This is a genomic window from Arthrobacter sp. Z1-15, assembly GCF_054792395.1.
On record NZ_CP096454.1, the window covers coordinates 1548630 to 2003053 of the forward strand.

The following is a 454424-nucleotide window of genomic DNA, read 5'->3' on the forward strand; positions in this document are numbered from 1 at the left end:
ACACGCTACGCCGACGGTAAAAGCTATCTGGTTTCTGATCGTCGTTGTGGCTCCGTTTCTTGGCTCGCTCCTGTGGTTCACCCTCGGAAAGCCCAAAGCACCCCGCCGCTCAGAGAGCAGCGCAGACCACTGACCCCGGCTTGAACGATAGAGGCAGTGAAGCTCCCGCATCGGTGACCAGCTAAGCAGTGGCTCCGGCGGTCCCTGACGGTCCGCTGGCAATCCGCCAGACCCGTGAGCCCAGCAGAAAGCTGATCGCCGCAATCCCGCCGGGAACCATCAGCCAGCCCCAGCTGCTGGTCCATCCGATGCCCACCGCGTCCGGGGAGGAGAAGGCTTCAACGTCCACGAACAGGAACGTCGCGTGTGCCTGCGCCGGTGCGTTGTAGTCGACGGCTGCCAGCATTCCGAAGGTGAACAGCACAAACGAGGTCCAGTAAACGAACAGTGCCAGTCCTGCAATAACAGCGCCGATAGACCACAGGGGACGGTCAGGACTCTCTTCCGCATACTGGCGGGCCAGGATCCTCGGGGCTCCCAAATCGAAGAGCGCCGCTGTGGTGTCCCTGGGGTCGCTGGCGAGGTCCCGGCGTAGATCCCGGAGAGCGGCTTTGCGTTCCCGGCCGGGCAGCAGGCCCTCAAGATGCCAGTCCAGACGCGTGAGGTACCAGTCCGTGCGCAACCGGTCGCGAAGGGAACGGGTAGGCGATCCTGCATAACTGCTGTCAGTCATTGCGCTCCTTGTCGGTGGCGGCGCGGACGGCGGCCGACACGACGCGCCACTGCTCCTTCGCCGATGCTTGCGCGGCTTCGCCTGCCGGTGTGAGTGCGAAGTATTTCCGGGGCGGCCCATTGGTTGACGCAACCATTCTGGTCCTGACCAGGTTGTCCCGCTCCAACCGGCTGAGCAGCGGGTAGACCAGCCCCGTGGTCACCTCCAGCCCCAGTGCCGCTAGCCGTTCGGTGAGCTGGTAACCGTAGGATTCCTCCTCGCCGATCAGTGTGAGGGCCAGCAGTGGCAGGACTGCGCGGACCATCTGCGCATCCTGCTGAGCCTGTATTCGGGACATACTAGTAATAGATCACTAATAGTGCCCCGCCACAAGGGCGGTCGGCAGCACTATCTGCCGTCCGGCCTCCGGGGAAGCGGGCCGAGTCCTGGCCGGGGAAGCGGCCGGGGCGGTTGCGGCCAAAACACCGTCCCCAGCACCAGCATGAATCCGGCACCCATCATCATGAGGGCTCCAACCGTGAGGTTGGCGTCGAGAAGGGTCACGGGACAGCCTGCCGCGGAATCGTCGTCGGGGCAGGACCTCCAGGGCTGGAGGATCATCAGAACAGAAAACGCTAATCCGAAGCCCGCAAGCAGCCAGCCGGCAACACTCCAGGTCTTGTGTTTCCGCAGGCGATTCATATCGGTGATCACAGCATGAACGGCGGCACCAGGACGCTGAACACGCCCAGGAGTCGTCAGGTTTCCCTGTTCTTCTCCGGAGCCGCGGGGCGAACCCCGCTAAGGCTTAGTATCCGCGGCTGTTCGGAGACTCCGTGCCGATAACCGTCAGCGATACCTCGGGATGGTTTTTCTCCACCCGCTTGAGTGCCCAGACATCGTTGAACAGGGCAAGGTAGGCCCCGTCGGTGCGCTGAAGTACTTCGGCGCCGTGCACGTTGGCCAGGACCTCGGCGGCATCCGGAGTGGTGAGCCGGGCCAGTGAGTAGGACAGCTGCTCGTAGCGCATCGGCGCGTTGAAGTCCTGCGTCATGCGGTCCTCGACCACTTCGAACTGCATGGGCCCGACGGCGGCCAGCACCGGAGCCTGGTCACCGCGCCGGTCCGAGCGCAGCACCTGGATGATGCCTTCGTGCTCAAGCTGGTCGATGCCGCGGCGGAACTGCTTGTAGCGGCTGGGGTCCTTGGAGCGGGCCACGCGGAAGTGTTCCGGGCTGAAGAACGGAATCGGGGGGAACTCCACCGGCGCCTCCACGTACAGGCTGTCGCCCACGCGGAGCGCGGAAGCGTTCACCAGCCCGACGACGTCGCCGGGCCAAGCCTGGTCGATGACCTCGCGTTCGCGGCCGAAGAGGTGCTGGGCGTACTTGGTGGCAAAGGTCTTGCCGGTATTGGAGTGCGTGACAACCATGCCGCGTTCGAACACGCCGGAGCAGACCCGGATGAAGGCGACGTGGTCTCGGTGCGCCTTGTTCATGCCGGCCTGCACCTTGAAGACGAAACCGGAGAACGGTGCATCCACGGGACGCAGCTCGCCTTCCTTGTCCTCGCGCGGTCCGGCCGACGGCGCCAGGTCCACCAGGGCGTCCAGGATCTGCTTCACGCCGAAGTTCAGTGCGGCGGAGGAGAACAGGATGGGGGTGGCCTTGGCGTTGAGGAAGGCATCGCGGTCAAACTCGCGGCCGTCGATGACCAGCTCGGCTTCGCCCAGGGAGTCCTCCCAGACGTCACCTTCGGCAGCGAGGGCTTCCTCGGGGGTGAAGTGGTCCTCCTTGGCCAGGGAAGCGCCGGAGTTCTGCCGTTCGAACTTTACGTATTCGTCCTTCTTCAGGTCCCAGACGCCGCGGAAGTCTCCGGCGATGCCCACGGCCCAGGTCAGCGGCATGGGGGTGAGACCTGTGCGCTCAGTGATTTCGTCCATCAGCGCCAGGGGATCCAGCCCGGGGCGGTCCCACTTGTTGATCACGGTGATGATGGGGAGGTTGCGGGCGCGGCACACCTCGAACAGCTTCATGGTCTGTGTTTCCAGGCCCTTGGCCGCGTCCACGAGCATGACCGCGCAGTCGACGGCGGCAAGGACGCGGTAGGTGTCCTCCGAGAAGTCGGCGTGGCCCGGAGTGTCGAGCAGGTTGATGACCGTGTCCCGGTACGCAAACTGCAGTGCCGTGGAGCTGATGGAGATGCCGCGGTCCTTTTCCATCTGCATCCAGTCGGAAACCGTCTCGCGGCGGTTTTCCTTGCCGTTGGTGGCGCCTGCCGTACCGATGACGCGGGCGTGCAGGGCCAGGGCCTCGGTCAGTGTGGACTTACCGGCGTCGGGGTGCGAGATCACCGCAAAGGTGCGGCGGCGGGAGGACTCGCGGGCAATTGCCGCAGTCGCTTTGCCGGCCGGACTGGTGGTGGCGCTGACGGTGGGCTGAACCTGTAAGGACACTCCGCTGCTTTCACGTGTGGTGGGATGCGGCCGCAGGGCTGGGCACTCGCGGCTGTGCTGCCAGCAATGACAGCCTTTCCATTCTAGCCGTTCGGCGCAGGCTCTTTGGACGGTGCAGCCATGTTCCGGGGCGTTCCGGCGGTACCCCGCCTGCTCCTCACCGCCAGGGGCAGCACTGCCAGCACGCAGAGTGCGCCCATGGCGAAAATCATGGCGCGGTAGTCGACTAGGCCGATCAGGGCAGCCGCAATCATCGACGCACCAACCTGCGGCACATTCATGATCACCTGGGTGGCGGCTGACGTGCGTCCCTGCATCCCGGGCGGTGTTTCCGTCTGCCGGAGAGTGATGAAGGCGATCGCCACCCATGAGACGCTGACACCGGTCAGCGCTGCGCCTCCCACAATCAGGGCCAGGGAGGAGAGGGCGGTGGTCAGCAATCCGGCGGCCAGTAGGAGAACGCCTGCAGCGATGGTGACGGGGATGCCGAACCGTCGGATGACCATGCTTGCGGTGATCCCGCCGGCCACAGCCATGACTCCCTGGAATCCCAGCAGCACACTCACGAACTCCGGCGGGCGTCCGAGCCCCTGCTCCACCGTGGCGAAGATGGTGACGTTCAGGATGCCGGTGGCTCCGATGGCGATTCCCAGGGTCAGCAACGCCCGGCGCAGCAGGGGGTGCGTGGCCAGAAAGCGGAATCCCGCCGTCGTGCTCTGCCAGAAGGACTCTTCCGGGTCCATCTCGTGCATGCTTTCCTTCAGCTTTAGTGTGGCGAGTACGGCTGCAGCAGTGAGGAAGCAGGCAACCGTCAGCAGCACGACCGAGTCCATGCCCCACAGCGCGAGCATCCCGGCTCCCAGCAGCGGCGACGCGATGCGCAGGCCCTGGTCGATGCTGCTGAGGATGCCGTTGGCGGGTGCCAGGAGCCGGTCGGGCAGCAGATCACGCAGCAGTCCCGACTGCGCTGCTGCCGTGATGTAAGCGGTATTCGCGTAAACGACGATCACCGCGTAAACGATCCACAGCCCCTGGACATCGCGCACCAGCAGCAGCGCCAGCACCACCACTGCGGCGCAGATGTTGTTGATGATGACCAGGGGCCGGCGCCGGTACCGGTCCGCCAGACGGCCCGTGAAAGGTGCCAGCAGGGCAGGCAGTCCGAGTGCGGCAAACACCATGCCGGCGGCGGCATCGCTGCCGGTCAGCTGCTTGACCCAGATGGCGGCCGTAAGGAACAGGACGGAGTCACCAAAATTGGAGAAGACCCAGCCCAAGGCCAGCCGGCGGAAGGCCGGCACCTTTAGTACGTCGCGGTTGGTGCCGACGTCGTTGGTCCCGTCCCTGCCGGCGCTCATGGCCGCTGCTCCGGTTCAACATTGACGACGGCGAAGAGCCGGGCCGCGACAGCTCCCTGGGGGCGCCGCTCGGGGTTTTCCCGGCGTCCGTCAAAGCGTTCCGTGAGTTTCCAGAGCTCCTCCCGGAACTCCATGATCTCCTCGTGCGTGGCGTAGAAACCGACGCCGAGGACGGTGGAGACATTGACATCCTCCGGCGGAAGTTCCGGTGCCCGCCGGAGCCAGGACTGGATCCGCTGCAGTTGCCGATCCGCCTCGAGGGAAGCAGTAGCGGCGACGGCGTGCACAGAGCCTGCCAGATCGGGATCAATGCCCTGCGAGCGGTTGCGGGACACGACCTTCCACGGTTTCTCCCGTCCCGGCTGCCTGACCTGCTCGATATAGCCGTGCTTGGCGAGCGTGCGCAAGTGGTAGGAGCAGCTGGCCACTGATGCACCGATGGCTGCGGCGCATTCAGTGGCGGTGGCACTCCCGGCGTCGTCGAGATAGTCCAGCAGCTCCAGCCGGACGGGATGGGCGAGTGCCCGGATCCGGACCGGATCGGTGACCGCTTGTTCGCCCGGATAGCCGGGGGAGGCACGGTATTCCCTGCGGGCGGCGGCTGCTGCGTCCTGTTCGGAGTCCATGCCGGGAAGCGTAGGCAGTAAAGAGATGTTTAGCAAGAGTCCTTTATAAAGAAAGCTTGTTAGACCGCTGCACCCTCGCGTGCAGCGTCATCGTGATGCTGCGGCACCTGATCCAGGAGACGCGACACGTTGCGCGTGGTGTGGCGACGTCGTCGGTAAGGCTGCACAGGTGTGTGTCGCACCGGTTCATAAACTGCCGGCATTCAGGGGCGTGTTCCCTGCTCACGACGGGCGTCAGGGGCGGGCCGCCACGCGGTGCGGCGCCTCATACCGGTGGTCTGGTGCCGTCGTCGTCCTCATCGCCTAGTGTGGTTTCCGACACCATCGGCCCGGGCGCCCGCACGGGTTCCGGCTCCCGCCTTCCATTGACGAAAGGCCTTTTCCCATGGCTGAAGCATTCATTATTGACGCGGTACGCACGCCGGTTGGCCGGCGCAAGGGCGGACTCAGCAGCATCCATCCGGCCGACATGGCAGCACACGTTATTGCTGAAACGGTGCGCCGCACCGGCATCGACTCCGCTGAGTTCGACGAGGTCATTCTCGGTGCCATTGACCAGGTGGGACCGCAGGCCATGGATATTGCCCGCACTGCGTGGCTGGCTGCCGGTCTGTCCGAGCGCGTGCCGGGAACCACTGTGGAACGCCAGTGCGGGTCCGGGCAGCAGGCCGTGTCCTATGCAGCGCAGGCCGTCATGAGCGGAACCAGCGACCTGGTGCTGGCCGGCGGAGTGCAGAGCATGTCCTCCATCCCGATCGGATACGCGAATACTGCGGCAGCGGAGCTGGGCTTCCCTGACCCCTTCACCGGATCAACGGGATGGGCCGAGCGGTATGGGGACCAGTTGGTCTCGCAGTTCATCGGCGCCGAAATGATGGTCGACAAGTGGGGCCTGACCCGCAGCGAGATGGAGGACTTCGCCGTCGAATCCCATGTGCGTGCCCTCGCCGCCCAGGCTGAGGGAAGGTTTGACCGGGAGATTCTGCCGTTCAACGGCATCAGCGCCGATGAGGGGCCGCGGGAGCCCAACCGCGCCAAGATCGAGTCCCTGGCACCCCTGTCCGAGGGCGGCCGCCTGACAGCTGCGACGTCGTCGCAGATTTCCGATGCCGCCGCAGTGCTGCTGCTCGCCTCTGAGGATGCCGTGCGGCGCTACGGACTGAAGCCGCGGGCGCGCATCCATTCGATTTCGGCCCGCGGGGACGATCCCATCATGATGCTCAGCGCTCCCATCGAGGCCACACGCCATGCGCTGGGGCGCACGGGCATGAGCCTGGATGAGATTGACCTGCTCGAAATCAATGAGGCCTTCGCCTCGGTGGTGCTGGCCTGGCAGCGGGAACTCGACGTCGACATGGACAAGGTGAACGTCAACGGCGGCGGCATTTCGCTGGGCCACCCCATTGGTGCCACCGGCGCTCGCATCATGACCACTCTGCTGCACGAACTGGAGCGCACCGGCGGCCGCTACGGCTTGCAGACCATGTGCGAGGGCGGCGGGCAGGCGAACGTCACGATCATCGAGCGGCTCGACGAGGGATTCCGGCTCTAGTCGCTGCGCCCGGAGAGCGACGCAGCAGCCGGTCCGCCAGACCTGCCGCTGCGGCGCCTCCGGCGTAAGCGGGAAAGTCCCACGGATTGAACGTAGTGCCGAACACCAGGCGAAGAGGTGGCCATTGTCCGGCCCACTGGGCTGGCCACGGGGTGAGCTGAAACAGTTCGATCGCTGAACAAAGTGCGACGGCGGCAGCGGCCACCGCGGTGCAGCGGGTCCGGGGCGCCGCAAAAGCCAGCAGCAGATACAGGAGCACCGCGTACAGGACGCCTCCTGCCGCGTCTCCGGCCATGCCCGCCAGTCCGGTCCGGGCCCACAACCCCCCAGCTATTGCGGCTACCGCAGCGGAGGCGAGCCCGGTACGGCGCAGCAGGACGGGGTGCCCCCGGACGGGGTGCTGCACCGAAGGTTTTAGCCGGTGTCGCGGTGCTCGGGGAGGGCGGGGAGCGCGGGACTGGGACAGCTGGGGCGGCGGCATGCCCGCAGGTTATCCCACCGGCGCCATTCTGTGCGCTTCCGTCTCACCTGTGGCTGTAGGGTGTCCCGGTAAAGGCATGGCAACCAGTTGTTCAGCCGGTACCTCCCGGCACGGAAAGGCAGAGATCATGACTACCTGGCTCATCACCGGATGCTCGACAGGACTCGGACGCGCCCTGGCGGAAGCCGTCCTGGCACGCGGGGACAACGCGGTTGTGACCGCCCGCGATCCGTCCACGGTCCAGGACCTCGCGGAGCACTATCCGGAGACGGCACTGCCCCTCGCCCTTGATGTCACCGATGCCGGCCAGATCCAGTCGGCGGTCGCCGGAGGGACGGAGAGATTCGGCGGGATTGACGTTGTGGTGAACAACGCCGGCTACGGATACCGGGCGGCCGTCGAGGAGGGCGACGACGCCGATGTGCGCACTCTGTTTGACACTCACTTTTTCGGGTCCGTGGACCTGGTCAAGGCAGTCCTTCCGCAGATGAGGGCGCGCCGGTCGGGCACCATCGTGAACCTGTCCTCCATCGGGGCAACAATGACCCCGGCCGGTTCCGGTTATTACGCAGCAGTGAAGTCTGCGGTTGAAGGTCTCACCGGGTCGCTGCGCAAGGAACTCGAGCCCCTCGGCATCACCGCGATGGTTGTGGAGCCGGGCGGGTTCAGGACCGACTTCTCCGGGCGCTCCCTCCGCCAGTCGGCGGCAGCCATCCCGGATTATGCCGACACTGCCGGAAAACGCCGCAAGGAAAACGACACGACCCACGGCACCCAGCCCGGCGACCCGGCCAAAGCCGCCGCAGCCATCATTGCTGCGGTGGAAGCAGCCGATACTCCGGAAATGCTCGTCCTCGGTGCCGACGCCACCGCCACTTATGCCAACGTCCTGCAGGAACGGCTCGCTTCTTTGGAGAAATGGCGTGCCGTGAGCGAGAACACCGGCATCGACGCGTAGCCCCGGTTTCGCTGAGCGCCGGGTTCAGATGTACCACCGGCTTAGATGAGACCGGCCGACCAGCGCAGCCGCAGGCTTTCCTCCAGTTCCTGCTCGGCGACCTTCCGCTCAATCCCGTCCAGCTGCTCCTGAAGCAGCGGAATCCACCTGTTCTCCACTGCGCGCTGCCGGGTGCGGGTTGCCTCGAGCTCCTTTGAGACCAGCAACAGTGCCCGCGCGGCGCTCGCCGCTGCGACTGCGGCTTCGAGTGCCCTCCGGTGCGTGGCTGCCGTATAGGCGAGCGCCGAGCTTCCTCCTGCCGGAGAAGCCGCAGGCAGTACGCACTGCGATCCTTCGGGGTAGGAGATACCCATTGCTCCGCCCCACTGCACCTGCACGACGGCGGCTTCCACGGGTGCCGCTGCGCTGATCCGGTCTTCCCCGTCCAAGCCGGCACTGCGCTGCAGCCACACTGCAGCCGCCTCTGCCTGCTCCTCCCATGCTCGGCGTGCGGTGTCGGCCCTCTCCTGCAGCCCCTCGATGGCACGCTGCAGAATGCGCTGCTTGCGGTCCAGCAGTTCGGCACCGCGCGTAGCGGTTTCCAGCCGGCGCTCGACATCGGCCCGATCAGCACGGTTCCCGCCACTCCTGAACCCGCTCACAGCCGCGCCCCGTTCATCAAGGCGACCCGCTCCTGAATCCGCTCACAGCCGCGCCCCGCCGATCGGACCGGGAAGATACTTGTCCAGGAACTTCGCGGAGAGCATGGTCAGCTCCCTCCGCGGCAGCAGCGACAGGGCCTGCCAGGCGAGATCCATGGTTTTGTCAAAGGTCCGCAGCTCATCACGTCCCTGGTTCAGCAGGTCCCGTTCCACCACGGACCGGAATTCGATGTAGGCGTTGTCTGTCTCGCTCAGCGCTGCCGCCCCCACCAGTTCGGCCAGTTCCGCTGCTGAGCGTGCCCGGGCCATCGCGGAGAGAATCTGTGCCGCTACATCCAAATGGTCTTCCCTGGTGCGGCCCTTCCCGGCTCCGCTGCGCATCAGGCGGGACAGCGAGGAGAGGACGTCCACCGGGGGATAGATGCCCCGCGCGTCGACGTCCGCATCCAGCACCACCTGTCCCTCGGTAATGTAACCGGTCAGGTCCGGCACAGGATGGGTGATGTCCCCGGCCGGCATGGTCAGCACGGGCACGATCGTCACCGAGCCCTCCCGGTCCCGGACCCGTCCGCACCGTTCATAGAGTCCGGCCAGATCACTGTAGAGATAGCCGGGGTAGCCGCGGCGGGCCGGAATCTCCCGCCGGGCCGCGGACACTTCGCGCACTGCCTCCGCGTAGCTGGTCATGTCCGACATCACCACCAGGACATCCGATCCCTCGTCATAGGCCAGGGACTCGGCGACGGTGAGGGCAATCCGCGGCGTGAGGATGCGTTCGATCACCGGATCATCAGCGGCGTTGAGCAGCAGCACCAGCTCACCCGCGGCGGAGCGCTCCTCCAGCCGGTCGCGGATATAGGCAATGTCAGCGTGGGTCATCCCCATGGCCGCAAAAACAACCCGGAACGCCCGGCCCGACGACGTCGTGGCCTGGGCGGCGATCTGCGTGGCCAGGGTCAGATGCGGCAGGCCCGGAACGGAGAAGATCGGAAGTTTCTGTCCGCGCACCAGCGTGGTCAGGGCGTCGACGGCGGAGATCCCGGTGATCACCGGATCCTGCGGGGGTTCGCGGTAGACCGGATTCAGCGGCCAGCCGCCCACCGGCGCTGTCTTCCCCGCCGTGACGGGAGGACCGCCGTCGAGCGGTTCACCGCGTCCGTTGCAAACCCTTCCAAGCCAGCCAAGTCCGGTAGGCACCGCCAGCGGACGTCCCTGGAACCGGACCTCGATCCCGCCCAGCGACATTCCTCCGGTGCCCTCGAGGACCTGCAGCGTGACTTCGTCTCCGTCCACCTCCAGGACCAGCCCGTGCCGGTCCCGCTGTCCGGCCACGCCCACGGTGGCGAACTCGTCCCAGCCCACTCCCTCCGCGTCGCCGAGAACCAGCAGGGGACCGCGCAGTTCGCGTACTCCGCTGTAGCCGACCCGGGGTACGGAGCCGGCCCGCTGGCCCGTGTCCGCCGCGGGATCCGTGCCGGCGCTGTGGTTGTCGCCGCTGTTCACGCGGACCGCCTTTCCGTTTGCGAGCCGGTGTCGTCGGGCGCCGCGCCGAGCTGCTGCAGCCGGCGCAGGAAGTCCCGTCCGCGGACAAGGACGCCTTCAGCGTCGGTGGGACCCGTGTCCTCCCGCAGCCGCAGCACCGGGGTGAAGTCGAAGCGTTCGACGTCGGCTGGCGGCACACCGCGTTCCACCAGCGCCTGGCACGCATCCACGACCTCCAGGACCGTCTGCAGCAGGGCTGCGCCCTTCTCCCCGGAGCTGTAGCCGTCGTTGGGGCTGAGCGCGTTCTGCAGCAGGACGCCGTCGCGCACCAGGCGTCCGCCCAGCAGCACCATCTGCTCATGCCCGGGAAGGGAAGCGGTCCCGATAATTTCTGCCAGGGCGGTCAGGCGGTCCGCTTCGGACAGCAGCAGGGAGGCCGAAGCGCGGCGCTGGGCCCACAACGGATCTCCGTGGGCAGAATGCCACCGGCCGAGGGCCTCGGCGTCCCGGGAAAAGGAACCGCGCCAGCTGACGGCCGGATAGTGGCGGGAGTAGGCCAGATCGCGGTCAAGGACCCAGAGGGATCGCACAAAGCGCTGGGTGTCGGTAGTGACCGGTTCGCTCATATCGCCCCCGGGGGGAGAGACCGCGCCAATCACGGTGACCGACGCCGTCGCACCGCCGAGGGTGCGCACCCGCGCCGCACGTTCGTAGAAGGCAGCGAGCTCGCTGGCCAGGGAGGCCGGGTAGCCCTCCTCGGCCGGAAGATCTCCGTTGCGGTTGGCGAACTCGCGCAGCGCTTCGGCCCACCGGGAGGTCGAGTCGGCAATGACGACGGCGTCATAGCCCATGTCCCGGAAGAACTCCGCAACGGTGACACCGGTGGCGATGGACGCTTCCCGGGCCATCATCGGCATGTTGGAAGTATTCGCAATGATCACCGTCCGGTCGATCAGCTTGCCGCCGGTCCGGGGATCATCCAGCCCGGATAAGCCGTCCAGCACGTCCGCCATCTCGTTGCCGCGCTCGCCGCAGCCCACATAGACAATGACGTCGGCGTCGGACCACTTGGCAATCTGCTGGAGCGTCAGGGTCTTGCCGGTGCCGAACCCGCCCGGAACAGCCGCTGCAGAACCGCGTGGGAGCGGGAAGAGCAGATCCAGGACTCGCTGTCCGGTGTTGAGCGGAATCGTGTCGGTCAGGCGCTCGCCGAAGGGCCGGGGCCGGTGGACCGGCCACTGCTGCGCCAGCGGAACGTCCTTCCCGCCCACCCGTGCCACCGGATCCAGCGGATGCACGGGACCGTTTGCCAGCCACTGGACCTCGCCGTCAATGTCCGGCGGCACCATCACCCGGAACTCGACAGTTCCTGCTTCCGGAACAGTGCCGAGGACCTGGCCCGCCTGCACGGTGTCGCCCACGGAGACCGACGGCGTAAACCCCCACGCCGTGTTCAGGACGGACGGGTCCTCGGTGGAGGACATCCGGTCCTGTGCCAGCCACAGGGGAGCGGAGGAGAGCGGGCGGAGCAGTCCGTCAAACACGGCCCCCAGCAGTCCCGGACCCAGCAGTCCCGACAGCTGGTGCCCGGTGCGTTCCACTGCATCGCCGGCCTTTAGCCCGCCGGTGTACTCATAGGCCTGCAGAGTGGCGTCCGCACCGTTGACGGCCACCGCCTGCGCGGAAATCCGGTCCGGCCCCACTGCCACGACCTCCAGCATGGACAGCCCGGGCAATCCGGTGATTTCGACCAGGGGGCCGCTGACGCGGGTGATGGTGCCGGTTTCCCCGCCGGAGATGCCGTTGCCGTCCGTGCTCACGGTGCCGCCGGAGCTGGCGGTGCTGCCTGCCGATCCGCCTGCCGATCCGCGTTGTGACGTTAGGCGTCCTCCCATAACCGCTGCACCTCCCCGGCATGCTGTTCCAGCGCCTGTTCAGCCAGGGCAGGCAGGGACAGGTCCAGATGCCGCGATCCGGCCACTGCTGTTACGCCGCCCTTATAGCTTTCCGTCACGGAGGCCATCGGTCCCAGGAGCGCGTCGGCACGTTCGGTGAGCCGCCGGAGGATCTGCGGATAGCGCGGGTCGCTGCGCAGGTCCCGGGCGCGCATTTGAACCTGCCGGACCAGCTCGGACCGCAACGCCTCCTGCTGCGCCAGCACCGTGCGGCGTGCTTCCCGGCGGACCCGCGCCGACCGCCCGGCCGCTTCCGTACGTGCTGCCTCGGCACCCTGCCGGGCCGCCGTTGCCCGGATGTCCTCGGCCTCTGCCCGGGCCGCGGAAACGAGCGCTTCGGCCTGCCGGCGGGCGTCCTCCGCCCGGCGGCCGGCCTCGGTTTCCGCTTGCCGGCGCAGTGCATACCGCACCGGTTCGAGGGCGGCATCGGATCCGGCGGGTAGTCTGCTCATCAGGGCAGCACCACCGTCAGGGGCGATGCCGGGTCCGCGGTTTCAACGGTGAGCACGGCTGCGGCGGCAGGCGTCAGGACCACCGCGGCCACCGTGTCCGGCAGACCTGCCCAGGCCGCCCGCACCTGCGCCGGGCCTGTTGCCGGGTAAAGAACGGCACCGGCGAGCCGGAACCCGAGGAGCAGAGCCGGTTCGCCCAGCGCGGCCACTGATCCGGTCCTGCGGTCTGCTGCCCGGAAGCCGGGCGCTGGAACCGTGTCCGGGCTGCTCATGCTTGTCCGATGAGGATGATCGAGATGATCAGCCCGTAAATGGCGATGCCTTCGGCCAGCCCCACCACCACCATCGCTCGGCCGAAAATCTCCGGCCTTTCGCTCATGGCAGCCAACGCCGCGGACCCCGTGTAGGCCACGGCAATAGCGGCGCCGATGGAGGAACCCGCGACGGCGATGGCCGCTCCGATCAGTGCAGCACCACTGCTGTCGCTGCCTTCAGTGGCCGCTGCGACGGCGGTTGCCGCAGCTCCGCCGTCGCCCGCTCCCGCGCTTGCCGGTGCGGCGTTCAGGGCCGCGGCAAAGAGGGCCAGTGCACCGGCCATCAGGAGGGCGTTCAAACCGAGCAGCGCCTTGATGCCTGTGCGGCGGCTGCGGCGCATCAGCATCACGGCACCGCCGGCCAGCAGGACGGCGAGGAGGAGAACCAGCGGGAGGCCGGCGAGCCAGGGATTCATGGGAGATGCCTCTCAGCTGGGGCGGCGGTGGACAATTCCGGGGCAGCGGCCGGTGACAATCCCGTGTCGCCGCTGCCAGCGCCGGATTCGGGGTTCCAGGGCCGGAACCGTCTGCCTTCTTCCTGGAAAACGCGGGAAAACAGCTCGTAATACTCGAGCCGGAGCGCTTGAATTCCGGCAACCAGGCCTTCCAGCGCAAATGTCAGGGCATTGCCAACGAGGAAGACGACGACGGCGGCCACCACCCGCCAGCCCGGCTCCCACAACGCGGTGGTGGCCTGCCAGACCACCATCATGAGGGCGGCATGGGTGAGGCCAAAAGCCGCCAGCCGAGTGAAGGACACCAAGTTGGAGCCCAGCTGCACCACGCTGTCCACCAGTTCCACGCTCGCCTGCAGCCCGCCGGTGGCACCGCCGCCGGATTCGGCGAACAGTCCGATGAACATCAGCACGAGCGCCAGCAGCGCCACCACGCCGGCAACAACCAGGATCACCGGCTGCCCTGCCAGCAGCCCCCAGGCCAGCAGCCCCACGGCGGTGAACAGCAGGGCACCGGCCAGCCCGGATCTGGCATACAGGGCGTAGGCCCAGCCTCCCTCACGGACCCGGTTAATCGTGCCCAGGACGTAGGAGCCGGCCAGCAGGACGGCGCCCAGCACCAGTGCGGCAACCAGCAGCGGAATGGGTTCCTCCAGCGGTTCCAGCCACAGCACCGGCAGCACGCCGGTGGGACCGAAAAACTCGCCGTAAAGGACGCCGAAAAACACGGCGGCCAGTCCGGCGCCGGTGATGAACAGCCACGTCCGGCGGAACCGCTGCAGCCGGGGCAGGAACCGCAGCAGCAGACCGGCAACCACAAGCAGAGCTCCCTGTCCGGCGTCGCCGAACATCATTCCAAACATCACCACATACGCCACGCCGGCAATCCGGGCAGGATCCAGATCCGCGTACGGAACCGTGGTGTAGGTGTCCACAAGCAGCCGGGACAGCACCGGAACCTGCTTCCGCCGCGATTCATCTCCGGTAAGCAAAGTGGGCGGCTGCACGCCGCGGGGACGTCGGAGCGCGACGGCGGAGGCACCGAGCGGTTCCAGCTTTGCCTGCAGGCCGGGCAGCTGCTGGGAGGGCGACCAGCCCACCAGGGCCGCCACCGATCCGTGGACGACGGCGGCATCGGCAGCCCGTTCGATCTCTTCCGGTCCGGTGCCCGGCTCGTACGGCAGATCGAGTTCGACGGCGGAACTCCTCGCCACCTCGGCGAGCATGTCGTGCCGGGCGGTCAACGGTGCCACCAGGGCAATCCGCTCCATCCGCACCGGGCTTAGGCTCTCACGCCACGGCATCAAGCACCACGCTCGTTCCGGTCTGCACCGCGGCAGACGCCAGAGCCGCGCGGACGCGCCAGGCGTCGGCAGCCAGTACCGCCATGGCGCCCAGGACCACGTCAGGGCCGGGGAGCCCGGCACGCAGCAGGCTGAATCCGTCGCTTTCGATGCGCGCTGCCAGTGCCGCTTCGGCCCGCCACAGGCCGGCGGGGCGTTCCACTCCGTCCAGCGCCTGTGCGGCTGCCGGGGGAAGGGTGCTTCGCAGGGTTTCCAGGGCTGCAGTGTCCGAACTTGCTGCAGAGTCTGAACCTGCCGGGCCTGCAGGGCCTGCCGGTTCGGGGGTGTTTGCCGGCGCCGTTCCTGCGGGTCCCCTTGGTGCCGGGTTTCCAGGTGCCGGATATCCGGTCCCGGTCCAGGCGGTGCCCAGCAGGGGACGAAGCAGGGTGACCAGCCTCGGTGCCGGAGCAGCCCGGTCCACTACAACCGTCCGGGCAGCGATCAAAGCTGCTGCTCCTGCAGCCCAGGGCCTCACGGCTGCGGCCTCGGCGGTGAGGCGGCGGAGCCACACAGCGGTGAGAATGTCCGGAAGTGCTGTTTCCGTTCCCGGATCGCCCCAGGGCGAGGAGGCGAGTGCTGACCGCAGCTCTTCCTCCGTTGCCGTCGCCTGAAGCCGCGGCCAGGCCGTTGCCAACCCGCCGAGGTCGAACGCTCTGAAGGTTTCCGCCCCGGTACTGGTGCCTGTACTGGTGCCGGCGCCTGTGCCGGCGGAGGCGCCGGCTGTCAGCCCCGTTGCTGCCCCGGCGGCGTTCTCCCTGCCTGCGTGCTCCCGGCGGAGATGGAGATCCAGTGCAAGGATGTTGTCGACCTCGAAGGCGGCTGCAGCGGCCCGGACGAGGCGGGTTCCTCCGGCAGGCAGCCAGCCGGCCAGCACCCGCAGCTGCCAGAGGACCGTCCTGCGGGTGGCACGGTGTGCCTCCGACAGGGTCTGCACCGGCTGGAATTCCCGGCCGTGGGGTTCCCTGCCATGCAGCTCCCTGCCGTCAACCAGCTCCTTGCCGTAGACCGAGTCGGCGAGCTGCCCGAGAGCTGCCTGCAGCCCTGGCGCGCCTGCGATGTCGCGGCAGGTACCCGCACCGACCCGGCGCTGCGCCATGGAGCGGGCCCGCACTGATGCCGCCACCCAGTCCGATCTCATGGGTTCTTGTTCCCGAGAAGATCCTCCACCAGGTCCGCGACTATGGCTGCTGCAAGTTCCGGCACCCGGGATTCGCCCCGCTGTTTCAGTTCTGCTGCCTCGTCGGCCGCGTTTTGAAGCATCCGGGCGTCCGCTGCTTGAGTTGTGCTGGATACTTCTGCCGCGGCCCGTGCGCGCACGGCACCACTCTCCATCCGCGCCTGCTCAACCAGTGCTGCCGCCCGTGTCCGGGCGGAAGCCACCGTTTCTGCTGCCCGCTCCGAGGCATCCTCCATCAGCTCGTTGGACTCACGAATGGTGGGGTCCAGGGCCTCGAACACCGGTACAAGTTCGGCGTCCGGTCCCTGATCATCACCGGCCGGAACGCCGGCAGGACCTGCCGGGCCCGGCGATCCTACGGGCCGGAACCTGTCGAGCAGACTGTTGCGTGCCATCGAAGCACCTCCAGGGTAAGCAGTAGTGCCGGGTGCAGGGTCTCCGGCACCTAGCCGGGGTGCGGTGTTCCTAGCCGCCGGTGGCTTCGGCCTCGGACGCCTCACCGTGCTGCACAATGTCGCCGTCGGTAAACAGGATGCCGCGGGCTATCTCCCGCCACAGCGGCGTCCGGCGGAGCAGGAACTCCAGTTCCATGCTGAAGTGCTTGAACTCTTCGCCCAGCGAGTCGTGCATGATTGCGCGTGATTCGGCATCGGGTTCCACCGCCATGCGCTGGACATACCACCCGATCGCTTCAGCTTCTTCGCTTAAGCTGGCGCACATTCTGGCAAAGGTTCGCGTTTCTGCGGGAAGTTCGGATGGTGGCTCGTGATACTGCTCTGTGCCCATAGTGATCTCCTGGTGCGGCCGGCATTTCCGGGCCGATGCGGTCCGGATATCAAGCCGATACTTGGGCTGTGAAAGAACCCGGGATCTTGCAGCTCTTCCGCGTCGTCCCCCGTTATTCGAGGTTACGTTTGGCTCAGCGGGGACACAATGGGAGGTGCCGTACCCCCGCGGCCGGGCAGTAAAAAGGTCCGGATGCTCTCGCATCCGGACCTCAGTGGCCTGCTTTCCGGGAACTGCGTCCTGAGAACTGTTACCCGGTGCTGTCGACCCGGGCGCTACCTCAGCCCGGCGTATGCGGACGCGAAGTGCACCAGCGGATCCGCTTCGTCCTCCGCGGATGCCCGCCGTCCCATGGCCACCACTTCACCGACCACCAGCTGGTGAGTCGCCGCCGTCGTCACCGAAGTGGTGCGGACTTCGAACCAGGCGATGCACCCCTCGATCACTGCCGCCTCCGTGACGGGTCCCCGGCCGTAGTCCACCTGGCTGAGGAGTCCTTCCAGCGGCGAGCCGGGGCTGGCGAGCCAATTTGCCGTGCCGCGCTGGCGTGCGGAGAGCAGGCTCAACGCCCAGGTGCCGCTTTCCACCACTGCCTCCGCGATCCGTGATTCGGCATAGAGGCTGACCAAAAGTGTTGGCGGGTCGTAGGACACGGAGAGGAATCCGCTGACCGTGGCGGCGTAGTCCCGTCCCCGTAACCGGGTGGAGACCACCGCCACGCCGGACGCAATGTCGGCGCTGAGCAGGCGGTAGCTGTTAATAGCCTCTTCAGTGACCTCCGGGGCGGGGATGATTTCGCCGGGAAACACGCCGTGTTCCATGTACTCCTACTTGGTGCTGCCCGGCTGTGTGCCGCCGTCGTCAGAACTGCCATCGGCGGGAACCAGCTTCACGGAGATGGAGTTGATGCAGAACCGCTGGTCGGTGGGGGTATCAAAACCCTCGCCTTCGAACAGGTGCCCCATGTGCGAATCGCAGTTGGCGCAGCGGACCTCAATGCGGTCCATGCCCATGCTGCGGTCGTGGAGGTAACGCACCTTTCCTTCGGCCAGCGGGGCGAAGAAGGACGGCCAGCCGCAGTGCGAATCGAACTTCTCGCTGGAGGTGAACAGGTCGCTGCCGCAGGCCCGGCACTGGTACACGCCGGCGGTTTTGGTATCCCAGTATTCACCCGTGTAGGGGCGTTCGGTTCCGGCCTTGCGGAGAACCTGGTATTCCTGCGGGGTCAGCTCCTCGCGCCACTGCTCATCTGTCTTCTGTACCGGGACGGTTCCGGTGGTGTCTTCAGTCATACCGGCGTCAACGCTTAAGAGTCGCCAATAAATCCCGAGCCGGAGTACAGATGCAGCACGGGTACTCCCAGGCGGTCCTGCGCTTCATTGGCCCAGTCGGTGCGGAACGTATCCTCGACTGCGTGCGGGGTGGTAATCACCACAACCTGCTGCGCGTCCGACGCCTTCGCTGCGGCAACCACCGCCTGGACCGGGTCCTCGCCCGTCACTGAACCGGTGGCTTCGAGCCCTGAAGCCGTCAGCAGCTGCAGCGATTCGGCCAGTTCCACTTCGGCCGCCTTTGTTTCCTCGTCCTTGGTCGGCTTGCCGCCCGTCAGGTCACGGAACGCTGCAGCAAATTCCAGCAGGCTCAGGTTGTCCAGCACGTCCACCAGCAGGTTGCGTCCGGTGTCGGACGGGACCAGCACATTGAAGCGGGCCGGGTTGTCCTGGACCAGGTACCGCAGGTTGGAGATGTCTACGTCATTGAGCGACTCTTCGGTCAGCACCACGATAGTTGCAGTCATGCGGCCAGCTTAGTCCGAAGCCGGTCCTGGCTTCCGGCGCCGGTGCTGCCCCGGTGTGGCGGCTGTGACACTTGGCCTCGGGCGGCATGGCCCCGCCGTCCGGTTTGCTTCCGTCAGTAAGAATGGAGATATGGCTATCTCCATTCCTGCGCGTTCCTCCGTAGCTGTTCCCCTCGATCCCGCACCGGCAACCGGTCTTTCCGCTCCGTGGATCAAATGGACTGCGTTTGGGGCGGGTATGGGTGCGGCTGCAACTGCCGCCCTGTTTGCGGCAACGTCCGGGCTGGGTGTCTACTTTGCCCGCCAGGTGGTCACGCCCCGCCGGAACCGGGATGAGAACCTGGAAATCCTGGCCGTCATCGACTCCGAAAACGGGAAGCAGATCATTCTCCCCGCCAATGAGGACACCACGGTTGACGGAACCTACAGTCTGTATTTCGACGGCGGTGCCGGGCACGCCCGAATCGGGACCATCCGCTCCTACGAACCGCGCGAGGGAACCGTCCAACGCGACGTCGAAGAGATCTACAGCGGCGACCTCACCAAGGCCGTGCGCGGCTGGTGGAGCGGTGCGATCTATCCCTCGCCCTCCGCCGTCGGCCTCGCGGAGGAGGAAGTGAACATCCCCGTGGACGGCGGTCTGGCTCCGGCCTGGCTGGTGCGTGCCGATGCCGGTGCCGCCACGTGGGCCATCATGGTTCACGGCCGGGGAGCCCAGCGCACGGAGTGTCTGCGTGCCGTCCGCACTGCGCGCGAAGCGGGCCTGACCAGTTTGCTGATTTCCTACCGGAACGACGGCGAAGCCCCCTACGCATCGGATGGCCGGTACGGGCTGGGGCTGACCGAGTGGCACGACGTCGAAGCGGCCATCCGCTACGCCCTCGCGCACGGCGCCAAGGACGTTGTGCTGTTTGGCTGGTCCATGGGCGGTGCCGTCAGCCTGCAGGCCGCCGACCGTTCGCCGCTGCGCCGGCATATCCGGGCACTTGTGCTTGACGGTCCCGTCATCAACTGGGTCGACGTCCTGAGCCACCACGCCCGCCTGAACCGGATTCCCGTCCAGTCCGGCAGGCTGGGGCAGTGGCTTATCTCCAAGCCTGCCGGCCGTGCCCTGACCGGGCTTGCCGCACCTCTGGACCTGAAGAGCATGGACTGGGTCACCCGCGCCGAGGAAATCCGGATTCCCACTTTGATCCTGCACAGCGAGGACGACGAATTTGTTCCGTTTGGTCCTTCCGCCGAGTTGGCGGAGAAGAATCCGGGCGTGGTGACCTTCGAGAGGTTCTCCAAGGCCGGGCACACCAAGGAATACAACGTGGATCCCGAGCGGTGGGAGCGCGTGGTGCTGGGCTGGCTGAACAATATTTTGGGCCGCACCCGGCATCCCGCCGAGCGCCGCGCCGAGGCATCGAAGGGCTGACCCGAGGGCAGTTGTTGTCCCGGCGGACAGCTAGAGCGCTTAGGAGGATCAGGACGGCGGGTGCGTTGTTGAGCGCGTGGAGCAGCATCGGTGCCCAGCTGGTCCGGTGGAAGTGCCGCAGCAGGTGCATTGGCCGCAGCCCGGGGCTGCGAAGTCCCAGGTCGGCCGGAGTCAGCGAGGTGCGGCGCACGAGGAGGGACACAGGCCGCGGGGATCGCTCTGAGGAAAGTCCTCCGGTTTGTGACAATCCCTCCGCCGCGCAGCGGAGGAATCTGTACGAACCGGAGGGAACCGACAAACCGGGCCGGACCGACAAACCGGAGGGAACCGACAAACCGGGCTGGGCCGAGTGGGTTGAGCAGCAGGGCGCTTGAATGACGCCCGCTAAAACCCCCCGTCAAGGTCTCTCGCTACCCCGGGGAAGCCGCAATCGGAGCGGTCAGCGCCGACGTGAGCCGAATCAGGTCAAACGGAGAGATCCCGATCTGCAGGCCGCGGCGGCCGCCGGAGACGTAGACGGTGTCCAGCAGTTCCACGCGGTTGTCGATTCCGGCGGGGGAGGGGTGTTTCTGGCCCAGGGGCGAAATGCCGCCCACCACGTAGCCCGTGCGCCGCTCCGCCTCCCTCCGGTCTGCCATCACGGCTTTGCGGGCACCCATCAGTGCGGCGAACTTCTTCAAATCCAGGTTCAGCGCGACCGGGGCCATAGCGACGGCCAGCCGTCCGCCGAGGTCCACCATGAGTGTCTTGTAGACGGATTCCGGCGGCAGTTCGAGCTTTTCCGCCGCCTCCAGACCATATGAGGGCGCACCCGCGTCGTGCTCGTAGTGACGCACTGTGTACGGAACTTTGGCTTCGTCGAGCAGCCGGGTGGCCGGCGTCGCGCCCTTGCCCGCATGCTTGTCCCGGTTCCCTGCCATGGTGCGCCCTTTCCTCGCTGTGGAACTACGGCTGTGCGAGCTTTTCGTGTTCGGCCAGCCGGCGCTTGATACGTCCCAGCATGGCGGACATTCCCCGCATCCGCAGCGGTGTGATGGCTCGGGTGAGGCCCAGCCGGTCCGGAACATCTGCCGGTACGGCCAGGATCTGCGCCGCAGGCAGCCCGTTCAGGCCCTCATAGAGCACGCTCGCGAAGCCGCGCGTGGTCGGTGCTTCACGGGGCGCCTTGAAGAACAGGGAAACCAGGTGCTCGGGGGAGTCATCCACGTCCAGACTGAGGAACACGGGCGACTGGCATTCCACCACCTGCTCCATCAGTTCCGGGCGGTCGGCTATTTCAGCGGGCAGGTCCGGCAGGCTTAGGGAGAACTCCAGCAGTAGTTCAAGCCGCTCGGCTTCCTCCATGGCCTGGAAGTCGTCGACAATTTCGGCCAGCTGCTCCGGGATGGAGGTTTCGGGGGTGGTGGCACTCATGGGTAAATCTCTCTGCCGTTCTGGGATGTTTGGGCGGTTAGCGGGCTCAGCTGGGGGCGCTGCCGGGCTCTTCGCCGCGGGTAATCGGAACACGGACTGCGTTGCCCCACTCGGTCCAGGATCCGTCGTAGTTGCGCACGGATTCGAAGCCGAGAAGGTGCTTCAGTACAAACCAGGTGTGGCTGGAACGTTCGCCGATGCGGCAGTAGGCCACGACGTCGTCGCCTTCCTGGAGTCCGGCACCCTGCTTGTACAGCGTCTCCAGCTCCTCGCGGCTCCGGAAGGTGCCGTCTTCGGCAGCTGCCTTGCTCCACGGGACGGACTGCGCAGTGGGGATGTGGCCGCCCTTCATGGCGCCCTCATCCATGTAGTCGGGCATGTGCGTGCGTTCGCCCGTGTATTCAGCGGGGGAGCGGACATCGATCAGCGGGCCCTTGCCCAAGTGGCCGACGACGTCGGGCAGGAAGGCGCGGATTTTCTCGTCGTTGCGCTCCACTACCGGGTATTCGGTGGGTTCAACGGAGACCTTGTCGGTGGTCATGGGGCGGCCTTCGGCGATCCACTTGTCGCGGCCGCCGTCGAGCAGCCGTACGTCCTCGTGGCCGAACAGCGTGAAGACCCACAGGGCGTAGGCGGCCCACCAGTTGCTCTTGTCGCCGTAGAGGACCACGGTGGAGTCCCGGGAGATACCCTTCCGGGCCATCAGCTCCGCAAAGGCTGCACCGTCCACGAAGTCGCGGGTGTTTTCGTCGTTGAGGTCCGTGTGCCAGTCGATCTTGCGTGCGCCGGGGATGTGGCCTGTTTCGTACAGGAGGATGTCCTCGTTCGATTCGAGGACCACCAAGTTGTTCGCATCCAGGTTCTCGGCCAGCCACTGCGTGGACACGAGTCGTTCCGGGTGGGCATAGTCGGCAAACTTGGGGTTGCTGTCAGCAGCGATCGACATTCGCGAAACTTCTTTCCTCGGCATCTACATTCGGGCTTCCTCTAAGCCTAACGACGCCGGGCGCTGAAAACTTCCAAGGGGCTAGCGCGGACCGGGTCCGAGCTTGGTCCGGTTTGGCCCGGAACCGGCTTAACCCGGCGTCGCGTAGTCCGGCGGGTGCTGCTGAGCGCCGGACGCACTGCTGAAGGCCGGTGCGGGCAGACGCAGCGCGAGCACGACGACGGCGATCCCGACTCCTGCGAAAAGAACCTCCAGCGGCTGGTATTCAATAAAGGCGATCTCCCACATTTCGAGGCCCACCAGGGCGGTTCCTGCTGCCACGGAGATTAACCGGGCCGCTCTGCTGCGCCTGAGGTGCAGTAGACCTGACAGCGCATAACCGCCGCCGCAGCCTCCGGCCAGGAGCAGTCCGGGAAGTCGCCACGTGGAAAACGGGGTACGGCGAAGAACCGCCGGATCGGCATGCAAAAAGGCACCGTCAGGGCGCACTGCCAAGAGGATTCCGCCGCCCAGTGCTGCTGCGGCCGTACTGAATTCAAGACCCATCAGGAGCCGTTCCTGCGGTACATGCCGCCCGCGGTTCTGCGATACATGCCGCTCGCGGCCGTAGCTGCCGGGCCGGTAATTCTTCTTTTCCCGCTTCGTCATAATCCGAGTGTTCACCGCAGGTATTGCTGCTGTCCAGGGGTTGCATTTCCATATACGCGCAGACATTGGCGTATCGTTGCGAGGGCGGCAAAACGCCGCAACAGATCAGCAGCAGGACCGGCAAACCAAGGCCGGATGCAGGCAACAAACGGACGGATTGCGCACAGTGGCACAAGTGGAGCACCTTGCGGAGCGGACTCCCCAGGTTTCGACGGATGAACTGCTGAAGGGGTTCTTTCCTTCGCCCCGGTTCGGTTCAGTTTCCTTCGACAGCTACCGTCCGGATCCTTCGCAGCCTTCGCAGTCGCACGCCGTGAGCTCAATGCGGGACTTCGCTGCCGCCGTCGACGTTCCCGAGCCCACCGGCCTGCGCAAGCTCTTTGGTGCCAAAAAGCCCGACTCCAAGGCCGGTTTTTACCTGGATGGCGGCTTCGGTGTCGGCAAGACCCACCTGCTTGCCAGTCTCTGGCACGCCGTTGAGGGGCCGAAGGCCTTCGGGACGTTTGTTGAGTACACCAACCTCGTGGGCGCCCTGTCCTTCCGGAAAACCGTTGATGCCCTGAGTGCCTACAAGCTGGTGTGCATCGACGAGTTTGAGCTTGATGATCCGGGAGACACTGTCCTGATGTCCCGCCTGATGCGGGAACTGGCCGACGCCGGCGTCAAGCTTGCTGCCACGTCCAACACCCTGCCCGGTTCGCTGGGCGAAGGCCGCTTTGCCGCCGTCGACTTCCAGCGGGAAATCCAGGTTCTGGCCGACCAGTTCGACGTCGTGCGCATTGATGGTGAGGACTACCGGCACCGTGGTCTCCCGCAGTCTCCCGATCCTGTTGCCGAGGACGATCTTGCCAGCCGTGTGGCAGCGGAATTCAGCGGCAAAGTGGTTGCCGAGGATGATTTCTCCGCACTCATCAACCATCTCTCCACCGTTCATCCCAGCCGGTACCGTCAGCTCATTGATGGTGTCGACGCCGTTGCCTGGCACAACGTCGGCACAATCACCGAGCAGTCTGTTGCACTGCGCTTTGTGGTTCTTGCCGACCGTCTGTACGACAAGGACGTTCCGATTCTTGCCAGCGGCGTCCCATTCGATCAGCTGTTTACGGAAGAAATGATGAGCGGCGGCTATATGAAGAAGTACTTCCGTGCTGTTTCCCGTCTTACGGCTCTGGCCCGCGAGGGACAGACCGGCGAAGCAGCGTAGTTTCGGGCAGTTCTACCGTGGACGGCCAGCGGCACCGGCCTTCTGAACAACTGGCGCAACTGGCGGCAATTGGAACAACTGGCGGCAAAGATGGGGGTCTTGTGCGCAGAGCAATTGTCTTGGGTGGCAGCGGACTGATTGGCCGTGCCGTTGCGCGGCGGCTTTTGTCGTCCGGCTGGGAAGTCCACATCACCGGCAGAGCGCTGTCCCGTGTTCCTGCGGATCTCATCGCTTTGGGTGCAGCATTTCATGCAGTCGAGCGCAGCGACTCCAGGGCACTGCAGCAACTTGTGGGTTCGGGTGCGGATCTGCTTGTGGATTGCCTGTGTTTCACTGCTGCTGATGCCCGGCAGCTTCTTCCGTTTCTGGACGATGTTGGGTCGTCTGTCATGCTCTCCAGCAAGGCTGTTTACGTTGACTCGCTTGGGCGGCATGTGAATTCTCCCGGCCGGCCTGTCTTTTCCGGTCCTATCGCCGAAGACCAGCCCACTGTCGCTCCGGGCAACGGCTACTTTGACTCTCCCGAAGGATATGGAAGCAACAAGGTAGCAGCCGAGCAGGTGCTCCTGGACAGCGGTTGTCCGGTCACTGTTCTTCGGGCCTCAAAGGTGCATGGCGAGGGCGCCTCTCCAGCCCGTGAATGGGTTTTCGTCCGTCGTGTTCTGGATGCCCGAAAAGCCGTATTTTTGGCTGCCTCAGGTTCCGGTGTCGACCATACGACGGCAGCTGTGAATGCTGCTGCACTGGTGGAGGTTGTTGCGTTGCATCCCGGTAGGCGGATCCTCAACAGCGCGGATCCTGATGCTCCCAGTGCGCTGGAGATTTCTCGTAGTGTTGCAGCCTATTTCGGACACCAGTGGGAGGAGGTGCTTCTCTCCGGCGAAACTGAGTCTGTGGGCAGTGCAGGCAGGGCTCGTAGTCGTGACAGCGGTGTCGGCGGTGTCGGCGGCGTGGATGCCGGTGCAGGGGGAGTAGTGCCGAGTGAGCGTGTGCAGCTTGGGTCCCATCCGTGGGAGAGCGCTGCGCCTATCATTCTGGATACCCGGGCGTCTCAGGAGCTGGGTTACGTTCCTGTCGGCGACTATGCGGATACTGTCCAAAATGAACTGGAGTGGCTTTCCAAGAGTGCAGATGATCCTCGCTATGCAGCCGACCGCTTGGAGTTCTTCAACCGGTACGTTGATTATGCTGCGGAAGATCGGTTTATGGCTGAACGGCAGTGACGAGGCTGTCTTGTACCAGCGTCAGTAGCAGGCTTATAAGCGGCAGGTCTGGACGAGGCCGTTGGTGCCGCCGGCTGCTGCGACGGCAGACCTCGTCCAGCGCCAGGACCTACTCGCTGAACTGAGATTAAATGACGAGGGTCCCGGTGCCGCCTCTCGGCGGGACCGGGACCCTTGTCGTGCTCTGGAGCTTATGCGGCCGGAGGAATCGGTCCGGAGTCGGTCCCGGAGTCCGGGCCCTGCTTGCGGTCGACCTTGTCTACCGCTTCAGAGGCCTTGCTCTGAAAACCATCGATCTTGTCGGAGTACTTGCCGCCGGTCCTCTGATCGACAAACTTTCCTGCGTGACCGATGCCACCCTTAATCTTGTCGGCGTTTTCGCCCACAAGCTCGGTAGCCTTGTCCTTCAGCTCTCCGGCCTTGCCCTTGAGCCCGTCAAATACAGACACGGACCACCTCCTTTCGCAGGGGAAACCATACGTTTCCCGTTCGTTTCAATGGTAAGCCCCCTGACCAGCTTGGCCAAGGACTGAGAGTTTGGGGGACTGGAGTCATTGCGCGGCATGCTCACACGACCTGCCGGTGAGGGCGAAGGGGATGGAAGTAGGTGTTGCGCAACGGCGCTTGAAATGGGTCTACATAGGTCGGAGGAACGAACCAGGGAACGCCGCGAGTGACGCGGATGCGCCATTTTTCCCGATGGATCAGGTGATGGTGGAATCCGCACAGCAGGACGCCGTTGTCGGTGCTGGTTGGTCCTCCGCGGGAGTGATATTCGATGTGGTGAGCCTCGCACCAGGGTGCAGGGGAGGTACAGCCAGGGAAGGCACAGCCGCCGTCCCTGGCAATGATCGCCTTTCGGAGGTGCGGCGGAAAATAGCGGGCTGCGGTCCCGACGTCTAGAACACGGCCTTCTCCGTTGAGGACAACCGGAATGATGTCGGCCTCGCACGCGATACGGCGGATCTGGTGAGCGGGAACTGGGCCGGTATAGGCCAGCGTGCCGGTTTCCGTTTTTCTGCTGACCCTGTCCCTGAGCTGTTCATACGGAATGATGGCCAAGACCTGTGGCTTGGCTCCTCCATTTGCCGGCAGCTGGCCTGAGGCCAGCGCCAGCTTGCAGGAAGCAACCAGCCCGTCCAGACACTTTTGCGGATATGTCCGAGGATCACGGGGTACAGCGCGTTCGGTGCCTTCCAGATCTTCACAAGCTCCGTTCGCTGGCAGGCCGGCACCGTTGCGGGGGTTGGCCTCGGGAGCCAGCACAGTCATGAGCGTTTCAAATTGATCGTCCGTGGCGAAAATATCTAAGCGGTGCAGTCCTCGGTACTTCCGACGAATGAATAGGCCCTGCAGTTCGGCTTTCTGCTGCTCCGTTGGTTCCGTTCCGTCCGGGTCCAGGTGATTGACCCATGCGCTAGCGACAACACTGAGCGCATCAAGATCCTGGCTGGCAGCCACATCGGTCAGAGCCGCCTCCATTGCTGCCCGATCCTCGGAAGTGCCGCAGCCTTGCACGTGTTTGATTGCCAGGCTCACGATTTGAGCCCCTTCACCGGATACTTCACCGCGAGAAGAACGTTCGGACAGCGCTGGCAGCTCAGAGCTGATGGGCTGGCCCGTTAGGGCCAAAGCCGGCGACAGCGCAGATCCTAGCCGGATCCGCTTCCAGGCTTCCCGTCGGCTAATTCGGAGTCGATGCCGCATATACTCCGCTGTGTTCTTGTATTCCTGCTGGACCTTCTCCGCAGCAGTAGCCCAGGAGAGCGATACCTCAGCGCAGATTCGTGCGCGGTCCAATGCTGCTGCGGCAGCTATCTGCATGTGGTCCACGAGCCGGGAGAGCTCCTCTGTAGCTGAGGCAAAGGCAACCAGGTCAGGGGGATCGAGGAGGGGGAGTGAGGTTTGGAGATTGAGAGAGATTCCCCGGGCAACGGCTGTGATTTGCTGCAGTTCGGCCGCGCCGGAGACACTGGTTGCTTCCGGCGACGGTAACAGTGTCGGATGAGCTGCCCATCCGTATTTAGGGCCGGTGGGCTCAGCGGCAACACATGGCCCTTGCAAAGGCGGCGGAACAGCGGTGCCGTTCTGGTCATCTTCCATACGATGAGCATTTCAGGAATGGTAAGCATGTTCGAACGTAGATTCGGATTTGTGGACAAATGGCGGCGTCTGGCAGTTCTCCAAGATGCTGTGGAGGAGAAAAGCGAAGGCGAAGATGGCGGAAAAGGTATGGTGCGTCCCGGGGGACTGGATGTCATGGCCCGCACCACCGCCGTCGGCTGTCGCCGCCACAGTGGCCGTGCCGCCAACCTGCCCGCCAGGCCCCGCTCCGAACCAGCCTCTCCCCGCCGACTTCCTCAACTTCCGACGTCGTCCGCCAGCGTCCGATCCGCCGACGTCTTCAATGACCGCCATCGTCCGCCAGGCCGCCACGCGAGCATCCCCGTGCACCACCTAGGGGCCCGCTCCGCCGCAGGGAGGGTGCATGAACCGTCGTCCGCTATGAACCGCCGTCCGCTTGCTTCCGCTACACGCAACCGGGGCCGCCGGCGTCGGCCGCAGTTAAAGCCGCAGTTAAGCCCAGTTAAACCAGTTAAACGCAGAAGGAGCAGACCTTTTGGCCTGCTCCTTCTGTTCGTCGCCCCGGAAAAATCCCGGTAAACAACTATGTGAGCGGACGACGGGATTCGAACCCGCGACATCCACCTTGGCAAGGTGGTGCTCTAGCCAGCTGAGCTACGTCCGCAAAACAAGACAGCCGAAACTGTCCGTGCGCGATACTGGGATCGAACCAGTGACCTCTTCCGTGTCAGGGAAGCGCGCTACCGCTGCGCCAATCGCGCTTGATGCATCAAGTCTCCCAGAGGAGACTCCGATGCAGTCAAGAGAGCGGACGACGGGATTCGAACCCGCGACATCCACCTTGGCAAGGTGGTGCTCTAGCCAGCTGAGCTACGTCCGCAAAAACACAGTTGTACGCCAAAAACGTCTAACTGTAGTGCGCGATACTGGGATCGAACCAGTGACCTCTTCCGTGTCAGGGAAGCGCGCTACCGCTGCGCCAATCGCGCCCAAAAGGGCTGTGCAAGTCCACCGTGGAGGTGGGGACGGGATTCGAACCCGCGTATACGGCTTTGCAGGCCGCTGCCTCGCCTCTCGGCCACCCCACCGTGACCACTGCATAAGCATAGGCCGACCAGTCAGAATCAACCGGTTTTACAGTGACTTGCGAGCGGACGACGGGATTCGAACCCGCGACATCCACCTTGGCAAGGTGGTGCTCTAGCCAGCTGAGCTACGTCCGCATGCTGAGAAAGTTAGTGTATTCGTCCCCGAATCGCTTTCGCTTTTCGCGGCGAACTCCCGCTTTCCAACGAAGAAAAACTCTACTGGACGTTTCGTGGTTCGTCCAATCGGGGGAAATTCGGACTTCGGCGAGGGGTGTTGCAAGCAGGTGCGCATCGTCGCAGGTGGGGCCGGAGAGGACCGGAGAAGGAGAGCGGAGAAGGAGAGCAGGTGCGGAGTCGGTCGTGCGGAACGACGACGGCGAAGTTGGCCGTGTGGAACGACGACGGCGAAGTTGGCCGTCGTGGAACGACGACGCCGGCGCCGGCCCGGTTCGATTGTCCGCGCCACTTCGATCGTCTGCCTCACAGGGGAGCGGCAGCGGGGGATCGGTGAGGCAGCCCGGGAGAACGACGACGGCAGCAGGAGCAGCGAGGCCACGGGGGAAGCCGGTACATTGAGCGAGACGGAACAGGGTGACGTCGGATGTCCGCGGCGAACCGAATCGGAACACGTGGAAGCAATTGGGAGCGACGTCTAAGGCGGAGGAGAAGCCGGGAGGCGGCACCGGTTTGGAGTCCGCTCCAAACTGGGCTAGCATCTTTAGACGTTGCGGTTGTGAAAACAATTGCAGCATGGGGGCGATTGGCGCAGTGGTAGCGCGCTTCGTTCACACCGAAGAGGTCACTGGTTCGAACCCAGTATCGCCCACCAAAAGTTTGAAAGTATGAGTTCTACGAAGAGGCCCTGCGGGGCCTCTTTTTGTTTTACGCTGCCGGTCGTTCTTCCTCGCGCGACTGATAGGTGCCTGATAGAACGGCATTTCCTTTACCGGCTCACTTCACGGCTCAAGAATTTGTGGCACGGCCCCAGAATTAGCAGCCACCAAAAGTCTTCGGACAAAAGGTCAGCGGACCACTGCATGTAGACCGATGCATGCCACGAGGGAACGGGCTCGGATCAAGGTGCCGGATTGCGGCTGGGAGGATTGCGGCTGGGGATGGTTTGGGGTGCGGCGACGGCTCGTGCAGCGGACGTGGCCTTGCCCGAGACTCCCAGGTACTGCAGCGGACGTTCCCAAAAGCCAGGACCGCAGGACGGGAGACCGAGGGACACCGCCGAGCTCCCCGGCCCGACCTGCGGGAATCGCCCGGATGCCCGTTTTGCCTAAAGGTCGGTGCCGGATGACAAACTGAAGATATGACTGAACCAGCTCTGGCACATTCAACGGAATTTGGGCGGATGTACTCCCGCTCCCTCTCGGAACCGCCGACGGTACCTTCCATCACCACTGTCATAGCCCAGGGCGCCACTTCGCTTGATGGCTGGCACGGCCACATGGCAGCAAACGCCGTCATCAAGGATCCCAAGCTGGCGGCAAGTCTGGGCAATCCGGGAGCATTGCGCAACGTCGCTAAAGAAGCGTCACGTGCATCCGAACGCTACCGGGACAAAGCCGCAGAACGCGGAACGCGGGTGCACTTCTACTGCGAGCAGGTATCGCTGCGTGCACTGAACCTTCCGCACGAGCTAGAAGCTGCACGCACCGCCCTTCAGGAACACGGCGAGCACCAGTTTGCGGACCGTTTTGACGAGTGGTGGGACCTCTACCAGGTTGAGCCCCTGGCACCGGAAATCACCGTATGGAATGACGAGCTGGGGTACGCCGGAACGCTCGACCTCGTGGCACGAATCAACGGCAGGCTCTGCCTGATCGACTACAAAACCAAGAACACAGACCGCGACGGCCAGGTTAAGCCACTGGATGACAAGGTGGTCATGCAGCTCGTGGCCGGAATGAAAGCCAAAGAATCCCTCGTTGATGCCGGAAAGGGCATGTGGGAGCCCTGGGCCTACGGGGAGGATCCGCTGCTGCTCGGCGTTGCCATCGGCCAGACCGAAGTCCGGCCGATGCGCGCCAATCCGGCGGTCCTGCCACAGCACTGGTTCAAGTTCTGCGCCCTCCGCAGACTGTGGCAAACCTCGTACGACGTCGCAGCCGCCGGACGCGCGCTCCTTCCCATCGCGCCGCCCCCGGTCGGTGCCCATGCAGTGTCGATGCCCCAGCCGTCCGTGCCCTAGGTTTGAACTCAAGGACAACTGTCCCGCCGAGCGGTAGCTTTAGCCGCTCCAGCCACTCCAGGACTCGCTGCTATGGAACGCCGGGGCTCGCTTCACCGAGCGTCAAGTCCGGCTGAGCCGCAGAACCGGACCCACCCGGGGTGCTTCCTGTGCCCGGGGGCACTGCAGCAGGCACGGTCCAACTAGACTGGTGGGTGGACAGAGTCAGCAGCAACAGTAAGGAATCAACCCTAGATGGCAATCCTGAACATCCGGATTATCGGCGACCCGGTCCTGCGGACCCCTGCCGAGGAAGTCACGGACTTCGGGCCTGAACTGGCCAAGCTCGTCGCCGACATGGAAGAGACGATGGAGGACGTTGAGGGCGCAGGCCTTGCGGCTCCGCAGGTGGGCGTCAGCCTCCGGGTCTTCACCTACCGAATCGACGGCCAGGCCGGACACGTGGTCAATCCCGTGCTTGAGCTGAGCGAAGACCGCCAGGAAGACCAGATGGAGGGCTGCCTGTCGATCCCCGGACTGGGCTACCCGGTACCGCGGTACCGCTGGACCAGAGTGACCGGCGTCGATAAGGACGGCAACCACGTCAGCATTGAGGGTGAAGGCATGCTGGCCCGCGCCTTCCAGCACGAAACAGACCACTTGGACGGCGTGCTGTACATCGACCGGCTGGAGGGGGAGAACCGCAAGAAGGCACTCCGCGCCATCCGACAGGCGGACTACGACGCGATTGCAGGACGCACGACGGCGGAGCGCGCCCAGACGGTCGGCTCGGCCTTTGGTGCCGGAGCCTCCTTCGGCGGCGGCGCCGGCCGCGGCACCTTCGGGGCCTCGGGCACCGGCGGACAGGCCTAGCCGCCCGTGAGCATGCGCGTACTTTTCGCCGGAACCCCCGCCGTCGCCGTCCCCTCCCTGAACACCCTGCTGGAAGCGGGGTTCGACGTCGTTGCCGTACTGACCCGCCCCGACGCACCTCTCGGGCGCAAACGCACCCTCACGCCGTCGCCCGTTGCTGCCCGCGCTGAGGAACTGGGCCTGCCGGTTATCCGTGCGGCAAAGATCGACGACGACGCCGTCGCCGCCATCCGCGCGGCCAACCCGGACGTTGCAGCCATCGTGGCCTACGGCGGACTCATCCCCGAACGGGCGCTGACCATCCCCGAACACGGCTGGATCAACCTCCACTTTTCCCTGCTTCCCGCCTGGCGCGGCGCCGCACCCGTGCAGCACGCCGTCATCAACGGCGACGACGTCACCGGCGCCTCGACGTTCCTCCTGGAAAAGGGTCTCGACACCGGACCCGTGTACGGGCAGCTGACTGAAACCCTGTCGCCCGAAGACACCAGCGGCGCGCTGCTGGAACGGCTCTCCCACAGCGGCGCCGTCCTGCTCGCGCAGACGCTGTCGGCAATCGAGTCCGGTGCCGCGCACGCCGTTCCGCAGTCCGGTGACGTGACGCTCGCACCCAAACTTTCGATTGACGACGCGCGGGTGAACTGGAACCAGCCGGCGCTGGCCATCCGGCGCCGCATCAGCGGCGTAACCCCCGAGCCGGGGGCCTGGACCACCTGGGACGGCGCCCGGTTCAAGATCGGCACAGCAGCGCTGCGGCCGGACATCACCGATCTGGCCCCGGGCCAGGTCCGTTTTTCCGGAGGAGCGCAGGCAGCCGCAGTTGTTGGCACCGGATCCGCCGGCCTGGAACTGCTGCAGGTGCAGCCCGCCGGCAAGAAAATGATGCCGGGGGCCGACTGGGCCCGCGGCCTGGCCCACCGTGAGGACGTGGTCTTCGAATGACCCCCCAGAACAGCACTCCCCAGAACAGCACCCCCCGAAACAACAAACAGCGCAACGAAAAGGGCCACGAACGCAGCCGTCCGGCCGTGCGCAGCCGCACCGCGCAGGCACCGGGACAGCGCACGCGCGCCGCGGATCCGGCCCGACTGGTCGCCTTCGAAGTGCTGCGCGCCGTCTCCGAGGATGACGCGTACGCCAACCTCGTGCTGCCCAAGAGCATCCGCAAGCACCAGCTCGACAAGCGCGATGCAGGCTTCGCCACGGAACTGGCCTACGGCGCACTGCGCGGCCAGGGCACCTACGATGCGATCCTTGCCAAATGCGTGGACCGTCCGCTGGAACGGCTGGACCCCGCCGTCCTTGACGCCCTGCGTATCGGCGCCCATCAGCTGCTGGCCATGCGCGTTCCGGCCCACGCTGCCCTTGACCAGACCGTCGGCCTGGCCCGCGCCGTCATCGGAGCCGGACCCTCGGCTCTGATCAATGCAGTGCTGCGAAAAGTAGCCGCACGGGACCTGGAAACCTGGGTTGCGGAACTGACCCGGGACGAAACGGATGCAACCCGACGGGCAGCAATTGAGCACAGCCACCCGGAGTGGATTGTCCGGGCCCTCCGGCAGTCCCTGGTCGCCCACGGCCGCAACGTCGAGGAAATCACGGACCTGCTCAAGGCCGATAACGACGCCCCCGTGGTGAACCTGGTGGCTCTGCCCGGGCTGGGAAACCTGGATGAGGCGCGGGAATCCGGAGCTGTTGACGGCGAACTGGTCGAGGGCTCGGCCCTGTACTCTGCGGGCGACGTCGGACGCCTGGTTTCGGTGCGGGCCGGCACCACCCGCGTGCAGGACGCCGGCTCACAGCTGGTTGCACGCGCGCTGGCCGCCGTGGACATCGGCGACCGCACCGCTGACGGCAGCCGCGACGGCGAACAGTGGCTGGACCTGTGCGCCGGACCCGGCGGCAAGGCCGCACTGCTGGCCGCCCTGGCCAATGAGAAGGGTGCCATCCTGCTGGCCAACGAACCCGCAGCGCACCGCGCCAAACTGGTCCAGCAGGCACTGGAAGCTGTTCCCGGAGACGTCTGGGATGTCCGCACCGGAGACGGCCGCAGCATCGCGGAGCAGTACCCGGACACCTTTGACCGCGTTCTCGTGGACGCTCCGTGCACCGGCCTAGGAGCACTGCGGCGCCGGCCGGAATCCCGCTGGCGCCGGAAGCCTTCAGATGTGGGGGAGTTGGGTGCACTGCAGCGTGAACTGCTCACTGCCGCCGTTGACGCCGTGAAGGCAGGCGGCGTGGTGGCGTACGTGACCTGCTCGCCGCACCCGGCCGAGACCACCGCCGTCGTCACCGATGTGCTGCGCCTGCGCAACGACCTGGAACTGCTCGACGCCGGCGCCGCACTCGACGGCGTCAGCCTGACCGGAAACCTGGGCGCCGGGCACGAGTCCACCGCGCAGCTCTGGCCCCACATCCACGCGACCGATGCCATGTTCCTGGCCCTGATCCGCCGCAAGCCCTGATTTCGGCAAGCCCTGATTTCAGCAAGCTTCGATTCAGTAAGTCCACTAGGAGAACCATGAGTAAGTGCTGCATTAATCCGAGCATCCTTTCGGCCGACTTCGTTAACCTGCAGGCCGAGCTGGAGCGGATCAGTACCGCCGACGCCGTTCACGTGGACGTGATGGACAACCACTTTGTGCCGAACCTGACCCTGGGTCTGCCTGTGGTGCAGCGGATCCAGGAGGTCAGTGCGCTGCCGCTGGACGCGCACCTGATGATTTCCGACGCCGACCGCTGGGCCCCCGCCTATGCCGAGCTGGGCCTGGCGTCAGTGACGTTCCACGTGGAGGCAGCAACCGCACCCATCAAGCTGGCGCGGGATATCCGTGACCGCGGGGCGAAGGCCGGCATGGCGCTGCGCCCGGCCACGCCGGTGGAGCCGTACCTGGATATGCTCTCTGAACTGGACATGCTCCTGATCATGACCGTGGAGCCGGGCTTCGGCGGCCAGAAGTTCCTGGACGTCACTCTGCCGAAGATCCGGCGTGCTGCCGAAGCCGTCCGCGGCTCCGGCCTGCCGCTGGCCATCCAGGTGGACGGCGGCATCTCCGCAGACACGATTGAGCGTGCGGCCGAGGCCGGCGCCAACGTGTTTGTCGCCGGATCGGCCGTCTACGGCAGCGGGGACCCCAACGAGGCCATCAGCAAGCTGCGCGCCGCCGCGGAAGCGGTGTCCGCCGGCTAACAGCGCAGCAGAATCCCGCACCGGAGCAAAGCCCCTGCCGTCCCAGAGCCGTCACCGGCGCGGCGCCGCAGCCGCACTCTAAACGTGACGAAGATTACTTTAGACTTCAAGGGAATTGGTGCTCAGCCGGCGGGGCTGTGTAAGAATGGATTTAACAATCGTGCTCCGGGGTCGGTGTAATTCCGAACCGGCGGTTATAGTCCGCGACCCGCACTGCAGCTCCCGAACCTCGGGAAAAGCGGTGCGGTTGAACTGGTGAAATTCCGGTACCGACAGTTAAAGTCTGGATGGGAGAAGCACGTGCAGTTTGTTGAACCGACGGTTAAACGTCCCGCAAGCGCGGACGTCTAACCTCGATGCACCGTACTGTCGTACCCCCGGAGCCGCCGCTAAGGGGATAGGAACGACATGGATTTTTTGCGGTGGCTCTTTGACGCTCAGGTACCGGTGGGGTCTTCTTCCCTGCTGATCCGTGAGGTCGTAGGCAACATCTTCGGGCTCCTCAGTGCCTTCGGCGGTATGCGCCGAAAAATCTGGGCCTGGCCGGTGGGCATCATCGGCAACCTTCTCCTCCTCACCGTTTTCCTCGGCTCCCTGTTTGGGTCCGCTGAATCCGCAACCCTCCTGGGACAAGCCGGCCGGCAGATCATGTTTATCGCCGTCGCAATCTACGGCTGGCGGCGCTGGAAGCAGAGCCAGAATAACGACGGCGAGGCAGTGACTCCGCAGTGGGCCTCCGGCAAGGAACGCATCGGCTTGGTGGCCGCACTGCTGATCGGCACGGTGGCCCTGACCCCGGTCTTCGCCCGCCTGGGCTCCTACGAACCGGTCTGGGCCGACGCCTGGACCTTCGTCGGTTCTCTGCTGGCCACCTACGGGATGGCCAAGGGATGGGTCGAATTCTGGCTGATCTGGGTGGCGGTCGACATCGTCGGGGTACCGCTGCTGTTCAGTGCCGGCTACTACGCCACGGCCTTTATGTACCTGTTCTACGGCATCTTCACGCTGATCGGTTTCTTTGTCTGGTGGCGGGCCAAGAACAACGAAAAGCCTAAGGTTGATGTCCTGATGCCGGATCCGAGGGTCCGCTAATGGCGGGACCGCAGGGTCCGTTGGGAACAGGGCCGGACGACGGCGGCGGCACGCTCCCGCGGCCCGGCTTGCTCCGAGCAGGCGACGACGACGGCGGCGGCACACTCGCGCCGCCCGGCTCCGGGTCACTGCCGGACACGATCACGGAAACCGAAGCCATGGTCCGCGCCCTGGAACTGGCGCGCCGCGGGGTGCGGGGGGCCAATCCGCTGGTGGGAGCCGTGATCCTGGGCCATGCCGGAGAGGTCCTGAGCACCGGCTACCACCGCGGCGCCGGCACCCCGCACGCCGAAGCCGATGCATTGGCTGCAGCGGCAGCCGCCGGAGCCGACGTCGCAGGAGCCACCATCGTGGTGACACTGGAGCCATGCAACCACACCGGACGGACCGGACCCTGCACGCAGGCGATACTGAAGGCCGGGATAACCCGCGTGGTGTACGCGGCAGCTGACCCAACCGCTGAAGCCTCTGGCGGCGCCGCAACCCTGGCCGCAGCCGGAGTCCAGACAAGCGGCGGCCTGATGGCTGCAGAGTCCGGAGAACTGAACCACCGCTGGATCCGCGCCATGCAGGAACAACGACCTTTCGTTACGGTCAAGATTGCGCAGTCCCTGGACGGAAGGACCGCAGCCGAAGACGGCACGAGCCAGTGGATTACCGGCAGTGCCGCCCGGACCGACGGGCACACCATCCGCTCCCGGGCGGACGCCGTCGTCGTCGGAACCGGAACCGTGCTGGCCGATGACCCGCAGCTGACCGCGCGTGATGAGCTGGGCGGGGCAGCACCGCGGCAGCCGCTGCGTGTCGCCGTCGGGCACCGTCCGGTTCCCGCCGATGCGGCTATCCGCGGCACCGACAACCGCTTCCTGCAGTTGGCCGAGCATGACCCGGCCGCCATCTGCCGGGAACTGTACAGCCGCGGCGTACGCCACCTGATGGTCGAGGGCGGGGCCACCGTTGCGGGCGCTTTCCTGCGCGACGGCCTCACCGACGAGCTGGTGTCCTATGTGGCGCCGCTTCTGCTGGGCGCGGGCACTTCCGCGGTGGGTGCGCTTGGCGTGCACACCCTGGCCGATGCCTCCCGCTGGCGCTGGGACGAAACCGGCGGCGGTGCTGTGCGCCGCGAGGGACAGGACCTGAGGCTGCGGCTCGAACCGCTGCCGGCGTCCGGCGTCCTACCCGACAACTGATCACCTTAAGGACGAGAACATGTTTACCGGAATTGTGGCTGAACAGGGCAGCGTTGAATCCCTGGAACAGAACACCGCGGACGAGTCCGCAGTCCTGGTCATCAGTGCGCCGAAGACAGGAGCCGGGCTTGAACTTGGCGGCTCCATTGCAGTTAACGGCGTATGCCTCACCGCTACCGGCGTTGAGGGTGACCGGATCTCGCTCGATGTCATGGGCGAAACACTGGACCGCACCACCATCGGCGGGCTTCTTCCCGGCAGCACCGTGAACCTGGAGCGTTGTGTGCCCGCCGGCGGACGGTTGGACGGGCACGTGGTCCAGGGCCATGTGGACGGCGTGGGGCAGCTTCTCGAGCGCGAAAACCTTGGGAACTGGGACCGCCTGCGTTTCGCGGTTCCGCAGCGGCTGGCCCGCTACATCGCCGAAAAGGGATCCATCGCCGTAGACGGCGTCTCGCTCACCGTCACCGGGGTGAGCACCGCCGACGAACCGGAGCAGTGGTTTGAAGTGGGCCTGATCCCGACCACGCTCGCTGAAACCGGACTGGGCGGGCTGAAGCCCGGGGGAGCGGTCAACCTGGAAGTGGATGTGCTGGCCAAATACGCAGAGCGGCTGCTTGCGTTCACCAATCCCCGGAAGCCGCTGCACGCGGCGAACGGCCAGCGGGAAGGGGATGCCGCATGAGTATCCGCCTCGACGGCATAACTGCAGCAGTTGAAGCGATTGCCGCCGGCCGGCCGGTCGTGGTCGTGGATGATGAGGACCGCGAAAACGAAGGTGACATCATCTTTGCCGCGCAGCACGCCACACCGGAGCTGATGGGCTGGACGGTCCGTTACACCTCGGGTGTGATCTGCGTTCCGCTGCCGAACTCCTACGCCGACCGGCTGAAGCTGCCGCCCATGACCGAGGTGAACGAGGATGCCAAAGGAACCGCCTACACGGTCTCCTGCGATGCCGCCGCAGGCATCACCACAGGTATCAGCGCCGCCGACCGCGCGGTCACCTCGCGCGTGCTGGCCGACCCTGCCGCCGCGGCAGGGGAGCTGACCCGTCCGGGCCACATTTTCCCCCTTCGGGCGCACGACGACGGCGTCCGCGGGCGACGCGGCCACACCGAGGCGGCGGTGGAACTGGCCCGGCTGGCGGGCTGTACGCCGGTGGGCGTGATCGCTGAACTCGTCCATGACGAGGGGACCATGATGCGGTTGCCGGCCCTGCGCGAATTTGCCGACACGCACGGCGTACCGCTGGTATCCATCGAGGATCTCGTGGCCTATCTGGATGGGCTTGACGGGAGCGTCGGAGGGACCGCCGTCGTACCCGGCCCGGAAGTGCAGCTGCCCACCGCCTACGGAGATTTCACCGCCCGGGCCTGGACGGACCCGCGAACCGGGGCGGAGCACCTGAGTGTCTCGGCCCCGGGGACGGGGCTGCAGCAGGATATTGCCGCGGCGGGAGGGAACGGCAGCGGCACCCGTGCGCCGCTGGTGCGGCTGCACTCGGAATGCCTGACCGGGGATGTTTTTGGTTCGTACCGCTGCGACTGCGGCGAGCAGCTGGAGCAGGCGCTGGAATTGATTCAGCTGCACGGGGGTACCGTGATTTACCTGCGCGGACATGAGGGGCGCGGGATCGGACTGGCGAACAAACTGCGGGCGTACGCCCTGCAGGAAGCCGGCATGGACACTGTTGAGGCCAACGAGCAGCTGGGACTCCCGGTCGATTCGCGTGATTACCAGGCCGCCGCCGACATTCTGCGCACACTGGGACTGAACCGGATCCGCCTGCTGAGCAACAATCCGGCCAAACGGGACAGGCTGCAGCACTTCGGAGTCACGGTGGAAGCCATGGTTCCCTCCGAAGTGCCGATCCGGGCAGAAAACGAGCGCTACCTGCAGACCAAGCGGGACCGCATGGACCACCATCTGACCCTGTTGCGGACCCAGCCGGTCCGCCAGAGCTAGCCTGCCCATCAAAGTCTGCCGGAACGCCCTGCTCCCGGCAGTGCCCCTTGCCGGCGGCAGCAACCCACACCACCTGACAATTCCCGCACCACCATTAGGAGAAACCCATGAGCGGACACGGCGCACCCGAAAACGACGTCAGCAGCATCAAGGCCCAGGCCCTGAACATCAGGGTGGCAATTGTGGCGGCCAGCTGGCACACCGAGATTATGGACGGACTGATCGGCGGCGCGCTGCGCGCCGTGGAAGATGCCGGGCTGACCCCAAAGCTGATTCGGGTACCGGGCAGCTTCGAACTTCCCGTTGCCGCGGCCCGGCTGGCACCGCACTATGACGCGGTGGTGGCTCTCGGCGTCGTCATCCGCGGCGGCACCCCGCACTTTGACTACGTGTGCTCGGCGGCCACCACCGGCCTGACTGATGTCAGCGTCCAAACCGGGACGCCGATCGGCTTCGGGGTGCTCACCTGCGACACCGAGCAGCAGGGCCTGGACCGGGCCGGCCTGCCCGGCTCGTCTGAGGACAAGGGCTACGAAGCGGTGGCTGCGGCGGTTAACACGGTAGCGGCGCTGCGCGGCGCCGGCGTCTAGGGTGCAGTAGCCGGCGGCTGCGGAGCGGTGTGCGGGAAGCACGCTGCCGGGACAGCCCACCTAGTCGCGTCACGCACGGCCCGGCGCTTTGCGGGCGTCATGCCCAGGACCGCAGAGTGTCGATCAGCGGTTCTGTGGGATGCCCGATCAGCTTGGAGAGCTCCCCGGAGGTGGGCGACAGTGCTCCGTCGCGCGTGTTGGCGTTGAGCAGCCCCACGAATCCGGCGGTTGCCTCGTCCAGGCCGCCGGCGATCAACTGGGCCTGCTCCTGTTCCGGGGTCAGCGCCTCGTAGCGGACGGCAGTGCCGAGCACCTCCTGCGCGGCGGCGGCGAACTCCGGATAGGTCCAGGCGGTATCGCCGGACAGCTCGTAGGCCTTGCCCTCGTGACCCGGCGTGCTGAGGACGACGGCGGCCGCTTCGGCATAGTTCTGGCGCGGCGCGCTGGCAATCCGGCCTTTCCCCACGCTGTTGGCGATGACGCCGCGGGAGCGGGCGGCATCGAAATCCTGTCGGTAGTTTTCCGTGTACCAGCCGTTGCGCAGGATCGTAGAGGGCAGGCCTGACGCCGTGATCAGCTCCTCGGTGGCCTTATGCTCCGGGGCGAGCGCGAGGACCGTGGTCGGTACGCCAAGGGCCGAGGTGTAGATCAGATGCCGGACCCCGGCGGACCTTGCCGCCTGAACAGCCGCCGCGTGCTGGCTGACGCGCCGTCCGGGTTCGCTCAGCGAGATGAGGAGCACTTTCTCGACATTCGCCAGTGTGGCTGCCAGATTGTCGGTGTCGCGGTCCAGATCGACGTACGCGGTGCGCAGGCCGCGGTCCGCGAGCCGGGAGAGGCGGTCGGAGCTTCGTCCCAGGGCGAGGATGCTGCCGGGAGGGGTGCCGCGGTCAAGCAGGGAATCGATGGTAAGGCCGCCGAGTTGGCCTGTGGCGCCGAAGACCGCAATGCTCATGGGGGTCCTTTCGGGGGTCGCCCGTGGAAACGGGTGACCCGTGCGGGTCCAAGACTGCACCGGCAGGGCCGCCTGATGCAGGGGCGGGGAGTGTTCAGCCCGGGCCCCGGCACTCGCCGGGGAGTTATCCACGGCGGCGGACCTACTCGTGGACACTTCCGCTTCCCGCCCCTAGGTTATGGGACATGGGGGAAAACTGGAACATACAGGTGTCGGGAGTGGCAGCACTGCTCAGGGACGCCGAAAACCTGCTCGCCGACTGCGAACCGGCCAAAGACGATTCCCAGAAAGCACTGAACGCGCTTGAGACAGCGCTCGTCCACTGCCCCGAACTCGCAGATGCAGTTGACCACCTGCGTTTCGAAGTCATTGCCAATGACATGACCGACATTCTTGTTCGGTGCAACAACGCGGTGCAGGCAACCCGGGAGAGCGTCAACGCCTATGCGGAGGGCGACCGGGAGATGGCGGACCGCGCCTCCAAGGCAGCTTCGCTGGCCGGGTCCGTTCCGGGGGCTCCGGCGGCAACCGGTGCCGGACATCGGATGGTCCGGTAAAGATGGACTACCTGCAGATTGACCTCTCTTCCACCCAGACCCTTCCTGATCCCGTGGTGCTTCAGGAACAGGCTCCGCTGCTGTCCGCGGCGGGTCTGGCATTCGAGGCAGGCGTTTCAGATGCCGCCGGGAAGTGGCGGGCGCTGGAGGGCCTCTACACGGGGCCGCAGGATTACCTCATCTTCCGGGCCTTCGAGATGCCCTCGCGGCAGGCCTTGGACCTGACGGAAAGCACAGCCGGTGCCGCCCGCGCCATCAATGATTTTGCTGAGGCCGTCCGGACCGTACGGAGCACAAGGTCCGAGCTGCAGAAGGACGTCACCACTGCGGAGAATGACCTGGTGTCCCTGCTCGGCAGCGAGGAAGATCCGACAGGAAGCACCTTCGAAAACGCCCTGTTCAACTACCGGTCCGAGTTCACCTCACGCGCCGTCGCCCTGGCCGCTGACTATGAACAGGCCCGGGCCTCCTGCCGGGCACTATTGTCGGGGATCGGCCGTAGCTCCTCGGATGCGCCCTCGTATTATGCTTCGGGCGCCCTCGACCTGATCAGCCACGACGCGGAGCGCCTGCACCGGCAGGCGCTGTCCCCCGAAGCCACCCCGGAGGATGTCCAGCGCTACTACGATGCACTCGCCGGGATGGACCCCGCCGGCTACCGGGCCTTTGCACAGGACTACCCGGAAGCCGCCGTCTATCCGCCGCGGATTGGTCTGGCGGCAGACCGGCAGGCGGCGTTCTGGCAGTCCCTGTCGCCGGAACAGCGGGCGGCCCTTGCCCAGGCCCTTCCCGCCGTCGCCGGAAATACGGAAGGGGTGCCGTACGGGATCCGCGCGGCGGCAAACGTCGCCGTCCTGGCCTTGGTCATGAAGCCCTCGTGGCGGGCAACCGATGCCCAGCGCGATGCGTACAAGAACATCCAGAAATCGTTGAATGAGCGTGATTCGAAGGACGCACAGACGCACCTAATCGCCTTCGATCCGGCCGACCCGCCCCTGGCCGCCGTCGCCATCGGCAACATGGACACGGCAACCAATGTGACCGTCAACGTGTCCGGGATGGGGAGTTCCGCGGAGGATATGGACGGCGCCGTGAAGGCGGCGAACAACATCTACTTGGAACAGGAATACTCCACATCCGGCCATGCCGTGGTGGCGTGGATCGGTTATGAATCGCCTGGCTACTCCGCCGAAGTGCTGTACTCCGACAAGGCCCGTACCGGCGGTGCCAAGCTTGCGACAGTGATCGACGGCTTGTACTACACCCGGGCATCAGACATCCCCTACGTGAGTATCGCCGCCCACTCCTACGGCACTACCACGGCGGCCTACGCACTGAGTCAAACCACCCACACGGTGGACTCGGTGGTGTTCTACGGCTCTGCCGGCATTGATCCGGAGGCAGCCCGGACCGCTGCCGACCTGAATGCCCGGGAAGTCTACGCGACTCAGGGTGATGCGGACGTCCTCGCCCCCGGCGGGATTGCCGGAGCGAACCTGGGCGATCCGCGGCTGAGTCCCACCGCTGAGTCATGGGGTGCAAAGGTCTTCAGCTCGGAGGACCAGGAGCATGGAGTTGTGAACGGCGGCCACGGCATGGAGGGGACAGAGGAAGAGGCCTTGCTCTGGGAGACGGAGCGCGGCGGCGGCTACCTCGACCCGGCCACCTCAAGCCTGGAGCAGATCGCGCTGGCCAGCACCGGGCACGGTTCCTCCCTGGATTTCATTCCGCAGTCCCCCATGGATGATCGAGTCGACAGCATCACTGGAACGGCCAACGACATCTATTACGGGCCGGGAAGGGCCGTGGACGGCATGCAGGTCTTGGGCCAGCACGCCGTCGACGAGTATCAGGAAGCGCAGAACAGGAGGGCTGAGATGATGCGCGACGGACTGCTGCAGGCAGGCGATGTACTGCAGGATCATTACCTGCCCGACTTTGGGCCCTATGAGCATCCATTGGACCCTCATGTCGACGAGATGCAGCGCGAAGCCATGGACGCATTGGAAGAGTCCCAGCGGCGGTTCAGTGAGACCGTGGACCGTTCGCAGAATACCTTTTCAGTACTTGTTGATGACCAGCAGAAAGCGGCAGATGACTACTTCAAGAGGCGGTTGCGTGTTCTGGAGTTCAAGGCAGGGCAGCTCGTCGAAATTTTCCGTGATTAGCGCAGGACTACTTGCCCTGCTGACCCTGAGTTCTTGTGCCCAAGGAGACCCCGCCGTGCCGAACAACAACCACTCTGCTGGCCACTCCGCGTCCGCTAGCCCCGACGCGGCCGGCGGACGCCCCGCAGACGCGATTTTCGATGATCTTATGGGTACCGCAGCGGCCGCCGTTGAGGCGACGGGTACAACAACCGGCTGGACCTATGCGGACGGCTCACCCTGGAACCCTGATGCCCCCGACATCGTCTTCAATCCGAAGCCCTGCCGGGCGACGGCCGGCGGCGCAGAGCAGCGCACGATGGAATTTCGGCTCCTCGGTCCTGCGCCGGCGGACCCCAGGACAGCAAGGGATGACATGCAGACATATCTGGAGGGTTTGGAGGATCAGGGATATGCACTGTCCCGCTCCAGCGATCCTGCCCCCGGAAGAGAGCCCAAGAACACCTATGTGGCCGGTACCAGGCGAGCAGATGGCGCCTATGTCGATTTCGGAGCGAACGACGCAGAACAGCGCCTGCACTTCGGAAGTGAATGTTCGGCACATCCGTCATTGGAGGACGAGGTCAGCGCACAGACGCGCTAGGGCACTCCGCCCTTCAAACGGGCCGTCGGGCCACGTGGCAGCGCCGAGATGGCTGATGGATTTGGATCCCCGGGTGCGGGTGCGGGTGTAGCTGCAGGTGCAGTGCGCGGCAAAAGAGGACTTACCCCGCGTGCCTCCAGCGGTCCCGCGGTAGCGTGGAAAGACGCAACAGGCAGCAGGGAGATTTCATGGCCGCACCAGCACCCGTCCGCGCGCGTCTTCAGCCGCCTGCGGCTGTCCGGATCCGCGGAGCCCGGGTCCACAACCTCAAGGATGTCGATGTGGACATCCCCCTTGACCGGCTGGTTGCCGTGGCGGGCGTATCCGGGTCAGGTAAGTCCTCGCTCGCCATGGGCGTGTTGTACGCAGAGGGGTCGCGCCGGTACATCGAGGCGCTGTCCACCTATACCCGGCGACGAATGTCGCACGCCGCCCGTGCATCCGTGGACTCGGTCCGCCACGTCCCCGCTGCTCTTGCCCTGCGTCAGCGCCCCGGCGTGCCGGGGGTCCGGTCGACGTTCGGCACTTCCACCGAGTTGCTGAACGTCCTGCGCGTGGTGTTCTCCCGGCTTGGCTCGCACCTTTGTCCCAACGGCCACAGGCTGGCCCCGACCATCGACGTCGCCGCGGACAAGGAGCTGGTTTGCCCTGAGTGCGGTGCGTCGTTCCGTCCGCCCGGTGCGGAGTCCCTGGCTTTCAATTCCGACGGCGCCTGTCCGAGGTGCGAGGGCACCGGCACGGTCCGGGAGATCGACGACGGCGCCCTGGTTCCGGATCCGGCCAAAACCATCAACGACGGAGCGGTGGCGCCGTGGGGCATGTTCGGACTGACGGTTATGCCGCAGGTGGTGGCCGAATTCGGTGTCCGCACAGACGTTCCCTACGCCGAACTCACGGAGCACGAGAAGCAGATCGTATTGGAGGGCCCGGAGGAGAAGAAGCACATCAGCGTGCCCTCGAAAAGCGGCAAACTGTTCGAGCTGAACTTTACCTACCGCAACGCCCGTCTCGCGGTCCGGGAGGCAATGAACAACGCCACCAGCGAGAAGGGCCTGGCACGGGTTTCCCGTTTTATCGTGTCGCAGACCTGTCCCGCCTGCGGAGGCACACGGCTTTCCCCCAAGGCGCTCGGGACGGAGGTTGCCGGGATCAACCTGGCGGAAGCGTCGTCAAAAACGCTGGATGAAGCACTCGCTTGGGTCTCAACGGTCCCTGGCCGGCTCCCCGCGGAGATGCGCTCCATGGCCGGGATGATCACCGCCCAGTTCCAGGACATGGCCCGGCGCCTGACCCAGCTGGGCCTGGGCTACCTGAGCCTGGACCGGGCGGGGTCAACCCTGTCCACCGGAGAGCGGCAGCGGGTGCAGCTTGCCCGTGCGGTGCGCAACGAAACCACCGGCGTGCTGTACGTGCTGGATGAGCCCTCGATCGGTCTTCATCCCGTGAACGTGGAAGGCCTGATCGGGGTGATGCGGGACCTGCTCGACGGCGGAAACTCCGTGGTGCTGGTGGACCACGACGTGCAGGTGCTGAGCGAAGCGGACTGGATGATCGAACTGGGTCCCGGCTCCGGCGCCGAAGGCGGATCCATCATTGCCCAGGGCACCATCGGCCAAATAACTGCCGATCCGGCGTCGTTGATTGGCCCTTTCCTCGGCGGCAGCGGTGACAACGCGGCGCGCGGGGACATACTGGTGCGAAAACGCACCGACGGCAGGACCCTGTGGGACAACGGAGCCGTCCGCCTTGCGACGGATCCGCTGCACACCGTCCACGCCCTTGACGTCGTGATTCCCAAGGGGCGGCTTACCGCGGTCACCGGCATGTCCGGGTCGGGGAAAACCACGCTCGTTCTCGAGAGCCTCGTGCCGGCGGTCAGGGCAGTGGAACATGGTGCGGGGATGCCGGCACACGTGTGCTCGGTCGATGCCGCCGGCCTGTCACGCGTGGATGTGGTGGATGCGACGCCGATCGGGGTGAACATCCGCTCTACGGTAGCCACGTACTCCGGCGTCCTGGACGACCTGCGCCGCGCCTACGCCGCCACGGACGCTGCGAAGGAGCACGGGCTGAAGGCGGGAGACTTCTCCTACAACACCGGATCGCTGCGGTGCCCGCGCTGCGAGGGAACCGGGCAGGTGGTCCTGGACGTACAGTTCCTGCCCGACGTCGACATCCCCTGCCCGGACTGCAACGGGACGCGCTACGCCCCGTCGGCTGACGACGTCGTCCTGCCGACCGCGAAGGGGGATTTCCCGCTGCCGGGGCTTCTCGCCCTGACCGTGCGTGAAGCGCGGGAGGCCCTGGCAGGGCTGCCCAAGGTACGCCGGAAGCTGCAGACCCTCATCGACCTCGGACTCGGTTACCTGACCCTGGGGGAGGACACTCCGGCTCTCTCCGGCGGGGAAGCCCAGCGCCTCAAGCTCGCCGGGGAACTGGGCCGGGACCAGTCGGGCACCCTGTTTGTCCTGGATGAACCCACCGTCGGCCTCCATCCCCTGGATACCCGGGTGCTGATTCGTGTGCTGGACCGGCTCCTGGCCAAGGGCGCCACGATCGTCGTGATTGAACATGACCTGGACCTGATAGCCAACGCTGATCACGTCATTGACATGGGTCCGGGCGGCGGTGCCGCGGGCGGGCGCATCGTTGCCACCGGTGCGCCCGACGACGTCGCCGGGAACCCTGCCAGCAGCACCGGCGGCTACCTCCGGGAACACCTGCGCCGCTGACCTGCCCGCACCGCTGACCTGCCCGCACTGCGTATCACCCGCACTCCGTCTCAGGGGTCTTGTGCTGCGGACCGAACCTGTCCGCAACGGGACCTACTGTGATGCTTGTCCGGCAGGCGCCGGCAGCCAAATGTACAGCAGTCATCCTGAGCAAAGGTGCCCCATGAGCAACCCGCACGCAGCCGCAGTCCGTGAAGTTTTCCTCACCGGCCACCGCACCGGACGCGCCGTCGCGCCGTCGCACTTCCTGGCGGTCCGGGAATCCCCGCGTCCGGCACTGCAGCCGGGACAGGTCAGGGTGCGGAACGACTTCCTGCAGCTGACCGCCGTGATGGCTGACCTGATGACGGAGGAGCCCGGGCTGCCCATGCCGGCCTATCCGGTGGGCGAGCCGCTGTGGGGCGGAGCAGTGGGAACGGTTGTCGAGTCCGCCGGCAGTCTCGCGCCCGGAACGGTGGTGCAGCATATGAACGGCTGGCGGGAGGAAACCAGCGGTGATGCTTCGCTGTTCTATCCGGTGCCGGTGGAAGTGCTGCCCGCTCCGGAGTACGTCCTGAACCAGGGGGCTACCGCGTATCACGGCATGGCAGAGGTAGCCGCTGTGGGGGAGGGTGACGTCGTCTTCGTGAGCGGAGCTGCCGGGGGAGTGGGATCCCTTGCCGGCCAGATCGCGAAGGCCCGCGGCGCGCGGAAGGTGATCGGCAGCGCGGGCAGCCCGGAGAAGGTGAAGTACCTTGTGGAGGAACTGGGCTTTGACGCCGGCATCAACTATCGGGAGGGACTGGTCCGTGAGCGGCTCGCGGAGCTGGCCCCCGGAGGAATCAACGTCTTTTTCGACACGGTGGGCGGAAGCCAGTTCGAGGCGGCCGTACAGGCAGCGGCACAGCATGCCAGGTTTGCCCTGTGCGGGGCGCTCGCAGGCCAGATCGACGGCGGGACCGGAGGTTTTCCGCGCCTGGACATCATGACGGCGATCGTCAAGCAGTTGAGGATTCTGCCGTTCGCCACCCTGCACACTTCCGAACAACTGGCAGCGTGGGGAGCGCACTACGGCCGGTGGCTGGCGGAGGGGAAGCTGGTTTTTCCGCACACCATCATTGATGGCGGACTGGATGCGGCGCCGGCGGCGCTGGACGCGCTTCTCGACGGCCGCTACCGGGGCAATGTCGTGGTTCGCCTCCACTAGATACTGCCCCTATCCATGGCTGGATAGTAGGACTATCCTTCGAGGCATGGACTGGAACCTGCTTATCGCGACCCACGCCGTCGCTGCCCTTTATGCCCTTGCCATTGGGCCGATCAATATCCTGCGCCGGCGGCGGGACAGAACCCACCACGTCCTCGGGTACACCTGGGCGGGAGCGATGTACTACGTCTGCCTCAGCAGTTTCTGGATCGTGTCCGACGGTCACTTCAGCTGGCTCCACGGGTTGTCTGCGTTCACGATCGTGACGGTCAGTCTCGGCATCCTGGCAGCGGTGCGACGGAACATCCGGTGGCACATGATGAACATGATCGGCAGCTATTTCGGATTGGTTGTCGCGTTCATCTTCGCCACGATCGTTCCGTCGCGCGGCATTCCGCGGCTCCTCGTCAGCGATCCGCTGACAGCCGGGCTGGTCGCAGCCTTTGTTCTCGGCAGCGTCATCAGCCTTTATGGCGTTCTGAAGCCCAGAAAGCGACGCCGGCGGCCGGTTGTCCGGCCCGCCGCCAACAGCTGAGGCGGGATCAGTGTCTGAGCAAGCTTCGGCGCCGGTCAGACACGTTCAAGCGGCAGGTGCTGTCCGGCCGGCAGTTCGACCCGGATGGCATCGCGGACCGAGACCAGGCGCCACATCGAAACCCTCGACCCTCAAATTCTTCAAAAGCTCGACGGCGATGAGGTGGACCTGCCGCAGGTTCGGCTGGGTCGGATCTGCCCGCACCCGGGAGCGGTGCTGCACGGTGGTGCCGGAGTGGGCATTTTGAGCGTGGCGGCGATTCCCGCATCGCTGTTGCTGTTGCGGATGGCAGATGTGGCAGTGCAACTCGTTGAGTCCCGCCGTCGCCACGGCCCGGCGTAGATTGGTTCCATGGCTTCCACCCCTGCACAGCGTGTCCTCTTCCACGGCGTGACCGGAAGCGGAAAAACGACCGCGGCACGGGCCTACGCGCAGGCGGCGGGTTTGCCGCTGTACCCGTACGACGACGTCGTCGGCTGGCTTCCGGGGTGGCAGCAGCGTCCGGTGGAGGAACAGCTGCAGATGACGGCAGCCATCGCGGCGGGGGACCGGTGGGTTGTGGACAGCGCCTACGCGTCCGTCCGTGAACTGCTGTTGGCCAGAGCCGAACTCGTCGTCGCATTGGATTATCCGCGGTGGCTGTCCCTGGGCCGCCTGCTGCGCAGGACCGTCCGCCGCTGCCTCACCGGGGAGCTGATCTGCAACGGCAACACCGAGACCTGGCGTCTGGTCCTGTCCCGGGATTCGATCATCGTGTGGCACTTCCGCAGCTTCGCCGCCAAGCGTAAGTCGCTGGCGGCGATGAGGGCGGATCCGGGTATGCCGCCCGTCATCAGCTTCCGGCGTCCCCGGGATCTCGAGGCCTGGATCGCCGAGGCCGGGCAGGCAACCGGGGCGGCCGAAATCTCCGGACGGTAGACAATCTGTCCCGGCACCTTAGAGACTTCTCCCACCGCCAACCCCGAAAGGATGAGCAGCATGCCCACCAAGATCACGTTTGTCATCGACAACCCGTCAGACCCCGAGGCCTTCGAGGCTGCCTACAAAGGAATCGCGGCCAGCGCCAAACAGCTCCCGAAGCTGCAGCGGTACGAGGCCGGAAAGGTCTGGCCGAAGGAGAACGGCACTCCCACTCCCGCCCACCGGACACTGGATCTGTACTTCGGCAGTTACGAGGACGCTTCAGCCGCCGTGACAACGCCTCCGTTCGCGGACCTTATGAGCCAGTTGAAGGGAACCGAAACCACCTTCCGCGCCCTGTTCTCGGAGGTGGAAGACAGCTAGAGGGCGCACGGCCGGTATCAACTCATACATCGGCAGCGCCTGAGCCCTACAATCGGGTCAGCCTGTCATCCTCTGCTGGCTTCTCCTCGCGGACCTGGGTGGCAGGCTGCGCGGGAGCATCCGGAAGCACGACAGCCGGGCGGCGTTTTTTGCTCTTTACCGACCGGCCGTACACCAGGTACATGGTGGTGCCCATGATGATCATCAGCAACACGGTGTAGACAAAGGTCAGGGCCATGGCATCGCTGATGTTCTCGCCCTGGGTGCTGTTCTTAATCACGATGCCAAGGGGCTCGTACAGCGGGTGGTAGAGGAATACAGCAGTGTCGTAATCGTCCAGCAGGCTGTTGAAGTTGAGGGCCGTGATAGCCGCGGCTGTCGGCAGCACAATGGGCAGCAGCACCCGGCGGAAGGTGTACAGCGACTTGGCCCCGAGGATCGAGGCGGCGTCCTCGAGGGAATCGCTGATCGAATAGAACGCTGCCTTGAGCATGCGCAGCGTAAAGGGGATCTTGATAATGATGTACGCGGCCAGCAGCACCAGCACCGTACCGGTCAGCACCTGGCCGCCCAGGAACGGTGACGGGCGGTCGAACGTCATGATCAGGCCCAGAGCAATCAGGGTAGAGGGCAGGATCCAGGGAATGTGCAGCAGGTACTCAAAGGCCGCGGTGACCGGGTTGCGGAACTTCTGCACCATCCGGGCCACAAACAATAGGCCACCGACGACGACGACGGCGGCCACCGCGCTGTACACCAGGCTGACGGCGAACGGCCGGAAGGCTGACTGGTCCGTGAACACGGTGATGTAGTTGTCGAGGGTAAACCGGTCCCAGGACAACGTGGCCGATGAGATGCTGGCGGTATCAGTGAAGGAGAAGACGACAATCAGCAGGATCGGCAGGGAGTAAACCAGGAACAGTGCGTATGCGGCCACATGGACCAGAGCGTTGGCAATCGGGTTTTCGATCTTCTGCTTTTTCATTCCCGCGGAAACCTTGGACACCGAGAAGTAGGTCCCGCCGCGCTCTACCCGGCTCATGATTGCCAGCATCACCACAGTCGCGAGGCCGAGGATCAGGGCAAGGAGGGCAGCGATGTCGCGGGAGGTGGTTGATCCGGAAAAGGTGAGGATCATCGGGCTGATGGTTTGGAAGTTTTCACCACCGAGCACCTGCGGCGCGGTCAGTGCGCTCAGGCCGCCCAGGAAAACCAGAATGGTGATGGCGAAGAGCATGGGCCGCATCATGGGCAGCACGATCCGCCAGAGAATGCGCAGCGTCGAAGCACCCATGTTCCGGGCGGCCTCGATCGTTTGGTAATCCACTTTGCCCAGCGCAGAGGAAAGGAACAGCATGTGGTTGGAGGTGGTGGAGAAGGTCATCACGAATACCACCGCGAAGAAGCCGCTGAACCAGGCAGGGTCCAGGCCTGGAAACCAGCCCAGGAGCAGATTGGTGACGAAGCCGTTCTGGCCGTAGATGAACTTGTATCCGGCCACCAGGACGATTCCGCCGTAGATCAGGGTGGTGGCATAGCCGAGCCACAGGATGCGTGCCCCGCGGATGTCGAAGTACTGGGTCACCAGCACGATGAAGATGCCTACGGCATTCACCGTCACGGACAGGACCACGGCCAGGATGAAACTGTTTGCCAGGCTCTTCATGGCCCTGTCGGAGCTCAGCAGCTTCTCGACGGCACGGCCGGAGAACTCGCCTTTGGGAAAGAAGGTTTCGGTGAGCAGGTTGATGTTTGGCAGGATTAGGAAGGTGCCGATAAACCACACCAACACCACTGAGGTGGCGATGACGAGCGGGGAGCGCCACATACCCTTGAATGAAGTTTTCACGGCCGGTGCCCCCTAGTACTGGAGAACGTTTGTCGGATCGATGAACAGGTCCACCGAGGTGCCCGGGTCCATCCGGGTCAACCCGTTCTCTGTGACCAGTGCTTTGATCCGGTTGCCTCCTGCTGTGACCGTGTACCGCGAATGCATGCCGTGGTAGCTGCGGGCTGACACCGTGCCGTTGACCTTCACCGCTCCCGGTCCGGCCGTCAGCGGATCCAGCGACACCTTCTCCACCCGAAGGTAGGAGTTCTTGGCCGGATCCAGGGCCGCCGTTGAACGGTCATTGAGCCGGCGGACCAGTTCGGTGTCCAGCACGTTGATGTCGCCGATGAAGTTGCAGACAAATTCGGTCGCTGAACGTTCATAAATTTCCTGCGGCGGACCCACCTGTTCCACCACTCCCTTGTTGAACACGGCAATGCGGTCGGACATGGTGAGGGCCTCGTCCTGGTCATGAGTGACATAGACCGTGGTGATCCCGAACTGGCTCTGCAGATCCTTGAGCTGGCCGCGCAGCTGAACCCGCAGCTTCGCATCAAGATTGGACAGCGGCTCGTCCAGCAGCAGGATCTTGGGTTTGAGCACCAGCGCGCGGGCGATGGCCACACGCTGCTGCTGCCCGCCGGAGAGTTCCGCGACGTTTTTGCTCAGCTGCTCGTCACTGAGCTCCATCTGTCCGGCGATCTCCCGGACGAGCCGGTCCGTATCAGCCTTGGATTCTTTGCGAACCTTCAATCCAAAGGCAATGTTCTCCCAGACATTCATGCTGGGAAAGAGCGCATAGTTTTGGAACACCATGCCAATACTGCGCTTGTCGCTCGAGAGGTGGGTGACTCGCTTGCCGTCAACGAACACGTCTCCGCCGCTGGGACTGATGAAGCCCGCCAGAGTGCGCAGCGCCGTCGTCTTGCCGCAACCGGACGGACCCAGGAGGGTGAAGAATTCACCCTCCTGGATTTCGAGATCCAGTTGTGGAATGGCGACGAAGTCGTCGAAGGAAACTTCAATGCTGTCGTACCGGATCATGGGTCTGTTCCTGTCAGGGCATGTATTCGAGTTCGATTTTTTCTACCCACTGCGAGATGTTGTCGCGGACGAATTCCCAGTCCATGTCCTGCGGGGGAATGGCGTCGTAGGCTGCGAGAACCTCCGGATCGGTCATTTCTATAGCCTTCTGATTGGCCGGAAGGCTCTTGAACTCAACTGCGAAAGCACCCTGAACATCGCCGCTGCCGAACCAGTTGATGAAGCGCTCAACTTCGGCCTGCTTGTCGGTGCCCTTGATGATGCCGACCTGCTCCACAGCGTAGGGAACACCAATTTCGGGTTCCATGACGCCGGCCGAAACTCCGTACTGGGTTTCGCGGGCCGGAATGCCGCTGATGGTCATTTGTCCCATGTCCACTGTGCCGGCTGCCATCCGGGCAAACAGGTCTTCGCCTTCGACAGCCTTGGAGCCGTTTTCAAAGTATCCGCGGACCTGTTCCCAGCCCTCATCGGATATGCCGAGGTCTCCGGACTCGTCCGCGTACCGTGTCAGGATGCTGGCCATGATGATCTGCTGCGTGGCGCCGGCGAGGGTGCTGACCGACTCGTAGCGTCCCTTGTACTGTTCGTCGCTCCACAGGTCCGTCCAGTCGGAGGGCGCCTCTGCCTCGGGGACGGCTGCTGTGTTGTACGCCAGGACAATGCCCTGCTGGACCAGCGGCCAGAAGGTCTCTCCGTCACCCAGGCTCTCGTCCACGTCGCCTGACCATTCTGGAGTGTAGGGCTCCAGGAGCTCCTCCGCCTTGATCTGTTCGAAGTACATGTTGTTCAGACCGAAAACGACGTCGGCAACCGGGTTGCCGCCTTCGGCGATGATGCGGTTCGTGAGGTCGGCACCGCCGAGCCCCACAATCTCCAAGTCGAACCCGGCTTCGGCAGCCTGGGCCTCAAGCCATTCGCCCTTGCCGTCGGAATTGGAATTGGTATAAACCACCAGCGTGGCGCCTTCGGAGCCGCCTTCGTTGCTGGACGCGGTAGAGCTGCCGCAGCCGGTGAGCAGCAAAGCCGCTGCCAGTCCGGCGCCGATGAATTTGGTACGCACGTCGTCGTGTCCTCTCTGTCCCCCCGGCGGAGCGCCGCGATGGCCTGAACCTATCACTGAGCGGGTTCGGCATAGATTCGGCGCGGCGAGTCGTGCAGGTAATTTCCGCTGCGCTCAATGACCGAGGGCGGGCCTTCCCGCCGCTTACCCCGCCGCCCGGGGATTCGTTTCCTCCTGAACTGCGGTTCGGGCTAACCGGGCATCCTGAAGCGATGCCCGCAGCGGCGCATCCGCGGCTGCATCGGCAGCGGTCCAAGCCAGAGCCAGTGCTGCATCCATCACCGCGGCATCGGCCGCCGGGCCGGAGGTTTCCTCGGCGAAGGCTGCCGTGTGGGGCATTCCGCGGGCTCCGCGGACGGCGATGACGGGATGGATGGCAGGCATCACCTGCGACACGTTGCCCATGTCGGTCGATCCGCCTCCGCCTCCCGACGGCGGACGCACCAGCGTGCGGCCGGTTGCCGTCAGGTTTTGGTTCCACAGCCGGAGCAGTTCTTCATGTTGGCGTACGGGAAGGTAGGCGGGGGAGCGCTGGTCCACCGACCAGGTGCATCCGGTGGCCAAGGCGGCACCCTCGCAGGCAAGGAGCACCCGGTGCACGGCGTCGTTTTGCACGTGCACATCGTTGGCCCGGACTTCAAGGGACAGTTCCGCATGGTCCGGAATGACGTTTATGGCGGACCCTCCCGCCGCAAGGAGCGCATTGATCCGGACGCCGTCGGGCAACTGCTGGCGCAGCAGGCCGATGGCGACCTGCGCCACCGTTGCCGCGTTCAGGGCATTGACGCCGTCAGCTGGCGCAGCCGCAGCATGGGATGCCTTACCGGTGAAGGTCACGGTAAACCGGTTGCAGCCCTGGGACGACGTACCGCTGCAGTCGATATCCGTTCCCGGCGTGGGGTGTGCCATCAGGGCAATGTCGGCCTGCGCAAAGGCGCCGGCATCCAGGAGAAGGGCCTTGCCGCCGCCCTCTTCCTCGGCCGGCGTTCCCAGGACAATGACGGTGAGGTCCAGGTCCGTTGCCGCCGCGGCGAGCGAGAGGGCGGCGCCGACGGCGGAGGCAGCGATGATGTTGTGTCCGCAGGCATGCCCAATTTTCGGCAGGGCGTCATATTCGGCGCAGATCAGCACCCGAAATGACCCCGTGCCGTAGACGGCTTCCACAGCGGTGGGCAGGCCGTAGCAGCCAACAGTGGTTGCAAACCCTGCGTCCCACAGGGCGGCAGCCACGCGGGCAGCTGACCGGTGCTCCTCGAACGCCACCTCCGGATCTTCGTGCAGCTGTGCAGACAGCGCCAGAACAGCGGGCCGGTGCTTGGCCAGACGCGCCCGGATGGCAGCCTTCGCGGCGGCGGCGGCGGCCGTCGTCGTGCTCATACGGCGCGTTCCTCCTCTGCCGGCCGGGAGGATGCTGTCGCCGGACCAGCTGCTTGCGCAGGGGGCGCGACCGTTCCCGCATCATTCCGAAACCGCAGCGCCACCAGCGCCAGGGCCAGCGACAGCGCCGCACAGAGGCCCCAGACCACGAGATAGGAGGCATTGGCGGAAGCGGTGGTGCTTTCGCCGTCGATCTGGAGGGTGACCAGGAAGGCGGACATGACCAGGGCAAACACCGCGCCGCCCACGGATCCGGCAGCCGTCCGTGACGTGTTGTAGAGCGCGGAGGCGACGGCGACGGAGTCCTCGGGCGACTTTCTCACCACGATGGCAGGCAGGACGCCGAGAATCAGGCCGTTGCCGAAGGCGCCAACCAGCATTGCGGCGAGGAAGGGCATGGTGGCGGTGGCGAAGCCGATCATGGCCACATAGGAGACGATGGCGAGCAGCGATCCCAGGACCACCGTGGACTTGGCGGTGATGCGGGCGGCGATCCGGTCGCCGAGCGTTGCGCCGGCAAAGGTGGCCAGCGCGAGGACCAGGAACAGGAGGCCAACGCTGCCCGGGGACAGGCCAAGGCCGAAACCGTGGGTTTCCGGATCGGTGAGGATGAACAACGAGCCGGCGGTCTGCGAGCCGAACATCTGGGCGCCGAACAGGGCGGCCGCCAGGATGGGCAGGCCGATGCCTGACGTCGTGAGCACTTTGAGGTCGACGAGCGGATACGTCACCTTGCGTTCAACCTGCAGCCACAGAGCCAGCAGCGCCAAACCGAGCACAATGGAGCCGATGGTCAGGCCCGGACCCCAGCCCCAGTTGCTGGCGTTCGCGATGCCCAGCAGGGCGGACAGCAGCCCGGTGGTGAGCAGGGCGGCGCCGGGCCAGTCCACGCTTCCGGCGCTGCGGGTGGTGGTTTCGGGCACCAGCCAAGCGACGACGGGAATACAAAGGAACATGAAGACGGCCGGCGCCAGCAGGACCACGGTCAGGTTATCGATCATGGCGAGCAGGATGCCGGACACCATGGCGCCGATGGCACCGCCCACGGTGAGCGCGCCGACCAGCTTGGCGATGCTGCGGCTGGCGGTTTCCGCGTTCCTGCTGCGGACAATGGCGAACTCCAGCGGCAGGAAGGCACCCAGCGGCGCCTGCAGCGCGCGTCCCAGCAGCAGCACGCCGAAGCTGGGCGCAAACGCGACAACCACCGAGCCCACGGCCACCAGGCTCACGGTGATGAGCAGCAGCCGTTTGTGGCCGTAGAGGTCACCGAGCTTGCCGATGATCGGCACAAACGCGACGGTCATCAGCAGGTAGACCACGCTGACCCAGTTCAGGGCCGCGTCACCCACGGAGAAATCATCGCCGATACGGGCCAGCAGCGGCGGAAACCAGCCCTGCAGCAGCCCGGAGCCGAACTCCATGACAACAAGGAAGCCGACGGCGCCGCCGGCAGCCCTGGTGCCCCTGCCTAGCGTGGTGCTGCTGGTATTGGGGGAGGACTTCATACTCATCCGTTCTCGGTAGGTATGGTGCGCGGTGGTAACGTCCTCAAAATACCGACGGTGTCCGTATCGCCGACCGATTTGCAGAATACGCCGTAAAAATGAGGATGTTATGCCAGATAGTTCACTAAGTGCGCTGGATCTTCGCATTGTTAACGCACTGCAGATTGCTCCACGGGCGGCGTGGTCCCAGCTGGCCCCGATCCTTGGTGCCGACGCGGCCACGCTTAACCGCCGGTGGAGGGACCTGTATGCGAGTGGAACAGCCTGGATCAGCACCTTCGATCCGGACAGCTGGGAGGCGGGAGCGCTGGTGGAGATCAACTGCCACTCGGGGGCCAACCTGCGGGTGGCGGCGGCCCTGGCGGAAACCCCTGAAGCGATCGGCGTGGATCTCACGGCGGGCGGCCGCGACATCGTGGCCACGATTGCCCCTCCAAGCGCGGGAGACTTGTGGACGTATCTGTTGGAGGAACTGCCGAGGATCGAGGGCATTGAGTCCACGCACAGCCATCCCATTGCACGAAACGTTTATGACGGCAGCGCCTGGCGGGTCCGTGCCCTGGACGCCCTGGAGACGCAGCAGGTCCAGGCGCTGGCGGTTCCGGGTCGAGGCCGGGGAGCTGGCCGGAAAATAGAACTGGAACGGGAGATTACCGGCGTGCTGAACTCAGACAGCCGGGCCTCGGCGACGGAGATCGGGGCCGTCCTGGGGGAGAGCCCGCGCCACGTCCGGGAAACCCTGGCCCAGATGAGCGCCGCAGGGCGGCTGCAGCAGCGGACTGATCTGGTGCGCGCCGTCTCGGGCTGGCCGGTGAGTGCCTGGTATTTCCTGCGGGTTCCTGCCTCCAAGCTCGACGGCGTCACCGCCCGCCTGCAGCATCTGGATGAGCTGCGGCTGGTGTCCCACACCGTGGGGCCGTACGACCTGATCATGGGTGTATGGCTGAAGAGCCTTGCGGAGGTTCAGCGGCTCGAAAAGCATCTGGAGGTGAAGCTCCCCGGTGTGTCCACCGCTGACCGTTCGGTGGTGCTTCGGAGTGTGAAGCAGTTCGGGCAGATCCTGGATCACCGCGGGTACGCCACGGGCCGGAACAATTCAGTGCCTGCTCTGCGGAATCGGCTGCAGCCTTAGGATGCAACCATGAGTTTCTACAGCGCGGCACCGTACGCCGCGACCAGTCCGGGTGTCCCGGAAGGCGGCCCCGAAGGCGTCCTGCCGGTGGGATCCTACCAACCGCCGCTGCTGCACCCGATCCATTCGATAGGGCAGCGCACCCTGGATTTCCGCCGTCGGGTTGCCCTGATGGCCGTCATTAACCGGACCCCGGATTCCTTTTACGACGCCGGCGCCACCTTTGCGCTGGACGCTGCAGTCACGGCGGCGGTGCAGGCGGTCGGCGACGGCGCGGACTGGGTCGACATCGGCGGCGTACCGTTCGCCCCGGGTCCGGCCCTGGGCGCCGCCGAGGAAGCAGCCCGGGTGGTTCCGGTGATCAAGGCTGTCAGGCAACGCTCCGACGTCATCATCTCCGCTGACACTTTCCTGCCGGCTGTGGCCGAGGCGGCCATCGAGGCCGGAGCCACTGTCATCAACGACACGACGGGCCTCTCCAATCCGGACCTGGCCCGTGTCGCCGCAGACGCGGGAGTGCATCTGGTGATCACCCACAGCTTGGCGGCACCGCGCACTGCATATCCGCGTCCGCTGTACGGCGACGTGGTGGCCGAGGTTGCGGAGTTCCTGTACCGGCGCACCGGATACGCGCAGGATTTGGGTGTGCCTCCGGAGAAGATCATCATCGATCCGGGCCACGACCTGAATAAGAACACGCTCCATTCCCTCGAGCTCACCCGCCGCCTCGCCGAGATCGCAGCCCTGGGCTATCCGGTGCTGGCAGCTGTGTCCAACAAGGATTTCATCGGTGAAACCCTCGATGCCCCCAAACAGGAGCGTGTTGAGGGGTCCCTTGCGGCGGGCGTTGCCAGCATCATGAACGGTGCCCGCATCCTCCGGATGCACAACGTGGCTGCCGCATCCAGAGCCATCAGGATGACCGAAGCGATCCTCGGGTGGCGGGATCCGGCATACCTCCGCCACAACATGGGCGACGCCAACGAGCCGGCCGTGCCGGCATGACCACGCGCATTACCGCCGCCGGCTTCGACAGGGAGCTCAGCGACGAACAGCTCATGGCGGCATATGCCTGGGATGATTCCGCGGTGCCGACGCGCCGGCCGTTCTTCCGGTTCAACTTTGTGGCGTCCGCTGACGGTGCCGCGGCGCTTGACGGCCGCTCCGGCGGGCTCGGCGACGGGGCGGACCACCGGGTGTTTGAGCTGCTCCGGCAGACCGCCGACGTCATCCTGGTTGGCGCGGGAACGGTGCGGGCCGAGGGCTACTCCGGGGAACTCCTGGCACCGGCCGGGCAGCTGTGGCGTGCCGGGCGCGGAATGACTTCCCACCCCGGGCTGGCGATTGTTTCCGGCTCACTGGATCTGGATCCTGACAGTGCGTTGTTCCGGGAAGCGCCCGTCCGCCCTCTGCTTTTGACAGTGGCCGCCGCCCCAGCGGAACGGCGGACGGCACTGGCGGGAGTCGCCGACGTCGTTGTGGCGGGGGAGCGGACGGTGGAGCCGGAGCAGGCGGCGCGCGTGCTCGGCGGCCGCGGTTTTCACCGGGTCCTGTGCGAGGGCGGCCCGCAGCTTTTCGGGTCCTTCCAAGCCGCGGGCCTGGTGGATGAGCTGTGCCTGACCGTGAGTCCGCTGCTGACGGCCGGCACAGCGCCCCGGATTACAGCGGGAACGCCGGAGATTGCGCCGCACCGTCTGAACCTGGTGCACGTCCTTCGCGGCGGCGACACGTTGCTTCTGCGGTACGCCGATGGCGGGGCCGCCGGGCGTAACTAAGCTTCGACGTCGTAAACCATGGCCGGGTCCCGCGAGAGGATGCGGTCGCGCATTTGGACCTTGAGGACCTCCAAGCAGGCCAGCTCCACAGGAGTCTTGTCCGGCTTGGCCGTGAGCGCGATGAACTCGTCCGTAACGATGCCGTCGTTTCGGATTACGCAGGTGACTCGTGCTTCGCCGGCGCTGATCTCGAAGACGTAGCGGGCCAGGGTGTTGCCGCGCTCCGGCCGGGCGAGCTCAGGGATCACGGAGTAGCGGTCGCCGGTGACCGCACGGGTGACGAGCTCAAAGGCGTCCCGGGCGCCGGGTCCTCCGAACGGAGTGCGAACGCGGATTTCGCCGCGCTCAACACGGCCTCCCGGGATACGGGCAGCCAGTTCCGGCAGTGCTCGCCCCAGTGCGGCAAAGGCGTGCGCAACGCCGCCGGGAAAGCCCGGCCCGTGGTACTTCATGCAGTCGGCAAAGGTGAAGCTCAGCTGTACGCCGTCCTCCCAGACGGTGAGGGCGCGGTCAGGGTTCGGAACCGGTGTCGGTTCGGGGCGGTTGGCTGCTGCGTTTGTCATTCGGGCGTCTCGATTTCGGTGCTTTGGTTTTTGTTCGGGGCGGATCTGTCGGCGTCGGCTGATGGCCGGCGCCGTCGTCGGTACGAGCTGGAGCGGCAGTCGCAGTAGGCCGATTCGGGCAGAAAAACCGTATCAGGCGCCGGAATACGTGACCTAAACGCCGGTATCCACGGCAGCCCCGGACTCAGTTGCGGAGTACCTGGCTCAGCCGCGGAGTCTCTGAGGTCGAATGGGTGGATGTTGAAGGTCCTACGGCAGCAGCAGCCGGCTTGACCCTGATGGCATTGACCCTGCGCTCGATGATTACTAGGTTCGGCCCATGCCGCTGAATTCAGTTTCGACCGACAACGACGTCCTCGCCATCTCCTGGTCATTCCCCGTTCCGGTGGAGTCCGTCTGGGCCGGGTTTAAGGACCCGGAAATCCTGTCCCGCTGGTTGGGCCGGCCCCTCGAATGGGACATCACAGTGGGCGGAACCCTGGTCGTCGACCACGGCGAGGGGTGCACCTCCCGCAGCATCGTTACCGAGGCGGATTCGCAGCGCGGGCTGAGCATGACCTGGGAATTTCCGGATGAGCCGGATTCCCGAATCACCGTCATGTTCGGCTCCGAAGGTGCGGGAACTGGCATGGACTTTGCCCACTACGATCTGGGCGACCTGATGAATTCCTATGCACCCGGCTGGATCACGCATCTGACGTATCTTGAGGCTGCTTTGAGCGGGGCGCCGCTGCCGTCGTCGCAGTTTTGGCCGCTGCACTCCACCTTTGAGACGCTTTACGGCGGTGCCGCCGAAGAGCCGGCTGTTCCGGCCGTCTCGCCGGCAGCGCACGCCCTGTAGCTGCATGTGCCCTGGCCGGTGCGGAGCTCTCCGGCCACGTCCGCCTGTCAGTCAGTGGGCCCGCTGTGCCAGCTGCAGGTTGCGAATCAGTTCCTCGCGGCTCTGCCCGATCAGACCCTCCAATGTCTCCGGCCCGCGGGAATTGGCGATGACGACGCCGTAACCAGCCGCGATTGCGGCACGCGCCAGGGTGCTTCCCGCCTGCCCGGCGCCGAGAATACCGATGGTGGTCCTGAGCGCGCCTCCTTGATCGTCCCGTGCAGGACGCCAGCCTACGTGTTTGGAAGCGGGTACGGGGCGCCCTACTCTCCCGTAGCCGCGGCTGGGGCGGGACACTGGTGGCGGCACGCGCCTGCGGATCATAAACAATCACGTCCGGCCCAGCGGCCCCTTCACCTTGGGGCCAGCCATCCAGCCCTGGCAAGGACGGAAAGCGGAGGAGCGCATCGTGACACGTGTACTGGTCACCGGGTCAACCGACGGCATCGGGCGGGCAACTGCCAAAAGGCTCCTGGAGCAGGGGCACGACGTCGTTGTCCACGCCCGCACGCCGGCCCGGCTGAGCGCCGTTCAAGACCTGATTGAGCGAGGTGCCGGGGAGGTCGTCGGCGACCTGAGCCGTCTGCCCGAGGTTCGGGAGCTGGCGGAGCAGGCGAACAGACTGGGGCGGTTCGACGCCGTGATCCACAACGCCGGGACCATGAACGGCTCGTCCGTCCTTCCGGTCAACGTGGTGGCCCCGTATGTACTCACCGCCCAAATGGAGCGCCCGGGACGTCTGATCTACCTCAGCAGCGGCATGCACCACAGCGGGCGGCCCGATCTGACCGGCATTGACTGGAGCGGCAACCGGGCGGCGCGCTCCTACTCTGACTCGAAGCTGTTCGTGACAACGCTCATGACCGCGGTGGCCAGGATGTGGCCGGACGTCTTGTCGCACGCCGTGGATCCGGGATGGGTGCCCACGAGGATGGGCGGTTCATCCGCACCCGATGACCTGAGTCTGGCCGACGTCACCCAGGCCTGGCTTGCCACGACTGACGATCCCGTTGCCTTGAAGAGCGGCCGGTACTGGTTTCACCGGCAGCCCCGGGCTCCGCATCCCGCGGTGCAGGACGAGGCGTTTCAAGAGGAGCTGCTGGCGTCCCTCGCCGCATACACCGGCGTCCTGCCCGGATCCACGCCCGGTCCCCCCGGCGCGAAAGGTTGAGCACCGCGGTTTTGGGCAGCGGATAGGTTATCCACAGTTCGGCGGTCCCCGTAGACCCCTGGCCGTTGGCTCTGTTGAATGAACGGCAGATGCGACGTCGTCCAAAGGGGCAGCCATGAAATTCGACATGACCACGCGCGCAGACGATCCCTTACCGTCCGGGACCGTCGCCGTCGGAGCGATCGGTACGTTTGATGTCGACCCTGGCGCCGTGGCTGCCGTGCTGCTGGACGTTGATGCCGAAACTGCCGGCTACTCGCCTGCAGCTTCGGCGATGGTCCAGAACCTGGCAATGCTGGCGGAAGAATCCAAGTCCGTCGTTATTGCGGAAAAACTGGCCGTTTTCGGCGACAACATTGTGCACCGCGGGTTGGCCGACATCACCGGGCGCACCGGAAACGCCCTTACCGCCGTCGCCGAAGTGCTGGGTATCCTGTCCGCTGCAGACACTGAAATGAGTGACACCGCCCGCCACTGCGCTGCCCGTGCCGCGCAACGTGCAGCCGACGACGATCCCTATGCCCAGGGTGACAGCGAGCAGGCGCACCGCAACCGGTCAGAACCGGTCCGGTGATGGGCGCCGGAACACCCCTAAACCTGGACGGTTTTCGTCAGCTTCTTCCGGACAGCGGCGCACTGCAGGCGCAGGCAGAACTGATGAAGACGGCAGCTGAGGACATCGAATCAATTGCGTCCTCAACGGCCGGCACCTGGGAGGGGCTGCAGGGCTCAGGCGTTTACTCGGCACCGGGGCAGGAACAGGTATTTGGGGCCTTCGCGCCCGTCAGAATCCGCGGCAGTGACTTGTTGACCGCTGTCGCAGAGGCCTCCAGTGCGATGAAGGGCTTCGCGGAGGCGGCGGAGGACATCCGGCGGCGCTTCAACTCCGAAGTGGTACCCGGAGCGGAGTCCTTCCTCTCCGAAACCGCCGGGCAGGCAACCCACGAGTGGGACGATGACGATGAGCTGGTGGAGCGGCAGAACTTTCTCGTGTCGCGGATGAACGCCCTCGCAGCAGACCAGGATGCGGCCCAGCGGGCCTGCGCCAGAGCGTTGGGAAGCATCGAAATGGGCGGCAGCGTGTGTGCTCCCATTCCGGAGCAGCGCACTCCCGGAGACAGGCTGGGCCTGATGCATGCCATGGGACGCGGCAGCGGGATCATCCCGGAGACGGATCGCGGTCTCACCCGGCGGCAGCTCGACGGCGCTAAACCCGGTGACCTGCCGTGGGGCTGGAAGGTGGAACGGGACAACGGCAGCAGCCACATCCAAAAGGGGGTCCAGGACCAGGTCCGGGGGATCGCCGACGACGCCGTCGTCCTCGCGGGCGGCCACGGTGTCGAGGCCCAGCTTGACCTGCTGCAGGGCAGTGCCTTTTTCCTGGGTGCCGTGACCGGCGGACCGCGGGCAAATGCGAACCGGGAACGGCTGCTCCGTGAAATGGTCCACACGGAACTGTTCAAGACCGACCCCCTGCGGGCGCTCGGCCGCTTGTCATTTGATCTGGGGACCGTCCTGATTCCCGGAGGCCTGGCGGCGAAGGGCGCAGCGTGGCTTCGAACAGGCACACCGCCGGGAATCCACTCCGTTAGGGAAGCGCAACCGGGTCTGCTGGACCATCTGCAAAGTCTGTACGGAGCGGAACCGGAGCAGCCCCCGCCGTTCCCCGCGGGACCGCCCGACCAGAGAAACCCGTCGGGAGTCGGCCGCGACCCGGACCAGCCCCCGGTACCGGGCGATAACGACTACGGAAACGGTGTCTGGGAAAACATCAAGCGGAGGGAGCAGGGCGCCGCGTACCAGGAGTACATAACGGGAGTGAAGCCGCCCGGTGCTGGCCTTGCCACTGAGTATGTGCTGCCGTCCGAGAACGCTTTCCGTAACAGGGTGGAATTCGACGGCCATTACTGGAGCCCCGGCCCGCCGCCGAAAGAAGTTTTCCTTGAGGCTAAAGGCCGGTATGCCTTCATGGACAACTTTATTGCCAAAGAGGACAAAGAGTCAGGGCGTGTTCCGGCGCGTACCAAACTGGATTGGATAGTCCAGGAGAAATGGATCATCGGTCAGATGCAGACCCAGGTTGATGCCCTGGCAGACAACCCGCATGCAACGCTTGAATGGTACGTTGCCGATGAACTGGCGGCGCAGAGACTGCAGCAGCAGATTGATTTGGACGAGGAGCTCAGGGGCATGGTCAAGGTCATTTGGGAACCGCATCCGTGACGACAGGGAAAAGAGACGAAGTGGGCAAGTCGGAAGAGATGACCACGGCATCCGAGGTGTTCAGCCCCGAGCATGGGCAGGTAACCCTCTACATGGCATGGAAAGGACGCGGTGAGACGTCCGGGGAGATTGCGGCGAGGCTCCTGCAGACCATGTCGGTCCTGGCAGACCGGTACTCGAATGACTCTGCCGGCTTCTACAGCCTGGGCGGGGACAATCTTGAGAGCCGAATCCGCTTACCCGGCAACCTTGAGGAACTCGCCGTTTACGCGGCCGGGAAGACTGACCAGGACGAGGATGGTGCGCACCACGAGAACGGCAGGACCCGGCTCGTTGCTTTGCTTTTGCCTGATCCTTCCGCCCCTGATCTGCAGTCGGACGCAATGCTGAGCGTGGTTGCGGGAACGTCCCTGGGACTGACCAACAAAGTGTCAGTGCAGTTTGAATCCGGCTTCCCGCTGGGCACCCCCGCGGAGGCGGCCCGCTGGTTTCTGGAGCTGGTCCGGATCTGGCAGCCGGAGTACGCCCTCTTGAAGACCGGCCTGACCAACAGCACGGACTACAGCCTCGGTACTTATGCGGGATATCTGTCGTGGGTCTCCAACAAGGCCTTTGACCCCGTGCCGCCGGTTGCATCTGCGGTTCAAATTCCCTTTGGCGACGGCATGCTTTACGCAGCAAGAAACTGGACCCTCGATGGCTTTGCTGCCCTCTCGCGGGACCTGGCCAAGGCAGGGGCCGGACAGGTACTTCAGATACCCAAGTTCCAGGACCCCCCTGAGTTTCCCGGCCAATATCCCGAGGAGTTGTTCAGGCTGGACGAGCAAGTCCGCTGGGATGCCCGCTAACCGGGCACCCGGTTCACTTCCTTATTAACTCCTGAACGACAAAGCCGACATGCCGCCGCGAGTCACACCCCGACCCCCGATTCCGTTCCGAGCCGCGTCACAGCGTAGCCTTGACCTGTGAAAACCTTCGAAGACCTCTTTGCAGAGCTGAGTGAGAAAGCGCAGAACCGCCCCGCCGGTTCACGCACGGTAGCTGAACTGGAATCGGGCGTTCACGGCATCGGCAAGAAGATTGTCGAAGAAGCCGCCGAAGTCTGGATGGCCGCCGAATACGAATCCGAAGCCGAATGTGCCGAGGAGATCTCCCAGCTGCTCTACCACCTGCAGGTACTCATGCTCGCCAAGGGCATGACGCTCGAGGACGTTTACAAGCATCTCTAGCCACGCGCTGAACCAGTGCGTGGCCCCGCCGGCAAACCTCACCCCACAAACAGTGACTTCCAGCGAAAGATGCCTCCCATGCTCCGTGTAGCCGTCCCCAACAAGGGATCCCTCTCCGAATCCGCCTCCGCCATGCTCTCCGAAGCGGGCTACCGCCAGCGACGCGACAGCCGCGAACTGGTCCTGGTTGATCCGGACAACGACATTGAATTCTTCTTCCTCCGCCCCCGAGACATCGCCGTGTACGTCGGCGCCGGAACGCTCGACGTCGGCATCACCGGCCGCGACCTGTTCCTGGACGCCGAGGTGGACGCCGAAGAACTGATGAACCTGGGCTTCGCCAAGTCCACCTTCCGCTTCGCCGGACCGGCAGGCGACTTCACCTCGGTCGACCAGCTCGAAGGCAAGCGCCTGGCCACCAGCTACGACGGCCTGCTGCGGAACTACCTGGGGGAGCGCGGAATCAACGCTTCGGTGGTGAGGCTCGACGGCGCCGTTGAGTCCTCTGTGCGCCTCGGTGTCGCGGACGCGATTGCCGACGTCGTCGAAACCGGAACCACCCTGCGCGCCGCCGGCATGGAGATCTTCGGCGAACCCATCCTGAAGTCGGAGGCCATCCTGATCGGCCGCCGCGGAGCCAGCCCCGCCGGCGTCGACGTCCTGATCCGCCGCCTGCGCGGCGTCCAGGTGGCGCACCAGTACGTAATGATGGACTACGACGTGCGCCGCGAACTCGTGGACGCGGCAGCTGCGCTGACGCCGGGCCTGGAATCGCCCACCGTATCGCCCCTGCAGGACAGCGGCTGGGTGGCGGTGCGCTCCATGATCAAGAAGTCGGACACGAACCGGATCATGGACGAGCTCTACGACCTCGGCGCCCGCGCCATTCTCGTGAGCACCATCCACGCCTGCCGGATCTAGGGGAGGAACACCGTGAGTGTTGCCATCCGTGTTATTCCCTGCCTGGACGTTGACGCCGGCCGCGTGGTCAAGGGCATTAACTTCGAGGGCCTGCGCGACGCCGGAGACCCTGTGGAGCTGGCGCACCGCTATGACCGTGCCGGTGCCGACGAACTGACCTTCCTGGACGTCACGGCGTCCTCGGGGGAGCGGGACAACGTGTTCGACGTCGTCTCCCGGACCGCGGAGGAAGTCTTTATTCCGCTGACGGTCGGCGGCGGAGTGCGCGGCATTGCCGACGTTGACCGGCTGCTGCGCTCCGGCGCGGACAAGGCCTCCATCAACTCGGCCGCCGTCGCACGACCGGACGTCATCAATGAGATCACCCGGCACTTCGGTTCCCAGGTGCTGGTGCTCTCCGTGGACGCACGGCGCACGCACGACGGCGCCACGCCGTCGGGCTTTGAAATCACCACGCACGGCGGCCGCCGGGGGACCGGGATCGACGCTGTCGCCTGGGCCCGCGAAGCAGCTGACCGCGGCGTGGGGGAAATTCTGCTGAACTCGATCGACGCTGACGGCACCCGCGAGGGTTTCGACATCGAGATGATCAAGGCCGTCCGCGCTGCCGTGGACGTGCCGCTGATTGCCTCCGGGGGAGCGGGCAAGCCGGAGCATTTCCCGGCCGCTGTGATTGCCGGGGCAGACGCCGTCCTGGCCGCCTCGGTGTTCCACTTCGGGCCCGACGACGCAATCCAGCAGGTCAAGCAGGCCATCCGCGACGCCGGGTTCCCGGTCCGCTAGGGGTTCCCGGTCCGCTAGCGGTTGCCGGAAACGCTGCGCGCGGTTTCCAAGACCGCGTGTGCAGCCGCCGCGAAAAGCAGCTATTGCGTTGAGGCGACGAAGATCTGCGACGGCCCGGTGACGGTGGCCGTCGCAGAATCGCCGGCGTACAGGATCTTGGCCCCGGGCTCCACCTCGGCCGTAACCTCATCCACAGTGATGCCGGCGGGTTCCATCGCGGCCAGTATTACACTGAACGGTCCCACACGGACTGGCGTCGGATCATCGCCTACGACTACCCGCCGCAGGTCCAGATCGTCGCTCCAGAGCGGAATGCGCTGCTCGCCGTTGCCGACATCGAGCACGGGCAGGGGAGAAGGCTGCGACTGTCCGCCGCCCGTCAGAAGCTGCAGTTCGCAGAGGTCCACGTGCTCCTTGGTCAAGCCGGCTTGCAGCGCATTATCGGAGTTGCCCATAACCAGCACTGCCTGGCCGGACAGATAGGTATGCAGGCACCCGGGAGGGATCACGGCTACCTGCCCGGGATCCAGCCGGATCAGCTTCATGCAGACGGCCAGCAGGACGCCCCGGTCGTGGGGGAAAATCTGCTGCAGCCGGCGGACTACGGCGGCTGCTTCGGCGGCGGGTCCTTCCCCGTCCCTTACGCGCTCCACGGCCTCAGCTGTTTCCCGCAGTGCAGCTGTGTTTTCGCCAGGCGTCATGCGCAGCACGGAGTGGATGGCGGTCTCATGGTGGAAGGAAAGGTAGGAACGCAGCCAGGGCAGTTCCAGCCCGGAAGCGATGGCCTGAAGTTCTTCCGTGGTCCGTTCGCCGGCCAGCACGCGCAAGGGCGTGAGGGCTACGGCGACCTCGCACTTCGGGTGGCGGTCCTTGTAGTTACGGTTTCCGGCGCCTAAGGGCACGCCCCGGGCCTGCTCCCGTACGAAACCCGTCAGAGCCTGCTCCCCATGCGGGTGCAGCATCATGGGGGGCGGAACATCGGCGTCCAGGATTTTGAGGCGGAAGGGAAACGGAGAGCCGGTTTCGGCTTCCTGATGGGGTACAGCAACCGGCCGGTCTCCGGCAATCCGTTCCAGCGTTTGCCGGTAGGTCTCGGGGTCCCAGCCAATGAGCATGCCGCGCGAGGACGGGGGTGAAGGTCGGCGGGCGGATGCTTCGGACATTGGGCGGGCAGAATCAGTACGCACGCGGGTCACTTACATCACCAAGGTGGGACAAAGAGGAAAATATCGGGAACCGGAGGGTCCGACAAATACACAACCGGTCCTACTAATTATAGGCGTTCCCTCCGCAGCTTGCGGCTCACTGCGTCGGGCCGGATGCCTTGCTTTTCCTGCGGACTCAATCGCTAACTTCCGCGGACACAGGCCACAATGGTTCCTGTCACTCCACGAAGGGAAATAAGCGTGCGCTCCACCGCCGGCCCCGGCCTGCTCTTTGTCCTGGTCTGCGCCATGGGCGCCGGCCCGGTCATGAACTACGGGCTTTCCGCCACCAGCACGCTGATCATGGCGGACCTGGGCATCAGCGAAGCGCAGTTCGGGCTGCTGGCCGCCACCTGTTTCGCCGGAGCCGCTGTCTGCTCCATGTGGCTGGGCCGGCTCAGCGACCGCATCAGTGCCCGGTCCCAGCTGCTGATCATCTTCGGCGGCACGGCCCTGGCACTGTGCTGCACAGCGGTCTCCGGAAACTACCTGTGGCTGCTGGCCGCCGTCCTGCTCTCAGGCCCGGCCCAGGCCATCTCCAACCCCACCACCAACCGGATCATCATCCACGCAGTGGAGCCGGGAAAGCGGCCGGGTTGGATGGGAATCAAGCAGTCCGGCGTGCAGGCCAGCCAGCTGTTTTCCAGCCTCTTTTTCCCCGCCGCAGCCCTCCTCGCAGGGTGGCGCGGGGCCGCAGTGGGCGCGGCCCTGGTCCTGGGCCTGTTGCTGGCCTACGCCTGGCACCGTGTGCCCGCTGAACCGCGGGGGCTGTCCGCGCCTGCGTCCGCGCAGCGGCCGGCGGACCGGAAATTCCCCGCCTCGGTCTGGCTGCTGGCCGCCTTCGCCCTGTTCTCCGGCGCCGGAATGCAGGCCACCAATGTTTACCTGCCCCTGTTTGCCCAGCGGGAGATCGGCTTCTCGCTGCTGATGGGCGGCGTCACCGCGGCCGTGGCCGGCGTCGTCGGGGTCGTCTCCCGGGTGCTCTGGGGGCGGCGAATGGCAGACGGCATCCGGGCCTCCACGCTGCTGCTGATCCTGGCCGCCGGCGCCGTCTGCGGCGCGGCCCTGCTTCTCGCCGCCGGGCAGACCGGCGCTCCGGGGCTGCTGTGGGCCGGTGTCATTTTCCACGGCGCGTCAGTGCTGGGCGTGAACGTGGTGGTGATGGCCGGCGTGCTCCGGGAGGTGCCGAAGGAGCGGGTGGGCGCGGCATCCGGGGCCGTGTCCCTCGGCATGTATTCCGGGTTTGCGCTGGGACCGCTGGCCATGGGCCTGCTGCTCCAGTATTCCGGCGGTTTCCTCACCGGCTGGGTGTGCATCGGCGCGGCGTACCTGATCTGCGGCGTAATCGGCCTCGCCCACCGACGGCTGGGCTCGAAACAGAAGCGGCCCGGCGCCGTCGTCCGCTCCCCGAGGAAATAAACGACGCCGGAGCAGACTTGTGCTTAAAGTGCCCTTTGGCACTGTTCCCCCACAGCATGGAGAAATATGACCACCGCACGCGCTTACGCCGCCACCTCTGCCACCGACCCGCTGGTTCCCACCACGATTGAACGCCGCGACGTCGGCGCTCATGATGTCCTCATCGACATCGCCTACGCCGGAGTCTGCCACTCGGACATCCACACTGTCCGCGGCGAGTGGGGACCCATCGCCTACCCGCAGGTGGTTGGGCATGAAATCGTCGGCACCGTGGCCGAGGTTGGATCCGAGGTCACCAAGCACAAGGTCGGCGACCGCGTTGGCGTGGGTTGCCTGGTCAACTCCTGCCGCGAGTGCGAGAACTGCCAGGCCGGCATGGAGAATTACTGCCTCAACGGCAACATCGGCACCTACGCCAGCAAGGACGTGGATGGCAGCATCACCCAGGGCGGTTACGCCACCTCCGTGGTGGTCAATGATGACTTTGTCCTCAGCGTGCCGGAGAGCATTCCGTACGAAGCTGCGGCACCGCTGCTCTGCGCCGGCATCACCACGTACTCGCCCCTCGTGCATTGGAACGCAGGGCCGGGCAAGAAGGTTGCCGTCGTCGGCATGGGCGGCCTCGGCCACATGGCCGTGAAGATCGCCGTCGCCATGGGCGCCGACGTCACCGTCCTGTCGCAGACGCTGAGCAAGCAGGAGGACGGGCTGCGCTTCGGCGCCAAGGACTACTTTGCGACCAGCGACGAGAGCACCTTCGAGAAGCTGTCCAACACCTTTGACCTGATCATCAATACGGTCAGCGCTCCGATCGACCTGCAGCAGTACCTGTCACTGCTGCGACTGGACGGCACCATGGTCAGCGTGGGTGCCCCGCCGGAGGCCCTGCCGATCTCCGTCTTCACCCTGATGGGCAAGCGCCGTTCCTACGCCGCCTCGAACATCGGCGGCATCCGCGAAACGCAGGAAATGCTGGACTTCTGCGCCGAGCACAACATTGCTCCCGAGATCGAACTGATCAGCGCCGAGGACATCAACACCGCCTACGAGCGTGTGCTGAAGTCCGACGTCCGCTACCGGTTTGTCATCGACGCCGCAACGATCTAGTCCCTGACCACAGAATAGGGCGCCGCACCCGGACGGGTGCGGCGCCCTTGGCGCTTCAAGGTGCCCTACCCGGCGGACCGGCGGTTCTGCAGCAGCGCCACCAGTTCCTCGACGGTGCCGTTGGTGACAAACCCGTCGCCGGCCCCGCGCGTGATGTCCAAGTGGTAGCTCAAGCCGTCTCCGGCCAGCAGTGCCAGTTTGGCCAGCGCCGGATCGCCCAAGGCCTCCACCAGGATGGCGTACCAACGGTCGCGCCCGACGCGCAGGGTCCGGGCTGCGTCCTCATGCCCCCGCTGGGCAAGGCGGGTGGCTGCCACAACCATGCGTTCCAACGGTGATGCTTCCTCCAGCGACGAAGACAGATAGTAGTGAACGGCCTTCTCCGGCTCACGTGCCATGGCTGCCACGTCGGCATCAATCAGGGCCTGGAGCCGACTCACCAGCCCGTCGTCGAGGGCCTGCCGCGACGGAAAATGATGCAGCAGGCCGGCCTTGGACAGCCCGCTGCGGCGGGCGGTTGCATCAATGGTTGCCTCTTGGGAGCCGTGCTCGCAGAGCAGCGCCACGTAGGCGTCGATAATCTGGTCCTGCTTGCTGTCTGTGCTCATTAAGTGTGGCTCTTCCGGAAAATAAAAACGGCGGCGCACCCACCTCTTGGATGGTGTGCGCCGCCGCACTCAGGGTCTACTTCTCGACGATACCCCAGGCGGAACCGTACCCTGCCGGCTCCTCGGCAGCCAGGAGGTCCAGGAACGGCTTGGCGTCGAAAGCCTCCGGGCCCAGGACGCCTGCCCCCGACCATGTTCCGCTGGCCAGCAGCTCGAGGGCAATCACGGGGTTGATGGCGGTCTGCCACACCACGGCCTGCGAGTCGTCACGCGCCATGGTCTCTTCGTTGTCGGCAACGTGGTAAAGGTACAGCGAACCCTTGGAACCGTCCTTGCGGGTGCCGCTCACCAGGACGCCTGCACAGGTCTTTCCCTTCATCAGGGGACCCAGCGTGGCCGGATCGGGAAGGCATGCGGCCACCACGTCACGCGGAGATACCTGCTGTCCACGCACGGTCACCGGCTCGGTGGAATCCAGGCCCAGCTTGTGCAGGGTTTGCAGAACCTCGATGAACTCGTTTCCCAGACCGTACTTGAAGTCCACCCGCTTGGCGTCGATCCACCGCGGCATCAGGGACACTTCCTCATGCTCGACATTCACGCACTCAACTTCGCCGATTCCTTCGGGGAACTCGAAAGTGACGGGATCGGAGAAGGGCTCGCGGGCAAACCAGCCGCCCTTGTCCTTATCGAATAGCACCGGCGGGTTCAGGCACTCCTCGATGGTGGTCCAGATAGAGAAGGAGGGCGCGAAGTCATAGCCGTCCACCGTCAGGTTGGCCCCGTCGCGGACACTGAGCTCATCGATTTCGGTGAAGAGCTCATCAGCGGCATAGCGGGCCAGGACATCGGAAAGACCGGGCTCCACGCCCATGCCCACCAGCGCCAGCTGTCCGTCCTGCTCCCACTTTTCCGCCACGGCAAACTGGTCGTCGCCGAGCATGACGTTCGTCTTGGTGAAGGGCTCCTCGGGATGACGGACGGACAGGCTCATGGCCATGTCCACGTAGGTGACACCGGCGGCCTTGCAGGCGTTGAAGATGGGCATCACGAACCGGGGGTCCACCGCGTTTAGCACGTGGGTGGCATTGGTGGAGCGGATCAGCTCCACGATGCTCTCTTCGTTGGAGGCATCCACCTGAGCTGCGCTGTAGCGGCTGTCGGCGACGGCCGCCACCAGGGCCTCGGGGCGGGACGGATCGTAGTCTGCGATGGTCATCCGGCCGAAGAAACGGCGACGGGAGGCGATGCGGGCGGCGGCGGATCCAACGCCGCCGGCACCGAGAATGAGAATGTGCATAATGAGTCGCTTTCGAATTGATTGGTGGGTTGGCTTAATGTGGTGCGTCTGTCAGTGCTCGGGCACGAGAACCGGAGTGTCCTTGTTGAGCGAACGGCCCTCGAAGAAGTCGCGTGCGGCCGGCATCCGGGACCAGACGGCCATGACGACGACGCCCGCGGCCAGGGAGCCGACGCCCATCACGAAGGTTCCGCTGATGCCCAGTACCGTGGTGGTGCCGTACTCCGGATCCAGCATGCTGACGGCGGAGAAGAGGAACACGCCGGCCATCATCAGGCCGCCGACCAGCGGAAGGATGAAGCGCAGCAGCAGGTTGCGCGCCGACGAGAACAGGCTCGAGCGGAACCACCAGATGCAGGCGAACGAGGTGATTGCGTAGTACATGGCCACGGCGAGGGAAGTGCTCTCGATGGTGTCGGCCAGAATGTCACCGGAGATGATGGTCATCCCCACGTAGAACACCAGTGACGCCGCCCCGGTGAATACCGTCGAATAGCTGGGTGTCTTGAAGAGAGTGTTGATGACTGAGAACCGCGTCGGCAGGGCGCCGTACACCCCCATCGCCAGAGTGCCGCGGGCCGTCGGCAGGATGGTCGTCTGACAGGTCGCCAGCGCTGACACCGCGACGGCGAAGACCAGCATCCATCCCCAGGATCCGAGGGCATCGGTGCGCAGGGCAAAGAATACGTCCTCGGCGCCGTCCGGATTGGCCAGTCCCTTGCCCTCGGTGCCCACCCCCGCGAACAACATCGCCAGCACCGTGATGCCGATGTAGGTGACCAGCAGCATCACGGTTGACAGCAGCGCGGCAAAACCCGGCGTGGTGCGTGGATTCTTCGTCTCCTCGGCCAGGGCCAGACAGGTGTCCCACCCCCAGTAGATAAAGATGGCAATCAGTACCGCTTGGATAAAGCCCGCAGGGTTGTCCGTGGCAAAGGGGTTGAACCAGTCCCAGGAAAAGGCAAGGCCGAGACTCGGGGCAGCGGTGATGGCGAAGTACAGGCCGAAGCAAAAGGCAATGATCGCTGCGTACTGCAGTCCCATGAGCAGATACTGGGTCCACGCGCCTGTCTCCACGTTTCGGTAGGAGACCCAGGTCATGACCACGATGATCAGCGCGCCAAAGGCCGTAACCAGTGTCTTGTTCTCGGCAATTGACCCGTCCCCGATCAGGAGCAACAGGTACTTGGAGGCGACTTCGGTCTGGCTTGCCATGACGATCACACCGGCCACCATGACCCCCCACCCCGCCATCCACCCAGTCCGGGGACCGAATGCCTTGGACGCCCACGTGAACGCGGTGCCGCTGTCCGGTATGGCGGTGTTCAGCTCGCGGTAGGCAAAGGCTGTCAGGCACATCGGAATGAAGGCGACGATCAGCGCGGCAGGCGCCTGGGAGCCGGCTGCCATCACGATGAAGCCCAACGTCGCGGCCAATGAATAGAGCGGAGCAGTGGAGGCGAGGCCTATCACCGTTGAGGGAAACAGCCCCAGTTTGCCCGAGGCAAGACCTTTCCCGGTGGGCTGCAGGGAAGCAGCTGGCGGACGGTGCGTGGAACTGCTCATTGGACCCCCGTGTGGTTGTGCAAAGCGATGACAGCCGACCAACTGGTTGGTCGGCTGGATCATCGTTGCAGACGGGGAAAGGGTGAGTCAAGTCACAATCAGTCCCAGCTGTCATGAGCGGTCCTTCGCTCTGCAGGTTCTGACCGTAACGACTGAAGGAACCAGGCCTGTTGCCTCACTTCGTCGATGTCCTCGATGGGGCTTTCAGGATGACAAGCCATTTGGGAGCTGCGATGCGGTTCCTGGAAGGGCTTACTGATTTCCAGGGAAGTCATTGATCGGGGCCGGTGTGAATTACCAGGATCGGAGCGGTGGAAAAAGACTCGGGCTCTGTCAACGGGGAGGATTCAAGGAAGCTGCGCATCCAGCCAGGGGGCGTGCGGATGGACGCCCGGGGCGATGGCTCCTACTGACATGCCGGACGGGAGTGTTCAGGAAACAGTAACCCTGCGGAACTATAATCCCACTATGCCATTCACATATTTCAGCCGAGGCTTCCACGCCCAGATTCTCCTTGAGTGCGGAGGAGTCCGTTGAGCGGCGGACTCGTCGCGCTGCTGGACGACGTAGCCGCCCTGGCACGCATCGCCGCCGCCTCGGTGGATGACATCGCTGCCGGAGCCGCGAAAGCAGGAGCCAAGGCCGCCGGCGTCGTCATTGACGATGCCGCCGTGACACCGCAGTACATGTCCGGTGCCGACCCCTCACGGGAACTGCCGATGATCAAGCGCATCTTCTGGGGCTCGCTCCGGAACAAGCTGCTCTTCATCCTGCCGGCACTGCTGCTGATCAGCGCCTTCATTCCCGTCGTGATCCCGTTCATTCTCATGGCGGGTGGCACGTACCTCTGCTACGAGGGCGCGGAGAAGGTCTGGCACAAGTTCTTCGGCCACCATGAGGACAAGGAGGCGCCGGCGGTAGAGCGGGGGCCCGACGCCGAGTCCAAAGTGGTCAAGGGTGCCATCACCACTGACTTCATCCTGTCCTGCGAGATCATGGTCATCTCCATGAACGAGGTTGGCGATGCATCCATCTGGGTCCGCGCGATCATCCTCGTGGTCGTGGCCATTGCGATCACCGTACTCGTCTACGGGGCCGTCGGCTTGATCGTCAAGATGGACGACATTGGTCTGCACCTGGCCAAGAAGGATTCGGCAGGCTCCCAGCGCATCGGCGGGCTGCTGGTTCGGGGCATGCCGGCCGTACTGGCCGCCATCACCTTCGTGGGAACCATCGCCATGCTCTGGGTGGGCGGGCACATCATGCTGGTCGGCGTGTCCGACCTCGGCTGGCACGGTCCGTATGAGCTGGTCCATGCACTGGAGCATCCGGTGGCAGGACTCGCTGTGGTGGGGGGATTCCTTGGCTGGCTCGTGAACACGCTCTGCTCGGCTGTGGTCGGACTGGCCTGGGGGCTGGTTGTCATGGCGATCCTGCACCCGCTGATGAAGGTGCTGCCGTTCGGGAAGAAGGACGGGCACGAAACCGGTGACACCAGGGCGGCAATCGCCGGGCACCGTCCGGAGAAAACGGACACAGATCCCGCCGGCTAACCTCCACCCCAAAAGGGGCGGCCCCTTCGCCAAAGGGGGCCGCCCCTTTCGCATGTGTGCAGGTCTCTTCGGTCCGGAGTCAGGGCGGCAGCGTCAGGACCGAACCCCGCGCCGGAACGTCACATGCGTGGTGCCGCTCGGCGCCGTTTCCGCGGTGACCTGGCTGTCCGTCTCCAGGCCGCGAAGGTCATCCCACAGCCGCACGCCGCGGCCGAGGATGATGGGGGCAATACCGACGTGGAGATCGTCAACGAGGCCGGCACGCAGGAAATCCCGCACGGTCGACGCACCCCCGCCTATACGAACGTCTTGGGCGCCGGCGGCCGCAGTGGCAGTATCAAGAGCCTCCTCGGGCGTCGCAGCGAGGAAGTGGAAGGTGGTGCCGCCTGCCATATCGAGCGGTTCCCGCTGCTCATGCGCCAACACAAAGACGGGAACGTGGAAGGGCGGCTCCTCGCCCCACCATCCCCGCCAGTCAGGGGCATCCGGATTTGCATGCAGCCCGAACATTCCTGCACCCATAATTTCCGCACCGACGTCTTCAAAGTAACGGGCGGCGTAGCGGTCATCGACGCCGGTGGTTCCCTCACCGCTTTCGTCGTGCAGCACCCGCTGGCGGAAGGTTCGCGTGGCCGCGTATGCAGCGGTGAGGCGTCCCCAGTCGTCGCCGAACGGGTTTTCCGGAGTTTGGTCCGTTGTGGTGGCGAAGCCGTCGAGCGAGATGTTGAGGTCTACCCGGACGCGGCCCATAGCTGGCTCCCTGACTGTGACGTAAGAGGTGCCGCGAGTCGCCCGGCACATGCCAAGTATTGGACTCGTCGGACCGCCAGTAAAGACCATGTGGGCCGGCAAACTCCGAAGACGGCATAAACCAGGGAACCTCCTGTTGACGGCTGAAGGAACTAGGTTGGCGGCCTCACTTCCTCGAGGATGGCACGGACTGCAGCGAGCATTCGGGTGAATCCAGGCTCTTCGACGGGGAAATGGCCACAGCCGTCCAGTACAACAAGCGTCTTCGGCGCTGCAATGCGGTCAAAGAACGTCTTGCTGATGTCCAGGGGTGTCCACCGATCCTCACCGGGATGAACCATCAGGACCGGGGTGGTGGAGAAATGCTCCGGCTCGACAAGCGGGGAGGATTCAAGGAAGCTGCGCATCCATCCGAGAGGTACCCGGCCGCCTCCACCGTGTCTGTCGGCAATGACTTCGCCAACAAGCCCCTGATCATTGGCGATATTGCGCATATCCGCAATCCAGCGAAGGGGAACGCGCATGGTGGCCAGCAGTCCTGCGGCCATGGCCAACGCCGGTCCGGCACAGCGGGCAAGCCCTGGATGCCATGTGAGGCGGGCACGTACGCCGGGTTCGCGCGGGTCCAAAAGGCAGATGACGATCAAGCGGGAAACGAGTCCTGTTGCCGCAGCGGCATCATAGGCCAGCATGCCGCCCATGCTTGCTCCCATGAGGACAAGGGGCCTCCCGTCGTTGTCCCGCCGGACCAGATCGACCAGAAGCTGCTGCCAGTCTGCGTATCGAACCCGTTCCGGATGGGCAGTGGTTGTGCGGCCGTACCCGGGAAGATCGGGAACTGTTACGCAGGCCCCCAGCTTCGAGAGGTGGGCGGCATAGGGTCGCATTGCCGCACTATTGCCGCCCGCGCCGTGCACAAGCAGCATTCGAACGGGAGCCTCCGGATGACCAATACGCTCGATATGAATGACGGAGTCCCGCCACTTCCAGCTGAAAGCCGATTGCGGGACGACCCCTCCGAGGGGCGCCGGAATGTGTTTTTCGTAGCGCCTTCCATAACGGATTTCTTCCGCCGACTGCTGTGTTTCCGGGAAAAACTCCGGCTGAGGTGACGTCATATTATTCTGATGATCTTTGACGCTCATTCCCGCGTCAAGGGGATGGGAAAAGGTGTCTCTAAGAAATGATCTTCCATAAATTCATGACCGGTCCGTGAAAAGTCAGAAGTGTACCGCTGCTGCAAACGTTTTGGGCGGTTAGGGCGGTCTGGGCAGGTCACGCCTGCGGGGTCCGGTGAGCCGGGCCAAAGGTCTCGCCCGAGAGGGGTGCATAGGCGTGCAACGGTCCGGCGGCTCGAAGTCTTTCCTCCTCAGCCGCGGCTTCCTCAAGCTCCTTCGCGAAGAAGCGTGCCGCGGCTCGGTTGGTGGCAGAGTCGCCGCTATGGGCGACATAGTGCTCTTCAAGCCCTGATTCAAATGAAACCGCGAAGGAGTGTCCCAATTCCGCAGCCAGCCGTTCGGCCAGATCCTTTCCGGCAGCAAGGTATTGCCGCTCCTGGGGGCCCGGATTACTTCCGGTGCCGCTGTTTGGGGCGTCCTGCGGGGAGGCATCGTAATATCGGGTTTCCCAAGCCACCAGGTCCTCAACCAGCTCACGAGTCAGCAGTGATTCATCGAGATCCACGGGGCCACCGGGAATCCACACGGGAGAATTCGCCCAGCCCGGAAAGAGCCGGATTACTGACGGGTCAGGACGCTTGTTTTCCACAGGTGTGCCTTCATCAAAAGGGGAGGGATCTGTCCCTAAGCTCCGGCGATGAGGCTGAGCAGGTACAGGGCCATGGGGAGAAGCCATACTGCGGCGATCAGATTAAAGGTGATGAGTGCGCTTCGGACGTGACTCTTCAGGGCGAAGACCAAAAAGCCGACCCACGCGGCACCCCAGACAATGAGCATGCCGGGCCACACGGGGAACCACCCGCTGTCCGCTTCCTCCCCGTTGAACGCGGAGATGTCCTGATCCAGTGCCGCCAGGCCGTGGAGAGGAGCGATCAGCAGCAGAAAGAGGAAATTGGCGGCTATCAGCAGGATGACGAGCACCGTGCCGGAGCGCTGGTTCCATTCTTGACCGGAGGCTGGCGAGTCAGCGGCGCCAGCCGGCGAATCCTCAACGGAGCGATCAGCCATCCCGACGGATAGCTGCGGTTTGGAATTCCCTGGAGACTCTGGCGGGGACGGCGACGGCACTGAGCCTCCTGCTGGCGTGAGCGGGAACATCGGTCCAAGAGATACTTCCACGAGGAACGGCCAGGCCCCGGGCGACACGCGGGCTTCATGCCCCGCGAGACCCCTGTCTTTCCCGCGGGGAAGTGAGGGAGGCAGACGGAGGGCTAGAGCCCGATATCGGCGCTCTCCAGAAGCGCGACGGCGTCGGGCTGGCCCTCGAACATGACCAGGGCCTGCTTGGTGCGCCCGTGGGCGTGCATCAGCAGTTCGCCGGGTTCGCCGATGATAGCCACCGATACGGGCGCGCGCTTGGCGACATGTCGGGGACCGTCCGGGCGCACCAGGACAATGCCAAGGTCCACGCCGCGGTACAGCAGGGCGGCACGCTTGATCAGGTCCGCCCACAGGGCATCGGAGTAATCGGAATCCAGGGCACGCGGAGCCCAGCGGTCACCGGCGCGGCGCACGTCTTCGGTGTGGATGAAGTACTCCACGAGGTTGGCGCTGTTGTCCACGGCCTTCAGATGCATGGGGGACAGGCGCGGGGGACCGGCGCGGAACGCCCGGACGAGTTTGGCGTACCCCTCGGCGGTGGATGCCTTGTCGGCGGTCTCCTGCATAATTTTGTCGGTCTTGGCCGCGAAGGGCTTCAGGAAAAAACCAAGGGCCGCAGCCGGGCGGTGCTCCCGCAAATAGAGGTGCGCGGCCAGGTCCTTGGTGAGCCAGCCTTCGCACAAAGTGGGTGCTTGAGGACCGGCCGCAAGCAACGTTTCGGCCAGGACTTCACGGGAGGGTTGTACAAATCGCATCACTGCTGAAACTAGCACGTTAAGCGTCTTTTGGCGCGGGTGACGGGCACAGGGAATGCACCGCAGCCGAACCTACTAGAATCGATACGATGTCTTCCTTAACCTCCTCCTCCGAATTCCCGCCCGCACCCGGCCTCGATCCGGCGATCAGCGCCTCCCTGAAGCGCGACGACGCCGGTCTGGTGGCCGCCGTCGTGCAGCAGCATGACACCGGCGAGGTGCTGATGCTCGGCTGGATGGACGACGAAGCCCTGCACCGCACCCTGACGACCGGACGTGTGACCTTCTGGTCCCGCTCCCGGCAGGAATACTGGCGCAAGGGTGACACCTCCGGGCACGTTCAGTGGGTCAAGTCGGTGGCGCTGGACTGCGACGGCGACGCCCTGCTGGTCCGCGTTGACCAGGTTGGCGCAGCCTGCCATACCGGCACCCACACCTGTTTTGAAGGCCGCGACCTCCCGGTCCTGGCCGCCACCGACCCGGAGAACTAGCGCCGCACCTTCTCCGTGCTGCCTCCCACACCCCGCCGGCCCCGCCGGCACGCTGACCCGGAAAGAAACCAGACACATGCAGGATCTTGGAGTTATCCGCCCCGGCCTCGAGGAATTCCGGGCACTGGCAGCCGAACACCGCGTGGTGCCGGTGCATCTGAGCGTGCTGGCCGATGCCCACACGCCCATCGGGATCTACCGCAAGCTCACTGCGGGTGCACCGGGAACCTTCCTCATGGAGTCTGCGGCCGCGGGCGGCGTGTGGTCCCGGTACTCCTTCATCGGCGCTTCCTCGCGCGCCACGCTCACCACGCACGACGGCGAAACGCACTGGCTGGGCGAGCCGCCGGCAGGGGTGCCGGTGGACGGAAACCCCGTCGAGGCGATGGCCCGCACCATAGAACTGCTGCAGACCGAACGCCCGGGCGACGTACCGCCGTTTACCTCCGGACTGGTCGGCTTTGTCGGCTGGGAAACCGTGCGGCGCTGGGAAAAGCTGCCCAACCCGCCGGCGGATGACCTGGACCTGCCGGAACTGGCCATGAACCTGGTCTCGGATATGGCCATTCACGACAACTCCAACGGAACTGTCATGCTGGTGGCCAACGCCATCAACATCGACGGCTCCAACGAGCGGGTGGACGAGGCATGGCACGACGCCGTAGCCCGGGTGAATTCGATGCTGCAGCGGCTGGCCGAACCCACGCCGCAGCCGGTGTCGGTGCTGCACGGCGGCACCGTGGACCTGAGCACCCTTACCGACGGCGTGAAGGAGTCCTGGCCCAAGCCGGAGTACACCAAAGCCGTCCAGCGCGGCAAGGAAGCCATCGTGGACGGCGAAGTCTTCCAGGTGGTCATCTCCCGCCGCTTTGAAATGGAGTGTGCGGCCGATGCGCTCGAGGTCTACCGGGTGCTGCGCAACACCAACCCGAGCCCGTACATGTACCTGTTCAACTTCGAGGACTCCCGCGGCAACCCCTTCGCCGTCGTCGGCTCCTCGCCGGAAGCACTCGTGACGGTCACCGGCAGCGAAGTGATCACGCATCCGATTGCCGGCTCCCGGCCCCGGGGAAAGGGAACGGAAGCAGACCGCGCCCTCGCCGAGGAACTGCTGGCGGATGAAAAGGAACGCGCCGAACACCTGATGCTGGTGGACCTGGCCCGCAACGACCTCTCCAAGGTCTGCGTCCCGGGCAGCGTGGATGTCACCCAGTTCATGGAGGTGGAGCGGTTCAGCCATATCATGCACCTGGTCTCCACCGTCGTCGGGGAACTGTCCCCGCAGCGCAGCGCGTACGACGTCCTTGCCGCGACCTTTCCCGCCGGAACCCTCTCCGGCGCGCCCAAGCCGCGCGCGCTGCGGCTGCTGGACGAGCTGGAACCGCACCGCCGCGGCATCTACGGCGGCGTTGTCGGGTACCTGGACTTCGCGGGAGATATGGATATGGCCATTGCCATCCGGTCGGCCCTGCTGCGCGACGGCAAGGCGTTTGTCCAGGCCGGCGGCGGGATTGTCGCCGACTCGGATCTGGAAGCCGAAGCCCAGGAAACGGTGAACAAGGCAGCGGCGCCGCTGCGCGCGGCACTGATAGCCGGCAGCCTGGAAACCGTGTCCGCTCCTCCTTCCGTTCCGGCACCGCCACAGTCCAGTCTTTAATTACAGCCCACCACCAGAGCAGGAAGTACCGCAGTGAGCACACCCATGAAGAGGTGGCAGCGCAAGGGAACCGTCATCATGGCGGCGGTGCTCTTCGGCATCGCAGCCTTTGCCACCACCACGCGCACCTGGCTGAACGTCCAGCTGCCGCGGACGGCCGTCCAGACCCCGGACCTGGCCGTTTCCGGATCCGACGCCGCCACCGCGGTGACCGCATTCGCCGTCGTCGCCATTACCGCCGGCCTCGCAGCCTCCATCGCCGGGCCGGTGGCCCGCTGGATTGTCAGCGTGATCCTGCTGGTCTCCGGCGTCGGCGTGGCCGCCGCCAGCTACACCGTGATCAGTGATCCGGTGCAGGGCGCCGCCGGTGCCATTGGACAGGCGATCGGCGTCAGCGGGGCCACCGGCACCGTCGTCACGCTCACGGCCCTGCCGTGGGTCGCACTGGTGTCCGGCATCCTGATCGCCCTGACCGGCATTTGGCTGGCTGTCGCCAGCCGCGGCTGGAAGTCCTCACGCCGCTACGCGCCGGCGCCTGCTGCGGCCACGCCGACGACGCCGGCTGCCGCCGGCGGCACGACGTCCGGGAGTGCCGAAACCGGGAGCGCCGAAACCGGCACTGCAGAAGCCGGGACCGCAAAACCAGGGAATGGGCCGGCGGCCGCGGGCTCCGGCACGGCGGCTGCGGACGACGAGGCGGGACCGGAGCCGATCGATGAGATCGACAGCTGGGACCGGCTCACGCGCGGGGACGACCCCACGAACTACCGCTGATACCCGCACCGCAGCGGCGGACCAGCCGCTGAAGGCGACTCGGGTGCGCAACATGTGAAAGAGTTTCCGCCAGTCAATGGCAGAATGGAAACAGATTCGTTTAGAGGAGATTTACCATGGGCTCAAACGCCACTGACACCAACGTCGACCACAAGCCGGAAAACGCGGCTGAGAGTCACGCCAGCATCCACGACGAGACCATCGGCCACGGCAACACCCCCGCCGCATGGACCTGCGTGCTCATCATGATGGCCGGCGCCCTTGTATCGAGCATCGCCTTCATCGCTGCCAGCACGCTGTGGTTCATCGTGGGCCTGGGCGTCATGCTGGTCGGCCTCCTTGTCGGCTTCATCCTGCGGAAGGCCGGCTACGGCGTAGGCGGATCGAAGCTCTCCAACAACGGTCACTAAGTGAGCGTTCTGGACGACATCGTCGCCGGCGTCGCCGAAGACCTTGAGGCACGCCGGCGGGCGGTTCCGCTGGAGGAGATGCAGGAGCGCGCCCGCGCGGCGGCTCCTGCCCTCGACGCGTATGCCGCCCTGGGCGGCGGCGACACCCCGCGCACGCAGCTGCGTGTCATCGCTGAGGTCAAGCGCAGCAGCCCCTCCAAGGGTGCCCTCGCCGACATCGCCGACCCGGCCGCCCTGGCAGCCAGCTACGCCGACGGCGGGGCGGCGGTCATCAGCGTACTCACAGAAGAGCGCCGCTTCGGCGGTTCACTCGCCGACTTCGACGCCGTCCGGAAGGCTGTGAACATCCCGCTGCTGCGCAAGGACTTCACAGTGGACGAGTACCAGATCTGGGAAGCACGCGCCCACGGCGCCGACCTCGTGCTGCTGATCGTGGCAGCCCTGGACGATGCCCGGCTTCAGGATTTCCTGGACCTCACGCATGAGCTGGGGATGAACGCCCTGGTGGAAACCCACACGGCCGAGGAAATCGAGCGCGCCGCGGCGGTGGGCGCCCGGATCATCGGCGTCAACGTACGCAACCTGAAAACGCTGGACGTTGACCGCTCCGTCTTCGCCTCGCTGGCCGGCAGCATCCCCGCAGCCGCCGTCATCGTGGCTGAATCCGGCGTGCGGGACGCAGCCGACGTCGAGCAGTACGCCTCCGAAGGGGCAAATGCCGTCCTCGTGGGCGAAGCACTGGTGCGGCACAACGATCCTGCGGCCACTATTGCTGAATTCATGCAGACCGGCAGCGACGCGCTGGCCGCCCGCGGGCACGGCAAAGGCTGACAAGAACGCAACAACTCCCTGTCCGGGCGGGTCCGCCCGTCCGGACCAAAGCAGGACAGGAACCAGCTCCATGACCGGGAATCCGGAACAGACAGGCGCAGCCGAGGCTGCACCCACGTCCGCCAACACCTCCACTGCTCCGTCGGACGCCGCTGAGCGCGCCGCCGCGGCTGCTGTCACGGAGGAGGTGGCCGACGCGTTCCTGAACACCCACGGCTCGCTGCGCCACGCCCCCGGCCCGTACTTCGGCGAGTACGGCGGACGCTGGATGCCCGAATCCCTGATCGCTGCCCTGGACGAACTGGAAGACACCTTCGAAAAGGCCAAGGCCGATCCGGAGTTCCGGGCGCAGATCGCTGACCTGAACAAGAACTACTCCGGCCGGCCCTCGCTGCTCACCGAAGCCAAGCGCTTCGCCGAGCACGCCGGCGGCGTGCGGATCTTCCTCAAGCGCGAAGACCTGAACCACACCGGCTCGCACAAGATCAACAACGTGCTCGGTCAGGCCCTGCTGGCCAAGCGCATGGGCAAGACCCGCGTGATCGCTGAAACCGGGGCCGGCCAGCACGGCGTCGCCAGCGCCACCGCCGCCGCTCTCCTGGGCCTGGAATGCGTGGTCTACATGGGAGCGGAGGACTGCCGCCGGCAGGCCCTGAACGTCGCCCGGATGGAACTGCTCGGCGCCACCGTCATCCCCGTCACCCACGGGTCCCAGACACTGAAGGATGCCATCAACGAGGCGCTGCGGGACTGGGTCGCCAACGTGGACAGCACCCACTACCTGCTCGGCACCGCTGCCGGAGCGCACCCGTTCCCGGCCATGGTCCGCTACTTCCACGAAGTGATCGGCGAGGAAGCACGCGCGCAGATGCTGGAGCAGACCGGCCGTCTGCCGGACGCCGTCTGTGCCTGCATCGGCGGCGGGTCCAACGCCATCGGCATTTTCCACGGCTTCCTGGATGACCCAGAGGTAAAGATCTACGGCTTCGAAGCCGGCGGCGACGGCGTCGACACCGGCCGCCATGCCGCCACCATCACCCTGGGCCGCCCCGGTGTGCTGCACGGCGCCCGCTCCTACCTGATGCAGGACGAAGACGGCCAGACGGTGGAATCCCACTCGATCTCCGCCGGCCTGGACTACCCCGGCGTCGGCCCCGAGCATGCCTACCTCTCCGACATCGGAAGGGTTTCCTACGAGGCCATCACGGACACCGAAGCGATGGACGCCTTCCAGCTGCTCTGCCGCACCGAAGGCATCATTCCCGCGATCGAGTCCGCCCACGCCCTGGCCGGTGCCATCAAGGTGGGCCGGCGGCTCGCCGATGAGGCCGCGGCCGGGAACACCGGGGACGCCTCGGAGAAGATCGTGCTGGTGAACCTCTCCGGGCGCGGCGACAAGGACGTTGCCACCGCCGCCGAATGGTTCAACCTGCTGGACGAGAAGTCCGCCGAAGCCGAAATCGCCAAAGAGGGGGAACAGCTGTGAGCACCGCCGTTCACAACACGTCCGGCTCGGGAACCAACGCCCGCAGCAAATCCGCAGCAGCCATTGACCGGGCCGCGGCGGACGGCCGCGCCGCACTGATTGGCTACCTGCCCGCCGGATTCCCGTCCGTGCAGGAAACCATCGACGCCGGAATCGCCCTCGCGGAAAACGGAGCCGACCTCATCGAGGTCGGCATCCCGTACTCCGACCCGGTCATGGACGGACACGTCATCCAGGCAGCCACCACGCAGGCCCTGGCACAGGGTTTCCGCGTCTCCGAGGTGTTTGACGTCGTCGCCGGCATCACTGCCGCCACCGATGCCGCCGTGCTGGTCATGACCTACTGGAACCCCGTGGTGCGGATGGGCGTGGACGAGTTCTCGCGCCGCCTGGCCGAAGCCGGGGGAGCGGGCCTGATCACTCCGGACCTCATTCCCGACGAAGCGTCGGAATGGATGGAGGCTTCGGACAAGTACGGTCTGGACCGGGTCTTCCTGGTCGCTCCGTCCTCCACCCCGGAACGCATGAAGAGCACCGTCGCGGCGAGCCGCGGCTTTGTCTACGCGGTGTCCATCATGGGCGTCACCGGTGCCCGCAGCTCCGTGAGCACGGCAGCGAAGGACGTCGTCTCGGCCGCCCGTGCAGCCGGTGCTCAGCGCGTCTGCGTGGGCCTGGGCGTCTCAAACTCCGGGCATGTCCGGGAAATCGGCGCCTACGCCGACGGCGTGATCGTCGGCACCGCACTGGTGGCCGCACTGCGCGACGGCGGCGTCCCCGCCGTTGCCGACCTCACCCGTGAACTCAGCACCGGAACCCGAAAGAGCAACTAATGAACCTGATGTCCGTGACGGCTCCGGCCAGCATCCCCAGCCCGCCCGCGGACTTCAGCAGCTTCTCGCTGGGCCCCCTCACGCTCCACACCTACGCGCTGTGCATCCTGGCCGGCATCATCCTGGCTCTGTGGATGACGTCCACCCGCTGGAAGCGCCGGGGCCTGCCCGAAGAAGCCGTCTGGGACATTGCCATCTGGGCCATCCCGTTCGGCATTATCGGCGGCCGGCTCTACCACGTGGTCTCCTCGCCTGACGCCTACTTCGGGGCCGACGGGGACCTCTCCCTGATTCCGCAGATCTGGCGGGGCGGGCTGGGTATCTGGGGTGCCGTGGCGCTCGGTGCCGTGGGCGCCTGGATCGGCTGCCGGCGCGCCGGTATCAAGCTCTCCACCTTCGCCGACGTCGGGGTTCCCGGCCTGCTGCTGGCGCAGGCCGTGGGCCGCTGGGGCAACTGGTTCAACCAGGAGCTTTTCGGCAGCCCCACGGATGTGCCCTGGGGACTGGAAATCGATGCGAACAACCCCAACTTCCCGGACGGGACGGCACCCGGGACCCTGTTCCACCCCACCTTCCTTTACGAGTCGCTGTGGTGCCTGGCCGGCGTCGTACTGCTGCTGGCCCTGGACAAAAAGTTCCGGCTGCGCGGCGGGCGCCTGTTCTGGGTCTACGCCGCCTACTACACCCTGGGCCGGCTCTGGATCGAGATTCTGCGCATCGACGACGCTGAAATGATTACGTTCTTCGGCGTCACACAGCGGCTGAACGTCTGGACCAGTTCGGCGCTGTTCGTGTTCTCCCTGGCAATGTTCATTTACCTGACTTTCCGCGCCCGCAAGGGCGGAAACGAGTCCCTGTACCTGCCCGGACACGAACCGGCGGCAGAAACCGCAGCGTTACCGGAAGATCACAAGATCGAAACAGAACAACAGAATTCGGCCGCTGCGTCTTCTGCGTCACAGTCGCGTGCTAATCTCGCAGAGACAAAAAACGAGGACACTGGTTCTCGCAAGCCCGGAACTCCGGGTACTGCCAAGTAGCACCGGTCGGGTTACCTCCTTCGCCGGTGCTTCTGCCACGTAGCCGTGGCCGCCCCTGAAGGGACCGCGGGAACAACCCCGACCCCCTTTGAGGTGAAGTACTGAACACCGCGGAATGTCTCTGCCTTCCGCCGTGGGGCCAGCGTTGTCCCCTCCCACCGCTCAATCAGGGGGAAGGACTTACCTCTCATGACTGACCAGTTTCCGCCCGGCGGAGCTTCCGCTGTTTCGCCGTTCACCCGCTTCGCCGGTTTTCCGGCCGACACCGGGCTGTACCGCGCCGAGAACGAAAAAGACGCCTGCGGGCTGGCCGTCATCGCCACCCTCCGCGGAGAGCCCGGGCACGACATCGTTGACGCCGCCCTGACCGCCCTGCGCAACCTGGAACACCGCGGCGCCGTAGGCGCCGACGAAGGAACCGGCGACGGCGCCGGACTGCTCACCCAGGTACCCGACGAGTTCTTCCGTGCAGTCACCGCCTTTGACCTGCCTGCCGCCGGCACGTACGCCGTCGGCACCGCGTTCCTGCCCACCGAGGCCCGCGAGCAGGAAACCGCCCGCGCAGGGGTGGAATCCATCGCTGAATCCGAGGGCCTCGACGTGCTGGGCTGGCGCGAAGTGCCCATCGTCGCCGACTTGGTGGGAGCCATGTCCCGGGCCTGCATGCCGCACTTTGTCCAGGTGTTCCTCGCCCCGGCCGACGGCGACGCCTCCGACCTGGATGCCCGCGCCTTCCGAGTCCGCAAGCGCTCCCAGAACAAGTTCGGGGTGTACTTCCCGTCCCTGTCCTCCAAGACCATGGTCTACAAGGGCATGCTCACCACCGCCCAGCTGGAGCCGTTCTACCCGGACCTCTCGGATCCGCGGTTCAAGACCCGGCTGGGCATTGTCCACTCCCGGTTCTCCACCAACACCTTCCCGTCCTGGCCGCTGGCCCAGCCGTTCCGCACCATTGCGCACAACGGCGAAATCAACACGGTCAAGGGCAACCGGAACTGGATGCGCGCCCGGCAGTCCCAGCTGAAGAGCCCGCTGCTGGGGGACACTCCCGAAGAGCTGTACCCGATCTGCACCCCCGGCGCTTCGGACTCGGCATCCTTCGACGAGGTGGCCGAACTCCTGATGCTCTCCGGCCGGCCCATCACGCACGCGATCATGATGATGATTCCCGAGGCCTGGGAAAACCACGCCACCATGGATCCGGCCCGCCGCGCGTTTTACCAGTACCACTCCATGCTGATGGAGCCCTGGGACGGTCCCGCCGCGGTGTCCTTTACCGACGGCACGCAGGTGGGTGCGGTCCTGGACCGCAACGGGCTGCGCCCGGCCCGCTACTGGGTGATGGAGGACGGGCTGGTGGTCCTGGCCTCGGAGGTTGGCGTGGTGGACATCGATCCGGCCAAGGTGGTCCGCAAGGGCCGCGTGTCCCCGGGGAAAATGTTCCTCGTGGACACCCAGGCCGGCCGCCTGATCGAAGACGCCGAAATCAAGGCCGAGATGGCCGCCGCCAATCCGTGGGCCGACTGGGTGCGGGAAAACCAGGTTTCGCTGGAAGAGCTGCCCGAGCGCGAACACGTGCTGCACACCAAGGCGTCCATCAACCGGCGGCAGCGGACCTTCGGCTACACGCAGGAGGAACTGCGCATCCTGCTCGGTCCGATGGCCCGCACCGGCGCCGAGCCGCTCGGCGCCATGGGCTCGGACACCCCCATTGCCGTACTCTCCCAGCGCCCGAGGCTGCTGTTCGATTACTTTGTGCAGTCCTTCGCCCAGGTCACCAACCCGCCGCTGGACGCCATCCGCGAGGAGCTGGTCACCTCCATGCGCGCCTCGATCGGACCCGTGGGGAACCTGCTGGCAACCGGCCAGGTCCGCAACCGCCAGATCGCCCTGAACTTCCCCGTCATCACCAATGACCAGCTGGCCAAGATCGCCAAGCTGACCAACGACGACGGCGAGAAGATCTCGCTGAAGGTGCGCGGACTGTACCGGCCGCAGGGCGGCGAAGCCGAACTGCGCGCCCGCATCGCCGAGATCTGCGAAAAGGTCTCCGGGGCCGTGAACCGCGGCATCGAGTACATTGTGCTCTCCGACCGCGATTCCAGTGCCCAGTGGGCGCCGATCCCGTCGCTGCTGCTGCTCTCCGCCGTGCACCACCACCTGCTCAAGAGTGCCAACCGGACCAAGATTTCGCTGCTGGTCGAAGCAGGCGACGTCCGCGAGGTGCACCACGTGGCCGTGCTCATGGGCTACGGCGCCTCCGCGGTAAACCCGTACCTGGCCATGGAAAGCTGCGAGGAACTGGTCCGCAACGGTGACATCACCGGGGTCAGCCGCGAAGAGGCCGTGTCCAACCTGATCAAGGGCCTGGGCAAGGGCGTCCTGAAGATCATGTCCAAGATGGGCATTTCCACCGTGGCCTCCTACTGCGGAGCCCAGACCTTCGAGGCCCTGGGTTTGGGCCAGGAACTGGTGGATGAGTTCTTCCACGGCACCCAGTCCCAGCTCGGCGGAGTCGGCCTGGACGTCATCGCCGCCGAAGCCGCCGCCCGGCACGCCAGCGCGTACCCCGACGACGAAATCGAGGATCCGCACCGGCCGCTCGAGAACGGCGGGGAATACCAGTGGCGCCGCGAGGGTCCGCCGCACCTGTTCAACCCGGAGACCGTGTTCCGGCTCCAGCACGCCACCCGCGAACGCCGCTACGACATCTTCAAGGCCTACACGAACGGCGTGGACGACCAGTCCAAGTCGCTGATGACCCTGCGCGGGCTGCTCGAGTTCCGGACGGCTGACCGTACCCCGGTGCCGATCGAGGAAGTGGAACCCGTTTCCAGCATCGTCAAGCGCTTCTCCACCGGCGCCATGAGCTACGGCTCCATCTCGCAGGAAGCACACGAGACCCTGGCCATTGCCATGAACCGGCTGGGCGCCAAGTCCAACACCGGCGAAGGCGGCGAGGACGTGGAACGGCTGCTGGATCCCGAGCGCCGCTCCGCCATCAAGCAGGTGGCCTCCGGCCGCTTCGGCGTCACCAGCCTGTACCTGACCAACGCCGATGACATCCAGATCAAGATGGCCCAGGGCGCCAAGCCCGGCGAGGGCGGCCAGCTGATGGCGCAGAAGGTCTACCCGTGGGTGGCCCGCACGCGGCACTCCACGCCCGGCGTCGGGCTCATTTCCCCGCCGCCGCACCACGACATCTACTCCATCGAGGACCTCGCCCAGCTCATCTACGACCTCAAGCGTTCCAACCCGAGCGCCCGGGTCCACGTGAAGCTGGTGTCCGAAGCCGGTATCGGCACCGTGGCGGCAGGCGTGACCAAGGCCAAGGCCGACGTCGTCCTCGTCTCCGGGCACGACGGCGGCACCGGCGCCTCGCCGTTGAACTCGCTCAAGCATGCCGGCGCCCCGTGGGAGCTCGGCCTCGCCGAAACCCAGCAGACACTGATGATCAACGGACTGCGCGACCGCGTGGTGGTGCAGGTGGACGGGCAGCTCAAGACCGGGCGCGACGTCGTGATTGCCGCGCTGCTCGGCGGCGAGGAGTTCGGTTTCGCCACCGCTCCGCTGGTGGTCTCGGGCTGCATCATGATGCGCGTCTGCCACCTGGACACCTGTCCGGTGGGCGTGGCCACGCAGAACCCGGAACTGCGGGCCCGCTTCTCCGGCAAGCCGGAATTCGTGGTGAACTTCTTCGAGTTCCTGGCCGAGGAAGTGCGCGAGATCCTTGCCGAGCTCGGGTTCCGCTCCCTGGAGGAGGCAATCGGCCACACCGAACTGCTGGACACCAAGGCAGCCATTGACCACTGGAAGGCCGACGGCCTGGACCTGGAGCCCGTGCTGCGCGGTTCCGACGTCGTGGAAAACGGGGCGCCCCTGCGCAACATGGTGCCGCAGAACCATGACCTGGACTCGCACTTCGACAACAAGCTGATCGAGATGAGCGCCGATGCCCTGGCCAACCGGAACCCGGTGCGCATCACCCTGGACGTGGTGAACACCGACCGCTCGGTGGGCACCATGCTCGGGCACACGGTGACCAAAACCTTCGGCATCGACACCCTGGCCACCGACACCATCGACGTGACCCTCACCGGCCAGGCCGGACAGTCGCTGGGCGCCTTCCTGCCGGCCGGCATCACGCTGCGCCTGCTCGGCGACTCCAACGACTACGTGGGCAAGGGGCTTTCCGGCGGCCGGATCATCGTCCGCCCGGACCGCGCCAACGTGTTCGACGCCGCGCGCAACGTCATTGCCGGAAACGTCATCGGGTACGGCGCCACCAGCGGTGAGATGTTCCTGCGAGGCCAGGTGGGTGAACGGTTCCTGGTCCGCAACTCCGGGGCCACCGCCGTCGTCGAGGGCATCGGTGACCACGGCTGCGAGTACATGACCGGCGGACAGGCCCTGATCCTGGGCCCCACCGGACGCAACTTCGGCGCGGGCATGTCCGGCGGCACGGCGTACCTGCTGGAGCTGGTGCCCGAACGGATGAACAAGGACGCAATCCAGAAGGGCGAACTGCGGCTGGAACCGCTGGACGCCGAAGACGCGGACATTGTCCGCGGCCTGCTGATCAGGCACGTCGAGGAGACCGAATCCGTTCTCGCGGCGTCCCTGCTGGAGGACTTCCCTGCCACTGCCCGCCGCATGACCAAGGTGCTGCCGCGTGACTACGCGGCCGTGCTGGACGCCCGCGCCTCCGCAGCCGAAGCGGGTCTTGACCCCGACGGCGCCGAAGCATGGACCCGAATTTTGGAGGTAACCGGTGGCTGACCCACGCGGATTCTTGAAAGTACGTGAACGCCAGACCCAGCCGCGCCGGCCCGTACCGGTGCGCATCATGGACTGGAAAGAGGTCTATGAAGCCCAGGAAAAGGGCGTCCTGAAGGAACAGGCCGGGCGCTGCATGGACTGCGGCATTCCGTTCTGCCACCAGGGCTGCCCGCTGGGCAACCTCATTCCGGAGTGGAATGACCTGATGTACCGGGACAAGGGCCGCGAAGCCATCGAGCGGCTGCACGCCACCAACAACTTCCCGGAGTTCACCGGGCGGCTGTGCCCGGCGCCCTGTGAGTCTTCCTGCGTGCTGGGCATTAACCAGCCGGCGGTGACGATCAAGCAGGTCGAGGTCTCGATCATCGACCAGGCCTTCGACGAGAACTGGGTGACGCCGCACGCACCGGAGCGGCTTACCGACAAGACGATCGCCGTCGTCGGCTCCGGCCCCGCGGGACTCGCCGTCGCGCAGCAGCTCACCCGCGCCGGCCACACCGTGGCCGTGTACGAGCGCGACGACAAGATCGGCGGACTGCTGCGCTACGGCATCCCCGACTTCAAGATGGAGAAGCTGCAGGTGGACCGCCGGCTGGACCAGATGCGCGCCGAAGGAACCCGGTTCCGCACCGGCGTCGAAGTGGGACGTGACATCAGCTGGGAGCAGCTGCGCCGGCGTTACGACGCCGTCGTGGTGGCCACCGGAAGCACCGTGCCGCGCGACCTTCCGATCCCCGGACGCGAACTGGACGGCGTGCATTTCGCGATGGAGTACCTGGTGCAGGCCAACCGTGTTGTAGCGGGGGAGCAGGTCCGGAACCAGATCTCAGCCGAGGGCAAGCACGTGATCATCCTCGGCGGCGGCGATACCGGAGCCGACTGCCTGGGTACGGCCCACCGGCAGCAGGCAGCCTCGGTCACCACGCTGGCGATCGGGGCCCAGCCGCCGGCCGAGCGGGCCGCGCACCAGCCGTGGCCGATGTACCCGACCCTGTTCGAGACCGCCAGTGCCCACGAGGAAGGCGGGGAACGGACCTACCTGGCCTCCACCGTCGAGTTCGTGGGGGAGAACGGACAGCTGACCGGCGTGAAGATCGCCGAAACCGAGTTCGTGGACGGACGGCGCGTGCCCAAGGCCGGCACCGAGCGCGTGCTGCCCGCGGACCTCGTGTTCCTGGCCCTGGGCTTCACCGGGCCGGAACCGGCCGGACTGGCGGAACAGGTCAAAACCGAGTTTGACGAGCGTTCCAATGTGGTGCGCGACGGCTACTACATGACCGGGACCCCCGGGGTGTTTGCCGCGGGCGACGCCGGCCGCGGCCAGTCGCTGATCGTGTGGGCGATAGCCGAGGGGCGGGCCTGCGCCGCCGCCGTCGACAAGTGGCTGATGGGCTCCACCCGCCTGCCGGCGCCGGTGGCGCCCACGGACCGGGCCATCTCCCCGCTGTAACCCGTCCGGGTTCTGCACGAGCGGCAGCCACTACGTGGATTTTTGCTGTTCCTGCAGACCCCTTCCTCAGGCACTGTTCCAGCGGTACAGTGCCTGCATGACTACACACATAGTGCCCCCGCCCGCCGTCAATGCACGGTCCGTATTGCTGCCCTACCTCCTCGGCCTGGCCGCGGCGATGCTGCTCATCCAGGCAGCCATCGCCCTGACCGGGGGAGAGGTTGGCCTCCTCGCCGGGACTCTCACCGCTGCCGCGGCGGCGGGGGTCGCCGCCTGGATGGTGCTCAGCCGCCGGAAGCTGCTGCGTATCCGCTTCGGCTTTGCCGTGGCCCATGCCATTGCGTTCGCTGCTGTCACCACGTCCTTCAACGCCCATGCCGTACTCCGGGCCGTGAGCCTGGGGTCATCCGGGGGAGAGGGGGCCGTTGCGCAGGAGCTTCTGGCCACGCCGTGGTTCGGTGCAACTCTGCTCATGAGTGCCGCCTGGGGACTCGGGCTGCTCATCCATCTCACCGGCAGCGTCCTGGGCCGCGGCTGGGAGGATTGAGAATGCACCATCCCGCGGAGGAACAGGAATGGGTTCAGTCCCGGATCGAATCATGGGTGGAAACCTACAAAAAATCCATGCTGACGCCGGTGGTGCTGAGCGCCGTGGCTGCCCGGACACCGGCAACGGTGGCCGCAATCGCAGCGGATGTCGCATCCCGCACCGGATGGACCGTCACCGAGCGCAGCCTCTACCGGACCCTGAAGCGGCTCCAGGACGCAGGATTCCTGCACAGTACCGACGTTGACGCAGCCCGTACCGGAGCCAAGCGCAAGGAACTGTCCCTGACCCGTGAGGGTTCCCGGTTCCTCGCCGGAATCAATCGCAGCCTGGTGCCTTTCCCCGCCCACGATCCGGCAGAGGACCCTTCGGCGGCGGGTGAGAGTAAAAACACGGGTAACAGTTGACGCCGGGCACGACGTCTGCGGCCCGTCTCCATGCGGAATCGCCGCCGGGCGACTAGGCTGGATCATATGAGACGCGCAAAAATTGTGGCCACTTTTGGCCCCGCAATCGCAAGCTATGAAAACACCGTCGCCGTTCTGCGCGCCGGCGTGGACGTGGCCCGCATGAATATGAGCCATGGCGATCACGACGTGCACAAGTCCGTGTACGACAACGTGCGCCGTGCCTCCGAGGAACTGGGCAAGCCCGTTGGCATTTTCGCCGACCTTCAGGGCCCCAAGATCCGCTTGGGCCGTTTCGTGGACGGTCCGCATTACCTCAACAAGGGTGACGTTTTCACGATCACCATTGAGGACGTGCCGGGCACCAAGGACATTGTCTCCACCACGCACACCGGCCTGCCGAACGACGTCAGCGTGGGGGACACCCTGCTGATCGACGACGGCAAGGTTGCAGTCCGAGCCACCGCAGTAGACGGCGTCAAGGTTGTCACCGAGGTAACCGTTCCCGGAGCCGTATCGAACAACAAGGGCCTGAACCTGCCCGGCGTTGCCGTGAGCGTTCCCGCCATGAGCGACAAAGACGAGGCCGACCTTCGCTGGGCCATCCGCACCGGCGTCGACATGGTAGCCCTGTCCTTCGTCCGCAACGCCGTCGACGTTCGCCGCGTCCACGAGATCATGGACGAGGAAGGCCGCCGCGTACCGGTTATCGCCAAGGTGGAGAAGCCGCAGGCTGTCGCCGCCATCGAGGAGATCATTGATGCGTTTGACGCCATCATGGTTGCCCGCGGCGATCTGGGCGTCGAGCTTCCGCTGGAAGACGTTCCCCTGGTGCAGAAGAACGCCATTGAGCTGGCCCGCCGCTGGGCGAAGCCGGTCATCGTGGCCACCCAGGTCCTGGAATCCATGATCGACAGCCCGCGCCCCACCCGCGCCGAGGCTTCGGACTGCGCCAACGCAGTCCTTGACGGGGCCGACGCGGTCATGCTTTCCGGAGAGACCTCCGTGGGCAAGTACCCGATCGAAACCGTGACCACCATGGCACGGATCATCGAGTCCACCGAAGAGCACGGCCTGAACCGCGTTCCGGCCCTGGGCTCCAAGCCGCGAACGCGCGGTGGCGCCATCACCCGTGCCGCCGTCGAAATTGCCGACCAGCTGGATGCGAAGTACGTGTGTACCTTCACCCAGTCCGGGGATTCGGCCCGCCGGCTTTCCCGCCTGCGCCCGAAGAAGCCCGTCCTGGCCTTCACCCCGGTGGAGCAGACCTACCGCTACATGAGCCTCTTCTGGGGCATCCAGCCGATGCTGGTGGAGTTCGCCGAGAACACCGACCAGATGACCGCCCAGGTGGACCGCACCCTGATCGAGAATGAACTGGTTGAACTGGATGACCTCGTCGTCATTGCTGCCGGTTCGCCTCCCGGACAGGCCGGATCGACCAACACCGTCAAGGTGCACAAGGTGGGCGACATCGCCGATGCCGGCCAGCGGCTCGAGGGCCAGATGCGCGTGAAGGAAAAGGTCGGCCCGTGGCCGGTCAAGAACGCCAACAAGGGCAAGGCCAAATCCATCTAATGTGGTTTGACCGCTTGTGCGGTCCTGATGCAGGAAAGCTGCCCGGCCGGGGTTTCCCCCGCCGGGCAGCTTTTTCTCATTTGGCTATCCAATTCCATCCGAACATATCCACTTTTCCAGATATGCCAATCTGCCCGGCCCGGCCTCCCCGGCCAACGCAACCGACCCGGGACCCGTAGAAACCTCACCCTGATTGCCCACCGCAGCCAGGACCGGGGGGTCCACCTTGACCGAACCGGCGCTGCGGCGAGCCGGCGGGCTTCCTGCCGGTCCGGACATTTCACCTGTTACGGGTGAAGTGCTCGGATCTCGGTCAAATCCATACTTGTTAGGACTGCGTTGCTGGGACAGGGCGGGGGAATGCCTCGGTCCGCAGCAGGCGGCACGCCCGGGGTGGGAAACCAGACCAGCTGTTTGGGCAGGAGAGCGGCCCGCCCGGGCCGGCACACACAGGAAGGCAGGGCCAGACATGGACTTTTGGGACGACTTTTGGAGCATCATTTGGTGGGTCTTCGCGGCCACGGTTTTCTTTGCGTACCTCATGGCGCTGTTTGCAGTCATTAGCGACCTTTTTCGGGACCGCGGAATGAGCGGCTGGGGAAAAGCCATTTGGCTGATTTTTCTGCTGTTCTTTCCGGTCCTCACAGTCCTCGTGTATCTCATCGCCCGCGGCAAGGGGATGAATGAGAGGGCACAGGAAGACGCCCAGGCGAGCAGGGAATCAACCGAAGCGTATATTCGCCGGGTTGCCGGGAGCAGCCCCAGTGATGAGATAACCAAGGCGAAGGACCTTTTGGACGCCGGAGCCATCACCCCGGATGAATTCCAGGCCATCAAGCACAGAGTTGTTGCTGCCTAGACCGCCGGTTTCAAAGGAGGCCTATTTCAGCGCCCCTTTTCACTGCCGCCGAGCGCCGTGAGACTCCGAGCTTTTGGTAAAGGGATTTCAGATGTGTTTTGACGGTATTGGGGCTGAGCCGGAGTCCGTCAGCTATGTCCTGCACCGTCTGGTGCCGCGGAAGCTCGCGGAGGATCTCCCGTTCTCTGGGAGTGAGCAGCCTGGCAGTGTCCGGCCGGTCAGCCTGCCGGGAGCGCGCGGCCAGTCCCGGCGCGGCGGGCTTCGATAATCCGGTCTCCGTCACTCTGGTCCGCTCCTCGTGGAGGCCAGGAGGGCCCGGCCCCGTGCCGGCCGCCCGCTGCTCCATATGTGTGTCCAATATAGGTGCGGCTCATTCAGCCAGGACAGGCTGCAAGGGTGCCGGCGGCCTCGGAGGGTGCAAACTGGCAGCGCCGGACCGCGACCACGCGAAAATGCCCTGCCCGACGTCGTCGGGCAGGGCATAAAACGTGTGGCGGCCGGAGCGGAGTTAGTTGACCTGGTTGATGATGGTCTCGGCGACTTCGCGCATGCTCAGCCGGCGGTCCATGGAGGTCTTCTGGATCCAGCGGAAGGCCTCGGGCTCGGTCAGGCCCATCTTGGTGGTCAGCAGCGACTTGGCGCGCTCCACCAGCTTGCGCGTGGCGAACTGCTCCTTCAGGTCACTGACTTCGTCCTCGAGCGCCTTGATTTCCTCATGGCGGGAGAGGGCAATTTCGATGGCGGGGATCAGGTCCGCCGGTGTAAAGGGCTTGACCACGTAGGCCATGGCTCCGGCTTCGCGGGCGCGCTCCACCAGTTCCTTCTGGCTGAACGCGGTCAGCAGGACCACCGGGGCGATGCGTGCCTTGACGATCTGCTCGGCCGCCGTAATGCCGTCCATGACGGGCATCTTGACGTCCATCAGGACCAGGTCCGGCTTGAGCTCGGTGGCCAGCTGGACGGCTTTCTCGCCGTTGTCCGCCTCGCCGACGACGTCGTATCCCTCGCCTGTGAGGATTTCCACGATGTCGAGGCGGATCAGGGTCTCATCTTCAGCGACGATGACGCGCCGCGCCGGTGTATTGGAGGGGGCGGGCTCGGTTGACTCAGACACAGGTGCTCCTCAGAATGCGGTTGGACTGCCGTGTGCGAACTGACAGTTCACAGAAATAGCCTATCCGCATGTAGAGTAGATTCGCGCCCAACACGGATTGTGAACTTTGTGATTCACGCCGCAGGGCCGGCCCGAATGGCGGAATTGGCAGACGCGCTGCACTCAAAATGCAGTATCGAGAGGTGTGTGGGTTCGAGTCCCACTTCGGGCACCTTTGCGGTTCTTTCTGACGCCTTTACGGACAAGACACGGCGCACCAGGTTCCAAGCAGCACCCCGGTTTTCGGACCGGGGTGCTTTCTTTTGCCCTGCTTTATCCGGGCACCCCATCCGGGCACCCCATCCGGGCACCGCCACTCGGGCACCCCATCCGGGCACCGCCACTCCACCGCCACTGGTGCTAACGAGCGCCCAGCCTCAGACCGGGAATATGACAGGACATGACGGTGAGCCGGCCCTTCGGGGCTGGTGCTTCCGGCCCGGTACGAACTTGGGGGCCCCTGTCGGCAGGTGAAAAAGCGGCTGCACTGATCTTTCCGTAAAAAATGTTTGACAGGACAAAGTCCGAACGGCAGAGTGTGGGGTGTGGCTCAGGTCACATCCATAGCCAGAGCTGGGTGGAGCTTCCCGCCCGGAACGGAAAGGCCGGCGGATCACAGTGGCTCACGACGTACTCACCATGGGACGGATCAGCGTTGACGTCTACCCGCAGGACATCGGCGTGGGCCTGGCCGACGTCGGGACGTTCCGAAAATATCTGGGCGGCTCGCCGTCCAATGTGGCCGTGGCGGCAGCCCGGCACGGCCGGGAGAGCGCCGTTATTACCCGCACCGGCCAGGATCCGTTCGGGGAGTACCTGCACGGGGAGCTGCAGAAGTTCGGGGTCGACGACAGCATGGTCAGCGCCGTGCCCGGACTGCAGACTCCGGTCACCTTTTGCGCCATCCAACCGCCGGACGACTTTCCGCTGTATTTCTACGGACGTTTTCCCACAGCTCCTGACCTGCAGATCGCGGCCGGTGAGCTGAACCTGGAGGCCATCCGCGACGCCGGGATCTTTTGGTCCACTCTGACAGGCCTGTGCCAGGAGCCCAGCCGTGCGGCCCACCTGGCCGCGCACGAGGCACGTCCGCGTGACGCCCTCGCCCCGGGCCGGCATACCGTGCTGGATCTGGATTACCGGCCGATGTTCTGGCCATCCGTTGCGCAAGCCCGGGAACAGATTGCCTGCATCCTGCCCCACGTCACCGTCGCCGTCGGCAACACCGCGGAGTGCGCGGTGGCAGTCGGATCAGGGACGCCGGACGAGCAGGCTGACCGGCTGCTCGAAGCAGGAGTTCGCCTGGCCGTCGTCAAGCTCGGTCCCGACGGCGTGATGGCCAGGACGGAATCCGAGCGGGTGGTCTCCGCCCCGGTTCCTGTGCAGACGGTCAACGGGCTGGGGGCCGGAGACGCGTTTGGCGGCGCACTCTGCCACGGATTGCTTGCTGGCTGGCCGCTGACCGCCGTGCTGGAGTATGCCAATGCTTCCGGAGCGCTGGTGGCGTCCCGGATTTCCTGCGCCGACGCCATGCCGACGCCGGCGGAGGTCACCGGACTGCTCGCCGAACGCGGCCGCATGGTTCCGGAGCTCCTGGAGGCTCTGTCATGACCGGGGAAGGCTCTGCCATGACCGGGGCAGCCGCAGATCCCCGGCGTTATGAGCGCCTCTCCCGCATCCGGCTCGAAGATCCGGACGCCGTCCGCCGTGCCGCAGCAGACCGTCCGCCGCACCCCGGCCCGTCGGCCGGCCGGCAGAACCTCATTCTCGCAGCAGACCATCCCGCCCGGGGTGCGCTCGGCGTCGGGGACCGGCCGGCGGTCATGGCGAATCGTCATGAACTGCTTGACCGGCTGCAGGAAGCGTTGGCCAATCCCGCCGTCGACGGCGTTCTGGCCAGCCCGGACATCATGGATGACCTGCTCCTGCTCGGCGCCCTGGACGGCAAGCTGCTGTTCGGGTCCATGAACCGCGGCGGCCTTGCCGGGTCCGTCAACGAAGTCGAGGACCGTTTCACCGGACACACCCCCGCGGCGCTGGAGGAACTTGGAGCGACCGGCGGCAAAATGCTGACCCGGATCTGCCTCGGTGATCCTGCGACGCCCGCCGCACTGGAAGCGGCGGCACAGGCCATCAACAGCCTGGCGGAGCGGCGGCTGGTGGCCATGGTGGAGCCCTTCATGTCCGTGTGGGACAACGGACTGCTCCGCAACGACCTGAGCACCGACGCCGTCGTCACTTCAGTGGCGATTGCCTCCGGACTCGGTTCCACGAGCGCCTACACCTGGATGAAGCTGCCGGTGGTCCGCGACATGGAACGGGTGCTGGCATCCACCACCATGCCCACCGTGCTCCTCGGCGGTGACCCGACCGGCTCTCCGCAGGAGACGTACTCACTCTGGGAAGAGGCACTGAAGCTGCCCGGCGTTCAGGGCCTGACGGTGGGCCGCACCCTGCTGTTCCCGAAGACCGGCACCGTCAGCGAAGCCGTGGCCGCAGCGGCAGCACTGTTGAGGACCGGAACCGCATCCAACACCCGCAGCGAGCAGGAGGTTTCCAGCTGATGGTTACCCGCAGAATGACCGTGGCCCAGGCAGTGGTTCAGTTCCTGGGAAACCAGTACGCCGTGGACGACGCCGGCGGGCCCGAATACCGCGAGCGCCTGTTCCCGGGCATGTTCGGCATTTTTGGCCACGGCAACGTTGCCGGCGTGGGGCAGGCGCTGAAGCAGGCACAGGTTAAGAACCCGGCGCTGATGCCGTACTACCAGGGACGCAATGAGCAGGCAATGGTGCACCAAGCCGTGGGGTACGCCCGGCACACCCGCCGCAGGGCCACGTATGCGGTCACCAGTTCCATCGGGCCCGGAGCAACCAACATGCTCACCGGTGCAGCACTGGCCACCACCAACCGGCTCCCGGTGCTGCTGCTTCCCTCCGACACCTTCGCCACCCGCGCCCCCGACCCCGTGCTGCAGCAGCTGGAGCGGCCGGAGGCATACGATATCACCGTCAATGACGCCTTCCGTCCGTTGTCCCGCTACTTTGACCGGGTGGTCCGCCCCGAGCAGCTCTTCTCGGCGTTCCTTCACGGCCTGCGGGTCCTGACTGACCCCGCAGACACCGGTGCGGTCACCGTCTCCCTGCCCCAGGACGTGCAGGCCGAAGAACTGGACGTTCCCGAGGACTTCCTGGCTGAACGCGACTGGCGCATCCGCCGCCCGGTCCCCGAGGAAGAGGACATCCGGCGTGCCGCGGCCCTGATCCGCGGAGCCAGGCGTCCGCTCATCATCGCCGGCGGCGGCGTGCTGTATTCCTTTGCCGCGGACGAGCTGGCCCGGCTGGCGGAGCAGACAGGCATACCGGTCGCCTACACCCAGGCCGGCGTCGGCTCCGTGCCGTGGAACGCGCCCTACTGCCTGGGCGCGGTGGGGTCCACGGGCACGACGGCGGCCAACGCCGTCGCCCGCGAAGCCGACCTGGTGATCGGGATCGGCACCCGCTACGTGGACTTCACCACCGCCTCCCACACGGCCTTCCAGAATTCGCACGTGCAGTTCGTGAACATCAACGTCGCCCCGATCGATGCCTACAAACTCGGCAGCGCCCTGCCGATTGTTGCTGACGCCCGCAAGGCTCTGGTGCGCCTGGCGCAGCAGCTGGGCGGATACCGCATCGGCGGCGACCTGGAGCAGCTGATGGCCGCCGAGAAGCAGCGCTGGGACCGCACTGTTGATGAAGCGTTCAACGAGCGGCACACCCCGCTGCCGAGCCAGAACGAGATTATCGGAGCGGTCAACCGTGCGATGGAAGCCCGCGACGTCGTCGTCTGCGCCGCCGGCTCCCTGCCGGGGGACCTGCACAAGATGTGGCGCATCCGCGATCCGTACGGTTACCACGTGGAATACGCCTTTTCCACGATGGGGTACGAGATCCCCGGCGGACTGGGCGTCAAGCGGGCCTCCATCGACGAGGCGCAGCGGTCCGGCGACGGCGAGACGCCGCGCGACGTCGTCGTCATGGTGGGGGACGGTTCCTACCTGATGATGCACACGGAACTGGTCACCGCCGTCGCCGAGGGCATCAAGCTCATCACCGTCCTGATCCAGAACCACGGCTATGCCTCTATCGGAGCGCTTTCGGAATCGCTGGGCTCACAGCGGTTCGGTACCCGGTTCCGAACGCTGGACGCCAAGCAGCACACGTTCGACGACGGCGAGACGCTCCCGGTGGACCTCGCGGCGAACGCCGCGTCACTGGGCGTCCGGGTGATCCGGGTGGAACCCGGACCGAACGTCATTGCCGACCTGGAGACTGCCGTGGCAAAGGCGAAGGCCGAACCGGAAGGGAGCGGACCGGTGCTTATCCACATCGAATCCGATCCCCTTATCGACGCTCCCGATTCGGAATCCTGGTGGGACGTCCCGGTCGCGGAAACATCGGAACTGGAGTCCACCGGCGCAGCGAACGTCACCTACACGGAGCACAAAGCCCGGCAGCGGCCGCTGATCGGGTGAGGGCCGTGCGGCAGCAGCGGCGCTCACCCGTACGGTCTCGGCAGGAGCTTTTCACAGAGCAGGAAACTTCCACATCCTCTGAAGAAGGCAGGACCAGCTAAATGGAAGAGAACACAGTCATCATCGGCACCGCCCCCGATTCCTGGGGTGTCTGGTTTCCCGATGACCCGCTCCAGACCCCCTGGCAGCGCTTCCTGGACGAGGCTGCCGGAGCCGGCTACTCCTGGATTGAACTGGGCCCCTACGGCTATCTGCCCACTGATCCGGTCCGGCTGGCCGATGAACTGGCGCAGCGGAGCCTGAAACTGAGCGCCGGCACCGTGTTCACGGCCTTTCACCGCGGCGGCAACCAGTGGGGCACTGCGGAGGAACCCATCCGCAAAGTGGCGGAACTGGCGGCCGCGCTGGGCGGGGAGCACTTGGTGGTAATTCCGGCGATGTGGCGCGACGACGTCAGCGGCGAGGCACTGGAGAATCCCGAACTTTCCGCCGAACAGTGGAATGAGCTGCTCTCCGGCCACGACCGGCTGGGCAGGATCCTGGCCGAGGAATACGGACTGCAGCAGCAGTTCCATTCCCACGCTGACTCCCACGTGTGCTCCCAGCCGGATATCGAGCGATTCCTGCAGGGAACCGACCCGTCGCTGGTATCGCTGTGTTTGGACACCGGACACGCCGAGTACGGAGGAGCAGACAGCGTGGAACTGATCTCCAGGTATCCCGACCGGATCGGCTACCTCCATTTGAAGCAGATCGACCCGGAGATCCTGGCCAACGTGCGGCAGCAGAACCTGACCTGGGCGGCGGCAAACCTCGCCGGCGTCATGACGGAACCTCCCCGCGGCCTGCCCGACCTCTCCCGCGTGATCGCTGCCGCGGAAAACCTCGGCAGGCCACTCTTCGGGATTGTGGAGCAGGACATGTACCCGGTCGCCGATTTCGGGATTCCGCTGCCCATTGCCCGCCGCACCCGCGACTACCTGCTCTCCTGTGGTTCCCCGGCCCGGCTTTCCTCACGGCTGGACGCCTAACACCGAACCCAGCACGACTTTAAGGAGGCTCAGATGAGCCAGAATCTCCGCGTCGCCGTCATCGGAGCCGGCCGCATGGGCGTTGACCATATCCAGCGCCTGCACCGGCGCATCCACGGAGCGGAGGTGGGCGCCGTCGTCGACATCGATCCGGAGCGCGCGGCAGCCGCTGTTGCGGGAATCCCCGGCGCCGCCGCCCTGACCGACGTAGCCGACACGCTGGGGAACCCGGACACGGACGCAGTGCTGCTCGCCACCCCCGGCTTCCTTCATGAAGAAGCCCTGCATGCCATCCTGGCCCGGGACTTGCCGGTGCTGTGCGAAAAACCGCTGACGCCGGATTCGGCGTCGGCCTGGCGCGTGGTGCAGGCCGAGGAAAAGCTGGGCCGCCGGCGGATCCAGGTGGGCTTCATGCGCCGCTACGACTCCGAGTACGCGCAGCTCCAGGCACTGATCCGCAGCGGCGAGCTGGGGGAGGTGCTGATGCTGCACCACCAGCACCGCAACCCGTCCACCCCGCCCGGCTTCACCAACGAGATGCTGATCAACGACTCCGTGGTGCACGAGTTCGACGCCGTCCGCTTTTTCACCGGTGAAGAGATCACCTCCGTGCAGGTCCGGACCGGCAAAGCCACCCGCAGCGCGCCCGCCGGCCAGCAGGATCCGCAGCAGGTGCTGCTCGAAACGGCATCCGGGGTGCTCGCCGACGTGGAGATCTACGTCAACGCCCAGTTCGGCTACGAGGTAGCCACGCAGGCCGTGTTTGAGCAGGGTGTTTTCCGGATCGGGAACGACGCCGGTCCGTACCTCAGTACGCAGGGCCGCTGGGGCGGTCCGGTCAGTCCGGGCTTCGCGGCACGGTTCAGCACCGCCTACGACCGGGAGGTCCAGGCCTGGGTGGACGCCGCGCGGCAGGGCAGCATCACCGGGCCCGGCGCCTGGGACGGGTACGCCGCGGCTGCCTGCTGCGAGGCGGGCGTGGAGGCGCAGCGGACCGGCCAAAAGGTAGCCGTCATCCTCAACGACAAACCGCCGCTGTATCTCCAGGCCTGAGAAGGGGCTCACCATGAAGATTGCCCTGGACCCCACCCCGTTCCACCGCACCCACGGCCTGCTGGAATTCCCGCGGCTCGCCGCCGAACTGGGGTATGGGTACCTCCAGCTCACGCCGCACCCCGACGTCCTGCCCTTCTTCACCCACCCCAAGGCCGACGACGCACTGGTGGCGGATCTGCGGAAGGCCTGTGCAGAGGCGTCGGTGGAAATCGCCTCGGTCCTGCCCGTGCTGCGCTGGTCTTCCCCGGACGAAAACCTGCGGCAGGCCGCCGTCGGCTACTGGAAACGCGCGGTGCAGATCGCCGTCGACCTTGGGGTTACCCAGCTGAACACCGAGTTCAGCGGCCGGCCGGAGCAGCCGGAGGAATCCGAAGCGGCGTTTTACCGGTCCGTGGAAGAACTGGTGCCGCTGTTTGAGCGCGAGGGCGTTCATGTGGCGATCGATCCGCATCCGGATGACTTTGTGGAGGAAGGCCTTGCCGCCTGGCGGGTGATCCGCGGCGTCAACTCGCCGAATCTCGGCATGGTGTACGTGGCCGCCCACACGTTCCACATGGCGGACCCGCCGGCGGAGATTATTGCTGCGGCGGGGGACCGGCTGCGGGTGGTCCACATTGCCGACACCATGAACCACGCCGCGTCCTCCGGGCTGCGGTACATCACCAACCCGCCGGGCAGTCCCGTGCGCGTGCACCAGCACCTGAAGATCGGCGACGGCGATGTGGACTGGCCCGGACTATTCGGGGCACTGGCCGGGAACGGATTCCTGGACCGCCCGGAAACAGTCATGGTCTCCAGCGTCTTTGCCGAAAATGAAAACGCCGTTGAAGTATCCCGTTATCAACTCACCACTATGCAGGACCTCGTCCGGAGCAGCGGGCGAAGCCGGGCAGGGACGGAGGAACGATGAGTGCGACCAGTCAGCCCAATGAGGAACTCCAACCGGATGGCCCGGCCGGGAAGGGCCCGGGGGAATCGGCGAATGAACGCAAGCCCAACAAGCAGCTCAAAAGGATCGCCGCCGTCAGTACCCTGGGCGGCCTGCTGTTTGGTTATGACACCGGCGTCATCAACGGCGCCCTGCCGTTCATGGAGGAAGATCTGGGCCTGACCCCCGTCACCACCGGCCTCGTGACCAGTTCGCTGCTGGTGGGTGCGGCGTTCGGCGCGATCACCGGCGGGAGGCTCGCGGATCGGTTCGGCCGCCGGCGGCTGATCATGGGACTGGCAGCGGTTTTCCTGCTGGGCACCATCGGCGTCTCGCTGGCACCAAACGTGGAGATCACGGTGTTCTTCCGCTTCATCCTTGGCCTGGCCGTGGGCGGGGCATCCGCCATGGTTCCGGTGTTCCTGGCGGAAATGTCCCCGGCCCACCTGCGCGGCCAGATGGTGACCCGGAACGAACTGATGATTGTCTCCGGCCAGCTGCTCGCCTTCATCACCAACGCCGTGCTGGGCAACATCTGGGGTGAGAACCTCGGCATCTGGCGCTGGATGCTGGTCTTGGCCACCCTGCCGGCCATCGGCCTCTGGCTGGGCATGCTGCGGGTGCCGGAAAGCCCGCGCTGGCTCGCGTCCATGGGCAGCTTCCCCGAAGCCTTTGAGGTGCTGAAGAAAATCCGCACCGAGGCCACTGCCCGCAAGGAATTCGACGAGGTCCGGCATCTGGCCCGTGAGGACTATGAAGCCAAGAAGGGGTCGATCCGCGACCTCAAGGTTCCCTGGATGCGCCGGATCTTCCTGATCGGCGTGGGCGTGGCCATCTGCCAGCAGATCACCGGCGTGAACTCGATCATGTACTACGGCACGGAAATCCTGAAGGAGTCCGGTTTCGGCACCGAAGCCGCGCTCACGGCCAATATTGCCAACGGAGTGATTTCCGTCCTGGCCACCTTCGTGGGGATTTGGCTGCTGGGCCGGGTCGGTCGGCGACCGATGCTGATGGTTGGACAGCTGGGCACCATAGTGGTGCTGGCACTGATCGGAGTCTTCTCCCTGGTGCTGCCCGAAGGAACCGGCCGCGGGTTCGTCATCCTGGCGCTCACTGTCTCCTTCCTGGCCTTCCAGCAGGGAGCCATTTCGCCGGTGACCTGGCTGATGCTCTCGGAAATTTTCCCGCTGCGGATCCGCGGTCTGGGCATGGGCAGCACTGCCTTCATTCTGTGGATGGTCAATTTCGCCGTCGGTTTCAGCTTCCCGGTGCTCACTGCGGCCATCGGGATCTCGGGAACCTTCTTCCTGTTCTCGGGCGTCGGCATTTTCGCCGTGCTGTTCGTGAAGGCCTATCTTCCCGAAACACGCGGGAAGTCCCTGGAGGAACTGGAGGAGCAGTTCCACGCCCGGGATACCGCCGCCCTGCGCCGGCAGGGTCCCACCGTGGCTGCGGCCCTCGGCTAAGCCCCTCCCGGTCTCCCCGCTGCCCCTCCCGGACGGGGGTGGGAAAGGTGTCAGGAGGTGAAGGGAAGCCGGGCATCCATCTGCTGGGTGTCCCAGGTTTGCCGGATCCAGCCGTGGTGCGGGTCGTCGCTGATCAGCCATTCCCGCACGCGGCCGGGGCCGGCCATCACGTTGAGGTAATAGAGGTCGTAGCCCGGCACCGCCATTGCCGGACCGTGCCAGCCGTAGGGCACCAGAACGACGTCGCCGCTGCGCACCTCCGCACTGACGTCAATCGGCCGCCCATCTGAGGCATAAACCCGTGCAAATCCGACGGGGTCCGCAGCCGCGGGTGCCGGAGCGTCAGCGGCCGTTTGCGCTTCGAAGTAGTAAATCTCCTCGAGGTTGCTCTCGCCGTCCTTTTCCTCGTCATGCTTGTGCGGGGGATAGGAGGACCAGTTGCCGGCCGGGGTGATGACCTCGCACACGATGAACCTGTCAGCCTCGAGTGTCCCGGGTGTGCCGAAGTTGTGGACCTGGCGGGAACAGGCTCCGGATCCCCGCAGCTCCAGCGGTGTTTCCTCTGCCCTGACCAGCCTGACCGGGTAGCCGGCCGAAGCAGGTGCCAGCGCTACGGCAACCCTTCCGCCGTCCTCCGACGAGATGGTCAGGGACGTCCGGATGCCTGAATACAGGACATCGGTGGGTCCGCGAAAGACCGAGCGCCGGCCCCGCAGGTCATATTTGGTGCCCTCGACAGTGACCGAGAAGGCGCCCTCGAGCGGAATGACCAGCCGTTCTTCATCCTCGGCGGGCAGAGACACGGAGGCACCGGGGGCGAGCGCGGCAACCTTGATGCCGGTGTGCGCCCAGCCCGGAACCCGGGCGGCACTATCGGACGCGCCGAGCGATACCTGCCAGTCGCCGTCGTTCGCGGAACCGAAGGGATAAACCCACTGAGGTGTTTCCGGCATGGATTCTGTCTCCTTGGGCATCGGCCGGCGGACAGGGAAAAGTCCTGCCGATTCTTGCTTTGTGAGAATGTCCTGTCAAGAGTCCGGCTACGACTGGACGAGGGTCATTTCAAAGCTGTACGAGTCTCCGCGGTAGACGTGGCGGCCGGTCTCCACGTTCCGGCCGGCGTCGTCCACCGCCGTGCGTGCCATCGTGACCAGGGCGGCGCCCGGCGAGGTGTGCAGCAGCTCTGCCTGCTTGGCAGTTGCGACGGTAGCGCCCACCCGCTGGGTGGCAAGGCGGAAGTTGACGCCGGCGTTCCGGAGGATTTGGTAGAGGCCCTCGCGGCGGAGTCCTTCCTCGGTGATTTCCGTGATGTCGTTCCGCACCCAGTTTTCCATCAGTGCCAGGGGCTTCCCGCCCACGCTGCGCAGCCTCTTCAGGTGGTAAACGTTGACGCCGTCCGGCAGCTCCAGGGCCCGGGAGATATCTTGATCTGCCGGTCCGTGGCGAAATTCCAGCACTTCCGTGGAGGGCTTCTGGCCGCCCCGCTGCAGATCGTCGTACAGGCTGGAGAGCTCCAGCCGGCGCCGCACCTGGCTGGAGACCACCTGCGTGCCAACGCCCCGCTTCCGCACCAGCAGTCCGGAGCGGACCAGCTCATCCATCGCCTTGCGCATGGTCGGACGGGACAGTTTCAGTTTGCCGGCGAGCTCGATTTCATTGTCCAGTCTGGAGCCGTATTCCAGCTCGCCGCTGTGGATGGCTGCTTCGATGCCCTGGACCACCTGGTGGTACAGCGGCACCGGGGAGGACCGGTCGATCGGAATGTTGAGTTCTGCACCCATGTGCCGCTCCTTCGCTTACTTCCCGGTCTGCTGTACGGAGGCCTGGCCCCGGTCCGTTTTGTCTGCCCTGCTCGTCCACACTGCCGCGCTATGTCAGGACAAAAGTGTCCTTCGATTGTACACAGCGACGCCGGTCACAGCCCGGGAGCGTAGCGGGCCAACGCCCGGGCGGCCACAGGTCTTTCCTCGTGTGTATATGTCCTGACAATCCATTGACTCTGTGAGGCGTGTCGCTATTCTGGACTTCCCAGCTGAAGTGGAGTCACGCCTCCGCGGGCCGACCGAAGGTTCAGGGCGGGGATCACGAAGACAAAGGAGACTCTCGTGTCACACAAGCTTTCCTGGCGGAAACTGGCAGCGGCCGGTGTACTGGTTCCGGCCCTCGTTCTCACGGCATGTTCCAGCTCGGGAGGACGCGAGCCGGAAACCGGCGGGGAGGGCGGCGGCGAAGTCGCCGGAACGGACCGGATCACGATCGCCCTGATTACCCATGCCGCCCCCGGAGACACCTTCTGGGACATAGTGCGCAAGGGCGCGGAAGAGGCATCGCAGAAGGACAATGTGGAGCTGCAGTACCTCTCCGACCCCGAAGGCGGCCGGCAGGCGCAGCTCATTGAGCAGGCGGTGCAGCAGGGTGTGGACGGCATTGCCGTCACTCTGGCCAAGCCCGACGCCGTAGCCTCCGCGCTGGAGCAGGCGCAGGCCGCCGGCATCCCCGTGGTGAGCCTGAACGCCGGCGAGGACCGCTCGGCCGAGCTGGGTGCCTTTACCCACTTCGGCTCCAACGAGCGCCTTGCCGGGGAAGCCGTGGGCCAGCGGTTGGCCGCTGACGGCTATACGCATCCAATCTGCGTCATCCAGGAACAGGGCCACGTCGGGCTCGAGAACCGCTGCGCCGGTGTCCAGGCCCAGGTTCCGGCAACGGAGATCCTGTACGTGCCGGGCACGGATATGACGCAGGTGGAGTCGACAGTGACGGCGAAGCTGCAGACATCCGCCGACGCCGACGTCGTCATCGGTCTCGGTGCCCCCTATACCCTCACCATCCTGAACGCCGTCGGCACCTCCGGCAGCGAGGCGAAGGTGGCTTCCTTCGACCTGAACGCGGAACTGGCCGAACGGATCGTCAACGGCGAGGTCATCTTCACCGTTGACCAGCAGCCGTGGATGCAGGGGTACGGCGCTGTTGATGCTCTCTGGCAGAACACGCGCGGCGGCTTCCAGATTGGGGGAGGGCAGCCGGTCCTGACCGGTCCCACCATCATCGATTCCACCAATGCCGAGCAGGTGGCGTCCTTCGCCGAAGACGGCATCCGCTGACGGAATCAGCCCGCTCCGCGGCCGGCACAGGCTTCGAAGTACAGAGAAAGCGAACGTGACATGGCAAACGCAGTGACTGTTGCAGTACCGGTGGCGGACGAGCGGGTGGCCGCCAAGAGCCCGCTGGCCAAGCTGCTGGGGCGGCCGGAGATCGGGGCGCTCGTGGGCGCCATTGCGCTTTTCATCTTCTTTTCGGCCGTCGCGCCGATCTTCCTCCAGCCCGGTTCCATCGCCACCGTGCTGTACGGGGCGTCGACCATCGGCATCATGGCAGTGGGGGTTTCGCTGCTGATGATCGGCGGCGAATTCGACCTCTCCACCGGCGTCGCGGTCATCAGCTCGGCCCTGATGGCATCACTGTTCAGCTGGTATTTCTCCGTGAACGTGTGGGTGGGCGTGGCGCTGGCGCTGGTGATGTCGCTGAGCATCGGCTTCATCAACGGCTGGATCCTGATCAAGACCAAGCTGCCCTCCTTCATCGTCACCCTGGCAACCTTCCTGATGCTCACCGGTCTGAACCTGGGCCTGACGCGGGCCATCGGCGGCAGTGTTTCCACGCCGTCGATCTCCACCATGGACGGCTTTGATTCCGCCAAGGCGGTGTTCGCCTCCTCGGTGAACATAGCCGGGGTGGACGTGCGGATCACGGTGTTCATCTGGATCGGACTGGTGGCCGTTGCCTCCTGGATCCTGCTGCGCACCAGGATCGGGAACTGGATTTTCGCGTCCGGCGGGGACGCCTATGCGGCCCGTGCCGTCGGCGTCCCGGTCGTCAGAACCAAAATCGGCCTGTTCATGGGGGTGGGCTTCTGCGCCTGGCTGCTGGGGATGCACAACCTGTTTGCTTTTTCGACCGTGCAGTCCGGTGAAGGCATCGGCAACGAGTTCCTCTACATCATTGCGGCCGTCATCGGCGGCTGCCTGCTGACCGGAGGTTACGGCTCGGCCATCGGCGGGGCGATCGGGGCGTTCATTTTCGGCATGGCCAACAAGGGCATCGTGTATGCGGAGTGGAACCCGGACTGGTTCAAGTTCTTCCTGGGCCTGATGTTGCTGCTGGCAACCATCGTGAACCTGGTGGTCAAACGCCGGGCCGAACAGAGTTAGCGGACGGAGATCGTTATGGACACCTTGGACAGCGGCCCGTCAGCAAGGCCGGACGGACCACCGGATGCCGCGGAAGCCGCCGACAGCCATCTGCTGATGCTGGCGGACGTGAGCAAGCACTACGGCAACATCATTGCCCTGCGGGACGTGACGATGGCGGTCGACGCCGGCAGCGTCACCTGCGTGCTGGGCGACAACGGCGCGGGGAAATCCACGCTGATCAAAATCATCGCCGGGCTCCATCCGCACGACGGCGGGACGTTCACGGTGCTGGGGGAGGAGCGCCGGTTTTCCTCGCCCCGGCAAGCCCTGGATTTGGGCATCGCCGCCGTGTACCAGGACCTTGCCGTGGTTTCCCTGATGCCGATCTGGCGCAATTTCTTTCTGGGCTCCGAACTCACCACCGGCGCGGGGCCTTTCAAGCGCCTCAACGTGGAGCGGATGAAAGAGATTACCCGGAAAGAACTGCAGGACATGGGCATCGACCTGCGCGACGTCGAGCAGCCCATCGGCCAGCTCTCCGGCGGCGAGCGCCAGTGCGTGGCAATTGCCCGTGCCGTGTACTTCGGGGCCAAGGTACTGATCCTGGACGAACCGACGGCGGCGCTGGGCGTCAAGCAGTCCGGCGTCGTGCTGCGCTATATCCTGCAGGCCCGGGACCGCGGCCTTGGCGTCATCTTCATTACCCACAACCCGCACCATGCCTATCCGGTGGGGGACAGTTTCCTGCTGCTCAAGCGCGGCCGGTCCATTGGCTATTACGACAAAAAGGATGTGACGCTGGGGCAGCTGACGTCCCAGATGGCAGGCGGCGCGGAACTGGAAGAGCTGGCCGCCGAGCTGGAGGAACTGGGCAGCCACCAGGACGTGGTGGCCGAGGTGGAAGCCGAAGTTGCCGGCAGCGAATCCGGCCGCGCGGGTAAGGTGCACCGGTGAAAGTGAACCCCTGACGTCACTTCAACCGGTCAAAAGCCGCCAGCAGCCGGGTAACCGAACCGCCCAGATTCCACTCCTTGCCGAGCTTCTCCAACCCGGCCCGCGCGTCGCCGGTGATCGGATGCAGCCGGGCACCGGCGTCGTCGAGCGCCGGCAGATCCAGGTCGCGGACCACCCGAACCACGGTCGGAGCCACCGACAGATAGTCGGCCGCGGCCGCGAGCTTTGCCCGCACGGGTGCGGACAGGCCGCTCTCCGGATCCTGCGCGGCCGCCAGCAGCGACTCTAGGGAACCGTACTCGCCCAGCAGCGAGGCCGCGGTCTTCTCGCCGATTCCCGAGACGCCGGGCAGACCGTCGGAAGCATCTCCGCGCAGGGTGGCATAGTCCGCGTACTGCACCGGCAGCACCCGGTACTTTTCGACAATGGACGCCTCGGTCAGCACATCCAAATTCTTCATGCCGCGGGCCGTGTAGATCACGCGCACCTTCCGGTCGTCGTCGATCAGCTGGAACAGGTCCCGGTCGCCGGTTACCACGTCCACCGGCAGGTCCGCGGAGCTGGCGTAGGTGCCGATCACGTCGTCGGCTTCATGGTCCGGAGCGCCGACGACGGCGACGCCGGCCAGTTCCAGCGTGCGCAGGATCATCGGGATCTGCGCCTCCAGCGGATCGGGGACGACTTCGACGTCGGGCCCTGCCTGCACCACTTCAGCGACCCGGTGCGTTTTGTAGGTGGGGAGCAGGTCCACCCGCCATTGGGGGCGCCAGTCGTCATCCCAGCAGGCGACCAGATGGGTGGCTTCGTAGTCCGTAGTGAGCCGGGCAATCATGTCCAGCAGCCCGCGCACGGCGTTGACCGGCGTTCCGTCGCTGCGGCGGATCGTATCCGGCACGCCGTAGAAGGCGCGGAAGTACAGGGACGCAGTATCCAGCAGCATCAGTCGCGAGGGCATACGCCGATCCTTGCATGAATCGGAGGGCCGCGGGAGGAAGCCGGGGTTGGACGCCGGTTAGCTGCCGGTCGCAGCGGGGGAGACGGTCGCCTAGGCTGGGAGCATTTCACGTCGGCAGGAAAGGACCGTCTTGATCGCCAGTGCTGGAATTCTGCTGTACCGGCGTACTGCCGCCGGGCTGGAGGTATGGATCGGGCACATGGGCGGGCCGTTCTGGGCCCGGAAGGATACCCACGCCTGGTCGATTCCCAAGGGCGAGTATCTGGATGGAGAGGAGCCGCTCGCTGCGGCTTTACGCGAGTTCGGTGAGGAAATGGGCTCACCGGCGCCCGATGCCGCGTACAGCTGGCTGGGCACCTTCTGCCAGTCCTCGAAAAAGTCGATTACCGTGTTTGCCGCTGAGGCCGGGTACGCCCCTGATCGGATCGATAGCAATACCTTTGCCCTGGAGTGGCCGCCGGGCTCGGGCAAGGTGCGGGAGTATCCGGAGATCGACGACGCCGGCTGGTTTCCCGAGTCCGTGGCCCGCACCAAGCTGGTTAAGGGGCAGGTGCAGGTTCTGGATGCGCTGATCGGCCGGCTCGGCGGCCATTCGGCTGAGACCTGAGTTCGGGGGAGGAGTGCTGGTTTCCTGGGGCGGATTAATCAGAGTTCAATGAATCCGATGCCTTGGACGCATGAGGTTTTGGCCGTTGCTCGACCAATGAGCGGGTCCGAGGAGCCTTCCAAAGTTGTAGCCTTAGCGCGCTCTCACCGGGCATTTTTTGTCGGGCGGGTCATGCGGGAATCGACGCTTTCAATGACGGTCCGCGACGCGTTAGTCAGAGAAAGCTCGGCGAACGAAGCCGCCTGCGCCCGCTGAGTGCGTGACGCTTGAGAATTCAGGTCGGCGCACCATGCGGGATAAACGCGGAACCCGCGCTTGCCGGGATGCAGGTCGGAGCTGACGTATCCGAGGGAGATCAGATGCGCCGGGGTGAACTGGAAGACCCCGAACCGTTCCTGCTCCTCTACGAAGACGAGCAGTCCGGACATCGACTCGTCAGCCGTGAAGGGCCTGGTCGATCCGCCTTCGCCACGCTTCCAGACCGCGACGAATGCGCCCGGCTTTGTCTGTGTGATTCGGGCGGTGCGGACTCGCCACTGCTCGTTCCCAATGCGTACGACACCGGATTCGTAGTCGCTGTTCTGTTCTTCAACCTGTACGACGGACTGTGCATCGACAGGAGCAGGCGCAAGGTCGATGAAGCGCTTGAATGCATGGAAACCCATTTTCAAACTGTATCCGGTCAAGAACCGCCCTGAAACCTGTCCGGGGGGACATTGCCGTTACGGATCGAGCGGAGGTGCAGACGACTTCGAAAATTCCGCGCAGATGTCTACGACAAATGACATTAGCGTGACCTCCCGAGCATTCATCCTCAATCCTCATGCCTCTAGCCTTGGGGTATGGCCAATTCTGATGAAGTAAAGGTGTCCGTTCCCCTTTCCAATGCTGCCAAGCAGATGAGCGCAATGGTCCCCAAATCCTTATCCGGTCTGTGGGGCGAAGCATTGGTCGTCAAGGAACTTCGGGAGCATGGGTTCAGCGTGAGGTGGGATGGAGGGCTGACCCATGGACACGACCTGGTGGCCGAGCGTGACGGCAACTGGTGGCTTGTCCAGGTCAAGACCACGCAGAACAAAAAGGGCTGGATCGCATGGGGGAAGGACGGCAGCTCAGCGCTAGCCTTGGACGAGAAGGCGCGGAATGCAGGCGGTGCGGGAGCCTTCTACGTCTTGGTCCAAATACATGACCAAGGCGAGCACAGTTTCGATTTGGACGCGGGAGTTCTGACCATCAAGATTCCAACCAATGCGGCCTTAGTGGCATTGTCCGCCGCGCAGCTCGCCGAGTCCGTGGACGGTGAACGGACCGTATATGGGCAGACCCCTCGTTCTCGCACAGGTCGCAATGGCGAAGCGGTTGGAACCTTGCACAGCGCCGATGGGCTGCTATACCCGCTGGCCACACAGGACCACCCATATCTGCATGAATTTGCGGCCACTCTATAGACACTCAGACTTCCATGAACCGGCACAGGAAAAGGGTCGACATGTCCGGCCCACTGAGAGTGCACCTACCGGGACCATCGGTGGATCAACAAGTCGCCATGCCGGCTAGTAGGCTCGCCGCATGGAGAATCCCTTGAGGCATCACGTGGCATGTGGATTGCTGGTACGTGATGGGCTTGTTCTTCTTGTACATCGGTCTTCCGCGAAAACGTCGAATCCCAATGTCTGGGACCTTCCAGGCGGCCATCTCGAACCGGGTGAGACGAGTCGTCAAGCACTCGTACGAGAGCTTCAGGAAGAGCTAAACGTGTCAATCACCCCGCCTGACGGTAGCGTCATTCATACCCGACGCAACTCCGAGGTCGTCTTGAAGGTATGGCGAGTCGACGACTGGGCAGGGGATATTGTCAACGCGGCACCGGATGAACACGACGACGTGGGCTGGTTCAGTCTGAACGAGGCAGTATCTCTGGACCTGGCTGACCCGGTGTACCCAGCACTGTTTCTCCAAGAACTGGCATGATCCTGTCCCGCAGGAGGATCCCCTCATGAGAGCACGGAAGGATTAGCCGGCGCCACTGATGAGGTAGGTCAGAGTGCCGTCGAGGGTAACGATGATGGATTCGTGCGTGTGGACCAAACTGCCCTTGGATGACGCGGGATACATGTCAAGTCCTGCCCGCTTTATTCGTTGGATTGCGCGGTACGCGCATGTGGCGGCCCATTGGAGTCGTGTCTCGGCGCCTGGGGTGATGAAGTTGAGGATGTTGGCTGAGTTTCAACGGCACGGAGACACTGAGTGGTTGCGCTGGACGATTCCTAAACGGAATGCCTCAGGCGCATCGTCCCTCGGCTCAACTGCGCGCTGGGGGACCGGTGTACGGGGCACGCATTCTTATGTTCCGCATCCGGTACCCCTCGGGAATAGGGTTAACTCCGACCTTCTGCACCGCTGTCCGGAGGCCTCGTCCGCAGGTGCGGAGGAGCTTTTCGCCGGACCGGTCAATGCCATCGTTTTGGTGTAATCCGCTTATCCGTCATCCCCTGGATCGCTTTGCTTGTCAATCTGAGGGGTGTTGGGATAACTCAATGCCCTTGAATGTTATCAATCACTGTGCGATGGTTCACGGTATGACCCCTAACGCCCCGCAAGTGAAAACGACGGACGGCTTACCTCTCGGAACTACGTACTGGAAGCTGTGGTCGTCGTCCGGGCTCTCCAACCTCGCGGATGGGGTGTTTAAGATTGCGCTCCCGCTCATGGCGATTCAGCTCACGCAGTCTCCGACGCTGATCGCGGGGCTCACTGTCGCCGCCACACTTCCGTGGCTTTTCTTCGCGTTGACGGCCGGAGCCCTGGCGGACCGGGTTGATCGACGAAAGCTCATGCTGTGGGCCAACTTGAGCCGCGCTGTCCTGCCCGCTTTGCTGATAGCGGTGATCCTTCTCGATCTCGGGTCTATCTGGGCTCTGTACGTTGTCGCCCTAACGGTTGGGGTAGCGGAAACCCTCTACGACACCTCAGCGCAGTCGATCCTGCCCCAGGTTGTGAACAAAGATCAGCTTTCACGCGCCAACGGACGGCTCTACGCCGCTGAGCTTACCGCCAACCAGTTCATAGGCCCTCCGCTGGGTGGGCTATTGATAGGTTTCGGGGTGGTTGCGGGTTTCGCTGTTCCGGCGGCCCTGTGGCTTGCAGCGGTAGGCGGACTACTCCTAGTGCCGGGCAGTTTTCGCATAGAACGAGAACAAAAGACGACACTGCGGTTCGACATCAGGGAAGGCCTGAGGTACCTCTGGAATCAGAAAGTCCTTCGCACGCTCGCAGCGATGACCGGTGTCGTCAACTTTGCGTCCAGCGCGGCGTTCGCCGTCCTTGTTCTGTTCGCCGTAGGGCCAACTTCCGAAATGGGGCTATCTGAAGTTGGCTTCGGCATACTTCTGACGACGTCCGCCGTCGGTGCCTTTATCGGTTCGTTCATCTCCGACTCAGTGGAAGCGAAGCTGGGCCGGTCCAAATCCCTGGCACTCTGTATTCTGGGCTGCGCCTTGTTCGTCGGAGCACCAGCACTCACCAACAACCCCTACATTCTGGGGCCCATTCTCCTCGTGGGCGGAATACTGATTGTGCTGTGGAATGTCATCACGGTATCTCTGCGTCAACGTATTGCCCCCAACCGGCTACTCGGCAGGGTCAACAGTGCCTACCGTCTTTTAGCCTGGGGAACCATGCCCATCGGGGCAGCTGCCGGGGGAGTGCTGTCCCAGTGGCTGGGCCTGCAAGCCATGTTCGGAATTATGGGAGTACTCACCCTCGGCCTCTTGGTGTTGATGCCCATTCTCACGGACAAAGCAATCACCGCCGCCGAGGTGGACCACGAGTAAGCGGAAATGACTAGGCCGGCCAAGGGAGCTTGTGGTGCAGGGCATGCAAAGTCACGGTCCCGCCGTAGATGGGGGAGGTACCGAGCTCGGAAAAACCCCAGTGTCCATAGATTTCCCGGACCTGGGAGGCTTGGCCGAAAACACCCAGGACGACGTCCTGTTCGGCTCGATTCGAGAGAAGTTTACGGACGCACTGTTTGGCTATACCGCGGCCTCGGTACTCTTTGTCGACAGCGAGTTCCTGGACAATAACGGTTGTCGACGGCGAGATTAGCGTGTCTAGTGCTGGCCGCAATGCGTTGAGTCGTCGCAGCCAGGAGCTGTCCTGGTCAAGCCTCTGAGATAACGCAAAACCGATCACGTGTCCGTCGTGTCTCGCTGCGACAAGTCGCCCGCCAGGACTGGCAAGTTTGTCGGGGCCCCATTTATCAATGCTTTGAAGCTCTTCTGGTGTTTCGTTGTACGGAGGCGCTGCGAAGCTCGAGACGAAGAGGCTCGCGATCTCAGCCCAAAGCTCGTCCGGCGCAACGTCTTCGAACCGGGCGTAGTCAACTTTCTGGCCGATCTCTCTCATAGTGGCTCAGGCTATCTCCTGCTTCCCAAGGGGCGTGTCAGGCGAGGATGTTCAGAGAGGCCTGCGAGCAGGAAAACGACGTTGGCCTACCTGTCCCAGCACATTTGGTGCACTGGATTTCGCCCAAGTGCTTGCGCAGGGACGGCAAACGGAATCCAATAGCCCAATGACGAAGGAACCGGGCACCACCGCATCAAAAACACCAACCGGGCTGAAGCGGGCAATCGGTGCGCCGCTGCTGTTCGCGTTTATCGTAGGCGACACCCTCGGTGCCGGAATCTATACCCTCGTGGGTACCATGGCCGCCGATGTCGGCGGCGCGATCTGGATACCCCTGCTGATCGCTCTGGTCGTCGCGCTACTCACTGCCGCGACCTACGCGGAGCTGATCACCAAGTACCCGCACGCCGGCGGAGCCGCACGCTACGCCGACCGGGCTTTTGGCATCCCCTACGTGTCATTCCTCGTCGGCTTCCTGATGATGGCCTCAGGAATTACTACAGCAGCCGCCCTCGCGAACGCCTTCGCTGGCGATTACCTCACGGCGCTCATTGACGTGCCGGCCGCCCCCGCAGCGGTCGTGTTCATCATCCTGCTGACCCTGATCAACCTTCGCGGGGTCAAGGAGTCCCTCGCCGCGAACCTCGTAGCTTCTGTCATCGAGGTAACCGGTCTCGTCATCGTCATCGTCGTCGCCGCCATCGTCCTCGCCGCCGGCAACGGGGAACCGGCCCGGCTCCTTGAGTTCGCACCGGACGTACCGCCCCTCCAGGGCGCCTTCGCCGCGTCGATTGTCGCGTTCTTCTCGTTCCTGGGCTTCGAGGCCGCAGCAAACATGGCCGAGGAAGTACGCAACCCCTCCAAGGCCTACCCCCGCGCGCTGTTCGGCGCTATCTGCACCGCCGGGGTGGTCTACCTGCTCATCGCCCTCGGTGCGGTCATTGTCATGCCCCCGGCCGAACTGGCAGACTCCACCGGCCCCCTGCTTGACGTCGTCGCCGCCAGCGGCGTAGGAATCCCGCCCGGACTATTCAGCATCATCGCCCTGATCGCCATCGCCAACGGTGCACTGCTCTTCATGGTCATGGCCAGCCGCGTCGGCTACGGGTTGGCGGAAGCGGAACTGCTCCCTCGCGCCTTCGCCCGCGTGCTGCCGGGCCGCCGCACTCCCTGGGTCTCCATTGTTGTTGTTGCCGGATTGACGATCGTCCTTACCCTGATCGGAAATGTGGCCACACTGGCCGAAACCACCGTGCTGCTCCTGCTTCTGGTGTTCCTTTCCGCCAACGTCAGCGTCCTCGTCCTCAAAAAGGACAAAGTCGACCACGACCACTTCAGCGCACCACGATTCGTGCCGGTCCTGGCGATCATTGCGAGCATCGCGCTCCTCACACAACAAACCGCGGCCGTCTGGCTCGGTGCCGCCGCCTACATTGTCGTTGGATCGTTGTTGTTCCTCGCTGCCCGGGCCGGGCGCAAACACGGGGAACGCGTGAGTGCCGACTAAATCGCGGCACGCCCGCTTCCGCGGATTAGAAAGGGAGCGTGCCTGACTGCGGCGACAGCCGCGGGGGAGCCACCTAGGTTGGGTCGACGGCCCGGGGGCGTAGGTGCAGCCGGTACCCCATGCCGCGCAGTGTCTCAATCCTGGAGTTCCCGAGTTTTCTGCGCAGATAACGGACGTAGACCTCGATGACATTGGAACCGGGGTCAAAGTCCAGGCCCCACACCCGACTGAGCAGTTGTTCGCGGGTCAGGACCTGGTCGGCATGGCGGAAGAACACCTCGGCAAGGGCGAATTCACGGGCGGTGAGCTCTACCTCCGCCACCTCGCTGTCGATCAAGATCCTGCGGGTGCGTAGGTCCAGGGTCATGTCACCGGCGCGCAGCATCGTCGGTGCCGGGTTGCGGCTCGGCCTTCTTAGCCTGAGCCGCACACGGGCGAGCAGCTCGTCGAAGCCGAAGGGCTTGGAAATGTAGTCATCGGCGCCGCTCTCCAGACCGGTGACGGTGTCGGCAACGCTGTCGCGGGCGGTCAGAACGACCACCGGCACATCGATGTTCTCGGCGCGCAGCATCCGGAGCACGGTCAGGCCGTCTCTGATCGGCAGGCCGAGGTCGAGCACCATCAGGTCGAACGCTCCCGTACGAGCGTACTGGTACGCAGACTCCCCGTCGCCCACCACTGTGACGATGAACCCATTGCTGCTCAGGCCGCTGTCCAGGAACGAGGCGATGCGGGGCTCATCCTCGGCGACCAGGATCCGGTTCACGGCTGCACCTTGGACAGGCGGGTGACCGCAATTTGGGTGTTGCGGGGTTGGTCCTTGGCCTGTACAAGGGGTAGATCGAGGGTGAACGTCGAGCCCTGCCCCGGGGTGCTGTCCAACAGCACCTGCCCGTCGTGGGCACGCGCGATGGAGGCGACGATGGGCAAACCCAGGCCTGCCCCATCGCCGCGGCCGCCGTGATCGCCGCAGTGCCCGACGCGGGTGAAGCGATCGAAAATGCGCGGGACGTCCTCGGGTGCGATGCCGGTGCCGGTGTCAGCGACGCTGAACAAAAGCCGGCCGGCGACCACCCGGACACCAATAGAGATCCGGTCCCCGGGCCTGGTATGCCGTACGGCGTTGACCCCCAACTGCATCAGCGCTTGGGTAAGGCGTTGACCGTCGGCGAGCACCGTGTGTTCAGTGACCTCGGACACCGACCACCGCCGCTCGCCGAGAGCGCTGGCCTTGCTGAGGACCTCCATCACGAGGTCAGTAACGTCGACCTGGTGCAGGTCCAGAAAATCGGGGCGTTCAGCCTTAGCCAACAGCATCAGATCATCAACCAAACGGTTCATTCGCTGCAGTTCATTCAGCACGAGGGCTAGGGTCCGCGACCGTTCTGCAGGATCCTCACTGATCAGCTCAAGGTGACCGCGGATCACGGTGATTGGCGTGCGCAGCTCGTGGCTGGCGTCGTCCAGGAAATGCCGTTGACCGGTGAACGCGGTCTGCAGGCGGTCCAGCATCCGGTTAAAGGTATGTGCGAGGGCTGCGACGTCGTCGTTGCCGGTCACCGTGATCCGCTGGTCGAGGTCGGAGTCCCGAACGGTCTCGGCGGTCTGGCGGAGCATGCGGATGGGGGCCAGGACCCGGCCGGCGATCACCCAGCTTGCCAGACCCGCCAAGACCAGTGCCGCCAAGCTGCCAACGACCAACACCTGGACTGTGGAGGCCACCCGTTCCATCGCCGGGGCGGTGAATTCGGCCACCACCAGGGCGCCGCTGTCTGGATCGCCGTCGACCCGTACCGGAAAAACCGCATACCGGACCGGACCGGCGGCGCTGGTCACCGTACCGGACTTCGGCTGGCTCAGGTAAGCGGAGAGACCCACGAATGTCGGGTCCGTGTCGAGCCGTGCCGGCGGCTCGGCGCGGGCACGGTGCGCGGGCCGGCCATTGACCAGGCTGAACAGCGTCTCGTCGGCATTGGGCACAACCGCCGCGAGATAACCGGCAAGCAGGGCACCCACGTCTCGGTACGATTCCCCGGTGACAGGGTCTGCAGCCCGCTCGGCGAAGTCGCGCAGCTTGTCGCCTTCGTGGATCAGCTCCCGGTCGAATTCCGCCTCGGCTCGCTCCGTCAGTACGCGGGCGGCAATGACGAACTCTGTGGCCAGCGCCAGCGTCACCAGCAGCATCATCCAGCCGATGATGCGGGTGCGGGCGCTCAGCCCCGAGGCACTGGACGAAGTATGCGCCGGCACGTCAGTTCAGCCGTCGGTGTCGTCGTCGACGACGCCGTCGTCGCGCTCATCATCGCTGACGCTGTTATCAATGCCGGCCTCCTCGGTGTCATCGTCATCCTCGTGCTCCCCTGCTGCGGGTGCGGGCTCTCCCGAGACCCTGATGGCTCCCGTCGGTGCTGCCGGCGCAGCGGGAGAAATGGGTGCCAAAACAGGCGGAGCGGCGGGCGCGGGTGGAGGCGGGGAGGCGTCCGGGGTCGACGGATCCTCGGTAGTAGTCGATGGTCCGGTGGGACTGACCACGACCACGCTCCCCAGGTCCACCGGGGGGTGGGTAACGACCGCTCCGCCGAGGACCCAAGCAGCAGCCAGCAGGACCGGGACCCCTATCAGCGCAGCAAACCGGCGACCAGTCATGTGACGAAGCCTACCTCCTGAACCTCAGCGTCCAGCCGAGCCGGACATTAGAAGTCTCTCAGGTGCAGGAACGCCGGCGAAGTCTTCCGGGGTCGCAAGCCCGTAGATAAGAAATCTCTCATGCCCGGCCAAGGCAGGGCTTATCCGCGCCCCTCATCCTCGTAGTAAGGAAACCAGTAACCACCGCGGGAGCACCTAACATGACGACTCACACTCAGTATCAATTTCCGCCGTCCCGCACTTTGGTGACAGGAAGCGAGACCGTTCGGCCATCACTACCCGGCGCGGGTTCTGCTGCGGCCGCTGCCGGATCGGTGCAGTGGGCCAACGAGGTCCTGGCCGAGGCCGCCCCAGCGCTGGCGGGGGTCCTTGCCGAGGTGCGTATGCTGCGCCGCGGGCCCGAGCGGTTGGCCCTGCTGAAGCTGAGCAGCGGCCGGGAACTGGTGCTCAAGCAATACTCCGATGACCGGGGGGCGTGGACCCGGCGGTGGTTGCAGCTGCTGGCCGAGGAGGGTTTTGCCCCGCCGGCGAAATTCGCGGTGACCCGGGAACGTGGGTGGTCCGCCTCGCATCGCACTCTGGTGACCGACCTGGCGGACGGGAAGAACTGGGCCCATTGGCTGCAGGCCCCGCCAGCTGGTCGGGACACAGCCGCGGTCGCCGCGGCCGACTGGTTGGTCCGGTTGCAGTCGCTGCAGGTCACCTTGCCGGACCGCACTGCCCACCGGGCGGGCGATGAGCTGTGCCGCCAGAGCGGGCTGCTTGCCGACCGGTATCCCCTCGACGCCCGAAGGCTGCTTCAGATCAGGGAGGCTGTCCACAGGTGCCTGTACCACCCCAGACGCGCACCGGTTGCCGGGCTCGTGGCCTCGCACGGTGATTTGCACCCGGAGAACCTGTTCATCAGCGGTGGGGGACCGCCGGCGGTCACCGCGATTGACGTCGACACCGCCGGGCTGCGTCGGGCGTCCTACGACGTTGGCTACGCCTTGGCGCAGCTGCTGATCGTCTCGTGGATGCGTACCGGCTCCTTCCGGGCCGGCGTTAGCGTTGCATTGACGTTCTGGGACCGGTGGACGGGACGCGGCGGCACCGATGCGGAGGCAGTACCGGCCGAGGCGGCCCGGGCGTTGGTGCAGAGCCTGCACTTCGAGCTGATCATCTACCGCACCGGCCGTGCCGACCTGGTCCAGCGCTGGCTCGGGATCGCCGAGGCCATGCTCGATAACGGCGTCCGGGGCGCTTTGCAGTCCCTGGCCGCCGGACAGGAGGCCGGCTCGTGACTGCCGTGCCCATCGCCTTCGTGCACCACGCCAACCAGTTTGTCATCACCGACGGGTACCTCGACCGCGACGGGATCAGCGAAGCTGCCGCCGGATACGACGCGGTCCTGTCATTGCACGTCGAGCTGGGAATCCCGGCAGCACTGCACATCTCCGGGCCGGTCCTGGAGGCGCTCGCCTGGCACCGGCCGGCCGTGCTGGTCCGGCTGCGCCAGCATCTGGCCGGCGGTTTGATTAGCCTGGTCGGCGGCACCTACGGGGAGAACGTGATGACACTCTCGTCCGCCCGGCATAACCGCCGGCAGCTGCGCACCTACCACGATCTGGTCGAGGAACTCCTCGGAGTACCTCGTAGGGAACTGAGGACCGCGTGGGTACCTGAGCGGGTGTGGAACACCGCCGCGTGCGGACCGCCGCTGCGCGATGCTGAGGGCACAGGGGTGCGGTACGAGCGGGTACTGCTGGATGACCGGCTGGCCTTCCCGCTGCGTGAGGGTCGGCACTATCCGGGCAGCGCACGAGAGGCCTTCGATGCGAAGGGGCCCTACCGGTGGCATGAAGACGGGTTCCCGGCCACTGCCCGCGGGCTGCTCCATCCCGGGTCTTTGACGCCGTACCGGATCACCGGTGGCGATGGATTGATCGGCGTCCCGATCGCCTCTCACCTGCGCTACCTTGTGCCTCCGCACGATCCGAGCCACCTCAGCCTGGTTACCGAGCTGGCGGAAGACGCCCAGGCAGCACCCGCGGGATCCTTGCTGGTTTTCGCCGATGACTTGGAACGGGTTGCCGGCGTTGGCGGTTGGGAACAGGGCCTGGACCGGTATGCGCGGTTCCTGCGCTGGGTCACCAAAAGCGAGATGCTGGAACCGGTCGCCCTTGATGCCTGGTGTGATCGGGCCGAGCCCGTACTTGAATTGCCGGCGGAGACCGGCACCTATTACGAGTTGGCGCACCAGCACGGCGCCGGCGAGGACTACTTCCGGTGGGCAGCTGACCCCAGGTGGGCTCCGTACGCGGAATGCCTCGAGCGGGTCGAAGCGGCGCTGGAGCAGGCCGAAGCCGACGGGGCCGACCCGGGATTGTGCGCGCTGGCCGAACGGTTGGTGCTGCTTGGCCGCCATGAAACCGCCTGGCAGGATCCGCATCCCGACGGCGGCCGGGCCCCGGCTCCATGGGTGCGGGCCACCGCTGCGCACGCTGCCGACGCCCTGCCTGTGCTGGCGGCGGCCAGATGGGCCGCCGACCCGGGCAGTCACGAGTTGCAGGTGCTGCTCACCGACATCGACAATGACGGCCATGAGGAGTTGATCATCAGCAGCGACCGGCTCTTCATCGTGCTCTCGCCCCGTCACGGCGGCCGGGTCAGCCTGATGGTGACCCGCAGCGCCGGGCCCTGCCCGGCCGGCGTTATCGTCATCGGAAACCCGCTTGACCACTGGAACTTTCAGACCGAACTGCACCGGCACATGCAGACCCCGCCAAACCATCCGGGCGCGCTGAGCGTGCTGGGTACCGAGACCCACCGCCACGATCTCAGCCGGGTCGAGGTCACCGCCGAGGCGGCAGTAGTGGAACTGATCGACGTCGAACCGGGTCCGGACCGGGGCCTGGCCAAACGGATACTGCTACGCGCCGACGGCACCGCGATAGTGGTGTGCGTACACCGGACGATGCTGCCCGGCGAACTGAGGACCACCGTGGCGCTGTCCCCGGACTACCCCTATCTGTTACGTTCCGGCAGGCATGCGATCAATCCGGTTCAGGGACGAAGGTGGTGGGGAGCAGGCACCGCCGCGCTTGACGTCTGGGTGGCGCACGACCCAGCCGAACACACCAGCCAGCTGGTCGGCACCAGCCCGAGTACCGGGCATGCCCTGGTCGGCGCCGCGGACGGGTGCGGTCGACACCTGCATCTGGTGGTGGGCACCGGCCCCGTCGACGAGCAAACCGGCCCCAGACTGATCGGTGCCGCTGAGAGCCTGCTGCACCCGACACACCCAACGAATTCAACTTTGCCCAAAGCCGGTCATGAGCGGCCCGGGTCCGTACCGCGGACGGTTGGTGCCGGGAGCCCGACGCGACCAAAACCAAACCGGGAACCCAACCGTGCTTGAGGTCCTGCGCAGCTTCAGCCCTCTCCTTCGGCCCTACCGGACCCGGCTGCTGCTCGGTGGCGTGCTGGTGCTGGTCGTGGCAGCACTGGAACTGGCGCTGCCGTGGCCATTGAAAATTATCGTCGATGACGTGTTGAACCGGCGTTCGCCGGATGGCCCGCTCGGAAACCTCCTTGGACCGTTAGCCGACTCCCCGGATGCGGTCCTGGCGATCTGCGCAGCAGCCTTGGTGGTGTTGGCTGTCCTGGCTGCCCTGGTCAGCTACCTGTCCTCCCGGATCCTGCTGGCGATTGGGGAACGTCTCACCGACGACTTGCGCATGGACATCTTTACCCACCTCCAGCGCCTGTCCCTTGCCTTCCATGACCGGCAGCGGGTCGGGGACCTCGCGACCCGCCTCACCGGCGACGTCAATGCCATCCAGGTGCTGCTGGTAGCGGTATTCGCCACCCTGCTGCCCAACGTGGCTCTGCTGATCGGGATCGTCCTGATCGCGGTGCTCATCGAACCCGTCTTCGCTGTCCTGCTGTTGTGCGTCGTCCCGGCACTGTACGCCGTCGTCCGGCACTACCGCGGTGTTATCAAGCAAGCCTCCCGTGAAGCCCGCGTCTGTGAGGGCCGGGTTTCAAGCCATGTCACCGAAACCCTGTCCACCATTCGGCTGCTACAGTCCTTCGCCGCCGAACGCCGCAGCCTGGAACGGTTCCGCACCCACTCCCAGGCCCGGATGGAAGCGGGACTGCGCCAAGTCGACCTCCTCTCCCGGCTGCCGGCCGCCGTCGAGCTGATCTCCCAGATCGGACGCGCCGCCGTATTGTTCGTCGGAGCCACTATGGTCCTGCGCGGTCAACTGAGTCTGGGAGTGCTCGTGGTGTTGCTGGCGTACCTTGCGCAGGTTTACGGGCCCATGAAAGCGCTGGCACGACTGGCGTCGACGGTCGGCAAAGCCCAGGCGGGCGCCGAACGGGTCGAGGAGGTGCTGCGCTCCACCGTGGTGATACCCGAACACCGCGACGCCTTGGACGCCCAACCGCTGCGCGGCGACGTCGAACTGCGTGGCGTGTCTTTCGGGTACGAGCCAGGTCACCCGGTCCTGCACGGAATATCCCTGTCCGCCGGACCGGGCGAGGTCGTGGCGCTTGCCGGCCGCACGGGTGCCGGTAAATCAACGCTCGTCAGCCTGGTCCCACGGTTCTACGACGTCACCGCCGGACAGGTGCTCCTCGACGGCCAGGACGTCCGTGAGCTGACCCTGGACTCGGTGCGCAGCCAGATCGCCGTCGTCCTGCAGGACCCGCTGATGGTCTCCGGTTCGGTTCTGGACAACATCGCTTACGGTGCCCCCGACGCCAGCCGCGAGGACTTGTTGGCCGCCGCACAAGCGGCGTACGTCGATGAGTTCGTTGACCGCCTGCCCCAGGGATACGACACACAGATTGCGGAGCACGGTTCATCCCTGTCCGGAGGACAGCGACAACGCATCGCCATCGCCCGGGCGCTGGCTGCCGACACTCCCATCGTGGTGCTCGATGAACCGACCAGTGGATTGGACGCCATCAGTGAGTCCTATGTAATGGCCGGCCTGGCCCGCCTCACTGCCGGACGCACCGTTCTGGTCATCGCCCACCGGCTATCAACATTGCGCGACGCCGACAGGGTGTACGTCATCGAACACGGGCGCGTTGTCGACGCCGGAACACACACCGAACTCTCCTCACGACCAGGCCTCTACCGGGATGCGAATGAACTGCTGCTGGCCCCCGAACGGCCAAGCACGCGAATCTGACGGCGACGCCGCTTACTGTGCGCTCCCTGAGGCCGGGGACCGGTCACAGCAGCACACCACCGGATACTTCGATGCGTTCGCCGGTAGCCCAGCGGAGCTCGTGGGACACCAGGGCAGAGATCGCGTCGGCGATTTCATCCGGGTCACCCACCCGCCCCAGAGCGGTCTGCCCGGACAGTGCCGCGCGCATGGCTTCGCTGTCGCGCATAGCTCCGCCGTTAAAGTCGGTGGCGGTCGGCCCGGGTGCGATGGAGTTGATCCGAATGCCCCGCGGGCCGAGTTCGAGGGCGAGGCTCCGGGTCAGTGCTTCGAGGGCCTTTTTGGAAGCTGCGTAGACGGAGGTTGCCGGGCTAACGTGCCGGCTGAGCGAACTCGACACGTTCACGATGCTTGCTCCTTCCGACAGGTGGGGCAGGAAGGCCTGCGTGACGAAAAGCGGACCACGGACGTTGACGGCAAAGGTGGTGTCGAAGTCTTCTGCCGTAATGGCGCCGAGCGGCGCGAACAGTCCCACCCCGGCGTTGTTGACCAGCACATCGAGAGTGCCGGCGTTCCACTCCTCCCGGATGGCGGTGAGCACCGCGGCGCGGGCGGTCTCGATGGACGACAGGTCAGCGACATCCATAGCGACCGCGACCGCTTCGCCGCCCGAATCGAGGATTTCGTGCACGACGTCGTGGGCACCGCCCCGTGAAGCGGCAACGACTTTGATCTTGTTCCGGGCTAAAGCGAGAGCGGTGGATCGTCCGAGTCCGCGGTTGGCTCCGGTTATGAGGGCAATACGGGTCATGTCGACTCCCATAAGTAAATGGATACTTACTTGTAAGCTAGTGTCCGGGCACAGGCCCGTCAATACCTACCGAGGGGAAACGCATGGCACGTGACGCTGAAGCCACGAGGGAGCGGATACTCGCCGCGGCTACCGTGGAGTTTGCGGCCCACGGCTTCGCCGGCGGGCGCGTGGAGCGGATCGCCGCCCAGGCACAGAGCAACGTCCGGATGATCTACGCCTACTACGGCAGCAAGAGCGGTCTGTTCGATGCCACGGTAGCGGAGGCGCTGCGCCGGATGGCCGAGAGCGTCCCCCCGCGCCCCGAGGACCTGGCAGGCTGGGCCGGGGACGTGTTCGACCATCATCAGCGCTTCCCCGACGTCCTCCGCCTGAGCATGTGGGCTCAGCTTGAGCGGCCGGAGGCCACCGCCGAGCCGAGCGATGTCTATCGGAACAAGGCGCTCGCCGTCGCGGCGGCTGCCGCACGCCCGCTGTCTGCCGTCGACGTCCTGGTCTTCACCTACGCCATTGCGCAAGCCTGGCAGCTCTCACCGGAGGGGCTTACCGGTCTCGGGAAAAATCCAGTCAAAGCTGAGGAAGTTGCCGCCCGCCGCCAGGCGGTCGTTACCGCCGTCGAGCGAATGCTGCAAGCCGAATCCTGAGCTGGCCGGCCCGGACAGTTTCCTCCGGAACCGAACCCGGCGACAGGCTGCCGCCGGCGGTCACGCTGGTTCGCGGAAGAGCTGCTGCTCCGACGCGCCGGCTGCCGCACGCCCGCGTCGGTACTCAAGAACGGAGCAGGTGAGGAAAGCAGAAGCAGCCAGAACCATGACGAGTATCGACACCGGCCCCCACCATTCCGGCACCTGCTCGGCGAGCATCATTGTGCCCGCTCCGAACACGATCGAGACTCCGAACAGGTAGCGGCTCCATGCAGTCATGGCCACAGCCTAACTGCCGCAGCGTGAAACCGGTGTGAGATGCTCATGTCCATGACCATGCCGACACGCCTCAGACCCGCGGACGTAAGCGATCTGCCATTCATCTTTCGCCAGGAGCGTGAGTACATGGAGACCATTGAGCCGGATGCGCACCGGGGGTGGCTCGCGGCTCTGGACCTGAACCTCGCCTTCTGGATCGAATGCCTTCCCCACACGCTGTTCTGCATCGATGCAGATGGACACCCGCTCGGCTATGCGATGTGGAGCCTCGATGATGGAACCGCAACCCTGGTCTCGATCAACGTCATCGGCAGCCGTCGTCGCCAAGGACTCGGACGGCTGCTCCTGGATGCGTTCGAACAGAGGGTATGCCCAGACGGGGCCCGCGTCGTGGAGCTCGGCGTTCACCGAGCCAATCAGGCACGCCTGCTCTACGAGGGCGCGGGCTACGAGACCACGGGCCGCGACGGCGAATATGTGCTGTTCAGGAAGGTCCTGAAAGATACCGCGGACGTGTGAGGGGGGACCGCATTGATCAAACGGCATGCTTTCCCGAGGCCGCTGCGGAGCCTGATGGCTCTAGTGGGAACCTGGTCCTTTGGGTGGGGACTTTTCAGGATTGTTAGAGACGAACTTTTTATCCTGGGCCCCATGTCCATGCTGTTCGGAGCCGCGCTGCTCGCGCTTGTTCTCGTGAGCCAGAACCGAGGCGAAATGCGGAGCACCCGGACCGAGGGTGAGGATAACGCTAACCGCCCGCCTGGGCCTTAGCCCTGCGAGCTTCGATAGCGCACCGCGAGGGCATCGTGCGTGAGTGCCCGGAACATCTCGGTCATATCGACGGCGATGCCCGCATACTGCGCCAGTAGGTCAGCACCGTCGCCGAGTGCGGTTCGAACCGGGTCCAGCGCCGGCCCGGTTGGGTCAGCGGCGGCAGAACGCAACAGCTCCAGACGCTCCGGACCGGAGGTGTAGCCGAGTTCAAATAACGTCCAGTGGAACAGGTGCATCAGGGCGGTGTCGCGGTCGAAGCCGTCATGCGTGGGCATCGATGCTTCTTCCTCCGCTGTGAGGTCGAAGTCGCGGTGAAGCGCCAGGCCGAAATCCGTGAAGAGCAGTCTGCCATCCCGGATGAGAATGTTGCCCGGGTGCACGTCAAAGTGCTGGAAACCCTGGGCGTTCATCCATGCTGTGGCGTTCAGAAGCTGCTCGACGACGTCGGGGAAGACGCTCGCCCCAGTGCCCTGGGCCACACTCCTGCGTAGCCAGTCGCCGAGAGTTCCGGGCACGTACTGAAGGAAGAACACCATGCTCTTGGAGGCATCCTTCATCGCCTCAAGCTTGCTTTCGACCTGAGGCCAATGTGGCCCCCATTGGCGGGGAGGAGCATCGCCGTCGAACTCGCTGAGGTCTGCTGTGCATTTTGAATCGATCACTCGCCAGCCGAGCAAAAGCGGAAAGAAATCCACAACTCCCGCGTGCACCCAGCCGGACGTCATATGGTGCGCTGCCAGTTCCCTCCCCGCCGCATGGGTAGGGCTTCCTATCCCGTAGTGGGAGACGAAGGGGAGCTGGAGCCGGCTGAGAGTGGCGGTCGGGTCCGCTGTTTCGATGTCTGTCAGGGGGAGCTGTTTTACGAAGACAGCGGTGTTACCAATACTCACTGTCTTAGTTGTTCCACCGATGCCCGCGCCTGCTTCATCAGCATCGTCAATGAGGGTCTGCACGCTGGCATCGTCCAGCCCGTCGATAAGAGTAGAGATGGTTCGTGCTTCAACTATGCGTACCGTCATCACTACACCGTAAGGCCTCGTGTGCTCGGCAGGCGGAGAGGGATCCCTCAGTGGGATACTGCCTCAGTGGGATACTGCCTCATGCCTCATTGGGATACTGTACGGATTTCACCAGAGCCGCCTAAAGGAAGAGCCATCATCGAACAGGTTGTGCACAGTTCAAGCGGCCGGTTGGTTTTGCGTCGGCCTGTTCCCGGCGATGCGGACGAATTGTTCCGAATGTACTCGGACCCTCGCCTCATCGCATGTGATCCAATGCTCGCTCACAATTCGATCACGCATACGCAAGCAGTGCTCCAGCGCCGGATCGCTGAGTGGCAGCAGCGCGGGCACGGATTGTGGGTACTCGAGGCCGTGGACGGCGCCTCTGCGGGTGATCTGGTGGGGATGGGTGGATGCCAGATATTGTCGTCCAACGCGTGGAATCTGTCCTTCAGTCTGCGGCCCCAGAGCTGGGGGTGCGGCTACGCTCAGGAAGTCGCTGCAGCCGGCATCGCATATGCGCAGGCGGCACGTCCTGACTTTCCGATAACGGCTGTTGTCGCGCAGCAAAACGCACGCTCGCAACGTGCGGTCGAACGAGCAGGGCTTCGCAAACAATGGGAGGGGCCGGACAACTATGACCCCGATCCAACGGCAACGATGTTGCTGTATGCCGACCGCGTGTTATCCCAAGATCACGTTTTGGCACTGACTCGCTAGCTGCCTCCGGCGGCGGTTGCCCGGTAGTTCCCGCGATGGCGAACGGGCGGTAGAACCTGCCCGCATTCAGGGTGATCTTTCATCCGGCCTGTTTCGCTGGGGATCATCGGCTGTCTCGGAGATTGTGTAAGCCGCTGCACCCGATTCTTCCATCCTTGAGGCTCCCGGCGGAAACCCGAAGAACCCGGACTGTAACGACGCCGAATTCAGCAGGGGAGCGGCGGCGCTCAATCCAAGACGGCGGAAATTCAGCAGCAGGCGAATTGCGGTAAACACTGCCAGCGTCCAGATAAGCGGTCCGATCAGAGGACCCAGTGCTGCATCAATCAGTGGATCTATCACTAGGGCCAACACCAAAGCTGCGGCCGCAAGGATCGTCACGACAGTCAGGATGTTGGAGAGGAGACGTGTCACCGGTTTACCTGCCGAGCCGGCTCGTTGGTCAGCCTTCTTCATGTCCGCCCCCTTCTTCATCGTTGCAGAACAGAACGGCTCCTTGAACTGCTGCCGTTGCGTCAGTCTAGATTCACCCTTTCGCTTCCGTGCGGCTGGATCAGGTAACCGCTGTCTTGCAGGGCCTGCAGAGACTGAGTTAACGATTCACCCCGCAGGAGTAGGAGGTCACTGTCGAAAGTTGATAAAACGAAGACTGGCAGGCCCTGCCGGGCGACCGCGGTTGTGAGACCGGCAACAACCCCGGCTAAATCGAACGGAACCGGCCCGTCCACGTAGAGGCAACGCCACCCGGGATCCACCTGGTCTGCGCTAAGACAGGCACTTTCCTCCGCCACCACGGAGAGCTCCTTTTGGGTGCGGGTAATCGACCATACGCCGGACAGCTGGCCAAGGTCCGCCAAAGAGGTAAGCGGATCGAAACGGTAAACGCTCAAACGGTCCGGAAGGAGAGTGAGGCTTACTACCGGCGTGGTTGGATTCAGGGTCATGTCTACACCGACTCGGTGTCGCGGAAGACGCTCACGGCGGCGTCACTCTAATCGCCCGGCCACTATGACAGAAGTTCGACGACCACCACAACTTGGGCCGCATCGAGTCGGCAGCATTCGGAGGTGCCGATTCTGAAGCAGGCCAAGCAACTCAAGGACCCGGGTGCCGCTTGGCGGGTTGGCGGGTTGCAAGGCCAATGGACCATGCGGACACAAGCTGACCACAAGCCCTGCCACGATGGGAATCATCCAGATCAGCTAGCCTGCAACGAAAGGCCCCGCCCCATGCATATTCTCGTCACCGGAGCCACAGGCCAGGTCGGGCGGCACCTCGTCTCTCAGCTTCACGAGGCCGGCCACGCCGTCCGAGCGCTCACCCGTAACCCCACCAGGGCCGGCCTGCCGGGCGGAGTCGAAACGGTCACCGGTGACCTCACTGACACCACCAGCCTTGAAGCAGCATTCGAGGGCATGGACGCCGTCCACCTGATCACTTTCGGCGGCGGCGAGGGCGGTGAGCTCACCAACGGGGCCGAGATTATTCAACTCGCCGAGCGCTCCGGCATCAGCCGGTCCACGGTCCTCGGCGGTTGGTCACCTACCAGCATTGAAGAGGCCCTGGCAGCCAGTTCTATCAGCTGGACCGTCCTGCAGCCGGCAGAATTTATGGGTAACGCGCTTGACCTGGCACCCGAAGTCCGTGCCTCACGCACAGTCTCGATGCTCGCCGCCTACCCCAGCGCCGTCGTGCACGAAGCGGACATCGCCGGCGTCGCAGCCACAGCGCTCACCACAGCCGGACACGGCGGCAAGGCCTACCCGCTGACCGGACCGGAGGCACTCACTCCTGCCCAGCGGACACGCCTGCTCGCTGATGCCACCGGTGAGCCGATCGAGTTCGTCCACCTGAGTGAGGAGGCGGAGCGTGAACGGCTTCGCGGCTACGGCTACGACGAGGACTATGTCGACTTCGGCATCCGGCTGGCCACCAACCCTCCAGAAGCAGCTGACACGATCCTGCCCACCATCGAAGAGGTCACCGGCGGCCGCCCGCGAACCTTCGCCCAGTGGGCAAACGAGCATGCCGTTCACTTCCGCGCCGTGCCCTGAGTCCAGCCACAGGCGGGGCTAGTATCGAGGCTTCGAGGGTGTCTCGGCTTTGGGATGCTCTTTGCCTACGGAGGGAAGACCGTGAATTTCACAATTCGTCGTTCCATCAACGCTCTTGGTGCGGCCGGGCTGCTGGTCATTGGCGCAGCTGCAGTGGGTCTCATCAGGGAGCCCGCACCGCAGCCGGCTCCGGAATCCGCTGATGCAGGAGCCGGTTCGCTGTTGTTCGGCGGAATCACGGAAGCCCCGAGTGGTGAAGCAAGTGCAGCGGACCGGGCCCAGCGGGAAAAGCTGGATGCTCTGCGCGGCACACAATCGGCAGAAGAATTGCAGGAACTGGCGACGTCGCCGGCGCCGGCCGTCCTGCTCTACGACCCAGCCACCCGCGAATATCTTGCCGGGTATGAACTCCCGGCACCCTAACGATCTTTCCTGACTTCAGTCCAGCCAGGGAGAGCACAGGGTGTGTATAGCCGAGGCGCGGGTGAGGTTGCTTCGGGGCAGAACGTGAACAGCCCTGCCGCAGGACAACTGAGCTTTTCGATATACTGCCATTAGCCGGTAAAACCGACCTTTGGAGAGTGCAAAAACCTCAAATGGGCCGATCGACTAAGACATCCGGGTCGCCCAGCGACCCGAGCCATAGTCCGAGTTTCAAACACTGCCGCAAGAAGTCCGGCGCTCTGCCGCCCGGACGCTGCACCTACCTCAAGGAGGTGCAGCTCTAATGCTTGAACCAATTCTGCTCCTCCTTCTAGGCATAGTTGCCATCCTGGCCATCATCGCCGCCAACGGCTATTTCGTGGCACAGGAATTCGCCTACATGTCCGTGGATCGTTCCCGCCTTGCTGCGAGAGCCGAAGCCGGTGACGCCGCAGCGCAGCGGGCCCTGAAAGTAACAAAGCGAACCTCCTTCATGCTCTCCGGAGCGCAGCTGGGCATTACTGTCACCGGGCTGCTGGTTGGTTACGTGGCCGAACCCCTCGTGGGCGAGTCCCTGGGCAGGCTCCTCGGCGGTGTCGGTGTTCCGGCCGCCGTCGGGATTTCCGTAGGTACCGTCCTTGCACTGGTGATGGCCACGGTGGTCCAGATGATCTTCGGCGAGTTGTATCCGAAGAATCTCGCCATCGCCAACGCTGAACCCATGGCCATTGGACTGGCACGCTCCACCACGGCCTATCTCACGGTTTTTGGATGGCTCATTACTGTTTTCGACCACGCCGCCAACGCTCTGCTGCGCGCCTTCCGCATCGAACCGGTCCACGACATGGACACCACGGCCACTGCGAAGGACCTTGAACGGATAGTTGCCGAATCGCGTGAAAGCGGGGATCTGCCCGAGGACCTCTCAGTCCTCATCGACCGTGTTCTGGACTTCCCGGACCGCGACGTCGACCACGCCATGATTCCGCGCAGCCGGGTAGGAACCGTAACTCCGCAGACCACCATCGGAGAGGTGCGTGCCTTGATGGCCGCCGCCCACACGCGGTATCCCGTGGTCTCGCCGACAGAGGAGCCGCTTGGCGTCGTCCAGCTCGCGGACCTCTTGGAAACCCGGGAGCCCGACGGCGCCCCGGTTTCGACAATCATGCGGCCGCCGCTGGTGGTGCCGACCCTCATGTCGCTGCCTGATGTCCTGTCCCACCTGGTGGCATCCAAGAACCAGCTGGCCTGCGTGATCGACGAATACGGCGGCTTCACCGGCGTCCTGACCCTCGAGGACCTGGCTGAGGAGCTGGTCGGCGAGCTGACCGACGAGCATGACGACCAGCCGGCCCCCTTCATCGAGACCGAAGATGCCCGGTCCTGGCGGATGGGCGGCGAAATCCATGTGGACGAAGTGGAACGTGCCATTGGGCACCAGCTGCCCGAGGGCGACTACGAGACCATTTCCGGGCTCGTCATTGCCTCCCGCGGCGCCTTGCCTGCCGCAGGAGACACGGTGCGTATCGAGCTGCCGGATGATCCGCGTGAACTCGCGCTGGAACACCAGGTCAGCCGAGCCCTCGAAGTCGACGTGCTGGAACTTGCACGCCATGTTCCCAGCGAGCTGCGTGTCCGACTGATTGAAACCGACCCCGAGAACCCGGACCACCGGGAAGACCTCAAAGAAGCCGCGGAGGAGACCCGATGAGCAGCCCCTGGGCCGTGACCGCCGTAACCGTACTGCTGATTGCCCTCAGCGCCTTCTTCGTCATCATCGAGTTTGCCCTCCTCGGTGCACGCAGCCACAGGCTCGAAGCCGAAGCCGCCAACAACAGGTCTGCCCGGGCGGCCCTGCGCGGTATCAACGAACTGACACTGATGCTTGCCGGTGCCCAGCTGGGCATCACCGCCTGCACCTTCGCCCTCGGCGCGGTCACCAAACCTGCCGTTGACGCCTGGCTGGGTCCGGTGTTCCTCTCCTGGGGACTGCCGGAACAGCTGGCAGGGGGCTCGGCGTTCGTCCTGTCGCTGCTGTTCGTGACCTTCCTGCACCTGGTGATCGGGGAGATGGCCCCCAAATCCTGGGCCATTGCTTTTCCGGAGACCTCGGCCAAGCTGATTGGCATCCCCTCCCGGGCGTTCATCTGGACAGTGCGCCCGCTGCTGAGCTGGATCAACGGCATTGCCAACCGCTTGGTGGCTGCCAGCGGCGTAACACCAGTGGAGCGCGCCGCGGTAGGCGGGCAGGATGTGGACACGATCCGGCATCTGGTGGAGCATTCCGCCTCGGTGGGCGCCCTCGATGCTTCCTTCCGAACCCAGTTGACCGGGGTGCTCGAACTGGAGAAACTCACCGTGAAGTCCCTCATTGCGCACGGATCCGTCCCCACCACGGTGTCGAGCGAAGCCACTGTAGCCGATGTGCAGGACGCCGCCCGCCGCTCCCGGCACATGCGGATCCTGGTGTCGGACAGCCAAGGCGGCGTCCCTGGCGTGCTCCATGTGCGCGACACGCTGCTCGAGGCAAAAAACCGGCCCGTCAAGGAGCTCTCCCGTCCGGCTTTCACCCTCGAGGCAGACACTCCCGTATACGAGGCGCTGGCCCGCATCCGCAGCGCCAGCGAGCAGCTGGCCGCGGTCATGGAAAAGAACCGGTTCATCGGCGTCATCACCCTCGCGGATGTGCTGCGTCGAGTGTTGCCTGAGGGTGAGGCCATGAAGCCGGCCTCGACTGTCACAGGCGGCTAGGGGCATCCATCGAGCCCAACATGGTTCGGAGCGGCCACGCCGCGGATTGCCGCGCTGACCGTTCCGACCTGAGGGTGTAGAACATTGTCGGTCCCGATTTCCGGCTGCCTGCCAATTACCGTTGACCACCGCCGGGCGGCATACCTGCCTGCCGGCAGCACGACTAGGCCCACTGCGCAGATCATTGCGATCCATTCGCCGGTAGTAAAACTTATCCACAAACCGAGGATGAGCATCGCATCACGAAGTGTAACTTCACCCCGCCGGGCGGTCCGCGTTGTGCGCCGTCCTGCGAACGAGCTTGCCGGAGGAGACGAACCCATGGAGCCAGCGCGCGCGTGGATCGGAGTCAACCAAGACTGCCTTAGCAACAATTGTGACCGGCACGGCCAGAATGGCTCCAATCGGTCCCAGGATCCACGACCAAAAAACAATGCAGACCACTTCGACGACCATCGAGAGCCCCACGGCGTCACCAATGACCTTGGCAGGCACAACCGACGTAATGATGAAATTCAGACTCACGTAAACGATGACGACCAGGAGCATCGACTCCCACCCGTGGAGCAATAGCGCGAGTATCGCGGGCGGGGTCATTCCAATCAGGAACCCAAGATAAGGGATGTAATTGCAGACTGCTGCCAGAATTCCCCAGAGCAACGCCAGGGGGATCCCCATCAATATGAGGAATATGGTGTCCAGCACCCCGACAATGACGGCAAACACCGTAGTGATTCCGATGAAACGACGGATGCCCACGACGCTCACCGCCAACGACTGAGCGAGGATTGGGTAGTCGCGCCACAGCCACTGCGCGCGCATTGGCATTTGGCTGGCCTCGATACCGAGGAAGACGAGAACAGTGCCGGTAAACACCAGGAGCGTCGCTATGTTCACCAGTGGCGGGATCTGGCCGGTAAGCCAAACGGCCGCCTGCGGGAGACTGATGCTCTGGAGGAGCTCTGCGGCCTGGGGCGATCTTATGCCGGCGTCGCTCAGTGAACCGGCGAGATCGGAAACAATGCCCTGCATCCGCTCGGAGTACTCGGGGAGCAGACTTGCCAGCCGACTTATCGAATAGATGATGACGGTCAGCAAGGCGGCCAACAGGCCGAAGACGAGGAGCAGTAGTGCGCTGAGGGCAAGTGGTCGCGGGATGCCGTGCTGGGTCAGCCAGGTGCAGATTGGGTAAACCAGCACAATGACGAATGCTGTCAGTAGAACCGGTCCGAACAGCCAGGACAATTCCCGCAGCCCCATCAACGTAATGACAATGCCGGCAACCATCAGGAAAAATGATGTTGCGCGGGGCGGGCCCGCGGGAATCGGGCTGGTCGATTCGTCTGACATTAGTCGGCGGCGTCTCGCATGAGGGGGCAGGTCATGCAGTGGCCGCCGCCGCGGCCCCGGCCCAGCTCAGCTCCCACGATGGTGATGACTTCGACTCCTGCCTTCCGGAGGGCCGCATTCGTCTGGGTGTTGCGGTCATAGGTGAACACAACTCCGGGTTCCAGCGCTACGGCATTATTCGCGCTGTCCCACTGCTGCCTCTCGGAGGCATAGAAGTCTCCGGCCGTTTCCACAACACGCAGTTTGTCGTAGCCAAGGGATGCAGCCACAACGTCAACGAAGCGCCGGTCTTTTTCATCGGTCACCTCGAGACCCGGACTCTTGTCGGAAGGCCGAAGGGTAAATGCGTGGATTCCGTCAACAATGGATGGGTGGACGGTAGCCAGATCCCTGTCGGCAAAGGTAAACACCGTGTCCAGGTGCATGGCCGTCCGAAGCTTCGGCATGCCCGCGACTACCACCCGTTCCGCCGCTTCTGCCGCAAACAAAGCCTGCGCTAATTGGGTGATCGCCTGCCTGGAAGTGCGTTCGCTCATTCCCACGAGGACTGTCCCGTTTCCAGCCGGCATAACGTCGCCGCCTTCCAGGAAAGCCTGTCCCCAATCGAGCTCTGCATCTCCCCACCACACCAGTGCACCGGAGTAATCAGGGTGGAAACGGTAAATGGCCTGCATTAGCAAGGTCTCATCATGCCGGGCCGGCCAGTACAACGGGTTCATCGTGAGCCCGCCGTAAATCCAGCTGGTGGTGTCCCGAGTGTAAAGCGTGTTCGGAAGAGGCGGTAGGAGGTACTCGGGCGTGCCCTGGGACTCCCGGGCCAGGCTGATGTAGTCGCTGCGGTAGTCAGCAGGAAGGTCCCACGTCGACAGCCCCCCTATGAGGTAGCGCGCAAGTTCAGCGCCGGCCAGCGAATCCAAGAAGGCACGTGTACCCGGGACCAGCCCGAGGCCCACCCGGTTGGCGACAATCTTCCGGTCGAGCAACCACGCCCTAGCCGCGGAGATATCCATGGTCTGTCCCAGCAGATCGTGGAGTTCGACTACTTCCACGTCTCTGTTGCGCATCTTGTTGAGGAAGTCCAAATGGTCTCGCTGGGCGTTTTCGACCCACATGACATCGTCAAACAACAGTTCGTCGCTGTTGGTGGGTGTGAGGCGTTCATGTGCAAGTCCCGGAGAACAGACCAGGACTTTGCGGAGCTTGCCAACTTCAGAATGTACTCCATAGGTGGCGGCCGGTTCGGTGCCTGCGGGAATCATATGCTTCTCCTTCTATGGTCGTGACGGAGGCAGATCAGAGCCGTATCCAGCCTTGGGAGAGGGCAGTCACGCCTGCAACTGCCCCGGCCAGCGTGAAGAGGAAGAGGATCAACTCACGCGGGCTGAAGATTCGCTGTCTGTTTTCGCGCCGTACGACGACGAACATGATCGTCACCGGGGCGTAAAAAATCAGCGAAATGAGCGCGAGGCTCAACCCGGCTGCATAGATCAGGAAGACGGTGTAGACGGTGGCCACTACCGCGACGACCAGATCCCCCCGCCAGCCGTGCTTCATCGCGCCCGAGTAAGTCTCTCCGGTGACGCACAGCTTGAGGGCGTAGAGGGCCGCAAGCAGGAACGGGATCAGGGTCAGTACTGCCGTCATGTCCAATGCGAAGTCGAAGGCGTCCTCTGAGAAGTAGGTAACAATAAGCACGAGTTGGCTCAGCATGGTGCTGAGCAGCAACGCATTGACCGGTACATCAGCCTCGGTGAGCCGGGCCAGGAACCGGGGCATGTCCCTCTCCGATGCGGCAACGTAGAGCACTTCGGCCGCCATCAGGCTCCAAGCGAGGTACGCGCCCAATACCGAAATAATCAGGCCCGCGCTGATGAACACCGTGCCCCAAGGCCCCACAGCTGCTTCGAGAACTCCCGCCATGGAAGGCTGGGGCAGCTGGGCGATTCCTTCCATCGGCAGGATTCCGTAGGACACGATGGTGACTGAAGCAAAGACGGCGAGAACGCTGAGAAAACCGAGCACCGTGGCCCGTCCTACATCCTCCCGTCGCCGGGCATGCCGGGAATAGACGCTGGCCCCTTCCACTCCGAGGAAGACAAACACGGTGACGAGCATCGTGGAACTTACCTGTTGGAAGAGCGATCCTGCATAATCCGCCCCGGCGAAGTTCCGGGCAAATACGCTCGGGTCAAACACTACGATCGCCAAAATCACGAAGACGATGATGGGAACCAGCTTGGCGACGGTAACGATGCGGTTGATAGCCGTTGCTTCTTTAATGCCTCGTCGGATGATAAAGAAAAACGCCCAGAGCCCGACCGAGGACAACGCCACGGCGAGGATTGTGTCTCCGGCGCCAAGCTGCGGGAACAGGGCGCCGAGGGTGGACATAATGAGCACCCAGTAGGTCACGTTTCCAACGCACGCGCTGGCCCAGTATCCGGCTGCGGAGAAGAACCCCACATAATCGCCGAACCCAGCTTTCGCATAGGCGAAAACGCCGGCGTCGAGCAGGGGCTTGCGCATGGCCAGCCGCTGGAAGACGAACGCCAGGGTGAGCATTCCCAGGCCGGCGATAAGCCAGGCAATAATTGCACCCAGGACCCCGGTTTCCTGCGCGAAACGCCGGGGCAGCGTGAAGACTCCCGCCCCCACCATGGACCCGACCACAACCGTGGTGAGAGTGAATAAAGACAGCTTTGCGGCTGTTGGTTTTCCTTCCAGAACCTGCGAATCAGACATGTCTCTCCCTATAGGGGGGAACGAGGGTGCTGACACTGCAACTGGGCCGCTACATCCACCCCGGGCCAAGACCCGGGGCCGGTATCCAGCGCGATATGCAGGCCAAAATACTCTGTGCTTTGGTTCACTATCAACCCGATACAGTGCATTCGAACGCAGAAGAAGTAGAAATCTGACGGCCGCGCCTTCCTTTCACGGCAGCAGTGTTGTGTGCCGCCGATCGTTTCCGTGGGGCGCGTGTATCGGCATCATGGCGCCGCGGATACGCTCGATAGGTAGGTCAGCGCGAGAACTCCTGCTCCCGGAGGTACGCCCCATGCCCGCCCATACCGACAACAACGGTTCCGCCACCCGCAGGGTGCGCCACGCGAAGAAACGCCACCCCTATTACTCGCCCCGGCTGTGGCTGCTGCCGCTGCTGGTGCTCCTGCTGCTGGGCGGCACCGGCACCGCACTCTACATCGGCGGACTCGGCAGCCCCGGCGGCCACCTGAACCACTTTCCCATCGCCGTCGTCGATGAGGATGCCGGAGCGGAAGCGCCCGACGGCGGCCGGGAAGACCTTGGTGCCACCATCACCGACCAAATGCGGCAGGGTTTTTCCCGGAACGAGGAGATCGACCTGCGGGTGCTGTCCTGGGACGAGGCCCGGGACCAGATGAGCAACGGGCAGATCCATGCAGCGGTTGTCATCCCCGAGTCCTTCTCGGCGGATGCGCTCGCCTTGGTGAACGCAACACTGACGGAAGACGAGGTGACCCGGCCCGCCGTCACCGTGTACACCGCCCCGCTGGCCGGACCGCTGGCCAGCAGCCTGGCCACAAATGCCGTCAACCCGGCGCTGGGCCAGGCCAACAAGAGCGTCGGTGAACAGCTGACCTCCGCGGCGCAGAGTGCCCAGACTGCGGCGCAGGCCCAGCTGGACCGCCAGCTCCGCACCGCCGGAGCAGAACTGCCGACGCAGCTCGAACAGCAGCTGGCACCGAAAGTGACGGGCACATCGGCCAGTTTGCTGAGTACCCCCATCCAGGTGACAACCACTGCCTATGAGACGCCGCCGGAAGGGACGGCGCTGGGCATGGGCGCGTTCTTCTACTCGGTGCTGCTGATGATCGTGGGAGTTGCCGGTTCGGTGGCGATACACTTCCTGGTCGATTCCCGGCTGGGCGTGCTGCCCATCGAGCTGGGACCGCGTTTTGTCCTGGGGCCGCCGATACGCCCGCCCCGCTGGGTTACCTTCTTCACCAAGTGGGGAATTGTCGCCCTCGGAGCCCTGCCGACGGCAGGGCTGATGATGTGGGTGGCTGCCGCCGTCGGCATGCCGATCCCGCACGGGGGCTGGTACTTCCTCACCACCTGGCTGTCCATTGTCACAGTGTCTGCGGTGACGTTTGCGCTGATCACTGCGCTGGGCAGCGCCGGAATGATCCTGTCCATGATCTACATCGTGTTCATGGGCCTGCCTGCCGCCAGCGGCGTCGTCCCGCTCGAGGCCCTGCCGGGGTTCTTCCGCTTCATCGCCCGCGGCGAACCCCTGTATCAAATGACCATGGCGAACCGCGCCGTCCTGTATTTCGACGCCGACGCCGGCGCAGGACTGCAAAGCGGCATCATCGGGATGCTGATCCTTATTGTCATCGCGGTGATTGTGGCAATGCTCTTTGCAGTCATCTACGAGCGCGCCTTTGGGCGGCGGCGGGCCCAGCTGGCTGCCGGCGGTTCCGGTCCAGGCGCCGGCGGCAGCCCGACGGCGGGGCCCGTCCAACATCCGCGCACCGGGGCGGCTCCCCGGCACGCGGGCACCTGACCTGTCCCGGAACCCCGGGAAGGAACAACAACCGGAAGGGGCACTTCCATGAAGGCTTGGCAGTTCACCGGCACCAATAATCCGCTTCAGCTCAACGAGGTTCCCGAGCCGCACGCCGGCCCCGGGCAGGTGGTCGTCGAGGTCAAGGCCGCGGGAGTGTGCCACTCCGACGTCACCGCCCTGGATGATCCCGGCTGGATGCCGCTCTTTTTCGAACTTCCGCGCACCATGGGCCACGAGAACGCCGGCGTGATCACCGAGGTGGGGGAGGGGATGGAGCACTGGAACGTCGGCGACCGGGTGGGGCTGGCCCCCGTGATGAGCGACGGCGACGCCCTCGGCTACGGCAAATGGGACGGAGGGTTTGGCCCCAAGCTGCTGGCCACGGACGATAACCTGGTCCGCCTGCCCGACGAAGTTCCCTTCGACCTGGCCGCAATGGCCACCGACGCCGGGCTGACCGCCTACCACGCGATCATGGCCGTGGGCGGCGCCAAGCAGGGGATGAAGGTGGGCGTCATCGGTCTCGGCGGCCTGGGCTACATCGGTGCCCGGGTTGCCGTGCTGGCCGGCGCCGAGGTGTACGGCGCCGAAATCAGTGCCGAAACCCGCAAGCTTGCCGACGAAATCGGACTGGCCGGCGTGGCGGATTCCATCACCGAGTTCAAGGACAAAAACCTGGACCTGATTGTGGACTATGCCGGATTCGGCACCACCACGGCTGCCGGCGTCGAGACCCTGGCCGAATTCGGCACGCTGGTGCAGGTGGGTATGGGCCGGCTGGAGGCCACCATCAACACCTATCCGATCATCATCAACCAGCTCTCCATCAAGGGCTCCAAATCCGGAACCAAGGAGGACCTCGAGGCGCTGTATGACCTAATGAAGTCCGGCAAATTGAACCCGCCGATGAATGTCATCACGCAGGCGGAAATTCCGGAGGCCATCAACAAGCTGCGCGAAGGCGGCGTTGTCGGGCGTTTTATCGCCGTCTACTAGGCCCGGCTTGTTAGCGGAGGTCGGCGGGCGAGGGCGCCGAGGAGCCCGACGACGCCGGCCGGGCCCGCAAGTGGGCGCGTTCACCCTGCGGACCGAACAGGGTGATGAATTCGACGGCGTTCAGGTCCGCGGTGCCCAGCCAGTGCGGCAGGCGGGTGTTGAACTCCGCGGCTTCTCCCGGATGCAGGACCAGTTCCTGCTCGCCGAGGACCAGCCGCAGCTTTCCGCTCAGCACATAAAGCCACTCATAGCCCTCATGCGTGCGGGGCTCCGGCACCGATGGTTTGCGCTGAGCCGGAAGGATGAACTTGTAGGCGCTGATTCCACCGGCCTTTTCCGTGAGCGGAATGATCACGGCCCCGCCGCGTTTGATCGGCTGCATGTGCACGCGCGGATCGCCGGTTGCCGGCCCGCCCACCAGCTCGTCAATGGTCACGCCGTAGGTCCTGGCCAGCGGCAGCAGCAGTTCGAGGGTGGGCCGGCGCTGCCCGGATTCCAGCCTCGAGAGCGTACTCACGGAAATGCCGGTTGCCGTCGAAAGCGCTGCCAGTGTTGTGTTGCGGTCGGACCGCAGAGTGCGGAGCCGGGGCCCGACCCCGCGCAGCGTGTCGTTTTCATCTGTGCTCATGACTCGAGTTTGCCATACCGGCAATAAAGATTGCTGATGTGTCCAGGCCGGATCCAGACTGGGAGGACGGCCGGGGCAGTGCCCGGCAACACGAATCCTGGAGGAAACCATGGCAGGGAATGAAAGCACGACGGCGGAGCGGACGGCGCAGGCAGCTGACCGGGCATCGGAGTACGACGTCGTCGTGGTAGGCGGTGCCGCAGCCGGCCTCAGCGGGGCACTGGCACTGGCCCGGGCGCGGCGGTCCGTGGCAGTGGTGGATGCCGGAGATCCGCGCAACGCCCCGGCTGCCCACGTTCACAACTACTTGGGGCGCGAGGGCGCGGCCCCGGGGGAGCTCTACAAAGTTGGCCGCGGTGAAGTGGCCGGCTACGGCGGCACTCTGATATCGGGCACGGTGTCCACCGTTACGCGGAATCCGGACGGGCGGGTCGAGGTGCTGCTGGATGACGGCCGGCTGCTGCGCGCGCGCCGGGTGCTGGCCGCTTCCGGCGCCCGGGACGTGCTGCCGGATGTTCCCGGACTCGCAGAGCACTGGGGCACCGGAGTGCTGCACTGCCCATACTGCCACGGCTGGGAAGTTCAGGACCGGGCCATCGGGATCCTGGCATCGGACCTTGGAGCGGCCCTCCACCAGGCGCTGCTGTGGCGGCAGTGGAGCGATGACGTTGTCCTGTTCCTGAACGGATGCGGCGAGCCGGACGACGGGCAGGCCGAGCAAATGGCCGCCCGCGGGATCCGGGTGGTGAGCGGCGAAGTTGCAGCAGTCGAGAGCACAACGGTTGAAGGCGAACCGGTGCTGTCCGGGGTCCGGCTGAGCTCCGGGGAACTGGTGCCGCGGCAGGCCGTGGTGGTGTTCTCGCGGCTCAGTGCACGGGCCGGATATCTTGCGGACCTGGGCATCAAGCCCGAGGAGCAGTTTATGGGCGAGCTTTCCATTGGTACGGCTGTGCCGGTCGATCCCGCGGGTGCCACGAGCATCCCGGGGGTCTACGCCGCCGGAAACCTGGCGGTGCCCATGATGCAGGTGATTGGCTCGGCTGCTGCGGGGCTTGCCGCCGGTGCTGCCATCAACGGCGATCTGATGGCCGAGGACACTGCGGAGGCCGTTGCCGCGTGCCGGAAGTGAGGCCTGCAGGACAGTGGCCCGGGCCGGCGGCTACAGCAGGTACAGCGGGGACGGCTGCGTCAGGAAGTCGCCCGGATGCGTGACGGGAGCTGAGAGCATCCCCGCGCAGGAGTCGATGAGGAAGTAGCCGACGCCGGCCCAGTTGGCCTTTTCCACTCCGTCCTGAACGCGCGCCTCGTATTCGCCGCACACCCCAAGCACCATGTTCCCGAGGATCCAGGACCGGCCGTGCAGCACGGTGTTGGACGTGCCGCCGAGGGTGCCCTGGACGCGGCGGATCAGGTCCTCGGTCACCGGACTGGCTGTGGCGGTGCGGGCAAGGATCCCGTGGACGGAGGGGACCGCACGGATCTGGGACAGAAAGCGGGCGCGCCAGCTCGGAACCGGCAGCGAGGCAAGATGTTCGGTCCACGGCAGGATCAGGCAGGCCAGCAGGTCCGTCAGCGAGGCGTCGGCGCCCAGGGTCTCGGCCAGCTCCGACCGGCGCCGGTTCGTCTCGTCAACGTGGCGGGTGACCAGAGCGCGCAGCAGATCCTCACGTCCGCCAAAGTGATAGGCGACGGCGGAGTGATTGGCCGTCCCGGCGTGCTCGGCAATCCTTCGGTTGGAGACGGCATCGATGCCGTGGAGGGCAAAGAGTTCCTCCGCGGCGTCGAGCAGGACGCTCCGTGCGTGTTCGCCGTGCTGACCCATGTGTTGTGCCTCGTTCGTTCGTGATTGTTGCCTCGATTAACCAAATTTACGCCACATGGCGTAATTTTGACGAGTCGGTCCCACAGGCCGCGCATCCGGCCGTCCGGCCGGTGCGTTCCTCGCATCACCATCGAATCACAGCACAGGAGCACGAGTTTGAGTCACATTTCCCCCACGTCCACCGACTATCCGCCGGGCAAAACTCCGGCGGAGCAGGGCGGGGAGCCGGAGGCAGCTGCCGCCGACCTCGAAGCTGCCGCGCTGAAGCGGGCCAAAGCAGAGAAAATTGGCCGCTACGTCGCCATGTTCCTCATGCCGCTGCTCATGGTGTCCATGCTGGTGGGCGGGTACCTCGCGGCAATGCACGCACCCGCTCCCAACGACATGCCGATAGCGGTTTCCGGCACCGCTCAGCAGGCGGCCGCCTTTGCCGACTCGTTTGAGGCCGCGGACCCGGAGGCCGTCGATATCCGCGTTGTCGGAACCGCCGAAGATGCACGCCAGCTCGTTCTGGACCGCGAAGTCGCCGGAGCTGTTTCGCTGGCCGACGGCACCGCCACTCTGTACACCGCAGGAGCCGCCGGCGCCTCGCAGTCCGGCACGGTCACTGCCCTGGTCGCACCGCAGGTGCTTGCGCAGGGACTGGCCCTGCAGTCCGAGGACCTCGCCCCGCTGCCGGACAATGACTCGGCCGGTTTGGGTGCCATGTTCATGACCACCGCGCTGATGCTCGCGGGCTACATGCCGCTGAGCCTGATCCTGTCCAACTCCCCGGAACTGATGAGGTTCCGGCGGTTTGTGCCCCTGCTGGCCGGCTGGTCCGCACTGATCGCAGCACTGGTGTGGACCGTCGTCGGACCTGTCATGGGCGTGGTTGAGGGACACACCGCCGCGGTGCTGGGCATCTGTGCGCTGTCGGTTTTTGCCGTCGGCAGCGTCCAGCTGTTCCTGACGCGCATCTTCGGCCCGATGGCCGTGCTGGTTGGCATGTTGTTCCTGATGGTGCTGGGTGTTCCCGCCTCCAACATGAGCATGTCCGTGCATACGATGCCGGGGATCTATCCGTGGCTGCACAGCTTCCTGCCTGCAGCCGCCACCGGCGAATCACTGCGGTCGGTGCTCTTCTTCGACGGAAACGGCGTGGGCGGGCACCTGCTGGTGCTGGCCATCGGTGCCGCGGCTGCGCTGCTGCTCACCCTTGGCCTTGATGCCCTGAAGCGGCGCCGCAAGCCCGACGCCGCCCCGCTGGCGATCAACGTGGCCTCGCTGCACGGCGGGCCGCGTCCCAAGCGCCGCCGCTGGCGCTACGTCGCGCTGGCCGGTTTCCCGCTGGCCATGGTCACGATGATGCTGTCGTTCATGCTGGGAGCCATGTACCAGCCGGCACCGCGCGACATGCCGGTCGCCGTCGTCGGCACCACCGTTGAACAGGCACAGCAGACGGTGTCCGGACTCGAGGAGAACATGGCCGGGCTCTTCGATCTGCAGGTGGCGGACTCCGCCGACGAGGCGCGGGAGCAGGTGCGGGACCGCACTGTCGTGGCCGCCTTTGTTCTGCCCTCCGCCGAGAATCCCACAGCGTCCCTGATCAGCAATGAAGCCGCCGGCATGAGCCAGCAGCAGGTGGTGAACGCGGTGTTCGGCCAGGTTGCCGCCGGGCAGCAGGTGGAACTGAAGGCCGAGGATGTTGCGCCGCTCCGCGACGACGACTCCATGGGCATGGCCACCATGTACCTGGCCATGGGCTGGATCATGGCGGGCTTCATGATCATTGTTGTCGGTTCCACCGCAGCACCGGCCAGCCGTCCGCTGCGCAAGCTGATACCGATCGTTGCCGCCTGGGCCGTTGGAATCTCGGCGTTCCTCTGGGTCATCGCCGACGTGTTTGTCGGCGCGATCGACGGGCATTTCTGGCCGCTCCTCGGCGTCGGCGCCGTCGCGGTGTTCTGCGTGGCCATGTTCACCGCGGTCTTTGAGCGGTTCATGGGCATGCTGGCCATCCTGCCGGTGATCGGCATCCTGATGTTCCTGGGCGTCCCGGCCTCCGGTGCCGCCATGTCCATTTACATGGAACCGGAGATCTTCCGCTTCCTGCACGAAGTCCTGCCGATGCCCGCTGCCGTGGAATCGATCCGCTCGATCCTGTACTTCGGCGGGGATACGGTTGGGTCGCACCTGCTGACCCTGGGAATCTGGGGTGCGGTGTCACTGGTGCTCCTGGTCATTATCGACCGGGTCAAGCCCCCGCGCACCGAGCCGTACCCGGTTGACGAGCCTGCCGCCCAGACGCCGGCTGCAGCCAAGGAAGAAGAGGCTGTTTCCGTCTAGGCGGAACAACGGGTAGCCGGCGCGGCCGGTGTCCGAGCCCAGTACGACAACGAAGGGCCGCTGCCAAGGCAGCGGCCCTTCGCCGTATGGGGACCGGGAAGCCTCCGATGGTCTCAAACGGAGACCTCCCGCAGGTCGCACCCCCGGGTTTCCCCGGGCACGCGGCCCTGGCGGGTGTCTCTAGTTCCCGCCTAGGACACTCTGCACCGGCCGGATGCTGTTAATCCTCAAGTTTGGCGCAGGATTGGCGCAAGAAAGCACCAAACCTCTCTTGACCGCTGAAATGTTAGCGTTCACAATTTGCGGCAAGGCATCCCCACGCCCCCGCAGCAACGATGGTGCGTAACTCCCGCTGCGGTCCGAAAACTAGGAGGCAGCAGTGTTTAAGAAGACTCTCGTGACGGCCCTGGCCGTTTCCGCCCTCGCCCTTTCCGCCTGCGGCGCATCGGACAGCGGATCCGGTACCGATGACGGCATCACCATGGGCTTCGCTCAGGTGGGGGCGGAAAGCGGCTGGCGTACTGCCAACACCAAATCTATCCAGGAAGCCGCAGAGACCGCCGGCGTTGATCTGAAATTCTCCGATGCCCAGCAAAAGCAGGAGAACCAAATTAAAGCCATACGCTCCTATATCCAGCAAAAGGTGGATGTCATCGCCTTCTCGCCGGTGGTCGAATCGGGGTGGGACACGGTGTTGAAGGAAGCCAGGGACGCGGACATTCCGGTGATCCTGACCGACCGGGCTGTCGATTCCGCAGACACCTCCCTCTACCAAACATTCCTCGGTTCAGACTTTGTGGAAGAGGGGAAGAAAGCCGGGGACTGGCTGGTCCAGGATTCGGCTGCGGCGGAGGGGCCGGTGAACATCGTGGAGCTGCAGGGGACCACGGGAGCGGCCCCGGCCATCGACCGCAAGGAAGGATTCGAAGCGGCCATCACCGCCGACCCCGACCTCACGATTGTGCAGTCCCAGACCGGCGACTTTACGCGCAGCGGCGGAAAGCAGGTCATGGAGGCGTTCCTCAAGAACACACCTGACATCGACGTCGTCTATGCCCACAACGACGACATGGGCCTTGGCGCCATCGAAGCGATCGAAGCAGCAGGAAAAGTACCCGGAGTGGACATCAAGATCATCACAGTGGACGCGGTGAAGGACGGAATGACTGCCCTTTCGGAGGGAAAGATCAACTACATCGTGGAGTGCAATCCGCTGTTGGGTGAGCAGTTAATGGAGCTGGCGGAGAAGGTTGTGGCCGGTGAGGAAGTGCCCGCGCGGGTCGTGACGGAGGAGACGGCATTCACGCCCGAACAGGCCAAGGAAGTCCTCGCCACCCGCGAATACTAGGGCATGTAAACCGGGGTGCGGCGGGCCGGCCCCGCCGCACCCCCGTACAGAAAAGACGCAAACATGACCGAGATCCTTCCAGTGGTGGAGATGCACGGAATTTCCATTGAGTTCCCCGGGGTAAAAGCCCTGGACAGCGTGGACTTCAGGCTCTTTCCCGGCGAGGTGCATGCCCTCATGGGGGAAAACGGCGCAGGAAAATCAACACTCATCAAGGCACTGACCGGCGTCTATCCCATTGACAGGGGCACGATCACCGTCCTGGGCGCAAGCCACGTATTCACCACCCCTGCGGAAGCACAAAATGCCGGAATCAGCACCGTCTACCAGGAAGTGAATCTCTGCCCCAACCTGTCGGTGGGAGAAAACATCCTCCTGGGAAGAGAACCGCGGAGGCTCGGGGGCATCCACTGGAAAGAAGTCCGCAGAAGGGCCCGCGAGGTCCTCGAGCAGCTCCAGCTGGGACACATTGACCCCGGCTCCATCCTCTCCGGCCACTCCATCGCCCTCCAGCAACTGATTGCCATCGCCCGGTCCGTCCAGATTGACGCGAGGGTTCTCATCCTGGACGAGCCCACGTCCAGCCTGGATGCAGACGAGGTGCAGCAGCTGTTTTCCGTGATCCGCACGCTTCGGAGCAGGGGTGTGGCCATCCTGTTCGTTTCGCATTTCCTGGAACAGGTCTATGAGATTTCCGACCGTATGACCGTCCTCCGCAATGGAAAACTTGTCGGGGAATACCTGACCCGGGACCTGCCGCGCATGGACCTCATTGCCAAGATGATCGGCAAGGATCTGGAAGTCCTTGACGAGCTCGACCGGGCCGAAGCGGTTCGCCAGCCTGAACAGGCAGCCTTGACTCCGTTTCTTCAGGTGGAGGATTTCGGCCGGAAGGGGTCGGTCGGCAATATCAACTTTGCCATCGAGCCTGGGCAGATCCTTGGGCTTGCCGGCTTGCTGGGATCAGGACGCACGGAAACTGCACGGCTTCTTTTCGGCGCCGACCGGGCGGATCGGGGGACCTTGCTGCTGGACGGCGTCCGCCGCACCCTGCGTAGTCCGCGGGCGGCCATCAGCCGGGGGATCGGGTTCTCTTCGGAGAACCGCAAGGAGGAAGGACTGGTCAGTGACCTCTCGGTTCAAGACAACCTTGTGCTGGCGATGCAGGCGAGCAAGGGATGGCTGCGGAAGATCCCGCGCCATATCCAGGATCAGCTCACGGCGAAGTTTATCGAAGCCCTGGATATCCGTCCCGCGAACAAAGAGGCCCTGGTGCGGAACCTCAGCGGCGGGAACCAGCAAAAAGTGCTGCTTGCCCGGTGGCTGATCACTCAACCGAAGCTGCTGATCCTGGACGAGCCGACGCGCGGCATCGATATTGGAGCGAAAACACAGATCCAGGTCCTCATCAGCAGCCTCGCTGCCGAGGGCATGGCCATCATCTTTATTTCCGCCGAGCTGGAGGAGGTCCTTCGCCTCAGCGACCATATTGCGGTTCTCCGGGACCGTGAGATGGTGGCGGCCCTGCCCAACCACGGAGCCACCATGGAAGACGTCATGACAATCATTGCAGGGGTCAGAGCATGAACGCCGTCTTCCGGCACCGCCTCACCTGGCCGGCCCTTGCCCTACTCCTGCTGCTGCTTCTGAACCAGGTGTTCCGGGCTGATTTTCTCTCCGTCCGGGTTCAGGACGGCCACCTGTACGGGAGCCTGATCGATATTCTCCGCAACGGAGCACCCACCATCCTGATCGCGCTGGGCATGACGCTGGTCATCGCGTCGCGGGGGATTGACCTTTCCGTGGGCGCCATCGCCGCCATTGCAGGCGCTGTCTCGTGTACGTATATCTACAACTCGCCCGATCCCGGCTCGGTTGAAACGGCAATGACAGGGGTGGTCATTGCTGTGGGTGCCGGCCTCGCCTTGGGGGCCTGGAACGGCTTCCTGGTGTCCGTGATCGGAATTCAGCCGATCATTGCCACACTGGTCCTCATGACAGCGGGGCGCGGACTGGCTCAGCTCATCACCGACGGTCAGATCATTTCCGTTTCCAATGAGCCCTACCGCGCTATCGGTGCCGGGTTCTTTCTGACCCTCCCCATTTCGATCCTCATCGCGGCCGCCGCCTTTGCAGCAGCCGGGCTGCTTACCCGGCGGACCGCCCTGGGGACTCTCATTGAAGCCGTGGGGGTCAACCCGGTGGCCAGCCGCCTGGCCGGCCTCAACGCCCGAAGCCTTACCTGGACCGTGTACATTTTCAGCGGCTTTTGCGCCGCTGTGGCCGGGTTGATGATCAGTTCCAATGTCACGGCGGCCGACGCCAACAATGCGGCACTTTTTATTGAAATGGATGCGATTCTTGCGGTCGTTATCGGAGGCACGTCACTGGCCGGCGGTCGTTACAGCCTGGTGGGAACACTCATTGGCGCCCTGATTATCCAAACGCTTACGACAACTGTTTACACCTTGGGAATTCCGCCCGAGGTGACGCTGGTCTTCAAGGCGCTGGTCGTCATCATTGTCTGCCTGCTGCAATCGCCCAAAGCGCGGACACTGCTCCGGCAGCGCAAACGCCCCGCTGCCAAAACCCGCGAAACGAGGGTAGCCGTCTGATGTCAGTCCTCACCAGCCCCCAGGTGCCAGCAACGCGTAACCGAGTCAGCCGTCTGCAGGGAAAGGCGAAGTATGCTCCGACCCTGGCCACGATCGGATTATTCCTGGCCATGTTCGCCGCAGGCGCCGTCATGTACCCGGGATTCCTCTCCGGGCAGGTATTCCTTAATCTCCTGATCGACAACACTTTCCTCATCGTGCTGGCGGTTGGGATGACCTTCGTCATCCTGACCGGTGGTATCGACCTGTCCGTCGGGTCCGTCGTCGCCCTGTCCATGATGATCGCCGCCGCACTCCTGCAGGTGGGCTGGAATCCCTTCGCGGTCATTGCCGTCGTCCTGCTGACGGGTGCCGTTTTCGGGCTGCTCATGGGCCTGGTGATCCAGGTTTTCGAAATCCAGCCCTTCATTGTCACTCTTGCCGGGCTCTTCCTCGCCAGGGGCCTCTGCTACGTCATCAGCCTCAACTCGATCACCGTCACGGATCCGTTTTTCACGTCAATGGCGCAGGCCCGTATCCGGCTGCCGGGCGACCTGTTTGTCTCGCCCGGCGTTATCATCGCCCTGCTCGTCGTCGCAGCCGCGGTGTACATGCTGCACAGGACGCGCTTCGGCAGGACCGTTTACGCGGTTGGCGGGGGAGAAGCCTCTGCCGTGCTGATGGGACTGGCGGTTCCCCGGACCAAAGTACTCGTGTACACCATCAGCGGCGTCTGCTCGGCAATCGCCGGAGTCCTGTTCTCCTTCTACAGCCTGTCGGGCTACAGCCTGGCAGCCCAGGGGATGGAACTGGACGCCATCGCGGCAGTGGTGGTGGGCGGAACGCTCCTGAGTGGAGGCTACGGGTACGTCATCGGGTCCCTGGCCGGTGTCCTTGTCCTCGGCGTCGTGCAGACTTTCATCTCCTACGAGGGAACACTGAGCTCCTGGTGGACCCGCATTGCCATCGGGGTTCTGCTGCTGGTCTTTATCCTGCTGCAGAAGCTCTTCTCCCGGAAAGTGAAGCTCACCTAGCGCATGCCGCCGGCCGCAGCGCATGCCGGCTTCCGACCGCAGGGCCGGGTTAGTATGTCGTTCCGCGTCATAAGTAGCGCATGCGGCCATCCGGTGCCAGCATGTGGGGATGTCCTCGAACCCCGCCACCACGGCTCCCACAGGTCCCCGCACCGCCGAGGAGCGCAGCGCCCGCGTCGCCGTCACCGTCTTTCCCCTGCTGATCCTTGCCGGGGGAGCAGCGGCCCTGTTTTTCCCGGAGCCGTTCACCGCTGCGGGACTGTCCACCTATATCAACCCCGGCCTGATGCTGATCATGTTCGGCATGGGCCTGACCCTGACGATGCCGGACTTCGCCTTGGTTATCCGGCAGCCGCTGCCGGTGCTGCTCGGCGTCGTCGCGCAGTACATGATCATGCCGTTGATCGGCGTCGCCGTGGCCTGGGCCCTGCAGCTAAGCCCCGAACTGGCCGCCGGCGTGATTCTCGTGGGCTGCGCGCCGGGCGGAACGGCCTCCAACGTGGTCACCTACCTGGCACGGGGAAACCTGGCGCTCTCCGTTGCGATGACCTCGGTGTCCACCCTGCTTGCGCCCATCTTCACACCGCTGCTCGCACTGTGGCTGGCCAACCGCTACATGTCCGTCGACGCCGGCTCCATGGCGATGTCCATTGTCCAGATTGTGCTGATTCCCGTAGTACTGGGGCTGGTGATCCGCTACCTGATTCCGAAACTGGTGGACCGGGTGCTGCCGGTGCTGCCGTGGGTTTCGGTTATTGCGATCACCTTTGTGGTTATTGCCGTGGTGTCCGGAAGCGCGGAGGCCATCTTCACTGCCGGCTGGCTGATCCTGCTGGCCGTGGTGCTGCACAACGGTCTGGGCCTGGGCCTGGGATACGGCGCGGCCAAACTCTTCCGGCAGCCTATTCCTGCGCGGCGCACCATGGCGATTGAAGTCGGCATGCAAAACTCGGGTCTGGCCGCCGGTTTGGCGCGGGACTATTTCACTCCGGAGGCGGCCCTGCCCGCCGCAGTGTTCTCGGTGTGGCACAACGTCTCCGGCGCCCTGATGGCAGCCTTTTGGCGCCGCCGGCCCACGAACTAGCATCGGCAGGCCAAGACAGGTCTTGTTTTGGGAGCAGGGGAAAGGGATGTCATGCGGAACGTGTACGTTGTCGCCCATACCGAAGCGACCCACCACGTCGAGCAAATTGTTGGGGGCTGGTATGACTCCGCGCTGACAGCCAAGGGCGTCAGCGACGCCGGGCGGGTCGCCTCGGCGCTGGGCGCACTGATACCCGGCGGGAGGCCCGCTTCGCTCACCAGTTCGGATCTGCTGCGGACCCGCCAGACGGCAGGACCCATTGCCGAACGGCTGGGGGTGGAAGTGCTCACGGATCCGGATCTGCGTGAGCAGTCCTACGGAGCCGCCGAGGGGACGCCGGTCGGATCCACGCCGTATGTTCCGCCGCCTGTTGTCAGGGACCGGATGCACCACCGTGACGGAAATGAGGGGTCGGAGACGAGGTATGAGTGGGCGGCACGTTCCTATGCGGCCCTGCACAGGGTTCTTGCACGCGGGCCGGAGGATGCAGTGGTTGTCACCCACGGCGGTACGGCAACCTATCTCATTGCGGCCTGGATCGGGCTTCCCCTCGAAGCAGCCGGCTACGTGAAGTTCGCCGTTTCCCCCGGCGGAATCACTCATCTGCGGGAGGACGACTTCTTCCATGACCGGCAGGTAGCGGCCCTGAACATGGTGGATCATCTGGCTCCGGTAGCGCAGCCCCTCGTACACGGGCTGCCGGGATGAGGGCCGCCGATTTCTGCATCGGCATTGTTCCGGAGGCTTATTCCGCGCTGTGAAGCCGCCCCGCTCGCGTACCGGACATTTCATGGGTTCAGGACCCTTTCGTGGGTGATGGTTCTTTTCAGGGAGGGGTGGCCCGGCTTGGGTACGGGAGCGTCGGTTCGCGCTGGTTTCGGTGGCGGGTTTCGGCCCGCAGTCCGAGGTAGGTGCCGGTGATGATGAGTGCGGCGCCGAGGAGCCCCAGGAGGGCGAGGGTGTCCTGTCCGAGGGTGAGTCCGATGAGGACGACCCAGATGGGTTCGGTGCCCATGAGGAGGCTGGCTCGTGAAGCAGAGGTCTGCTGGATGGCCCAGGTTTGGACGAGGAAAGCGAAGACGCTGCAGGCCAGGCCCAGGTAGAGGACGCCGAGCCACTGTGCCGGGTTGAAGGTTCTGATGGCGGTAAGGACGCCGGCATGGTCCGCGGCGGTGTAGACGACGGCGCAAACGGCGCTTTGCACCAGAGTCAGAGTCAGCGGGCTGTAGTTCCGTCCCCGGGTAAGGCTGGAGACGGCGGTGACGTGGATTGCACGGACGATCGCGGCGGCGAGCATCAGAGTGTCGCCGGGAGTCGGGGTAGCGAGCCCGTCCTCGGAAACGAGCAGACACACACCGACGACGGCGATCACTCCGGCGCCCAGCACCATGCGCGGTAGCCTCACCCGGAAGGCGATGCTCTCGGCGACCGGGGTGAAAACGACGACGAGACTGATGATCAAGCCGGCATTCGTGGCACTGGTGCCGGCGATCCCGTGAGTTTCCAGAATCAGTACGGCCGCCTGGGTGAGGCCGAGTACGACGCCGACGGCACTCTCACGCAGTCCCACCTTGCGCCGGTTCCATATGAGCGCGATGACGACCAGCGCAGCGGTGGTGATGAGGAACCGCAGGGAAAGAATTACGGTGACGCCGACCGTGTCGGTGAGAATTTTCGCTGCCAGGTAGCTGCTGCCCCACACCACGGCGACCAGCAGGAGAAGGACATCGACGCGTCGTGCAACGAGTCCGGAGAGGAAATGACCGTGACAGCCCTGTCGTAAACGCCGGGAGAAGGAGTTCGGTGAGGTTAGGGGTGAAAGGAATGATGGCACTTTTCGAGTGTGGCCGGTCCTTATCAATTAGACGAGAGGGCAGTTGCTGAACTGAGGGTTTAGCATTCACTTATGGATGTACATCAATTGCGGCTGCTCAGGGAATTGGGCGAACGCGGGAGTCTGGCTGCCGTGGCACGGGCATTCCATGTTTCACCGTCTGCTGTGTCCCAGCAGCTCACCGCGTTGCAGCGCCGGGTCGAGGTTCCCCTGACAGAACGCCGAGGTAGAAACCTGGTCCTCACCGGTGCCGGGCAGGCATTGGCCGAAGCGGCCGTCCAGATCAGCGTCGCCATGAGCTCCGCGGAGCAGGCCGTGAGCCGGTACGTGCAGGACCCCACCGCGACAGTGAAGATCTGCGCATTCAACAGCGCGGCCCTGACCTACTTCGGCCCACTTCTGGGCGACCTTGCCGGCGAGGGGAATCCACGCCTTGTGTGTCACGACCGGGACGTAGGGCAAGATGCCTTTCCCGCCCTCGCAGCTGACTATGACCTGGTGATCGCTCACCGCCTCGAGCACAGCGCGCCCTGGCCGTCGTCCCTGACTGTGCTGCCCCTGGTGCGTGAACCCTTGGATGTTGCCATGTCGGATCAGCATCCTCTGGCCGGTCAGTCCACCGTCGGTGTCGGGGAGCTTATCGCTGAGGAATGGGTGTCTGTTCAGGATGGATTTCCATTGGTATCAGCTCTGCACAGCATCGCCGTGCACGCAGGGAAACCCCTGAACATCACGCATCGGATCAACGAGTTCTTCGTTGCCGCAGCGATTATCGCGAACAGTTCCGCCGTCGCGCTCATGCCCCGCTACACCGCAGCACCCCAACCCGGCAGCGGCATAGTCCTCAAACCACTCCGCGATGTACACCTCAGCAGACACGTCAACATCCTCTGCCGCCCCGAAAGCCTGCACCGGACAGCCGTTCAAAACGTCGTCAGGGCTCTCCGGAACCTCGCCGCATCCACTCACTCGGACGGCAAAGACGCAGAAGGAGCCGTCTGAATCTAAACGCTGGGTCACCTAGACCTGGCAGGAATCACCGCGGGCAGGGGCTTAAGCGTAGGCACAAGCAGAAAGGGCGGCGGCCTCAACCGGCGACGGCGGATTCACGGCATAACTGCGCGGAGCGGACGCTGCTCCCGGCGGTTAGCCCCTGCGGACGGCGGCGGGTACCGTCCGCGCATCCGGGCCGCTAGGGTGATGCTTCCGAGCCCATCGAGGAAAGCGGACAGCCGTGGTTTCCAAGACGATTGTGATTACCGGCGCGAGTGACGGGATTGGGGCGGCCGCGGCCCGGCAGCTGGCCGGGGACGGCCACCAGGTGCTCGTGGTGGGCCGCTCACCGGAACGAACCGCCGCCGTGGCAGCAGAGACCGGCGGACACTACATCCTCGCCGACTTCGCAGATCTGAACAGCGTCCGGAATCTCGCCTCGGAAATCCTGCAGCGGTTCCCCCGCATAGACGTGCTGGCCAACAACGCCGGCGCCGTCTTCGGCAGGGAGCGGCAGGTGACCGGCGACGGGCATGAGATGACCTTCCAGGTGAACTACCTCGCACCGTTCCTGCTGACGCGGCTGCTCACCGACCGGCTGCTGGAATCCAGGGGAACGGTGATCAACACCTCCAGTTCCGCGAACCTGATGGCGCGGGTGGACCTGGAGGATCTGGAACAGCAGAAAAACTACCGGCCCTTCCGTGCCTACGCGTCCACCAAACTTGAACAGATCCTGTTCACAGAGGAGTTTGACCGCCGCTACCGCTCGCACGGAGCAACCTCCACGGCCTTCCACCCCGGTTTAGTGGGCTCCAGCTTCCTCAACGGGCAGGGTGCCCTGCTGCGCGCCGTCTTCCGTTCGCCACTGCGGCGGGTGGTCCCGACGCCGGAGACTGGCGCCCGCACGCTCGTTTACCTCGCCGAGGGAACTCCCGGAGAAGACTACGAAACAGGCAGGTATTACCGGCGCAACAAGGTGGCCCGCGCCAACCGCCAGGCCAGTAACGGGGTCCTCGCACTGCAGCTGTGGAGGCGGAGTGTGGCCATGCTGGATCGCTGACCGCACTTCGGATGTCAGCGTCCCTAGCTGGAAGCCAGCCGCCGGGCGGAATTTTCGTCCAGGATCAGATCCGTCACCAGTCCGGCACGCAGCGCTCCCAGGAGACTGGTGGTTTTGGCTTCTCCGGCAACCACGCAGATTCGCCGCGGCACCTGGCGGAGCACGTCCAGGTCCGGGCCGGTGCTGCGGTCGTTGAGCCGGATGCCGTCCCAGGTGCCGTCCGCCCGGTAGAACATGGTCGCGACGTCACCCACGACTTCTTCGGCCAGCAGGTCGTCCAGATCCTCATCGTCCAGGTAAGCCCCGTTGTAGACGTGGCTGGGGATGCCGGCCTCCATGGAACCTACACCGAAGATGGCGGTGTTCATCCGTGCCTGCAGGTCAAGGACGCGCTTGACCGGCCGTTCCCGCCACATCGCCTCCTTGGTCTCCGTATGGTCGAAAAAGGCCGGCACGGGAAACTGCACCACGCGCGCACCGTACGCGTGGCCGAACCGCTGCAGGATTTCGCTGGCGTAGGTGATGCCGGAGGTCCGGAAGTTGCCGGCCCCGTTCATCTGCACAATTGTGCTGTCATGCGTGTTCTTCACGGAGAGGTGCTGGCTGACCGCGGTCAGCGTGGAACCCCATGCGACACCGACGATTGCGTCGGAATCGATCAGGGGATTGATGAGGTGGGCAGCCTGCACGGCCACGCGCTGCAGGATCTGGGCGGGGGATACTCCCTCGGCCACGGGAACCACCTTGGCATGGATGCCGAAACGGGTGCTGATCTCCCTTTCCAGGGCAGGTGCCCGGTCGGCGGCGCTCTTGATCCTGATCTCCACCAGCCCGCTGCTGCGCGCATGCGACAGCAGCCGTGAGACCGTGGAGCGGGAGATCCGCAGTTCCCGGGCAATGGCTTCCATGGTCAGGTTCTGCAGGTAGTACATCTGCGCGGCCCGAAGCGCGTCCCTGGTCCGGGTTTCAGATTCTGCCCGGACGGTACCTTCACCGGGTTGCTTCCCGGGCCGCGAACTGACACCAATGTTCACTTTTGCTCCGCCGAAACCGCTGTGTTGGTCATGCATCCATTATGCCAGCGTGCACGTTTGTGCATCCGCTCGATCCGCGGGGCTCCCGGCTTCGAACATTGAGGGATATGGCAAAGCCGCCACAGAAGCGTTTGGAGATAGTCGTGGACAATTCCGTGAACCCCAATAAGGGAAAAACCGCCGCCCGCCCGGTGGTTCAGCAGCTGAAGGACCGCCCCCGGGCCTCGGTGCTGATCGTTGGCGGCGGCATTAACGGCGTCGGTACCTTCCGGGACCTGTCGCTGCAGGGCGTGGACGTTGTCCTCGTCGAGCGTGGAGATTACTGCCAGGGGGCATCCGGTGCCTCCTCCCACATGATCCACGGCGGCATCCGCTACCTGGAAAACGGCGAGTTCCGCCTGGTGCACGAGTCCGTCGTCGAGCGCAACGCGCTGCTCCGCCTCGCACCGCACTACGTGAAGCCGCTGCAGACCACCATCCCGATCACCAGCACCTTCGCCGGCATCACGGCTGCGCCCATGCGCTTCCTGACGCACAAGCAGGGCAAGCCGAACGAGCGCGGCGCCCTGCTCATCAAGGCCGGCCTGATGATGTACGACTTCTTCTCCCGCGGCGGCCGCGTTGCCCCGAAGCACAACTTTGTGGGCAAGAAGAAGTCCCTGCAGGAACTGCCCAAGCTGCGTCCTGACGTAAAGTACACCGCCACCTACTTCGACGCTTCCGTCCACAACCCGGAGCGCCTGACCCTGGATGTGCTGCGCGACGGCCTCGAGGCCAACCCGCAGTCCCGCGCCAGCAACTACGTTTCGGCCGTGGGCACCACCGACGCCGGGACGATGCTGCGCGACGAGCTGACCGGCGAAGAATTCGTGTTCGACGCCGACGTCGTCATCAACGCCACCGGCGCCTGGGTTGACGAGACCAACGATTCCTTCGGTAAGCGCACCTCCTTCATGGGCGGCACCAAGGGTTCGCACATCGTCCTGGACCACCCGGAGCTGCTTGAGGCCTGCGCCGGCCGCGAGCTGTTCTTCGAGCACACCGACGGCCGCATCGTCCTCATCTACCCGATGGGCGACCGCGTGCTGGTGGGCACCACCGACATCGACGCCGACATCAACGAGGCCTCGGTCTGCACCGACGACGAGATCGAGTACTTCTTCGAACTCGTTGCCCACGTGTTCCCGACCATCGACGTACGCCGCGACCACATCGTGTACACGTTCTCCGGCGTTCGCCCGCTGCCCAAGCATGACGACACCTCGCCCGGCTTCGTTTCCCGCGACTACCGCATCGAGAAGCGCGTGGATAGCCGCGGCGGCAAGAATGTCACCACGCTGTCCCTGGTGGGCGGCAAGTGGACCACGTTCCGTGCCCTCTCCGAGACGCTGGCCTCCGACGCGATGACGGCTTTGGGCATGCCCCGGAAGACGACGACGTCGGAGCTTCAGATCGGCGGCGGCAAGGACTTCCCGCGCACCGAGGCCGAGGAACGCCTCTGGGTCAACCGCACCGCCAACGAGGTTGCCGACCGCGACCGCGTCCGCGTGCTGCTGACCCGCTACGGCACCCGCGCCACCGATGTGCTGGAGTTCCTGGCCCAGGGTGGAGACCAGCTGCTGGCCTCCACCAACGAGATCAGCACCCGTGAACTGACCTACATGGTGGAAAACGAGCAGATCACCCGTCTGGCCGACGTCCTGATCCGCCGCACCTCGCTGGCCTTCCGCGGTCTGGTCACGGAGGCCATGCTCAACGAAATGGCTGAACTGCTCGCTCCGCAGCTTGGCTGGGACGAGGCGGAAACCCGCCGCCAGGTCGAGTCCGCACGCGACCTGCTGGTCACCATGCACGGCATGAAGATCGCCGCTGCGGTCTAGCAGGGAGCTTCCGGGTACCGGCCGCGCCGGCCGGTACCTATAAGGAAACAGTGGAAGTGGGCGGGCACCGGGAACGGTGGCCGCCCACTTCTGTTTTTGGTGTTAGCGCGTACCCGTCGTGAACGGCAGCACCAGCCGGGACGGATGGGCGGCGTCGCGGTAGATCTTGTGCGTGACGGGCCGGCCGACCGGAAGGTGGAAGGCATCGGGCGGCAGCAGCGCGTTGTGCTCGTCTGCCAGCGGCTCGGCGTTGGACAGTTCCACGGTCAGCCGGTGTCCCGGCCGGAACGTGTTGGCGAACGGATACAGGCGCACCACGTACTCCTCAATCCGGCCCGGCTCCACTGGAATGGCACGGGTGTGCGGGTGCACGGGACTGCCTTCCGTGCTCCGTTCGTCGTCGAGCTCGCGGTGCGAGGCCTTGAGATAGCCGCTGGTGATGAGCTGCCGCTTACCGGTGGGGGCGTAGTCCCACAGGCGCAGGATGAAGTTCGTGTCCGGCTGGTCGATCTCGGCGAAAAGGTGCGCCGCGCCGGAACCGATCAGCTCGGTGTCCTCCTCAAACACGTCAGTGCTCCAGGAGAGGACCTCCACCTTGTCCGTCACCGTGAGCGGAGCCTGGTAGAAGCCGTCCGGAGCAGCATGCCGGACGCCCATCCGCTCAGGGTCGGCGCTGAGTTTGCCGCGCGGACGCAGATACAGCGGCTGGTACTCGACCTCTTTCGGCGGCCAGGTCTCGCCGGTGACGTGCTGCCGCGAACCTTCCACAAACACACTGACGGCGGGCTCGTCCATCACGCCGTTGTCGATGCCCTTGATCCAGTAGTCGTACCACCGGAACATCTTGTCGTGCTCTTCGATGAACGGCCGCGACTGCATGGGCGGGTAGGGCCCGATGTCGAGCTTCCGCGGACCCTTGAGGGAGTCGAACAGTTCAATCGTGCCGTCCATTGTCCAGCCGCGGCCCTGGTCGATCTGCAGATACACCGGGATGTTGATGTTCGGCGCCAGCGTGATCGGGTTGCGCTCCTCGTACCAGTCGCCGTCGAGCTCGTTCATGACGATGTCGAACCAGGCCTCATGGTTCTTCGGATAGTTCAGCACGTGCACCAGGTTCGGCCAGGCGGCGACGTCGGGATCCGCCAGGCGCTTGGCCACCAGCTCCTGCAGTTCACCGGGGGAGTACTTCTCGATCATCCGCGACTTGACGTTGTCCGTGAAGGCCCAGCCGGAGTCCCCGCCGCGGCCCTCGCGGGCGGCCCGCGGCATGAACCACATGACGCCGCCGTGGTAGGTGGTTTCGTAGAAGTCATAGTGACCGCCGCTGACAAAGATGGCCTTCAGGTGCGGCGGACGCTCCGCGGCGGCCAGGACCTGCATGGAGCCGAAGTAGGAGATGCCCACCATGCCGACGTTGCCGTCGCACCAGGGCTGGGCGGCCACCCATTCAATGAAGTCGTAGGCGTCCTCGCCCAGGGAAACCCCGCCGGCGTTGTAGTTGCCGATGTGTTCGCCGCCGGAGTGCCCCGAACCGCGCAGGTCGCCGATGACGTGGACGTAGTCCTCCTCCACGATGCGGGCGATGTCGCCCGCTTCGATGCACCCGTCCCACATCGGGCTGGGCCTGCGCTGCGCAGGCATGGTGAGCGCAAGCGCCTGCAGTTCCTTGCCGTAGGGACTCAGTGCGACGAGCGCGGGCCGCGGCTTCTCATCCGGCGCCGAGTAGGCATCGGCGGCGAGCTCGACGCCGTCCCGCATCGGAACCCGGAGGTCCTTGCGGACCGCGATCGGTGAGCCGCCGGCGTCGGTTGTCTGGTAACTGGCCATCTTCGGGAAAGCTCCTTGCATCAGGACAAAAGGTTCAACTGGGTGCGGTAGCCGTCCAGCGTGGTGAAAAACGGTGACGGCTCGAGTGTGGGGTCCGAGGTGTAGCCGAGGTCGGCGGCCACCCGGGAGAACGGAAAGTAGACGGAGTCCGCGTCTTCCGGGGCGTCCTGCAGTCCGGCGTCGGCCATGCTGCTGCGGATGCGTGCCTCAAGGTCCAGGCTTTCCTGCAGCGCCCGCCGGGCCTGCGCTTGGTCCAGTTCGACGCCGTTGGGCTCGCCGTCCGCGCCGCGGTAGGGGTGGCCCAGGTACAGGCGCCGCGGCCGGACCTCATCGTGCAGGTATTCAAGGCTGGCCCGGTAGGCGTCCGGATCCGTATAGCCGGGGAAGCGGTTGGCTGCTCCGTGGATCTGCACGGCATCACCGGTGAAAACCGCGCCCTGCCCGTCGAGCACATAGGCCACGGATCCCGGCGTGTGGCCGGGAACGTGGTGAACGGAGACGGTCACGTTCCCGCCGAGGGAGAGGGTTTCCCCGCCCTGCAGCAGCACTGCCGGTTCCATCTCGCCGGAGATCACGGCCTGCGCCGTCCTCGCCTGTTCTTCGGCTCCGCCCGGATCCTTGAGGTAGCGGCTGCGGCCGTTCACATAGTCCTCGACGTGTGCCTGCCGGGAACGCAGCAGGGGTGCGTCCGCGGCGTGAATGACCACCTTCGCTTTGCCTCCGGTGAGCTCCCACAAGGCTTTGGCGCCGCCGAGGTGGTCAATGTGGCCGTGTGTCAGCAGGACCCAACGGACCTCCTCAATGCTTCGTCCGAGCGCTTCGAGGGCCGGGATCAGGCCCTCCGCCGGGGAGGACGCAATTCCGGTGTCCACGATTGCCGGCTCCGGTGCGTCAATGAAGTAGCTGTACAGGCCGAACCGTCCCCAGGGTGAGAACAGCGGATGAACGGCGGCACCGGTCATGAGGCGCGGTCCTCCCAGGCGGGGGCGGTGCCGGCCAGGAACTCTCCCGTTTCCCGGAAGGCCTGATAGAACTCCGGAAGCCAGGAGAAGTTGGCCGCGAATCCGTGGTTTGCCCCTGCGTAGCGGCTCACCCTAGTCTCCACGCCTGCTTCCTGCAGGCGTTTCCCGTACAGCTCACCCTCGTCGCGCAGCGGATCGTGTTCGGCGGTGATGACCAGGGCCGGCGGCAGGCCGGTCAGGTCTTCGCGCTTGATGGGGGAGACCAGCGGATCCGCCGGATCCGCTCCGCTGTTGAGGTAGAACGCGTTGAAGGGTGCCAGCCCGGCGGTTTCCAGGCCGTAGCCCTCGGCGTTCTCCCGCAGGGAGGGATAGCGGTCGACGTCGAAGTCCAGGTCCAGCGACGGGTAGAAGAGGATCTGGTGCGTGACGGCGTCGGACCCGTCATCGTGCGCCATGGCCGCGACCGCCGCAGCGTAGGTCCCGCCGGAGCTGTCACCGACAACGGCGAGGGCGGAGCCGTTCCACGCCAGTTCGCTGCCGTGCTCGGCCGCCCAGCGGACCACGCCGTAGCAGTCTGAAAGGCCGGCCGGGAAGGCAGCCTCAGGCGCGAGCCGGTAGCCCACGGAGATGACCTTGTGGCCGGTCTCCCTGGCCAGGGAACGTGCCACGTGGTCGTGGGTGTCGAGGCTGCCCAGGAAGAACGCGCCGCCGTGGAAATAGACGATCACGCCGTAGGACTCCGCCTCTGCCGGGGTGTAAATCCGCACCGGTACCTCGCCCGCCGATGTGGAAACGGCGGTGTCCTCCACCGTGTGCAGCGGAAGCCGCTCCTCGAGCGGGGGAACCTGTGCAGCCTCGCCCGCACGCATGGCCTGCGGGTCGAGCGGGGAGCCGTCGGGGGCAGGAATAGTGCTGAGAATCTTGGCAATTTCGGGGTGAATCGTCATGGCATGTCCTTGCGGTGTTGCTGGGTTGCTGCGGGCGCGGGTACTGGCCGGCTAGTTGGCCGGGGTTTGCTCGGGGAAGGCATTTTCTGCAGATTCCGGCGTCCAGCCCTGGCGGGAGAGCCGCTGCAGTTCGTCGGTGACCGGCTTGCGGGTGGCCTGGAAGAGAGCCAGGGCCTCGGGGACGGAGCCGGCCTCCATCAGGGCGTCGGCGAGTGCGCCGGCATCCTGGATGGCGGAGTTGGCGCCCTGGCCCTGGTGGTGCAGCATGGCGTGCGCCGAGTCGCCCAGCAGAGTGACGGAATCTGTATGCCACAGGTTCAGAGGCTCGATGTCGTACACCGAACGGCTGGTCACCTTGCTGATGTCCAGCGTGCGGGCAACGTTCACCACCCGCTCGTCGAAGCCCTCAAGGAGCGAGACGAGGTAATCATTGGTGATGACCGGCGCCCAGGTGTCGTCCTCGGAACGGGCAGTGATGTCGTAAGAGACTTCGTTGCGGTGCCGCAGCGGCAGGTTGTAGGCGACCGTGCCGTTCTGGGCGACAAAGAAACGGGGGTTGTCATCGGTGACCAGGTCAAAGGCGTCGTCCATGGAGATCACGGTGCGGTACGCATGCTCGCCGGCGAAGACCGGAGCCTTGTCGCTGAACAGCTGCTGGCGGACCAAGGAGCGGATGCCGTCGGCGCCGATGACCAGGTCCGCGGTGACGGTTTCGCCGTTCTCAAAGGTGAGCGTCGACGTCGTGCCCTCATCCGCAATGCCGGTGAGCTTGTAGCCCACGTGCACCATTTCGGCCGGAAGGGCGCCGAAGAGCGCTTCGATGAAGTCGCCGCGGTGAATGATGCGCGTGTGGTTTGTCTGGGCATACCCGTGCAGCATCGGCCATTCCTCCTGGACGATTACATGTCCGCCGTCGGCGGTAATAATCTCAAGGTGCTCGCTCGGCGAGCTGACGGCCGCGACTGCGTCGAAGATGCCCCACTGGCGGAAGAGTTCAACGGTGGTCGGGCGCAGGCCGATGCCGGCACCGACCTGGCCGAAGGCCGGCGCCTGCTCATAGACATGGACGTTTTCCGCGCCGATGCTCTTCAGGGCAATGGCTGCGGCGGCTCCGCCGTATCCGCCGCCGATGATGGCGATGTGCAGGTCCTTGAATTCGGAAATCTTCATGGCTTTCGCTTTCTGTATGCGGCGCGTCGCTGCGCCGTGGACAAATGGGTGTGGTCTCGACCGGTCAGACGGAGAGGGACAGGAAGGCGGCAGGATTTTCGACGAAGATGCGCTGGATCTGTGCGTCATCAATGCCGCTGCGCTGCAGGTCCGGGATCAGGGTTTCGAAAATGTAGTTCACCGTGTGGCCTTTGACGCCGGGCCAGCCCAGCGGACTGCAGTTGGCGTCCGCGGAGACGAGAAGCTGGTCGAGGAAGCCCTTTTCCACCAGGGACAGGAAGTGATCCAGGCGTTCCTTGCGGGGACGGGCCCAGAACGGCGGGTCCGGAAGCTCGGTTTCGTAGCCGAAGGTGTCAAAGCCGATGCGGCCGCCCTGGCCCATGATCCACTCGCTGGGGGTGTTCGCGGCGTTCAGCCCGTCGTCGGCATGCCCGAAAAGCACGCGGTCCAGCGGCAGCCCTTCCTCGGCGAAGATGTCGATGGCCGGCTGCGGATCAATGGCGAGGTGGGTGAGCACCGGCGCTCCGGTGACCACGGCGGCGCGCGCCGCCGCCCGGTAAATGCGTTTGTCCAGATCCGTCATCCGCCCGCCGCGGCTCACACCAACCTTGATGACGCCGGCTTTGCTGCCGGTGTTTCCGATGCCCACGGTGATTTCGGAGATAAAGACCCGTGCCAGATATTCCACGCCGGCCCGGGAGAAATGCGGCAGCGCGGTGTCTCCGCCCACAAAGCCCGTGCAGGCCACAATGTTCACGCCGGTTTTCCTGGACAGGGACTTGTAGTAGTCGATGTCGCGACCGTTGCAGATGCCGGTGGCGTCCACGAAGGTACCGCCGCCGTTCTCATGGAACCGGCGCAGCTTGGGCACCGTCTCCTCGTAGGCCTGCTCGGGCGTTTTCCACCACTGGGAGTCCAGTTCGCTGCCCGGCATCCCGTAGCCGATGTGCTCGTGGACGGCCACGAGGCCCAGTTCTTCGGCCGGGATGGTTCCCAGCACTGTGTTTACCTTCGACAACTGCTTCACCTCAAAAAGTAGAAAAGAATCCGGATCATTCGGCGCGGGCTCAGCGCACCGAGAGCAGGTCCCGGGGGTTGTCCACGAGAATGCGCCGGGCGTCCTCATCGGCTAGGCCCAGGGACGCCAGGAACGGCATGAACGTGGACAGGACGTGGCTGTACGGCAGGTCGTAGGGCGGGACGCCCTTGGCCACGCCGACCGCATTGCCGGACAGCAGGATCCGGTCCGCATAGCAGGCCGCGACCAGTTCGAGCACCAGGGCTGCGCGTTCGCGATCGGTCAGGTAGGCGCCGTCGTCGTTCAGGCCCACGTGGTCCAGGACGACGTAGGCGCCGCGGCGGGCCACCTCGACGGCGGCACCGGCTGCGTCACGGCGGTCCAGCCCGCCAACCATCACGCGGTTCGCCGGCAGCTGTTCGCTCAGCACGATGCCCAGATCGTGGGCGGCGTCGGCGCCGAACCGGATGGACACCGGGATGCCGGTGGCGGCAGCGGTGCGCGCCGCACCGCGGAACAGGCTCTCCTCCGTCGCCGTCATGCCGTTCCGGTCCGCCACACTGGCCACCAGACCGGCCGCCGCGCGGCGTTCGACGCGCGGAACCACCATGCCTTCGGTTACCTCTTTCGTGAACAGAGCGGCGAACTTCTCGGCCGGCCACGGGGTTGGCGGGTTCGTCTGCGGAGTCAGGAAATATCCGCCGAGCATTTCCTCGGGACCCATTCCCGTGGAGGCGATGATGTTTACCCCGGTGGTGCGGGAGAGCGCCTCGTAGAGCTTGAGGTCACGCCCGTGGAACATTCCGGTGCTGTCCACGATGGTCTTCCCGCCGTGGGCACGGAAATCCTTGAGCTTGGCCGCCAGGATCTCGAAAATCTCCGCCCGGTCCAAGGTGATGTCAGGGGCGTGCTCAGCGCCGGGAAGCACCGAGAGCAAAGCCTCGTGAACCGCGACCACGCCCAATTCGTCAGCCGGCACGGGTCCCAGGACGGTGTTGACTGTGGCGGTTTTCTGTGCGGCGTTGGGCGTCATTCCGGCAACGCCTGTGTCTGCGGGGTGGCTCACTGGCCCCTCCTTTTTTTGGAGCTCGATACTGCGGAGGCGGGGCTTGATGAGACTGCCGTCACTTCCGATGAAGTGCCAAGCATCACAGATTTCTTTACACGATGTCAAAGCAACTTACATTGTGTTGGGTATCCGGGCTGGCGGTCGGTCAGCTTGAGCCTGCTAACGGCCCTGACCCGCTGCGGGCCAGGACCGGCGGTGCACGGCGCCCTGTTAAGGTTGAGTCATGCCGTCGCTGAGAGAAGCCCAGAAGCAACTGACGCGCGACACGATTGTCGAGCGGGCGCTGGAGCTCTTCACCAGCAAGGGATATGCCGCCACCACCATCGATGAGATCGCCGCGGCGGCCGGCACCACCCGGGTGACGTTCTACGCCTACTACCCTTCGCGCAGGGACCTGATGAAGGATTTCATGGCGCGCGTGAATGCCGTCCTGGACCGCAGCAGCGAACCCGGGCGGCCGTCTACGGCTGCCGAGCTGGTCGACGTCGTACGGTCCGGAGAGCTGGCCGGCATCCTCGCCTGGATCGAATCCCGCGCTGAACTGTGGCCCGTGTTCCGCCCCTATCTGGATGTACTGAGCGATGCCGCCGCGGTGGATGCTGACGTCCGTTCCATGCTCGAGGCGTGGAACGAGGAGGTCATTTCGGACATGGTCCGGGGCATGGAGCTGGCTGGACGCTTCCCCGCGGAGACCCGGCATCTTCGCGGAACCCTCGCCTACAAGCAGCTGGACTACGTGGCCACGCTGTGGACCCGCCGGCGGATGGAGCCGAACCGGGAGCATGCCGTCGAGGTCCTGGCGGACAGCTGGCACCACCTGCTGTGCGGCGCCGACGGCGGAGTCTTGCCTTAGTGCACCTAGGCCAGCGCCCGGAACGGCGGCCACAGGCCGTCCAGCTGCACGCCGGCGTCGTCCTCGGAAATGCCGAGGGCGAGTGAGATCTCAGTCAGCAGGGGCTTGCGCGCCTGCCGGAGCATGTCCCGTTCCGCCTGGGAGAGCCCGGCTGCGGCATTCCTGAGCATCAGATTGCGGACCACTGCGGCGATCACCAGCGGATCGCCGGTGGCCAGTCTCTCGGTGTTGTCCTTAAACCGTCTGGACCACTGGGTATCCTCCTGCTCGGCGGGTGCCTTGAGGACCTGAAAAAGGGCCTCCAGGCCGGCGGGATCCAGCACCGGCCGCAGGCCGACGCGTTCCACCTGGTCCACAGGCACCCAGACCATCAGGTGCGAGGCCTGAACCTCCAGGACAACGCATTCCTTCTGCAGGCGGGGGTGTATCTGAAACGAGTCGACGACGGCGGGGCCATGGTGGGGATGGACCAGGATCTGGCCCTTGGAAAGTGGCAATGTGCTACCTCCGACCACACGATATCCGCAGGACGGTTCGGACCGAACGGTCATCATCTGCGGGTTTTGGTGAATCTCCATTTTACTCCGCCGGGCCCAGCGGTCACCGGTACGGAGCCCCTGAGCGCCGGGAGCAGCAGGAAAAAGTGCCGTCCGGCCCGGAGTGCAAGCCGGCAGGGCCCACTCCGCGCCCGGTTCCACGTGACCGCTTAGAGATCCATCAGGTATTGGCGGCACGCATACACGCGCTTGTACCGGCTGCGAACAGCAGCCTCGTTTTCGATGGACGAGTGCAGGAACGCTCCCTGCAGCGCAGACATGTCCGGAGGAGTTTCATAGCCATCGCGTGGATCATCAGGGTCCAGATAAACATGCAGATACCGGTAGTTTTCCCGGAAACCGGCCTGCTGGTACCAGCGGTTGGCGCTGACGGTTTCACGAGTCCAGGCGTCGAGGGTTTTCACTTCCTCCGGCATCCGGGCCAGGGCGTGCTGCAGGAGGGCTGAAGCCACGCCCAGACGGCGGCCGGAGGGATGGACAGCTATCGAATCGATGGTGGCTGCGGTGCCGGTGATTTCCACGTCAAGTAATCCGACAATCTGTCCGCCGTCCTCGGCGACAAACGCCAAATGCGGGTTGGGGAACTGCGGCTTGGATGTTTTGACGTCGTCGTAATAATCGCTGTCGAAAAAGCTGAGCAGCCGGCACAAGAGCCACTGTCGCTCATCCGCATCCTGATAATCCCGGATAGTGAACATTGTGAACCCCCGATGTGAAATTGCTCCGCCAGCGTTGGAGCCTACCGGACAGCCCCGGACCTTTCCTGACCCGGGATCGGCCGGCAGTTCCCGGAGCGGTTCGGGGAGCAGGACGTGTCACCGGACACTTAATGGTTGATAACAGGCAACTAGTTTATATAGTTGATAAAAGTCAACTACCAGCAGGAGCCAGATGTCCCCGGAAAAGCGTCCCGTACACCCCAAGCCAAAGAAGGAACGGAAGTCCAAGGCGCCCAAGCCGACGGCCTCGCCTGACAGCAGCATGACCCATAAACAGGTGCTGGAATCACTCTCCGGCCTGCTGCTCGGCATGTTCGTTTCCATCCTGGCCGGCACCGTGGTCTCCACCTCGCTGCCGCTGATCATCTCGGACCTGGACGGCAACCAGTCCGCCTACACCTGGGTTGTCACCGGCACCCTGCTGGCCACCACGGTGTCCACCCCGCTGTGGGGCAAGTTTGCCGACCTCTTCAACCGCAAGCTGCTCATTCAGCTGGCCCTGGGCATCTTTGTGCTCGGGTCGGCACTGGCCGGCTTCTCGCAGGACACCGGCACGCTCATTGTCTTCCGCGTGCTCCAGGGCCTGGGCGCCGGCGGACTGGCCGCGCTGAGCCAGATCATCATGGCGGACATCATCAGCCCGCGTGACCGCGGCAAGTACGCCGGACTGTTCGGTGCCGTGATGGCCGTGGGGACCGTCGGCGGGCCGCTGCTGGGCGGCGTCGTCACCGATGCCTTCGGCTGGCGCTGGAACTTCTTCATTGCCCTTCCGGTTGCCATCGCGGCGATCATCCTGCTGCAGCTCACGCTGCACCTGCCCAAGCACCCCAAGCGCAAGGTTCACATTGACTACCTCGGCGCTGTCCTGATTGCCGGCGGCGTCTCGCTGCTGATGATCTGGGTGACCCTGGCGGGCAACCAGTTCGGGTGGGCCTCGCTGGCTTCGTTCCTGATGGTCGCGGGCTCCGCCGTGCTGCTGATCGCCGCTGTACTGGTGGAGTTCAAGTCGCCGGAGCCGATCATTCCGCTCTCGATGTTCAAGAACAAGACCTTCACGCTCTCCGTCATCGCCAGCATTGCCGTCGGCGTGTCCATGTTCGGCACCTCGGTGTTCCTGGCGCAGTACATGCAGCTGGCCCGCGGCGCCACACCCACCGAATCCGGCCTGCTCACCATTCCGATGATGGCCGGCCTGCTGATTTCCTCGACCTACTTTGGCCGCGTCATCAGCCGCACCGGCAAGTGGAAGGCAGTCATGATTTCCGGCGCCGTCCTCACCGTGCTCGGCTCCGTCCTGCTGGGCACGCTTGCCTACGACACCAACCTCGTGCTCGTGGGCATCTACATGGCCGTTCTCGGCGCCGGCCTCGGCATGCTGATGCAGAACCTGGTGCTCGTGGTCCAGAACTCCATCGAGGTGAAAAACCTCGGCGTGGCCACCAGCGCCGTGACCTTCTTCCGCAGCCTCGGCGGCACCGTGGGCGTTTCCGTGCTGGGGTCCGTCCTGGGAACCATCGTGGCGCAGGAGATCAAGACCGGCATCACCGGGCTGGCTCCGGCTGATCAGGCCGCTGCGGCCGCCGCCCTGGGCAGCGGAAACATCCCGCAGATTTCGACGCTGCCGGACGCCGTCGCCGTCGTGGTGGAAAGCGCCTACGGCATAGGCGTGGGCTCGGTCTTCCTGTACAGCGTCCCGCTGGCCGTTGTCACCCTGCTGGCTGTCATTTTCCTGCCCAACGCTCCGCTGGGACGCCAGAACGCCGTCCAGCTGAAAAATGCCGCAGCCAAGTCGGCAGCTGCTTCGGCACCCGCTGCCCCCGGTACGGGATCCGCTGCCGGCGCGGGGAAGGCCGGAGCGCCGTCGGCCGCCGGCTCCACCGATGCTGACGACGACGCCCGCCGGAAAGAGGAGCGCACAGCCGCGGACCTCACCCTGGCGGATGTGTCCACCGGTGCGGTGGGCCTGGTGGCTCCGCTGTCCCCGGTTGAAACGCGGGGAACGGACCCGGGTCACCGGCCGTGACAGCCGACCCCGGCACCCGGAGTGGAAATGTGCCGAACGATGACCGCTCCGATGCCATCAGCGAGTTGGAAGAGACGCTCCGAAAGCTGACCGACACTGTTCGTGCCACCATGCGCGACGCCGCCAAGGGGGTCGATCCGGCACTGTCCCCGTTCGGGCTGAAGATCCTGCAGCTGCTCAAACGCGCCGGGGCCACGCACTCCGGCGTCGTGGCAGAAGCACTAATGGTGGACAAGAGCGTCATCAGCCGCTTCTCCCGGCAGCTGGAAGAACTGGGGCTCATCGAGATCCAGCCCGATCCGAAGGACGGGCGGGCCCGGCTGCTGGCGCTCACGCCGGCCGCCGAGGAGCGGGTGCGGGCCGTCCAAACCGGCATCATGCTGGATCACGACGTCCTGAACTCTTGGTCTGAAACCGAACTCCGCCAGTTTGCCGCCTACCTCGCACGGCTCTACACCCGCAACGGACAGCACCCGCAGGACGGTGCGCCGGAGGACACCGCCGAATAGGTCCGGACATTCGAATAGGTCCGGACATGAAGGTCCGCGGCACGGCCGCCGAACACACGGAAGAAGCCTGATCCCGCCGGGATCTGGCTTCTTTCATTTCGCCCTCCGTTGACGCTTGGCTGCCTGCGTGAACGGGGCAGGCTACTCCGGGCGGTCGCCGGGATCCGTCGAGCTGCCCGGATCCTTCGCAGTGCCGGACCCGTCGGCGGGCCCGTCAGCGGGGCCGGCGTTCCGCGGCTTCCTGCGGCCCTTGCCGGCCAGCATGGAATAGGCCGTGCTGAGCACGAAGATTTCGCTCACGAAACCCAGCGGGCTCGCGGGCAGGGGTGCGAATTGGTGGTAGAGCACCAGGGCGGAAACCGCGAGGATGACCGGGTGGGCCTTCAGGATCCATTCCTGCGGCACTTCCCGCGGCCAGGGGAAGAAGGCCTCGTCGGCAGCGGTGTCGGCTCGGTTTGTCTTCATGCCCTCCATCCTCTCAGAAGTGCGGGGAAGGGGCGGCTCCGGCGGCCTTCGCCTCGTGAATATGACCCGCGGCCGGAGGCAGGTCCGTGAGAGGCTGTCTTTATGGGGAAAAACCCGGCGCTGGCACGCCGTCTCGGCACCGCGGACGCCGTCATCATTGGTCTTGGTTCCATGATTGGTGCCGGTGTGTTCGCCGCCTTCACCCCTGCGGCGGCGGCAGCGGGATCCGGTCTGCTGCTGGGGCTTGCCATTGCCGCAGGCGTGGCCTTCTGCAATGCCACTTCGTCCGCGCAGCTGGCGGCCGCCTACCCCCGCTCCGGCGGTACCTACCTCTACGGCCGGGAGCGGCTGGGTCCGTGGCCCGGCTACCTGGCGGGGTGGGGTTTTGTGGTGGGCAAGACCGCCAGTGCTGCCGCGATGGCCATGACCTTTGCGGCCTACACCGCACCGGCGGGGTGGGAGCGGCCGGTGGCGATCGCGGCCGTCGTCGCGTTGGCGGCAGTGAATTACCACGGCATCACCCGCACGGCCGGACTGGCCCGGATCCTGGTCGGCATCGTCCTGGCAGCACTGGCGGTAGCCGTCGCGGCAACCTGGTCCGGTTCCGGGCCCGAAGCTGCACCGCGCGCCGCCCTCCCGGACGCAGGACTGCTGGAACACGGCTGGTACGGGGTGCTGCAGTCCGCCGGCCTGCTGTTTTTCGCCTTCGCCGGCTACGCCCGCATCGCCACCATGGGGGAGGAAGTGCGCAGCCCGCGCCGGACCATTCCCCGCGCCATCGGAATTTCGCTGGCGATCACCGTCACCGTCTACGCGGCAGTGGGGGTGACACTGCTGGCGGTTCTCGGTCCCGAAGGGGTGGCGGCGACGACGGCGCCCCTGGCTGCCGCGGTCGAGTCCGGGTCCGGATCATGGGCAGCGCCCGTGGTCCGCGCGGGCGCGGCCGCCGCCGCACTCGGTGCCCTGCTGGCCCTGATCGCCGGACTGGGCAGGACCTCGCTGGCCATGGCCCGCGAACGGGACCTGCCGCCCTGGCTCGCGGCGGTGCATCCGCGGTATCAGGTGCCGCACCGGGCCGAAGCCGCACTGGCGGTGCTGATCTGCGCCGTGATCGCAGTGGCGGACCTGCGCGGGGCCATCGCCTTTTCCTCGTTCGGCGTCCTGGTGTATTACCTGGTGGCCAACATTGCTGCCTTCACTCAATCCGGTGCGGACCGGCGCTATCCCAGGGCGTTTCAGGTGCTGGGGGCGCTGGCCTGCGTTGTGCTGGTAGTGACGCTCCCGCCGCCGGCCGTTGTGCTGGGGGTTCTGGTATTCGCGGCAGGGATTCTGGTGCGGATGCTCCGGCTGCGGTTCTCCCGCAACACCTCCTGACAGGCGCGGCTCCGGCCTGCAGTGTCCCGTTTTTTAGGAAACCGCGCCGGCTTCGGCACGCGCAGCCAGCCGGGCAAATGCCCCGTCACCGGCCCGCAGCAGCGCGGCCGTTCCCCGTTCCACGATGGCTCCGTCCTCCAGCACCACCACCTGGTCCGCATTTTCCACCGTGGAGAGCCGGTGTGCGATGGTTAGCGTGGTTCGTCCGGCCGAGAGCCGTTCCAGAGCCAGCTGCACCTGAGCCTCGGTGGTGTTGTCCAGCGCGGAAGTGGCTTCGTCCAGGACCAGGACGGGCGGATTGCGCAGGATGGTCCGGGCAATGGCCAGCCGCTGCTGCTCGCCGCCGGAGAAGCGGTGCCCGCGCGCGCCCACAAGGGTGTCCAGCCCCTGCGGCAGTGCGCCGATGGAATCGGCAATCTGCGCGGCGGCAAGTGCCTGCCAGAGTTGGTCGTCACTGGCGTCCGGCGCCGCCAGCAGCAGGTTCTCGCGGACCGATGCGTGGATCAGGTAGGTCTCCTGCGACACCACGCCGACAATCCGGGCCAGGTCCTCCGGCGCAATCTCACGCACATCAACTCCGTCAATGGTGACCCGGCCGGCGCTGACCTCGTTCAGCCGCGGCAGCAGCGAGGCCAGCGTGCTCTTGCCGGAACCGGTGGGGCCGACGACGGCGGTGGTGCTCCCGGCCGGAAGCTCCAGGCTGATGCCGCGCAGGATGTCTGTGCCGTCGTCGTACGCGAACCGCACCTCCTCAAAGCGCACCTGCCCGCGCACGGCGGCCGGATCCATCCGCACCGGGTTCGCCGGCGCTTTGATCGCCGGTACCAGGTCCAGGTATTCGAAGATCCGGCTGAAGAATGCCAGCGCCGTGACCCACTGGACGCCAATATTCAGGAGTCCCATGACCGGACGGAAGATGGCGGCCTGCAAACCGGTGAAGGCCACGAGGGTGCCGATGGTCATGCCGCCGCTGGTCGCCGGAAAACCGGCGGCGAGGTAGATGACGGCCGGAATCGCCGCAAAAACAATCTGCATGGTGGCCATCCGCCAGCTGCCTGCAAGCTGGCTGCGCAGCTCCAGGCCGACGAGCTTCTCGGAGCGGGTCTGGAACCTGTCCGCGTCGCGCGGGATGGTTCCCAGGGTTTTGGCCAGCCGTACACCGGAGACGGACAGGCCTTCCTCCACCTGCGTATGCAGGGCGGCGAGTTCGCGCTGGCGTTCGTCGGTGACGGTGCGGCGGATCTGCGCCACGCGGCGCGACAGCCAGATCGCCGGCGGCAGGACCACGAGGGAAATCAGGCTCAGGCCGGGGGACAGGGCTGCCATGGCGACGGCGGTGGCAACGGCGGTGGTGAGGTTGGAGGCAACCCCGGTGGCGGTGGAGGTGACAACCGACTGCATGCCGGAAATGTCGTGCGTGAGCCGGGACTGCACTTCGCCGCCGCGCGTGCGGGTGAAGAAGCCCAGCGACTGCGCCTGCAGGTGGGTAAAGAGCCTCACCCGGAGGGTGTGCATCACCCGCTGGCCCATGCCGGTGGCCAGCCAGGTTTGTACGACGCCGATCACCGAGGTCAGGGCAGCCACCGCCACCATCGAAGCCGCCAGAATCAGCAGCAGCCGGATGTTTCCGGACGGCAGGGCGTCATCGATCACAGCCCGGACCAGGAAGGGCTGCGCCAGGTTGACCACCGAGGACAGGGTAATAAGTGCGACAACGACGGCGATGGTCCCCTTATGGGGAGCGAACAGGGCCGCGATGCGCTTCATGCTCACCGGGTGCCGCTTCAGCTGCTTCTTGTCTGCGGGGTTCAACCGCGCAGGGCCCCGGCCGCTGCCGGATCCCCTGCCGCTTCCGGGGCCCGCGGGGGCCGCTTCGGGTATAGCCATGGTTCCTCCTGATGCTGCGGTATCTGCGCTGCAGCTAATAGAGAGGTTACCTCACTATGTGGTTACCCGCTACATGGGTAGACTGTTTTCCATGATGAACGCTTCTGCCGATCCGGCAGCTCTGGGTGAGCTGATGCACACCGCCTTCCGCGGGCTGCGCAAGCGCTGGATGCAGCAGCTCGCCCCTTACGAACTGACGCCGCACCAGTTCCGGGCCTTGAGCGCGGTTGCCCGGGCCGCTTCCAGCGTGAACGGGAAAGAACCCGGCGTCAACGCGAAAGGGCCCGACGGTGGGCAGGGGCTGCGGCTGAAGGAGCTGGCGGAGCGGCTGCACATAGCTCCGCGGTCCGCCACCGAAGTTATTGACCAGCTCGAGGGCAAGGGTCTGGTGGAACGCCGGCCCGATCCGACGGACCGGCGGGCGTCGCTGCTGGCGCTGACCGGCGCGGGGGAGCGGCTGCGTGAGACCGTACTGGCTGACCGCAGGCGCGAGGCTGATGAGTTCTTCTCGGTCCTGGAGCCCGGGGACCGGGCGGAACTGGCCCGGATTCTGGGCGAGCTTGCCGGGGACGGGCACAAGCAGGGGTCCTAGCGGCGCGGAATAGGTTCCGGGATTGGACCGCCGCGTCCGCGACCGGCCACAATAAAGCAGGCTTAGTTTCTGCTTTTCGAGGGGTGCCTATGAGTAAAACAGGGCATGGTTCGTCCACCTTCCGTCCGCGCCACCCGGGGCCCGAGCCTCGGTTCCGCGTCAACCGGGAGTCGCTGCGCGCCTCGCTGTGGTTTTGGCCGACCTGTGCGTCCCTGGCGGCGCTGGTGCTGGCGCTGCTGCTGCTGCAGGTCCGTCCCGGGGAGAATGCGGAATGGGCGCAGTGGATCTGGCCGGCCGACGTCGAAGCAGCCAGCGGCCTGCTGCAGACCGTGGCCACCAGTGTGATGACCGCTGTCACAGTGACGTTCTCGCTGACCGTGGTGGCCCTGCAGCTGGCTTCGCAGCAGTTTTCGCCCCGGCTGCTGCGGGAATTTGCCCGCGATGTGCGCACCCAGACAGTCCTGGCGGTCCTGCTGGGCACCTTCGTGGTCAGCATTACGGGGCTGCACGGGATGGATCCGGACCGCCCGGTCCCGGTGCTGGTGGTTGGCCTGGTCTATGTACTGGGAATTGCCAGCGGGGTGGTGCTGCTGCTGTTCATCGGGCACATCACCCGGTCGCTGCGGGTGGACACCATGATGCTCAACGCCCATCAGGGTTGCCTGGCCGTGCTCCGCGAAACGTATCCCGATTCCGAGACCGGGGAGGTGCAGCACTTCCCGGAGCCCGACGGCGGCACTGCGGTGCCGGCGCGCCGCAGCGGGATCATCCAGGCCGTCCACGCCAAACCGCTGGTCGACATGCTGTCCCGGCACGGGCTGACCATGCGCATTGAGGTACAGCCCGGGGACCAGATCACGGTTGGCACGCCCGCGGCCCGCGTGTGGAGCGACGACGGCGGGACGGTGGTGCCCATGGCTGCCGTGCAGCAGTCCTTGGCCGAGGCCCTGGAGATCGGATATGAGCGTACGGCCGAGCAGGACGCGGCGCTGGGGCTGCGCCAGCTGACGGATATTGCGGTCAAAGCGATCTCCCCCAGCATCAATGACCCCATCACGGCAGCTCATTCCATGGGGTACTGCGCCGACCTGCTGGTGGATCTGCAGCGCAGGCGGCTGGGCCCCGAAGCGCATAAAGACGCCTCCGGCGCGCTGCGCCTGGTCACAGTGGGGCGCGACTACCGCTACTTTCTCGATCTGGTCTGCGGGCCGGTGCGGCGCTTCGCGGATTCGGAGCCCCTGGTGCTCACCGCCGTCCTGCGGCTGCTGCGGGACTGCGCGGCCAATGCGGTCAACGACGACCAGCGCGCGGAGCTTCGCCGGCAAACGTCGCTGGTGCTGGAGAGCACCCGCGACCACCTGGTGACCGCTGACAAACTGGAGATCCGGGACATGGCGCGCCGGGTGGAAGAGGCCCTGGCGGGGGATCTGCGGGCAGCCTTCGCGGACCGGGCCGGGGAGACGCGTTCGGTGTAAATGCGCCGGCGCCCGCTAAGCCCGCCGCTGCGCCTCCGCCGCCCGGCAGTGCAGCCGTGCCAAGCTGTGGCCATGGATCCGAAAACCAACATTCCGCCCTGGCCCGCCGTCGATCCGGCCTGCGGAGGTGTGCGGCTGCGCCGGTTCCGGGACGAAGATGCGAATATGGCCCGAGAGCTGTCCCTGGACGAGTATGTCCCCACGATCGGCACCCTTCCGGCCCGGGCCACGGAGGAAGAGGCGCTGGCCTGGGTTGAGCGTCAGCGGCAGCACCATGTCCGGGGAACGGGGTTTGCCTTTTGCATAGCCGATGCTGCCTCCGACCAGCCCCTCGGGCAAATCGGGCTGTGGGCCCGGGAGCTGGGCGCGGGCCGCGCGCAGGCAGGCTACGCAGTTGCCCCCGGAGCCCGCGGCCGCCGCGCCGGCGCCGAAGCGCTGCTCGCCCTGCTGGAGTTCGGGTGGACCATTCCCGCGCTGCATCGGGTGGAGCTGCTGATCGAGCCGTGGAACACAGCCTCCACCCGAACCGCCGAGTATGCCGGCTTCACCCGGGAGGGCCTGCTGCGCAGCCACCAGGAAATCGCCGGAGAACGCCGGGACGTGCTGATCTATGCCGCGGTGCGCGGACAGTAGCCCCCGGGGTCGGGCGTAATACCTAGGCGCCGGCGTCCCCGGCACCGTTGACTCTTCCGGCATGGCTGCCGGACAGTGGAGCCATGCCCGATACCGCCGCACGCTTGTGGGAGAGCCTGGCCGAAACCGTACGCTCCGGGTGGTGTCCCGGGCTGGTGGCCGGAGTACGGATTAACGGTGAAACTCACATCTTCGCCGCCGGATCGCTGGGCTTTTCGCGGTCGGAGCCGATGGCCGAGGACACTCCGTTCCGCATTTCCTCGCTGAGCAAGATTCTCGGCGGCGCCCTGGCGCTGAGCCTGGTGGCCGACGGCACGCTGGGACTGGATGACGACGTCGCCCGCTGGCTCCCGGCGCTGGCCAACCCGCGGGTCCTGGTCACACCCGACGCGCCGCTGTCAATGACCGTTCCGGTGCGCGGACCGATCACGGTCCGGCAGCTGCTGACCTTCACCGCAGGGCTCGGCATCGACTTTTCGGCTTCCCCTTACGCCGCAGCTACCCGGGATCTGTTGTGGGGGCCCAACCCGCCGGCAATGACGCCGGAGGAATACCTGACCCGCGTGGGCGAACTGCCGCTGGCACATCAGCCGGGGGCTCGCTGGATGTACCACGCGTGCGCCGACGTGCTCTCGGTGCTCCTGCCGGCCGTGACCGTGACCCCGCTGGGCCGGCTGGTTGAGGAGCGGATCAGTAAGCCGTTCCGGCTGGCCGCCACCGGGTTCCCCACAGGCTCCGAGGACTTCCCGGTGGTTTATGCGGCCGACGGCGACGGCCGGCTCCGCGAGGCGGTCGAGTACCGCGACGCAATGGCCGGCCCGCCGCAGTTTCCGTCCCTGGCCGGCGGACTGGTCTCCACCGTCCCCGACTACCTCACCTTCCTGTCCGCACTGGTCAGGGACATCGTGCTGCCGCCGGGGCTGCGGCGGCAGATGACGGAGGACCAGCTGACGTCCCCGCAGCGGGTGGGGATGGCTGAGCTGGCCGGGCCGGACGAATCGTGGGGGTTCATGACGGCCGTGCAGGTGGGGGCGGGGCATCCCTGGTCTTCACCGGGGATGTGGGGCTGGTCCGGCGGCTCCGGCACCAGTGCCGCCGTGTATCCGGACGGGGACATCGGCGTCGTTTTCACGCAGCGCTTTATCAGCGGGCCGCAGGATAACTTCGACTTCTTCTGGAAACCCTTCGGGGAACTGCGGAAAAGGGTCTACTCGTCGTAGATCAGGGCCGTCACAAAGTGCGTGTGTGAGAATGACGCATGACCACTCGGCAGGCACGGGCAGCGCACCGGTGGGCTGTCGGTTTAGCTGCGGCATCCCTGACGGCATTCATCGCGAGCACGGCAATTCTCTTATCTAATGCGGAGCTGTTGCCCGGCGCGGATCTCCTCCGGTTCCTGTTGGGCACCTTCTTCGGACCGCTGGCCTTCGCCCTCTCGGTGACTGTGCTCCTGCGGAAATCAGGACGACTGTCCGCTTCGGGAGCGCTGCGCTCCGCGGCGGCCGCCGTTCCCGCGTGCGGGCTGGCGGCTGTGGCGGTTGCCAGCCTGGCTGTCGGTGTTGAGGAGGTTGACGCCGGAGCCCGGATCGGCTGGTTTGGCTCAGCAACGCTCCTTTTCTGCATTGCGGCGTGGGTTTTCGGCACGCTTTCCCTCATAGCACCGCTCAGATCGGTCACTGCCGGCGGTCTTCCGGGCACTGTCGCGCTGGCAGCATTCTCCGCCCTGGTCCTCGGGGGCCTGCTCCTGCTCGCGCAGTTGTTCGGCACGCTTGCGGCGGCCGTGCTCCTCCTCGTGGCCCTGCACCCGGGCGCCAGGGCTCACCGGGGTGCTCAGGGAACTCCCGGGGCGCCGGCGAACCCCTGGGCAGCCGGGGCGCGGCCTGCCGTCGGGCCGGCGTCGGAGGAGCCCCGGCGAAGGGGTGTAGCTGCGGCTGCCTGCCTGGTGAGCGTGGTGCTCGGGATTGGGTGTGCCGTCTTCGCTGTCAGCGGCAGCAGCTGGACATCCCTCGCCGCAGACGCCACCCGTGCCATGAACCTTGGCCTGGCTTCCGGAGCACTGGCGGCGATTCCTGCGGTTATAGCTGCCGGGGTGGTTCTCGTTCCGCGGCTGGGCGCCGTCATGTCCTGGGCTGCAGCGCTGTTGTGCGCGGGCCTGCTGCTGGAGGCGGCGGCGCAGCTGACGGGTTCCGGTGATCCCGCCCAGTGGCCGCTGACGCTGGCGGCGGCGCTGTCCGCGGGTTTCGCGCTTTCCCTGTCCTGCGGACGGCTTATCCCGGACGGTCGGTTCCCGCGTACCGGCACTACCGTTCTGCTGGGCTTTGCGGGGGTAATCCCGGGTCTGGTCCTCGTGACGGCAGCCGGGTTCATAACCCCGCTGGCGGCAGCAGTGCTTTTTGTTCTCCTGCTGCGCGGCCGCGGGAAGACCGGGGGCCGGAAGCACACTCTGCAGCCAACTTAGGCGGAGGGCAGGTACGCCAGTACGGCGAGCACCCGGCTGCCGAAGAGGCGACTTCCTGACCGAACCGATAGAGGACCTCCCGCGAAGGTCCGCGCTGGTCAGAAGTTTCCGATTCCCTTGCCCACCAGAGTGACCCCCAGGATCAGCAACACGACGGTCATCACCGCCGTGTTGTTCTGCACCAGCCAACCCCGGAGAGATTCCAGAGGTGTCTGCATCCGGGCAGAAGCGACCAGATAGGAAATGACCGGAATCCCCACGGAGCTGGCCGCCACAAGTGTGAAGATGATGATGGTCAGGGCCTGACTGCCGAATGGGTCTCCGCCGGTGCCGACAGTGATGCCGGCACTGGCGGACAGCAGCAGATTTTTGGGGTTCACCGCGGCCAGGAGGAAGGCCAATCCCAATGCCTTGCCCGGAGACATCGAATCGATCGCTCCCATCCATGCGGGCAGCGTTGCTGTCTCTCCGGGACGCGGGCGGCTGCGCCACTGGCGGAGAGCCAGAACGAGGAGGAGTAGGCCGAGGAAAATCTTGATGGCACCGGCGACCGGTTGGGCGGCATCAGGATCCTTCTCCGGGATGATGCTCGACAGGAGTGTAAAGACCGTCACGGCAAAGAGGACACCGACTAGCCAACCCAGCAGGAAACCGAGACTGGTCGTCCTGGCTTTGGGGGATAGCAGCATCAGGATGGCCGCAATGATAGGAATCGGACTGATCGCAATTCCGAGTGCGAGGGGGAGAATTTCGCCGATTGCGGTGTTCATGGGCTGGGGTCCTTCGTCCTAGAGTTTGCCATACTGCAGAGCGGCTGGCCTGGTATTCTTCCGCGTCATCCCGTACTGGTTCGCGAGCCCGGACCGGAACTGTTGCCGGCTTCGATGCTCACCCGTCCCTGTCCCTATCGGTGCGCAAAGCCGCAAGGGCTTCCCGGTTCGTGTCGAAGACACGAACGCCGTCCAGCAGCCGCAGGTGTTCGAGGCGGTCGCGGATTTCTGGCCGGAGCCTGCTCAGTGAAAGATCGGTGCCCCTGGCCAGAAGGAAGGACTGCAGTGATTCCCATGCCTCGGCGCCGGTGACATCCACGTCAGTCACGGCTTCCATATCGAGCACGACGTGGTTGGAAGCAGACCCGTTGACGGCACGTTCCACTGCCTGCACGAAGACCGTGCTGTTGGCGAAAAAGAGGGGAGCAGCGAGCCTGACGATCACGACTCCGGGTGCTGTTGGGATACCGGCCGGCGCTTCCTCCAAAAGAGAGGACTGGGGGTTATCGTCTGCTGCGAGGACATCAATGCGTGGACTGGCGGCACGCCGGGTGACGTTTACAACGGCAAGCACAAACGCGAGGAAGACCCCCGCGATGGGTCCGAGCAGGAGCACGCCGAGGCAACAAACGGCACCGATCGCGAATTCGAACCGGTCTTGGCGCCAGAGCGTTCGAAAAGCACGAATACCCAGCAGAGGGATGACTGCGATGGCGACGACGGCGCCGATGGCGGGCGAGGGGATGTGTTCCAGCAGGCCGGTGCCGAAGACGAGGAGCAGGAGAGTGCCGGCCGCCGCGACCAGTGTGGGGAGTTGCGTGCGCGAGCCCGCCTGATCCATCGCGGCTGTGCGGGAGGTGGAGGCGCCGACTGCGAATCCGCCGCTGGCGCCCGCACCGATGTTGGCGACGCCGTAGGCAAGCAGGTCCCGGTTAGGCGAGGTCGGATAGTTTCGTTTCTGGCCGTACGATCGGGATACGAGCAGCCCCTCGCTCATCGTCACGACGGTGAGGGCGACGGCTGAAGGCATGAGTTGTGCCCACTGCGCCCATTCGATGACCGGCCACGTGAGCGTCGGCGGCCCCGCCTGCACCGGCCCGAGCACAGAGACACCGCTTTCTTCCGCAGACGCGAGCGTCACGACGGCGGTCGCAGCGACGAGCACGATGAGAGCCCACGGCACAGTCGCAGCCAGCCGTTGGCCCGTCACCAGGAGGACCAGAGAGCCAAGAGAGATCAGGAGGGACCACAGGTTGAGGGTCGGGATGCCCCTGATCAGGTCGAGGCTTTTCTCGATGAATTCAGCGCCGGGAGCGAGCTTGACCCCGATCATCTTGGCGATCTGCGAGACAAGGATGTCCAGCGCGAGTCCTGCGACGAATCCGACCAGTATCGGCTTGGAGAGAAAACCGGCAAGGAACCCGAGTTTAAAGAACGAGGCGAGGAGGAACAGAATGCCACTGATCAGCGCCTGCGCGAGGGCAAGGGTTATGTAGTTTTCCTGGCCGGCGACGGCGAGGCCGCCGAGCGAAGAAGCGACCAGAGCAGCGGCGGCAGCATCGGGTGAGGCAACTACCTGGCGCGAGGATACGGTGAAAGCGTAGAGCACTGCGGGGACTACCAAGGCGTAGAGGCCGGCGGTCGGGGGAAGCCCCGCGATTTGCGCATAGCCAATGTTGAGCGGGATCGCGATGGCGAGCAGTGTCACCCCTGCGAGAACCTCCCGCGCAGCGTTGCGGCGGGTGAGCCCGCTGAGCGGACGGATGCTTAGCAAGGGTTGGGCCCGGTGTTCATCTGTCGTCCCTCCTGTTGACCGCGTTCACTCGGGCCTGGCCGCGAGCAATCACCGGTGAGAAACAGAACGATGAGCCGGCCGGCGAGCCGGGCAACCGTCGAGCAGCCGATTCGTTGGGAGGCTATCGGCACACTGGCGCAACCGTCTAGCCCGCAGAGGGCAGAACAGGCCCAAACCGGGAAATATGGAGCCGTATGCGCAACCGGATGCATCCGCCGCTCGGGAGATTTTTTCCTTCAGCCAGTGACAAACCGTCACAATGAAGAAATCGATGCCAAGAGGTAATTGTCAGGGCTCGACGGCGGCCAGCTGCCTCGACCTCTAGACGGATGCTGCCGCGTCCTTCAGCCTCTAAAGGTAAAGGGTCGCCAGAGGGAGGCAGCTCATGATCCAGAACGATTCAACCGAATCCATCGAATCCGCTCATCGGTCGCTATCGAGCAGTCTTCCTTTTGAAGACACGGCTGATTTCGACGCCGCCGGGAAAGGGTTCCTCGGCACACTAGACGATTCATCTATCCGCAACGAAGCGGGGGAGGTGGTCTGGGACGCCGCCACGTACGCATTTCTCGACGGTGATGCACCAGCGACAGTGAACCCGAGCCTGTGGCGGCAGTCAACGCTTGTTGCGAAGCACGGACTGTACGAAGTCCTCCCTGGCATCTACCAGGTGCGAGGGCTTGACCTGTCGGTGATGTCGATCATCGAAACCGACACCGGTGTGATCGTTGTGGACCCGCTCATCTCAGCGGAAACAGCAGCGGCCGCTCTCGGACTGTACGCAAAACACCGCGGAGACCGGCCTATCGTCGCCGTCCTTCACACGCATAGCCACATTGATCATTTCGGCGGCGTGCTCGGTATCCTCAGTCAGGAAGACGTGGATGCCGGGCGCGTTCAGATCTTTGCCCCGGAGGGCTTCGTGGAGCATGCGGTCTCCGAGAATGTGTACGCCGGCACGGCAATGGGCCGCCGCGCCGGATACATGTACGGCGCAGCATTGGACAGGGGTCCTTCCGGCCAAGTTGGAGCCGGGCTTGGGCAAACCACCTCCACCGGCACGGCCGGCATAATCGCGCCGACCGTCGAGGTCCGGAGTACCGGGGAGAGCCACACTGTCGATGGAGTTGAGATCGAGTTCCAAATGGCGCCCGATACCGAGGCTCCCTCGGAGATGCACTTCTACCTTCCCCAATACCGGGCACTGTGCATGGCAGAAAATGCCACTCACAACCTACACAATCTGCTCACCCTCCGAGGGGCGCTCGTGCGGAATCCGCACGTATGGTCCCAGTACCTCACAGAAGCCGCAGAGCGGTACGGGGACCGGGCAGAGGTGCTGTTCGCTTCGCACCATTGGCCGACGTGGGGCAGCGACCGGATTGTCCATTTCCTAGGTGTGCAGCGCGATCTCTACGGTTATCTGCACGACCAAACCCTCCGACTGGTCAATAAAGGTTTCACCGGCGCCGAAATCGCCGAGGACTTCGTGCTCCCACCGGCCCTGGAGGCGGAATGGAGCACCCACGGCTACTACGGGTCTGTTTCACACAATGTGAAGGCGATCTACCAGAGGTACATGGGCTGGTTCGACGGCAACCCGGCCCGGCTGTGGCCGCATCCCCCGAAACCTCAGGCCGAACGTTACGTCGCAGCGATCGGTGGCGTGAGCCGGGTCGTTGAGTTGGCGCGCGACGCATACGGTGAAGGCGACTTCCGCTGGGCAGCCACCCTGCTCGACCACGCCGTGTTCGTCGATCCCGACAACACGACCGTGAAGGAGCTGTACGCGGATACACTCGAGCAACTCGGCTACGGATCTGAGAACGGCACATGGCGCAACTTTTTCCTCTCCGGTGCCACCGAGCTGCGAGGGGAAAACTTTGGTACCCCCACCACCACGAACGCGCCCGCCATCCTCGCTCAGCTAACCCCGGAGCAGCTGTTCGACTCAATCGCGATCACGGTGAACGGACCACTGGCGTGGGATCTGGACCTGGCAATGGACTTGACGCTCAGCGACCTGGGACGGAGCTTTCACCTCACGCTGCACAACGGCGTGCTTGTCTATGTGGAGCGCGAGCCGGACGGGTCGGCACCGTTGCATTTGACTCTGACGAAGCCTCGCCTGCTGGCACTGGTTGGAGGAGACAGCGCCTCGGAGGGACTCGGGGTGGCGGGTGACTTGGATGTCTGGACGCAACTAACCGGAGTACTCGACCCGGGAGATCCAGACTTCAACATCATCGTGCCCTGACCGCAATGAGACTGTATGAGCGCGAGCGGGTTACCCCGGCCAGCAGGGCTCGCGAGACCGACCCGTGTCCTGCTGACGGTCAGGGCTGAGCGTGACTTTGAGGTCCCTCTCCGTGGTTCTCCGGACGGTTCCTCGGTCCGTCGGTCACTTCGACGGCTCCAGATGAACCTCGTAAGCCGGAATGAATTCGAGGGTGATGTGAGACGGATCGATGCCCTGGCTCTCCAGCGAGGCAACAAGGTCCGCCGTGTCCGGGACAGGCATTGGGCCCGCAAGGGACAGTGTTGCAGTGGTGCCGCTGACCTGCAGCTGGGCGATTCCCCATCCGTTGGCCGCAGCCCAGGGTTCGGCAGCCTGCCTAATCGAGCCTTCCAGCAGTTCTTGTCCGGTGGCCCGGATAGAGGAAAGTGCCAGCGGGATCCCGACAACGACGAGCATGGTCAGGGTGGTGAGCATTGCTCGATATGGGCGGTTCCAGCCTGGATGGTTATCGGAGGCAGAGGGAGTATCAGCGCCGCTCCTGACAGTACTGCCGATCCGATAGATCGTCAGGACAATGACGCCGGTTGCGAGGATCGCAGTCACGTTGGCGGCGAAGAGGACGAGAGCGCCTACCGTTTGGCCCCAGGCACCCGATTCCAGCGTCAGCCCTGCAACGCACAACGGCGGTACAAGCGAGATGGCAATCGCCACGCCGGGCACTGCGTCCGAGACATCTCTGCGAACCAGCCCAATCGCGCCGACCACACCTGTCGCCAGTGCCGCAAGCAGGTCGATAAGGCCCGGGGAGACCCTGCCGGCAATTTGGGCGTTTGTCGAGGCCAGCACGGGGGCGGTCACGACAAGGCCGACCAGGTAACCGACCGCAACCGCAGCTGCAGCGCCGGCGAGGACCAATCCCCAGCTCAGCAGCAGGTTGCGGCGGTCTCCGGTCACGGTGGCCAGGACTATTCCGAGGATCGGGGTCATCAGCGGCGCGATGATCATCGCGCCGATCACCGTCGCGGTCGAGTCGCCGACAAGGCCGGCGGACGCGATCACCGCGGACAGGCACAACAGGAGCCAGAAGCGGCTGAACTTGACGCCTGCGTTCACACCCTCGAAGAATACGTTCTCCCGCATCTCGGAAAGATTGTTCATCGGTCTTTTCCATCCGTCCGGTGCGCGGCTGTGTTCACCTGTCGGGTCGATTATGGGACGAGGGCTCAAAAGAACGTAAGACTCGCTCCATCCGGCAGGAGGAAACACCATGGGAAAAGGTGAGCGGCTGCGCGGCAGGATCAACCCCCTTTGGGTGCGGATACGCTCAGTGTTCCGTCGCGAAACGATGGGAAAGGACACCGTCGCCGGGATGCGGCAGGGTCCATGGCGCTCGCCGTCCTGTTGATTCCCGGAGTAGTCGCCCGGGTGGCTATGCCCTCGCTTGCGGCCTTACTTATCGTTGTGCGCATCGGTGCCGTCAAACCCGCCCGAATTGCTTCGGTGGCAGACCTCCGTCGATATTCTCCGGTTACGCGGTGTTGACCAGCTCGGTCTGGCCCTGGTCGACGTCCTGCGTCGCTATGCCCGCGATCTTTCAGTTCATGACAGCAGGCTCCGGGTGATCACCAGCGAACAGGTCCTGAACGAGATGATAGCGGGGGGCTTGTCTCCGAGATCGGGGAGGAGCCGGTGTGCCGGGGTACGGAATGGTTGGGCGACACCACACGCACCGCGTGGACTGACGCGCACGCATGGGTGGTCGGGGACGGGGGGGCTTAGGCAGCCGAAGCCGCGCAGAAAGAACCCTCCGGGAACCGGGCCGGCCACCGGCCCCGGTGGGGATAACCCCCGCGAGGCACGGCCGCTGGCTCAAAAGTTATAGACCTTCCCGGCGCTGATGCCTCCGTCCACAACAAATTCCGCACCGGTGGAGAAACTGGACTCGTCGCTGGCCAGGAAGAGGACGAGGTTTGTGACCTCCTCCGGTGCCGCCGGCCGGGTGAGGGTGCTCTCGGTGAAGTCGATCGGTTTCTGCTCGCCCAGTACGGCGGTCATGGGGGTCTGGATGGAGCCGGGGTGCACCGAGTTGACCCGGACATGGGAGGGGCCAGTTCCAGCGCCGCGGATTTCGTCAGCCCGCGGAGACCGAACTTCGAAGCGGTGTAACCGTGCATGCCGGAAACGCCTTCCAGCCCGGCGGTGGAGGAGATGTTGATGACCGACGCCGGGGCGGAGGCCTTCAGCGCCTCAACGGCTGCACTCATCCCCAGGAACGGTCCGGTCAGGTTAATGTCGAGCACACGCTGCCAGCGTTCCACCGGGTATTGGCCGATGGGCCCGCCGTCCAGGATGCCGGCATTGTTGACCAGTACGTTCAGCGAGCCGAAGCTTTCCAGGGTGGCCGCCACTGCTGCGGTCCAGTCCTCGGCGCTGGTGACGTTCAGGTGCACGTAGCGGGCAGCGTCACCGAGTTCTGCGGCGAGGGCGGAACCGGCGTCGTCATTGATGTCGGCGATCATGACCCTGGCGCCTTCGCGCACGAAAGCCCGTGCGTGGGAGGCGCCCATGCCGCTGGCGGCTCCGGTGATGAGGGCTACTTTGTCCTTGAGGCGTTCGCTCACGCTGTGCATCCTTCTGGTTGGAGTTCCGGCGCACCGGGCGGCGGGCAGGTCTCGGGATGTGCGGCCGGGTGGATCATGCCGGACGAGCAATACGCTACCTGACGCCGGTGCCCGCCTGCGCCGGTTACCCTTCCTCTGGAGCCTTGTGCAGGTCACGCACCAGGTACAGCCAGGGAAAGGCACGGCAGCCCACCTGCCAGCCGTCCGTCTCGTAGTGGTGGGTGGGCCGGGCCCACAGTACCCGGCGGTGTTCCCACTGGGTGTCTGTCCGCAGCATCCGGTGCCTCAGCACGTCCACGCCGATGGTTCGCCAGCCCAGCCTCCCGGCGAGCTCCAGCTCGCTCATTTCGTCGAAGGCGGTGACCGGGCCCAGCCAGCGTTCCCGGGTGTCCGCTGCCGCCTCATCCTGCCGGCCCCCGAAGCGCTGCTGCACTGCCTGCCGGGTCATGCCGAGCTCACGGCCGAGTGCGGCCCAGCTGACGCCCGCGCTGCGCGCTGCCGCCACTGTACGGCGCTGCAGCTGCTGGCTGGCCTGCTCGGCGGCGCCGGCCCTGCGGACGAGGGCAAGGTGGTCCGCCTCCGTGAGGCTGCCGGCGTCGTCGTGACTGCCGAGAATTAACGCACCGATCTGTTCCTGCAGGTCCCCGCCGGACCGATCCGTCATGACCGGCCCTCACGCTTGCGGCTGGGCAGCCAGTCGTTCCGGTCGCGGCTGGGCAGCCACTCGGTGCCGTCCGTACGGTCCTTACCCCGTTCCCACCAGATATAGCGGCCAAAGACATACGCGGCAAGGATCATCAGCATGACGGCGGCGCCCGAGCACATGCCGCCGAAGAATCCGCTGAGGTCCAGCAGCAGGTAGAGGCTGCCCAGCCCCAGGCCGAGGGCGAGCAGGAGGAGCGCCATCCACAAATAGGTGCGTCTGATATTCATGCGTCAAGTAGAGCTTGACACCTCTCTCCGTGTCAAGACTTGATTGACATCATGCAATATCAGTCGGCAGCAATAACGGCAGATACTCTGTTTAGGCAGCCGGCACCTGCGTATTGTCAGCCGGACTAGAAATACCCAACGGACAAGATCACCCAGAGCAGCGGACCAACGGATGGCTCTCGTCGCCGCCATCGGCGCCGATTTCATTCCCCGCAAGGCCTGGATTCCGCCCTGCTGCGTGAGCCGGGCGATGGGATATAAAAGTGCAGACTGCAGGCAGGAGTGCCACCGTCATGAAACATACCCTTCAAATCCGTGTACAAGTCCCGGGTTTCCTCGTTATATTGCTGCTCGCTTTGCTGGGGATGGCAGGGCCGGCGCAAGCCGGCAGCATGCCAACGCAGAACGACCCCGGAGGTAAGAAGATCAGCATCTGTCATCATCCGCAGGGCTCGCCGGCGGGAGAGTTCAACTTTCTTCAGGTAAGTACATCCGCTGTGTTCGGCGGCCACGAGTATCACGAATTGGATATTATCCCGCCGTTTGAAGGCTACGGCGGAAGTGCCGCGTGGAACGCAGATCAGGAACGAAGCGCCCAAATCCTGGCCAACGAATGCTCCGAAACACCGTGTCCACCAACACCAACACCAACACCAACTCCGACACCAACTCCGACACCAACTCCGACACCAACTCCGTCACCATCACCAACCCCCACGGATTCGCCGACCCCCACGGATTCGCCGACCCCCACGGATTCGCCGACCCCCACGGATTCGCCGACCCCCACGGATCCCGCCACAACCGAGCCCACCGCTGAAGGCACGGCCACCGAAGGCGGTACCGGGGCGGGTGAGTCAGGCCCCTCGGCCTGCGTCTGCCCCACTACCCTTCCAGGAGCATCTTCTTCAGTTGCCGGACAGGAGGGCCAGCCCGGCACAACTGCGGCACCCGGCCAGCCGGGCGGGGCGGTGGGACCGGACGGTACAGTGCCTGACGCCGCAGCGGGAGCGGCGGGAGGTGCCTGTTCCACCGCATTGGCAGAAACGGGCAGCACATCCAGCGGCTTGTCTACCGGACTTCTCATCCTGGGGGCTGGTGCATTGTTGGCCGGCGCTGTGGCCGTCATGACAACCGTGGTTCCCCGCGGACGTCATGGCTAACCCCTGCTGCTCAGAACTCAGGGGCTGAAACCGTAATCGAGGACGGCGGCGTAGAAGACTACGCGCCGTCCTCGGGCACCAGATTCCGCCGCAGCTCCGCACACAGTTCAGCCAGCGCCTGCGGGGCGCTGCGGCAGAGGCGGGGGAAAGCGAGGTAGCCGTGCGGCATGCCCACATAGGTGGTGACCCGGACCGGCACTCCGGCTTTGCGCAGGGCGTCGGCATACCGCAGTCCGTCGTCGCGCAGGGGATCGTGCTCGGCCACCTGGATGAGCGCCGGGGGCAGCCCGGTGTGGTCCGGAGCCAGCAGGGGAGAGGCGTACGGATTGGCATAGTCCTCCGGTCCCGGGAGGTAGAGGCTGCGGTAGCGGAGCATGTTCCGTTTGGTGAGAAGGGGTGCGTTGGCATTCTCCTCAATGGAGGGGCTGCGCATTGTCAGGTCTGTGGCCGGGTAGACCAGCCCCTGGAAGGCGATGGCGGGGCCGGACCGGTCCCGGGACATCAGCGTCAGCACCGCAGCCAGGTTGCCGCCGGCACTGTCGCCCGCCACCGCCAGCCGGCCGGCGTCGGCGTCCCATTGGCCGGCGCGCTCCGCGACGTCGCACAGGGCGGCATAACAGTCCTCGGCCGCGGCGGGCCAGCGGTGTGTCGGTGCCAGCCGGTAGGCCAGGGAAACGACGACGGCGTCCGCGTCCCGGGCAATGGTGCTGGCGATGCCGTCATAAATGTCCAGGTTTCCGAGGCTCCAGCCGCCGCCGTGGATCAGCACCACCAGGGGGAGCGGGCCCGCGGTGTCCCGGGGCCGGTAGATCCGGATGGGAATGCGCCCCTCGGCCCCGGCCGCGGTGTCATTCCTGACGTCCACTTCCGGGGCAAGGCCGCCCAGCACCCAGTCGACCACCGGATTGTGCCGGATGGTGCGCCGCTGGTCGGCGAGGATCTGGGCATCGGTCTTGCGGGAGACCGAGAACAAGCCCATCACTTTGCCGAGCAGCCGGACGCGTAAATCCATCTGTGCCATTTTTGGATGCCTTCCTGGTTCTTCGGAATTCTGGTTTAGCGTGCGTCCCGGAGCTGCCGGACGGCCCCGGCCGCAGAGGCATCCCGGCTTTCCAGCATGTCCCTGCCCGTGAGTGCATCCCACGCGAAACTTGCCAGCCAGTGCGAGGACATGAACTCTTCGGTGACCACCGCCTCCAATCCGGCATCCAGCAGAGGATCCAGGGCTGTGGCCAGGGCCTCGGCGCTCGCAGTGCGGGTGCCGCCGGCACGATCGAGGACCCGGAGAATCCGCGCCGCCTGGCCGGCACGGGAAAGGTTGAGCCCGTGCAGGTGGACCATGTGCCCGTCGGTCTCGTCGGCGACGGCGACCGGCCGCAGGATCCGCGAGTCGGGTGTCAGGTTGGGCAGGAATCCCTCAAACCAGGAAGCAAAGACCGCCGGATCCAGGACCCGGGCCATCAGGTCCGCCTCGCTGAGGCCAGCGGAGAGGAAATCCTGGCCGCTCAGTTCCCAGTCCGCAGCCCAGCCGATGTCGCGGCCAAACCAGCGCCGGGCCGCCGCAGCGCACGCTCCGGCCGCATCGGCCCGGCCGAGGGACTGCAGCGAGGTGTACAGCATGCCCGCGCCAAAGGCCGCATTGGTGTGGATTCCGTGCCGCACCGGGTATTCCACCCGCTCCGTCCAGGCCGTGACCAGCTGCGCCACCACGTCCGCGAGCGGATCCAGCGCTGCGCCCCAGCGTTGGATCTGCGGATCGGAGGAAGCGGCGGCGGCGTCCGCGAGGCGGACCAGCCAGGCCCACCCGTAGGGCCGTTCCCAGCCGGGGTGCGCCAGCAGATAGGCGCCCTCAACCGCCAGGTTCTCCGCGGTCAGGGTGGCCTCGAGCTCCGCGCGCAGTGCGGCGTCGCGTCCGGCGTCGAGCCCGTGCTCCAGCAGGCTCACGCCGAGCCAGTGCATGTGGACACAGGAGTGCCAGTCAAAGGAGGTGTGGAAACTCGGGTGCAGCTCCCGCGGACTTGGCCGGTCCGCCCCCGAAGATTCCACATGGTGGGAGGCGTACGGGTAGGGGCGGCGCAAATTGTCGAGGACGACGTCGGCATACGCGGCAGCGAGCTCTTCCCGGCGTGCGCCGGCGGTCCCGGCGCCCGGATGCACGGTGGATCCGGACGGGAAGGATTCGGTCACGGTGATCTCCATTCCCCGGCTTCCCGGGACAGGTGCCGGCAGGACCTGCCGGCAGCGCTTCTTTTGACGAATCATCTCACCCGGCGGCTAATTCGCCCGCGGGACGGGACGATCCGGGCCGCAGCCTCCCGCCGGCCGCAGCCCCGCTTGTACTGTCGAAGGAATTCCTGCGGTCCGTGCCGGCTGCCGCAGCCGGCGCATGAGGCCCGGTCCCGAAAGGAAAACCCATGGAGTATGTCACTCTGAACAACGGCGTCGAAATGCCCATCCTTGGCTTCGGCGTATATCAGGTTCCGCCGGATGAGACCGAGGAGGCGGTGACCAACGCCCTGGCTGCCGGATACCGTTCCCTGGACACTGCGGCGGCCTACCAGAACGAGGACGCCGTGGGGCGTGCGGTGCAGAAGAGCGGTATCGCCCGCAATGAACTCTTCATCACCACCAAACTCTGGATCCAGGACAACGGCGACGCCACCACCCTGCGCGCGTTCGAGACTTCCCTGCGGAACCTGGGCATGGAATACGTCGACCTTTATCTGATCCATCAGCCCTTCGGTGATGTTTACGGTGAATGGCGGGTGATGGAAAAAATCTGCACCGACGGCGGGGCCCGCGCCATCGGTGTTTCCAACTTCATGTCGGACCGGCTGGTGGACCTGATCATCCACAATGAGATCGTCCCGGCGGTGAACCAGATCGAGACGAACCCGTTTTACCAGCGGGCGGTCGAAAACCAGCTGATGAGTGACCGTGGAGTCCGGCACGAGTCCTGGGCCCCCTTTGCCGAGGGCAAGAACAACCTCTTCTCGGATCCGACGCTGACGGCCATCGCCGGGACGCACGGCAAGTCCGTGGCCCAAGTGGTGCTGCGCTGGCTGATCCAGCGCGGGGTGGTGGTGATCCCCAAGTCCGTCCGCCCGGATCGGATGGCGGAAAACATGGACGTGTTCGGGTTTGAGCTCAGCCCGCAGGAGATGGCGTCCATCGCCGACCTCGATACCGGCACGTCGCTGTTTTTCGACCACCGCGACCCCGAAGCCGTGGCCCGACTGAGCGGGGTGACGATGGAATAGCCCCCGCCCGGCAATCTCCGACGGCGGGGCACCGCGCGCCCCGCCGCAGTGACTCCCGACACAAACGCCACAATACGGCGGCCGGTTGTGAGCTGCATCATGGGTCCAGTACTCTGCTTACACCACGTGCTTTTCGACTATCGAACACGGTGTTCAACTATCGAACAGATAGGCAACACGGCACGGACAACAGAGAACACAACGAAGTGAGGACCACCGTGCAGTTCCACCATCACGGCTACGTATCCGGAGACCCGCGCATCCAGCCGGCGGCCGGCGTCGGCATCAACCGCCCCGATGATTTGCCCGAGGAAGTTGACGTACTCATCGTGGGCTCCGGGCCGGCGGGCATGCTGGCCGCAGCCCAGCTGTCCCAGTTCCCGAACGTCACCACCCGGATTGTGGAACGCCGCGGCGGCCGGCTCGCCATCGGCCAGGCTGACGGGATCCAGGCCCGCAGCGTCGAAACCTTCCAGGCCTTCGGCTTCGCTGAGGAAATCACCGCCGAGGCGTACCGGATCACGGAAATGGCCTTCTGGCGCCCGGACCCCGAGCAGCCCGAGAACATTGTCCGTTCCGGCCGTGCCCTCGACGACGAAGCCGGCATCAGTGAATTCCCGCACCTGATTGTCAACCAGGCCCGCGTGCTGGATTACTTCGCCCGGTACATGGCGTACGCGCCCACCCGGATGGCACCCGACTACGGTTTTGAATTCCAAGGCCTGGAAATTGACGACAACGCCGAGTACCCCGTCACCGTAACGCTGCTCCACACGGCCGGGCCCCTCGAGGGCTCCGAGCGCGTGGTGAAAGCCAAGTACGTGGTGGGTGCCGACGGCGCCCGCAGCCGGGTGCGCCAGTCCATCGGCTGCACCCTGGCCGGCGACGCCGCCAACCACGCCTGGGGCGTCATGGACGTGCTCGCCACCACTGACTTCCCGGACATCCGCACCAAGTGCGCCATCCAGTCCTCCAACGGCGGCAGCATCCTGCACATTCCGCGTGAAGGCGGGCACCTTTTCCGCATGTACGTGGACCTGGGCGTTGTACCCGAGGATGACAACGGCGCCGTCCGCAAGACCACCATTGAACAGATCATCGCCAAGGCCAACGACATCCTGCATCCCTACACCCTGGATGTCCGCAACGTCGCGTGGCACAGCGTGTACGAAGTGGGCCACCGGCTCACCGACCGGTTCGACGACGTGCTGCCCGGGGACCTGGGGACCCGCACCCCGCGCGTCTTCATCACCGGCGATGCATGCCACACCCACAGCGCCAAGGCCGGGCAGGGGATGAACGTGTCCATGCAGGACGGCTTCAACCTGGGCTGGAAGCTCGGACACGTGCTGGACGGACGCAGCCCCGAAAGCCTGCTCTCCACCTACTCCGCGGAACGCCAGGTGGTCGCGAAGAACCTCATCGACTTCGACAAAGAGTGGTCCACGCTGATGGCCAAGAAGCCCGAGGAGTTCGAGAATCCCTCGGACCTCGAGGACTTCTATGTGAGCACGGCCGAGTTCCCTGCAGGCTTCATGACGCAGTACACGCCGTCCATGCTCATTGCCGAGCCTGCCCACCAGGACCTGGCCGCGGGATTCCCCATCGGCAAGCGCTTCAAGTCGTCGCCCGTGAAGCGCGTCAGCGACGCCAACCCGGTCCAGCTCGGGCACCTGGCGAAGGCCGACGGCCGCTGGCGGATCTACGTCTTCGCTGATCCGGCCACCGCCGGAGCACCGTCCCCGACCACCGATCTTGCGGACTGGCTGGCGAACGCACCGGACTCCCCGCTGGCGGCGACGCCCGAGGGCGAGGACCGCGACGCCTGGTTCGACGTCAAGGTGATTTACCAGCAGCCCACCACCGGCATCGACATCGGGGCGGTACCGGCGGTCTTCAAGCCGACGGTCGGGCCGTTTGGGCTCACCGACCTCGCAAAGGTCTTCGGCGTTGACCCCGCGGACGACATTTTCGATGTGCGCGGACTCGACCGCTCCGGCGTCGTCGTGGTGGTCCGCCCGGACCAGTACGTGGCCAACGTCCTGCCGCTGACGGCGACGGCGGAGCTGGCGGACTTCTTCGCGCCGCTGCTGCCCGCGCGCCGGGTAGACACCGTGTGACTGCCGTGAACCGGCCGGCCTCCACCGCCTCCACCAGCCAAACGCTCTCCCGGGGCATCCGTGCCCTGGAAGTGCTGGCTGATTCCTCCGCCGGCCTGAGCATTGCCGACATCGCGTCAGCCCTGGACGTGCACCGGTCCAATGCGTACCGGATTCTGCGCACTTTGGAGGACCATTCCCTGGTGTTCCGCGACGACGCCGGCAAGTTCTCCATTGGACCGGGGATGGCGGCGCTGGCACGCGGGGTTGGCAGCCGGCTGCAAACCGCCGCCGTTCCCGAGCTCACGGCCCTGTCCTCGGCCCTGCAGATGACGGCATTTGTCGCCGTGTGGGACCGGCGCCAGTGCGTGACGCTGGTGTCGGTGGAACCGCCCCACGGCGAAGGGACCATTGTCCAGCGCCCCGGAACCCGGCATTCCTTTGCCGCCGGGGCAGCTGGCATCGCCATACAATCGGCGCTCACTGAAGCCGAGTGGGAAGAACTGGCGCCCGGGGAACCGTACCGTGAGGAGTCGCGCGCCGCGGCCCGGAACGGATTCGCGGTAAGCCGCGACGAAGTCATTCCCGGCGTGAGTTCGGTGGCCGTTCCGCTGCGCGTCAGCGGGCAGCTGCCGGCGGCCCTGGCCGTGGTGTACGTGACCAGCGACGTTCCCGCCGAAGGGCTCGGGGCGCGGGTGCGGGAATCGGCTTCCGTCCTTGAACAGCTGCTGGGGTAGTTCCAGCCTGTCCGGTGTCAGCGCATCGGAGCCTCCAGCACAGGCTAGTTATAGCTCGGGGGCTCCGCCGGAACCCACCGCGTCACGGTGAGGAACCCCGGTTCGGTCAGGTCAATGTCCGCTTCCAGTTTCTGGCGGAGGGTCCCGGCGAAGGGCGCCACCAATAGGGTGCCCACCCGGGTCATCCCCGCTCCGGCGGTCCCGTTCCAGCCGATCCCGGCGGAGGCACTGTCCCCGGGGCCAAGGGGAAGGGGGCCGGCAGGCGTGTCCTCGGTCATGAAGGACCCGCCGTGCACCGCGGTGATGTCCATAACCCAGCCGTCGGTGTTCTCGAACGCCAGGTCAGGATAGTTGTCGACGACGCAGCTGCGGTCGCCGGTGTTGGTGACAGTGATGCGTGCTCCGCGGTGCCCGGTGGCGGCATCCCAGCCGTCGATGTCCGCCGTGACCTCTTCGCCGGTGCACCACTGCGGGTCCGGCGGTGTGAGGGAAGGGCCAACCGGGTCGGCGCCGTACACCACGGGTTCCTGGGTGGGCTCCGGCGTTACGGGCTCGGCATAGACATCCGGATCCGTTGCCAGCACCGGCGTCAGCAGCAGGAGGGCAACGGAGGCTCCGGCAAAGGCCCACAGGGGCCGGAGCCAGGGCCGTCCGGAACCGGCGTCCCGCCGTGGCTGTGCGGACGGGGCGAACGGGTCGGGCGGGGCCGGCGGTTCAGGAGGGGTGCGCTGCACACCCGGCGAACGGGCCGCAAGCAGCGCCGGTATCCAGCCCCAGATCACGCCCCAGTAGGCACCGGACAACAGCAGGGGCGTCACGGAACTGAAGATGTAGATTTTCCGGGCCAGCGGCCATTCCGCCAGCACCAGCCCGCCGGCGAGAACGGCGGAACCGGCAACGGAGGCCACCACCACGCAGGCCCAGGCAGCGAGGAAAGCGGTGCCCCGGGAACCGGCGCCTTTGCCGGCGGCCGGCAGCAGCATGGCGGCGAACGCCGCCGCAGCCAGCGCCGCGAGGACTGTCACCACCGCAAAGCCCGGGCCCTCCAGCAGATGCCTCAGGTGATCCGGGAGGGCATTCGGGAAGACGAGCGCGGCCATGGGCGATGCAACCGGATGTAGCCGGAGGCCGGCCGGAGTCATCAGCAGATGTGCGGCCGTTGCGGTCAGTATCCACACGGCGGCCACGATGGCCGGAAGCAGCAGCGGGCGCAGCAACGGCGCAGATTTCCCCATTTGGATGATGCTACCGCCGGCCCCCGGGCTGCGGCGGAAGCCGAACCTTCCCGCACTGCCGTGTCCGGGTGAAGCCATCACGGCCAAAAGCGCTTCAATCCGCCTGACACCGTGGCGGCTGCGGCCTGCCAACGGTAGCGTGAGCGTCTCCGGTTGGTTAGCGATCGCGGATGCGTGGTGCATGAGAGTGCATGGGTACAGGACAGTGACCGATATGAACAGCAGCAACGAGAAGGACGCCCTGTGGACCTTGGTGCGCGCGGAGCGGGCACGGCTGGCCGAAGACCTCGCCGACCTGGCGGATGAGCAGTGGCAGCACGGCAGCCTGTGCGGGCAGTGGACGGTGGAACAGGTGGTTGCCCATCTCACGGCGGCGGCAAGCATGAACCAGCGGCAGTGGCTGCAAAGCATGATCGGCTCCCGCTTCCGCCCGGAGGTGCACAACCAGCGGCGCCTGACCGAGCATCTGGGCCGCACGCCGGCCCAGACCCTGGCCCGGTTCCGCGGCATCATCGACAGCACCACCGCGCCCTCCTCCCACACGGCCGCCTATCTGGGAGAAGTTGTTGTGCACGCCCAGGACATCCGCCGGCCGCTGGGGCTCCGGCAGACCCCGACAGTCGAGGCGCTGGTCCCGGTGGCTGAATTCTTTGCCGCCCGGGACTTTACGGTTCCCAGCCGCACCACTGCGGATGGATTGCAGCTGCGGGCCACGGACGGGCGTTTCACCGCCGGGTACGGACTGCTGGTGACAGGCACAACGCTGGCTCTTGTCATGAGCATGGCGGGCCGGGCCGCGTACCTGGACCAGCTTGCGGGACCGGGAGCGGCGACGCTGCGGGCACGGGTGCAGCGGGGGCAGGGGACCGGCAGGGGAGGCGGGGATTCGCTTGCCCGCGCATCCCATCAGGAGAAGAAATGACGACGGCGAACGGCGAGAGGGAAAGCGATGACTGAAAGCCTCCACAAGTACGCGGAGCTTTACCGGAAACAGGGGCCATGGTGCACCGCGTATGTTGATGCGGGAACGGGAACCGTAGACGGCCTGGAAGCCGCCGAGGTCCGCCCGGGCAACATCCGCGAGACATTGGAGCAACAGGGCGCTCCGGCCGAGGACCTGGTTGCCATGGAACAGGCGACGGCACCTGCGCAGGGGCAGCCATCTCCCGTGTCACGGTTTGTCCTTGTACGTCAGGGAACCGTGGAGCTGAACGAGCTGCTGCCCGGAGAGCTCGTCATGCCGGAGCGGATTTCACTGGACGTGGTTCCGGATCTGCTGCCGCTGCTCAAACACCGCCCGGAGGAGTTCCCGTACATCGTTGCCGAAGTCTCCCGTGAGAGCGCCGAGATCCGGCTGGAATACATCGGCCGGGCCGGCCCCGCCAATGTGCAGGAGGTCGAGGGATCAACCGAGGACATCCACAAAATCCCCGGGGGCGGCTGGGCGCACGACAAACTGCAGCGACGCACCGAACAAACCTGGCGCCGCAATGCGGACCAGGTTGCCGAAGAGATCGACAGAATCGTGGACAGCAGCGGTGCCCGGCTAATTGCCCTGTCCGGAGACATCCGCGCCCGCACCCTGGTCAAGGAGCAGATCGCCGAAGCCCACCGGGACCTCGTGAACCTCGTGGGTGCCCACACGCACACGGGCGGCTCACCCGCCGAGGGTTTGGAAGACGAAGTCCAGGAGCGGATTGCCCTGCAGTGGGCAGCCGAGCAGCAGGACATCATGGACCGCCTCGCCCAGGAGGAAGGCCAGGCCAATCCCCAGTCCGCGATCGGCATTGGTGCCGTCCTCCATGCCCTGCAGCAGGCCCAGGTGGAGGTGCTGATCATGAACGACGGCGCACTTTCCGAGCGCCGTCTGCTGGCTCTCGGAGCAGAACCGTGGGTGGCCAGCGCCGGCGAACAGGCGCTGGGCGCGGAAGAACTGGGCACGGTTCCGGCGCCTGCCGCTCTGCTGAGGGCCGGAGCGTTAACGGACGCCAGTGTCCTTTTGGTTCCGGAGGGCGTGCTGCCCGCCGGGACAAATATTGCCGCGCTGCTGCGCTGGCCCACCGGGCCGGCGGCACCCGGAACCAACGCAACGTAAAGGAGAATCATGTCCACCCCGAATGAAGACCCGACCACCGGGCCCGAGCCGATTGTCCCCCAGGAGGACGCCCTTCCGCCGGCGGACCAGAGCGGGCACGGCAAGATGCCCGAGGAGATTGACGACGACGCGTTCCAGCGGGCGGCGGAACAGGAGCGCGTGGCGGCAGGACTGGCTGACTATGCACCCAGGGACGTCCCTCCGGCCACCGACCCCCTGCCGGAGGGCAGCTCCGAGGAAGCCGACCGTGCCCAGCGGGGGCTGGAGGATCAGTAAGCCAGGATCATCTGCGCCGCCCGTTCGGCAATCATGATCGTGGGCGCGTTGGTGTTGCCCGTGGGTACCAGCGGCATCACTGAGGCGTCCGCAATGCGCAGCCCGGGCATTCCGTGGACCTGCAGTGTCCGCGGATCCACCACGGCCAGGGCGTCAAGGCCCATTTTGCAGGTCCCCACCTGGTGGTGGTAGGTCACCACGGTGTCGCGGACGTACTGTTCCAGATCCTCGCTGCTGTCCGTGACCTGCGGTCCGGGGTAGATTTCCTCGGCACCCCATTCCCCGGCCAGTGCCGAGGTGCGGCCCAGCTCGCGGCACTGCCGCACGGAGGCGGCCAGCGACTCGACGTCGGCCTGTTCACTGAGGGCGCCCAGGTCAATGCGGATCGGGTCTTCCGGTGCCGGGCCGGAGAGGGTGATCTCGCCGCGGCTGAGCGGACGGACAATGCCGGCCACCAGGGAGAATCCGTTCTCGGGACCGGTCATGGAATCCAGGAAATACATCGGCAGGGAGAAATGGATGGGCTGCGTGTCCGGCACGGCCAGGTCCGGACGGGACTTCCAGAACAGGTGCGTTTCCGCGGCTCCCACTTCGGGGGCGGGCACCGGCTTGGCGGTGGTTGTAAAAATGACGGGGGAGAGCAGATGGTCCTGCAGGTTCTTGCCGACCCCGGGCAGGTCCAGGACGGGTTCGACGCCGGCCTCCCGCAGTTCCGCAGCCGGGCCGATGCCCGAGCGCAGCAGTACCTCGGGGGAGCCGATGGCTCCGGCGGTCAGCAGGGTTTCATCCGCGCTGACGGACTTGAGCCGGCCGTCCTGCTCGAACTCGACGCCGGTCACCGTCCCGTCCTCCACGAGCAGCCGGCGCACGGCGGCGCCGGTCAACAGGGTGAGGTTCGGGTTGTCCGCCACCGGGCGGAGATACGCGTGCCAGGTGTTGAACCGCTTGCCGTCGCGGATGTTCAGCTGCATCTTCGAAGCGCCCTCAACGTCACCGGAGTTGTAGTCATCGTTGATCTTGATGCCCATTTCAGCAGCACCGGCCAGGATGGATTCCTGCGCCGGGTTCATCGGGAAGTCCGCGACGACGTCGAGCGGTCCGTCGGTGCCGCGGCTCTCGGAGGCTCCGCCGTCGTAGTTTTCGATGGCCTTGAAGACCGGCAGGACGTCCTCCCAGCCCCAGCCCGGGCAGCCGAGGTAGTTCCATGTGTCGTAGTCCTGCTTGGCGCCGCGGACCCAGATAGTGGCGTTCAGCGCATGGGAGCCGCCCAGCACCTTGCCGCGGGGCAGATGGATCCGCCGGTTGGAGCAGCCGGGCTGTTCCACGGTGTAGTAATCCCAGTCTTCGGGGCCGTGCCAGAGGCCGCCGGCGGCGTGCACGTCGGCGATTACCGGGTTGGTGTCCTCGCCCCCGGCTTCCAGGACGGTGACCCGGTGGCCGGCGTCGAGCAGCCGGCGGGCAATGACGCAGCCGGCTGAACCGGCGCCGATGACGATATAGGAGTTCACGGAGACCTTTCACTGCGGGGGAGGGGGAGGGGGAAGGGGAGGGGAGGGGAGGGAGCGGGGAGAAAGAGGGGAGAAAAGCGCGGTGCCGGGCCGGCAGGGGGGATCCGTTCCGGCACCGCGGGTATGGGGGACCCGTAGGTCAGTAGGTGGTCAGTAGCTGATGACCTGCGGGGCACCCAGGTGCTTGAGGCCTTCGACGCCGAACTCCAGGCCGTAGCCGGACTGCTTGGCTCCGCCGAAGGGAATCCTCGGGTCCACGGTGCCGTGCTTGTTAATCCAGACGGTGCCGGCCTGGATGCGGGCTGCCACTTCCCTGGCTGCGTCCTTGTCCGAAGACCAGACGGAGGCGCCCAGGCCAACCTCAAGGCCGTTGGCCATTTCCACTGCCTCGTCCACCGTGGAGTACCGGATGATCGGAAGAGCGGGACCAAACTGTTCCTTCGCGACCAGCGGATTGCTGTTGTCGATGTCCGCCACCAGGGTGGTGGGGTAGAAGTAGCCGGGACGGTCGGGGTCAGGGTTTCCGCCGAGCACGATCCGGGCGCCGGAGTCGCGGGCTGCCTCCACGAGATCGGCCACAATGGTGTACTGCGCCTGGTTCTGCAGCGGCCCGAGGACGTTGTTCTCATCCATCCCCACGCCCATGGGCATCTTGGCGGCGACGCCGGCCAGCGCGGTGACGACGTCGTCGTAGATGTCCTCGTGTACGTAGAGGCGTTTCATGGCCGCGCAGGTCTGACCGGTGTTGATGAACGCTCCCCAGAACAGGTCCTCGGCAATGGCCTCCGGATCGGCATCGGGGAGCACAATCCCGGCGTCGTTGCCGCCTAGTTCCAGGGTCAGCCGCTTCACCGTGTCGGCGGAGGAACGGATGATCGCCTTGCCGGTGGCAGTGGAGCCGGTGAACATGATTTTGTCCACGTCCGGGTGGGCGGAGAGTGTCTCGCCGACGTCGCGGCCGCCGGAGACCACCTGCAGCACGTCGGCAGGCAGCGCCTGGTTGATGACGGCGGCCAGGGCCAGCACGGACAGCGGGGTGTATTCGGAGGGCTTCATCACCACGGTGTTGCCCATCCGCAGCGCCGGTGCGAGCTGCCAGACGCTGATCATCATGGGCCAGTTCCAGGGGCCGATGGCGCCCACGACGCCGAGGGGCCGGTAGTGCAGCTCGGCCCGCCCGCCGTCGTCGTCCACCAGCACCTCCGGCTCCAGGTCGAACGAGGCCGCGGCACGCAGCCAGGCGGCGGCGCCGCCGACTTCGAAGCGGGCGTTGGGTCCGTTCAGCGGCTTGCCCTGTTCGCGGGAGAGCAGCTCGGCGAGGCCTTCGGCCGCGGCATCAACGGCATCGGCTGCGCGGTTCAGGGCTTCACGCCGGCCGGTGTGGCCGAGGGCGGCCCAGGACGGCTGGGCGGCGCGGGCGGCGGACACCGCTTTCTCCAGGTCTTCAACGGTGTGGACCGGAGCTTTGCCCACCAGCTCGCCCGTGGCCGGATCCAGGATGTCCCGGCCTTCACCGGCAGCCGAAACGGTGCCCAGAAGGTCCTGGTAGGAAGTAAGTGCTGAGTCGGCGAGAGGCATATCCTGCTCCTTTGGAAGATGGTTGGACGGTGGTCCCAGTTAACTGTGGCTCAGGTCACCGCGCCGGCGGTTGGCTTTGCGTGAGTACTGCTTGGCAAAGCGTGCACAGCTCCTACGCGGCGCCTTCTTCCGGCAGGTCACCGCCGTGGCCGATTCCCGCATAGGTTTCGGGGCTGCGCCGGCGCAGCACCAGCCCCCAAGCGAGGCCGAGGACCCCGGGTGCCAGGACGATGGCCGGCAGCAGCCAGCCAAGGATGCTCGCTTCCTGCAGGCCGATCAGCACGTCGAAGTTGGCCACGATCATGCTGAACACTGCGGCCAGGGCGATACCCGCCGCAGTCGGTGCAATCAGCCGGGTCCAGGTGCCGTACCAGGAGGCGTGGCGGTTCAGATAGCCCACCACCGCGAAGGACGTCAGTGCCATCAGCAGCACCAGGCCGAAGGCGCCCATGTTGGTCAGCCAGGTGAACAGGGTGAGGACGGGGAACAGCGGCCCGGATTCGGCGTTCCGGCCGGCGGCGGCGAAGATCAGCAGCACCACGACGGCGATGGCGGACTGGGCCAGGGAGCCAGCCACCGGGGCCTGGGTGCGGGGGCTGGTGGCGGCCAGGGCCTTGGGCAGCACGCCCTCCCGGCCGAGCGCGAAGAAGTAGCGGGCCACCACGTTGTGGAAGGCCACCAGGGCTGCCAGCAGGCTGGTGACAAACAGCAGCGAGGACAGATCCACGGCCCACTGCGGCACCCGGTCGGCCAGGAACGCAAAGACCAGGTCCGGACCCAGTTCGGTGGAGCGCGCTATGACCTGGCTGTCCCCTTCGCCCACGGACATGGCCCAGGCGGAGAAGGCGTAGAAGCAGGCAATCACCACAATGGCGATGAAGGTGGCCCGGCGGGCGGTGGTGTGCGGGTCCTTGACCTCCTCGTTGTAGATGGCGCCGGACTCAAAGCCCATGAACGCAGCAATGCTGAAGGCCAGCGCGGCCCCGACGCCGGCGGTAAACAGGCCCGACGGCGCGAGGGAGGCGGCGGTGATGCCTTCCGGTGCCGCCGCCACGGAAATGAGGTCGTAGACAATGACCACGAGGAATTCCAGGGCCACCAGTGCGCCCAGCACCTTGGCCGAAAGGTCCACCTTGCAGACGCCCAGTACGGCGACGACGGCCCACGCGGCCAGCGCGCAGATCCACCAGGCAGGCTCCGCCCCGCTCAGGCCCGTGATGAAGGAGGACAGGGCGAAGCCGAACATCCCGTAGATGCCGATCTGCATGGCGTTGTAGGCCACCAGGGCCACCCAGGCGGCGCCGACGCCGGCGGGCCGGCCCAGGCCGCGGGCAATATAGGCGTAGAACGCACCGGCGTTGTGCACGTGCTGACTCATGGCCGAGTAGCCCACGGTAAAGAGCAGGAGCACGGCGCCGAGAATGATGAAGGAGAGCGGGATGCCCGGCAGTCCGGTGACGGCGTAGTTGCTTGTCACTCCGCCGGCCACCACCGTCAGCGGCGCCGAGGCGGCAATAATCATGAAGACGAGCGCCGGCACACCGAGGCGCCGCTGCCCCAGAGCCGTGCCCGGGCTGCGCTGCTGGGCGGTTAAGGACACGGAGGTCTCCTGACAGACGAGGCTGAGTCGATGCACCCGGAACGGGTGACCTTCACTGTGGCCTACGTCATAGTGCCGCCGCTTGGCTTTCAGCGAGCACTGATTGCCGATATGTGCACTTGGCGCAAAAGCAGGTGGCCGTACTCAGGTGCGCCGGCGGTAGGCGGTGGGGGAGCAGCCGTGCGCTGCGCGGAAGATGCGGCTGAAGTGCGCCGGGTCGGGCAGGCCCCAGCGGGCGCCGATGGCAGAGATCGGTACGTCGGCCAGTAGGGGGTCGGCCAGGTCATGCCGGGCTCCTGCCAGCCGCCGCTCGCGGATCCAGGCCGCCGCAGTGGTTCCGCTGTCTTCGAAGAGCTTGTGCAGGCTGCGCGTGGAAATGTAGTGCGCGGCGGCCACGTAGCCGGGAGAGAGGTCCGGGTTGGAGAGCTGTCCGTCGATAAAGAGCTGAATCCGGTGCAGCATCCGGGTCTGGCTGCCGCCCTCCGCCGCCGGGCTGGAATAGGACTCGTCCGCCAGCAGGGTGGCCAGCAGGTCAACGGTGTTCATGGCCAGCCGGTGTGCAATCGGTCCGTCGAGTTCGGGCAGCATGCGCGCGGTTTGCGTCAGGAACGGCACCACGGCACGGCCCAGCCGGTGTTCCTTGCCCAGCGGAATGGCGGTCAGCCCGCGCATCTGGTCTGCCGAGAGGCCCACCAGGTGCTTCGGGAACATCAGTACCAGCGTGGAAAAGCTCTCATCGAACCGCAGGGTGTAGGGCTCGCCGGTGTCGTAGATCGCCAGCTCCCCGGTGGTCAGCACCGTTTCGCGGCCGCCCTGGCGGAGGACTCCGCTGCCGGAGAGCTGCAGGTTCAGCTTGTAGAAACCGGATCCGCCGGCTGAGATCAGCTCCGGGGTGCGCCTCACGGCGTGCGCCATGGCGTCCACCTGGACTATGGCGAGTTCGCGCAGCTGGTGGCTGGTGAGCTGGCCCGCGAAGGACGCCTCCGGGTGGATCCCGGCGGGTGCCGTCTCGAGCGGAACAAAGGACTCCGAGATGAGCCGTTTCCACTCCGGAAAGGACTGGGCCCGGACGACGGCGCCGGCGGAGTTCCGGACGGTCCCGCCGGAAGTCGCCCGGACAGGTCCGTCGGGAAGCATGGTTGTCATGGTCTTCCTTTCCCTGCGGGTGCCGGCAGTGTCCGTGGCGGCGGTCACATAGAGGGAACTTACGCGCTTTCCGGGCCTTTGTCGAAGTTATTCTCCCTGTGTCGAACTTCCCGGCGGCGGCCAGGGTACGTGCGGTCTGGCCGGCGCACGCCGGAACCGCAGCGACCGGCGGCACGGCAGGGGGAGACAAATGCCGAATACATCTGTACTGTACAACCGTATAGGCAAGAGATACTTCAACGCTTTGGAGGAATCATGAGCAAGCAGGGTAAAGGCATTGCCGTCGGCATCGGTATGGTCGTCTTCGGTGTGGTTCTCTATGTGGTCTTCGGCCATATTGTGAAGGTCGAGACCCCGGTGATCGGACTTCGACAGACGGGAGCGGTGATCGCTGTGCTGGGGATCATTGAGTTGGTGGCATTGCAGTGGGGCGGCGCCCGCAGGAGAGGAGACGATCTCCTCTGACGGCAGAAGAACGCATCCTCGGCGCGGTGCTGGACGTACTGGCCGAACACGGAGTCGACAGGCTCAGCATCAGGAGCGTGGCCCAGGCGGCGGGCATCTCTCCCGCCCAGGTCCAGTACTACTACCGGACCAAGCGCGACCTTGTCCGGGCGGGCTTCGAATATTCCAGCGGCCAGTTTCTCGCTGCCGTAGCGGCGGCAGAACCCGCCACGCTTCGGGAGCTGACTCTGCAGTGGCTCCCCCTGGATGAGGCGAGGGAGCGCCGTGCGCGGGTCTGGCTGGCCTATACCGAAATGGCTGCCCGCGATGAGCAACTTGCCGCTGAGGCTGCCCGCACTGACGAGGAACTGCGTCAGTGGTTCACCGGTGCCGGCGTTCCGGGGCCGCAGGCGGCAATGCTGCTGGCTTTGATAGACGGAGTCACAGCACAATGCCTGGTCCTGCTGCTGCCCCGGCGCCGGGAACTTGCGGAGAAGACGCTGTTGGCTTTTCTGGATGATCAGAACCTCAACGTGAAGCTTGACCGGTGAGCTGCCGGGAAGCGCGTCTAGCCGCGCAGTAACTCCAGCTGCCCGTCCAGCTGCGCAACCAGCTGGTCCGGGGAGTTGAAGCCCGGATCAAAGACGGCAGCTACCTGTGCGCCCAGCAGGAAGGTCAGCAGGGTTTCGGCGGCGATCTCGACCGGCACTCGTCCGCCGTCGTCCGCGCCCCGCGCCGCGGACAGCCAGCCGCGGATGCTGCTGCGCCACTGCAGCGTGGCTGCGTCGTTGACCTCGGCCTGTGCCGGATCGTGCAGCGCCTGCTGCCAGAAGGCGATGACCACCCGCGCTTCATCCAGCCGGTTTGCGTCCAGTGGAAGCACTTCAAGGCAGAAGGCCCGCAGGGCCTCAAAGCCGTTCAAACCCGCGGTTGCCGTCTCCCCGCGGCTGTTGGTGCGGGAAAAGACGTGGCGGAACGTTGCCTCCATGAGGTCCGATTTCGCGGGAAAGTACGGCTTAATCGCGCCGTTGGCATACCCGGCCTCGGCCGCGACCTCGCGCAGCGTGGCGCCGTCCAGCCCCCGCCGGGCGATCACCCGCCACGTGGTCTGCACGATTTCAGCGCGCCGCCGCTCATGATCGACGATCTTCGGCATCTGTTCCTTTCGGCGCCGGCCCCCGCGGCCCCCGCGGCCGCCGTTCCCTCCGTGCCATCCTAGCCTCGCGTGCGGCCTCCAGTTGTTTCGGGGCGGCAGCTGCTTCAGGTTGCAATCTCATGGCTGGCCTGCGGCAGCGAGGGGCGAGCTATTTCCCTGCCGGGTGTGTGCTGTTAACGTGAAATACGGACAGAAGTCCCGGGGCACGTTGCGCCGGGAAGACGACCAAATTGCACCTGCAAAAGAGCCAGCCGCCTGGCCGTCCCTGCCGGCGGTGGGAGAGGCAGAACGATGATCGAAGCTGTGAGCAGCTACGCGGACCTCTGTAAGCGCGAAGGGCCGTGGTGCATGGCCTATGTAGATGCGGGTATAGAGACCTTTACGTCCCGGGAGTCCTTGGGGATCTTCGCGTCCAATGCCAGATCCGCAATGGAAGAGCAGGGCGCGTCACCGGAGGACCTTGACGCCATTGAGTCCGCAGCCCTACCCGCCCGGGGACATCCGTCGCCGGTGTCGCGGTACATCCTGGTACGGCACGGCCAGGTCGAACTGAACGAACTGCTGCCGGGCCCGCCGGTCCAGGCCGAGGCGACGTCCGTGTCGGCCATTCCCGATCTGCTTCCCTTGATCAAGCACCGGCCGGACGAGTATCCGTACCTCGTGGCCGAAGTTTCCCGGGACGGCGCCGAAATCAGCTTGAACTATGCCGGCGTCGTCGAGCCTGCCGAGGTGCAGGATGTCCAGGGCGAGACAATCCATTTGAGCCGGCTCTCCCGGGGCGGGATATCGCACACCAGGATGCGGCGCCGGACCAAGGAGGTCTGGCGGCGGAACGCGGACCAGGTTGCCGAGGAAATCGACAGGATCGCCCGCAGCGGCGATGTGCGGTTAATCATGCTGGCAGGCGACGTCCGCGCGCGAGGTCTGGTGCTGGACCAGTTGACGGAAGCCAGCCGAGGCATGGTGAGTATTATCGACACCCATACTGCCGGTTCCGACGGCGACGGCTTCGACGACGAGATCCACGAACAGATTGCGCTGCAATGGGCGGCCGAGCAGGACGACGTCATGGACCGTCTGGCTCAACAGAAAGGCCAGGATAATCCCGGAGCAGCCGCCGGAATGGGCGCCGTTGTCCGTGCCTTCCAGAAGGCTCAGGTGGACACTTTGGTCATCAACGACCAGGCGCTCGCGGGTAGCAGTCTCCTGGCGCTCGACGCTGAGCCATGGATCGCTTCGGCTGAGGAAGAGGCGCATGGGGTAGGTATGCTCGGTTGGGGCCCGGCACCGGCGGCCTTGCTGCGCTCCGCGGCGCTGACCGACGCGAAGGTCCTGCTGGTTCCTCCCGGTGTGCTCCCCGGCGGGCTTGACGCCGCAGCCCTGCTGCGCTGGCCCAACCAGTCAGCAGCGGCGGCCCCGATGACGTAATACGCGGGGCGGCCTCCTCGGCACTTCCGTTTCGGGCGGGCCGGTACCCTGCCCCGGGTTGGTCGTTTGTCCCTCGGCTCCGCGCCTCCGCACCGTTTCACCAGCACCTCTTTGGTACCCGGCTGGGTCTTGCCCGTCGATAAACGGCTGGCTCTGCCCGGTATTGAACGGCCGGCTCTGCCCGGCCGGCCGAACGGCCCACCCTGCCTCAGGCCGGTGCGTCCGCCGGTTCCCCCGCGGTCTCGTGCACCAGCCGGCCCTCGAACCAGGTCTGCTCCACCTGTACGGTGTGGATCTGTCCCGGGTCGATGCTGAAGATGTTCCGGTCCAGCACAATGAAATCCGCCGACAGCCCGGCCCGCAGCATGCCAACGCGTTCCTGCAGTCCCATGGCCGCGGCCGGGTTGCGGGTGAACGCCGCCACCGCCTGCCGGACGTCCAGGGCCTGTTCGGCATTGAGTGCGCCGACGACGGCGGGGTCCGGGTTGCGGCGGGTGATCATGGTTTCCAGCCCGGTCCAGGGATCGGGCGTGGGTGCCGAGCAGGGCCAGTCGGAGCCGCCGCTGACCAGCGCTCCATCGAGCATCAGGTCCCGCAGCGGCCACGACTTTTCGAAGGTTTCCGCCGGAACCTGCTTGGCGATGCTCTCCTGGATCACCGAGGGGAACCAAATGTACGGCGAGGCATCGGGCACCACGTCCAGGGCCGCGAACCGGGGTAGATCGGCGTCGCTGACGTATTCCGTGTGGGCAATCTGGAACAGCGGACCCGTGCCGCGGGAAGCCCGCACACGCTCCACGGCGTCAAGGATCAGGCGCACTGCGGCATCGCCGGTGGCATGGAGCTTGGCGTGCAGGCCGCGGTCCACCAGCTCCTCGAGCGAGGCGGTGAGTTCATCGAGCTGCCACAGCGGTTCGCCCGTGTGCTGCGGATCCTCTCCGGCATGGCTGCACCGGTACGGGGTGAGCATGGCGCTGGTGCGGGTCATCGGTACGCCGTCGAGCACGTACTTGGAGAAGTCCGGATGCAGATGGGCAGTGCGGTGCCGGGCGCCGACGTCGTACAGGTCCGCACCGGTGGTGCCGGGTTCAATGAACGGGCGGGAGGGCATGGAGGCCACCACATGGGCGGTGAGCTCGCCGCGGCGGTCCATGGCCGCGAGGGATTCCAGTGCGTAGTCCATCGTGGCCGCCTCCTGCACGGTGGTGACCCCGTAGCCGTTCAGGATGTGCACGGCGGTGCGGAAAGCGGTGGCGTGCCGTTCAGGGGTGTCCTCGATTGAGGCGGCCGCTGCAGCCTCGGCCACCGGGCTGGCCATTTCCTGCAGGACACCGGTCAGCTGCCCGCCGCCGTCGCGCACATAGGTGCCGCCCTCCGGGTCCGCCGTGCCCGCGTCCACGCCCATCAGCTCCAGGCCGCGCGAGTTCACCCAGCGGTTGTGCATGGAGTCATCGCGCAGCAGCACCGGGCGGCCATCCGCCGCCTCGTCCAGGGCGTGCAGGTCCTCCACGGTGATGTCATCCATCACGGTGGAGCCCACAATGCCGCCGATGATCCATTCCCCGGGTGCGAGGCGTTCGGCCCAGCTCCGCACCTTGGCGAAGATCTGCGCCGTGTTGTCGGTGGGCAGCAGCGGCAGCTCAAACGCCGCCTGCCGGCCGCCCAGGCCCAGGTGGGCGTGCACGTCCACCAGGCCGGGCAGGGCCAGCCGGCCCTGGAGGTCGACGACTGCGGTTTCCTCGCCGGCCAGCTCCCGGACCCGTGCCTCGCTGCCCACCGCCACGATGTTGCCTGCACGTACGGCAAACGCCTCCGCCCACTCGTTCTCCGGATCGCTGGTGTAGACGGGGCCGTTGACGACGATGATGTCGGCGGGGGAGTGCGGGTTCACGAGGTGGTCCTTTCCTGGGGCGGCAGCTGGTCTCCTGCCAGCTTCTGCGGTGAAACGCCGTTCGGCCTTGTCGCGGGGCGACGGCCCCTTGTCGTTGCGTGCAGTCCTTGGCGGTTGGACGCCGCAACCGCCGCTGAAGCACCCAAAACACCCTTGTAACCCACGCCACACATGGTTATTGTCTACAGCCATAGAAAAAACCGTGCAGCCGCACCCCGCGGCGTCCGGTTTCCGCAGTTCCCCGCCCCGGCGAAGCAGGCCGGCAACCAAGAAAACGGAGACCTTATGAGCTCGTGCCACTCCCCTTCCGCCCCGGACGCAGCCGCCGGAACTGCCGCCGCGACCGCCGCGACCACCGCCACCGCCACCGCCGTCGATGCCGACGCCACCGGCGCCTACACACTGGCCACCCCGGAGGAGATCACCGCCGTCCGCGAGATCCTGGAGGCCGCCGGGCTGTTCCCCGATACCGCACGGATCGCCTACCTCGGCCTGGTTGACCCGCCCCGGGGAGCGGCGGACCAGGATGCCCCGGCCGACCGCCGGTTCCGGGTCTTCCTGCTGGACACCGACGGCGGCAAGCCGCACGACGTCGTCGTTTCCGCCACCGCGCGCCAGGTGGTGTCCGACGTCGAACTGGACACCTCGGTAACCGGCGAGCTGCCGGTGCTGGAAGAGGAATTCGAGGTGGTTGAACAGATCCTTTCCACCGACCCCGACTGGCTTGCCGCACTCGAAAAGCGAGGGCTCGACGTCGCACAGGTCCGGGTGGCGCCGCTGTCCGCGGGCGTCTTTGAATACCCCGAAGAAAAGGGCCGGCGGATCCTGCGCGGCCTGGCCTTCCTGCAGACCCACGCCGAGGACTCCGCCTGGGCCCATCCGATTGACGGACTGGTGGGATACGTGGACGTCAGCGCCCGGACCGTGGACCAGGTGCTGGACTTCGGCGCCGTCCCGGTGCCGGAGGAACACGGCAACTACACCGACCCGACCCTCACCGGACCGCTGCGCACCACGCAGAAACCGATCAGCATCACCCAGCCGGAGGGCCCGAGCTTCACCGTCACCGGAACGAATCACGTGGAGTGGGAAAAGTGGCACCTGGACGTGGGCTTTGACGTCCGCGAGGGCATGGTGCTTTACAACATCGGCTTCGAAGACGGCGGGCGCGTACGCCGGATCCTGAACCGCGCCTCCATTGCCGAGATGGTGGTCCCGTACGGGGATCCCGCGCCCACCCGGTCCTGGCAGAACTACTTCGACACCGGCGAATACCTGGTGGGCCAGTTCGCCAATTCACTGGAACTGGGCTGTGACTGCCTGGGCGAAATCCACTACATCTCGCCCACGGTTTCCGATGCCCGCGGCAATCCGCGCACCATCCGCAACGGCATCTGCATGCACGAGGAGGACGCCTCCATCCTCTCCAAGCACTCGGACCTGTGGTCCGGCATCAACTACACGCGCCGCAACCGCCGGCTCGTGATCAGCTTCTTCACCACCGTGGGCAACTACGACTACGGCTTCTACTGGTACCTGTACCTGGACGGCACCATCGAGTTCGAGGCCAAGGCCACCGGCGTCGTCTTCACCAGCGCCTACCCGGGCAAGGACTACCCCTACGCATCGGAGATGGCCCCCGGCCTGGGCGCCCCGTTCCACCAGCACCTGTTCGGTGCCCGGCTGGATTTCGCGCTCGACGGCGGCCCGGGCCGGGTTGAGGAAGAAGACGCCGTGCGTGTTCCGGTCAGCCCGGAAAACCCGCGCGGCAACGCCTTCACCCGCAAGCGGACCGTGCTGGCGCGGGAGTCGGGGGCTGCCCGCGATGCCGCCGCCGGCGTCGGGCGCACCTGGGTGGTGAGCAACCCCGAAAAGCTCAACCGGCTGGGGGAGCCGGTGGCCTACAAGCTGCATCCGGAGGGCCAGCCCACACTGCTGGCCGACGAGGATTCCTCCATCTACCGCCGGGCGACCTTCGCGTCCAAGGCGCTGTGGGTGACCCGGCGGGACGAGTCCCAGCGCTACCCGACCGGAGACTTCGTCAACCAGCACTCCGGCGGCGGCGGCATTCCGGAGTGGGTGCAGGCGGACCGGGACATCGATGGGCAGGACATTTCCGTGTGGCACACCTTCGGTCTGACGCACTTCCCGCGGGTGGAGGACTGGCCGATCATGCCCGTGGACACCACCGGGTTCAAGCTGCGGCCCGAGGGCTTCTTCGACCGCTCGCCCGTGCTGGATGTTCCCGCCCCGGAATCCGGCGGGCATTGCCACCGGTAGCCGTCCGCCCTGCCGGTCCCAGGCTCCATGCCCGCGTCTGTTCCGCTGCGGCTCTGGCCTCCGCCGGCGTGCACGTCTGGATGGCGGGGCAGCACTCCGGGTTCTGGGGTGCTGCCATGGTGGCGATGGCGCTGATGTGCCTGCCCTGCGTGCTGCCGCTGTGGCGCTCAGGGTCCCAAGGAGCGGCACGGATGCTGATGGGTGGCGCGCTGGCCATGGTCGCCGTTCATGCGGTGCTGCTGCTGGCCCCCGGCGGGGGAGGCGCCGGGCACCAGCACGGCGGGGCGGTTGCGGTCTCGGCTGCCGCGGCCGGCAGTGGAGCCACCTTCGGCATGCTGGCGTTGATCGGGTGGGAACTGTGCGCGGCCATGCTGGCCGCGACCTGGCTCCGCCGCCGTGCTGTTGCTGACACGGCAGCAACGGCACGGCCGGTACTGGGCCGCTACTGATTGCTTATGGCTCAGCCGTTTGGCGGTTGGTGGCGGTCCCAGGAACCGCGCCCGCGCCGTTCCCTCTCACCCGGCGGAAACCGACGGCGGTCAGGTAAATGCCAAGGAACGCCTCCCAGATGATCTCCGGGAGGGTGGCCAGGGCGGACGGAACCGAAGTCTGCTCATAGGCTCCGAAAAGCACGGCAAGGCCGGACAGCGACATCAATGGACCGCCGATCAGGCCGAACAGTGCCATCGGCCGCGGCACCAGGTGCGAGCGGTACATCAGGAACCCGAGCAGCAGTCCGTTGCCGATCCCCACCACAAATCCCGGACCGAGCAGAAACGTCCAGCCGTGCACCGCCACCAGGGCCCTGGCCACGGGCAGGTACTCTCCGGCGTCGGCTCCGGTGCTCTGGCGCAGCGTCACCACGGTGAGCACGCTGAGGATCCCGACGGCAATGAGCGCGCATTCCATGATCCTCGCCGCAACATAACCGGCCGCGGCGGTCTCGCTGTGCCGGCGGAGGACGGGATACAGCACGACGGCGGTGCCAATGTTCGTGATGATCAGCACCAGTTCACACACGGCTCCGAGCAGGATCCGGGTGTCCGCGCCGGGTCCGGTGAGGTAATCCGGGTCGGTGAGCAGCGGTGCGTACAGTGCTGCCCCGGCGATGGCCGAGGCGAAGGTGAGGAGGAAGAGGATCCCGGCGGTCCGGGCGGTCCGGTTGGAGGCTTTCATGGTGCTCCTGTCGGCCAAAGGTGTACTTCGTACACCGGATACCCTGAACGTAGGTGTATGCCGTACACTCTGTCAAGCATTACTTCCGGGAAGGCGGCTCTGTGGGACAGGTACCGAAGGCACGTCTGCAGGAACCGGCCGAACGCCGTCCGCGGCTGAACCGGGACGCCGTGCTCCGCGCCGGCGTCGAACTGGCTGATCAGGCGGGCATTGACGGCTTCACGATGCGCACGCTGGCGGAGGAACTGGGTGTGGTGCCCATGGCGCTGTACAAGCACGTGGCCAACAAGCAAGAACTGCTCGAGGGCATGGTGAACCTCGTCTGGGCCGAGGTCACCGAACCGGACAGCGCGCGCGGCTGGAAGCAGGCCATGCGGGGACGTGCCGTTTCCCTGTGGGCCGCGCTGGTGCGGCACCCGTGGGCGGTAGGGCTGATGGAGGCGGCCGGCCGGCCGGGACCGGAGAGCCTGCACCAGCACAACGCGATGCTGGGCTGCCTGCGGCAGAGCGGCTTTTCCTTCCGCACCACCGTCCATGTCATGAGCATGCTGGATGCCTATGTGTACGGCTTCGCCCTGCAGCAGAAAACCCTGTCTTTCGAAACCCCGGAGGAGTCAGCCGAGGCTGCCGCCGCCACCCTCGACGCTGAATCCGCCGAGGCCGCGGCACGGTATCCGTACCTGCTTGAAGTGGTGGGGGAGCTGGCGAAGGAAGGCTACAACTACGACGCCGAATTCGCCGTCGGACTCGATGTCCTGCTGGACGGAGTTGAATCTCTGCGCGGGTCCTGGCGCAGTGGCGTGAACTGCAGCGGCGCTGTCGGCAGTTGACCCTGCGGCCGTCCACCGCATGAGCTTCGGTTTCCCGCTGGAGCGGCGGGCAGGGGAACTGTATGTAACACTCTCCCGGTGCAGGCCGTAGGTGCCGTCGCGACCGGGAACGTCCCGGTGCGGGTTCTTTTGCTGCCCGCGACACCGATGTTAGCGTGAGACACAGATTGAATCGATGCGCGGCAGTGCCGCACAGGAAGGAGATCACAATGACCGAACGACTCCACAAATACGCTGACCTCCACCGGCGCGGGGGGCCCTGGTGTGTCGTGTACACCGATGCCGGAACCGGGACCGTTGACGGGCTGGAAGCCGCCGACGTCCGCCCCGGCAATATCCGCGAGGCACTCGCGGCAATGGGCGCCTCCCCGGAGGACTTGGAAGCGGTGGAAACTGCGGTGGCTCCCGCCACCGGCCTGCCCTCGCCGGTGTCCAGATATGTCCTCGTCCGGCAGGGAAGCGTGGAAATGAATGAAGTCCTCCCCGGCCAGCTGGTGGTCCCCGAGCAGGTCTCCGCGGAGCCCGTTCCGGACCTGCTGCCGCTGCTCAAGCACCGTCCTGAAGAATTTCCCTACGTCGTTGCCGAGGTCTCGCGGGAGGACGCCGAGATCCGGCTCGAATACGTTGGACGTCCCGGCCCCGCAGCAGTCCAAGGCGTTGAAGGCTCGGAAGAAGATATCCGTAAGCTGCCCGGCGGCGGCTGGGCGCACGATAAGCAGCAGCGCCGGACTGAAGAATCGTGGCGCCGGAACGCAGACGAAGTTGCCTCGGAAATCGACCGGATCGTGGACAGCAGCGGGGCCAGGCTGATCATCCTCGCCGGTGACGTCCGTGCCCGGGGCCTGGTGCAGGAGCAGCTGACTGAAGCGCACAAGAAACTCGTCAGCATCGTCGACTCCCATACCCATACCGGGGGGTCCCGCAACGATGGTTTCGAGGACCAGGTCCAGGAACGCATTGCCCTGCAGTGGGCCGCCGAGCAGGAGCAGATCCTGGACCGGCTTGCCCTGCAGGAAGGGCAGGCCAATCCCGAGTCCGCCACCGGCATCGGTGCGGTGGTGCATGCGCTGCAGCAGGCCCAGGTGGACGTCCTGATCCTGAATGACAATGCGCTGTCGGACCGTCAGCTGCTGGCCCTCGGTGCCGAGCCGTGGGTGGCCAGCGCGGACGATCAGGCCTTGGGCGCGGAGGTGCTGGGCAAGGTTCCCGCCCCGGCGGCCCTGCTGCGTGCCGCCGCCCTGACGGACGCCAGTCTGCTGCTGGTTCCCGACGGCGTCCTGCCCGGAGGTGCCGACGTTGCCGCGCTGCTGCGCTGGCCCACCGGCCCCGAAGCCCCCGCGGCCTAAAGGAAAAGGGCCAGAGCCGAGGCCACCCTGGGCGACGACGTCGCGCAGGGTGGCCTCGGTGCCGCCCGGGGTCGAAGCTGTGTGCCGCTCCGACGGGGCGGCTAACGGGCGAACACCCCGGCAAGGTACCGGTTCCGCGACTCAATGAGGTTCTTCAGGTACCGGGCGAGCACCAGTTTCTCGACTGCCCGCCCGACGACGCCGAACGGCGCCTCGAACTCGATCCGGTCAACCATCGTCGTTCCCGCCGGACCCCGGCTGAACTCGTGGACATGCCGGAACCGCCGGAAGGGGCCCTTGACCTGCTCGTCGACAAAACGGGTTGGCGGCTCCATCTCGGTGATCCGGCTCGTCATCCGCAGGGGCACACCGAAGTGCCAGGCTCGCCAGGTGACGTCCTCGCCCAGGGAAATGAGCCCCGACGTCACGCCGCCAACTGCTTCTTCGCGCGAATGCGCCATCGAGTCCTTATGGGCGTCAATGCTGCGGGCGCGGTCAAACAGCTCCGGCGCGGACAGGCTCGTCAGCGTTGTGCACTCGAAGTAAACGGTCATGCAGAGAAGTATGGCAGTCCCCGGACATGGCAACTGTCCGGCCCACCGCCGGAGCGGTGAGCCGGACAGCGCAGTCGTTTAGACCGGCAGGCCGGTTAGGACGCGACGGCTTCGACGATCTTTTCGTCGCCTTCGTTGATGGCCTTTACGACCGCGTCGTAATCGCCCTTGTCGATGGCTTTGTCGACCTTCTTGGCGGCCTTGCTGACCGCCTTGTCGACACGGTCCAGGTAGTGGTCCTCGACAACGGCAACGAGCGCCGAGGAGCCCGTCGGCAGCCATTCGTCCGCTTCCACACCGATCTTCTTTTCCTCGTGGCGCTTCGCGATGGCACCGGCACCGGCGCCAATGGCTGCACCGATCACCCCGGACAGCAGGAGCGGCGGGGCGAACAATCCAACCACGAGCCCGGCGATGGCCCCGGCTGTGGTGCCGCCGCCTACCAGCCTGCCCCCGTGCTCCTTGACGTCAACCCGGCCTGAGTCATCCCGAGACAGGACAACAGCGGCCACTACCCCCTCATCCTCCAGGCTCTTAATCGTCTTGAAATCCTCTGTAGCCGAGACTGCGTCGCTGTACGACGCCACGAACAGGGTGTAGTTGTGATCCGTCATGTTGAGCCCTCCAGTTGGGTGCGGCCGCTGGCAGCAGTCCGCCGATCATCGAACACAAAAAACTGTATTCCCGCTGGAGGGCACCATCCGGTGCTTTGGACGATCCAGTGCCAAGATTCCCCGGTCTGCGGACGAGCGGAATTACTTCCGGTATCCTCATTTCCTGCTCAGCAGCACCGAAGGAATTCCGCTTAAGCAGCGGAGGCCGGAACGCCTGCCAGATCCTCCAGCTGTGCGGCCGTCAGCCGTGACCCGAAGGCAGGTCCGCCGGGCTGCATGAAGGTCGTGGCGGCCAGAGAAACGACGGGGACCGGGTCATAACCGATCCGGTCCACCATGGCCGAGACAAGGGCGACGGCCTGGGAATTGTCACCGGCCACCGCCAGGCCAAGCCGCTCCGGATGTCCGGCCGGACGGCGGTCGGGTTCCAGGCTGTGGTACCCGGTGTGGTTGAAGGTTTTGACGACGACGGCGCCGGGGAACATCTCCTGCACCACCACCGAGGAGCCCCGGGTTTCCGCTGCGAAGGCGGGAATCGTCCCGTCCACCGGCGGCCAGTAGTTCATTGCGTCCACCACAATGCGTCCGTGCAGCAGGGCGGGATCAACGGTGTGGAGCCGGTGCAGGGGCAGTGCCAGGATCACCAGATCCGCATCCGCCACGGCGTCCCCGGTCCATTTCGGCTCGGCACCGGGAGTGACAATTTCGGCCATCAGCGCCAGCAGGGCGGGATCGCCGGAGGCGGAGAGCGAAACCCGGTAGCCGGCGTCGAGCAGGGAGCGGGCGACGGCGGTGCCCACCCGTCCCGCGCCCACCACGGCGACGTGCAGTGTCTCCGGTGCGGAAGGGGCGGTCTGATCGGGGGAGGGCTGCAGGCTGGGGGAAGGCGTGGTCATGCTTGGTGCAACACGCCCTCCGCCTTCGTCATTCCCCGGTACGGCCGGGAGGAAGTCGGGTCCTCCTGTCAGCGGAGGGTCCAATCCGGGCAAAACTCCATAGTCGCTATTTGTGCCCGGGAAAGGAAGCCCTGACGGAAATCGGTGACGGCTTTCGAGAAGTGGTCTGGAAAACTGCGGTTTGGGACCACAGTATTTAGTAAGCATTCTTACTAGGCCTTGGGGGCATAAATAATGAGCCACGTACTGCAACCGAACACGATGCAACCAAAGACTATTCATCGAGGAGCAGCTGCCGGTATCCGTCCTGTGCAGCAGCACACCGGCACAACCCTGTGGTCCATCCTCACGATCGAGCCTGAGTGCAAGGATGTCGGCGACGACATTCTCCGCCACATTATTGCCCCTCTGTCCTCCCGGCTTCGGGCCGGGGAGGGGAACCGGTTTCGGCTGTCACGCAGTCTCGAATCCGACCGCCAGTCCGTGCTCCTGCATTTGCTTGCCACCGACGACGTCGCCAAGCGTCTGTGGAAGTTTGCCCACGCACTGGCGGAACAAAATATTGCCACGCTGGGTGACGTGAAGATCTCCCACTCGCCGGGGCTCGTGTATCCGCCAACGCCGGGTGAGCCGGTACCTGAGGTGGTGGAAGCGGCACTCGCACGGTTTGGTGGGACGAAAGGCTTGGAACTCGTAGCTGATGTCGGCGAAGTCTCCCTGGATCTGGCTTTGTGGGCGGTCAACCGCTTTCCCAGCCTCAACACGCGCTCGATGCTGGCCGCCCTCCTTCTCTTCGACACGGGCCACGCCATGATGCGGGGTCCCCGGTCCGCGGTTTGGTCCGACCGCAGAACCACTAGCTGGGACTACTTCTGGAATGCGCATCTGCACGCCTGCACCGGTTCTTTTGGCCCGCACGCTGGGCAGGCGCGCAGGGCAATGAGGGCCCGGATTGCACCCCGGATTGCGCCCGCACACAGGATGATGGCCGCCGTGGCCGCAGAGCCGGCAGTGGATATCTGGCGGAAGCGCTGGGCAAGGGCCATCGATGAGTATTTGTACCGGGCGTACAAACAACGCGTCAGCCGCAGTGCGCAGCAGCTGGCTATGGGCGCTGGCCAGCTGGCGCTCAACGGGTTGGGCTTCGCGTTCCGGGAGCAGGCGGCCCTTGGCCTCTACGCGTCTGCTTGGAGTCAGGAGATAGAAGCGCAGTATCGGGGTGAGGAACGCTCGTCGCGGCCGTCAAAGCGCTAAACGACGGCAGGCCTCCCGCTCTCAGCGGAAGGCCTGCCGTCGTCGTTTGTTTCGGTTAGGAAACCGGAGCCAGCTCCGGGTAGTCCGTGTAGCCGGCGGCGCCGTCGGTGTAGACGGTGCTCTGGTCAATCTCGTTCAGGGGGTGGTCCTCCTGCCAGCGGCGGGCAAGGTCCGGGTTGGCGATGACGGGACGGCCGACGACGGCGGCGTCGGCCAGGTCTTCCTCGAGCAGCATGATGGCGTCGTCGCGGGTGGTGACGGTGCCGAAGCCGGTGTTCAGCAGCACCGGGCCGCCGAAGCGGCGGCGCAGGGCCTGGACCATGTCGTCGGCCGGGTCCTTGTGCAGGATGCTCAGGTAGGCCGGCTTCAGGTCCGCGATGCCGTCCACCAGGGCGGTGTAGGTGGCGGTTACGTCTTCGCGGTCGGTTTCCAGTACGCCCTGGATGTTGTGTTCCGGGGAGATGCGGATGCCGGTGTGCTCGGCGCCGACGGCTTCGGCCACGGCACGGAAGGCCTCGATGACCAGGCGGGCCCGGTTCTGAGGCGATCCGCCGTAGGAGTCGGTGCGGGTGTTGGAGACGGGGGAGAGGAATTCCTGCAGCAGGTAACCGTTGGCACCGTGCAGCTCCACGCCGTCGAACCCTGCCTTCATGGCGTTGCGGGCGGCGGAGACGAAGTCCTGCACGATGCCGGGAAGTTCGGCTTCGGTGAGGGCGTGCGGGACCGGGTAGGCCTGCTTGCCGTCGTAGGTATGGGCCATGCCTTCGAGTGCGATGGCGCTGGGGGCGACCGGCTGCCGGCCGCCGTTGATGTTCTCGTGGGCTACGCGTCCGGAGTGCATGAGCTGGGCGACGATCCGGCCGCCGGCTTCGTGCACGGCGTCGGTAACGCGCTTCCAGCCGGTTACGTGTTCCTCGGTGACCAGGCCGGGCATCAGGGCGTTGCCCTGGCCGGTGAAGGAGGGGTAGATGCCGTCACTGATGATCAGGCCCAGGGAGGCGCGCTGGCGGTAGTGCTCGACCATGATGTCGGTGGGGACGCCGTTGCGGTCGGCGCGCACGCGGGACATCGGTGCCATGACGAGGCGGTTGGGCAGTTCCATAATGCCGACGGTCAGCGGGGTAAAGAGTTTCACTCAGGAGTTCCTTTTGTCGCGTGCCGCAGGGCCGAAGTTGCCCCGGGCGGAGTTCGTATACCCAGCGACAACCCGGAGGAGGGCCCGTGGTATTCCGGGACGCGTCCGATGTCACATCCGCTGTCACGTTGGGCGCAGCGTTACTTGCCGCTGAACACCGGGAACCGGCTGAAGGTGCCGTAGTCGGTGATCTTCAGGCTCCGGAGGAATTCCAGGTCGGAGTCCGAGATCACGAAGTCCACCTGTGCGTTGCTCCTCATATGCTCCGGGTTTGTTGTCTTGGGCAGCGGCACGGTGCCCAGCTGCAGCGCATACCGGATACACAGTTGAGGAACAGTCACCGAATAACGCTCCGCCACGGCGGCGACTTCCGTGTTCCTGAGGATCTCGCCGTGGGCAATGGGGGAGTAGGCCTCGACGAGCAGATGATGTTCCTCGCAGTAGAGCAGGAGGTCATCCGGGGTGCTGCCGATGTGGAGGAGTATTTGGTTGACCTGCGGGGCGACGGTGCAGGCAGAGAGGATGTTCTCCAGATCCTGCTGCTGAAAGTTGGAGACACCGATCGAACGGATTTTGCCCTCCCGGTGGGCTTCTTCGAGTGCCCGCCAGACCTCTCGGTTTCCCTCGGCGTAGGAACCCCCGCGCCAGTCATCCCAGGGCTGCGGGCTGTGGATCAGCATGAGGTCGAGATACTCCAGGCCCAGCTCCGTCAGCGAGGCGTCGATCGCGGCTGCGGCCTTCCGGTGGTCCTTGATCTCGGCGGCCACCTTGCTGGAGATGAACAACTCCTCGCGCGGCACGCCGCAGCTGCGCACACCTTTCCCGACACCGTGCTCGTTGCCGTACGCCTGCGCAGTATCGATATTGCGGTAGCCGATCTCCACCGCCGCCCGGACAGCCCGGGCGGCGGCGCCGTCCTCCATGAACCACGTGCCCAGGCCCAGCTTGGGAATGGCGTGTCCATTGGCGAGGGTGTGGGTCTCATTCAGGATCATTGGTCCGGCTCCTCGGGGCTGGCGGAACTGCAGGCTTATCCCACTATGTTCCAGCAGCCCCGGGCCGGACGGAACGGTTCAGGAGCCTCAGAACCGGCGCTCGGCGATGTTGACCCGGGTGGCCTCGTCCAGCGCGGACTGAATCTGCGCGGCCGGTGTCGGTCCGGGTTCCGCGTCCAACATCCGCTCTTCGGGAACCGCCGGGTCCTCGAAGTAGATCCGTCCGTACGCAGCAGTGTCAGGCTCAAACCGCCAGCTATCGGCGAGCGAACCGGCGTCGACCGTGTCAAAGCCCAGCCGGTCAATGACGGCTGCCGCCTCGGCCTTGGCCTGCTCGTCGTCGGAGGCGATGGGCAGCGCCGAGCGGTCGCCGGCGCCGGCGGGGCGGGCGAGCAGCGGGATGTGCGCGGCGATGATGTTGTTGAAAGCCTTGACGAGGCGCGCTCCGGGAAGCTGGTCCTGCACCATTTCGCTGGTCGTCACGGTGTTGCTGATGAGTTCGTCAATGCTTCCGTCGCGGGAGGGATAGTAGTTGCTCGTGTCCAGCACCACCTTGCCGCGCAGCAGCCCATCCGGCAGGTCCTTCACCGCCTTTAGCGGAATTGAGAGTACGACGGCGTCGCCCTGCTGCGCTGCCTCTTCCACCGTTCCTGCCCTAGCCAGGGGGCCGAGCTCAGCTACCAGTTCCTGCAGCGACTCGGGCCCGCGCGAGTTCGCAATGACCACGTTCAAGTCTGCTGCGACCGCGAGCCGCGCGACGGCTGAGCCGATGTTTCCGCTCCCGATAATTCCCAGTGTCGGCATAACGTATCCCTTTCGGTGGTTTTCGTTGGTGTTGGTGCAAGCAATTCCCGGTGTGGGGAAATTCCTCAGGACGCACTCGGATCGGCCCGGATCGGTCAGTGCCGCACGGGATAGCGCAGGTGAAGCACCCGGTTGCCCCGCAGCACCGCGTCGGGGTCCTCCAGCAGATGCTGTGCGTGGGCCGACCCGAAGAAGCGCTTGCCGGAGCCGAACACGACGGGTGCGACGTCCATGCACACCTCATCGACCAGGCCCGCGGCAATCACGTGGCCGCCGATACCGGGCCGTACAGAACTACCTTGCCCATGGGTGCTCCTCTGCTTAGTGGTGCCCACAGACTAGGGTTTCGCGAGCCGTCAGACCACGGTCATCAGCAGAAGTGCTATGGATCCCCAACCGCTCGCCGGGACAATGCTGGGCTATGCTCTGCTCAGACGTGACGGGGACTGCTCCCGTTAACGCCGGGACAAATGGGGGATGCTCGTGCTGAAAATCGTTGGTGCTTCAACAACGCGCCGGGCCGGCCGATGGCCTGCGGCCGCGTGCCTCGTTTTGCTCTCAACCTCGCTGGCCGGCTGCACCGCCGAAGCCCTGCCCTCGTCAGCCCCGTTGCTTGCAACGACGACGCCGACAGCGGCGGAGCCGCATGCGACGACGCCGACGTCGTCACCTAGCCCCATGGCAAAACCGTCAGTGAGCGGGGAGACGATCGTCGACTCGTTCGGCAACACCGACTTCTACATCACCGCTGCGGACGACACCTTGGCCCTGGTGGCCGAGGCGTACGGGTTTTCCGAGGCCAAGGTCGCGGGCTTCAATGGGCTGCAACCGGGAACGGTCCTGGCTCCGGGCACCAGACTCCGGCTGATGCCGGACGGGCCGGGGATAGGCGCCTCCGGTGCGGCCGTAGTTGACACGGCCGGCATCCCGACGAGTTACACCATCGAGCACGACGACACCCTGGCCGGCATCACCTACCGGTTCAACGTCACGGCGGATCAGCTGGCGGAGGCAAATAAGGTGCCGTTCGTGACTGAACAGGGCAATGTTCACTTTGTCGTTGCCGGGCGCACCATCCAGCTGCAGAAAAACCCGGTGGACAGCAGGTCCGGCACGGGGCAGGCAGTGGAGAACTCATGGGGGACAACTGTTTTCTACACCACGGCCGACGGCGACTCCTTCGACAGCCTGGGCTACCAGTTCCGCGTCGGAACAGCGGAAATCCTGCAGTACAACCCCTCGCTCGTCGAAACGGAACCAATTCCCGCCGGAACTAAACTGTGGATGATCGCGGGGGATCTGCCCCTCGAAGGCGCCAGCGGCACGTTTACCGCGGACGCCGACGGAATCCCGCTGACCTATACGACCGTTGCCGGTGACACCGAAGTTCAGGTTGCTGCCCGCTTTGGCGTCACCGTCCTGGCCGATGCCAACCGCCCCACCTCCGGCACCCGCGGCGTCTGGTACGACTCGACGATTGACGGTCACCTGGCGGCCGGGCAGACCATCAGCGTTTCGCTGGACCAGCCGATCAACAAACCAGGTCTCGACTCATGACCGGATTCCCTGAGCTGCTCCATACGGTCCTGGACACCACGGATGTCCGGGGGCTGGCGGAGTTTTACCGCCGGCTTCTCGGGCTCCAGTACCGGCCGGGGGATGAACCTGCGGCCGAAGGGGAGGCGGAGGACGCCGACTGGCTGGTCCTCACCGATGCGCGGGGCCGTGCCAAGCTGGCTTTCCAGCTGGTGGAGCGTCTGGAGCGGACCACCTGGCCGTCGCCCGATGTGCCGATGCAGATGCACCTTGACCTGACCGTTCCGGACCGGGAAGCGCTGGAGCACCAGCATGCCCGGGCTCTGGAGCTGGGGGCGGAGCTGCTCTTTGACCGGACCGACGACCCGGATGAGCCGTTGTACGTGTACGCCGATCCGTCCGGCCACCCGTTCTGCATTTTCGTTGCCTGAAACCGGTCGCACGTTTCTTGGCGCACGGTACGCGGCATTTTCTCAGGCCGTCGCGTATCTGTTTGAAGTCGGAGTCGGTGGGCAGGGCGGCGGCCAGGTCCAGGATGACGCGGGCGGCTTCCACGGCGGTGTCGTCCGGCAGCGGGGGAGGGGTTTCGCCGGATTCCAGCGCGCGGATCATTTCCTCGCGCCGGGCGACCTCTTCTTTCAGGACGGCGATGCGCGCGGCGGGGTCCGGGTTGGATTCCTGGGCCAGGTTCTCCACCCGGTCCAGCAGGGTGGCCAGCCGGGAGGAGTTCAGCGAGGTTTTGTCGCTGGTGTAGCCCTCCAGGTAGGAGAGGAAGCGGACGGAGGACTCGGTGAGCTCGTAGACAAACTTCCCGTCCGCGCGGGGGCGGGCGAGGTAGCGGCGGGCCACCCAGTCATCGGCGTAGTTCCGGCCGGTCCAGTCCTCGCGCAGGGTGACGCCGTCCATGCGGAGGCGGTTGAGGAAGGAGTCCGTCATGGCGTGGAAGTCGTCCAGGCCTACCCGCGGGCGGGTGCGGGTAAAGGCCTCGCGGAAGAGCGCCAGCACCCATGGGTTGGCGTTGGTCAGTTTCCAGCCGGGGGGTGCCTCTATGGTTTTCGTCAAGCCGCTGAGGGCAGATTCTTAGGCGCCGGGTCTTCATAAAGGGTTCCGTCGCGAAGCATCGCGAAGAGGACGTCGGAGCGACGCCGGGCCAGAGCAATAATCGCTTGGTTGTGGCGTTTACCTTCCGCGCGTTTGCGGTCGTAATACGCTCTGGACGGTGGATGATGCAGCGCGGCGAAGGCCGAGAGGAACAGGGCGCGCTTGAGTTTCTTATTGCCCCGCCGGCTCGGATGCTCGCCGCGGATCGAAGTTCCCGAGCGACGGGTGACCGGGCCGATCCCGGCGTAAGAGGCCAAATGGGCTGCGGAGGCAAAGTGCATGCCGGTGACTTCGGTGAGGATCCGTGCGCAGGTCCTGACGCCGATGCCGGGCATCGAGGTCAGGACCTCGTAAAGAGGGTGGGCCTCCACGAGAGCTTCGACTTGGGTGGCGATTTCGTCGCGCTGCCGGCGGAGCGCGAGCAGTTGCTCAGCCAGTTTGGGCAGCACGATCCCGGCCGCGCCGGTGCCCACGACCACCACCGTCTGCTCGCCGAGAGCATCGAATACTGCCTCGGTGAGCCGCTCAGCAGCCCGAGGCGCGTGCTTCTTCAACCGTGCTCTGACGTGTCCGCGGCCGGCGGTCTTCAACGCCTGCGGGGTCGGATAGCGGGTGAGCAGATCCGCGACGGCCGGATGGTCCAGATGCGGACCCAGCGCCCTTTCCAGGGCGGGATGGATTTGGGTGAGAAGCCCGCGGATCCGGTTGGAGGTGGCGGTGATCTGTCCGGCGAGGTCATCATCGAATCCGCAGAGCACCCCGAGTTCGGCCAGGGTTTCATCGTCCAGTTCCACCGACCGCAGAGTATGGGGCATGGGCCGGGCGGCTTCGGCAATGATGGCCGCGTCCCTGGCATCGGTTTTCGCCTGGCCCGGGTGCAGATCCGCGATTCTGCGCATCGCCAGGCCCGGCAGATAACCCACGGCTGCTCCGGCTGCCTGCGCGACCGCGACAGGCAGCGCCCCGATGGTCGCCGGCTGGTCCACGACGACTAGGACTTTCCCGTAGCCGGCGAGCTTGGTGAGGACGTCCCGGATTTTGGTTTCGTCCTGCGGCAGGGCCTTGTCGTAGAGCTTCTTCCCGGCCGGTTCAGAGCCACGGCGTGGTGGCCGGTCTTCCAAGGAAAACGTCGATGCTCTCTTGCTCCAGAATCATCTTTTACCCCCGTCAATTCGCTGAGACTGACGTGTTGGCTGGTCAGGAGCGGACAGGAAGTCGCATCCACGTTACGAAGGACCCCGTCGTCGTGCCTCTATTAGCGATCGACCCGCCGCCAAGCCGGTTCCGGTGGCAACACCCCCCCCGGATCATGGATGACTGGGGGCAAAAACCATGCCGGAACCGACCGGCCAACACACCCATATCCTGCATCAGGAACGGGCTACGAAAAAGGTAACGGGGCGGCCTGGAGCCGTTGCAGTTCGGCCCAGTGGGCAACGGCGTTCTCGATGAAGGACATGCTGCGCTTTCCGCCCGTGCGGTGGGGAAAAACGGGCCTCCTCGATTTTAGCTGGGTGGGGGAGTGGGGTGGGGCAGGGAGCTCGCCTAGTGGTCTGGGAGGCCCTGAAGGACAAAGATGGTGCGCTGTTAATGGTTATAGCTGTAATCGGTGTTTGCGTAACGTCCGGGCGTGGTTCCTGAGCTCCCGTGAAGTCCCATACGCCACTCCTTGCATATCCCCGATGACGCCTCTCCACGCGTACACTTGCGGAAGAAGGCGATTGTACAGGGGGGCGGAAAACATGGCTGAAAAGTCTCCCAAAACGCTCGGCGAGCATGCCGCGAGGGGTCAACACATTGCTGAACCAAGTATTCACGCGTCACCAGACGAATATGAACTTGGAGCGTTGGCCTGGGCTAGCCGTGCCTCACAATCTTTGGGGAGTGCCTCTCACCCATTTCTTGCTTCAATCGAACGTCAGACCATGGAAGAACTTCCGGACGGCTCTGTGATCGCCGGTGCAGAGGGCGGGGTCGAGGGTGTTCCATTATACAAAGAAAGCCACTACAAATTTGAGTGGATCGTGCCATTGGACGAAGCTCTTGACTTCGATCTCGATCAGTTCATTACGCGCCTATATATTATGTCTGAGGAACACGCTTCACGGCTGACGAAGAGTATCCTCAATCACATTAGTGCTGTGTCGGAAGAGTATGGGCAAGTTGTCAATGCCGAAGGTAGACCATTTTTCGACGTGATTTGCGATTCCCTAGAAAAGCTCGAGTTTGTCTTCGACGATGAAGGCAACCACAATATAAGGCTTATGCTCAATCCAGATGATGCCAAGCTCTTTGCATCAATAACGCCGGAGCAGCAGTTGGTCCTCGACCAAATTGTTCAACGCAAACGAGAAGAGTGGAATGCTAAGAGACGTCGTAGGAACTTTCCTAGAATCCCTGACTGAGCGCGAATTTGATGCACCTCTCATTGCCTTGTTATCAAGTCAAGGGTTCACAGATATTCATTTTATTCACGGTTCATTTGAGTTTGGGAAGGACATTATTGCAAAACGCGTCTGTCCAGAGACGGGGGAGGTGTTGCAATATGCGATTCAGTCCAAAGCGGGAGACATTGGACTCCCAGGGTGGCGTGAAGTTCGTCCCCAGTTGGAAGAATCGGAGTACAACACACGCGCACATCCGAACTACGATGCTTCGCTAAAAAGAGTTGCGGTCCTCGTCACGACCGGACGATTGAAGGGCGCGGCGGCCGTAGACGCTCAGGAGTACAAGCAGACTGTTGAGGCCCGAGGGCGCACGGGTATCGAGTTCTGGGACAGGCTCACACTGACAGACTGGCTGTCCAGTAATCCTGATTCTGGGCTCATGGGGCGTCCTAATCGTCACTTCTTAGAGATTGTTGCCCGGGTGGCTACAGGCAAGCTTAGCGAGCGCGATGTTGAAAAATATACGAGGCGTTGGCTCAGCACAGGCGGTGGCCCATCAAACAACTTGGGCCTCGCTTGCATCGAAGCTGCGATTATCTCGAATAAGTTCCGTCTAAAACAGCGTTTGGACCTAGCGTCCATTGTCGCCCTCAACCTGCTCCGGGCGGTGGTGACTGCCGATCACGAACCAGGGAAAGATGGCCTCGCTGTCTCCGCTCGAAGATTGTTCGTGTCCTACGCGGAGCAGCTCTTACATCAGGTGGAGCCATTGCTTGATGACCCTTACACCTTCGCTCGATCCGTTGCAGGACCCTTTTCAATCGTGACTTATCCCGTAGTTACCATGCGCCTATTTGAAATCTTTGGCTTGCTCGTTAAAGTGGCCGAAGTTGAAGGGTATGCGGAAGTAGCTGCTCGAGCGCGGGTAGCAGTAGTCACTCTTGCTAGGAAGCATCCCGGTTCAGGTCGGCCGGTATCCGACGAGTTCGCGATCTCACTATTCGCACCGGTGCTTGTTCTCCGGACTAGTGACCTGATCCTGTGTCAGAGGTATCTGCACGCAGTGGCTGAATGGATTCTAGATCGTTACGAGTCCAAGTCCGGAGGGCTTGGACTGGGTGCTATAGGGGATCCTGAAGAAGTGGTTGTGGAACGGCTCCTCGGCGGTTCCTTGGAATCCACCCAATTGACTTATCGCCAACAGAGTTTTGTAGCGACGGCTGTGCTTGATCTGACACACCTTCTCGGTTTTGGAGAGCTACACGAGGCCTTACGGGAGAACCTCGACGCGCTCGACGTACAGCCGATTGAGCTGGCTGTGGCACCTGAGCGAGCCTTTTGGCGACGCGGTGGAGAAGGAGTAGGTGCCCCGCAGGGGTTGGGGCTGGCCGGACGCTATTCGGCAGATGACAGCCTCAAGGGTGTTGAAGACCTAGGAAGTCTCCACGACCTGCTTCTTATGAGCGTTTCGCGGTCGTGGTACACATTTGATTCGGTCGCCCGTCTATTTCGGTAATAGGCGCAGGCTCGCTGCAGAGGTCGCCAGTGAGACATCGCGCCGTGAGACCCGTGATCGACCGTGGCACTCTGACTTCTTAAACTTTTATTGCGTGGTTGCTTTCGCCACTGGGCGCTGACACATGGCCCGCACGTTAGTCAGGAACGCGGGATTTGGAAGCATTTATGAAGTCTTCGAACTCGCGGGATAAGAATTCGTCCGGACGAGACAGTAGCAGTGCCGCAGTGCTCCGACTTCCAAATATCTCGTCAGTGTGTGTCACTATCTCTTTCTAGGTGACGGCGACACTGGTTGCGTCCAGGCATGATTCCTGAGCAGACGCGGCTGCGCTGCATGGGGGCGACACTCTCGTCATCACTTCCTATGGGCCGGCCCATTCAGTACCTAGGCCCACCACCCATAGATCTACTCCCTGGCGCAAACGCCCACTACTCGGCCACTAGAGTTCTGCTGCTGATAAGTCCCTCAGCGGGCGGCAGCAGTCAAGCGCCAGCTGATCTGTAACGCAGGACGGCTGGCCGAGACAGGCGAGTAGACCACTCCCCTTGTGGCATGGGGTTTGGGCATGTCCGGACCAACCTGTATGGGAGGACGGCAAAAGTGAACACTGAGACTGGGTGAATACTCGGTAAACCGTTAATTCGGTTTTCCTGCCCCGCCTTGTTCTGAAATCACTGACTGATCCAGAATATCGAAGGCACGGGTAGTACCCAAGATTCATGTATGTATAACGGGTTGCAGCGGGGTTGTTGATTAAGGAAACAATTCGGTCAATCAGTTCCGTCAGGCTGTTCCGTTGGATAGAGCGAACCGGTTGTGACGTAGGCCGATAGCTCGATAACTGGGAAGCACCCGCTCTGCACGGATGTTTCGAGGGCGATTAGATCCTTATTGCCGGGATCAAGTTCGACAGCCGCGGCTATGCAATCTGTTGCTTTGGCTAAATCACCCTTAACCCACCATGCCTGGGCGAGTGTTAGCTGCAGCGCAGCATCCATCGCCGGGAGCAGTTCAAAGGTGACACGCCGCCGACCAAGGTCGGCTGTATGAACCTCGATGAGGTCTGCGAGCTCCTCCGTTGTCCAAGGATGCTGGCGACCAAGGAGGATACCAAGGGTGAGGGTGGGAATAGACGGCTGGTCGAGGTCGCCGATGTACTTATCGATGATCCGCTCTGCACCAGGACGATGCATCGAATCCGGGGTGATACGGTGCCAAAGAACATATGTAGCAAGCAGTGGAACCCGAGATGTTCTTCGTACCTCACCGGCCAAGAGCTTCTCAATACGTGCCAGCGGGACGCTCATGTCTGCAACCTTGCCACTGCCTCCTAGAGCGACGCACATCATCTCGAGTGTGACTCCAAATAGCTTAGGACCTTTTGATGCGGCGAATCCGTTATATGAATGGAGCCACATCGTCGCATCCAGCTTCATCTGTACCTGACCCGGGAGCGCCCGCTTCCAATTGAAGTCGAGGTCGACGCCCGTGGCGCCTCGCTGGATGAAAGAGCGAATGACATGGCGGCTAAGCCGGTTGAGGCCCTCGGCGGTAAGTACATGCTGACCGTCGATTTCGGTGGTGTCGCTGACACCCGAGGCCGCCCACAACTCCGGTTCCAATTCCCTCATCTCGTGCAGGGAGACCGAACGGGTGCGGTATGCGAAATCCAATGCTCGAGGTAGGTGCACTGCTTGAATGGGACGGATGACCTCGTCTGCTTCACCTCGGTAATAAGATAACCCGATGTGTTCGAGTACGAATGCTTGAAACTTCCGTCTTAATGACAATTGGTCGATTTCCAACACTGCAACTTTTATTTGCTCGGCGCGTTTTTCGGGCAATCCCCGAATCGCGGCGTCAACGATTCCGCGACGGGCCTTATCATAGTCATTCCATGACGGCGCGGGCACGTCAGTGTCAGCCGAAAGAGATTCAAGGGCGGCGACATACAAGCTATAGGCGAGGGTCACATCGGTATGTACCAAGACGGAGGCGTCTACAATACGTCGAATCGCTCGCATTGCCTTCTCAAAGTACGGGCGCCGGAGTGCCAGGAGAGCAGTGAATAATTCACGTAAATCTTCTACTTCAACATCAGTAACGAATCGCCGCGGTGTCAGTGTGCGGCGCAGACGATGTCGCGGGTGAGCCGAAGAGTCTTCGTGAAACCGTAATAACCGCTGTGCCACGTCATGGTTATCCAGAAGGATCCCATCCAAAGCGAAGGCGACGACATCGGCTACGTCACTAAGCAGTGCCTCACCATCGGTCGCTATATGCCATGCATCTGAGCCGTCAGGGTTTTTCTTCGGTAATCGGTCCACCGCGCTGATCATGACTGCGTCACTCGCTGAGGCGAATTGCAGTGTTCCGACGGGTAGATTGACGTCGTCGGCGTGGATCCGGGTGAGATTGGTATAGAAAACACGCCGGTGTCGGGTTTCAAATGTTTCTTCGTCGTCGAAATACATGCCCGTTGAGATCTGCAGCATTACTTATCCTCGCGTAGGGCCGGTTTACTATAGCAACTCTAGTCGGGATGGAAGACGGCCTTCGCAAAGACAATGATCGGCATCGACTCAATAGACACCGCATTTATCGCCGGTAAACAGCTCTCTTTGAGTGCCTCACCGAGAACGTTGTAGGGTCGCCGTGTGGTGCGGCTCGCATTTTTATCCTCTTAAGCTCCTGTCCCTTCCCCGGTTTCTTCATCTTCATTCGGCAGTGCCTCATCGTCAGAGGGCGAACTAGTTTCCTTCTTTAGACTTGTTTGTGCGCTGCCCGAGAGGAAGAACCGGGAAATCTGGGATATGGCGGCCTGTGTCTGACTGGGTACTTGAATTATCCCCGAGAAGTCGAACCTAGGCATCTCAGCAGCCAACTGCTGCGCAATATTCTGACCAGGTACTTGCCATAAATCTGGGAAGTGGACCTCGGGCGTCACAACTCTCAAATGCTCTGCCATATTCACACTAGGTACTGGCACAATCCCTGAGAAGTCGAACTTGGGCATGGCAGCAGCGGCCTGCCGTGTCAGATCACTTCCAGTAACGAAAGAATTGGCAGAGTAACCACCAGGGGTATGCCGAGCAGCGACAATAGCCCTCTTTTTCAGCCCTTCTAGGGCTTCCTTGGTCCGTTCGTCGGTCATATCAGGTAGTGAGGGATCGCTAACAGTTAAGAGTGTTGGAGTCTGGTCCTCGTCTTCGTTTGCTGAGAAGAGCAGCTTCACATTCCAGGCGCAAGCAATGTTCCGCGCGTCATCGCCATCCGTCGTGACCCCGTAGAGCAACCATTGCGTCGTTGCGGTGTACCAGATATCACCCTCGATCTTGTGGCCAAGGACGTCATCGAGTCCGATGAGTTCCGCTTCGGGCGGCATTACCCATGAAGTCCACTGCGCTTCGGCCTCTGTGTCTCCTAAACCTACGAACACGGCGGGTGGAGTGAGGATCTCAACAGCAGCCTGAATCAAGCGAGACTGTGCCAGCCGTGAACTGAGCAGTTCCCATGCAGCTCGCTCCGCGTCAGCCCCAGAGACTTCTGTGGCGAATTCGGAGATGACCTGATCGAAATCCTTAAGACGTGTGAGCCGGTCCTCAACGCCGTTAAGGTCCTGATCCATCGGGTAGCTATAGGAGATTCCGTCCCCGAAATCATTGGTGTTGTTCGTGACGAAACAGATGCGCTCTTCGGGGTTTTCTCTGAGATATTCCAGGATAGAGAACCAAATAGCTACATCCCGTGCACCTTCAGAATGATCCTTTGCCCGCTTCGCAGGCGGAAGCGCCATTGCCTCCCGAGCCAAGGCCTTCAGGGCGACAGCACCACTCGTCTCGATCACCTCAAAGATTTCACCGTAAGAACTTCGCCAGTGATCGAGTAGCCGCTCCACATCGAGTGACTCTAGCGAACTCTCAACTTCCCACGGAAGCATTTCCTGTAGTTTCTGGAGGGCGTTTACCGCCGATTGGTGTCTCTCTACGTAGAACTTCGTCTGGTGTGCGGCCATCTCTTCCAAGACGATCCACGGCACGGCAACTTTATGATGTCCAGATTCCCGCAGCTTCCGGATGAAGTCAGCCCGAGGGCCGTCTGGCGGGAGAAGGCGGACGGCATTCGTATCAAAGACGATCAAAAGTAATCCTCGAACTCACTCGACTCACTAGGTCGGATGGTGATTCGCGCTATGTGGTTGCCCGAACCCCGTAGGTGACATAGCCAGCATAGAACGGCCTCAATGAACCGGCGTGGTACCGGCGACGCTGCGGCGCGGTGGTGAACAAAAACGATGGTTTCATGAATGTCCCTGCCTGTAGCGAGACACGCCCGGGAAGGGCGTCTGGTTTCCCGCGCCCGTTTGATCTGTTCCGGCAGGGCGGAGATCAGGTTGTAATGGCCTTCCTGCCCCTTGTCATAGAGAGGTGCCCGTTTCTGCACCGCCGCAGCAAGCGCCGCCGTGTCCACGGGCGCCGGAAAGGCCTGGAACTGCTCGATCATGTTCAGCAGGTAGCGGCCGTCACCGTCCGCCCTCGCAATCAGTGCCTGCCGGGCATCATCCGTCAGCGGCAGCGGTGCGCCGAGGAGCTCCTCGGCGCGGGCGATGAGGGTCTCCAGCGCGGCGTCGTCGAGGCGTTTCAGCACGAAGACCTGGGTGCGGGACAGGAGTGCCCCGTTGAGCTCAAAGCTCGGGTTCTCCGTCGTCGCGCCGACGAGGACAACGGTGCCGTCCTCGACGTAAGGCAGGAACGAGTCCTGCTGGGCGCGGTTGAACCGGTGGATCTCGTCAACGAACAGCATCGTGCCCTGGCCGACCTCCCGCCGGCGCTGCGCCGCAGAGAACACCTTGCGGAGGTCAGCGACGCCGGAGAAGGTGGCGGAGAGCGGTTCGAACGCCAGATCGGTCTGCTCGGCGAGAAGCCTGGCGATGGTGGTCTTCCCGCACCCCGGCGGGCCCCACAACACCATGGACACGAGCCGGTGCGCATCCACCATCCGGCCGATGGGAGCATCCGAGGCGAGCAGGTGGTCCTGCCCGACGACGTCGGCCAGGGTGCGGGGTCGGAGCCGGTCAGCCAGGGGCCGCGCGGCGTCGTCGGCTTCGAACAGGGGTGGGGTGTCGTTCACGAGTGCTCCGTGGCCGAGCCGCCGGCGAGGTCATAGGAGGTGCAGACGAGGTCCTCGATCAGCTCGGCCGTGATCCCGGTCCCGGGTGCAACCGAGATCCAGTGCCGTTTGTCGAGGTAGTGTCCGGGGGCAATTGTCCCGTGGCCGCGGCGCAGCGCGTCTCCATAATCCGGGTGGACCTTCACGGTGATGATCTGCAGATCAGGGTCGTCATCGGTGACGATGAGGAAGACCTTGCCGCGCACTTTCCACACGTCCAGGTGCGGGGTGAACGGACGCCCGCGGCTCACGTCCGCAAGCGACGCCGCTGTGTCACGGGCAATCTGCTGCAACCGCGCCCCGGAGAGCGTCACCAGGAATTCCGCCCGCGATGCTCCAATTTCCCGCCCATCATCCGATCTCCATCCGTCCATAAATACATTACGAGCAATGCGACGCTGTGGCGCACCGCCCGCCTCGCCTCCGACAGCCAGTTGGGGCAACATGTCGTCATTCTCGCCTTATTCCCCTGATCGCCGGGGCGCCAAGCACGCACCCGCCACACCTCTGGCACTGCCCGATCCAGCCGCCTAGACTGACGGCCATCTGAGCGCGCCGACCTGAGGAGCAGCATGGCCACGATCGCCGAGACCGTCGTCCACAACCTCGCCGCCAATGGGATCCAGCGGATTTGGGGTGTTCCCGGCGACTCCCTGAATGCGGTGACTGAGGCCATCCGCCAGGAGAAGGGCATGGAATGGATGCTCACCCGGCACGAGGAGGAGGCCGCGTTCGCTGCCGCCGGGGAGGCGGCGCTGACGGGCGAGCTCGCGGTGTGCGCGGGCAGCTGCGGCCCCGGCAACATGCACCTTATCAACGGGCTCTACGACGCGCACCGAAGCCGGGTTCCCGTGCTCGCGATCGCCTCACACATACCAACCGACGAGATCGGCAGCCAGTACTTCCAGGAGACCCGGCCCACGGAGCTGTTCCGGGACTGCACTGTCTTCTGCGAGATGGTGCTGAGCCCTGAGCAGATGCCGCGGCTGCTGGAGATCGCCATGCGGACTGCCATCGAAAAGCGGGGCGTCGCCGTCCTCGTGATGGCGGGCGACGCCGCGCTGGAGGATGCCGTGGACGAGCGCGTTTTCACGGTCCGCCGCACTGACCCCGTCACGGTGCCCTCCCCGGCGGAGCTGCAGGAGGCAGCCGCCACGCTGAACTCCTGCGGGAACGTGACGATCCTGGCTGGCGCCGGCGTTGAGGGGGCACGCGACGAGGTCCTCGCCCTGGCCGACGCGCTGGGTGCGCCGATTGTGCATGCCCTCCGCGGCAAGGAATTCATCGAGTACGACAACCCGTTCGATGTCGGCATGACCGGGCTCCTGGGCTTCGCGTCCGGTTACCGGGCGATGGAGGACTGCGACGCGCTGCTGATGCTCGGCACCGACTTCCCGTACCAGCAGTTCTACCCGAAGCACGCGAAGATCCTGCAGGTTGATATCCGGGGCGAGCAGCTCGGCCGCCGCGTGCCGCTCACCCAGGGCCTGGTCGGCGGGGTACGCGAGACGGCGTCGGCGCTGGTGCCGCTGCTTGAGCGCAAGCCGAACCGCACCCACCTGGAAAAGTCGCTGGACCACTACCGCCGCACCCGGCGGCAGCTCGACGATCTGGAGAAGCAGGGCCCGGGGACTATCCATCCGCAGCACCTCACCCACCTGATCGACGAGCTCGCGGACGACGACGCGGTCTTCCTGCCCGACGTCGGCACCCCGGTCATCTGGGCGTGCCGGCACCTGCACATCGGCGCGCGGCGGCGCCTGATCGGCTCCTTCTGGCACGGCACCATGGCGGCGGCCACCCCGCTCGGCCTGGGCGCCCAGGCTGTGGACCGGAACCGGCAGGTGGTGGTCCTCGCCGGCGACGGCGGCCTCGCGATGATGCTCGGCGAGCTGCTGACGGCGGTACAGCACAAGCTGCCGATCAAGATCGTGGTGTTTGACAACGCGGCGCTGAGCTTCGTGGAGGTGGAGATGAAGGCGGCGGGCCTCGTCAATTTCGGCACCGGGCTCGAAAACCCGGATTTTGGTGCGGTGGCGCAGGCGGTGGGGATGCACGGCGAGAGCGTGAGCCGCCCGGAGGACCTCGAGGGTGCGCTGCGCCGGGCGTTCGAGTACGACGGCCCGGCGCTTGTCTCCGTCGCGGTGGAGCGGCAGGAGCTCTCCATCCCGCCGAAGATCGACGCGAAGCAGGCCACGGGTTTCGCGGTCTACGCGCTGCGCACGGTGCTCGCCGGCAACGGCCGCGAACTGATCGATCTCGCCCGGGCAAACGCGCGCCAGCTGCTCTGAGTTCTTCACCCGGTTGGACGGGGAAGTGGCCATCGGCGGGCCTCGCGTACGGCAAGGGCGAAATGATGCCACCGAGCGCCCAATCAGTTGTTATGTCGTCTTTGTTATGACGTGTTGGGTGGTGGGATAGGCTGAGCCGTTGTCATTTTCAGGGGGAAATAAATGAAGCGTCCGCACCCAGTTGCCGGAATGTTCGCCGCCACCCTAGTGCTGTGGCTTGTATCCATAGGCTGCACACTGTTTGTCGCTTTCACAGTCGGGATTGACCCGAACGCAGGACTGGTGGGGCAGCAGTCGCTGCTAGCGGTCTTCGGCGCGGTCGCGGCGCTGGCATCTTTATTGTTTGCCTTGTGGACTGGGTGGAGGGCTTGTCGGGCCCTGGACTACCTGGTGAAAGCTGCGCGCTAACTTCAGAATCCATTGCTGCCGTCGTCCGGAGGACGGGCTGGCTCGTCGGCTCACTTATTGACGTTCCCAGCACATCGGAGACTTGTCCTAAGGGGCGACACTCACCCCGCACGGTCGATCGGCCGCGTCATGGTGTACATACCTGCCGCTTTGGCCGGGTAAGTGCGGGAGCCGATAGCGGAGCGCATCAAAGCGGGCATCGCCAACTGGAAGCAGAACAGCACCCACTTTGAATGCCCGCCTGACCTTGTCACTGGCAGCCGATACTCTTTTCTCGAGGAGCAGAGCGAACTGAACTTGGGGAGAAAAATGACCGAACAGTCTGATGGGAGCCACACTGAGGTAGGCATCTCATGAGCCGCACAAGGGACAAACTCGGCAAAGCCCTGCGAGGTGCTTCAACGCACATCGCCGAGCAGGTTGAAAGCGTCAAGGAAGCCGCTAAAGATGCTACGGAAGGTTCCAAAGACAAGGTCGAAAAACTTATTGTGAAGGCGACGGACCCCTATGAGGAGGTCCTGGCAGAGTACAACGTCGCCTTCACCGCAATGAACGACAAGGGGCATTCCCTCCTGCGCCAGCGCGAAAGGTCCGCGGATCTGATCGGGTTCGTCGAACTGTTGGTGAATAGTATCGCCAACACTCCCAAGTCGTTCGACACGTTACTGGGTGAAATCAGCGCCCAAAAAGCCGAGTTCTTGGATGCGGAGATGTTCGCCCGCAAGGATCTAGAAGCTGCAAAGCACTCTGCTGCCGGCGCCGGAACCGGGTTCGTTACGGGAGCTGCAGTCGCGAGCGTGGCCCCGACTGCTGCCATATGGGTCGCCACCACCTTCGGCACTGCATCTACCGGTACCGCGATCTCTACGCTCTCTGGAGCTGCCGCGAGCAATGCCGCTCTTGCCTGGCTTGGAGGCGGCGCTCTGGCCGCTGGAGGTGGGGGCACTGCTGCGGGCAGTGCCCTGCTGGCATTAGCTGGCCCCGTTGGGTGGACCGTAGCAGGAGCTTCTCTGCTCGCCTCCGTCGTCCTGCTTTCGAAGAAGAAGTTGGAGACTCGGGCGGCGAAACAGGAAGCACTGACTGCGGTGAAACAGAACGTCGCAACGGTCAAGCGCGACGATGCTCAGATTGCCGACCTCCTCCAGAAGACCACCACGCTTCGCGTTGAGCTGATGAACAGCTACGGCCAAGCACTGGTGTACTTTGGTGCCGAGTTCCCTTCCCTCTCCGACTCAGAGCGACACAACCTGGCAATCCTCGTGAACAATACGAAGTCCTGCGCGGCTCTGTTGGCCAGGCGTGTCGGGCGGGGCGCGCCAGATGAATGACTTCGCGAAGTTACTCAGGAGCAACCAAGAGCAAGCGGTCGCGTCCTGGGTGAACTATCTCAATCAGGTCCGCATCGATCAGCTACTTAGCTCCTTCAGACAGCAGGACGCAAACCTCCTGAACGCATTGACCAGCGTCAACGAAGCTGTCAGAACGATCGGCCTCGAGGTGGTCGCCACTAATCGCGGAGGCCAGCACGGCATGCACGGCTTCATCGCGGAGCTTGCTGAGGTGGGCATCGGCAATGCCCGCAAGCAGATCTTCGGCGATGAGCCCGTCTATCAGTGGGTCAACGACAACGGACCCGTAGACCTGATCCGCGGCGGCATAGACATTCAGCAGAAATTTGTCGCAGCGGGCGGTCGCTTCTCACTAGGAGCCATTGCCGAGCACCTCCAGAAGTACCCCGACTATGTGAAGAACGGCGGGAAGTACCAGATTCCTCGTGATCACTTCGAGGTGATTCAGAAGCTGCACTCCATGCCACCCGAGGAAGCAGGAAAGCTGTCTCGCAGCGGTGGTGGACCGTCCTTCACTGATTGGCAACGGATAGAAGCGTTCCTTAAACAGCGATCCATCGGCCTTGAATCGCTCGAACCATCAACCCTTGAGTACCGTCAGGTGCAAAGGGACATCTACGAATCCACCATGGCAACTGAGAAGGACCGACTCCGGATCACTGACCAGGGCTTGCGGGACAACGCATATCGAGAGAGCCGGCCGTCTCTGCAGCAAGGGGTGTCAGCCACCGTTACAGCCGCCGCTTTCGAGGGTGGGACTGCTTTCGTTTTGGCGGTGGTCACCAAGAAGCGGGAAGGCAAGCGACTTAAGGAGTTCACCCAGGAGGACTGGCTTGGCATCGCAGGAGAAACCGGCCTGAGCTTAAGCAAAGGCGGGATCCGAGGCTCCAGCGGCTATGTGATGACGAATTTCACTGCCACATCTGCGGCGGTCGCCAGCTCAATGGTCTCCGCGGCCTTCGGTATTGCTGAGCAGGCCAACGAACTCCGTCGCGGACAGATCGACGAGTCCGAGTTCATCGAAAACTCAGAGCTCCTCTCCCTGGCTGCCGCCGTGAGCGCGCTGTCCTCCTATATCGGCCAAGCACTCATCCCCGTCCCGGTGATTGGCGCGGTCATTGGCAACACGGTCGGAACCATGATGTACCGGGCCGTCGCTTCGTCCCTTTCAAAGCGAGAGGCCGAGCTGATTGAACGCTACCTGGACGAGCAACGAGTTCTCGACGGGCAACTTACTGCAGAGCAGCAGGAGCTCATCCAAAAGCTGGACGAGGGTATGTCCGACTACCTCGGATTGCTCGAACGAGCTTTCTCACCGAACATGCAGATCGCGCTCCTTGGATCAGCAGTACTCGCACGAGAACTAGGTGTTCCCACAGGCGACATCCTGGACTCCGACGAAAAGATCCGAGCCTACTTCCTCGACTAGACCTCTTCACCAAGAGCCGCTCGCTTACAGAACCCGCAAGTGATTGCCACCGAGGTGGCCGCGGAAGCAGAGCAAACAGCGGCAGCCCTGGTGCAGGGGATTCCATGGCCCGCTACTTCATCCCTGTCCATAACCTTTGGGATGTGCGGCCCCGGAGCTAACCGAAACCTAGAACAGCGGCCAGGGCACCGCAGGCATCTGACCGCTCGGAGACGGAAACCGCCCGGCCGAGCGCAGCCGGGCACAGCGAGCAGCGAGCGACGCAATTTCCTCGGCGGTGAGCAGCTTCGCCAGCTGTGAGCCCAGCTCGCCCTCCAGCCCCGCGAGAACCCGGTCGATGCCCTCGAGCTCCTCGGGGCTGAGCTCCGCGCCGATCCAGCCCCACAGCACCGTGCGCAGCTTGTGGTCGCTATGGAACGTCAGCCCGTGGTCCACGCCGTACCGGTGCCCGTCAGCCATCGCGAGGATGTGGTCGCCCTTGCGGTCGGCATTGTTGACGACGACGTCGAACACCGCCATCCGCCGCAGTGCCGGGGTGTCCTCGTGAATGAGAGCGACAATCCGTCCGTCGTCGTCCCGGCCTTCGAAGACGCCTTTCCAGCCGGTTTCCGGCACATCCTCTGCCGGAACCAGGTCTACGGGGTCCTGGTCAGGATCTGTGTCCTGCCAGAGCTGGACCATTCCTTCGCCGAACGGGCCGTCCCGCAGCCAGGTGCGCGGCACAATGTTCCAGCCCAGAGCCTGCGACACCAGGTAGGCGGCCACCTCGCGGTGTGCGAGGCAGCCGTCGGGAAAGTCCCACAGCGGCTGCTCGCCGGCTATCGGTTTGTAGACGACGGCGGCGTCGCCAATGCTGCCTAGGAAGGTGGCGTTGGACGCCGTCGTGATGCGGCCGGTGAGCGTGAGCTCGGCGGTCACCAGGTCGGGCGCCGGCATCAGGCCTCGGGGAAGGTGCAGGTGTGTCCGTCGGCGTCGATCGGCTGGCCGCAGATCACGCAGATCGGACGCCCGGCGCCCACGATCTCCCGCGTGCGCTTCGCGAAGGCCCGGGCGGTGCCCACCGGCATCCGTACCCGCAGCACCTCGGACGCGTCGGCATCGTCGTCGTCCTCGAGGAATCCGTCGTCGTCCGGATCCACCTCCTCCAGGGGGTAGGCCTCGATGACGATCTGCGCCGTGGCGGGGTCCCAGCCCAGGCTCATCACGCCGGCGCGGAACTGCTCCTCAACCGGGTCGAGGTCGTTGTTGTCGACGAGTTCAAGGGGTGTGTTCGCGGGAACGCTGAAGGGGTTTCCATCGATGGTGCTGAGCTGGTCGAGGATCTCGTCGATCTTCTCGGCGAGCTGGGCCGACTGCTGCTTCTCCAGCGCAATGCTGACGATCTGCTTCCCGGTCCGCACCTGCAGATAGAACGTGCGCTGGCCGGGGACGCCGACAGTTCCGACGATAACGCGGTCAGGCCAGTCGAACTCGTGAACGGTAGTAGGCATAGGTCTACTTTAGACTCATTGCGCCGGTGGCGCCGTGTGCCCTGCGCCACCGCCGACCGGTGCGTCGTCCGGCGTCGGGGCGGCCGCCAGCCAGGACAGATCCCCGGCGTCGGTGTTGGTGGACAGGACGGTGGGCCGGCCCGTGCCGTAGTGCACGATCGACACGGAGGCCGGGCCGACGTTGAGGCGCTGGAACATATCGAGGTGCATGCCGAGCGCGTCGGCGAGGACTGACTTGATAATGTCGCCGTGGCTCACCGCCACCCACACGGCACCCGGCCCGTGCTCGGCCTCGAAGGCTGCGTCATGGCGCCGGATCGCCGCCACCGAGCGGGCCTGCATTGCGGCCATGGACTCGCCGCCGGGAAAGGTGACCGCGGAGGGCTGCGACTGAACCGTCGCCCACAGCTTCTCCTTCGCGAGTTCCCCGAGCGTGCGGCCCTGCCAGGAGCCGTAATCGCACTCGGTCAGATCGTCGTCGACCGGCGCATGCGGCGCGCCGGCCTGGCGGTCCAGGATGAACTGCGCGGTCTGCCGGCAGCGCTCGAGGGGACTGGACACCACTCCGACCACGGGCACGACGGCGAGCCGGTCACCGGTCGCGGCCGCCTGGTCCCGGCCCACCTGGTCGAGTTCGACGCCGGGGGTCCGGCCTGCCAGCAGTCCGGAGGCGTTCGCTGTGGTGCGGCCGTGCCGCACGAGGATTACTGTTGCCATCCCCCCAGCCTAACCATCCCCTCCGGCCCGCCCCGCCACGTTGGACGTGACTGCTGCGAGGCTGTGCTCGAGAATTCCGACTCATCTGTGGGCTGCCAGTTCACAAAAACCCTTACCCGCTATCTGTATGCGGGAAAAGAGCTCTTGACATAAATGGGCAGTGAATTCCGGAGTCCATATCAGTATTCGCATTTCGGGGGCACACCGTGTAGGCAGTAACCGTACCGATGTCAAGACAATTATTTTTTGGGGACGAAAAGAGTCGCGTAATGCAATCCAACACTGTTCATCGAGGAGCAGCTACCCGTCCTGTGCAGCAGCACCCCGGCACATCCCTGTGGTCCGTCCTGACCGTAGAGCCGGAGCGTAAGGATGTGGGTGACGAGATCGTCCGGCTTGTTGTAGCCCCGCTGTCGTCTCAAATGCGGGTCGGGGAAGGGGGACGGTTTCGTTTTTCCCGCAGCCTGGAATCTGATCATCCGGCCGTGCTCCTGCATCTGCGTGCGACCGAGGATGTTGTGAAGCGCCAGTGGCAGTTTGCGCATGCGCTGGCGGACGAAAGTGCAGCCACGCTGGGCACCGTGAAGATCTCCCAGTCGCCGGACATCCTTTATCCGCCGCCGCCGGGCGAACCGGTACCTGAGATGGTGGAAGCGACGCTTGCACGGTTCGGTGGACCAAAGGGCTTGGAACTGGTGGCTGACAATTGCGAGGTGTCCTCGGACCTCGCCTTATGGGCAGTCAACCGCTTTCCCAGCCTCAACACGCGCTCGTTGCTGGCCGCCCTGCTTCTCTCCGACACCGGCCACGCCATGATGCGGGGGCCCCGGTCCGCGGTTTGGTCCGACCGCAGAACCACTAGCTGGGACTACTTCTGGAACGCGCATCTGCACGCCTGCACAGTTTCTTTTGGCCCGCACGCGGCGCAGGCCCGCAGGGCAATGAGGGCCCGGATTGCACCCCGGATTGTGCCCGCACACAGGGTGATGGCTGCCCTGGCCTCAGAGCCGGCGGTGGACATCTGGCGCAAGCGCTGGGCGAGGGCCATCGATGAGTATTTGTACCGGGCGGACAAGCAACGCATCAGCCGCAGTGCGCAGCAGCTGGCTATGGGGGCTAGCCAGCTAGCCCTCAACCGGCTGGGATTTTCGTTCCGGGAACAGGGGGCCCTCGGCCTTTACGCGAGTGCTTGGAATAAGGATGTTGAAGCGCAATATTGCGGTGAGGGGCGCTCATCGCAGTCGTCAAAGCGGGGTAAGAAATGACGGGGGAGAAGCTAAAGCAGCCATATCCGGCGGAATCTCCGTCCCTTCAAGAAATAGCCAGAAGCCGATGGATTGCTTCTGGCTATTTCTTTGACCGAACGACACGCTTCGCTGCACAGAAATCACGACGCAGTTTCGTGAATAGGACGCGCGTTAAGGTTGGATGCTCCGCTGCTGCTTTGCGGTCTCGCGGACGACCTGCAGTACCCGGTATCGCCACGCCGTCACCCCAAGGACCAGTGCTACTCCCAGGGACATGCCCGCCATCAGGCCGAGGCCGACTGCCGGGCCGCCGCCGCCCGTCTGCGGGCCGCTGCTCAGAACGGCGGAGATGGCGGCGAGCATCCCCGTGCCGTCAGCCAGCGAGAGGATCAGGGCATTCACCCAGCGCACCGTCAGGGTCGTCAGGAAGGTGCCGCGCCGGGCAATCGAAAACAACCGCCAGATGCAGAGCAGTGCCGCTTCGACAAAGGCGATGGAAAGAATCGTTGGCCGACGGTCGCACAGCCAACCCCGAGGCGCAAGAGGTTGTATCGCACGGAGCAGTGCACATGGCAGTGTGTGGGCATGGCCCTGATCAGTCCGTTCTTACCACCCGGAACAATCAACAACGTCCCGCAGCCGGTTCTCACGGCGAAGACCCTAAGCCTGCGGCCGTGGACCGCGGGCGATACCCCTGTTGTCTTCGCAGCCCACAAGGATCCGGCAATTGCCCTGTGGCACCGGCGCCGGATCGAGGGCCTCGAGGAGTCCCAAGCCGTGATTGCACAGTGGGCCGGGCAGTGGGAGAAGGAGTCCGGAGCGTCCTGGGCCGTCTGTGATGGAAAGGGCTTGGTGGTCGGACGGGCCGCACTCAGCAGGATCAATCTCTTCGAAGGGGACGGCGAAGTCGGATACTGGACGCTCCCGACGGCGCGAGGCCGGGGAATTGCTTCGCAGGTGGTGACTGCGCTGCGGGAGTGGGCATTCGATGCGGTCGGGCTTAAGCGGCTGCAGCTGACCCATTCCACACGCAACAAGGCCTCGTGCCGCATCGCGGCAAAGACGGGTTTTGCCTTCGAGGGCATCAAGCGCAGCGCACTCCGGCATGAGGACGGGTGGCACGACATGCACCTTCACGCGGCCGTGAGCGCCACGCCGTCGGGCTGATAAACAGGAACCGCAGGTTACCTATCCGCGGGATTCCGGTGACGGATCGGGAGCCGTCCATCCTCCGCGGTGCGTCATCGACGGGGCAACAGGTTCCGGCGCCCGCCAGATGACAATCAGGAGGGTGGCGATGGGTCCCAGGAACAGCGAAACGAGGAACCATATCCAGCGGGAGCGGTTCTTCTGCTCCGCGAGCCCGGCATTGACTACGGCGACGGTGAACCAGAACATGCCTGAATCTACGTAGTTATCCATCAGCCCACCCAACCACACCCGGAGGAGAACGCTCGTCAGGTTGTTCTTCCCCCGGCCCGGTTACATGGGTAACCTATGCAGAATCGGCAGCAAGAAGCGCCGCCGAATCGTTCACAAACGCAGCCCTGCCTTCGGATCCGTTGATCCGGGCAGTATGGCGCGTGAGGCCTTCCCCGGAGGAACTGCCTTGAACATGTTGATGAATACCCGGGGTGTCAGCTCCGCCGGCAGACCTGCTCGGACCTTCGGAATCGAGGAGGAATTCCTGCTGGTAGACCCGGCGACAGGGGAGCCAAGACCCGTCGCGGAGCTGGCACTACAGCAGGGGAAAAAGCGTGGTGGCTCGACTTTCGGTCCTGCCCTGACTCTGGAAGTCCAGCAGGAACAGCTCGAAGTGGTCGGCCCTGTCTGCGCCACCCTGCCGGAGATGGAGGCCGCAATCCGCGAGGGCCGCGGGATAGCCGATGAGGCTGCCCGATCGGTTGGCGCAAGGGCGGTGGCCTTGGCAACCAGTCCCACAGCAGCCACCCCGTCCCTGGTGCCCAGGCAGCGCTACCAGGACATAGCAGACCGGTTCGGGCTGACTTCCAAGGAACAGCTCACCTGCGGCTTCCACGTTCACGTGGGGGTGATTTCAGGAAAAGAAGGAGTAGCGATCCTGGACCGGATCCGTGTCTGGTTGCCGGTCCTGCTGGCGCTCAGTGCCAACTCCCCGTTTTGGCAGGGACGCGACAGCGGCTACGCGAGCTTCCGCTACCAGGCGTGGAACCGGTGGCCCACGGCAGGACCGTGCGAACGGTTCGGCTCTGAAAAGGCGTACCGCCGTTACATCCGCTCCTTGCTGGCCACGGGCGTACTCGTTGACGAGGGCATGGTCTACTTCGACGCACGTCTCTCCCGCAACCACCCGACAGTGGAGGTGCGCATCGCCGACGTGTGCATGGACCCCGGGCACGCCGCAGTACTAGCGGCGCTGGTACGCGCGCTTGTGGAACAGGCAGCCCTGGACTGGCGGGCAGGCCTCCGGGCACCCCGCCAGTCCGCCGCACAATTGCGTCTTGCGGCGTGGCAGGCCAGCGTGTCGGGAGCGGAAGGGATGCTGCTGCACCCTCTCCTGAACACGCCGTGCCCGGCTGGTGAAGCCGTGCAGGCGCTCCTGGCACATGTCAGCCCGGTCCTTGCCAGCACCGGCGACGAGGACCGCGTAACCCGGGACGTTGCTCGAATCCTTACTTCCGGCACCGGATCTCGCCGACAGCGCGAAACCATGGCCAGCAGCCGGACCCTGGCAGCGGTGGTGGCGGACGCCGTCGAGGCCACGCATGGAACAGCCAAAACCCAACACTTCCGGCCCGTGCGTCTGCAGGGCACCGGACCGATTTGAAAGGGTAACAAATGACTGCGAACGAGAGTATTCAGAACTACATCGAGGCCCAGACGCCCCTTCTGGTGGACCGGCTCGCTGAATGGATCCGCATTCCTTCGGTGGCCGGGGTGCCCGAGCGTAAACACCATCTGACGCGATCGGCCAACTGGCTGGCTGGGGAGCTGCGCGGCATCGGGTTCCCGGTGACCGAGATCTGGGAGAGTCCGGGCGGTCCGGCAGTCTTCGCCGAATGGTCCGGCGCCGTCGATGCCCCCACCATTCTGGTTTACAGCCACCACGACGTGCGGGCCGTGAAAGACGAGAACTGGGATCAAACCTCCCCGTTTGAGCCTGTCCTCCGCGACGGCCGGCTGTACGGGCGCGGAAGTTCTGACGCCAAAGGGCAGATGATGGCCCACCTGATGGCGGTGCGCGCCCATCTGGATGCGACGGGACGCACTGCCCCGGCGGTGAACCTAAAGATCATCGTCGAAGGGGAGGAGGAGGCCGGTTCGCCCGGCCTGAAAGACCTCCTCGAGGCAAACCGGAACCGCCTTGACGTGGACGCGGTGATCTTTTCCGACACTCTGCTCTGGCAAGCCGGGCATCCTGCCCTCTGCACCAGCGTCCGCGGCATGCTTGGCGTGCGCATTGAGGTTTACGGCCCGCTGACGGACGTCCACAGCGGTGCGGTATCCGGCGCGGCCCCCAATCCCGCCCTTGAGCTCGGCCGGCTCCTCGGGCAGCTGCACGACCAAAAAGGCAGGATTACTATTCCCGGTTTCTACGACGACGTCGAGGAAATGTCCCAGCGCCGCAGGGCTGAACTGGCCGCACTTCCCTTTGATCCGCAGGACTGGCTGGAACGGTCCCACACCCGGATCATCCTGGGTGAGGAGGGCTACACCCCTCTTGAACGACTCTGGGCGCGCCCGGCGCTGGAAGTCGTTGCCATGGCGGCGGGGGACCCCGTGGGGGCCAAGCGTGCGGCCGTTCCCTCCATGGCGGCGGCGGACCTGAGTATCCGCACGGTTGCCGGCCAGAAGGTCGACGACGTGGCAGAGCAGGTCCGCAGCTGGGTGGGTGAAACCATCAGCGACGGCTACGCCTACGAGTTGTCCATCGATATTGAAACGGCGCAGGAGCCGTACCAAACTCCCGACTGCGGGGTCCTGGATGCCCTCTCCGCAGCGATGGCCAAGGGCTTTCAAGTGCAGGAAGTGGGGCGGATGGGCAACGCCGGCGGCGGACCTGCCGCCCTGCTCTCTTCGGCTTTGAATGTTCCGGTTGTCTTTTTCGGGACGGGCCTCGTAGAGGACAACTGGCATGACAGTGACGAGAGCGCCCGGATCGACATCCTCAAAGCCGGCGCCGCGACGCTGGCCTTCCTCTGGGAGGAGCTCGGCACGCAGGAATAGGTGTGCAAATGCTTTGGGGAGGCCTTGACACTTAAACCGTCAGACGCGTCTTCTTGAACCAGGGCATGGGGATGGCTGCGGCCAAGCGACGAGGAGAGACCCATGTCAGGTGCAAGCGGAAGCGGCGAGGAGTTCCAAACCGGGCGGACAAACCGTGCAGAGGGGCGCACAATTCTCTGGGCCCAGGTTCCTCCGGGCCAGCCCAATTTCAACGGACCGGCGATCCTCATCGTTGAGGTAGCCAAGGATCCCAACGATCCGGACGATTATGAGGACGGCGGTTCGTTCATACCGTCGAACTCCTTCGACGGCATCGTGGGCAAGGGCTGGAGCGGAGGCAGCGCCAGTAACTTCGGCGGGACTCCTGGAGGAACGGGCGTGGTCGGCAGGGGAGGCCGCAACCAGGGCACCGGTGTGTTCGGACTGGGCGGCGGGACACCGGAACCCGGAAACGGCGGAGCAGGCGGCATCGGCGTTCACGGTTTGGGCGGACCGCAAGCCGACTACTTCGCGGATTATTCGACGCCGCCCGGTGCCGGGCTGGTGGGGCAGGGCGGCCGACAGCCAGAACTCGACAACCGGCTGAGGCTCCCTCATGCGGCCGGTGTTATTGGTATCGGCGGAGGAACCGGGCACAATAAGGACCTTTTGCCGGCCCATCAGCTCTCGGACACCGGGGGCGTCGGTGTCTACGGGCAGGGGGCCGGGCTCAGCGTGGCTATGGTCCCTCCGCAGGATGAAGCCGGGACGGTTCCGGGCCCGAACGTCGCGAGCGGCCCCCGGGCAGCCGGAGCCGGAGTGCTAGGCCGGGGTGGCGAGTCGACCGAGCCCAGGGAAAGAAGCGCCTCCGGCGTCGTCGGGCTTGCCGGAGGTGTCCCCATCCCCTCCAGCAATCAAACTCTGGGATTCGGAGTGGTGGGGCACGGACCGGTTGGTGTGCACGGCCGCGGCCTGGCCGGGCCCGGTGTCGAAGGCACCTCGGCAGGAGACCGTGGCGGAACTTTTCAGTCTGATCATGCTGCCCAGGTACAGCTTGTGCCCGGTTTTTCCCGGGGGACGTTTCCTCCTCCCACAACGGTGACGCCCACGGCACTCCCCACCGGACGGGAGGGAGTCGTCCAGTTACCCAAAGACGGCCGGGGCGGGGACCTGATGGTCCTTTCGGACGAGGAACGCAGTTGCACCCTGTGGTTCTGTGTTGAGGGGGTGAATTCCGGGCCGGCGAAATGGGCTCAGGTTCTGACGGGTCCGGTTTTCGACGGGGTCGCCTGAGGGCTTAATAGCCCGAAAGCTCACACCGCCGGTGACGCAGTAACCCGGCTGGGAGCCATGCCGTAACGCTGCCGGAAGGCGCGCCCGAACGTCCCGGGATCCAGGAACCCTGAAGCCAGGCATGCGCTCTGCACCCCAGCCCCCTGCTCCAGCAGTCCTCGCGCATGCTCCAGCCGCACGCGGCGGATCTCGGCAGCCGGCGACGTCCCGGCCTCGGCAAAGACTGCCTGCACCGCACGGAGGGAAAGGTGCGCTCCGGAGGCGAGCTCCGCCGTCGTGAAGTCCGGGTCTGTGAACCTGGCCTCGATGGTGCGCCGCATGGATTCGAGCAGTTCGGCACGCACCTGCTCAGCAAGCGCCCGGTGCGATGGTCCGCGCCTGCGCAGGTCGCGCACCCTCTCTGTCTGACTCCGCGGCAACGGGTTGAAGCTCAGGAGCGTGCTACGTTCGGATCCCACGCTGCGGGTGGTCCACTGCACCGGGCGCGCGTCCCCTGCGCGGGTAACGAACCATTCCATCGCAGGGGCGGAGCCGGCAGATCCGACAATCGGGCACTCGTGCCCCGGATACAGGGAACCGTCCGGGCGGCGGCAGTGCAGAAGGTCGTGGCTCGGACCGCCAACGACGTCGTCGTCTCCCCGGTAGCCCAGGAACCGAACTGCGGCCTTGTTCGCGAGAGAGACCAGACCCTGGTTATCAATGACCCACAGGGGGACCGGTGCTTCACGGATGACTTGTATCAGCAGATCCATTTTTAATCCTTTCCTGCGCTTTCCATCGGCCCCCGGTGTAACACCTTACGAACGGCGGAAGGCGGAGCAGTTGCCGGTTTGTTTCGCGCAGGTAAAGAGTGAACTGCCTGCGTTTTTTGCAGGTATCCCTTCGCAAAAAGCCTGTTTCCGGCGCTCATCCGCCTCCTACGTTGTTGTTGCGGCAAGTGCCGGCAGAACTACTCAGGAGGAAACAGAAATGACTAACTGGAACGCGAAACGAGATCAGGCCACGAGCAGCGTGCGCAGCGCCGTCGCCCGTTCGGATTCCTCCTGGGCTGACCTCGCCGAGCAGCTTGACCGCCCGCTTCTGTGGACCATTGCAGCCTTGCTCGGTTCCCACCCCGTTCCGGCTGAACTCGCCGAGAAAGCCGGAGAGCTTCTGGGCCTGGATGAGGAAACCGTGCTGGCCCTGCAGGAGCAGCCATACAGGATCATGGGCGATGAGCTGAAGGCAGATCCGACGATTTACCGGTTCTACGAACTGCTGGCCGTGTATGGGTCGGCGCTGAAGGAGGCCATCCACGAGGAGTTCGGCGACGGCATCATGAGCGCAATTAACTGCAACGTGGAGCTGACCCGCCGTGAGGATCCCGAGGGTGACCGCGTGCGGGTCATCATTGACGGCAAGTTCCTGAAGTACCAGTGGTAGGGGGCCGGCGATGAGTTATGTAATTCCGAAGGACTTTGCAGTCCGTATGATCGACGCCGGCCAGGCCAAAGTTGCGCTGTCCACGCGCGACACCCTGATCCGCAGCTACATGGCAGGTGCCATCCTGGCGCTGGCCGCGGCCTTTGCCGTCACGATCAGCGCCCAGACCGGTTCGCCGCTGCTCGGCGCCGTCCTGTTCCCCGTCGGCTTCTGCATGCTGTACCTGCTCGGGTTTGATTTGCTGACCGGCGTGTTCACCTTGGTGCCGCTGGCCTGGCTGGACAAGCGCCCGGGTGTCACCTGGCGCTCGATGCTCCGCAACTGGGGGCTGGTGTTCGTCGGCAACTTCGCCGGCGCGCTGACCACCGCACTGCTGATGGCCATTGTCTGGACGTACGGCTTCTCCGCCGAGGTGAGCGAAGTCGGAAAAGCGATCGGGCACCTCGGTGAAGGACGCACCGTGGGCTACGCCGAGCACGGCGCAGCCGGCATGCTCACCCTCTTTGTCCGCGGCATCCTCTGCAATTGGATGGTGTCCACCGGTGTCGTCGGCGCGATGATGAGCGACAGCCTGCCCGGCAAGGTGATCGCCATGTGGATGCCGATCATGCTCTTTTTTTACATGGGTTTTGAGCACTCGGTGGTCAACATGTTCCTGTTCCCGATCGGCCTGATGCTCGGCGGTGAGTTCACCCTGATGGACTACTTGATCTGGAACGAGATTCCGACCGTGCTCGGCAACCTGGTGGGCGGCCTGACGTTCGTTGGGTTGATGATCTACGGGACGCATGCCCGGACGGCGCCCGGGCGGCAGTTCGCGGCAAAGGTGAAGGTCTAGCTTCCGGTAACGACGACGTCGGGCCCTTTGCTTCCGAAGGGCCCGACGCCGCGTTTGTTAAAGACGGGCGTGCTGCCTGCGGCAAGATATAAGGATGTCACTTGACCACCTGCTCACAAGCCTCAGTGCACTTCCTGGTTCAGAATCGCGAGACGCGTATCTGCGGTTCCTCAACACAGCCGGCGATGCCGCTCTCTACAGGAATGGCGGCCCGGAGCATGTCACGGGGTCATGCTTCGTCTTTTCGCCTGGATTTGATCGTGTTCTCCTGTGTTTCCATCGCAAGGGGCAGTTCTGGGTACAGTTCGGCGGTCACGTTGAGTCGACGGACGCGTCGGTGGCAGATGCCGCACAGAGGGAGGCCCGCGAGGAGTCCGGAATTGGCGATCTTGTCCTGCTTAGCCCCGCGATCATGGATCTTGACCGGCACGATCTGCATGCGGGATTCTCGTGCGCCGCTCATTGGGATGTCGGGTTCGCCGCTGTTGTTGCGCCGTCCGTCGTCACGTCCGTGAGCGATGAAAGCGAGGATGTCCGTTGGTTTCCGATCAACGAATTGCCGGCTCAAGTGCCACCAAGCTTCCGCGCGCGCTTGGAAAAAGTCCGGCACGCGGCCATGGCGCTGACTGGCGCTCACTAATCAGCAAACCACCGGCGGACCATCCCTCCCGCAGTTCCGGTGGAAATCCGTGTGTGGCGTTGATGATGGCGACGCCGGATTGCCCGGCCGGTGTCCGCTGCCACCGGCCGGGACTTCCGGAGCGCGGAGGGCAATGGTCTGCTGGATGAGGAACTGCACAGGATCCTTGAAGGGAGCAACCCCATGCGCGGAGTAGTCATTCATGCCCCCGGTGACATCCGGGTGGAGGACCGCGGGGACCCGCGGATCATTGAACCAACCGACGCCGTCATCCAGCTCGCCGCAACCTGCATCTGCGGCTCTGATCTCTGGCCGTACCGCGGCATCGAAGATGTTCCGGCCGTGGCGCCGATGGGCCATGAATACGTAGGCACCGTGACAGAGGTTGGCAGCGAGGTCCGCACGGTGAAACCCGGAGACTTCGTCGTCGGATCCTTCTGGGCCTCCGACAACACCTGCGAGATTTGCCGGGCCGGTTTCCAAAGCCGCTGCGTCCAGGCGCAGCCGATGGGCGCGATCGGCACCCAGGCGCAGTTCGCCCGGATCCCGCTTGCCGACGGCACCCTGGTTGCTACGCCCGGCCAGCCCGACGCCGACCTGCTGCCATCGCTGATGGCCGCCTCCGATGTGCTCGGCACCGGCTGGTTCGGTGCCGTGGCCGCCTCCGCTGGTCCCGGCAAGACCGTGGCGGTGGTGGGCGACGGCGCCGTCGGACTCCTTGCCGTCCTGGCCGCCCGCCAGCTCGGCGCCGAGCGGGTTATAGCCATGAGCCGGCACCCCGAGCGGCAGGAACTGGCCCGCCGCTTCGGCGCCACCGACATCGTTGCCGAACGCGGCGACGACGGCGTGGCCGTCATCAAGGACATGACGCACGGGCTCGGAGCACACTCAGTAGTGGAGGCAGTGGGGACACAGGAATCGATGATGCAGGCGGTCCGCTCCACCCGGCCAGGCGGGCACATGGGATTCGTGGGCGTATCCCACGATGTGGCGCTGCCCGGGCTGGAATTGTTCTTCGCCGAGATCAACATGCTTGGCGGGCCGGCACCTGTCCGCCGGTTCCTGCCCGAACTGATCGACCTGATCTGGAACCGGACCATCGATCCCGGCCAGGTCTTCGACCTCACACTTCCCCTCGAGGACGCCGCGGAAGGATACCGGGCCATGGACGAACGCCGGGCGGTGAAGGTACTGCTGACTCCCTAAATCATGCTCAGTGCCGTCCAGCCGGGGCCGTCGCCTCTATTGCGCGGCGGACATCTGCTGGACACTGAAGACACAGGCCCCGGGACCGCGGAAAGGCATTCCGATGAGACTTCCTTCTCCTGCCCGGCGGGCTTTCTCCGCAGTTCTCACCGTCTGCATTCTGCTTCTGGCCACGGGGTCGGGTGCCTTCGCCTCATCCCCGGTTTCCAGCCCACAGACCGCGCCCTTTGCCGTGGTGAACGACGGCACCGGTCCGCAGTTCTACACCGGACTGAACATCGATGTCCAGGATGACGTTTCCGGTGACGTGTACGCCTCCGGGCAGAGCGTCACCATCAAACCTCACCATCAGCGGGACGGTCGGGGGCAACCTCACGTACAACTCCGACGAGGAGGCAAACATCTCCGCGGATGCTGTCAGCGGCACCGTGGAGCGCATCGCCCCGGAGCCTGATCAGGAGCCCTCGGCGGGGGAGAAGTTCGTTGGGTGGCTGCTCGGGTTGCTGTATGCGCTGGTTGCGCTGAGCCTTATCACGGTGCTCGCGGGCTGGCTCTTCCCCCGTCTGCTGCACCGGGTGACCGACCGGCTCCTGCCTCGGCCGTGGCGGGCGCTGCTGGTCGGTTTCGTGGCATCAATCGCCGTTCCGTTTGTGGTTCTGCTCCTTCTGGCCACGGTCATCGGGGCGCCCCTGGGGCTGTCAGTCCTGTTGGTCTGGATAACGCTGACGCTCGCCACCTTCGTCTTCGGCGCCTATTTCATTGGCAGGCTCATTTTCCGCGGCAACCAGCATCCAGTGATCAAAGCGCTGGTCGGGGGTCTGATCCTCATTGTCGCGCTGCATATTCCGTGGCTGAACATCGTCGTATGGCTGGCCATGGTGTTCCTTGGACTTGGTGCGCAGCTGCTGGCAATCTACGACCGTCGTCCCTGGCGCCGCGTACCGCCCGCTTCCGGCGTCACCGGCGTCTCCGGCGTCTCCGGCGTCTCTGGCGTCGAACAGCGGAGGGACAACGGCGGGGGCCTTCCCTCAGTCTCCGACCCGTAGTGAAGACGAGCCGGCCTCTCTGTGAAGAGTTACCCAGTGGCTGTATCGCTTCACCGTCGACGAGTCGCACGCACTCATTCCGGGTTACGAGGTTTATCCGGAAGCGCCGGAGCGTCCTCCGGGTCGTCGTCGCCGCTGATCCAGTGTGCGAAGCGCGAACCGGGATCTCCGCCAATGATCAGGAAGCGGGCAAAGAGAGTGAGCGGCACAGCCAGCAGGGAGCCGACCGCTCCCAGCAGGGTTGTCCAGAGGACCACCGAGGCGAAGGTCAGCGTGACGCTTAGCCGAACTGTTTCCCCCACGAACCGGGGCTGGACCAGCACTTGGAGAGTGACGTTGACGATGCAGTATATGGCCAGCACCAGCAGCCCCAGCCCCCAGCCGCCAACCGCGACAGCGAGCACGACGGGAGGCACCACGCCGAGGACGAAACCGATATTGGGGATGTAGTTGGTAACGAACGCGAGCACCGCCCAGACGAATGGACCGGGTACACCGAGCAGCCAGAGGGCGAGGCCGTCAATCACCGCGACGATCAGCCCGAAGATCGAGTTGACGAGGAAGTACCGGTTGGTTCCGGCGGTGAACCGGTTGAAAGCGTGCAGTCTCCGGCTGCTCGCCTCCGCGAGCTCCTTCGGGGGGTTCTGCCACCGTGCAGCATCCATACCGAGAAACATCGCGTAGGCGACGACAAAAAAGACGGCCGTGCCCAGACCCAACAGTTGCGTGCCGGCGTTGAAAACGGTCGTCAGGAGGGTTGACGGCTGGATTGCCCCGGCAACCTCGTCCATCGACACGGTGCTGAATCCGAGGCTTTGGAAAAACGAATCAAGTGTCTCCGCGCTCTCTTCCAGCTGGCCTGCATAGGTGGCCAGAATGCTCCCGAATTGCCCCAGAGCCAGAAGGACCAGCACTGCCAGAACCACCAGGATTCCCCACGCGATTGCCACGACGACGAGCGTGCCTACCCAGCTTGGGGTGCCGCGCCGATCCAATGGTCTTCGTGCGGGCAGAGCGATAATGATGAGCGCAGCGGCCAGCACCAGCGGCGCCAGGATCGACCGGCCTGCCCATACCGTCCAGCAGGCACCACCCGCAGCCGCCAGAGTCAGCAGAATCCGTGTTGGCCTTGCAAGTCCGGGTATCCCGGGCGGCTCACGATCACTCATGGGGCCTCACAGTTATCGGGGAACGACGAAAGTCCGGGTTCCGCTGCTTCTTCCCGGCGGCCCCTACCACCACAGGTTGGCGCACAGGGCAATCTCCGTCTAGAGGGGAGTCTTGCAATGCGGCGTCTCAGAGGCGGGAATTCTTCATTCCGTCAGAAAGCGGGCAAGCAACGCGGCCGAAGCCTGAAGCTGCTGGCGGCGTGACGCCTATTAGCGCAGCGAGTTCCACATTGCTGGCTCCCTATCCCTCCGCAAAAGTCATGCTTGACACAACAGCTCATCAATGGAATCGTCTCGTGCATCCACTGTAAACGTTTACAACACTCGAAGGAGAGCGTTGGCTCGGGTCACTATCACTCAGGTTGCGGCACACGCGGGCGTTTCTGTCGCGTCTGCTTCACGGGCGCTCAACGGGCTCATAGCGAGCCCCCAGACGGTTGCGAAAGTGCAACACGCAGCCGAGGAACTCGGTTACGTAGCTGATGCGACGGCACAGTCCTTGAAGCGGGGCCGAACAAACCAACTTGCCTACGCCGTTGCCGACATCGGCAACCCGGTCTACGTCGAGATGATGACAGCGGTGGAACGGGTCGTCTCGGCATCCGGCTACCGGCTGGTGCTGTCCTCGATGGGTACGTTGTCCTCCTCGGTCGACGTGGTGCGCGACCTGAGCCGGGGATATGTCGACGGCATGATTCTGTCGCCACTTCGCGTCACGGATGAGCTCCTTGCAGTGCTGGCGAAGACGCCGGTACCGGTCGTCGTTCTAGGACATTTGCCAGGCAGACAGAGTATCGACAACGTGCGTGCGGATTCGCTCACGGCCATGCGTCTTGTCGTTGACCATCTCGTTGCCGAGGGCCGAAACGACGTTGCCTTTGTGAACGGACCCAGCGACACGACCCCTGGTGCGTTCCGGCGTGACGGATTCGCCGCGGCGGTCGCTGCGCACCCAGAGATTTCGGCGCGGAGCGTCGAGGCTGAGGACTTCACGATCGCAGCCGGCTACGCCGCGGCCCGCCTAGTGCTGTCCGATGAATCACGCCCGGATGCCATCGCCGCTGCCAACGATCTGATCGGGATTGGTGCCATTCGGGCCGCCGAAGATTTTGGGCTTTCCATTCCCGGCGACATCGCAGTCACCGGTATCGATAACACGGAGCTCGCCGGAGTCGTCCGGCCGGGCCTCACGAGCGTGGACCTTGGCGCAGAAGAGCGCGGCCGTGCCGCAGCGGAACTGCTGCTCCAACGCATCATGGACCCTGAACGTCCCGCGCACACCATTGCCGTTGCGCCCTCGCTGGTTGTTCGCGGATCTTCCCTCGCACGCAGGCCGGACCCCGCCTCATCTCCTATGCGTGACCACACTGAACACACCGATCTCAATGAGGAGAGGGAAGCCGGATGAGTACCGCAGCCACAAGCACTCCACGCGAGGTGAAGGAGGCACCGCGTCCCGTGAGACGGGTCGGCCACCGCGTTCGCGCCCAGCGGCGAGAAGCCATCACCCTGGTGATCCCCGCGCTCCTGCCGATTATCATCTTTTCCGTTATCCCGCTTGTCAGCGGAGTTGCACTCGGCTTTACCGACGCCACGCTGAAGCGGAATGCAGAGATCAACTTCATCGGTTTTGGAAACTTTATTGAACTCTTCGGCGACCACCGTTTCTGGGGATCTTTCGGCATCGGCATTGTCTGGGCCGGATCAGTCGCACTTCTCACCCTCGTATGTGCCATGGGACTGGCACTGTTGCTCAACAGTGATTTGCGGCTGAAGGGCCTGACCCGGGTGCTTGCCTTAATCCCCTGGGCGATGCCGCCCGTGGTCATTGCGATTGTGTGGCGGATGATCTACAACCCCAACTCAGGTCCGCTCAACGGCATGCTCGAAGTGTTCGGCATTCCGGGCGTCAACTGGCTCGGGGACTTTTCCACCGCTCTGCCCGCCGTCATTGTGGTGGGAGTCTGGGCGGGAATTCCGCAGACGACTGTCCTGCTGCTGGCCGGCATGCAGTCCATCTCCGCGGAACAGCATGAGGCAGCTGCAGTCGACGGTGCCGGCGCGTTCCGCCGGTTCTGGCACATCACTCTCCCGGCCCTTCGCCCGGTTGTTTTCGCAGTGACAGCTCTGGACTTCATCTGGCAGTTCAACTCCTTTGGGCTCATCTATGTCCTTACTGAAGGAGGCCCGGGCGGCCGGACGATGATACCCCCGCTGTTCACCTATCTGGAGGCCTTCCGCAACCGCGAAATCGGGTACGCCTCGGCGATGGGTGACGTGCTCGTCATCGCGATCCTGCTGGTTTTGTCTCTGTACCTTGTCAATCAGTTCCGTCAGACAAAGGGAGCACGTTCATGATCTCCAGGCGTCCCTGGTACGCGACGGCGCTCATGTACGTCGCGCTCACCGCATTCCTCTTGTTCCTCGGGTTCCCGCTGCTGTGGCTGCTGTCGGCGTCGTTTAAATCCTCAGCAGAGCTGAACTCGCTCGCCGTCAACCTGCTGCCGGCCACATGGGACTTCAGCAACTACGGTTCCGCTCTCGAGCGCCAGAACCTTCTGACCGCCGCCGGCAACTCGGTGCTGGTATCCCTCGCAACGATGGTGATCACCGTACTGCTGTCGATGCCGATGGCATACGCCCTCGCCCGCCTCAAGGGACGGCTTCGCGCCGCCGGTACGGTGTGGATACTGACCAGCCAGGTCTTCCCCTCGATTCTCATCATCATCCCGTTGTTCCTGGTGCTGCGCACGATCAATCTCAACGACACCCTGCTTGGACTGACCCTCGTGTACGTCACCTTCACCCTGCCGTTCACCCTGTGGATGCTGCAGGGTTACGTCTCCGCTATTCCCGCGGAGCTGGAGGAGGCCGGTGAAATGGACGGCGCTTCGCGCATCACCATTCTGCGCAGGATCATCCTTCCGCTGCTCGCACCGGGGCTGGTGGCAACGGCCATGTTTACCTTTGTCTCAGCCTGGAATGAGTTCTTCCTCGCCCTTGTCCTGCTGCAGAGCCCGGAGCTCTACACACTTCCCATCGCCCTGCGTTCATTCCTGGGCGCGGAAGGGCAGACCCAGCTGGGCCCGCTGGCAGCAGGGGCCATTCTCACGACAATTCCTTCGCTCATCATCTTCACCATCCTGCAGAAGAAGCTGACCGGCGGAATGCTCGCCGGAGCAGTCAAAGGCTGACCCTGCCGACCAAGAAAATCGACCACAACATAACAAGAAAGCGAGCATCATGAAGAGAATACGAGGCATTGGCGCCGTCGCGTTCGCGGGCGTGACCATCCTCGCCCTGAGCGGTTGCCAGCAGGGCAGTGCCAGCAATAACGAATCGGAGAACGCCGAAGGCGGCCCCGTGACCCTCCAGTTCCAGTCGCTGTCCGACCAGCCAACAACCCAGGCTGCCGTGAAATCCATCGTCGATGAGTGGAACACCGAGAACGAAGACGTTCAGGTAAAGATTGTCCAAGCCGGATGGGATGGGACCTTCGACAAACTCATCACCCAGTTCACCGGCGGAACGGCACCGGACATCATCCATTATGAGGCGAGTTCCATTGCCTCCTTCGCGGCGGACGGCTACCTCGCTGACCTGACCGACCACATCGACGAGGACTTGAAATCGGACATCTCCGAAGGGATTTGGGACTCTGTCACACAGGATGGAGAGATCATCGCCTATCCGTCCACTTTGCAGTCCTACATGGTGTTCGCCAACGCTGATCTCCTCAAAGCTGCCGGGGTTGAAATTCCCAGCGGCGACACAATGACGTGGGAGGAGCTGCAGACGATTGCCCAGGCAACAACCACCGATGGCAATTACGGCATCGGATGGGGTCTTGGGTCGCCCACGGCGACGATGATGAGCCTCTCGCTCGGTTTCGACGGTGGCTTCTTTGATGGAGAGGGCACCGACGCGTCGATCGAAGTCGGCGACTCCGAGCTGGCGGTACCCGAACTTATTCATGAAATGGCCTACACCGACAAATCGATCGAGCCCACGTCACTGACACAATCCGGATCGGACGTGCTGGCCTCGTTCTACGGCGGCAAGGTCGCAATGACCGTTCAGGGGTCCTTCCAGGCGACGAACATTGCCAACGATGCCCCCGAAGGATTCAACTGGGTGGCGCTGCCTCCGCTCGAAGGTTCAGCCGGCGCCATCCAGGCAGCAAATCCGCAGACCTACTCGGTGAACGTCGATTCCGAGTACGTGGAGGAGTCGGCTGATTTCCTCAACTTCTTCATGAGTGCCGAGAATCTGGCCTCGATCGCCTACGCCGACGCACTGATCCCGTCATCCAGCTCGGCCAGGACCGAGGTGGAAACACTGGCCGCGGACAACCCCGCCTGGGCCCAGGTGCTGGCATCGGGCGAAGGGCTGCAGGGACCGCCGTTCCTCAAGGTCGAAAAGTACACGGAGTGGAAGGACACCATCGCCACCCCGGCCTTCCAGCAGTACCTGGCTGATCAGATCACCAGCGACGAGCTGGCTAACCAACTTTCCACCGGCTGGACTGACATCGCCGGCTGATGACGCGCGGGGGTGAGCCGCCGGCTCGCCCCCGCCGTCGTCGTTTTCGGAGGTAAACAAGGAGTGAGAATGAACGTGTTGCAGAACAAAGTAGCCGGAGTACTGACAGGGGCCGCCGTGGGAGACGCCTTGGGCGGTGCGACGGAGGGCTGGACCCCCGAGCAAATCGAAGAGCGCCACGGCGGCCGGGTCGAGGGCATCGTGGGGCCCTTCCTCGCCGATTGGAAAACTGCGCGGCCGATTGCGCCCTACCACAAGGGTGACGGACATGTGACCGACGATACGCTCATGACCCATGCTCTCGTGGAGGTCTACACCAAGCAGCGCCGGCATCTTGACGCCTACGACGTCGCCAGCGATCTGGTGCCGCTGATGATCGGTGAACGGCGCTGGGTCCCAGAACTCGAGGACCATGCCCTGATCCTGCAGCGCGTCTTCCTCGCCGAAAAGTGGATCGTCGCGAAACTGCATTACGGCCATGCCGACCCGCGGGAAGCGGGTGTGGGAAACATCGTCAACTGCGGAGCCTCCATGTACATGGCGCCGGTCGGACTCGTGCACATCGGCGACCCACAGGGTGCCTATGCCGAGGCTATCGACATTGCCGGAGCTCACCAGTCGTCCTACGGACGTGAGGCCGCAGGCGTATTCGCGGCCGCAGTGGCAGCATCCGCCGCTCCCGGCGCAACCGTCGCCGACGTACGGCAGGCCGTCCTGGATGTCGCCCACGACGGGACCGCCGCAGCCATCCGTGCCGTTTTTGACGCCGTCGATGCTTTCCTTGCCGACGGCGGATCGGATGACCCGCGGGATCTCGCCCGGGTTGTGCGCGCCGCTGTTGCGCCGTATGACACGGTGGGGGAGCAGTACCGCGCCCCGGCGATGGATGCCCGCCTGCCGTCGCGCACGAAGTCGATCGAAGAGCTGCCTGCGGCGCTCGGGTTCGTCATCGCCCGCAACGGAGACCTTCGCTCGTCGGTGCTCGACGCCGTCAACTACGGTCGCGACGCCGACTCGATCGCCACGATGGCCGGTGCCATCTGCGGTGGTCTCCACGGCATTGAAGCAGTGCCCACGGACTGGGTCACTGATGTTACGGCCGCCAGCCGCCTCGATCTGGATTCCGTGGTGGCTGCGATGACGGAGGTGGTGAGTGATATCGCCCGGGCGGACGCAGATCGTGCCACACAACGAGCCGCGGCCCTGGAATCGCTGCTCGACCCGGTATACGCGAAGTGAGGCTGACATGGTCCCAGCCGGAGGACTTGGTCGCCGCCGAGCTGGCAGCTCTCCGAGAGCAGGGGGTCGCCGAAGCCGAAATTGCGCCGATTGAGCGCCGGTGGGCGGAAGCCGGCGGCTCGACGCAACTCGCTCCATCAGGGGCGAGCGCTGAACCCGCAAGCCAAGAGATCCGTGCCCTCGCACGCAGGGTGCTCGATGAGCTGCAGACCCTGCAGACGCCGAGCGCCGGGGAACCGGACGAGTGGGAGGACATCGTCGCCCTGCTCCCGCCGGCCGCTCCAGGTATAAGGACACCCCTGAACTTCGAACGGATGCACGGGGCATGGCTTGGCCGGGCGGCGGGATGCCTGCTCGGCAAGCCCGTAGAGAAGATTCCCCGCGAGGGCATCAAGCAGATAGCCCGGGCAACCGGTAACTGGCCGATCCGGTCCTACTTCACTGCGGTGGGGCTCCCACGGGAGATAGCGGAGCGCTGGCCCTGGAACCGCCGCTCCGCGCCCACCTCGCTGGTCGAGAACATCGACGGGATGCCCGAGGACGACGATCTGAATTTCCCCATCCTCACCCTCGAGCTGATGGAGACACACGGCCGCAATCTCTCCACAGAGCACTTTGCAGAAGCCTGGCTGGCGGCACTGCCGGCGGGCAGGGTCTTCACCGCTGAACGAGCGGCGTACCGGAACATTCTCGATGCCCGCACCGCCCCGGATACGGCGCGGCACCACAACCCGTTCCGAGAATGGATCGGCGCGCTCATCCGGGCCGACGTGCATGGCTGGGCTCATCCCGGGGATGTGCGCGCGGCTGCCGCATCGGCCTGGACCGACGCGCGGTTAAGCCACACCCGCAACGGCATCTACGGTGAGATGTGGGCTGCTGCTATGTGCTCAGCGTCCCTCACCGCGACCTCTGCCGATGCTGTGCTGGACGCCGCAGACACGGTCGTACCGCCAAATTCACGTCTGGCTGCCGCCGTACGTCTCGGCCGGCAGACAGGTACGGCCCTCGCTGAAGGATCGCTGACCTCTGCCGCGGCACTCGACGTGCTCCATGCGGAGTTCGACGGTATGCATTGGGTTCATACTCTCAACAACGCGGCGCTCACAGCATGCGCCATCCAGGCCTACGGCGGGGACTTCGGTGCCGCCATCGCGCTCGGAGTTTCGGGTGGATGGGACACTGACTCGATCGGCGCGACCATTGGATCCGTCGTCGGCGGGCTTCTGGGCGCTGACGGAATTGGGGAGGCCTGGACCGATCCGCTCAAGGACTCCGTCGCGACCTCTCTCCCGGGCGGCGCCGAGCGGTCCATCCGTGAACTCGCAGAACGCACCTTCCGGTTGTCGGAGGGAACATCATGAGCGGCGGTTTCAACCCCCTGCAGCCCCGTGAACTCGATCTACCCACCCGGGTGCCGCTCGAGCTGGATCTGATGAGCGGGGAAGCGGCAGCCGTGCTTGATGACGCCAAGATTTTTGCGGCGCCTGCCGACCCCGATGACCTTGCTCAGTGGCGCGCCCAGCTCAATGTGTGGCGGGATGGTGCGCGAAAGCGCCATGGCGAGCCCACCCGGTACGACGACGACGCCTCCGCCTGGGCAAGCAGATGCTTTACCGTGGCGCAGGTCTGGTTGTGGGACGAGCTGTTCTTCGATTTTGAGGCGCAGCGTTTCACGCCCGAGCGCTTCCTCGCTGACGCGCACGAGCGTTTCGGCGGGCTTGACGGCGTCGTCCTGTGGCACGCCTATCCGGTCATCGGTATTGACGACCGCAACCAGTGGGACTTCTACGATGTCCCGGGTCTTGCAGAAGTTGCAGCGACGTTGCGCGCTGCCGGAGTCGCAGTGTTCCTGGACTACAACCCCTGGGATACGGGGACCCGCCGGGCAGGCGACGATACAGATGAGCTCGCGGCGGCAGTGCGCCGCCTCGGTGCGGACGGAGTATTCCTCGACACGCTGAAGAAGGCAGATCCCGGACTGGTCACTGCGCTGGATGAGGCGCGTCCCGGCATCGGCCTCGAAGGCGAATCGAAGCTCGCAACCGAGCGGATCGCTGACCATACGTTGTCCTGGGCACAGTGGTTCGCCGACTCCGAGATGCCCGGTGTCCTCCGCGCACGGTGGTTTGAGCGGCGGCATATGCAGCACCACATTCGCCGCTGGCACCGAGACCATGCTGAAGAGCTGCGCTCGGCCTGGCTCAACGGTGTTGGAGTCATGGTGTGGGAGGTGGTTTTTGGAGCCTGGGTCGGCTGGAATGACCGGGATGCCGCGACGCTCCGCCGCATGCTTCCCGTCCAGCGCGGATTCCACCGTTGGCTCGTCGAGGGGGAGTGGACACCGCTCTCGGTAGCCGACGGCCCGGTGATGGGATCGGCTTTCGAACTCGACGGTGTCACGTTGCTGCTCCTGGTGAACACCTCGAATGTGGATGCCCAATACCGTATGCCCGGCAGCGGCTGGCGGCCGCTGCACGCCGGTGACACAGCGAGCACGGTCACCGTGCCGGCCGGCGGAATAGCCGCTGCGGCGCGCGTTGGTGCCGGTGCCGACGTACCCGATGAGCTCGACGTCGTCCATGCCGCTCTCGCCGGGCAAACCGCTCAGCCTGATACGTCCTTTCGGCACCGCCCGGTACGCCGCATGAGCGTGCCTGACTGGAACGGCCCCGTTGCTCCGGCATCCAGCCGGGCTATCCCCACCGTCACTGTCGCGGCCGGCGAATACACCCTGACCGTGCGGTCCCGGATGCGTGAGACGGGCATGTATGACGGAGCGCCCTACGTGGACGAGTGGAAGCCGCTGCCTCCCCGCCTCCACGACCAGCGCACGCTGGACCGGAATGTTGTCCTCCCGCGGCCGGTTTCAGTTGCCGCCGCAGAGGTGAGCGAAGCCGAGTACGCCCGTTTCCTCGACGCGATCGGAGAGCATACGGATGCCCGTGACCCGGAGCGTCCCGCGACGAAGGTGACGTTCTCCCGGGCCCGCGAATACGCGGCCTGGGCCGGCGGCCGGCTCCCCACCGAGGACGAATGGCAGCTTGCAGCAGCCCGCCCCGGTTTTCTGCGCAGAACGCCGGAAGTGTGGAACTGGACGGAGTCCGAACATTCGGACGGCCGCACCCGCTTTGTCATGCTCAAGGGCGGCAGCGCACACCGGAGTGAGGGCTCGGACTGGTACTTCGACGGCGGTGTGAAGTCGCCGGAGTTCAGCGCCAAGCTGCTTTTGCCCGGACTCGGCCAGGATGCTTCCAGCTCTGTCGGGTTCCGTATCTGCACCGAGCAGCACAATGACCAGGCGCTTGAAGAGGAGGGAACCGCATGAGCCCGCTCAACGGTCTTCGCGTCGTGGATGCTTCGACGCTCTTTGCCGGCCCGATGGCAGCAATGCATTTGGGTGACATGGGCGCCGACGTCGTCAAGGTCGAACATCCAAACCGGCCGGATCCTGCGCGGGGTCACGGGCCGAGCAAGGATGGACAGAACCTCTGGTGGAAGACCCTCGGCCGCAATAAGCGCACTGTAGCCATCGACCTGCATACGGCAGGCGGGCGCGACGCGTTTATCCGCCTTGCCCGTACCGCGGATGTTGTCATCGAAAACTTCCGTCCCGGGACGCTGGAACGCTGGGGGCTGGACTATGCCGCGTTGTCCGCGGAGAACCCCGGGCTTGTTCTTGCCCGTGTTACCGGATTCGGGCAAATCGGACCTTATAAGAACCGGCCGGGGTTCGGCACCCTCGCCGAAGCGATGAGCGGCTTCGCATCATCCACCGGCGAGCCGGACGGGCCACCGACACTTCCGCCGTTCGGCCTCGCGGACGGCGTCGCATCACTGGCAACCGCTTACGCGATCATGGTCGCGCTGCACTCGCGTGACAAGGACGGCAAAGGCCAGGAAGTCGACGTGGCCATCATCGAGCCGATCCTTGCCATGCTTGGCCCGCAGATCACGCGCTGGGATCAGTTGGGCACCGTGCAGCCGCGCACCGGCAACCGCTCCGTCAACAACGCGCCCCGCAACACGTACCGCACAGCCGACGGTTCCTGGGTGGCGGTGTCCACGAGTGCGCAGTCCATTGCTGAGCGCGTGGTCGCGCTGGTCGGGCGCCCCGAGCTTGCTGATGAGGAATGGTTTGCCAGCGGAGCAACCCGTGCCGAGCACGCCGACCTCCTCGATGATGCCGTTGGGACATGGATCGTCCGGCACTCGCGGGAGGAGGTTATTGCCGCGTTCGAGGCTGCGGAAGCCGCGGTGGCACCGATCTATGACCCTTCGGACATTGTTGCCGATCCCCAGTTCAATGCACTCGGTACCATCCATCGCATTAAGGACGCAGACCTTGGCGACATGGCCATGCAGGGACCGCTGTTTCGGATGTCCAGGGATGCAGCAACAATTGCGTTCACGGGGCGGGCGCATGGTGCGGACACGGAGGCCGTGCTGACCGAGCTGGGGTACTCGCCCGACGAGTTGGCGGCGCTGTACGGCGACGGAAGCATCGGATGAGTCGGCCAATCGTGGTAGCGCTATACGCACCCGCTGACCGGCCCGAGCGCTTCGAGAAGGCGCTGCGGGCCGGGGCGGATGCGGTCATTGTTGATCTCGAAGACGCCGTCACCGCATCGCGCAAGGAGGATGCCCGTGCGGCGCTGACTGATTTCGCGGCGTTATGGGAGGCTTGCGGTGAGGGCGCCCCCGCCGTGCAGGTGCGGGTTAATGCGTCTGGATCCTCGGCTCATGACGCCGACGTCACAGCGGTCGCCGCGCTTCCCGCTGCCTTCGGGGTGCGGTTGCCCAAGACGCAGTCAGCTGCCGACGTCGAGGCTCTTCGGGCCGCGCTGCCCGGGCGTCAGGTGCATGCACTTCTGGAATCCGCTCTATCTATTGAGCGTGCCTTTGAGATCGCCTCCTCGGGAGTATCCACCATTGCCACTGGAGAAGCTGACCTCCGGGCTGAACTGGGGGTTCCCGCCGGGCCCGGCGGGGAAGCGGGTCTGGCCTGGTCACGCAGCCGCATCGTCAATGCGGCCGCGGCTGCCGGCCTGCCCGCCCCGCTGATGGCGGTTTACGCCGACGTCGTGGACGTTGAGGGTTTGGAGGCCAGCTGCCGCGCCGGCCGCGCCCTGGGCTTTTCTGGACGAACCGCCGTGCACCCGCGGCAGCTGGACATCATCCGTCGTGTTTTTACTCCTGATGCCTCGGAGGTGGCCCGGGCACAGAGCATTGTCGACCAAGTGAGCGCCGCGGCAGTCGACGGCACCGGAGCGTTCGTGCTGGAAGACGGCACCTTCATTGACGTTGCAATGGTGCGGGCCGCCGAGCGCGTCATCGACCTCGCCGGCGCGGAGCCGACGGCCGGAGCCGCCGGCATGGGCTAGGAAGCGAGAGCCGGGGAGTCGGTCGGTGTGGCCAGTGGCACGGTCGGTGTAGGCGGTAACCTGGTCAACCTCGTTCAGCAGGTGATCTCCCTGCCAGCAGCGGTCCAAGTCCGGGTTGGCAATGACGGGCCTGTCGCAGCCATGTCCTCCTCTAGCAGCATGATCGTTCGTCACGGCTGGTGACGGTACCGAAGCCGGTGTTCAGCTGCATCAGGCCGCCGAAGCGGCCCAAGGCTTGGACCATGTCGCCAGGCTGGTCCTTGTGCAAGACGGGCAGGCAGGCCTGCAACATATCGGCGATGCCGTCCACCAGGGCGGTGTAGGTAAAGATCGCCCCGAGCGGCAGAGCCCGAGCCGTGGCCCCACCATCGAGTGACGTCCCAGCGATAGGCATAAGAATTCCATAGTGCGCATAAGGTCACAGTGCCGTCGCTGGAAGAAGAATTATCCGACGTGGACGCGTCTACTGATGCCAAGTGGGTCGGCGTATTAGCTCCTAACGCTGGCCCAGCTAGTCCGCTCTGGAACCGACGAAGGAACCTGTTTGCAGTGGAGTAGAGAGTCCCTCAGCCGGTCCTGAGAAGACGTTATTTCCGCGTTCACGTCGCTTCGGGTAAGCATGCCAATAGTTCTCATAAGGTGAATCGAAGCCTCTTCGGAACCGTAGCATTGCATTTGGACTAGCAAATACAGCTCCATGAACTAAATACTGGTTTTGCTCGAAAGACGGGAGGCCGACCCACTGGAAAAAGGACGGGGATGTAAATGAAATCTCACGTCCGCTGGATGAGCGAAGCCGAGTTGTAGCTCTGCTCCAGGGATCATATTCACGAGTGATTACTGAGTATGTGCTCCTGACGCATCCAATTCCTTCAAGCTTCTCGAGAGCGCGACGAGCAGTTTCCAGCGAATCAATCAGCTGCTGAGGCCGAGGGTGTTCGCGATTTGCATGCATCAAGGCATTACGGACGGGCATTATCCCGGACCTTGTTAGGCCTCCGGAAACATCCGCCAACGTTTCGGCGATTCTTTTCTGCGCTTCGGCCGTCAAGTCCAAATATGGATAGGTGTGCGCAAAAGGAAACCCTTGTAGGCTGGTTTTAGCCCAGAACTTCGGATAAGTGTCGGCGGGGCGGAGATGCTTGGGTTCCTCGCCTCTTAGCCCGTCAATGAACCGTGAAAGATCACTAAATCCTTGAACAAGGTCGGAAAGGGTTGGCTTGTCTGTGAACGGAGTTCTATCTCCATCGCTGCCGCTCCCCGCACGTATCAAACCAAGTCTAGTCTGTGAAAAGCCGTATACTGCTGTCTCACGAAAGACAAAGGGTTGCTCGCTCGCATAATGGTCGTTCAAGAGTGCCCACGTCGTAAATATCAATGAGTCATTTAGATAGTGTTCCAACTCAACAAAATAATTGGCGGCGGTTGAGCGAATTACGCTAGCATTGAGGCTTAAATTGACCGCGGCCGTCGTGGATACACCTTCAAGTGCTGCATGCTCGCTCCAGTAGTCGTCCCTCTTGTCTCCAACAAGTGGAGGGGAAAAACCGAGCTTCCACATAATTGAGTCGACTAGTTGGTCATCGCCAAGATCCGTGGGAATGCGAAGCGTGCCGCAAAAGGATTCAACGTTTTCCCGCCTTGAGAGAACGAGGGTGCGGATGATCACGTGCGGAGATTCAGTTCTCAAGAACTCTTCCAAGCGATCTGTGGGGATCGCCCCCTCTACGTTCCTCAGCGCCCACGCCAAGGCGTCCATTTCCTCAGGGCGTTGTGCATCGAAAAGCTGTCTGCAAAGCTGGGCCAAACGGAGGAGAGGAAGGCCTGGGATATCGCCCACAGCTCTGAATCCTCGCGGGCCGATCTGCCCTGAATATCCCCAGGTGCCGTAAGAGACTCGCCCTGCTACATGAGGGCGCCTTATCTCTCCCGTGGGTACGAGTATTTTTTCCTCTCGAATAGTCGCATCGAGTACGTCAATGATGGTCATGTCGCTTTCGGTAAGCAACAATTGCAGCATCTGGGGTCGACTCAAGTTTGAAGCGATCTCCTCCGCTTTTCCGTTGAGTCCATAAGTGGACGCTACAGCCCTTAGGGAGCCGTGGGTGGCATCGAGCGTCTCGATAAACAGACGCTTGAGCTCCTCGTCATCCAGGCAGTCTCCAAGGACGTGGATCACTGGGGGGAGGGCGTTTTCGTCAAAAGAGTTTGTGACAGCCTCATCCACATCCGAAATAAAACCTGTCCACTCTGACGGATCATCTGAAATCTCGTCAAGAACCTTGTTTAGCGCGGGTCGGTGTCGATTGATCGCGGCGTCGATGCTCGTCGTGAGTTGTACGCTATGGATTGACCGACACGAATGATCCGAGCAGTGTTGTAAGGGAATTAATGTTGTGGGCGTCAGCGGTCGTTCGTGCGATGTTTCTATGACGCCGTATGGGCCAATTATATAGTGGCCCGACTGGAACACACCCTGAGTCTCGTTTCGTAGGAGCTTAAGTGTGTCTTCGTGGCGAAGATATCTGCGTTCCTCAGGAAAGAGCTTCGCAGCTTTGTCGTAGAGCTTACGGCCAAAGACTAGAGGGTATTTTAACGCGCCGGACTCCACATCTTTCGAGATGGCACGAACAAGCTTAGTGAGGTCGATTCGCTCGACATCTACCAGAGGGTCGATGTGAACCGTCGCCAAGAGTGTGAGGAGGTTTGCCTCCTTCGTCGGTACAGACTCTTTGGTTGCCATTTGATCGCGTACCTTCTTGCCAGCATCGCTGAGCATGATGGCAGCGTTCAGGTCGTCCGATATTTTGTAGTTACGTTCGATAATGCAGTTGCGAAGAAGGGCGACTATCTCAAATATGCGGAGCAGTCGATCCACCCACTGTCGGTCTGTGTATTTCTGCGCAAGCTCAACGCGAGTAAGTGGTTGCTGCATTTCTCCCCCTCTGGAGCACCCTCGTTTTGGTCATCCTAGTGCCGGTTCCCGCGATGCACAGGTTCATAGCCAGGTCTGGTTGTGTCGGGCGAGCGACTTCTTGCTGCAGGACCTTGCGGTGTCTAGTAATCATAAGCCCCTTGACGTGATCCCGACCACATGGCACTCTGGATGATATACGATTTCGTACTTGATCCAGGAGAGACATGTCCCCGAGCAATGAAGCCACCCCGGACACGGTGAAGCAGGCCGGCAAGGTCATCGCCGTCCACATCAACTACCCCTCGCGGGCAGCAGAACGCGGACGCACCCCGGAGCAGCCCTCCTACTTCCTCAAGCCCGGCACCTCGCTGGCGCTGACCGGCGGCACCGTCGAGCGCCCGGCCGGCTGCGAACTGCTCGGCTTCGAAGGCGAAATCGCCCTGATCATCGGCAAGACTGCCCGCCGCGTCAGCATCGAGGACGCCTGGAGCCACGTCGGGGGAGTGACCGCCAGCAATGACCTCGGCGTGTACGACCTGCGCTGGGCCGACAAGGGCTCCAACCTGCGCTCCAAGGGCGGCGACGGTTTCACCCCCGTAGGCCCCGCCATCCTGGACGCCGCCGACGTCGACCCCGCAGCGCTGCGCATCCGCACCTGGGTCAACGGCGAACCGGCACAGGAGGACACCACCGCGGACCTGCTCTTCCCCTTCGCGCAGCTGGTTGCTGACCTCTCCCAGCTGCTCACCCTGGAACCCGGCGACATCATTCTCACCGGAACCCCCGCCGGCGCATCCGTCGCCGTCCCGGGCGACGTGATGGAAATCGAAGTAGACGTCCCCGCCACCGGAGCCACTACCGGCCGCCTCACCACCACCGTCACCGAGGGCACGACGGCGCTGGCCGCCTTCGGAGCGCAGCCCAAGATCGACGACAAGCAGCGCGAAGAAGCCTGGGGCTCCGCCGAAAAGGCCGGCCTCAAGGCCGAAGAAGAGCAGAAAACCCTTACCCCCGAGCTGAAGGCCAAGCTGGAGTCCGTGGCCACCGCCACCCTGTCCTCGCAGATGCGCGCCCGCGGCCTGAACAACGTCTCCATCGACGGACTCAGCGGCACCAAGACCGGCCGCAAGGTTGTCGGCACCGCGCGCACCCTGCGCTTTGTCCCCAACCGCGAGGACCTCTTCAAGTCCCACGGCGGCGGCTACAACGCACAGAAGCGCGCCATCGACTCCGTCCGCGACGGCGAAGTCCTGGTCATGGAAGCCCGCGGCGAAAAGGGCACCGGCACTTTGGGCGACATCCTCGCCCTGCGCGCCAAGCACAACGGCGCCGCAGCCATCATCACCGACGGCGGCGTCCGCGACTACTCCACCGTGGCCGGCATCGACCTGCCCGTCTACTGCGCCAACCCGCACCCCGCGGTCCTCGGCCGCAGGCACGTCCCCTGGGACACCGACATCACCATTGCCTGCGGAGGCGCCACCATCCAGCCCGGCGACATTATTGTGGCCGACGACGACGGCATCCTGGTCATCCCGCCGGCCATCGCCGAGGAGCTGGTGGAGGCCTGCATCAAGCAGGAACACCAGGAAGAGTTCATCGCCGAAATGGTCAAGGCCGGCCACGGCGTCGACGGCCTCTACCCGATGAACGCCGCCTGGAAGGAAAAGTACGAGGCCTGGGCGGCGGAACAGGCATGACCGGCACCGGCACGGGCACCGGCTCCAAGTCGGAGCAGGCGTACGTCCAGCTCAAGCGGCGGATCCTCGGCGGTGAAATGAGTTCCGGGTACCGGCTGGTTCTCAGCAGCATCGCCAACGATCTGGGTTTCAGCGTGGTGCCGGTGCGGGAAGCCATCCGCCGGCTTGAAGCCGAAGGACTGGTGCACTTTGAACGCAACGTTGGCGCCACGGTGGCCGGCATCGATCCGGACCTGTACCTGCACACCATGCAGACGCTGAGCATCATCGAAGGCGCGGCCACCGCCCTGGCAGCGCCTGTGGTCACCAGTGAGGAACTGGCAAAAGCCCGTGCGCTGAACGAGCAGATGCGCGAGGTCCTGCAGGACTTCGATCCGGTCCGCTTCACCAAGTTGAACACCGAGTTCCATGCCCTGCTTTACGCCCGCTGTCCCAACCCGCACATCCTGGACCTGGTCCACCGCGGCTGGTTCCGGCTCAGCAGTATGCGCACCTCCACCTTCCGGTACGTGCCCGGCCGGGCACATGAGTCGGTGGCGGAACACGACGCGCTGCTGGACCTGATCGAATCCGGCGCGCCGGCGCCCGACGTCGAACACGCCTCCCGCGCGCACCGCACCAACACCCTGAATGCGTTCCTGGCCCAGAACAACCAGCCCCCGTCTCCGATCTAGAGACTCCCCGATCTAGAGACTCCCCGTTCTCAAGACCCCGGTCCACAGACTTCCCCTTCAGAACCTCCCGATAAGACGAAAGAGAAAAACCAATGTCACAGCACTTCGTCCCCGAGGACCTTCCCTCGCACATCCAGCACTTCATCAACGGCAAGTTTGTCGACTCGGTCAACGGCGCCACCTTTGACGTCCTGGATCCGGTCACCAACAAGACCTACGCCACCGCCGCCGCGGGCCAGAAGGAAGACATCGACGCCGCCGTCGCTGCCGCCCGAGACGCCTTCGTCAACGGCCCCTGGCCGAAGATGAAGCCGCGCGAACGCGCGCGCATCCTCAACAAGATCGCCGACGCCGTGGAAGCCCAGGAAGAACGCCTGGCCGAAATGGAAACCTTCGACACCGGCCTGCCCATCACCCAGGCCAAGGGCCAGGCCCTGCGCGCTGCCGAGAACTTCCGCTTCTTCGCGGACCTGATCGTGGCCCAGTTCGACGACGCCATGAAGGTTCCCGGCTCCCAGATCAACTACGTGAACCGCAAGCCCATCGGCGTGGCCGGGCTCATCACGCCGTGGAACACCCCGTTCATGCTCGAGTCCTGGAAGCTTGCCCCGGCCCTGGCCACCGGCAACACCGTGGTGCTCAAGCCCGCCGAGTTCACCCCGCTCTCCGCCTCCCTGTGGGCCGACATCTTCACCGAAGCCGGCGTCCCGGCAGGTGTGTTCAACCTGGTCAACGGCCTGGGCGAGGAAGCAGGCGACGCCCTGGTGAAGCACCCGGACGTCCCGCTGATCTCCTTCACCGGCGAAACCACCACCGGCAAGACGATCTTCCGCAACGCCGCGGAGAACCTCAAGGGCATGTCCATGGAGCTCGGCGGCAAGAGCCCCTGCGTCATCTTCGCGGATGCTGACCTGAACGCCGCCATCGACTCGGCCCTCTTCGGCGTCTTCTCCCTCAACGGCGAACGCTGCACCGCCGGCTCGCGCATCCTGGTGGAACGCCCGGTCTACGACGAGTTCTGCGAGCGGTTCGCCGCCCGCGCCAAGACCATCGTCGTCGGCGACCCGCATGACCCCAAGACCCAGGTGGGCGCCCTGGTGCACCCCGAGCACTTCAAGAAGGTTGCCTCCTACGTGGAGATCGGCAAGACCGAAGGCCGCCTGCTCGCCGGCGGCGGACGCCCCGAAGGCCTGGAGGAGGGCAACTACATTGCCCCCACGGTCTTCGCCGACGTCGCCCCGGACGCCCGGATCTTCCAGGAAGAAATCTTCGGCCCCGTTGTCGCCATCACCCCGTTCGACACCGAGGACGAGGCGCTGGAACTGGCCAACAACACCAAGTACGGCCTGGCCGCCTACATCTGGACGCAGGACCTGACCCGGGCGCACAACTTCGCGCAGAACACCGAGGCCGGCATGGTGTGGCTGAACAGCCACAACGTCCGCGACCTGCGCACCCCCTTCGGCGGCGTGAAGTCCTCCGGCCTGGGCCACGAGGGCGGCTACCGCTCCATCGACTTCTACACCGACCAGCAGGCCGTGCACATCACCCTGGGCAAGGTCCACACCCCCAAGTTCGGGACCGACGACGCCGCCAAGGTTGACGGCTAGGCACTCTCCGCCTGCCCGCGTCCCCGACATCTTTACAGTTTGCAAAGGAGCATTCCCATGAGCATTTCCGCCATCAACCCCAACCCGATCCCAACGCCGGGCATCCAGCCGCCGGACATTGTCCGCTGCGCCTACATGGAGCTCATCGTCACCGACCTGGCCAAGTCCCGCGAGTTCTACGTGGACGTCCTGGGCCTGCACGTGACCGAGGAGGACGAGAACGTCATTTACCTGCGGTCCCTGGAGGAGTTCATCCACCACAACCTGGTGCTGCGCAAGGGGCCGGTTGCCGCCGTCGCCTCCTTCGCCTACCGGGTGCGCACTCCCGAAGACGTGGACACCGCCGAGGCCTACTACAAGGAACTGGGCTGCCGCACCGAACGCCGCGCCAACGGCTTCACCAAGGGCGTGGGCGACTCGGTCCGCGTGGAGGATCCGCTGGGCTTCCCGTACGAATTCTTCTACTCCGTGGAGCACGTCGAGCGGCTGACCCAGCGCTACGACCTCTACTCCGCCGGTGAACTCGTGCGCCTGGACCACTTCAACCAGGTCACCCCCGACGTCCCGCGCGGCCGCGCCTACCTGGAGGACCTGGGCTTCCGCGTCTCCGAGGACATCAAGGATTCCGACGGCGTCACCTACGCAGCCTGGATGCACCGCAAGGACACCGTCCATGACACGGCCCTCACCGGCGGCGACGGCCCCCGGATGCACCACGTGGCCTTCGCGACCCACGAAAAGCACAACATCATCCAGATCTGCGACAAGATGGGCGCCCTGCGCATCTCCGACCGGATTGAGCGCGGCCCCGGCCGGCACGGCGTCTCCAACGCCTTCTACCTCTACATCCTGGATCCGGACGACCACCGCATCGAGATCTACACGCAGGACTACTACACCGGCGACCCGGACAACCCCACCGTCACCTGGGACGTGCATGACAACCAGCGGCGCGACTGGTGGGGCAACGCCGTCGTTCCGTCCTGGTACACCGAGGCTTCCCTGGTGCTGGACCTGGACGGCAACCCGCAGCCGGTCACCGCACGCACCGACACTTCCGAAATGGACGTAACCATCGGCGCCGACGGCTTCTCCTACACCCGCCCGGCCGACGACGGCGGCACCTCCGCAGGCGAGGCAGCCAAGGGCTTCAAGATCGGCACGCAGCTCTAAGCCGAGCAGGACAGTGAGGTGCGACGACGGCGCCCGCCCGGCGCCGTCGTCGCACCCGCCCCGGACGAAGAGAAACCGGACCGAACAGAAAGTAGTGCCGTGCTAGATAAACAGACCATCCAAGCGGTGGCCGATGAACTGCTCGAAGCCAAAGAGACCCGCACCCCGGTTCCGCTGCTGACCGCACGCTATCCCGACATGACCATCGAGGACTCCTACGCCGTGCAGAACCTGTGGCGGGAGCGGCTCATTGCCTCCGGACGGTCCCTCGCCGGACACAAAATCGGCCTCACCTCCAAGGCCATGCAGGCCGCCACCGGCATCACCGAGCCCGACTACGGCGTCATTCTCGATGACATGGTGCTGGAGAACGGCTGCACCCTGGACTGGGACTCCTACACCCATCCCCGCATTGAAGTGGAGCTGGCCTTTGTGCTCGGCAAGCCGCTGTCCGGTCCGGGCTGCACCATCTTCGACGTCCTGGATGCCACGGACTATGTGGTGCCCGCCCTGGAGATCCTGGATTCACGGATCGAGATGCAGGGCCGGACCATCGTGGACACCATCTCCGACAACGCGGCAATGGGGGCCATGGTGGTGGGCGGGAACCCGGTGAAACCGGCCGACGTCGACCTGCGCTGGGTCTCGGCCCTGCTCTACCGCAACCAGACCATCGAGGAAACCGGCGTGGCCGCGGGCGTGCTGAACCATCCCGCCGCCGGCGTCTACTGGCTCGCCAACAAGCTCTCCGCGCACGGCACCTCGCTGGAAGCCGGAGAGATCATCCTCGCCGGATCCTTCACCCGCCCCATGTGGGTCTACAAGGGTGACTCGGTGCTCGCAGACTACGGACCGTTGGGAACCATCACATGCCGATTCGAGTAGAAGAACCCTTCTCCGCGCGGCTGGCCGGCGGGAGCCGGCAGACCGGAATGTGGGTCTGCTCCGGCAGTCCGCTGGTGGCCGAAATCTGCGCCGGCTCGGGCCTGGACTGGCTGCTGATCGACGCCGAGCACAGCCCCAACGGCCTGGAATCACTGCTGGCCCAGCTGCAGGCGGTGCACGGCTACCCGGTAGTGCCGGTGGTCCGGCCGCCGTCCGGGGACGCGGTGCTGCTGAAGCAGTACCTGGACCTGGGCGTGCAGAACCTGCTGATCCCCATGGTGGACACCGCGGAGCAGGCCGCAGAGATGGTCCGCGCCGTCCGCTATCCGCCGCACGGCATCCGCGGCGTGGGCAGCGCCCTGGCGCGTGCCTCGCGGTGGAACCGCATTGACGGCTACCTCGAGAACGCCGCGGAGAGCATCACGCTGCTGCTGCAGATCGAGTCCGCCGCCGCCGTCGAAAACGTGGCGGAGATCGCCGCGGTCGACGGCGTGGACGGGCTCTTCATCGGCCCGTCCGACCTCGCCGCCTCCATGGGCCACCTTGGCCAACAGGACCATCCCGAGGTGCTGGCCGCCGTTGAGCACTGCATCCGTGCGGTGAAGGCGGCCGGAAAACCGGTGGGCGTCAACGCCTTCGCCGAAGCAACCGCCCGGCGCTACATCGAAGCCGGTGTCGACTTCATCCTCGTGGGCGCCGACGTCGCGCTCCTGGCCCGGGGCAGCGAGGCCCTGGCCGCAAAATACATTCCAGCTGCGGACGACGACGCCCGCGCCAGTTACTGATAAGGACCCCCCATGGCTTCTGTCTCCGGCATTTCCCCGCCCCCGTCATCGGCGCCGCGCACCAGCGCAAAAGACAACCGGCGGGTCGCCTTTGCCACCCTGATCGGCACCACCGTCGAATGGTATGACTTCTTCATTTACGCCACCGCGGCCGGGCTGGTGTTTTCCACCCTCTTCTTTGAACCCGCCGGCAAGGAAATCGCCACCCTGATCGCCTTCGCCTCGGTGGGGCTGAGCTTCCTCTTCCGCCCTCTCGGCGCCTTCCTGGCCGGACACTACGGCGACAAGATCGGCCGCAAGGCCATGCTCGTGATCACGCTGCTGCTCATGGGCGGGGCCACCACGCTGATCGGCGTCCTGCCCACCTACGAGACGGCCGGCGTCTGGGCACCGATCCTGCTGCTGCTGCTGCGCATCATCCAGGGCATCTCCGCCGGCGGTGAGTGGGGCGGCGCCGTGCTGATGTCGGTGGAGCACGCACCGCGGAACCGGCGCGGGCTCTTTGGTTCCTTCCCCCAGCTGGGAGTGCCGCTGGGCATGCTGCTGGCCTCCGGCGTCACGGCGCTGATGACCGGCGTGATCTCCCCGGGCGACGCGTTCATCGAGTGGGGCTGGCGGCTGCCGTTCCTGCTCAGCATCGTCCTGATCGGCGTCGGCTTCCTGGTGCGCATGTCAGTGAACGAGTCTCCGGTGTTCGAGGAGATCTCGGAGAAGAAGCAGCAGACCAAGATGCCCATTGTCGAGCTGATGAAAAACCACTGGAAGCTGGTGGTCCTGGCGGCCCTGGTCTTCGCCGGCAACAGTGCTGCCGGGTACATGACCACCGGCGGGTTCATCTTGAACTACTCGACCAACCCCGAAGGTTCCCTGGCCATGGACCGCACGGACGTGCTTCTGGCCGTCTCCGGCTCCGCTGCGGTCTGGTTCCTGTTCACCCTGATCAGCGGACTCATGGCTGACCTGATCGGGCGGAAGAAGACCTACCTGATCGGGTTCGCCATCCTGGCGCTCACGGTTTTCCCGCTGTTCTGGCTGATCAACACCGGCAACCTCGCGTTTATGTTCCTGGGCCTGGCCCTGTTCTCCGTGGGACTGGGCCTGACCTACGGTCCGCAGGCCGCCTGGTACAGCGAGATTTTCCCGGCGTCGATCCGGTTCTCGGGTGTTTCGGTGTCCTACGCGCTGGGTGCGATTGTCGGCGGCGCCTTTGCCCCCACCATCGCCCAGGCGCTGGTGCAGGCAACCGGCAGTACGCTGGCGGTCTCCGGTTACCTGCTGCTCATGGTGGCCATCGCTACGGCTGCCACCATCATGCTGCGCGACCGTCCCGGCATCGACCTGTCCATCCGCAACCAGGCCGAACAGGAAGTCGGAGCAACCATCTTCGACAAGCGCCGCGGTGCCTCCACCGACGACGCCGTCCGGCCGGATGCCGCTCGGGTCTGACCCGGTAGGCGCGGTTGGCTTAGCCGGCTCCGGCTAGAGCGCCTCGACAATCGAGGACTCCTCCGGCAGCGTGTTCCGGCGGTCAATGAAGGCACCGGCGCGGGGGAGCTTTTCGCTGAAGGACGTGAAACTCAGCGGAAGCCCCCGCGCCGTCCGCGGGTCTGCGGCGTCCATCGCCTGCAGGTGCACGTGGGGCTGGGTGGAATTTCCGGAGTTGCCGCAGGCACCGATGTGCTCGCCCTCGGTCACGCGGGACCCTGCGGCAACCCGGACGGAACCGAACTGCAGGTGCATGACGCCCACTACGGCGCGGCCGTCCTCCGCGGCGATGAGAATGTAGTTGCCCCCGATGGCTTCGATTCCGCTCCGCAGCCGGGCCGGCTGGCCCAGCAGGTACGGGATGAGGGCCAGCTGGGACCGGCGGGCCCGGTGGTCGTCCTCGCCGTCGTGCACCGCAACAACTGTTCCGCTGACCGGGGCCAGGATCTGGCGCCCGAAGGCGAAGAAGAGCTCCGGCGGCTCCGTGGCGAACGCCGACCGCCAGCTGACCGCGGGAGCCGTCCGTCCGGCGTCGTCCACCCCCACAAAATCGATTGCATAGGTGGTGGCGAGCCGATGGGTGCCGTGGCTGGGCACCCGGCGCAGCGGGCTGTTTTCCACTTTCCACTTCCCGGCGAAGGGAAGGGACACCGGGACGGTCCGGTCCTGGCCACTCGTCATGGTTCCCTTGTACACCAGGCCTTCCGGCAGGGTAATTCCCTAGGACCAGACATACTCGATGTCTGCAATTTCGTCCGTCTCGTACACGAACAGGAAGTCGAGGGGCGCATCCCCGGTGTTGCGGATACCGTGCTCCCGGCCCGACGGAATATAGACGCCGGAACCTGCACGCACGGCGTGCTCAACGCCGTCCAGCGTCACGACCCCCTGCCCCGTGAGAATCTGATACACCTCGGGAGCAGCGTGGCGATGAAGGCTCAACCATCCGCCGGGCTCAAGATGCGCGATGCCCGAGCAGAGGTTTCTTGTGGGCGTGACGCCGTCTCCGATGACGGTCCGGAACGAGATCTTCCCGCGGTTGTCGGACCAGATTTCTTCCTCTGCGTCATCGATATGCCGGACAGTGGGTACGTCAGTCATCCTTTGCTCCCCTCCGTTTCTCTATACCGTAGCGCCCTGATCTTGCTCGCAGCAGGCCGGGAGCCGGTGGGGCGCGGGTCGGAGCCGGAACCGCCCGGCCGCCCGCGCCGCCCGCGCCGGGCGCGGGCCGGAACCGCCCGCGCCGCCCGCGCCGCTACCAGGGGAGCGGGCCGTCCTCGTCGGTAAAGGTGCCGGTGGGCCCGCCGGCGGGGATGGTGGCCATCCGGACGGCGGCAAGGGCGCCCTGGGCCGGAGTGCGGGTACCGCGGAAACCGTTCAGGTCCGTGGCCACGAAACCCGGGCAGACTGCATTGACCAGGATGCCCTCGGGTGCGAGTCCCTTGGCGTACTGCAGCGTCAGGGAAGTCAGGGCCGTTTTGGAGGGCGCGTATCCGGCGGCGATCGGATCTGTGGTGGCCGGATCGGAAACCGCGGCAAGGGACCCGGCAACACTGGAGACATTGACGATGCGTGGTGCGGCAGAGAGACGCAGCAGGGGCAGGAAGGCCGCGGTCACGGAAATGACCCCGAAGAAGTTGGTTTCAAAGACGGAGCGGATCTCGTCCACCTCGGCGGAACCCGGCTGCTGGGCTGCGAAGCTGACGCCCGGTGTCGCCACAATCCCGGCATTGTTCACCAGCGCATCCAGCCGCCCGAATTGGCGTTTGACCGCATCCGCCGCGGCTGCCACCGAGGCGGGATCGGTGACATCGAGTACGACGGCGACGGCGCTGCCGCCCCCGGCGCGCAGTTCCGCCGCGGCGTGCTCACCGGCGTCGGCGTTCCGCGCCGCTACCACCACCGTGTGGCCAAGGGCAGCCAGCTGGCCGGCAATCTGGCGGCCGATGCCCTTGTTGGCGCCGGTGACGAGGGCAATCATGTGCTCATTCATGGGACTCCTAAAAATTGCAGCCGACCCGATCGGGAAGACACCTCCAGTCTGCCCACCCGATCCCGTACGAGGAATAACAAAAAGTCCGTATATTTTGCTCTAGAGTACAAACGTGATGGATGACCGGTTATCGGAGGTGCTCGACCTCATTGAGGTGAGGAGCATTATTTCGGGCAGCACCGCGGTGTCCGGACGGTGGGAAACCGAAAGCAGCATCGATGAGGACCTGAAGTTCTTTGCAGTGGTGCAGGGCACGGTGCGTCTCTCCACAGACGGGTCGACGACACCCCTGATCCTGGCGGGCGGCGATGTCGCCGTCCTCAATGGCCGCCGCTGGCTCAGGCTGGAGGGCGGAAGCGGCGACGCCGAACCGCTGCTCCTGGAGCCGCCGGCCAGCGGAACCTTTGTCCGACTGGGCGGGTGCGCCCCGGGCGCCGAGGACATCGTCATCGGCGGTCGAATAGCCGTGAACGCCACGGGCAGGGAGCTGCTGCTGCAGGCCCTTCCGTCCGTGGCGCACATCAGATCGGGAACGGATGCCGCACCGCACCTGCATGACCTGATCGACCGGCTGTTCACGGAGGTGTCGAGCCCCCGGGCCGGCTCCGCCTTTGCCGTCCGCCAGTACGGACAACTGCTGCTGGTGGAAGTACTTCGGGCCTTCATGCAGAACTCGGAGCTGCCCCGGGGGTGGCTGAAGCTGGTTGCCGATGAACGGTTGCGGCCTGCCGTTGCGCTGATCCACGACCGGATTTCCACGCCGCCCAGTCTGGAAGAGCTGGCCCGTGCGGCCGCCATGTCCCGCACGGCCTTCACCGAACGGTTCCGCGAAGCGGCGGGCACGCCGCCCCGGTCCTACGTGAACCAGTGGCGGATGCTGGTGGCGCAGCGGGAACTGCAATCGGGTGACGTCCGGATCCGGTCCCTGGCCCTGGACCTTGGCTATGCGTCCGAGAGTGCTTTCAGTACGGCGTTCAAGCGCAGCGTGGGTGAGTCTCCGTTGCGCTACCGGTCAAGGATGCGGGCGCCACAACCGCTCGAACCGCAGGCGCCGAACTAGCCACAGGCGACGAACTGGCGGATGAGGCAGGCAACCGGCTGCGCGTCGCAGGTACGCGGAACCCGGCGTCCTGCGTATATTGTTCGCATGCCCAACAAGAACGCGTCTCCGGTCACCTCTGAGCAGGTCACGATCCCCGTGGCAGCCGGGGGAGCGGTTGCCGGAATCCTGCGCACGCCCTCCGGGAGCCTGCCGGCCGCTGCCGTGGTCCTCCATTCCGCAACTGCAGTGGCACAGCGGCTGTACACCGGCTTTGCCGAGTACCTGTGCGAGAACGGATTTGCCGTACTCACCTACGACTACCGCGGAATAGGAGCCTCCGGGAGCCCGAAAGCGAACCGGAACCTGCGGATGCGGGACTGGATGGAACAGGACGTTCCGGCAGCGGCGGATTGGATGGCCGGCCGGTACCCGGACCTTCCGCAGTTCGCCGTCGGGCACTCCCTCGGCGGGCAGGCCCTGGTTCTTAACAACGGAACAGAGGGTCTTGCCGGCTTTGTCGCCGTGGGGTCGCACGGCGGGGTCACCCGCGCCGTCGAGGTCCGGAAGGAACGGATTCGGGTGACCCTGGTGCTGCGGGTGGTAGGCCCGCTGTGTGCCTGGGTGCTGGGTTTCGCTCCGGCGCGGCGGCTGGGACTGGGGGAGGACATGCCCGGAACCGCGGTGCTGGAATGGAGCGGCTGGTCCCGGCAGCCCGGTTATTTTTTCGACGACCCGAGCATGCACGCCGCCAAGCGGGCAGCCCGGGTAAAGGCCGAAGTCCTCGCCGTCGGACTCAGTGACGACCTGTGGGCCACTCCGGCCCAGATTGGCCCGTTCTTTAGCCATCTGGTGAACGCGCGCGTTGAACGCCGCAACTACACGCCCGACGACGGCGGCGTCCCTGCCATCGGACACATGGGTTTTTTCCGGCGCAGCGTGAAGGACAGTCTGTGGCCTGAAGTCCGGGACTGGCTCGGCGAGCGGATTCCCAACCGGTCCTGAGCCAGCCGGGTCCTGACCTGGTCCGCACTGGCCGGGTCGGACCCGGTCCGCTTCCGGAAGCCGGGGACATCTCCTGCTTAGGATGGGCGCATGCGCCAGAATCCCCAGGCCTGGACCCCGGTGACCACCGAACGGCTCCTCAGACGGAGGTGCCGGATAACGGGAGCCAGGCACAGGGCTGCCTGAAACCGCGGGTCCCATGTATATTGCTTCGCATGCGAAATAACAGTGTGGTAGCGGTCACGTCCGAGCGAATCTGTATTCCTGTGCCTGCGGGCGGCGCGCTGGCCGGCACCCTGCGTCTGCCGGCCGACGTCGCGCCCCGGGCCGCCGTCGTCGTCCATCCGGCAACTGCGGTGGCCGAACGCCTGTACACCGGCTTTTCGGAATACCTGGCGGAGAACGGGTTCGCGGTTCTCACCTATGACTACCGGGGGACGGGCGCGTCCGGCAGCCCGAAGGCCAACCGGAGCCTGCGGATGCGGGACTGGATGAACCAGGATGTCCCGGCCGCCGCCGGATGGATGGCCGGGCGGTTCCCGGGCCTGCCGCAGCTGGCCGTCGGACACAGCATCGGCGGGCACGCGATGGCACTGAACAACGGCACGGACGGACTGCTGGGGTTCGTGGCCATCGCCTCGCACGCGGGCGTCACCAAAACCATCTCGGATCCGAAGGAACGGCTGCGCGTGGGACTGGTCCTGCGGGTCCTCGGCCCGCTCACCGGCAGGCTGCTCGGCGTTGTGCCGGGCCGGAAGATGGGCCTGGGCGAGGATATGCCCGGTGCCGCCATGCTCGAGTGGAGCCGCTGGTCCCGCCGGCCAAACTACTTTTTCGACGATCCGAGCATGCAGGCCGCCGAACGCGCCGCCCGGGTCAGGGCCGAAGTGCTGTCCGTCGGTTTCAGCGACGACCTTTGGGCCACCCCCGGGCAGATCAACGCCATCTACGGCCGGCTTCCCAACGCTTCGCTGGAGCGGCGCACCTACACGCCCGACGACGCCGGGATGCCTGCGATTGGACACATGGGCTTCTTCCGCCGCGGGGGCAAGGAGAAGCTGTGGCCGGAGGTCCTCGCCTGGCTGGACGAACGGATCGCGACGCAGCGGTGAAGCAGGACGATGACGGCGCGGCGACCTCGGGCGGCCGGGCGCTCGACGGCGGCCGGAGACGTCCGCCCCGTCTGATCTTCCTCACGCTGACCGCCGAACGGCGGCTGCGCCGGTGGATCGGGCGCCGGGGCGAGGACCGCGGCCTCAGCGCGGCAGCCTCCGGAGTGCTGCTGTACCTGGCCACCCGTCCCGGCGCGAGCACCGGAGAGGTGGCCGACGCAGTGGATGCCTCCCCGGCGGGACTGAGCGGACTGCTGTCCCGGCTCGAGAAGTCCGGACTCATCACCCGGGCACCGGATCCGGCGGATCGCCGGACCATCCGGGTGAACCTCACCGACGACGGGAAGGCAGCGCTCGGAGCGGTGCAGTTCGTCCTGGGCGAGCTGAACGGGAAGATCACTGACGGGTTCAGCGCCGAGGAACTCGCCGTCGTCGCCCGGTGGTTGCGGCATGTCGCTGAGGTGCTGGACTAGTTCCTGGGTTTCTTTGGGGGAGGGGTTGTTTAGGATGAGGGCAAACGCGTCATCAGAACTCGAATCGAACCAGCGGCCGATGCCGGCCAAGCAGGGGGAACACATGGAAGACCTCATAGCCCGCGCCGAACGCGTGGCCAGGGCAGCCCACGAGGGACAGACGGACAAAGCCGGAGCCCCCTACATCAGCCACCCCGAGCGGGTGGCCCGGACTGCGGCCGAAACGGCACCGGGCCATTTGCGCGAGGAGGCCGGAGCCGTGGCATGGCTCCACGACGCCGTCGAGGACACCGGAACCACGCTGGAGACGCTGCGCGCGCAGGGGTTCCCCGAAACAGTCATCGAGGGCGTGGACGCCATGACAAAACGTACGGGTGAAGCGCCGGAACGCTACTTCGAACGTGTCCGGGCCAACGACATTGCCCGCATCGTCAAGGCAGCAGACCTCGACGACAACACCAGCCCCGAACGCGTCGGGAAATTGGATGAGGAAACGCGGACACGGCTCGCCGCGAAATACCGGCACTCCCGGGAGCTGCTTGCCCAGGCACCGTCGACTTCCCGCGCGACTTCCCGCGAGACAAACGCCGGATCCGGCGGCTGACCGGGCGGCCTTACTGGATGTTGGCGCGCACCCCGGCAGGCGCCGGCACCGACCCCGGCACCGGGGCAGTCGCCCAGAACGCCAGCGCCGCGACCGGCAGCACCACGCCCAGGCTGGTGAACAGTTCCAGCGCCGCCGGCCCCTGCCCGCTCACCGTTCCGGTCAGCATCATCGTGATGGTGATTGAGGAGAGCATGAACACCGGGATCATGGCCGCCAGCAGGACGATGCCCGCGGCGCGGACCCCGGCCCGCCGCCGTCGTACCGCCACCCACAGCGCCGGCAGGACCAGGGCGATCCAGACCCAGTGGTGGAACCAGGAAATCGGTGAGATCGCCAGCATCACCACGGCATTGGCACTGATCGCAGCGAGCAGGTCTCCGCGCTCATCCGAACGCCGGATCGCCAGGAAACCCAGAACGACGACGGCAATCGAGGCCAGCAGCCACAGCGGACGCTGCAGCTGCTCGGGCGTGCCCAGATGCGCAATCAGCGAGTTCAGCGACACGTTGTACATGTCCGTCGTGTCGCCCACGCGGTTGGAATCGAACAGCGAATCGAACCAGAAGATCCGCGACTGCTCCGACGAGGCCAGCCAGCCCGCGGCCACCGTGGCCGCAAACGTGATGCCAAGAGTCAGGATCGCCCGCCAGTCGCGCCGGACCAGGAAGATCAGCCCGAACGCCAGCGGCGTGAGCTTGATTCCGGCGGCCAGGCCGATCAGCGCACCGCGGGGAATCCGTCCCGCGGGCCGGACCAGATCCGCCACGATCAGCACCATCAGCATCGGATTGATCTGCCCGAAACCCAGGCCTTCGCGCCACGGTCCGAGCACTCCGATCAGCAGGGTGGCGAGCACGACGACGCCGGCCGTCCCGCCCAGCGCGGTCCGGAACCGTTCCGGAAGGACGTTGTTGTTCCGGAGATAGCGGGCGGCCAGGAGCGCGGTCAGGACCAGGCAGACGCACGAGGTGGCCGTCAGCAGCACCAGCCCCGCGGCCTCCGGCAGGAACGCGAACGGCGTCAGCAGCAGGGCTGCGAACGGGGGATAGGTGAACGGCAGCCCGCGGGTGTCGGTCTGAACCAGGCTCGGATCATAGAGCCGGTGCTCGCCCATGCCCAGGAATGCCCGGGCGCCCTCCCGGTACACGGTGAAGTCCAGTCCGTGGATCTGCGCGCCCAGGACCACCAGCGCCAGCGCCGCCGGCAGTCCGAGGAGCAGCCAAAGGAGGTTGGCCCGGGTGAAGGTGTGCTGCCGGGACCTCTGGTCCGCCGTCGATAATGCCATGCCTGTCAGTCTAGTTGTGCCGCCCCAGCCCGCGGAGCGCCGGCCGGCCCAGGAAGCAGGCCGCGATGAGCGCGGTTGCGGCTCCGCAGCCGGCGATCACCGGTGCCGGACCGATGACATCGCTCAGCCAGCCCAGCAGATTGTTGGCCGCGAGCAGCGGCACCATCTGCGCAAGCAGTGCAACGGACTGAACCCGCCCCAGATACGACTCGGGAACCGCCAGAAGCAGCAGCGGCGCTGCCTTGGCGCTGAAGATCCCGGTGCCCAGACCGGCGACGACGGAGAGCCCCCCGCACAGCACCACCCCCGGGATGCAGGCCATTGCCACCATGGCCCCGCCGCACAGCACCAGGCCGGCCACCGGCGGAAACCAGGCGAAAGCACGCCGGCCGCGCGCCACAATAACGAGCACAACCACCGCCATCCCCGCGGCATAACCCCCTGACACGGTGCCCGCCGCCGCGGCGTCCCAACCCCGGCTGCGCGCCAGCAGCGGAACGAGCAGCGTGGTCAGCGGCAGCACCAGGCCGGAGACGGCGGCCAGCAGGCCAAGGACGGCGCGCACCTGCGGCAGGCTCCAGGCCAGCCGAAGGCCGTCGGCTGCCTCAACCAGCACAGAGCGGCGCGGGGCGGGAACCCTCGGCATGCCGCCGGGCCCGGGAGCCCCGTCTGTACCCGGCCCGGCAGCCTCCGGGGCAGCGTCTCCGGCGTTGCCGGTTGCGGCACGGCGCAGCGACAGGAGCACCAGGAACATGAAAAGGTAACCGACCGCAGCCCCGGCGGCGCTGCCGGCCAGCGTCAGCCAGGCCACAACGAAGCCTCCCGCTGCCGGCCCGGCCGCGGCGGTGAGCTGGATCAGGGCCTGCCGTGCCGCCGTTGCCCGCAGCAGGCTCGTCCCGGGCGTCAGGAAGCGCGGGAAGGAGCCCGACGCCGGCCGGTAGAAGGCATCGGCCGTTCCCAGGAGTACGGCTGTGGAGAGCAGAAGCCACAGCGGCGTCCCCAGGGAGAACACCAGTACCGCGGCGGCGGCGGAAACGCAGAACATGAACGCGTCCGTCCGGATCATCGTTTTCCACGGCCCCGACCTGTCCGCCGCCACTCCTCCGTGAAGGGAGAAGATCACGCGCGGAAGGGTGACCGCTGTCAGAACCAGGCCGGCGGCTACGCCTCCGTTGGCCGACGCAGCCCAGCTCAGTCCAAACGACAGGATCTGGGTTCCCAGAAGGGTCCAGACCGTGCCGAAAAGCCACCACCAGTACGACGGCGAGATGCCCGCCTCGGTGCCGGGAGGACTGCCGGGCGGGCTGCCGTGCCGCTGACCAATGCGCTGATGCATATCCCGCTCCCCGTTGATCTGGTGTTCCGGATCACTCACTGATCTAGAAGAGTAGATCACTTATCGGGATATGTCAGGAATTCCGCTTTTCCTCAGCAGGCTTACTGTTTAACCCAACCGGGAAACGCGGCTCCGCGCACCGGCACCAGGCACCGACACCGGCACCGAAAGGACACCATGAGCGAGGAACGCCGCAGGGAAATCGGAGAATCCGAAGCGCCCGTTGAGGATGAACTGCAGGAGTCCTTTGACAACACGGTCACGGAAGGTGCTGAACGGCTGCACCGAACGTTCCGGACCATCCTTGTCACCGGCGTGTTTGGCGGACTGGAAGTCGGGCTGGGCGTGATGGCCTATCTGGCAGTTCTGCACGAAACGGGAGACCACCTGCTGGCGGGAATTGCCTTCAGCGTGGGGTTGATTGCCCTGTACCTCGCGCACAGCGAGTTGTTCACCGAAAACTTCCTGATGCCGGTTGCCGCCGTGGTAGCGAAGGAAGGCAGCGTGAAGCAGCTGGGCAAACTCTGGGGCGGCACGCTGCTGGCCAATCTCGCCGGCGGCTGGGTGTTCATGTGGATTGTCATGCAGGCCTTCCCGCAGTGGGAACCCACGGTGGCCGAATCGGCCAAACACTTCACCGACGCACCGTTCTCCCTGCAGACGGTTGCACTGGCCATCCTGGGCGGCAGCACGATTACCCTGATGAGCCGCATGCAGCAGGGGACGTCCTCGGACCCGGCCAAGATCGTCGCCACCGTCATCGGCGGCTTCCTCCTGGCCGGGCTCCAGCTGTTCCACTCGATTCTGGACTCGCTGCTGATCTTCGGCGCCATGCAGTCCGGTGCCGGAATTTCCTACCTGGAATGGCTTGTCTGGTTCGCCTACACCCTGCTCTTCAATATGGTGGGCGGCCTGGTGCTGGTCACAGCCCTGCGGCTGGTCCGGACCAAGGAACTGCTGGCCGAGCGCCGGCGGGAAGCACCCCGCGACCCGGACGTCTCCCGCGGCAACGGCTAGGGCCCGCTCTGCTGGCGTGCCAGCGCGCTGCCGATGATCCGGGCACCCTCGGGGAATGCGCCCGGATTCTGCCCGGAATAATTCAGTCTCAAATGCGGTCCGGTGGGCTCGGCTGGAAACCACTCGTTCCCGGTGCCGACCACCACGCCGTCGCTCTCGCAGTCCCGGACCAGCCGGAGCAGGTCCGTGCCCTCCGGCAGCCGCAGCCACAGGTTCAGTCCGCCGCGCGGCAACACCGGCAGCTCCGCCCCCGGGACATGTTCGCGCAGCGCCGCAGCCAGCAGATCACGGCGGCCGGCCAGCTGCCGGCGCAGTCCGCGCAGGTGGGTTTTCCACGCGGGCTGCGTCACGACGTCGAGCGCCACCGCCTGCAGCAGCGGACTGACATACATGGACTGCGCCTGCGTATCGGCCAGGATGCGTTCCCGGGCCGGACCGCGGGCCACAATGCCGGCCACCCTTACCGCCGGTGACACGCTCTTGGTCAGTGACCGCAGGTAGACCACGTGCCCGCCGTCGTCGCGGGCCGCCAAAGGGGCAGGGTCCGCGCTGATGCCGAAGTCGTGGGCCCAGTCGTCCTCGATCAGGAACGCGCCGAACCGGCGCACCACGCCGAGCACCTCGTCCGAAAGATCCGGCGTCCACTGGATGCCCGTGGGGTTGGCGAAGGTGGGCTGGGCGTAGAAGGCACGGGCGCCGGTCTGCTCGAAGGCGCGCACCAGGTCTGCGGGATCGGGACCGTTGACGCCGCTGGGGACCGGAACGACCTCCACCCCGGCCTGCTCGGCGGCGAGAATGGCGCCCCAGTAGGTGGGCGACTCCATCAGCAGCGGACGGCCGGCACCCACCAGTGCCCGGAAGGCGGTGCTGAGTCCGCTTTGGCTGCCGGGGAGGACGACGACGTCGCCCGCCGCCGGGGGAGCGGCGCCGGCCGGAGCGGCAGCTTCCAGCTCCGCGGCAAACCAGGCCTGCAGTTCGGGCAGGCCCGCGGCGGGGGAACGGCTCACCGCGGCACCGCTGCGGGCGGCCCGCGTGAAGGCCGCCCGGACCAGCCGTTCGGGCAGCAGCTCCCGGTCGGGGTAGCCCGAGTGGAGGGCAATGACGTCGTTGGGTGCGGTGCGCAGGGCTGCGGACAGCTGCGGCAGGCGTGCCTGCGGGGACCCAAGTGCCGCGGTCTGCCAGCCGTAGTCGTGCGGGCGTGCCAGCCGGGCGGCACGGACAAAGGTGCCGACGCCGGGACGGCTTTCGACCATCCCCTGTGCGCTCAGGGTGCGCAGGGCCTTTTGCACCGTCACCGGACTTGCGCCGTACTGCTCAACCAGTGCCCGGGTGGAGGGGATCCTGGCGCCGGGCGCCGCCGTCGAAATCCAGGCGCGCAGCCCTGTGGCGATGCGGGCACTGCTGCTATCGTGAGACATGACACAGCATAGTAGCGCTACTCTCCGTCAGGCACCACTGCTATCGACGCCGGGCCCCGGCCTGAAGGCCGGGCTGGGGTGGGGTCTGCTGGGCGTTGCCGCATTTTCCCTGACCCTGCCGGTGACCCGGATCGCGGTGGAGGACGGCGGTCTCTCTCCGCTCTTCATCGGTTCCGCCCGTGCCGTTATAGCCGCCTTCCTGGCAGCGGCCGCCCTGGCACTCACCAAGCAGCACTTTCCGCAGCGGCGGCAGTGGGTGCGCCTGGCCCTGGTGGCCGGCGGTGTGGTCCTCGGTTTTCCCCTCCTGACATCATTCGCGCTGACAACGGCTCCGGCCAGCCACGGCGCCGTCGTCATCGGCCTGCTGCCGGCGGCCACCGCCGTTGCCGCCGTGCTGCGCGGACATGAGCGTCCGCCTCTGTTCTTCTGGATCATGGCAGCTGCGGGCGCAGCCGCGGTTGTGGTGTTTGCGGCCCTCCACGGCGGGGGCCTGGGCGGGCTCCAGTGGGCCGACCTGCTGCTTTTCGGCGCCGTAGCGGCGGGCGCGGTGGGATATGCCGAGGGCGGTCTGCTGGCCCGGGAACTTGGCGCCTGGCAGACCGTTTCCTGGGCGCTCGTCCTTGCGGCACCGCTCATGGCGGTGCTGACGGCGGTAGCGGCTGTCCGGCAGCCGCCGTCGGGCTCTCCCGGCGAGTGGGCGGCGCTCGCCTACCTCGGCGTTGTCAGCATGTTCCTCGGATTCTTCGCGTGGTACCGGGGACTGGCCATCGGTCCCATGGCCCAGGTCAGCCAGATTCAACTGGTCCAGCCGGTGCTGACCATCTGCTGGGCGGCCCTGCTCCTGGATGAACAGCTCACCTGGCCCACGCTGCTGGGCGGGGCGGCGGTAATTGCCTGTGCCGCGGCGTCCGTCCGGGTCCGGCTGCGCCGCTAGGGGCCGAGGAGCACGGTTGTCTGGGATCCGGCGTGCGCAAACCCGGCGCGGAGGGCTGTGCGGATGGAAGCGGTGTTGTCTGTCCTGACGCGCCACTGCGGAATCAGCCCCGCTCTCGTGGCGTGATCAACGGCAATCGAAACAGCGGTGGCTGCATGTCCCTGCCGCCGGCTGCCGTCTGCGGTAAGGACGCCCATATGCGCCAGGTGATCCTTCCACACGTCGTATCCGCTTCCTGCCAGCGGGCGGGGCTCCGACCGCTCGTCGCCCAACAGCACGAAAGTCTTTGCCATCTCGCTGAGGCCGACTTCGGCGGCGTCCTCGCGCGAACAGCTGCGCTCTAAGGCAACAGCATCGGCCGGATCACGGCTTACGGGAGTGGCCCGGACGGGGAGGCCTGGCGCGGAATCACAAAAATACAGACGCGCTTCGCCCAGCGGCTGGCCACCGTGCGGAGCACTGATTCTGAGGAGTGCTGCGTGGCTTGCAAGTTCCGTGTCGCTGAAACTACGACATGCTTCAGTGGCCCACTGTGGCCCAACCACCACGCCTACTCCGAACAGCGAAACAAACATGAGCACGGGACTGTCGCTTTTCTCGCGGTATATCCGCGTGCCGGCCCCTGCCAGGGATCCCCGGGGGATACCCAGGATCTGCGCCCAGGCAGCTTGGACGGTCAGGACGGTGCCGGGATTCAGCTTCATGAGGCGGTGGTGGGAGAGTTGCTGCGAAGGGAAGCCTGCGGGTCCGCAGGAGAACCCCCGGACTGAACCGGGCGCGTTTTTGTTCGAGCTGCGCGTAGCCCGTTGAGGATGACGATGACCTCAGCCACCTCGTGGATCAGGACTACGGCGGCCAGGCCCAGGACGCCCGTAACGGCCAGCGGCGGAAGCACCGCGATGATCAGCAGCGAGAGCACGATGTTCTGGTTCATGATCCGCTGGCCCTGCCGGGCATGGGCAATGGCTCCGGGAATCAGGCGCAGGTCGTGGCCCGTGAAGGCGATGTCGGCAGATTCAATGGCGGCATCGGAGCCGGCGGCTCCCATGGCGATCCCTACCTCCGCGGCGGCGAGAGCCGGGGCGTCATTGATGCCGTCGCCAATCATCGCCGTCGGCGTTGCGGCGTTCAGCTCGCGGATGGCATCGGACTTGTCTTCGGGTCGGCATTCCGCACGGACATCCTCGATTCCGGCCAGGGCAGCGAGGGCACGTGCGGTGCGGGCATTGTCTCCGGTCAGCATGGTGACGCCGATGCCTCCGGCGGTGAGGGTGCGCACGACATCGGGCACTTCCGGGCGCAGCTCGTCGCGCACTCCAATAGCGCCGACGGTTGCTCCCCCGCGGTGAACGACGACGACGGTCATGCCCGAGGATTCCAACCGCTCCACCGCCCCGGCGAGATCCCCCGCATCGAACCGGCGGGGACTGCCGATACCGACGACGGCGCCGTCGACCGTGCCGTAAATGCCGTGCCCGGCTTCCTCCGTAATGCCGGTGGCGGCCGCTGTTTCAGGTGCTGCCCGGGTGATGGCGGTGGCGAGGGGATGGGTGCTGTGCTGTTCCAGGGCAGCAGCCCAGGCCAGAACCTGGCGCTCGCTGGTTCCATCGACAGCCAGCACCTCGGTGACGGTGGGCTGGTTGCGCGTCAGGGTGCCGGTCTTGTCCATGGCTAGGTGGCGGATTGAGCCGAACCGCTCAAAGGCCGCGCCGCTTTTGATGATGACACCGAATTTGCTGGCCGAGCCGACCGCCGAGACGACAGTAATCGGCACCGCGATAGCCAAGGCGCAGGGGGAAGCGGCGACCAGAACGATCAGGGCGCGGGTGATCCACAGTTCAGGATCGCCCAGCAGTGAGCCAATCAGGGCCACCAATGCGGCGAGGATCAGCACCCCGGGCACCAGGGGGCGGGCGATGCGGTCGGCCAAACGGGCACGTTCGCCTTTTTCGGTCTGCGCCTGTTCGACCAAACGCACGATCGTCGTGAGGGAGTTGTCGGTCCCTGCGGCGGTCGTCTCGATTTCCAGGACGCCGGAGGTGTTGATCACGCCGGCGGAAACGTCGTCGCCGGGCCGGACCTCTACGGAAATGGATTCACCGGTGATCGCCGAGGTATCCAGGGAGCTGCGTCCGCTGCGGATGATGCCGTCGGTTGCGATCCGCTCTCCGGGTTTGACGAGCATCAGCTGACCGGCCTCGAGGTCCCTGACACGGACCGAAAGCGGTTCGCCGTTGGTGAGGATGTTCGCGGTCTGGGGAACGAGTTTCAACAGTGCCCGCAGTCCGCTGCGGGCCCGGTCCATGGCCTTGTCTTCCAACGCTTCGGCGATCGAATAGAGAAACGCCAGCGCTGCGGCTTCCTCGAGGTAACCCAGGATGACTGCCCCGGTGGCGCTCATGGTCATCAGCAAGGCGATGCCGAGCCTGCCCTTGGCCAGGTTGCGCATGGCGCCGGGAACGAATGTCGACGCCCCCAGCAGCAAGCCCGCCCAGAAAAGCACGGCGGCGAACACTTCCGTCCCTGACCAGTGGGCGATCACCCCGGCGGCAAAGGCAAGGCCGGACGCGAGGGGAATCATGATTCCGCGGTCACGCCACCATGCAGTGCCGGCCTCGGGCTCGGGCTCGGCGAAGTCCGGGTTCGGTTCGTCAGGTGCACAGCACGAGCTCATGCGCCGGCTCCGGCCTCGCAGCAACCGGGAACCGGGCATTCCCGGTCCAGGCAGGCTGCGCTTTCATCGACTGCCAGGGTCACATCGATCAGGACAGTCAGGGCGTGGGCCAGATGGGGATCGGCGATTTCATAGCGGGTTTGTCGGCCCTCGATTTCCCCCACTGCGATGCCGCAGTCCCGCAGACAGGCCAGGTGGTTGGAAACGTTGGAGCGGGTCAGGCCCAGGTCCCGGGCCAGCCCTGCTGGGTAGGCCGGGCCCTTCAGCAGGGCCATGAGAATGCGCGAGCGGGTCGGGTCGGCCATCGCACGACCGATCCGGTTCATCACATCGAGTCGTGAAGAAATGGTCAGCATACAGTGACCATACAGCAACGGCTGAACTGTTGAGAGCCTACGCAGGGCTCGTGCCGAGCACGAATCCGGACCTCTGGGAGCCCGGGGCGGCCGCCGTCGCGTTCGGCTAGTCTCAGCACATGGGGGCCGCAACCGATCAAGGACAACACCTCGACACCACCTTGCCCGCACCACGATGGGCTGTGTGGATTGCCCATGCTATTCCCCTCTGCGTGCTGCCCTCTGGACTGTGGCGCCTCGCGATGACCGTCGGCATCCCCGTCGGCTTCAGCGAGGCCGTGCTCCGTGAGGATTACGATCTGCCCGGTTGGGGCGCCCTTTACACCGTCGGTCTGGCGGCGCTGCTTGAGTGTCTCGCGCTGCTCGCCCTCGGCCTTGTGTACCGCTGGGGTGAGGTGGTTCCGCGGTGGATCCCCTTTATCGGCGGAAAGCCGGTGCCGCGACTGGCGGCGGTCATCCCGGCAGGAATCGGGGCCATCCTGATCACTCTGATCACGTTCAGTCAGCTGTCCATGTGGCACCTGGCCGACACGAGTGGCCTGCCGTTGATGGGGCCGAGCTACGCGCCCCTCTTGGCCTGGGGGCCGTTGCTCGCCGTACTGACGGTTACCTACTTCGTGCGCCGCGGGCGGGCCTGAAGGTCAGGGCCGAAAGGATCGGGTTCCTGGAGTGGAGCGCGTCGACGCCGCTCCCCGCCGCTCCCAGCCGCTCCCCGGTGTCCCCGAGGCTTAGGTCTCCGGCGCCGGAGGGGAGGTTTCGCCGGAATCGCCGCCGCCCGGATCGCCGCGGGATGACAGCCGGAGTTCTTCCACATCCAGGGAGGACTGCACCTGCAGCAGGACGGCGTCGTCAATTCGCCGCTCGTCCCGCAGCCGGATTACGGTGCCGCGTTTGAGGGCCAGCAGCGCCAGTCCCAGGTCCCGGTATTGCGCCGCACGCGCAAGGTGCCGGGCGCCGTCGTCGTTCCCCTGCTCCTCGTCCTGCAGCGCGTTGAGCGTGGCCAGGCGCCTTTCATATTCGGTGCGGACCTCGTCGGCGACATCCGGATCAGTTCCCAGCTCAGCGGCGACCTGCGGCAGTGCCTCCAGCGCATTCGCGACCGCTGAAGTTTCCGCCAGCTGCTGCTCTTCCTTCCGCCGGGCCGCATCCAGCGGCATTCTGGCCCACCGTGCGATCACCGGCAACAGCGGGGCCTGGACCACCAGTGTCAGGATGATGACGCCGGTGGCCACGAAGATGATCAGATCCCGGTAGGGAAAGGGCGAACCGGATGCGGTGTACTGCGGGGTCGCCAGGGCTGCGGCCAGCGATACGGCACCGCGGAACCCCGCCATCCCGCTCACCACCCGGATCCGGTTGTTGACGCGCGGTTTCAGCCGGCGTTCGCGCCGGTCCAGCAGCCGGAAGACGTACGCATCAATGAACAGGTACAGCAGACGGACGGCAACAATCACCGCGGTCACCACGGCCACCAGGAACAGGCCCTGCGCCAGCTGCCGCCCGGGCAGGTCGCTGACGGCGCGCGGCAGCTCCAGCCCCACCAGGACAAACAGGGCTCCGTTGAGAAGAAAGGTGGTCAGGGACCAGAACGCCTGCCCCTGCTGCCTCGTGTCGGCGCGGATAATCCGCGGACCCGCCTGGCTCATCGCCAGCCCCACAACGACGACGGCGAGCACCCCCGAGGCGTTAATGAGTTCGGCCAGGACAAATGCGGTGAACGGAGTCAGGATGGTGACAACGTTGCCCAGCAGGGGATCCTGAACCCGCTTTCTGACGCGGAAACTCAACCAGACGGTCACCAGGCCTGCTGCGATGCCGCCCAGATAGGCCAGCAGGAACAATCCGGAAATTTCGAGCGTGTTCAGTTGTTCCGTTCCGGCCGTGATCCCAACCGCCACCCCATAGATGACCAGGGCCGTGCCGTCATTAATCAGGCTTTCCGCCCGCAGCAGCGTGACGTAGCGGTGCGGAAGGACCCGCGCCAGGGCGCCGACGGCGGTGGCGTCCGTGGGGGCAATGGCAGCACCCAGAACCCAGGCGGGGCCCCACGGCAGGCCGAGCGCATGCGCAGCGACGGCGACCGCCCCGGCCGTGGCCACCACCAGTGCGGTTCCCATCAGGACGATACCGCGCTGGTTGCTGCGAATCTCGCGCAGCGAAGTGGTGATGCTTTCCCAGAACAGCAGTGCCGGCAGGAAGAGGAAAAGCACGGCCTCGGGCGGAAGCTCCACCCGGGCCAGCGCCGGAATGAAACCCAGCACAATGCCGCAGCCCAGCAGGAACACCGGTGCAGGCAGACCCCACCGCCGCGCTGCCAGTGTGCAGAGCAGCACGGCCGCGGCAAGGATAACGACCAGTTCGGAGGCCAGCATGTCAGCCGTCCGCAGGGGAGCCGGAGCTGTTGTCCATCCCTCAACGGTAGAGCGGGCCCGGATGCTGCGGGAGGGTGGGTGCTACGCGTGCCATTTCAGGACCGCCGGTGTTGCTGGTGTTGAATGGGGTGGAACTGCCGGCGGTGAAAGTAACCGAAGACGAGTGGACATCCGAACCGAGCCCGCAGGGAAGGAAAATTCAGTGAACCCCGACGGAGATGCCCCCTATCTGAGGCTGGACCCGGTGATTCTGGCAGCCAACATCGACAGAATGGCGCGTTCCGCCAAAGCCCGCGGGCTCGCCCTGTGGCCGCACGCAAAGACGCATAAGTCTCTAGAGGTTGCGCGGCGGCAGCTCGACGCCGGTGCGGCTGGCCTGACGGTCGCAACGGTGGGGGAGGCTGAAGTCTTTGCCGCGCTCGGTGTTCCCGGTATTTTCATCGCGTATCCGCTGTGGGTCACCCAGGAGCGGGCACGCCGGCTTCGTGCCGTGGCGGAGAGGACGCAGCTGCGCATCGGCGTCGAGTCCCTGCCGGCAGCTGAACAGCTCGCGCAGTTCAAGATCCCGGCGGACGTCATGATCGAGGTGGACTCCGGCCACCACCGCAGCGGCCTTACTCCAGCCGCAGCCGGTGAACTTGCCGCACAGGCTGCAAACCTTGGCCTGAAAGTGGCGGGCGTTTTCACCTTTCCCGGCCACAGTTACGCTCCGGGACAGGGAAACGCTGCTGCCGGCGACGAGGCAGCTGCCCTGACGGAGGCGCTCGCCGCAGCGAAGGCCGCCGGTGCCGCTGCCGACGCCGTTAGCGGCGGCTCCAGCCCGTCCGCCGCCCATGCTCAGCCGGTGCTTACCGACATCCGGCCCGGAGTCTACGTCTTTAATGATGCGCAGCAGTTGGAACTGGGAGCATGCGCTGCCGAGGACATCGCCCTGAGCGTGGCGGCCACCGTCGTCTCCAAGTCCGGGGGACGGGTCATTCTGGATTCGGGAACGAAGACACTGGGTGCCGACCGGCCGGCCTGGACCACCGGATACGGCCGGCTGCTCGAGTATCCTGATGCCCGGATTGTTGCCGCGTCCGAGCACCACGCCACGGTGGAGCTCCCGGGCCCGCTGCCCGCACTGGGCACCCGGGTGCTGGTCGCGCCGAACCATGCGTGCAATGCGGTGAACCTGCACAACTACTATGTCCTGTCATCTACAGGCCCCGGCACACCGGATCCTGCCGCTACTATGTGGGCCGTGGACGCCCGGGGGATGAACTAATGAAACACATCGGCATTCTGGTTTTTGACGGAGTGGAAGAGCTCGACGCCGTCGGCCCCTGGGAGGTGCTTGCCTACTGGACCCGGCATTACCCGGAGGACGGGTACGACGTCGCGCTGCTCTCAGCCGACGGAAAACCGGTGATGGCGGCAAAGGGAATGCTCCTGACCCCGCATCTGTCCCGTGCTGACGCTCCGGAGTTTGACGTTTTCCTTCATCCCGGCGGTTTTGGAACACGTGCCCTGGCCAAGGACGAGGACCATTTGGACTGGATGCGCGGCCTGCGCTCGCAGGTTCCGCTGATGACCAGCGTCTGCACCGGAAGCCTTGTGTACGCTGCCGCCGGCCTGCTCGCCGGACGCCCGGCCACCAGCTACTGGGACTCGCTCTCCACGCTGGCTGAGCTGGACCCCAGCATCGACGTGCGGCAGGACGCGCGCTGGGTCGACGACGGCGACGTCGTCACCAGCGCGGGCGTCAGCGCCGGCATCGACATGGCCCTGCATCTGGTCCGCCGCCTCGCCGGTGAGGATCGGGCCCGCGAGGTGCGCCGCGGAATCCAGTACGATCCCGAGCCGCCGGTCTAGCCTGTCCGTTGGCTTGCCCGGAATGCGCAGGGAATGTCGGCGGGGTCCGATAGTCTCGGTTTCAGCGGCATAAAGGCGTGCCGGCCACCAACAACGGGGGAGTGCTCATGGCATCCGGAAACACCGTGGAACACCTGGACGTGCTGATCATCGGTGCCGGGCTGAGCGGCATCGGCGCTGCCTGCCGCCTTCGTACTGACCACCCGGACCGCTCCATAACCCTGCTGGAGACGCGGGGCCGAGCGGGCGGCACCTGGGACCTCTTCCGGTATCCGGGCATTCGCTCCGACTCGGACCTGTACACCTTTGGGTATGACTTCCGTCCCTGGCGCGAAGAGAAGGCCATTGCGGACGGGCCAAGCATCCTGCGGTACCTGGAAGAAACAGCGGCCGAGTACGGGGTTGACCGCCTCATCCGCTACCACCGCCGTGTGGTCTCGGCGGACTGGTCCAGCAGGGATTCGCGCTGGAACATCCGAGCAGAGGTGACCCGGACTCCCGAGCCCGGTCCGGACGGAACCCGGGCGGAACCGGTGGGCACCGGGGAGTTTCTGGAGTTCACGGCCAACTGGATCTTCAATGCCGCCGGGTATTACCGCTACGACAAGGGCTATCTGCCGGACCTCCCGGGTGCTGACCGCTTTCCCGGCACCATCGTGCACCCGCAGCACTGGCCCGAAGACCTGAAGGTGAGCGGAAAGCGGGTAGCGGTCATTGGCAGCGGAGCGACAGCCGTCACGCTGGTGCCCGCGCTGGCCGATTTGGGTGCACACGTGACCATGGTGCAGCGCACCCCCACCTACATTCTTCCGATCCCGGCGGAGGATCCGCTCGCACGGCGGCTGCGCGGCGTCGTCGGCCCCGAACGCACCGGGCGCATCATGGCCGAGGTCAGTGCGCGTCGGCAGCGGCTTATCTGGTCCGTCTGCCAACGCTGGCCGCGCGCATCCCGCAGGGTCATCAGGGTCATCCAGGGCAAGGCACTGCCAGAGGGCTTCGATCTGGACACGCACCTGAACCCGCCGTACGCGCCCTGGGACCAGCGGCTGTGCGCCGTACCTGACGGCGACTTCTTCGGTGCCCTGCGCAGCGGTTCGGCCGGCATCGTCACCGGTCGGATCGCCGAGCTCACTGAGCGCGGCATCACCATGGTTTCGGGGGAGGAAGTGGCGGCCGACGTCATCGTCACTGCCACCGGCTTTACCCTTCAGATTCTGGGCGGAATGGAACTGCGTCTTGACGGCGTTCCCGTGAATCTCGCCGACCATGTGGCGTACCGGGGCGTGATGCTCAGCGGTGTGCCCAACATGGCGTTCGCCATCGGCTACACCAACGCGTCCTGGACCCTGAAAATCGGGCTTCTGACCCGCTGGTTTTCCCGGCTGCTCGCCCACATGGACCACCACGGCTACTCCGCGGCGGTGCCGGTCACGCCGGAAGGCCTGCAGACACGGCCGCTGCTGGACTTCGGCGCAGGCTACGTGCAGCGGAGCCTGGAGTCATTGCCCCGGCAGGGAACGGAAGCCCCGTGGCTAATGACGATGAACTTTCTTGCCGACCGCAAAGACCTGCAGAAGGGCGCCCTCGTCGACGAACATCTGCACTTTTCGGGGTCTGAGGGGCCGGCGGCGGGTGCGGCCGGAGCAGCGGGGGATGCGAAAACGGCCGCCGATGCGGAAACCGACCGCTTCGCCACCCTGCGGACAGGTGTGCGGATGTGTTACCGGGTGGACGGCCCTGCCGACGGCGAACCAGTAGTTCTCGTCTCCGGGCTCGGGATGGACCTCACGTCCTGGCCGGCATCGGTTGTAGACGGTCTGGCGGCTGCGGGATACCGGGTGATCCGGCCGGACAACCGCGACGCCGGCCGTTCCAGCAGGATGAACACGCCCACGCCCACCCTGCTGGATCAGGCCTTGGCCCGTCCACTCCCGGGCGCCTACCGCCTGGAAGACATGGCCGACGACGTCGTCGCGCTTCTGGACCATCTGGACGTGCCGCGTGCCCACCTTGCGGGAATGTCGCTGGGCGGAATGATTGCCCAATCGGTGGCTGCCCATCACCCGGACCGGGCACTGACCCTGACCTCCATCATTTCCACCACCGGTGCGCGAAAGATCGGTGCCGCGGCGTTGTCCACCAAGCGGCGTTTTGTCGCCCGACCTCCGCGGTCACGCGAAGAGTTCATCCGGGCCCGAGTGGGAATGATGCGGCATCTGGCCGGCCGTACCTACCCTGCGGATACAGCAAACGACACCGCGGCGGCCGCCCTTGCCTGGGACCGCGGCGCTTTCCCGGACGGCGGGACGGCACGATCCCGCCAGCTCGGCGCTATCAACGCCTCGCAGGACCGTACGCGTGATCTGGCCCGGATTATCGCTCCTACTCTGGTGATCCACGGCGACCGGGATCCCATAGTCCATCCCAGCGGGGGAACGGCAACCGCCGCCGCGGTGCCCGGGTCCCGCCATGTCACCATTCGCGGGATGGGGCACTACTTCCACCCGGTCATCGTGCCGGAGCTGCTGCGGCTCATTACCGGGCATCTGGCTGCACATCGGCAGGTTAACGCAAAAAGCGCACTGCAGCCTCGGCGGCAGTGAGCTCGTTACGGGTTCAGGAAGCGGACTTACTGCCCCATGCCGGGGTGCACCGGAACGAAGTCAATCTTGTTGTTGTCCAGGACCCGCTTCTTCGCGATGCGGGTGAATCCCTTGGCATCCAGGCCGTTCTTTTCGCGGAAGACCGCCAGGGCATCGTCGTATGCCTTGTTGATCCGGGCGCCGGTGATGACCTCGGTGGTTCCGTCGGTGAAAGTGATACTGACGGAGGCCGACTGGGGGAAATGCCGGTCCATGCGGATGAAGCCGTCGTTGCGCTGCTGAAGATTGATCAAGTGGTTCCACCTTTGGAGATTGCGAACTACCAGTCTTCCCTATTCCGGCGGCTCTGGAGTGCAGAGTTGCCTCTTGGCGATGACAACGGTTGCGTCGGTGGCCTCCCTGCGGGCGATTTCCGGGGCCAACCGGCGGGAAGCCATGACCAGTGCAACAGCCTCGGCCTGTCGTTCACTGCATTCCAGCAGCAGGCAGCCGTCCCGGCTCAGCCATTCCGGGGCGCCGGCAATGATCCGCCGGAGGACATCCAGTCCGTCGCTGCCGCCGTCGTGGGTTGCTGCCGGTTCATGGTTCCGAGCCTCGCGCGGAATGGTGTTCAGTTGCGCGGTGGGAATATACGGAGCGTTGGCGACGACGACGTCGACCCGGCCTCGCAGGTTATGCGGGAGGGGCGAAAACAGATCTCCCTCCAAAACCGCGGCCTTGCCGGTGAGATTCAGGCGGGCGCACCGTACGGCGGCCGGGTGGATGTCCACCGCATACGCCTCAAGCGGTGAAGCTGAATGTGCGGATATCGCTAGTGTCACGGCTCCTGAGCCGCAGCAGAGCTCTACGACCAGGGGACGGGGATGCCCGGCTTGCCCGGAGCGTTCCCCGATCTTGGCGAGTTCGGCAGCGTCGGCGAGTCTGGTGAACTGGCTGATGGCGGCAATGGCACGGTCGGCAAGGAGTTCGGTTCGGCGCCGGGGTACAAATACGCCCGGCGCAACCGGAACCCGTAGTCCATAGAATTCGGACCAGCCAAGGATCTGCTCCAGCGGTATTCCGGCGCAGCGGCGCCTGACCCTGTCTTCCAGAATCTCGGTATTTTCTGGTTCGGCGGCGAGCAGGGCCGCTTCCTCTTCGGCAAAGACACAGCCGGCTGCCCGTAGCCGTGCAATGAGTTCCGGTACCGGATTTACTGTTGAGTCCACCGGCACACTGTCACAGGTCACGTCCGGTAGGGCAATGGGCTGCGTCGATATGGGTTCTGCCTCGATTACAGCGTTCTGTGAAGCGAGAACATGAAGGGGGCTGCGGGCCCGCGCATGTCCATGGCTCCCAGCAGTGTGTTCGCGTCTACCTTCCGGAAGGCGTCGTTGACAGGCAGCGCATTGTAAATCATGGTTGCGGAGACTACGCCGCGGTACTCCATCATTCGAAGCCGTGCACGGGGCCGGCCCGTTCTGGTCAGCTGGAGAAGTGGACGGGCTGCCCTTCCCGCGCCGGGATGTTTGTGCACCAGCGGTCCGATCCGCAGTGCCAGCCGGAGTGGGACGAGCCCCGGGTTCACCTCGAACTCCTTACCGGCCGCGGTCCGGAAGATCAGCGGACGAGCCGCCTCAGCGCCCTCGAACCGCTTACCCTGCCAACCCAGCGGCCCCAGGACACCGTCAAGTCGGTGACCTGTTGGAACGTCGGCGCCGTGCCAGTCGCCGATCACTTCGTCTACGCGAACTGGAGGAAGTGAATCGAAGAAGGCCAGCGCTTCGGCTGCTGTTGTGCCACGGCTCAGGGTGCTTAGCTGTTCTGCCGGCGTCTTTTTCGGTGTCCGCTGTTCTGATGTCTGCTGTTCCGGATTCTGCCGTTCCGAATGAGGAGTCTGTAGCGGATGTTGAGTCTGTTGCTCTGAATGTCGTTGACTCATGCTGGTCCTTTCGTCTTGTCGCCCCTCGTCGCTTCGTTTCCCAAGGGTGGGCTTCCTAGAGAGCCCCTGCCTAGAGAGCCACCTTTCCTAGAGAACCCCCTTCCGGAGGTACCTTTCCGGGGGAGGGGCCGGCCGTTGCCTGGGAAGCCTCCTCCTGCGGAGCCGGTGCGTTGGAGGAGCCCCTTCCCTGGGAGCCACTGCCTGCCGTGGAACCACTGTAATCCCCGGCTGGCGCGCTCGCAGATATACAAGGAGCTACAGTTCGCTCGAGGCGTCCGAGGCCGACCAACCGGGCTCGGGAGTGGACAGAGAGGCTCGGAACAGATGGAAAGCTAAGACCGCGCGAGTGGGCCGACGTTAATTTGGAGTATCTGACCAGTATGTGGATTTCCCGGAAACAGTGGTCTATTTCACTAAAATAGAAGACATGTACTACTCCCCAGCTGTTGAAGACGAAGGCAGGAGTACCCCTTTGGCTTCCACTCCCGCTTCTGTCCCCACTTCTACTCGCGGTGCTTCGCCTCGGGCGTCAACCGCTCAGAACCAGACCTCGAACCCAGCCGCTCGGAAGCAGACCTTGACCCCAGCCGCTCGAAACAGGACCCCGGTCACCCGAAGCGAAGCGGCCACTACTGCCGGCTCTCCGGCAACAGCGGGATCGGCGAAAGCTTCGGACCCCGCCAAGTGCCCGGCAGCGTTCGAACCGGCAGGGAACCATGCAGTGTTGGAAGCGGCGGAGCGGGTGCGGCTGATCGATGAGATCCGGGCTTTGGAGGACCTCAAGAATGTCATCACTGCCGCGCAGGCCCGTGCCGCGGCTGCGTTTGATGCTTCCACCCGCACCGCCCAGGCCGCTGCCGGGCTGAAGGCTGATCAGCTGGGGAAGGGTGTTGCCGCGCAGATCGCCCTGGCCCGGCGGGAGTCCCCGCATAACGGGGCGAAGCTGCTGGGCCTGGCACGAATCCTCACCACCGAAATGCCCCACACCCTGCACGCCCTGGCCCTTGGGGTGATCAGTGAGTGGCGGGCCACGATCCTGGTCCGGGAGACCGCGTGCCTGTCCCTGGCCGACCGGCAAAGGGTTGATGAACTGGTGGCCGGGAATCCGGGTGAGTTGGAGCAGCTCGGGGACCGGCAGCTGATAGCGAGGATCAAGTCCCTGTCCTACGGTCTGGATCCGCATGCGGTGGTGAAGCGTGCAGCGCATGCGGTCTCGGAGCGGTTTGTGTCCTGCCGGCCTGCACCGGACACCATGACCTGGGTGACGGCCCTGCTGCCGGTATCCCAGGGGGTGGGCGTGTATGCGGCCCTGACGCGGGAAGCGGACAGGCTCCGGGCAACCGGGGATCCGCGGTCGAAGGGTCAGATCATGGCCGATACGTTTGTGGAACGCACCACGGGGCAGGCTCGGGCGGAGGATGTTCGGGTTGAGGTGCAGCTGATCATGACGGATCAGGCTCTGCTGCACGGAATCCTGCCGCCGGAAGACGGAATCCTGCCGCAGGAAGACAAGGCCCCGCGGAAACAGGAACGGCACCAGGGCCAGCCGGAATCGGACCCGGGCAGCTTCCAGGGAGAGCGGCCGCGGCGAAGCCGGGCGCCGTGGCAGAACCTTGGTCCTGAACAGGGCAGCCGCCGGAACCAAAGCCACAGCCAGAACCGGGGCCGGAACCAGAGTCAGCGTCAGGACCAAAGCGGAGAGTCATTAGAAGCCGCAGGCTCCTTTGTCCCGGCCGGGGCGGAACCGGCGATTCTGGCCGGCTACGGGATCGTTCCGGCGCAGTGGGCCAGGGACTTGATCCGCGGACCCGACCCAGCGGAAGCAGAGCCGGATCATCCGGATAGATCACCTGACAGTACCGGCAGTACCGGCAGCACCGGCGCCTGTTGGGGTACGCCCCCTAGCCGCCCGGATCCGCGCACCGAAGTCTGGCTCCGCCGCCTCTACGTCACACCGGACACCGGACAGCTCACCGCGATGGATTCCCGGGCCCGGCTGGTACCCCGCGGCCTGGCCCGGCTGATCGCAGCACGGGACCAGGTGTGCCGGACCCCGTGGTGCGGAGCACCCATCCGCCACTACGACCACGTTCAGCCCGTCCGCGAAGGCGGACCCACCAGTGCTGAGAACATCCAGGGCCTGTGCCAAGCCTGCAACCAGGCCAAGGAAGCACCAGGCTGGGAAGCACGAACGTCTAAGCCAGTGGCCGCCGACGAAGCCTCCGGGAAGATCCAACCAATGCCAACCCGGCACGGCGTGACCACGAGGACGCCCACCGGACACGTATACAGGTCAATGGCTCCACCGCTTCCCGCGTTTCATCAGTGAGTAAACCCATGCCTGCGAGGCAGGCCGGACGTGGGCAACACAAGCAGTCTGAATCAGGCGGGACAATGGGTAAGTGACTACTCCGTGCAGCCCTAACGACGCAGCCCAAACCACGCAGGCTTACGGGTTGCGGAACCCCTTCGATCTTCAGGTGATCGGCGCGGGATTGGTTTTCGCGGAGTCGCTTCCGAATCTGGTAACCGCGCTCGACCCGAGCGCCGGAGCCGGAGCTGGCGCCGCAGTCGTTCAGGCCCCTCCCGGCACCGGAAAAACGACGCTGGTTCCGCCGCTGGTCGCCAACTTGATTGCTGCCCGGGCCACCGCAACCAACAAACCCTTGCGAGTGGTTGTCACCCAGCCACGCCGGGTCGCCGCACGCTCCGCAGCTCGACGGCTTGCCGAGCTGGACGGCACCAAGGTCGGCGGCAGAATTGGCTACACCGTCCGGGGCGAAAGCCACACCGGGACGGATACGGTCATCGAGTTTGTCACTCCGGGAATCCTCCTGCGCCGGCTGCTGGCAGATCCAGGACTGGAAAGCACTGCTGCTGTCATCCTTGATGAGGTCCACGAACGCGGCTTGGAAACGGACCTCCTTCTGGGCATGCTCACTGAAGTGCGCCAGCTGCGCGCAGACCTTACGCTCGTGGCCATGTCTGCAACGGTTGATGCGCCGCGGTTCGCTGCGCTGATCGCAAATGACGACGACGGCGGCCCGGTACCCGTTATCGGCTGCCCGTCGGCGCTGTACCCCCTTGAGGTCCGCTGGGCGCCGGGCAAATCGCTTCGCATCGACGAACACGGAGTGACCCGGTCCTTCCTGAACCACATCGCCGAGACGGCCGCTGCTGCCCACGGTGACATGCTGACCGAGAACCCGCAGGCCGACGCACTGGTTTTTGTTCCCGGCGCTTGGGAAGTGTCCTACGTGGCCTCTCAAATCCGCAACCGAGTAGCAGCAGGCACAGCAGGCCCGCCCGCACGCGGACCCGAAACGGAGGTGCTGGAGCTGCACGGGCAGGTCGATCCGCGGGAACAGGACCGGGCTGTCTCGGGCCGGCGCCCCGGTGAACCGCCGCGGATCATCGTCTCCACCAGCCTCGCCGAGTCGTCGCTGACCGTTCCGGGGGTTCGCCTGGTGATCGATTCCGGCCTCGCCCGTGAACCCCGCCGGGACGCCGCACGCGGAATGTCGGGACTGGTGACGGTTTCCTGCTCCCGGGCATCGGCGGTGCAGCGTGCCGGACGCGCCGCGCGCCAGGGGCCCGGCCGCGTCATCCGCTGTTATGACGAGCGCGCTTTCGGGGCTGCGCCGGCTCACCAGACCCCGGAGGTGGCAGTCGCGGACCTCACCGCCGCCGCACTGGTCCTTTCCTGCTGGGGAACTCCGGGCGGCGAAGGGCTGGCACTGCCCGACGCCCCGCCGCGTGCCGCCCTGGCAGATGCACAATCGGTGTTGCATGACCTGGGCGCCGTCGACGGCAGCGGGGCCGTCACAACTCTTGGCCGAACTCTGGCCGGGATCCCCGCGGATCCGCGGCTGGCGCGGGCCCTGCTGGACGGAACTCCCGTCGTCGGCGCCCGAACGGCCGCAGAAGCCGTGGCTCTGGTGTCCGGGGACCTTCGTGCCCCCGGTGCTGACCTGTCCCGCCTGCTGGTGAACCTGCGCGCCGGACGGGAACCGGGAGAGCGGCGGTGGTCGGAGGATGTGCGGCGGCTGCAGTCACTGTCCCGCCGCGCAAGTAACGGCCCCGCGAAATCATCCGCCGTGGCGGTGCCGGGAGCCGAGGCCCTGGGGTTCGTCGTCGCGCTGGCGTTCCCGGACCGCATTGCCCGTCGCGTCCCCGGCGGCGCCGGTGCCGGTGAACGGTACCTACTGTCGACCGGAACCCGGGCAGGCCTGCCGGCGGGCAGCCCGCTGGCCGGGTATGAGTGGCTCGCTGTTGCTGAGGTTTCCCGGGCTCAGGGCCGGGATGCTGCCGGAACGGGAGCCGTGATCCGCTCGGCGGCACCCCTGAGCCAGGACACGGCGGAAGCCGCTGCCCGGCATCTGCTTACGGATACCGTGGAGGCGGCGTTCACCGGCGGCCGGGTCACTGCCAAGCGTGAACGGCGGCTGGGCGCTGTTGTGCTGTCCTCCACACCGGTCCGCCCGTCACCTGAAGAAGGCCGGGCAGCCGTAGCCCGAGCCCTCGCCCGCGAAGGGCTGGGAGTCATCGGCTTTTCCCCGGGGGCCGACGCGCTTCGGCGCCGGATGGCACTGCTGCACCGCGAACTGGGGGAGCCCTGGCCTGATGTTTTCGAACCTGCGCTGCTTGCCCGGCTTGATGACTGGCTCGCACCGGAACTGCAGGCGCTGGCCTCCGGCGCGTCAGTGAACGGAATCGACCTCGCCGAACCGCTGCGCCGGCTGCTGCCCTGGCCGGAGGCATCGCGGCTGGGGGAGTTGGCGCCGGAACGGCTGCAGGTCCCCAGCGGATCCCAGGTTCGGATTACCTATCCTGCAGTGGACGACGACGGCGGCCGCCCGGTAGTGGCGGTCAAGCTGCAGGAGTGCTTCGGCTGGGCGGAGACGCCGCGGTTGGTTCAGGGACGGGTGCCGGTACTGTTCCACCTCTTATCACCGGCCCGGGCGCCGCTGGCCGTCACTGACGATCTGGCATCCTTCTGGTCAGGACCCTATCTTCAGGTACGTGCCCAAATGCGGGGCAAATACCCCAAGCACCCGTGGCCGGAAGACCCGTGGGCGGCAAAGGCCACGGCAAAAACGAAGGCCCGGATGTAGCGCCTGAGACGGAACGGATGCCGGGAGCCGGATGCCGGGAGCGGTAGGAGATGAATCACGTGAGTGGCTCCGTTGGCGGGCGGGCCTGCGCTCATAGGCTGGACAGGCGGCAATTTTCCTGTTCCCTGCCGCAGTGAAAGGCTCGTTACCCCGTGAAGCAAGACATCCGTGGCTTCCTGGCGGTCCCTGCCGGCCGCGGGCACCGGTTCCCCGCTGTGCGGGTGGCCGCAGGGATGCTGATTCCGCTGCTGGTACTGATTCTGCTGGGCCGCACCGATCTCACGATGTGTGCCATCTTCGGGTCGCTCACCGGAGTTTTCGGCCGCTCGGAACATCACTGGCGGAGGCTGCGCCATCAGGCCCAGTCCGGTGTGCTGATGTGCCTGACCGTGGTGGCCGGAGTCTCCATGTCCGTTGCCGGGCACGGCGACTGGGAGCTGGTTGCTGCCGCCACCGTTGTCGCCATGGTCATTTCGGTGGCGGCGGACTTCCTGCGCATCCGGCCCGCCGGTCCCTTTACCTACATCTTCGCGTTTACCGCCACCGCCGCCGCTCCTTTTGCGGGATCCGTCGGTGAAGCTGCCCTGGCCGTCTCCGGAAGCGCCGCAACCGCGGTCCTGCTGGGGATTGCCGGCCGGCTCCATGCCCGCCGCCACACCCCGGCCCTGCTGCGCCAGCAGGTTCCGCCGCCGGAAGCAGCACGAATCCTCGCCCACTCGGGACGGTACGCCGCCGCCGTCGCCGGCGCCGGTTCACTGGCACTGCTTCTGGGGCCGGGACACAGCTACTGGGCGATGCTCGCGGCCTGCGCACCGATTGCCGCAGCAGATGCCGCGCACGCTCCGGCCAGGGCCGGCCACTTCATCCTGGGAACGTACGGCGGCGTTCTGCTCTCCGCCCTGCTGCTGCAGCCGGAATGGAGTCCGGTGCAACTGGCAGTCCTCCTGGCACTGCTGCAGTTCGGCGGCGAGGTGTATGTCATCAGGCACTACGGGCTCGCCATGGTCTTCCTGACACCCGTGGCGCTGCTGATGACCGGCTTCGTCTCCGTCCAGCCGGTCTGGGAGCTGACCGTGGACCGGGCCGTTGAGACCACCATCGGCGCGCTGGTCGCCGTCGTCGTGATTCTGCTGACGACGGGCCGCGGCGCGGAACGGGTGAAGAAGCTGTTGCGGCGGCCAGCCCCGGCCGCGCCGGATCGGCAGTAGGCGGCCGAGCCGCTGATTCCGCCGTGAGAGCTCCCTGCGGCCGGCGGGCCCGGGTGTTTGGGCGAGCCCGCGGCTAGACTTTCGGGCATGACGGACCGTCCCCGGATCCTGGTCGTGGAAGATGACCGCAGCCTGGCGCGGATGCTGGCGGAGCTCCTGGAATCCGAAGGCTATGCAGTGACGGTGGCCTTCGACGGACAGCGGGCCCTGCACGAGGGGCTGACCCACCCGTTCGATGTCCTCCTGCTGGACCGCGGACTGCCGGCCATCGAGGGGCTCGATGTCCTGGCCCGGCTGCGCAGCCGGGGCATCTACGTGCCCGCGCTGGTGCTATCCGCTCTGGGAAACCCGGCGGACCGGGTGGAAGGCCTGGACCGCGGCGCCGAGGACTATCTGGCCAAGCCCTTCGACATTGACGAACTGCTGGCCCGGCTCCGGGTGCTGCGGCGCCGGAATGTTCCCCGCGCGCCTGCCCTGCCCGTGCCCGGCGGAGTCCTGGATACCACCGGACGTACCGTGACCACCGACTCGGGCGAGGTGGTGGTCCTCTCCGACCGCGAAGGTGCCCTCCTGGAACAGCTGGCACGCCGCCCCGCGCAGGTCTTTCCGCGCGCTGACCTCCTGGACGCCGTGTTCCCGGACGCGGACGACGACGGCGTGGTGGACACGTATGTCCATTACCTTCGGCGGAAGCTGGGCAAGGGCATCGTGCTGACGGTGCGCGGCATCGGATACCGGCTCGGAGCTCGGACGTGAAGCACCCCGGGGGCAACCCGGAAGATGCCGAGCTGACGCGCGCGTCGCTGCGCTTGGCCGTCCAGTTCACGGTCCTGGTTGTGGTGCTGCTGGGCCTGGCCGCGGGGCTGGTGTACGGACTGGTATCCACGCAGACCCGGGAAGCTGTGGAACAGACACTGTCCTCGGCCGCACAGTCCGATTCTCCGCGGGAGGCTCCGCTGGATGTCTTCCTGGCCGTGTACGACGACGGACGGCTGGCTGTTTCCCGCAACATGCCTTCGGGGCTGCCGGACGAGGAGGCGCTGGCCGAAGTGGCTGAGACCGGCGTCGCCCGCCGGGATACCGTGACCGCCGGGGACCGCACCTACGAGGTCCTGACCACCCGCCGCGGCCGCGACGTAGTCCAGGCGGCCGTTGACACGCGTGAATCCACCGAACAGCTCCGGCGCCTGGCCTTGGCACTGGTGGTTTCCGTGGCGGCGGCGGGCCTGGTGGCCGGAGCGGTCTCTGCCCTGGCGGCGCGCGCAGCTATGCGTCCCATGGCTGAAGCGCTGGCGCTGCAGCGCCGTTTTGTTGCGGACGCCAGCCATGAACTGCGGACTCCGCTGACGCTGCTCAGCACCCGGGCGCAGCTGCTGCGGCGCCGGCTCGTGTCCGACGCCGCCGGGCCGGCGCCCCAATCCAACGCTGACGGCAGCAGTGGCCGGCCGGACCAGGAAGCGGTGCAGGCGGCCGACGACGTCGTGGCCGACACCAAGGTGCTGACCGGGATTCTGGAGGACCTGCTGATGGCTGCCGATCCCCGGCAGACCGGCCCGGCGGAACCGGTGAACCTGGTTGTGCTGGCGGAATCAGCGGTGGCGTCGCTGCAGCCCGAAGCCAGGCGCCGCAATCTGTTCCTGGAGCTGGATACTCCGGCGCCGGAGGTTATTGTTCTCGGCGGTCAGTTTGCCCTGCAGCGGATCTTCACGGCTCTGGGGGCCAACGCGCTGGACTATGCCCGGTCACTCGTGCGGGTTTCCGTGCGGCCCAGCGGCAGGGAAGCGGTGATCAGGGTTATGGACGACGGTCCCGGCTTTCCGCCCGGATTCAGCCGGCATGCCTTCGAACGGTTCGCCTCTACCCGGAACCAGACCCGGAAGCCTGCCGGGAACCAGACCCGGAAGCCGGCCCGGAACCAGACCCGGAAGCCGGCCGGGGACCCCGCCGAAAAGGATGGCCGAACCGCTGAACCGGGACCGTCGCGCGGCGAAGAAACTTCAGCAGAGCCGCGGCACTACGGGTTGGGCTTGGCCCTGGTCGCAGAAATAGCAGCCCGTTACGGCGGCAGCGTCCGCGCGCTGCCTGCCGCGGGCGGTGCGGGCGGAGTGGTGGAAGTCCGGCTGCCGCTGGCCGGAAAGCGGCCCTAAGAATCCTCGAAGAATCTGATCCGAAAATGGATGTGTAAGCAACCCACTATTCGGAGGTGAAAACCACTATGGCAATCCGGGACAAGGCCAGGGGACCGCTTGGCTGGATTCTCGGCGTCGTCGGGGCCCTGGCACTGCTGGTTGGTTCTTTCTTCGCCGGCATGGCTACCGCGGATTCCCCGGCGGATCAGGAACAGGCCTCGGTGACCGAGCAGCAGAACGAGGGCACGGAGAACAACACCGAGACGGAAGACTCGGACGCCAGGCCCGACCGCGGTCCGCGTTCCGACGACGACAACGGCGGTTCGGACTCTGAGGCGGACGCCGACAGCGAACCGGATGCGGATGACCGTGATAAGAAGTCCGGCGAGAAGCCTGACTCCGGCGAGAAGCCGGACAAGGGCTCCCGGGGCAGCGACACTGAGATGGGCCGCCCGGACCAGGACCAGGACGCGGATCAGGGCCGGCACGGACACCATGACGGCCACCGCGGCGGCGGCAACGGTCCGGACGACGACGGCGGGCCAGGCTCCGATAACGACGGCCCCGCGGAGGAGGACGACGCCCGGGAACAGGACGAGCCTGCCGCCTAAGGACCGTCAGACCCAAAGGCAGCCAACTCCATCCAGACCGCCAACTGAACAAAAGCCAGCTGAACGAGAATTCAACTGAGACATTCCAACTGAGATATTCCAACTGGGACAATCCAACTGGGACGAGAAAAGGAACGCCCGGCCAATGGCCGGGCGTTCCTTTTGGTTTCACCGAAGGTTTGGGACGTTCGCTTCCCGCCCCTGCGGTAAATCTAGTGCTGCGTGATTACGCTACGCGGTAGTACGCGGCACCGGAACCGACGTTAGCGCTCTGCTGAACAGTCTGGTTGCCGTTCCATCCGCTGTGGATGGCCTGGCCGTCGCCGATGTAGATAGCGATGTGGGCAAAGCCCATGCCGCCGTCGGCGTAGTAGATGATGTCGCCGGGCATCGGGTCAGAGACCGGGGTTCCGTAGGCAGCAAGCTGCGCGGGGGCCAGGTCGCCAACTGAGTGGCCTGCTGCCCGGAGGGCAACTTCCACCAGCACGGTGCAGTCCTGCATGGCACCCATCTGGGAGAAGGCGGAGTTCAGCATGGTCTGGTTGGTGCCGGTAACAGCTGCGCCGGCTGCGGGAGCAGGAGTCACCGAGGAGGCCTGGGTGCTGATGCTGCCGAAGTCTGCAGTCTCTGCAGCGGCGGCCGGAGCGGCGTAAGCAGCTGCCGGTGCAGCTGCAGCAACGGGAGCTGCTGCTGCGGCGCCGCCGGCGTACGTGATGACGTCACCGGGGTAGATGATGGATTCCAGCGCAAGGCCGTTCTGCGCCAGGATGTCATTCAGGTTGACGCCGTACGTGGCGGCAATCTTGCCGAGCGTGTCGCCGGCCTGAACAACGTGGGTGGAGCCCGAAGCCGCGGGAGCTGCTGCCGGAGCGGCAACAGGAGCGGCAACGGCGGCAGGTGCGCTGTAGGACTCGGCTGAGTCGTTGGCAATGACACCGGCAGAGGCCGGAGCCGCCATGCCGAGCATCAGGCCGGAACCTGCTGCCACAACGGCAGCGGTGCTGCCGATGGTGCGTGCTTTGCCGCTGGTGGAGTTCGCAATTGCGGCCCACATTCCGGCGGTCTCGGCACGGTGGCGTCCACGAGTGTTGTTGAAAGACATTGAGTTACCTCTCCCGATACCTGCGAGGTGAGCTGTCGGATGCGGATGGGAGTCACCCGGTCAGCCGTAGAAACCTTTGGCTGACTTAACCCCAAGGATTCAAAGGAACCCGTTTGTGGTTCCCCCGCCTCTGCCGAAGTGTGAATATCTGTGGACCTTGGCCAGCGGCAGAGCTAGGTAACAAGCCAAGGGAGCCGCTTCAGATAACGGCACGACCACTACGCTACAAGACGATTACGGGAGGATAACTATTTAGTAACGGACCTCGCAGTACCGTGTGAGTGGCGCCTCTTTATGCTAGGGGTGGGCCGTGACACTATGGGCCGCGCCTGCCCCTCTCCGGTCCGGCTAGTTCGTCTGGCGGATCACGTTGGCAACGGCGAAATTGCCGAATCCCTGCAGGAGGTCGCCGGGCGCCAACCTCACGTCGCGCACCATTCCCGCGCCCTTCAGAACTGCACCGCGCTTCTCCGGCGGGCTGGACCGGTAATCCCCGCCGTCGGCAAGGACTACGGATTCAGCCTCGACAGCTCCCAGGATCTGCGAGCCGGAGCCGAGCACGGACCGCCCCGTCACCACTGGGCCGTTGGCCAGCCGGGCGCTGTCGCCGACCGCAACCGCATCTGCCCGGCCGGCTTTGAGCTGCACGCTGCCGGGGCCCAGCGTAATGTCGGATCCCAAAAGGATCATCCCGCCGTGTTCGGCGGAGACATAAGCCCCCGGGTAAAAGACATTGCGGTGGCCGATCACGCAGGAGCTCTCATTGTCGGCCTGAAGTACGACGCCGGGATAAAAAACATTTCCTTCGCCCAGCTGTACTTTTGCGGAAATCAGCGTTGATGACGGATCCAGGATCTGCTGCGTAGTACAAAGCTGCAGAACTTCCGCGACGGTGAGGAATCCAAAATCCTGGCGAATACTGTCGGCATCTGTTCGCTGAGGAGCTGGCATCTTCTTCTCTTTCTTCGTCATCTGGCCGGAACGCAAAGATCAGCGGGAACCGGGAGCACTCCTAGCCTACCCGCCCCTGCGCGTGCGCCGCCGCCCCGGGAAGCCCGGGGAGTGCAGGTAGCGCGCAAATTTCTTACAGCAGACTCATACCGTGCTGAGGACCTAATACACCATGATGGGAGCGGGAAAAACATTTACCGGACGGGTAAGGAATGCGCGCATGATGAGCCAAAGAGCCACCGGGACTGTTTTGGAGACCGCCCAACTCACTCTGGAACCTCTGCACCCGGACCATGCTCCGGAAATGGTGCAGGTCCTGGCGCATCCGGGACTTTATGAATTCACCGGCGGGCTGCCGCCGGGACTGGAAGTGCTGACTCACCGCTACATCCTCCAATCAGGCGGAGATCCATCGGGCGCGCAAATATGGTTGAACTGGGTTATCCGGGCTCGGGATACTGGATCCGCTGCGGGTTTTGTCCAGGCAACGGTCGATGCCGGCAGCTTGACGGCGGATCTCGCCTGGGTAGTGGGTGAGGAACATCAGGGTCGAGGCTATGCCACGGAAGCAGCTCAGGCCATGGTGGACTGGCTCATCCGGCAGGGCGTGGGCCGGTTTTCCGCCGGCATCCACCCCGCAAACGTTCCCTCCGCAGCGGTAGCGGCCCGTATTGGGCTCCTACGCACCGGGCTGCTTGATCCTGACGGTGAGGAGATCTGGAGGCTGAACTAGGACCGCAGATATGCCAGGGTGGCGAGGACCCGGCGGTGGCCACTGTCTGACGGGGCCAGTCCCAGCTTCGCAAAGATATTGCCGATGTGCTTGCTGACAGCAGTCTCCGAAACGGAAATGGCCGAAGCAATGGCTGTGTTGCCCAGCCCCTCGGCAACCAGCCCCAGAACTTCGAACTCCCGGGGAGTCAGGGACCTGATGGGGTCCCGGGTGCTGCGCCGGCTGAACAGCTGGGCGATGACTTCCGGATCCATCACGGTTCCCCCGGAGGATACGCGCCGCAGGCCGTCAACAAATTCCCCGACGTTGCCCACGCGTTCCTTTAGCAGGTAGCCCACACCCTGGGCCCCGGAGGCCAGCAGCCTGCTGGCGTAGCGGTCCTCTACGTAGGCGGAAAGGACCAGAACGGGAAAGCCGGGCACCCGCGCCCGCAATTCCAGGGCTGCTTTTAGTCCCTCGTTCGTGAAGGTGGGCGGCATCCGCACATCCAGCACCGCACCGTCTGCCCCGCCCGGCTCGAAGGCTGCCAGCAGGTCATCGGCGTTGTCCCAGGAACCCACGACGTCGAATCCTTCGCCCCGGAGCAGCAGCTCCAGTCCGGCGCGCAGCAGCGCATCATCCTCAGCTATTAGAAGGCGCACGGCAGTTCCACCCTGACTTTCGTGGGCCCGCCACCCGGACTGGCCAGCACCAGCCTGCCGCCAAACGCCGCGGCCCGCCGGGCAATCCCGGCAAGCCCGGTTCCGGAGCCCTCGGCAGCATCAACCGGTCCCACCCGCGCGCCGCCGCGCCCGTCGTCGTTCACCTGTATCACCAGGACATCCTCCCGAGGAGTTGATTCGGTGTGCAGCACCACGTCGATCCGTGACGCGTCGGAGTGCTTCGCCGCATTGGTCAGGGCCTCGGCGAGGACAAAATAAGCAGCTGATTCCACCGCCGCCGGGGCACGCTCCAGCCCGTGCACGTCCAGGGAGCAGGGGATGGGGGAGCGGCTGGTCAGCGCCGAGGCCGCACCGCCCAGGCCCAGCTCGTCCAGGACCGGCGGATAGATGTCATGCACGGCGGCACGCAGGCCGGCCAGCGCTTCGGACGCGGCATCCTGGGCGCGCCCAATGAAGGGCACGGCGGCGGCCGGGTCGGTCTCGGCAGCACGCTGCGCGAGCCCCAGCATCATGACGACGCCGACCAGCCGGTTCTGCGCGCCGTCGTGCAGTTCCCGCTCAATGCGGCGCAGCTCCGCGGCGTGCGCAGTGAGAGCACTGGCCCGGGCTGCGGAGAGCTCGGAAATGCGCTGCGACAGGTCGGCATAGCGGCGGGGCGAGAGGATGGCGAGAGTTCCCTCGCTGATTCTCCGGGCCATCCACGGAAGCAGAATCCAGGCGGCAACCCCGTACGCCGCTCCAAGCAGCATGGTCAGGAGGGCATCACCCCAGCTGTGAATGGCGATGGTCAGCTCCAGCGGCGAGTCCGGAGGGAACAGGGGCCAGAACGGGGCGGCCGCTATATACAGCACGGAGCCCAGGGGCAGCACCAGGGCCAGGATGCCTGCCAGCAGGGCAAAGGCACTGTGGAACAGAAGCCAGGACAGGTCGCGTTTGGACTCCGGAGCGCTGAGCAGGGCCGCCAACTGGGCGAAGGAATACCGGCCGGTGAGCCGGCGCCGTTCAAAGGGAACCACAGCCGCAGCGAATCCGGCGGCCCGTCCCTGCGCCCGGGCGGCAAGCCGGTCCAGGACCTCCAAGAGGCCGGGAACCGCATACAGCCCGACGCCGAGGGCGATGAACGGAAGCAGCACCAGCCCGGCAACCAGGATTCCCAGCGAGCCCAGCCAGTAGCCGGCCTCGCGCAGGAGGAAAGCCGCATCCCGTAGGCGGGTCTGCAGGCTGGCACGGCTGGGGAGTCTCACCTGATGAATTATGCCCGAGCGTCCGGACAGTGTCGGTATAGCCAGCTATACCCCAAACCGGGCTGTTGGCTGTATCGGATCGCGTTTCACCAATCCGTAGCGTCGGTGGAAGCAAAGACCCCGCCACTAAACCGCTCAAAGGATGAACCCCATGTTTTCCGATCCTTCCGAATTTCCAGACCTGGACGTCCCCGCCGCCCTGCAGCTGCAGGGCGTTTCGAAGAGCTACCGCTCGGGCAGCACCACGGTGCCGGCCCTCCGCGACGTATCCCTCGCCGTACCGGCCGGAACCTTCACCGCGGTCATGGGCCCCTCCGGTTCGGGCAAGAGCACCCTGCTGCAGTGTGCAGCCGGGCTGGACGCCCCCGACAGCGGCCGCGTGCTGCTGGGAAGCACCGAGATTTCCGGAATGCGCAGCAAGGCATTGACCCGCTTCCGCCGCGATCACGTGGGCTTTGTCTTCCAGTCCTACAACCTGCTGCCCCAGCTCACCGTGGCCCGGAACGTCACGCTGCCGCTGCTGCTGGCCGGACGGGGGAGCGACGACGCGTGGCTCGACTACGTACTGGAGTCCGTGGGGCTGGCAGGGCTGGGCGAGCGGAAGCCGCAGGAGCTTTCCGGCGGCCAGCAGCAGCGGGCAGCAATTGCCCGGGCCCTCATAACCCGGCCCGACGCTGTTTTCGCCGACGAACCCACCGGAGCCCTCGACTCCGGGACGGCCCGCCAGGTGCTGGACCTGCTCCGGCACACGGTTTCGGTCCTGGGCCAGACAGTGGTCATGGTGACCCATGATCCGGTGGCCGCCGGCCACGCCGACACCGTCATTTTCCTTGCGGACGGACGCCTCGACGGCAGCATGACCGGTGCAACCGCGCTGGACGTCAGCGAACGCATGGCCATCCTTGGGGAGCACTGACATGTTTTCTCTTGCCAAAGCCTCGATCCGGCACCACCGCGGCGGTTTCGCCGGAGTATTTGTGGCCGTCTTCCTCTGCGCCGCGCTCATCACCGCCATGGGTATCCTCATTGAATCGGGACTTCGCGGCGGCATCGCAGCCGAGCGGCTGAAGGGAGCCGACGTCGTAGTGGGCGCCCCTCAGTCGCACCCCGTGGTGGAGGACATGGATGCTCCCTTCTCCGAGCGTGTCCTGCTTCCGGCCGAAGCCGTCGCGCAGATCGCATCCGTTCCGGGGGTCGAGGAAGCTGTCGGCAGCGTTGACATCCCCCTGGCCACGGCAGACGGCACGAGCGTGTCCGCCGCCGGGTGGGAAAGCGCCGCCCTGGCACCGTACGCGCTGTCGTCGGGAGAAGTTCCCGCGGGTGAGAAGGACGTTGCGGTGGACGAGAGCTTCGGGGCGGATCCCGGCAGCAGGCTCGTCCTGAGCCACGGCGGTGTTCCGGCGGAGTACACGGTCACCGGCATTGTTTCGCCGGAGGCCGGCACCGAGGCCAACGACGCCGGTGCCGCGGGGCCCGCCGTTTTCCTGAGCACCGACGGCGCGGCGGCTCTCTGGCCGCACGGGGACACCGTGGCCACGGTGGGTGTTATTGCCGGCGCGGATGTCCGTCCGGAGCAGCTCGCCGCGGATATCGAGTCGCAGGTGGCCGGAGTCGTTGGCTACACCGGGGACCGGCGCGGCGATGTGGAGAACCTGGGCGGTTCCGCCGCCCGTTCCACGCTGCTGCTGTTCAGCGGGTCCCTGGCCGGGGTGGCGGTAATGACGGCGGTGTTTGTGACCGCCGGAACCCTGTCCCTGTCTATTCTGGGCCGCCGGCGGGAATTCGCGATGCTGCGTGCAGTGGGAGCCGGAGCCAACCAGACCCTGGGCCTGGTGGTCCGCGAAGTCCTGCTGGTTTCAGGGACGGCCGCAGTGCTGGGCGCTGCGCCCGGATTCCTGCTCGCCGGGTTCCTGGGCAGCCAGTTTGCCGCCGCCGGGGTCATTCCCGAAGGTTTCCGGCTGGCCTTCAGCCCGCTTCCGGCGCTGGCCGCCGTCCTGATCAGTATTGCGGCCGCAGTGGGCGCTTCGCTTGTTGCCGCCCGCGGCACCGTCCGCACAGCACCGACAACCGCGCTGCGCGAGTCGGTCACCGAGAAATCACAGCTGGGCCGCGGCCGCGTCATTACCGGGCTGGCGCTGCTGGGCTCAGGCCTTGCCGCCGCGCTGGTTCCGGTGGCGGTGCCCGGGACTGCCGGTCTCGCTGCCGCAGCCTCCAGCATCCTGCTCCTGATCATCGGTGCCGGAGTCCTCGGGCCCTGGCTGGTGGCGGGGGTGCTGAAACTGCTGCAGCCGCTGGTCCGCCGCAGCGCATCGGCATCGCTGATTCTGGCCGAGGCCAATGCCACGGCGTTCCCGCGCCGGCTGGCCTCGGGGATCATTCCGCTGGCGCTGGCCATCGCGCTTGGATCCGTGCAGTTCTTTATGCCGACAACCGTGGCTGCGGAAGCCGAGCGGCAATCCCGTGACGGAGTGGTGGCCGGTTACCTGGTCAGCGCCCCGGGCTCCGGAATCTCCGGGGAACTGGCGGACAAGGTCGCCGCGCTGCCCGGCGTGGAAGCCACGTCTCCCGTGGCCCGCTCCGCAATCCTCGCGAAAGCCGCGTTCCTGGGGATGGAGGACGGAGTGCAGCCCTACGCCATCCAAGGTCTGGCTCCGGAGGACCTGTCCGGAACCCTGGACCTTGGGGTGAGCGAAGGGACGCTGGACCGGCTGTCCGAGCCGGGCACCGTGGCGCTGAGTACGGCGCTGGCCCGGGAAACCGGTACAGAGCCGGGGGAGGAGTTCGCCTTCTACTACGGTGACGGAACCGAGGCGACAGCGGTCGTCGTCGCCACCTATGAACGGGGCCTGGGATTCGGCGACGTCGCGGTGGCCAACGACACCCTGCGCGGCCACACCACTACGGGTCTGAACGACCATCTGCTGGTCAGCGCGGAAGATGATGCGGATCCGGCAGCGCTGACCGCTGCGGTGGGCGAGTTGGGCCTGACGGTACTGGACAGGGAGGAGCTGGGCGCCGCCGGAGCAGCAGAGCGCAGCGCCGAGTCGTGGGTCTCCGTCCTGGCGATGCTGGTGCTGCTGGGGTACCTGGGTATCTCGGTGGTCAATACCCTGGTGATGGCGACCGCACGGCGCCGCCCCGAACTGCTGCTGCTGCGCACCCTGGGAGCCTCCGATGCGCAGCTGCGCCGCATGACGCGGCTGGAATCGGTGCTGGTAGCCGTGACCGCCGTCGTGCTGGGCACGGCGCTCGCCGTGCCGCCGCTGATGGGTATTGCCTTCAGCGTCTCCGGCCAGCCGGTGCCGACAATTCAGCCGGTGGCATATCTGCTGCTTGCCGGCACGACGGCGCTGCTGGGCCTGGGCTCCATAGCGGTGGCCACGCGTGCCGCGCTGCGTCGGCCGGCAGACTGACAATCGAGGTCCGGGCGGGGCAGCAGCGGCGGCTGCTGCCCCGCCCGGGCGCGTTCAAGGGCCTTCCGGGGCGCGGCTAAGATTGCAGCTCGGGCAAGACCCGGCACCCACCTCCACCACCGTGAACAGGATTTCTCTCTTTTGAGCATTGACCCCCCTTCCGTAGTCTCCTCCGAACAGTCGTCCCCGCAGCCGCAAACGGCCTCCGGCCGGGCGGTACCTGCAAAAGCAGCCGGCAAAACGCCCCGCGGCGCACGGGTCCCGGCACCGGATGCCCTGGATCCCCGCACCAAGACCGTGATCGGTCTCCTGCTGGTCTCGTCCTTCGTGGTGATCCTGAACGAAACCATCATGAGCGTGGCCCTGCCGCGGCTCATGGCAGATCTGAACATCACCGCCGGAACCGCGCAGTGGCTGACCACCGGCTTTATGCTGACCATGGCGGTGGTGATTCCCGCCACCGGGTTCCTGCTCCAGCGCTTCTCCATGCGCGGCCTGTTTATGACCGCCATGTCGCTGTTCAGCGCCGGAACCCTGCTGGCCGCACTGGCCCCGGGGTTCGGAGTGCTGCTGGCAGGACGCGTCATCCAGGCCGGCGGCACCGCCATCATGCTCCCGCTGCTGATGACCACCGTCCTCAACGCCGTCCCCGCCCACCGGCGCGGACGCATGATGGGAACCATCTCGATCGTCATTGCCGTGGCTCCGGCCATCGGCCCCACCGTCTCGGGCATCATTCTCAGCGTCCTTGACTGGCGCTGGATGTTCTGGCTGGTCCTGCCGATCGCAGTGCTGTCCCTGATCGTGGGAGCGCTGAAGGTCCAGAACCTGACCGAGTCCAAACGCGTCCCCTTCGACATCCTCTCCATTGTGCTGTCCACCTTTGCCTTCGGCGGACTGATCTTCGGGCTGAGCAGCATTGGCGAAGCCGCCTCCGGCAAGGCAATGATGCCGCTGTGGATTCCGCTAACCGCCGGCGTCCTGGCCATGGCCGGATTCATTCTCCGCCAACTGGTGCTTCAGCGCACCGACCGGGCGCTGATGGACCTGCGGACCTTTGCGAGCAAACCCTTCGTCGTCGCCATCGTCCTGGTTCTTGTCAGCATGATGGCCCTGTTCGGATGCCTCATTGTTCTGCCGCTGTACCTGCAGACGGTCCTCGGGCTCACCACGCTGAACACCGGACTGCTGCTGCTGCCCGGCGGGGCTGTCATGGCAGTTCTGTCACCGATCGTGGGCGGACTGTTCGATAAGTTCGGTCCGCGTCCGCTGGTCATCCCCGGAGCAATCGTGCTCAGCGCCGCGCTGTGGGGCATGACTGCCCTGGACGAAAACAGCCCTGTTGCCCTGGTGATCGTGCTTCACTGCCTGCTGAACACCGGACTCGGATTCATTTTCACTCCTTTGTTCACCTCGGCTCTGGGTTCCCTGCACAAGTCGCTGTACTCCCACGGCAGCGCCATCATCAACACGCTGCAGCAGCTGGCCGGCGCCGCCGGCACGGCCGTGTTCATCACCCTGATGACCACGGGGACCACCGCAGCGGTAAACGGCGGCATGGCGGCTGTACCGGCCGCAGCCGCCGGAGTTCACACGGCCTTCTTCTGGGGCGCGGTCATTTCACTGGTGGCCGTGGCGGCATCATTCCTGGTGCGCCGTCCCACCAATGAACTGCCCGACGGCGTAACCCTCCACTAACCGCACCGCTGCGGTCCCGGCTCAGGAAATGAAGGGGCCGGGACCGCAGCTCGGATTAGTTTCGCAATCCCTCGGCGGAATGTGCCCCGGGCACTATTTCATTGGCACCCTTCGGCTAAACTGTTTCGAAGGGGTGGTCCAGAATTATATGAATAAGGAACAAGACCACGTGGCTCAGAAAAGACAAGTTCTGCTGATTGACGACCTGACCGGTGATGACGCACAGGAAACTGTGAAGTTCGCCCTGGACGGCGCTCAATACGAAATAGACCTGACGACCGAGCACGCTGCTGAACTTCGCGAGAAGTTGAGTCCGTATCTTTCCAGCGGGCGCCGCCTGCGCGGGGGAGCTTCCGGGCGCAGCGCCCGGCGTGAATCTGCGCCGCGCAGCGATGACAGCCGAAAGATCCGCGAATGGGCGATTGACAACGGCTATAAGCCCAGCGCCCGCGGACGGATCAGCCAGGAAATTCGAGAGGCGTACAGCGCCGCTCATTAGTGCGATTCCGCGGCGTTCACCTGCCGCGGCCCGGGCAGGATGCTTTCACGGGGGCAGGAATGTTCCCGCCCGGGCGCACCCGGCAGACCTTTGTTCCGGTTTGCCCGGTCCGGTCATATGGCGTGACAATCCGCCATATTTCCCCGTCTCCGCGTCATATAACGCGCTTCTGGAGTTTCAGTGCGGCCTGCCGCATGCTGGTTCCAGCCCCTCCGCACGGCACCCGGCACCGGCCGGAGAGGGGACGCACCCGCGTTGCCGGTGGATGAGAGCCTGCGTCCACACCATCCAGAGCAGCTGAGAGACCTGCCTCCGCGACGCTGCAGCTTCCCCAAGGACATTTCCATCCGGAAGGGTGCTAACGGCAGGAACGATGGAAGGAATACCCATGTCGCCTGACCGCATTTCCACCAGCCACGCCGGTTCACTGCCCCGAACCCCCGAACTGATAGCCGCCAATGCGGCCCGCACCTTCGCCGCCGACGGTTTCACGCTCGAACGAACCCCTGAGTTTGAATCGCTATTAGCCGCAGCCGTTCTGGACCTGGTGCAGCGGCAGAAGGATCTCGGCATTACCATTCCGGGCGATGGTGAATACGGTAAGGCCATGTCCAATGCCGTGGACTACGGCGCCTGGTGGACCTACAGTTTCCAGCGCACTGCGGGACTGGAACTTACCGAATTCAATCCGATCACCGCCGCGCCGATTCGCAGTGAACCGGGCACCATTCGGCTGACCTCATTTGCCGACCGGCGGGACTGGACCAGATTTGCCGCAGCCTATTCGGATCCGGAAAGCGGGATTCAGCTCGGGCGGAACGCCACTGCTTTTCCCACGGCCACCGGTCCCATCAGCTACACCGGCCACGAGGCCCTGTCCAGCGATATAGCCAACCTCAAGGCCGGGCTGGCCGCCGCAGACCTTCCCTCCGGGTTTATTACGGCATTGTCACCCGGGTCGGCAAGCCGAATCGGGAACGGGTTCTACGCGAGCGAGGAAGAATTCATCTGGGCCTGGGCGGATGTCCTCCGGGAAGAATACAAAGCCATCGTTGACGCGGGGCTCACGGTACAGATCGATGATCCCTCAATTGCCGAAAACTGGGACCAGATCAACCCCGAACCCAGCGTCGAGGACTATCAGCGGTTTACGCAGATCCGTGTGGAGGCACTGAACTACGCCCTCCGCGGGCTGCCCGAAGAGCAGATCCGCTTCCATGTCTGCTGGGGATCCTGGCACGGGCCCCACACCACGGACATTCCCTTCGCTGACATCGTGGATCTTGTTCTGGGCATCAACGCCGGCTCATATTCCTTTGAGGCTGCCAACGTCCGCCACGAGCACGAGTGGACCATCTGGCAGGACAAGCAGCTTCCGGACGGCAAGGTTCTGGTTCCGGGCGTGGTCTCGCATGCCACCAACGTGGTGGAACACCCGGAACTTGCGGCCCAGCGGATAGAGCGCTTCGCCTCCCTCGTAGGCCCGGAAAATGTTATTGCCGGCACCGACTGCGGTCTGGGCGGCCGGCTGCACCCGGACATTGCCGTTGCCAAGCTGGAGTCGCTGGGCCGCGGCGCCGAGATTGCGGCGGCGCGTCTCTATCGCCGCGCATCTTCCGTGCGCTGAGCGCTGTACCGCGGCGGGTGCGGGGCGGCAGATGACCGTCGGACCCGCACCCTTGACGGACTGCTGCGGTCCACGCATACTCGGTCACTAAGCGATTAGTTAGTTCGCCGGAATGAGTGACCAACGATGCGATGGAGCCGTTATGACGACCACTGAGACCCTTCCTGCCCCTTTTGACCCCACGGCGGTGCAGGATGTGGACAGCGACCTGTATCTGCTGGACAACCTGCTCGATGACCAGGCGAAGGATGTACAGGCCCGCGTCAGGGAATTTGTGGACAATGACCTGCTGCCGGTGATCAACGAATACTGGGAGCGCGCGGAAGTCCCGTATGAACTGATTCCCAAGCTGGCGGCACTGAACATTGCCGGCGGAACGATCAAGGGTTACGGGTGCCCCGGCATGACCCGGCTCGCTGCCTCTACGGCTGCTGCTGAGCTCGCGCGCGGCGACGGTTCCATCAATACCTTCTTTGGTGTGCACTCGGGCCTGGCCATGGGCAGCATCGACATGCTCGGGAGCGAGGAACAGAAACACCGCTGGCTGCCTTCCATGGCCCGCTTCGACAAAATCGGGGCGTTTGCCCTGACCGAACCGGGCCATGGATCGGACTCCGTTTCCCTGGAAACGTCCGCCCGCCGCGAGGGGGACAGCTACGTCCTGAACGGCAGTAAGCGGTGGATCGGCAACGCGAGCTTCGCCGACGTCGTCATCATCTTTGCCCGTGACGAAGCGGACTCCGCAGTGAAGGCTTTTGTGATGGAGAAGGATGCCGACGGCCGCCATCCGGCCGGCTACAACGCGGAGGTCATTACCGGAAAGATGGGCAAACGGGCCGTCCTGCAGCCCAATATCGTGATTGAGAACCTGCGGATTCCTGCGGAGAACCGGCTGGAAAACTGCAACTCGTTCAAGGACGTCAACAGGGTCCTGGCGGCTACCCGCGGGGGAGTGGCGTGGGAAGCGCTCGGCCATGCGGTCGCGTCGTACGAGATTGCCGTCGCCTACGCGAAAACCCGTGTGCAGTTCGGCAAGGAAATCGGCCGGTTCCAGCTCGTGCAGAACAAGCTGGCCAACATGCTTGCCCAGCTCACCGCCATCAAGCTGACCTGCTTCCGCCTGAACGAACTCGCCGAAGAAGGTGTCATGACCAGTCCCATGGCGTCCATGGCGAAGATGTTTGCCGCCCGGCAGGGCCGCTGGATCTGCTCCGAGGCGCGCGACATTATGGGCGGCAACGGTCTGCTCCTGGAGAACCACGTGGCCCGCCACCTGACCGACATGGAAGTGGTGTTCACCTATGAGGGCACCGACACCATGCAGTCACTGATCCTGGGACGGCACATCACCGGATTCTCCGCCTTCGCCTAGGATGGGCCCATGGCGGAATGGGATGATGTGCTGGCGGCCGTGGCAGCCGCGCTTGGGGGAGACAAACCGGGGGCCCGGCGTTTGCTGACGGAGTGCTGGGACAGCACGGCGCCCGAAGACCACGGCCAGCGGTGCGTCCTGGCCCATTATCTTGCCGATGTCCAGGATGATCTGGATGCCGAGATCGGTTGGGACGAGACCGCACTGCTGGAGCACGGCTTCCTGTCCGACGGCGATCTCGCGCCGGTGGGCATTCCTGCCGTCAAGGGCATGCTTCCTTCGCTGCACCTGAACCTGGGCGACGGATATCTTCGCCGCGGTCAATTCGACTTGGCGCGCGAGCACCAGCAGGCCGGACAGATGCGCAGCAAACACCTCTCCAACGACGGCTACGGTGCCATGATCCGCTCCGGTCTGGACAACCTCGGCCTGCGCATCTCCGACGCCGGCGCCTGAAGCGCCGGTATCCGACGCAGTGGATCATTTTGCTGCGAAGACCTGCTGCTTCATGGTCACTGCGGACGACGACGGCGGCCTGCGGACGTATGCTCCCTTCGGCTACAGGGCCCTCGCTGCAGATCATTCCCTGGCCTCTGTCCTTGCCGGTGCGCCATGACCGACAAGTCATTACCAACAGAAAGACGAGCGCGTAACCTAGGGGGCATCCGCGGCCGGGGTTGAAGGGGGCCGTTCGTTCCGGGGAGGTTGGAATGTCCGAACCAGCATCGTCCAGCGCTGTTCCTCCTCCCGGGCCGGATTTCCGCGCCCCCGATGCAGCTACTCCGGAGGGCAGGAAAATCATCCGCCGGGCAGTGGCCGCTTCGGCGATGGGAAACGCCACCGAGTGGTTCGATTACGGGGTCTACGCGGTGGCTGCCACGTATATCACCGCCAACTTTTTCCCTGGCGACTCGGCAACGGGCTCGGTGTGGACCCTGGCCACTTTTGCCCTGTCCTTCCTGGTTCGGCCCCTGGGCGGGCTTTTCTGGGGGCCGCTGGGAGACCGGATCGGGCGCAAGCGCGTCCTGGCGCTGACAATCATCCTGATGGCCGGAGCCACCTTCGCCATCGGCATCCTGCCCACGCACGAAAATGTTGGGATCCTGGCTCCGGCGCTGCTGATCGTGCTGCGGATGATCCAGGGCTTCTCCACGGGCGGTGAATACGGGGGAGCGGCCACCTTCATGGCCGAATACGCACCGGACAAGAAGCGCGGCTTCTACGGCAGTTTCCTGGAGTTTGGAACCCTGGGCGGTTTCGCCCTGGGGTCCCTGATCGTCCTTGTCTGCAGTCTCGTGGTGGGAAACGACGCCATGGTCGACTGGGGGTGGCGAATTCCGTTCCTGATTGCCGGTCCGCTGGGAATTATCGGACTCTATCTGCGGACCAGGCTTGAGGATACGCCTGTCTTCCGGGAGCTCGAAAACCGCCACGAGGTGGAACCGGCCGCGGGATCGGCCCTAAAGGACCTGCTGGTGAAGTACTGGCGGCCGATGCTGACCATGGCCGGCCTGGTGGTTGCGCTCAACGTTGTGAACTACACCCTGCTTAGCTTCATGCCCACCTATCTTGAGGGAACAGTGGGCATGGATGCCGACGTCGTTCTCACCCTGATGTTTGTGGGGCAGCTGGCCATGATGGCTTTGATTCCGTTTGCCGGGCGGTTGTCAGACACAGTGGGCCGCAAGCCGATGTGGCTGGTCTCGCTGATTGGCCTCTTTGTTCTCGCCGCGCCCATGTATCTGATCATGGCCGGCGGTTTCTGGTTCGCATTGCTGGGCTTTGCGGTGCTGGGCCTGCTGTATATCCCGCAGCTGGCCACGATCTCGGCCACCTTTCCCGCCATGTTCCCCACCCAGGTGCGCTACGCCGGCTTCGCCGTCACCTATAACGTCAGCACCGCTCTTTTTGGCGGCACCGCGCCGGTGCTAAACGAACTGCTGATCAACGCGACCGGCACCCCCCTGGTTCCTGCCTTCTACATGATGGGGGCCTGCCTGGTGGGGCTGGCCGCGGTTGCCGCCATGCCCGAGACTGCAGGCTCGTCCCTGCGGGGAATGAAAATTCCGGCGGCCCGGGCAGCGCGCCGTCCCAGACTGACCTAAAGGGATGCGCCGGGCCGTTCGAGGGGAGCGGAAGGGACTAGGGGGCGCCCTCTTCATTTAGAGAATTCGTATCCAACTCCATCTATTTATATAAAGTATTTCGGATATAGCTCTCCGCCTGCCGCAGAACACGCAACCCAGCACCACGACGCGCTCAACCACAGACTTCACTACCTAATCCAAGAAGCCGGGGTGCTCCGGGGCCCGGGCGCCGGCTACCACCGCCGTACGTCTCGCGGCACGGGCGGGCTCCAGATACGCCGCCACGGCACGGGCAATCTTCGCTCCGCCCTGGACAGACGGTTCTATCGGGTTGGCATAGTCGCCGTCGTCGTCGCACACCAGACGCAGGTCGATCACTGAAAACCCTGACGTGAATGCCGCCCGGGTGATGACGTCGTTGAAGACGGCAAGGGCTGTGCGGATAATCCTCTGGTTAGGCTCGGAAGCAGGAGTGTCGTAGATGGTGCAGACCGCGGCCGGCAGCCCAGTTGCGGCCACTGCTTTCACCATTTCCAGATAACCGACGGTGAAGGAATCCTGTGCGGAGGCCAGTTTCTCCACTGCGTCGGCAACGGTGACTGCACCCGCGGACAAAACCCCGGAATGTCCCAGCGCGTCGTTGCCTCCCGCACTGATGACGAGGTGGCTCGCGGTCGCGGGCAGCTTGCGCAGTTGGCGGATGACGCCGGCTGCAACGTCACCGTCACTGGCCAGCAGGGTGGTGGTCCAGCGGGCGGAAAGCTCCCCGCGCAGCTGGGCGGCCACATCCGGACCGCCGCCGGTGTAGGCACCATTGTCAAAGATGGAGTCACCCAGCAGGACCACATGGGACGGTTGCATGGCGATCAGTATGCACCCCGCATATTCGTCGGGGAAAGTGCCGCGGGCTACGCCCCGGGCTCTTGGGGGATGCTCCAGATTCCGGCAGAGGCAGTTCGGTCCACGTAATCGGTCATGGCACGGGCCGGGCGGCCCAGCAGCTGTTCAAGGTCGGGCCTGACGTTGCTGACCGAACCGTTCATGACTTCGGCGAATAGCCAGGCGATGCCCCGGCCTCTGCAGGGCTGAGCCCGTACTCCCCGGCGGCCGCGACGAAATCCGCAGGCGCGGTCGGCTCATGGACAACCCTCCGGCCCAGCCGGGAGGTCAGGAGCCCGGCCGCTTCACCGAACGTCAGGGATTGGGGCCCGGTAAACTCCAGAACCGCGTTCCCCCTGGCGGCGGCCGCATAGGTTTCCGGGTCCGTCAGCAGGGCCTCCAGTGCTTCTGCGGAGTCTTCAAGGTCCACAAAGGGTTCGGAGACCTGGTCCACCGGCACCCGCAGCCGTCCGTCCAGAACCTGGGGATACAGAAAGTGTTCGGAGAAGTTCTGCTGGAACCAGGCCGAACGCACGACGACGGCGGAGGGAAAGGCGGTGCGGACCGCCTCTTCGCTGGGGCTGGCGGCGGAATCACCGCGGCCGGACTGCAGCACCAGACGGCGGACGCCGTGCTCCCGTGCCGCGGCGGAGAACGCCCCGAGGATTTCCGGTGCCTCCGGATCCGCAACGTCGGGGGCGTAACAAAGGAAGGCGGCGTCAGCTCCGGAAAGGTGCTGATGCCAGGATTCCGGCGCGGTCCAGGAAAAGGACGGAGTGCCGCTGCGGGATGCCCGCCGGATACTGCAGCGGGCGTTGCTGCCCAGGCGGGAGACGAGGCGGCGGCCGGTACGGCCTGTTGCGCCGGTCAGGAGAATCGTTGATGTGTTCATGCCTCCATCCCACCCCTGACGGCGCCTGTGCTCCATAATGAATCCGCTGGAGTTGTTTCGAATTCGTCCAGCCGGGCCCGGTGAAATGCACGGTAGATGCACAGGGAAACGCACATCGGGAAACAACGATCGGGGAAGGAAGCGTGGAGTCCTTCGAAGTCTTCGTTGAGGGGCCGCGGGCCAGGGGCGCGTTTGTGCTGAGGCTTGAAATGGACGGCGAGTGGTCCATTCGGGTGGCGGACGAGGCCATGCTGACAGTTCTGGCGGTCCTGGAGGGTAGCTGCTCCGTCACTACTGCCTCCGGAGTGGCCCGGGCGGTGGCCGGCGAGGTCGTCGTTGTACGCGGTCCCGGACCGTACTCCGTCTCCTCGGATCCGGAGCGCTCTGCGGATTTCATCATCCCGCCGGATCAGTCCTGCATCGACGTCCACGGCAACCGTCTGGTTGAGTCCATGCAGCGGGGTGTGCGCACCTGGGGCACCACGGAACGGGGCAGGGACAGGTTTCTGGTGGGCACGTATGCCGATCCTCTCGAAATCGGACGGCTTTGGGTGCAGCTGCTGCCCGAACTGTTGGTGGAGGCCACTGATTCCTCCACGCGTGCCTTCGCCGACCTGTTGGCGGCCGAGGCGGCCACCGAAGCTCCGGGACAGGCCGTGGTCCTGGACCGGCTGCTGGATGCGCTGCTCGTGGCCGCTCTGCGGGCGGCGAGACCGGGAATCGCCCGGCAGGGGGATCCGCTGATCGACCGGGTTATTGAACAACTCCACGCGAATCCCCGAAGGACGATATCAGTGGAAGCCATGGCTCGGAGCGGGGCCCTGTCCCGGGCGGCGTTTTCGCAGCGGTTCAGCCGCCGCACCGGGCTGGGACCCGGTGCCTACCAGCGCCGGCTGCGCCTGGCCTGGGCGGCGGACGAGCTGCGCGCAACCGCCCGGACGGTGGCCGCCGTGGGGGAGGAAGCAGGCTACGGCAGCCCGGCTTCCTTCTCGAGTGCCTTTAAGCAGGAGTACGGGCAGAGTCCGCATGGCTGGCGGACTGTGGGCAGCAGGGGAGCGGGCGGCACGGGAGCGGGCGGCGGGGGAGCGGCCGGCCGGGCGTAAGCCCGGAGCCCTACTGGCTTGCGGGCACTCCGGCACCCAGCAGGCGCAGGGCGACAGTGCTGTGGTGCTCACCGATCTCCGCCGCACTGAGCCGGCCGTCGCTGCGGTACCAGCGCGCGACGTCGATGCACAGGGACAGCAGGGTGACAACGGCCATGTTGGCGTCCGGTACATCGAAGACGCCCTGTGCCAGGCCGTCCTCAACAATCCGGCGGAATTCGTCCTCCACCTGGTGGCGCATCCCCAGCACGTCACGGAGGTGTTCTTCGCTCAGGGCCGGCAGCTCAAAGTTCACTACCCGGGACTTGGTGTGGTTGGCAGCCTGCCACTCCACCAGGCTGCGCACCAAAGCACTCATCTGGTCCACGGGTCCGTCAGCGGAGGCTGTGCTGGCGCGCACCAGTTCGAGGGTCCGTTCATGGCCGACTTTGGAGATGCTGTACAGCAGGTCTTCCTTGGACTTGTGGTGCACGTAGACAGCTCCGGAGGTGACGCCGGCCCCGGACGCGATGTCCCGCGTCGTTGTTCCGTGGAACCCCTTGGCAGCGAAGGCCTCGGTGGCAGAGTCCAGCAGACGCTGGGCGGTGTCGGTCATGCCATGCTCCATTCGGCGGGTTGTCGGTCGCTAACTGAGCGATCAGCAAACAGCCTAACAGCGGCGGGTACGCCAGTCCTGCCGGCGTCCCACCGGCTTCTCAGAGGCTATTTCACCCGCAGGCCCATTACTCTCCCGGTATGGTCCGCACCCGGGTCCATGGCCTCCGGCCACTGTGCCGTCATCATGAACAGGAGGCCGCCGTCGTCGCCTCCTGCGGCGCAGGAGAAGCATCCATGCTCCAACTGCACGGTTTCCAGGACCTCACCGCCCTGCCGGATGCGCACGCAACGTTCTCCCGGCACTTCCGCAAACCAGATGCCGCCGCTGCCGTCCCAGCAGATGCCGTCCGGCGCGCTGCCCTCCAGTCCGGCCCAGACTCCTTCCGGATCCAGCCCGCCGTCCTCCCGGATCCGGAAGGACGTGAGCCGGCCCGCGTTGGATTCAGCCACCACCAGCGTGGCACCGTCGCCTGACACCAGCATGCCGTTGGGAAAAGCCAGCCCGTCCGCAACTTTTTGGACTGACCCGTCCTGCCGGATCAGCGCGATCACACCGGTGTCCTGCATCTCTCCGGAGTAGTCGTAGCCGATGCCGTTGACGTAGGTATTTCCGGCTGGATGCACGGCAATTTCGTTCCAGGGAAATTCGGAAATGCCGCGCAGATCGGCAACGGGAACGAGGCCTGCGTGCGGGACTTCCAGCAGCACCATGCCGTCGGCACCGGAGACGACGATCATCCGCCCGTCCGGCAGCCAGTCGAAGCTGATGGGAAAAGACGGCACTGCGGTAACCCGCCGTACGTGTCCGTTCCCGTCCAGTGCAGAGATGGTGCCGGCCATCCAGTCAGCGAACCACAGCTCGTTTCCATGCCACCGGGCTGATTCCCCCATTCCCAGCCCGGATGCCAGCGTTGTCATTTCAACCATCGTGGACACCTCTTTCAGCGGAAGTTTCAGTGCGGAAGTTTCAGTGCAGAAGGGCGGTTGGAGATTCGGACTGGTTTTCAGTATGCAGCCGCCGCGCCACCCGGGAACAGGGGCGGAGGACTACCGGAACCAGCGGTCAGCCGCACCGGATAAGATGAGTGGCTGGTCAACGGGCACAATACTGCCGGCCGGTCCCTCCGGACCGCCGGTGCCGGGCACCAGTTTCATCCCCGAAAGGACACCCCCGTATGAGCCTGATCCGGCTGCAGGACGTCAATGTTGGCTTCGATAAGACGCAGATTCTGCGTGAGGCCTTCTTCCGCCTGGATCCGAAGGACCGGGTGGGGCTGATCGGCAAGAACGGCTCGGGGAAGTCCACCCTTTTGAAGCTGATCCTGGAACAGATCGAGCCGGATTCCGGCACGGTCTCCCTGGAACAGGGACTGAAGATCGGGTACTTCTCGCAGTTCTCCGAACTGAACGGCGAGTCCACGATCACCGAAGTGCTCGACGCGCTGTTCGTGGAGATCAAGGCTGTTGAGGCCGAGCTTGCCGCCATTGACGAAACCATCGGGGCGGACCCGGAACCGAAGGTCATGGACCGGCTGATCCGCCGGCAGGCCGAGCTCTTCGAGTCAATGGACCGGCTGGACGGCTGGGACTACCCGCGACGCATCGACGCAGCGCTGACCACCCTCGGCTTCAGTGAGGCCCACCGCACCTGCCCCATCGACGCCCTCTCCGGCGGCTGGCGCAACCGTGCGGCCCTGGCCAAGATCCTGCTCGAAGCCCCGGATGTGCTGCTTCTCGACGAGCCCACCAACTACCTCGACGTCGCCGGAGTTGAGTGGCTGGAAGGCTGGTTCCGCGACTTCCGCGGTGCCGCCGTCGTGGTCTCCCACGACCGGAAGTTCCTGGATTCCGTGGTGACCCGCATCATCGAGGTGGAGAACTACCACCTGCACGAATATCCCGGAAACTTTGCCGAGTACGTCATCCAGAAGCAGTTCCGCCTCAAGGCGCTGGAATCCCAGTTTGTGCATGAGTCCGAACTGCTCGCCTTCGAAGCCGAAGGCATTTCGGACCGGCGCGAGGCGGCCAAATCCGGCAGCGGCGCCCTGGACGGAAAGCTCGCCAAGATCAAGAAAGCCCGCGCACCCCGTCCGGTGGACCAGATCATCACCGAGATTTACGGCGGCCTGCACGTCAAGGACAACCTCTGCCGGGTGGAATCCCTGGAGAAGTCCTATGGTGACAAAACGCTGTTCAGCGGGCTGAGCTTTGAAATCCGGCGCGGTGACCGCTTGGTGGTTCTCGGCTCGAACGGCAGTGGCAAGACGACGCTGCTGCGGGTGCTGACGGGCGAGGAGAAGGCCGACGCCGGGAAGGTCGTCTGGGCGAACGGCGCCCGGATGGTCTCCTACAACCAGGTCCTCGCGGAGCTCGACGACGCGGACACCGTCACCCACGCGGTCAACGCCATGCCGGACAGCCTGGCGCTGACCGCCACCAAGAAGTCAGTCAACCGGTTCCTGACCATGTTCCAGTTCTCCGAAGCGGATCTGAAGCAAAGGATCGGGAATCTCTCCGGCGGACAGAAGGCCCGCGTGGCAATGGCCCAGTGCCTGCTCTCCGGTGCGTCAGTGCTGCTGCTCGATGAGCCCACCAACCACCTGGACCTTTCCAGCACCCAGGTGATGGAACGGGCGCTGCTGCACTTCCCCGGAGCCGTGGTGGTGGTCAGCCACGACCGGTTCTTTACCGACAAAATCGCCAACCGGCACCTGGTGTTCGGTGCCGACGGCGCCGCGCCCGGGGAGATCGACCTCCGGGTCGCGTAAACCAGCTGCCGGCGAGGCCGCCTAGATTCGGCGGGCGGCCTTCACTACGACGTCGAGTAGCTCACCCGGGCCGGGGAGCGCCCGGGTCCGCTCCTCTGCGGTTTCAATCTGCCAGACCGCCGGGTCCAGGGTTCCCACCACGTCTGCGAGCGTCACTTGCGCTTCGGCGGGAGGGCGGTTGCCGTGGTCGTGGTGGTGTCCTTGGTCCTGTCCTGAGGCTGCGGGCCCGTGCCGGTGGCCCACAATCAGCAGTGTGCCGCCGGGAGCCACCCAGTTGGAAATTCGGGTGTAGAACGCCAGCTGGGGAATGGAGGGGTGAGCGTAGCTGGTGACCACGAGGTCAAACTTCTGTTGCGGTTCCCACGACACCAGATCCGCCTCAACCCATGTCACGCTGCCGGCTGCCGGCTGCGGGGCACGGCCCGCCGCCTGTGCGAGAGCCGCGGCGGAAATGTCGGCCCCTGTCACGTGCCAGCCGCGGGCAGCAAGCCAGAGTGCCTCAGCGCCGGCACCGCATCCGGCGTCCAGGGCCGTGCCCGGGGCCAGATCTGCGGTTTCGCGCACTACATACGGATTTGCTGCCGGCTCCGGGGCTGTTTCCGGGCCGGCGGCAGGTGCAGTCTCGCCGGACTCCTGCCAATGGCGTTCCCAGTAGTCCTTGTCGAACGTGTGCTCTCCGGGCTGGTGCCCGCTTGCGTTTTCCACTTGAAACCCTCTTTGCCGGTGGCCGTTGCCGCGATGGATGGATATATCCATCGTCTCCGGCGGGATTCAGAAGGGGCAAGCGGTGTTGCCGGAACGGCAACCTGCTCCGTCCCCGGCAGCTAATCCCCGGCGGAAGCCTCAGTGAGTAACTGCCCGGTAGACCAGAGCAGCGGTCTCCGCACCCGCCGGCACCACCCGTGCGTCCGTCAATGTGTAGGACGCCCAGGGAGGGGCCTGATTGAGGGAGCCGGCAATCTCGTCGCGGCCGAGCACCATGCCGTTGACCAGGACCATCACCCCGTCCGGCGTCATGAGCTCACCGTAGTAGGTGCCGCCCTCCGAGCGGCACAGCGCGTCCCAGCCGCGGTGCTCGAGGGCGAGCAGGTGTGGAAGATCCAGTCCGGCCATGCGCCGAGGGTACTGGGGCTGCCCCCAGGCAGGAAGAGCAGCCCCGCAGGCGGGGCCGCTCTTCCACCGATACCGCAGGGTTACGCCGGAGCGCCAATTATCGGCAGGGTTTCGACCATCGAGCCCAGTTCGGCCAGCAGCGCGGGGGCGCTGCCCAGCGAATACGCGTTCTGCCGTCCCCAGAGGAAATAGCGGTGGATCGAGTAATCGATGTCTGCACCCATGCCGCCGTGCAGGTGCTGGGTGGTGTGCACAACACGCAGGCCGCCCTGGGCCGCCCACCAGGAGGCCACCAGCGAGGCCGACTCGGCGTCGTCGCTCTCCCGGTCCACGAGCCAGGCAGCCCGGCGGGTGGTGAGCATAATCCGTTCGGCATCCAGGTGGGCATCAGCCGCACGGGCCGAGACAGCCTGGTTGGTGGAGAGCGGGCGGTCGAACTGGATGCGTTCGGACGTGTAGGCGGCCGTGATGGCGATGGCTTCGTCGCAGACTCCCGCCTGGACCGCCGCCAGCGCGATGCGCCCGAGCAGGCGCGCCTGCCGGATGGCTGCACCGCCGCCGGTAAGCAGCTCGTCGTCGTCGACGTGCACCGCGCTCAGCACCACTGTCGCCGCAGCCCCCTGATTCGTCACGGCGATCCTCTCGCGGTGAACGCCTTCACGGTCCGTGGGAAGCAGGACGGCAACCACACCGGAATCCGTCGTCACCGGAACGAGCAGCGCATCAGCTGCCGGGGCGCCCGGCACCGCCGACAGTGTTCCGGAAAGCTTCCATCCCGAGCCGTCCCGTTCACCGCGAACGGCGTTGTCTCCGTCAACACCGGCATCAATGGCACCGACGATCAGCGCTGAGCCGTCGAGGAACGCGGGAAGCCAGCGATTGCACTGCGCCTGCGTGCCCCATGCCGCCAGCGGCATTGCCGCCATCGCCACCGCGGCGGCCAGCGGTACCGGGGCGACCCGGCGTCCCTGCTGCTCGAGCACCGCAGCCAGCGCCAGCATGCCCAGACCGGAGCCGCCGTGTTCCTCGGGAAGCGCCAGTCCAAGGATTCCGCTCTCGGCCAGAGCGGCCCAGAGCTTGCCGTCATGTCCGCCGAGCTCCCGCTCGACGTCCCGCACGCGCTGGAGGTCGGCCAGCTGGGTGAAGATTTCTTCGGCTAGCTGCGCGGCTTCGCGCAGATCCTCATCGAGTTCGAACTGCATGCGCGTCTTCTTTCTTCTCTTGGCGGCGTGCCGCCAGTGTCATTCCGAGTGCCTTGGCGGCAACGATGTCCCGCAGGACCTCGTTGCTGCCCCCGCCGAAGGTGTTGTTCTGTGCCCGGCGCGCCAGGGTCTCTACGCGTCCGGAAATGGCAGCTCCCGGGGAGCCTGCCCGCAGCAGCCCCGCCACGCCGAGGACTTCCTGCAGCTTGCCGTAGACCTCCACCACGGTTTCGGTGCCGATCACCTTCGCCGCCGCTGCATCGCCGCCGCCGAGGGTGCCGGCCGCGACGTCGGCCACCAGCCGCAGGTTTACCAGCTCCGCCGCCGAGAGCAGGGCATACACCTCGGCCAGCGTTGACCGGACCCACGGCAGGTCTATGACGCGCCCGGAGCCGAGCGGTTCCGCGCGGGCCCACTCAACGACCTGGCCGAAAACCTCGTTGGCAATGCCGCCGCGGGCTGCCAGCGCCACCCGCTCATGGTTGAGCTGGTTCGTGATCATCCGCCAGCCGCCGTTCAACTCGCCGACAACGTTGCTAAGCGGAATCCGCACGTCCTGGTAATAGGTGGCTGCGGTGCTGATGCCGCCGACAGTGTGGATTTCGGTGGCGGAAAAGCCCGGAGCCGAGGTTGGCACCATGACCACTGAGATGCCCTTGTGGCGCGGAGCGTCGGGGTCGGTCCGCACGGCCAGCCAGATCCAGTCCGCGAAGATACCGGCGCTGGTGAAGAGCTTGTTGCCGTTGATGACCATTTCGTCCCCCTCGATCCGGCCCGAGGTGCGCAGTGACGCAAGGTCGGTGCCCGCTCCGGGTTCGGAGTAGCCGATCGCAAAGGTCAGCTCCCCGGCAAGGATGGGCGGCAGGAAGAACTCCTTCTGCTCCGGGGTGCCGTATTTCATCAGCGCCGGCGCAACGGTGTTGAGGCTGACCAGGGACAGCGGCGCATTGGCGCGGATTACCTCGTCGTAGAACACGAACTGTGCCTCGGGGTCTTCGCCCCGGCCGCCGTATTCCTTCGGCCAGCCCAGGCCGAGCCAGCCGTCGGCGCCCATCTGCTTCAGGATCCGGGTGAAGGTCGGGCCGCCTTCCGTTTGGTGCACGAGGTCGCGGGCATCCTCCTCGCTGATGATCTCGGCAAAGTAGGCGCGCAGGTCAGCGCGCAGCTGCTTCGATGCCGGTGAGAGGTCGGGGTTCATTTTTCACTCCTGTAGCTCAATGGTCGGTGGCAAGTATGAGGGCGCTGTGCGGCACGGGGGATCCGCCGGTAACGAGCACGTTTGAGAGGGCCTTCTCCGGCTGGTTGGTCGAGGTGCCGCGGATCAGGCGCACGCCTTCGGCAATGCCGTTCACGCCGTGCAGGTACCCTTCGCCCAGCTGGCCGCCGTGGGTGTTGATGGGCAGGCTGCCGGTGAGCTCGAGTGCGCCGTCGGCGATCATGCCCTTGGCTTCCCCTCGCTTGCAGAACCCGTATTCCTCGAGCTGAAGCAGGACCATGGGCGTAAAGGCGTCGTACAGGATGGCGGCGTCGATGCCCTCGGGCCCGTGGCCGGCCTGCTGCCACAGCTGCCGGGCGACCAGCTCAACTTCCGGCATTTCGTCGATGGAGTCCCGGTAGTAGCTGGACATGGAGATCTGCTGCGGCCCGACGCCCTGCGCTGCGGCGGTGATGATGGCCGGCGGATGCGGCAGATCGCGGGCGCGCTCGGCACTCACGATGACCAGCGCCTGCCCGCCGTCGGTTTCCTGGCAGCAGTCCAGCAGACGCAGCGGATCGGCGATAAACCGCGAGGCCTGATGGTCTTCGATCGTGATGGGCCGGTTGTGGAACCAGGCCTTAGGATTCCTGGCGGCATGCTTGCGCGACAGCACGGAGATCTGGCCGAAATCGGCACTGGTGACCCCGAACTCCTGCATGTACCGCCGGGCCAGGAAGGCCTCCTGCGCCGCCGGGGTCAGCAGGCCGTAGGGATTAATCCAGTTGCGGTACTCCTGGTCTGTGGTGCTGGCATAGGCGAACTGGGGCGGGCCGGAGCCGAAACGGTGGCCGGAACGCTCGTTGAAGGCGCGGTAAACGACGACGACGTCGGCAACGCCGCTGGCCACTGCCAGCGCCGCCTGCTGCACGGGCGCACAGGCCCCGCCGCCGCCGTGCGGGATGCGGCTGAAAAACTTCAGCTCCGGGATGCCGAGGGCCCGGGCTACGGCAATTTCCGGGTTGTTTTCCATGGAGAACAGGGAAAAGCCGTCAACTTCCTCCACTCCGATCTGGGCGTCGGCCAATGCGGCGAGGACCGCTTCACAGGCGAGGCGCCACTCGCTACGGCCGGAGTCCTTGGAAAACTCAGTGGCACCAATGCCCGCGATCGCCGCGCGGCCGGAAAATCCGCTCACGCCGCACGCTCCGTCCGCAGCTGAAGGCTGACCGTTGCCGCGAGGTGCATTCCGCGCTCATGGTTTCCCGTCACGTTCACGGTGACGGCGTCGCCGTCCCCGGCCGTGACCTCTCCGGTGAGGTGCAGGACGTCGCCCGGGTGCAGCGGCATGCCCAGGCGCAGCGACACGGAGCGCAGCCGTGCAGCGGGTCCGGCCCAGTCGGTGATGTAGCGGCTGAGAACACCGTTGGACGTGTTGATGCTGATGAAGACATCGGGGGCACCGCGGCGGACGGCTGCATCCGGGTCGTGGTGCACATCCTCAAAGTCCTGCGAGGCGATGGCGCCGGCAACAATAAAGGCGCGGTCAACGGGAATCTCCAGCTCGGGGAGCAGGTCTCCCGGTGCGAAACCGTTCGTGGTCATGACACTCCTTGGTGCTGTGCGTCTGGTGCGTCTTCTAGTGCTGCGGCGTCTTCTGCCGCTGTTTCTTCGCTGCCCCGTGGCCGGAGCCGCAGCCGCGGCAGCATCTCGCCGCGGGCATGCTCGGCAAAAAAGACCTCCACCGGGCAGCCGACGGCCAGCAGGTCATGGTCGGTGGGCTCGAAGTCCGCCACCAGACGCGTTCCGGTGTCGAGATCTACAAGGCCAACCAGCAGGGGATAGGTGAAGGCGGGATCCTGGGGGTGATGCACAACGGTCCAGCTGTGCAGGGTTCCCTGCCGGTTTGACTCCACTGAGTCCCATTCGAAGGAACGGCACTTCGGGCATGTCGGCGCCGGCGGATGGCGCAGCGTGGTGCAGTCGGTGCAGCGCTGGACGACCAGGCGCCCTTCGGCGGCGGCATCGAACCAGAACACGTTGTCGTGCGTGCGCACAATGGGTGGAACTGCAGTACCCGGGGTTGTCATGAGCCCTCCTTGGGCCGGAACCGCAGCAGCGTGAAGCGCTCGGTGGTGATGGTTTCCTGGTCGGCGTCCTCGTAGCGTTTTCCGAGAATGATGAAGTAGCCCTCGCCGAGTCCCGTCTGCTTCGGTCCGGTGATGGACTCGATGGTGATGTGGCAGGTGACCTGCAGGCCCACGGTCAGTTCCCGCTCGTACTCCTGCTCCATCCGGGTGGCAACCACGGAGGTGTAGCCGGCCCGGTCAAGCAGGGACAGCAGCTCGGCGTACGGAGTCTGCTCGATGATGCCTGCCGCGCGGGCACGCTGCACCTCGCGCCACCGGCGGTATCCGGACATTACCCAGGTGGACACCATGGCCGGGGGAGCAATAATGCCGCTGCGGCCGCTTTCCCGTGCCGCCGCCTCATCGACGTAGACCGGGTTGCGGTCATCCAGGGCTTCGGCCCAGTTCCGGATCATCGCTTCCGAGACCCCGTACCGCGCCATCCGGGGCGGCTCGGCGACGGTTCCGACAAATCGCTGCAGCGCCTCAGCGCTCAGTACCTGCTCCGCCGTCGTCATCGGGCACCTGCCCCTACGGAGCCAACGGCCCCCACGAGTGCCTGCGATGCTGCCGGCAGGGAATTGATCCGGCCCGCGGCAATGAATTCGGCCCGAATGGCTTCGCGGTGTTCTTCCTCCAGGGGAATGAAGGCGCTGCTGCGGTTCCGCGCCCACCAGACATTCTCTGCTTCCCAGGCCACCCTGCGCAGCGGAGCCTTGTCGATTTTGGCGTTGGCCGTTGTGGGGGCCTCATCAACCACACGCACAAAAGTTGGGCGCCACTTGGTGCCCAGATCAGGCTGGGCAGCCAGGAAGTCTGCCAGATTAACGGGATCGAATTCGGCACCCGGGTTGAGCACCACGGTGCACATGAGCTGATCGCCTGTGCGGGGATCGGGGACCGCATAGGCATGGACACCGGAGATTGACGGGTGCCGGGAAATGATGCGCTCAATGGGGGCGGTGCCAAAGTTCTCACCGTCCACCCGGAGCCAGTCCGAGGTCCGGCCGCCGAAGTAGAAGTAGCCCTCCTCGTCGCGGTATCCCAGATCCCCGGTCCAGAAGTCGTCACCGCCGAAACGCAGCCTGTCGGCCATTGCCTCCGGGTTCTTGTAGTAGCCCTCAAAGCGTGGCCCGGCCCCGACCACCACAATCTCACCGGTGGCTTCCTCGGCGTTGAGCAGGCGCCCGGTGCCGTCGAACTGCGCGCGGGGGCATTCGGCGCCGTCGTCGGAGCGGATCTCCACCGTCATGCCCGCAGCGGGAAGTCCGAGCGCACCGCTGGGTGTGCCCGGGACGGGGACGATGCGGATGATGCCCTCGCTGGATCCAAACCCTTCACGGACCTCACATCCGAACCGCTTTCGGAAGGCTTCCGCTTCCGCCGGGGACGCTTCGGAGCCGAAGACTGACTCGAGGGAGTTCTCAGCATCGGCCGGGTCTTCCGGCTGGGCGAGAATGTAGCTCAGCACGCGCCCGACATAGTTCACGAAGGTCACTTTGTTCTCCCGGATGTCGCGGGAGAACCGGCTGGCCGAAAACTTGCGAACCATGACAACGGTGGCGCCGGCCTCGGCTGCGGTTGCCAGGTTCATCATGATGCCGTGGCCGTGGAACAGCGGCAGGTGCAGGTAGCTGACCGATCCGCGGTGCAGCGAAATCCGGTCCTTCAGGCTGGGCGTCACGGTGCCAAGCCGGCCCTGGGTGCAGATCACGGCTTTGGGCGCTCCGGTGGACCCGGAGCTGAACAGCAGGAGATAGATTGCGGACGGGTCAGGGATCACCGCGGGGAGGGGAGCCCCGGAGTGGCCCGCCAGCAGCTCTGCATATGCGCGGGACTCCACATCGAAGATACGGTCCGCGGGGACCGGCAGTTCGGGACAGTCATCTGCCGCCAGATAGAGGGGCTCGCTCACCAGCAGATCGCAGTCCGCGTGCATCATGTCGTGTGTGAGCTCGGCGCCGCGCCGCGTGGGATTAATGCCGACGACGACGTCGCCGCTCAGCGCTGCGGCAAGCAGCCAGAAAACGTAATCGGGGGTGTTCTGCAGCAGGATCCCAACATGGACCTGGCTCCGTCCGGCACCCGGCGTGATCGTTCCAAGAATGGCGGCCCGGGCCGAGGCCTCGTTGATCACCTCTGCCCAGCTCCAGCTCCGGCCTTCGAAACGCAGCCCCTCATGCTCATCCTGTGCGCGGGTTCTCACCACTTCTGCGTACGTTCGCACCGCATCTTCTCCTTGTTGTCCCAGCGTTTGGGTCCACGCTAGGTGAACTTCAGCCCCGCTCCGCCGCTGTCCCACCCAGTGGAATCCCACTGGGTGGAATCGGACCGGCACCGGGCCTGCCGCGCGGCAGGCTGTACCCATGACTGATGCACAGCCGTTTGATGAGGCCCTGCGGGAAGACGCAGGACCCCGCAGCGGTGTTCTGGAACGCGTCACCCTGATCATGGACTGCCTGGGCGAGGCCCCCGGCCATCTCGTGCTTGAAGATGTAGCCGCCATCACCGGCCTGGCGCGGTCCACAACTTTCCGTTTGCTCCGCCAGCTGGCGGACCTGGGCTGGGTGAGCCACGACGCCGGGGGCTATGTGCTCGGACCGCGTTTGGCATACCGCGGTGTGTTGTCGGATTTTGACGGACTTCGCGAGGCCGCGTCACCGGTGCTGGGTGAGCTTGCGGCTGCCACCGGCTTCACCGCGCATCTGGGAATCATGCACCGCGGATTTGTGGACTACGTGGACAGAACGGGCGTTGGAGCGCGGTCAAGCGTGCCAACCCGGATCGGAACGAGGATTTATGCCCCGGAATCAACCTCGGGCATGGCGATGCTTGCCTGGCTGGACCGCGAGGAAGTCGACTCCGTCATTGAGCTCGCCGGCGTGAACCGGCCGGGCGGCCGCGACGAGCTCCACCGGGAACTTGCCGCTGTTCGGCGGCGCGGGGGCCTGGCCTGCCGGGACGGCAGCCGCCATGCCAGCGGTGTCAGCTCGGTGGGCGCTGCAATCATGGGTCCCGGGGGGCCGGTCGGCGCAGTGTCCGTTGCCCACCGGGGAGCCATCCCGGAGCAGGTCACCGGGCCGCTGGTACTGCAGGCCGCCGCGGCCATCGGTGCCGGGCTCGGCAACGGGGCGGCGGGCGGGCCGCGGTGAAGTCCCGGCAGCAGCTCTGTTACCGTAACCAAACAAGCGCTAGCCATAGAAGCGCCGGACAAAGGAGTCCCATGCTCGCCGAGATGGCCTTTTTTTCATTTGTCGAACTCACGGACGCCTCATCGCACGGCGCCTACAACCGCTGGCATCAACTCGACCACCGGCCGGAAAACCTCGCCCTTCCCGGGGTGGCCTGGGGGGACCGCTGGGCGCGCACCGGCAAGGAGGCGGACCCCGTTCGGGGAACCGCCGTGGACGGCACGGACTACGTGGCAATGTATTGGTTCCGGCCACCGGTGGAGGAGAGCATTGCGGCCTGGGACCGTCTGGGTGAAGCTTCGTTCCAATGGGGGCGCGGCCCCATCATTCCGGGAGTCCGGCGGCCGCTTCTCGGATTCTTCCGGCCGGTCAAGGGCTATGCAGCGGCAAGGGTGCTGGTCGATCCGGACGTCCTGCCCTACCGTCCCAACCGCGGACTGCACCTGACCCTGACGCGCCATCCCGAGCCCCACAGCCGGGAGGCACACACAGCCTTCGCCTGGGAAGATACCCGCCTTATTCCGGAACTGCTCAGCGTAGACGGAGTGGCCGGGGCCTGGACGTTCTCATTCAGCCATCCGCAGCAGCACGGCACCCTGCCGTTCAAAGGTTCAGTGTCCGAGCCTCCCGGCGGCCTGCGGATCCGGATGCTCTACTTGGACGAAGATCCGGGCCCGGTCTCCCGCGCCGTCGCACGGGCGGAACAGGCCCTCAGCACCGCACCGGACGCCCCGCGGAACACTGGCGAAGTGCTGTTCGCGTCGCCGCTGCAGACCATCATTCCGTGGCAGGACTGGTAGCTTTCCCGTCCGTCCCCGTCCACCTGACACCATCACCAGCCATCTCAACCGAAGGGAGCGCACATGGCGCTAACAGATTCCACCGACAGCCTCGTCAGCACCGAATCGCGCCAGGGGGTGGTGTGGCTGCGCTTCAACCGGCCGGACACCCTCAACGCGGTGTCTACCGCAGCACTTGCGGCACTCGCCGCAGCCCTTGAAGCGTCCCGGGATGCGGACGCCGTCGTCATCACCGGAGCGGGCCGCGCTTTCTGTACCGGCGCCGATCTTGGCACGGACGTTACGGGAGCCACCGTTGCCGCTGCTGCCGACGCGGTTTCCCTGATTGCGGAGATCCCCGCACCGGTGATCGCCGCCGTGAACGGGCCGGCTGCAGGTGTGGGCGCTTCCCTTGCCTTTGCCTGCGACCTGGTGCTGGCTGCGGAATCAGCCTTCTTCCTCCTTCCCTTCCTGCCCCTGGGCCTGGTGCCCGACGGCGGGGCAACCCACGCCGTCGTGACCGGCGCCGGCCGGATTCGGGCCGCCCGCATGGCGTTTGGCGGAGAACGGATTCCCGCGGCCCTCGCCGCCGAATGGGGACTGGTGGGGGAAGTGGTTCCCGATGATCAACTGGGTTCCCGGGTCGACGACGTCGTCGCCCGGCTGTGCTCCGCGCCTCGCGCGGCCGTATCTGAAACCAAGCGCCTGCTGCGGGCCGCTGAGGTTCCCGCCCTGCAGGCCGCCCTGGACCGGGAGCTGGAGATCCAGTCGGACCTGCTCGGCAGACAGGAGTATGCGCGGGCCCGCAAAGGGTTCCTGGCCCGGAAACCGGTGGATTTCCGCGGCGAGCGCGGCTGAAGGCGGTTTGGCTCTCATGGATAAAGTGCCTGCAGGGCTCCGCTCGTGAGCGGCGCCGGAGCATACGCCGATCAAACGCGCCGTGTCCGCCCCACGAGCGCCGGGCAGCTGGCCGCGCTGCAGTCCGGACAACTGCCGCCGCCCGAAGCTGTTGCGGACAAGGTGTGGGCCATCGCCGCGCCCATCCCCGAAGGCAGCGTCACCTACACACTCAGCTACGTCCTGGTCAGTGCTGACTCGGCCTCGTTCTCCATCCTGGATCCGGGGTGGGACTCGCCGGAGAACCTTGGCTCCCTTCGCCGGTCCCTGGCGTTGATCGGGCTTGCCCTCGAAGACCTCTCCACCGTCGTCGCCACCCATCACCACCCCGACCACCTCGGCATAGCCTCCACGCTCAAAACCATGACCGGCGCCAGAGTGGTGCTCTCCCGCGAAGAGCGGGCCGTCCTGACCTACCAGCTCAGTCCCGGGCTGCGGAACCCGGCGTCGTACACCAGGGTCCTGGAAGCATGGGGGGTGCCCAAGGCGCGCCGCGCCGAGCTTGTTGCTGCCTTTGCCCGCACACCCGATTTTTCCGACATCGAGCCTGACATGCTGCTGGCGGACGGAGACGTGCTGGACCTGGACGGACACAGCCTCACCGCTGTTGCGACACCCGGCCACACCGGTGGCCATCTGTGCTTTGCCGACAATGACCGGGGGCTCCTCTACAGCGGTGACCACATACTGCCGCAGATTAACTCCGGGTTCGGGCTCGGCGCCCTCCCCGGAGATCAGCCGCTGCCTGATTACCTGACGTCGCTGCAGTCCCTGCGGCCGTTCGCTGCACATGAGGTGCTGCCGGGGCATGAGTTCCGCTTCCTCGGGCTCGACGCACGGGCAGCTGAAATCTCCGTGCACCAGCTGCGGCGCACGCTGCGTATTGCGGATCTGCTGCCGGAGCTGGGAGACGCCCCGGTGTGGGACTATGCGCGGCTGCTGCACGGGCCGGGTTGGTCCCGCCTTTCCGGATTCTTCCTGCATGCAGCGCTGCGGCAAACGAAAATGCATCTGGACCTGGCGCGAAGCCCGTACTTGGCAGAGCTGATTGCTCCCTTTCCCGCGCTCAGGCCCCCGGAGGCTGCCTCAGCTGGCTCCGCTGACTAGGCACTCCCGCAGGACGGCCGGCAGTCGGATGGGCCGTTGATCGGGAGAAACGGTCACGAGCCAGTTGGATGCTGTGGCAACCAGGGCGCTGTCGGTGCGGCGCCACATTTCGAAGTCGAACCGCACCGAGGACGTGCCGATATCTCCCACGCGGAGCTCGATGGTGATCTCGTCAAAGAGTTTGGCGGGAAGCAGGTAGTCGCAGTGGGTTGCTCTCGACACGGTCCACCAGCCGAACCGTTCGAGCAGCGTATCCTGCCGCAGGCCCTGCAGGAACAGCCATTCCGTTTGCAGCGCCTCCATGCGCGGAAACCATGCAGCGTAATACAGGATTCCGGCGGGATCTGTGTCCGCATAGCTCAGCCGCTGTGTGTGCTCGTGCAGCAGCGGGTGCCGTTCGCTGACCTGTTCAGTCCTGACATTCGTCATTGAAGATCCCCCTCATCACTGATAGCCGCTGCGGACGTCCGGGACCAGGCCCAATCGCCCGGACCTCTGGCCGCGGCTATGCTGGCAAGACTACACAAGCATTTGCTTGTTTTCTATGGAGACTGCAAGGGAGCATGTCATGACAGCACCGGACTTCGGATTCCACAGCGGCGACGCCATCGTCATTACCGGGGCAGGGAGCGGCATCGGCCGCGCCACCGCGTTGCGGGCGTCGGAACTGGGCTTGGCGGTGAGCGCCTGGGATCTGAACGCCCGCGGCTTGGAGGAGACGTCAGATGCAATCCGCGCCCGCGGCGGCGAAGTGCACACCGTGGTCGGAGACGTCACGTCGGAGGGTATCGTGATGGAAGGGCTCGCTTCAGCACGCAGCGCACTAGGCGGTCTAAGGTACCTGCATAACAATGCAGGCCCGTCATCCGGGGCCTCATTGGGCTTCGATGATGCATTGAGGATCAGCGTCGGCAGCGTGCGCCGGCTCACTGAGGCGTGGGCAGACGACACACTCCCGCATGGTGCCGCCATGGTGGTTACCAGCTCAGTCGCCGGCAACCTGGTGGGCACCGAGGTCGACTGGTATTCGGCAGCCAAGGCGGCGCTGATGGGGTACGTCCGCCACACGGCGGCTCACCGCGCCATGGAGTTTCGCTCCAACGCCGTCGCACCCGGAATGACGGACACGCCCCGGCTGCAGGGATTCGCCGACAGCGAGCGCGGGCAGGCTGTCCTCGGCCGCATTCCGCTTGCCCGCATGGCCGATCCGGACGATGTCGCCTACGCCGTGCTCTTCCTCCTGTCGCCCCTGGCTTCCTACGTTAACGGCGTCTTCCTTCCGGTGGACGGCGGATGGACGATTACGCAGTAGGGCGCAACCCTTCAGCTTTCGCTGAATACAAATCCTGCGTATCCGTTGTCCGCCACGTCATCCAGGCGAGCCGTGTAGGTGTGGAAGCCGCCGAGATAGGGCATGAAATTACGGGGCTTCCCGGGAATGTTCGCACCGGCGTACCAGGAAGGTGCATCGGCAAACAGCGTCCTGCCGGCGACTTCCCCCAGATGCTCTGTCCACGCTGTCGCCGCGTCGGTACGGACTTCCACTGACGAGTACCCCTTTTCGACGGCATGCAGGATCAGCCGGAGGGCATAGGATCCCTGCTGCTCGGAACCGAGCGCCATGTTGGAGAGCACGCTTGGGCTGCCGGGTCCGTTCAAGGTGAGCAGGTTCGGAAAGCCGGGAACGCCGATACCCAGATATGTCTGCGCTCCGTCCTTCCAAGCGTCACGCACGGTGAGTCCGCGCTGCCCAACAATGTCGATAGCCGTCAGCGCGCCCGTGAGTGCATCAAAACCAGTCGCGTAGACAATGGCATCCAAGGCATGGAACCCGGACTCAGTCTGTATCCCCCCGGGCGTTATGCCGGTGATGGGATCCCGGCGCAGATTCACCAGTTGCACGTTCGGCCGTGTGTAGGTCTCGAAGTATCCAGAGTCCGTGCAAATGCGCTTTGTGCCGATGGGATGATCCGTCGGCGTGAGGTCTTTAGCTATATCTTCGTTCGCCACGATGCTGCGGAGCCGGTGCTCAAAGTAGATTCGTGCCGCATCATTGATGTCCCTGTCGGTTGTTTGCCGTTCAAAGGCCTTGCCGTAGAGCACCCCGCCGCGTGTCCAACTCTCGGCCAGGACCTGTTCACGTTCCTCCGGGGACAAGTTCTCGTAGGGGACTGAATAAGATCCCCAGGGACTTCCCGCCGCACTGTTCCAGGACTCCTTGCGGCGGCGGGGGTATTCCGCGAGTACCTGCTGCCATTCCTCGTCGCTCAGGGGGCGGTTGTAGGCGGGAACGCTGTAATTGGCGCTGCGCTGGAACACGATCAGTTCCTCGGACTGATCGGCAATCAACGGGATGGACTGCACACCGGACGAACCCGTTCCCACCACGCCGACGCGCAGACCGGTGAAATCGACGCTGTCCGCCGGCCAGTTGGCTGTCAGATAGACGGCACCGGCAAAGGAATCCCTTCCGGGGATGTCCGGAAGATTCGGCTGGGAGAGGCTGCCCGTGGCCATGACCAGCCAACGGGCCCTTACGGTGTCTCCGGTGTCGGTCGAGATATGCCATACGTGGGCGTCCTCGTCCCACTGGGCGCCGGCAACTCTGGTGTCGAACCGGTAGTGCCGGCGTACGTCAAACCTGTCCGCGACGTGGCTGAGGTAGCGCAGAATTTCGGGCTGGGTGGCGTAGCGTTCGCTCCAGCGCCACTGCTGCTGCAGCTCGTCGTCGAAGGAGTAGGAGTAGTCGATGCTCTCGACGTCGCAGCGGGCGCCCGGATAGCGGTTCCAGTACCAGGTTCCCCCTACATCGCTGCCGGCCTCGAAGCCGAACACGTTGAGGCCGGCGCGCTCGGCATGGATGGTCGTGTACAGGCCGGCGAAGCCCGCACCAACGACGACGACGTCTAGGCAGTTGTTGGTGCTGGTGCTGCTCATGAGGTGTGCTCCCGGGTCGCTGTGGGCGTGGTGGTGAGACTGCTGCTGAACATGTGCGTAAAATCGGCCCACAAAATCTCCCGGGCGGACCCAGCCGGCCCGTAGTCAGGCATGGTGAGGAACCCGTGGAACTGGTCCGGGTAGTGGCGGTGCAGCGCGGTGTTTCCAGACCGCCGCAGAAGCGCCGAGTAGTTCCGCCCCTCATCGGCAAGCGGATCCAGGCCGGCGGTGACTGTGATCGATGCCGGAAGCGATGACAGGTCTGCAGCGGTTTGCGGCATGAAGCGCCAATCTGGGGCCGCTGTTGCAGCCGGTCCGCCAAGGTAGTTCTCCCAATAGAAGCGCAGGGCGCGGGCCGTGATGAAATACCCCTCACCGCGCAGCCGGTAACTTTCGGACTGCATGTGCGGATCGAGCATCGGGTAGATCAGGACCTGTCCTGCAACCAAGCTCGTTCCCTGGTCCCGCAGAGCAAGCGCCGCAGCGGCAGCGATATTGGCGCCTGCGCTGTCTCCCGCCAGGACCAGTCCGTGGTCCGCCATATCCCGGGCCGCCAGCCATTCAGCGACGGCGACGACGTCGGCTACCGGGGCCGGTGCCACGTGTTCCGGTGCCAGGCGGTAGTCCACGGATGCCACGGTTGAACCCGTCCGGGCCGCCCACAACCGGCAGAAGCGGTCGTGGCTGGCTATGGATCCGTGCAGGAATCCGCCGCCGTGGGCATAAAGGGTGGCGGGAACGGAGGGCGACGGCTCGCGTGGACGGTAGATCCGAACGGGAATAGCGCCGTGCTCTGCGGGGACGAGGACGTCCTCCGCCGCGGCGCTGTCGTCGAAATTCTGCGGCGCAGGGATCCGGGCATCGACTGCCGCACGGGCTGCCAGCGGGTCCATGCGGGCAATATCGGGAAAGGAAGCGTTCAGCGCTGCCAGCATGCGTTGGGTCTCGTCCATTGATCTCCTTCGATCGAGGGGACAAAGCGGAGACTATGACTATTAGTCATAGTACGATGTGAAATATGACACAGGACCAACAGGCGGTCAAGAGCCATGAGGGATGACGCCGGCAGAACCGCCGCCCACACACCGGCGGAACTCCCGGCCACGAGCCGGGCAGTGCTGGGGATCCTCTCCTTCGGCGAGGAACTCTCCGGCTACGACGTGAAGCGTTGGGCCGGGCAGAGCCTGGCGTTTTACTACTGGGCGCCGTCCCAGAGCCAGATCTATTCGGAACTCCGCCGGCTCGAGGATCAGGGACTCGTCACATCCCGGATTGAGCAAACCCATGCCGCAAAAAGCCGGCGGCTCTACTCCATTACCGGCGAGGGCCGCTTCCGCATGAGGGAATGGATTGACGGGCAGGCACCGGATCCCGTTGTTCTCAAGCAATCGATGGTGCTCCGGCTTTGGGCCGGACACAACGGCGAAGCCGGGCGGCTGGCTGAGCAGTGGGCGGACTACGCCGACCAGTCCCGCGACACCGCAGAGCGCGCTGCTGCGCACGCAAATTCGGCGGAGAAAGTGCCCGCATGGCGTTTCCCTGCGTTGGCTCTCGAATGGGCCGAGCGGTACTACCGCGATGAAGCTGCCAGAGCCGAATGGATTCTCGAGCGCCTGGCCGAACTCGAGGCGGAACCTCAGAAGCCGGAATCTTAGACGCCGGAACCTTAGACGCCGAAGCCGCCGTCGACGTCGAGCTTCTGGCCGGAAATGAAGCCCGCGCGGTCCGACGCCAGAAAGCAGACGGCTTCGGCAACGTCATCGGCACTGCCAAACCGGCCCAGCGGAATGTTTGCCGTCGCTGCGGCCAGGGCCCGATCGTCGAGGTCACCCGAATCCATCAACCTTGCCGACATGCCGTCGGTCAGCATTCCGGGACCGACGCAATTAACGCGGATGCCGAATCTGCCCTCCTCGGCAGCCAGTGCCATCACTAGTGATTCAACCCCGCCCTTGGGCGCTGCGGAGAGACCGTCGCGAACCGGGTAGCGCCTGGTGGCGGCGGTGGTGACCGCCGTAATGGAACCGGCCGAGGCGCGCAGCGCCGGGATCGCACTCCTGGCCACGCTGAAGAAGCCCACGAGGTCCGATTCCACCTGAGAGGCAAACTCCGCCGGCGAAACCCGGGAGAGATGCACCATGGGTACGTGCGGCCCGGCAGCGTGAATCAGGGTGTGAATTGAGCGGTGGCTTTCCAGGAGCTGAGCAACCAGTCCGGCAACAGCGGTGGCGTCTGTGACATCCAGGGGATAAGCGGACACGGCCGACCCCAGCTCCGCGAGCAGCTTGCCGGGCCTATTGCTGTTGTAGGTCAGGGCCACCGCGGCGCCCCGGGCGGCGAGCATACGGACGATGGCGGCACCGATTCCGCCGGATCCGCCCACTACCAAGGCGATGCCGGGCTTCTGGCCAAAATCCGGTGGTGCAGCGGACGGATTTGCCGGTGAAGTGTGCATCTGCGGGACATTAGCACTTTCCGGACACCAAGCAAGTGTCTGTTTGAAAGCAGTCCTTATGTTAGCGTCCAAGCAAACGCATGCTAGGTCAACTGTCGGGCGCTATGCACGACCTGTTGAAGCTCAAGCTCCGTCCCACATATCCGGATTGTCTTCAAGGGAGAAGTTCAATGAACGTTTTGCCGTTCCGCGGCCGCCGCGGACTCATGGTTGCCGCTGCGGCGACAACAGCCGCACTGATGCTCCCCGGCTGCGGAGGCGACGCCGGGGCTGGAGACGAAGCAGACGCCCCGTTCCGCATTCTCGTGCTGGGGGCGCTCAGCGCCGAGGGCGCACTAGGCATTAACGCTTCGACCTCGGTCCTTGCCGCCGAGGCCGGCGCCAAGGTGGCGAACGAAGACGGTGGAATCCTCGGCCGGAACATTGAAGTTGAGGTTGCCGATGACCAGGGTGACCCCACAGCCGCAGTGACGCTGGTTCGGGAAGCCATCAACTCCGATACACCGCCGGACGCGATCCTGAACTCCGGGCCCTCACAGGTTGCGGACGCGACGCTGCCGATTATCAACCAGGCAGGCATTCTCTCGTTCAACATCGGCCCCACCACGACGTCTCTTGACCCGGCAGTCTTTCCGCTGAATTTTGACATTTCCGCAGGCCCGAGCCATCACGTCACTGGGCAGGCCGCGTATTTCGAGGAGATGGGGTACACGTCGGTCGGTGTGCTTCACGGCAGCAGCTCCTACGGGGAGTCCTACGGCAACCTGGCCGATGACGGGTTCGGGGAGGCCGGTCTTGAACTCGTCGGCAACGAAGAATACGACGTTGCTTCACTCGATATGACGCCCCAGCTCGAGGCACTCCGTGCAAAGAACCCGGATGTTCTGGCTCTGGACGCCTATGGAGCGCCGCTGGGCTATGTGTTGCAGGGGCTTGAGAAGTTGGGGTGGGACGTACCGGTTGCGGGCAACGTTTCAGTTGCCGCCACGGGACTGGTCAACACTCCGCCTCCGTCCGGAGTACTGGGAACGGACCAAGTGGACAACCTCGTGATGGAGGTATACCGAAGCACGGTCTACAACCCCGAAGCGGAAGTAACCAACCGTGCAGTGGAGGCCATGCTCTCCATCGCCCCCATTAAGGCCACCCTGATCCTTGCCTACAACTATGACGCGGTGATGCTGCTCAAAGCAGCGGCCGAGTCTGTGGGAAGCACCGATGATCCGACGGCACTTGCAGCCGCGCTGGAAGACCCCGAGGTTACCAAGGCAGCGGAAACGGCCATCCTGAACGAGTACGTCTTCAGCGCTGATGATCATTCGCCGGCCATATCCGGTGACGAGTTCCAGTTCATTCCGCCGTCCGCCGTCAAAGACGGTCAGTTCCACGTCGAAAAGTAGCAGTCACGGCAGGGATCGGACCGACAGGTGAAGGAGTCACCATGAACAGTGCGGAGCACTTCTTCGCCGGGAGAACGGCAGTGATCACGGGCGGTGGGTCGGGTCTGGGCGAAGGCCTGGTCCGGCATGCCGCGGCACTGGGGATGAACGTGGTTGTTGCCGACATCGACGGAACTGCGGCCGGCCGCGTCGCTGACGACATCGTGCGCACCGGTGGAAGCGCCGTCGCATGGACTGTCGATGTGCGGGAACCGGAACAGGTCGAGGCGCTTGCGGCAGCCAGCTATCGGATCTTCGAGCGGGTGGACCTTTTGGTCAACAATGCAGGCGTTGAACAATTCGGCTACCTCTGGGATATACCCGTGGCACATTGGCGCAAGATTCTGGACATCAATGTCACCGGCGTTTTCAACGGCATACGCTCCTTTGTCCCGAAGATGATCTCGTCAGGCGGCAGGGGCTGGGTGTGGAACACGGCATCGGTGGGAGCGGTTACGGGCATCAGCCGGCAAGCGCCGTACCTTGCCAGCAAGCACGCAGTCCTTGGCCTCACCGAGGCACTCAAGCTGGACGTGGATCACGCAGGCCATGACATCGGTGTTGGGGTGCTGCTCCCCGCTGCCGTCTCCTCACGAATCTTTTCGAGTGCCGGATCCGTCCCTGATGGTGATGTAGAGGCAGCAGAGCAAGCCCGGAAGGACATGCTGAACCTGCTTCCGGTGGCTATGGATCCGCTGGACGCCGCACGGGCCGTTTTTGACCAAGCGGCGGCCGGAGAATTCTACTTGCTGCCGCAACCTGACTCCGTTGGCGCCATCATGGCCGCCCGCGGCACGCAATTAACCCGGCGCAGCATTCCACAGGAGCCCGGGCGGCACAGTTCCGCTGCCCCGCACGGCTAGGTCCACTCTCACTCCACCCCGGTCGCTGCCGTCCGCGGTGCCCTGCTGTTCCTGCAGCTGGCTGCGGCATGACTCATCACAAAGGAATCAACATGTTGGAAGAGGTAGAAGCATGACCGTGATACTCGGCGGCCTTGCGCTCGGTGCCGTTTACGCCCTGGTTGCAATCGGCTACAACATCATTTTCATCTCGTCCAAGACCTTCAACTTCGCGCAGGCCCAACTCATGATGTTTGGGGCTTTTATCGTCTACACCGGGGTATCCGTCTTTGGGTTGAACCCGATCATCGCTGCAATCCTGGCCATGATCATCGTTGCCGGGATCGCCTACCTCGAATTCGTCCTCGCTATCCGTCCGGTCAAAGACCAGCACAACGTCCTGGTCACCACCTTGGGCGCCGCGGTGCTGCTGGATGGCTCAGCACAGCTTCTGTGGGGTGGTGAACCGCTGAAGGTTCCCTTCTTTGCCGGCGATGCTGCAATCGACGTTTTCGGCGGCCGGGTATATCCGGTGGAGATAGCCCTCGTGCTTGTGGTTGCCGTGCTCGTGATCGGATTCGCTGTCTATGGCCGCGTTTCCCTGACCGGGCTCGCCCTGCGCGGTATGTCGGAAGACAGCGAAGCGGCCCAGCTCCGCGGTGTCAACGTGCGCCGCCTGGCACTGATGACCTTCATCTTCGCCGGGGCCCTCGCCGGACTGCTCGGAGTGATCGTCGGGCCCAAAACCTTTGCCGTGGCCACACTGGGAACCGCGCTGGCGCTGAAGGGTTTTGTCGTGCTCGCTATCGGGGGGTTTGGGTCCATGCCCGGTGCCGCCGTTGGCGGTGTCATCGTGGGGCTGACCGAAGCTTTGGCCGCGCGCTATTTAGGGGGCGAGTTTGCCGTCTTGGCCGTCTTCATCCTGCTGATTGTCATCCTGCTCCTGCGTCCTTCAGGACTATTCGTTCGCACCAAAGAGAGGACAGTCTAGCCATGGCATTATGGGTTCGACTCCGCGCGCTGCCAGCCTGGGTGTTTCCACTGTTGATCGGAATCATCATCGTTCTGCTTCCCCTGTTGGGGATCCCTTACTCCACGCAGCGGCAGGTGCAGCTCACGCTCATTCTCGCTCTTGTGGTGAGTGGCCTTAACCTGAGCCTCGGCTACGCCGGCGAGCTGGCTTTGGGCCAGCCTGCCGTGTATGCCGCCGGCGCCTACACAGCGGGGCTCATGTCCAAGGCCGGACACACCGAGATTCTGGTTCAGCTGGCCGCCGGGGCGCTGGCCGCCCTCGTCGTTGGGCTTCTCACCGGTGTCCCGGGCCTGCGGCTGGGTGGTTGGTCTCTGGCCATGACCTCCTTCTTCCTCGTGCTCCTGCTGCCGGACGTGCTGGCAATCTTCAAAGATGTGACCGGAGGTCGAAACGGGCTCACCGGCATCGCACCGCCCACGCTGTTCGGACAGCGCGTCACTGATGACACGCTGTTCATGGTGGTGGCGCTGGTCGTCATCATCTGGTTCGTTGTGGTCCGCAACATCATTGTTTCCCGGCACGGCGTGGCCTTCCGTGTTTTGAAGCGGAGTCCGGTGCTCGCCGCGTCGCTGGGAATTTCGGTCTTCCGGATGAAGCTCACGGCCTACGCGCTCGGCGCTGTTCCCGCAGGCCTGGCCGGTGTCCTGTTCGCCAATGTCGACCTCTACGTGTCCCCGGAGGCCTTCGCGTTCGGATTTGCCACCACGGTGCTGGCAGCTTCCATTCTGGGCGGTTCGGCCAGCATCTACGGCGCCCTGGTGGGAGCCGCCATCCTCCAGTTTGCAACCAACAGCTCCCGTGAGTTCCAGGAGTACTCCCTGCTTTTCACCGGAGTATTCCTCATTGTGGGGGGCGTGTTCCTGACCGGCGGCATCGCCGGTCTGCTGCGCACGACGGTCGCCCGGCTTGATACCCGGGCACGGCAGGCCGGACCGGGGCACGCGGCAGCGGTTTCACCCGCAGACAGTGCACTCACCGGGTTTGCCGGCAAGAGGCTGATCATCGATAACGTCTCGAAGGCCTTCGGCGGGAACAAAGCGCTAAAAGGTGTCTCACTGGCAGCGGAGCCCGGCCGGGTGACGGCCATTATCGGCCCCAACGGTTCAGGCAAGACAACCCTGCTGAACATGGTCTGCGGATTCTACAAAACGGACACAGGGGTCATCTCCATAGATGACCACCGGCTCGATTCCACCGGTCCAGACACCGTGGCGCGGGCCGGTGCGGCCCGCACCTTCCAGACTCCCAACATTCCCGAAGGGATCACGGTCTTTGAGGCCGTCATCTCAGGGCGCTATATGTCCAACCGCGCGTCCATTGCCTCGGCAATCTTCCAGCTACCCGGGTTCCGCCGCGTCCGACGGGAGGACGCAAGCGAGGCCGAGCGCGTTTTGGGACTGGTGGGCCTCTCTAAGTACCGCGATGTCGAGGCCGTATCGCTGCCCCTTGGCATGCGCCGGATGCTCGAGGTCGCCCGGTCTCTGATCTCCCGCCCCGGAGTGCTGCTCCTGGACGAAGTGGCCTCGGGTTTGGATGAACACGAGGTGGAGATGCTCTCTGAGGTGGTCCGCAAAGTGACAGCAGCCGGCGGGACCGTGGTCTTGGTCGAGCACAACTTCCAACTGGTGCTCTCCCTGGCGGACACCATCACGGTACTGGCACACGGAGAGGTCATGGCGGCAGGTACGCCGTCCGAGATCGCGGCAAATCCGCGCGTGCTCAACGAGTACCTCGGCATTGAAGCAGATGAGGAAACAATGATGGAACCGGAGGGCCGGCGATGAACGCAGTGACGCAGGCACCACTGCTCAAGGTGGAAGGAATGGTCACGGGGTACGGGGACCTGACGGTCGTCCGCGATGTGTCGTTTGAGGTGCGGGCCGGACGGCTGACTGTGCTGCTGGGCCGCAACGGTGCCGGCAAGACCACGACGCTCCGCGCCGTATCGGGGTTGAACAAACTCGCAGGCGGCAGCATTGAGTTCGATGGCGAGCCGATCGACAGGCGCTCGGTGGCGGATCGGGTGCGCATGGGCATGTCCTATGTACAGGAGGGCAAGCGCGTCCTGCACGCTCAAACCGTTGAGGAGAATCTTCTCCTCGGCGGCCGGATTCGCAAGGTGCGGCGTGCCCTGCTGCATGAGGACATCGAGCGCATCTATTCACTGTTTCCGATCCTCAAAGAGAAACGCTCCCTTCCGGCCGGCAGCATGTCCGGCGGCCAGCAGCAAATGCTGGCGATTGGTTCCGCACTGATGGCGAAGCCGCGGCTGCTGCTTTTGGATGAGCCGTCCGGCGGCCTCGCTCCGGTTGTCGTCAAGGAAGTGATGCAGCGGGTTGCCGAACTGAAAGAAACCGGGATTGGCATAGTGCTGGTGGAACAGGCAGTCGAAGCTTCTGTGGCCATCGCGGATGATGTGGTGGTTGTGGATATGGGCCGCAATGTTCTCGCCGGGCCTGCTGCCTCAGTCGATCTGGAAGACCTGAAGCGGGCGTACTTTGGTGCTCCGTCGCGCCAGGCGTGACCACCAAAGGCAAGCAGTGTCACCGGTAATAACGACCGGCAGGACAACAGGGGCAGGTCGAGAAACGACAACCTAGCGTTTGCTTGGTACAGTGTGAACCATTCGCGCCGTCGCGAAGAAAGGACAGGGAACCGATGTCGATAACTATCGATCTCACAGACTGGGTTGTACTCGTCACGGGAGGTGCACGCGGTGTGGGTGCCGGCATTGTCGAGGCGTTCATTGACGCCGGCGCCGTCGTCGAAATCTGCGGCCGGACAGAACCGGAACCGGCAGCCGGAACCGCAGTGCAGGGGGTGAACTTCAGCGCCGTGGACGTGCGCGATGATACGCAGGTGCGCGCCTGGGTGGCCGACGTCGTCCAGCGCCGCGGACGGATCGACGTGGTGGTCAACAATGCCGGAGGTTCACCGTTCGGGCGCTTTGAAGCCGGTTCGGCCCGCTACCAGCGCGCGATAACCGAGCTGAATTTCCTTTCTGCGGCACAGCTGGCCAACGCAGTGCACCCGGTCATGATGGCGCAGGAGCAGGGCGGATCCATCATCAACATCACGTCGATCAGCGCCCGCCGCCCGAGTCCGGGCACTGCGGTCTACGGGGCAGCCAAGGCCGCCCTCGAAAGCCTGACCGGCAGCCTGGCGGTTGAGTGGGCGCCGCGGATCCGGATCAATGCCGTGAGCTGCGGCCTGGTGGCCACCGAGGGCGCGGCAGATCATTACGGGGACGCCGACAGCTACGCCCGCGTGGCAGCCACCATTCCCCGCGGACAGCTGGCCCTGCCCGGCGAGATCGGTGCGGCCTGCGTCATGCTGGCCTCGCCGCTGGCCAGCCACATTACCGGGGCAGTGCTCGACGTCGACGGCGGCGGCGAATGGCCCGCCTTCCTGGCGCACACCCCGCACGCCGACATTCTCAAACCTCATGAAGTAGAAGGAGCACACTGATGACCGAAGCGGTAATTGTTTCTGCGGTACGTTCACCCATTGGCCGGGCGAATAAGGGTTCACTGCGCGGGATGCGCGGCGACGACCTCGCGGCGCAGATGGTGCGGGCTGCCCTTGACGCCGTGCCCGGCCTCGACCCTTCCACCATCGATGACCTGATGATGGGCTGTGCCCAGCCGGCGGGGGAACAGGGCTACAACATTGCCCGCATGGTGGCCATGCAGCTCGGCCTGGATTCCGTTCCGGGGACCACGGTGCACCGCTACTGTTCCTCGTCCCTGCAGACCAGCAGGATGGCGCTGCACGCGATCAAGGCCGGCGAAGGCGACGTGTTCATTTCAGCCGGCGTAGAGACCGTTTCACGCTTCGGCTTCGGCAAGTCCGACGGCATGCCCGATACGAAGAACCCCGCATACTTCGAGGGCATGGAGCGCACCAAGGCCATGGCCAAGGACCCCGAGGCCCGCTGGAGTGATCCGCGGGAACGCGGAGAACACCCCGACATCTACATTGCCATGGGCGACACCGCCGAGAACGTGGCACAGCTGCGCGGTGTCTCCCGCGCGGCTCAGGATGAGTGGGCGGTGCGAAGCCAGAACCTCGCCGAGGCCGCCGCGGTCCGCGGTTTCTGGAAAACCGACATCACCCCGGTCACCCTGTCCGACGGAACCGTTGTCTCCACTGATGACGGCCCGCGCGCAGGCGTCACGCTCGAGAAACTCTCGACACTGCAGCCGGTGTTCCGCGAACACGGCACCGTCACGGCGGCCAACTGCTGCCCGCTGAACGACGGCGCCGCCGCCCTGGTCATCATGAGTGACCGCCGCGCGGCCGAACTGGGCCTGACGCCGCTGGCCCGGATCGTTTCGACCGGCGTCGCAGCCATGACGCCGGAACTGATGGGACTGGGCCCCGTCGACGCCGTGGGCAAGGCACTGGCCAACGCCCGGATGTCCATCGGCGACATGGACATTATGGAGCTCAATGAAGCCTTCGCCGCCCAGGTGCTGCCCTCCATTGACGACATCGGCATCGACCCGGACAAGGTCAACGTCAACGGCGGGGCCATTGCCCTGGGTCACCCCTTCGGCATGACCGGGGCACGCATGACCACGACGGCGATCCACGCGCTGCAGGAGCGCGACGAGCAGTTCGCCGTCGAAACCATGTGCGTCGCAGGCGGCCAGGGCATGGCCATGATCCTGGAGCGGCTGAGCTAGCTGCTGCCTCGACCGGCTGCAGTGACGCGAAAGGGCGGTTGCGGGAACTCCCCCGCAACCGCCCTTTAGCGTGTGCTGACGATCAGTGCCGGGTTATCGGCTCACAGCTTTGACTTCAGAACCTTGCCGGTGCTGTTGCGCGGAAAATCGTTGACGATGACGAAGCTGCGGGGCACTTTGTAATTGGCCAGCCTGGTCTTGCAGAAGGCCGCCAGGTCATCAGCCGACGGCATCGGATCGGCGTCGTGCAGCAGGGCAACGTAAGCCCTGCCCACCGACCCCATCAGTTCGTCGTCAACGCCAACCACGGCGGATTCGTTGACGGCGGGGTGCTGCCGCAGCACGTTCTCAATTTCCGCCGGGTAGACGTTGAAGCCGCCCACAATGAACATGTCCTTCAAACGGTCCGTGATCTTCAGGCACCCGTGCTCGTCCAGCCGGCCTATGTCGCCGGTGTGGAACCAGCCCCCGGCGTCCACGGCATTAGCAGTGGCCTCCGGGTCATCGAAGTATCCCAGCATCACGTTCTCGCCGCGGAGCAGGATCTCGCCGTCTTCACCGACGGGGAGATCGTTTCCGGCTGCATCGACAACGCGGATCTCGACGCCTTCAACTGCGGGGCCCGTGGTCTGCTTGGCGTGTTCCAGGGATTCACCGGGCCGGGACAGTGTGGCCACCACACATTCGGTCATGCCGTACGCTTGTGCCACGGTTCGGAAGCCGAGCACCTCCGACATGTCCCGGAACAGTGTTTCCGGGGCAGTTGCAGCGCCGGCAATGGCGAAGCGCAGGGACGAGGTGTCATAGCTCTTCAGATCCGGGTGGTTCAGCAGCGAGGTGAAGATGGTGGGCACGCCGGGCAGGACGCTGATGCGTTCTTTCTGGACCAGGTCCAGCAACGCGGAAGCATCAAAGATTTCCACCGGATAGATGGTGGCCCCGGCCAGGAGCGCTGCAATTACTCCGGCTTTGTAGCCGAAACCGTGGAAGAACGGATTGACCACGGCGTAGCGGTCCCCGGCGGACAGCTCAGCGCCCGCAGCCCAGGCCCGGGCCACGCCCAGTGTCTGCCGGTGCGCACTCATGACGCCTTTGGGAAGGCCTGTGGTTCCGGAGGTGTACAGGATGTCGACGACGTCGTCGGGCCGTACCGCGGCGGCCGCCGCAGCGAAAGGCGCCTCCTGGCCTGCGCCGTCCGCGAGGAAGGACTTCCAGCTGCTCTCCCCGGGTTCGTCCGCCGGACCGTCCAGCCGGACAACAAGCCGCACCTTCGGCAGACCCGGCACCGGAACTGTATGACCCGGCTCCGCAGCGCCGTCACCGAGGGCTTCCGCAGCCGCTGCACGCAGCGTTTCCAGCGGCCGGCGGCCGAGGAAATCGTCGGCAACCACCAGGACAGACGCACCGGAGCGCCGCAGGATCATTACGGCTTCGTGGCCGGTGTACCGGGTGTTCAGGGGCACCACCGCCGCACCGACTGACTGTGCACCCAGCATGGCCAGGATGAAGTCCAGTCGGTTCGGGGCCCACAGGCCCACCCGGTCACCCGGCCTCACCCCCTGGGCCAGGTAGGCGCGCCCGGCCTCCGCGATGCGTTCACCGAGTTCGCGGTAAGAGACGGCAGTGCCCGCGGCGACGACGGCGGGGTGGTCGCCGAGCCGCGCCATGCCGGCAAGCAGCTGGGGAATGGTCCGTGCGTCGGAGAGATGCATCGAGGAATCCTTTCATTCCGTGTGACAAAAAACGCAATGGCGCGGCTAATACAGTAACGTGCCTAAAATACGGGAGAATTGAGCAAATGCTTGGGTGAATTTATATACGAGGAGAAATGATGGCAACGCGCAAAAAGACGGAACCAGCGGCCGGCGAGCAGGGGTCCGACCGCCGGGAACAGCTGCTGGCGATTTCCGCCCGCCTGATCGCCACCCGCGGATACTCCGCGACGACGGTGCGCGACATTGCCGACGAAGCGGGTATTCTCTCCGGCAGCCTCTACCATCATTTCTCCTCCAAGGAAGCGATCCTCGAGGAAATCCTGCGGTCCTTCCAGGGCGGACTGCGGCAGCGGTCGGAGGAGATTGCCGCCGCCGGAGGCGGACCGCGGCATGTCTTTGACGAACTCGTCCGGACCGCCTTTGTCACTATCGAGAAACAACCGGACGCCGTTGGCATTTACCAGAATGAGGCAGCGTTTCTGGCCAACCTCCCCGGCTTCGAATTCGTGGCCGAAGAAGGTGCCCGCATTGAATCCATCTGGCAGGAAGTGATTCAGGAAGGCCAGCGCGAGGGAGTCTTCCGCGCGGACCTGGATTCCGCCATGACGTACCGGTTCATCCGTGACGCCGTCTGGTCCACGGTGCGCTGGTTCCGCCCGGGCGGCCGGCACTCCGCCGAGAGTGCCGGCCGCCACTTCCTGGAGCTGATCCACTCAGGCCTCCTGCAGGACTAATCCGCGTCAGGAGCCGGTCTAGTTCGGGACTTCCCGGGACCGGCTCCCGCGCGGATCCAGCACCTCGCGGATCAGGTGCAGCTCCTCATCGGTGGGAACACGGGTCAGCGGAGCACCCTCCGCCTCGAGGGCAAAGCCGGTGTTGTCGATGACCTCCTGAGGATCGACCCCGGGGTGGACGGAGAGAACCGTGACCCGGCCGCCGCCGTCGTAACCCAGGACGGCCAGATTGGTGACAATCACGCCCAGGTGGTGGAACCGCATCGAGGTGCCGGCCGCACGCGCACGATCGTTTCCGACACCCGAAACCATGTCCACCGCCTCGACGAACAGGCGCACGCTGTGCCGGGACACCCAGTAATCCACCCGGTGGTTGGCAGTGTTGCCCGGAGCTCCCCGCACGCCAATGAGCTGGCGCTTGGGCTTGTTCCAGTCGCCGATCAGGGAAATGTTCTGGTTTCCGAAGCGGTCAATCTGGCTGGCGCCCATCATGCTCTGCCGCCGTCCGCTGGCCACAATGTCAAAGATGCGGCGGAACGGGGCCCACCCCTCGATGACTCCTCCGCCGGCTGCCGTTTTGCCCAGCGGCGGCGGTTCGCTCATCATGAAGGCCTCCCCGTCGCTGAGGACCAGGTCGGGGGAGTGGGTGACCTTGGCGAGCCTGGCTCCGATGGTCGGGATCGTGCCGACGGCATGCGCAAGGATCTCGCCGGATTCACGGTAGGTGTCGGAACACGCCGCGATGCAGATTTCGGCGATGGTGGCGTCTGCGGTCATTACTTCTTCTCCTGTACTGCGTGGAAGCGGGCAACCGCCTCGTGGTAGGCGGCTTCGTCGCCGCCGAGGAACTCGTCTTCAAAGGCGCGCCAGCTTTCAGGGTCCTTGGCGGAGGCGGCATAGCGCTTCTGGAACGCCTCGTCGCGGCCGTAGTCCGGTTCGCAGGTGGTGAAGTGCGCCCCGCGGGGCGTCTCGATGACGCCGGTGACGTACATGCGGCTGAGCATCAGGGTGTGGAAGGAGCCCTCATCCAGCAGGTCCTCCGTTTCCACGATTCGCTCGGTGGTGACGAAGGTGCGTGCTGCCGCCATGGCAAACAGGTCATCGAAATACGGATCCGGGCCCAGGAACTGCGCGTTGCCGCCGCTGTCGGAGCGGTTCACGTGGATCAGGGCCACGTCCAGCGGCGTCGCCGGCACAGCAACATACTCGTCGTCGGAGTAGGGGGATGCCACGGTCTTCAGATGCGGATTAGCCGCCATGACATCGGAGCCGATGCCGGCCAGCGTCGGCAGGAAGGACAGCCGCGAGGCTGCGGCGCGCAGCCCGGTGACGAACATGCCTTCGTCATATTCATTGATCTCGAGCTCGCCGCGTTCACGGGCTGCGGTAAACAGCGGGTCCAGGGCGATGCTGTCCAGCGACACGAAGCCGTAGATGAGCTTGCGGACCTTGCCGGCGGCAACCAGCAGGCCGACGTCGGGACCGCCAAAGGCGACGACGGTCAGGTCCGTCACGTCACTGCGCAGCAGCTCGCGGACCGAAGCCATGGGCTTGCGCCGGGAACCCCACCCCCCGATGCCAACGGTCATTCCTGACTCAATGGACGAAACCGCCTCACTCAGGCCAATCCTCTTATCGGGCATCCGGTCCTCATTTCCCGCATCATTGCGAAACCTAGCGCTTGTTTGGTAGTCAGACTAGCACGGCGCCCAGGCGTCGCCCCGGAGCCGTGCGGGGGTCACAGCACAGCGGAAACCCGTTCCCTCTGTTCCGGCGCTGCACCGGCGGGCTGCGGCATGATGCCCAGCAGCACACCCAGACGGCGGCGGTGCTCGCGCGCCTGTCCGAACAGTTGCCCGGTCGCATGGGCCCGCTTGAAGACAAGCTGCGCGTCATGCTCCCAGGTGATCGCGATACCGCCGTGAAGCTGCACGGTTTCCGACGCCACGTGATCGAGCGCGTCCGAGCACCAGGCAGCTGCGGCGGCGGCCCGCTCCGGCAGGTCGGCAGCTTCCGTTCCCGCCGACCAGGCCGCGGCCCACGCAGTGGTGCGCGCCGTTTCCACCTGCAGGAGCATGTCCGCCATCCGGTGCTTCAGTGCCTGGAAGGAACCGATGGGCCGGCCGAACTGTACGCGCTGCTTGGAGTACTCCACGCTCATGTCCAGGCCGCGCTGGGCGGTACCGACCTGCAGGCAGCTCACGGCAACCACGGCGATGTCGCGGATCTTTTCCAGCGCTGCTGCGGCGTCCGGCAAGAGCGCACGCGCCGGAACTCCGGAGAACGTCATAGTGGTGAAGTTCAGCGTGGTGTCCACCGCCGGTGTGTTGACCCGCTGGACCGAACCGGCGTCGAGCACCTCGAACAGTCCGACGCCGTCCGGCGTCACCGCCACCGCGATGAGGGTATCGGCACTGCCGCCGTCGAGTATGAGGGTTGCCGTTCCGGTGAGCGTCCACTGTTCTGCGGCGGCGTCACCGCCGGGGTTTCCGGCGGCGCCTGCGGCCGATGCGGTGATGCCCGAACCGGAGGTGCTCCAGGTGCCGCGGCCGTCCGCCCAGGCCAGCGCGGCGATCCTGCTGCCTTCGGCGATTCCGGGCAGGAGCCGCTGCTTGGCCTCTTCGTTGCCGGACTCAAGGATCGCGGAGGCGGCCAGCACGGCGGAGGCCAGCAGCGGGCTGGGCGCCAAATAGTACCCGAGGGCCTCCAGGGCGAGGCCGGTTTCAAACCAGCTCACTCCCGCTCCGCCGTACTCTTCGGGAATTGCCAGTGAAGCGACCCCCACCTCTTCAGTCAGGACCCGCCAGAGCCCGGGGTCGAATCCGGGTTCAGAGTCCGCAGCGCTGCGGACAGCAGCGGAGGTCGCATGGCGGCTGAGCACCGCACGCAGTGTCTTTACGAGGTCGTTCTGTTCGTCAGTCAGCGAGAAGTCCATGGTGTCCTCAGTGGTTCTGTGAGCCGGCGGGGGAGAGCAGCAGTGACGCGATCCGGGTGTAGTGATGGCGCGGGGTTCCCCATACGCCCAAGAGGGCACGGACGCGCGTGATCCACAGGCCCAGGTCGTGCTCTTCGGTGTATCCGATGGCCCCGTGGACCTGCAGGGCGACCCGGGCGGCGAGGTCTGCTGCTTCACCCGTGGAAACCTTGGCGGCCGAGACGCTGCGGGCGCCGTCGGGGCCGCCGAGGTCAAGCGCCGCCCCGTAGATCAGCGGGCGCGCGAAGGTCAGTGCAATCCGCACGTCGGCGAGCTGATGTTTGAGCGCCTGGTATTCGCCGATCGCCCGGCCAAACTGTTCGCGAATTTTTGCATAGGAAACCGCCTCCGCCAGCAACCGCTCACCGGCGCCGAGGAGCATCGCCGAGCAGGCGAGCGTGGCCCGGTCGACAGCCAGAGATACCGCAACGGGGTCCAGGGCGGCTGCCTCGCCGACGGCGGTCAGCTCGCTGAGCGTGCGCGTCCTGTCGATTGATGCGGTGCCGGGTCCGGCCGACGCCGCGGAGAGGGACGCCGTGTCGACGACAAAATGGTGGCTGCTTGCAGCGGCGTCGAGGGCGTAGGGAACCAGCCCGGGGACCGCGGCAGTGGCGATGATCGAGCCGTCAACAATGCCGCTGCGCACGTCATCATCCACGAGGTCGGGCAGCAGCGCCGCGGACTCGATGAACGGGCCCGGAACAGCGTGGTAGCCCAGCCGTTCGAAGGCAACAGCGAGGTCGACGGCGGTGCCGCCCATTCCGCCGTTCTCCTCGGACACGCACAACCCCAGCAGGCCGAGCTCGGCCAGCTGCGCCCACAGGGCCCGGCCGGATGCTGTGTCACCTGCCCCCCAGGTCCGTGCGGGCTTTGTTCCGCCGGCGCTTTCGATAATCTCGTCAACGGCTTCCGCCAGCGCCTGCTGTTCTTCGGTCAAGACAAACTTCATGACACTCTCCTGCCGTCGCCGCCGCGGGGGAGGCCGAGTAGACGTTCTGCAATGATGTTGCGCTGGATCTCGTTGGTGCCGGCGTAAATGGGCCCGGCAATCGAGAAGAGATAGTCGTCAGCCCAGCGTCCGCCGGCAATCCCGGCGGCGCCGCGCAGTTCAGCCGCAGGCCCCAGGAGCGACAGCGCCGTCTCATGAAGGGCAATGTCGAGCTCGGACCAAAAGACCTTGTTCACGCTGCCTTCGGCGCCGATGTCCCCGCCCTCCTGGAGCGTGCTGACGGTACCCCAGGTGTAGAGCCGGTAGGCCTCGGACTTGATCCAGGCGTCAACGACGGCGTCCTGCGCGAAGGGGTCTTCGTGCTGTCTCACGTTCCACAGGTCGATGAGGCGGTCGGTGGCCGCGCAGAAACGGCCCGGGGCGCGCAGCGAGAGTCCGCGCTCATTGCCGGCGGTGCTCATGGCCACCCGCCATCCGTCCCCCGGAGCTCCGAGAACGTCTTCATCCGGAACAAACACGTCTTCAAAGAACAGTTCGGCGAAACCCGTTGACCCGTCAAGCTGTGCGATGGGACGCACAGTGAGTCCCGGGGCATCCATCGGGAAGAGGAAATAGGTCAGGCCCCGGTGCCGGTCCGCAGCGGGGTCGCTGCGGAAAAGCCCGAAGCCCCGGTCAGCCCACACTGCGCGCGAGCTCCAGGTCTTCTGGCCGCTGAGCAGCCAACCGCCCCGTGCCTCGTCGCGGCGTGCAGTGCTGCGGATGGCCGCCAGATCGCTGCCCGCGCCGGGCTCGGACCAGGCCTGGGCCCAGATCAGCGAACCGTCGGTCATGGGGCGAAGGTAGCGCGAGCGCTGGTCATCCGTGCCGTGTTCAAACAGGATCGGGGCCAGCAGCGAGATGCCGTTCTGGGCCACCCGCGTGGGGGCTCCGGAGCGGTAGTACTCCTCCTCGAAGATGACCCACTCCACGAGTCCTGCATTGCGGCCGCCGAACTCCTCGGGCCAGGCCACTGCCGACCAGCGGCCTTCGGCCAGGGTTGCCTCCCACTTCCGGTGGGCGGCAAAGCCCTCGGCCGTATCCATGGACGGCAGGGGCTGCGCAGGTACGTGTTCCTTGAGCCAGGCGCGCGCCTGCGCAGCAAAGGCCTGCTGCTCGTCGCTGAGATCGAGGTTCACTTGGTCACCGCCGCGTCGCGCATGCTCCTGGCTCCCATTCCGGCCAGCGAGTCGGCACCAACCTCAGCATTGTGTGCATGTGCCGCATGGTGCAGCCCGAAGACGGAGTCCATGCCGGCGCGGAGTCCCTGCAGGTCTTCGGACTGGTTAACTGCCTTCTTGGCAAGGGCGAGCCCCAGCCGGGGCATGGCGCTGATGCGTTCGGCCATGGCCATGACCGTGTCCTCCAGGTCCTCCCGGGGCACCACATGGTTCACCATTCCCAGGTCGCGGGCACGCTGGGCCGTGAAGCGGTCACCGGTAAACAGGAACTCCTTGGCGGCCCGGGGGTTCATGACCCAGGGATGGGCAAAGTACTCCACGCCCGGGATGCCCATCCGGACCACGGGGTCGGAGAAGAAGGCGTCCTCGCTGGCCACGATGAAGTCACACGACCAGGCCAGCATCAGCCCGCCGGCGATGCAGGCGCCCTGCACCATGGCGATCATGGGCTTGGGGATCTCCCGCCAGCGCCGGCACATGCCGAGGTAGACCTCGGACTCCCTCGCGAAACGGGAGTCGACACCCGCGGCGCCCACGTGGTCCCACCACATCACTGCCTTGCGCTCAAAGCTCTGGTCGATGTCGCGGCCCGGGGTGCCGATGTCATGCCCGGCCGAGAAATGCTTTCCGTTGCCCGCGAGCACAATGACCTTCACGACGTCGTCCTCAACGGCGGCGGTGAAGGCTGCGTCCAGGGCATACGTGACCTTCGAGTTTTGCGCATTGCGGTATTCGGGCCGGTTCAGACGGACGACGGCCACGGATCCGCGCACCTCGTACGTTACAACCTCGCCGGAATCGTCATTCTTCATGGTGGCTCCTCTCTGAGACACTCACCGCTGTGATGTAGTTCACCAAACAAGTGCTTGGTTTGCTAGCATAGGCGAAGCTCGACTTTATGACCAATGGCGGTGGGCGATGAAAGGTGTTTCGTGGACCTGAACTATTCAGCGGAAGACGACGAGTTTCGTCGGGAAATCCGGGACTGGCTGGAATCCAATCTTGTGGGCAGGTTTGCGAACCTTAAAGGCCTGGGCGGCTCCGGCCGGGAACACGAGGCCTTTGAGGAACGCCTCGAGTGGAACCGCCACCTCGCGGAGCACGGCTGGAGCTGCGTCAGCTGGCCCAGGGAACACGGCGGGCGGGGCCTGAGCCTGCTCCAGCAGGTGATTTTTCACGAGGAGTACGCCAGGGCTGATGCTCCGGCCCGGGTGAACCACTTTGGTGAAGAGCTGCTCGGACCCACACTGATCGCCTTCGGCACCCCGGAGCAGCAGGCGCGCTTCCTTCCCCGCATCGTGGCGGTCGAGGAACTGTGGTGCCAGGGCTACTCGGAACCCGGGGCCGGCTCGGACCTGGCCGCCGTATCCACCAAGGCCAGGTTGGACAACGGCCAGTGGGTCATCGACGGACAAAAGGTCTGGACCTCGCTGGCACACCACGCGGACTGGTGTTTTGTCATTGCACGCACCGGTTCCGGGCCGCGCAAGCATGACGGTCTGTCGTACCTGCTGGTGCCCATGAATCAGCCGGGCGTCGAGATCCGGCCCATCCTGCAGCTGACGGGCACCTCTGAGTTTAATGAAGTGTTCTTCGACAGTGCCGTCACGGCGGAGGACCTGGTGGTTGGTGCACCGGGAGCCGGCTGGTCGGTGGCGATGGGAACCCTCGGCTTTGAGCGGGGCGTCTCCACCCTGGCCCAGCAGATCGCGTTCCAGCGCGAGCTCGGCGCCGTCGTCGACCTGGCCCGCAGCAACGGCACCATCAACGATCCAATCATCCAGGACAAGCTGGTGTCGGCCCACATGGGGCTGGAGATGCTCCGGCTCCACGGCCTGCGCACGCTCAGCGGCGAGCAGGGCATCGAAGCCTCCATCACCAAGCTGCTCTGGGCTCCCTGGCACCGCTCGCTGGGCGAACTGGCCATGGCCGTGGCCGGACCGGCCGGGCTCACCGTCTCCGAGGCGCCGTACGAGCTTGACGCCCTGCAGACCCTCTTCCTGTTCAGCCGCGCGGACACGCTGTACGGCGGCTCGGACGAAATCCAACGCAATGTCATCGCCGAGCGTGTGCTCGGCCTGCCCAAGGAGGCACGCGCGTGATCGAAGCACGCTCTGCACAGCCCGTTCCCGCCTACGTTCCCGCCCACGGACTGCTCACGGGACGGCGCGTTGTTGTGACCGCGGCCGCCGGTGCCGGCATCGGTGCTGCGGCAGCACGGCGCTGCCTGGAGGAAGGCGCGACCCTGGTGGTCCTCGGTGACACCCACGCCGGACGGCTGGAAACTTCCGCCGCGGAACTCGGCGCGGAATTTGGGGCCGAGCGGGTCCGCTGGGCGGTCTGCGACGTCACCGTCGAGGAGCAGATCGAAGCGCTTCTCGACGTTGCCGAGGAAGCGGGCGGCGTCGACGTCATGATCAACAATGCGGGCTTGGGCGGAACCGTCTCCATCCTGGAGATGACCGATGAGCAGTGGTCCAAAGTCCTTGACGTGACGCTCACCGGAACCTTCCGCAGCGTGCGCGGCGCTGCACGGCGCATGGTCCGCAACGAGACAAAAGGCGTCATCATCAATAACGCCTCGGTCATTGGCTGGCGCGCCCAGGAGGGGCAGGCACACTATGCCGCCGCGAAGGCAGGAGTCATGGCGCTGACGCGTTCAACGGCGCTCGACGTCGCTCCGTACGGAATCAGGGTCAACGCCGTGTCACCGAGCCTGGCCATGCACCCGTTCCTGGCCAAGGTCACCTCGGACGAACTGCTTGAGCAGCTCACCTCGCGGGAGGCCTTCGGCCGCGCCGCCGAACCCTGGGAAATCGCCAACGTCATGGTGTTTCTCGCCAGCGGCTACTCGTCCTATATGACGGGCGAAGTCGTGTCAGTAAGCAGCCAGCAGGCCTGAGAGGACAGCCATGACCACCGCATACATTGTCGACGCCGTACGCACTCCCGGAGGGCGCCGGGGCGGTTCGCTTGCCGGCATCCACTCGGCAGACCTCGGCGCACACGTGATTTCCGCGCTCGTCGAGCGCACCGGGATTGACCCAGGGGCCGTGGATGACGTCATCTTCGGCTGCACCGACACGCTCGGTTCCCAGGCGGGGGACATCGCCCGGACCGCCTGGCTGGTTGCCGGGATGCCGGACCACGTTCCGGGCGTGACGATAGACCGGCAGTGCGGATCGAGCCAGCAGGCCGTGCACTTTGCCGCCCAGGGCGTGATGTCCGGAACGGCCGACCTCATTGTGGCCGGCGGCGTCCAGAACATGTCGGCGATTCCGATTTCGGCAGCCATGACGCTCGGGGAGCAGTACGGATTTACCACCCCCTTTGCCCAGTCCCCGGGCTGGCTGGCCCGCTACGGGGACCAGGAGGTTTCACAGTTCCGCTCGGCCGAAATGATTGCGGAAAAGTGGAACATTTCGCGCGGCGACATGGAGGAGTTTGCTCTGGAGAGCCACCGCAGGGCGATTCTGGCCACCGATGAAGGACGATTTGCGGGGGAGATCGTGCCGATCGCCGGATTGAGCCGGGATGAAGGGCCCCGGCGGGGTACGTCACTGGAAAAGATGGCTTCACTTCAGCCGCTCACGGAGGGCGGCCGCATAACTGCAGCTATGGCCTCACAGATCACCGACGCTTCCAGCGCGCTCCTGATTGCCTCGGAAAGTGCCCTGGCCACGCACTCCCTGACACCGCGTGCGCGCATCCACCACATTTCCGTCCGTGCCGATGATCCGGTCTGGATGCTCACCGGACCGATCCGCGCCACCGGATATGCACTCGAACGCGCAGGAATGACCGTGGACGACATCGACCTCTTCGAGTGCAACGAGGCCTTCGCCTCCGTAGTGCTCGCCTGGGCGCAGGAATTGGGTGTTGATCGGGAGAAAATCAACGTCAACGGAGGAGGAATTGCCCTGGGCCATCCGATCGGTGCGACCGGAACCCGCATCATGGCAACCCTGCTGAACGAACTCGAACGCAGCGGCGGACGGTACGGGCTGCAGGTGATGTGCGAGGGCGGCGGCCAGGCCAACGTCACCATCATCGAGCGCCTCTGACGCACCCGGCCCCGGGTACGGGAACGTGCCGGCCCCGGGAGCCCAAAAGGCGGCACGCGTCTCCGGACGCGTGCCGCCTTTTGGGTGTTGAGGCTAGCGGGCGGGTTGGGTCGTACTGCCGCACGCCTCCCCGGCAGCCCTCAGCCGCAGGACCGCCTCGTCGATGATGCGGTCAACCAGCACTTCACAGGACGGCAGCTCATTGATCACGCCAACCACCTGGCCGGCAGCCAGCATGCCCGCAGAGGTGTCGCCGTCAACGAGGCCTGCCTTCAGGAGCATGGGCGTGTTGGCGGCCAGCATCATCTGGCTCCAGCTCCTGCCCGTGCTGCGCTTCATCGACAGGCCGTCCCGTGCCATCTCCAGCCAGGACTGCCCGGAGAGTTCCTTGAACTGCAGGGACCGGCGCAGGGTCGGCAGCAGCTGCCGCAGCCGCCCCGCTTCCTCGAGGGAATTCACAAATTCGGTGCGGAGCAGCCGGTGCGGCATGCCGTCCGCTTTGGTGGTCACCACGGTGCCGTCCAAACCGAAGGAAAGGTAACGCTGCTTGATGTCTTCGGGCACCGAGCTGTCGGAGGTGAGCAGGAACCTGGTGCCCATGCCGATACCGACGGCGCCGTAGGCCAGCGCAGCAGCCAGGCCGCGGCCGTCAAAAAAGCCTCCTGCCGCTATGACGGGAATGTCGACGGCATCGACGACGGTCGGCAGCAGCAGCGTCGTGGGGATGGCACCCGTGTGCCCGCCGCCTTCCCCGCCCTGGATCATGACCGCGTCCGCACCCCAGGCTGCGACCTTTTCAGCGTGCCGGGCGGCGCCAACCGAAGGAATCACGACGACGCCGTGTTCCTTGAGCTTGTCGATGAGCTCACGCTTCGGCGCCAGCGCAAAGGAGGCAACCTTGACCCCGTGTTTGATCAGCAGCTTGGCCCGCGCAGGCGCATCGGCGGCATCGGCGCGGAGATTGACGCCGAAGGGCTTTTCCGTGCGGCTCTTGACCGCGACGATGGCGTTTTCGAGCTGGGGGAGCGTCATCGTCGCTGACGCCAGGATTCCCAGCGCTCCTGCCTCCGCCGTGGCGCTCACGAGCCTGGGTCCGGCCACCCACCCCATGCCCGTCTGGACAATGGGATGGTCGACGCCGGTAAGCGTGGTCAGAGGGGTGGAGATGCGGTTGGCGGTACTCATGCTGGGACCTCGTGTTCTCTGAGCGTACGGGGGTCGAGCACCTCCCGGATGAGCTGCAGTTCGCGCTCGTCCGGCAGGCGGGTGGTGCGGATGGGAGCGGTCAGATGAAGCGGGAAGCCGGTTGCGTCCCGGACTTCGTCGAGCGCAACTCCGGGGTGCAGCGATACCAGCGCCATGCTGGAATCCGGACCGCTGAAATTGAAGACTCCCAGGTTGGTCACCACCCGGTGCAGGCGGTGGAAGGGGAAGGCTCCGGGTCCGGCGGCGCGGACCCGGTCCCGGCCGACGCCGCTCACGAAGTCCACCTTGGCGACAAAGGTGCGCCGGGTGTGGCGCGGGATCCAGTAACTCGTCATGTGGTTGACGGTATTGGTGGCGGCGGCTCGGGTGCCCAGCAGCTGCCGGGCGGGCCGGGCATGGTCGCCAATGGCTGAGAGGTTCTGGTTGCCGAAGCGGTCGATCTGGGCTCCGCCCATGACGACGTGGCGGCGTCCGGAGGCAATCAGTTCGAACAGCTCTCGGTACGGGAGGTACCCGGCGGAGACGGTGCTTGGCCGGTCCACCGCCGGCACGTCGCCGAGAATCGTTGACTCGCCGTCGCTGATCATCAGATCCGGGGCATGGGTCAGCAGTGCCAGGCGAACTCCGATGGCGGGCACCAGCCCCGCGGGGCTAGCCAGTATCTCGCGCTGGCCGCGGAACAGGTCGCTGCACGCAGTGACAGCGACTTCTGCGCGCGTAATTCCGTTCACTGCACCCACCGCACTCATTGCACTCACTGCACACCTGCCGGGGTCGCCCGGTAGGCGCCGTCGTCCACGTCCAGATAGCGCGCACGGAAGCTTCTCCACGCATCGGGCGAAGCTGCCGCCTTCGCATATTCGCGCTGGAATTCCTCGTCCCGGCCGTAGTCCGGCAGGCAGGACGTGAAGTGGGCACCCAGCGGAGACTCCACCACATGATCGACCATGGTTCGGTTCAACAGCAGGGTGGAGGGGTGGGCATTGCGGGTGAGCTCGGCCGTGGGAACGATGTGCTCGGCACTGAGAATGGTCGTGGCCGCAGCTCGGGCAAACAGATCGTCGAAATACGGATCGGGGCCCAGACACTGGGCATTGCCCAGCTCGTCCGCACGGTTCAGGTGCACCAGGGCCAGATCGAGGGGGATCGCCGGCATCGCGACGAGCACTTCGCCGTCGTCGTAGGGTGAGGTGATAGTGCGGATGGCGGGATTTGCCGCAAGCGTGTCCGCGCCCAGGCCGGAGCGGGTCGCTTCGAAAGGCAGGCGCCGTCCAGCCGCACGGAGGCCGGAGACCAGCATGGATTCGTCGAGCTCCGTGACGTCGACCGCCCCGGATTGGCGGGCCGCGGCAAAGTGCGGTTCGACCGAGATCGAATCCAGGGTCACGAACCCGTACACCACCCGCTTCACCTGCCCGGTGGCACAGAGGACGCCGACGTCGGGACCGCCGAAACTCACCACTGTCAGGTCGCGAACGCCCGAGCGCACGAGCGCCCGCACCAGGGCCATGGGCTTGCGCCGGGATCCCCAGCCGCCAATACCGATAGTCATTCCATCGGTGAACTGATCGATGACCGCATGGGCATCGAGGACCTTGCCGGTCATTTGGCCGAGGAAGGTCCGGCGGCGACAAATTCGTCACGCAGATCGTCGGCGACACCGCCCAGGTTGAGTTCAAAGGTGAAGCCCTGTTCGAAGCGGTAACTCTTCACGACGTCGACGGGGTCAATGCCGTTCAGGGCTTCCTTGGCAGCGCGGACGACGCGGGTGTCCTTGGCCGCGATCTCATCCGCAAGCGCGAAGGCCGCCTCGTCGAGCCGGCCGACGGGGACAACCTCGGCCACGCTTCCCAGCTCGGCCAGGCGCTGCGCGGTAATCGTCCGGCTGGTGTAGTACAGGGTGCGCAGCAGGTGTGCCGGCACCAGGCGGGAGAGGTGGGTTGCTGCACCCAGCGCTCCGCGGTCCACCTCCGGGACGCCAAAGTACGCGTCCTCGCTCGCCACAATAATGTCCGCGCTTCCCGCCAGCCCGACTCCGCCGCCCAGGCAGAAACCGTTCACGGCGGCAATGACAGGCACCGGGCATTCGTAGATCGATTTAAACGCGAGATAGCAGCCGCGGTTGGCGCCGAGAATGGCGCTGAAACCGTCGGTTGCCTGCATTTCCTTAATATCGACGCCTGCATTGAAGCCGCGCCCCTCCGCCCGCAGGACGACAACGCGGGTGTCCGGGTCCTGTCCGGCCTCGTTCAGGGCGTCGCTGATGGCGAACCAGCCTGCAACCGGCAGTGCATTGACCGACGGATAGTCCATAGTTACCGCACGCACGCCGTCGTGGTGCATCTTCGATGTAATTGCCATAATGTGACCCTACCTAACGTTTGCTTGATACCCTAGCATTTGCTTGGTAGACGGTACACTGCAGAACATTGCAGTCAACTCAAAGGAGAGAAACGACATGACCGGCATCTGTGAAGGACGAGTCGCCATCGTGACCGGGGCAGGTCGCGGACTGGGGCGCGAACACGCGCTTGAGCTGGCGCGGCAGGGTGCAAAGGTGGTTGTCAATGATCTCGGAACCACACTCAACGGCGTGGCCGAGGCCTCGGGTCCCGCCCATGACGTCGTGGAGCTGATCCGTGCAGAGGGCGGAGAAGCAGTGGCCAACGGAGCGGACGTGGCCGACTTTGAACAGGCTGCCGGGCTTGTCCGGCAGGCCATCGACACCTTCGGCCGACTCGATGTCCTGGTGAATAATGCCGGTTTCGTCCGGGACCGCATGCTGGTGAACACCTCGGAAGAGGAGTGGGATGCAGTGATCCGGGTACATCTCAAGGGGCACTTCGCGCCGCTCCGTCATGCCAGCGAGTACTGGCGCTCCGAGGCCAAGGCCGGCCGCACACACGACGCCCGCGTCATCAACACCTCCTCGGGCGCCGGCCTGCAGGGCAGCGTCGGCCAGGCGACCTACTCGGCGGCCAAGGCAGGCATCGCCGCACTGACCCTGGTCGCAGCCCAGGAACTGGGCCGTTACGGCGTGACGGCTAATGCCATTGCTCCCTCTGCCCGCACCCGCATGACAGAGGGGGCATTTGCCGCCGCAATGGCTGTTCCCGAGAGCGGCTTCGATGCCATGGATCCGGCCAATGTTTCGCCCATCGTTGCCTGGCTCGCCAGCGGCTCCTCCGCTGCAGTGACCGGCCGCGTGATCGAGATTGAAGGCGGGCGCATCTGCATAGAGGAGGGCTGGAACCACGGTCCGGCCGAAGATGCCGGCAGGCGCTGGGAGGCTGCTGCAGCGGGAGAAGCAATTCAGCAGCTGCTCGCCAAGGCTGCTGCTCCTGAGCCGGTGTACGGCATATGAGCCGGACACTGACGGGGGCCGCCGGGGGAACCGGAATGGAGGACACCGGTGCAGACCGAACCGGGATGGAGGGCGCAGGAGCCTGGGCCGGCCGGGCTCTGGGGGAGCGCACCGTCGGCTACAGCGAGACGGATGCCATCCTTTATGCCCTGGCCATCGGTGCTCCGGCAAACAACCTGGACCTCGTCTTCGAAGACCGGCTGCGCGTACTTCCTTCCTTTGGTCTGACACTGGCACAGTGGGCCCCCGACGTCCTTGCGGAACAGGGCGCCTTCGATAACCGGGCCGTGCACGGATCCCAGGAGCTGACGGTCCTGAAGCCGCTGCCGCGTGCCGGAGAGATCCGCCTGAGTGCCCGCGTTGGAGAGGTCTGGGACAAGGGCGCTGCCGCGGTGTTCAACGTCATTGTCGAGTGTGAGTATTTCATTGCGACGTGGAGCCTTTTCGCCCCCGGCTACGGCGGCTTCGGCGGCAGCCGCGGTCCGTCCCGGCCGGTGCCGGAGAGCGGGCAGCCTGACGGCACCGTCAGCGTCCAGACGCTGCAAAACCAGGCCGTCCTGTACCGCCTGCTTGGCGACCGGCACCACATACATGTGGACCCGGAGGCAGCCCGCCGCATCGGGCAGGACCGGCCCATTCTGCACGGACTGGCTTCGCTGACTTCCGCCACTCTGCCGCTGGCAGACCTGGCCGGCGCGCATCCTGCGGACCTGGTGCAGCTTGAGGGCCGCTTCGCCGGCGTCGTGTTTCCCGGAGACCTGATCTCCGTGCGGGCCTGGCAAGGCGGGCGCTTCGACGCCACCGTGGCGGGCCGGCCCGTGATCACCGAGGGGCTGGCGGTATTCCAATGACCGTCCGTACTTCAATGAACCCGGTATTTCACCGAACATCCGGTCAGGACGGAGCAGCGGCATTCCGGTTCCCGGAGCCCGATCGGCACGGGGGTTATGAGATGAATCACAACGAATCGGCCGGTCTGCGATACGATCGCGGCGAGGTCCGCCGAGCCGTGACCGAGGTCGTGAAGACCATCACCACAGAGTCTTTGACGACAACAAGAGAGGGCAGAAGATGAAAATCGTTGTATTGATGAAAGAGGTCCCGGATACCTGGGGCGACCGCACGCTGGATTTGGAAACCGGTCTGTTGAACCGGGCCGGAACTGATCTCGTGCTCGACGAGATTACCGAACGTGCCCTCGAGGTAGCGCTGACGCACCGTGACAGCCACTCGGATACCGAGGTTGTCCTGCTCGCCGTCGGCCCCTCCACCGTGCCGAACAGCCTGCGGAAGGGCCTGGCCATGGGTGCGGACCGCGCAGTACACGTCGAAGATGACGCACTGCTTGGCGCTGACATGACGCTGACGGCCGAAGTCCTCGCCGCGGCCCTTCGTTCCATCGGTTTTGACCTCGTCATAGCCGGCAATCTGTCCACAGACGGGGGAGGCGGAGTCCTTCCTTCCATGCTCGCCGAATTGCTGGGTGTTGCCGGAGCAAGTTCGCTGAGCACCGTCGAGATCACGGACTCCGCAGTCTCGGGACGCCGCAACACCGAGTCGGGAGCCTACGAGTTGAGCGCGGCCCTGCCTGCCGTCATCTCGATTACCGAAGCCCTTCCCGATGCGCGCTTCTCGAACTTCAAGGGCATCATGGCGGCCAAGAAAAAGCCGTTCGAAACCCTGTCCTTGGCGGACCTCGGCATTACCGTTGACGAGTCGACCGGCCGGTCCATTGTGATCGCAGTTGCACAGCGCCCGGCTCGCACCGCGGGCATCCGCATTGAGGACGACGGCGACGCCGGCCAGCAGATCGCCGACTTCCTCATCCAGAACCAACTCATTAAAGGACGTTCATAATGACCGCCTACCCTTCGAACCCCATTCTCGTGCTCGTCGATGTTTCGCCGTCGGGCCAGCTTCGCTCCAGCGCTGCAGAAGTAATCGGCGCGGCTTCTGCGGTGGGTACGCCCGTGGCCCTCGCCGTTGCCGCTCCGGGTCACGTGGACCGGCTCAGTGCTGAGCTGGCAGCGCTCGGAGCAGGCTTTGTCATGGTCAGTGAATCGGACGAGCTGGCTGAGTTGTCGGTTTCACCGGTCGTGGACGCCCTCGGTGCAGCCGCCGCAGCGCTTTCGCCCGAAGCAGTGCTCGTCTCGAACTCCGTCCAGGGCAGGGACGCCGCCGGGCGTTTTGCGGCCCGCTCCGGCTCACCGATCGCTGCAGACGCCGTAGGTGTTTCCCGTGATGAAGAGGGCATTGTGGCCCATCACTCGGTGTACGGCGGTGCATACAACGTGGAATCCGCCGCGTCCACCGGCACACTTGTCATCACGCTGCGCCAGGGCTCCTCGAGTATCCGGGCCGAGGCGCAGAACGGCGGCTTCGAGCTGCTGGCAGTTGCTCCGTCCGGTACGCCCGACGCACAGATCACCCATTACGAGGAGACGGTCGCGGCCTCGCTGCGGCCTGAACTGCGCGGCGCCGAGGTAGTCGTTGCCGGCGGGCGCGGCGTGGGGTCGGGCGAAAACTTCGTCCTCGTGGAGAATCTCGCTGACGCGCTCGGCGGAGCAATCGGAGCATCCCGTGCAGCAGTGGACGCCGGATATGTGCCGCAGGCGATGCAGGTCGGCCAGACCGGCGTGACCGTTGCTCCGCAGCTCTACATTGCGCTCGGCATTTCCGGTGCCATCCAGCACCGCGCCGGCATGCAGACCGCCAAGACCATCATTGCAATCAACAAGGACGCCGATGCGCCCATCTTTGAAATTGCGGACTTCGGCGTCGTAGGCGACCTCTTCACCGTAGTGCCCCAGCTGGTCAGCGCGATCGAAGCGAAGCGGGGGTAGTTCCATGGTGAGAAAGGGGCTGCCCCGGGTCCCCGGCGGCGCCGGTGATGTCGGTACCCCGGACGCGGGTGCCGCAGACCAGACAAGGGAAGTGAGACAGGACGCCCAGGCAGCGACCGCACCGCCGGCTGCCGCTCCTACCGCTCCTGCGGCGCCTGCCGGCCGGCGTCAGGGGCTTCCCCGGCCAACCTCCGGCGGCGCCGTTCCGCCTGCTGCCCCAGCTGCACAGGCTCCTGCTCCGGGGTCCGGTGCTGCTTCAGCGCCGGTTGCTTCAGCGCCGGCTGCAGCAGCACCGGCCGGCCGGCGTCGCGGTCTGCCGCGCCCGTCCGCAGACGGCAGTACCGCGCCGGCTCCTGCTTCGGAGTCCGCTGCTGCACCTGCCGCGTCCGCAGGACGGCGCCAGGGGATGCCGCGGCCGGCGGCCGGCGGCGGGGCTCCTGCCGCTCCCGAAGCTGCTGCCTCCCCGCGAGCAGCTGCTTCCCCACAAGCGGCCGCCGTATCGGTTCCGGCGTCCGGCGTCCGGAGCCCGTCTCAGACCGGACGGACTGCACCGCTGAAAACTGCAGCAAAACCCGCAGGGAAGCCGGCTGGAACGGCACCAGGTGCCGGTCCCGGCCGCAGCCGCCTGGTGCGGGCCGGAATGGTGGCAGCCGTGCTTCTCGCGCTCATGGCGGTTGTCGTGCTGGCGGCACGGTGGCTGGTCACGCTTGAATCAGTGCAGGCCTTTATCAGCGAGTATCCGGGCGAGAGCCATCTGCCGGAAGGCGCCCCTGTGGGTCTGCCCGGCTGGCTCGGCTGGCAGCACTTCTTCAACGCGTTCTTCATGGTGCTCATCATTCGCTCGGGCTGGCAGGTCCGCACGCAGCGAAAGCCTCCGGCGTCCTGGACGCCGCGCTGGGGCAAAAATCCCAAGAAGATCAGCATCACCCTGTGGCTGCATCAATCGCTGGACCTGCTGTGGCTGGTCAACGGTGCGCTCTTTGTCGTCCTGCTCGCGTTCACGGGCCAGTGGATGCGGGTTGTCCCCACCAGCTGGGATGTTTTCCCGAATGCCCTGTCCGCTGCCCTGCAGTACGCGTCACTGGACTGGCCCACGGAGAACGGGTGGGTCAACTACAACAGCCTGCAGGTGCTCGCCTACTTCGTGACGATCTTCGTCGCGGCTCCGCTCGCGGCTGCAAGCGGGTTCCGGATGTCGGACCTGTGGCCCTCAAAGGCCAAACGGCTCAGTGCCGCCTATCCCATCGAAGTGGCGCGGGCGATCCACCTGCCCGTGATGTTCTATTTTGTCGGCTTCATCATCGTGCACGTCGCCCTGGTGTTGTCCACCGGTGCGCTGCGTAACCTGAACCACATGTACGGCGGACAGGATGCAGCGAACTGGTTTGGCTTCTGGGTCTTCTTCGTCTCACTGCTCGTGATGGCCGGTGCCTGGTTTGCGGCCCGCCCGCTGATCCTGGCTCCCATCGCCTCGCTGTTCGGCAAGGTGGGGCGCTAGCAGGATTAGCAGGAGCGCCCAGTGAAAAGCACTCCGGACAGCAGCCGCTGTCCGGAGTGCTTTTGCATGTGCGGGAAGGGCGTCTGAATCCCGGAGCCCGAGGTTTCTGGGCCCGAGTTCCTAGATCCGGGTCCTTAGGCCTGCTGGCTTTCCTTCACGGCCAGGACGTCGAGGATTTCTTCCTCGCGCCATTTCTTCAGCAGACGGTGGAACGCCACCGGTCCGGGTCCGTAGGAAAAGCTGACGGGCGGCGGGTTGCCTTCCCGGTTGTAGTAGCCGGGGGTGCATTCAGCTTGGAACTGCTTGTTGTCGTTTGACGTTTCCTGGATGGTCCGGCACCACTGGGCTTCGGCCTCCGCGGTCGGTTCAATGTAATCCGCCCCGGCCTGCCGCCCCTTGGCGATGACCGCCGCAATGTGGTTGGCCTGTTCAAGCAGGATGTGCACAAAGTTCACTGAGTTCGCATTCTGCAACGGACCCAGGTGGAAGAGGTTCGGGAAGCCGTTGGTGTAGAAGCCGTGAAGAGTCCTCGGTCCCCGGCTCCAGGCCTCGAGCAGCGTGCGTCCGCCGCGGCCCGTGACGGGCATTGCACCGGAGGTCACGCCGGAGACGCCCACCTCGAATCCGGTCGCGAAAATGACGCAGTCCACCTCGTATTCGACGTCGCCCACCACAATGGACGTCTCGGTCATCCGGGTGATGCCGCCGAAGTCCGCCGTGTCGACCAGCGTGACGTTCGGGCGGTTGAATGCTTCCAGATAGAAGTCGCTGAAGGTGGGCCGCTTGCACATGTAGCGGTACCAGGGCTGAAGGACTTCCGCCGTTGCTGGATCGGACACCACTGCAGCAATCCGGGCCCGGATCTCGTTCATCTTGGCAAAGTCGACCAGCTCGTCAATCCGCTCCCGCTCCTCCGGCGAAACAGTCGTATCGACGGCGCCGCTGATCATCTTGCGCTGGAGCTGCGCCGTGGAGGTCCAGCCGTCTCCGACCAGGTCTTCCTCCACAGGTTCCCCGGCGAGAACAGCGAGGAAGTTGTCCATGCGTTCCTGCTGCCAGCCCGGCTGCAGGGACGCGGCCCATTCCGGGTCGGTGGGACGGTTGTCCCGAACGTCCACCGAGGAAGGGGTGCGCTGGAAGACCAGGAGCTGCTCGGCGTCGCGCGCCACCATGGGGATAACCTGGATGCCCGTGGCTCCGGTGCCAACCACGGCCACCTTTTTGTCGGCCAGCTTTGAAAGCCCGCCAAACTGGTCCCCGCCCGTGTAGCCGTAGTCCCAGCGGCTGGTATGGAAGGTGTGTCCCTTGAAGGAATCAATGCCGGGAATGCCGGGAAGCTTGGGCTGCGTCAGGGTGCCCGAGGACGTGATGACCTGCCGGGCACGCATGCGGTCCCCGCGATCCGTCTCCACGACCCACTCCAGTGCCCCTTCATCCCAAACCATGCCGGTAACCCGGGTGTGGAAGACGGCGTCGCGGTAGAGATCGAAGGTTTTCGCTATCGCGACCGCATGCTGACGGATTTCCTCGCCCGGGGCATAGCGTTCACTGGGCATGCCGCCAACCTCTTCGAGCAGCGGCAGGTAGAGGTAAGACTCAATGTCGCAGCGGATGCCGGGGTAGCGGTTCCAGTACCAGGTGCCGCCGAAATCGCCGGCTTCATCCATCATGCGGATATTCTCGATGCCGGCCTGCCGCAGCCGGGCGCCCGTGACGAGCCCGCCGAATCCGCCGCCGATGACCAGGACCTCAACGGAGTCCGTGAGCGGCTCGCGCTCAGTCCGTTCGGTATAAGGGTCAGTGGCGTAATAGCCAAAGGTTCCGGTTGCCGGCTGGTACTGGCTGGCGCCGTCGGGCCGGATCCGCCGGTCCCGCTCCGCCTTGTACTTTGCCCTCAACGCTTCAACGTCAATATCGGTGTCAAGACCACCGCCAAGACCACCGTCAAGGGTGGGTTCGCTGTGCCCGCCGGAGGTTGCGGATGCACGGTTATTGCTCATCTGTAGTTCCTTACTTCGCGCGAAAAGCGCCCCGGCGAGTCCCCCCACTTTCCGGTCACCGGGATGCCTGTGGATCCAACCATTCGAAAATAGTTAACCTCAGGCTAACTAACTCGTCTGTATGTTTCCTGATTGATGTGGGGCAACTACGGTGAGGACATGACCGATGGAGCCGATGAGCAGCAGGAACGCGACAAAATACTACGAAGCCTGGAATCGCTGGCGGATTCCTATCAGGCCACCACACTCCCGGTTCTCCTTGATTCGCTCCTGACGACGGAACTGACCATCCAGCAGTTGAAGGTATTGGCAGTGCTGGCGACAACCGAGGACGGTGCAACCGGCCGCGGGCTGGCGGACTCCTTTGGAGTTTCACTGGCCTCGATGTCCGGGCTTATCGACAGGCTTGTGGCGCAGGGTGCGGCTACCCGGTCCCAGGATGAGAGGGACGGGCGGGTACGGCGGGTCCGCGCCACTCCGCTGGGCAGGGCACTGGTCCGGCGCCTCGTGGCGGGCCGCCCGGAACTGAACGCCGAACTGCTGCGGCGGCTGCCGCTGGCAGACCTGCGGGCACTGAACCAGGGGCTTCGGGCAGTCCATGCCGAGGTCGCCCGCAAGCCGTGAAAGCCCGGATGCGGTAATAGCAGAAGAAAATGAGAAGATAAGAGAGTCCAAAGGTTTTGGACGACTCCGCCCGTGTGGGCTCATCACTGCTTTGCATCCAACGGCGATCAAAGCGGCGGCAGCCCTGCGGCCCAGGATGCGCGTATCTGCGCGCGGGCCCGGGGGAGTCGACCCCAGGGCGGACCACTGACCTCCTGGTGCCGCGGCGAAGCGCTGCAGCACCCCCGTAGTAACCCCGTACCCGACGAAAGAAACTTCATCCGTGAATAGAACAGCTGCCGCACTGAAAGCCCCCCGGGAACTCGCCAAAGGAACCATGCGCATTGTTGCGCTGGGCGGCATCGGCGAAATCGGCAGAAACATGACCGTATTCGAATTCGACGGCAAGCTGCTGATCGTTGACTGCGGTGTCCTTTTCCCCGAGGAAATCCACCCCGGCGTCAACCTGATCCTGCCTGACTTCTCCTACATCCGGGACCGCCTGCAGGACGTCGTCGGTGTTGTGCTGACCCACGGCCACGAGGACCACATTGGCGGCATTCCCTACCTGCTGCGCGAACGCGCGGACATTCCCCTGATTGGTTCCAAGCTGACGCTCGCGTTTGTTGAAGCCAAGCTCAAGGAACACCGCATCACCCCGAAGCTGATCCAGGTCAAGGAAGGCGACCGCCGGACCATGGGCGGTTTCGACCTCGAGTTCGTGGCCGTCAACCACTCCATCCCTGACAGCCTTGCCGTTGCCATCCGCACCGAGGCCGGAATGATCCTGCACACCGGTGACTTCAAGATGGACCAGTTCCCCCTGGACCGCCGCATCACCGACCTGGCCGGTTTCGCCCGCCTCGGCGCCGAAGGCGTGGACCTGTTCCTGACGGACTCCACCAACGCCGACGTTCCGGGCTTCATGGCGTCCGAAAAGGAACTTGCTCCCGCCATCGACACGGTGTTCCGCACCGCGCCGCGCCGGATCATTGTTTCCAGCTTCGCCAGCCACATCCACCGCATCCAGCAGGTCATCGACGCCGCCGACCGCTACAAGCGCAAGGTCGCCTTCGTGGGCCGGTCGATGATCCGGAACATGACCATCGCCGAGGAACTGGGCTACCTGAACATCCCCAAGGGCATCCTGGTGGACTTCAAGGCGCTCCAGCGCTCCGATGACCCCAAGGTGGTGCTGATCTGCACCGGTTCGCAGGGCGAGCCGCTGGCCGCGCTGTCCCGCATGGCCAACAAGGACCACCCGATCCGCATCCAGGAGAATGACACCGTTCTGCTGGCCAGCTCGCTGATCCCGGGCAATGAGAACGCCATCTACGGCGTCATCAACTCCCTGACCCAGCTCGGCGCCAACGTGGTCCACAAGGGCAACGCCAAGGTGCACGTCTCGGGTCACGCCAGTGCCGGTGAGCTCGCGTACTGCTACAACATCGTCAAGCCGCGCAACGTCATGCCGGTCCACGGCGAATGGCGCCACCTGAAGGCCAACGCAGCCATCGCCGTCGCCACCGGCATGGATCCCCGCGACGTCGTCATTGCAGAAGACGGCGTGACGGTTGACCTGCGCCGCGGCCGCGCCTCGATTTCGGGCAAGGTTCCCGTTGGCCTGGTGTTTGTGGACGGCGACAGCGTCGGACACACCACCGAGGACGACCTCAAGGAGCGCATGCAGCTCTCCGAGCAGGGCTCGGTGACCGTCCTGGCGCTTATCGATCCCGATACCGGCACCGTGGCTGAGCCGCCGGAGTTCTTCATCAAGGGCTTCGCCTGCACGCCGGGAGACGTCAAGAAGGCTGAAGCTGCCGTCGAGAAGGCCATCAACGATGCCGCCGGGCGCGGCCGCGGCGGACGCAACGAGGACCCGGAGGCCGTTATCGAACGCGCCACCGCCAACTGGATGCGCCGTTTCTACAACCGCACTCCGGCGATCACCGCCATTGTTGTGGATGCCTAAAGCACCCGTGCCTGCCTAAAGCAGCAGCTGGGGGCACAAGAGGAGGAGCCGGCGTCGGAAATACGACGCCGGCTCCTCCTCTTGTTGCCGGTACTACCGGGATTGTGGACGAGGTCTTCTCACCGGGTCGAGCCCGTGGTGGCCGACGGGACCGGCAAAGTGCCCGGCGGCATGGACCTGCCGGCCAGAATCTGTTCCCGCAGAATATCCGCATGCCCGCAGTGCTGGGCAAGCTCGCGGAGCATGTGAAGGTAGATCCAGCGCATCGGCAGCGGACCCCGCCTGTTACCCGTCACGACGTGGTCAAGGTCCAGCAGAGCAGACGCGGCCCGTGATTCCTCGCAGATCCGGCGATGGGCGTCCTGCACGGACTGGATGGTGTCCGCCGTGTAGAGCTGAAAGGACTCATCGGGACCCGGAGGACACCCGATGTCTTCCCGGGAGCGGCACGTGACGGCTTCGTTGAACCACACCTGCTCCACGAAGGCGGCGTGCTTGACCAGCCCCAGCAGCGTTGTTCCGGATGGAACGAGCCGTGTGCGGACCTCCGCTTCCGTGAGCCCCTCCAGACTGTCCCGAATGAATGCTCGATGCTCGTCGAGGAACAGCTGGAATTGCCTAGCCAGCGGTGCTGCGAAAGCGGAGGCATCCTGAGCTGATGAAGTGATCACGAACGAGAGACTACCGTCAGTGGAGCATCACCGTGCGAGGGCAGCCGCACTGTGATGCTTCAGCGCTTCAGCTGACGCGATGCCGGCTCTCCATCTGCTGGCCGGCCGTTCCGCCGCCCTCCGGAGCGGCCGGCCAGGAGGTCGGCTTCGCGGTCCCTGCTCCAGGTCCGGGCGAACAACCCGAGAGCGGCTTGATCCAAAAGGGTGATGCCCAGGCGATTGAGCAACTGACTGGTCTGGTACATGGTGAGATGGAGGGCGCTGCGGCTGACTTTTTCCTTGTCAGCGCGGTACAAGTAGGAGTCGATGGCTTTGGACCAGCGCCTGCGCCAGTTGGCTACTGCGGGCTCCGAGGCTGTTGCTGCCATGAGCCGGTGTGCAGGCGGTACCCGGGGTGCCAGCTGACCTGTCAGAAGGTCGCGCCGGCGTGCTGCTTCGCTGCCCAGGGACGCGGTGCAGCTGCGCAGATGCGCGTCCCAGTAAAAGTCCCAGGAGACGGCCCGACGGTCGGGCCAGGTGGAAGACCGTGGTCCGCGCATCATCGCATGGCAGGAATCATGCAGAAGTAAGGCTGCAAGGGGGGACCGGCTGTTTGCCCCGGGGAATCGGGCAACCGCCCACACGGCGAGGTCAGAGCCCAGTTCGGAGACCTCAGCTGCGAGGGCGATACCCTCCAGCCCGCCAAATTTAGCCAGGGCCGCTTCAACGTAGGCTGGAACCGGTTCCGTATTCCAGCGCGTGGGCGCAGGATCGGACCCGCTGATGCTGATTTCCACTTCGCCCAGATGGGGGGCAGAGAGCTGCACCAGTGCCAGTGCAAAAGACTGCAGCCGTTCAAAAACGCCCGGCGACGCGAGGACCCGGACCTGAACGGAGGGATTGGTTGGGGCGAGGTGACGGCTGTACGTCCACCGTTCCGCCCCCCATATTCTGGCCTGCGCCGCAAAGGGTGTCACAATGTGACCAATAACCGCGTCAGTAAAGTCCTTCCTTGTAGGTTGAATTGTCAGTGTCCACCACACGACGTCGTTATTTAGCGGATTTGCTGCACCAGCCGTACTCACTTGGCTCATTCTTCCCCCAGAAACATGTCAGTGCACCGGCCGTGCGAATGGGGGCCGGGTTCCCAAAGCAGTTATGATTCCACCTAACCAACCGGCCCGGTTGATTCAGGACAGCAATTCCTCACAGATTGTGGATGAACTTGCTAAATATGCTTGCCTATGCCCATCGGGTGACGCCGTCGGGGAGTACAGCCGGCTATCCGGCAGGTGCCCCATGAGCGGCGCCATAGCCGGGAAGGTTGCCGAATGCCTCCGCCACGAACTCCGCAGCTACTTTGGCGGCGTTGCGTTCCAGGTAACCCCGGAAACGGACTACGGCACTTCCATCATTGAGGTCGCCTGGGCAGACGGTCCGCCGCTGTATGCCGCCGACGTCGTCGTGCGGCAAACGATGCGCCGGCTCAGGGAGGAAATCGGCCACGGACAGGAACTCTCCTCCTGCCGGATCTCCAAGCGGAGAACCATGAGCCCCGACGCAGAGGAGAAGATCCTCGGCCTGCTCGGTTCCGCCCTGGGGATCGGAGAATTCGACATGGACGCAATCCACCCCACTCCGCCGCTGCTTGCCCGGCCGGAAGGGCGTTTTACCGAGGGGACTATTCCCGAATTCCTGGACCTGTTATTCGAGAAGCTGTCATTTTGCCGTGAATGTCCGGCTCCGGCCTCGGGCGGGGACCTGCCCTGCCCGTGCATCATTGTGTGCCCCGACCGCTGAATTTCCGTTATGGTCCTGCCCGGGTCCGTTAGGAATCCGTAAGGAAACGTAAATACCCCCGGGGACGGGCATCTAATCGTTAAGGCGCCTTTACGCCTCCGCCGGCTGCTGTGTTGGTGGAAGAAAACGATCTGATCCCTGGGGGTCCCCTTGCTAGACGCAGTTATTGTGCTGGGCATTGCGGCGTTTTTTGCCGCCCTGTTCCTGAGCATCCGGGCGGTGGAGAAGCTGTGATCTTCTTTGACGTCCTGTCCCTGGTCCTGGCTGCTGCCGCAGCGGTTTATCTGCTGGCCGCACTGATCCGGCCGGAGCGGTTCTAATGGGTGTCTGGCCGGCTGTCGCCTCGTTCCTCCTGGTGGCACTGCTGCTCGCCGCACTCTACCGTCCACTGGGCGACTACATGGCCCGGTTCTACACCTCCACTAAGAATCTTGCGGTTGAACGCGGCTTTTACCGCCTGATCGGGGTCGACTCCGCTGCCCGGCAATCCTGGCAGTCATATCTGCGCAGTGTCCTGGCGTTTTCGGCCATTGGCATGCTGTTCCTCTACGTGCTGCAGCGCACCCAGCATCTGCTGCCGGGATCCCTCGGGCTGCCCCCTGTGCCGGAAGGCCTCGCCTTCAACACTGCGGCGTCCTTTGTAGCCAATACCAACTGGCAGTCCTATTCGCCGGAAGTGACCATGGGCTATGCGGTCCAGCTCACCGGACTTGCCGTGCAGAACTTCCTCTCCGCCGCCGTCGGCCTGGCAGTTGCCGTGGCCCTGGTCCGTGCCTTCGCTTCCCGCAAAGAAGACACCATCGGCAATTTCTGGACCGATATGACCCGCTCCGTCCTGCGCCTGCTGCTTCCCGGCGCCTTCCTCGGCGCGCTGGTGCTGCTGGCTGGAGGCGTGATCCAGAACTTCAGCGGCTTCACCGACGCAGCGACACTCAGCGGCGGCACCCAGAGCATTCCGGGCGGCCCGGTGGCCTCGCAGGAGGCCATCAAGCTCCTGGGAACCAACGGCGGCGGTTTCTTCAACGCCAACTCATCCCATCCGTTCGAGAATCCCTCGGCCTGGACCAATCTGGTCCAGATTGTGCTGATGCTCGCCATTCCCTTCAGCCTTCCCCGCACTTTCGGCACCATACTGGGCGACCGGAAGCAGGGCTACGCGATCCTCGCGGCAATGGCGGGAATCTTCACCGTTTCAGCAGCTGCCATGACGGCACTCGAGTTCTCCGCGGCCTCGGGGGAGGCCGGTTCCATGGAAGGGAAGGAACAGCGCTTCGGCATTGCAGCGTCGACCCTGTTCGGCACCACCAGCACGGCCACTTCCACCGGCGCGGTGAACTCCATGCATGACAGCTTCAGCCCGCTGGGCGGCATGATGGCCATGCTGAACATGATGCTCGGCGAGGTGGCACCGGGCGGTGTCGGATCGGGCCTGTACGGGATGCTGATCCTGGCCCTGGTGACCTCCTTCATCGCCGGCCTGCTCGTGGGCCGCACCCCTGAATATCTCGGCAAGAAGATCGGCCCGCGCGAAATCAAGCTGGCCAGCCTCTACCTGCTGACCATGCCCACCGTCGTCCTGGCCGGCACGGCACTGAGCTTCGCCGTCCCGGGCATCCGCGAGGATGTGCAGGACACCTCGATCCTCAACCCCGGACTGCACGGCTTCAGCGAAGTGCTCTACGCCTTCACATCCGCCGCGAACAACAACGGTTCCGCATTTGCCGGGCTCACCGCCAACACTCCGTGGCTGAACACAGCCCTGGGCCTGGCCATGCTGCTGGGCCGGTTCCTGCCGATGCTCTTTGTCCTGGCACTGGCCGGTTCCCTTGCAGCACAGGACCGGGTGCCGGTATCCGCCGGAACCCTGCCCACCCACCGGCCCCAGGCAGTGGTGATGCTGTGCGGCGTCACCGTCATCGTGACCGCACTGACCTTCTTTCCCGTACTCGCGCTGGGTCCCCTGGCGGAAGGGTTGCTCTGACCATGACCACCTTGACGAAAAACTCCAGTACCCGTCAGCCCGGGTCAGATCCCGGCTCCGCTGCGGACAGCCCGGTAGCGGCCTCCGGAAGCAAAAGCGGCCAGGGAAGCGGTTTTTCCGTAGCCCAGCTTGCCGCTGCCTTTCCGGGGGCCCTGCGCAAGCTGGATCCGCGGATCATGTGGCATACGCCGGTCATGTTCATCGTGGAGGCGGGCGCCGCGCTGATTACCGTCATTGCAGTGGCGGAGTCCGTCACCGGCAGTGCCGGCACCTCCGGGGGCAGCGCGGTTCCGGGCAGCTTCACCTGGCTGATTGCGGCCTGGCTCTGGCTAACCGTCATCTTCGCCAACCTCGCCGAATCCGTGGCCGAGGGCAGGGGCAAGGCCCAGGCCGCGTCGCTGCGCGCCACCCGCACCACCACTCCTGCACAGCGGGTCTCCGGCTACGATCCCTCCGGTGATCCGTCCGCGTCCCGCACCCCGGTGGAGGAGGTTGCCTCCGCCGATCTGGTGCTCGACGACGTCGTGGTGGTCACCGCGGGCGGAATCATCCCCGGTGACGGCGACATTGTTGACGGCATCGCGTCGGTGGACGAATCCGCGATTACGGGTGAATCCGCTCCCGTGGTCCGGGAGTCCGGCGGCGACCGTTCAGCGGTTACCGGCGGCACCCGGGTCCTCTCGGACCGGATCGTCGTGCGGATTACCAGCAAGCCGGGGGAGACCTTTGTGGACCGAATGATCCGCCTGGTGGAAGGGGCAGCCCGGCAGAAAACGCCGAACGAGATCGCCCTGGACATCCTGCTGGCCACCCTGTCCCTGATCTTCCTGGTGGTGGTGGTGACACTGAACCCGCTGGCCGGGTATGCCGGCGCCGCTGTGAGTATTCCGGTGCTGGTGGCGCTGCTGGTCTGTTTGATCCCCACCACCATTGGTGCGCTGCTCTCGGCCATCGGCATCGCCGGCATGGACCGTCTGGTCCAGCACAATGTGCTGGCCATGTCCGGGCGGGCCGTTGAGGCCGCCGGTGACGTCACCACGCTGCTGCTGGATAAAACCGGCACCATTACCTACGGCAACCGGCAGGCCGCGGGCTTCATCCCGGTGGCCGGGGCTGACCGGGACGAACTGATTCGTGCCGCCGTCCTGTCCTCCGCGGAAGACCCGACGCCGGAAGGCAAATCGATCGTGGACCTGGCAGCAGGCATGGGCATGACATATGTCAAAGACGCCGACGCCGTCAGCGTTCCCTTCACCGCCCAGACCCGGATGAGCGGACTGGACAGTGCCGACGGAATCCGGATCCGCAAGGGTGCCGGCTCGGCCGTCATGGATTGGGCGGCGGAGTCCGGCGGCATCGAGGTTGAGGTGCTCTCGGATCTGACGTACCAGGTGGACAAGATCTCCTCGGGCGGCGGCACGCCGCTGGTGGTGGCGGTCCGCGACGCCGACAGCAGCGCCAGGATTCTCGGCGTCGTGCACCTGAAGGACGTGGTCAAGGACGGCCTGCGGGAACGTTTCGCCCAGCTGCGCACCATGGGCATCCGCACGGTCATGATCACGGGCGACAATCCCCGCACCGCCAAGGCGATTGCCGCCGAAGCCGGGGTGGATGACTTCCTGGCCGAAGCCACCCCGGAGGACAAAATGGCACTGATCCGCAGGGAGCAGGCCAAAGGCCAGCTGGTGGCCATGACCGGGGACGGCACCAATGATGCCCCGGCACTGGCCCAGGCCGACGTCGGCGTGGCCATGAATACCGGAACGTCGGCGGCGAAGGAGGCCGGCAACATGGTGGACCTGGACTCGGATCCGACCAAGCTGATCGATATTGTCCGGATCGGCAAGCAGCTGCTGATCACCCGCGGAGCCCTGACCACGTTCTCGATCGCCAATGACGTGGCCAAGTACTTTGCGATCATTCCCGCCATGTTCATGGGGGTGTTCCCGGGACTGGCCGTCCTGAACGTCATGAACCTGCACTCGCCCTCCTCAGCGATCCTCTCCGCCGTCATCTTCAATGCGGTGGTGATCATCGCCCTGATTCCGCTGGCACTGCGCGGCGTGAAATACCGTGCCGCCAACGCCTCGGGGATCCTGACCCGCAACCTGCTGGTCTTCGGCGTCGGCGGGGTGGTGGCACCCTTCATCGGGATCAAGCTCATCGACCTGGCCGTCAGCCTGATTCCGGGGTTCTGATGCGGCAGGTGCGGGCAGCACACCCGGACAGACAAAACACCACAACTTATCCCCAGGGAGCATCATGAGTACCGCACGCACGTCCGCCCGGCAGCTGGGAGTGGCCCTTCGGGCCGTCGCTGTCCTAACCCTCGCACTGGGCCTCGTCTATCCGCTGGTGGTCACCGGCCTAGGCCAGGCGGTGGCCGGCAACCGGGCCAACGGTTCCCCGGTTACCGTGGACGGCACAACAGTGGGTTCCGAGCTGATCGGCCAGTCCTTTACGGACGAAAACGGTGCAGCCCTGCCGCAGTGGTTCCAGTCCCGGCCGTCGGCTGCCGGAGACGGGTACGACGGCGGGGCCTCCGGCGGCTCGAACCTGGGCCCCACCAACCCGGATCTGGCAGCAGCAATCCGGGAACGGCGCACCGCCGTCGCCGAGCTGGAGGGAGTGGACCCGGATGACGTGCCGGCGGACGCCCTGACGGCGTCGTCGTCGGGCCTGGATCCCCACATCAGCCCCGAATACGCGCTGCTGCAGGCGGATAGGGTCGCTGCAGAACGCGGCCTGGATACCGGCGAAGTGCGGGCGCTGGCCGAGGCTGCGGTGGAGGGCAGGCAGGCAGGAGTGCTGGGGCAGGGCCGGGTCAACGTGTTGAAGCTGAACATCGCGCTCTCGGAGCTGGACACTTAGAACATGACACGAGGACAACTCCGGGTATTCCTGGGCGCTGCGCCCGGAGTGGGCAAGACCTACACCATGCTTGAAGAGGGCCGGCGGCTGTCCGGCGAGGGCAGGGACGTGGCGGTGGCGGTGGTGGAAACCCACGGCCGTGCCGCCACGGCCGCCATGGCCGAAGGCCTCGAAACGGTCCCGCCCGTCATGGTTAACCACCGGGGACTGGTGCTCTCCGAGCTGGACCTGGGCGGGGTCCTGGCCCGCCGGCCGGACTATGCGCTGGTGGACGAGCTCGCCCACACGAACGCCCCCGGCCTGGAGCACGCCAAGCGCTGGCAGGACGTCCAGGCCCTGCTCGACGCCGGGATCAACGTCCTGTCCACTGTGAACATCCAGCACATCGAGTCCCTGAACGACGTCATTGAGCAGATCACCGGTACCGTGCAGCGCGAGACAGTGCCGGATTCGGTGCTGCGGGCGGCGGACCAGGTGGAGCTGGTGGACATCGCTCCGCAACTGCTGCGCGGCCGGCTCTCCTCCGGCATCATTTACCCCTCCGGCCGGGTGGATGCGGCGCTGTCCAACTACTTCCGGCTCGGCAACCTCACCGCGCTTCGCGAGCTGGCGCTGCTGTGGCTGGCGGACGAAGTGGACAGCGCCCTGAAGCGCTACCGGGCGGAGAACGGCATCCGCAACAAATGGGAGGCACGGGAACGAGTGGTGGTGGCCCTGACCGGCGGCCCCGAGGGGCAGACACTGCTGCGCCGCGGAGCCCGGATTGCCGCCCGTTCCGCCGGCGGTGAGCTGCTGGCCGTGCACATCACCAGTCCCGACGGGCTGCGGGAAGCCCACCCGGGTGAACTCGCAGCCCAGCGGGGACTCGTGGAAAAACTGGGCGGCACCTTCCACCAGGTGATCGGCACCGAGGTTCCGCAGGCCCTGGTGGAATTTGCCCGCGGCGTGAACGCCACCCAGCTGGTGATCGGAGTGAGCCGCCGCCCGCGCATCTGGGCGCTGCTCACCGGCCCCGGCATCGGTGCGACCGTGGTGCGCGAGTCGGGGGACATCGACGTGCACATCGTGAACCACCCGGCAGCTGGCGGGCGGCCGGTCCTGCCGCGGCTCGGCGGAGCACTGACGGTTCGACGGCGGTTGTCCGGCCTGGCCCTGGCGCTGGCCGGCGGGCCCCTGCTGACCTGGCTGCTGGTGGCCATGAGCACTCCCGCCTCGATCACCGGCGATGTCCTCAGCTACCAGCTGCTGGTCATCCTGGTGGCGCTGACCGGCGGCATCTGGCCGGCGATGTTTGCTGCACTGCTCTCCGGCATCACCCTGGACTATTTCTTTATCCAGCCCCTCTACACAGTCACCGTTGCCACCCCGGAACATGTCCTCGCCCTGGTCCTGTACGTCGTCAACGCCGTTTTGGTCAGCTATGTCGTAGACCGTGCCGCCCGGCGTTCGCGCACGGCACGCCGCGCCGCAGCCGAATCGGAGCTGCTGGCCTCAGTGGCCGGAAGCGTCCTGCGCGGTGAGGACGCCCTGGGTGCACTGGTCAACCGCACCCGGGAGGCCTTCAACCTCCGGTGCGTCCGGTTGCTGGCCGACGGCGCCGAGCTGGCCGCCGCCGGGCTGGCGTCCGGAAGTACGGCTGCCACGCAGCTCCCGGTGGGGGAGCGGGCGGTGCTGGAACTGTACGGGCGGGATCTGGAGGCGTCGGACCGCAGGCTGCTGGCCGTTATCACTGCCCAGCTGGAGGCCGCCCTGGACTTTGGCGACCTGGCCCAGACCGCTGAGGGACTGGGTTCACTGGCAGCGGCGGACAAGGTCCGCACTGCGCTGCTCGCCGCCGTCGGGCACGATCTCCGGCGCCCGCTGACCGCAGCCACCGCCGCTGTCACCGGCCTGCGGGCACCGGATGTGCAGTGGAGCGAGTCGGACCGCGCGGAGCTGCTCGCCACGGCGGAGGAATCCCTGGCCACGCTCTCCGACCTGGTCACGAGCCTGCTGGATGTCAGCAGGCTGCAGGCCGGCGTCCTCGGTGTGAGCCTGGCACCTCTGGAGATTGCCGAAGCTGTGCTGCCGGCGCTGGAGGAGCTGGCTCTTGGTCCGGCTGAAGTCGAGCTGGAGCTTCCCGCGGACCTGCCGCCGGTGCTCGCCGATTCGGTGCTGCTCCAGCGCGTCCTGGTAAACCTGCTGGCCAACGCCGTGCGGTTTGCTCCGGCCGGCAGCAAAGTGGTGCTGGCGGGGAGCGCATTTGCCGGACGTGTGGAAGTGCGGGTCATAGACTGTGGGCCGGGAATCCCGGCGGAACGCCTCGAAGATGTGTTTGTGCCGTTCCAGCGGCTCGGGGATACCGATAATCTGACCGGTCTTGGTCTGGGACTTGCCCTGGCCAAGGGTTTCATGGAGGGCATGATGGGAACGCTGGAAACCGAGGACACACCCGGAGGCGGGCTGACCATGGTGTTGTCCCTGCCTGCCGCAGAAGCACCCGTGCCGGCTGAAGCACCGGGTGTCCGGTGAAGGTCCTCATTGCCGACGATGACGTCCAGATTCTCCGTGCCCTCCGGATCACCCTGTCTGCCTACGGCTACGAGGTGGCCACGGCCGCCGACGGCGCTGCCGCGGTCCGCAAGGCCGTGGAGGAACACCCCGACCTCATTGTCCTGGATTTGGGTATGCCCCGGCTCAGCGGCATGGAGGTCATCGAGGCGGTGCGGGGCTGGAGCCGTGCTCCAATCCTGGTCATCTCCGGCCGAACGGACTCGGCCGACAAGGTCCGCGCCCTCGACCTCGGGGCCGACGACTACGTCACCAAGCCCTTTTCCACGGAAGAACTAATGGCCCGGATCCGTGCCCTGACCCGCCGCACGCCGGCAGCTCCGGAACAGTCCGAAGTGGTGTTCGGGGACGTCCGGGTGGATTTGGCGGCGAAGGCTGTGGTCCGCATCCCGGACGGTTCCTCCATCCACCTGACCCCCACTGAGTGGCGGCTGCTGGAGGCTCTGGTCCAGCATCCGGGCAGGCTGATCAGCCAGCCCACCCTGCTCAACGACGTCTGGGGTCCAGGAACCACCGATACGGGCTATCTCCGCCTCTACATGGGACAGCTGCGCCGCAAGCTCGAAGCCGATCCGGCGGTGCCGGTGCACTTCGTGACCGAACACGGCATGGGATACCGCTTTGTTCCTGCCGGTTCTACGCCCCTGCCCGGGAGCTAGGGGTTGCTGCCTTCCGCAGGTCCCGCACCGGCCGGTTCGCCGCGGCTGAACATTCCGTAGTACTCCTCCACAACCCGCCGGGTGGCGGTACCAATGGCGCGGTACTCATGATCCGTGAGGTTGGCCAGCGACACCCGTGCGGAGGGGACACTGACATCGAACCCGCTGCCCGGCAACAAAACCACGCCCGTTTCTGCAGCCAGCCGCAGCAGGAAGTGCAGGCCCAGATCCGTCCGGGAAGCAAGCCAGTTCCGGAACTGCGGGCCGTACAGCCTTCCGCCCAGTTCTTCCAGGTCAATCACGCTGTAGTACCCGACGTCGTCGGGCCCGCGGACCGATGGAACCCCCATGCTCCGGTACAGGGTGTCGTATCTGCCGCGGATCAGGTCTTTTGCCGCATCCTGGTACCGGTGCAGACGGTCCATGAGTCCGTGCAGGGCAAAGAGCACCATTTGCAGCTGCTGCGGACCCGAGAGACCCGCCGTGTGGTTCAAAGCCACCGTCCTGCTGTCAGCCACCAGCCGGTCCATGAACGCCAGATCCCCGGCGTCGGTCGTCAGGGAGGCGTACCGCGTGTCCAGACGCTGCTTCTCATCCGGGGGCAGGTCCTGAAGCAGGGCATCAATCACGTTCTCCCGGTGCAGGGCGACGGTTCCAAGCCGCCACCCGGTGGCTCCGAAGTACTTCGAAAAGGAATACACGCACACGGTGTTGCGGGGGCAGGAGGCAAAGACCGAGACATAGTTGTCCGCGAACGTGCCGTAGACGTCGTCGGTGATGATGATCAGATCCCGGCGTTCCTCCGCTACCAGGCGGGCGAGCCGGTCCAGCACCTCCCCGGGCTGCCGGGACGACGGCGGATTGCTGGGATTGACGAGGCAGAACACCTTAATTGCCGGATCGAGGAGCTTGTCCAGTTCGGAGTCCGGAAGCCGCCAGTCCTCCGCCTCGTCCATCCGCAGCAGCACTGTTTCCAGCCCGTACTCCGGCAGCACCGGGATCTCCAGGTACGGAGAGAAGATCGGTGCCGCGAGCGCGATTCGGTCACCCGGAGCTATGAGTCCGTTCGCGGCCAGACTGGAGAAGAGGTAGGTCATGGCGGCTGTGCCGCCCTCGGTGGGAAACACGTCAAAGGTTCCGGCAGAGGTCCGGGGTCCGAACAGCTCCTGGGTCAGATAGGCCCGCAGTACCTCCTCTGTGCGGGGAAGCACCCGAGGGGGTGTGGGATAGAAGCAGCCCAGGAAGGCGGTGATCATTTCCGCCAGGAACTCCTCCCGGTCCAGTCCGAGCTGGTCATGGACATAGCTGAGTGCCGACCGGAGGAAGGAGAGGCCACCACGCTGCGGATCCTGAACGACAAAGGCATTAAACCGTCCAAGCATTCCGTCCCGCTCCGGCAGGCCGCCGAAGCCGCTGTCCAGATAGGAGTACGAGCGCTCCGACTCGGAGACGGCAAAGTCTCCAAGGGCCAGGAACGCCCGCCGTGGAAGGGTTGCCAGAAAGTTCGGGTTTCCCCTGCCGGCATTCAGCATCAACCGGTCCCGCTCAGAGGAGGCAAGACTGATCAGCCGGTCCTTCAGCTCGAACGGGCTCAGTCCGGCCAGGGCAGCCGGATCCGGGGTGTTCGCGTTCCCTTCCACGGGGCTCCTATCCGGCTCCGGAGATGTGGGCTCAGTCTAAGAACGGCTGTAGGCCCTCGGCAGCTTCAAACCGCGCTCCTCCATGACTGAACGCAGCAGAGTTGGATAATCGGTGATGAGTCCGTCCACCCCCAGGTCCATCAGGGCGTTCATGGCCTCCGCGGTGTTGACCGTCCACGGGATGACCGGAAGGCCGGCGTCATGTGCCTCCCGGATCATCTGCGCTGTGACTGTGGTGGCGAGAGGGGAGAGGACGTCGTATCCCGCCGCAGCCGCAGCCAGCGCCGGCGATCCGTTGTAGTCGTCGATATCTAGCCCGCCCAGCTGCGGTGCTGCGCCGGGCTGGCCCACCTGCAGGGCAACGGCGTCTTCGACCAGGGCCACAAGCTTTAGGTCCGGAGCGATTGCGGCCACCAGGTTCAGGGCAGACCAGTCAAAGGACTGGATGGTGGTGCGGCGTTCCCGGCCCGAGGCTTCAACCTCCGCGACGACGGCACGTGCCAGGGCTTCCATTCCCGGACCGCCTTCCAGTCCCTCTTCAACCTTGGTCTCAACATTGAAGCGGATTTTCCGGGCATCGTAAGCGTCGGCCAGGGCGTAGACGTCGCGCAGTTCCGCAATGCGGTTGCCCTGCACCACCTCCTGCTCCGGGTAACCCGGCAGCTGCTGGAAGCCGCAGTCAAGGGTTTTGATCTGTGCCAGATCCAGGAGCGCGACGCGGTCACCCACATACGGGAATTCGGGATCCGCGGGCCGGGCCGGTGCGGTGTCGCGGCACTTCTCCGGCATGATGACGTCGTCATGCCAGACAATCACCTTGCCGTCTTCGGTCAGGTGGGTATCCAGTTCCAGGGTGCTGACTCCCAGTTCCAGCGAGTGCGCAAAGGCAGTGAGGGATTCCTCCGTGTATTCGCCCCGCCCGCCGCGGTGGGACTGCAGGTCGAAGCGGCCTTTGGGATGGTGCCAGCCCGGGGGAGGGGTGCCGCCGCCGTTGTCGCCGTCGCCCGCCCCGGCACGCATCACCTCGACCATGACGTCAAAGATGCGTGTGTTTTCATAGACTCCGGTCAGAAGCTCCGATCCCGGTCCCATTGCGGTCAGCGGAACGTCCAGGGCGGTGTGGCCGTCCGTGGTCCAGTCCACCATGAACTGCTGTTCGGAGTTGGCCACCTGCAGCGGACCGTCTTCTGCTGAAAGGCCGTCTCCGGACTCGTCCGGTTCCTCTCCGGGCTCGGGCACATCGACGGCTTCAATGGTCATGCCGCCGGTCTGGTGGTCACCCACCACAATCAGCAGGGTGTCTCCGTCCTGCTCCGCGAAGTCCTTCGCCAGGGCGACGGAGCGGTCAAACTCAATTCCAGAGTCGATGGTAAGTTCGGCGTCATTGACATGGCTGAAGGAATCGATGCCTTCTTCCTCCACCATGAGGAAGAAGCCGGCGTCTTCGTTGCTGCCGCCGCCTCCGCCGCGTTTACCTCCACCGCCCTTGCCGCCGCCCCCTTTGCCCCCTTGGGCTTCGCTGCCGCCGGCTTGGGCTTTACCGGCGCCGCCGTTGCCGTAGCCGTCGCCGGTCCCGCCGGAGGTGAGCACCTCGAGCGCCTTCGCTGTCATCTCCGTCAGCGGCACCGTCGGCTCATACAGTTCCTCGACGTCTTCGCCGTACTGGAACATTTCCTCATTTGCGAACAGACCCAGCAGCATGGAGGAATCCGCTTCCTGCAGGCCCTCCAGATCCCAGACATATTCGTAACCGAGGGACTGGGCCTCTTCCACCAGGTTCCCTTCGGTTCCGGCGCTCTCCTCTGATGGATCCTCGGGCGGGTTGTCCGGGAACCGTCCCGGATCGCCGGCCGGATACCAGTGGTCTTCTCCGCCGCCGAGGATGACTTCAGGGCGGCTGCTCTCCAGGAACTGCCGGGCAATGGCACTTTGCTCGTCCCGGTCCAGCACATGGGAGCCGAATGCTGCCGGTGTGGCGTCAGTGACGTTGCTCGTGGTGACCAGTCCGGTGGACTTTCCCAGTTCCTCGGCCACTTCCAGTGCCGTGGTGACCGGCTGCTGGTTCAGGTCCACCCCGATGGCTCCGTTGTAGGTTTTCACCCCGGTGGCCATCGATGTGGCTGCCGCAGCTGAGTCGGTCACAAAAGTCTCCGGGTCTGCGGAGTTGGTATGCACCCGTCCGACGGCGGGCATCGAGTCCATCTCCAGTTCACCCGTCAGCCCCACCAGCGCCAGACGGATCGCCTCGCGCTGCCCCGGACCCATGCCGTCCCCCACCATGAGGATCACGTTCTCCGCTGCGGGGGAGCCCTCGTCGCCGTTGCCTCCGCCGCGGCCGTTTCCCTGCATCCCCGGAGCGGGGACGGTTCCTGACATAACGACGGCGGCAACAGCCGCCGTCGTTATCATCCGTTTTGCGTTTTTTCCTGCATGTGGATACTTCACAGCGGCATTCCTCCCAGAGTGCGGTGGAGGGGCCGGCAGTGTCCCGGCCCTTCTGGTATGCCCCGTGACGTGAGTAGCCTCGCGAGGCGTGTGTTTCCCCCGTGGCGTCCACAGTTCTCACCCACGGGCCGGCAGTCAAGGGAAACGGGTTCAACAGAGCTGATTGCAGAAATTGTGCAGCGGTTTTCCTCTCGACTCTTGCTTTTCGAGCCGGAGAGGAGGCGGCACGCCCAGATATCCTAACCAGTGCGGCGGGCACTGGAACCACCCCTGATGTGCACGGCTGACGTACCGGGACCGCCTTGAATTTCACTCTTGCGGAGTTGGAAACTCTGAAATAGGCTTCGGGAACCGGTTTTCGAACTCTGTCAGCTGCTTTGAAAACGTCAGCTGTTTCGGAAAACCACCGGCGGGGGAGATGCCATGAATATCCATGGACCACAGGAGGCCCGGGACGCCCTTCGGAGGGCAAACGAGGCTGTCGAGCAGGGGGCACGCGCCGGTGCACGCCCCTGGTGGTATCCGGTTGGGCTCGGATTGTCTGCCGCGTTTGCCCTGGGCTCATTCGCAGTTCCGTGGCTGACCACTACCGGTGTGGTGCTGGGCGGTATCCTCTTTCCCCTGGCTCTGGAGGCGATGGCGCGCCGCCGTTCCGGTGCCTCTCCCGTAAAAACCTACTGCGCACCCGGATTCCGGGTTCCGTCGGCGGTCTTTGTGGTTCTCGGAGCCGGCCTGTGTGCGTCGGCTCTTATCCTGCTCAAGACTTCAGGCAATGTGGTTTTCGTTCTCGTTGCTGCTGTTCTGCTGGGGATCGTGACCGCCGGCTGCACCTGGAGCGTCAGCCGCCGCCGCCGTACCGGATACGACGCCGGTGCCGCGCGGTGACCGCGCCGCAGTTCAGCTCCCTGATTCATCCGGAGCAGCGCATGCGGATTTGTGCTTTTCTTCTGCCCAATGATGAGGTCGCCTTCACCGTCCTGCGTGATGCTCTCGGTCTGAGCGAATCCGCCCTAAGCCGCCAACTCAAGGTTCTGGCGGACGCCGGAATCGCCGTCGTCGCCCGCGAGAAGGGTGTGCCGCGCCCGCGTGCCTGGGTAGCCCTGACCCCGGAGGGCCGCGAAGCCGTCCGGGGCCATCTTGCCGCGCTCCGGGACATCGCCGCCCAAGCTGATCCGGGGGCGTCCGATACGGTGGAAGCTGCCGACCGAAAGGCTGCCTTGCGATGACAGACTACTTTGCCGGAGATCCCCGCTCGATGCGGGAGCGGATGGAGGCCGGTGACCTCTATATCGCTGACGATCCGGAACTGGCGCAGCTCAGCATCAGTGCCATCGAGCTGGCCGACCGCTATAACCGAACCTGGGCGCAGGACCGGGGCGGAGCGGCGGAGATCCTTCCCGAGCTGCTGGGCGGTTTGGGTGAGGGGTCGGAAATCCGGCCGCCGATCCATGTGGACTACGGCAGGTACCTGACAATAGGGTCCCGCACCTTCATCAATTACAATTTCACCGCCCTGGACGTTGCTGCGATAACGATCGGCGACGACGTCCAGATCGGTCCCAATGTGCAGCTGCTGACGCCCACGCATCCGGTGGAGCCGGCGCCCCGGAGGGACAAGCTGGAGGCAGCCCAGCCCATCACCATCGGTGACAATGTGTGGATTGGAGGCGGAGCGATTGTTCTTCCCGGAGTTACCGTAGGGGAGAACTCCGTCATCGGTGCCGGTGCCGTAGTCACGCGCGATGTGCCGCCGAATGTGGTTGTTGTCGGCAATCCGGCACGCGTGGTGAAGAGCCTCTAGGCCTTACCGCCCCTGGGGCAGGTCCTTGAGGACCAGCAGTTCTCCGATGGAACAATCCAGTGCCCGGCAGATTGCCGTCAGGGTGGAAAACCGAATGGCCTTGGCCCGGTCATTTTTGAGGACGGAGAGATTTACGATGCTGACGTCTACCCGCTTGCTGAGTTCAGTCAGTGTCAGGTTTCGTGCAGCGAGCAGTTCGTCCAGCCTGCAGTGCACCGAAGAATCAAGATCAACCGGAGGCACTACACAAGCCCTTCGCCGTCGCGCTGGAGCCTGCTGCCGATGTGGAAGGCTGCGGCCAAAAGCGCAAGGAAGATTCCCAGCGCCAAGGTGAGAGCATCACCTGCACCGAGGACGTAGCCTGCCGTGAACGGTGCGTCCGCGAGCGAAATGCCTGCGTCAACCAAGATGCGTTCGTTGATGTTCGTCCAGGCCGAAGGCAGAGCCACTGTTCCGATGATCATCACAGCAGATGAAACCGCGAATCCGACCGTCATCAGGCGGCCGAACGGCTTTCCCCGGTAGAGGCGGTGGCAGAGGTAATACACAAAGGCAAAGAAAAGGGCAATGGCGGCAAAGCCGACACCCATTAGTGCTGCATACTGCGCCAGTCCTTCGGACTCCACCCCTTCCAGAGTGAGAATGAAACTCTCCGGAGTTCCCGACGTAATCTTCGGGCTGAGTTCGGACCAAGTGCCGTCCGAGACCGGGGCTGCCGGCAGCAACAGCTCCACTTCCCCCTGCAGGGTAAACACGGTGTGAGCAATTCCCACCCCAATGCACAGCAGGATGATCAGTCCGGAAAGAACCATGCTCGTGATCAGTCCTGCTTTCCGGGCAGTTGCGGCGCCCCGGCGGGCTACCGCTGTTGATACATCTGATAGTGCTGCTGTCATGATTCCTCCACGGAGATGCGTCGCTGGTTAACGACTGTCGTTATATCGAATACCGTTAACATAACGGTATTCGATAAACATTGCAAGGCGTTTCCCTGGCGCTGCGAGGCGCCGCGGGTACGGAAGGCGTGGGAGGTACGGGAGGCGCCGCGGGTACGCGAGACACCCCGGGTACGGGAGGCGCGGGAGGAGGGCCAGAAATGGTGCGCCACCGTGCAGCCCGGGCAGCCAGCAGCCAGAAACTAGTTGTCCCCAGCCAGCAGCGCGTGCAGGGTGCGGGCGTTGCGGACGGCGTGCCCCTCGCCGTCGTTGTTGAAGTACACGTAGACATCCCTGCCCGACCGTTCCCATTCCCTTATCCGCTCCGCCCACCAGCGCAAATCAGCATCGCTGTAGGAGCCGGCGTAGAGGTGTTCATGGTCGGGTCCGTGCATGCGTACGTACACAAACGACGCCGTTGCACGCAGGTTACAGGGCAGGCGGGCTCCGCTCATGACGGTGTATGCGGCGTCGTGCCGTGAAAGCAGGCTGTACACGTCTTCGGTTTCCCAGCTGGGATGACGGAACTCGACAGCAGTTTTGATGTCCCCGGGAAGTGCGGACAGGAAGTAGTCCAGCCGGGCGTCGTCGCGCTCCAAGTTGGGCGGCAGCTGCACGATGAGGACACCGGCTTTATCTCCGAGTTCCTTCCAGCAGCGGCTAATGCGCCCGATCCACTCTTCAGGCTCCCGCAGCTTGCGCGCATGCGTCAGCCCGCGCGGTGCTTTGACGGAAAACCGGTAGCCCTCCGGCAGCCGCTCCCGGTAAGCAGCAAACGCGGGTTCGCGCGGCCACCTGTAGAAGCTTCCGTTGTACTCGACGGTGTCGAATTCGGCTGCGTAGGTTTCGAGCCAGCGGCGGTTCGGGAGACCGGGCGGGTACAGCACGTTCCGCCAATGGTTGTAGCTCCAGCCGGAGGTGCCGATGTGCAGTGCCATGTCCCCAGCCTGCCACGGAAGGATGGCTGTGCGCTTATTCGAAGTGCCGGTGCAAAGGAAGTGGCGGCGTGCCTATTCGAGGTGCCGGTGTAACGGAAGTGGCGGCGTGCCTTACTCGAAACGGGAGGGATCTCCAGTGCCATGCCGGACCACTTCCGGCTCTCCGCTGGAGAAGTCGACGACGGTGGTGAGGTCCGGCGGGCAGAACCCGGCATCCAGAACGGCGTCTACCTGGTGGTCCAGGCGTTCCTTGATCTCCCAGCCTTCGGTCAGGGGATCCTCTTCGCCGGGCAGCAGCAGGGTGCTGGATATCATCGGCTCTCCCAGTTCTTCCAGCAGTGCCTGCACAACTTTGTTATCCGGGATACGGACGCCTACGGTCTTCTTTTTGGGCTGAGACAACCAGCGCGGCACCTCCTTCACTGCGGGCAGGATGAAGGTGTAGCTGCCCGGGGTAACGGCCTTGATGCTGCGGAAGGTGTCGTTGTCCATCTTTACGAATTGACCGAGCTGCGCGAAGTCCCTGCACATAAGCGTGAAGTGGTGTTTGTCGTCCAGCTGGCGGATCGAGCGGATCCGGTCCAAAGCATCCTTGTTGCTGAGCTGCGCTCCGAGGGCGTAACAGGAGTCCGTCGGGTAGGCGATCAATCCGCCTGACCGCAGGATTGCAACAATCTGACCTATGCTGCGCTGCTGGGGGTTCTCCGGGTGGATGTCAAAGTATCGTGCCATGCCCTGAGCTTACCGCTGATGGCGGAGGGTCCTGCGGCTGAGAGGCTGAAGCCGTTCCTACGCTGATCAGAAGGGCTGGCTGTTCCCACCACTGTTCAAAAGGGCTGGCTGTTCCCACCACTGATCAGAAGGGCTGGCTGTTCCCACCACTGATCAGAAGGGCTGGCTGTTGAACTGAGAACTCATTCCACAGCTCTCAGTTCTGCCGCACGCAGTTCCGCCGCTCTGCTCGTGTCGCAGCCAGCCAGCACGCATGCCAGTCTCAAAGCGCCGCCCGTCCGGCAGCCCCGCTAGAAGGGCGGCGGGTCATCCCCATAATCATCTGGGTCTAGTTCAACTCTTCCAACCTCACTGCCCTCCGCAGCAGTCGTGGCCGTGTCTCTGGCCGTAGACAAGGCCGTAGTCGCAGATACGGCCGAAGTCGCAGACGTGGCTGTGCTGTCCGACGTGGCTGTGGTCGCAGATGTATCCAGGGCGAGGTCTGGTTTGGTGCGGTACTTTCGTCCTCCAGGTGAGGTCCACTCAATAATTCCGGGACTGGGCTGGCAGGCTTTCCAGAATCCTTTGGTTTTGAACATGTGGTGCCGCCGGCATAAATGCTCCAGATTGTCGTGATCGGTGGGACCGCCCTGCGCCCAGGGTTTGGTGTGGTCGATCTCGGAGATCACCGCATTGGTCCGGCAGCCCGGGAACCGGCACGTCCCGTCCCGGACCCGCAGCAACTGCTTCAACCCGTCCGGTACTTTCCGCCGCTTACCCACCCGCAGGATCTCCTCAGTCTCCGGGTCCCGCTCCGCCGGCGTCCACTTCGCTGCTTCGCGGGCCATCCGCCGGGCTCTTTCGGGGCTGATCGGCCCATACCCGACCAGTTCCGCGGGCTGGTCATCGGCTCCCAAGAGAGTTTCAGCAGTGATCACCACCAGAATCTCAGTCCGGGCACTAGAACCATGACCTATACGGCACGACCCGGAACCGGCACCATCCTTTTCGCCGGTTCCGGTTCCGGAGCCGGGCTTTCCACCGATGGTCCTGCCGGAGTTGGCCACCTCATCCCGCCTGCCGTCTTCGGCGGCGCCATTCCTGCCGCCCTTGCTGCCGTCGCGGCCACCGCAACTGCACTCATGCTCATGCTCATGCTCATGACCGCCCAAAAGGTCCGCCACGATATCCGCCCGCAACTGATCCACGCTCCGCGTATCTCCGGCCGCCTGCTCACCCCGGGCCGCAACACTGAGCCGGTGATAAATCCCCTGCGCAGTCTCCGCCGGCAGCATCGCCGAAAACCACGACATACCGTCAGGCTCATGACGCACCCATACCGACCGCCGATCAAAAGCCGTCCGCTGCCGCTCAACAATCGTCTGCGGATACTGACTCTCCCTCAACCGCCGAGCCTTCACCCGGAACTGCGCCTTCGTCTGTCCCGCAGCCAAACCCAGCAGCTTCGCCTCAAACACGGGCACATCCGCCGGAGCAATCCCCACACACTGCTCCAGAACCGTCTCGGCATGCCCGTAACTGATATCCCCGGCCTCCAGACTCCCCAACGTGGCAGTGTTGGCGCTGCACAAATCACCGGCCCGGCTCATCAACGCCGTTCCGGTACCGGTGGGAACCCCCAGAATCGTAGCCGCTTCCTCGGCTGCCAGACTGAAGGCCATCTCGGAATCCGGCCGGCCCGAAACGAACATGCTCTCGGACTCGTAAATGTTCTGCATCCGGGACAAAACCTTCGCCTGCTGCGCCTGAACCCACCGGCCCAGCACATTCAACCGCGACAACACGGCACCGGTTTCTTCCTCGTTCAGGCACTCCACGTTCCGGAGGGCCAAAGCTCCGGTAAACCCGTCCCGGTAAGCGGACCCCGACGGTTCAAAAGCGCCACCGGGAGCAACAAAACCACTGGGGGAATGGGCTACTGCGGCAACAGCCGGATCAGTTTCACCGGCCGGCTCAGAAGCCTCCGGACCGGGCCCGGCAACAAAGACCGACAGGCTGCACGCTGCTGCCTGTCCGTTATTAGTGCCGGGACTAGTGCCGGTTCCGGGGCCCGTCGAAGATCCGTTCTGATCCATGACCTCAGGATTTCACCCGCCACCGACATTTCCAGCTCTAAAACAGACCAAAACAGGCCCAAACCGGCCCTATTGTTGACGGCCAAATACCCGTCTTTTGCCAGTGGCTACCTAGTCACCCAAGTCGCCGGTGGCCACTAGTCCAAGCCTGCACAGTCGTGGGCTCAACGACCTCGGGAACCGACACCCCGTCAGCCACTCGGCGTCGCCCGCGCCCCGGCTGTTTCTGCCGCGCAACAGCAAGACGCGGACGACAACGGCAGCCGCATCCGCTGCGGCGTCGTGAACAGCACCTCGGGGGTGCACTGCCCAACCCGCACAGCGCTTCCCCCAGAGGCACAACCGCTCTAGTAGAGCTTGATGGTGCCGCCGTCGGCCATCAGTGTCTGGCCCGTCAGGTAGCGGGATTCATCGCTGGCAAGGAATGCCACGATCGGCGCGATGTCCGTCTCCGGATCGCCCAGGCGGCCCAGCGGGACGCCGTCGACCACTTCCTGGTACTGCTCCGGGTAAGCCTTGCTCCACTCCACAATTCCCGGAGTCAGCGCGACCGGACTGACGACGTTGGCGCGGATGCCGTCCGCTGCCCACTCGTTTGCCGCCGTACGGGTGATCGCACGGATGGCTTCCTTGGCTGCGGCATAGGCCACTTGGTTTGGCAGGCCCTTGATGCCGGCGCCGGAACCGAAGTTGATGATGCTGCCGCGGGTCTTTTTCAGTTCCGGATGGGCCGCCTGCATCAGGTAGAGGGTGGCCAGCGTTCCGGTGCCGAAGGACAGGTTCCAGATCTCCGGCGTCGTTTCCAGAATCGGTGCCTGCTTGGAGGCGTGCGCGTTGTTGACGAGGATATCCAACTGGCCGAAGCGTGCCACCGTCTCGGCGACAATTTCGGCAGCGCTTTCAGGCAGGGAGATGTCCTTGCAGATGAAAATCAGTTCGCCCAGGCTGCCCAGGTCGGCCACGAGCTTCTCGCCCTGCTCCTGGCTAATGTCGACGACGGCAACCTTGGCGCCCTCGGACAGGAAGTGCCGGACAATACCCTGGCCAATACCGCCGGCGCCGCCGGTGACAATGGCTGTCTTGTTGCTCAGTTTCACTGTTGTTCCTTCTCTAAGCCGGAGTGCTTTTCCTGCCGCATCCGGATGCTTGATGTGATTCGTGCTTCCACGCCGAGGAGAAAACTGCCCACGGCAAAGTCCAGGGACTTCCGTGAGGCGTCGTAGGTAATCCCTCGTCCGCGGAACTTGGCGGTAAGGGAACCGTGAGGGGCACCGTCACCGGATTCCAGGGGTACGACGGCGTTGGGCCGGGTGGGGCGGTGCCGTCCCGGTCCGGGATTCGCGGCCAGGGCCAGAACTGCAGTCCCGATCACAACACCCGAAAGTCCTACGACACAGTCAAAGCAGTCGTCCTCCGGAAGCCCTGCCGCATTGAGCGCCCGAAGGATCACTTCGAGTTCCTCGGTGGAGGCCATGTCCAGCAGCCGGCTCGGCCCCAGGACAATCTGCAGCAGCCAGGGGTGCTTGTGGAAGTCGTCCCAGAGTGCGGCGGCCATGTGCTGAAGCATCTTCTGCCACGAGGCCGGGGTGGGCGGCAGAAGGACAAACTCACGGCCGGCCTCGGCTGCCATAGCCAGCAGCAGGGCTTCACGGTTTTCAACGTGGCGGTACAACGCCATGGCAGAGACCCCGAGGATGTCGGCAACGTTGCGCATGGAGACCGCTTCGAGACCCTCGCGGTCCGCCAGTTCCAGTGCACATGCCGCGATGGCAGCAGCAGACAGGGGACCGCGGTCAGGATCGGGACGAGAATTCATGTATACAGCGTATACGCGTCAGGGCTCCACCGAAACCCGGCACGCCGGTGTGATCTTCTTCTCATGGAACAGGGCGGCGGCAGACGGGCCAGCCGCAGGAAACCGCCGCCGACGGCGGGATGCGGCTAAGGTTCTACTCGCTGTGACAGAGGCCGTCAAGTATGGCTCCACAGAAACGGGTTGTATCTTAGGCGGATGCGACAAAACAACTCCTCCTTGCTGGGCAGACTCGGCACCTCCGGCCGGCTTGTGTTGTTTTTGGCGGTGAGCGCCCTCTGCGGTGCCCTCGTCGCCGGCATCTTCATTCCCACCACGGCAGTGGCAGCTTCCGGTGCAAACCAGGTCCTCGATTCACTGGAGGACCTGCCGAACGAGCTCGAAACCGGCCCCCTGGACGAGGGTTCCAAGATCTACTCGGCCGACGGCCAGCTGATCGCTTCGTTCTACGCGGAGAACCGGATACCGGTGACGCTGGAGAACATTTCGCCGTCGATGCAGGACGCGATTATTGCCATTGAAGACAACCGCTTTTACGAGCACGGGGGAGTGGACGTCAAAGGCGTGGCCCGTGCAGTGGCATCAAACCTGACGAAGGACAGCACGCAGGGCGCCTCCACGCTGACCATGCAGTACGTGAACAACGTGCTGATCGACCAGGGTGTTGCCGAAGGCAAGACCGCTGACGAGCTCACGGTCAGCGGAACCAAGAACATTACGGACAAGATCCGGGAGGCGAAGCTGTCCTTCGCCGTCGAAAAGGAATACTCCAAGGAAGAAATTCTTGAAGGTTACCTGAACATCGTTTTGTTTAGCGGCCGCACCTACGGAGTTGAGGCGGCGGCGCAGACCTTCTTCGGCGTCCCCGCAGCCCAGCTGAACGTCCCGCAGTCGGCAATGCTCGCCGGCATGGTGCAGTCCCCGAACAACTTCAATCCGCTGACAAACCCCGAGGGCACGCGCGACCGCCGGGATGCGGTGCTGTCCGCGATGCTTCGCTACGACAAGATTACGCAGCAGGAGTACGACGACGCCGTCGCCTCCGATCTGCAGCTGAACCCCCAGCCCGCGGCCCGCTCCGGCTGCGTGGGTGCCGAGATGGCGGAGTACTTCTGCAGCTACGTGGAGCAGGTAGTGCTTGCCTCCGAGGAGTTTGGCGCCGATGAAACGGCCCGTGCCAAGCTGCTGGCCCGCGGCGGCCTGACTATCACCACCACACTCGATTCCAGGCTCCAGGAGCAGGCCCAGGCCCAGATCGAGGCGCAGGTCCCCACCGGAGACGCCTCCGGAGCAGGTTCGGCAATGGTTTCAGTGGAGCCGGGTACCGGCAAGATCCTGGCCATGGCCCAGAACACGAATTACACGCCGGAAGAAGGCGCCGGCAACACGCAGCTGAACTTCAACGTGGACTCGGAAATGGGCGGAACCGCCTACGGCTTCCAGCCGGGATCAACAATGAAGCCCTTCACCACCGTGGCGTGGCTCGAGGCCGGAGGAAGCATTGATGATGTCATTGACGCTTCCCGGACCACCTATCCCGCCGGATATGACTGGACTGCCAGCTGCCTGCCCGAAGACGCGTATTTTGACGAGTGGAAATTCAAAAACGCCCAGGAAGGGTACGAGCGCAGGATGACGGTGGGGGACGGGCTGACCTGGTCCGCCAATACGGCCACCGTGGCGCAGGCTTCCCAGCTGGACCTGTGCGGCATTCGTGACGCGGCCACCCGCATGGGTGTCCACCGCGCCGTCGACGGCGAACCGCTGGAGGTCAACAACCCCTCCTTCGTGCTGGGCGGCCAGGAAGTGGCGCCCATGACGATGGCAGCAGCGTTCGCGACCTTTGCCAGCGGCGGAGAGTACTGCGAACCCATCGCGCTGACGCAGGTGTCCGATGCCAGGGGCCGCTCCTATTCCGTGCCCGAGGAGCAGTGCTCCCGCGCAATGTCCGAGGAAGTCGCGAAAGAGGTCTCGGAGCCGCTGCAGAAACTCGTGGAGAGCGGTCCCGGAGGCATCTCGCCGCTGGGTGTTCCCGCAGCAGCGAAAACCGGCACTACCGATGTCTCCGAGCAGACCTGGACCGTGGGCTACACGCAGGGCATCTCGACTGCGTCCTGGGTGGGTAACTGGACGTCGTACTCTTCGCTGAACGACCTTCCGATCAACGGCGTGACCCGCAGCTATGTGGACGGCTCCACCGTCGCCGGCGCGCAGTGGACCGACTACATGCGCGCCGTCGCACCGCTGTACGCAACCGGTGGCCTGACGGACCCGAACCGGGTACCGTCCCCGTCACCGGTGCCCGAGCAGGACAATGAGCCGGAACCGGAAGCACCCCGGGAGGATCCGACGCCGGAACCCGAGCCTTCATCTGCCCCCGGCGCGGGCGAAGGTGCCGGCGAAGTTCCGGAACCCGCACCGCCGGCAGAGCCCGAGGTTCCCGAGGTCCCCGCGCCGACCGCTCCCGCTCCCGCTCCGGCCCCGGCTCCGACTGCAGTTCCGGTACCCACACAGCCGCCCGCAACAGCCATCCCCGGAGCCCCCGGCGAGTAGCTGTAAACTTGCGGATGTAAAAAATGCTCCCCGACCCCTGACCGGGCCGGGGAGCATTTTTGTCTGTGACGCTTGTGCGACCAACCGGCCCCTGAACCCGCACTAGAAGAGGTTCAGCGCCGGAACAGGTGCCGGATTCGGGTGCCGGTCTTGCCAGGGCAGCAGTGCCTCCACAGCTGCTCCGACGGCGAAGACGGCATCCTCGTCAAAGGGGTGGCCGACTATCTGGACTCCGGTGGGAATCCCGCAGTCTGCCATGCCGCTGGGTACGGCCAACACCGGGCAGCGGTTTGCGATGTTAAATACGCCGGTCATATGACCCTGCCAGCAGTGCTCCAGCCGGCCCCCAGCGGTGGCGATGCCGTCCAGGTATGAGCCGTCGGCGTCGAGCGACGCCACAGCGGACGCCGGGCACAGTAGAGCGTCATAACCAGCCATCACCGCGGCAAGCTCCCGCTGAATCCGCGCTTCGGCGCTGATGCCGTCCAGAAAGCGGAATGCCGCAGCAGCCCTGCGTGCATCAGCCATGAAACGCACGGTGTAGTCCGCGAGCAGTTCCTCGGAGCCGGCCGTTTCATCCTCCATTGCCGGGCCCAGCAGGTAACCGAAGTGGGTGAACATCGTCCTGCTAATCTCATCCGTGGTCCACGGCAATTCGACTTCCTCCACCCGTGCGCCTGCTTCACGCAGCGCAGCGGCAACAGCCCGGGTGTTGGCCTCCACATCGGCCGCGACAGGATAGTTGCCTAAACGGATACAAAGCGCGATCCGTTTGCCGGCAACCGATGCAACCGCGTCGCCGTCGCCGTCGGGCAGTGAAACGGGCGCGAAAGGTAGCGACGCGTGATCACCCGGATGCCGTCCCGCCATGACATTGGCCAGCAGGGCGGCGTCCGCGACGGTCCTGGCCATGGGGCCGTCACCGCGGTAATGGTCAGCGGACAGCGGAGCCAGTCCCGGGATCCGGCCGTACGGCGCCTTGTAGCCCACGGTTCCGGTAAACGACGCCGGAAGCCGGGTTGAACCGGCAATATCCGATGCTGTGGCCAGGGGCGCAAACCCGGCAGCCAGTGCGGCGCCCGAGCCGCCGGAGGAACCGCCCGGAGACAGCCGGAGGTTCCAGGGATTGCGGGTGATGCCCCACAACGGGCTGTGGGTGACGGTGGCGCAGCTGAACTCCGGCGTCGTCGTGCGCAGATGGATGATTCCTCCGGCGCCGCGGATCCTCCCGATGACGGGATGGTCGGCCGGTGACACGGCCGACCGCCGGGCCATCAGCCCCTGGGACAGCGTGCGGCCCTTCAGCCCGTGCTTTTCCTTCGCCGCCACAGGCAGCCCGAGCAGTGGACTCAGGTTGCGGCCCGAACGGTAGCTGTCGGCAGCACTGCGCGCGGCGGACATCGCTTCATCGAAAAGCGTTTCCGTGACGGCGTTGATGGACCCGCCGGAAGCCATGGACCCGTTCACTTCCACGACCCGGTTTATGACCGCGGTCAACAGTTCGACGGGCGAGAGTTCCTTGGAACGGAAGAGCCGGAGGGCTGTGGTGGCATCCAGGTAATGCAGGTCGGTCATGAGCGGACGGCATCCGACAGGGCGGCAGTGTCTTCCGGTGCGTCCGAGGTGCCGGTCGCAGTGCCCTCAAGGGCGCCGGAGACCAGTCGGCGGGTCACGCCGGTCAGCATCTCAAGGCCACGAACCATGTCCTCATCGGTGGAGAATTCGCGTTCGCAGTGGGAGACGCCGTCCACGCTGGGTATGAACAGCATGACCGACGGCGCAACGGTGTTCATGGCCACGGAGTCGTGGCCGGCCATGGTCTGGATGCGCCGCGAGGACAGTCCCAGATCGGCAGCCACACGCTCCGCGAGCTCCAGCCCCTCCTGCGGAAAACGGCGGATGGGCCGGATGTCGAAGTCGGTGACGTTGACCTTGATGTCGTACTTCCGCGCAAGATCATCAATGTCCTTCATCAGTTTGGCCCGGGCCGCCGTCACGATCTGTGGATCGCCGGAGCGCAGATCGGCAACAAGATGCACACGCCGTGCCACCACAATGGGGGAGTTGGGCTCAAGAGTCATCTGCCCCACGGAGGAGACCAGGGCCCCTTCGGCAAAATCCTCGGTGACGTCATGGACCATGAGGATGATGCGCGACGCGGCCACCAGGGCATCGTGCCGGTCCGCCATTGCGGTGGCCCCGGTATGGGACTGTTCCCCGAGGACCTCGATGTCCAACTTCTGGGTGTACCAGCTGCTGTCCACCACTCCAATGGCGGTTTCCTCGCGTTCCAGGATGCGGCCCTGCTCAATGTGGATCTCCGCATAGCCGGCGGCTTCGGGTGCTTCCTGGTTTCCCAAATATCCGATGCCGTTCAGCGCGTCGCGCACTGTGATTCCCTGCAGGTCGGTAACCGCAAGCATCTTTTCCCGGGACAGCAGGCCGGCGTACACCGAGCTGCCCATGATACTGGGGGCAAAGCGGCCGCCTTCCTCGTTGAACCAGTTCACAACCGCAAGGTTGAACCGGGGCGGCGCTTCGCCGGCCTCGACGTCGGCGTTAATCCGCCGGGCGGCGTGAAGCGCGGCGATGACGCCGTATGCTCCGTCGAAACGTCCGCCGAGCGGCTGGCTGTCCAGGTGCGAGCCGATGATGATGTAAGGAGCACCGGGCGTCCACTCAACGAGCGCAAACATGTTGCCGATGCTGTCGGTTCGCAGTTCCCAGCCAGCGTCCCGCACCCAGGCGGAAAACCAGTCCCTGGTTCGGGCGTCCTCGGCAGTTGCCGCCTGACGGTCAACGCCATTATTGGGGGTGGCGCCGATGGCGGCCACCGCGTGGAAATCGGTAAGAAATGTTGCTGCGCTCATGAAAAATCCTTTGGTAATGCGGCTCGATCATCGGTGATCGGTGATCGGTGGTTCCGGGGTTCAGGCCTGGCCTATCCCATCCGGCCGCGGGTCTCGGGAACCTTGGTCAGGACGACCAGAAGGAAGACGACGGCGGCGGCCGCGGCCATGTAGAAACCGGGTGCATGCGGCACTCCGGTGCTTCCGACAAGCGCCGTACCGACGAAAGGCGCGGTGCCGCCAAAGATTGCGTAGGCGCCGTTGTAACTGATTGCCGCAGAGGTGAACCGGGTGCGGGTGGTGAAAATCTCGACAAAGAACGTGTAGCAGCCACCTCCGTAAAGGCAGAGGGCCACAACAAACAGGGACTGTCCGGCCAGGGCCAGCGGCAGACTGCCGCTGGTGACCAGCATGAAGCTGGGGACCGACAGCACAGCCAGGGCGGCGGAACCCGCGATGAGCAGCGGCTTGCGGCCGAAGCGGTCTCCGAGCCGGCCGCCCACCGGAAGCAGGACGGCGTACAGAGCCAGTGCTGCGGCGTTGACCATAAGTGACTGTTCCCGGCTGAGTTCACCGGTGGTCTGGACATAGGACACAAAGTAGGCGGACAGGAAGTAGAACCCCATGGCTGTCAGGCCCATGACAAAGATGACCTGAACCATGCGGAGCTTGTTCTCGCGGAGTGTCTCCCTAATGGGACTGAATTCCTTCGGCTGCTCGGCTTTCGCATTCTTGAAGGCGTCGCTTTCCACCGTGCGGCTGCGGATCCATACACCGAAAAGTGCTAGCGGAAGAGCGAGCAGGAACGGCAGCCGCCAGCCCCAGGACGTGAAGGATTCGTCGGACATCGACTGACTGAGGATCAGGATCATGGTCCCGGCCACCACTGACGGCAGCGCTGTCGCGGCGATGGTGATGTTGATCCAGAAACCGCGCTTATTGACCGGAGCGTGTTCGAAGACAAAAGAGGGAGCGCCAACGGACTCTCCGCCGGCGGAAAACCCCTGGATGAGCCGGCACAGCACCAGCAGGGCAGGAGCCCATGCGCCGATCTGTGCGTAGGTGGGGAGCATGCCCATCAGCGCCGTTGCGCCGCCAATGGCGATCAGCGTAATGCTGAGGACCCGCCGGCGGCCGATCCGGTCTCCAATGGCGCCAAAGAAGATGCCGCCGAGCGGGCGGACCACAAACGCTACGCCGAACGTCGCGAACGTGGCCAGCAGAGCGGTGATGGGATTACTGCCGGGGAAAAACAACTGTGACAAGGTGACGGCAGTGAGTCCATAGAGAGTGAAGTCATAAAACTCGATGAACTGCCCAACGCTGCCGCCGAGCAGGACACGCTTTTGCATCTTCGTGGCGGGAACACCCGCGGGGGAGTGGTCTGAGGGAGCCGGGGCTGAACCGGGCCGCCTTGCTTCGCTGTTCTGGGTTGTCATGACAGCCACGCTAATGTGCTGATGTTTCGGCTGCGGTTAACACTGTTACGGGCCGGAAACGGCAAAAGGGCCAAGATTACCGCCGCGTTGCCGGCAGCGGGCCGCCCGGTCATCTTCCGGACACACGTTCCTGGGAACGGACGCATCGAATCTCCCTTGATCGATCATGGAGAACCCGCCGCATCATATGTTGCAGGATCCGGGTTCAGTACCGGAACCAACTGTGGTGACTTAGGTCACATGTGTCCAATGAGTTGTTTAGCCCAAGGCCATAGATTCTTTTGATGGGTCGCCGGCGGCACCGTAGAGCCGGAGGCACGTTTCCTCAAAGGCCAGAACACGCCGAGTGGGCTTTATCCCGCCGGGACGTACCAGCATGACCTCAATGGGCGGGAAATCGTCAGTCAGCGCTAGAACCACCACCTGCCCGCCGGAGTACGTCAGGTCACTGTGCAGCCGCTGGTTTAACACAGCGTAGCCGTGTCCTTTCGCGACGAAGGAGCGGACTGTTTCATAGCCCGAGAAACGGTGCCGGACGTTCGCCTCCACTCCGGCCATAGCGTAGAGCTGCTCGTAATATTCCCTGCTATGCGGCAGATCCAGCACCACCGACGGCTCACCGGCCAAATCGCGAAGCGCCACGGTACGCTCGGGCCCCTCCGCCGCCGGATGCCCGGCGTGAACCAGCACATGCGGAGGTATGTGTTCCAGGACGCGGGAGGTAAATCCCTCGCCGAGACCCAGACCGTAGGTCAGCGCAACGTCGCAGGATCCCTCCCGCAGTGCAGCCTGCAGTCCGGCAAGGTCTGCTTCGAGGATGGAGACCTCCACCCCGGGATGCTGGCGCTCGAAGGACTGCAGAATTGCCGGCAGGCGAAAGGGTGCCAGCGGGGAGAATACGCCGACTGTCAGTTCGCCCACGACGCTGGCGGCGAGTCCGCGCGCTGACTCATAGAGGGCGTCAGCCTGTTCCAGCACCACCTTGATGTCCCCGGCCAGCTGCCGGCCTGCCGGGGTGAGCCGCAGCCCGCGGGTCAGGCGCACAAACAGCTGGGTTCCAAGGCTGGCCTCCAACTGCGCCACGGCCGTGGACAGGGCCGACTGGGTGATGCACAGCCGCACGGCAGCTGCCGTCACGTTTTCGGCTTCCGCCACCACGGCGAAGTACCTCAGCTGGGTCAGGGTGAAGGGTTTGGGCATGGTTCAGTGCTCGCATTTCCGGTGGACAGGCTGGTTCTTCATGGCATCACGGCATCACAGGGTCCGCAGTCGGTGGACGAGCAGCGCCACGTGCAGTGACGTGCGCGATTCGGCGTCGTCGAGATCCACCGCCAGCAGTTCCTCCAGCCGGCTCAGTCTGGCGTACAGCGTAGGCCGGCTCAGGTAGCTGATCCTGGCCAGGGCAGCCTTGTTGCCGCCGGATTCCAGGAACTGGCCCAGCATCTCCAGATAGCCGGATTCGCCCCGGGCCTCGGCGTCCAAGAGTCCCTGCAGTTCGGATTCAACAAACTGCTGCACGCGCGGGTCCTTGCGCAGCAGGGCCAGCAGGCCGCGCAGCCGGATGTCGGTGGCGCGGTAGAACGGCCGGTCCTGTCCGGTAAGGGTGGCGGCAGTCTCGGCGACATGGGCCGCCTCATCGATTCCCGCCGCTGCTTCGAGAAGGGAATCCTGAAGGCGTCCGACGCCGATCGTCCAGCCCCCTGCCACCCCGCCGGGGTCGCGCTCCGAATCGTGGGCCACACCTGCTGCCAGGGCTCGCAGCACCTGATCTTCGGCCTGGCCGGATGACAGGGCGAGGAGCGTACCCACGGAACCCGAACGGATGACGGCGCTGACGGCAGTGCAGGGGAGGGGTTTCAGCGCCCGCGCCAGCTGCTCAAGGAGTAACCGTTCCTCCTGCTGTCCGGCCAGCGGGTCGCCGCCGCCGGCAGCGACGGCGTCCGGGACAGCTGACGGCGATGCGCCCCGGAAAACTACGGGAAGGTAGAAGGGCGAGGGCCGCAGGCCCAGGGCGGCCGCACGTGTCTGCGCTTCGCCCTCACCCAACCCGCGAGGCTGGCGCAGGTCATTCAGGAGACCGGCCTGCGCCTGTTGGTTCAGGTCGCGTCTGTCCCGTTCCGCGAGCCGGTTAATCGCAAGGGTCTGGGCGGCCCGTTCCAGCACCATCGCCGCACCGGCGTCGTCATTCAACACCGCCGGGACCACCAGCCGGCCCCACACCTGCCGCCGAACTCCCACAGGTGTCTGCAGCCAGTCTCCGTTGCCGGCGCGGGACGTTTGCGCTGTTGACGGCGTGGTCCGGGAACGCCGCTCCCAGTTATCCAGCAGCACAGTGGTGTCCATATGCTGAGCCGCGTAGGCCAGCACCAGGTGGGAAAGGTCCTCGAGAACCACCGGGGCGCCGATCATCGCTGCGGCCTGCTCCACCACCTGTCCAGTTCCCGCGCTTTCCAGGCTAAGGACCGTGAACGCCTCGTGGACGGCACGGGCACGCTCCACCCGTTCCAGCTGTTCGGCCACAATCAGCCGGTGCACAATTTCGGTGATCTGGACAAAGCGCACCCGGCGCCGGACCACGACGACGGGCAGTGCTGCCGAGGCGGCTGCCAATGCCAGCGCGTCCAGAGCGTTACGGCGGTCCCCGATCACTTCCACAATCAGCCCGGCCGCTCCGGCGTCCTGCAGCGACCGGACAAACATAGCCGTACGGCTGGGATCCTTTTCAAGCTCCAGCCCCGTCGTGAGCACCAGTTCTCCGCCCGACAGCAGTCCAGAGACGTCGAGCACCTCACTGACATGGACCCAGCGCACGGCGTTATCCAGGCCGTCGGCGGAGCCCAGGAGCCACGGCTCGGCCTCGCGCAGCACGGGAAGATCCAGGACGGAGCGAACAGTGGGCAGCATTTACACAGCGTAAAGCCAAGTGGACAAATTCTTACACACTGCAACTTATGAGTCGGACCCGGGAACGGCAGACTTGATCCGACTGAACACCACCGCCCCCGGGCGCCCTTTCCACAAGGAGAAACCTTGGACAGCATCAAGCACTGGATCAACGGCCGTTCCGTTCCGGCAGGAGAGCGAACCGCTCCGGTGACAAACCCGGCCACGGGCAAGGTGACCGGCCAGGTGTCCCTGGCCACCGGGGACGAGGGCGCGGCGGCCGTCGCTGCGGCTGCTGCCGCCTTCCCCGCATGGCGGGATACGTCCCTTGCCCGGCGGACGCAGATACTCTTCGCCTTCCGCGAGCTGCTCAACGCCCGCAAGGGTGAACTGGCCGCCATCCTCACCGCCGAGCACGGAAAGGTGCTCGACGACGCCCTCGGGGAAGTCAGCCGCGGCCAGGAAGTGGTGGAATTCGCCTGCGGCATACCGCATCTGCTGAAGGGCAGCTTCACCGAAAACGCATCCACCGGCGTGGACGTGCATTCAGTCCGCCAGGCGCTGGGGCCCGTTGCGATCATCAGTCCCTTCAACTTCCCGGCCATGGTCCCGATGTGGTTCTTCCCGATAGCGCTGGCCGCCGGTAACACCGTAGTGCTGAAGCCGAGCGAGAAGGACCCGAGCGCGGCAAACTGGCTGGCCGAACTGTGGAAGGAAGCCGGCCTGCCCGACGGCGTTTTCAACGTCCTGCACGGGGACAAGGTGGCGGTGGATACGCTCCTGACCCATCCGGACATCAGGGCCGTGTCCTTTGTGGGTTCGACTCCGATCGCCAGGTATGTCTATGAAACCGCAACCGCACACGGCAAGCGCGTCCAGGCCCTGGGCGGCGCCAAGAACCACATGATCGTGCTGCCCGACGCCGACCTGGACCTGGCCGCCGACGCTGCGGTGAACGCCGGCTTCGGCTCCGCCGGGGAACGCTGCATGGCCATCTCCGCGCTGCTTGCGGTGGGGAACATTGCCGATGAACTGGTGGACAAAATCGCCGAGCGCACCGGAGCGCTGCGTACCGGTGACGGAAGCCGCAGCTGCGACATGGGCCCGCTCGTCACGGCAGCACACCTCACCAGGGTGGCGGGCTATATCGACGCCGGAGAAGCCTCAGGCGCCACAGTGGTCGTGGACGGCCGCACCGTCACACCGGACGCAGAAGGCGACGGATTCTTCGTGGGACCGACCCTGTTCGACAACGTCACAACCGACATGTCGATCTACCAGGACGAAATCTTCGGCCCGGTTCTCTCCGTGGTCCGCGTGGACAGCTACGAGCAGGCCCTGCACCTGATCAACACCAACCCGTACGGCAATGGAACGGCCATTTTCACAAATGACGGCGGCGCGGCGCGGCGCTTTGAAAATGAGGTGGAAGTTGGCATGGTGGGCATCAACGTCCCCGTGCCGGTGCCCATGGCTTACTATTCGTTCGGTGGGTGGAAGAACTCGCTTTTCGGTGACACCCACGCCCACGGAACGGAAGGCGTCGGGTTCTTCACCAGGGGCAAAGTGGTCACCACCCGCTGGCTGGATCCGAGCCACGGGGGAATCAATCTCGGCTTCCCGCAGAACGCCTGACCGGCGCCTCAACTGAAAGGCTATGGATATGACTTCCACAATTGACGGCGGAGCTCCGCCGCTGCTGGACGCCGAGGGTGCACAGCGCGCCTACGACCTGGACCGCAAGCACGTCTTCCACTCCTGGTCCGCGCAGGACCTGCTCGATCCCATGGTCATCAGTGCGGCCCGGGGCTCCTACGTGTGGGACGGGGAGGGCAACAAGTATCTGGACTTCTCCTCACAGCTGGTGAACACCAACATCGGCCACCAGCACCCCGCCGTCGTTGCCGCCATCGCCGAGCAGGCAGCGAAACTCTGCACCATCGCGCCGAGCTACGTCAACGACGCACGGTCCGAAGCGGCCCGGCTCATCAGTGAACGGACGCCGGGGGAGCTGAACAAGATCTTCTTCACCAACGGCGGTGCGGACGCCAACGAGCACGCGGTGCGGATGGCGCGCCTGCACACCGGCCGGCAGAAGGTCCTGTCGGCTTACCGTTCCTACCACGGCGGCACCCAGCTGGCCGTGAACCTCACCGGAGATCCCCGGCGCTGGGCCAACGACACCGCCAGCACCGGCACCGTCCATTTCTTCCCGCCCTACCTTTACCGCACGGCGTTCCACTCAACCACGGAGGAAGAGGAAAGCTCACGGGCGCTGGAACACCTGGAACAGCTGATCGCCTACGAAGGTCCCGGAACCATCGCAGGCATCATCCTCGAATCCATTCCCGGAACGGCCGGCATCTACCTCCCGCCGCCGGGATACCTCCAGGGCGTCCGCGAGCTCTGCAACCGCTACGGCATCGTCCTCATCGCGGACGAGGTGATGTCCGGGTTCGGACGCACCGGCAAGTGGTTCGCCGTCGAACACTTTGACGTGGTGCCGGACCTGCTGACCTTCGCCAAGGGGGTCAACTCCGGCTATGTCCCCATGGGCGGCGTGGCCATCAGCCCGGAGATCGCCGCGACCTTCGGCACCCGGGTCTACCCTGGCGGGTTGACCTATTCCGGCCATCCGCTGGCTGCTGCGGCCGCGGTTGCGACCATCAACGCCATGGAGGACGAAGGTATGGTGGCGCACGCAGCGGAGCTCGGGCGCACGGTCATCGGACCGGCACTGGAAGACTTCACCGAACGTCATGAGTCGGTGGGCGAAGTCCGGGGCACCGGCGTGTTCTGGGCCATTGAACTGGTGAAGGACCGGGCGACCAGGGAACCGCTGGCACCGTACGGCAGCTCCAGCGGGGAAATGAACCAGCTGCTGGCCGCCTGCAAATCCCGAGGCCTGCTGCCGTTCGCGAACTTCAACCGCATCCACGTCGTCCCGCCGTGCAACACCAGCGCCGCCGACACCGAGGCCGGGCTCGGAATCCTGGATGAAGTGCTCGAGATTGCCGACGGGCTGGTCCGGGAGCAGTAGCCGGCTTAGGCATGCTGAGCGATAGTTTTCCTCGGTGCCGGCTCCCAAGTTTGGAGCCGGCACCGTGTGCCGGGCAGCCTCCGGTGCCAGAATGGGTGGGGATGTCCGAGGCCGTCGCCTAGAATGATAAGGATGCTTACAACTGTGGACAGCGTCCGCAGCGGAAACCAGCCCCTTCCAGAAGGAGAACACCATGATCGGATTCATCGTTGCAGGACTCGTTATTGGCGCACTGGCCCGCCTAATCAAGCCCGGCAAGCAGAATCTGAGCCTGCTGGCCACGCTCCTGCTCGGACTGGCCGGGTCCGTCGTCGGCGGCGTCATTGCTTCCCTGGTCGGAAGCGGCGACATTTGGGAACTCAACATCTTCGGCTTCATTGTGGCTGTTGTGGCCGCAGTCCTGCTGATTGGCGTGGCTGAAAGCATGTCCGGCCGCGGCAAGGGCCAGGTCCGCCGCTAAGGCGGGGGCGCAGGCCAGGACCGGCTGCGCCGCTGGGATAAGTCGCTGGGATTAGTCGCCGGGACTAGCCCCGGCGACTAATCGTCGGCCAGTGACGCACCCGGGGGAACAGGACGCCCGGCTTTCGCCAGCTCAAGGTCGAAGACCTTTCGTTCAACGGAGTCCAGCCGCCGCTGCAGCGTTTTGTTCGCTTCGACCGCCTGCTGAAGCTCCCGGGAGGCGGCTACCCCCGGGGCCCGTTCACGGTTCACCACCATCCGGACGATCTCCGTGAGCCCGTAAACGGCCATTCCGGCAATAGCAACAAGTGCAAACCAAGGGATATCCATGGGCTGATCCTAGGTGCGAAATGCGGAAAAACCCGGTGCGACGCTAAGAATCTTCCGCCGCGGGCGCACCCAGGAGCTGTAGCTGCAGGAGATTTCCGGTCCCGCCGCCCGGCCGGGCAGTTATCCGGACCCTATATGCCCCGTTTCCCGGACGTACAGCGGGAAGCTGGTACTCGTGCGCGGCGTCAGGGACGCTGTCACCCGGCAGGGCGTCGGGGGACGTGTGAACGCCGTTGATTTCCACCCGGGCTCCCTCCGCTGATCCGGGCTGGAAGGTGAGCCGCAGCGTTTGGGCACGGCCGTCCGGATCGGTGAGCAGGTAGGAGAACCAGCCCGAAGCCGACCGCCAGTGCCTTGTGCCGTCGCCGCCGGCGATTGTTCCTTCGCCGGCAAAACCGTGATCTGCTTCGGGCTGCTGCTCGCCGGCCGCCACTGCGTCAATGACGTTGCATGCTGCAGCCTCTGCGCGGTCGGCGGAAAGAAGCGCGGACCTTATTGCCTGCGGATCAGTCCCGGCCGGAAAGTAGACGGTGTAGCGGTCCTCTGACAGGCCTGCAAAAGGCACCAGTTCCACGGCAACGGACGCGCCGTTGAGCCAGGCGGACAATTCTGCGGTCAGCGGGGAACGCGTCCGGACGACGGCGGCAGCAGCGGGACGGGCTGCGGTAACCACGGGTGTCGATGCCAGAGGCCGTTTCGGGCCGGAAGCTACATGGCCCATCCTCGTGTCCTCCGCATCAAAGGTCAGGGCTTCGGCGGTTCCTGTTTTAGCAGGTGAGTCCGGGACTCGGGCGGCAAGGACCGTGGCCCCGTAGACGAAGGATACCCACGGCGAGCCGTCCGGCAGGTACTCAGCGCGTATTTCGGCAGCGAACCGTACGGTGACAACGGAGGTGCCTGACCATCGGCGGCGAATCCGGACTCCGGGCGCGTCATTGCCGGATCCGGATGCGGGCCCGCAACCAGTCTCGTCCTTAAAAGCCAGGGGAACGCCGTCAATTTCCACCTGCATGTCCGTCGCCCAGCCCGGGCGGCGGAGCCGCAGCGTACAGTCCAGGGGTTCGTCCGCATGGACCGTCAGCACAGCCGTGTCCGACTCCATCAAGTCAGCCTCAAGGTGCAGCCGCAGGCCCAGTTCCGTGCACTCCAGTTCCGCGGCGATATAGAGGTTCACCTCCAGCGCTTCCGCCGAACGGCTGAAAATCAGTTCGCCGTAGCGGGAGTGGTTTTCCAGCCCGGACCCCGCGCAGCACCACATCGATTCCTGCGGCTGGGAGTAGACCCGGTAATGGCCCGGCCGCATGGGCGTGAAGTACGCAAAGCCGCCGGTGCCAGGCCGCTGGGAGGACAGGATGTGGTTGTAGAGCGCCCGTTCGTAATAGTCGAGTGCTGCCGGATCTCCCGTCTGCTCGAACCGCAGCTGGGCGAGCTTAAGCATGTTGTAGGTGTTGCAGGTTTCCGGCCCCTGCACATCGGTGACCATAGGGGAGAAATCCCCGGACGGGTGGAAATGTTCCCGGACGCTGTTGCCGCCGATGGAAACCGTGCGCCGGGTGCGGACTGTGGTCCAGAATGTGTCCGCAGCGGCGGCATAGCTCCGGTTTCCCGTGAGTCCGGCGAGCCGCGCATAGCCAACAACCTTGGGAATCTGGGTGTTGGCGTGCAGCCCGTCCAGTTCATCACGGCCGGCTGCCAGCGGCTCCAGAATCCGGCGGTGCGAAAAGCGATGGGCTGCCGTCAGGAAACACGACCGACCGGTGGCCGTATAGAGCAGTGCGAAGGCATCATTCATTCCTCCGTACTCGGTAATCAGGACGGATTCGAAGGCAGCGTCCGGGAGTCCTGAAGTACTGTCCACCCACCACTGGCCCAGGGCGGAAGCCATGGACAAGGCCCGCTGCGAACCAACGTATGCAAAGGCATCGAGGAGCCCGGCCAGTGTCTTGTGAAGGCTGTACAGCGGAACCCAGCGGCCGTTCAGGATAAAAAGATCCGCCTCGATGCGGGCGGCGGCCAGTTCCCTCCCCAGCTGCTGCCCCCGGGGAATGCCGCCCAGGTACCCGTTGCCGGCTGCCCCCTGGCACCGCTCGAAAGCGTCAAGGACATGCTCCAGACGGCTGCGGACCCGGCTGTCCCCGGTGGCGGCGAAAAACCTGGCAAGGGAGGACAGGTAGTGGCCGCCCATATGGCCGCCCATGCCGTCCGACTCCCAGCTGCCGTACGGTGCTGCGCCGGGGTCACCAACAGCGCCGGCAAGGCCTGCTTCTGCCAGATAAGGTGCGCAGAGCCGGTCCGCATCCAGAGCCAGCAGGTACTCGAGCGCAGTCTCCTGAGCGCGGGCGAACGGGCCAGGCAGCAGGCGCACGTCGTTCAGCGGAAAGGCCGTTCGGCGCACCGGGGCACTTCGGGAACCGGACATCAGCGGGGGGCCGTTGATTCCCGTGCCACAACCCGATATTTCGTTTCCACTTGCTGCGCCCCCGGAGGAGCCGTTCCGTTAATCCGGTCCACGAGGAGCTTCAACGCCGTCCGTGCAATTTCGCCGCGGCCCGGATCCACCGTACTCAGGGTCGGCAGCGTGTAGCGGGTTTCGTCGAGGTCATCGAAGCCGATCACCGCAACGTCGTCGGGCACCCGGCGCCCCGCGTCCTGGAGTACGCGCATGGCGCCCTGGGCAAGGGTGTCGTTAAAGCCGAAGACGGCGTCGAACTCCACGCCCTTCTCCAACAGCTCATGCATAGCCGCTGCTCCGTTGGCCCGGTGCCACATCCACATGTAGGCCACCAAGTCGTCGTCGTACGGCACGCCGTGGCGCCGCAGGGCCTCCCGGTAACCGCGCAGACGCAGGCCTGCGGTTCCAATCTCCTCGTTTTCATGGGCACCCACCACGGCAATGCGCCGTCGTCCCTGCGCAAGCAGATGCTCGGTGGCCGCCTGCGCACCCTCCACGTTCTGCATGACCACGTGGTCGCTGCCGGTGGAAAAGACCCGCTCTCCCAGCAGCACCAGCGGCACCGGTGACTTCACCAGCTCGGCATCTTCCTGGCCCATGCCGAGCGGACTGAAAATCAGCCCGTCGGACATCCTCAGCCGCGGACTGGCCAACAGCTCCAGCTCGCGTTCACGCAGACCGCCGGTCTGCTCAATCAGGACCACCAGGCCCAGATCATCGGCGCAGCTGATGATGGAATCGGCCAGTTCCGCGAAATACGGCAGGCGCAGCTGCGGCACAGCGAGAGTGATCGCTCCCGTGTGTCCCGAACGGAGGCTTCGCGCGGTCAGGTTTGGCCGGTAGCCCAGTTCGCTGATGGCGTTTTCAACTTTTTCCCGGGTTGTCGGACGCACATTTGGATGGCTGTTGATTACGTTGGAGACCGTCTTGAAGGAAACCCCTGCAAGCCGGGCCACATCATGCAGGGTGACTGCCATGTTCTATCGTTCCTCTTTCTTCAAGGCCGGGGCCCCGGACACGGGCCCTAGCCCAGGACCTTCCGGGCCAGGAAGGCGTTGGCGAACTTTCGTTCCGGATCCAGCCGGCGGGCAAGGTCCTGGAAGTCCCCGAAGCGGGGGTACAGCCCCTGCAGCTCGGCCCGCTCCAATGTAAACAGCTTTCCCCAGTGCGGGCGGGGCTTCAGCGCAGCGAGTGCCGCTTCCATCTTCGCCAGCAGAGCCTCGACGTCGGCCTGCAGGGGTTTCCACGTGAAGTGGAACCCGACAGTTTCCTGCCCGTAGCTGCTGCTCAGCCACAGATCATCACGGGCCATCGTCCGGATTTCGCAGACCTGGAGCAGGGGAGCGATGTCCGCCGACATGCCTCGCAGAATTCCCAGCGCTTCAAGGGCCGAGCCGCGTTCCACGAGGTATTCGCTCTGAAGCTCATCGCCGTTGCTCGGTGTGAAGGCCAGCCGGAAGTGCGCGAGCCGGTCCGACCAGGACCCCGGAACACCCATTTGCTGCGAACAGTTCACGGCACTCATGCCCGGCAGCGGGTGCATCGGCTCCGCAGCGGCGGTTCCCCCGAAGAAGGCGCCCGCTCCGGCGTACGGCATCTCCGTGTCGGTCCGGCTCTTGAGCCACACCTGTGACGCCGCCGGGCCGGCCAGGGAGCTGAAGATACTGACACTGTAGGCCGCGGAGGTGATGGCGTCGAAGTTCTCCTCAACGGAAGTCCACGGGACGTCGGTAAACACGTCCTGGCGCACCTCGAAGGCCGGTTCAACCTCCAGGGTGATGCGGGTGAAGATCCCCAGCGCACCCAGGGAAACCACCATTCCGTTGAAATCGGGGGAGGACCGGTCAACCCGGAGGACTTCGCCGTCCGCCGTCATCAGCTCCAGGGCCGCCACGGTGGTAGCCAGGTTCCCGTTGCGGTTCCCTGAGCCGTGGGTGGCGGTGGCAACGGCTCCGGCCACCGAGATATGGGGCAGCGATGCCAGATTGTGCAGCGCGTAGCCGTGCTGCACCAGGAACGCTGCCAGATCACCGTAGCGGGTGCCCGCGGTAACCGTCACCGTCCGGGCGAGCCGGTCCAGGACCGGCTCGCCGTCCAGCTTCTCCAGATTCACCATCAGCCCGCCGGAGTCCGCGATGTCGTTGAACGAGTGCCTCGTGCCGACGGCGCGGACGGACCCGGCCGACGACACCAGGGATGACAGCTCGTCCAGGGTGGACGGCTGCGCCACGTCCGTGGCGGAGTAGCGCAGGTTGCCGGCCCAGTTGTATTCCTCGAGCACGTTGTAGCCCCTTCAGGTGAGGTGGTCGGATCGGGTTCAATCCGGAGAGTGCAGGGGCTAGAAGCCCTGTGCCAGCCGATAATACGCGGAGTTCAGCTTCAGCTCGTTAACGAACGACGCAGTGGTGGTGGCGCCGTCGATCAGTGCCAGTTCCACTCCGGCGATGCGGGCAAAGTCCTCCCAGACGTCACGTCCCAGCGCGGTGGACATCACCGTGTGGTGTGCGCCGCCGGCCGAAAGCCAGCACTCCGCCGAGGTTTCCAGGTCCGGAGCGGGCTTCCACACCGCACGGGCCACGGGCAGGTTGGGAAGATCCTGCTCGGGGACCACGTTTTCCACGATGTTGGCGGTGAGCCGGAAGCGTTCGCGCATGTCGGCCAGGGAAACGACGACGGCGGGCCCTGGATCTGCAGTGAAGACCAGGCGCACCGGGTCATCCTTGCCGCCGATGCCCAGCGGATGGATTTCCAGCGCCGGCTTTGACGTGGTCAGCGACGGGCAGACCTCGAGCATGTGCGCCCCGAGGATCACCTCGCTGCCCGGTACCAGGTTGTAGGTGTAGTCCTCCATCAGGGAGGCCCCGCCGGGCAGGCCCTCGCCCATGACCTTGGCGATGCGGACCAGGACGGCGGTCTTCCAGTCGCCCTCGGCGCCAAACCCGTAGCCGTCGGCCATGAGCCGCTGGACGGCCAGGCCGGGCAGCTGCTGCAGGCTGCCCAGGTCTTCGAAATTGGTGGTGAAGGCGCCGAAGTTTCCTGCTTCGAGGAAGGACCGCAGGCCCAGTTCCTGCCGCGCGCCGTAGCGCAGCGACTTGTGCCGGCCGCCGTCGCGCCGCAGCTCCGGAACGACGTCGTACAGCTCTTCGTACTCGGCGACCAGGGCATCCACTGCCTCTTCGGACACTGCGTCCACTGCCTCCGCGAGTTCGTTCACGGACCAGGTGTTCACGGAAACCCCGAACTTCACCTCCGCCTCGGTTTTGTCGCCCTCGGTGACGGCGACGTTGCGCATGTTGTCACCGAACCGTGCCATCTTCAGGCTGCGGATTTCATGCCAGCCGGCCGCTGCCCGTGCCCAGGAATCGATCTTGGCCTGGACTCGGGGGCTCGAGACGTGCCCGACGACGGTTTTGCGGCTGATGCCGAGCCGGGAAGAAATGTAGGCAAACTCCCGGTCGCCGTGCGCGGCCTGGTTAAGGTTCATGAAGTCCATGTCGATCTCGGCCCACGGCAGCTCAACGTTGTGCTGCGTGTGCAGGTGCAGCAGCGGGCGCTGCAGCTTGGTGAGGCCGCGGATCCACATCTTGGCGGGGGAGAAGGTATGCATCCAAGTGATCAGGCCAATGCAGGCCTCCGAGGAGTTGGCCGCCAGGATCACTTCCTGGATGGCATCGGAGTCCTTCAGGACAGGCTTGAAGACAATGCGGTACGGAATGGCGTCAGCCTCGTCGAGCTGGCGGGCAATGTCGCCTGCCTGCTCCCGGACCTGGGCCAGGGTGTCTTCGCCGTAGAGTCCCTGGCTTCCGGTGAGAAACCAGATTTCGCGGGCGGGGGCAGTGCTGATGGTCATGAAGAAATCCTTTTTCCGAGAGTGTTGGGGGAGCGGTGCTCCGAATTACTTTTGGCCGTACACGTTCTGGTAGCGCTCGTACAGGCTGTCGATGTGCGGCTGTGCGATGGGCAGCAGGTTCCCCAGCTGGCGGCTGATGTGCACGGTGCGCGCAACTTCCTCGCAGAGGACCGCTGATTTCACTGCCGACCGGGCGTCCTTGCCGATGGTGAACACGCCGTGGTTCTGCATCAGGACGGCGGTGGAGCGGTGCCCGGAGAGCACCTCGACGATGCCGCGTCCGATGGAGTCGTCGCCGATCAGGGCGAACGGACCCACCGGGATTTCCCCGCCGAACTCGTCCGCCATCATGGTCAGGACGCAGGGGATGGCTTCTCCGCGGGCCGCCCAGGCGGTGGCGTAGGTGGAGTGCGTGTGCACAACGCCGAACACGTCCGGCATATGCCGGTACACGTAGGCGTGAGCGTCGGTGTCCGACGACGGTGCGCCGCCGCCGTCGACCGCTGTGCCGAACAGGTCGGTCAGGACCATGTTCTCCGGAGTGAGATCGTCATAGGAAACTCCGGAGGGCTTGATGATCATCAGGTCCTGCTCCGGGACGCGGGCCGAGACGTTGCCGGCGGTCCAGGCCACCAGTTCGTTGCGGGTGAGTTCGGCGTGCAGGTCGCTGACCTGGCGGCGGAGCCTGTCCACGGTGCCGAGGACGTCGGAGGTAAGGGTCACAGTGCCGGTTCCTTTGCTGCAGTTTCTTCGGGTGAACGTGTTTCCGGCGCGGCCTCCGCTGCTCCGGCGGGCAGGCCTGCCGCTGCTGCGCGCTGGATCTTCTTCAGCCGGTGCATCACTTCGTTGGCGCCGCGGCCGAAGTAGTCGTGCAGGGTGCGGTATTCCTCGTACAGGGCGTTGTAGGCGGCCACGTTTTCCGGAACGGGCTGATAAACTCCGCGCCGGACCCGGCCCATGGCGGCCGCGGCCGAACGCACATCCGGGTATGCTCCGGCCGCCACTGCTGCGTGGATCGCAGAACCCAGGGCCGGCCCCTGATCCGAGTCGATGACAGAGAGGGGCAGGTTGATGACATCGGAGTAGATCTGCATCAGCAGCGGGTTCTTCAGCAGGCCGCCGGCCACCACAAATTCGGTGACGGGAACGCCGCTGGCGTTGAAGGCCTCGATGATGGTCCGCGTGCCGAAGGCCGTGGCTTCCAGCAGTGCGCGGTACATGTCCTCGGGACGGGTGGCCAGGGTCTGGCCGACAAACACGCCCGAGAGTTCATGGTCCACCAGCACCGACCGGTTGCCGCTGTGCCAGTCCAGGGCCACCAGGCCGTGCTCGCCGATGGCCTGGGCGGAGGCCAGTTCCGTGAGGTATTCGTGGACGCCGGTGCCGGCCTCGGCCGCGGCGTCGACGTAGCGCGGCGGAACGCAGTTGTTCACGAACCAGCCGAAGATGTCACCCACGCCGCTCTGTCCGGCCTCGTAGCCCCAGAGGCCTTCCACGATGCCGCCCTGCACGGCGCCGCACATGCCGGGAACCTCGTGCAGTTCACCGGAGTTCATGACGTGGCAGGTGGAGGTTCCCATGATGGCGACCATCTGGCCGGGCTCAACGGCATTGGCGGCCGGGGCTGTTACGTGGGCGTCCACGTTGCCGACGGCAACGGCAATGCCCTGGGGAAGCCCGGTCCATGCAGCCGCACGGGCCGAGAGCGTGCCGGCGGCCGAGCCGAGCTGCCCGATGGTGTGTTCCAGTTTGTCGGTGACAAAACCGGCAAAATCGGGGTTCAGGGCGGCGAGATAGTCCGCTGAGGGGTAAGCCCCGTCCTGGTAGATGCCCTTGTAGCCGGCCGTGCAGGCATTGCGGACGTAGGAATCGGTCAGCTGCCACACAATCCAGTCCGCCGCTTCCACCCAATGGTCCATGGCGGCGTAAATTTCCGGGTCTTCCTCCAGGATCTGAAGCGCCTTGGCGAACTCCCATTCCGAGGAAATGAGTCCGCCGTAGCGTCCCAGCCAGGCTTCTCCCCGCTCGGCCGCGAGCGTGCTGATCCGGACGGCCTGCCCCTGGGCGGCGTGGTGGCGCCAAAGCTTGACATAGGCGTGGGGGCGTTCCGCGAACTCTGGAAGTTCATTCAGCGGGGTGCCGTCACCGGTGACGGGGACCATGGTGCAGGCGGTGAAGTCGGTGGCCAGACCGATGACGGCTTCCGGGTTAATGCCGGCCTCTGCCAGCGCAGCGGGCACGGCCTTGCTGAGGACTTCCACGTAATCCTGCGGAACCTGCAGAGCCCAGTCCGGGGGCAGCCGGACGCCGGTGCCGGGAACGTTGTCCGTGATGACGGCGTGCGGATACGGGTGGACGGCGGAGCCAAGCTCGGTGCCGTCGGAGACCCGCACCACCACGGCCCGTCCGGAGAGGGTGCCGTAGTCCACCCCGATGACGTACTGCTCTTCCGGATCGGTCCTGCTCATGGGTCCTCCTGTGGCGGCCGGAGGGACCGGCCGAACGAATCGTCGTTGATCTTGTTAGCGCTAACAATTAGATGTGTGCTGTGTCTCATTGTCAAGACGAGGATATTTCAGCGAAACGAAGCGCGCCCCGCCGCGCCGGTGGTGCCTCCTATTGCCCCCGGGGAGCGGTGCTGCTGCGGACCATCAGCTCCGGTGCCGGCAGATCTTCGGGCGTGCCGGCCGCAGTTCCCCCTGATTCCCCGCCCGCACCGGCGGCGGAGCCGGCAATCTGCAGCAGGAGCCGATCGATGCAGTACCTGCCCATGCTGCGGAAGTCCTGGCGGATGGTGGTCAGCGGCGGAAGGAAGTAGGCCGCTTCGGGCTGGTCATCAACACCCATGACACTGATGTCTCCGGGGACACTGATACCGCGCTCATGCAGAGCACGCATGAACCCCAGGGCCATCTGGTCGTTGGCGACAAATACGGCGCTGTGGGCGGCGGCGTCGAACTCCAGCCCGTTGCGGTAGCCGGATTCCGCACCCCAGTCACCGGTCATCGGCGGCGCAGCCGCCAACCCGCGGGCCTCAAGCTCGGCTCGCCACCCGGATGCCCTTCGCTGCGCATCGATCCATTGCTCGGGTCCGGCAAGGTGTGCGATGCTCCGGTGCCCAAGGTCGGCCAAGTGCGCCACTGCTGTCCGTGCCGCCTGCTCCTGGCTTCCTTCCGGGGCCAGTCCGCCGGCCACGACTTCCAGGGGAATGGTCAGCTGCAGGTCGCGGAACAGGTCGACGCCGGCCTGTACGGGTGCCACCACCACGATTCCATCGGGCGCCTGGTTGAGGAGATGGTTGACAGACTCCAGCATGGCGTCCGGGGATAGCTCCCGCAGGCCGGCCACGCTGACAAAGTATCCCTCCCGAAAGGCTGCCTCCTGCAGGCCCAGCAGGGTGCTCGCCGGTCCGTACTGCTCAAGTTCGGTAATGATGACGCCGATCACCTTGGAAGAGCGCGTCACCAGGGACCGGGCCGCAGCATTTCGCCGGTAGCCGAGCTCCCCGATGGCTGCAGAAACCCTTTCCCTCGTGGCCTGGCTGACGTTGGGGTGTTCATTCAAGACCCGGGAAACCGTCTGGTGGGACACGCCGGCAACGCGGGCTACGTCCTCCATGGTGGGCGGCGCGCCGGAGAGCCTGCGCTGTAACGGTGCCATGGGCTGCTTTCTGTCGATCTTCACGTGTGTCTGTGCGGGTGCCGGTGGCCGGAAGGCTAGCCGGCGCTGACAGTGTACGAAAATGTATGCTCGTCGCCGGGTTCCAGCACAATGAGGTCAGTGCCGGTATTGAAGGCATTCGGCGGGCAGGACATGGGTTCAACGGCCATGCCCAGGCGTCCGAGCTCTTCTCCGGAGTACACCTGCAGCCAGCCCGATCCCTCCGGCCCGGCCGGGGAGGAAAGTACCGACGCGTCACCCGTCGCGGGGTCGCGCAGGCTCACCTGCCATCCGCCGTCGGGCAGGCCGGTGAAGGCGTGGTCCAGGCTCATGGCGCCCAGGACGCGGGGCTGCGAGAAATCGTAGTCCGTGCCCGCCGTTTCCTTCAGCTCCAGGGGCAGCAGGCGGTCGTCGGTCATGAGTACCCGTGAGGCGGCAAAGCCCACTTCGCAGTCGTCCACCGACCGGCCGACGGTGAGGTACGGATGGCAGGAAACGCCGTAGGGCGCAGCCGTGCGGCCTGCATTGCGGGCACTGACCGTCACGGTTAGGCCTGCTTCCTCAGTGAGCGCAAACTCGGCCCGCAGCTGCAGCTGATGCGGGTAGCCCGGCTGCCCGTGCAGTGTGTGCTCCAGCACGACGGCGTGCTCCGAGCGGGACGCAACCTGCCAGTCCACCCAGACCGCCAGACCGTGGAGCGCGGTTCCCGTGGACGCTTCATTAACGGGAACCTCATACGTTTTACCCCGGAAAACATACGTGCCGGAGTCGATGCGGTTGGGCCAGGGAACAAGCGTTTTGCCCGCGTAGGCGTGCGGAACGAGATCCGGGTCGAACGGGAGCACCAGGTCGCGTCCACCGTGGCGCAGACTTTGGATTCCTGCTCCCACAGTGGCTATCCCTGCGCTGTAGGGGCCTGCCTCCAAAGTGATGATCTGTCCGTTGGGGCTAATGGCCGGCCTGTTCATATTCGGGTCCTCTCGTCGGCTGTGCTGATGCAGTAGCTGTCCCGGGGTCAGCGGCCCTGCCTGCGGAGCACCCGCCGGCCCTGCCAAAGAGCTGTTTGCCCAGTTTACCTGTTAGCGCTAACACAACCACGCAATTTCCAATACCGGAAATGCCCGAGTGATGCCTTGACGGCGGAGCAATCGCGTGGAATATTGCTCTTGCAACGTTGTAAACGTGGTTTGGCTCACATTCTTCAGGCGGCAGCGGCCGCACCCCAGGCACCATTCACCGGAACGACTACGTGATAATGAGGTCACGTTCACTGACTGCAGGCGCGGCAATGGTCGCAGCCGCAGCCCTTTTACTCAGCGGATGCTCCGAATCTTCGGGCGCTGATTCAGACGAGAAAAAACTGACGTTCATGTTCCGCGGGGGACCGGACGAGAAGACGGCGTACGACGCCGCCGTAGCCCGCTTCGAGGAAGCCAACGGCGTTGACGTCGAAATGATCGTCACTACGGCCGACGAGTACAACACGAAGCTGAAAGCTGCCATTGCAGGCAAGCAGATTCCTGACGTCTTTTACGTTGCCCCGGGCGACGTCCAGTCCTACGTCGGCAACGGCATCATCAAGGACATCACCGCCGATGTTGAAGGCGTGGAATCGATCGATCTGGACAATATCTGGGACTTCGGCATCGACAGCTACCGCTACGACGGCAAGCTCATGGGACAGGGCCCCATCTATGCACTGCCCAAGGACATCGGCCCGTTCTCCTTTGGCTACAACAAGACGATGTTCGAGGAAGCCGGCATTCCGCTTCCCGATGCGGACAAGCCGTACTCGCTGGCCGAATTCGTGGACGTAGCCAAGCAGCTGACCAAGGACACAGACGGCGACGGCGCGCTGGACCAGTGGGGGACCGGGCTAAACGTCTCCTGGAACGTCCAGGCGTTTGCCTGGTCCAACGGTGCGGACTTCCTTAACGAGGACCGCACCAAGGTCACGGTGGACACTCCGGAGTTCGCCGAAGCCCTGCAGTGGTTTGCGGATCTGCAGAACGTGCACGGAGTAACTCCCTCTGCCAGCGAGGCCCAGACCCTCGACACCTACCAGCGCTGGATGCAGGGTGAAATCGCCTTCTTCCCCGTGGCGCCCTGGGACCTGTCGACGTACGAGAAGCTGCCGTTCGATTACGACGTTATTCCCTATCCGGCAGGATCCACCGGGGAGGCCGCCTCGTGGATCGGCACCCTGGGAATTGCCGTCGCGGAAAGCAGTGACTTCCCGGAGGAGGCAGTCAAGCTGGCCCAGTACCTCTCCACCGACGTGGAAGCGCAGCAAACCCTCGTGGACGCAGGGGTGCAGATCCCCAATCTCAAGGACATGGCCGAAACCTGGGCTGCGGACTCAACCACCAAGCCGGCGAACAAGCAGGAATTCCTGGACATTGTGAACGACTACGGCCGTCCGCTGCCGGGCGGCTTCACCTACAACGGCGAGTGGTACGACGAATTCTTTACCAACATCCAGCCGGTCCTGGACGGCGATCAGACGGCAGCGGACTATCTGAAGGAAGCCCAGCCCAAGATGCAGCAGTTCCTGGATTCAGCGAATCAGCAGGCCGGTATCGGCTAGCACTTCCAGACCGCAGGTGCCGCGGCCCTTACCCGGCCGCGGCACCTGCCCCACCACGGCCAGGTGCCGTGGGATCGATCAGCACAATCAAAGAGGATTACTGATGTCCCAGACTATGCGCCGGTCAACGCTGCACCGGGGGGAGCACCGGGCCGCCCTGGCCTTTGTTGCCATTCCCGTCCTCGGCTTCCTGCTCTTCACGCTTTATCCGCTCGGATACTCGATATATGCATCTTTTACCGACTGGAACGGTTTATCCGCACCGAAATTCAGCGGCCTGAAAAACTACGTCACGATGTTCAACGACCCGTACTTCCTCAAATCCCTGTGGAACACGGTCTTCATGATGATCGCCATTCCGATCGGGCTGGTGGTGTCGCTGGCCCTGGCACTGGCAATGAACCGGAAAATGCGGGGAACCACATTCTTCCGGACCGTGTACTACCTGCCGGTCATTTCCTCCATTGCAGCCGTTGCCATTCTGTGGCAGTGGGCCTTCAACGGAGACTTCGGACTTATCAACCAGGTTCTGGCGCTGGTGGGCATCGACGGCCCCAACTGGCTGCAAAACGCCGACACGGTCAAGCCCGCCCTGATGCTCATGGCTGTGTGGAAGGGCCTGGGCTACTCAATGCTCCTCTACCTGGCGGCGCTGCAGTCGGTTCCGCGCCACCTGTACGAAGCAGCTGCCCTGGACGGAGCCAACGCCTGGAAGCAGTTCCTGCACATCACGCTGCCCATGGTCAGCCCGGTGACGTTCTTCCTGCTCGTAACCAGCATTATCGGCGGCTCGCAGATCTTCGTCGAAGTGAACATCATGACTCCCACCGGCGGCCCGGAATTCTCCTCTGCAACCATCGTTTGGTACATCTGGCAGAAGGCCTTCGACAACCTGCAAATGGGATACGCCTCCGCCATGTCCGTGGTGCTGGGCCTGCTGGTCTTCGTCGTTACTTTCCTGCAGTTCCGCCTTAACCGCCGCAACCAGTTCTCCATCGATTGAGGGCGACCACTATGTCATCGTCACATCTGCTCACTCCACCGCTCAATCCCGCCGATCCCATCCCGGGAGCCCCGGATAAACCGGGCACCGGCCGTCGGGCGGCCCGCGAGCGCCGCGGCGGTCCCGGCCCCGGCCGCCGCTTCTCGCCCGGCAACCTCATTGTCGGAATCTTCCTCTCGCTGGGCGCCGTCATCATGGTCGCCCCGCTGGCCTGGACCTTCTCCACCTCCCTCAAAACCCGGGACAATGTGTTTGCCCTTCCGCCGCAGTGGATCCCCGATCCGGTGCAGTGGGAAAACTACATCCGCGTCTGGACAGCCGGTCCGCTGCTGAGCGGCATCCAGAACAGCCTGATCGTGGCGTGTTCGGTCACCATTGTCGGAACCGTGTTTTCGGGCCTGGCTGCCTTCGCCTTCGCGAAGATGCGCATGCCGTTCAAGAACGTCATCTTTCTGTTCCTCCTCGCAGCCCTCATGGTGCCGTTCCCCACCCTGATGATTCCGCAGTTCACGATGTTTGCCGGGCTCGGCTGGGTGGACACGCTCCTGCCGCTGATTGTGCCGTTTGTCTTCGGCAATATCGTGATGATCTTCTTCCTCCGGCAGTACCTGAACAACGTCCCGGACTCCATCGTCGAAGCCGCGCGGCTTGACGGCGCGTCCTTCTTCCAGATTTTCATCCGGCTCATTCTGCCCATCATCAAGCCGGCCGTGGCGGCACAGTTCATCCTGTGGTTCATGGCCGTCTGGAATGACTATCTGGCGCCCATCATTTACCTGAACTCTCCCGACATCCAGACGCTGCAGCTCGTCATTGCCAGCTTCAACGCCCAGTACGCCATCCAGACCGATTACCCGCTGATTATGGCCGCCTCATTTATCGCCCTGCTTCCGGTACTCGTGGTGTTCCTCATTTTCCAGCGGCAGATCATCGAGTCGATCGCACTGACCGGGTCAAAGGGCTGACCGTGGCGACCGGCCACATACAGCCCGGCGGGGCCCTTGAAAGCCAGGGGCTCAGGCACGCCCACGACCCGACCGTGGTGCGCAGCGATGACGGCACATACTGGATGTTCTCCACCGACGCCCTGGCCAATTCCGCCGATGTTCCGGCAGGCGTCCACGTCCGCCGCTCGCAGGACCTCGTGACCTGGGAGTACGCCGGCACGGCGCTCGACGGCGTACCAGGGCCCGCAGCACAGTGGACGGGAGCCGCAGGACTCTGGGCCCCCGACGTCGTTCGCTGGACGGACGGCAGCTGGCGCATGTACTACTCCGCCTCCACTTTCGGCTCCCGGACCTCGGCGATTGGCCTGGCCGTGGCCGCCCACCCCGGCGGCCCGTGGACGGACCGGGGGCTGGTGCTGAAAACCACCCAGGGCGAATCGGGCCACAACGCCATCGACGCCGCCGTCAGCTTTGACCGCAGCGGTGATCCGTGGCTGGCCTACGGCTCCTTCTTTGACGGTATCTACACGCTGAAGCTTGATCCCCGGACAGGTTTGGCAGCCGAGGACGGTCCCGGCACACTCCTGGCCCGGCGCCCGCCCTCGGTGGACGGCGCGGTGGAAGGCGCCTTCATCCTGTACCGGCCGCAGGAGGACCGCTACGTGCTGTTCCTTTCCTACGACTCGCTGTTCGGCACCTACAACATCCGGACCGCCGTGGCAGCGGAGATCACCGGCCCCTACCGCGACTGGAACGGGCACCTCCTCACCGAAGCAGAGCCGGAGCCCGGGGCCGCGGGAACCAAGATCCTGGGCAGTTATGGATTCCCCGGCGGCACGCGGTGGCTGGCCCCCGGGCACAACTCCGTATTCATTGACACGGGGCTCACTGACACTCCATTCTCCGCGGCCGGGCAGGAGGAGGACGAATACTTCATGGTGCATCACGTGCGTTTCGCCGAAGATCCGTCCCAGCACACGGCCCACCTGCGGCGGCTGTACTTCACGGCAGGCGGGTGGCCGGTGGCCTCGCCGCAGCCCTTTGCCGGCCGGGAAACAGAGCGGCTGCCCGATCCGTCGGGCGTTGACGGCTCCTGGTTGGTGGCGCAAATGGATCCGCTGAGCACCGAACCGGTCTCCGCCCGCAGAATGACCCTGGCGTCACCGGAGCTGCGGGCCAGCGACGGAACACCTTCGACGGCACGGGTGCTGGTCAACGGAACGGAAATCGACGCTGTGGTGTTTGCAGGACAGGACTGGGCCGGCGGACGCATTTCCCTGTGCTTCAGCGGTATCGACGCGGGCGGAACCGCCTGGTTCGGTACCAGGGAAGGAGAGTTATGACCACGTCATTGGGCTGGGCCGAGCGTTTGATGCAATGGCTCGCCTTCGGCGTGCGCCTGGTCCTGATCAATGTGCTGTTCCTCGCAGGGACGATTGCCGGGCTGGGAGTCCTTGGCCTGTTTCCGGCAGCTGCCGCGGCTTCCGCACTGCTGGCCCGGCTGCGGGCCGGAACGGCAGAGGACCGGCTGGTCCGGGACTTTGTCGCCGTCTACCGCAGGCAGTTTGCGCACATGAACCGGGTGGGGAGCATCTTCTGGGCCGCTGCAGTACTGGCGGTGCTGAATATCCTGTCATTCAGTACCCCCGGAATCAGCCCGCTGTCCGGACCGTCCCCGGCCGGAGCGGTCCTGTTCTCGCTGTTCGCCGCGGTGTGCCTGATCGCACTTGCAGCGGCTTTCACCGCCGTATCGATCTGTGTCCGCTACCGCGACACGGTGCTCCGCACATGGCGCCTGGCGCTGGTCCTGCCCATTGCCTCGCCTGTTGCAGGCCTGGGAGTCCTTCTCACCCTGGCCGCCGCGGGGTCGGTATTCACCGCTGTTCCGGTGCTCATTCCGCTGGCCGGCGCATCCCTGCCCCTGCTGCTGACCGGATGGCTGCTGGACCGCCGTCTGGGCGAGCTGGCTGTAGTTCCCGCGCCGGCCCCGGCCCCCGCCCCGGATATGAAGGGCTCGCACGCCGCCTCCGCTGCCTGAGTCCAAGCATCCCTGATATCTCCACCGCCCCTCAGACCCCATTGTTACTCAGACCCCATTGTTACAACGTTGTATAGAAAAGGAAGATCCATGACCGCCACCAGCACTGCCGCAATTGAAACCGCAGCTGCGCCAACAACCATCCCCGCCACCGCCGTCATCTCGCGTGCGGCAGCGGTGGCACCCATTGACCGGCGGATCTTCGGTTCCTTTGTGGAACACCTGGGCCGCTGCGTCTATGACGGCATCTACGAACCCGGGCATCCCACGGCGAACGAGGACGGCTTCCGGCTGGACGTCGTTGAACTCGTTAAGGAACTCGGCTCAACCACCATCAGGTACCCCGGAGGAAACTTCGTCTCCGGATACCGCTGGGAAGACGGTGTGGGACCGCGGGAGCAGCGGCCCGTGCGCCGGGATCTCGCCTGGCACGCTATTGAAACCAACCAGGTGGGCCTGAACGAATTCGCCCGGTGGTGCAAACTGACCAACTCGGAACTGATGATGGCGGTCAATCTGGGCACCCGCGGAATCGAGGAAGCGCTGGACCTGCTGGAATATGCAAACCACCCGTCGGGAACAGCCCTGAGCGAGAAGCGGATCGCCGACGGAACGCCGGAACCGCACAACATCCGTATGTGGTGCCTCGGGAACGAGATGGACGGGCCCTGGCAGATAGGGCACATGTCCGCGGAGAATTATGGCCGGCTGGCCGCACGCACAGCGTCGGCCATGAAGACAGCCGACAGCAGCCTGGAGCTGGTGGCCTGCGGCTCATCGGGATCCGCCATGCCCACCTTCGGCGAGTGGGAACGGGTTGTGCTGGAGCACAGCTACGAGCACGTGGACTACATCTCATGCCACGCCTACTACCAGGAGCGCAACGGCGACCTCGGTTCCTACCTTGCCTCCTCCCTGGACATGCAGTACTTCATCGAAACGGTGGTGGCCACCGCCGACCACGTCAAACACAAGCTCCGCAGCAGCAAGACGCTGAAACTCTCCTTTGACGAGTGGAATATCTGGTACCTGGACGAACACCGTGCATCGGATGAGGTCAATGACGAGTGGCGGGTGGCACCGCGGCAGCTGGAGGACGTCTATTCCGTGGCAGACGCCGTCGTGTTCGGAAACCTCCTGATGACGCTGCTGAAGAACCACGACCGCGTGGGGTCGGCGTCGCTTGCACAGCTGGTAAACGTCATCGCTCCGATCATGACCGAACCCGGCGGGGACGCCTGGCGGCAGACTACCTTCTTCCCGTTTTCGGTGACCTCCCGGCTGGCCCGCGGCGAGGTGCTGCTGCCGCGGGTGTCCTGCGGCACCTACTCCACGGCCGTGTACGGCGAGGCTCCGCTGGTGGACGTTGTTGCCACCACCGACAGCGCAACCGGTGCCTCCGCCGTTTTTCTGGTGAACCGCAGTCAGACCGAGACGCTGGAGGTGTCAATCGATGTCAGTGACCTGGATGCAACCGTGGTGACCGAAGCCCATACGCTTCACGACGAGGACGTATATGCCAAAAACACCCGTACGGACCAGGGACGCGTGGGACTGAAGGAGCTTCAGGAAGTATCGCTGCAGGACGGTGTGCTAACGGTCCGGCTGGCTCCGGTGTCATGGTCCGCGCTCGCCCTGGCCTGAGCGCGGCGCCGGGCACCGGCGGGATTTCCCCGCGGCGTCGCCCGGCGCGGCTGCACCGCAGGGGAGGCAGCAGGCTGATGCCGGCTGCCTTCCTCGCGGCGTGCCTTGCCCTTGCCCTGGGCCTGGCCAGCTGTGCGGGTCCGGCAGGCCTGCGGGAGTCCGGCGGCGACTTCTTCACCCATGACCCGGCCCTGGTTGCGGGAACGGACGGCGAACCTTGGTTCGTCTATTCCACGGGCAACGGGCAGGTGGCTGACGGCAACATTCAGATCCGCCGATCCGAGGACGGCGTGGAGTGGGAATATGCCGGCGAAGTGTGGCAGGAAAAACCGGAATGGATCACGGAGGCAGTGCCGAAGACGGACAACCTGTGGGCTCCGGAACTGTACGAGCACGAAGGCACGTGGTACCTCTACTACTCCGCGTCGTCGTTCGGCAGCAACCTCTCGGTAATCGGGCTGGCCACCAACACCACCCTGGACCCTGCGGATCCCGGCTACAAGTGGGTGGACCGCGGGCCCGTCATATCTTCGCTGGGCGAGGACTTCAACGCCATCGACCCGGGGATAGTGGAGGATGCCGAGGGAACCCCCTGGATGAGTTTCGGCTCCTTCTGGTCCGGTATCCGCATGGTCGAGCTGGACTGGGAGGACGGGAAACGCGCCGACGACGCCGAACCGCTCACCCTGGCCGGCCGCGGGTCCCCGCCCAACGCCATCGAGGCCCCGTACATCCTGCCCCGCGACGGGTTCTACTATCTGTTCGTGTCCCGTGATTTCTGCTGTCAGGGCACCGACAGCACGTACAACATCGCAGTGGGCCGCTCGGAAAGCGTAACCGGTCCGTATCTGGATGCTGAAGGGGTTCCCATGACCGAGGACGGCGGCACCCCGGTCCTCTCCCGCGACGGCCACGGTGCGGGGCCGGGCGGACAGTCGGTGTTTGGGGACTACCTGGCGTTCCACTATTACGACGCGGGCCTTGACGGGGCCTTCCGGCTGGGCATCACACAATTGCAGTGGAAGGATGGCTGGCCGGAAGCCTCGTGGTCCTGACGGCAGTCGACGGCTGTAAATCTTCCGGTTCGCTAGCGGGCAAAGTCCGCGAGCGAACCGGGGGCGAGGCGGCCGTCGCGCATGCCCGCGACGGCGTCGGTCAGCGGCACATACTCGGTGTCGTGCGTGACCAGAACCGTTCCGAAACCGAATTCGCGGGTCAGCTGCACGAGCAGCTTGACGATGCTCTCGGACCGTTCATGGTCCAGGGCCGCGGTGGGTTCATCCACCAGCATGAGCGCCGGGCTGCCCATCAGTGCCCGGGCAATGTTCACGCGCTGCCGCTGCCCGCCGGAGAGCTGGTGCGGCCGTTTGTCCGCGGCCGGCGCCAGACCCACCAGATCCAGCAGCTCGCGTGCCCTCGCATCGGAGGAGGAGGACCGGATGCCGCGCAGCCGGTCGGTAATGACCAGCTGCTCCACGGCGGTGAGCGAGGGCAGCAGGTTGGGCTGCTGGAAGATCAGGCCCACCTTGCCGCGCCGCAGGGTGGTGCGCCCGGCGTCGTCAAGCGCGGCGGTGTCCGTGCCGGCCACGGAGACACTTCCCGCTGTTGGCTGGATGAGGGTCGCCGCCACGGCCAGCAGCGAGGACTTGCCGGAACCGGAGGGGCCAACCAGGGCCAGGACTTCTCCGGCCGGCACCTGCAGGCTGACATCGTCCAGGGCCTTGAGGGTCCCTTCACCGTCCGGGTACTCGAGCGTGACGCCGGCGAGCGCCAGGGCGGGAACCGGACCTGCGGGGGTCTGGGTAATGTCGAGGGGCAGGGGGGAGGAATGCATGGGAGAGTCCTTTCGGGAAGACGTACGGGAACGCATGGCGGAACGGGAACGCATGGCGGAACGGGGAGGCAAGCCCACGGGTTGACCCCTCAGTTCCCGCCCAGCGCGGTGAGCGGATCCACCTTGGTGACACTGCGGACCGCGAGTGCGGCGCCGGCAAGTCCCAGCAGGACGATGCCGACGACGGGAAGCACCGTTGTGGTGAAGCTGAGCAGGAACGGAGCCACCCCGGCGGCCACCGCGCCAAGGCCCACTCCCGCCAGCCCGCCGGCAACAGCCCCGCCGGTCAGGACAATTGCGGCCTGGGCCAGGGCATCGCGGAGCAGGTAAGAAGTTGAGCCGCCCAGGGCCTTGAGCACCGCGATGTCACGGGTGCGCTGCACGGTCCAGACGGTCAGGAAGGCCACGATGACCAGTGCGGATATGCCGTAGAGGAAAACCTGCATCATCAGCAGTGAGCCGTTTTCGGAGGTGTAGGACCCCAGGGCGCTGAAGGAGCCCCTGACGTCGGTGGAGACGGTACCTGCCGCGGCATCAGCCTGCCCGGCGGCGTCTTTGGAGGCGTCCGCGACAATGACTGTGGCAATGGGTGCCTTCGGCAGGCCGGCGTCGTTGGTGTGTGCAACCTGCTGCCAGACATCCAGTGCTGCCCAGGCCACCGGCGTGTGGCTGTACCAGGAGTCCTCGGAAATCGACGTGACCGTCAGCTCCCGCCCGCCCAGCGCCACCGTGCCGCCGACGGTGACACCGAGGTCCTCCGCCGTGGAGGCACCCAGGATGACGCCGCCGTCGTCAACGGTTCCGGGAGCCAGGGAAGAACCCGGTTCGACGCCGAAGACGGCCACATTGGCGGTGGACCCGGCAACGGCACGGGTTTGAGTGATGCCCAGCGGCTGCGCGTTCGCCACCCCGTCGGTGTCCCGCCACTGCTGCAGCTGCTGGTCGGTCACCACGGACTCGGTGTAGGAGGCCTTGGCTTCCCCGTTACCCGGGGCGCCGAAAGCCACGGACGTGATTCCGTTGTCGGCAAGGGAGGCGACGGCGGCGGTGTTCTGGTTGCCAAGGCCCGCGGTGAGCCCGGAGAGCAGCACCAGCAGGAGGGAGATCAGCGCAACGACGCTGCCCATCAGGGCAAAGCGGCCCTTGGCGAAGCGAATGTCACGAAGTGCGAGATACACGGAAGGTCCTTTCATAACAGCCGGGGTTCCGGCCGGTGATGTCCACGCTTTCCAGCCTTCCGCGGATAGGGGAAGAAACCATCGGGAGCGCGGTTGATTGGCCGCGTCCATGGGGGTGAGGGCCGGGTCCACCGTTTGGTTGATGTGCCGCCGGCCCGGGCACCCTAGGCTGGAGGAATGAATGCCCGTGCCCTCCGCCGACCCTTGCCAGAGGTGGCGGAGCCTGACGGCGCGGAGATGTGGACTGACGGCAGGGGTGCAGCGGCCGCTTCAGGTCCGCCCGCAGGCGGATCATCGGGGGACGTGGTGCTGCGCGCACTGCGCACCGCCCTGCATGCGGCCTTTGCCGGTTTGCTGCTGCTGGCCGTGGTGCAAATGACCCTGGCGCCGCCCGCCCTGCCGGCACAGGTCTGCGCGTACGTCCTGAGTGTTGTGCTGGCAGGGGTCTACCTGGCCGGGACAGCCACAGAGAAACGGTTCGCCACCACGGGCAGGGGCCCGGACCCCACCCGCTACGGTCCCGTCTGGCTGGCTCTCGTGACTGCGCTGTGGCTGTGCCTGCTGATCATCAGTCCCGAGTTCTCCTGGGTGGCCTTCCCGCTGTTCTTTCTGGACCTGCACCTGCTGCGCACCGCTCCGGCGCTCGCTGCCGTTGCCCTGACTACGGCAGCCGTCATCGCCGCGCAGTTCTCACGTGCCGGCGAGCCGACGGCACCGGCCCTCCTGGGCCCGGCCATCGGTGCACTGTTTGCCGTGATCATGGGCAGTGCCTACTCTGCCCTGCACCGGGAGAGCGTCAACCAGCGCCGGGCGCTTGCCGAGCTGCAGCGCACCAGGGGTGAGCTTGCTGCGTCCCAGCACGACGCCGGCATGCTGGCCGAACGCGAACGGCTGGCCCGGGAAATTCACGACACCCTGGCCCAGGGGCTGTCCAGCATCGTGCTGCTGGCCCGTGCAGCCGGCAGCGCCCTGGACAACGGAGACCCGGCCCTGGCGCGCGAACGGATCACCCTGGTGCAGAGCACGGCAGCCGAGAACCTGGCCGAGGCCCGCAGGTTTGTCCGCGGCCTGGCCGCTGCGCCGCTGGAACGCGGTTCCCTCGATACCCGCCTTGCTGCGCTCTGCTCCGACACTTCCCGGCGTTCAGCGGCCGGAGGGAAGCGGCTCGAGTGCGTTTTCCGGGTGGACGGAACGCCGGTACCGCTCCACGCCGCCTACGAGGCAACACTGCTGCGCGCGGCACAGTCGCTGCTGGCCAACGTCCTCTCCCACGCTGATGCCTCCTCCGCCGTCGTCACGCTGGAATACTCGCGGGATTCGGTGGCGCTTGACGTGTTCGACGACGGCGCGGGCTTTGACCCTGCAGATCTTCCCGCGGGACCGCGGACCGACGGCTCCGGTTTCGGACTGCTGTCGCTGCGCGAACGGGTTGCCGACCTGCACGGCAGCCTCAACGTCGAGTCAGCCCCGGGCGAGGGGACAGCAGTGGCCCTGCGGCTGCCGTTAGGCAACGGGCTGACTGGACCAGAGAAGAACGCAACAGGGAAGAACGCATGAATCCCCTCCGGATCCTTTTGGTTGATGACCATCCCGTGGTGCGGGCCGGACTGCGCGCCATGCTGGGGGACTTCGAGGGGGTGGAAGTGGCCGCTGAAGCCGCGGACGGCGCTGCCGCCCTCACGGAACTCGATCGGCTGCAGGCACTGGGAACCCCGGCGGACGTAGTCCTGATGGATCTGCAGATGGGCCAGGGCATGGACGGAGTCACGGCCACCAGGAAGATCCGCGCCGCCCAGGGCCCGCCGGTGCTGATCCTGACAACCTACGACAGCGACGCCGATATCCTCGCGGCCATCGATGCGGGAGCGGCCGGCTACATGCTCAAGGACGCAGCACCCGAAGAGATCCGCAGCGCCGTTGCCGCTGCTTCCGAAGGACGGACAGCGCTGGCTCCGCAGGTCGCCGGGCGGCTGCTGGGCCAGCTGCGGAACCCTGAAACGACCCTGAGTCCGCGCGAGCTGGAACTGCTGGAGTTGCTTGCCGACGGCATGGCCAACCGCGCGATGGCCCGGGCTCTCTACATTTCCGAAGCCACCGTCAAAACCCATTTGGTGCACATTTACGAGAAACTCGGCGTGGACAACAGGACGGCGGCCGTCAACGAGGCACGCAAGCGCCGGATTATCCGCCGCTAGGGCTGCTGTTCCCGGACAACCGGTGGATCCGTGCTTCCCAGGGCCGGAGCATGTCAGGATCACCGGCCCTGGCGTAGTTGCCCAGCACCAGCCGGGCCGGGCGGGTATAGGCCGGCACGGCCAGCGGGTCATCGGACACGTTGCACATCACGCCCAGTTCCTCGTTCCCCAGCCGGCGGCGGAAAGCAAACAGCGCCGGGTCGCTGGGGTCCATCAGCTCGAAGTCGCCCAGCGCGACAACGGGGGAGGCATGGCGCAGGGCGATCAGCCGCTGGTAGTAACGGAACACCGACTGCGCCGCGCTCCGGTCCGCCTCGACATTGACGGTTTGATAATTGGGGTTGACGTCAATCCAGGGTGTGCCGGAGGTAAAACCGGCGTTGGGTCCGTCATTCCACTGCATGGGAGTGCGCGCGTTGTCCCGGCTCACCCGGTTCATGAGGGCAAGTACGTGCTCTGCGGCAATCCCGCGGCTGACGGCAAATTCATAGAAGGCCAGCGACTCAACATTCCGGTACTGGTCCAGCGAGGTAAAGTCGGCATTGGTCATGCCGATCTCCTCGCCCTGATAGATGAAGGGCGTGCCGCGCTGCAGGTGCAGGATCGTGGCCCACAGCGTGGCGGATTCGTAGCGGTACTCGGCGTCGTTTCCGAAACGCGAAACCAAACGCGGCTGGTCATGGTTGCCCAGGTAGAGGCTGTTCCAGCCGCGGTCCGACAGCGCACGCTGCCATCGGTTCGCGATGGTTTTGAAGTCCTGCAGCTTCAGAGGCAGATGGTTCCATTTGCCGCCTGGGCCCTGGTCCAGCCGCATGTGTTCGAAATGGAAGACCATGTCCAGTTCCCCGCGCAGCGGGTCGGTGAAGAGCACTGCCTCGTCGACCGTCACGCCGTCGGTTTCTCCCACCACCAGGTAATCGGTGTCCCGATAGCTGAAGACGGCCCGCATCATTTCCTGGAGGAACTCGTGGACCCGGGGGCCGGACACAAAGAAGGGGGAGCCGTCCGCATACATACCGCCCGTGGACACCGGGCTGTCCGGCAGGGAGGGCCGCTTGGAAATGAAGTTGATGGCGTCCATACGGAAACCGTCGATGCCGCGGTCCAGCCACCAGTTCATCATTTCGTAGACGCGGTGGCGGACCCGGGTGCTCTCCCAGTTCAGATCCGGCTGGTGCGGGCTGAAGAGGTGCAGGTAGTACTGCTCCGTTCCGGGGTGGTAGGTCCAGACGCTGCCGCCGAAAACCGAACCCCAGTTATTGGGTTCGGCTCCCGGTTCATCGGGAGAAAAGCCGCGCCTGGGGTCCCGCCAGAAGTAGGAGTCCCGCGACACGTTGCTGCGGGAGGACGATGACACGAGAAAAGCCGAGTGCTCATCCGAGGTGTGGTTCACCACGAGGTCCATGATGAGCTTCATGCCGCGCCCGTGAACCTCGGCCAGCAGCCGGTCGAATTCCTCCTCGGTGCCGAACAATGCGTCAATCCGCCAGTAGTTGCTGATGTCGTAGCCGTTGTCGTGCTGGGGGGACTGGTGGATGGGCGAGAGCCAGAGCACATCCACGCCGAGCTCACTGAGATAGTCCAGGTTGTTGATGATGCCGGTCAGATCGCCGACGCCGTCGCCCGAGCTGTCGGCAAAGCTGCGGGTGTAGATCTGGTAGACAACGGCGTTGGTCCACCAGGCCGGCTTGTAAGGATTCCTCATCGAACAGCGGTCCTTTCGCAGGCCCGGACGGACGGCGCGGCACGGCCGGGAGTGGGACCGGGCGGCTTCCAGCTTATGTTCGGGTGCGGGTCAGTGACAGGTCGGCAGCCGTGCAGGAGCCCCAGGGATCACAAATGGGAACCCGCCGCCCGCGCGCCGGGCGACCGGGGCATTTTGTTCAACAACTTGAGGAGGCGTAACGTAGTGGCGCCGGTCCCCGCGGCCAGCGGGGCCGGAAACACGCACTGCACAAGTCCCGGGCCTGCTCAAGGTTCGGCCTGTGCAATTTTATTTGAGGAGCAATCGGTGACGCGCGGCGGTCAGAAACTGTGGACCAAGGGGTTTGTCCTCGCAATTATCACCAACTTTTTCCTGTCCCTGGTGTTCTACCTGCTGATGACCACCATGGCGCTGTATGCCGTGGAGCAGTTCGCGGCATCGGACAGCGCGGCAGGGTTTGCGTCGGGTTCCTTCGTCATCGGGGCGCTTGTGGCCCGCGTCTTCAGCGGCAAGTTCCTGGACTTCGTCGGGCGGCGCAGACTGCTGCTCTGCGGTCTCGCTGTCTTTGCGGCTGCTGCGCTGCTGTACCCCCTGGCTGACAGCCTCGCTGTGCTGCTCGCCATCCGGCTGCTTCACGGAGCGGCGTTCGGTGCTGCCAGCACCTCAATCTCGGCATCGGTCATGGGTCTCATCCCGGTCCGCAGGCGCGGCGAGGGCACCGGCTACTTTGGCATCTCGACGACGCTGGCCACCGCCGTCGGGCCCTTCCTCGCCGTGCTGATCGTGGACAGCATGACCTACGATTTCCTCTTCCTGGCCAGCGCCGGCTGTGCGGGCCTTGCCCTGGTGACCGCACTGATGCTGAAGCTGCCCGAGCGCACGCCGACGGCGGCGGAACAGGCGCGCAAGTGGCGGCTGCGGTTCAGCGACATCCTGGATCCGGCCGCGCTGCCCATCGCTTCCATCATGTTTGTTGCGGGAGCCTCCTACGCCGGCATCCTCACCTTCATCAACTCCTACGCACAGTCGGAAAACCTCGTGACCGCCGCGAGCGCCTTCTTCCTCGTGTATGCCGCCGTCGTCCTGGTCTCGCGGCTCTTCATGGGACGGCTGCAGGACACCTACGGCGACAACGCGGTCATCTATCCGACACTGGTGTCCTTTGCCGCAGGCCTGGCCCTGCTGGCGTGGGCCCCCAACGGTTTGGTCCTGGCGGCAGCCGGCGTGTTTGTCGGCATCGGCTTCGGCGCGCTGGTCCCCACCGCACAGGCTGTGGCTGTCACCATGGCTCCGCCGCACCGGATCGGGCTGGCCACCTCCACCTACTTCATCATGATGGACGCCGGAGTTGGCCTGGGTCCGCTGGTTCTTGGCGCCCTGGTTCCCGTGACCGGTTTCCACGGCATGTACTGGCTGCTGGCCGGATGCATCCTGGCCACCACTGTGCTCTACCACTTTGTGCACGGACACAAGAAGTACCGCCGGGGCGCGGCGGGTGAACCGGCCGCCGCTGACTGACACCGGGCCTCCCGTCACCGCACCGGCGACACCCGGTCCGCCGGCACCGACACACCGCACCGTGACCCTCCGCGGAATCCGGAGTAGGTTATCGCCATGGCCGGCAAAGCAACCACCCTGACAGTCCCCGGTCCGCACGGCGAGCGCGAGATGCGGATTTCCAGCCCCGACCGGGTCCTCTGGCCCGAGCTGGGCCTGACCAAGCTTGACCTGGCCCGCTACGTGGCCGAGGTTGGCAGCGCCTTCATTGCTGCCAACGGTGACCGCCCTGTCTCGCTGCAGCGGTTCCCGGAGGGAATCGACGGTGAACAGTTCTTCTCGAAAAACCCGCCCAGGGGCGCCCCGGACTTCATCCGCGCCGTCACCGTCACGTACCCCAGCGCGCGCGCCCACCCGCAGCTGGTCCTCGATGAACCGGCTGCGGCGGTCTGGGCCGTCCAGATGAACACGGTGGTGTTTCATCCCTGGCCGTCCCGGACCGAAGACACGGACAACCCCGACCAGCTGCGCATCGACCTGGACCCCCAGCCCGGCACGGATTTTGACGACGCCGTACCGGCGGCGATCGAGCTGCGCGGGGTGCTGGCGGAGGCGGGGCTGGAGGCGTTCATCAAGACATCGGGCAACCGCGGGCTGCACGTGTACGCACCGATCATCCCGGACCACGAGTTCCTCGACGTCCGGCACGCCGTCATCGCCGCCGCACGCGAGTTGGAACGCCGGATGCCGGACCGCGTCACCACGGCGTGGTGGAAGGAGGAGCGCGGGCAGAACATTTTTGTGGACTTTAACCAGGCGAACCGGGACCGCACCATTGCCGGTGCGTACAGCCCGCGGGCGCTGCCGCACGCACCGGTGTCGGCCCCGCTGACCTGGGACGAACTCGAAGCAGCGGACCCGCGGGACTTCACCATCCTCACCGTGCCGGAGCGGCTGCGCACCGTGGGGGATCCGTGGGCGGACATGGGCACCAACCCCGGCAGCATCGACGTGCTGCTGCAGTGGTGGCAGCGGGACCTGGACAACGGGCTGGGCGAAATGCCGTTTCCGCCGGACTATCCCAAGATGCCCGGCGAGCCGATGCGGGTCCAGCCCAGCCGGGCCCGGAAAAAGGACTGACCGCACCGGACCCGGCCGCCTCCTAGCTGTGCGAGTGGAGCTGCCCGGCAGCCCCGGTCAGTTCATTGGGAGTCTGTTCCAGCTTGCCGCTTCCGGTGACGGTTCCGGACTCGATGTCCACGGCGATAACGGTGTTCGCGGACGGATCCGTGACGTAGGCCGTGTGGTCCACGACGGTGAGCGTGGGCCGCGGCTGCTGCCATTCCAGCGGCTCTTCCCAGGGCTCCACCACCGCCGTGCTGGAAACCAGTTCTCCGGTCTCGGGGTCGATGGTGTGCAGTGCACCGTCGGTCCCCAGGACCAGGGCTTCGCCGTGGGGTCCGCGGGCCAGCGAACGGAAGCTGTAGCTGGTTCCCAGATCCACGAGCTGCAGCTGCTTGGTTGCGGTGTTGATCAGGGAAATCCGTTCCGGCCGTTCCAGCTCCGCATCCGGATCCGACTTGTAGTCGCCCAGCGTCACCGGAGACTCTTCACTGCCGGCCTGGTTGCCGATCCGGCCGTAGGCGTCCGGGCTGTCAATCTTGGTGATCGCGCCGTCGTCGTACACCAGCACGCCGGTCTCGCAACCGATGACCACCGCTTCCCCCGCGGCCGTGGCTTCCCCGTGCACACCGGGGCAGTCCTCGTTGCGGACAATTTCCCCGCGGTTGGAATCCAGGACGGTAATGCCGGGGCGCTCCTCGTCATTACCCAGGGTCAGCACCAGCTCCCCGTTGGAGAGCTCAACCGCTACTCCGTGGTGGGCTTCGGCTGCGGTGTGGGTTTCAGTGTCGGGTTTCTCTCCGCGGGCCAGCCCGGCGAGGTCCGCTGTCTCGAACGATTCCACTGCTCCGGTGCCGTCGCTGAACAGGACGGTGCGTCCCGCGTGGTGCACCACGTGGCCGGGCTTGCTGGTGTCGAATTCAAGGCCGGTCAGCACCGGGTCGGAGGTGCGGTGCGTGCCGTCGTCGTCGGTCCAGGTGCCGGTGTCCAGAACCTTGAAAGCATCCGCCGTGGAAATGATGACGTGCCGGCCGTCGCCGGCGGGATTGATGCGGTTGAATCCGCTCATCTCGAAGTCGGCCAGGACCTGCAGGGTTTCACCGTCGAGCACCTGCACCCCGCCGTCGTAGGTGGTGACAAGGCGCGGCGAAGCTTCCGGCGATTCGTGCCCGGAAGCATCCGGCGAGCCGGCGGAGGCGGCCGCCGGGGACGGGTCCGGGGCAGCCGGCGTTTGACCGGTGCCGCAGCCGGCCAGCAGGAGCGCGGCGACGGAGAGCGCTGCGGCGCGGCGGAGGGATGGGGCTGACAGGGTCATGAGGGTCCTTCTTTCGGTGGGGATATAACAGGGATGCCAAAGCGGCGGAAGCCGCCGGCGGGTGGACAAACTTTTGCGCGGGGCGTTCAGCGGCTGAGGGCGGCGGCGATGCGTTCAGTGTTGGTGCGCATCATCTCCAGATAGCTCTCGGCGCCCGAACCGCCAGTTCCCAGGGACTCGGTGAACAGCCCGACGACGGCAACGTTCAGCCCGGCTTCCTCCGCGAGCACCCGGGCCAGGAGGTCCGGCTGGGAAGAGTCCGTAAAGATGGCCGGAACTGCCGCCGCCCGGATCTTTGCTGCCAGGTCATCGAGATCCGAAGAGCTGGGTGAGGCCAGCGTGGTGCCGCCGGGAATGACGGCTCCCGTCAGGGTGAATCCGAACCGGGACGCCAGGTAACCAAAAACGTGGTGGTTGGTGACCAGGCTGCGCCGGTCAGCGGGAATTGCCGCAAACTCGCTTTCCATCCAGGCCTCGAGTTCCTCGATTTGCGCACGGTAGGCAGCGGCCTGGCTGCGGACCGCTGCCGCATCCGCCGACGGCACGTTCTCGGTCACTGCCCCGGCAATAAGGTCGGCGGCGCCGGCCATCCGCTGCGGATCCGTCCAGAAGTGCGGGTCCGGAACGCCGTCGGCGGCGCCGTCGGCAGTGAACGGCAGCGGGTCCAGGGAATCGGCCACGGCCAGCACCGGTACGCCCTGGTCCGCGGCAGCATCAACATGGCGCAGCACTCCCTCCTCCAGTCCAAGCCCGTTGGCGATGATCAATTCCGCAGATTCCAGCTCCGCCGCCTGCCGGGCGGAGATGCCAAAGGAATGGGGGTCGCTTCCCGCTTCCATCAACACGACGACGTTGGCCTCATCCCGGACGATGTTCTCCACCACGTCGCCGAGGATGTTGGTGGTGACGACGATGGTGCCGCGGGATTCCGCGGACTCCGCCAGCGTGGTGCATCCGCTGAGCACCGTTCCGGCGGCCAGGGCAAGGGCGGCCGCTCGAACGCGTGCAGAAACCCGGGAGCGGCGGGAAGGTGGCAGCGATACGCCCTGCGCGGCCGTCATCTTCCGGTCTCCACCAGCAGCCGCGCGGACAGTCCGGTGTCGAGTTCCCGGGCCGTGCGCAGCCCGTCCGCATAGTCGATCTCGAGGACGGCGCCCGCTTCATTGAGGACATAGGCACGTTCCGGATCAATTTCCAGTGCCGGAGCGGAACCGGCGGCGGGCGGGCCGGCCAACGGTGCGCTGGCTTCAAGCGCACCGTCAGCAACTGTCAGGGACAGCAGCGATCCGCTGGCCCCAAGCGCCAGGACGCGTGCGCCGTCGCCGGCTGCCGCAGCGGCCGCCAACGGTTCCTCCGTGGCCAGCAGCCGCCAGGTCCCCGCGGCAGTGTCCAAATGCCAGGCCCCGGCGGTACCGGCCACGGCGGCCAGCTCATCGGATCCGGACCTGGAATCAAAGGCGCGCGCCCGGTCGGCGCCGGCAGGCAGTCCGGCTGCCGGGTAGGGAAGATGCGTGGCCGTGATCCTGCCGGCCTCGGCGGTCACGAGCAGTGCACCGTCAGCACACCCGAACACGACGCCCGTGCGGGTTACCGCGTGGCCTTCCAGCTCCGGGCACCCGGCCCCGGGCAGGGGCAGCTCCCTGCCGTCCGGCGAGTAAAGCCCCACGGCGGAGGCCAGCTCAGCGCCCGGTTCTGCCTGCGAGACCAGATAGCTGCCCTCAAACGGGACGGCTGCACCGCGGTGGGCGGTGACCTTGAAGCTCACCGGGTCCACCGTGCCCTCCGCCAGGTCATCGTGGTCCACGGCAGTCACCGTGCCGTCGCCAAAAAAGACGGCCGTCTGTCCGTTGTTGCCGGTAATGGCTCCCGGGCGGTCTCCGGTGAGGCTCCCGACGTCTCCGGGGTCTGCCGAGTAGTAGTGCTTGTGGTCTCCGTGCGGCACGGTCCAACCGCCGGAATCCACAATCCGGACCGTCCCCTCCTGCGGGTTGCTCAGGAAGACGAACCTGTCCGTACCGGTGGCAGCGGAAGTACCGGGAAAGGTGCCCACAGGGCTGACGGTTCCGCTGACCGGATCGGTGACCGTGATCTCGCCGCCGGGACCGACGGCAGTGAGCCGCGCCTGGGGTTCGGCAGCTTCTTCGGCGCCGGGGACGTAGCCGTGCGGCTCCGTCCCCTCCGCGCTGCCGGCAGCGGCAGTGCGGCTGGAATCAGGTGCAGGGCTGACATCGGCGGGATCGCTGGCGCAGCCGGCGAGCAGCAAAACAGCGGCCGAGACGGTGCAGGCCAGCCTGACCGTGGCGGTGAAGGGGGCGGTGGGAGGGGACATGCGTATTAGCTCCTTGTGCTGGGGGAAAGGCGGGACGTATCGGCGGACAGGGCCGGACGGCGTGAACGGCGGCAACGGGAACGGCGACGCACCCCGTGTAGCAGCGGCTGCAGTGCGCAGGCGAGAAAGAACACCAGGACGGCGACGGCGGTGATGGTCGCCCCGGCGGCCGTGGCGGCATGCCAGGAGATCAGGAGGCCGGCGGCAACGCTGAAGGATCCGACGGCGGCAGCTCCGAGCATCATGGCCGGCACGGTGCTGCTCCACAGCCGGGACGCTGCCGCGGGCGCAATCAGCAGCCCGAAGACCAGCAGGGTTCCGACCACCTGGAACGACGCCGAGATGGCGATGATCATCATGGCCATCAGGACCCCGTGGGCAAGCTTGGGGTGCAGGCCGAGCGTCGCGGCTTTCCGGGTGTCAAAGGCAGCGGCGGTAAAGGCCCGGTGGAATGCCGCGGCCAGAACGCAGGTAACCAGCAGTGCGGCTGCCAGGACAGCCAGGTCGCGGGGGCGCACTGCCAGGATGTCGCCGAAGAGAATGCCCGTCAGGTCCACGGCGAAGGACCCGGACCGGGAAATGATGATGACTCCCAGCGCCAGCATTCCGGCAAACAGCAGGCCGATCGCCGTGTCCTGGGACAAACGCCGGCTGCGGCCCGCTGCACTGATTCCGGCTGCCATGACAGCAGCGCTGGCGGCGGCGCCGAGCAGGGGGTTGAACCCCAGCAGGGCGGCGGCGGCCACGCCGGGGAGCATCCCGTGGGACATCGCATCGCCGAGGAACGCCATGCCGCGCAGGACGATCCAGGTGCCGGCCACGGCGCACAGCACAGCGGCCAGCAGTCCGGCGAGCAGGGCACGTTGGACAAATACGACCGCGAACGGTTCAAGCAACCAAGTCATCACGGATGAAACCCTACAATAGATAATGAGAATCAGTTGCAAGAAGGCAATCTGGTGGACTTCGGAGGCAGAAATATGCAGGCGTACACCCTTGAATCAGTGGCCTTCCGCTATCCGGGACGTGAGGTGTTCCGGGATCTGTCCATCACGATCGAGCGCGCGGCGCTGACCGCACTCGTGGGGGATAACGGGTCAGGGAAGTCAACCCTGCTGTCCCTGCTGGCAGGAGTCGGCAAGCCGCACGCCGGCCGCGTGCAGGCGCACCTGCCGGGCCGCCCGGCCCTGGTGGTGCAGCAGTCGGCGGCCGCAGGCGCGTTTCCGGTCACCGTTCGCGGTGCCGTGGCCATGGGCCGCTGGGGAAGGGCAGGGCTGGCGGGCCGGATGACCCGCAGCGACCGGCAGGCGGTGGAACGGGCAATGGAGCGAATGGATATCCGTTCCCTGGCGGCTGAACCGCTGGGGGAACTCTCCGGGGGTCAGCGGCAGCGGGCGCTGGTGGCCCAGGGGCTGGCACAGGAAGCGCAGGTCCTCCTCCTTGATGAGCCGGACGCGGGCTTGGACGAGCACGCACGGGAGCTGATCGGCCAGGCACTGCAGGCCGAAGCGGCACGGGGAGTGACGGTAGTCGAAGCCACCCATGACCTCGCGAGGGCACGGGCTGCACAGCACTGTGTTCTGCTGGCCGGCGGCCGGGCAACAGCGCACGGGGTGCCGGGGGACCCACTGCCGGACAGCGGTAACGGGTTCGAACAGAGGCTGAATTTCCCGTAAGGTGGAACGAAGGTGCGCCGGGAAGTCTGGTCGGCAATAACATTGTCGACCGCTTTTTCAGGAGTCCCCGTGCAGCACCCCAACAACTCTCCGGAACCCGCTTCCGCCCCCAGCGACCGCCCCCGCCTTTTCAGCCGGGGAAGTTACAGCGAGAAACTCCGGATTGGCGAAATCCTGCGCAAGGAGACCGTCGGAGGCCTGCTGCTGGTGGCAGCGGCAGTGATCGCCCTGGTCTGGGCCAACTCACCGCTTTCCGACAGCTACTTCGCCCTGCGGGACTTCGAGATCGGCTACGAGCCCTGGCATCTGCAGCTAAGCCTGGGCGCCTGGGCCGCAGACGGCCTGCTCGCCGTCTTCTTCTTCCTGGTGGGCCTGGAGCTCAAACGTGAGTTCGTGGCCGGTGACCTGCGGAACGTCAGCAAGGCCATTGTTCCGGTGGCCGCTGCTGTCGGCGGCGTCGTGGTCCCCGCAGCCATTTATGCGGTCATCAACCTGAGCAGCCCGGAAACCCTCAACGGGTGGGCCATCCCCACAGCCACCGACATCGCCTTTGCCGTGGCTGTCCTCGCGATCATCGGCTCCCACCTGCCGTCCGCCCTGCGGATCTTCCTGCTGACCCTTGCAGTGGTCGATGACCTGCTGGCGATCACGATCATTGCCGTCTTCTACACCGAGGACCTTCAGCTCACGCCCCTGTTGCTGGCCCTGGCCGGGCTTGCCGTCTACACCTTCCTCGCCCAGAAATACCGCCGCTTCTTCGGACTGAAGGCCTCCGCCGCCTGGTTCATCCTGCTGCCGATCGGCGTCGTCGTCTGGGCCCTGGTGCACGCCTCCGGAATCCACGCCACCGTTGCCGGAGTGCTGCTGGGCTTCGCGGTTCCCGTGATCCGCAGCAAAGCCAGCGGCGGGCCCGAGGCCGGCCCCGGCCTCTCCGAGATTTTCGAACACCGCTTCCGCCCCCTGTCCGCCGGTTTTGCGGTTCCCGTTTTTGCCTTCTTCTCGGCCGGCGTTGCGGTGGGCGGCTGGGACGGTTTTGTCTCCTCGCTGACCGATCCCATTTCCGTCGGCATCATCGCCGGCCTGGTGCTGGGCAAGCCGATCGGCATCCTCGCAACCACCTGGCTGCTGACCAAGGTGACCCGTGCCTCCCTGGATGCCTCGTTCAAGTGGATCGACCTCTTCGGCGTCGCGTTGCTGGCCGGAATCGGCTTTACCGTTTCTCTGCTGGTCGCGGACCTGAGCTTCGGCCTCGACACGCTGGCCAATGACCACGCCAAGGTGGGAATCCTGACGGCCTCGATCCTGGCCGCGCTGCTGGCAGCGGTGGTTCTGTCCCGCCGCAACCGCCATTACCGTGCGGTTGAGGAGGAGGAGAACATCGACGACGACGGCGACGGTATTCCCGACGTGTATCAGCAGTCCAAGACGGTGCATTCTCCCCGCCACGACTAAGCCGGGCGGGCTAACGCGGTC

417 protein-coding genes, 8 tRNA genes, 4 pseudogenes and 2 riboswitches (1 of these 431 only partly in view) are annotated in these 454424 nt (G+C 65.2%); of the genes and pseudogenes, 232 read left to right on the plus strand and 197 right to left on the minus strand.

The window, feature by feature from the left end; translation table 11 throughout:
- Window positions 1–133, plus strand: partial view of a PLD nuclease N-terminal domain-containing protein gene (locus M1D40_RS07055; RefSeq protein ID WP_461170664.1) — the 3' portion only. It extends 146 nt beyond the left edge of the window; 133 of the gene's 279 nt are visible here — the last part of the coding sequence; the start codon falls outside the window, past its left edge; it ends in the stop codon at window positions 131–133.
- A gap of 48 nt (window positions 134–181) precedes the next feature.
- Here M1D40_RS07055 and M1D40_RS07060 read toward each other — a convergent pair whose 3' ends face one another.
- The 5 genes from M1D40_RS07060 to M1D40_RS07080 form a co-directional block, all read right to left on the minus strand.
- Entirely contained in the window at window positions 182–733 is a 552-nt protein-coding gene (locus tag M1D40_RS07060; RefSeq protein WP_461170665.1) for a DUF1700 domain-containing protein, read from the minus strand.
- Window positions 726–1037 (minus strand): PadR family transcriptional regulator, encoded by a 312-nt coding sequence (locus M1D40_RS07065; protein WP_461170666.1) that lies wholly within the window; start codon window positions 1035–1037, stop codon window positions 726–728. Before M1D40_RS07065 ends, M1D40_RS07060 begins: the two co-directional genes overlap by 8 nt.
- 483 nt (window positions 1038–1520) lie before the next feature.
- Window positions 1521–3101: a peptide chain release factor 3 gene (locus M1D40_RS07070; protein ID WP_341393191.1), complete on the minus strand. Its 1581-nt coding sequence runs from the start codon at window positions 3099–3101 to the stop codon at window positions 1521–1523.
- Between the two features lie 149 nt (window positions 3102–3250).
- A complete protein-coding gene (locus tag M1D40_RS07075; protein ID WP_461170667.1) occupies window positions 3251–4525 on the minus strand; it encodes an MFS transporter in 1275 nt (424 codons plus the stop codon).
- The gene (locus M1D40_RS07080; protein WP_461170668.1) at window positions 4522–5151 is read right to left on the minus strand and encodes a helix-turn-helix domain-containing protein; all 630 of its coding nucleotides are present in this window, start codon (window positions 5149–5151) and stop codon (window positions 4522–4524) included. Before M1D40_RS07080 ends, M1D40_RS07075 begins: the two co-directional genes overlap by 4 nt.
- Before the next feature lie 385 nt (window positions 5152–5536).
- Here M1D40_RS07080 and M1D40_RS07085 point away from each other — a divergent pair, with 385 nt between their 5' ends.
- Window positions 5537–6703 carry an acetyl-CoA C-acetyltransferase gene (locus M1D40_RS07085; RefSeq protein ID WP_461170669.1) on the plus strand — a complete coding sequence of 389 codons (1167 nt, stop codon included), beginning with the start codon at window positions 5537–5539 and terminating at the stop codon, window positions 6701–6703.
- Here the strand turns inward: M1D40_RS07085 and M1D40_RS07090 are convergent.
- Window positions 6669–7184 (minus strand): DUF2809 domain-containing protein, encoded by a 516-nt coding sequence (locus tag M1D40_RS07090; protein WP_461170670.1) that lies wholly within the window; start codon window positions 7182–7184, stop codon window positions 6669–6671. The two genes, M1D40_RS07085 and M1D40_RS07090, sit on opposite strands and share 35 nt — an antisense overlap.
- A gap of 127 nt (window positions 7185–7311) precedes the next feature.
- On the opposite strand from M1D40_RS07090, the gene M1D40_RS07095 reads away from it, so the two are divergent.
- Window positions 7312–8142, plus strand: a complete 831-nt coding sequence (locus tag M1D40_RS07095) for an oxidoreductase (protein WP_461170671.1) — start codon at window positions 7312–7314, stop codon at window positions 8140–8142.
- A gap of 41 nt (window positions 8143–8183) precedes the next feature.
- On the opposite strand, the gene M1D40_RS07100 is transcribed toward M1D40_RS07095, so the two are convergent.
- From M1D40_RS07100 to M1D40_RS07160, 13 genes are all read right to left on the minus strand, one after another.
- The gene (locus M1D40_RS07100; protein WP_341392712.1) at window positions 8184–8783 is read right to left on the minus strand and encodes a V-type ATP synthase subunit D; all 600 of its coding nucleotides are present in this window, start codon (window positions 8781–8783) and stop codon (window positions 8184–8186) included.
- A gap of 42 nt (window positions 8784–8825) precedes the next feature.
- Window positions 8826–10286, minus strand: a complete 1461-nt coding sequence (locus M1D40_RS07105) for a V-type ATP synthase subunit B (RefSeq protein ID WP_341392713.1) — start codon at window positions 10284–10286, stop codon at window positions 8826–8828.
- Complete coding sequence (locus M1D40_RS07110; protein WP_461170672.1) at window positions 10283–12085, minus strand: V-type ATP synthase subunit A; 1803 nt, start codon at window positions 12083–12085, stop codon at window positions 10283–10285. Before M1D40_RS07110 ends, M1D40_RS07105 begins: the two co-directional genes overlap by 4 nt.
- Before the next feature lie 59 nt (window positions 12086–12144).
- The gene (locus M1D40_RS07115; RefSeq protein ID WP_341392715.1) at window positions 12145–12672 is read right to left on the minus strand and encodes a hypothetical protein; all 528 of its coding nucleotides are present in this window, start codon (window positions 12670–12672) and stop codon (window positions 12145–12147) included.
- A complete protein-coding gene (locus tag M1D40_RS07120; RefSeq protein WP_461170673.1) occupies window positions 12672–12944 on the minus strand; it encodes a hypothetical protein in 273 nt (90 codons plus the stop codon). Before M1D40_RS07120 ends, M1D40_RS07115 begins: the two co-directional genes overlap by 1 nt.
- Complete coding sequence (locus M1D40_RS07125) at window positions 12941–13402, minus strand: ATP synthase subunit C (RefSeq protein WP_341392717.1); 462 nt, start codon at window positions 13400–13402, stop codon at window positions 12941–12943. The genes M1D40_RS07120 and M1D40_RS07125 overlap by 4 nt, the downstream gene beginning before the upstream one ends.
- The gene (locus tag M1D40_RS07130; protein ID WP_461170674.1) at window positions 13399–14745 is read right to left on the minus strand and encodes a V-type ATPase 116kDa subunit family protein; all 1347 of its coding nucleotides are present in this window, start codon (window positions 14743–14745) and stop codon (window positions 13399–13401) included. Before M1D40_RS07130 ends, M1D40_RS07125 begins: the two co-directional genes overlap by 4 nt.
- The gene (locus M1D40_RS07135; RefSeq protein ID WP_461170675.1) at window positions 14732–15922 is read right to left on the minus strand and encodes a hypothetical protein; all 1191 of its coding nucleotides are present in this window, start codon (window positions 15920–15922) and stop codon (window positions 14732–14734) included. The genes M1D40_RS07130 and M1D40_RS07135 overlap by 14 nt, the downstream gene beginning before the upstream one ends.
- Window positions 15919–16356 (minus strand): hypothetical protein, encoded by a 438-nt coding sequence (locus M1D40_RS07140; protein ID WP_341392720.1) that lies wholly within the window; start codon window positions 16354–16356, stop codon window positions 15919–15921. Before M1D40_RS07140 ends, M1D40_RS07135 begins: the two co-directional genes overlap by 4 nt.
- 70 nt (window positions 16357–16426) lie before the next feature.
- The gene (locus tag M1D40_RS07145) at window positions 16427–16747 is read right to left on the minus strand and encodes a ferritin family protein (protein WP_461170676.1); all 321 of its coding nucleotides are present in this window, start codon (window positions 16745–16747) and stop codon (window positions 16427–16429) included.
- Between the two features lie 275 nt (window positions 16748–17022).
- Window positions 17023–17568 carry a flavin reductase family protein gene (locus tag M1D40_RS07150; protein WP_341392722.1) on the minus strand — a complete coding sequence of 182 codons (546 nt, stop codon included), beginning with the start codon at window positions 17566–17568 and terminating at the stop codon, window positions 17023–17025.
- Between the two features lie 6 nt (window positions 17569–17574).
- Window positions 17575–18039: a peptide-methionine (R)-S-oxide reductase MsrB gene (gene msrB / locus M1D40_RS07155; RefSeq protein WP_341392723.1), complete on the minus strand. Its 465-nt coding sequence runs from the start codon at window positions 18037–18039 to the stop codon at window positions 17575–17577.
- A gap of 14 nt (window positions 18040–18053) precedes the next feature.
- Window positions 18054–18545: a hypothetical protein gene (locus M1D40_RS07160; protein WP_341392724.1), complete on the minus strand. Its 492-nt coding sequence runs from the start codon at window positions 18543–18545 to the stop codon at window positions 18054–18056.
- A gap of 130 nt (window positions 18546–18675) precedes the next feature.
- Here M1D40_RS07160 and M1D40_RS07165 point away from each other — a divergent pair, with 130 nt between their 5' ends.
- Window positions 18676–19965: an alpha/beta hydrolase family protein gene (locus M1D40_RS07165; protein ID WP_461170677.1), complete on the plus strand. Its 1290-nt coding sequence runs from the start codon at window positions 18676–18678 to the stop codon at window positions 19963–19965.
- Between the two features lie 410 nt (window positions 19966–20375).
- Here M1D40_RS07165 and ybaK read toward each other — a convergent pair whose 3' ends face one another.
- The 4 genes from ybaK to M1D40_RS07185 all read right to left on the minus strand — a co-directional run bounded on the left by ybaK (window position 20376) and on the right by M1D40_RS07185 (window position 22972).
- Window positions 20376–20885, minus strand: coding sequence for a Cys-tRNA(Pro) deacylase (ybaK, locus tag M1D40_RS07170; protein ID WP_461170678.1), 510 nt, complete (start codon window positions 20883–20885; stop codon window positions 20376–20378).
- Window positions 20886–20910: 25 nt separating this feature from the next.
- Window positions 20911–21378, minus strand: coding sequence for a SufE family protein (locus M1D40_RS07175; protein WP_341392727.1), 468 nt, complete (start codon window positions 21376–21378; stop codon window positions 20911–20913).
- Between the two features lie 46 nt (window positions 21379–21424).
- On the minus strand, window positions 21425–22324 hold the full coding sequence (locus tag M1D40_RS07180) for a sulfurtransferase (protein WP_341392728.1): 900 nt from the start codon (window positions 22322–22324) through the stop codon (window positions 21425–21427).
- 129 nt (window positions 22325–22453) lie between these two features.
- Entirely contained in the window at window positions 22454–22972 is a 519-nt protein-coding gene (locus M1D40_RS07185; protein ID WP_461170679.1) for a hypothetical protein, read from the minus strand.
- Between the two features lie 166 nt (window positions 22973–23138).
- Here M1D40_RS07185 and zapE point away from each other — a divergent pair, with 166 nt between their 5' ends.
- A complete protein-coding gene (zapE, locus tag M1D40_RS07190; protein ID WP_341392730.1) occupies window positions 23139–24176 on the plus strand; it encodes a cell division protein ZapE in 1038 nt (345 codons plus the stop codon).
- 101 nt (window positions 24177–24277) lie between these two features.
- The gene (locus M1D40_RS07195) at window positions 24278–25399 is read left to right on the plus strand and encodes an NAD-dependent epimerase/dehydratase family protein (protein WP_461170680.1); all 1122 of its coding nucleotides are present in this window, start codon (window positions 24278–24280) and stop codon (window positions 25397–25399) included.
- Window positions 25400–25590: 191 nt separating this feature from the next.
- Here M1D40_RS07195 and M1D40_RS07200 read toward each other — a convergent pair whose 3' ends face one another.
- From M1D40_RS07200 to M1D40_RS07235, 8 genes are all read right to left on the minus strand, one after another.
- Window positions 25591–25848, minus strand: a complete 258-nt coding sequence (locus M1D40_RS07200) for an antitoxin (RefSeq protein ID WP_341392732.1) — start codon at window positions 25846–25848, stop codon at window positions 25591–25593.
- 118 nt (window positions 25849–25966) lie between these two features.
- The gene (locus M1D40_RS07205; protein ID WP_461170681.1) at window positions 25967–27502 is read right to left on the minus strand and encodes an HNH endonuclease signature motif containing protein; all 1536 of its coding nucleotides are present in this window, start codon (window positions 27500–27502) and stop codon (window positions 25967–25969) included.
- A gap of 572 nt (window positions 27503–28074) precedes the next feature.
- Window positions 28075–28148 (minus strand) — tRNA-Gly (locus tag M1D40_RS07210).
- Window positions 28149–28173: 25 nt separating this feature from the next.
- Window positions 28174–28245 (minus strand) — tRNA-Val (locus tag M1D40_RS07215).
- A 45-nt stretch (window positions 28246–28290) separates the two neighbouring features.
- A tRNA-Gly gene (locus tag M1D40_RS07220) sits at window positions 28291–28364 on the minus strand.
- A 37-nt stretch (window positions 28365–28401) separates the two neighbouring features.
- Window positions 28402–28473 (minus strand) — tRNA-Val (locus M1D40_RS07225).
- 25 nt (window positions 28474–28498) lie between these two features.
- Window positions 28499–28572, minus strand: a tRNA-Cys gene (locus M1D40_RS07230).
- Between the two features lie 61 nt (window positions 28573–28633).
- A tRNA-Gly gene (locus M1D40_RS07235) sits at window positions 28634–28707 on the minus strand.
- A gap of 284 nt (window positions 28708–28991) precedes the next feature.
- Between M1D40_RS07235 and M1D40_RS07240 the strand changes: the two genes are divergently transcribed.
- The 12 genes from M1D40_RS07240 (at window position 28992) to ribH (ending at window position 39651) form a co-directional block, all read left to right on the plus strand.
- Entirely contained in the window at window positions 28992–29228 is a 237-nt protein-coding gene (locus M1D40_RS07240) for a hypothetical protein (protein ID WP_461170682.1), read from the plus strand.
- Window positions 29229–29326: 98 nt separating this feature from the next.
- Window positions 29327–29401 (plus strand) — tRNA-Val (locus M1D40_RS07245).
- Window positions 29402–29887: 486 nt separating this feature from the next.
- Entirely contained in the window at window positions 29888–30769 is an 882-nt protein-coding gene (locus tag M1D40_RS07250; RefSeq protein ID WP_461170683.1) for a cytochrome, read from the plus strand.
- Window positions 30770–31003: 234 nt separating this feature from the next.
- Window positions 31004–31621, plus strand: coding sequence for a peptide deformylase (gene def / locus M1D40_RS07255; protein WP_461170684.1), 618 nt, complete (start codon window positions 31004–31006; stop codon window positions 31619–31621).
- 12 nt (window positions 31622–31633) lie between these two features.
- Window positions 31634–32563 carry a methionyl-tRNA formyltransferase gene (gene fmt / locus M1D40_RS07260; protein WP_461171023.1) on the plus strand — a complete coding sequence of 310 codons (930 nt, stop codon included), beginning with the start codon at window positions 31634–31636 and terminating at the stop codon, window positions 32561–32563.
- A complete protein-coding gene (locus tag M1D40_RS07265; protein WP_461170685.1) occupies window positions 32560–34086 on the plus strand; it encodes an RsmB/NOP family class I SAM-dependent RNA methyltransferase in 1527 nt (508 codons plus the stop codon). Before fmt ends, M1D40_RS07265 begins: the two co-directional genes overlap by 4 nt.
- A 56-nt stretch (window positions 34087–34142) precedes the next feature.
- Window positions 34143–34811, plus strand: a complete 669-nt coding sequence (gene rpe / locus M1D40_RS07270; protein WP_461170686.1) for a ribulose-phosphate 3-epimerase — start codon at window positions 34143–34145, stop codon at window positions 34809–34811.
- A 157-nt stretch (window positions 34812–34968) separates the two neighbouring features.
- Window positions 34969–35114: riboswitch (FMN riboswitch) on the plus strand.
- A gap of 105 nt (window positions 35115–35219) precedes the next feature.
- Window positions 35220–35903 (plus strand): nicotinamide riboside transporter PnuC, encoded by a 684-nt coding sequence (pnuC, locus tag M1D40_RS07275; protein WP_341392739.1) that lies wholly within the window; start codon window positions 35220–35222, stop codon window positions 35901–35903.
- On the plus strand, window positions 35903–37093 hold the full coding sequence (gene ribD / locus M1D40_RS07280; protein WP_461170687.1) for a bifunctional diaminohydroxyphosphoribosylaminopyrimidine deaminase/5-amino-6-(5-phosphoribosylamino)uracil reductase RibD: 1191 nt from the start codon (window positions 35903–35905) through the stop codon (window positions 37091–37093). Before pnuC ends, ribD begins: the two co-directional genes overlap by 1 nt.
- A gap of 19 nt (window positions 37094–37112) precedes the next feature.
- The gene (locus M1D40_RS07285; RefSeq protein ID WP_341392741.1) at window positions 37113–37778 is read left to right on the plus strand and encodes a riboflavin synthase; all 666 of its coding nucleotides are present in this window, start codon (window positions 37113–37115) and stop codon (window positions 37776–37778) included.
- Window positions 37775–39061 (plus strand): 3,4-dihydroxy-2-butanone-4-phosphate synthase, encoded by a 1287-nt coding sequence (gene ribB / locus M1D40_RS07290; RefSeq protein WP_461170688.1) that lies wholly within the window; start codon window positions 37775–37777, stop codon window positions 39059–39061. The genes M1D40_RS07285 and ribB overlap by 4 nt, the downstream gene beginning before the upstream one ends.
- A 107-nt stretch (window positions 39062–39168) precedes the next feature.
- Window positions 39169–39651 (plus strand): 6,7-dimethyl-8-ribityllumazine synthase, encoded by a 483-nt coding sequence (ribH, locus tag M1D40_RS07295; RefSeq protein WP_461170689.1) that lies wholly within the window; start codon window positions 39169–39171, stop codon window positions 39649–39651.
- A gap of 97 nt (window positions 39652–39748) precedes the next feature.
- Here ribH and M1D40_RS07300 read toward each other — a convergent pair whose 3' ends face one another.
- A complete protein-coding gene (locus M1D40_RS07300) occupies window positions 39749–40606 on the minus strand; it encodes an NAD(P)H-binding protein (protein ID WP_461170690.1) in 858 nt (285 codons plus the stop codon).
- 185 nt (window positions 40607–40791) lie between these two features.
- Here M1D40_RS07300 and M1D40_RS07305 point away from each other — a divergent pair, with 185 nt between their 5' ends.
- The 9 genes from M1D40_RS07305 to M1D40_RS07345 all read left to right on the plus strand — a co-directional run bounded on the left by M1D40_RS07305 (window position 40792) and on the right by M1D40_RS07345 (window position 49651).
- Window positions 40792–41163, plus strand: coding sequence for a DUF6507 family protein (locus M1D40_RS07305; RefSeq protein ID WP_341392745.1), 372 nt, complete (start codon window positions 40792–40794; stop codon window positions 41161–41163).
- A 2-nt stretch (window positions 41164–41165) separates the two neighbouring features.
- A complete protein-coding gene (locus M1D40_RS07310; RefSeq protein ID WP_461170691.1) occupies window positions 41166–43331 on the plus strand; it encodes an alpha/beta hydrolase in 2166 nt (721 codons plus the stop codon).
- Window positions 43332–43386: 55 nt separating this feature from the next.
- Window positions 43387–43914, plus strand: a complete 528-nt coding sequence (locus tag M1D40_RS07315; protein WP_461170692.1) for a hypothetical protein — start codon at window positions 43387–43389, stop codon at window positions 43912–43914.
- A 188-nt stretch (window positions 43915–44102) separates the two neighbouring features.
- Window positions 44103–46646, plus strand: a complete 2544-nt coding sequence (locus M1D40_RS07320) for an ATP-binding cassette domain-containing protein (RefSeq protein ID WP_461170693.1) — start codon at window positions 44103–44105, stop codon at window positions 46644–46646.
- Between the two features lie 163 nt (window positions 46647–46809).
- Window positions 46810–47832, plus strand: a complete 1023-nt coding sequence (locus M1D40_RS07325) for a zinc-binding dehydrogenase (RefSeq protein ID WP_461170694.1) — start codon at window positions 46810–46812, stop codon at window positions 47830–47832.
- A 46-nt stretch (window positions 47833–47878) separates the two neighbouring features.
- Entirely contained in the window at window positions 47879–48367 is a 489-nt protein-coding gene (locus M1D40_RS07330; RefSeq protein WP_341392750.1) for a DUF2306 domain-containing protein, read from the plus strand.
- An 84-nt stretch (window positions 48368–48451) separates the two neighbouring features.
- On the plus strand, window positions 48452–48709 hold the full coding sequence (locus M1D40_RS07335; protein WP_461170695.1) for a hypothetical protein: 258 nt from the start codon (window positions 48452–48454) through the stop codon (window positions 48707–48709).
- Window positions 48710–48718: 9 nt separating this feature from the next.
- A complete protein-coding gene (locus tag M1D40_RS07340) occupies window positions 48719–49285 on the plus strand; it encodes a P-loop NTPase family protein (RefSeq protein WP_461170696.1) in 567 nt (188 codons plus the stop codon).
- 60 nt (window positions 49286–49345) lie between these two features.
- Window positions 49346–49651, plus strand: coding sequence for an EthD domain-containing protein (locus M1D40_RS07345; protein ID WP_461170697.1), 306 nt, complete (start codon window positions 49346–49348; stop codon window positions 49649–49651).
- Window positions 49652–49697: 46 nt separating this feature from the next.
- On the opposite strand, the gene M1D40_RS07350 is transcribed toward M1D40_RS07345, so the two are convergent.
- The 5 genes from M1D40_RS07350 to M1D40_RS07370 all read right to left on the minus strand — a co-directional run bounded on the left by M1D40_RS07350 (window position 49698) and on the right by M1D40_RS07370 (window position 56471).
- The gene (locus M1D40_RS07350; protein ID WP_461171024.1) at window positions 49698–51479 is read right to left on the minus strand and encodes an ABC transporter permease; all 1782 of its coding nucleotides are present in this window, start codon (window positions 51477–51479) and stop codon (window positions 49698–49700) included.
- A gap of 33 nt (window positions 51480–51512) precedes the next feature.
- Entirely contained in the window at window positions 51513–52526 is a 1014-nt protein-coding gene (locus M1D40_RS07355) for an ABC transporter ATP-binding protein (protein ID WP_461170698.1), read from the minus strand.
- A 13-nt stretch (window positions 52527–52539) separates the two neighbouring features.
- Window positions 52540–53589: an extracellular solute-binding protein gene (locus tag M1D40_RS07360; protein ID WP_461170699.1), complete on the minus strand. Its 1050-nt coding sequence runs from the start codon at window positions 53587–53589 to the stop codon at window positions 52540–52542.
- A 144-nt stretch (window positions 53590–53733) separates the two neighbouring features.
- Entirely contained in the window at window positions 53734–54966 is a 1233-nt protein-coding gene (locus M1D40_RS07365; protein WP_461170700.1) for a M20 family metallopeptidase, read from the minus strand.
- Entirely contained in the window at window positions 54963–56471 is a 1509-nt protein-coding gene (locus M1D40_RS07370; RefSeq protein WP_461170701.1) for an MFS transporter, read from the minus strand. Before M1D40_RS07370 ends, M1D40_RS07365 begins: the two co-directional genes overlap by 4 nt.
- A 109-nt stretch (window positions 56472–56580) precedes the next feature.
- Between M1D40_RS07370 and M1D40_RS07375 the strand changes: the two genes are divergently transcribed.
- The 3 genes from M1D40_RS07375 to M1D40_RS07385 are packed head-to-tail and all read left to right on the plus strand — an operon-like array spanning window position 56581 to window position 59378.
- Window positions 56581–57603, plus strand: coding sequence for an Lrp/AsnC family transcriptional regulator (locus M1D40_RS07375; RefSeq protein ID WP_461170702.1), 1023 nt, complete (start codon window positions 56581–56583; stop codon window positions 57601–57603).
- 9 nt (window positions 57604–57612) lie between these two features.
- Window positions 57613–58608 (plus strand): dihydropteroate synthase, encoded by a 996-nt coding sequence (gene folP / locus M1D40_RS07380; RefSeq protein WP_461170703.1) that lies wholly within the window; start codon window positions 57613–57615, stop codon window positions 58606–58608.
- A complete protein-coding gene (locus M1D40_RS07385; protein WP_461170704.1) occupies window positions 58605–59378 on the plus strand; it encodes a pyrimidine reductase family protein in 774 nt (257 codons plus the stop codon). The genes folP and M1D40_RS07385 overlap by 4 nt, the downstream gene beginning before the upstream one ends.
- On the opposite strand, the gene M1D40_RS07390 is transcribed toward M1D40_RS07385, so the two are convergent.
- Window positions 59375–59941: a hypothetical protein gene (locus M1D40_RS07390; RefSeq protein WP_461170705.1), complete on the minus strand. Its 567-nt coding sequence runs from the start codon at window positions 59939–59941 to the stop codon at window positions 59375–59377. The genes M1D40_RS07385 and M1D40_RS07390 overlap by 4 nt on opposite strands.
- 319 nt (window positions 59942–60260) lie before the next feature.
- Between M1D40_RS07390 and M1D40_RS07395 the strand changes: the two genes are divergently transcribed.
- On the plus strand, window positions 60261–60782 hold the full coding sequence (locus tag M1D40_RS07395) for an SRPBCC domain-containing protein (RefSeq protein ID WP_461170706.1): 522 nt from the start codon (window positions 60261–60263) through the stop codon (window positions 60780–60782).
- A gap of 51 nt (window positions 60783–60833) precedes the next feature.
- Here M1D40_RS07395 and M1D40_RS07400 read toward each other — a convergent pair whose 3' ends face one another.
- Window positions 60834–61130 carry an NAD(P)-binding domain-containing protein gene (locus tag M1D40_RS07400; RefSeq protein WP_461170707.1) on the minus strand — a complete coding sequence of 99 codons (297 nt, stop codon included), beginning with the start codon at window positions 61128–61130 and terminating at the stop codon, window positions 60834–60836.
- A gap of 100 nt (window positions 61131–61230) precedes the next feature.
- Here M1D40_RS07400 and M1D40_RS07405 point away from each other — a divergent pair, with 100 nt between their 5' ends.
- The 7 genes from M1D40_RS07405 (at window position 61231) to hisF (ending at window position 67148) form a co-directional block, all read left to right on the plus strand.
- Window positions 61231–61992 (plus strand): SDR family NAD(P)-dependent oxidoreductase, encoded by a 762-nt coding sequence (locus M1D40_RS07405; protein ID WP_461170708.1) that lies wholly within the window; start codon window positions 61231–61233, stop codon window positions 61990–61992.
- Between the two features lie 127 nt (window positions 61993–62119).
- Entirely contained in the window at window positions 62120–62566 is a 447-nt protein-coding gene (locus M1D40_RS07410; RefSeq protein ID WP_461170709.1) for a DUF6507 family protein, read from the plus strand.
- Window positions 62567–62649: 83 nt separating this feature from the next.
- Entirely contained in the window at window positions 62650–64215 is a 1566-nt protein-coding gene (locus tag M1D40_RS07415) for a Tox-REase-5 domain-containing protein (protein ID WP_461170710.1), read from the plus strand.
- A gap of 38 nt (window positions 64216–64253) precedes the next feature.
- Window positions 64254–65063 (plus strand): hypothetical protein, encoded by an 810-nt coding sequence (locus tag M1D40_RS07420; protein ID WP_461170711.1) that lies wholly within the window; start codon window positions 64254–64256, stop codon window positions 65061–65063.
- Between the two features lie 117 nt (window positions 65064–65180).
- Entirely contained in the window at window positions 65181–65444 is a 264-nt protein-coding gene (locus M1D40_RS07425; RefSeq protein ID WP_341392765.1) for a phosphoribosyl-ATP diphosphatase, read from the plus strand.
- Window positions 65445–65522: 78 nt separating this feature from the next.
- Window positions 65523–66365 (plus strand): ATP phosphoribosyltransferase, encoded by an 843-nt coding sequence (gene hisG, locus M1D40_RS07430; RefSeq protein WP_461170712.1) that lies wholly within the window; start codon window positions 65523–65525, stop codon window positions 66363–66365.
- 12 nt (window positions 66366–66377) lie between these two features.
- The gene (hisF, locus tag M1D40_RS07435) at window positions 66378–67148 is read left to right on the plus strand and encodes an imidazole glycerol phosphate synthase subunit HisF (protein ID WP_341392767.1); all 771 of its coding nucleotides are present in this window, start codon (window positions 66378–66380) and stop codon (window positions 67146–67148) included.
- An 80-nt stretch (window positions 67149–67228) separates the two neighbouring features.
- On the opposite strand, the gene M1D40_RS07440 is transcribed toward hisF, so the two are convergent.
- Entirely contained in the window at window positions 67229–68311 is a 1083-nt protein-coding gene (locus tag M1D40_RS07440; RefSeq protein ID WP_461170713.1) for a cupin domain-containing protein, read from the minus strand.
- 243 nt (window positions 68312–68554) lie between these two features.
- On the opposite strand from M1D40_RS07440, the gene M1D40_RS07445 reads away from it, so the two are divergent.
- Window positions 68555–69772, plus strand: coding sequence for an MFS transporter (locus M1D40_RS07445; protein ID WP_461170714.1), 1218 nt, complete (start codon window positions 68555–68557; stop codon window positions 69770–69772).
- Between the two features lie 66 nt (window positions 69773–69838).
- The gene (locus M1D40_RS07450; RefSeq protein ID WP_341392770.1) at window positions 69839–70879 is read left to right on the plus strand and encodes an NAD(P)-dependent alcohol dehydrogenase; all 1041 of its coding nucleotides are present in this window, start codon (window positions 69839–69841) and stop codon (window positions 70877–70879) included.
- A 65-nt stretch (window positions 70880–70944) separates the two neighbouring features.
- On the opposite strand, the gene M1D40_RS07455 is transcribed toward M1D40_RS07450, so the two are convergent.
- From M1D40_RS07455 to M1D40_RS07465, 3 genes are all read right to left on the minus strand, one after another.
- Window positions 70945–71487 (minus strand): TetR/AcrR family transcriptional regulator, encoded by a 543-nt coding sequence (locus M1D40_RS07455; RefSeq protein ID WP_461170715.1) that lies wholly within the window; start codon window positions 71485–71487, stop codon window positions 70945–70947.
- 76 nt (window positions 71488–71563) lie between these two features.
- The gene (locus M1D40_RS07460; protein ID WP_461170716.1) at window positions 71564–72787 is read right to left on the minus strand and encodes a saccharopine dehydrogenase family protein; all 1224 of its coding nucleotides are present in this window, start codon (window positions 72785–72787) and stop codon (window positions 71564–71566) included.
- Window positions 72788–72838: 51 nt separating this feature from the next.
- Complete coding sequence (locus M1D40_RS07465; protein ID WP_461170717.1) at window positions 72839–74353, minus strand: APC family permease; 1515 nt, start codon at window positions 74351–74353, stop codon at window positions 72839–72841.
- 533 nt (window positions 74354–74886) lie between these two features.
- On the opposite strand from M1D40_RS07465, the gene M1D40_RS07470 reads away from it, so the two are divergent.
- The gene (locus M1D40_RS07470) at window positions 74887–75906 is read left to right on the plus strand and encodes a DUF808 domain-containing protein (protein WP_461170718.1); all 1020 of its coding nucleotides are present in this window, start codon (window positions 74887–74889) and stop codon (window positions 75904–75906) included.
- Window positions 75907–75999: 93 nt separating this feature from the next.
- On the opposite strand, the gene M1D40_RS07475 is transcribed toward M1D40_RS07470, so the two are convergent.
- The 5 genes from M1D40_RS07475 to M1D40_RS07495 form a co-directional block, all read right to left on the minus strand.
- Window positions 76000–76656, minus strand: a complete 657-nt coding sequence (locus tag M1D40_RS07475; RefSeq protein WP_461170719.1) for a dihydrofolate reductase family protein — start codon at window positions 76654–76656, stop codon at window positions 76000–76002.
- Between the two features lie 152 nt (window positions 76657–76808).
- Window positions 76809–77801 carry an alpha/beta hydrolase gene (locus M1D40_RS07480; RefSeq protein ID WP_461170720.1) on the minus strand — a complete coding sequence of 331 codons (993 nt, stop codon included), beginning with the start codon at window positions 77799–77801 and terminating at the stop codon, window positions 76809–76811.
- 130 nt (window positions 77802–77931) lie between these two features.
- Window positions 77932–78423: a hypothetical protein gene (locus M1D40_RS07485; protein ID WP_461170721.1), complete on the minus strand. Its 492-nt coding sequence runs from the start codon at window positions 78421–78423 to the stop codon at window positions 77932–77934.
- A 35-nt stretch (window positions 78424–78458) separates the two neighbouring features.
- Complete coding sequence (locus tag M1D40_RS07490; RefSeq protein ID WP_461170722.1) at window positions 78459–78842, minus strand: hypothetical protein; 384 nt, start codon at window positions 78840–78842, stop codon at window positions 78459–78461.
- A gap of 203 nt (window positions 78843–79045) precedes the next feature.
- Window positions 79046–79690: a TIGR03085 family metal-binding protein gene (locus M1D40_RS07495; protein WP_461170723.1), complete on the minus strand. Its 645-nt coding sequence runs from the start codon at window positions 79688–79690 to the stop codon at window positions 79046–79048.
- A gap of 89 nt (window positions 79691–79779) precedes the next feature.
- Between M1D40_RS07495 and hisI the strand changes: the two genes are divergently transcribed.
- From hisI to M1D40_RS07565, 14 genes are all read left to right on the plus strand, one after another.
- Window positions 79780–80181: a phosphoribosyl-AMP cyclohydrolase gene (hisI, locus tag M1D40_RS07500; protein ID WP_341392780.1), complete on the plus strand. Its 402-nt coding sequence runs from the start codon at window positions 79780–79782 to the stop codon at window positions 80179–80181.
- Between the two features lie 76 nt (window positions 80182–80257).
- Window positions 80258–81838 carry an anthranilate synthase component I gene (locus tag M1D40_RS07505; RefSeq protein WP_341392781.1) on the plus strand — a complete coding sequence of 527 codons (1581 nt, stop codon included), beginning with the start codon at window positions 80258–80260 and terminating at the stop codon, window positions 81836–81838.
- A gap of 33 nt (window positions 81839–81871) precedes the next feature.
- Window positions 81872–82612 carry a Trp biosynthesis-associated membrane protein gene (locus tag M1D40_RS07510; protein WP_461170724.1) on the plus strand — a complete coding sequence of 247 codons (741 nt, stop codon included), beginning with the start codon at window positions 81872–81874 and terminating at the stop codon, window positions 82610–82612.
- Window positions 82613–82728: 116 nt separating this feature from the next.
- A complete protein-coding gene (locus tag M1D40_RS07515) occupies window positions 82729–83022 on the plus strand; it encodes an HGxxPAAW family protein (RefSeq protein WP_341392783.1) in 294 nt (97 codons plus the stop codon).
- Window positions 83023–83853, plus strand: coding sequence for an indole-3-glycerol phosphate synthase TrpC (gene trpC / locus M1D40_RS07520; protein ID WP_461170725.1), 831 nt, complete (start codon window positions 83023–83025; stop codon window positions 83851–83853). It begins immediately after the preceding gene.
- Window positions 83854–83923: 70 nt separating this feature from the next.
- Window positions 83924–85339 (plus strand): tryptophan synthase subunit beta, encoded by a 1416-nt coding sequence (gene trpB / locus M1D40_RS07525; RefSeq protein ID WP_341392785.1) that lies wholly within the window; start codon window positions 83924–83926, stop codon window positions 85337–85339.
- The gene (gene trpA / locus M1D40_RS07530; protein WP_341392786.1) at window positions 85336–86169 is read left to right on the plus strand and encodes a tryptophan synthase subunit alpha; all 834 of its coding nucleotides are present in this window, start codon (window positions 85336–85338) and stop codon (window positions 86167–86169) included. Before trpB ends, trpA begins: the two co-directional genes overlap by 4 nt.
- A complete protein-coding gene (gene lgt / locus M1D40_RS07535; protein ID WP_461170726.1) occupies window positions 86169–87209 on the plus strand; it encodes a prolipoprotein diacylglyceryl transferase in 1041 nt (346 codons plus the stop codon). Before trpA ends, lgt begins: the two co-directional genes overlap by 1 nt.
- A 189-nt stretch (window positions 87210–87398) precedes the next feature.
- Window positions 87399–91988: a glutamate synthase large subunit gene (gene gltB, locus M1D40_RS07540; protein WP_461170727.1), complete on the plus strand. Its 4590-nt coding sequence runs from the start codon at window positions 87399–87401 to the stop codon at window positions 91986–91988.
- Window positions 91981–93438: a glutamate synthase subunit beta gene (locus tag M1D40_RS07545; protein WP_461170728.1), complete on the plus strand. Its 1458-nt coding sequence runs from the start codon at window positions 91981–91983 to the stop codon at window positions 93436–93438. The genes gltB and M1D40_RS07545 overlap by 8 nt, the downstream gene beginning before the upstream one ends.
- A gap of 97 nt (window positions 93439–93535) precedes the next feature.
- A complete protein-coding gene (locus tag M1D40_RS07550) occupies window positions 93536–93985 on the plus strand; it encodes a hypothetical protein (protein ID WP_461170729.1) in 450 nt (149 codons plus the stop codon).
- A gap of 2 nt (window positions 93986–93987) precedes the next feature.
- A complete protein-coding gene (locus M1D40_RS07555) occupies window positions 93988–94392 on the plus strand; it encodes a PadR family transcriptional regulator (RefSeq protein ID WP_341392791.1) in 405 nt (134 codons plus the stop codon).
- 66 nt (window positions 94393–94458) lie between these two features.
- Window positions 94459–95970, plus strand: coding sequence for a pyruvate kinase (pyk, locus tag M1D40_RS07560; protein ID WP_341392792.1), 1512 nt, complete (start codon window positions 94459–94461; stop codon window positions 95968–95970).
- Between the two features lie 469 nt (window positions 95971–96439).
- On the plus strand, window positions 96440–96829 hold the full coding sequence (locus M1D40_RS07565; RefSeq protein WP_341392793.1) for an SHOCT domain-containing protein: 390 nt from the start codon (window positions 96440–96442) through the stop codon (window positions 96827–96829).
- A gap of 10 nt (window positions 96830–96839) precedes the next feature.
- On the opposite strand, the gene M1D40_RS07570 is transcribed toward M1D40_RS07565, so the two are convergent.
- The gene (locus M1D40_RS07570) at window positions 96840–97175 is read right to left on the minus strand and encodes a response regulator transcription factor (RefSeq protein ID WP_445818849.1); all 336 of its coding nucleotides are present in this window, start codon (window positions 97173–97175) and stop codon (window positions 96840–96842) included.
- Window positions 97176–97337: 162 nt separating this feature from the next.
- Window positions 97338–97943: an ANTAR domain-containing response regulator gene (locus M1D40_RS07575; RefSeq protein ID WP_152218513.1), complete on the minus strand. Its 606-nt coding sequence runs from the start codon at window positions 97941–97943 to the stop codon at window positions 97338–97340.
- Between the two features lie 129 nt (window positions 97944–98072).
- On the opposite strand from M1D40_RS07575, the gene M1D40_RS07580 reads away from it, so the two are divergent.
- From M1D40_RS07580 to M1D40_RS07615, 8 genes are all read left to right on the plus strand, one after another.
- A tRNA-Leu gene (locus M1D40_RS07580) sits at window positions 98073–98154 on the plus strand.
- Between the two features lie 446 nt (window positions 98155–98600).
- Window positions 98601–99593 (plus strand): 5-dehydro-2-deoxygluconokinase, encoded by a 993-nt coding sequence (gene iolC / locus M1D40_RS07585; RefSeq protein ID WP_461170730.1) that lies wholly within the window; start codon window positions 98601–98603, stop codon window positions 99591–99593.
- 17 nt (window positions 99594–99610) lie between these two features.
- Window positions 99611–100546 (plus strand): Cgl0159 family (beta/alpha)8-fold protein, encoded by a 936-nt coding sequence (locus M1D40_RS07590; protein ID WP_461170731.1) that lies wholly within the window; start codon window positions 99611–99613, stop codon window positions 100544–100546.
- 14 nt (window positions 100547–100560) lie between these two features.
- On the plus strand, window positions 100561–102498 hold the full coding sequence (gene iolD / locus M1D40_RS07595) for a 3D-(3,5/4)-trihydroxycyclohexane-1,2-dione acylhydrolase (decyclizing) (RefSeq protein ID WP_461171025.1): 1938 nt from the start codon (window positions 100561–100563) through the stop codon (window positions 102496–102498).
- Window positions 102499–102599: 101 nt separating this feature from the next.
- Window positions 102600–103529 carry a sugar phosphate isomerase/epimerase family protein gene (locus tag M1D40_RS07600; RefSeq protein WP_461170732.1) on the plus strand — a complete coding sequence of 310 codons (930 nt, stop codon included), beginning with the start codon at window positions 102600–102602 and terminating at the stop codon, window positions 103527–103529.
- Window positions 103530–103562: 33 nt separating this feature from the next.
- Window positions 103563–104582, plus strand: a complete 1020-nt coding sequence (locus tag M1D40_RS07605; protein ID WP_461170733.1) for a Gfo/Idh/MocA family protein — start codon at window positions 103563–103565, stop codon at window positions 104580–104582.
- Window positions 104583–104595: 13 nt separating this feature from the next.
- Complete coding sequence (locus M1D40_RS07610; RefSeq protein ID WP_461170734.1) at window positions 104596–105495, plus strand: sugar phosphate isomerase/epimerase family protein; 900 nt, start codon at window positions 104596–104598, stop codon at window positions 105493–105495.
- A complete protein-coding gene (locus M1D40_RS07615; RefSeq protein WP_461170735.1) occupies window positions 105492–106982 on the plus strand; it encodes a sugar porter family MFS transporter in 1491 nt (496 codons plus the stop codon). Before M1D40_RS07610 ends, M1D40_RS07615 begins: the two co-directional genes overlap by 4 nt.
- A gap of 50 nt (window positions 106983–107032) precedes the next feature.
- Here M1D40_RS07615 and iolB read toward each other — a convergent pair whose 3' ends face one another.
- Both iolB and M1D40_RS07625 read right to left on the minus strand, forming a co-directional pair.
- Window positions 107033–107935 (minus strand): 5-deoxy-glucuronate isomerase, encoded by a 903-nt coding sequence (gene iolB, locus M1D40_RS07620; RefSeq protein WP_461170736.1) that lies wholly within the window; start codon window positions 107933–107935, stop codon window positions 107033–107035.
- Window positions 107936–108022: 87 nt separating this feature from the next.
- The gene (locus M1D40_RS07625; RefSeq protein ID WP_461170737.1) at window positions 108023–108763 is read right to left on the minus strand and encodes a GntR family transcriptional regulator; all 741 of its coding nucleotides are present in this window, start codon (window positions 108761–108763) and stop codon (window positions 108023–108025) included.
- Between the two features lie 324 nt (window positions 108764–109087).
- Here M1D40_RS07625 and M1D40_RS07630 point away from each other — a divergent pair, with 324 nt between their 5' ends.
- From M1D40_RS07630 to M1D40_RS07640, 3 genes are all read left to right on the plus strand, one after another.
- A complete protein-coding gene (locus M1D40_RS07630; protein WP_341392802.1) occupies window positions 109088–110083 on the plus strand; it encodes a substrate-binding domain-containing protein in 996 nt (331 codons plus the stop codon).
- 60 nt (window positions 110084–110143) lie between these two features.
- A complete protein-coding gene (locus tag M1D40_RS07635; protein ID WP_461170738.1) occupies window positions 110144–111190 on the plus strand; it encodes an ABC transporter permease in 1047 nt (348 codons plus the stop codon).
- 96 nt (window positions 111191–111286) lie between these two features.
- Window positions 111287–112126, plus strand: coding sequence for an ATP-binding cassette domain-containing protein (locus tag M1D40_RS07640; protein ID WP_461171026.1), 840 nt, complete (start codon window positions 111287–111289; stop codon window positions 112124–112126).
- A gap of 16 nt (window positions 112127–112142) precedes the next feature.
- On the opposite strand, the gene M1D40_RS07645 is transcribed toward M1D40_RS07640, so the two are convergent.
- Window positions 112143–113081 carry a 5'-3' exonuclease gene (locus M1D40_RS07645; protein WP_461170739.1) on the minus strand — a complete coding sequence of 313 codons (939 nt, stop codon included), beginning with the start codon at window positions 113079–113081 and terminating at the stop codon, window positions 112143–112145.
- 130 nt (window positions 113082–113211) lie between these two features.
- Here M1D40_RS07645 and M1D40_RS07650 point away from each other — a divergent pair, with 130 nt between their 5' ends.
- Window positions 113212–113688 (plus strand): NUDIX domain-containing protein, encoded by a 477-nt coding sequence (locus M1D40_RS07650; protein WP_461170740.1) that lies wholly within the window; start codon window positions 113212–113214, stop codon window positions 113686–113688.
- Window positions 113689–113831: 143 nt separating this feature from the next.
- Here M1D40_RS07650 and M1D40_RS07655 read toward each other — a convergent pair whose 3' ends face one another.
- Complete coding sequence (locus M1D40_RS07655) at window positions 113832–114374, minus strand: MepB family protein (RefSeq protein ID WP_461170741.1); 543 nt, start codon at window positions 114372–114374, stop codon at window positions 113832–113834.
- Window positions 114375–114530: 156 nt separating this feature from the next.
- Here M1D40_RS07655 and M1D40_RS07660 point away from each other — a divergent pair, with 156 nt between their 5' ends.
- The 3 genes from M1D40_RS07660 (at window position 114531) to M1D40_RS07670 (ending at window position 117521) form a co-directional block, all read left to right on the plus strand.
- On the plus strand, window positions 114531–115136 hold the full coding sequence (locus tag M1D40_RS07660) for a hypothetical protein (protein WP_461170742.1): 606 nt from the start codon (window positions 114531–114533) through the stop codon (window positions 115134–115136).
- 121 nt (window positions 115137–115257) lie between these two features.
- A complete protein-coding gene (locus M1D40_RS07665) occupies window positions 115258–115659 on the plus strand; it encodes an NUDIX domain-containing protein (RefSeq protein WP_461170743.1) in 402 nt (133 codons plus the stop codon).
- Window positions 115660–116267: 608 nt separating this feature from the next.
- Window positions 116268–117521, plus strand: a complete 1254-nt coding sequence (locus M1D40_RS07670) for an MFS transporter (protein WP_461170744.1) — start codon at window positions 116268–116270, stop codon at window positions 117519–117521.
- Window positions 117522–117531: 10 nt separating this feature from the next.
- Here M1D40_RS07670 and M1D40_RS07675 read toward each other — a convergent pair whose 3' ends face one another.
- A complete protein-coding gene (locus tag M1D40_RS07675; protein WP_461170745.1) occupies window positions 117532–118095 on the minus strand; it encodes a GNAT family N-acetyltransferase in 564 nt (187 codons plus the stop codon).
- Between the two features lie 166 nt (window positions 118096–118261).
- Here M1D40_RS07675 and M1D40_RS07680 point away from each other — a divergent pair, with 166 nt between their 5' ends.
- Entirely contained in the window at window positions 118262–119602 is a 1341-nt protein-coding gene (locus M1D40_RS07680) for an APC family permease (protein ID WP_461170746.1), read from the plus strand.
- Between the two features lie 73 nt (window positions 119603–119675).
- Here M1D40_RS07680 and M1D40_RS07685 read toward each other — a convergent pair whose 3' ends face one another.
- Genes M1D40_RS07685 through M1D40_RS07695 form a run of 3 tightly spaced genes read right to left on the minus strand, consistent with a single transcriptional unit; the run spans window position 119676 to window position 122248 of the window.
- Entirely contained in the window at window positions 119676–120368 is a 693-nt protein-coding gene (locus M1D40_RS07685; protein WP_461170747.1) for a response regulator transcription factor, read from the minus strand.
- The gene (locus M1D40_RS07690) at window positions 120365–121852 is read right to left on the minus strand and encodes a sensor histidine kinase (protein ID WP_461170748.1); all 1488 of its coding nucleotides are present in this window, start codon (window positions 121850–121852) and stop codon (window positions 120365–120367) included. Before M1D40_RS07690 ends, M1D40_RS07685 begins: the two co-directional genes overlap by 4 nt.
- Window positions 121853–121858: 6 nt before the next feature.
- Window positions 121859–122248 carry a hypothetical protein gene (locus M1D40_RS07695; RefSeq protein WP_461170749.1) on the minus strand — a complete coding sequence of 130 codons (390 nt, stop codon included), beginning with the start codon at window positions 122246–122248 and terminating at the stop codon, window positions 121859–121861.
- Between the two features lie 200 nt (window positions 122249–122448).
- On the opposite strand from M1D40_RS07695, the gene M1D40_RS07700 reads away from it, so the two are divergent.
- Genes M1D40_RS07700 through M1D40_RS07710 form a run of 3 tightly spaced genes read left to right on the plus strand, consistent with a single transcriptional unit; the run spans window position 122449 to window position 127434 of the window.
- Window positions 122449–123531: a phosphotransferase family protein gene (locus tag M1D40_RS07700; protein ID WP_461170750.1), complete on the plus strand. Its 1083-nt coding sequence runs from the start codon at window positions 122449–122451 to the stop codon at window positions 123529–123531.
- Complete coding sequence (locus M1D40_RS07705) at window positions 123528–125648, plus strand: hypothetical protein (RefSeq protein WP_461170751.1); 2121 nt, start codon at window positions 123528–123530, stop codon at window positions 125646–125648. The genes M1D40_RS07700 and M1D40_RS07705 overlap by 4 nt, the downstream gene beginning before the upstream one ends.
- On the plus strand, window positions 125641–127434 hold the full coding sequence (locus tag M1D40_RS07710; protein WP_461170752.1) for an ABC transporter ATP-binding protein: 1794 nt from the start codon (window positions 125641–125643) through the stop codon (window positions 127432–127434). The genes M1D40_RS07705 and M1D40_RS07710 overlap by 8 nt, the downstream gene beginning before the upstream one ends.
- A 43-nt stretch (window positions 127435–127477) precedes the next feature.
- On the opposite strand, the gene M1D40_RS07715 is transcribed toward M1D40_RS07710, so the two are convergent.
- Entirely contained in the window at window positions 127478–128224 is a 747-nt protein-coding gene (locus M1D40_RS07715) for an SDR family NAD(P)-dependent oxidoreductase (RefSeq protein WP_461170753.1), read from the minus strand.
- An 83-nt stretch (window positions 128225–128307) separates the two neighbouring features.
- Here M1D40_RS07715 and M1D40_RS07720 point away from each other — a divergent pair, with 83 nt between their 5' ends.
- The gene (locus M1D40_RS07720; protein ID WP_461170754.1) at window positions 128308–128868 is read left to right on the plus strand and encodes a TetR family transcriptional regulator; all 561 of its coding nucleotides are present in this window, start codon (window positions 128308–128310) and stop codon (window positions 128866–128868) included.
- A 60-nt stretch (window positions 128869–128928) separates the two neighbouring features.
- On the opposite strand, the gene M1D40_RS07725 is transcribed toward M1D40_RS07720, so the two are convergent.
- Complete coding sequence (locus M1D40_RS07725) at window positions 128929–129147, minus strand: hypothetical protein (RefSeq protein ID WP_461170755.1); 219 nt, start codon at window positions 129145–129147, stop codon at window positions 128929–128931.
- A 126-nt stretch (window positions 129148–129273) separates the two neighbouring features.
- On the opposite strand from M1D40_RS07725, the gene M1D40_RS07730 reads away from it, so the two are divergent.
- Window positions 129274–129666: a GNAT family N-acetyltransferase gene (locus M1D40_RS07730; protein WP_461170756.1), complete on the plus strand. Its 393-nt coding sequence runs from the start codon at window positions 129274–129276 to the stop codon at window positions 129664–129666.
- 248 nt (window positions 129667–129914) lie between these two features.
- Here M1D40_RS07730 and M1D40_RS07735 read toward each other — a convergent pair whose 3' ends face one another.
- The gene (locus tag M1D40_RS07735; protein ID WP_461170757.1) at window positions 129915–130940 is read right to left on the minus strand and encodes an AarF/UbiB family protein; all 1026 of its coding nucleotides are present in this window, start codon (window positions 130938–130940) and stop codon (window positions 129915–129917) included.
- A 219-nt stretch (window positions 130941–131159) separates the two neighbouring features.
- Between M1D40_RS07735 and M1D40_RS07740 the strand changes: the two genes are divergently transcribed.
- Window positions 131160–131642 (plus strand): GNAT family N-acetyltransferase, encoded by a 483-nt coding sequence (locus M1D40_RS07740; RefSeq protein WP_461171027.1) that lies wholly within the window; start codon window positions 131160–131162, stop codon window positions 131640–131642.
- Window positions 131643–131708: 66 nt separating this feature from the next.
- Here M1D40_RS07740 and M1D40_RS07745 read toward each other — a convergent pair whose 3' ends face one another.
- Both M1D40_RS07745 and M1D40_RS07750 read right to left on the minus strand, forming a co-directional pair.
- Window positions 131709–132098, minus strand: coding sequence for a hypothetical protein (locus tag M1D40_RS07745; RefSeq protein ID WP_461170758.1), 390 nt, complete (start codon window positions 132096–132098; stop codon window positions 131709–131711).
- 59 nt (window positions 132099–132157) lie between these two features.
- Window positions 132158–132586, minus strand: coding sequence for an ACT domain-containing protein (locus M1D40_RS07750; RefSeq protein ID WP_461170759.1), 429 nt, complete (start codon window positions 132584–132586; stop codon window positions 132158–132160).
- Between the two features lie 285 nt (window positions 132587–132871).
- On the opposite strand from M1D40_RS07750, the gene M1D40_RS07755 reads away from it, so the two are divergent.
- The 4 genes from M1D40_RS07755 to M1D40_RS07770 all read left to right on the plus strand — a co-directional run bounded on the left by M1D40_RS07755 (window position 132872) and on the right by M1D40_RS07770 (window position 136870).
- The gene (locus M1D40_RS07755; protein ID WP_461170760.1) at window positions 132872–133696 is read left to right on the plus strand and encodes an SDR family oxidoreductase; all 825 of its coding nucleotides are present in this window, start codon (window positions 132872–132874) and stop codon (window positions 133694–133696) included.
- Between the two features lie 81 nt (window positions 133697–133777).
- A complete protein-coding gene (locus M1D40_RS07760) occupies window positions 133778–134119 on the plus strand; it encodes a hypothetical protein (RefSeq protein WP_461170761.1) in 342 nt (113 codons plus the stop codon).
- Between the two features lie 304 nt (window positions 134120–134423).
- A complete protein-coding gene (locus M1D40_RS07765) occupies window positions 134424–135830 on the plus strand; it encodes a hemolysin family protein (RefSeq protein WP_461170762.1) in 1407 nt (468 codons plus the stop codon).
- Window positions 135827–136870, plus strand: coding sequence for a CNNM domain-containing protein (locus M1D40_RS07770; RefSeq protein ID WP_461170763.1), 1044 nt, complete (start codon window positions 135827–135829; stop codon window positions 136868–136870). Before M1D40_RS07765 ends, M1D40_RS07770 begins: the two co-directional genes overlap by 4 nt.
- 255 nt (window positions 136871–137125) lie before the next feature.
- Here M1D40_RS07770 and M1D40_RS07775 read toward each other — a convergent pair whose 3' ends face one another.
- Genes M1D40_RS07775 through M1D40_RS07785 form a run of 3 tightly spaced genes read right to left on the minus strand, consistent with a single transcriptional unit; the run spans window position 137126 to window position 140962 of the window.
- Complete coding sequence (locus tag M1D40_RS07775; protein WP_461170764.1) at window positions 137126–138220, minus strand: AI-2E family transporter; 1095 nt, start codon at window positions 138218–138220, stop codon at window positions 137126–137128.
- The gene (locus M1D40_RS07780) at window positions 138220–139479 is read right to left on the minus strand and encodes an arginine deiminase (RefSeq protein ID WP_461170765.1); all 1260 of its coding nucleotides are present in this window, start codon (window positions 139477–139479) and stop codon (window positions 138220–138222) included. The genes M1D40_RS07775 and M1D40_RS07780 overlap by 1 nt, the downstream gene beginning before the upstream one ends.
- Before the next feature lie 34 nt (window positions 139480–139513).
- Window positions 139514–140962 (minus strand): basic amino acid/polyamine antiporter, encoded by a 1449-nt coding sequence (locus tag M1D40_RS07785; protein WP_461170766.1) that lies wholly within the window; start codon window positions 140960–140962, stop codon window positions 139514–139516.
- Between the two features lie 316 nt (window positions 140963–141278).
- Here M1D40_RS07785 and M1D40_RS07790 point away from each other — a divergent pair, with 316 nt between their 5' ends.
- Together M1D40_RS07790 and M1D40_RS07795 are read left to right on the plus strand one after the other, a co-directional pair.
- Window positions 141279–142769: an ABC transporter permease gene (locus M1D40_RS07790; protein WP_461170767.1), complete on the plus strand. Its 1491-nt coding sequence runs from the start codon at window positions 141279–141281 to the stop codon at window positions 142767–142769.
- Window positions 142770–142817: 48 nt separating this feature from the next.
- On the plus strand, window positions 142818–143768 hold the full coding sequence (locus M1D40_RS07795; RefSeq protein WP_461170768.1) for a zinc-binding dehydrogenase: 951 nt from the start codon (window positions 142818–142820) through the stop codon (window positions 143766–143768).
- Window positions 143769–143778: 10 nt separating this feature from the next.
- Here M1D40_RS07795 and M1D40_RS07800 read toward each other — a convergent pair whose 3' ends face one another.
- Window positions 143779–144396 (minus strand): helix-turn-helix domain-containing protein, encoded by a 618-nt coding sequence (locus tag M1D40_RS07800; protein WP_461170769.1) that lies wholly within the window; start codon window positions 144394–144396, stop codon window positions 143779–143781.
- 109 nt (window positions 144397–144505) lie between these two features.
- On the opposite strand from M1D40_RS07800, the gene M1D40_RS07805 reads away from it, so the two are divergent.
- Window positions 144506–145525, plus strand: coding sequence for an NAD(P)/FAD-dependent oxidoreductase (locus tag M1D40_RS07805; RefSeq protein WP_461170770.1), 1020 nt, complete (start codon window positions 144506–144508; stop codon window positions 145523–145525).
- A 30-nt stretch (window positions 145526–145555) separates the two neighbouring features.
- Here M1D40_RS07805 and M1D40_RS07810 read toward each other — a convergent pair whose 3' ends face one another.
- The gene (locus tag M1D40_RS07810; RefSeq protein ID WP_461170771.1) at window positions 145556–146218 is read right to left on the minus strand and encodes a TetR/AcrR family transcriptional regulator; all 663 of its coding nucleotides are present in this window, start codon (window positions 146216–146218) and stop codon (window positions 145556–145558) included.
- A gap of 156 nt (window positions 146219–146374) precedes the next feature.
- Here M1D40_RS07810 and M1D40_RS07815 point away from each other — a divergent pair, with 156 nt between their 5' ends.
- From M1D40_RS07815 to M1D40_RS07845, 7 genes are all read left to right on the plus strand, one after another.
- On the plus strand, window positions 146375–148546 hold the full coding sequence (locus tag M1D40_RS07815; RefSeq protein ID WP_461170772.1) for an ABC transporter permease: 2172 nt from the start codon (window positions 146375–146377) through the stop codon (window positions 148544–148546).
- 379 nt (window positions 148547–148925) lie between these two features.
- Window positions 148926–149894, plus strand: coding sequence for an ABC transporter substrate-binding protein (locus M1D40_RS07820; protein WP_461170773.1), 969 nt, complete (start codon window positions 148926–148928; stop codon window positions 149892–149894).
- 63 nt (window positions 149895–149957) lie between these two features.
- A complete protein-coding gene (locus M1D40_RS07825) occupies window positions 149958–151481 on the plus strand; it encodes a sugar ABC transporter ATP-binding protein (protein ID WP_461170774.1) in 1524 nt (507 codons plus the stop codon).
- The gene (locus M1D40_RS07830; RefSeq protein WP_341392833.1) at window positions 151478–152509 is read left to right on the plus strand and encodes an ABC transporter permease; all 1032 of its coding nucleotides are present in this window, start codon (window positions 151478–151480) and stop codon (window positions 152507–152509) included. The genes M1D40_RS07825 and M1D40_RS07830 overlap by 4 nt, the downstream gene beginning before the upstream one ends.
- Complete coding sequence (gene yjfF / locus M1D40_RS07835; RefSeq protein WP_461170775.1) at window positions 152509–153522, plus strand: galactofuranose ABC transporter, permease protein YjfF; 1014 nt, start codon at window positions 152509–152511, stop codon at window positions 153520–153522. Before M1D40_RS07830 ends, yjfF begins: the two co-directional genes overlap by 1 nt.
- 109 nt (window positions 153523–153631) lie before the next feature.
- Window positions 153632–154606: a bile acid:sodium symporter family protein gene (locus tag M1D40_RS07840; protein ID WP_461170776.1), complete on the plus strand. Its 975-nt coding sequence runs from the start codon at window positions 153632–153634 to the stop codon at window positions 154604–154606.
- A 51-nt stretch (window positions 154607–154657) separates the two neighbouring features.
- Entirely contained in the window at window positions 154658–155314 is a 657-nt protein-coding gene (locus M1D40_RS07845; protein WP_461170777.1) for a histidine phosphatase family protein, read from the plus strand.
- A 118-nt stretch (window positions 155315–155432) separates the two neighbouring features.
- Here M1D40_RS07845 and M1D40_RS07850 read toward each other — a convergent pair whose 3' ends face one another.
- On the minus strand, window positions 155433–156311 hold the full coding sequence (locus tag M1D40_RS07850) for a DMT family transporter (RefSeq protein ID WP_461170778.1): 879 nt from the start codon (window positions 156309–156311) through the stop codon (window positions 155433–155435).
- 201 nt (window positions 156312–156512) lie between these two features.
- On the opposite strand from M1D40_RS07850, the gene M1D40_RS07855 reads away from it, so the two are divergent.
- Both M1D40_RS07855 and M1D40_RS07860 read left to right on the plus strand, forming a co-directional pair.
- Window positions 156513–157442, plus strand: coding sequence for a LysR family transcriptional regulator (locus M1D40_RS07855; RefSeq protein WP_461170779.1), 930 nt, complete (start codon window positions 156513–156515; stop codon window positions 157440–157442).
- Between the two features lie 232 nt (window positions 157443–157674).
- Window positions 157675–158496, plus strand: a complete 822-nt coding sequence (locus M1D40_RS07860; RefSeq protein WP_461170780.1) for an SDR family NAD(P)-dependent oxidoreductase — start codon at window positions 157675–157677, stop codon at window positions 158494–158496.
- 23 nt (window positions 158497–158519) lie between these two features.
- Here the strand turns inward: M1D40_RS07860 and M1D40_RS07865 are convergent, their stop codons facing one another.
- Complete coding sequence (locus tag M1D40_RS07865; RefSeq protein ID WP_461171028.1) at window positions 158520–159428, minus strand: sugar-binding transcriptional regulator; 909 nt, start codon at window positions 159426–159428, stop codon at window positions 158520–158522.
- A 209-nt stretch (window positions 159429–159637) separates the two neighbouring features.
- Here M1D40_RS07865 and M1D40_RS07870 point away from each other — a divergent pair, with 209 nt between their 5' ends.
- Window positions 159638–161410, plus strand: coding sequence for a glycerol-3-phosphate dehydrogenase/oxidase (locus tag M1D40_RS07870; RefSeq protein ID WP_461170781.1), 1773 nt, complete (start codon window positions 159638–159640; stop codon window positions 161408–161410).
- Between the two features lie 102 nt (window positions 161411–161512).
- Here M1D40_RS07870 and M1D40_RS07875 read toward each other — a convergent pair whose 3' ends face one another.
- The 6 genes from M1D40_RS07875 to M1D40_RS07900 form a co-directional block, all read right to left on the minus strand.
- Window positions 161513–163237 (minus strand): CocE/NonD family hydrolase, encoded by a 1725-nt coding sequence (locus M1D40_RS07875; RefSeq protein WP_461170782.1) that lies wholly within the window; start codon window positions 163235–163237, stop codon window positions 161513–161515.
- Window positions 163238–163257: 20 nt separating this feature from the next.
- Window positions 163258–164199 (minus strand): MBL fold metallo-hydrolase, encoded by a 942-nt coding sequence (locus M1D40_RS07880; protein ID WP_461170783.1) that lies wholly within the window; start codon window positions 164197–164199, stop codon window positions 163258–163260.
- On the minus strand, window positions 164196–165146 hold the full coding sequence (locus tag M1D40_RS07885) for an alpha/beta hydrolase (protein WP_461170784.1): 951 nt from the start codon (window positions 165144–165146) through the stop codon (window positions 164196–164198). Before M1D40_RS07885 ends, M1D40_RS07880 begins: the two co-directional genes overlap by 4 nt.
- A 51-nt stretch (window positions 165147–165197) precedes the next feature.
- Window positions 165198–166316 carry an FAD-dependent oxidoreductase gene (locus M1D40_RS07890; protein WP_461170785.1) on the minus strand — a complete coding sequence of 373 codons (1119 nt, stop codon included), beginning with the start codon at window positions 166314–166316 and terminating at the stop codon, window positions 165198–165200.
- Between the two features lie 64 nt (window positions 166317–166380).
- Complete coding sequence (locus M1D40_RS07895) at window positions 166381–167343, minus strand: phosphotriesterase family protein (protein ID WP_461170786.1); 963 nt, start codon at window positions 167341–167343, stop codon at window positions 166381–166383.
- Between the two features lie 40 nt (window positions 167344–167383).
- On the minus strand, window positions 167384–168400 hold the full coding sequence (locus M1D40_RS07900; protein ID WP_461170787.1) for a phosphotriesterase family protein: 1017 nt from the start codon (window positions 168398–168400) through the stop codon (window positions 167384–167386).
- A gap of 226 nt (window positions 168401–168626) precedes the next feature.
- On the opposite strand from M1D40_RS07900, the gene M1D40_RS07905 reads away from it, so the two are divergent.
- Entirely contained in the window at window positions 168627–169256 is a 630-nt protein-coding gene (locus M1D40_RS07905; RefSeq protein WP_461170788.1) for a TetR/AcrR family transcriptional regulator, read from the plus strand.
- A 5-nt stretch (window positions 169257–169261) separates the two neighbouring features.
- Here M1D40_RS07905 and M1D40_RS07910 read toward each other — a convergent pair whose 3' ends face one another.
- Window positions 169262–169753: a CarD family transcriptional regulator gene (locus M1D40_RS07910; protein WP_461170789.1), complete on the minus strand. Its 492-nt coding sequence runs from the start codon at window positions 169751–169753 to the stop codon at window positions 169262–169264.
- Between the two features lie 209 nt (window positions 169754–169962).
- On the minus strand, window positions 169963–170511 hold the full coding sequence (locus M1D40_RS07915; protein ID WP_461170790.1) for a GNAT family N-acetyltransferase: 549 nt from the start codon (window positions 170509–170511) through the stop codon (window positions 169963–169965).
- A gap of 283 nt (window positions 170512–170794) precedes the next feature.
- On the opposite strand from M1D40_RS07915, the gene M1D40_RS07920 reads away from it, so the two are divergent.
- Both M1D40_RS07920 and M1D40_RS07925 read left to right on the plus strand, forming a co-directional pair.
- Window positions 170795–172555, plus strand: coding sequence for an MDR family MFS transporter (locus tag M1D40_RS07920; RefSeq protein ID WP_461171029.1), 1761 nt, complete (start codon window positions 170795–170797; stop codon window positions 172553–172555).
- A gap of 29 nt (window positions 172556–172584) precedes the next feature.
- Entirely contained in the window at window positions 172585–173064 is a 480-nt protein-coding gene (locus M1D40_RS07925) for a MarR family winged helix-turn-helix transcriptional regulator (protein ID WP_461170791.1), read from the plus strand.
- A gap of 141 nt (window positions 173065–173205) precedes the next feature.
- Here M1D40_RS07925 and M1D40_RS07930 read toward each other — a convergent pair whose 3' ends face one another.
- On the minus strand, window positions 173206–173529 hold the full coding sequence (locus tag M1D40_RS07930; RefSeq protein ID WP_341392843.1) for a hypothetical protein: 324 nt from the start codon (window positions 173527–173529) through the stop codon (window positions 173206–173208).
- A gap of 102 nt (window positions 173530–173631) precedes the next feature.
- Here M1D40_RS07930 and M1D40_RS07935 point away from each other — a divergent pair, with 102 nt between their 5' ends.
- Window positions 173632–174903 (plus strand): APC family permease, encoded by a 1272-nt coding sequence (locus M1D40_RS07935; RefSeq protein WP_461170792.1) that lies wholly within the window; start codon window positions 173632–173634, stop codon window positions 174901–174903.
- A 33-nt stretch (window positions 174904–174936) separates the two neighbouring features.
- Here M1D40_RS07935 and M1D40_RS07940 read toward each other — a convergent pair whose 3' ends face one another.
- Complete coding sequence (locus M1D40_RS07940) at window positions 174937–176790, minus strand: ABC transporter ATP-binding protein (RefSeq protein ID WP_461170793.1); 1854 nt, start codon at window positions 176788–176790, stop codon at window positions 174937–174939.
- Between the two features lie 91 nt (window positions 176791–176881).
- On the opposite strand from M1D40_RS07940, the gene M1D40_RS07945 reads away from it, so the two are divergent.
- The 5 genes from M1D40_RS07945 to M1D40_RS07965 all read left to right on the plus strand — a co-directional run bounded on the left by M1D40_RS07945 (window position 176882) and on the right by M1D40_RS07965 (window position 181948).
- Window positions 176882–177382 carry a MarR family winged helix-turn-helix transcriptional regulator gene (locus M1D40_RS07945; RefSeq protein ID WP_461170794.1) on the plus strand — a complete coding sequence of 167 codons (501 nt, stop codon included), beginning with the start codon at window positions 176882–176884 and terminating at the stop codon, window positions 177380–177382.
- Between the two features lie 89 nt (window positions 177383–177471).
- Window positions 177472–178857 (plus strand): DUF2254 domain-containing protein, encoded by a 1386-nt coding sequence (locus tag M1D40_RS07950; RefSeq protein WP_461170795.1) that lies wholly within the window; start codon window positions 177472–177474, stop codon window positions 178855–178857.
- A gap of 72 nt (window positions 178858–178929) precedes the next feature.
- Entirely contained in the window at window positions 178930–179490 is a 561-nt protein-coding gene (locus tag M1D40_RS07955) for a GNAT family N-acetyltransferase (protein ID WP_461170796.1), read from the plus strand.
- Window positions 179491–179573: 83 nt separating this feature from the next.
- The gene (locus tag M1D40_RS07960; RefSeq protein WP_461170797.1) at window positions 179574–180710 is read left to right on the plus strand and encodes a serine hydrolase domain-containing protein; all 1137 of its coding nucleotides are present in this window, start codon (window positions 179574–179576) and stop codon (window positions 180708–180710) included.
- 38 nt (window positions 180711–180748) lie between these two features.
- The gene (locus tag M1D40_RS07965; RefSeq protein WP_461170798.1) at window positions 180749–181948 is read left to right on the plus strand and encodes a hypothetical protein; all 1200 of its coding nucleotides are present in this window, start codon (window positions 180749–180751) and stop codon (window positions 181946–181948) included.
- 98 nt (window positions 181949–182046) lie between these two features.
- Here M1D40_RS07965 and M1D40_RS07970 read toward each other — a convergent pair whose 3' ends face one another.
- Both M1D40_RS07970 and M1D40_RS07975 read right to left on the minus strand, forming a co-directional pair.
- Window positions 182047–182718 (minus strand): GAP family protein, encoded by a 672-nt coding sequence (locus M1D40_RS07970; RefSeq protein WP_461170799.1) that lies wholly within the window; start codon window positions 182716–182718, stop codon window positions 182047–182049.
- A 118-nt stretch (window positions 182719–182836) separates the two neighbouring features.
- Window positions 182837–184492 carry a SulP family inorganic anion transporter gene (locus M1D40_RS07975; protein ID WP_461170800.1) on the minus strand — a complete coding sequence of 552 codons (1656 nt, stop codon included), beginning with the start codon at window positions 184490–184492 and terminating at the stop codon, window positions 182837–182839.
- A 406-nt stretch (window positions 184493–184898) separates the two neighbouring features.
- Here M1D40_RS07975 and M1D40_RS07980 point away from each other — a divergent pair, with 406 nt between their 5' ends.
- Complete coding sequence (locus M1D40_RS07980) at window positions 184899–186770, plus strand: alkyl/aryl-sulfatase (RefSeq protein WP_461170801.1); 1872 nt, start codon at window positions 184899–184901, stop codon at window positions 186768–186770.
- Between the two features lie 144 nt (window positions 186771–186914).
- On the opposite strand, the gene M1D40_RS07985 is transcribed toward M1D40_RS07980, so the two are convergent.
- The 4 genes and pseudogenes from M1D40_RS07985 to M1D40_RS08000 form a co-directional block, all read right to left on the minus strand.
- Window positions 186915–187910 (minus strand): DUF389 domain-containing protein, encoded by a 996-nt coding sequence (locus tag M1D40_RS07985; protein WP_461170802.1) that lies wholly within the window; start codon window positions 187908–187910, stop codon window positions 186915–186917.
- A gap of 711 nt (window positions 187911–188621) precedes the next feature.
- A pseudogene (locus M1D40_RS07990) lies at window positions 188622–189382 on the minus strand (glucose 1-dehydrogenase).
- 115 nt (window positions 189383–189497) lie between these two features.
- Complete coding sequence (locus tag M1D40_RS07995) at window positions 189498–190037, minus strand: hypothetical protein (RefSeq protein ID WP_461170803.1); 540 nt, start codon at window positions 190035–190037, stop codon at window positions 189498–189500.
- Entirely contained in the window at window positions 190034–190306 is a 273-nt protein-coding gene (locus M1D40_RS08000) for a hypothetical protein (RefSeq protein ID WP_461170804.1), read from the minus strand. Before M1D40_RS08000 ends, M1D40_RS07995 begins: the two co-directional genes overlap by 4 nt.
- Window positions 190307–190934: 628 nt before the next feature.
- Here M1D40_RS08000 and M1D40_RS08005 point away from each other — a divergent pair.
- Entirely contained in the window at window positions 190935–191126 is a 192-nt protein-coding gene (locus M1D40_RS08005; protein WP_461170805.1) for a hypothetical protein, read from the plus strand.
- A gap of 401 nt (window positions 191127–191527) precedes the next feature.
- Here M1D40_RS08005 and M1D40_RS08010 read toward each other — a convergent pair whose 3' ends face one another.
- The gene (locus M1D40_RS08010; RefSeq protein WP_461170806.1) at window positions 191528–192481 is read right to left on the minus strand and encodes an alpha/beta hydrolase; all 954 of its coding nucleotides are present in this window, start codon (window positions 192479–192481) and stop codon (window positions 191528–191530) included.
- Window positions 192482–192525: 44 nt separating this feature from the next.
- On the minus strand, window positions 192526–193656 hold the full coding sequence (locus tag M1D40_RS08015; RefSeq protein ID WP_461170807.1) for a DUF2891 family protein: 1131 nt from the start codon (window positions 193654–193656) through the stop codon (window positions 192526–192528).
- Window positions 193657–193883: 227 nt separating this feature from the next.
- On the opposite strand from M1D40_RS08015, the gene M1D40_RS08020 reads away from it, so the two are divergent.
- The 3 genes from M1D40_RS08020 to M1D40_RS08030 all read left to right on the plus strand — a co-directional run bounded on the left by M1D40_RS08020 (window position 193884) and on the right by M1D40_RS08030 (window position 197565).
- Window positions 193884–194729, plus strand: a complete 846-nt coding sequence (locus tag M1D40_RS08020) for an aldo/keto reductase (RefSeq protein ID WP_461170808.1) — start codon at window positions 193884–193886, stop codon at window positions 194727–194729.
- A 218-nt stretch (window positions 194730–194947) separates the two neighbouring features.
- Window positions 194948–196849, plus strand: coding sequence for an FAD-binding monooxygenase (locus tag M1D40_RS08025; protein ID WP_461171030.1), 1902 nt, complete (start codon window positions 194948–194950; stop codon window positions 196847–196849).
- Window positions 196846–197565: an IclR family transcriptional regulator gene (locus tag M1D40_RS08030; RefSeq protein WP_461170809.1), complete on the plus strand. Its 720-nt coding sequence runs from the start codon at window positions 196846–196848 to the stop codon at window positions 197563–197565. Before M1D40_RS08025 ends, M1D40_RS08030 begins: the two co-directional genes overlap by 4 nt.
- A gap of 44 nt (window positions 197566–197609) precedes the next feature.
- Here the strand turns inward: M1D40_RS08030 and M1D40_RS08035 are convergent, their stop codons facing one another.
- On the minus strand, window positions 197610–198800 hold the full coding sequence (locus tag M1D40_RS08035) for a DUF4232 domain-containing protein (RefSeq protein WP_461170810.1): 1191 nt from the start codon (window positions 198798–198800) through the stop codon (window positions 197610–197612).
- Between the two features lie 214 nt (window positions 198801–199014).
- Between M1D40_RS08035 and M1D40_RS08040 the strand changes: the two genes are divergently transcribed.
- The 3 genes from M1D40_RS08040 to M1D40_RS08050 are packed head-to-tail and all read left to right on the plus strand — an operon-like array spanning window position 199015 to window position 201171.
- The gene (locus M1D40_RS08040; RefSeq protein WP_461170811.1) at window positions 199015–199722 is read left to right on the plus strand and encodes a maleylpyruvate isomerase family mycothiol-dependent enzyme; all 708 of its coding nucleotides are present in this window, start codon (window positions 199015–199017) and stop codon (window positions 199720–199722) included.
- A 27-nt stretch (window positions 199723–199749) separates the two neighbouring features.
- Window positions 199750–200895, plus strand: a complete 1146-nt coding sequence (locus M1D40_RS08045) for a baeRF2 domain-containing protein (RefSeq protein ID WP_461170812.1) — start codon at window positions 199750–199752, stop codon at window positions 200893–200895.
- 9 nt (window positions 200896–200904) lie between these two features.
- On the plus strand, window positions 200905–201171 hold the full coding sequence (locus M1D40_RS08050; RefSeq protein WP_461170813.1) for a hypothetical protein: 267 nt from the start codon (window positions 200905–200907) through the stop codon (window positions 201169–201171).
- On the opposite strand, the gene M1D40_RS08055 is transcribed toward M1D40_RS08050, so the two are convergent.
- From M1D40_RS08055 to M1D40_RS08070, 4 genes are all read right to left on the minus strand, one after another.
- Window positions 201165–202679 carry a GMC family oxidoreductase gene (locus M1D40_RS08055; RefSeq protein ID WP_461170814.1) on the minus strand — a complete coding sequence of 505 codons (1515 nt, stop codon included), beginning with the start codon at window positions 202677–202679 and terminating at the stop codon, window positions 201165–201167. The two genes, M1D40_RS08050 and M1D40_RS08055, sit on opposite strands and share 7 nt — an antisense overlap.
- A 150-nt stretch (window positions 202680–202829) precedes the next feature.
- Window positions 202830–204257, minus strand: a complete 1428-nt coding sequence (locus tag M1D40_RS08060) for an aldehyde dehydrogenase family protein (protein ID WP_461170815.1) — start codon at window positions 204255–204257, stop codon at window positions 202830–202832.
- 112 nt (window positions 204258–204369) lie between these two features.
- Window positions 204370–205779, minus strand: a complete 1410-nt coding sequence (locus tag M1D40_RS08065; RefSeq protein ID WP_461171031.1) for an APC family permease — start codon at window positions 205777–205779, stop codon at window positions 204370–204372.
- A gap of 222 nt (window positions 205780–206001) precedes the next feature.
- Window positions 206002–207003, minus strand: a complete 1002-nt coding sequence (locus tag M1D40_RS08070; RefSeq protein ID WP_461170816.1) for an AraC-like ligand-binding domain-containing protein — start codon at window positions 207001–207003, stop codon at window positions 206002–206004.
- 255 nt (window positions 207004–207258) lie between these two features.
- Between M1D40_RS08070 and M1D40_RS08075 the strand changes: the two genes are divergently transcribed.
- Together M1D40_RS08075 and M1D40_RS08080 are read left to right on the plus strand one after the other, a co-directional pair.
- The gene (locus M1D40_RS08075) at window positions 207259–207468 is read left to right on the plus strand and encodes a hypothetical protein (protein WP_461170817.1); all 210 of its coding nucleotides are present in this window, start codon (window positions 207259–207261) and stop codon (window positions 207466–207468) included.
- 26 nt (window positions 207469–207494) lie between these two features.
- A complete protein-coding gene (locus M1D40_RS08080) occupies window positions 207495–207998 on the plus strand; it encodes a TetR/AcrR family transcriptional regulator (protein ID WP_461170818.1) in 504 nt (167 codons plus the stop codon).
- A gap of 17 nt (window positions 207999–208015) precedes the next feature.
- On the opposite strand, the gene M1D40_RS08085 is transcribed toward M1D40_RS08080, so the two are convergent.
- Window positions 208016–208603: a TetR/AcrR family transcriptional regulator gene (locus tag M1D40_RS08085; RefSeq protein ID WP_461170819.1), complete on the minus strand. Its 588-nt coding sequence runs from the start codon at window positions 208601–208603 to the stop codon at window positions 208016–208018.
- Window positions 208604–208894: 291 nt separating this feature from the next.
- On the opposite strand from M1D40_RS08085, the gene M1D40_RS08090 reads away from it, so the two are divergent.
- Window positions 208895–210031 (plus strand): baeRF2 domain-containing protein, encoded by a 1137-nt coding sequence (locus tag M1D40_RS08090; protein ID WP_461170820.1) that lies wholly within the window; start codon window positions 208895–208897, stop codon window positions 210029–210031.
- Window positions 210032–210239: 208 nt separating this feature from the next.
- Here M1D40_RS08090 and M1D40_RS08095 read toward each other — a convergent pair whose 3' ends face one another.
- Window positions 210240–211922, minus strand: a complete 1683-nt coding sequence (locus M1D40_RS08095) for an amidohydrolase (RefSeq protein ID WP_461170821.1) — start codon at window positions 211920–211922, stop codon at window positions 210240–210242.
- A 285-nt stretch (window positions 211923–212207) separates the two neighbouring features.
- On the opposite strand from M1D40_RS08095, the gene M1D40_RS08100 reads away from it, so the two are divergent.
- Window positions 212208–214202 (plus strand): primary-amine oxidase, encoded by a 1995-nt coding sequence (locus M1D40_RS08100; protein WP_461170822.1) that lies wholly within the window; start codon window positions 212208–212210, stop codon window positions 214200–214202.
- Window positions 214190–214651, plus strand: coding sequence for a hypothetical protein (locus M1D40_RS08105; RefSeq protein WP_461170823.1), 462 nt, complete (start codon window positions 214190–214192; stop codon window positions 214649–214651). The genes M1D40_RS08100 and M1D40_RS08105 overlap by 13 nt, the downstream gene beginning before the upstream one ends.
- Before the next feature lie 4 nt (window positions 214652–214655).
- Here the strand turns inward: M1D40_RS08105 and M1D40_RS08110 are convergent, their stop codons facing one another.
- Window positions 214656–215378: a DUF4386 domain-containing protein gene (locus tag M1D40_RS08110; RefSeq protein ID WP_461170824.1), complete on the minus strand. Its 723-nt coding sequence runs from the start codon at window positions 215376–215378 to the stop codon at window positions 214656–214658.
- Between the two features lie 101 nt (window positions 215379–215479).
- Between M1D40_RS08110 and M1D40_RS08115 the strand changes: the two genes are divergently transcribed.
- Together M1D40_RS08115 and M1D40_RS08120 are read left to right on the plus strand one after the other, a co-directional pair.
- A complete protein-coding gene (locus tag M1D40_RS08115) occupies window positions 215480–216208 on the plus strand; it encodes a TetR/AcrR family transcriptional regulator C-terminal domain-containing protein (RefSeq protein WP_461170825.1) in 729 nt (242 codons plus the stop codon).
- Between the two features lie 209 nt (window positions 216209–216417).
- Entirely contained in the window at window positions 216418–217554 is a 1137-nt protein-coding gene (locus M1D40_RS08120; protein ID WP_461170826.1) for a baeRF2 domain-containing protein, read from the plus strand.
- A gap of 101 nt (window positions 217555–217655) precedes the next feature.
- On the opposite strand, the gene M1D40_RS08125 is transcribed toward M1D40_RS08120, so the two are convergent.
- From M1D40_RS08125 to M1D40_RS08135, 3 genes are all read right to left on the minus strand, one after another.
- Window positions 217656–218108, minus strand: a complete 453-nt coding sequence (locus M1D40_RS08125) for an SRPBCC family protein (RefSeq protein WP_461170827.1) — start codon at window positions 218106–218108, stop codon at window positions 217656–217658.
- 95 nt (window positions 218109–218203) lie between these two features.
- On the minus strand, window positions 218204–218722 hold the full coding sequence (locus M1D40_RS08130; protein ID WP_341392879.1) for a DUF1269 domain-containing protein: 519 nt from the start codon (window positions 218720–218722) through the stop codon (window positions 218204–218206).
- Window positions 218723–218913: 191 nt separating this feature from the next.
- Window positions 218914–219618 (minus strand): NADPH-dependent F420 reductase, encoded by a 705-nt coding sequence (locus M1D40_RS08135; protein WP_461170828.1) that lies wholly within the window; start codon window positions 219616–219618, stop codon window positions 218914–218916.
- Between the two features lie 309 nt (window positions 219619–219927).
- Between M1D40_RS08135 and M1D40_RS08140 the strand changes: the two genes are divergently transcribed.
- Window positions 219928–220872, plus strand: a complete 945-nt coding sequence (locus tag M1D40_RS08140) for a hypothetical protein (protein ID WP_461170829.1) — start codon at window positions 219928–219930, stop codon at window positions 220870–220872.
- 55 nt (window positions 220873–220927) lie between these two features.
- Here M1D40_RS08140 and M1D40_RS08145 read toward each other — a convergent pair whose 3' ends face one another.
- From M1D40_RS08145 to M1D40_RS08160, 4 genes and pseudogenes are all read right to left on the minus strand, one after another.
- On the minus strand, window positions 220928–221974 hold the full coding sequence (locus M1D40_RS08145; protein WP_461171032.1) for an alkene reductase: 1047 nt from the start codon (window positions 221972–221974) through the stop codon (window positions 220928–220930).
- A 173-nt stretch (window positions 221975–222147) separates the two neighbouring features.
- On the minus strand, window positions 222148–223002 hold the full coding sequence (locus M1D40_RS08150) for an aldo/keto reductase (RefSeq protein ID WP_461170830.1): 855 nt from the start codon (window positions 223000–223002) through the stop codon (window positions 222148–222150).
- Between the two features lie 87 nt (window positions 223003–223089).
- Complete coding sequence (locus tag M1D40_RS08155) at window positions 223090–223806, minus strand: NADPH-dependent F420 reductase (protein WP_461170831.1); 717 nt, start codon at window positions 223804–223806, stop codon at window positions 223090–223092.
- A 95-nt stretch (window positions 223807–223901) separates the two neighbouring features.
- Window positions 223902–224084: pseudogene (locus tag M1D40_RS08160) on the minus strand (dihydrofolate reductase family protein); the annotation flags it as partial.
- Between the two features lie 264 nt (window positions 224085–224348).
- On the opposite strand from M1D40_RS08160, the gene M1D40_RS08165 reads away from it, so the two are divergent.
- Genes M1D40_RS08165 through M1D40_RS08175 form a run of 3 tightly spaced genes read left to right on the plus strand, consistent with a single transcriptional unit; the run spans window position 224349 to window position 225773 of the window.
- Complete coding sequence (locus M1D40_RS08165; protein ID WP_461170832.1) at window positions 224349–224480, plus strand: hypothetical protein; 132 nt, start codon at window positions 224349–224351, stop codon at window positions 224478–224480.
- Between the two features lie 4 nt (window positions 224481–224484).
- On the plus strand, window positions 224485–225363 hold the full coding sequence (locus M1D40_RS08170) for a LysM peptidoglycan-binding domain-containing protein (RefSeq protein WP_461170833.1): 879 nt from the start codon (window positions 224485–224487) through the stop codon (window positions 225361–225363).
- Window positions 225360–225773 (plus strand): VOC family protein, encoded by a 414-nt coding sequence (locus M1D40_RS08175; protein ID WP_461170834.1) that lies wholly within the window; start codon window positions 225360–225362, stop codon window positions 225771–225773. Before M1D40_RS08170 ends, M1D40_RS08175 begins: the two co-directional genes overlap by 4 nt.
- A 97-nt stretch (window positions 225774–225870) precedes the next feature.
- Here M1D40_RS08175 and M1D40_RS08180 read toward each other — a convergent pair.
- Together M1D40_RS08180 and M1D40_RS08185 are read right to left on the minus strand one after the other, a co-directional pair.
- Window positions 225871–226347 (minus strand): annotated as a pseudogene (locus tag M1D40_RS08180) (DUF3375 family protein); the annotation flags it as partial.
- 53 nt (window positions 226348–226400) lie between these two features.
- A pseudogene (locus M1D40_RS08185) lies at window positions 226401–227614 on the minus strand (IS110 family RNA-guided transposase).
- 571 nt (window positions 227615–228185) lie between these two features.
- On the opposite strand from M1D40_RS08185, the gene M1D40_RS08190 reads away from it, so the two are divergent.
- Window positions 228186–228848, plus strand: a complete 663-nt coding sequence (locus M1D40_RS08190) for a hypothetical protein (protein WP_461170835.1) — start codon at window positions 228186–228188, stop codon at window positions 228846–228848.
- The gene (locus M1D40_RS08195) at window positions 228805–230346 is read left to right on the plus strand and encodes a hypothetical protein (RefSeq protein WP_461170836.1); all 1542 of its coding nucleotides are present in this window, start codon (window positions 228805–228807) and stop codon (window positions 230344–230346) included. The genes M1D40_RS08190 and M1D40_RS08195 overlap by 44 nt, the downstream gene beginning before the upstream one ends.
- Window positions 230347–231119: 773 nt before the next feature.
- Here the strand turns inward: M1D40_RS08195 and M1D40_RS08200 are convergent.
- The 4 genes from M1D40_RS08200 to M1D40_RS08215 form a co-directional block, all read right to left on the minus strand.
- Window positions 231120–232844 carry a hypothetical protein gene (locus M1D40_RS08200; RefSeq protein WP_461170837.1) on the minus strand — a complete coding sequence of 575 codons (1725 nt, stop codon included), beginning with the start codon at window positions 232842–232844 and terminating at the stop codon, window positions 231120–231122.
- 188 nt (window positions 232845–233032) lie between these two features.
- A complete protein-coding gene (locus tag M1D40_RS08205) occupies window positions 233033–234490 on the minus strand; it encodes a PIN domain-containing protein (protein ID WP_461170838.1) in 1458 nt (485 codons plus the stop codon).
- A complete protein-coding gene (locus tag M1D40_RS08210) occupies window positions 234487–235479 on the minus strand; it encodes an AAA family ATPase (protein ID WP_461170839.1) in 993 nt (330 codons plus the stop codon). The genes M1D40_RS08205 and M1D40_RS08210 overlap by 4 nt, the downstream gene beginning before the upstream one ends.
- Window positions 235476–235892: an MmcQ/YjbR family DNA-binding protein gene (locus M1D40_RS08215; RefSeq protein ID WP_461170840.1), complete on the minus strand. Its 417-nt coding sequence runs from the start codon at window positions 235890–235892 to the stop codon at window positions 235476–235478. Before M1D40_RS08215 ends, M1D40_RS08210 begins: the two co-directional genes overlap by 4 nt.
- A gap of 198 nt (window positions 235893–236090) precedes the next feature.
- On the opposite strand from M1D40_RS08215, the gene poxB reads away from it, so the two are divergent.
- From poxB to M1D40_RS08230, 3 genes are all read left to right on the plus strand, one after another.
- Window positions 236091–237809, plus strand: a complete 1719-nt coding sequence (gene poxB, locus M1D40_RS08220) for a ubiquinone-dependent pyruvate dehydrogenase (RefSeq protein WP_461170841.1) — start codon at window positions 236091–236093, stop codon at window positions 237807–237809.
- 761 nt (window positions 237810–238570) lie between these two features.
- Window positions 238571–239545 carry a hypothetical protein gene (locus tag M1D40_RS08225; protein WP_461170842.1) on the plus strand — a complete coding sequence of 325 codons (975 nt, stop codon included), beginning with the start codon at window positions 238571–238573 and terminating at the stop codon, window positions 239543–239545.
- Window positions 239538–240995, plus strand: a complete 1458-nt coding sequence (locus M1D40_RS08230) for a hypothetical protein (RefSeq protein WP_461170843.1) — start codon at window positions 239538–239540, stop codon at window positions 240993–240995. The genes M1D40_RS08225 and M1D40_RS08230 overlap by 8 nt, the downstream gene beginning before the upstream one ends.
- A 168-nt stretch (window positions 240996–241163) precedes the next feature.
- Here the strand turns inward: M1D40_RS08230 and M1D40_RS08235 are convergent, their stop codons facing one another.
- Genes M1D40_RS08235 through M1D40_RS08245 form a run of 3 tightly spaced genes read right to left on the minus strand, consistent with a single transcriptional unit; the run spans window position 241164 to window position 243202 of the window.
- Complete coding sequence (locus tag M1D40_RS08235; protein WP_461170844.1) at window positions 241164–241931, minus strand: SCO1664 family protein; 768 nt, start codon at window positions 241929–241931, stop codon at window positions 241164–241166.
- Window positions 241931–242485 (minus strand): DUF3090 domain-containing protein, encoded by a 555-nt coding sequence (locus M1D40_RS08240; protein WP_461170845.1) that lies wholly within the window; start codon window positions 242483–242485, stop codon window positions 241931–241933. Before M1D40_RS08240 ends, M1D40_RS08235 begins: the two co-directional genes overlap by 1 nt.
- Window positions 242486–242500: 15 nt before the next feature.
- Window positions 242501–243202: an MSMEG_4193 family putative phosphomutase gene (locus M1D40_RS08245; RefSeq protein ID WP_461170846.1), complete on the minus strand. Its 702-nt coding sequence runs from the start codon at window positions 243200–243202 to the stop codon at window positions 242501–242503.
- Window positions 243203–243471: 269 nt separating this feature from the next.
- Here M1D40_RS08245 and M1D40_RS08250 point away from each other — a divergent pair, with 269 nt between their 5' ends.
- Window positions 243472–244467: a hypothetical protein gene (locus M1D40_RS08250; protein ID WP_461170847.1), complete on the plus strand. Its 996-nt coding sequence runs from the start codon at window positions 243472–243474 to the stop codon at window positions 244465–244467.
- Between the two features lie 153 nt (window positions 244468–244620).
- On the opposite strand, the gene M1D40_RS08255 is transcribed toward M1D40_RS08250, so the two are convergent.
- The gene (locus tag M1D40_RS08255) at window positions 244621–244905 is read right to left on the minus strand and encodes a hypothetical protein (protein ID WP_461170848.1); all 285 of its coding nucleotides are present in this window, start codon (window positions 244903–244905) and stop codon (window positions 244621–244623) included.
- A 129-nt stretch (window positions 244906–245034) separates the two neighbouring features.
- Between M1D40_RS08255 and M1D40_RS08260 the strand changes: the two genes are divergently transcribed.
- Window positions 245035–245616, plus strand: coding sequence for a GNAT family N-acetyltransferase (locus tag M1D40_RS08260; RefSeq protein ID WP_461170849.1), 582 nt, complete (start codon window positions 245035–245037; stop codon window positions 245614–245616).
- 21 nt (window positions 245617–245637) lie between these two features.
- On the opposite strand, the gene M1D40_RS08265 is transcribed toward M1D40_RS08260, so the two are convergent.
- Window positions 245638–245871 carry a hypothetical protein gene (locus M1D40_RS08265; protein WP_341392900.1) on the minus strand — a complete coding sequence of 78 codons (234 nt, stop codon included), beginning with the start codon at window positions 245869–245871 and terminating at the stop codon, window positions 245638–245640.
- A gap of 193 nt (window positions 245872–246064) precedes the next feature.
- Here M1D40_RS08265 and M1D40_RS08270 point away from each other — a divergent pair, with 193 nt between their 5' ends.
- The 3 genes from M1D40_RS08270 to M1D40_RS08280 all read left to right on the plus strand — a co-directional run bounded on the left by M1D40_RS08270 (window position 246065) and on the right by M1D40_RS08280 (window position 249927).
- Window positions 246065–247255, plus strand: coding sequence for a glutamate--cysteine ligase (locus tag M1D40_RS08270; RefSeq protein ID WP_461170850.1), 1191 nt, complete (start codon window positions 246065–246067; stop codon window positions 247253–247255).
- 11 nt (window positions 247256–247266) lie between these two features.
- Window positions 247267–248655, plus strand: coding sequence for a M20/M25/M40 family metallo-hydrolase (locus M1D40_RS08275; RefSeq protein ID WP_461170851.1), 1389 nt, complete (start codon window positions 247267–247269; stop codon window positions 248653–248655).
- A 102-nt stretch (window positions 248656–248757) separates the two neighbouring features.
- The gene (locus tag M1D40_RS08280) at window positions 248758–249927 is read left to right on the plus strand and encodes a hypothetical protein (RefSeq protein ID WP_461170852.1); all 1170 of its coding nucleotides are present in this window, start codon (window positions 248758–248760) and stop codon (window positions 249925–249927) included.
- A 20-nt stretch (window positions 249928–249947) separates the two neighbouring features.
- Here the strand turns inward: M1D40_RS08280 and M1D40_RS08285 are convergent, their stop codons facing one another.
- The gene (locus tag M1D40_RS08285) at window positions 249948–250679 is read right to left on the minus strand and encodes an AraC family transcriptional regulator (protein WP_461170853.1); all 732 of its coding nucleotides are present in this window, start codon (window positions 250677–250679) and stop codon (window positions 249948–249950) included.
- A 217-nt stretch (window positions 250680–250896) separates the two neighbouring features.
- Between M1D40_RS08285 and cynS the strand changes: the two genes are divergently transcribed.
- From cynS to M1D40_RS08310, 5 genes are all read left to right on the plus strand, one after another.
- A complete protein-coding gene (gene cynS / locus M1D40_RS08290) occupies window positions 250897–251349 on the plus strand; it encodes a cyanase (protein WP_461170854.1) in 453 nt (150 codons plus the stop codon).
- A 10-nt stretch (window positions 251350–251359) separates the two neighbouring features.
- Entirely contained in the window at window positions 251360–252187 is an 828-nt protein-coding gene (locus M1D40_RS08295; RefSeq protein ID WP_341392905.1) for a formate/nitrite transporter family protein, read from the plus strand.
- Window positions 252188–252281: 94 nt separating this feature from the next.
- On the plus strand, window positions 252282–252827 hold the full coding sequence (locus tag M1D40_RS08300; protein WP_461170855.1) for an NUDIX hydrolase: 546 nt from the start codon (window positions 252282–252284) through the stop codon (window positions 252825–252827).
- Between the two features lie 183 nt (window positions 252828–253010).
- On the plus strand, window positions 253011–254033 hold the full coding sequence (locus tag M1D40_RS08305; RefSeq protein WP_341392908.1) for a zinc-dependent alcohol dehydrogenase family protein: 1023 nt from the start codon (window positions 253011–253013) through the stop codon (window positions 254031–254033).
- A gap of 302 nt (window positions 254034–254335) precedes the next feature.
- Complete coding sequence (locus M1D40_RS08310; protein ID WP_461170856.1) at window positions 254336–255079, plus strand: hypothetical protein; 744 nt, start codon at window positions 254336–254338, stop codon at window positions 255077–255079.
- Between the two features lie 74 nt (window positions 255080–255153).
- Here the strand turns inward: M1D40_RS08310 and M1D40_RS08315 are convergent, their stop codons facing one another.
- Entirely contained in the window at window positions 255154–256248 is a 1095-nt protein-coding gene (locus M1D40_RS08315) for an AI-2E family transporter (protein ID WP_461170857.1), read from the minus strand.
- A 283-nt stretch (window positions 256249–256531) separates the two neighbouring features.
- Here M1D40_RS08315 and M1D40_RS08320 point away from each other — a divergent pair, with 283 nt between their 5' ends.
- From M1D40_RS08320 to M1D40_RS08360, 9 genes are all read left to right on the plus strand, one after another.
- On the plus strand, window positions 256532–257656 hold the full coding sequence (locus M1D40_RS08320; protein WP_461170858.1) for a LacI family DNA-binding transcriptional regulator: 1125 nt from the start codon (window positions 256532–256534) through the stop codon (window positions 257654–257656).
- Window positions 257653–258606, plus strand: coding sequence for a carbohydrate ABC transporter permease (locus M1D40_RS08325; protein ID WP_461170859.1), 954 nt, complete (start codon window positions 257653–257655; stop codon window positions 258604–258606). Before M1D40_RS08320 ends, M1D40_RS08325 begins: the two co-directional genes overlap by 4 nt.
- A complete protein-coding gene (locus tag M1D40_RS08330; protein WP_461170860.1) occupies window positions 258603–259442 on the plus strand; it encodes a carbohydrate ABC transporter permease in 840 nt (279 codons plus the stop codon). The genes M1D40_RS08325 and M1D40_RS08330 overlap by 4 nt, the downstream gene beginning before the upstream one ends.
- 49 nt (window positions 259443–259491) lie before the next feature.
- Window positions 259492–260790: an ABC transporter substrate-binding protein gene (locus M1D40_RS08335; RefSeq protein ID WP_461170861.1), complete on the plus strand. Its 1299-nt coding sequence runs from the start codon at window positions 259492–259494 to the stop codon at window positions 260788–260790.
- Window positions 260791–260859: 69 nt separating this feature from the next.
- The gene (locus M1D40_RS08340; protein WP_461170862.1) at window positions 260860–262029 is read left to right on the plus strand and encodes an ADP-ribosylglycohydrolase family protein; all 1170 of its coding nucleotides are present in this window, start codon (window positions 260860–260862) and stop codon (window positions 262027–262029) included.
- Complete coding sequence (locus tag M1D40_RS08345; protein ID WP_461170863.1) at window positions 262026–263393, plus strand: ADP-ribosylglycohydrolase family protein; 1368 nt, start codon at window positions 262026–262028, stop codon at window positions 263391–263393. The genes M1D40_RS08340 and M1D40_RS08345 overlap by 4 nt, the downstream gene beginning before the upstream one ends.
- Window positions 263390–265357, plus strand: a complete 1968-nt coding sequence (locus M1D40_RS08350; RefSeq protein WP_461170864.1) for an SUMF1/EgtB/PvdO family nonheme iron enzyme — start codon at window positions 263390–263392, stop codon at window positions 265355–265357. The genes M1D40_RS08345 and M1D40_RS08350 overlap by 4 nt, the downstream gene beginning before the upstream one ends.
- Window positions 265354–266541 (plus strand): CaiB/BaiF CoA transferase family protein, encoded by a 1188-nt coding sequence (locus tag M1D40_RS08355; protein WP_461170865.1) that lies wholly within the window; start codon window positions 265354–265356, stop codon window positions 266539–266541. Before M1D40_RS08350 ends, M1D40_RS08355 begins: the two co-directional genes overlap by 4 nt.
- Entirely contained in the window at window positions 266538–267413 is an 876-nt protein-coding gene (locus M1D40_RS08360; protein ID WP_461170866.1) for an HpcH/HpaI aldolase/citrate lyase family protein, read from the plus strand. Before M1D40_RS08355 ends, M1D40_RS08360 begins: the two co-directional genes overlap by 4 nt.
- A 151-nt stretch (window positions 267414–267564) precedes the next feature.
- On the opposite strand, the gene M1D40_RS08365 is transcribed toward M1D40_RS08360, so the two are convergent.
- Together M1D40_RS08365 and M1D40_RS08370 are read right to left on the minus strand one after the other, a co-directional pair.
- Window positions 267565–267807 (minus strand): hypothetical protein, encoded by a 243-nt coding sequence (locus tag M1D40_RS08365; RefSeq protein ID WP_461170867.1) that lies wholly within the window; start codon window positions 267805–267807, stop codon window positions 267565–267567.
- A 117-nt stretch (window positions 267808–267924) separates the two neighbouring features.
- Complete coding sequence (locus M1D40_RS08370; protein ID WP_461170868.1) at window positions 267925–270348, minus strand: hypothetical protein; 2424 nt, start codon at window positions 270346–270348, stop codon at window positions 267925–267927.
- A gap of 206 nt (window positions 270349–270554) precedes the next feature.
- Here M1D40_RS08370 and M1D40_RS08375 point away from each other — a divergent pair, with 206 nt between their 5' ends.
- The 7 genes from M1D40_RS08375 (at window position 270555) to M1D40_RS08405 (ending at window position 278603) form a co-directional block, all read left to right on the plus strand.
- Complete coding sequence (locus M1D40_RS08375; protein ID WP_461170869.1) at window positions 270555–272030, plus strand: fumarylacetoacetate hydrolase family protein; 1476 nt, start codon at window positions 270555–270557, stop codon at window positions 272028–272030.
- Window positions 272027–272704, plus strand: a complete 678-nt coding sequence (locus tag M1D40_RS08380) for a GntR family transcriptional regulator (protein ID WP_461170870.1) — start codon at window positions 272027–272029, stop codon at window positions 272702–272704. Before M1D40_RS08375 ends, M1D40_RS08380 begins: the two co-directional genes overlap by 4 nt.
- A 92-nt stretch (window positions 272705–272796) precedes the next feature.
- Window positions 272797–274314: a 5-carboxymethyl-2-hydroxymuconate semialdehyde dehydrogenase gene (gene hpaE / locus M1D40_RS08385; protein ID WP_461170871.1), complete on the plus strand. Its 1518-nt coding sequence runs from the start codon at window positions 272797–272799 to the stop codon at window positions 274312–274314.
- A gap of 57 nt (window positions 274315–274371) precedes the next feature.
- Entirely contained in the window at window positions 274372–275487 is a 1116-nt protein-coding gene (gene hpaD, locus M1D40_RS08390; protein ID WP_341392924.1) for a 3,4-dihydroxyphenylacetate 2,3-dioxygenase, read from the plus strand.
- A 99-nt stretch (window positions 275488–275586) separates the two neighbouring features.
- Complete coding sequence (gene hpaH / locus M1D40_RS08395; protein ID WP_341392925.1) at window positions 275587–276372, plus strand: 2-oxo-hept-4-ene-1,7-dioate hydratase; 786 nt, start codon at window positions 275587–275589, stop codon at window positions 276370–276372.
- Window positions 276357–277157: an HpcH/HpaI aldolase family protein gene (locus M1D40_RS08400; protein WP_461170872.1), complete on the plus strand. Its 801-nt coding sequence runs from the start codon at window positions 276357–276359 to the stop codon at window positions 277155–277157. Before hpaH ends, M1D40_RS08400 begins: the two co-directional genes overlap by 16 nt.
- A 12-nt stretch (window positions 277158–277169) precedes the next feature.
- A complete protein-coding gene (locus M1D40_RS08405) occupies window positions 277170–278603 on the plus strand; it encodes an MFS transporter (RefSeq protein ID WP_461170873.1) in 1434 nt (477 codons plus the stop codon).
- Window positions 278604–278636: 33 nt separating this feature from the next.
- Here M1D40_RS08405 and M1D40_RS08410 read toward each other — a convergent pair whose 3' ends face one another.
- The 3 genes from M1D40_RS08410 to M1D40_RS08420 form a co-directional block, all read right to left on the minus strand.
- Window positions 278637–279323: a M23 family metallopeptidase gene (locus tag M1D40_RS08410; RefSeq protein ID WP_461170874.1), complete on the minus strand. Its 687-nt coding sequence runs from the start codon at window positions 279321–279323 to the stop codon at window positions 278637–278639.
- Between the two features lie 39 nt (window positions 279324–279362).
- The gene (locus tag M1D40_RS08415) at window positions 279363–279743 is read right to left on the minus strand and encodes a cupin domain-containing protein (RefSeq protein ID WP_461170875.1); all 381 of its coding nucleotides are present in this window, start codon (window positions 279741–279743) and stop codon (window positions 279363–279365) included.
- A gap of 154 nt (window positions 279744–279897) precedes the next feature.
- Complete coding sequence (locus M1D40_RS08420; protein WP_461170876.1) at window positions 279898–280635, minus strand: SDR family oxidoreductase; 738 nt, start codon at window positions 280633–280635, stop codon at window positions 279898–279900.
- Between the two features lie 115 nt (window positions 280636–280750).
- Between M1D40_RS08420 and M1D40_RS08425 the strand changes: the two genes are divergently transcribed.
- The 5 genes from M1D40_RS08425 to M1D40_RS08445 all read left to right on the plus strand — a co-directional run bounded on the left by M1D40_RS08425 (window position 280751) and on the right by M1D40_RS08445 (window position 284868).
- Window positions 280751–281695, plus strand: a complete 945-nt coding sequence (locus tag M1D40_RS08425) for an AraC family transcriptional regulator (RefSeq protein ID WP_461171033.1) — start codon at window positions 280751–280753, stop codon at window positions 281693–281695.
- An 87-nt stretch (window positions 281696–281782) separates the two neighbouring features.
- A complete protein-coding gene (locus tag M1D40_RS08430) occupies window positions 281783–282679 on the plus strand; it encodes an alpha/beta hydrolase family protein (RefSeq protein WP_461170877.1) in 897 nt (298 codons plus the stop codon).
- A 215-nt stretch (window positions 282680–282894) separates the two neighbouring features.
- Entirely contained in the window at window positions 282895–283791 is an 897-nt protein-coding gene (locus tag M1D40_RS08435; RefSeq protein WP_461170878.1) for an alpha/beta hydrolase family protein, read from the plus strand.
- On the plus strand, window positions 283788–284264 hold the full coding sequence (locus tag M1D40_RS08440) for a MarR family winged helix-turn-helix transcriptional regulator (RefSeq protein ID WP_461170879.1): 477 nt from the start codon (window positions 283788–283790) through the stop codon (window positions 284262–284264). Before M1D40_RS08435 ends, M1D40_RS08440 begins: the two co-directional genes overlap by 4 nt.
- Before the next feature lie 103 nt (window positions 284265–284367).
- Complete coding sequence (locus M1D40_RS08445) at window positions 284368–284868, plus strand: HD domain-containing protein (protein ID WP_461170880.1); 501 nt, start codon at window positions 284368–284370, stop codon at window positions 284866–284868.
- A gap of 10 nt (window positions 284869–284878) precedes the next feature.
- Here the strand turns inward: M1D40_RS08445 and M1D40_RS08450 are convergent, their stop codons facing one another.
- Window positions 284879–286156, minus strand: coding sequence for a glycosyltransferase 87 family protein (locus M1D40_RS08450; RefSeq protein ID WP_461170881.1), 1278 nt, complete (start codon window positions 286154–286156; stop codon window positions 284879–284881).
- A 10-nt stretch (window positions 286157–286166) separates the two neighbouring features.
- On the minus strand, window positions 286167–287492 hold the full coding sequence (locus M1D40_RS08455; protein WP_461170882.1) for an MFS transporter: 1326 nt from the start codon (window positions 287490–287492) through the stop codon (window positions 286167–286169).
- Window positions 287493–287669: 177 nt separating this feature from the next.
- Between M1D40_RS08455 and M1D40_RS08460 the strand changes: the two genes are divergently transcribed.
- Window positions 287670–288509 (plus strand): formate/nitrite transporter family protein, encoded by an 840-nt coding sequence (locus M1D40_RS08460; RefSeq protein WP_461170883.1) that lies wholly within the window; start codon window positions 287670–287672, stop codon window positions 288507–288509.
- Here M1D40_RS08460 and M1D40_RS08465 read toward each other — a convergent pair.
- Window positions 288506–289927 (minus strand): aminotransferase-like domain-containing protein, encoded by a 1422-nt coding sequence (locus M1D40_RS08465; RefSeq protein WP_461170884.1) that lies wholly within the window; start codon window positions 289925–289927, stop codon window positions 288506–288508. The genes M1D40_RS08460 and M1D40_RS08465 overlap by 4 nt on opposite strands.
- Here M1D40_RS08465 and M1D40_RS08470 point away from each other — a divergent pair.
- A complete protein-coding gene (locus tag M1D40_RS08470) occupies window positions 289926–290861 on the plus strand; it encodes a DMT family transporter (RefSeq protein WP_461170885.1) in 936 nt (311 codons plus the stop codon). The two genes, M1D40_RS08465 and M1D40_RS08470, sit on opposite strands and share 2 nt — an antisense overlap.
- On the opposite strand, the gene M1D40_RS08475 is transcribed toward M1D40_RS08470, so the two are convergent.
- The 3 genes from M1D40_RS08475 to cmtR all read right to left on the minus strand — a co-directional run bounded on the left by M1D40_RS08475 (window position 290858) and on the right by cmtR (window position 293891).
- Window positions 290858–291154: a GNAT family N-acetyltransferase gene (locus M1D40_RS08475; RefSeq protein WP_461170886.1), complete on the minus strand. Its 297-nt coding sequence runs from the start codon at window positions 291152–291154 to the stop codon at window positions 290858–290860. The two genes, M1D40_RS08470 and M1D40_RS08475, sit on opposite strands and share 4 nt — an antisense overlap.
- A 407-nt stretch (window positions 291155–291561) precedes the next feature.
- Complete coding sequence (locus M1D40_RS08480) at window positions 291562–293535, minus strand: heavy metal translocating P-type ATPase (RefSeq protein ID WP_461170887.1); 1974 nt, start codon at window positions 293533–293535, stop codon at window positions 291562–291564.
- The gene (gene cmtR, locus M1D40_RS08485) at window positions 293532–293891 is read right to left on the minus strand and encodes a Cd(II)/Pb(II)-sensing metalloregulatory transcriptional regulator CmtR (protein ID WP_341392947.1); all 360 of its coding nucleotides are present in this window, start codon (window positions 293889–293891) and stop codon (window positions 293532–293534) included. The genes M1D40_RS08480 and cmtR overlap by 4 nt, the downstream gene beginning before the upstream one ends.
- A gap of 242 nt (window positions 293892–294133) precedes the next feature.
- Here cmtR and M1D40_RS08490 point away from each other — a divergent pair, with 242 nt between their 5' ends.
- Window positions 294134–294529, plus strand: coding sequence for a hypothetical protein (locus M1D40_RS08490; RefSeq protein ID WP_461170888.1), 396 nt, complete (start codon window positions 294134–294136; stop codon window positions 294527–294529).
- 90 nt (window positions 294530–294619) lie between these two features.
- On the opposite strand, the gene M1D40_RS08495 is transcribed toward M1D40_RS08490, so the two are convergent.
- Window positions 294620–296263, minus strand: a complete 1644-nt coding sequence (locus M1D40_RS08495; protein ID WP_461170889.1) for a Na+/H+ antiporter — start codon at window positions 296261–296263, stop codon at window positions 294620–294622.
- A 202-nt stretch (window positions 296264–296465) separates the two neighbouring features.
- Between M1D40_RS08495 and M1D40_RS08500 the strand changes: the two genes are divergently transcribed.
- The 3 genes from M1D40_RS08500 to M1D40_RS08510 all read left to right on the plus strand — a co-directional run bounded on the left by M1D40_RS08500 (window position 296466) and on the right by M1D40_RS08510 (window position 300720).
- Window positions 296466–297530, plus strand: a complete 1065-nt coding sequence (locus M1D40_RS08500) for an alanine racemase (RefSeq protein ID WP_461170890.1) — start codon at window positions 296466–296468, stop codon at window positions 297528–297530.
- Window positions 297530–298117: a DJ-1/PfpI family protein gene (locus M1D40_RS08505; protein WP_341392950.1), complete on the plus strand. Its 588-nt coding sequence runs from the start codon at window positions 297530–297532 to the stop codon at window positions 298115–298117. Before M1D40_RS08500 ends, M1D40_RS08505 begins: the two co-directional genes overlap by 1 nt.
- A 107-nt stretch (window positions 298118–298224) precedes the next feature.
- Window positions 298225–300720 (plus strand): alpha/beta fold hydrolase, encoded by a 2496-nt coding sequence (locus M1D40_RS08510; protein WP_461170891.1) that lies wholly within the window; start codon window positions 298225–298227, stop codon window positions 300718–300720.
- A gap of 26 nt (window positions 300721–300746) precedes the next feature.
- On the opposite strand, the gene M1D40_RS08515 is transcribed toward M1D40_RS08510, so the two are convergent.
- The 3 genes from M1D40_RS08515 to M1D40_RS08525 form a co-directional block, all read right to left on the minus strand.
- Entirely contained in the window at window positions 300747–301013 is a 267-nt protein-coding gene (locus tag M1D40_RS08515) for a hypothetical protein (RefSeq protein ID WP_461170892.1), read from the minus strand.
- A gap of 39 nt (window positions 301014–301052) precedes the next feature.
- Window positions 301053–301928, minus strand: a complete 876-nt coding sequence (locus M1D40_RS08520; RefSeq protein ID WP_461170893.1) for a putative protein N(5)-glutamine methyltransferase — start codon at window positions 301926–301928, stop codon at window positions 301053–301055.
- A 65-nt stretch (window positions 301929–301993) separates the two neighbouring features.
- Window positions 301994–302437, minus strand: a complete 444-nt coding sequence (locus tag M1D40_RS08525) for a DUF4334 domain-containing protein (protein ID WP_461170894.1) — start codon at window positions 302435–302437, stop codon at window positions 301994–301996.
- A gap of 925 nt (window positions 302438–303362) precedes the next feature.
- Between M1D40_RS08525 and M1D40_RS08530 the strand changes: the two genes are divergently transcribed.
- The 6 genes from M1D40_RS08530 to M1D40_RS08555 all read left to right on the plus strand — a co-directional run bounded on the left by M1D40_RS08530 (window position 303363) and on the right by M1D40_RS08555 (window position 311703).
- Window positions 303363–304970: an HNH endonuclease gene (locus M1D40_RS08530; RefSeq protein ID WP_461170895.1), complete on the plus strand. Its 1608-nt coding sequence runs from the start codon at window positions 303363–303365 to the stop codon at window positions 304968–304970.
- Window positions 304971–305097: 127 nt separating this feature from the next.
- Complete coding sequence (gene hrpB, locus M1D40_RS08535) at window positions 305098–307755, plus strand: ATP-dependent helicase HrpB (protein WP_461171034.1); 2658 nt, start codon at window positions 305098–305100, stop codon at window positions 307753–307755.
- 152 nt (window positions 307756–307907) lie between these two features.
- Window positions 307908–308963, plus strand: coding sequence for an FUSC family protein (locus M1D40_RS08540; RefSeq protein WP_461170896.1), 1056 nt, complete (start codon window positions 307908–307910; stop codon window positions 308961–308963).
- A gap of 87 nt (window positions 308964–309050) precedes the next feature.
- A complete protein-coding gene (locus M1D40_RS08545; protein WP_461170897.1) occupies window positions 309051–309719 on the plus strand; it encodes a response regulator transcription factor in 669 nt (222 codons plus the stop codon).
- On the plus strand, window positions 309716–311110 hold the full coding sequence (locus M1D40_RS08550) for a sensor histidine kinase (protein WP_461170898.1): 1395 nt from the start codon (window positions 309716–309718) through the stop codon (window positions 311108–311110). Before M1D40_RS08545 ends, M1D40_RS08550 begins: the two co-directional genes overlap by 4 nt.
- Window positions 311111–311178: 68 nt before the next feature.
- Window positions 311179–311703 carry a hypothetical protein gene (locus M1D40_RS08555; protein WP_461170899.1) on the plus strand — a complete coding sequence of 175 codons (525 nt, stop codon included), beginning with the start codon at window positions 311179–311181 and terminating at the stop codon, window positions 311701–311703.
- A 226-nt stretch (window positions 311704–311929) separates the two neighbouring features.
- Here the strand turns inward: M1D40_RS08555 and M1D40_RS08560 are convergent, their stop codons facing one another.
- Both M1D40_RS08560 and M1D40_RS08565 read right to left on the minus strand, forming a co-directional pair.
- Window positions 311930–312805: a LysM peptidoglycan-binding domain-containing protein gene (locus tag M1D40_RS08560; RefSeq protein WP_461170900.1), complete on the minus strand. Its 876-nt coding sequence runs from the start codon at window positions 312803–312805 to the stop codon at window positions 311930–311932.
- Window positions 312806–312808: 3 nt separating this feature from the next.
- Window positions 312809–312958, minus strand: a riboswitch (cyclic di-AMP (ydaO/yuaA leader).
- A 195-nt stretch (window positions 312959–313153) separates the two neighbouring features.
- The gene (locus tag M1D40_RS08565; RefSeq protein WP_461170901.1) at window positions 313154–313756 is read right to left on the minus strand and encodes a hypothetical protein; all 603 of its coding nucleotides are present in this window, start codon (window positions 313754–313756) and stop codon (window positions 313154–313156) included.
- Between the two features lie 220 nt (window positions 313757–313976).
- On the opposite strand from M1D40_RS08565, the gene M1D40_RS08570 reads away from it, so the two are divergent.
- The gene (locus M1D40_RS08570; protein WP_461170902.1) at window positions 313977–314489 is read left to right on the plus strand and encodes a GNAT family N-acetyltransferase; all 513 of its coding nucleotides are present in this window, start codon (window positions 313977–313979) and stop codon (window positions 314487–314489) included.
- Here the strand turns inward: M1D40_RS08570 and M1D40_RS08575 are convergent.
- The gene (locus M1D40_RS08575) at window positions 314486–315130 is read right to left on the minus strand and encodes a response regulator (protein WP_461170903.1); all 645 of its coding nucleotides are present in this window, start codon (window positions 315128–315130) and stop codon (window positions 314486–314488) included. The genes M1D40_RS08570 and M1D40_RS08575 overlap by 4 nt on opposite strands.
- Complete coding sequence (locus tag M1D40_RS08580; protein WP_461170904.1) at window positions 315118–316395, minus strand: sensor histidine kinase; 1278 nt, start codon at window positions 316393–316395, stop codon at window positions 315118–315120. The genes M1D40_RS08575 and M1D40_RS08580 overlap by 13 nt, the downstream gene beginning before the upstream one ends.
- A 151-nt stretch (window positions 316396–316546) precedes the next feature.
- Between M1D40_RS08580 and M1D40_RS08585 the strand changes: the two genes are divergently transcribed.
- The 8 genes from M1D40_RS08585 (at window position 316547) to M1D40_RS08620 (ending at window position 327109) form a co-directional block, all read left to right on the plus strand.
- Complete coding sequence (locus M1D40_RS08585; protein ID WP_461170905.1) at window positions 316547–317311, plus strand: ABC transporter ATP-binding protein; 765 nt, start codon at window positions 316547–316549, stop codon at window positions 317309–317311.
- 1 nt (window position 317312) lies between these two features.
- The gene (locus M1D40_RS08590; protein WP_461170906.1) at window positions 317313–319808 is read left to right on the plus strand and encodes an FtsX-like permease family protein; all 2496 of its coding nucleotides are present in this window, start codon (window positions 317313–317315) and stop codon (window positions 319806–319808) included.
- Window positions 319809–319949: 141 nt separating this feature from the next.
- Window positions 319950–321506, plus strand: coding sequence for an MDR family MFS transporter (locus M1D40_RS08595; protein ID WP_461170907.1), 1557 nt, complete (start codon window positions 319950–319952; stop codon window positions 321504–321506).
- Window positions 321507–321654: 148 nt separating this feature from the next.
- The gene (locus M1D40_RS08600; protein ID WP_341392976.1) at window positions 321655–322005 is read left to right on the plus strand and encodes a histone-like nucleoid-structuring protein Lsr2; all 351 of its coding nucleotides are present in this window, start codon (window positions 321655–321657) and stop codon (window positions 322003–322005) included.
- Window positions 322006–322393: 388 nt separating this feature from the next.
- Complete coding sequence (locus M1D40_RS08605) at window positions 322394–323632, plus strand: cobalamin-independent methionine synthase II family protein (RefSeq protein ID WP_461170908.1); 1239 nt, start codon at window positions 322394–322396, stop codon at window positions 323630–323632.
- Between the two features lie 142 nt (window positions 323633–323774).
- On the plus strand, window positions 323775–325004 hold the full coding sequence (locus M1D40_RS08610) for an acyl-CoA dehydrogenase family protein (protein WP_461170909.1): 1230 nt from the start codon (window positions 323775–323777) through the stop codon (window positions 325002–325004).
- A gap of 9 nt (window positions 325005–325013) precedes the next feature.
- A complete protein-coding gene (locus M1D40_RS08615; protein WP_461170910.1) occupies window positions 325014–325460 on the plus strand; it encodes a hypothetical protein in 447 nt (148 codons plus the stop codon).
- A gap of 254 nt (window positions 325461–325714) precedes the next feature.
- Complete coding sequence (locus tag M1D40_RS08620; protein WP_461170911.1) at window positions 325715–327109, plus strand: MFS transporter; 1395 nt, start codon at window positions 325715–325717, stop codon at window positions 327107–327109.
- A 174-nt stretch (window positions 327110–327283) separates the two neighbouring features.
- On the opposite strand, the gene M1D40_RS08625 is transcribed toward M1D40_RS08620, so the two are convergent.
- On the minus strand, window positions 327284–327952 hold the full coding sequence (locus M1D40_RS08625; RefSeq protein ID WP_461170912.1) for an SGNH/GDSL hydrolase family protein: 669 nt from the start codon (window positions 327950–327952) through the stop codon (window positions 327284–327286).
- A gap of 178 nt (window positions 327953–328130) precedes the next feature.
- Window positions 328131–328862 carry an SDR family oxidoreductase gene (locus M1D40_RS08630; protein WP_461170913.1) on the minus strand — a complete coding sequence of 244 codons (732 nt, stop codon included), beginning with the start codon at window positions 328860–328862 and terminating at the stop codon, window positions 328131–328133.
- A gap of 143 nt (window positions 328863–329005) precedes the next feature.
- Here M1D40_RS08630 and M1D40_RS08635 point away from each other — a divergent pair, with 143 nt between their 5' ends.
- Window positions 329006–329965: a cupin domain-containing protein gene (locus M1D40_RS08635; protein WP_461170914.1), complete on the plus strand. Its 960-nt coding sequence runs from the start codon at window positions 329006–329008 to the stop codon at window positions 329963–329965.
- 10 nt (window positions 329966–329975) lie between these two features.
- Here the strand turns inward: M1D40_RS08635 and M1D40_RS08640 are convergent, their stop codons facing one another.
- Window positions 329976–330560 (minus strand): TetR/AcrR family transcriptional regulator, encoded by a 585-nt coding sequence (locus M1D40_RS08640; RefSeq protein WP_461170915.1) that lies wholly within the window; start codon window positions 330558–330560, stop codon window positions 329976–329978.
- Window positions 330561–330667: 107 nt separating this feature from the next.
- On the minus strand, window positions 330668–331489 hold the full coding sequence (locus tag M1D40_RS08645) for an SMP-30/gluconolactonase/LRE family protein (protein WP_461170916.1): 822 nt from the start codon (window positions 331487–331489) through the stop codon (window positions 330668–330670).
- 248 nt (window positions 331490–331737) lie between these two features.
- Between M1D40_RS08645 and M1D40_RS08650 the strand changes: the two genes are divergently transcribed.
- Window positions 331738–333330, plus strand: a complete 1593-nt coding sequence (locus tag M1D40_RS08650; RefSeq protein WP_461170917.1) for an ABC-F family ATP-binding cassette domain-containing protein — start codon at window positions 331738–331740, stop codon at window positions 333328–333330.
- Between the two features lie 21 nt (window positions 333331–333351).
- On the opposite strand, the gene M1D40_RS08655 is transcribed toward M1D40_RS08650, so the two are convergent.
- From M1D40_RS08655 to M1D40_RS08695, 9 genes are all read right to left on the minus strand, one after another.
- Window positions 333352–334035, minus strand: a complete 684-nt coding sequence (locus tag M1D40_RS08655) for a class I SAM-dependent methyltransferase (RefSeq protein WP_461170918.1) — start codon at window positions 334033–334035, stop codon at window positions 333352–333354.
- A 138-nt stretch (window positions 334036–334173) separates the two neighbouring features.
- On the minus strand, window positions 334174–334443 hold the full coding sequence (locus M1D40_RS08660) for a nuclear transport factor 2 family protein (RefSeq protein ID WP_461170919.1): 270 nt from the start codon (window positions 334441–334443) through the stop codon (window positions 334174–334176).
- A gap of 80 nt (window positions 334444–334523) precedes the next feature.
- Window positions 334524–335645 carry an acyl-CoA dehydrogenase family protein gene (locus tag M1D40_RS08665; RefSeq protein ID WP_461170920.1) on the minus strand — a complete coding sequence of 374 codons (1122 nt, stop codon included), beginning with the start codon at window positions 335643–335645 and terminating at the stop codon, window positions 334524–334526.
- Window positions 335626–336843, minus strand: a complete 1218-nt coding sequence (locus M1D40_RS08670; protein ID WP_461170921.1) for an acyl-CoA dehydrogenase family protein — start codon at window positions 336841–336843, stop codon at window positions 335626–335628. The genes M1D40_RS08665 and M1D40_RS08670 overlap by 20 nt, the downstream gene beginning before the upstream one ends.
- 16 nt (window positions 336844–336859) lie before the next feature.
- Window positions 336860–338038: a lipid-transfer protein gene (locus tag M1D40_RS08675; protein WP_341392992.1), complete on the minus strand. Its 1179-nt coding sequence runs from the start codon at window positions 338036–338038 to the stop codon at window positions 336860–336862.
- Complete coding sequence (locus tag M1D40_RS08680; RefSeq protein WP_461170922.1) at window positions 338035–338445, minus strand: hotdog family protein; 411 nt, start codon at window positions 338443–338445, stop codon at window positions 338035–338037. Before M1D40_RS08680 ends, M1D40_RS08675 begins: the two co-directional genes overlap by 4 nt.
- On the minus strand, window positions 338442–338930 hold the full coding sequence (locus M1D40_RS08685; protein ID WP_461170923.1) for a Zn-ribbon domain-containing OB-fold protein: 489 nt from the start codon (window positions 338928–338930) through the stop codon (window positions 338442–338444). The genes M1D40_RS08680 and M1D40_RS08685 overlap by 4 nt, the downstream gene beginning before the upstream one ends.
- Complete coding sequence (locus tag M1D40_RS08690) at window positions 338927–339487, minus strand: FAS1-like dehydratase domain-containing protein (RefSeq protein ID WP_461170924.1); 561 nt, start codon at window positions 339485–339487, stop codon at window positions 338927–338929. The genes M1D40_RS08685 and M1D40_RS08690 overlap by 4 nt, the downstream gene beginning before the upstream one ends.
- Window positions 339484–341196, minus strand: a complete 1713-nt coding sequence (locus M1D40_RS08695; protein ID WP_461170925.1) for an AMP-binding protein — start codon at window positions 341194–341196, stop codon at window positions 339484–339486. Before M1D40_RS08695 ends, M1D40_RS08690 begins: the two co-directional genes overlap by 4 nt.
- Window positions 341197–341335: 139 nt before the next feature.
- Here M1D40_RS08695 and M1D40_RS08700 point away from each other — a divergent pair, with 139 nt between their 5' ends.
- From M1D40_RS08700 to M1D40_RS08715, 4 genes are all read left to right on the plus strand, one after another.
- Window positions 341336–342121: an IclR family transcriptional regulator gene (locus tag M1D40_RS08700; RefSeq protein ID WP_461170926.1), complete on the plus strand. Its 786-nt coding sequence runs from the start codon at window positions 341336–341338 to the stop codon at window positions 342119–342121.
- 71 nt (window positions 342122–342192) lie between these two features.
- Complete coding sequence (locus M1D40_RS08705) at window positions 342193–342960, plus strand: hypothetical protein (RefSeq protein ID WP_461170927.1); 768 nt, start codon at window positions 342193–342195, stop codon at window positions 342958–342960.
- Between the two features lie 63 nt (window positions 342961–343023).
- Window positions 343024–343797: an enoyl-CoA hydratase-related protein gene (locus M1D40_RS08710; RefSeq protein ID WP_461170928.1), complete on the plus strand. Its 774-nt coding sequence runs from the start codon at window positions 343024–343026 to the stop codon at window positions 343795–343797.
- Window positions 343798–343842: 45 nt separating this feature from the next.
- On the plus strand, window positions 343843–344943 hold the full coding sequence (locus M1D40_RS08715; protein WP_461170929.1) for an MBL fold metallo-hydrolase: 1101 nt from the start codon (window positions 343843–343845) through the stop codon (window positions 344941–344943).
- Here the strand turns inward: M1D40_RS08715 and M1D40_RS08720 are convergent.
- A complete protein-coding gene (locus tag M1D40_RS08720) occupies window positions 344923–345372 on the minus strand; it encodes an acyl-CoA thioesterase (RefSeq protein WP_461170930.1) in 450 nt (149 codons plus the stop codon). The genes M1D40_RS08715 and M1D40_RS08720 overlap by 21 nt on opposite strands.
- Window positions 345373–345511: 139 nt before the next feature.
- Between M1D40_RS08720 and M1D40_RS08725 the strand changes: the two genes are divergently transcribed.
- Window positions 345512–346255 carry an SDR family NAD(P)-dependent oxidoreductase gene (locus M1D40_RS08725; RefSeq protein ID WP_461170931.1) on the plus strand — a complete coding sequence of 248 codons (744 nt, stop codon included), beginning with the start codon at window positions 345512–345514 and terminating at the stop codon, window positions 346253–346255.
- Window positions 346256–346266: 11 nt separating this feature from the next.
- Here the strand turns inward: M1D40_RS08725 and M1D40_RS08730 are convergent, their stop codons facing one another.
- Both M1D40_RS08730 and M1D40_RS08735 read right to left on the minus strand, forming a co-directional pair.
- Window positions 346267–347880, minus strand: a complete 1614-nt coding sequence (locus M1D40_RS08730; RefSeq protein WP_461170932.1) for a flavin-containing monooxygenase — start codon at window positions 347878–347880, stop codon at window positions 346267–346269.
- Window positions 347877–348833 (minus strand): alpha/beta hydrolase, encoded by a 957-nt coding sequence (locus M1D40_RS08735; RefSeq protein WP_461170933.1) that lies wholly within the window; start codon window positions 348831–348833, stop codon window positions 347877–347879. Before M1D40_RS08735 ends, M1D40_RS08730 begins: the two co-directional genes overlap by 4 nt.
- 96 nt (window positions 348834–348929) lie before the next feature.
- Between M1D40_RS08735 and M1D40_RS08740 the strand changes: the two genes are divergently transcribed.
- Complete coding sequence (locus M1D40_RS08740; RefSeq protein WP_461170934.1) at window positions 348930–349535, plus strand: PadR family transcriptional regulator; 606 nt, start codon at window positions 348930–348932, stop codon at window positions 349533–349535.
- Between the two features lie 11 nt (window positions 349536–349546).
- Here the strand turns inward: M1D40_RS08740 and M1D40_RS08745 are convergent, their stop codons facing one another.
- Complete coding sequence (locus M1D40_RS08745) at window positions 349547–350335, minus strand: SDR family oxidoreductase (RefSeq protein ID WP_461170935.1); 789 nt, start codon at window positions 350333–350335, stop codon at window positions 349547–349549.
- 170 nt (window positions 350336–350505) lie between these two features.
- Between M1D40_RS08745 and M1D40_RS08750 the strand changes: the two genes are divergently transcribed.
- The 7 genes from M1D40_RS08750 (at window position 350506) to M1D40_RS08780 (ending at window position 358337) form a co-directional block, all read left to right on the plus strand.
- On the plus strand, window positions 350506–351735 hold the full coding sequence (locus tag M1D40_RS08750) for an ABC transporter substrate-binding protein (RefSeq protein ID WP_461170936.1): 1230 nt from the start codon (window positions 350506–350508) through the stop codon (window positions 351733–351735).
- A gap of 41 nt (window positions 351736–351776) precedes the next feature.
- Window positions 351777–352637 (plus strand): SDR family oxidoreductase, encoded by an 861-nt coding sequence (locus M1D40_RS08755; RefSeq protein ID WP_461170937.1) that lies wholly within the window; start codon window positions 351777–351779, stop codon window positions 352635–352637.
- Between the two features lie 112 nt (window positions 352638–352749).
- Window positions 352750–353607 carry a branched-chain amino acid ABC transporter permease gene (locus tag M1D40_RS08760; RefSeq protein WP_461170938.1) on the plus strand — a complete coding sequence of 286 codons (858 nt, stop codon included), beginning with the start codon at window positions 352750–352752 and terminating at the stop codon, window positions 353605–353607.
- A gap of 2 nt (window positions 353608–353609) precedes the next feature.
- The gene (locus M1D40_RS08765) at window positions 353610–355433 is read left to right on the plus strand and encodes a branched-chain amino acid ABC transporter ATP-binding protein/permease (RefSeq protein ID WP_461170939.1); all 1824 of its coding nucleotides are present in this window, start codon (window positions 353610–353612) and stop codon (window positions 355431–355433) included.
- Between the two features lie 5 nt (window positions 355434–355438).
- Complete coding sequence (locus tag M1D40_RS08770) at window positions 355439–356173, plus strand: ABC transporter ATP-binding protein (RefSeq protein ID WP_461170940.1); 735 nt, start codon at window positions 355439–355441, stop codon at window positions 356171–356173.
- 134 nt (window positions 356174–356307) lie between these two features.
- Complete coding sequence (locus M1D40_RS08775) at window positions 356308–357117, plus strand: SDR family oxidoreductase (protein ID WP_461170941.1); 810 nt, start codon at window positions 356308–356310, stop codon at window positions 357115–357117.
- Window positions 357117–358337 (plus strand): acetyl-CoA C-acetyltransferase, encoded by a 1221-nt coding sequence (locus tag M1D40_RS08780; protein ID WP_461170942.1) that lies wholly within the window; start codon window positions 357117–357119, stop codon window positions 358335–358337. The genes M1D40_RS08775 and M1D40_RS08780 overlap by 1 nt, the downstream gene beginning before the upstream one ends.
- Before the next feature lie 101 nt (window positions 358338–358438).
- On the opposite strand, the gene M1D40_RS08785 is transcribed toward M1D40_RS08780, so the two are convergent.
- On the minus strand, window positions 358439–360049 hold the full coding sequence (locus tag M1D40_RS08785) for an AMP-binding protein (protein WP_461170943.1): 1611 nt from the start codon (window positions 360047–360049) through the stop codon (window positions 358439–358441).
- 119 nt (window positions 360050–360168) lie between these two features.
- Between M1D40_RS08785 and M1D40_RS08790 the strand changes: the two genes are divergently transcribed.
- Entirely contained in the window at window positions 360169–360786 is a 618-nt protein-coding gene (locus tag M1D40_RS08790; RefSeq protein WP_341393010.1) for a TetR/AcrR family transcriptional regulator, read from the plus strand.
- Window positions 360787–360804: 18 nt separating this feature from the next.
- On the opposite strand, the gene M1D40_RS08795 is transcribed toward M1D40_RS08790, so the two are convergent.
- The 6 genes from M1D40_RS08795 to M1D40_RS08820 all read right to left on the minus strand — a co-directional run bounded on the left by M1D40_RS08795 (window position 360805) and on the right by M1D40_RS08820 (window position 366738).
- On the minus strand, window positions 360805–361563 hold the full coding sequence (locus M1D40_RS08795) for a CoA-transferase subunit beta (protein ID WP_461170944.1): 759 nt from the start codon (window positions 361561–361563) through the stop codon (window positions 360805–360807).
- Entirely contained in the window at window positions 361563–362429 is an 867-nt protein-coding gene (locus M1D40_RS08800) for a CoA transferase subunit A (RefSeq protein ID WP_461170945.1), read from the minus strand. The genes M1D40_RS08795 and M1D40_RS08800 overlap by 1 nt, the downstream gene beginning before the upstream one ends.
- Before the next feature lie 95 nt (window positions 362430–362524).
- A complete protein-coding gene (locus tag M1D40_RS08805) occupies window positions 362525–363721 on the minus strand; it encodes an acyl-CoA dehydrogenase family protein (protein ID WP_461170946.1) in 1197 nt (398 codons plus the stop codon).
- A gap of 7 nt (window positions 363722–363728) precedes the next feature.
- The gene (locus tag M1D40_RS08810) at window positions 363729–364709 is read right to left on the minus strand and encodes an acyl-CoA dehydrogenase family protein (protein ID WP_461170947.1); all 981 of its coding nucleotides are present in this window, start codon (window positions 364707–364709) and stop codon (window positions 363729–363731) included.
- A complete protein-coding gene (locus M1D40_RS08815; protein WP_461170948.1) occupies window positions 364706–365884 on the minus strand; it encodes an acyl-CoA dehydrogenase family protein in 1179 nt (392 codons plus the stop codon). The genes M1D40_RS08810 and M1D40_RS08815 overlap by 4 nt, the downstream gene beginning before the upstream one ends.
- The gene (locus tag M1D40_RS08820) at window positions 365881–366738 is read right to left on the minus strand and encodes an enoyl-CoA hydratase (protein ID WP_461170949.1); all 858 of its coding nucleotides are present in this window, start codon (window positions 366736–366738) and stop codon (window positions 365881–365883) included. Before M1D40_RS08820 ends, M1D40_RS08815 begins: the two co-directional genes overlap by 4 nt.
- Before the next feature lie 120 nt (window positions 366739–366858).
- Between M1D40_RS08820 and M1D40_RS08825 the strand changes: the two genes are divergently transcribed.
- Genes M1D40_RS08825 through M1D40_RS08835 form a run of 3 tightly spaced genes read left to right on the plus strand, consistent with a single transcriptional unit; the run spans window position 366859 to window position 369990 of the window.
- Window positions 366859–368028 carry an acyl-CoA dehydrogenase family protein gene (locus M1D40_RS08825; protein WP_461170950.1) on the plus strand — a complete coding sequence of 390 codons (1170 nt, stop codon included), beginning with the start codon at window positions 366859–366861 and terminating at the stop codon, window positions 368026–368028.
- Window positions 368025–368828: an SDR family oxidoreductase gene (locus M1D40_RS08830; RefSeq protein ID WP_461170951.1), complete on the plus strand. Its 804-nt coding sequence runs from the start codon at window positions 368025–368027 to the stop codon at window positions 368826–368828. The genes M1D40_RS08825 and M1D40_RS08830 overlap by 4 nt, the downstream gene beginning before the upstream one ends.
- 10 nt (window positions 368829–368838) lie before the next feature.
- A complete protein-coding gene (locus tag M1D40_RS08835; protein WP_461170952.1) occupies window positions 368839–369990 on the plus strand; it encodes an acetyl-CoA C-acetyltransferase in 1152 nt (383 codons plus the stop codon).
- 93 nt (window positions 369991–370083) lie between these two features.
- Here the strand turns inward: M1D40_RS08835 and M1D40_RS08840 are convergent, their stop codons facing one another.
- The 4 genes from M1D40_RS08840 to M1D40_RS08855 are packed head-to-tail and all read right to left on the minus strand — an operon-like array spanning window position 370084 to window position 373557.
- Complete coding sequence (locus M1D40_RS08840; protein WP_461170953.1) at window positions 370084–371175, minus strand: NAD(P)H-dependent flavin oxidoreductase; 1092 nt, start codon at window positions 371173–371175, stop codon at window positions 370084–370086.
- Window positions 371172–371945, minus strand: coding sequence for a CoA-transferase subunit beta (locus M1D40_RS08845; RefSeq protein WP_461171035.1), 774 nt, complete (start codon window positions 371943–371945; stop codon window positions 371172–371174). Before M1D40_RS08845 ends, M1D40_RS08840 begins: the two co-directional genes overlap by 4 nt.
- A gap of 5 nt (window positions 371946–371950) precedes the next feature.
- A complete protein-coding gene (locus M1D40_RS08850; RefSeq protein WP_461170954.1) occupies window positions 371951–372802 on the minus strand; it encodes a CoA transferase subunit A in 852 nt (283 codons plus the stop codon).
- Window positions 372799–373557, minus strand: a complete 759-nt coding sequence (locus M1D40_RS08855) for an enoyl-CoA hydratase family protein (protein WP_461170955.1) — start codon at window positions 373555–373557, stop codon at window positions 372799–372801. The genes M1D40_RS08850 and M1D40_RS08855 overlap by 4 nt, the downstream gene beginning before the upstream one ends.
- 97 nt (window positions 373558–373654) lie before the next feature.
- On the opposite strand from M1D40_RS08855, the gene M1D40_RS08860 reads away from it, so the two are divergent.
- The 4 genes from M1D40_RS08860 to M1D40_RS08875 all read left to right on the plus strand — a co-directional run bounded on the left by M1D40_RS08860 (window position 373655) and on the right by M1D40_RS08875 (window position 377403).
- A complete protein-coding gene (locus M1D40_RS08860; protein WP_341393023.1) occupies window positions 373655–374560 on the plus strand; it encodes an SDR family oxidoreductase in 906 nt (301 codons plus the stop codon).
- Entirely contained in the window at window positions 374557–375411 is an 855-nt protein-coding gene (locus M1D40_RS08865) for a MaoC/PaaZ C-terminal domain-containing protein (protein ID WP_461170956.1), read from the plus strand. Before M1D40_RS08860 ends, M1D40_RS08865 begins: the two co-directional genes overlap by 4 nt.
- Before the next feature lie 220 nt (window positions 375412–375631).
- A complete protein-coding gene (locus M1D40_RS08870; protein ID WP_341393025.1) occupies window positions 375632–376417 on the plus strand; it encodes an electron transfer flavoprotein subunit beta/FixA family protein in 786 nt (261 codons plus the stop codon).
- Window positions 376417–377403: an electron transfer flavoprotein subunit alpha/FixB family protein gene (locus M1D40_RS08875; RefSeq protein WP_461170957.1), complete on the plus strand. Its 987-nt coding sequence runs from the start codon at window positions 376417–376419 to the stop codon at window positions 377401–377403. The genes M1D40_RS08870 and M1D40_RS08875 overlap by 1 nt, the downstream gene beginning before the upstream one ends.
- 137 nt (window positions 377404–377540) lie before the next feature.
- On the opposite strand, the gene M1D40_RS08880 is transcribed toward M1D40_RS08875, so the two are convergent.
- A complete protein-coding gene (locus tag M1D40_RS08880; protein ID WP_461170958.1) occupies window positions 377541–377888 on the minus strand; it encodes a hypothetical protein in 348 nt (115 codons plus the stop codon).
- Between the two features lie 167 nt (window positions 377889–378055).
- Between M1D40_RS08880 and M1D40_RS08885 the strand changes: the two genes are divergently transcribed.
- Window positions 378056–378901, plus strand: coding sequence for a cytochrome b/b6 domain-containing protein (locus M1D40_RS08885; protein WP_461170959.1), 846 nt, complete (start codon window positions 378056–378058; stop codon window positions 378899–378901).
- Window positions 378902–379035: 134 nt separating this feature from the next.
- Here M1D40_RS08885 and M1D40_RS08890 read toward each other — a convergent pair whose 3' ends face one another.
- A complete protein-coding gene (locus tag M1D40_RS08890; protein WP_461170960.1) occupies window positions 379036–380901 on the minus strand; it encodes a flavin-containing monooxygenase in 1866 nt (621 codons plus the stop codon).
- 159 nt (window positions 380902–381060) lie between these two features.
- On the opposite strand from M1D40_RS08890, the gene M1D40_RS08895 reads away from it, so the two are divergent.
- Window positions 381061–381525 carry a MarR family winged helix-turn-helix transcriptional regulator gene (locus M1D40_RS08895; protein WP_461170961.1) on the plus strand — a complete coding sequence of 155 codons (465 nt, stop codon included), beginning with the start codon at window positions 381061–381063 and terminating at the stop codon, window positions 381523–381525.
- A gap of 316 nt (window positions 381526–381841) precedes the next feature.
- Complete coding sequence (locus tag M1D40_RS08900; RefSeq protein ID WP_461171036.1) at window positions 381842–383476, plus strand: ribonuclease J; 1635 nt, start codon at window positions 381842–381844, stop codon at window positions 383474–383476.
- A gap of 119 nt (window positions 383477–383595) precedes the next feature.
- Here the strand turns inward: M1D40_RS08900 and M1D40_RS08905 are convergent, their stop codons facing one another.
- Together M1D40_RS08905 and M1D40_RS08910 are read right to left on the minus strand one after the other, a co-directional pair.
- A complete protein-coding gene (locus tag M1D40_RS08905) occupies window positions 383596–384144 on the minus strand; it encodes a DinB family protein (protein WP_461171037.1) in 549 nt (182 codons plus the stop codon).
- A 62-nt stretch (window positions 384145–384206) separates the two neighbouring features.
- Complete coding sequence (locus M1D40_RS08910) at window positions 384207–385220, minus strand: lantibiotic dehydratase C-terminal domain-containing protein (RefSeq protein ID WP_461170962.1); 1014 nt, start codon at window positions 385218–385220, stop codon at window positions 384207–384209.
- 205 nt (window positions 385221–385425) lie between these two features.
- On the opposite strand from M1D40_RS08910, the gene M1D40_RS08915 reads away from it, so the two are divergent.
- From M1D40_RS08915 to M1D40_RS08945, 7 genes are all read left to right on the plus strand, one after another.
- The gene (locus M1D40_RS08915; RefSeq protein WP_461170963.1) at window positions 385426–385926 is read left to right on the plus strand and encodes a hypothetical protein; all 501 of its coding nucleotides are present in this window, start codon (window positions 385426–385428) and stop codon (window positions 385924–385926) included.
- Between the two features lie 230 nt (window positions 385927–386156).
- Entirely contained in the window at window positions 386157–386246 is a 90-nt protein-coding gene (gene kdpF, locus M1D40_RS08920) for a K(+)-transporting ATPase subunit F (protein WP_341393034.1), read from the plus strand.
- Window positions 386246–387907, plus strand: a complete 1662-nt coding sequence (gene kdpA, locus M1D40_RS08925; RefSeq protein WP_461170964.1) for a potassium-transporting ATPase subunit KdpA — start codon at window positions 386246–386248, stop codon at window positions 387905–387907. Before kdpF ends, kdpA begins: the two co-directional genes overlap by 1 nt.
- Before the next feature lie 2 nt (window positions 387908–387909).
- A complete protein-coding gene (gene kdpB / locus M1D40_RS08930) occupies window positions 387910–390105 on the plus strand; it encodes a potassium-transporting ATPase subunit KdpB (RefSeq protein ID WP_461170965.1) in 2196 nt (731 codons plus the stop codon).
- A 64-nt stretch (window positions 390106–390169) separates the two neighbouring features.
- Window positions 390170–390778 (plus strand): potassium-transporting ATPase subunit KdpC, encoded by a 609-nt coding sequence (gene kdpC / locus M1D40_RS08935; RefSeq protein WP_461170966.1) that lies wholly within the window; start codon window positions 390170–390172, stop codon window positions 390776–390778.
- Between the two features lie 3 nt (window positions 390779–390781).
- Window positions 390782–393289, plus strand: coding sequence for a DUF4118 domain-containing protein (locus M1D40_RS08940; RefSeq protein ID WP_461170967.1), 2508 nt, complete (start codon window positions 390782–390784; stop codon window positions 393287–393289).
- Complete coding sequence (locus M1D40_RS08945; protein ID WP_461170968.1) at window positions 393286–393987, plus strand: response regulator; 702 nt, start codon at window positions 393286–393288, stop codon at window positions 393985–393987. The genes M1D40_RS08940 and M1D40_RS08945 overlap by 4 nt, the downstream gene beginning before the upstream one ends.
- Here M1D40_RS08945 and M1D40_RS08950 read toward each other — a convergent pair.
- On the minus strand, window positions 393984–395627 hold the full coding sequence (locus M1D40_RS08950; RefSeq protein WP_461170969.1) for a bifunctional aspartate transaminase/aspartate 4-decarboxylase: 1644 nt from the start codon (window positions 395625–395627) through the stop codon (window positions 393984–393986). The genes M1D40_RS08945 and M1D40_RS08950 overlap by 4 nt on opposite strands.
- A gap of 36 nt (window positions 395628–395663) precedes the next feature.
- Window positions 395664–398036 carry an alkaline phosphatase gene (locus M1D40_RS08955; protein ID WP_461170970.1) on the minus strand — a complete coding sequence of 791 codons (2373 nt, stop codon included), beginning with the start codon at window positions 398034–398036 and terminating at the stop codon, window positions 395664–395666.
- 459 nt (window positions 398037–398495) lie between these two features.
- On the opposite strand from M1D40_RS08955, the gene M1D40_RS08960 reads away from it, so the two are divergent.
- Genes M1D40_RS08960 through M1D40_RS08970 form a run of 3 tightly spaced genes read left to right on the plus strand, consistent with a single transcriptional unit; the run spans window position 398496 to window position 399873 of the window.
- On the plus strand, window positions 398496–398957 hold the full coding sequence (locus M1D40_RS08960) for a hypothetical protein (RefSeq protein ID WP_461170971.1): 462 nt from the start codon (window positions 398496–398498) through the stop codon (window positions 398955–398957).
- Window positions 398958–398998: 41 nt separating this feature from the next.
- On the plus strand, window positions 398999–399298 hold the full coding sequence (locus M1D40_RS08965; protein ID WP_461170972.1) for a transcriptional regulator: 300 nt from the start codon (window positions 398999–399001) through the stop codon (window positions 399296–399298).
- Window positions 399295–399873, plus strand: coding sequence for a sugar O-acetyltransferase (locus M1D40_RS08970; RefSeq protein ID WP_341393044.1), 579 nt, complete (start codon window positions 399295–399297; stop codon window positions 399871–399873). Before M1D40_RS08965 ends, M1D40_RS08970 begins: the two co-directional genes overlap by 4 nt.
- Window positions 399874–399876: 3 nt before the next feature.
- Here the strand turns inward: M1D40_RS08970 and M1D40_RS08975 are convergent, their stop codons facing one another.
- From M1D40_RS08975 to M1D40_RS09005, 7 genes are all read right to left on the minus strand, one after another.
- Window positions 399877–400116, minus strand: coding sequence for a helix-turn-helix domain-containing protein (locus tag M1D40_RS08975; RefSeq protein WP_341393045.1), 240 nt, complete (start codon window positions 400114–400116; stop codon window positions 399877–399879).
- Window positions 400116–400685 carry a hypothetical protein gene (locus tag M1D40_RS08980; protein ID WP_461170973.1) on the minus strand — a complete coding sequence of 190 codons (570 nt, stop codon included), beginning with the start codon at window positions 400683–400685 and terminating at the stop codon, window positions 400116–400118. Before M1D40_RS08980 ends, M1D40_RS08975 begins: the two co-directional genes overlap by 1 nt.
- Window positions 400686–401011: 326 nt before the next feature.
- Window positions 401012–401746, minus strand: coding sequence for a DUF72 domain-containing protein (locus M1D40_RS08985; RefSeq protein ID WP_461170974.1), 735 nt, complete (start codon window positions 401744–401746; stop codon window positions 401012–401014).
- A gap of 111 nt (window positions 401747–401857) precedes the next feature.
- A complete protein-coding gene (locus M1D40_RS08990; protein ID WP_341393048.1) occupies window positions 401858–402478 on the minus strand; it encodes an L-threonylcarbamoyladenylate synthase in 621 nt (206 codons plus the stop codon).
- 290 nt (window positions 402479–402768) lie between these two features.
- Window positions 402769–404310, minus strand: a complete 1542-nt coding sequence (locus tag M1D40_RS08995; RefSeq protein WP_461170975.1) for an HNH endonuclease signature motif containing protein — start codon at window positions 404308–404310, stop codon at window positions 402769–402771.
- A gap of 590 nt (window positions 404311–404900) precedes the next feature.
- Entirely contained in the window at window positions 404901–405650 is a 750-nt protein-coding gene (locus M1D40_RS09000; protein WP_341393050.1) for an SDR family NAD(P)-dependent oxidoreductase, read from the minus strand.
- On the minus strand, window positions 405647–406369 hold the full coding sequence (locus M1D40_RS09005; protein WP_461168601.1) for a TetR/AcrR family transcriptional regulator: 723 nt from the start codon (window positions 406367–406369) through the stop codon (window positions 405647–405649). Before M1D40_RS09005 ends, M1D40_RS09000 begins: the two co-directional genes overlap by 4 nt.
- Before the next feature lie 264 nt (window positions 406370–406633).
- Here M1D40_RS09005 and M1D40_RS09010 point away from each other — a divergent pair, with 264 nt between their 5' ends.
- Entirely contained in the window at window positions 406634–408919 is a 2286-nt protein-coding gene (locus M1D40_RS09010) for a transglycosylase domain-containing protein (RefSeq protein WP_461168602.1), read from the plus strand.
- A gap of 102 nt (window positions 408920–409021) precedes the next feature.
- Here the strand turns inward: M1D40_RS09010 and M1D40_RS09015 are convergent, their stop codons facing one another.
- From M1D40_RS09015 to M1D40_RS09035, 5 genes are all read right to left on the minus strand, one after another.
- Window positions 409022–410494: an amidase gene (locus M1D40_RS09015; protein ID WP_461168603.1), complete on the minus strand. Its 1473-nt coding sequence runs from the start codon at window positions 410492–410494 to the stop codon at window positions 409022–409024.
- Window positions 410491–411789, minus strand: a complete 1299-nt coding sequence (locus M1D40_RS09020; RefSeq protein ID WP_461168604.1) for a M20 family metallo-hydrolase — start codon at window positions 411787–411789, stop codon at window positions 410491–410493. The genes M1D40_RS09015 and M1D40_RS09020 overlap by 4 nt, the downstream gene beginning before the upstream one ends.
- Before the next feature lie 71 nt (window positions 411790–411860).
- Entirely contained in the window at window positions 411861–413207 is a 1347-nt protein-coding gene (locus M1D40_RS09025; protein WP_461168605.1) for an MFS transporter, read from the minus strand.
- 258 nt (window positions 413208–413465) lie between these two features.
- Entirely contained in the window at window positions 413466–414407 is a 942-nt protein-coding gene (locus tag M1D40_RS09030; RefSeq protein WP_461168606.1) for a LysR family transcriptional regulator, read from the minus strand.
- A 54-nt stretch (window positions 414408–414461) separates the two neighbouring features.
- Complete coding sequence (locus M1D40_RS09035; protein ID WP_461168607.1) at window positions 414462–416111, minus strand: PucR family transcriptional regulator; 1650 nt, start codon at window positions 416109–416111, stop codon at window positions 414462–414464.
- A 126-nt stretch (window positions 416112–416237) separates the two neighbouring features.
- Between M1D40_RS09035 and M1D40_RS09040 the strand changes: the two genes are divergently transcribed.
- The 3 genes from M1D40_RS09040 to M1D40_RS09050 all read left to right on the plus strand — a co-directional run bounded on the left by M1D40_RS09040 (window position 416238) and on the right by M1D40_RS09050 (window position 419590).
- A complete protein-coding gene (locus tag M1D40_RS09040) occupies window positions 416238–417725 on the plus strand; it encodes a CoA-acylating methylmalonate-semialdehyde dehydrogenase (RefSeq protein ID WP_461168608.1) in 1488 nt (495 codons plus the stop codon).
- Between the two features lie 28 nt (window positions 417726–417753).
- On the plus strand, window positions 417754–419130 hold the full coding sequence (locus M1D40_RS09045) for an aminotransferase class III-fold pyridoxal phosphate-dependent enzyme (RefSeq protein ID WP_461168609.1): 1377 nt from the start codon (window positions 417754–417756) through the stop codon (window positions 419128–419130).
- A 193-nt stretch (window positions 419131–419323) separates the two neighbouring features.
- Entirely contained in the window at window positions 419324–419590 is a 267-nt protein-coding gene (locus M1D40_RS09050) for a GlsB/YeaQ/YmgE family stress response membrane protein (protein ID WP_341393057.1), read from the plus strand.
- A 77-nt stretch (window positions 419591–419667) separates the two neighbouring features.
- Here the strand turns inward: M1D40_RS09050 and M1D40_RS09055 are convergent, their stop codons facing one another.
- The 9 genes from M1D40_RS09055 to M1D40_RS09095 form a co-directional block, all read right to left on the minus strand.
- Window positions 419668–419919, minus strand: coding sequence for a hypothetical protein (locus tag M1D40_RS09055; RefSeq protein WP_461168610.1), 252 nt, complete (start codon window positions 419917–419919; stop codon window positions 419668–419670).
- A gap of 43 nt (window positions 419920–419962) precedes the next feature.
- A complete protein-coding gene (locus M1D40_RS09060; protein ID WP_461168611.1) occupies window positions 419963–422338 on the minus strand; it encodes a beta-L-arabinofuranosidase domain-containing protein in 2376 nt (791 codons plus the stop codon).
- Window positions 422338–423348 (minus strand): LacI family DNA-binding transcriptional regulator, encoded by a 1011-nt coding sequence (locus M1D40_RS09065; protein ID WP_461168612.1) that lies wholly within the window; start codon window positions 423346–423348, stop codon window positions 422338–422340. The genes M1D40_RS09060 and M1D40_RS09065 overlap by 1 nt, the downstream gene beginning before the upstream one ends.
- Before the next feature lie 47 nt (window positions 423349–423395).
- Window positions 423396–424652, minus strand: coding sequence for an FAD-binding protein (locus tag M1D40_RS09070; protein WP_461168613.1), 1257 nt, complete (start codon window positions 424650–424652; stop codon window positions 423396–423398).
- A 57-nt stretch (window positions 424653–424709) separates the two neighbouring features.
- The gene (gene araA / locus M1D40_RS09075) at window positions 424710–426221 is read right to left on the minus strand and encodes an L-arabinose isomerase (protein WP_461168614.1); all 1512 of its coding nucleotides are present in this window, start codon (window positions 426219–426221) and stop codon (window positions 424710–424712) included.
- 45 nt (window positions 426222–426266) lie between these two features.
- Window positions 426267–426944 carry an L-ribulose-5-phosphate 4-epimerase gene (locus M1D40_RS09080; protein WP_461168615.1) on the minus strand — a complete coding sequence of 226 codons (678 nt, stop codon included), beginning with the start codon at window positions 426942–426944 and terminating at the stop codon, window positions 426267–426269.
- On the minus strand, window positions 426941–428689 hold the full coding sequence (gene araB / locus M1D40_RS09085) for a ribulokinase (RefSeq protein WP_461168616.1): 1749 nt from the start codon (window positions 428687–428689) through the stop codon (window positions 426941–426943). Before araB ends, M1D40_RS09080 begins: the two co-directional genes overlap by 4 nt.
- Window positions 428690–428837: 148 nt before the next feature.
- Window positions 428838–429881 (minus strand): LacI family DNA-binding transcriptional regulator, encoded by a 1044-nt coding sequence (locus M1D40_RS09090; RefSeq protein WP_461168617.1) that lies wholly within the window; start codon window positions 429879–429881, stop codon window positions 428838–428840.
- Between the two features lie 56 nt (window positions 429882–429937).
- On the minus strand, window positions 429938–430849 hold the full coding sequence (locus M1D40_RS09095; RefSeq protein ID WP_461168618.1) for an aldose-1-epimerase: 912 nt from the start codon (window positions 430847–430849) through the stop codon (window positions 429938–429940).
- Window positions 430850–431169: 320 nt separating this feature from the next.
- Here M1D40_RS09095 and M1D40_RS09100 point away from each other — a divergent pair, with 320 nt between their 5' ends.
- The 7 genes from M1D40_RS09100 to M1D40_RS09130 all read left to right on the plus strand — a co-directional run bounded on the left by M1D40_RS09100 (window position 431170) and on the right by M1D40_RS09130 (window position 439155).
- Window positions 431170–432468 carry an ABC transporter substrate-binding protein gene (locus M1D40_RS09100; protein ID WP_461168619.1) on the plus strand — a complete coding sequence of 433 codons (1299 nt, stop codon included), beginning with the start codon at window positions 431170–431172 and terminating at the stop codon, window positions 432466–432468.
- 103 nt (window positions 432469–432571) lie between these two features.
- Window positions 432572–433471 (plus strand): carbohydrate ABC transporter permease, encoded by a 900-nt coding sequence (locus M1D40_RS09105; protein WP_341393068.1) that lies wholly within the window; start codon window positions 432572–432574, stop codon window positions 433469–433471.
- An 11-nt stretch (window positions 433472–433482) separates the two neighbouring features.
- The gene (locus M1D40_RS09110; protein ID WP_461168620.1) at window positions 433483–434436 is read left to right on the plus strand and encodes a carbohydrate ABC transporter permease; all 954 of its coding nucleotides are present in this window, start codon (window positions 433483–433485) and stop codon (window positions 434434–434436) included.
- Window positions 434437–434438: 2 nt separating this feature from the next.
- On the plus strand, window positions 434439–435761 hold the full coding sequence (locus M1D40_RS09115; protein WP_461168621.1) for an arabinan endo-1,5-alpha-L-arabinosidase: 1323 nt from the start codon (window positions 434439–434441) through the stop codon (window positions 435759–435761).
- Complete coding sequence (locus tag M1D40_RS09120) at window positions 435758–436456, plus strand: YesL family protein (protein ID WP_461168622.1); 699 nt, start codon at window positions 435758–435760, stop codon at window positions 436454–436456. The genes M1D40_RS09115 and M1D40_RS09120 overlap by 4 nt, the downstream gene beginning before the upstream one ends.
- Before the next feature lie 177 nt (window positions 436457–436633).
- Window positions 436634–438100: an arabinosylfuranosidase ArfA gene (gene arfA, locus M1D40_RS09125; protein ID WP_461171038.1), complete on the plus strand. Its 1467-nt coding sequence runs from the start codon at window positions 436634–436636 to the stop codon at window positions 438098–438100.
- A gap of 77 nt (window positions 438101–438177) precedes the next feature.
- Window positions 438178–439155 carry an arabinan endo-1,5-alpha-L-arabinosidase gene (locus tag M1D40_RS09130; protein ID WP_461168623.1) on the plus strand — a complete coding sequence of 326 codons (978 nt, stop codon included), beginning with the start codon at window positions 438178–438180 and terminating at the stop codon, window positions 439153–439155.
- A gap of 32 nt (window positions 439156–439187) precedes the next feature.
- Here M1D40_RS09130 and M1D40_RS09135 read toward each other — a convergent pair whose 3' ends face one another.
- Together M1D40_RS09135 and M1D40_RS09140 are read right to left on the minus strand one after the other, a co-directional pair.
- Window positions 439188–439934, minus strand: a complete 747-nt coding sequence (locus tag M1D40_RS09135) for an ABC transporter ATP-binding protein (RefSeq protein WP_461168624.1) — start codon at window positions 439932–439934, stop codon at window positions 439188–439190.
- 89 nt (window positions 439935–440023) lie between these two features.
- Window positions 440024–441112 (minus strand): ABC transporter permease, encoded by a 1089-nt coding sequence (locus M1D40_RS09140; protein ID WP_461168625.1) that lies wholly within the window; start codon window positions 441110–441112, stop codon window positions 440024–440026.
- Between the two features lie 177 nt (window positions 441113–441289).
- Between M1D40_RS09140 and M1D40_RS09145 the strand changes: the two genes are divergently transcribed.
- Together M1D40_RS09145 and M1D40_RS09150 are read left to right on the plus strand one after the other, a co-directional pair.
- Window positions 441290–442669, plus strand: a complete 1380-nt coding sequence (locus tag M1D40_RS09145) for a sensor histidine kinase (RefSeq protein ID WP_461168626.1) — start codon at window positions 441290–441292, stop codon at window positions 442667–442669.
- Window positions 442666–443307 (plus strand): response regulator transcription factor, encoded by a 642-nt coding sequence (locus M1D40_RS09150; RefSeq protein ID WP_341393078.1) that lies wholly within the window; start codon window positions 442666–442668, stop codon window positions 443305–443307. The genes M1D40_RS09145 and M1D40_RS09150 overlap by 4 nt, the downstream gene beginning before the upstream one ends.
- On the opposite strand, the gene M1D40_RS09155 is transcribed toward M1D40_RS09150, so the two are convergent.
- Window positions 443294–445012: an alpha-glucosidase gene (locus tag M1D40_RS09155; RefSeq protein ID WP_461168627.1), complete on the minus strand. Its 1719-nt coding sequence runs from the start codon at window positions 445010–445012 to the stop codon at window positions 443294–443296. The two genes, M1D40_RS09150 and M1D40_RS09155, sit on opposite strands and share 14 nt — an antisense overlap.
- A 306-nt stretch (window positions 445013–445318) precedes the next feature.
- Between M1D40_RS09155 and M1D40_RS09160 the strand changes: the two genes are divergently transcribed.
- Together M1D40_RS09160 and ligD are read left to right on the plus strand one after the other, a co-directional pair.
- Entirely contained in the window at window positions 445319–446530 is a 1212-nt protein-coding gene (locus M1D40_RS09160; RefSeq protein ID WP_461168628.1) for an MFS transporter, read from the plus strand.
- Between the two features lie 96 nt (window positions 446531–446626).
- Window positions 446627–447649, plus strand: a complete 1023-nt coding sequence (gene ligD, locus M1D40_RS09165) for a non-homologous end-joining DNA ligase (protein ID WP_341393081.1) — start codon at window positions 446627–446629, stop codon at window positions 447647–447649.
- Between the two features lie 22 nt (window positions 447650–447671).
- Here ligD and aztD read toward each other — a convergent pair whose 3' ends face one another.
- The 4 genes from aztD to aztB form a co-directional block, all read right to left on the minus strand.
- Complete coding sequence (gene aztD / locus M1D40_RS09170; RefSeq protein WP_461168629.1) at window positions 447672–448946, minus strand: zinc metallochaperone AztD; 1275 nt, start codon at window positions 448944–448946, stop codon at window positions 447672–447674.
- A gap of 86 nt (window positions 448947–449032) precedes the next feature.
- Window positions 449033–450007 carry a zinc ABC transporter substrate-binding protein AztC gene (aztC, locus tag M1D40_RS09175; RefSeq protein WP_461168630.1) on the minus strand — a complete coding sequence of 325 codons (975 nt, stop codon included), beginning with the start codon at window positions 450005–450007 and terminating at the stop codon, window positions 449033–449035.
- On the minus strand, window positions 450004–451275 hold the full coding sequence (locus M1D40_RS09180) for a hypothetical protein (protein WP_461168631.1): 1272 nt from the start codon (window positions 451273–451275) through the stop codon (window positions 450004–450006). The genes aztC and M1D40_RS09180 overlap by 4 nt, the downstream gene beginning before the upstream one ends.
- 5 nt (window positions 451276–451280) lie before the next feature.
- Window positions 451281–452180: a zinc ABC transporter permease AztB gene (aztB, locus tag M1D40_RS09185; protein ID WP_461168632.1), complete on the minus strand. Its 900-nt coding sequence runs from the start codon at window positions 452178–452180 to the stop codon at window positions 451281–451283.
- A 36-nt stretch (window positions 452181–452216) separates the two neighbouring features.
- Here aztB and aztA point away from each other — a divergent pair, with 36 nt between their 5' ends.
- Together aztA and nhaA are read left to right on the plus strand one after the other, a co-directional pair.
- Window positions 452217–452951 carry a zinc ABC transporter ATP-binding protein AztA gene (gene aztA / locus M1D40_RS09190; protein WP_461168633.1) on the plus strand — a complete coding sequence of 245 codons (735 nt, stop codon included), beginning with the start codon at window positions 452217–452219 and terminating at the stop codon, window positions 452949–452951.
- A 69-nt stretch (window positions 452952–453020) separates the two neighbouring features.
- Window positions 453021–454403, plus strand: a complete 1383-nt coding sequence (gene nhaA, locus M1D40_RS09195; RefSeq protein ID WP_461168634.1) for a Na+/H+ antiporter NhaA — start codon at window positions 453021–453023, stop codon at window positions 454401–454403.
- Window positions 454404–454424 lie beyond the last annotated feature (21 nt).

Excerpts from the sequence above, each read along its gene's own strand:
- M1D40_RS09135 (WP_461168624.1), bottom strand. The coding sequence starts at position 439,934 with ATGCATTCCTCCCCCCTGCCCCTCGACATTACCCAGACCCCCGCAGGT.
- M1D40_RS08380 (WP_461170870.1), top strand. The coding sequence starts at position 272,027 with ATGACCGGCACCGGCACGGGCACCGGCTCCAAGTCGGAGCAGGCGTAC.
- M1D40_RS07840 (WP_461170776.1), top strand. The coding sequence starts at position 153,632 with ATGTCCTCGAACCCCGCCACCACGGCTCCCACAGGTCCCCGCACCGCC.
- M1D40_RS08785 (WP_461170943.1), bottom strand. The coding sequence starts at position 360,049 with ATGCATCTCTCCGACGCACGGACCATTCCCCAGCTGCTTGCCGGCATG.
- M1D40_RS07935 (WP_461170792.1), top strand. The coding sequence starts at position 173,632 with ATGGGGAAAAACCCGGCGCTGGCACGCCGTCTCGGCACCGCGGACGCC.
- M1D40_RS08435 (WP_461170878.1), top strand. The coding sequence starts at position 282,895 with ATGCGAAATAACAGTGTGGTAGCGGTCACGTCCGAGCGAATCTGTATT.
- M1D40_RS07555 (WP_341392791.1), top strand. The coding sequence starts at position 93,988 with ATGCACCATCCCGCGGAGGAACAGGAATGGGTTCAGTCCCGGATCGAA.
- M1D40_RS08340 (WP_461170862.1), top strand. The coding sequence starts at position 260,860 with ATGAACGTGTTGCAGAACAAAGTAGCCGGAGTACTGACAGGGGCCGCC.
- M1D40_RS07480 (WP_461170720.1), bottom strand. The coding sequence starts at position 77,801 with ATGAGCGTCAAAGATCATCAGAATAATATGACGTCACCTCAGCCGGAG.
- M1D40_RS08680 (WP_461170922.1), bottom strand. The coding sequence starts at position 338,445 with ATGACCACGAACGGTTTCGCACCGGGAGACCTGCTCCCCGAGCTGGAG.
- M1D40_RS07135 (WP_461170675.1), bottom strand. The coding sequence starts at position 15,922 with ATGAGATCGGACTGGGTGGCGGCATCAGTGCGGGCCCGCTCCATGGCG.
- M1D40_RS08010 (WP_461170806.1), bottom strand. The coding sequence starts at position 192,481 with ATGGATTTACGCGTCCGGCTGCTCGGCAAAGTGATGGGCTTGTTCTCG.
- M1D40_RS08860 (WP_341393023.1), top strand. The coding sequence starts at position 373,655 with ATGACCGGCATCTGTGAAGGACGAGTCGCCATCGTGACCGGGGCAGGT.
- M1D40_RS07890 (WP_461170785.1), bottom strand. The coding sequence starts at position 166,316 with ATGAAGATTTCCGAATTCAAGGACCTGCACATCGCCATCATCGGCGGC.
- M1D40_RS07090 (WP_461170670.1), bottom strand. The coding sequence starts at position 7,184 with ATGCCGCCGCCCCAGCTGTCCCAGTCCCGCGCTCCCCGCCCTCCCCGA.
- M1D40_RS08965 (WP_461170972.1), top strand. The coding sequence starts at position 398,999 with ATGCGGATTTGTGCTTTTCTTCTGCCCAATGATGAGGTCGCCTTCACC.
- M1D40_RS08490 (WP_461170888.1), top strand. The coding sequence starts at position 294,134 with ATGACCGTCGGCATCCCCGTCGGCTTCAGCGAGGCCGTGCTCCGTGAG.
- M1D40_RS08585 (WP_461170905.1), top strand. The coding sequence starts at position 316,547 with ATGTTTTCCGATCCTTCCGAATTTCCAGACCTGGACGTCCCCGCCGCC.
- M1D40_RS07265 (WP_461170685.1), top strand. The coding sequence starts at position 32,560 with ATGACCCCCCAGAACAGCACTCCCCAGAACAGCACCCCCCGAAACAAC.
- M1D40_RS08720 (WP_461170930.1), bottom strand. The coding sequence starts at position 345,372 with ATGACGAATGTCAGGACTGAACAGGTCAGCGAACGGCACCCGCTGCTG.
- fmt (WP_461171023.1), top strand. The coding sequence starts at position 31,634 with ATGCGCGTACTTTTCGCCGGAACCCCCGCCGTCGCCGTCCCCTCCCTG.
- M1D40_RS08590 (WP_461170906.1), top strand. The coding sequence starts at position 317,313 with ATGTTTTCTCTTGCCAAAGCCTCGATCCGGCACCACCGCGGCGGTTTC.
- M1D40_RS08600 (WP_341392976.1), top strand. The coding sequence starts at position 321,655 with ATGAATAAGGAACAAGACCACGTGGCTCAGAAAAGACAAGTTCTGCTG.
- M1D40_RS07635 (WP_461170738.1), top strand. The coding sequence starts at position 110,144 with ATGGCAAACGCAGTGACTGTTGCAGTACCGGTGGCGGACGAGCGGGTG.
- lgt (WP_461170726.1), top strand. The coding sequence starts at position 86,169 with ATGAACCTGATGTCCGTGACGGCTCCGGCCAGCATCCCCAGCCCGCCC.
- M1D40_RS08940 (WP_461170967.1), top strand. The coding sequence starts at position 390,782 with ATGACACGAGGACAACTCCGGGTATTCCTGGGCGCTGCGCCCGGAGTG.
- M1D40_RS07725 (WP_461170755.1), bottom strand. The coding sequence starts at position 129,147 with ATGACTGCATGGAGCCGCTACCTGTTCGGAGTCTCGATCGTGTTCGGA.
- M1D40_RS08480 (WP_461170887.1), bottom strand. The coding sequence starts at position 293,535 with ATGAGCTCGTGCTGTGCACCTGACGAACCGAACCCGGACTTCGCCGAG.
- M1D40_RS07985 (WP_461170802.1), bottom strand. The coding sequence starts at position 187,910 with ATGAACAATCTTTCCGAGATGCGGGAGAACGTATTCTTCGAGGGTGTG.
- M1D40_RS09095 (WP_461168618.1), bottom strand. The coding sequence starts at position 430,849 with ATGAACAGGCCGGCCATTAGCCCCAACGGACAGATCATCACTTTGGAG.
- M1D40_RS07335 (WP_461170695.1), top strand. The coding sequence starts at position 48,452 with ATGGCATCGCGGACCGAGACCAGGCGCCACATCGAAACCCTCGACCCT.
- M1D40_RS08065 (WP_461171031.1), bottom strand. The coding sequence starts at position 205,779 with ATGATTATTGCCGCCTCGGCGCCGCTGACGGTGGTGGCCGGCGGAGTG.
- M1D40_RS07300 (WP_461170690.1), bottom strand. The coding sequence starts at position 40,606 with ATGAGCATTGCGGTCTTCGGCGCCACAGGCCAACTCGGCGGCCTTACC.
- M1D40_RS07130 (WP_461170674.1), bottom strand. The coding sequence starts at position 14,745 with ATGCCGTGGCGTGAGAGCCTAAGCCCGGTGCGGATGGAGCGGATTGCC.
- kdpB (WP_461170965.1), top strand. The coding sequence starts at position 387,910 with ATGACCACCTTGACGAAAAACTCCAGTACCCGTCAGCCCGGGTCAGAT.
- cmtR (WP_341392947.1), bottom strand. The coding sequence starts at position 293,891 with ATGCTGACCATTTCTTCACGACTCGATGTGATGAACCGGATCGGTCGT.
- M1D40_RS08270 (WP_461170850.1), top strand. The coding sequence starts at position 246,065 with ATGTTGATGAATACCCGGGGTGTCAGCTCCGCCGGCAGACCTGCTCGG.
- ligD (WP_341393081.1), top strand. The coding sequence starts at position 446,627 with ATGGCCGGCAAAGCAACCACCCTGACAGTCCCCGGTCCGCACGGCGAG.
- M1D40_RS07795 (WP_461170768.1), top strand. The coding sequence starts at position 142,818 with ATGAAGGCTTGGCAGTTCACCGGCACCAATAATCCGCTTCAGCTCAAC.
- M1D40_RS08690 (WP_461170924.1), bottom strand. The coding sequence starts at position 339,487 with ATGACGACGGCGGAGCAGGTACTGAGCGCTGAGGCGCTGCAGCGATTT.
- M1D40_RS09105 (WP_341393068.1), top strand. The coding sequence starts at position 432,572 with ATGTCCCAGACTATGCGCCGGTCAACGCTGCACCGGGGGGAGCACCGG.
- M1D40_RS08990 (WP_341393048.1), bottom strand. The coding sequence starts at position 402,478 with ATGGCACGATACTTTGACATCCACCCGGAGAACCCCCAGCAGCGCAGC.
- M1D40_RS08760 (WP_461170938.1), top strand. The coding sequence starts at position 352,750 with ATGACCGTGATACTCGGCGGCCTTGCGCTCGGTGCCGTTTACGCCCTG.
- M1D40_RS07880 (WP_461170783.1), bottom strand. The coding sequence starts at position 164,199 with ATGACCGGTGCCGCCGTTCATCCGCTGTTCTCACCCTGGGGACGGTTC.
- M1D40_RS08020 (WP_461170808.1), top strand. The coding sequence starts at position 193,884 with ATGGAGTATGTCACTCTGAACAACGGCGTCGAAATGCCCATCCTTGGC.
- M1D40_RS07805 (WP_461170770.1), top strand. The coding sequence starts at position 144,506 with ATGGCAGGGAATGAAAGCACGACGGCGGAGCGGACGGCGCAGGCAGCT.
- pnuC (WP_341392739.1), top strand. The coding sequence starts at position 35,220 with ATGGATTTTTTGCGGTGGCTCTTTGACGCTCAGGTACCGGTGGGGTCT.
- M1D40_RS08710 (WP_461170928.1), top strand. The coding sequence starts at position 343,024 with ATGGCGCTAACAGATTCCACCGACAGCCTCGTCAGCACCGAATCGCGC.
- M1D40_RS07945 (WP_461170794.1), top strand. The coding sequence starts at position 176,882 with ATGATGAACGCTTCTGCCGATCCGGCAGCTCTGGGTGAGCTGATGCAC.
- M1D40_RS09050 (WP_341393057.1), top strand. The coding sequence starts at position 419,324 with ATGATCGGATTCATCGTTGCAGGACTCGTTATTGGCGCACTGGCCCGC.
- M1D40_RS08375 (WP_461170869.1), top strand. The coding sequence starts at position 270,555 with ATGTCCCCGAGCAATGAAGCCACCCCGGACACGGTGAAGCAGGCCGGC.
- M1D40_RS07810 (WP_461170771.1), bottom strand. The coding sequence starts at position 146,218 with ATGGGTCAGCACGGCGAACACGCACGGAGCGTCCTGCTCGACGCCGCG.
- aztC (WP_461168630.1), bottom strand. The coding sequence starts at position 450,007 with ATGACGGCCGCGCAGGGCGTATCGCTGCCACCTTCCCGCCGCTCCCGG.
- M1D40_RS08900 (WP_461171036.1), top strand. The coding sequence starts at position 381,842 with ATGCGCATTGTTGCGCTGGGCGGCATCGGCGAAATCGGCAGAAACATG.
- M1D40_RS08645 (WP_461170916.1), bottom strand. The coding sequence starts at position 331,489 with ATGGTTGAAATGACAACGCTGGCATCCGGGCTGGGAATGGGGGAATCA.
- araA (WP_461168614.1), bottom strand. The coding sequence starts at position 426,221 with ATGACCATCAGCACTGCCCCCGCCCGCGAAATCTGGTTTCTCACCGGA.
- M1D40_RS07715 (WP_461170753.1), bottom strand. The coding sequence starts at position 128,224 with ATGACCCGTATTGCCCTCATAACCGGAGCCAACCGCGGACTCGGACGA.
- M1D40_RS07765 (WP_461170762.1), top strand. The coding sequence starts at position 134,424 with ATGCTTGAACCAATTCTGCTCCTCCTTCTAGGCATAGTTGCCATCCTG.
- M1D40_RS08705 (WP_461170927.1), top strand. The coding sequence starts at position 342,193 with ATGCTCGCCGAGATGGCCTTTTTTTCATTTGTCGAACTCACGGACGCC.
- M1D40_RS08875 (WP_461170957.1), top strand. The coding sequence starts at position 376,417 with ATGACCGCCTACCCTTCGAACCCCATTCTCGTGCTCGTCGATGTTTCG.
- iolD (WP_461171025.1), top strand. The coding sequence starts at position 100,561 with ATGACCGTGGCCCAGGCAGTGGTTCAGTTCCTGGGAAACCAGTACGCC.
- M1D40_RS08130 (WP_341392879.1), bottom strand. The coding sequence starts at position 218,722 with ATGACGGATCACAACTACACCCTGTTCGTGGCGTCGTACAGCGACGCA.
- M1D40_RS08195 (WP_461170836.1), top strand. The coding sequence starts at position 228,805 with ATGCTAAGAGACGTCGTAGGAACTTTCCTAGAATCCCTGACTGAGCGC.
- M1D40_RS08315 (WP_461170857.1), bottom strand. The coding sequence starts at position 256,248 with ATGAGTGATCGTGAGCCGCCCGGGATACCCGGACTTGCAAGGCCAACA.
- M1D40_RS07410 (WP_461170709.1), top strand. The coding sequence starts at position 62,120 with ATGACCACGCGCGCAGACGATCCCTTACCGTCCGGGACCGTCGCCGTC.
- M1D40_RS07830 (WP_341392833.1), top strand. The coding sequence starts at position 151,478 with ATGAACGCCGTCTTCCGGCACCGCCTCACCTGGCCGGCCCTTGCCCTA.
- M1D40_RS07460 (WP_461170716.1), bottom strand. The coding sequence starts at position 72,787 with ATGCACATTCTCATTCTCGGTGCCGGCGGCGTTGGATCCGCCGCCGCC.
- M1D40_RS07125 (WP_341392717.1), bottom strand. The coding sequence starts at position 13,402 with ATGAATCCCTGGCTCGCCGGCCTCCCGCTGGTTCTCCTCCTCGCCGTC.
- ribH (WP_461170689.1), top strand. The coding sequence starts at position 39,169 with ATGAGCGGACACGGCGCACCCGAAAACGACGTCAGCAGCATCAAGGCC.
- M1D40_RS09120 (WP_461168622.1), top strand. The coding sequence starts at position 435,758 with ATGACCACGTCATTGGGCTGGGCCGAGCGTTTGATGCAATGGCTCGCC.
- M1D40_RS07095 (WP_461170671.1), top strand. The coding sequence starts at position 7,312 with ATGACTACCTGGCTCATCACCGGATGCTCGACAGGACTCGGACGCGCC.
- M1D40_RS07700 (WP_461170750.1), top strand. The coding sequence starts at position 122,449 with ATGACGACTCACACTCAGTATCAATTTCCGCCGTCCCGCACTTTGGTG.
- M1D40_RS08605 (WP_461170908.1), top strand. The coding sequence starts at position 322,394 with ATGTCGCCTGACCGCATTTCCACCAGCCACGCCGGTTCACTGCCCCGA.
- M1D40_RS07385 (WP_461170704.1), top strand. The coding sequence starts at position 58,605 with ATGACCACGCGCATTACCGCCGCCGGCTTCGACAGGGAGCTCAGCGAC.
- M1D40_RS07185 (WP_461170679.1), bottom strand. The coding sequence starts at position 22,972 with ATGACGAAGCGGGAAAAGAAGAATTACCGGCCCGGCAGCTACGGCCGC.
- M1D40_RS07855 (WP_461170779.1), top strand. The coding sequence starts at position 156,513 with ATGGATGTACATCAATTGCGGCTGCTCAGGGAATTGGGCGAACGCGGG.
- M1D40_RS07450 (WP_341392770.1), top strand. The coding sequence starts at position 69,839 with ATGACCACCGCACGCGCTTACGCCGCCACCTCTGCCACCGACCCGCTG.
- M1D40_RS07645 (WP_461170739.1), bottom strand. The coding sequence starts at position 113,081 with ATGCCCTCGCGACTGATGCTGCTGGATACTGCGTCCCTGTACTTCCGC.
- M1D40_RS07605 (WP_461170733.1), top strand. The coding sequence starts at position 103,563 with ATGAGCCAGAATCTCCGCGTCGCCGTCATCGGAGCCGGCCGCATGGGC.
- M1D40_RS07565 (WP_341392793.1), top strand. The coding sequence starts at position 96,440 with ATGGACTTTTGGGACGACTTTTGGAGCATCATTTGGTGGGTCTTCGCG.
- gltB (WP_461170727.1), top strand. The coding sequence starts at position 87,399 with ATGACTGACCAGTTTCCGCCCGGCGGAGCTTCCGCTGTTTCGCCGTTC.
- M1D40_RS09180 (WP_461168631.1), bottom strand. The coding sequence starts at position 451,275 with ATGTCCCCTCCCACCGCCCCCTTCACCGCCACGGTCAGGCTGGCCTGC.
- M1D40_RS07955 (WP_461170796.1), top strand. The coding sequence starts at position 178,930 with ATGGATCCGAAAACCAACATTCCGCCCTGGCCCGCCGTCGATCCGGCC.
- M1D40_RS08035 (WP_461170810.1), bottom strand. The coding sequence starts at position 198,800 with ATGGGGAAATCTGCGCCGTTGCTGCGCCCGCTGCTGCTTCCGGCCATC.
- M1D40_RS08560 (WP_461170900.1), bottom strand. The coding sequence starts at position 312,805 with ATGTCTTTCAACAACACTCGTGGACGCCACCGTGCCGAGACCGCCGGA.
- hpaD (WP_341392924.1), top strand. The coding sequence starts at position 274,372 with ATGAGCATTTCCGCCATCAACCCCAACCCGATCCCAACGCCGGGCATC.
- M1D40_RS08840 (WP_461170953.1), bottom strand. The coding sequence starts at position 371,175 with ATGAGTACCGCCAACCGCATCTCCACCCCTCTGACCACGCTTACCGGC.
- M1D40_RS07680 (WP_461170746.1), top strand. The coding sequence starts at position 118,262 with ATGACGAAGGAACCGGGCACCACCGCATCAAAAACACCAACCGGGCTG.
- M1D40_RS09035 (WP_461168607.1), bottom strand. The coding sequence starts at position 416,111 with ATGCTGCCCACTGTTCGCTCCGTCCTGGATCTTCCCGTGCTGCGCGAG.
- M1D40_RS07730 (WP_461170756.1), top strand. The coding sequence starts at position 129,274 with ATGGAGACCATTGAGCCGGATGCGCACCGGGGGTGGCTCGCGGCTCTG.
- hisI (WP_341392780.1), top strand. The coding sequence starts at position 79,780 with ATGTCTTCCTTAACCTCCTCCTCCGAATTCCCGCCCGCACCCGGCCTC.
- M1D40_RS08910 (WP_461170962.1), bottom strand. The coding sequence starts at position 385,220 with ATGAGCCAAGTGAGTACGGCTGGTGCAGCAAATCCGCTAAATAACGAC.
- kdpA (WP_461170964.1), top strand. The coding sequence starts at position 386,246 with ATGGGTGTCTGGCCGGCTGTCGCCTCGTTCCTCCTGGTGGCACTGCTG.
- folP (WP_461170703.1), top strand. The coding sequence starts at position 57,613 with ATGAGTTTCTACAGCGCGGCACCGTACGCCGCGACCAGTCCGGGTGTC.
- M1D40_RS07165 (WP_461170677.1), top strand. The coding sequence starts at position 18,676 with ATGGCTATCTCCATTCCTGCGCGTTCCTCCGTAGCTGTTCCCCTCGAT.
- M1D40_RS09100 (WP_461168619.1), top strand. The coding sequence starts at position 431,170 with ATGGTCGCAGCCGCAGCCCTTTTACTCAGCGGATGCTCCGAATCTTCG.
- M1D40_RS07075 (WP_461170667.1), bottom strand. The coding sequence starts at position 4,525 with ATGAGCGCCGGCAGGGACGGGACCAACGACGTCGGCACCAACCGCGAC.
- M1D40_RS07790 (WP_461170767.1), top strand. The coding sequence starts at position 141,279 with ATGCCCGCCCATACCGACAACAACGGTTCCGCCACCCGCAGGGTGCGC.
- M1D40_RS08320 (WP_461170858.1), top strand. The coding sequence starts at position 256,532 with ATGGAATCGTCTCGTGCATCCACTGTAAACGTTTACAACACTCGAAGG.
- M1D40_RS08200 (WP_461170837.1), bottom strand. The coding sequence starts at position 232,844 with ATGCTGCAGATCTCAACGGGCATGTATTTCGACGACGAAGAAACATTT.
- M1D40_RS08765 (WP_461170939.1), top strand. The coding sequence starts at position 353,610 with ATGGCATTATGGGTTCGACTCCGCGCGCTGCCAGCCTGGGTGTTTCCA.
- M1D40_RS08890 (WP_461170960.1), bottom strand. The coding sequence starts at position 380,901 with ATGAGCAATAACCGTGCATCCGCAACCTCCGGCGGGCACAGCGAACCC.
- M1D40_RS08110 (WP_461170824.1), bottom strand. The coding sequence starts at position 215,378 with ATGAAAGCCTCCAACCGGACCGCCCGGACCGCCGGGATCCTCTTCCTC.
- M1D40_RS08250 (WP_461170847.1), top strand. The coding sequence starts at position 243,472 with ATGCAATCCAACACTGTTCATCGAGGAGCAGCTACCCGTCCTGTGCAG.
- M1D40_RS07785 (WP_461170766.1), bottom strand. The coding sequence starts at position 140,962 with ATGTCTGATTCGCAGGTTCTGGAAGGAAAACCAACAGCCGCAAAGCTG.
- M1D40_RS09015 (WP_461168603.1), bottom strand. The coding sequence starts at position 410,494 with ATGACCGACCTGCATTACCTGGATGCCACCACAGCCCTCCGGCTCTTC.
- M1D40_RS08805 (WP_461170946.1), bottom strand. The coding sequence starts at position 363,721 with ATGGACTTCTCGCTGACTGACGAACAGAACGACCTCGTAAAGACACTG.
- M1D40_RS08650 (WP_461170917.1), top strand. The coding sequence starts at position 331,738 with ATGAGCCTGATCCGGCTGCAGGACGTCAATGTTGGCTTCGATAAGACG.
- M1D40_RS08415 (WP_461170875.1), bottom strand. The coding sequence starts at position 279,743 with ATGACTGACGTACCCACTGTCCGGCATATCGATGACGCAGAGGAAGAA.
- M1D40_RS07320 (WP_461170693.1), top strand. The coding sequence starts at position 44,103 with ATGGCCGCACCAGCACCCGTCCGCGCGCGTCTTCAGCCGCCTGCGGCT.
- M1D40_RS08420 (WP_461170876.1), bottom strand. The coding sequence starts at position 280,635 with ATGAATGAGCACATGATTGCCCTCGTCACCGGCGCCAACAAGGGCATC.
- M1D40_RS08985 (WP_461170974.1), bottom strand. The coding sequence starts at position 401,746 with ATGGCACTGCACATCGGCACCTCCGGCTGGAGCTACAACCATTGGCGG.
- M1D40_RS08895 (WP_461170961.1), top strand. The coding sequence starts at position 381,061 with ATGACCGATGGAGCCGATGAGCAGCAGGAACGCGACAAAATACTACGA.
- M1D40_RS08835 (WP_461170952.1), top strand. The coding sequence starts at position 368,839 with ATGACCACCGCATACATTGTCGACGCCGTACGCACTCCCGGAGGGCGC.
- M1D40_RS09060 (WP_461168611.1), bottom strand. The coding sequence starts at position 422,338 with ATGTCCGGTTCCCGAAGTGCCCCGGTGCGCCGAACGGCCTTTCCGCTG.
- M1D40_RS08445 (WP_461170880.1), top strand. The coding sequence starts at position 284,368 with ATGGAAGACCTCATAGCCCGCGCCGAACGCGTGGCCAGGGCAGCCCAC.
- M1D40_RS08640 (WP_461170915.1), bottom strand. The coding sequence starts at position 330,560 with ATGACCGACACCGCCCAGCGTCTGCTGGACTCTGCCACCGAGGCCTTC.
- ribD (WP_461170687.1), top strand. The coding sequence starts at position 35,903 with ATGGCGGGACCGCAGGGTCCGTTGGGAACAGGGCCGGACGACGGCGGC.
- M1D40_RS07150 (WP_341392722.1), bottom strand. The coding sequence starts at position 17,568 with ATGGAACACGGCGTGTTTCCCGGCGAAATCATCCCCGCCCCGGAGGTC.
- M1D40_RS07465 (WP_461170717.1), bottom strand. The coding sequence starts at position 74,353 with ATGAGCAGTTCCACGCACCGTCCGCCAGCTGCTTCCCTGCAGCCCACC.
- M1D40_RS08555 (WP_461170899.1), top strand. The coding sequence starts at position 311,179 with ATGGCAATCCGGGACAAGGCCAGGGGACCGCTTGGCTGGATTCTCGGC.
- M1D40_RS08810 (WP_461170947.1), bottom strand. The coding sequence starts at position 364,709 with ATGAAGTTTGTCTTGACCGAAGAACAGCAGGCGCTGGCGGAAGCCGTT.
- M1D40_RS07285 (WP_341392741.1), top strand. The coding sequence starts at position 37,113 with ATGTTTACCGGAATTGTGGCTGAACAGGGCAGCGTTGAATCCCTGGAA.
- M1D40_RS08135 (WP_461170828.1), bottom strand. The coding sequence starts at position 219,618 with ATGACCACGCCTTCCCCCAGCCTGCAGCCCTCCCCCGATCAGACCGCC.
- M1D40_RS08505 (WP_341392950.1), top strand. The coding sequence starts at position 297,530 with ATGAAACACATCGGCATTCTGGTTTTTGACGGAGTGGAAGAGCTCGAC.
- M1D40_RS08745 (WP_461170935.1), bottom strand. The coding sequence starts at position 350,335 with ATGCACACTTCACCGGCAAATCCGTCCGCTGCACCACCGGATTTTGGC.
- M1D40_RS08855 (WP_461170955.1), bottom strand. The coding sequence starts at position 373,557 with ATGGCAATTACATCGAAGATGCACCACGACGGCGTGCGTGCGGTAACT.
- msrB (WP_341392723.1), bottom strand. The coding sequence starts at position 18,039 with ATGACTGAAGACACCACCGGAACCGTCCCGGTACAGAAGACAGATGAG.
- M1D40_RS07720 (WP_461170754.1), top strand. The coding sequence starts at position 128,308 with ATGGCACGTGACGCTGAAGCCACGAGGGAGCGGATACTCGCCGCGGCT.
- M1D40_RS08075 (WP_461170817.1), top strand. The coding sequence starts at position 207,259 with ATGAGCAAGCAGGGTAAAGGCATTGCCGTCGGCATCGGTATGGTCGTC.
- M1D40_RS07115 (WP_341392715.1), bottom strand. The coding sequence starts at position 12,672 with ATGAGCAGACTACCCGCCGGATCCGATGCCGCCCTCGAACCGGTGCGG.
- M1D40_RS07160 (WP_341392724.1), bottom strand. The coding sequence starts at position 18,545 with ATGACTGCAACTATCGTGGTGCTGACCGAAGAGTCGCTCAATGACGTA.
- M1D40_RS08260 (WP_461170849.1), top strand. The coding sequence starts at position 245,035 with ATGGCCCTGATCAGTCCGTTCTTACCACCCGGAACAATCAACAACGTC.
- M1D40_RS08735 (WP_461170933.1), bottom strand. The coding sequence starts at position 348,833 with ATGGACGAGACCCAACGCATGCTGGCAGCGCTGAACGCTTCCTTTCCC.
- M1D40_RS07325 (WP_461170694.1), top strand. The coding sequence starts at position 46,810 with ATGAGCAACCCGCACGCAGCCGCAGTCCGTGAAGTTTTCCTCACCGGC.
- M1D40_RS07995 (WP_461170803.1), bottom strand. The coding sequence starts at position 190,037 with ATGACGGATCGGTCCGGCGGGGACCTGCAGGAACAGATCGGTGCGTTA.
- M1D40_RS08615 (WP_461170910.1), top strand. The coding sequence starts at position 325,014 with ATGGCGGAATGGGATGATGTGCTGGCGGCCGTGGCAGCCGCGCTTGGG.
- M1D40_RS07750 (WP_461170759.1), bottom strand. The coding sequence starts at position 132,586 with ATGACCCTGAATCCAACCACGCCGGTAGTAAGCCTCACTCTCCTTCCG.
- cynS (WP_461170854.1), top strand. The coding sequence starts at position 250,897 with ATGACTAACTGGAACGCGAAACGAGATCAGGCCACGAGCAGCGTGCGC.
- M1D40_RS08460 (WP_461170883.1), top strand. The coding sequence starts at position 287,670 with ATGAGCGAGGAACGCCGCAGGGAAATCGGAGAATCCGAAGCGCCCGTT.
- M1D40_RS07885 (WP_461170784.1), bottom strand. The coding sequence starts at position 165,146 with ATGACGATTCACCCCGAAATTGCCAAGATTCTCAGCACTATTCCTGCC.
- M1D40_RS07600 (WP_461170732.1), top strand. The coding sequence starts at position 102,600 with ATGGAAGAGAACACAGTCATCATCGGCACCGCCCCCGATTCCTGGGGT.
- M1D40_RS07415 (WP_461170710.1), top strand. The coding sequence starts at position 62,650 with ATGAAGACGGCAGCTGAGGACATCGAATCAATTGCGTCCTCAACGGCC.
- M1D40_RS07640 (WP_461171026.1), top strand. The coding sequence starts at position 111,287 with ATGCTGGCGGACGTGAGCAAGCACTACGGCAACATCATTGCCCTGCGG.
- M1D40_RS09090 (WP_461168617.1), bottom strand. The coding sequence starts at position 429,881 with ATGGCACCGTTACAGCGCAGGCTCTCCGGCGCGCCGCCCACCATGGAG.
- M1D40_RS08755 (WP_461170937.1), top strand. The coding sequence starts at position 351,777 with ATGAACAGTGCGGAGCACTTCTTCGCCGGGAGAACGGCAGTGATCACG.
- M1D40_RS08565 (WP_461170901.1), bottom strand. The coding sequence starts at position 313,756 with ATGCCAGCTCCTCAGCGAACAGATGCCGACAGTATTCGCCAGGATTTT.
- M1D40_RS08060 (WP_461170815.1), bottom strand. The coding sequence starts at position 204,257 with ATGCCTCTCGCCGACTCAGCACTTACTTCCTACCAGGACCTTCTGGGC.
- M1D40_RS08330 (WP_461170860.1), top strand. The coding sequence starts at position 258,603 with ATGATCTCCAGGCGTCCCTGGTACGCGACGGCGCTCATGTACGTCGCG.
- aztB (WP_461168632.1), bottom strand. The coding sequence starts at position 452,180 with ATGACTTGGTTGCTTGAACCGTTCGCGGTCGTATTTGTCCAACGTGCC.
- M1D40_RS08215 (WP_461170840.1), bottom strand. The coding sequence starts at position 235,892 with ATGGACGGATGGAGATCGGATGATGGGCGGGAAATTGGAGCATCGCGG.
- M1D40_RS08450 (WP_461170881.1), bottom strand. The coding sequence starts at position 286,156 with ATGGCATTATCGACGGCGGACCAGAGGTCCCGGCAGCACACCTTCACC.
- M1D40_RS09110 (WP_461168620.1), top strand. The coding sequence starts at position 433,483 with ATGTCATCGTCACATCTGCTCACTCCACCGCTCAATCCCGCCGATCCC.
- M1D40_RS07770 (WP_461170763.1), top strand. The coding sequence starts at position 135,827 with ATGAGCAGCCCCTGGGCCGTGACCGCCGTAACCGTACTGCTGATTGCC.
- M1D40_RS07085 (WP_461170669.1), top strand. The coding sequence starts at position 5,537 with ATGGCTGAAGCATTCATTATTGACGCGGTACGCACGCCGGTTGGCCGG.
- M1D40_RS07370 (WP_461170701.1), bottom strand. The coding sequence starts at position 56,471 with ATGAAGTCCTCCCCCAATACCAGCAGCACCACGCTAGGCAGGGGCACC.
- M1D40_RS08955 (WP_461170970.1), bottom strand. The coding sequence starts at position 398,036 with ATGATAACGACGGCGGCTGTTGCCGCCGTCGTTATGTCAGGAACCGTC.
- M1D40_RS07550 (WP_461170729.1), top strand. The coding sequence starts at position 93,536 with ATGACTACACACATAGTGCCCCCGCCCGCCGTCAATGCACGGTCCGTA.
- M1D40_RS07915 (WP_461170790.1), bottom strand. The coding sequence starts at position 170,511 with ATGTTCACTATCCGGGATTATCAGGATGCGGATGAGCGACAGTGGCTC.
- M1D40_RS08750 (WP_461170936.1), top strand. The coding sequence starts at position 350,506 with ATGAACGTTTTGCCGTTCCGCGGCCGCCGCGGACTCATGGTTGCCGCT.
- M1D40_RS07390 (WP_461170705.1), bottom strand. The coding sequence starts at position 59,941 with ATGACAAACGCAGCAGCCAACCGCCCCGAACCGACACCGGTTCCGAAC.
- M1D40_RS07355 (WP_461170698.1), bottom strand. The coding sequence starts at position 52,526 with ATGATCCGGTACGACAGCATTGAAGTTTCCTTCGACGACTTCGTCGCC.
- M1D40_RS07440 (WP_461170713.1), bottom strand. The coding sequence starts at position 68,311 with ATGTCCGAAGCATCCGCCCGCCGACCTTCACCCCCGTCCTCGCGCGGC.
- araB (WP_461168616.1), bottom strand. The coding sequence starts at position 428,689 with ATGAGCAGGACCGATCCGGAAGAGCAGTACGTCATCGGGGTGGACTAC.
- M1D40_RS07350 (WP_461171024.1), bottom strand. The coding sequence starts at position 51,479 with ATGTGGCGCTCCCCGCTCGTCATCGCCACCTCAGTGGTGTTGGTGTGG.
- M1D40_RS09155 (WP_461168627.1), bottom strand. The coding sequence starts at position 445,012 with ATGAGGAATCCTTACAAGCCGGCCTGGTGGACCAACGCCGTTGTCTAC.
- M1D40_RS07590 (WP_461170731.1), top strand. The coding sequence starts at position 99,611 with ATGACCGGGGCAGCCGCAGATCCCCGGCGTTATGAGCGCCTCTCCCGC.
- M1D40_RS08980 (WP_461170973.1), bottom strand. The coding sequence starts at position 400,685 with ATGGTTCTTTCCGGACTGATCATCCTGCTGTGCATTGGGGTGGGAATT.
- M1D40_RS08225 (WP_461170842.1), top strand. The coding sequence starts at position 238,571 with ATGAGCCGCACAAGGGACAAACTCGGCAAAGCCCTGCGAGGTGCTTCA.
- M1D40_RS07870 (WP_461170781.1), top strand. The coding sequence starts at position 159,638 with ATGGCAAAGCCGCCACAGAAGCGTTTGGAGATAGTCGTGGACAATTCC.
- M1D40_RS07345 (WP_461170697.1), top strand. The coding sequence starts at position 49,346 with ATGCCCACCAAGATCACGTTTGTCATCGACAACCCGTCAGACCCCGAG.
- M1D40_RS08355 (WP_461170865.1), top strand. The coding sequence starts at position 265,354 with ATGAGCCCGCTCAACGGTCTTCGCGTCGTGGATGCTTCGACGCTCTTT.
- yjfF (WP_461170775.1), top strand. The coding sequence starts at position 152,509 with ATGTCAGTCCTCACCAGCCCCCAGGTGCCAGCAACGCGTAACCGAGTC.
- M1D40_RS07800 (WP_461170769.1), bottom strand. The coding sequence starts at position 144,396 with ATGAGCACAGATGAAAACGACACGCTGCGCGGGGTCGGGCCCCGGCTC.
- M1D40_RS08795 (WP_461170944.1), bottom strand. The coding sequence starts at position 361,563 with ATGACCGCAGACGCCACCATCGCCGAAATCTGCATCGCGGCGTGTTCC.
- M1D40_RS08050 (WP_461170813.1), top strand. The coding sequence starts at position 200,905 with ATGTCCACCCCGAATGAAGACCCGACCACCGGGCCCGAGCCGATTGTC.
- M1D40_RS09150 (WP_341393078.1), top strand. The coding sequence starts at position 442,666 with ATGAATCCCCTCCGGATCCTTTTGGTTGATGACCATCCCGTGGTGCGG.
- M1D40_RS08090 (WP_461170820.1), top strand. The coding sequence starts at position 208,895 with ATGATCGAAGCTGTGAGCAGCTACGCGGACCTCTGTAAGCGCGAAGGG.
- M1D40_RS08240 (WP_461170845.1), bottom strand. The coding sequence starts at position 242,485 with ATGCCTACTACCGTTCACGAGTTCGACTGGCCTGACCGCGTTATCGTC.
- M1D40_RS08325 (WP_461170859.1), top strand. The coding sequence starts at position 257,653 with ATGAGTACCGCAGCCACAAGCACTCCACGCGAGGTGAAGGAGGCACCG.
- M1D40_RS08790 (WP_341393010.1), top strand. The coding sequence starts at position 360,169 with ATGGCAACGCGCAAAAAGACGGAACCAGCGGCCGGCGAGCAGGGGTCC.
- M1D40_RS07755 (WP_461170760.1), top strand. The coding sequence starts at position 132,872 with ATGCATATTCTCGTCACCGGAGCCACAGGCCAGGTCGGGCGGCACCTC.
- M1D40_RS07060 (WP_461170665.1), bottom strand. The coding sequence starts at position 733 with ATGACTGACAGCAGTTATGCAGGATCGCCTACCCGTTCCCTTCGCGAC.
- M1D40_RS07825 (WP_461170774.1), top strand. The coding sequence starts at position 149,958 with ATGACCGAGATCCTTCCAGTGGTGGAGATGCACGGAATTTCCATTGAG.
- M1D40_RS08425 (WP_461171033.1), top strand. The coding sequence starts at position 280,751 with ATGGATGACCGGTTATCGGAGGTGCTCGACCTCATTGAGGTGAGGAGC.
- M1D40_RS08670 (WP_461170921.1), bottom strand. The coding sequence starts at position 336,843 with ATGAACCCCGACCTCTCACCGGCATCGAAGCAGCTGCGCGCTGACCTG.
- M1D40_RS07960 (WP_461170797.1), top strand. The coding sequence starts at position 179,574 with ATGCCCGATACCGCCGCACGCTTGTGGGAGAGCCTGGCCGAAACCGTA.
- M1D40_RS07475 (WP_461170719.1), bottom strand. The coding sequence starts at position 76,656 with ATGGGCCGCGTCCGGGTAGACCTCAACATCTCGCTCGACGGCTTCGCC.
- trpB (WP_341392785.1), top strand. The coding sequence starts at position 83,924 with ATGACCGGGAATCCGGAACAGACAGGCGCAGCCGAGGCTGCACCCACG.
- M1D40_RS07905 (WP_461170788.1), top strand. The coding sequence starts at position 168,627 with ATGCCGTCGCTGAGAGAAGCCCAGAAGCAACTGACGCGCGACACGATT.
- M1D40_RS07775 (WP_461170764.1), bottom strand. The coding sequence starts at position 138,220 with ATGTCAGACGAATCGACCAGCCCGATTCCCGCGGGCCCGCCCCGCGCA.
- M1D40_RS08350 (WP_461170864.1), top strand. The coding sequence starts at position 263,390 with ATGAGCGGCGGTTTCAACCCCCTGCAGCCCCGTGAACTCGATCTACCC.
- M1D40_RS08780 (WP_461170942.1), top strand. The coding sequence starts at position 357,117 with ATGACCGAAGCGGTAATTGTTTCTGCGGTACGTTCACCCATTGGCCGG.
- M1D40_RS08660 (WP_461170919.1), bottom strand. The coding sequence starts at position 334,443 with ATGGCCGGACTGGATCTTCCACACCTGCTCGCCCTCGAGCACCGCGGC.
- M1D40_RS07175 (WP_341392727.1), bottom strand. The coding sequence starts at position 21,378 with ATGAGTGCCACCACCCCCGAAACCTCCATCCCGGAGCAGCTGGCCGAA.
- M1D40_RS08800 (WP_461170945.1), bottom strand. The coding sequence starts at position 362,429 with ATGCCCGATAAGAGGATTGGCCTGAGTGAGGCGGTTTCGTCCATTGAG.
- M1D40_RS09130 (WP_461168623.1), top strand. The coding sequence starts at position 438,178 with ATGCCGGCTGCCTTCCTCGCGGCGTGCCTTGCCCTTGCCCTGGGCCTG.
- M1D40_RS08960 (WP_461170971.1), top strand. The coding sequence starts at position 398,496 with ATGAATATCCATGGACCACAGGAGGCCCGGGACGCCCTTCGGAGGGCA.
- M1D40_RS07665 (WP_461170743.1), top strand. The coding sequence starts at position 115,258 with ATGGAGAATCCCTTGAGGCATCACGTGGCATGTGGATTGCTGGTACGT.
- M1D40_RS07570 (WP_445818849.1), bottom strand. The coding sequence starts at position 97,175 with ATGGAGCAGCGGGCGGCCGGCACGGGGCCGGGCCCTCCTGGCCTCCAC.
- M1D40_RS08570 (WP_461170902.1), top strand. The coding sequence starts at position 313,977 with ATGATGAGCCAAAGAGCCACCGGGACTGTTTTGGAGACCGCCCAACTC.
- M1D40_RS07675 (WP_461170745.1), bottom strand. The coding sequence starts at position 118,095 with ATGAGAGAGATCGGCCAGAAAGTTGACTACGCCCGGTTCGAAGACGTT.
- kdpC (WP_461170966.1), top strand. The coding sequence starts at position 390,170 with ATGAGTACCGCACGCACGTCCGCCCGGCAGCTGGGAGTGGCCCTTCGG.
- M1D40_RS07305 (WP_341392745.1), top strand. The coding sequence starts at position 40,792 with ATGGGGGAAAACTGGAACATACAGGTGTCGGGAGTGGCAGCACTGCTC.
- M1D40_RS08365 (WP_461170867.1), bottom strand. The coding sequence starts at position 267,807 with ATGCCTATCGCTGGGACGTCACTCGATGGTGGGGCCACGGCTCGGGCT.
- M1D40_RS08665 (WP_461170920.1), bottom strand. The coding sequence starts at position 335,645 with ATGCAGTTCGAACTCGATGAGGATCTGCGCGAAGCCGCGCAGCTAGCC.
- M1D40_RS08405 (WP_461170873.1), top strand. The coding sequence starts at position 277,170 with ATGGCTTCTGTCTCCGGCATTTCCCCGCCCCCGTCATCGGCGCCGCGC.
- M1D40_RS08630 (WP_461170913.1), bottom strand. The coding sequence starts at position 328,862 with ATGAACACATCAACGATTCTCCTGACCGGCGCAACAGGCCGTACCGGC.
- ybaK (WP_461170678.1), bottom strand. The coding sequence starts at position 20,885 with ATGGCAGGGAACCGGGACAAGCATGCGGGCAAGGGCGCGACGCCGGCC.
- M1D40_RS08040 (WP_461170811.1), top strand. The coding sequence starts at position 199,015 with ATGAACAGCAGCAACGAGAAGGACGCCCTGTGGACCTTGGTGCGCGCG.
- M1D40_RS08845 (WP_461171035.1), bottom strand. The coding sequence starts at position 371,945 with ATGAGTGCGGTGGGTGCAGTGAACGGAATTACGCGCGCAGAAGTCGCT.
- M1D40_RS08300 (WP_461170855.1), top strand. The coding sequence starts at position 252,282 with ATGTCACTTGACCACCTGCTCACAAGCCTCAGTGCACTTCCTGGTTCA.
- aztD (WP_461168629.1), bottom strand. The coding sequence starts at position 448,946 with ATGACCCTGTCAGCCCCATCCCTCCGCCGCGCCGCAGCGCTCTCCGTC.
- M1D40_RS07180 (WP_341392728.1), bottom strand. The coding sequence starts at position 22,324 with ATGTCGATCGCTGCTGACAGCAACCCCAAGTTTGCCGACTATGCCCAC.
- M1D40_RS07375 (WP_461170702.1), top strand. The coding sequence starts at position 56,581 with ATGCCAGATAGTTCACTAAGTGCGCTGGATCTTCGCATTGTTAACGCA.
- M1D40_RS08410 (WP_461170874.1), bottom strand. The coding sequence starts at position 279,323 with ATGACGAGTGGCCAGGACCGGACCGTCCCGGTGTCCCTTCCCTTCGCC.
- M1D40_RS08740 (WP_461170934.1), top strand. The coding sequence starts at position 348,930 with ATGAGGGATGACGCCGGCAGAACCGCCGCCCACACACCGGCGGAACTC.
- M1D40_RS07780 (WP_461170765.1), bottom strand. The coding sequence starts at position 139,479 with ATGATTCCCGCAGGCACCGAACCGGCCGCCACCTATGGAGTACATTCT.
- M1D40_RS07395 (WP_461170706.1), top strand. The coding sequence starts at position 60,261 with ATGCCGCTGAATTCAGTTTCGACCGACAACGACGTCCTCGCCATCTCC.
- M1D40_RS07250 (WP_461170683.1), top strand. The coding sequence starts at position 29,888 with ATGACTGAACCAGCTCTGGCACATTCAACGGAATTTGGGCGGATGTAC.
- M1D40_RS07610 (WP_461170734.1), top strand. The coding sequence starts at position 104,596 with ATGAAGATTGCCCTGGACCCCACCCCGTTCCACCGCACCCACGGCCTG.
- M1D40_RS07455 (WP_461170715.1), bottom strand. The coding sequence starts at position 71,487 with ATGAGCACAGACAGCAAGCAGGACCAGATTATCGACGCCTACGTGGCG.
- M1D40_RS07695 (WP_461170749.1), bottom strand. The coding sequence starts at position 122,248 with ATGACTGGTCGCCGGTTTGCTGCGCTGATAGGGGTCCCGGTCCTGCTG.
- M1D40_RS08070 (WP_461170816.1), bottom strand. The coding sequence starts at position 207,003 with ATGACAACCATGCTTCCCGACGGACCTGTCCGGGCGACTTCCGGCGGG.
- M1D40_RS08335 (WP_461170861.1), top strand. The coding sequence starts at position 259,492 with ATGAAGAGAATACGAGGCATTGGCGCCGTCGCGTTCGCGGGCGTGACC.
- M1D40_RS08305 (WP_341392908.1), top strand. The coding sequence starts at position 253,011 with ATGCGCGGAGTAGTCATTCATGCCCCCGGTGACATCCGGGTGGAGGAC.
- M1D40_RS07740 (WP_461171027.1), top strand. The coding sequence starts at position 131,160 with ATGTACTCGGACCCTCGCCTCATCGCATGTGATCCAATGCTCGCTCAC.
- M1D40_RS07065 (WP_461170666.1), bottom strand. The coding sequence starts at position 1,037 with ATGGTCCGCGCAGTCCTGCCACTGCTGGCCCTCACACTGATCGGCGAG.
- M1D40_RS08230 (WP_461170843.1), top strand. The coding sequence starts at position 239,538 with ATGAATGACTTCGCGAAGTTACTCAGGAGCAACCAAGAGCAAGCGGTC.
- M1D40_RS08775 (WP_461170941.1), top strand. The coding sequence starts at position 356,308 with ATGTCGATAACTATCGATCTCACAGACTGGGTTGTACTCGTCACGGGA.
- M1D40_RS08865 (WP_461170956.1), top strand. The coding sequence starts at position 374,557 with ATGAGCCGGACACTGACGGGGGCCGCCGGGGGAACCGGAATGGAGGAC.
- M1D40_RS07875 (WP_461170782.1), bottom strand. The coding sequence starts at position 163,237 with ATGGCCAGTTACCAGACAACCGACGCCGGCGGCTCACCGATCGCGGTC.
- M1D40_RS09065 (WP_461168612.1), bottom strand. The coding sequence starts at position 423,348 with ATGGCAGTCACCCTGCATGATGTGGCCCGGCTTGCAGGGGTTTCCTTC.
- pyk (WP_341392792.1), top strand. The coding sequence starts at position 94,459 with ATGAGACGCGCAAAAATTGTGGCCACTTTTGGCCCCGCAATCGCAAGC.
- M1D40_RS08155 (WP_461170831.1), bottom strand. The coding sequence starts at position 223,806 with ATGCCGACACTGGGAATTATCGGGAGCGGAAACATCGGCTCAGCCGTC.
- M1D40_RS08370 (WP_461170868.1), bottom strand. The coding sequence starts at position 270,348 with ATGCAGCAACCACTTACTCGCGTTGAGCTTGCGCAGAAATACACAGAC.
- M1D40_RS08145 (WP_461171032.1), bottom strand. The coding sequence starts at position 221,974 with ATGGAACTGCCCAACCGCCTCGTCATGGCACCGATGTCCCGCGTGCGC.
- M1D40_RS08870 (WP_341393025.1), top strand. The coding sequence starts at position 375,632 with ATGAAAATCGTTGTATTGATGAAAGAGGTCCCGGATACCTGGGGCGAC.
- M1D40_RS07495 (WP_461170723.1), bottom strand. The coding sequence starts at position 79,690 with ATGCGATTTGTACAACCCTCCCGTGAAGTCCTGGCCGAAACGTTGCTT.
- hpaE (WP_461170871.1), top strand. The coding sequence starts at position 272,797 with ATGTCACAGCACTTCGTCCCCGAGGACCTTCCCTCGCACATCCAGCAC.
- M1D40_RS07865 (WP_461171028.1), bottom strand. The coding sequence starts at position 159,428 with ATGTACTACCTGCAGAACCTGACCATGGAAGCCATTGCCCGGGAACTG.
- M1D40_RS08400 (WP_461170872.1), top strand. The coding sequence starts at position 276,357 with ATGCCGATTCGAGTAGAAGAACCCTTCTCCGCGCGGCTGGCCGGCGGG.
- M1D40_RS07140 (WP_341392720.1), bottom strand. The coding sequence starts at position 16,356 with ATGGCACGCAACAGTCTGCTCGACAGGTTCCGGCCCGTAGGATCGCCG.
- M1D40_RS08495 (WP_461170889.1), bottom strand. The coding sequence starts at position 296,263 with ATGCTGGCCTCCGAACTGGTCGTTATCCTTGCCGCGGCCGTGCTGCTC.
- M1D40_RS08430 (WP_461170877.1), top strand. The coding sequence starts at position 281,783 with ATGCCCAACAAGAACGCGTCTCCGGTCACCTCTGAGCAGGTCACGATC.
- M1D40_RS08620 (WP_461170911.1), top strand. The coding sequence starts at position 325,715 with ATGTCCGAACCAGCATCGTCCAGCGCTGTTCCTCCTCCCGGGCCGGAT.
- M1D40_RS07505 (WP_341392781.1), top strand. The coding sequence starts at position 80,258 with ATGCAGGATCTTGGAGTTATCCGCCCCGGCCTCGAGGAATTCCGGGCA.
- M1D40_RS08120 (WP_461170826.1), top strand. The coding sequence starts at position 216,418 with ATGACCGAACGACTCCACAAATACGCTGACCTCCACCGGCGCGGGGGG.
- M1D40_RS08275 (WP_461170851.1), top strand. The coding sequence starts at position 247,267 with ATGACTGCGAACGAGAGTATTCAGAACTACATCGAGGCCCAGACGCCC.
- M1D40_RS07515 (WP_341392783.1), top strand. The coding sequence starts at position 82,729 with ATGGGCTCAAACGCCACTGACACCAACGTCGACCACAAGCCGGAAAAC.
- M1D40_RS08235 (WP_461170844.1), bottom strand. The coding sequence starts at position 241,931 with ATGCCGGCGCCCGACCTGGTGACCGCCGAGCTCACGCTCACCGGCCGC.
- M1D40_RS07670 (WP_461170744.1), top strand. The coding sequence starts at position 116,268 with ATGACCCCTAACGCCCCGCAAGTGAAAACGACGGACGGCTTACCTCTC.
- M1D40_RS07930 (WP_341392843.1), bottom strand. The coding sequence starts at position 173,529 with ATGAAGACAAACCGAGCCGACACCGCTGCCGACGAGGCCTTCTTCCCC.
- M1D40_RS08510 (WP_461170891.1), top strand. The coding sequence starts at position 298,225 with ATGGCATCCGGAAACACCGTGGAACACCTGGACGTGCTGATCATCGGT.
- M1D40_RS08175 (WP_461170834.1), top strand. The coding sequence starts at position 225,360 with ATGACCGGATTCCCTGAGCTGCTCCATACGGTCCTGGACACCACGGAT.
- M1D40_RS07980 (WP_461170801.1), top strand. The coding sequence starts at position 184,899 with ATGATCCAGAACGATTCAACCGAATCCATCGAATCCGCTCATCGGTCG.
- M1D40_RS07120 (WP_461170673.1), bottom strand. The coding sequence starts at position 12,944 with ATGAGCAGCCCGGACACGGTTCCAGCGCCCGGCTTCCGGGCAGCAGAC.
- M1D40_RS08170 (WP_461170833.1), top strand. The coding sequence starts at position 224,485 with ATGGCAAAACCGTCAGTGAGCGGGGAGACGATCGTCGACTCGTTCGGC.
- M1D40_RS07340 (WP_461170696.1), top strand. The coding sequence starts at position 48,719 with ATGGCTTCCACCCCTGCACAGCGTGTCCTCTTCCACGGCGTGACCGGA.
- M1D40_RS08700 (WP_461170926.1), top strand. The coding sequence starts at position 341,336 with ATGACTGATGCACAGCCGTTTGATGAGGCCCTGCGGGAAGACGCAGGA.
- M1D40_RS07920 (WP_461171029.1), top strand. The coding sequence starts at position 170,795 with ATGACCCATAAACAGGTGCTGGAATCACTCTCCGGCCTGCTGCTCGGC.
- M1D40_RS08820 (WP_461170949.1), bottom strand. The coding sequence starts at position 366,738 with ATGAAGAATGACGATTCCGGCGAGGTTGTAACGTACGAGGTGCGCGGA.
- M1D40_RS07310 (WP_461170691.1), top strand. The coding sequence starts at position 41,166 with ATGGACTACCTGCAGATTGACCTCTCTTCCACCCAGACCCTTCCTGAT.
- M1D40_RS09055 (WP_461168610.1), bottom strand. The coding sequence starts at position 419,919 with ATGGATATCCCTTGGTTTGCACTTGTTGCTATTGCCGGAATGGCCGTT.
- M1D40_RS08610 (WP_461170909.1), top strand. The coding sequence starts at position 323,775 with ATGACGACCACTGAGACCCTTCCTGCCCCTTTTGACCCCACGGCGGTG.
- M1D40_RS08915 (WP_461170963.1), top strand. The coding sequence starts at position 385,426 with ATGAGCGGCGCCATAGCCGGGAAGGTTGCCGAATGCCTCCGCCACGAA.
- M1D40_RS08725 (WP_461170931.1), top strand. The coding sequence starts at position 345,512 with ATGACAGCACCGGACTTCGGATTCCACAGCGGCGACGCCATCGTCATT.
- M1D40_RS09005 (WP_461168601.1), bottom strand. The coding sequence starts at position 406,369 with ATGAATTCTCGTCCCGATCCTGACCGCGGTCCCCTGTCTGCTGCTGCC.
- M1D40_RS08045 (WP_461170812.1), top strand. The coding sequence starts at position 199,750 with ATGACTGAAAGCCTCCACAAGTACGCGGAGCTTTACCGGAAACAGGGG.
- M1D40_RS07965 (WP_461170798.1), top strand. The coding sequence starts at position 180,749 with ATGACCACTCGGCAGGCACGGGCAGCGCACCGGTGGGCTGTCGGTTTA.
- M1D40_RS09045 (WP_461168609.1), top strand. The coding sequence starts at position 417,754 with ATGACTTCCACAATTGACGGCGGAGCTCCGCCGCTGCTGGACGCCGAG.
- M1D40_RS07745 (WP_461170758.1), bottom strand. The coding sequence starts at position 132,098 with ATGAAGAAGGCTGACCAACGAGCCGGCTCGGCAGGTAAACCGGTGACA.
- M1D40_RS08125 (WP_461170827.1), bottom strand. The coding sequence starts at position 218,108 with ATGACCGTTTACTTCGAGTGCACAACGCTGACGAGCCTGTCCGCGCCG.
- M1D40_RS07490 (WP_461170722.1), bottom strand. The coding sequence starts at position 78,842 with ATGGCTGATCGCTCCGTTGAGGATTCGCCGGCTGGCGCCGCTGACTCG.
- M1D40_RS07420 (WP_461170711.1), top strand. The coding sequence starts at position 64,254 with ATGACCACGGCATCCGAGGTGTTCAGCCCCGAGCATGGGCAGGTAACC.
- M1D40_RS08285 (WP_461170853.1), bottom strand. The coding sequence starts at position 250,679 with ATGGATCTGCTGATACAAGTCATCCGTGAAGCACCGGTCCCCCTGTGG.
- hisG (WP_461170712.1), top strand. The coding sequence starts at position 65,523 with ATGCTCCGTGTAGCCGTCCCCAACAAGGGATCCCTCTCCGAATCCGCC.
- M1D40_RS08685 (WP_461170923.1), bottom strand. The coding sequence starts at position 338,930 with ATGACAACCCCGGGTACTGCAGTTCCACCCATTGTGCGCACGCACGAC.
- M1D40_RS08730 (WP_461170932.1), bottom strand. The coding sequence starts at position 347,880 with ATGAGCAGCACCAGCACCAACAACTGCCTAGACGTCGTCGTCGTTGGT.
- M1D40_RS08265 (WP_341392900.1), bottom strand. The coding sequence starts at position 245,871 with ATGGATAACTACGTAGATTCAGGCATGTTCTGGTTCACCGTCGCCGTA.
- rpe (WP_461170686.1), top strand. The coding sequence starts at position 34,143 with ATGAGTAAGTGCTGCATTAATCCGAGCATCCTTTCGGCCGACTTCGTT.
- M1D40_RS08085 (WP_461170819.1), bottom strand. The coding sequence starts at position 208,603 with ATGCCGAAGATCGTCGATCATGAGCGGCGGCGCGCTGAAATCGTGCAG.
- M1D40_RS08295 (WP_341392905.1), top strand. The coding sequence starts at position 251,360 with ATGAGTTATGTAATTCCGAAGGACTTTGCAGTCCGTATGATCGACGCC.
- M1D40_RS08545 (WP_461170897.1), top strand. The coding sequence starts at position 309,051 with ATGACGGACCGTCCCCGGATCCTGGTCGTGGAAGATGACCGCAGCCTG.
- M1D40_RS08470 (WP_461170885.1), top strand. The coding sequence starts at position 289,926 with ATGACACAGCATAGTAGCGCTACTCTCCGTCAGGCACCACTGCTATCG.
- M1D40_RS08465 (WP_461170884.1), bottom strand. The coding sequence starts at position 289,927 with ATGTCTCACGATAGCAGCAGTGCCCGCATCGCCACAGGGCTGCGCGCC.
- M1D40_RS07145 (WP_461170676.1), bottom strand. The coding sequence starts at position 16,747 with ATGGGCACAGAGCAGTATCACGAGCCACCATCCGAACTTCCCGCAGAA.
- M1D40_RS08625 (WP_461170912.1), bottom strand. The coding sequence starts at position 327,952 with ATGCAACCGTCCCATGTGGTCCTGCTGGGTGACTCCATCTTTGACAAT.
- M1D40_RS09030 (WP_461168606.1), bottom strand. The coding sequence starts at position 414,407 with ATGCCCAAACCCTTCACCCTGACCCAGCTGAGGTACTTCGCCGTGGTG.
- M1D40_RS08100 (WP_461170822.1), top strand. The coding sequence starts at position 212,208 with ATGAGCTCGTGCCACTCCCCTTCCGCCCCGGACGCAGCCGCCGGAACT.
- M1D40_RS07660 (WP_461170742.1), top strand. The coding sequence starts at position 114,531 with ATGGCCAATTCTGATGAAGTAAAGGTGTCCGTTCCCCTTTCCAATGCT.
- M1D40_RS08360 (WP_461170866.1), top strand. The coding sequence starts at position 266,538 with ATGAGTCGGCCAATCGTGGTAGCGCTATACGCACCCGCTGACCGGCCC.
- M1D40_RS08455 (WP_461170882.1), bottom strand. The coding sequence starts at position 287,492 with ATGCATCAGCGCATTGGTCAGCGGCACGGCAGCCCGCCCGGCAGTCCT.
- M1D40_RS07625 (WP_461170737.1), bottom strand. The coding sequence starts at position 108,763 with ATGGGTGCAGAACTCAACATTCCGATCGACCGGTCCTCCCCGGTGCCG.
- M1D40_RS08280 (WP_461170852.1), top strand. The coding sequence starts at position 248,758 with ATGTCAGGTGCAAGCGGAAGCGGCGAGGAGTTCCAAACCGGGCGGACA.
- M1D40_RS07940 (WP_461170793.1), bottom strand. The coding sequence starts at position 176,790 with ATGGCTATACCCGAAGCGGCCCCCGCGGGCCCCGGAAGCGGCAGGGGA.
- M1D40_RS09145 (WP_461168626.1), top strand. The coding sequence starts at position 441,290 with ATGAATGCCCGTGCCCTCCGCCGACCCTTGCCAGAGGTGGCGGAGCCT.
- M1D40_RS09025 (WP_461168605.1), bottom strand. The coding sequence starts at position 413,207 with ATGACAACCCAGAACAGCGAAGCAAGGCGGCCCGGTTCAGCCCCGGCT.
- M1D40_RS08475 (WP_461170886.1), bottom strand. The coding sequence starts at position 291,154 with ATGGCAAAGACTTTCGTGCTGTTGGGCGACGAGCGGTCGGAGCCCCGC.
- M1D40_RS07365 (WP_461170700.1), bottom strand. The coding sequence starts at position 54,966 with ATGAGCACGACGACGGCCGCCGCCGCCGCCGCGAAGGCTGCCATCCGG.
- M1D40_RS08000 (WP_461170804.1), bottom strand. The coding sequence starts at position 190,306 with ATGAATATCAGACGCACCTATTTGTGGATGGCGCTCCTCCTGCTCGCC.
- def (WP_461170684.1), top strand. The coding sequence starts at position 31,004 with ATGGCAATCCTGAACATCCGGATTATCGGCGACCCGGTCCTGCGGACC.
- M1D40_RS07330 (WP_341392750.1), top strand. The coding sequence starts at position 47,879 with ATGGACTGGAACCTGCTTATCGCGACCCACGCCGTCGCTGCCCTTTAT.
- M1D40_RS08850 (WP_461170954.1), bottom strand. The coding sequence starts at position 372,802 with ATGACCGGCAAGGTCCTCGATGCCCATGCGGTCATCGATCAGTTCACC.
- iolB (WP_461170736.1), bottom strand. The coding sequence starts at position 107,935 with ATGCCGGAAACACCTCAGTGGGTTTATCCCTTCGGTTCCGCGAACGAC.
- M1D40_RS08150 (WP_461170830.1), bottom strand. The coding sequence starts at position 223,002 with ATGATCCTGAATGAGACCCACACCCTCGCCAATGGACACGCCATTCCC.
- M1D40_RS08245 (WP_461170846.1), bottom strand. The coding sequence starts at position 243,202 with ATGGCAACAGTAATCCTCGTGCGGCACGGCCGCACCACAGCGAACGCC.
- M1D40_RS07970 (WP_461170799.1), bottom strand. The coding sequence starts at position 182,718 with ATGAACACCGCAATCGGCGAAATTCTCCCCCTCGCACTCGGAATTGCG.
- M1D40_RS07080 (WP_461170668.1), bottom strand. The coding sequence starts at position 5,151 with ATGGACTCCGAACAGGACGCAGCAGCCGCCGCCCGCAGGGAATACCGT.
- M1D40_RS07950 (WP_461170795.1), top strand. The coding sequence starts at position 177,472 with ATGAGTAAAACAGGGCATGGTTCGTCCACCTTCCGTCCGCGCCACCCG.
- M1D40_RS07735 (WP_461170757.1), bottom strand. The coding sequence starts at position 130,940 with ATGACGGTACGCATAGTTGAAGCACGAACCATCTCTACTCTTATCGAC.
- M1D40_RS07205 (WP_461170681.1), bottom strand. The coding sequence starts at position 27,502 with ATGGAAGATGACCAGAACGGCACCGCTGTTCCGCCGCCTTTGCAAGGG.
- M1D40_RS07845 (WP_461170777.1), top strand. The coding sequence starts at position 154,658 with ATGCGGAACGTGTACGTTGTCGCCCATACCGAAGCGACCCACCACGTC.
- M1D40_RS09020 (WP_461168604.1), bottom strand. The coding sequence starts at position 411,789 with ATGAGCGCAGCAACATTTCTTACCGATTTCCACGCGGTGGCCGCCATC.
- poxB (WP_461170841.1), top strand. The coding sequence starts at position 236,091 with ATGGCCACGATCGCCGAGACCGTCGTCCACAACCTCGCCGCCAATGGG.
- ribB (WP_461170688.1), top strand. The coding sequence starts at position 37,775 with ATGAGTATCCGCCTCGACGGCATAACTGCAGCAGTTGAAGCGATTGCC.
- M1D40_RS07615 (WP_461170735.1), top strand. The coding sequence starts at position 105,492 with ATGAGTGCGACCAGTCAGCCCAATGAGGAACTCCAACCGGATGGCCCG.
- M1D40_RS08970 (WP_341393044.1), top strand. The coding sequence starts at position 399,295 with ATGACAGACTACTTTGCCGGAGATCCCCGCTCGATGCGGGAGCGGATG.
- M1D40_RS08190 (WP_461170835.1), top strand. The coding sequence starts at position 228,186 with ATGGCTGAAAAGTCTCCCAAAACGCTCGGCGAGCATGCCGCGAGGGGT.